Origin of the sequence: Alcaligenes sp. HNGD-HTN06, assembly GCF_049932565.1 — a bacterium.
In the GTDB taxonomy this organism is placed as follows: domain Bacteria; phylum Pseudomonadota; class Gammaproteobacteria; order Burkholderiales; family Burkholderiaceae_B; genus Alcaligenes; species Alcaligenes ammonioxydans.
In genome coordinates, this window is sequence record NZ_CP187782.1 from 2626831 (window position 1) to 3088203 (window position 461373).

The window sequence follows — 461373 nt, forward strand, 5'->3', positions numbered from 1 at the left end:
TGCGCGCCGGCCGCCAAATTGCCAGCTGCGCCTGGAACAACGGCTTCAACGGGTACACGCGTGACACCCGACAGCAATGTGTCCTGAGTCACACGCACCTGCACACCAGCCCGCGTTTGCCAGAGCATGCCTGTTGGGACAAAAACGCCGTCAGCCCCAGTTGCTTCTATGGCACCCTGCGCCGACGTCGCAGGCGTACGCGGCACATCCTTGAGGCCAGCCCAGCGCGCCAGCATGTCTTCATCGCAGGAGTCCGGCAGGATCTGCTTGGACTGCCAGGCGAGTAGGCCGTACAGACCAAAGGCACCGGCCGCCATCACGCGGGCCAGGACTGCGCTATCAGAACGACGCAGCACCCCATCCACCCCTGCCCGCGCCAAATCCTCGCCAGCACGCTGCACCAAGGCCGGCAGTGTTGGAATTTCAAATGGCATTGATCACCCCCAGCACATCGTCAAATTGCATTTGTCGTTGTCCCTCGTCCAGGGTCAACGTCACGTATAGATCAAGGCGCGTTGCACCCTGGCGCTCAAAGCGCGCCTCTACCCGCTGCGCGACGCCATCCTCTACCATCCAGGCCAGCGCCTCGTCGGCATACCGCTGGGCATCCTTCATGGTTTGTGCTGTGAGCGAGCGGCGCCGCAGCAACCATAGTCTGGAGCCGATCCGATCCTGGGGCTGGTCAGGGTAGGCATCCCCCCAATAGCCATGGCGCTCATCGTCATCGACCGGATCCGACGGCTCGGCACGTCGCCAGGTGAACAGACTGATCACAACCGCCCGCTCCAACTGATCCGCCGAGGCCAATAAATTGCGAATGCTCATTCCATCCTCTGATTAGGTTCATCAGTCGGCCCGCCGTTGTCGTTTTCGGGATGGTTGTGTCCGTTGTACGTGCTCCGCATCGCGCTCATCGTGCCGACGCCGTCACGGATCTCGCCGGCCGCTTCAATATCCCCCGTGGCAATCACCCTGGGGGTATTGAGCGTGACGCTGGTCGAGCAATTAAAAACCGCCTCTGGGGCGGTGACTTCAATCTTGGTGCCGGCAGCGATACTGATCACCCTGCCCTGCCGGAAGCGGATCTCGTCCCCCTCATGGGTGAACAAGCAAACCTCACCGCGCTGCAGGCCCACGGGCCGGTATCGCCGGTCCGTCACGATGAACGCCACACAATGGGAGCGGTTGCCACCTACAAACCCCAACACGGCCTCCGCACCCGGCAGCGGATGCGAGGTGAATCCGTACGGCTCCACGTGCTCTACGGCATCCTTCACCTCGCCGGCTGTCAGACGCACCTGCAGCCCCTGCAGCTTGCGAGCTGCATCGACCAGAGACAGCGTCCCGCGCGCAATAAAGTTCAGAATTTTCATGATTTGTCCCAGTCAGCTGGCAACAGATACTCGAACGCATCGCCGCCCTTGTTGCCCTTCTTCTGCTTTTTCGGGGCCTTGGGCTCAGGCGAATATGCACCAGGCGGCGCTACCCGCAACGAGACGCGCTTGCCGCGCTCATTGAGCGTGTAAACCACCCTGCCGATCAGCATCTCTCTGTCGAAGCCGATCATGGGGTCGCGCACCGGCACGAACATATTGGGCAGCCAGAGCCGCCCATCGCTTTGACGCCAGCCCTGCAGCTCGTAGTCCGTCGCCAGAGCTCGGCCCATCCGGCTCTCGCGCTCCCAGGCGACACGTTTGGCGGCGATGGCGGTGCTGACCTGGCCCTGCGGCTGCACGGTCAAATTCCGATAACGATCAACGCGCTCATCACCCGCCACGCTCTGCACCTCGGCCGCCTCGACACCGAACGACTCATCGGTGCCGGCCTGCTGACCAATGCACTCGTACGTTGAATACACGCCTGAAAAGTCCAGCGGCGCCGATGCCCCCAACACGTTCACGCCCAGCTCAATCGCATCGGTCGCTCGGCCCGCCGATCCCAGCGCCGCCAGCACTACGCGCCCGTGGGCATCGTCCGTAGAGAGCAGCGCCGATTGCTCCAGCAGCCGGTCAATTGAGGCAAAAACCGTCTCTCCCGGCTCGGTTTGATGGTCCGCAATCGTCAGCCCATCCCCAGCCTGGTCAACCACGCTCAGGCCGTAGGGCGCAGCCAGAGCGGCAACAACCGCCGCCACGGTCTGGCCACGCCACTGCCCACGGGCCGCGCTGCAATCGACCAGGTCCGAGGTCAGGGAGCGGCCAGCAATGCCGACCGTGATCTGTCGTGCGTCGTACTCGATAGGGGTGGCATACGCATAGCCTGTCAGCACCAGATCCGGGCCTATCCGGACCTCGCAGCGCGAGCCATGGCGAATCCGCGCAGGCGCCTCGCCGCTGCCGGGCCAGCGCCAGGTCACTCCCAGCCTGAAATCCCGTGCCTGCTGCTCGATGCCGGCTGTAATCTCAACCGATTTCCAGCCCCCGTACCCCATGCCGTCCGCCACCAGGGTCACTCGGTCCAGATCCTCTGCTGTCATTTCAATCCCTCGGCAATAGCAATTCGGTGGCAGGCACAAACCCAGGATGACGTACGCCGTTGCGAGCAACGATGTCCCCCACCCTGGCCGCGTCCCCGTAACGGCGATAAGCCAGCACCAGCGCCGGTATAGGGGCTGGGTTGCTGTAGCGCGTCAGCACATCACCTTGGCGCGCCACGGCAGTTAAATGCCGAGTGGCGGCAACACGGGCCTGGGCGATCACCTCGTAATGCGTCGTTGGCGACTGCTCGGCCAAGGACCAGAGCGACTCGGATACGCCATCGCGCACCTGCAGCACATCGTCTGCCACCGGCAGCTCAACCCGATCAACCCCGGTCAGCCCATCCACCACCTGTCCCAGCGTCCCCGAGCCCACCGCCACCCCGCCCTGCCTCATCCCATCCACAGCCACCTGCCCGGCACGGGTCACGCTGATGGTTTTAGACGGCAACGCAGCCGTACCCCGCACGGCATCGACCGCCACTGCATCCTGCACCAGCGAGCGCACCGCAGCCACAAACACCCGATTGGCCGCGCCGCTGGGCAGGAGCGTGCCGCCCAGGCGCTGCACCGCGTCGGCACGGTCAGCCAGTCCAAACAGCGACATGACGCCCTGGGCGCGTGAGTAGAACCCGCCAAATAGCATACGCGCACCACCGATGATGCCGAACACCGCATGGGCGAACGCCCCAGGCCCCGCCATCACCGAATCAAAAACACGCTGGGCGGATCCCAGCACGCCGGATACCGAGCCATACACGTCTTGGACAACATCGAGCACCTGACTGATGGGCGTCAATACCGCGTCCAGGCTGATTTGCGACAGGTCGATGCTCTCCAGCGCCTGCGTGAAACGCTCCAGTGCAGACGTCTGCACGGCATCCGCAGCGCTGTTCAGTGTGGATGCCGCATCGGCACCGGCCACCGGATAAGATGGCTCGGCTTCCCCTTCCACAAACACCAGTTCAAACTGCACCATTCCCTGCGTGCGCCGGTCGTGCGAGTAGTTGCAGTCAATGCACGTGGCGGTGATGCTGCCCGTCCAGGGCAGGATCAGCTCGCCAGAACCCGGCTGCTCAATCACCTCCAGCAGCGCGTCACGCAGGCTCAGGCAATCATCTCCCGCGACAAACGCCGTGATCCGGATTTCCTTGGTTCGTTTGCCCAGCGCCTCCACCAGCGGGGTATCGCGCTGGGGATACTCATGCACTTGCGTGCGCTGCCCAGCGGGTGCCGAGTCCCGCAACACCTCGAACGCCACCCCACGAAATGAGGCGGCCTGTTTTTTATCTCGCCAGCTCATCCGCTCGCTCCTGCCATAGACCGCAAACCAATATCCTGACGGACATTCAGGCCTGGTTGATTGGTGCGCGCTGGCTCCGCCCTCATGCCAGCCGGCGCATTCTCAAACCGGATTACCATTTCCCCATCCAGGCGCGTCTCTCGACCTGGCGCTGCCAGCGCCGGCGCTGGTTTTGCCGGCGCCTCATCACCCAGACCAACGGCATTTTTCAACCAGCCCACGCCGCTATCCCAGGTGTTTGACACCGACTGGCCCACAGAGACAGCCGCGCCTTTGGCGGCATCGACGCCTTTCATGATGGGTTCGATGAATCCCGATACCCGATCCCACAAATCCTTGAACCAGGCCACAATCGGCTCCCAGTTCTTGATGATAATTCCCAGCGGACTCCAGTTCAGGAATGCGCCCTGCATCCAGTTCCAAATCGCCTGCGCAGGCGCCTGGACCTGCGCCCACAGCCCAACAAACCAGGCTGTGATCGGCTCCCAGTTTTTGATCACCAGGCCCAACGGCGTCCAGTTCAGGAACGTGTTTTTCATCCAGTCCCACACTGCTTGGGCTGGGGCTTGAACCTTCGCCCATAGGTTTTTGAACCACGCGCTCACCGGCTCCCAGTTGGCGATCAGAAACCCTGCGGCCAGGGCGATACCCCGTATGAGCATGCCCACGGGCGACATCGTCATGACACCGGACATGATTTTGATAGCCCAGGCCACCCCGACCACGGCCAGCCGCATGCCTACGAATGCCGCCGCCGCACCCACCAACCCTTTGATCAACCAGGGATTGGCCTGCGCCAACGCGGTGACCTGATCAATCATCGGTCCGACGTAGGCAATGAATGAATTGATCGGCGGCAACAGGACATTGCCAATGGCCATACCCAGCGCCGTGACGCGATTCCACAGCAGCTGGATACTGTTGGCGGTGGTTTTTGATCGGGCCTCGTACTCCTTTTCCATGGATCCGGCGTACTCAGTTGCATCCGCCACCAGCTCAAAGTTCTTTTTAAGCAGGCCCAGGTTATCCAGCATCGGCGCAATGGCCGTGATGGATTCTTTTCCAAACAGCTGTTGAAGCACCCCAGCCTGCTTGGACGCATCGACTTTACTGATGGCCGTCAACACCTTGAGCATCGTGCCTTTGGCGTCCTTCTGCATCCCGACCGAGATCTGCTCAGCATTCAGTCGCAATGCCTTGAACACCTGCTGCTGCGTCTTGGTGGCCGCCCTTCCCGAGGTCATGGCCAGCATGAAGTTCTTGATGCCGGTCGCCGCCTCTTCCTGGCCGACACCCACACCGGCCAGCGTCGATCCCATGGCGGCGATCTCGCCAGCGGCCAGGCCAGCTACTGCACCCAGCGGCCCGATGCGCGTCACGATATTGCTGATCTGCTGGGCCGTTGCCGCCCCATTGTTGGAGAGGTGATTGATTTTGTCGGCCAGCGCCACCACCTCGACCTGACCCAACTTGAACGATGTGCGCCACTTAGCCATCGTGTCGCCAGATTCCTCCGCCGTCTGGTCGAACGCGATACCCATTTTGACGGCGTCCTGGGCGAAGGCCTGCAGCTCGTCCCGCGCAATACCCGATTGCCCGCCGGCGGCCACGATGGCGGCAATGTCTTTGGCCGCCATCGGCAGCTTAGTCGACATTTTGGTGATGTCCTGCCCCATCCGAGCGAATTGTTCAGGCGTGTCGAAATCAACAACTTTGCGCACATCGGCCATCGACGACTCAAACTCGATGGCGGCACGCGCACCCGCAAAAAAAGGGGCCGCAATGGCCCCCCCTTTCACAACGTCCATCAGATTGATGGGTTGCCCCAAACCGCTGTTGAGCAGCCCGCGCCGGAAATTCATGGCATTGGCGCGGGCCTTCTGCAGGGTGGGCGACAGTTTGTCGACCCCCGTGATCAAGGCCTTAAGCTGGAACTCGCGGGCCATAGCTACTCCTTCATTTCGTTCGCAACCCGATGCGCCTGGCCGGTCATTTCAAACACATCGGACAGCGGCCGATCCATGACCGCAAAAGGATCCAGCCGCCAGAAATAAGCGGCCGAGTAGGCGTAATCGATCAGGCCTGAGACTGTGCTGCCGGGTCCGAGCCCTGACTGATAAAAAAACTGACTACCGCCCATGCCAGCGTGTGAAAGTCCTGCATCCCGAGCTGATCCACCGCCGACTCAGGCACCTCACCCAGGCGTGCGATATACCGCGCGCACACATCCAGCAGTGGGCGTGGGACCTGATCCTCGGGGGCAAACGAATAGGGCAAGGACTTCAGCGCCCGTACATCGGCCACCGTCGGCTCACGTAGCCGCAGCTCCGTGTGATCTTTGCCGTAGGCTTGGATAGGGCTGGACAATGTCTGCACCGTCAGAAATTTCTCACCATTCATTGCCAGATCCCCTTAACGCCGTTGAATTCCAAAGTGACCTTGCCGTCGTCCCCGGTGCTGGTCGTCTCACCGACCATGTACGCACCCGTCAGCACGTAGGTTTTGCCGTTGCGGTACTCGGCCTGGACGGTCATGTCTGTGCCGTTGGCGATCACATCAACCGGGAAATCCGCCGTGTGCAGTGCCTCGACTTTCACGTACGGCACGCGGTCGCGTTCAGTGAAATACCCCGGCGCGCCCTCGATGGTTTCGCGGACCACATCGCCAATGGGGCACTCCACGCCGCCAGTGATCACCAACTGTTGGCCGTCCACCTTGACGTAAACGGTCCCTGCTACTTTCTGGCCCATGTCCAGCTCCCAAAGAAAAGACCCGCTCAATGGCGGGCCTGGGTTCAATCAAAGGTGACGCAGTGGCTATGCCGCCATCGTGTCCGGATACTGCAGGCGGAACTCGTTGCGTAGCGCTACGATGCGCAGCTGGTTCACGTAGTCAGGCGGAAACAGGACATTGACCCGATTCGGGTTTGTTTCGTCACGCTCCACGATCAAGTAGCGTGCGAACAGCTGCAGGTTCTCCACCAGGCCCAAGCGCTCCATGCGCTCGTACTCGGCGATCAGTTCGCCGCGGATTGTCTTAGGTGTGACAATCGACTGGCCAGGCCCGAAGCGGGTGCCGTCGTCGGCCAGTTTGTGGCGTGCGAATTTGCTGGTAATAACAGCCTCCAAGCGGCGCAGAATCGCCGCAGACTGGTGCATCGTCTCGCTGTCCAGATAGCTGTCATCGGGCTGGCCGAACGCATTTTTCTGGTACAGGGTGACTGCTCGCTGGATTCGCTGATACCCGCCCTCGTAATACGACGTGGCCACACCCGCCCACAGCAAAGAGTTATTCTCCAGCAGGCCAAAACGCCGACCCTCTGGCGCCGGCATGCAACTGAGCAGCGCGCCCGTCTGCGTGGGCCGCGCCGGATCTGCTGCAATGAACACAGCCGTTCGACCGGCAAAGTCAGCCACCCACCGCCACACCGAGGTGGGTGCCTCGGGCTCAACAGCGGCGACCGTCATATGCTGGTCATTAGTTGCGCCGCGACCGAAGGCCACCAACTGGCCCATCGTGCCGCGCCGGGCCGAGTACACATGTCCGTAAATTTTCTTGAGCCATGCCCAGCGGCCAGAGGTGTCGTCCATCAAGGCCTGGAAGGCGTCCAGCGAACCGGCGTCGGTGAACGGATGGGTGATGAACTCGAACGGCGCATCGCCCAGCAACGCCAGCGCGACATCCAGATCTGGCACCCCCGCGCCACCTGCCATGGCAGTAACCGCGACGGTCAGACCCGACGGCACAACCTCTCCGCCTGCCGAGCCGCGCAGATTAACAGCCAGGCGCAAATCATTGCCCAGCTCACCGGAAAATTTCGTTGTGACAGTCACAACGCCTGCGGCAGCTGCAGCCGTTACAGGCAGCGTCGCCACATTGATAGCCGCAGCCAGGGCCGTAGCAACATCTGCGGCGGCCTGGCCGCTGGCAACCGTCACTGCCACACGCGCGTCACCCACATAGACGGACAGCACACCAGCGGCCGACGCGGTGCCCGTGACGGTAAATTTGCCCGTCGCCTTGGCCCCCGTGAGCTTGACCGGCAGGATCCAGATTTCACCCATGGGATCGACGCGCCGGCTGGCCACGTGCATTTCGTGCAGCATCGAGCCACGGCCCGCAATCGCGGCAACCTCGTCGGACGAGGAAGGCAGTTGCAGAGCCGGTGCGGCGGTCGCGTCGTCATTGACTGCCCCAATGAGCAGGCGCCGCAGTTGAGTCGCACCGCTGTTTGCCTGGCTATTGTCCATCTCTGCGTAGAACAGCGGCACACGCAGGTCATTGGGGATTTGATTCATGCTGACCGCCATGTCACCGCTCCTTTTTGCCCGCTGCTGGGGCATCGTCTTGCTTGGTCGTTACGTCGCCATCGAACAGGCGCCGCATCCAATACTGCGTTTTGGGCACTTCCCAGCCCTCGCCGGTCAGCACCACCCCGCGCTCGGGGTCCAGCACCATCCGGCCCTCCACCGGCACCACGTGCATTTTTTTCATGACACATCCTCTTGAAGTTTGAATTCGACCCGACCATCCGGCCCAGGTTTTTGCAGATTGGGATCTGCGATGGGATCAATCACATCCACGCTGATGTTCAGGCGCTTCAAAGGCGGGAGCTGCGCCAGTTCATACTCCTGCCAGGTTTGAGGGATCGCGTCCGACGGCAGCCCGTTTGAATACCCCACGGTCAGCTCAGCAGAAAACGTCATGCCGTAGTAAGTCACAGCGCGGTTCATGTCGATAATTTCGCCGCCCTCGTACTCGATAGGCTCGTATTCATCGCCAGGCCGCCACCCCAACAAGGCCCGCCAGACCTCGGCACGCAGGTCATGCAGCGCGTCTGCGGTTGCATCACCGCGTTCGTTGCTCGCCGTCGCCATCATCAGCACAACCGTGAAACGGTCGGTCACCTCCTGAACTGCCAGGTTCTGGGCAATGGGAGCCCGCGCCTCATCATCGGCCGGCATCACCACCAATGACGGCACCTCCACGCTGACCTGCCCGCGCTCAGGCTTGAAGTCGATAGCGACAAAAACCCGGTTGTCGAACGTTCGGCAGTAGGTGCGCAAATGACCTACAACATCGGACAGTTTCATTTCAGGGCCTCGTTCAGTGAGGCACGCAGACGCTGCATAACAGCGCCTTCCTGCTCGGCCAGTGCATCAGCAATCCAGTTGCCTTTAGAGCGGAGACCGCGCTTCGTGCCGTAATGCAGGAATGCCGGATAGAAGCCTTGTTTTCTGGGATCTGCATTCCATTTACTGGCGGGCGCCGGCATCTGGTGCTGGACTTTTGCATAGAACCCACCCGAGCCCATCCGCACCTTGATCGACTTGGCCATCCGCCCCGTTCGCCGACTTGGGTACTCATCGCTACCGCCGCGCTTGGAGATTTTCTTTCGGGAAGCCTTCGCGACCATACGGCCAGCATCACGGAACGCCTTACGCATCGGACCGCGCTTGAACTGCATCTGGCTGATGTTTTCAAACCCTTGCAGGCCGAGCATCGCTTTCATCGCAGACGTTTTCATACCAACTCCCCATCCCCAAACTCTTCAAGATCAAGCACCAAAAACTGACGCTCCCCCCGCAGCGGGGCAGCCCGCCGCACCCGGTAAACTCTGCCGGCATGAAAAATTTCGTGCTGATCGGTAATGCCGCACAGATAACGCAAAAGGCAACGATGGGTAATTCGCTCATCCGTTTGTGCCGTAGCGGCCCAGACGGCAGTTCCAACGGGAGTCAGTGCTGCCCAGCGCAGTATCGGATCAAGTCGTTGCTCTGCCACCCCAGACCAGCCAACCGGTTGATCCCGACACAATCGAATCTGAACGCGTTTGTTCAACTCCCCCGCTGTAGGCTCCGGAAAACCAAGTTTCGCCACCATAAATTCCCTCCTAAATAAACCGGCGTTAGAACGCAGGAGGTAATGACAGCGGCACGAGCAACGAATCGACATACAAACGGGGCATTTCGTTCACTGCTGATGAGCCTGTCAACATGAGCTCGCGATTCCGATACATCCAGCCGCAGGTCAACAGCAGCCAGTCCCGCACGCCGGGGTATTGGGAAATGTCGACTCCAGCCAGAAAGGTGACTACTGCCTCTTTAGGGGCGCTTGCTCGTCCAGAAACGACGGTTCGGCGCCCCTTCTCGATAGCCTCAAAAGCAACGGACTCACCATCGACTACAACTGTCTCGACCAAAGCCACGGCACCAACAGAGAGGGCTGACCCAAGCATAATTTTTTCCGTGAATCGCCCCCGGCGGATGATCGATCCGGTGCGTGTTTCAGCCAGAGCCCGTGCTGCTGGAATAATTTGCTGTTCGATAAGCTCATCTTCCGCATCCTCATCAATTCGCGAGTAACGCTTCACCTCGCTCACGGTCAGCGGCTCTTCAGCAAGATAGGACACTAAGGAAATCATGGCTTGCGACGACTACGGCCGGCTGACGGCTTCATATCGTCGTTAGCGTCGCCCGCCGTGAAATCAGGCGTTGGGGCATCGTCCCATTGCTTCACAACTGCTACACCGCTCTCGACCAAGTTCTCGGCGACGAGCCGGTCAAATCCCGCGACATCACCGGGGCTATAGGGGCCGCAGTTTTTCACGAATTCAATCTGCATCACTGACTCCTTAAAAAATCGCCCGCCTATCGAAGCGCGGGCCGATGATTTACTTGCCCCACTGCACCTGCGTGAGCACCGCAACGGACTCGGCGTGACGAGGGCCGAAATCGTGCTTTGCAATAACGCGGACCAGCGTTTGGTCGCGCTGGAAAGCGGAAACCACGTTGCCGGAAGAGTCCTTGTAGGTTGCTTCCTTCGAGTAGTCGATAATCAGCTGCTCTTCTTCACCAATAAAGCAGTCGCCGAAATCGGCGAAGTAAATCTCGGAGCCGTTCGTCGGCGCCTCTGGGCCTGAACCCACAGCAAGGTTCACCGGCACCTGAGTAGTCAGGCCGACCGGATAGCCCATCAGCATGCCCGCGTCCAGCTCCGGGTAAACTTTGTTGCCGTTTCCATCACGCATAGCCTGAAGGAATCGCTTTGTACGAGGCGCCATGATCCAGCCGGCCGCAGACATATTTGCATCTGCCGCCTCCAGCACAAGAACGAGCTTGTTTAGCTCAAGAGACACTTGGGCGATAGTCGGCTCAGCCTGCGATGCCGGATAGACATTGGCCGCCGGCGCCCAATAGCGCAAACCCTTGGGATTGCTCGCTTGCCCGTCGTCACGAATGAACGCCTTGTCCTCTCGCGCAGCGATGGCTGCGGTGAGGTCGCCGACCACAATTGCGTCGACATTTGTACTGGACGATGAGGTAGCCAGCAAATCGTTCGAGATAGGCACCAGTGCCGTCAGCTTCTTGCCTGACAGCTTCAGATCATCAAACTCCTGATTCGTCACGGGGATGTCCGAGTCCGAGCCGATGTAGCCGACAACCGCACCACCCTTGAGACGAGGCAACGTGATGTTGCCGTTATTCAAAGGCAGAGAACGCGCGCCCAGACGACGAACGACAGACTTAGGCCGCAACAGCTCAATCACTTCGCTGGAAAGGTTGGTTGGCACAAGCACGCCGCCCGCTCCGGCGGTGAGTGTGTTCAGCGATGCCGCAATATGCTCACCGTAACCGCGCTCCATAGCGATCTGCGCGGCCTCCCGGTGATTGCCTTGTGCGGCCGCAAGGGCGAGCACCATTTTTGCCATGCCGGCCCCTTTTGCTTCAGGCTCCTTGGGGCTCGCTGGCACGGTGCGGCTGGGATTGGCATGGCTCTCAACAGGCAACGCAGCAGCAGCGGCCATTCGCTCAGCCGTTTCGGCTCGTTCAATCTGCGCAGTCAAGTCGCTGAATTTGCTTTGTAAATCGGCAAATTGAGCTTGCTGATCTGCGCTAAGCTCCTTGCCGCTTGCTTCAATTGCAGCCAACGCTTGAGCTTGATCATTGATCGCGGCGCGTTCGCTACGCAGTTCGTGTACCTTCTTAGCCATTTGTTGGCTCCTATAAAAAAAGCCGCCTCAATGGGCGGCAATTGGCCTTAGACGCGAACGCGGCTAAATGCAATTTTGTAAATTCATCGCAGCTGCGCGGGCAGAGATTCGATTAACGCTGGATCGTCGCGCTGCAACTTGAGCAGCAATTCGATTGATAGCCGCTTGCGGCGTCTCGACTCGATCTGCCAACCCAATTGACACTGCGTCCTGACCGAAGAAAACCCCCGCCTCCGTTTGCATGACATCGGCCACACTCAAGCCACGGTTACGCGACACCGTTTGAACAAAGGCGTCGTAGTTTTTCTGCACTAGATCTGTTAACCAAGAATATGCCTCATCCGTAATTGGCGCTTCACTAGACAGGTCGTTCTTACGTGCGCCAGCAAAAACAGTTGTGATTTTGATGCCAGCCTGCTCATGCCGTTTGCTCAAGTCCACATGCCGAGCAATTACTCCAATTGAACCAACACCGGAGCTTCGCGAAACGATCACCTCCGACGCTGAAGACGCCAAGGCATAAGCGGCCGAATAAGCGCCAAAATTCGAGATTGCGGTGATGGGCTTCACCGAGCGAGCCGCAAAAATCTCCTCCGAGAACTCCATACAACCAGTCGCAGACCCGCCAGGGCTATCAATATCCATGACGATGTGCTCTACCGCCGGGTCAGAAAGAGCTTGATTGAGCATGCGACGAAGGTCCTCGTAGCTCGTCATGGTTTCACACATATTCAAGTGCGCAGAGCGAGAAACAAGGACGCCATGAATCGGCATAATGTAAACCCCCATCTCCTGAGCGACTTGCAGTCGACGCTCTTCCGGAGTTGGGCCCGCCGAAACGGGTTCATCATCATGCCAAGCGCCTACCGCTGGAGGCAATCCGATATTGACGATATTGAGGTTCATGGATTGATTTGCCCAATGAACCGCCATATTCAACGTATCGTCGCGCACCATTTGAGGCGCATTAAAAATCAGGCTCGCAAGCCGGTGGTGGTTTTTCATTTCAGTGCCTCTGCTATGGCGGCGGCCGCCTTGGGATCAGGCTCAATTGGAGGAATACTTGCGCTGGAGCCTGCCGCGTCAACCATGTTCAACGGCTGGAGATAGACATCGCCCCCTACAACGGGAGGCATATTCTCAAGGCGACGAATGTCATTGATTGACAGCCAGCCCCATTGGCGCCCGACAGCGTAGGCCTTGTAACGCGCCTCTTGATTGCCTCGCAATAACCCGCCGATATTGAACTCGATGTAGTACTCGTTACGCTCGCTGGAACTCAAGAAATCCCGCTGCATTGCCTGCTCATGCCTGCGAAGCCATGGCATAAGCGCATAAATGACAAACTGGATTTGTAAGTTTTCAACGTTGTTGTATGTCGCCCCTTCCAGCGTTCCCACCATTGGGAGCGGGATTTTATATATCCGAGCCATATCCGAATCGGAAAGTTTCAGCATGCTGATGAGCTCTGCATCTACATTGCTCATGGTCAGCGGCCGGAACGTCATCCCCTCCTGCAATAGGGCGATCTTGCCTCTATTGCTGGACCCTCCAAATCGCTCCTGCCATTCGCTTGTTATCGCATCTGCTGTCTTCTGGTCTTTGAACGCCGGAGCTTCAGCTGGCCGCTCCAGGACTCCCGATAATGCCGTTCCATTCAAAAAAGACTTTGCGGAGTACTCTGAGAGTGCCAAGGCGTATCCAACTGAATTGGCGTGAAGCGCAATTGGGGATAGGCCTACATAGCTGTCCAAAGAAACCCATCTCACATGATGTATTAGGCGCTGCGGCATAGGGTCGCCTGAACCAATCCGATAATACGGCTGCAGATCACCGCCCCGCAGAACTGTAACTTTGCCGACGTCCAGTGGGTAAAGAGCCTTGATTCGCCCCCTGGCGTCCCGCTCTATGTAACTGTATGAGTTGCCTCGCAGCCCAGCGCTCATTTGCCCGAACTCACGAAATTCAAATGGCGTCTGCCACCCGTTAGGCTGGTACCTAAGAATGTCGTAAAGAGGGTGAGCCACAGCCGCTTCACGCCCTCCATCAGACTTTCGTCGATATAGCTCTAAGGGCAACTGAGCAACGCTTTCAGCCAGCAAAGATGCGCAGTTTTGCAACACGGGAATCGAAAGCGCAGTTTCATGATTCACCAATTGCCCCGATGTCGATTTCGTCCCGCCCAGAAGGCCTGAAACCCACCCCCCCAGCGCGCCGGTATCTACCGTCGATTTCTTAAACAGCATGACGGTCCAATGCAATGCCGAACGCAATTAAGAGCAAGCCACCGATAACTGCTGCTGCAGCAGGGCTGAAGGCCGCCACACCACCAACCAACGACGAAAAACCAGCTCCCATAGCAGCCAAAGCGAATTTTTCTTTCACGTTCATATCGTTGCCCCTTGTTCGTAAATACTCACATGCCGCTTCCCCGACGAAACCATGGCGCGACCGATCGCCATAATTAGGGCAACCGCTCCGTCAATTTTGTTGTCAGGGTGCTGCTTGATTGGACGCATGATGTCGTCACTGCCGGGCATATGCCTGGCTACCACATTACCGACACACCAAGTCATGATGGGATGCCCATCGTGATGAAAGCGGCCCGCCAAAATTGCAGCCTCCAGCTCCTTCATGGGGTCGGCCATGTTGGTGTAGTTCTGTGTGATGATGATCGGGCTAAGCCCTTCGTCATCGAGCTGGTGCGACAGATTCGCCGCGCCGTGCGGGTCTATTGGGCTAGACTCAACCGGAGCAAGCTGGTTTACCTCCAGCGCCTCAGCCAGCACATCCCGATAGTCGATTTCTGCTCCAGGCGTCGCAATAAGGTGACCAGAAGCCGCCCAGGATTGATAGCGATCTGCCATTCGTCGATTCTCGGTATTTTGAATCGTGTCTTCAGGCACCCAAAAAACCGGATCGATACAGAAGTAATGCCTCCGATTTCGGACCTCGCCTGACTTTGGGTCTTTCCAAGGACGATCCTCCCAGAAGAGCTTGACCATTGCGGTTAAGTCAATCTTGGCCGCCAAGTCCAACCCCAGAGAGCACCTCTGTCCCCGAAATTGATCCAATGACAGGCTACGATCCAAGCATGGATCGGCACCAAACCGAGCCATATTGAAGAACCCTGACTTGGCCGCCGTCCATACGTTCAAGTGCTTGTTCTTGAACGTACTGGCAAACCGAGCACGGCGTATGGCCTGTTGCTGCTGCGACTCCAGATAATCCTGAAACACCGATATGCCGATGTTTGGATTGGCCTTGGCCAACACCTTCGGATCCATCCAGTCGTCATCTTCATCAATGGTCCAGATCCAGCCGAACAGTTCGTCATTCGGCACCAAGCCTTCGAGCATCTCGACCACTTCCTGGCGCTTGTCGTAGCAAGGGCCGGCGATGTTGGCGCCCGCCGTCGTGATGATGAACATCAGCGGCTGGCGGCGCGCGCCCATACCTGTCTGCATCGTCACATACAGGTCGTCGGCATCATGTTCGTGGTACTCGTCCACAATCGCGCAGGATGGGGACGATCCGTCGCCAGGATTTCCGATGATCGGCTCAAACCGGCTTCCGTCATCGGGGCGGTTCAAGTTACCCGCATTGACCTCGATGCCCAGCAAATCCTTCAGTTCAGCCGTTCGGTTGACCATCAGCCGTGCGGGCCGGAAAACTTCCCAAGCCTGTTTCTCCGTTGTGGCACCGCTGTACACCTCCGCACCGAACTCACCATCAGCGCAAAACATGCCAAGGCCGACGCCAGCGGCAATGACGCTTTTGCCGTTCTTGCGCGGGACCTCCCAATACGATTCACGGAATCGGCGCATGCCGTCTTTCTTGCGTACCCAGCCAAACGTGCAGGCCAGGCCGAAAAGTTGCCAGGGCTCCAGCGTGATCTTCTTGCGCTGGCGCGCCCACTCCCCTTTGGTGTGGGGCAGGAACTCGATAAACCGCAGCTTCTTCTCGGCCTTGCCCTGGTCGAATCGGTAGGGGTAGTCACGGTCCTTGCTCTTGGCCACATCAGCCAAATGTCGCTGGCACGCCAACTTAACGAAACGGCAGCACGGAATGACACCGCGCACCACATCGCGGGCAAACTTCTGCGCCTGGGCAACTCGGGGGAATCTTCCTGTTGCCATGTCACATTTCCAAAATTGCTGCCAGCTCATCGCCGGCGGTGCGCTTCTTCGGCCCCAGCAGCCGCTGGCGACTTGATGGGTCCAGACCAAGCAGCGAACCAAACGTGGCCATCTGCCGCGCTGCCTCATTGATCACTGTCGCGGCCGGGTTCTTTACTACCCCGCCCTGGGCGCCCAGCACCGTAATGCCATTCTCCGCAATATGACGCTGCGCCTCCCGAAACCGACCATAAGCGGCGCAGTACAGTTCCAAGTTCTGAATATCGGTGGCTTGCAGTACCTGCTGCTTGCACAGTAATGGCGCCAAGTGCAACCAGAGATTCCGCCCTTCATCGGCCATCCACTCAGGCGGATCAATATTAATTACCGCGCCGAACTCGGGAGCATCTTTATTAAGCGCCCGCTTACCGGGATTGCCGGCAGCGACCTTGCGCTCAGTGGGTTTAGGTTTGCGGCCAGATCGGCCAGGAACGCCTGCCATCGGGCCAACTCCTAAATTTCATTTTTCGCGGCTGTAAAAATTTGACTAGGCGGCAGGTGTCCAGAAAAATCATTTTCTGGCTTCTCCCCCCCCCTACCCCTGCGAGCCACTCCCCCAGCCATTTCCTGCCCCGCCTGCCTTAACCCGCCGCCCGGCCAACGCCTCCCGCTGAGACTTCTTTCGGTGGCATTCCGCATTGATTGCACGAAGGTTCTCATGTGCATCGGTGCCGCCCTGCGAGATAGGAATTACATGGTCAACCTCGTCTGCCGGAAGCGGGCTACCCAACGCCTGGCAGGTTTCACACTGGCAGAGCCCACCATCCCTTATCAGAATGTAGTCACGCCTTCGCCGCCAAGACCTACCGCCACGCCCCGATTCTTTCGGTTCTTTGCGCCACTTCGTTGCACACCGGAGATGTAACTCACAATATCCACTTGCATTGCGATGCAGCATGCCACACCCGACCATCCGACATGGGCGCAGAGGCCTTCTAGACATAAGCAACCCAAAAAGAAAAGCCCCGACAAGCACATGCCTGTCGGGGCTAAAAAAGAGAATTTATGCTATTCAACCACAAGAGAAAGGGGTGTCAGTTTTGCCGTGAAAGTATCGAAATAAAACGCTTTCTTTAATGGCTTTTGCGCTGCGCCGCTCCACAAGTGCGTTCCGTCTTTCAATGCATCTTCGATAGATACGTACTCAGGTTGAATTCCACGCATCAAGCCAATTGTCAAACACATCATGTCGCGCATAGCGCCATCATTTCTATCAGCTCTTATAGCCTCAATCCGCTGCACCCGACCACCCTCAAGCCCGACAACGATATCCACATCAACATTACCCCGGAGCGTGTAGGGAGTTGGCCGGTCGAATACCTGGGGCATCAATTCGGTGATGGCCTTTTGGATCGCTGCCGCTGTGCGGTTTAGCGCGAGCGACGTGGCATAAGGAATCTGCCGCTCAGCGCGCCCGAGCCACCGGGCGCCGTCTTTGGCGTTGCTGGTGTACTCAATCATGGCGACCTCGAAAAATATAACCCCCTCCCTATTTGGAGGAGGCTGTTTCCGATGTTGGGGGCGCATGCCTGCTGGGTTTGGGGCGGAAAAAATATAATACCCCATTGAAAAAACTCGTGAACAGCGAGAGTTCGGGGTTCGAATCCCCCTTACCGGGTCTATTTCCCCAGGGGCCCCCGGCTTTTCCCAAACAAAAGGGCCGCTCCAAAAAGGAACGGCCCTAACCTGCAAAGCGGATCCACCCTGTCGGGCTCGGCACCTACCGATTTGAGTATGCTTGGACTTCACGCAGAAACAAAAAGCCCCACCATCTCTGGCAGGGCTCCTTTCGTCAGGCTGAGCAATATCCAGCCTACGGGATTTATTCTGATTGAGTATAGACACTTCGTCAACGTGTCTAGACAAAATAAATATTGTTCTCCCTGTTCATATTCAGCCTATACGATATCGACTTTGACTAGACTGTCATCTTGCGTTGACACACAAACTTGGTGCGCAAGATTCCCGTGAACATAGATTTGAATTATGGAGACAAAATTGAACCCGAATTTAAGTTCAATGCTCGAAAAATTTGATGGCTGTGAAGGTGGCGATCCGGGTCACAAGACCAATCCCTCCGTTTGGCTCTTTGGAATTGAGCCCGGCTGGTCAGTATTTGACCAAGAAAATATCGAGCCCATAAATAATCCAATGGATGATGGGTATTCAATAAAAACTCAGCTCCAGTGGCCATTTAACCGCAATGCCTTCAAACTTCTCGCTGCCATTAATGGTTTCCCGGTATCCCAATATCGTGAGTTTGCAAACGCACACCGCCCCTTTGTACAGGGATCAACAGGATACTTTAAAGGCAATCTCTATCCCTACGCCTGCAATAAGGTTACCACTTGGCCGGATGACGCAAGGGAGGAAACTGGATTTGCAAGCAAAGCAGAGTACCAGAAATGGTGTGCAGAGCATCGCTGGCCTGCTATCAAGAGCTGGGTCGACGAACACAAGCCGAAACTATTCATAGGCGTTGGGAATACTTTCCGCAGCCAATTCGCTCTCTCCGTACTCGGTCAAAGCGTTGATCTCGTATGCCGAGAAATCTCCGTAAATGGATACAGTAAAAAAATGTACTTTGGCGAGTCTAGCGGCCAAAAACTAGTTGTCATTCCTCACCTGTCTAATGGTAGCAATAGCCTCAATAGCGATGAGTCCATTGAAAAGGCTGGAGCATTGATTTCTTCTTTCCTAAAGGACTAAGAGTCATATCCGCTAAACCACAAAATTAGCCGGTTGATTGGGATGCTACTCGCTCAACCGTACTTATAAAGGCGGCTGACATTCAGATTTAGGCCTCAAATGAGGCCTAAGTTTTTTTGTCAATTGCAGCAGTACTGCTGCTTCACAGTTGAGCGAAAATTTCGATTCAACGCCGCTGCATACGTCGTGCCACGCGATCAGTGCAGGCCGATGCAATAGCTAGAAGCTCCACATCACTAGCCGCACAACCCACTTCGCCCATCTCAATGTTACGAGCCAATTTGGCAAAGGACATGATGTAGGCGTTAGAAGGGATGGGAGTGATCTGCACATTTAAGTCCTGCTCACGGTTATCTCGATCAAACCGGACATTCCAGCGCTGTGTACGTAGATCACCCTCAGACTGCATTAGGGTCTGGAAGACACGCTGAGAAATAGCTGCCGCCAACGCCTGGGCTTCAATTGTCCTTTGCGGCGTCCCGTAGCCACCAGTCCTGCGAAGACTGGGCAGAACTTCCGATGTGATCCATTTGCGGAATCGGTGTGGGACGGTATTAGGCTTCACTGCATCGCGGCAACGAAGCGCTAAGGTATACATGCCGGATTCGGAGACAACAACAAGGCTACCACCACGATCTAACTTCAAGTTAGACCGCTCATCCTCATCCAGGGATGCCGTGGCTTTTGATGGGTTGCTTAGCTTCAGCGCCCTGCATACGTCTGTAGCAACAAACCACGGCTCGCCCTCAAACATAATGATGCGAACGGCGTGAGATTCAAAATTAAAAACAGACGGAGATGTTGCAATTGGCGATAGTACGCCTTGAGTAGATCTAGACATGATGCGCTCCTTGTTGAGACTTCAATGCCTCATGGAGCGTTCTTACGCGCAGCCATGAGGCGGCCAGGAGGTTAAGAACACGTAACAAGCCGTGCGGACTTCTTCCCCTTTCGGGTCTTGTATCCGTCGCCCTCCCGGCCATAGTCAAATGTCCGGGCGCAAAAATACCGCTGCTGACGGGTGCGGGCTTCCGCTTGTTACAGGAGTTCTTACGCTCCATCCCTTCCGGGACGAGTTAAGTGTACCCCTAGGTAAACGGCTTCGCAACGCCCCCGCCCAATACCCAAACTACATGCCTCGCGCTGCCACACCCCGTTGCGCTACGGATGCACTAGGTGGCACTAACCCCATCTGAAACGCCAATTGCTTAGTGGCGAACTCCAGCCGGAAGTAATACAACGCCCTGGATATGCTCAACCGCTCCAGCTTCTCCTTGATAGCGCCAGGCCGAACATAGTGCATAGACAGGATTGCCCGATATTCCGGGTGTATAGCATTTACCTCCGCGTCCAAGCGCTCCACTTCTTTATCAGACACGAACTCTGATGGGTCCATGTGCGTGCCGCCATCCACGCGCATCACCATGAAAGCGGCTTTCTTCGGATAGCCTAATACACTCCGGTTCTCACCCCGCTTCCAACGCCCCCACTCGCCCAGCAAGATTTCAATCTGCGATTTCATACTTCCCCCACTTCAATCTTCAGATACCCGCGCTTGGCTGGGTCCAATCCAACATCAATGATCAACAGTCGGAACCGTTTTCCCTCTACCCATTTAAGTCCTGACATCAAACCTCCCGCACGGAAATGCCGTGGACCTGAAGCATTAGCTTACGCTTCATAATGTAGTCCCGCGTCCTCATACCCTTGGCGTCCTCGATGACGGTCTGACCGGTAGCGGTGTCCGTATAGCGGAAGTCGGCCACATACTCACAAGACCGTTCCGCTTTGCCATCTGAACGGCGCTGCTTGGGGATCAACACAAACCGCGGCTGCAGCTCCAAGTCAGTAATCTGCCCTGCCCGCTCCAGCAGTTTCAGTTTCTGATAACGAGTGCCTTCCCTTTCGCTATCAAACGTGATGCCGTCAATGACTACCTTGCGGTTTCCATACTTACGCTTCATGATGGCTCTCCTGCCGCTGCCTGGGCCATGCGCACGATGGTGGGCGTGCGCCCCTTGGGATTAGCCACGATTCCCTTTGCCCACGCCTTGTGATCCTTCCCTTTCCGGCTGATTGCTCGCTGAGCCATTTCACGCATGGCCTTCGTCCCCTGCTCAGTCTGGGCTGAGCCTGAAGGTGCTGGCAGTGCTGGTGCTGGGTCGGGAATGTCAGGCCACGCCCCCAGGGCCAACTGAGCATTGAGCGCCTTCTTCCAGCGCCCTTCCATCTGCTGGTAGGCTTGGTTGAGCAAATCAAACCGGCCCACAGCCGCAGCTGCATGGAAGATCGCAGGGTGTGACCACTCACCACGCTCACCACGTTCTCGGGCTTGCATACCCCGCACAGCTTCAAAGAACGCCACATCAGGCTCCAGGTAGGGACGGCAGGCCCGCAAAAACTCGGTCAAGCTGGGAGGCCAGTCGTACATGCGTCGGCTGTTCTGAATGCCCAAGGCAACATCCACCGGACGAATCCCTTCCTCATCAAACGCCTCAGCCCAAGCCTGCTCCCAGTTCGACATGGCCGCCTCGCCCACAAAGTTGGACTTCCACTTGCCGGGGTACAGGCCATCCATCCGGGCGTACAAGTGCTCCATCAGCGTTTTGCCATCCAGCTTGGGCACTGGCTTGAGCCAGGCGCTCTCACGCTCAAACGTCGACAACATCACCACCTCCTTGGCAACCCTTCATCCGATCTTTGCGTCGCTGCTCCAGAAACGCATTCGGGTCAAACTTTCCACCCCGAGCCGCTTGCCCGCCCCCTTGCTGGTCCTGCGACATCCCCCGCGTTAGCCAGTCGGCTTTCCCTCCTCGCCAACCACGCAGCATGCACTCGGCCAGGAAGTCGTCAACGCTGTAGCCCATAGCCATGGCTCGACGCGCTTCCGCCCCCAACCGGTTTGCAGCGGTCTGAGTCAACGGCGCTTTGATCGCTTTGCGGTGCTGCAGGTAATCGGCCCAGACTTCTGGCGACGGATTCACAGGCCAGTGCTCGAAGCTGAAGGCTGGCGAACTTTCTTTTTTGGTATTTTTTTCTTCTGTAGTCTCTGTAGTAATCTCTGTCTTTATTAACGAACTGCCGTTTGGGGAGTTCGGGAGTTCCGCTTTGGGGGTTTCGGTAATTGCCTTTTCGCTGTTCCCGAATTGCCTTTTGGCGTTTCGGGAATCGCCGTTTTGGCGTTCGGGGTTTCCACTGTTTTGCGCCCCCTCGACGGCCTCGGAAACCAGACTGTCAAACGCATCTCGGTCGAGTTTGAAGTACAGCTTGTGCTCGATACGCTTGTGGGTTTCGGTGATAAGACCACGGGCACGGAGCTGACGACGCGCTGTGGCCTGCTCTTTAGCGGACAAGCCCGTTTCTGCCTCCCACTGTTCGGCAGTCTTGTACACACCCAGCTCGGCGTCTTCCATGCGCTCGTCCCAATAGATGAGCTGAGACAGGAAGATGGCAGCGTTAACGCCCCCAACCATTCGGGCCAAGGAGGGGTGATAGGCAATTGGACGCCCTATCGTGCGCATCAGGTCGGATGCACTTAGCATGTCACCTGCCTCCTTAAATACACCCCCACGAACGTCTCTACGTCGCGGTCGGCTTCCTCGGGCCATTGGCCAAGGCGTTTCAATTCATCGCGGGTCTGGTGTAGCCAGGTGATCTGCAGGCCCACTGCGGTGGCTTTGTCGTAGATCCCGCCCTGGTCGAGCTTGCTGTGGCAGCCTCGCCCCCAAGCGTTATCGGTACACAGCGGGAACATCAAAGCGTCAGATACTTTCAGGCCCAACCCTTTGCCAAACTCAACGCCATTCATATGGGCAGCTTGGGACCGGTACCAGCGGCCGCAGTTAGCGCATGGCAGTGCTGCGACGTTGCGACGGTGCTGCTCAGAGCGGAAAACAGCCGGCAGTTTGGGCTGGTGCTTAAAAAGGGTGCCTACGAGCTTGGCGACGACCATGGGCATGCTGGGGCCCTTCTTTTGCTTTGGCTTTGCCTTGAATGCACTGCGCTTGAGTGCATGTCGGCGCTGCAGCTGGGTACGCTGGGGGAGATCAGTCTTTTTCATCGATCTTCCCCAAGGCAATCCACAGTGATGCGCCCATGACGATGCTTGTTGCTGTCAATGCTGCCCACAAAGGCATGGGGTAGCCGCTATACAGCGCTATCAGTGTTTCTAGTGTCTTCATCGCAACTGATCCTTGAGAGACGTAGGCAGCGTGTAGAACAGGCCCATGCCGTCCAGCGTGCGCACGAAGTGCTGTGGGTTCACCTTTGCCAGGCTGTCAGTACCGAACTCGGCGTATAGCTTTTCTTTGATCTGGCGCTGGCGCTCATGGGGTTCTTGGTCGAAAGCGACGCTCAGGGCTTTGCATACCTGGGGGCTGTTGAACCAGCCCAGCTTGTACAGGTCGGTGTAGTAGGTCCCGTAGGGTGCTTTGGTCATGCTGAGACCTCCTTGCGGTGCCAGCGGGTTACGTTGCGGATGATGCGAAAGCACAGGCGGATCAGATCCAAGGCTTTGGCCACCACACGCTCACGCTCTTCATGGGTCACACGACCGTCTGCGGTTGTGCCGGTGATGGCGCTGCACATCTCGCCAAGCTCAGCGGCTGCTTTGAGTGCCTTTTCATTTAAAGCAGTGGCCTCGTTCTCGAATCCCCCTACCGGCTCTGGTGGTAAGTCAACGACATGCAGACCACCTTGATGGGCAGCGGCAATCAACCAGTCCCTTGCGCTTTCTCGGCAGTCGGCCAGTTCCTCTAGCCACTCGGTCAGCAGAAAGGCCATATCAATGTCCAGTTGCTCTCCACCGGTCAGCTTGCGACGGAGGGACTCTGGATGAATCGACAGGCCACGCCGGTCAGAAAGAAACACGGCAGCCGCGCCAACGCCGCCTGGGGCCTGACGGACGGCACTGTAGAGCGCGTCTCGCCAGTTCAAGGAAGAAAAACGTCTTGTCATTGGGCTGAACTCCTGTGTATTTCAGCGTTTCGCCCGCCCCACGTAATCGCTACAGTAAAAGTGTGAAAAGTACGTAGTGATTAATGCGGAGCGGGAACTACAAATGGAAAAAATAGGTGTTGGGTCGGAAAATGCGGGGATGGATAAAAAAGAACTTCCCCGCTTTGAAATCATTGATAGAGCTACTGAGCTGGCGTACCAGGTCTTCAACTGCCCTACCGATGACCACATCACCGGCATATACGACCGGCTTGTTTGGAATGAACTGCATGGGCTGGGTGAACTCGGGGCCGTTACGGTTCATTGAGGCGGTCAATCCCGATCAGCTATGCTTAGAAGTGCGAGTAACTAAACTTTTCTGAAAGGAATTGACCATGAGCGATAAGCCCGAAAATTTCGTCGTCACCTATAAAAACAAACAGGCGATTGTTGAGCGTCACTTCGAGCTTCCTAATGGAGGCGAGATTTCCTATAGGCACGTAATCAAAGAAACTGAAAAACCGGCGGACCCAACAATGCTTGATCTGCACCGGATATCGGCTGACAAAACCATCCGATACCTGCTTCAATTCATGCCAGAGGGCTATGACGCAGACCAGCCATACAAGGCTGGCGAAAAACTAGACCTCTAAGGGAATACCGCAAGCGTCGCGAGGAACATCCCTCGGAGGCAGGCCGAGGTCATTCAAAGCCTGCCGACCCTCAGGGGCAGCGCTTAAGGCGTCATAAAGATCACAAGCTGCAGCTCGCAGAATGCGATCCTCAGCACTGAGACCCTCAGCTCCAACTGCAAAATCCAAAGCACTGTGGATGTGGCGGTGGCTCAGTGAAGACCCGCTACGCCTCATCCAGGAATCAGCAAGTCCTGCGATGCGTTGCGAGAAACTAGACATGTGCGCCCCCTTTCGTAATGCAGTCAGGGGGACCGATGGGGATACGGTCGTCAGGTTTTGGGTCGGGGGTGTTGGGCATGTGGGGCTCCTTGGCCTGCTGCTCAGCAAACTCAGCGATTAAGTCTTTAGCTTTCAGGCGACTATCCGCTTTCAAAAGGCGGTCCAGCACAAGCAGAGATGGGCGCTTGCCTCTCCAGCCTGTGGCGATCTGCCATAGATAGCCTTGACCGACGTCTGCCCGTTCAGCAAGAACAGCCCGTTCAGTTTTTGAAAGAGATTTGTAGAGTTCTGATAGCTTCATACCTTGATATTAGCTTTAGGCTAAATATTAAGTCAAGCCTTTGGCTAATTCATTTTTTTAGCTTTCCGCTATTAAATACACCGATGACAATTGACGAGATCCGACGCCATAACCTGGCGCAACTAATATCCAGCTATGGGACGCTGACGGCCTTTGCAGCCGCCATTGAGCGATCAGAGTCTCAGGTCAGCCAGTGGGTTAATGCCTCCCTTAACTCGGGGACAGGAAAACCGAGGGGCATGAGATCGGATAGTTGTCGGCATATTGAACGGATGACGGGTAAGCCAAGTGGTTGGATGGATCAATCACACGGAAGTACCGAGCCAAGCATAGGGACTACGGAGCTCGCTCCGGCGCAATTAGTATCGCCTCCTCCTGGCTATGTGCGCCTAGAACACCTCTCCCCCACCCCCTCCATGGGCCGTGGCCGCGAAGTTGACGCCCCCGTACAACTCGTTCAGCACTTAGATGTGCTTGAGCAATGGGTGCGGGAGAAAGTTGGAAGTGTGAACCCATCTCGCATCAAGGTTCTGACCGGTAGCGGCAACAGCATGTCTCCCACTATCAATGATGGGGATTTGGTCTTTGTAGACGTGGAGTGTCGGAGCATCGAAGCCGCAGGGATCTATGTGCTCGATGTTGCGGGTCGACTGATACTCAAGAAGGCGATGATCCTGAGCAGTGGGACGCTGATTATTCGCAGCGACAATGTGGATGAGTACCCAGATGAAGAGCGCTACGACCTGCGCCACATTGCCGAGGCTATCACTGTGTGTGGGAAGGTCATGGCTTGGTGGAGCTTGAGGAAGGGCTGATGATGAGCAACTATTTGCCCCAGCCCAGGGAGGCTGTACGTAAGAAGGACTGAGCAGGAAGAGACAGGGAGCCATACGGCTCCTTATTTTTTAACCATGAAGTAACTAAGTTTGTTTTTATGTAAGGAAGTAGACGTGGCTTACACATACAAGATGGCTCAAATTCACCCGAACAGCATTCTCATGCAACAGAACAGTAGTGTGGTGGCGCAATAGGAGGATGGGCAATCCAAGCCCTGAACAGAAAAACTAATCAATTAAATATTTTGACAGTACTGGACTCTTTGGTATGCTCTACGTATGAGTAAAGAAATCAACCGCTTAGTTAAAGCCTTAACGGAGGCAGAACCTTCTGTGGAGAAGGTTCGCTTGGCGTTTGCAGATCTCGGTGCCTCACTCGAAAAACAGAGCGAAAAAGTCCAGCTTAAACAGCAAGAAATAAAAAAGGACTCTAAACGTGGCGCAAGACTCACAAAACATCGATTTTCTTTATGATTTCCTTTATGTTGACAAACAAAGAGTCAACTCATGGTTCGCTCAAATGTTCAACGAGGGGGTTCTCACATCATTCAAGAGCACTCAAAACGCAACCGGTTCATTCACTAGCGATGTTTCTGGTGGAGTGCCCGGAGTAGCCAAAGGAACACTACGCTCTGTGGACGGCACTCAGGAGGGGTATGAACGGCATTACAACGCTGAGTGGAGCCTCCCGCTTACGCTCTTAGACGCGCTTGATGAACATGGCTTCATCCATAGAAACGTCGCTAACGCTCCAGTCGGGTCTTTAGTGCTGTTGAGCGGGCACATGCAATTCACCGATGTGGAAATGCTACAAAAAATATGGGAGCCTGCAATTAAGATTATGATGCAGCAGGTAAAAGTAACTCACCAGAACAAAACCCAATTAGCTAATCAGAAAAATATGATGATTGCGTTCGGCGATGTGCTGCGGGCCATGCCACCAGAACCGCAAGCGCACATCCGAGGGGATGATGGCCTTTCATTTTGGGCGTCAATGCGGCCCGATAGCATGACCGTCAACTCTTCAACGCTGGCGCTTGCTCACGGATCATCCCTGGAGGGCACTTGGCACGCCCTCGCCGTTCTTGACGCTAAGCCAAGCAGTCACGGAGGAAATGGTATAGACAGAATCAGCCAAAGCGACATGGGAGACACGATGGCAGAAGTCTTAACATTAGTAAGAACTGTGGTTGGAAGAGACGAGGTTTCTTATGCAGTCACTCCGGTACTGATTTTCCGTCAATCACACAGCGCCGTTACTACCACTTGATACATCACTTAACCATGCACCAAAGCCCCTCCCGGGGCTTTTTTGTTGGGCGCACAGACTAGGCCCTGACGCCCCCAGGCCCGAGGAAGCGTTACAAAGCACTTCTATGCTTAAGTGGGCGAAAAGCCCATACTGGTACAATGAGACTGATCTCATTCAAAGGTAGCAGTCTCGCTACCTCACTAATCTTCAAATTTCCTGCTGAACCATTGCCTTGGAGCGCCTCTATTTCCGGGCCCCGCAGCAATTTGAAGTCATACAGAAGGTATTACTATCTACGAAAAACTTAACCAGGCTAGTCGCAGCCCACTACACACTTCTCCGTTGCGCGAGCCCGCTCGCCGAACAGTCGAAAGCCATCAAACCTATACAAAACAAGTGGTGTCGACCCGGCAAAAACTTATCCGACAGCTAAAAGACCGGTTCCCCGGCCTTCCGTTCTGATACGTCAGCTCACGTCACGAGCTCATCACCAGAAAGCCCCTCACGGGGCTTTTTCGTTGGTCGACACTTATTCAGGAAGGCAGATCAACTTTAGTCGGCGTAAATTTCTCAGGAGCAGCATTGCTGGCGGGGGCTGGGCGCCAACCTTTCTGACGCATGCATGCTGACGTGATTTCGTTTCTCCTCAACGCCATATCCAGCGACGAACCAAACGCGCTCCTATAAGAGTTGTCGAACCCGCCAGCATATTTCAACGCTTCGTACTCGCATGCTGACTTATCCGCCTCAAAGTCCCAGACATTGGCGCCAGGTTTATACAGAACCTGCTTAGCACATCCAGCCAGGCCGATGGCCAGCACCATTCCCACGGTCATCCGACTAAGTCTGCTCATCTCTTCCTGTCGCCCCCAAAAATACAAAAAGTAACAACATCTTAGCCTGCTAGAACGCTCAGGCCCATTAGCCATTAACGCAATAAATAGCCTTAAGCTAAATAAATATTGACCTTTTATTTAGCTTAAGGCTAATATTCGTTTAACGCTCTTTAACAACCCACCAGCCGATGTTGCTCACCTCACCTATGCGGGGTGTTCGTCCGGCATCAATGGCACCCACAAGCATGGTTGTGGCTCTGCGCGGTATCCCTGCCGTTTCCAGTCCGCCAAGCGCGGTTCACGGAGAAAGAGGGTGAGGCGTAGACGGCCAAGAAAAGAAATGGTCACGCTGGTTGGAATCCCAGCAACGGCCTGGAAACAGGCCGCTTTGGTAAGCATCAATGGTGGTGCTTACTGAAGCGAGGAAACATGGATAACCAACACAAGCACATCAAGGGCTACCGAGATTTGTCGGAATCCGAGATTGCTGCAATGAACGAAGGCAAGGAGCTGGCTGAGAAAGTCGGCGCTTGGTTGGAAAAGCTGCAGGCTGACAGTTCGCTGGATCAACGTGCGGTTGCCCTGGGTAAAACCAACCTGCAACAGGGTTTCATGTGGGCCATTCGCGGTATTGCCCAGCCAACGACCTTTTAAGAACCCGGCCCCAGATCGGGGCCGCATCTGAAACCGTCCTACTGAGGGCGGTTTTTCATGCGAGGACACGATATGAAAGTGACTTTCGGAAGTGGCGATCCGCAGGACTGCCCATTCACCCCTGCTCCGCGTGGCGCAGGCGCTAACCCAAAAAAGGCACACACATGAAAAAGAAGTTCGAACATTGCATCGGCGCTCATGTCGAGCTGGCGATGTCAAAGGAAAAGGGGCGTGTTGTTGCGCGAGCGAAGTTTGAAACCGGTGTGCGCCAGTATCTGGTCCGCTATGTGGCTGCAGATGGCCGGCAGGTTGAGGGCTGGCTCGAGTCGGATGCGGTGCGCAATGTAAATGCAGCGCAGGCCCTTGGCGACCTCATTACAGCCGCAGCGCTTAAGAGGACAGAGGCGTCAACTGTGCTGCGGTCGCATCCGCGACTCAAGGATGCGTCGATCGAATCGGTGAAGCTCAAGGCCGAGCCGTATGTGGCGAAGCCTAACGGCGAAGAGCTGAAGGCGATCAAAGGTCAACTGGACTCGCTATCACACAGCGTTGCGGCACTACAGAACGAGCTCTCTGGCTTAAGCGGTCAATTCACAATCCTGGCCGATCGTTTTTGTCTCAGCGCATCGTCCCTCAATCCACAGCAGCACGCCAGCCTGTAGGCGCACAGGCCCATGGCCCGCATGGTGAGAGCGGGCACCCTCTGATGGCAGTCCTTCGCTGTCGTGTTAGCGACGGCAGTATTTTCCAATCCCTTAGTACGTGTGGTCCGAGCAAGCGGTGCTTTATCTCGCAAGAAGGGCTGCTATCAGAGGGTTTACCCATCTACCCGCCCCACCTTCAAACGAAGCGTGGGGCTTTTTCGTTTTTCAACAGGAGGCGCTATGACTGCGCTCGCAAATCTGTTTATGTGGGCTGGCGTGCTTTCCATCGCACTGCTGGCTGACAAGTTCTGGGTGCGCTCTGTGCGCCCTCCCCTGGCCGCTCACTTTGGGTGGGAGCCTTTGCCTGGTGAAAGCGAGACCCCGACCAGTTGGTGTCTGGGGATGCCCACTGCGTTCTTTGTAATCGCAGTGATCCTGAAATTCATCGCCCCCGCAGCGGGCTTCTAACCATGGCTTCAGTCAACAAAGTAATTCTCGTCGGCAACCTTGGGCGAGATCCCGAAGTTCGATACAACGCCGGTGGCGCCCCCGTATGCAATATCTCCATTGCGACCACGTCCACCTGGAAGGATAAGCAGACCGGCGAACCCCGAGAGGAAACCGAATGGCATCGTGTGGTGTTCTACAACCGTCTGGCTGAAATCGCGGGTGAGTACCTTCGCAAAGGCCGTCCCGTCTACGTGGAAGGTCGTCTGCGTACCCGTAAATGGACAGGCCAGGACGGACAGGAGCGTTTCACGACTGAAATCATTGCCGAGCGAATGCAGATGTTGGGCAGCAATGACGGGCAATAAGATCGATATAGACCACCGCTTCAAGCACCATCAAAAACATATAGGCCAGCGGTGCTTTCAGTAAACGCAAACACCAAAGAAAAAGACTCTTTCTTAATTCGGTCAATCGAACGAATCTGGCCAGGCAAGCCAAACTTTTGAGGGGCTAATCCATGAACCCCGATCATTTCGGACTCTTCATTTAATATCCTGGAATAGTGTCGAAATTTTTTCAATTTCCACTCATCTAATAGGCTCAAATCTAACTCAGAACTAGTCTGCTGCATTTCATAGAGTAATGTGTCAATCTGGGTTGATAGCTCCTTCGGAACCACGCCATAGATATTGAACATCCCAATAGCTGCGAATGAAGAATTATGTAGCTCTCTAGCAAGGCCCACAATCTTCTGACTAATTCGCTCACGCCGATAAGCCTGCTCTTTCTCCATAGCGATATGCTGCGCGCGGCTGATACGTGCAGCATAAGCGCCCAGAACAACTGTTCCGAGGGCACCTACGGCCCCCCACCCTAAACTCCAATCGCCTGACGGCCAGCCATGAGCCATCACCAGCGCAAAGAGCAATAGCAGTCCAAACGCCGTTATATCAGTCCAGCTCGGCTTCAAATCTCCCTCCCAATAATCATGCCCCCAGGCTACGCCTGAGCATAGCCCATCCCTAAAGGAAATATCCATGAGCAATAAATCATTCGTCGATGTTTTGCAGGATCTGCGTTACGGAACACTGCACGATGAGCTGACAGAAAAAATGCAGGAAGTCGTCAATGCCTGCATCAGCACCGGCAAAGCAGGCTCTCTCACCCTTCAAATCAAGCTCAAACCTGGCAAAAGTGGGGAGCTTGAACTCACTGACACTATCAAGTCCACGGTGCCAGAGCTTGAGAAAGGTAGCTCCATTATGTGGGCCACACCGGAAGGCAACCTTCAACGCCAAGACCCACGCCAAATCACGATTGAGGGTCTCAAGGATATTGGCCGCGAAGAATACAAAAACCTCAAATCTGTTTAAAGGAAGCAGTCATGGAACGAATTATCGAATCAGCATTGGAAGCTGGCGCCGCATTGGGTCAGCCGGTCGCTATCAAGCCCACAGATGACACTTATGCAGTCGTGCCAAGTGGTTATGTCCTGACTCCGCTCGAAAAATACAAGCCAGAGCCTGACCGGAAGAGAGGCTTGATCGTCCTGGATGACGCGGAAAGCTTTATCCAATACTTCAACCTTCACGCCACCGAACAAAGCCAGATTTATGGAAAGGTGAACCCACCATCCTTTGTCGGTGTCATCAATGACCACGGCGTTACCAACGCTGGCTGGCGGGACCACATCGCTAAATACGACTGCCCCTTTACCGCAGAGTGGGTCGAGTGGAGCCGCAGCGACAAGAAGATCATGCAGCAGGCCGAGTTTGCAGAGTTCATCGAACGCAACCTTCCCGACATTGTTGAGCCAGTTGGCGCGGACATGCTTGAAATCTCACGGAGCCTACAGGCCAAGAAGAAGGTGAGCTTTGCTTCTGGTATCCGCCTTGCCAACGGTCAAACCGAATTGACGTATGAAGAAGATATTCAGGGGACAGCCGCCAAAGGCAAACTTCAAATCCCTGAGATTTTCAAAATTGGCATCAAGGTTATTGAGGGTGGTGAAGCGTACGCAGTCGAGTGCCGCCTGCGCTACCGGATCAATGAGGCCTCGTTGGTCATGTGGTATGAACTGGTCCGCCCCCACAAAGTCATCGAGGACGCAGTCGCTGATCTATGGTCAATGATTGTCGAGAAGACCGGCAGGGCTGTGCTGCGCGGACAAATATAAGCCGACAGACAGTGGGGGCTAGCAGCGAACAGCGAAAGCCCCCTCACAGAGGTCTTGATGACCTCCGAGCTGGCCAAGATGATCAGCGATCTGGTCGTGACGCTGGGTGGTGAGCGGTCATCATGAGCCGCGCCTACTGCAACAAACCCCTGCCCCGCCTTCGACACATCGAACCGGGGCAATTTTTTACCCTTCGCCATGACCCCACGCCTCGGATTCTGCTGCATAAATCCAAGCATCACGGTCATTTCAATAACGGATATGCATCCCTGTGCCATGAGCTGGAACGCTCTTGTGTGGTCTGGGGTGAGAACGGATGGGAGGCTGAACATGAGCCACGACTTTGATTGCCCGTACTGCGAAGCGCCCTTTGAGGTTTGCCACGATGACGGGCACGGTTACGAAGAAGGTGTTCTGCACCACGATCACTGCCGATCATGCGGAAAGAACTTCACCTTCACAACGTCCATCAGCTTCTATTTTGAACCCGAAAAGGCTGATTGCTTGAATGATGGCCAGCATATCTGGGAGCCAAGACGCACCTATCCGGTTGAGGCCACTCGCATGGAGTGCCAAACATGTGGCGAAGAGCGCCATCCAACGCCCGAGGAAATGGCCGCTGTTGTTGCTGCGCGCCAGGAGGACAGCAGGCCATGAATCACACACACGAGAGCCTGTGCGACCTGGCCGTAAAGTGGCTCAAACGCCCTCACTCCCAGAATGGCCATGGCTGCAGTGTGGCCGTAAGCGAGGCCCGCAGTGGCTGGGACGGAGAAATACCAGACGCCATCGGATTTCGCATTGCTACCCCGAACATTGGCAGCGTGGTGGTCGAGTGCAAAGTAAGCCGCTCCGACTTCATTGCTGACAAAACAAAGCCCCATCGAAAAGAAAGAGGCATGGGCCACTGGCGCTACTTCATGTGCCCCGAAGGGCTGATCGACATTGAAGACTTACCGGAAGGCTGGGGCTTGCTGTGGGTCAACCAACGCAGCCATATCAAGATCAGGTGCGGCGCGGCAACTGGCGTAACCCTGGGATATGGCGCCATGAAAGACATCTTCAGCGCTTGGCGGCAGAACGCCAACGAGGAGCGCGAGCGCTTTCTGCTGATCAAACTGCTGTCCCGAGTAGGTGATGCCGACCAAATGAACCGCTGGATACGCGAAGCCAATACAGAGCGACAACGGATTGCACGTATCGCAGACGACCGCGCCCGCCAGCTCCGAGAGCTGCAGGCCGAGCTAACAGCCATCCGATTGAAAGAATGGAGCACCACCCAATGAACACCCACCCACACAACCAGGCGCGGTCTACCCCGCAAGAAGCGTTCAACCTGGACCGCGCTGCGCAGGTCTACGGCACACGCGCGTTCATCCCGGTGACCTCGAAAGCCGCCCCCAATCCTAATTACCCCCAACTGAGGGAGAAAAAACGATGAGCCAACAGCCACTTTTCTGGTATCGCCCGCGCAGTGACGGTGGGTACGAAGGCCCACTACACAATGGCCAGATCGAGGATATACGCAAAGCATCCGGCGCTTGGGTACCTCTTTTCGCCGGTGCCGCCCCTGTGAACGCGGAGCCGAGCGACGACGAAATTATCGACATTGCAGTTGAGCCGCTGGGAATCGATTGCGATCGCATGCCCTACGGCGTTGTCGTTTTCGCCCGTGCGCTGCTGTCTCGCTATAGTTCCGCCCCCGTTGTAGCCCAGCCAGACGTCACACAACAAACGCTCGATGATGTGATGGCTGGTATCCCAGCAAGGGATGCAGAGATTGAAGCGCTGCGTAAGGAAATTGAAACCCTGCGGGCAGCCCTGGCGCAACCCGACCGTGACGCTGTGGACCTGGCCCGCGAGGGAATGGAGTTGCACTCAACTGGAGCGCCTGAATATATCGTGTGCGCAGAGCTTGTGAGACTCGCAGAATCGGCGCAGCTGGTTGACAGATCGACCGAAATGCAAAGAAATCTGGTTGACGAAACGCCAAATTTGCAAAGTCAGCAGCAACCTGTAAGCGGTGCTGGTGGGCTGGTGCGTCAGCTATGTGACGCATTAGAGCTGGCCCGAGATTGCCACGGCGTAATGCTGATGTCCGATCCGCCCCAGGAAATGTGGAAAGGGCGCGGGGTTGATCTGGTTATCAGTGAGGCTCTGGAAGCCGCAAAGGCTCAGCTATCCGGAAATCCCGGACAACTCGACCATTTACCTGACGCCACGAAAATGGACGAACCGTCCGGGAATGCCCGCCATCTTGCCGATAACACCCGCGTGGGAATCCTGGCCGATAGCTCGTACATAAACGGCCTGCGCACAGGCTACGTGCTCGGCCAGGCCGGAAACGAGGCCGAATATCAGAAAATCATCGGCGCAACCCGTGCGCAGATCAGCGAGGCACGCGCAGACAGCGAGGCCCAACCATCCGGAAATTCCGGAGAGTTGCCGGCCACTCAGACGCAAGGAATGACCCTGGGCCAGCGCATTGCCCACGTTGGAGGCCGTGAAAACGCACAAGGCTATGTCGAGTTCGGGTCTCCAATGGCAGTCCATGCGCTGATCCAGCATGTGCTACGCGATTTTCACCGGCAAGGCCGGGTAAACATCGCCCCCGCCCAGCAGGACGCTGGCAAGGCGGATGCTGGAATTGAAGCTGCTGCCAAAGCCTTAGCTGAATGCATGGATTACCCGTGGGAGCCTATGCCCGAACAGGGCCGGGATGCCATGCGTAAGCACGTTAAGACCATTATCGACGCAGCCCGTAAGGAGCAGGCATGAAACTCTTGTGCCGCCTCTTAGGGCATAAGCCCGACTCATGGTTCTACCTGCCGAGCCACCCCGAAATAGGCCCACCGTACTACGACGGAGTGATCCGTGCACACAGGGATTTACGGGTCCAGTGCCAGCGCTGCAACTACATGTACACATTGGGCAAGGTGATCGACCCACTCCTTTCTGGGCAGGCTGGGATGGATTTTTACGACCAACGACGCAAGGAGCAGGCCAGTGACCGCCACCCTCTTCGGCATTGAGTTCAATTACCTAGTGATGCTGAGCAAGTTTCCTGACGGCTTCCTGCCAGGCATTGGGTTCATGATGGCCGTCACTCTTGCCTACTTGCTGGCGCTCTGGTTCTCACGAAAATCTAAGTCCAAGCGCCGCAAGGTGCGTGTGAAGTTAATACGAATGGAGACGGTCAATGGCTAGCCTAAGTTACGAAGAGCGCAAACGCCTGCGCCGAGCTGCCGAGGATGCGAGAGATGCATGCAATCGGCACTTCGGGCCATTCGTTGATGTTGTAGCTCATCCGCTGAATATCCTCGCGCTGCTGGACATGGTAGACCCAGTCGATCAGCAACAAAGAACCCTGGCCAACATCGAGGCCTTTGTCGCCTGCGATGCGTCCGCTATCTCGTACCAAAGCCTGGGCCAGTACCGCACTGCCCTGCTGCGGATGCTGCGCCAGGCGCCGGCAGCCAAGGAGCCTGGCGCATGAGCATTTCTCCCGAGGCCGCTGAGGCCGGACGCAAGACTATCTGGGAGCTGTTCCTCAAATGGGTGGACAGCCTGCCCCTTTAATTCTTTGATCAGGAAAAAGACATGAACTACAGCTGTGAGAAACACAGTGAAGCCCAGATGCATCGAGGTCGAACCTGCGTAGCTTGCGAAATCGAGAGCCTGCAAAAGCAGATCACGGCAGCCCAGCTACTCAGTACCGCAATGTGGAATTGGATGAACAACCCAGAGAACACTGCAGTACGTAACACAGAGCTGGATACAGAGCAGTTCCGCCAGCGGTTCCTACGGGAGTTTCGACAGGCCCGCTAATGCAAGATCGAATTATGGAAGTCCTGGCCAAAACGGCCAAAGATTGGAATCTACCCGCCCCCGTGGCGGGTTTTTCATGGGAGGTCGCATGAATGAATCAGCGATTTCATTAAAGGAAGCAGCCGAGAGACTTGGCGTTTCATATCAAACGATTTGGCAGCGACGACACAAACTTGCCTTCCGGCTACCAGATAGCCGGATCTGGCGGGTCTGGCCATCTCAACTTGCAAAGATCACCCAACCGAATTACAACGTCACTCGGATAGCGTCGGTCGGTGACAGGAGAACACAATGTCAATCCGACAACGTCAAGGTATCTGGCACGTCGATTTCTATGCGCCGAGCGGAGAGAGAATTAGACACTCTACTGGCACAGCGGACAAAAAGGCCGCGCAGGAATACCACGACCGCCTGAAAGCCCAGCTCTGGCGACAACATAAACTTGGTGAACAAAAGCCTCGCTCATATAGCGAGGCAGCGTTGCGCTTTCTGTCAGCCCATGAGGACCAATCTGACTATGACTCGAAAGTCCGATACATAGCCTATTGGCGTCAGTACCTGGGGCATTTGACGGTAAGTGAAATAACGGCAGACCTCATATTTGACGGCCTGCCTACACACAAGACCTACAAGCATCAAGGAGCGCAGCCCCTTTCGCCTGCCACCAAGAATCGTTACTTGGCCACCATCCGCAGCATGCTCAACATGTGCGTTACCTGGGGCTGGATTCACCACGCACCGAAACTCCCGAACTTTGTGGAGCCAAAGAAGCGAATCCGATGGATTACGCGCCCAGAGGCAATGATGCTCATTAGCCGCATACCTCAACCATGGCTACAAGATGCATGCATACTTGGTTTTGCGACCGGCATGCGTGAAGCTGAATTGTATGGGATGGAATGGACTCAGGTGAACGAGCGGGCGCATACAGCTTGGGTCGGCAACGATCAAACGAAATCTGGCCGTGCCCGAAGTATCCCGCTTAACGATGATGCCCTGACAGTAATTCGTCGCAGGAAAGGCAGCCATCCGCGCTATGTACTGTCACGCAACGGCAAACAAATTCGTGGTGGTGATGACCGGATGTTTATCAGGGCATGCACTGAAGCTGGGATTGAAGACTTCCGCTTTCACGACATTCGTCACACTTGGGCCAGCTGGCACGTACAAGGCGGGACTCCGCTTATGGTGCTGAAAGAATTGGGAGGATGGGAGACCATTGAGATGGTGCAGAAGTATGCACACCTGGCCCCAAGTCACTTGGCAGCCCACGCGAGCACAGTCACGTTTTGGTCACAAGCGCAGGAAGAAGAAAAAGAAAACGGCAACAAGGATTGCGCCCTAGTTGCCGTAAACTATTGATCTTCAAAGAAGAAGTGGCGGACAGGGTGGGATTCGAACCCACGGTACGCTTGCACGTACGCCTGATTTCGAGTCAGGTACATTCGACCACTCTGCCACCTGTCCGCGATTGCTTATATGGTTACAAGCAAGCCCATAAATATAGATGAAAGAATGCGTTTTGACAAGCACTAACCGTGTAGAGTGCCTCGTTCCACGCGCACGGTCAGTCGGCGGAACCTGCCTCAGAACCCAAAGTATTCTTTTCGATCAAGGGTTTACCCTTTATTTTCGACTGTTTTGCTTGTTTGCTCTGGTAGGCGGGCCTATATTGGAATCACACATTGATGCATCGCAGCCCTGCCTTTTCTCCGGCAGTCCTTGTAATTCCAGTGCAAAACACTGGACTTGATAAAAGGAATTGTCATGCAAACCTTCCAATGGATTATTGATGCCAACGGCGATGGCCTGTACAGCCTGAATGAAATCCTCCAGACCTTGCGCTGGGCTTTCCGAATTCCAGGCAGTCTAGTAGTGGAGACATTGGGCTCTGTTCCATATCTGTCAGACGTACTTCGTATCCAGGCCTCGGAAGCGACGGGCTACGCCTCCTTGCGAGGTGGGCTGGTCAATATCCTATCGCTATTTTTCTGGGCCGGCCTGTGCCTCTGGTTTCTGGAGATCAACTCCAAGCCCCGTGCGGAACCCCCACAGCGTAAAACTCGCCTGACCCCGCATCTGCATAAACAGAGTGATTCCGCGCACGCTCAACAACTGCACGCGAACCACAATCGCCGCCCGGTCCGTCACCGTCAGGTTGAACGGCACACCTTCTGACCCGACTGCATGGCTCCCCTGTCCATCCGGACAGGGGAAATAGTTGTTAAGAAAGGTAAATCCTGAGCATAGCTCATACGAGTCATGTTGCTTTTGGAAGTGCTTTGGCAGGTTTGCCTAACGTTTGAGCCTGCAAATCCGGGCAACAATCGCTGCAGCTAGAGTCACGTGAGGTGCAGCATATGAAAAAACTACTGTTCGCCAGTTTGATGGCCCTGAGCACCAGCACCGCCTTTGCGGGCGGTGTGAATGTGGACATCAATGTTGGTATTCCCGGGATTGGTTATGGGCCCATCTTCTACCCACCCGCACGTGTTGTGGAGCGCCCGGTTTATGTCGCGCCCCCGCCAGTGGTTTACCATCCACCCCGTTACGTCTATCGTCCCGGCTACGTGGAGTATGGACGCGGCAGCAAAGAGTGGCGCAAAGAACAACGGCGGGCTCACAAACGCTGGCGCAAGCATCAGGAGCGCTACTGGGATGATGACTGACCCATCTGAACGGAGCCAAGCATAAAAAAGGGCTGAGGACCACAACGGTCATCAGCCCTTTCTCTTTTAAGACAGCCGCTTTACTGCGCAGGCACCAGACGTTCCAGACCACCCATGTAGGGGCGCAGAACCTTGGGCACAATCACGCTGCCATCTTCTTGCTGGTGATTTTCCAGCACCGCCACCAAGGCGCGTCCCACCGCCAGACCCGACCCGTTCAATGTGTGCACAAACTCGGGGCGAGCCTTGCTGTCAGCACGAAAACGCGCTTGCAAGCGACGAGCCTGGAAAGCTTCGCAGTTCGAGACCGAAGAAATCTCGCGGAACGTATCCTGTGCGGGCAACCACACCTCCAGATCATAGGTTTTGGCCGCCGAAAAGCCCATGTCGCCCGTACAGAGCTGCACCACACGGTAAGGCAGCTCCAGAGCCTGCAGCACGTGTTCAGCGTGGCCGACCATAGCCTCCAGCGCCTCGTAAGATTTTTCAGGGTGGACAATCTGCACCATTTCTACTTTGTCGAACTGGTGCTGACGAATCACACCGCGGGTGTCCCGGCCACCGCTACCGGCCTCCGAACGGAAGCAAGGCGAGTGAGCAGTCAGACGCATGGGCAACGCATCACCAGCCAGAATCTCGTCGCGCACCATGCCCGTCAAACTGATCTCGGAGGTGGAGATCAAGTACAGGTCTTCGGGCTTGGATTCGGCCGGATCGGCTGGCTCATTGTCCTGACCACCCTTGGTGACCCAGAACATATCATCCTTGAACTTGGGCAACTGGCCAGTACCGTACAAGGTGGAGGCGTTCACGATGTAGGGGGTATAGCATTCGGTGTAACCATGCTCTTGCACTTGCGTGTCCAGCATGAACTGAGCCAGCGCACGGTGCAAACGGGCCAGAGGGCCACGCAGGACCATGAAACGGGCACCCGCCAGCTTACGAGCCGACTCAAAATCCAGGCCCAGCTTTTCACCCAGATCCACGTGATCGCGCGGCTCAAAGGTGATGTGCGCGGGCTTGCCCTGTTCATCTTTAGGGCCGGGAATCCAACGGCGCACTTCGACGTTGTCTTCTTCGGACTCGCCCACCGGCACGCTTTCGTGCGGCAGGTTGGGAATTGTGGCGAACCAGGAGGACAGCTCGGCCTGTACTTGGGACAGATCCTGCTCCAGCTGCTTCAAACGCACCGGGATTTGCTGGGATTGAGCCAATGCCTCGCTAGCGTCTTCGCCCTTGGACTTGAGCTGGCCAATACGTTTGGCCAGTGCATTGCGCTCGGCCTGCAGAGTTTCTGTTTCCACCTGCACCGCTTTGCGGCGGGCTTCCAGCTGCTGGAAACGCTCGGTGTCAAATTGCACGCCACGTTTCGCCAAGCCCTGTACCAGCGGCTCCAAGTCTTTGCGTAATTGGTTCAGATCTAACATTTAATAGCCATATAGGTGATGGTTCAATCCCGATTGATGTGGTGATTTTAACCGCAAGCCACCACAAGCGCAGCACAGCGCACGCAGTAGCGGGATATCGGGAAATACGGGGGTGACAGGCCCAGCAAGCGCTCGTCCTGTCTTAAGTGTCTTTTTTACCGGCCTGCTCGTCCAGTTGACGCAGGCGTTCCATTTTTTCAGCAATCTTGATTTCTAGACCGCGAGGTACTGGCTGATACCAATGGGGGTCGGGAATGCCGTCCGGCAGGTAGGTCTCGCCCGCCGCGTAGGCATTGGGCTCGTCGTGAGCATAGCGATACGCATGACCGTGGCCCAGCTCTTTCATCAGCTTGGTCGGCGCGTTGCGCAAATGCACAGGTACTTCACGGCTCTTATCCTGCTTTACAAAGGCGCGAGCCTGGTTGTAGGCCTTATACCCCGCATTGCTCTTGGGAGCGATGGCCAGATAGATGACTGCCTGTCCCAGGGCCAGTTCGCCTTCGGGGCTACCCAGCCGCTCGAAGGTCAAGGCAGCATCGTTAGCAATTTGCATGGCGCGCGGATCGGCCAGACCGATATCCTCCCAAGCCATGCGAATGATACGACGCGACAAATAACGGGCATCCGCCCCGCCGTCCAGCATCCGAGTGAGCCAATACAAAGCCGCATCCGGGTTAGAACCACGCACCGATTTATGCAAAGCAGAAATCTGGTCATAGAAATTATCGCCCCCCTTGTCAAAGCGTCGGGAGTTCAAGGTCAAGGCGTTTTGCAAAAAGTCTGTGGTAACCAGCTCGGTGCCCGAGGTCTTGGCAGCTGTATTGGTCTGCTCGAGCAGGTTCAAAAAACGTCGCGCATCGCCGTCGGCATAGCCGATCAAGGTATCAACAGCTTGATCCTCAAACTCCAGACCCTCCAGCGCGTTTTGCTCCTGTACGCGGCGCAGCAGCCGTTTAAGTTCATCATCCGTCAGGGATTTAAGTACATAAACTTGCGCCCGCGACAGCAAGGCCGAATTGACCTCAAACGAGGGGTTTTCCGTCGTGGCACCAATAAAGGTCACCAAGCCGCTCTCGGCATAGGGAAGCAGTGCATCCTGCTGGGACTTGTTGAAGCGATGAATCTCGTCCACAAACAGGATGGTGTGCTTGCCCATGGTCAGGTTGTGCTGGGCTTGCTCCATGGCGGCACGAATATCCTTCACGCCCGAAAAAACGGCCGACAAGGCAATGAACTCGCACTCAAACGCACTGGCCGTCAAACGAGCCAAAGTGGTTTTACCAACACCCGGTGGCCCCCAGAAAATCATGGAGTGGGGTTTGCCAGACTGAAACGCCAAGCGCAAGGGCTTGCCCTCGCCCAGCAAATGGGACTGCCCTACTACTTGATCCAGTGTTTTGGGGCGCAGTGCTTCGGCCAAGGGTGCGGCGGGTTCCTGAGCGAACAAATCACGCATGGCGATCGCCCTTCCTAAAATGGCAAGACCTGGCCAAGCAGACCAGGTCTATATTGAAAACGTGTGGTACTAAAGCGAACGGCACGCTGGCTCTGACTGTCTTGGCACCAGAGCCACAACGCCTTAGGGCATGGACACCACATCCACGCCGGCGGGAGCTTTGAAAGTAAACGTGCTGGCGCTAATACGGGGGTTGGGTTCCAGAGCGGTGAAATCAATATAGGTGGTCTGCCCAAATGAGTCCTGCAACTCAAGACGACGAGGCTCACTGCCCTTGAAGCCAATATCCACATAGGAAAAGCCAGCATCAGTTTGCAAAGGCGTGGCTCGTATCCACTCCATCCCATCCCGCGACGCCTGCTCGACCAGTCGGAACGAATCTTCCAGATTGCCAGTACCAAACAATATAGCGGCAGGCGAAGCGCCAATAGACTGATCCACTCCACGCTCGGTGACCTGTGCCAGATCCGGGTCGTATTGATACAGTACCTTGCCGTCCGACACGATCAACTGCTCATAAGGGCGCTGCACATGCCACTTGAACTGGCCCGGACGCTGAAACACGAACTGCCCTGACTGCGGCGCACCTTTGGATTGGCCGTTGCTGTCTACGGTGCGCTGAGAGAACTCTCCCTTGGCGGCACGTACATCCTGCACAAAGGAGCGCAATTGCTCGCCGCCCGATGCGGCCAGGGTCAAGGCAGGTGTGGCAGCCAGCAACATGCTGGCCAACAATGTCTTAATCTTCATCTTTGGCACCTCCTGCGGGGACCAGAATTTCACGGTTACCATTGGGCTGCATGGCCGATACCAGCCCCGCCTGCTCCATTTGTTCCAGCAGCCGTGCTGCCCGGTTATAACCGATACGTAAATGACGCTGTACCGAGGAAATCGAAGCACGACGATTTTTGATAATGACCTGAACAGCCTGGTCGTACAAGGGATCGGCTTCCGCATCCGCCATGCCCGTTATGGGATTGACGCCCTCGCCCGACTCTCCTTCGATGGCGCCTTCCAGCAAACCTTCAATGTAATCGGGCTCACCATGTTCTTTCAGATGCTCGACCACCCGGTGAACCTCGTCATCGCTGACAAATGCACCGTGTACACGTTTGGGCAAACCGGTGCCAGGAGGCAGATACAGCATATCGCCCTGTCCAAGCAAGGTTTCCGCACCCATCTGATCCAAAATGGTGCGCGAGTCGATCTTGGAGGACACCTGAAAAGCGATACGGGTAGGAATATTCGCCTTAATCAGACCCGTAATCACATCCACACTAGGACGCTGTGTAGCCAGAATCAAGTGAATACCGGCCGCACGGGCCTTCTGAGCCAAACGGGCAATCAACTCTTCGATCTTCTTGCCTTGCACCATCATCAGGTCAGCCAGCTCGTCAATAATGACGACAATCATGGGCAGAACGGACAGTGGCTCGGGAGCATCCGGCGTCAAGGAGAAAGGATTGGGGATAGGCTCTTCACGCTTTTGCGCTTCGCGTATCTTGGCGTTGTAACCGGCCAGATTGCGCACGCCCAGCTTGCTCATCAAGCGGTAGCGTTTTTCCATCTCCGCCACACACCAGTTCAAGGCGTTGGACGCCAGACGCATATCCGTGACCACCGGCGCCAGCAAATGAGGAATCCCTTCATAGACACTCATTTCCAGCATCTTGGGATCGATCAGGATCAGGCGCACATCGGCCGGGTCTGCCTTGTACAGCAACGACAAAATCATGGCATTAATCCCGACAGACTTACCGGAGCCCGTCGTACCCGCCACCAGCAGGTGAGGCATTTTGGCCAAATCTGCCACCACAGGCTTGCCGGCAATATCCTTGCCCAACGCCATGGTCAGCAGGGATGCACTGCTGTGATAGGTCTGCGATCCGACGATTTCCTCCAGACGCACCATTTGACGACGAGGGTTGGGTAGCTCCAGCCCCATCAGGTTCTTACCGGGAATGGTTTCCACCACCCGGATGCTGACCAGACTCAAGGCGCGGGCCAGGTCTTTGGCCAGATTCACGATCTGGCTGCCCTTCACGCCCGTGGCTGGCTCGATCTCGTAGCGTGTAATAACCGGACCGGCCTGGGCAGCTACCACCGTTACTGCCACGCCAAAATCCGACAGCTTCTTTTCGATCAGCCGCGAAGTGAACTCAATGGTCTCTGGCGATACGGTCTCCACATTGTCAGCGGCCGGGTCCAATAAGGACAGTGGGGGTAAATCACTCACCTCACCCGCCTGACGGGGTGCCTTGAACAAGGTTTGCTGCTTTTCTTTCTCGACACGTTCGGATTTGGGCACGGCTACAAAAGCGGGCTCGATCCGAACAGGCTGCTCATGAACCAGTTGTTCCTGCTTGGCCACGACGCTTTCCGTACGCTCGGCACGTTTGACCTCGCCCACACGCCGATCCTGACGGGCCGACCAAAATGTCATGAGCCGGGCAATCGCCCCTTCAATCAAGCCGCCCAGACGTTCCGCCAGCGTCAACCAGGAAAAACCGAAGAACAAACTGGCCCCGCCGGCAAGCAGGCCCATCAGCACCAACGTAGCACCACCAAAGCCTATCGACGTTACCAACAGTTGCGATAATAATTGGCCCAACTGCCCGCCAGCGCCAGCCGGAAGCTGCCACTGCTGGCCTAGCTCTTTAAAAAAGAGTGATTCCAGGCCCATGCTGCCCAGAAACAGAAAGAAAAACCCGATACCCGTTTCCCATCGCACTCGGGGCAACACGTCCTCGTTCTTGGTGCTGGGCAAAAGTAACGCAGTCAACCGGTAAAAACCCACGGCAACGCGTTGCACCAGCAGCACAACCCAAAGCCAGGACGTCAGCCCGAAAAGAAACAATAGAAAATCGGCGATGTGGGCACCAAAGATGCCCCCGCCATTTTGTGTAAGGCCGGAATGCACAGAGTGCGACCAGCCGGGATCACCCGGGTCCCAGGTTGCCAGTACCAGACCTAGCCAGGCTGCCAGTGCAGCGAAGATGATCCACCGTGCTTCGCGCAGCAATCCTGTCAGGCGCTGCTGCAAGGCAGAGGGCCCATTGCGCACATTTTTGGATGACCGGGACGAACGAGGGGATGTTGCAGGTATTCTTGCCATGGACTCATTATAATTGGAGATCGTCTTTTTCGGATTTTCTGTGATGTCGACTACTAAGCACGCAAAAGTACTCATTCTGGGCTCAGGCCCGGCCGGCTATACCGCAGCGATCTACGCCGCCCGCGCCAACCTCAAGCCTGTCTTGGTCACTGGCATGGAGCAAGGTGGCCAACTGATGACCACCACGGATGTAGACAACTGGCCGGCCGATGCCCAGGGCGTCCAGGGACCTGATCTTATGGCACGTTTCCAGGCTCATGCAGAACGATTCGAAACAGAATTAATCTTTGACATGGTGTCCTCGGTCGATCTCTCCACCCGCCCCCTGACCCTGCACGGCGATAGTGGCACAGTCTACACCTGCGATGCGCTGATCATTGCGACAGGCGCATCGGCTCAGTACCTGGGCTTGCCAACAGAACAGGAGTTCATGGGCCGTGGTGTGTCCGGTTGCGCAACGTGTGACGGTTTCTTCTACAAGAATCAGGACGTGGCTGTGGTCGGAGGTGGTAACACGGCCGTTGAAGAGGCTCTGTACCTGTCCAATATCTGCAAAACCGTGACGCTGATTCACCGTCGCGATACCTTCCGCTCCGAACCCATCCTGACCGACAAGCTGATGGATCGCGTCCAGAACGGCAACATCCGTCTGAAACTGCACAGCGAACTGCAGGAAGTACTGGGTGATGCATCCGGCGTGACAGGTGCTCGCATCATCAACAATCAGACTCAAGCCACGGAAGACCTGGCAGTGACCGGCGTATTCATCGCCATTGGCCACAAGCCCAATACCGGTATCTTCGAAGGCAAGCTGGATATGCACGACGGCTACATCACTACGCGCAGTGGTCTGCAAGGCATGGCAACCATGACTTCCGTTCCGGGCGTATTTGCAGCGGGTGATGTACAAGACAATATCTATCGTCAGGCCATTACCAGTGCAGCCAGCGGTTGCATGGCCGCCCTGGACGCACAGCGCTGGTTGGATGAAAACCAATAAACCCAAAGCCGTGGGCCGTAGCCTGGCAGACCTGAAGAAGTTGCAAGGTCAGGTCCGCCAGGATCTCAATCCGCCTCCAGCCCCCGCCCGTCCTCAAGCCCGCAAGCGCCCGCGCCCGCCCGACCCGGGTGGCAAGCCAGCCCGACAAGCAGCCCTTGCCAGCACGGGAGTCCAAGATCCAGTTTCTTTACTGGACCCCAGCGACAGAGCCTGGCTGCGCCAGTCCCTGCGCGATGTGGCGCCCTTGAAAAAGCGTGGCCAACGCCTGATCGCCAATCGCCCCGCAGCCAGCCCGGAGCAATTGGAGCAGCGTCGCCGCCACGCAGTGGGCGCGCCCGCTTCTACCCCTGCCCTGCCGCAGGCCTCTGACCTGTATGTCAGCGCACAGGTTGAGAGCAATGATATCCGGCACCTGCGTGCGGGCTGTGGCCCCGATGTCTTGCGCGATCTGGAACGCAATCGTTGGCCCATCGAATCCAGTCTGGATTTGCATGGCTCGGATGTAGAGCAGGCCCGCGAACGACTGGACAATTTCTTGCGTTCCTGTCTGGAACATGGCCTGCGCTGTGTACGCATTGTCCATGGCACGGGCTATGGCTCGCGCAATGGGGAACCCGTTTTACGCCATGCGGTGCGTCGCTGGCTGACCCAATTGCCCGACGTTCTGGCCTATGTTGAATGTGCCCCCAATGAAGGGGGGCAGGGCGCTGTCAAACTCCTGCTGCAGGCTGTGACTGAGCCCGGCGTTTGATTGTCCTGCGTGGGATAGAGACGTAAAAAAGGCCAGCTTTCGCTGGCCTTTTTTTTGTTGTTGTTATGTTGTACTGCCTATTGCTTTTATAGTAGTGACCGTTTTGCTTCGGTCTTTATTGCCCAGCTTTGCGGGCTATGTCTCCTCACCTGCATGGAACGTATTGTGCCCCATTTATAAAAGTGTCACACTTAGGGAATGCACTGATACCCGCATGGTAAGAAAATATCAGCCACTACCTTCGGCGCTTCTTATTGGGTTGCCGGGCCCTGCCCCTTCACAGCCCGTTTCAAAAACACCTGCATTTCTTTCTCTGCCTGTTTGTCGCCCTGCTCCTGGGCAATCACCAGACCTTGCTCCAGAACGTGCTGCGCCTGCGTAAATTGCCCCAGGTTGACCAGTACCCGCCCCAACAACTTCCAGGCTGCGGTGTAACGCGGATTCATTTCTACGGCTTTAGAAAAATGCTCGCGAGCCGCCTCCAGATCGCCCTCGTCCATACATGCGTTACCCAGGCCAAAGCGCAGTAAAGCGTTATCCTTGCCAGCAACCAGCAATTTTTCCAGTCCTTCACGCATAATCCGTACCCTTGAAAACAAAGCAAGTCGTGGTTGCGCTGTCTTCGTACAAAACACAATAGCGACTCGCACAAGCCTAAATAGCTTGATAGCTCTTGAACGGTCCGGCCATCAAGCATTGAGCCTGGTTTTGTACCACGGAATATCAAAAGGCGGCCTCAGCAGGCCAGGCTCTGTAGGTCCATTCTCCGGCGAGTGCCGCCTTTAGGCCAGATCGCCTTGCAAAACCCCCTTGCTGACGACCTCACGCCCATCCAGACTCACGGTGCAATTGCGCATGGGGTAGTCAAAATGGCAATCAGAAAAACGGCCTGCAGCGGGATTCGCTCCGGTAGAGAAAAGGAAGTTACCGGCAAAGGCACGCAACTCGGTTCCGTTGGTATCGCGCTTGTCGTACATGGCCATGGAATCCCAGCGAGCCGCCGGTGCCATGCCCCAGCCCACATGACTGACGGCATAGGCATCCTTGTCGTTCCAGCTGGCGTAATAAGAACGGATCAAATCAGCGTCTACACCCTTGCCCTCAATCGCCACGACATAATCATTTTCGATACGCAGGGTCACGGCCGACTCCAGATAGCGCTTGAAGGTCAAGTTCACATCTCCGCTATCGAGCACCAACGTCCCATTCACACTACCATTGCTGGGGTAGCAAATGCACAGACCTGCCGGCCAGTATCCAAAACTGCCCGGCTTGTCGGCAATTCCGGCGCTGCCGCGTCCAATCACCCCCTCCAGGCTGACTGTCAGATCCGTGCCGGCCTCGGAGCTAATGTGCATGACACTCGCATCGGTAATCAGCTTGCCGCCAAGATCGCACTTGCCTTGCAGGTAAGGACTGGGTTTGACCCGCTCCAGAATCTCGGGGTGCTCGTCGCTAATCATCATGATGCGGGCCCCTTTGGCCAGCAGTGCGGCACGCTCGGGCGAATGCAGCAGCCCTTCTACGGTGCAGTCCACGATGAACTGGCTGCCTGCCAAAGCCTGGACTATCGGGTCCATGCCTTCCAGAGCCAAGGAAGTCCCAGTCGAGCGCAGGGCAATATTGCTTTTCAGTCGTGGCGAGACCAGTTTCACATGACAAACCCGCGCCCCCATTTGCGTCAGGGCCAACTCGGCCAGCTCGGCCAGCACAGAGCGCGATTGCGTCTCGGACAGCACGACTGCCATTTCGCCGGGCTGCACCTTGCACAGTCCAAACACTTCTACAAAATCAGCAATCCACTTGCCTTCAATATGCTCACGCAACATCTCACTACTCCTTGAAAATTCAAAAAAGGCGCTGCGCGGCTTTTTCAGCCGGGCGGCGCCTCTGCACATCAGTCGTGCAAATCCTTGCCCCTGGTTTCAGGCGAGGCAATCGTGGCCCACAAAGCCAGAACACACAGGCCGATCAAATACCAGTCAAAAACCTGCTTTTGATTGATCGAATGCAGCCAGGCTTGCAAATAGGGAGCAGTCCCGCCCGTCAAGGCACCGGCAACCGAATACGGCAGCCCCATGGCGACCGCACGGATGCGTGTCGGGAACTGCTCAGGAAAAAAAGCGGGCATGATGGCGGTAGGCGCCGAGATCAGAAGCATGCCGCCCATCATGAATACCACCAGACGCCAGATCTCGCCCTGTCCGCCGGTCAGCACCATCGTCAATGGAATGATGCTGATGATTGAACCGATGGAAAAAAAATACCAGTTCACCTTGCGACCGAAACGATCGGAGAACGCCCCCCAGAAGATCAGGCACAAGATCAAAAATATATTTGCTCCTACGCCCACCCACATCACCTTGGCAGCAGGCATGCCCAGGGAGGTGATGGCAAAGGTCGGCGCCATGATGGCCCAGACGTAATACAAGACGGTGCCGCCTGCCGACAAAGCGAATACACGCAAGCAGGCGCTGCGGTACTTCCAGACCTCGGCCCAGAACACGCGCGCGCCAGGGCGTGCCGTTTTGCCCGAGGCTTGTGCTGCAGCCTGACGGGCTTTGAACATGGGGGTTTCATCGAGCTTTCTGCGCAGATACAGCGCATACACTCCCAAGGCACCCCCCAATACAAAGGGAACACGCCATGCCCAGGCTCGAACGACCTCCTCCCCCAGCAGACTGGTCAGGCAGGCACTGAGCAAGACCGCGGCCAGCACGCCAATTGTGACAAACACAAAAACAGAGGACGACCACAGCCCGCGTTTATGAGCGGGCGCCATTTCCGTGACATAAGTGAAGGAAGAAACCACCTCACCACCATGACCAATCCCTTGTAACAAGCGCCCCATCAACAAGAACAAAGCGGCAATCGGCCCCACCATGTCATAGGTGGGCGCAATGCCGATCACCAGACTGCCCAACGCGGTAATCAACATGGACAAGGTCATGGTGAACCGTCGTCCCTTGCGGTCGGCCAGCCAGCCAAAAAAGATGCCTCCCACAGGACGCATGAAAAAACCAACGGCAAATACTGCCAGCGTGCCCAGCAATGCGGCCAGCGGGTCCTCGCTATGGAAAAACTGCTTGGCAAAATAGGCGGCAAAAATCGAATAAGCCGTCCAGTCATACCACTCCAGGGCGTTGCCCGCCCCAACCCCCAAAATAACGCGTCGACGCTGCGCGGCAGTCATGGGCTGCTCGCGCAAAGATGATGTAGGTGCGTCCAAGAGATGTCCCCTTCACTGTGATAGTTGTGCTTCTTGTTTTTTGTTGTTGATCCGGCGGCTTAGGCCACCAACTGCGTGAAACGAGAGCGATGGAAGATCAATGGCGAGACTTCGCGCTCGATCTGCACATCGTGGATAAGCAATTGCACGGCATCGTGGTCCCCAGCCGGATGCACTTGAAAAACACTGCAGTCAAACCAGACTGATGCCCCTTTTATATGGACGGCCCCCTCCTCGGTCAGCTCGACCTCGACATCGCTGAAGCGGCTGTCCTTATCCGGCCCGGCCAGCTGACGACAAATAGCCGCATGTTCAGCACTCAAAATGGATACCCCCAGACGCGAGGCGCGAGACAGCAGCGCCCAGGTCGAGGAACTTTTCTGCACAAAAAAGGCAGCCAAAGGCGGGGCTAGCGAGACCCCTACGGAAAAGCTGGACGCAACAATGACGTGCGGCTTGCCATCGAGCACGGCTGCAATGGCTGCAACCCCCGACGGAAAATGCCCGAAGGCTTCGCGTACCGCCCTGGCCCCCAACCCACTTATGCTTTCTTTCATGACGATGACCCTGCTCAGGCGTTAAAGAACCAGAACCCAATAGGTGAAGAGCGTTTCTAGCGCTCACCAACTTGAACTCAATTCTGTTTCGATCGTCATTTATTTGCAATAACAAATTTGCTTTTACCAGGGTTTGTTTATTGATTTTAGGTATTAACCCTATGAAAAAACGTCGTTTTAAAAGCTATAGACCTATACAATTTATATAAATTTTATTGCGTATTATCTTTCTCGATAATTTATTTGCAACAAGACAAGCTATTCTGCAAAGGACAATATGTACCTGCATATCGTTTTGATGGCGCCCCACGCCCCCATTAAGCCCGAACTGGCATCTACACTGGATCACGCTTTTATCCGCATACGGCAAGAGTGCCCAGGGATAGAACGCTTTGAGTGGGTGCCAAATCTGTCACGCAGCTCCGCACGCTACAGCCATGCTCTGCTATCGGTATTCCGCTCCCAGGAAGCGCTGGACGCTTATAGAGAAAGCGACGCTCATCAGGCCATGCTGGAGGCCATCACCCCGCACATTCAGGACATTGTGGTGCTCGATAGCGTGCTGGAGGAAAGCTTGCCCTAAAACGCCTGAGCGCCCGCTCAGGTACATAGCCCCCCCCTGCAAGTCCCAATCCGACAACGCTAGCGCCGCTGGGGTACGCACGGTAAAATGGCTCGCTGCAAACCTACTATCAAAAATGGGTAGCCATCCGCCCCACCACCGGAAAACAGAATGAAAGCAAGCATCGCGATTGATGAGTTCATCGCCAGCCGCGACCATGGCGAACACGAACAACTTGCCCCGCATCATTACATTCTGACGCTTTATGGTTTGTTCGCCCGCCCCGCCGGCATCACCATCCCCGTGGCCAGCGTCGTTCAGTTGCTGTCCGATCTGGGCGCAGAGCCCTCCAGCGTGCGCTCTGCCATCTCACGACTCAAGAAAAAAGGCGTGCTGATCAGCCAGCCGGCCGCCTCAGGAAAAGGCTATGCCTTGGCCGCCGAGCTTGAGCCTCACATGCAAGCGGGCGACGAACGGATTTTCTCCTCGCCCTCCATGAATATCCGCGACCCTTGGCTCCTGGTCTCTTTCTCCGTTCCCGAAAGTGAGCGTCAGAATCGCCACAAGATTCGAACGGGCCTGTCACGGATGGGGTTCGGCACGGTAAATGCTGGCTTGTATATAGGCCCGGCTCGCTTGCAGGCCGAAGCCGTGGAGTACATCCGCGAGCACCAACTGTGGCCTTATATTGAGCTGTTCACCTGTGAGCCTAGCGGCCTGAGCGATATTCAGGAAAAAATCTCCCGCTGGTGGAATTGGGACAAGCTGGCTAATGAGTACCAGTCTTTTTTGAACGCGTATCAGCACGAGGTTGAAGTCTGGCAAACCGCTTTGCGCCAAGGCACGGGCGACCCTCTGGAAGCCTTCCGCCTCTATATGCCCATGGTGACCCGCTGGCGCCGACTGCCCTTTCTGGACCCCGGCCTGGCACCCGAGCTGTTGCCAGACAACTGGGTAGGCAATTCGGCCCGCAAACTGTTTGGTGACTTGCATCGACTGCTGAGCCCCTTGAGCTCGCAACACGTGCAGCAGGCCATTCCAAACTGGAAGGCCCGCGGGACGGACTAAGTCCACTCCTTTCGTTACGCCCCTGCAAAGCGAGCGATGTCACCCATCAAGTCCTGGGCGACACGCTCAAACCGCTCCAGCGTCACCCCCTGCATCATGGGTGCATCCTGCCAGGCCTGGAAGTTGCCAAACTGGAACGGCAAATCAAAACAATGCCCGCTGAACACAGCCTCCAGCGGGCTTTGTTCCGTGAAGTCACTCCAAATCACAGAATGCCCCGCTGCCTTCAAACTGGCCGCATAGTGCGTGGGAAAACGCTGAAATTGCAACCATGACGAGGCTGCAACAACTTGTCGATACGGCGTCAGGCCCGACCCCGCTCCCTGATACATTCCATTTCGTAACAGAATGGCGGGCAAATCCCCCACAGGCCATTCACCCAACGCCTGATCAACCTGCTCTTGCGTCGCCTGCCGATGAAAAGGCACGTCAAAAAAGAACACCGAGGACTCTTGGGCAGTACAGCGCAGATACACCGCCTGTGCATGGCAGGCGTGCGCCGCCCAGTCAGGATTCCATAAATCCGGTGGCATCCCGGCACTGATCACAGGCAAGAATGCTGACGGAGCATGAGCCAAACGTGGTGGTTCTTTGTCCAAAGCCATCATGCCGTGCTGCATCACGATATCCACATCCGCGGTCAGCCACTGATCACCCAGGCTTTGTCGCACGCGTTCCGTGGTTTTTCTTTGCTGCTCGGGCGACCATGGCGTGCGCGTTCCCATGCTGAGCAAGGCCACACGATCAATCCAGCCTCGTGTGGACTCCAGCACGCTCAGCAAATGCGCGTACCAGCCACCCGCCGACTGCCCCATCAAGGTGATCCTGTCCGGATCGCCACCAAAGGCGTGGATGCGATCCTTCACCCATTGGAGCGCCAAGCGCAAATCGGCTGCCGGCAAGGGCAAGTCGTCCGCTTGTGCATCACCCAAGTGCCCCAAGGCACCGAGGCGATAATTCACATTGACCACCACCATGCCCTGCGCTGCCAGACGGGTGCCGTCATACCAGTCCAAAGAAGCGCCGCCACTCATCCAGGCACCGCCGTGGATAAAGAACAGCACGGGCAGACCTTGCGCTTGGGCAGGTGCCCACACATTCAGAAAATATGCGTCTTCAGATTGCGGATTGGCACTGCCTGCGCCCATGACCGCAGCAAGACGGCTAGGGCGCTGCGGAAAGACAGGCACCTGATCCAGCGATGTCGCTGCCATCCGCCCGATCGCCGCCTGCGCCGCTTCAAAACGGCGCGTGCCTTGGGCGTAACGCAGGCCATACCAGGCCTGCACTTTCACGCCATCGGCACGACAACGACGCGAGGGGTCATGGATCCGCAATGTCGCCGTCATGGCTTAAAGCTTGTTGGAAATATAAGGCGTACCGGTCATGCCGTTGCCGTGAAGCTCGTAGCCCATCGGTGCCGTAATCGAAGCATGGCGAGTGCCTGTATTGATATCGCGCCACATGCGGCCCAGCAGACTGTTTTCCGCAAAGGAGGCAGTGCCATGCAACCAGCACAGATTATTCACCGCATCCACCAGTTCATGCCCAGCATGACCGATCCCGGCGCGGTGGCGGGCACGCAGCGCCAAGGGCATGGGCACTATGCCAGAAGCAGCCGCATCAATCTGCGCTGCAGCGCGCTCCAACAATAAACGCGCGCTATCAATCTGAATACTGGCTGCCCCCAGGTTCTGAACGAACGCCCCTGAGTCCGACTGTTTCGTGTAATGGGTGTAGGTAATGCCACGCTTGCCACTGACGCCGCTGGTGAAATCCATCGCGGCCTGAGCCGCACCTAACGATGGCGCTTGAATGCAGGTCGACATGGTCAAATGCGGGGTCAAACGACGGCCAAATGTGGCCAGAGGGTCTTGCTCCTGTACATCCCCCATCAATTGCTGAAAGGTAATCAGTCGCTCTTTAGGCACCCACAGGTTTTCAGCCACCATCGTGTTGGAGCCCGAACCGCGCATACCGATGGTGTACCAGGTATCCTGAATTTCAAACTCATCACGACGCATTAACACAAAGCCCACGGTGGGCTCGGCCTGCTCGCTTTCTTTAATGAACAAAATCCCAAGCGCCCAGTCCGAGTGATTGCTGTTCGAGGCGAAGGGCCACTTGCCTGTGATACGCCAGCCTTCGCCGTCGGGCCTTGCTGTGCCTTGGGGCTGGGCAAAGATAGACGCAGCGCGGATGGGGCCATCCGCAAACACTTCATCCAGCATGGCATCGCTGAAACGATTGGCAAGCATCACCGAACCATTTGAAATCACCACACACCAGGCGGCCGCCGGATCGTAATAGCCCACCGCGCTGGCGCACTGTAACAGCATCTCGGCCCCACCCTCGTAACCACCGTAACGCTTCAAGGCTGAAATACGCCAGGCTCCGGTGGACTCCAAAGCTTGAACCGTCTCGTCTGACAACACGCGATTACGGTCAGCCTGAGGGGCCAACTCGCGTAGCAGCGGGCCGATGTCGTGGATACGTTCCAGAATCTCCTCTGTCTCCTGACGGGACGGGGCCTGCGTGACGATCGTCCGCTCACGCTCGACAAGCAATGGTGCTCCTGTGATAGCCATAACCGCTCCTTAGAATTATTTGATATTTCAAATTTATAGCCATCGTTAAATAATCGCAATATCAATTGCCAGAAAAATATACAAAACCCCTTGTTTTATTGGGTTTATAGGGGTATTTACCTAGTAAAAATTACAATTCATCCGCCGTTTAAATTGCATAAAACTAACGATCAAAAATAGTTTGAGCACAAAAGCAGAAATAAAAAAGGCGCAGAACAGCCTGCCAAAGCATGGGGCGAAAAAAAAAAACCGCCGACCCGAAGGTCGGCGGTTTGTCATGTAGAAAACTGGCTTAAAAGCCTGTTTTCATTACATGTTTTCGATCATCACGTCACCGAAGCCGGAGCAGGACACTTGGGTCGCACCTTCCATCAGACGGGCAAAGTCATACGTAACTTTGCGCGAGGTGATGGATTTTTCCATGCTGGAGATGATCAGATCAGCAGCTTCTGTCCAACCCATGTGACGCAGCATCATTTCAGCAGACAGGATCAGCGAACCTGGGTTCACGTAGTCTTTGCCAGCGTACTTGGGAGCCGTACCGTGGGTAGCTTCGAACATGGCTACGGAGTCGGACAGGTTGGCGCCAGGAGCGATACCAATACCACCCACTTGTGCAGCCAACGCGTCGGAGATGTAGTCGCCGTTCAGATTCAGTGTGGCGATAACGTCGTACTCGGCAGGGCGCAGCAGAATCTGTTGCAAGAAGGCGTCAGCAATCGAATCCTTGACGATGATCTCACGACCGGTCTTGGGATTCTTGAATTTGCACCATGGGCCGCCGTCGATCAGCTCGGCGCCGAATTCTTTTTGAGCCAGTTCGTAAGCCCAATCACGGAAGCCACCTTCGGTGAACTTCATGATGTTGCCCTTGTGAACGATCGTCACGGAAGAGCGATCATTGTCGATGGCGTACTGGATGGCCTTGCGCACCAGGCGCTCGGTACCCTCGCGGGACACGGGCTTGACACCAATGCCGGAGGTATTGGGGAAGCGAATCTTGTTCACGCCCAGGGTGTTTTGCAGGAAGTCGATCAGCTTCTTGGCGTTTTCGGACTCGGCAGCAAACTCGATACCAGCGTAAATGTCTTCGGAGTTTTCGCGGAAAATGACCATTTCGGTCTTTTCTGGCTCACGCACAGGCGAAGGAACGCCCTTGAAGTAGCGCACAGGGCGCAGGCAGACGTACAGGTCCAGTTGTTGACGCAGGGCCACGTTCAAGGAACGGATGCCACCGCCAACGGGAGTGGTCAGAGGGCCTTTGATGGAAACAACGTAGTCTTTAACGGCATCCAGGGTTTCTTCTGGCAGCCACACGTCGGAACCGTATACCTTGGTGGATTTCTCGCCGGCGTACACTTCCATCCATTCGATCTTGCGCTTGCCACCGTAAGCTTTGGCAACGGCAGCATCGACCACTTTGATCATGACTGGCGAAATATCCACACCCGTACCATCACCCTCGATGTAAGGAATAATGGGTTGATCGGGAACATTCAGGGAAAAATCCGCGTTAACTGTAATTTTCTGCCCCGACGCGGGGATCTTGATATGCTGATAGGACATGGATGCTCCAGTTGTGCTCCAATATTAGGGATAGCTAAACACGGAACGCTTTCGCGTTTCCGAAGTCTTATATAAGAGTTTAACTTAATTCGCGCGTATTCAGGCACCTGTAAACTCAAAGCTTGCCAAAAATGCTTGCATTCTTGACAACTTATCAATTCTACACGGCCCCGTTTGCCGCTTGTATGGGCCTATCGCCTACACAACTGGACGCCACTGACGCAGCATCCGTACCGATTTCCTGACCCTTTTTTCTTGATTCCACCATGTTCAACCCCTCTCGCGAACAGGTTCGCCAATTTTTCATCGAAGCCTGGGATAAGCACCAGAGCGGTCATCTGTTGACGGCTCTGGAGACCATGGCGGTGGATCTGGTGCAACAGCACCCCGAATACCACGAAGATTTGCGCAACGCCGATGCCCTCAACCAGGACTACTCGGTCGAGCAAGGACGCAGCAACCCCTTCTTGCATCTGTCCATGCATCTGGCCATTAATGAGCAGCTATCCATTGATCAGCCACCCGGCATCAAAAACGCCTACCAGCGCCTATTGGCCACGCACGACCCACATGCCGCAGCCCATGTCATCATGGAAGCGCTGGGCGAAGTCATCTGGGAGGCACAACGGCTGGGCACACCGCTGAACAACGAACGCTACATCGAACTCATCTTGCGCCACAGCACGCGCGATTAACATCGCCACGCCTTTGCGCCGGGTAATGCTTACTTGCGGGTGCTCAAGGGACCAGGCTGGCGCGAGAGCCAGACTGACACGCTGTCAATGTCGGCCTGACTCATGGTGTTGGCCATGGCGCCCATGACGGCATTTTTGCGAATGTTAGAGCTGGCCGGCGCCCCCTTTTGTCCACGCTGATAAGCCATCAAGGCCTGACGCAGGTAATCTGCATGCTGACCGGCCAACACAGGGTATTCAGGGTTCAAGGGGGTTTTCGCGTCCTCTCCGTGACAGGATGCGCAATTGAGTCTCTTCCAGGCTTGCCCACCTGCCGTAACCAGATCGTCGGCCGCCATGGCTTGAGCGCCCGCACCGGCCATCAATCCCACCAGCACCAGCACGACTGCTTTTTTCATATCCACCTCCCCGTCCTTAAGGTTTGATGGCCGCGTAGTACGCGGCAATATCGGCCATATCCTGCTCTGACAAACTCTGGGCAATGGCCTGCATGGTGGGGAAGGTTCGGACACCACTGGCGTACTCTTTAAGCGCTGCTTCGATGTACGCGGCTCCTTGCCCGGCAATCATGGGGACGTGATAGACCTCGGGAAAGCTGGCCTTGTAACCGGGCAAGCCATGACAGCCTATACACATGGAAATCTTGTCGCGCGCCGCCTCGGGATCGGCCTTGATCGGCGCGGAATCCTGCGCCTTGGCTGCCCAGGGCAGACAGGCGCTTGAGGCCAGAAGAAAGAAAGAGACATACCGCTTCATTTGCAACTTCATCATCGCTATTCGCTTTGTTGTGGAGTTGAAAACGGTCTGGGTCAGGCTCTGCGTCCATTGCAGCAAAAGGTGAAACAACGCGACACCTGGCTCTGTGATGCTGACCGACGAGTACTGAGTCGATTGTATGATAATTGCCAAGGATGACTGATACTAGTATTTATACCCGAGTTTCTATTCTTGACAGATCAACATTTTAAGTACAAGTTTGAGCCGCTTTATGACTACTACGACCCGTTTTGAAGGCACCGATCAATACGTTGCCACCGATGATCTGAAGCTGGCCGTCAACGCCGCGTTGACACTGCAGCGTCCGTTGTTGATCAAAGGTGAACCTGGCACCGGCAAGACGCTGCTGGCCCTGGAAGTGGCCCGCGCCTTGGGCCGCCCGCTACTGCAGTGGCACATCAAGTCCACCACCAAGGCACATCAAGGCCTGTATGAATACGATGCGGTCTCGCGTCTGCGCGATTCGCAACTGGGCGATGAAAAAGTCCGCGATATTGGCAACTACATTGTGCAGGGCACACTGTGGCAAGCCTTTGAGTCCGAAGAGCCGGCCGTCGTATTGATCGACGAGATCGACAAGGCCGACATCGAGTTCCCCAACGATTTGCTGCAGGAGCTGGATCGCATGGAGTTTCATGTTTACGAAACTCGCCAGACCGTCAAGGCACGCCATCGCCCTTTAATCATCATTACGTCCAATAACGAAAAAGATCTGCCCGACGCGTTCCTGCGCCGCTGTTTCTTTCACTACATCCGTTTCCCCGAGCGCGAGACCATGGAACAGATTGTGGCCGTGCATTACCCCAATCTGCGCAGCGACATCCTGGCTAGCGCCTTGGATACTTTTTTTGCCTTGCGCGAGGTACCGGGGCTGAAGAAAAAGCCCTCCACCTCGGAGTTTCTGGATTGGCTGCGTCTGCTGCTGGCCAACGACATTCCTGCCGAGGCCCTGCACGAACTGGACGAAGGTCTGCCCCCGATGGCCGGAGCCCTGTTGAAAAACGAACAGGATCTGTCCTTGATGCAACGCCTGGCCGCCATGAGCCAACGCAGCCAGCGCAGGAGCTGATATGCAAGCGAGCGCTTTCTCCCAGCCGCTTGCCCCCCTGACACTGGAAGGATGGGGAGTGCGACTTGAGCCTTTGCAGCTGGCGCATGCGGAACTGCTGGAAGCCGCCGCGGCCGACGGCGAGCTCTGGAATGTACGGGTAACCAGCGTGCCCGCCCCCGGCCAGGCCCAGGACTATGTCAAAAAGGCATTGGACGGTCTGGAGCAAGGCCATATGCTGCCCTTTCTGGTACGCGATCTGACGACGGCACGCGCCGTCGGCACCACTCGCTACCATGACATTGTCGCGCCAGTGGCCCGGCTGGAAATTGGCTACACCTGGTACGCACGCAGCGCGCAGCGCAGCCATGTCAATACAGCGGCCAAGCTACTCTTGCTGCAACACGCCTTCGAGACCTTAGGGGCTGGCGTCGTGGGCTGGCGTACCGATCATCTGAACCTCAAATCCCAACAAGCCATCACTCGCCTGGGAGCGCGTTTTGATGGGCGGGTTCGCCACCATGCCCTCCGCCGCGACGGTACCATCCGCGACACGATGTTCTACAGCCTGATGGCAGGCGAGTGGCCCGACACACGCGCCCACTTGCTCGACAAACTAAGGCAGCACAGCCATGTTGCTTGATTTTTTCTACCACCTGCGCGAGCGCGGACTACCGGTTTCGATCCAGGAGCACCTGACCCTGCTGGACGCCCTGTGCAAAGGCATCATGCCGCCCACCCTGGACGATTTCTATCATCTGTCCAGGTTGGTGCTGATTAAAGACGAAACGCTGTACGATCGCTTTGATCTGGCCTTTGGCGAGTTTTACCAGCCACAACTGGAAGCGCTGGCCAAAGACAAAACCTTGCCGGAAGATTGGCTGCGCAAAACACTGACGCGTCATCTCAGCCCCGAGCAAAAAGCCGCTCTGGAAAAGCATGGCCTGGACAAACTGCTGGAGATGTTCAAGGAACGTCTGAAAGAGCAGCAGGGACGTCACGCGGGGGGCAGCAAGTGGATTGGCACCGGCGGCTCCTCGCCCTTTGGCCACGGGGGCTACCATCCCGAAGGTATCCGTATCGGTGGCCCATCGGCCGGCAATCGCACCGCCATCAAGGTCTGGGAAAAACGCGAATTCGTGGATTACGATGACCAGCAGGAGCTGGGCACTCGCAACTTCAAGATGGCCTTGCGTCGACTGCGACGCTTCGCACGGCAAGGTGCCGCCACCGAACTGGATCTGGAGAGCACCATACGCGAGACCGCCCGTAATGCGGGCATGCTGGATCTACACATGCAGGCGGAGCGGCAAAACCGCGTCAATGTGCTGATGTTGCTGGATGTGGGCGGCAGCATGGATGACCACATCGCTCAGGTGGAATCTCTCTTCTCGGCGGCCCGCTCGGAGTTCAAGCACCTGGAAGCGTATTACTTCCATAACTGCGTGTATGAGTCGGTATGGCGACACAATTCACGACGGCAAAGTGAACGACTGGATACCTGGGATTTGCTGCGCAAGTACAACGAGGACTGGCGCATCATCATTGTGGGCGATGCCACCATGAGCCCCTATGAAATCATGGCGCCTGGCGGCTCGGTCGAGCACTACAACAAGGAGACCGGCGCGGCCTGGCTGCAAAGGCTCAACGACCACTGGCCCCGCATCGTCTGGCTCAACCCCGAGCCGAAGGCTTACTGGCCTTACCGCCAGTCCATCGCCATCATCCAGAACCTGATGTCCGATCACATGTACCCCGTTACCAGCGCAGGGCTGGAAGAGGCGATGCGGTACTTGTCACGCTAGCGTCAGCCTTCTATCAAGCAGGAAACAAAAAGACCCGGGTTTCGGGTCTTTTCAATCAGCTGTAAAAAACCCGCAGAGCCATGAAACCAAGCGGGTTTTTCTTCACATTTTTAAAATGGGGCGATCAGCGCCCTTTCTGCCGCTGCAACATCCCTGCCCGTTGCTGCTCCAGTTCCTTGATCTGCCGCTGCAATTCACGCAGCTGCTCACGCGCCTCCCGTTCCTGCTCGGCCAGGGCCTGTGCCTCACGGCGCGACTCCTCACGCTGGGCAATGGCCAAGGCTTCCTGCTGGCGCTGCAAAGCCAGATCGTTTTGCAAAACCGTCAATTGGTCTGCGCTTTCATTGAGTTTCTTTTCTGCATTGGCCACTTCTGCCTGCAGCTTGATGCGTTCCAGATCGGCGGCAGCAAAATCAACCGTATCCTGACGGTACTGGGTGTACATGCGTTCAGCCAGGGATTCGTCCGTGGTCTTGAAGACACGCCAGAACTCACGCTGCTGGAACAGAGCCACGTAGTAGGTCATGGTTTCGGCCGAGAACAAGAGACTGGCTCCAAAGCGACCGTTGTAGGCCGTGCGCAGCTCCTGTACCCCACGCGCCTGGATCAACTGCTGCAACTGGGCCACGGTGGTGTTCTGATAAGCTGGTGCTGCTGCTGGCGCAGAGGCAGGCTCGGCTGCCGCGACCGGGGCCACTTCCTGGACTTCCTGCTCTTGGGTTTGCGCCACCACGGGACGCTCCGGCTCCTGGACCAAAGACACCGAGCTGCACGCCGACAATAAAAGAAGTCCGCCCACGGACAGCAACATAGCCGTCTTCTGACTAAGGTTCACCATACCCATCCCTTGTTAATCAATTTTTTGTGTTTAGCTTGATACACAGAATCAGCCCCGTATTCTAAACGCGCGATGTCGCGTCTTGTGCCTTTATGTTGAATTTGCGCATCTTTTCCCACAACACTTTACGGGAAATGCCTAAAACAGCCGCCGTGTCCTGGCGCCGCCAGTTCTGCGTGTCCAGCACAGCGATAATGCGGGCGCGTTCTTCCTGCTCCTGAGCACTGAGGCTGATGGCCGGCTCGGGCCGTTCCAGAATGGTCGCGCCTTCGGGCAGGGCCGTCGCCGGGGTCCTGACCGGCGCATTAAAGCGTTCGAGCACCTGCCGCAACTGCACGGACTCCCAGGCTCCGAACTGCTTGCTCATGACCGCCACGCGCTCCACCAGATTGGCCAGCTCACGCACATTCCCGTTAAAGCGCATGCTGCCTACGGCATCCAGGACCCACTGGGGAATGTCCTCGACATCACACTCCAGAGCCTGCTCCAGCAGGGCACAGAAAATAGCAATTTTTTCTTGCGGGCCCCGCTGCTCCAGGTTCGGGACCAATAGTTCCACCACCGCCAGACGGTAATACAGGTCCGCACGGAACTGACCCTGCTGTACCAGTCCCAACAGGTTCTTGTTGGTGGCGGCCACCATCCGGAAATCCACCGGAATCACTTGCGTTGATCCGAGGCGCGTCACAGAACGCTGCTCCAGTACACGCAGCAGCTTGACCTGCTGATGCAAGGGCAAATCTCCGATCTCATCCAGAAACAAGGTTCCCTGGTCGGCTTGTTCAAAATAGCCCTTGTGAGCCCCGATTGCGCCGGTGAAAGCCCCTTTTGCGTGACCGAAGAAATGCGCTTCGAACAAGCCTTCTGGCACCGCTCCGCAGTTCACGGGAACAAAAGGGCCTTGGGCACGCGAGGAGCGCTCATGCAGCAATTGGGCAATGCGCTCCTTTCCCACCCCGGTTTCCCCATGGATCAGCACGCTGGCCCCGCTGTCAGCGTACATATCCGCCTCGGCAATCAGGGCCCGCATCACAGGCGAGACGGCCACCAAAGGCTGTGGCCCACCCCGCCCTTCCCGCTCGAGCTGTGCAGTCAGTCCGGCCAGTTTGGCCACTAGCGTACGCAACTCGGCTGGACTGAAGGACAAGGGTAATGTGTAGGAATACGCCGAGGGATAAAAGCGAGGGTCGTAGCCCCGCTCCTCCGACGCCACCCAGATAACCGGAATCGCATGCTCCACCAGCCACTGATGCTGCTCGAACCGGCCCTGCGCCATCACACTGACCGACACCAGCGCGACCGCATGGCGCGTGGGATGGCGCTCGGCGTCCAGTACCAGGGACGGCTCCACGCGCATGACCGCGACCGAGCTGGGCTCCATGGCGCGCTCAGCGCGGGTCACCAGGTCAGAACTCCCCTCCCAGACATACAAAACAGGCTCATTACCCATAAAGCTGACACTCATTGCCGTGCTCGCCTCCCGCCTTATTGCACCAGATAGGCAGTACCACACTGCACATCATGAAGTTTCACATCGGCCTCGACCAGACTGAGGCCCAGCAGTTTAAGCAACTCCTCCAGCAACAGGCTCAAGCCCTGCAAGACTGGGTCCAGCAAGGCAACGACCAGGCTCAATACCGCGCCGACCAAGTTGGAATCCTTGAAAACCAACAGTTCCACGGCGCCGGTACGGCACTCACGCATGGCTGTCTGGCCCCCGATTCCACCAATCACACAGGCCAGATCACTTAAGGGGGCCCCTAATAACGTGGTGAGCAAATTATCGACAAAACCCAGGGTCCCGCCCAGTACACCAATCAAGCCGTTCTGACTCATGGTCCGGGCCAGTTGGTCCATGCGTTCCTTGGACCAGTTCATCTCGTTGACGACCTCAGACACGGAGCGCCCCGCCCCATCCCCGACCAGACTCTCGGCCATCTGGCGCTTGCCAGAGGCGCCACTCCAGGGCGTGTTGAGCAAATCGCCCAAAATGCCCGACAAGACCGCGTCCGAGAGCAAACGCACGCTGCGGGACAGATCCAGTTGAGTGGCGTTCACGGTCTTTTCGGAGGGTTCGCCCGGCGGCGCGGTCAGTGTTACCTGAACGGGATTCTTGGTATCAATCAAGGGCAGGGTCACTTTGGCGGTCAAGGGCAAAATACCGAGCACATTAATGACGCGATGACGCTGAATCTGCCCGAAAGAGTCATCCTTGCAACTGTTGCTGGTAGAGAAAAAGTCCGAATGCGGGAACTTGCCCAGACACACGTTCACCAGCGAGGAACTGACCGCGATCGTGGCTTGATTTTCAGCAATCGGGGCGCGGCAGACATTCACCAGTTCCCCGGTTGCTTGGGACAGTTCGATAATAATAGGCAGACTCACTTCGGTGCCCAGCACTTTCAGGATCGGGCCCGCCAGTGGAATCTTGGAGCTGTCCAGATTCACATACACCCGCACTCCCGCCGAGTTTGCCTTGGTGCCTACGCCACCCATGGCAATGCTGGGCGGCTCCACCACCCGCACCCGCAAGTCCAGGGCGTTATTGAACATATTGGTCAGGCTCGAGGGCAAGGCCGTCAGATTCAAATCAATCAGATTCTGTCCATTGGCCACCACCAGCCCGGTATTGACCAGTTGCAGCACATCCAGATTCACATTCAACGCTGACAAGGGGTCCACCCCGTTGATCAGGGCCAAGATGCCGCCCTCGCCCAGCAATTTGACTGGCAAATCCAACGGCCCCACCCCAAGCAGCAGCCTGATGTAATCCTGCAAAGCGCCCACATCCAGGCCCAATGTCTTTTGCTGATCCAGCAAATCCAGACTGGCACTGAGCAAATCAGCCAGAGTCAGCCGCTCCAGGCGGGCCAGCTCCTCAGGCGTACCCACACCGGCAATCACCGTTGCCGGCAGGCCCAGTGCCTTCAACAGTCCCGACGGGGTGATCTTGGCATTGACCAGTCCGGCCGAATCCAGCACCGTCAACTGATCGGGACGCAGGCCCACGCCACGTAGCAGGTTATAGACCAAGCCGTTGCGTTTTAAGGACAACAGACGACTGCCCACCGAAAACGTGGCCACCGGCTCACTGTTCCTGGCCGTGGCCACAGCCTCAATCACCGGAGAAGTATAAAAAGGGAATAAGGAAGGCGGCTGATAGCTCAACTTCACTCGCACCGCGTCCGCCGGCAAGGTGGGAACAAAGCGTTGTGCCGGCTCGCTATGGCTGCTATTCCATTTCCCACACAGAACGATGACCCCGTCCCCTTTCAAGGCGGCAGCCGGTGAATCTGGCTGGCTACGCAGGCTGAATCGGGCCATGCCCTCACCCTGCTGGCAACCAGCCTGACCCCCGGAGCCCAGGGCCTGTGCTCCCGCGAGGGCTGCCAGATCCGCGGCATTTTGCAGACTGCGCTTCACGTAGAAACTGTGTCCCACATGGGCCGCCCCCAGCAGCACCACCCCGACCAGCAGTGCAGCGGCCGCGGGCACAATAATTGAGCCTTGCTGCTTGTGCGCCGGTTCACCCTGGGTTCGCGTTCTTCCCCATTTCATCTCGCTCTCCTGACCCGCCCTGGCCTCGCAGGCCTTAATCGCCACTGTTGGTTTTGATGCGCTCTGTCATGTACTCAGGGATGGGATGCTTAAAGCTGTTCAAATAGCGCTCCCAGGCCAGATTGGCGGCGGCTCCATGCACAGGCAGCACCTGACCTTCACGCTCAGGGTCCGCCTGCATACTGAGCAGGCTGCGAGTATCCGGCCCCACTTCCAGACGCGGTGGAATATGACGACGTTCGTTCTGTACATGCACGGGCAACCCTTCTACTTCTGGCCAAGGATGCACCTCCTTGTCAGTCAAACGGTACGTTTCGTAAGGCTGTCGTGGCGCTGACGTGGCCGCGGGCGGCTCATCGGCAGGCACTGCCGGCGTGTGAACGCCCTGATTGCCGGCGGCGACCGCAGGGGCATTGAGCGGATAAGTCCTTGTGCCAGAGCCCATGGTGCCGGTGAGCGGCGCTTGTGTCTGCGCCCACGCGCCCGTGGCCATCAACAAAGTGCAGCAGGCCAAAATTCGGGATCGATTCATTGCGATATCCTTGAAAAAACGGCAATCAATTCATTGAAGAAGGCACAGAGCCCAGGCTCTCGAGCAAGGGCCGGTTCAGGCCCGCTTGGGACGAAGAAACCACGGCCGGGACTACACGCGATGCCGCCTGCGGCGGTGACGGCACAGCGCGATTACCCCCCTGAACCGGCCTGATCGAGGCGGACGGACGCAATGCCACCGCCTGGACACGAGCCTGTTCATCCCGGGTCGCCTCGGCCAGATACTGCTCCTGCTGTTTTTGCTGCTGCTGACGCGCGTGCAGTTGTTCGAGCTCCTGCCCGATTTGCTCGGCCATTTGAACCACCGCCTGTTGGGTCGCGGCATCCATACCGGCTTGCTGCATAACAAAACCAGCGCGTTGCGTCTCCTGACTGACCAGTAGATACAAAGCCATATTGCTCAGAATCTTCGGGTTCTCCGGAGCCAGCTCGGCCGCCTTGCCCAAGGCCAGGCGCGCTTCCTGAGGTCGGCCGGAACGCAGATAGGCGTAAGCCAGGTCACTTTGCAAAATCGCATTGGTCGGATCTCGCCCGGCAGCCTGTTTGAGAAAATGGGCGGCCTGTTCAAAGTGCTGTTGTGAGCCGGCAATCAGCCCCAAACCTTGATATGCCCTGGCGGCAACCGGTGTGTTGAGCAGCGCGTTAAAGGTGTGCGCGGCTTGCTCAAGCTGGCCGGTTTGACGCTGGGCCTCCGCTCGCAACACCATGATCTCAGGGTCGGCCCCATACTCTTTTTCCATGGCCTCGGCATAAGCCAACGAGGCAAAATACCGCCCTTGCGTCTGCGTCTCTTGCAGCATGCGCACGGCCATCTGTCTGTCGGTAGGCTTGCGCTTTTCCCAGTGCTCAATTTCCTTGCTCTGCAAAAAGGCCTCCTGTTCCTGTTGCTGACGCACCAGTTCGTAGGCAGAGTCCGTGGTAGAGCACGCCACCAGCCAGGTGCTGCTCAAGCCCAGTGCAGCCCAGCGCAGCACGGGACGAATCCAAGTCGATATCTTCATCACAATCATCCTCCGGCCACTTGGCTCAAGCCACGGAACAAAGCCAGAAAGCCTGACCCTGCCGTAATAATCAATAAAGCAGGCAGCAAGGTCAGGACCATGACACCTGTCATCTTCACGGTTAATTTGCCTACCTTGGCTTTCAGCTCCAGACGTCGTTGCTCGCGCAAACGCACACCAAAACGGTGCAAAGGTTCCTGCATGGCGCCACCATGCTGATCCACCTGCACAATCAAGCGGCAGATCACGGCCAGATCCTCGTTGGTAAAGCCGTTGGCAATCCGCTCCAATGACTGCTCGCGGGTACGGCCGCGGGCATATTGTTCGACAGCGATGGTCAGCTCTGAACCCATAACCGGGATCACATCGTGAAATTCGCGCTCAATGGTATGCAAGGTCTGGTCCATCGACAGGCCCACTCCCTGCAGCAAACGCAGCAGGTCTACAAACAAGGGCAGCTCGGTCGCGATACGCTGGCGGCGTTGTGACACACGGCGCAACAACCACCATTTGGGCAGCATCCAACCCAGTGCAAAACCGATGAACACCGACACAAAGGGCACGAAGTCATTGAGTTGGCGGGTCATCGGCAGCAAGCTGAATACAAGGATCAACACGACGCTCAAGCCCACTCGACTCAAGACAAAATATTGACGCGCCACATCCAGCTGCCTGAAACCCGCATTGGCGATCAACAAGCGGTCTTCCTCGCTCAGCAAACTGGAGCCGAAGCGGCCTTTGAGCCAGCGCTCCCCCAGACTGCCCGCCTGCATCTTGATTTGTTCCACCGTCTGGCGAGACTGACTGGGCGTATGCCCCCCCTGTGGTGCCCCTTTCAGTCGCTCATCGACCACCTGGCTCAAGCGCAGAGCCTGCTGGCGCTGCTGCCAATAGTGATGCAACCACAAAGCCAACAGGATCAGGCCGGCCAACGCACACGCCACCGCGGCCCAGACCAAAACAGTTTGTGCTTCCAAGGCCATCATGTCTTGCTCCTAGACATTACGCGCCATCCAATACAGCCAATAACAGCCCACACACTGCAGGACCGCTGCAAACAACAACATGCGAAACCCCACCGGGTCATTCCACATGGTCAGAAAAAGCTCGTTATTGAACATCAGGATGTAGACGCCGATCAGGATCGGCAATAAAGCCAGTATCCAGGCCGACAACCGCACTTCCGCCGACAGGGCCACCAGTTCGCTGCGGGCGTTTTCCCGGTCACGCATGAAGCCGGCCATCCGTTCCATGGTCTGATCACTGCGCCCCCCAAAACGCATCGCCACACTAATGACTGCAGCCACCAGAAAAAGCTCATGCAAGCCGTGCTGACGCGAGACCGTACGCAAGGCCACATCCAGATCCTGCCCGGAGCGATGTAAGGAGTTGGCATCTTGCAGCACCTGACCCAAAGGCTGTGGCGTGTTGTCGGCTGCATTCAGAAATGCCGCTCCCATGCTGTTACCGATGGTGATCAGGCGCACCATCAAGTCCAGAAAATCCGGGATCTGGGAGACGATCTTGCGGTGACGCTTGTCACTTCGAAACCAGAGGTAGGTGTAGGCGCCCAAAACGGTCGCAATCAGCATGGCCAGGCCAGCCACCGGGCCGACCAGAGCCAAAAGAAGCGCGGGCGGGACCAGTGTCCCGAGCAGAAGGATCAGATAGAAACGACGCGAGGGCTGAATCCCTGTGCGCAACATGAACTCGCGCCAGCCTTTGGGCGCAGCCAGCCAGGCATCCTGAGCGGCAGGCTGGGCCCGTACGCTGCTTTGAACGGCAGGACGCAATGCCAACTGCTGTTCCAGCACTTGCGCCGAGCGCCGGGCCTGCTGGCGCTGAGCGCCTTTGGCCCAGAGCAACAAAGCGACCAGCATCAAGATGACCGCCGCCAAGGCGCTATACAAAGCCATCATTTAGCGTCTCCAATCCCAGAATCCGCCACCCTCCTTGGGCGCATTTTCCTGAGCCTGAACCTGCTCATTGGCCAGTTGATCGCGATACTGCATCAGCTTGCGCGTATGTGGGTGAATGCCCAGGCTGACCCAGCGATCCTGTTCGGTGCCGTCATCGAGCACATAGGACTCGTGGCGATACAGCTCTTGCATGGCGATGACACCATCGCCCATGCCGGTGATTTCCGTGATGGACAAGACCCGGCGTTTACCGTTGGGCAAACGACCGATTTGAATGATGAAGTCCAGCGCACTGGCAATCTGCCGACGCAAACTGTCCTCACTGCCCTGAAAGCCGGCAAAACCGGCCAGCATTTCGACTCGGTAGACACATTCGCGCGGCGAGTTGGCATGGATTGTTGCCATGGAGCCTTCGTGGCCGGTGTTCATAGCCTGCAACATATCGATTACCTCGGCCCCTCGCACCTCGCCCACGACGACCCGATCCGGGCGCATACGCAAGCTGTTGCGCAACAGTTCACGAATCGAGATTTCACCACTGCCGTCATACCCGGCCTGACGCGCCTCCAGCCGCACCACATGGGGATGGTTCAAGGCCAGCTCGGCGGTATCTTCCACCGTCACCACCCGTTCTGTTTTGGGGATGTAAAACGCCAGTGCATTTAACAAGGAGGTTTTGCCCGAGCTGGTGCCACCCGAAATCAGGATGTTGCAGCGCGAGGCTACGGCGGCCTGCAACAGACGGTCCACCGGCTCATCAAACGCCCCCAGTCGCAGCAAGTCTTCTGGTTTGAGCGGGTCCTTGCGAAACTTGCGGATAGACACCATGGGGCCATCGACCGCCAAAGGATGAATCACCACATTAAGGCGACCACCATCGGGCAAACGGGCATCGACCATGGGCACGGATTCATCCAGCCTGCGCCCCAAAGGGGCCAGAATACGGCGCACAATGCGCAGCACATGCTGATCATCGGTAAAGCCACTGGGTTCACGCTGCAGAACGCCACCGCGCGAGACGAACAACTTGTCATGACCGTTGATCAGAATGTCTTCAACGCTAGGATCTTCCAGCAAGTCCTCCAGCGGCCCCAGCCCTGCCAGTTCGCGGGTCAAGGCCTGGACGATCTCCCGAACCTCCTGTTCGTTGACCGGCACCCGTTTCAAACGAACAAAGCTGGCCAGTTCAATGCCAACAAAATCCTGAATGGCCTGCCGTGTCCAGCGACCAAACTCGGCTCCCAACTCCTCGATACGAGCCAGCAAATGTTCATGGGCCTGTTCCCGGACCTGAATCAGGTCGGGACGCCCACCGAGCAATGAAGTATTGTTCATGCCTTACTTTTCCATGCTTGGGCCTGTTCAGCCCCCGAACCTGAATTTCAACCGTCCCAAAACCGTACTGACCTTGTTTTGCGACAGCCCCTGCCTGCGTCCCGTCAACCCCGATGCCAGATTCTGCAACGCGCGGGTATACGGGTCCCTCTCATCGACCTGCACTAAAATCTTGCCCAGGCCCGCGCTGCGCATATGCCCCAGACGCCGGTCCGGCAGCACGGCAGCCAGCTCCAGATCAAAACGCTCGGCAATCGCCTGACCGGAAAAGCCATAGGCGGGATCGAACTGATTGACCACCAGGCGCACATTGGCCAGCGCATCAAACTGGGTCCTTAGCGCCAGGAACTCGGCCAGCGAGACCAGCGCACCCATGCTCTGATCCGTGACAATCAACACCTCATCGACCAATGACTCCAGCTCCACCAGAAAACGCGGGTTGGGAAAGCCACCGGCATCAATGACCAGACATCCCATGCGTTCGCGCAGGTAACTGCACAGACTCAGGGAGTCCTCCAGGCTGATCTGATTGAGCGTATTGACATCAGCCGGCAAGGACAGCAGGTTCAATCCGCTGCTGTGCTGGGCCAGCGCCGAGTGCAGCATGGTGTCGTCCATGCGATGACGCTGCGCGGCAGCCTGAATAAAGTCAAAATCCGACCGCAAGCCCATGTAGAGCGCACAGTCTCCCGTCGGAGCCCCCAGATCCAGCAGACCCACACGTTCACTCAAGGGCACCAGCTCGACAGGCAAGGGCTTGGCCGATGACACTCCCCGCATCTCTTTGCCCAAACGGTTCATTTCCTGCTGCAACAACCAGGCCAGACTGCTGGCTGCCGTACTGCAGCCAACGCCGATACGGGCACTCATCAGCAAAATGCTGCGAAAAGGTTTGTCCAACAAAGGGCTGTGCTGGGTCTGGCCCAGCTTTTCTATCAACACCTGCAATTGATGATGCAGGTCCTCCCTGGCATCCAGATCCAGAAATTCATTCGCTCCGGCTCGCAGGGCATTGACCGGACCTTGCGGAACCGACGCCCGGCCCACTGCCACACGCTGCACGCTGGCATCGAGTCGGGCCAGGCTGCGCACCAGCGCCACCACCTGCCCGTTCTCGTCCCCATGCTGCCCATGAACGAAATCAAAAAACACCAAAGGCTCTGCCTGCTGGGCCAGCTCCCGGCGCAAACTCTCGGTCGTGGGTTCAATGGCCCGCACCGTCAGCAGCCCCGCGGCGGCCGCGTTAATCATCACGGCCAGCTCGGGGTGCTCTGTACACAAGAGATATTCCCGGTATCGTTGCACGTCACCACTCCACGCGCTTAGCGCGAAAACCCTGGCATCTGCTCATAGCCGTGTCGGCCCAGCAAGAAATAGCCCCAGGCATTCGGCGCGTCATCCAGCTTTTCCTGACGCCCTCCCGGCAGGGCTATCGTTGCCCCCTTCTGGATCGGTTTAATCAGACGAGGGGTGACGACAATGACCAGCTCCAGCTCGCTCTGGCTGTACTGCACATTGCGGAAAAAACTGCCCAGAATCGGCAAGTCACCCAAGAAAGGAATCTTTTTGACCGCTGCGGCAGTCTGACGGGACACCAGGCCACTGATGATGTAGCTCTGGCCATCACCCAGCTCGATCGTGGTGTCGGCTCGTCGGGTACGCAAAGACGGCATCACGCCCCCGCCCGGCATTTCCACAACGCGCGAGTAATCCAGCTCGCTGGCTTCTGGCGCGACTTTCAAGGCAATACGTTCGGCTGAGAGCACCGTCGGCGTGACCGTCAACCCAATACCAAAAGGTTTGTACTCCACCGTGGTGGTTCCCAGGCCCCCTGAGCTGGGGATGGGAATCTCACCACCGGACAGGAAGCTGGCGCTATGACCGGACATGGCGACCAAGGTTGGCTCGGCCAGAATCCGGGCCAGTCCGTTTTGCTCAAGCAGATTCAACGCCGCACTGAAGTTGCGGGAGTTATACGCCAGACTCAATCCGCCCGAAATCGCCTGGGGCAGCAAGTTCACCCCGCCTGTCCAGGGCTTGCCACCGATGGCATTGGCACTGAGGCCAATGTCTTTCATGACTTCGCGGGAAACTTCCACCACTTTGACTTCCACCTGGACCATGCCGCTGGTACTGACCTCGGACAGGTCCAGCACGGGCGCATCCGGGCTTGCGCCGGAACGCGCGGCCGCCATGGCATCCTGATGGTCCAGCAAAGACGGGCTGCTGCCGGTAATCAAAGCCTGTTGTCCGGCGCTGGAGACTTGCGCCGACATGGGACGACCGGCCTGCGCCAGTTGCTGTTGCACCTGACTGCTCACTTCAATCGTCCACCGATCCGGATTCGTGCGGCCCGGCATCCAGACACGCAGATCCGCCGTGCCCGCGCGTTTACCAATCAGCAGCACCTCGCCGCGTTGCCCGGCCGATGCGGACAGAATTTGCACATCCGCCACGCTTTCATCGCTAATCGCCACACGCAGCGGGACTTGCGACAAACGTAAAATATCCTGATCGTTGGCCACCAGGCGTATCACCTTCTGGCTGGCGCTGGTTTGAGCCGTTTGCGCCATGACAGGCACCGGTGCCAAAACCGACAAGCAGAGCGCATACCAGCACCCCAAACCCAGACCTGCTTTTCTGATTTTCTGTCTCATGTGTTTAATCCATGCTGCCTTGCGTCGCTTCTCGTCAACCGCCTCTGGCAGGCTGACCCGTCCCCACAACAAGCTCCTTGCTGCTTAATGCTGAATAAGCTCTAAACGCCCACCGCGAATCACCTCTGTGCGCCGTGGCGGCGCGGCATTCGGCTGCCCGCTGGCCTGAGCTCGCGCCTGAACCTGCTCTTTCTCGCTCTGGCTGATCGTGAACTCCCGTAAGCCCAGACCTGCCATGGCACGGTTATCGGGTAGCTTCAAGGCCTCCCGCTGCTCCGCATCCAGCCCGGTGCGCGCTGGGATCAGCCCCGCAAACTCGGGAAACAAGGAGGGATCAGGCAGGCTCTCGTCCTTGGGTGCACGCAAGACAACTTGCAAACTGCCACTGCGACTGGCCAGCAAAAGCTCGTTTACCGACTCCAGAGGGACTGCCAGCATGGCATGGCGAACCTGCGTGTCAGCACGATTGCCCGAGGTGTTTTCGGCGGGGTCCGGCCCGGACAGGGAGGCACTGCCATAGGCCAGCACCCGTACCCGTGGCATCAGCAAGCGAGCCTGGGTGTCCTTGACCTCGTTGCCATTGTTGAAGGTCATGAAGATATCGACCAGGTCGCCGGGTTCGACCCGGTTGCTGGCGCCCGAGATCACATCAACCGGAATCGTGACCGCGCGCTCGCCTGCGTCCAGATAGCTGGCCAGACTTTTGGCGATGAAGCTGCTCAATACCGGCTGCCCCTGCCCCAGATCAAAACGTAGCGTCTTGCCCGTCAAGGATTCCAGCGTATCGAAAGACTGTGCCGGCGCGGCAGGCCACTGGGCCAGCTCCAGGGCGTCGGCCTGCAAGGCCTCTCCCGCTTTAACATCCCGTTTAGCGACTACGACCGGGTAAAGCGTCGCCGCTGGCTCGGCGCTGTGCGTGCCCACTACAGGCTGGACCACTTCAGGGTTGGGCTGCATGCCCAGGTACAAAGCAACTGCAACCAATACGGCTGCGACCAGCAATAAAAGGACTGCTGCCCCCTTCATCATGCCGCTCATGAATGTGGTCTCCTGAGTACAAGTAATGTCTTGGCGCTTAAGCTGCGCAATGGATCCGCCCCCTCCTTTTCAGGGGTGAGCAGGTCCAGGGTTTGAGAAAGAATGCCGGGCTCGAGATCCAGCTTCAACGAAAGTTGCGCGCAGTCGTACAGGGGCTCGGACGTGCAGGCCTGGGACTGGACCTCGGCGCTGAGATCACCGAACCAGTTCAAAAATGCGTCGCTCTTTGCTTGGCCCTTGCCATAGTTCTCGACCAACTGCTCATTGACAAAGGACTCTATCCCGTCAGCCGCCTTGACCTGCATGCTTACTTGGCGCGAAAGGTCGCCCAGCAAATGGTTCATCTTTTGCTGGGCCAGAAAGAATGAGCTGAAAGTAAGGATGCCGCTGAAAATCACCAGCAACAGCCCCACCATCAATGCAAACTCGATGGCGGCCACGCCATGCTGACGCTGGGCAACGGCAATGGACGCGCGGGCATGAGTCATGGCGTGCCCCCCTCTGAGCCCACCTCACCCGCAACCAGCAGATTGATGCGGGCATGCCCTTTTAGCTGTTCGGGCACGACCAGTGAAAACAGGGTATCGGGTGCAAAACGCGGAATCAGCGGTGCCTGCACGTAGTCGTAAACAATCCCGACGCTGATTTCCTCGCGTGACAAATCGGCGCTGACGCGCACATGCTCACTTCCCACCCAATGGCTTAACCATTGAACGTGATCGGCAGCTACTTGCCGGGCCCGGTCCGCCCGTGCCTGCAAGCGAGCCGGGCTGCTCATCGGATCGCTGTTTCCTGCCGCTGGCTCAATCAACGCCGCCCGCGCACCGGATTCGGCGGCAAAATTCAGAGACTGCTGCGCGGTCATAATCAAACCGAAAGTCAGCAAGCCGTACATAAAAAGAAACAACAATGGAAAAACCAATGCAAATTCCAGCGCGTAGGCTCCGTATTGATAGTTTTTATCGACGCCACGCCGCTTTGGTAATTGACCCTGTCGTGGGAGCATTATTGATTTTGCATCCATACCCACCCCATTGTTGCAAGGGATAACCAGGCCCCCAAGGGGACACTGCGCGCCTTGACCCGGGTACCCGGCAAGGCGAATCCGTACTTGCGCTCCAATGATGGAATCAGCACCAACGCCAAGGCATGCAAACCCGCCAGCACTGTGCCGAACAACACCACCATGCCTGCCTCTTTCCACCCCAGCGCCAACCCCAACACGGCCATCAGTTTCACATCGGCCGCGCCCATCAGGCGTGCGAGCCAAATGGGATAAAACACGAGCAAGGCAGCGGCAAAACCGATCAGCGAATCTCCCCACCCCACCACCGATCCCCAGGGAAGGCCATAGAACACACTGACCAGGATCTTGTGCAGCAGAAGCGCCAAACCATAGAAAACTAGTAAGGTATTAGGGATTTTCCGGAATTTCAGATCGCAATAAATAATCTGAATGGAAAAGAAAAGCAGAAAAAAAACAAAAGAAATTTTTATTAAAACAAACATAAGCATCAGCCATCAAAACTTAAAGGCTCAGCCATTGTTTAATTGGCTGATGCTCAAACAAAACTATTTCTATGAATTAATTACCGCCGCCAGCTCCACCGCCAGCACTACTAGAACCACTCGTACCGGCTTTAACTGATGTAGATACCTTCTCGAACATCGCACGCAAGTCACCACCCAGCGCGGTCAAGGCGGCGATAATCGCCACAGCGATCAGGCCAGCGATCAAGCCATACTCGATAGCGGTCGCACCGTCTTCATCTTTCCAGAATTGCTGAAGTTGAGTCTTCATGACTGTCCCCATGTAAAAAGAAAAAAGCACCCTCAAGCGCGAGGGTCAGATACCCCTGAAGGCACAAAACGTTGCCAAATCCGGCAACAACCACTGCGAACTGTTATCAATTTTTGTATTTTTCCGTTGAAATCATCTTAAACCTTCGTATGTCTATGTTTTTACTAGGGTTTACGTGTAACAGCCGTCAAATACACAAACGAATTCTAGCCTAAAGATACGAAAAACGCATGATTGTGTATTTACAACAGCCAAAATCCCATGAAAAAAGGCTAAAAAACCGCTAATTTGAAACCTTTTCTTACCTGAAATGTGTCTAAATTTGATAATGTTACCGTTTTTATCATTTCAAAATGCAACAGAAAATGCTGCCCCTGTTCCCTGACAGGAAACGCTGATGACACTTTAATTACTTGAAAGAAAGTAACTTTTTCTTTTGGGCTTGCGGCGGAAGTGAGCCATTTTGCAGCGCCGCAAGTAGACGTGAATACAGCCATAAAGGACTGTTTGCCAACACCCTAAATCAGGCCTATTTTTTTTACGTTTCAAAATGTAATATTTGCGGTCTTTTAAATCACTATATGGAAATAGATTGTTTTCAAACAGCAAAAAGTGACAGCGAAGTTAAACTACGGCACAGTAGAAAAAAGCGCCCGATTTTCAGCGAATAATGATTAATGCAAATGAATGACAAGCACCCCGTATCACTGGCCTTCCTTAGAAAAAAAAATCCCAGCCTGATTGCGAGCGTGGGATGCATGATGGGCCTGGCAGCGACAAGTCCGGCTAGCTGGGCAGACGCGCCCCTGCGGGGTAACCCCGTCGACGCGTTGCCGCCCATCAGCGCACCAGCCCCCAGGACGACTACGCCGTCTTTAAGCATCCCCCCCGCCGCGGCACAAAACCAACTTCAACAACAACTCCAGCAGCAAGTGCTCGTTCGCAGCTTTGACGTCAGTGGCAGTCGCAGCATCCCCTTTGAACAGATCACGGCCATTCTGGAGCCGCTGGCGGGCAAAACACTGACCATTGCCCAGTTGATCAACGAAGTGAACAAGATCACTGCGCTTTATCAACAAAAAGGCTACCCGCTGTCCTTTGCTGTCTTGCAGCAACAAGACTTCGCGCAAGGTCACATCAAGGTTACGGTCGTGGAAGGCCATGTTGGCAGTGTCCGCATTGAAGGCGATCCGGGCCGCAGCCGGGCGCGGATCGAACGCATTGCCCAGGCGATGGTGGACGAAAAGCCGCTGACCCAACGCACGCTGGAGCGCACCATGAACTTGCTGCGCACCGTGCCTGGCCTGAAGATCGACCCCAAGCTGGACATGCCTGTGCGCACGGATGGCGCCTCCGAGCTGCTGATAGAGGCTCAACACAAATCATTTAGCGCAAATGCCAGTATCGCGGAGATGGGGTCCAGCAAACAGGCGCTGGTGCAACTGAGCGCCAACAGCCTGACCCCCTTGGGAGAAGAGCTCAAGCTGACCGCCGCCATTCCCACCGGCCCCGAAGACGTCAAATACGTCAGCGGCAATCTGACCATCCCTCTTAACGGCAACGGTCTGAACCTGGAAATAGACGGCTACCACTATCGCTCCGAGCCACGCGACGAAGTCCTGGAAAGACAGGGCTGGAATCGCAAGGTTATCAACGAGCGCATCGGCGCAGCCATCAGCTACCCCTTCATTCTGAACAATCAGCGCAGCCTCAAAGGTACGGCCGGCTTTTATGCCAGCCGGTCTCTGGACGATTACACCCACAAAACGCTGGACAATGTCTGGATCGAAAACACCACCGATGTACGCGCATTGAAGGCCGAGCTGCGCTATACCGATGCCTCGGCCCGACAGTCGCGGGAACTGAACCTGGGGGTATACAAGGGCTTGGACGCCATGGGCGCTCGTAAATCCTTGAACACGTACTTGCAGCGTGACGCCGAATCCGATCTGGACCTGGATTTCACCCGCTGGACCGCTTCCTTCAGACAGAATCTGGCCTTGCCGGGACAATTTGGCATGAGCTTTTCTGCCAGTGGCCAATACAGCTCCAATGTCCTGCCCAATTCCGAACAGATCTCGTTTGGCGCATGGCGACACGGCTACGGGTATCCCCAAGGTGAACTGGCCGGTGACAAAGGCCTGGGCGCGACCTTGGAAATCAATCGTCGTTTTACCAACTCCTCGCGCTGGCTCAATAGCATCCAACCCTATATCGCTTATGACTGGGCACGCGCCTGGTATAACCTGGATCGCCTGAACAGCTACAACAACCGTGAATTGCGATCGGCAGCCATTGGGGTACGGCTGTCCAATAACAAGCATTACTTGTTTGATATCAACGTGGCAAAACCGCTGGGAGATTTGCCGGTCAATTCCGACCAACGAAAACTACGGTTGAACACGAATTTCCTGTTCTTCTACGACGGCTTTTAAAGTCGAGCCGTTGGCCGGACACATGTTTTTTCTCAGGCCATCGCAAGATGGCCTTTTTTTGTATTCCATCGAGCCATTTTTTAGGCTCAGGTGTTACGAAAAACGTTACGTAACAGGAACAGAACAAAGCGTTAAAACCGGGCTACCCCCCTCTTATCCAGGCTTAAAAACCACACACCAGCGTGCCTGAAAACACAAAAACCAAGCACAAGCCAATGATTTAAAACCAAAAAACAAAAAACAAAACCATACACAATAAATTGGCACTATTTTTGCTTAAAGACTGACAACAGCCCTTGAAGGGCGTGCTTACACTTCAAACCGGAGTCAGTCATGAAAGCAAGGAATTCAGCAAGAAACGCCTCAAGCCAACGCAACTTGCAACGTGCGCTTGTCGCGACATTGATCATCAGCGCTACCGTTCTGGCCGGATGCTCCTCACGCGGCGGCGTGCGTGATGGTCTGGACCTGTCGGCTCGCCCGCCGGCTATCGATCCCAACCTGCCCACACCCGGCGACGGGGGCACAGGAGGCGGCGGCGATGGTGGTGGTGGCAACAACGGCGGAGGGGACAACGGCGGTGGTGACAACGGCGGCGGCAAAGACAACAGCCTGACCCAAAATGCGTTGGGTAATCTGGGCCAGGCAGTCGACAACGTGGTTCCCCTGAATCTGAGCAAGACTGGCAATCAACTGGGCGAAACACTCGATGGCGCATTGAAACCGGTTACGGATATCGTGACCGACACAAGCCGTACTGTCGGTAGTGTGACCGGACTGGGTCAGCCTGTTAATGGACTGACTCAACAAGTCGGCGGAGTAGTGACCAATCTGGGCGACCAATTGGGCAAGACCGGCCTGCCGCTGAATCTGGGTGAAGGTGCAGGCGGCCTGCTCTCTCATCTGGGTCAAGCCGTCGGATCGGTTGGCGGGTTGCTGGTAAATGACCCGCAAAATCTCAACCCGCTGGGCAACACACTGCACCACGCCACCAAGGGCGTAGAAGTCCTGACCGGTTCTTTGCTGGGTGAGGGCAGTCTCCTGCATCCCCTGACCGCTCAACTGGGACTGGGTGGTCTCTTGCTGGCAGAAGAAGGGGAACCGGTGCTCAAACCGGCCTTGGGCAATGTCGGACAAACCGTAGATAACATTTTGCCTCTGGGCCTGAACCCCATTTTAGGTGACGTGGGCGGCGCTCTGGACAATACCGTTGCACCGGTGGTCGCTACCGTCACCAATGTGACTCAGCAAGTCGGCGACGGTCTGGGCGTCGGGCAGCCTATCAATGCCCTGCTTGGCGGCGTGGGTAGTGCTTTGGGGAATGTAGGCAGCCAATTGGACCATGCTGCGCCGTTGGGGCTGGGTGGTGTGGTAGGTCATCTGGGCCAGGCCGTGGCTTCAGCAGGTGGTTTGCTACACCACACAGACAGCAACACCAATCCCTTGGGTGACACCCTGAATCACGCTACCCAGGCGGTTGCCTCCCTGACAGGCGGGCTGGGCGGACTTACGGGTGGAGACGGAGGTGGCCTACTAGCTCCTGTAACTGGCCTGCTGGGCGGGCTGGGTGGCGGCGAAGCTGCTAATGGCGGTTTGCTCGCTCCTGTGACCGATCTGGTCGGCGGGCTGACAGGCGGACTGGCCGGCGGTGACGCAGCCAACGGCGGTTTGCTCGCACCCGTGACAAACCTGGTCGGCGGACTGACGGGCGGACTGGCCGGCGGTGACGCAGCCAACGGCGGGCTGCTCGCACCCGTGACCAACCTGGTCGGCGGACTGACGGGCGGACTGGCCGGCGGTGACGCAGCCAACGGCGGGCTGCTCGCACCCGTGACCAACCTGGTCGGCGGGCTGACGGGCGGACTGGCCGGCGGTGACGCAGCCAACGGCGGTTTGCTCGCACCCGTGACCAACCTGGTCGGCGGGCTGGTTGGTGGCCTGACAGGCTCGGTCAGTGCCCCGGCCAATACTGGCGAGAGCGGCGCTCAAGCCAATGGAGGATTGCTCTCACCCGTCACCGGCCTGGTCGGTGGCTTGCTCGGAGGTGGCCGCAAATGATGAATAAAGTCATGAATCCGGTAAGTTTGCCGGTCAACTTTCACCCAGGTACATCAGGCGCAGGCAGCCGTTCCAACTGGTCCTCCCACGATGAACAGCAACACATGCTGTCAGAAAAGATGTTGATGGATCTGGGCAAAATGCTGGGCCGTCAGTTCACCATTTATGCAGAGGCCCTGAAAGCCAGTCTGGCCGAACAGGCCAATATGCCCCTGAATGATTTCAAGGCCTTGGAATACATCATGGAGTTCGATGCCCTGCCAACAGGACAACTGGCACACCTGATGGACTTAAGCGCCAGTGGCGTCAGCGCCCTGATTAATCGCCTGGAGCACAAAGGATACATCACCCGCGGTCGCCACCCCTTGGACAAGCGGGTCATTGCCCTGCACCCGGTCATGGACAAATGTCGCGAAGTCCTTGCCGTGAAAGAGCGTGCCATCAATCAAGCGATCAACACGGCGGCCAGCCAGAATCCCGCCCAACTGATCGCCATGTATGACTTTTTGGTCGACAGCATGAGCACCTTCCGACAAAACACCAAAGCATGGCTGGATGCGAAGGCACTGGTACCGCGGTCCTCCTGAACCTGTTGCCACGCCTTTAAGAACCGCTGCTTGTCAGCGGTTCTTTTTTTGTTACGTAACACGTTCCTCCCAAGCGCCGAAACCCGTAACAAATAGCCCTCTTTTTTTCTCGTACTTTGCACCAAACCGAGCATCGATGCGGGTTTCATAAAACCAAGAAAATTGGCATGCGAATTGCTTGAACCTCAACCAAGAAGCAAGCAGGTACCCCGATCATTTATTGGAGCAAGCAATGCATAACAATACAGACAGCAAGAAACCAGGCCTTCGCCTGACCATCCTAGCCACCTTGATGGCCAGTACTCTGGCTTTAACCGCCTGCGGCAGCCTAAGCGGCGGCGGTTCTTCGGGAGGCTCTGACAATTCCATCCCAACCAATCCAGACACAGGCAACGGAGGTGGTACAGGCGGCGGTGGCGACAACGGCGGTGGTGATAACGGCGGTGGTGACAACGGCGGCGGTGACAACGGCGGTGGCGACAACGGCGGTGGTGATAACGGCGGTGGTGATAACGGCGGCGGTGACAACGGCGGTGGCGACAACGGCGGTGGTGATAACGGCGGCGGTGACAACGGCGGTGGCGACAACGGCGGTGGTGACAACGGCGGCGGTGACAACGGCGGTGCTAATCCTCGCACTCCCGGACCACTGGAAACCACGCTCAACAATGTCGGTGAAGCAGTCGATAACGTGCTGCCGGTAGGCTTGCAAGATACAGGAGCAGGCTTGGGCCAAGCACTGGATACCGTCGTCGCCCCGGTTGTGGATACTGCCACAGGCCTGACCCAACAAGTTGGAGGTGCCACAGGTTTGGGCGAGCCCGTCAATAATCTGCTGGGGCAGACGGGCGGCGTGGTCGTCAATCTAGGCGAGCAACTGGGTAATACCGGCCTGCCACTAAACCTGGGTCAAGGTGTGGGCGGTCTGTTGACCGGGCTGGGCAATGCGGTGGGCAGCGCGGGTGGTTTGCTGCATGCAGACGCCAGCAACCCGAAACCATTGACCGCCGTGCTAGGTCATGCGACAGGAGGGGTTGCCGCTTTGACCGACTCCTTGTTGGGTGAAGGCAGCCTGCTCTATCCATTGACGGGTCAGTTGGGTTTGGGTGGCCTGCTGGACGGCACAGACGCCGCTCCCATTCTTGAGCCATCACTGGCGAATGTAGGCCAGACGGTAGACAACATCCTGCCCCTTGGACTGAACCCCATTCTGGGCAATGTCGGCCAGACTCTGGATACCGTCGTTGCTCCAGTCGGCGCAACGGTCACTCATGTGACGCAACAAGTCGGTGACGGCCTGGGCGTGGGCCAACCCATCAACGCCCTGCTAGGCGGCGTGGGCAGCGCCCTGGCTAATGTGGGCACGCAGCTAGATGGCGCTGCCCCTGTGGGGCTGGGCGGTGTTGTGGGTCATCTGGGCCAGGCAGTCGCCTCGGTGGGCGGACTGGTTCACCAAACCGATAGCAACACGAACCCCCTGGGTAATACCCTCAACCACGCGACACAAGCCGTTGCCTCTTTAACCGGTGGTCTGACTGGCAATGGTGACGGCGGCTTGCTTTCGCCTGTAACCGGCTTGCTGGGCGGGCTGACGGGCGGTTTGGGTGGCGGTGATGCCGCCAATGGTGGCTTGCTCGCCCCTGTCACCAATCTGGTCGGTGGCCTGACGGGCGGTTTGGCCGGTGGTGATGCCGCCAATGGTGGCTTGCTCGCCCCTGTCACCAATCTGGTCGGCGGGCTGACCGGCGGTTTGGCCGGTGGTGATGCCGCCAATGGTGGCTTGCTCGCCCCTGTCACCAATCTGGTCGGCGGGCTGACCGGCGGTTTGGCCGGTGGCGATGCTGCCAATGGTGGCTTGCTCGCCCCTGTCACCAATCTGGTCGGCGGGCTGACCGGCGGTTTGGCCGGTGGCGATGCTGCCAATGGTGGCTTGCTCGCCCCTGTCACCAATCTGGTCGGCGGGCTGACCGGCGGTTTGGCCGGTGGCGATGCTGCCAATGGTGGCTTGCTCGCTCCTGTGACAGGCTTGGTCGGTGGCTTGACGGGAGGACTGCTGGGTGGGACAAGCGTCTCGGTTGACGTGGGAGCTTCGGGCAGCGTGGACGCGGGCGGTCCCGCTACTGCAGGCAACAACAATGGCGGCCTGCTGGCACCGGTAACCGGTTTGCTGGGCGGCTTGCTCGGTAGCGGGCCTCGCTAAACCAGAGGAAGGGGCGCATCCCGCCCCTTCCTTCAAAAGCTCATCCATTTCTCATGGAGTAAGTCATGACTCGCAGAAGACACAGGCATTATGAATCTGGCAGACTTGGCTTACTCAGCCCAAGGATTACCTTCTTGACAGCATTTGCCAGCTTGGCAAGACAGGCTGCCAAGTCATCACTCACACCCGGCACGGTGAGCATGACAACGGCTGTCACAACGCTCCGTACAGGGGCCGCTTCCCCCTCTTTCGCACACACTAAACAAACCTGGTCCATCAGGGGCCAGCTCATGGTCGCCCCAGCATCCAGTCCCCAGCAGTCCGCTGCTCTTGCCCACTCTGTCCGCTGCGTATCGGGCGCTCCTGACGGCGACCCTGCTCTTTACCACAAGCGTCTGACACCCTTTACCGGTTTGCTGGGTGCTCCCCCACGCTAGGGATATATGCGTATGCCCAATAAACAGCCCCTGACAACCGTGTGGACCGAGCCAGAAGCAAGGGACGAAGTTTTGTCAGGGCATATGCAAAACGATATCGTGCGCATGATGTTGCGCCAGTTTGATGTCTACCTGGAAGCAAACAAGCACCAGTTGGCACGAGCCGCTGGTTTGAGTCTGAATGAGTACAAGGCCCTGGAGTTTGTGCTGGAACTCAAACCCCTGTCTCCGGGGAGGCTGGCCCAATTACTGGATCTGAGCCCCAGCGGCACTCAAGCCTTGATTACCCGACTGGAAAACGCAGGTTACTTGCTGCGCAAGCCCCATCCGCGCGACGGACGCATGACCAGCCTGTATCCCAACCAGGAACGCTGCAAGCGCTTGATGGGCGACATGGATTTACCCGCGCAGCAGGTCATGCAGGCCGCGGCACACTACAACCCTAAACAAATCACCGCTCTTTACGAATTTCTTCTTAAAAGTCTTGAGCATCTGCGTCAGGATGCCCTGGACAGGCTCAAGCACAAAACCACCTAGGGGTGCCGTTTTCTTGCTGTTTTGCCCACCAGCCACCACTGGTGGGCTTTTTTTTTGACAGAACAAACTTTTTGCAGGGATTGCCGCCTACCCAGCTAAACGGCCCCATGCTACAAAAGACACTGGTCGGCCTGGCTGGCTTATTTCTCGCTAAAACCGTAAGGATGTGTTCATGAAACTCTCTGTACTGATTGCCGCCCTGCGCCTGCGCCATCTTGCAGGAGCTGCGCTGCTGTCAAGTTCACTGGCCGCTTATGCGCTACCCCCTGGCCTGGCCCAAGGCCCCTCTGTCGAAGGCGTTACGCAATATACGCTGGACAATGGTCTGCGCCTTGTTCTGGCCCCTGACGATTCCAAACCTACGACCACCGTCAACATGACCTATCTGGTCGGCTCACGGCACGAGAATTATGGGCAGACCGGCATGGCGCACTTGCTCGAGCACATGCTGTTTCGCGGCACGCCCACCTTGCGCAATGCGTTAGGGGAGTTCTCCAAGCGTGGTCTGGAGGCCAATGGCACCACCTCCAGTGACCGTACCAATTACTTTGCCAGTTTCGCTGCCGATCCTGAAACCTTGAAATGGTATCTGGACTGGCAGGCCGATGTCATGGTCAACGCCCTGATCGACAAGCAGGATCTGGAAGCAGAAATGCCCGTGGTGCGCAATGAAATGGAAAGCGGCGAGAACAGTCCTTTCCGGGTGCTGATGCAAAAGCTCACTGCCGCCGCTTATCAATGGCATAGCTATGGCAAGACCACCATCGGCGCACGATCGGACGTAGAGAACGTAGACGTAGAACAACTGCGCAAGTTCTATCACGACTACTATCAGCCTGATAACGCCGTACTCTTTGTAACCGGGCAGTTCGATACGGACCAGACCCTGGAGAACATTGCCAAGGCCTTTGGCTCCATCCCCAAACCCACCCGCCACTTGCGCCCGGAATACACGGTCGAACCCGTGCAAGATGGCACGCGTACGGTGACCTTGCGTCGCCAGGGCGGCACGCCGCTGATCATGTCGCTCTATCATCTGCCCAGCGCCGCCAGCCCGGACTATATGAACCTGAGCCTGGGCATCAGTGCCTTGGGTGACACACCTAGTGGCCAGCTTTACAAGAACCTGGTCAACAACAATCTGGCTACCAGCGTATTTAGCTTTGACTCCGAAAATCACGATCCAGGCTACGCCCTGTTTGGTGCGGAACTCAAGTCCGATATGGACCCGCAAAAAGCCTTAAAGGTCATGAATGAAACGGTGGAAGGTGTCGCCAAGTCCCCACTGAAAGAGGCGGACCTGGAACGCGTGCGCAGCCAGTGGCTGACGGGCTGGACGCAAACCTACGCCAATCCCTCACGCCTGGCCAGCGCCTTGTCCGAGGCAGCGGCCAGCGGCGACTGGCGTTTGTTCTTTCTACAGCGTGATCGGGTAGAAGACGCCAAGCTACCACAAGTGCAAAAGGCCTTGGAAACCTGGCTGGTGGCCAGCAACCGCAGCAATGGCTTGTACATTCCCACCGACAAACCGGTACGTGCTCCTGAGGCCACACCAGTGGATGTCGCCAAGCTGGTGCAGGATTACACCGGCAAGGACAGCGGCAAAGCCGTCGAAGCGTTTGATCCCAGCCCAGCAAACATCATGGCTCGCACTGATTTGCAGCCCCTGTCCTTAGGCAAGGATCTGGGCGAAGTCAAAATGGCACTGCTTCCCAAAGCGACCCGCGCCGAGCGTGTCGAGGCCCGGATGTCCTTCAAGTTTGGCTCGCCTGAGCAACTGAAAAACCAGAGCGCCACAGCCGCGGCAGTGGCCAGTCTGCTAAGCACCGGCACCAAAAAGCTCAACCGGGAACAGATTTCCGACCAGTTTACGGCCATGCAAACCCAGTTCAGCACTAGCGGCTCCAATGGCCGTCTGTATCTGAGCCTGTCGTCCAACCGCGAAAATCTGCCCAAGGCCATTGCGCTGGCACTGGACGTGCTGCGCGAGGCAAACTTCCCGGAGGACGAACTGAAGAAATACCAGCAGGCCGTCGTTACGGACCTGAAATCGGCCAGCACCGAGCCGGCTGCCCTGGCAAGCCAAACCATTGAACGCTACACCAACCCCTGGCCCAAAGACGATATCCGCTACACCCCTACTTTTGAAGAAGGGATAGAGCGGGTGCAGGCCGTCACCCTCAAACAGGTACGGGATTTCCATCAGAAATTTTATGGAACAGGCGATGTCGCCTTTAGCGCCGTGGGTGACTTTGACGAGGAGCAGGTTCGCAAGGCTCTGTCGGACGGTTTGAAAGGATGGCGTAAAGCGCCGACGTATCAACGGCCGGACGACCCGCTGCACCCTGTCCCGCCCAAGGTATTCGATATCAATACGCCGGACAAAGCCAACGCCTTTTATCTGGCTGAACTGGGCCTGAAGCTGCAAGATACCGACGCTGACTTCCCGGCCGTCTATCTGGCGAATTACTTGCTGGGCCTGTCGGAAACCTCGCGTCTGTGGAATCGTGTGCGGGTGGAGGATGGCCTGTCCTACAACGTACGCAGCCAGCTCGATGCGTCCAGCTATGAGCCCCATGGCTCATGGACGGTCTACGCCATCCACGCTCCCACCAACAGCGAAAAACTGGGCAACACCATTAATGAGGTGCTGAACCAGACACTGAAGGACGGTTTTAGCGAACAAGAGGTCAAGGAAGGCATCACTGCCCTGTTGAACTATCGCCGCCTCTCGCGCAGTCAGGATGCTGTGGTTAGCAGTGCCTGGTTGAACTACCTGGATCTGGGCCGCAGCTTTGAATGGTCCGAGAAAATGGATCAGGACCTGCAAAAACTCGATGCTCAACAGGTCAACGCAGCCTTGCGCAAATATCTGAAACCTCAGGACATGGTGGTTGCCATTGCCGCCGACCATGAGCGTCAGAAAGACGATGTTGCACCTGCAACAAAGACGGCGACAGACGTCCCGGACAACACTGCTGAACCGGCCCTGATGGAGGCCCAACCCTAAGAGGCAGGTTGGGTCCTGAAGCCGTCCTGAACAGAAAGAAAAAAGCCCGGTACAGCAGTACCGGGCTTTTTATTTCGCTATGCCTTGGAGGACTCAGGAAAAGAAACTTTTTACCTTGTCCGTCCAGGACTCACTTTTGGGCGAGTGCTTGACACCTCCATCATTGAGAGCCTGTTCAAACTGACGCAGCAATTTCTTTTGCTCTTCGTTCAGGCGTACAGGCGTCTCGATCTGAATGTGACAATACAAGTCACCGGGGTAACTGGAACGCAGGCCCTTGATCCCCTTGCCACGCAAGCGGAAGGTCTTGCCCACCTGAGTACCTTCAGGGATGGTGATTTCACCTCGTCCAGTCAGCGTAGGCACCTCAACGGTGCCGCCCAAGGCGGCGGTCGTAAAGGGGATGGTCAGCTCGCAATGCAGATCCTCGCCGTCACGCTGGAAGATTCCGTGCGGCTTGATGCGGATTTCCACATACAAGTCACCGGGTGGCCCACCGTTCACGCCCGGTTCGCCATTGCCGCTGGAACGGATGCGCATACCGTCATCAATACCGGCAGGAATCTTGACCTGCAAGGTTTTGGTCTTCTTGACCTTGCCCTCGCCGTGGCACACCACGCAGGGATCAGGAATTTCCTTGCCGCTACCGTGACAGGTTGGGCAGGTTTGCTGCATGCTGAAAATACCCTGCTGCATACGAACCGCGCCACTGCCCTGGCAGGTGCGACACGTCTGTGCCGATGTCCCAGGCTTGGCACCCGTACCCGAGCAAGTATCGCAGTTTTCCCAGCTTGGTACTCGAATTTCCGTATCAAAACCGGCAGCCGCCTGCTCCAGGCTGATATCGAGCGAATAGCGCAAATCCGCGCCGCGGTAAACCTGAGGGCCACCGCCACGGCGCCCACCGCCACCACCGAAGATCTCGCCAAAAATATCACCAAAGGCGTCTGCAAATCCGGCCCCGCCCATGCCGCCACCCATACCGCCCATGCCAGCGTTGGGATCGACTCCGGCATGACCATAGCGGTCATAGGCTTCGCGCTTCTGTTCATCGGACAGGATTTCGTACGCTTCCTTGGCTTCCTTGAACTTTTCCTCGGCGTCCTTGCTATCCGGATTACGGTCAGGGTGGAACTTCATGGCCAGCTTGCGATACGCCTTGCGGATTTCATCCTGCGTCGCATTTTTGGCCACACCGAGAATTTCGTATAAATCGCGTTTTGCCATGATTGATTAACGACGTCCAAACGCCGCTGTTTGAATAATAATGCCCGATCTCCAGCGTAAGCCGCCAAAGATCGGGCCAGGGAACCTTACTCAGGCTCGCAATTACTGATCGCGTTTGACTTCTTTAAAGTCAGCGTCGACCACGTTCTCGTCGGCGGGCTGCTGAGCCGTCGCTTCCGCACCTTGTTGTGCAGCGGCTTGGGCCTGCATGTCGGCGTACATCTTCTCGCCCAGTTTCTGCGAGGCCACGCCCAGCGCTTCCACCTTGGCGTCGATCGCTTCCTTGTCACCGTCTTTCAGCGTTTCTTCCAGATCGGCGATCGCCTTTTCGATGGCTTCTTTCTCTGCAGCTTCCAACTTGTCGCCGTAGTCCGTCAAGGACTTGCGGGTCGAGTGGATCAGGGCTTCAGCCTGGTTGCGCGCCACTGCCAGTTCCGCGATGCGGTGGTCTTCTGCCGCGTTGATCTCGGCATCTTTCACCATGCGCTCGATCTCCTCATCGGACAAACCGGAGTTCGCCTTGATGGTGATCTTGTTTTCCTTGCCCGTACCCTTGTCTTTGGCGGATACATGCAAGATACCGTTGGCGTCGATGTCGAAGGTCACTTCAATCTGTGGCAGGCCACGTGCTGCTGGTGGAATGCCTTCCAGGTTGAACTCGCCCAATGCCTTGTTACCAGCAGCGATTTCACGCTCACCCTGGAACACCTTGATGGTCACGGCAGGCTGGTTATCATCAGCCGTGGAGAACACCTGCGAATGACGCGTAGGAATCGTGGTGTTCTTCTGGATCATCTTGGTCATGACACCACCCAGGGTTTCAATCCCCAGGGACAGCGGAGTCACGTCCAGCAGCAGAACGTCAGTGCGGTCGCCCGACAGCACAGAACCTTGAATCGCGGCACCGGCAGCAACCGCCTCATCTGGGTTGATGTCTTTGCGAGGATCGCGGCCAAAGAACTCTTTAACACGTTCCTGTACCTTGGGCATACGGCTCATGCCACCGACCAGGATCACGTCGTCGATTTCCGAAACCTTCACACCAGCATCCTTAATGGCTACGCGGCAAGGCTCGATCGTGCGTTCAATCAGGTCCTCAACCAGCGCTTCCAGCTTGGCGCGGGTGATCTTCAGGTTCAAGTGCTTAGGACCGGAAGCATCAGCCGTGATGTAAGGCAGGTTGATTTCGGTCTGCTGCGTCGAAGACAGCTCGATCTTGGCTTTCTCAGCGGACTCTTTCAGGCGCTGCAAGGCCAGCACGTCTTTGGACAGATCAACGCCGCTTTCCTTCTTGAACTCGGCAATGATGTAGTCAATGATGCGCTTGTCAAAGTCCTCGCCACCCAGGAAGGTGTCACCGTTGGTCGAGAGCACTTCAAACTGCTTCTCACCGTCGATGTCGGCGATTTCGATGATGGACACGTCAAACGTGCCGCCACCCAAGTCGTAAACAGCGATCTTGCGGTCACCTTTGTCAGCCTTGTCCAGACCGAAAGCCAAGGCAGCAGCAGTAGGCTCGTTGATGATGCGCTTGACGTCCAGGCCAGCAATACGGCCGGCGTCCTTGGTTGCCTGACGCTGGCTGTCGTTAAAGTAAGCAGGCACGGTAATGACGGCCTCGGTTACTTCTTCGCCCAGGTAGTCTTCGGCGGTTTTCTTCATTTTGCGCAAGATGTCGGCAGACACTTGCTGAGGAGCCATCTTCTTGCCTTGAGCTTCCACCCAGGCGTCACCGTTGTCGGCAGCGACAATGGTGTAAGGCACGTGTTCAATATCTGTTTGAACTGCCTTTTCAGTGAACTTACGACCGATCAAACGCTTGACCGCGAAGATGGTGTTGGCAGGGTTGGTAACCGCCTGGCGTTTGGCTGGAGCGCCAACCAGGATTTCGCCATCCTGCATGTAAGCCACGATGGAAGGCGTTGTGCGACCGCCTTCGGCATTTTCGATAATACGAACCTGGTCGCCATCCAACACCGATACACAGCTATTGGTGGTTCCAAGGTCAATACCAATGATTTTGCCCATGATTTTTTACCTGACTAAAAGATTGATTGCGAAAGCAAATTATTCGATGAAATGCATATGGGGAAAGGTACGTGCATTTCAAGAGCCACTGCCTTAATTTTTTTCACTGGGCAAGCGGCAGGTCCGAAGCAAGCACGCAAATGCGTCTATATTCTGGACGGCCTGCCGGCCCAGTTTGCCAGGCGCGATTACTTGGGCGCCGACACCATCACCAAGGCAGGACGCAAAACCCGGTCCGAAATGGTGTAGCCTTTTTGCAGCAGCTGGGCCACCGCGCCTTCTTCAAACTCCGAGGGCACAGCCGAAATGGCCTGATGCAGGTGTGGATCAAACTTGTCCCCGGCTTGCGGTGCCACTTCTTTCAAGCTATTGCGCTCGAAGGCCTTGTTCAACTGGCGCAACGTGGTTTCCACGCCTTCCTTCCAGGCCTCCGGGGTTTGCTCGGTCTGGGCCAGAGCGGCTTCCAGACTGTCGCGCACCGGAATCAGGCTTTCAGCGAAAGACTCGGTACCGAACTTGCGGGCTTTGGCCACATCGTCGTCCGCACGGCGGCGGATGTTTTCCACTTCGGCTTTGGCACGCAACAACTGGTCGTAGTACTGCGACACTTTTTCCTGAGCCTGGGCCAACTCGGTCGCCAGATCAGCTGGGTTTTCCTCGGGCTGCTGGGCCAAAATCTCTGGCTGGTCCTGCTCGACAGCGCCCTGTTGTGCCTGTTCAGGCGTGTTTTCCGTCACTTCCCCGTCCAGAGGCTTATTGGGATCGGCATGTGTAGCCATTCGATGTATCTCCACTACAGAATTCGTTGATCGTATAAAAATGGGGGCATCTGCCCCCAGTTCAAGACCCGCGTTCGTATTTTGCTGAGCTGAGCCTGAAACACTGCCTCATCCTAACGGGCGGGCACCAGACGACTGGGCAGCCAGCCGCCCAAGTGCTGCACGGCCAGCCGTCCCAGGCCCTCTATCCACTGGGGATCGTCATTCAGACAAGGGATGTAATGAAACTGGCCGCCCCCTTCTTGCAGAAAGGCGTCTCGACACTCCACCTGGATCTCCTCCAGGGTTTCCAGGCAGTCGGCCACAAAGCCGGGGCAAACCGCATCCACGCGCCCCACACCCTGCTTACCCCATTCACGCAAAGTCGGCTCGGTGTACGGCTCGAGCCAACGCTCCGCACCAAAGCGGCTTTGAAACGCCATATGCACCTCTACGCCGGGCTCATCGAGCGCGGCACGCAAGGCATTGGTCGTTTCACGACAATCCCGGTAATACGGGTCACCCAGTTCCACGCAACGGCGCGGCAAGCCATGAAAGCTCAACAACAAGCGCTCGGGCTTGCCGTGCTCATCCCAGTAACGACGGATCTTGGCCGCCAGCGGGCCGATATAATCCGGATGGGTGTGGTAGCGCTTGATAAAGCGCAATTCAGGCTGATTGCGCTGTTTGGCCAGATGCCCGGCCACGCAATCCACGGCGGTCGCGGTGGTGCTGGCGGCATATTGGGGATACAGCGGCAGGCCCAAGATGCGTTCGCAACCGGCCGCTTTCAACTTATCCAGCCCACTGGCAATGGACGGGTTGCCATAACGCATGCCCAGCTCCACCTTGACATCATGGCCTTGCGCCTGCAGCAGCGCTTGCAATCCATCGGCCTGCGCCTGGCTGTAAACCAGCAACGGCGCGCCCTGCGGCAACCAGATATCCTGATAACGCGGGGCCAGCTTGCGCGGGCGCAGCGGCAAAATGAACAGGCGCAGAATAATTTGCCAAAGAGGCTGAGGGATTTCGATCACCCGGGGGTCCGACAGGAACTCGCCCAGATAACGGCGGATGGACGCAGCATCAGGCTGATCGGGCGTACCCAGGTTAAGCAGCAAAATACCGACAGGCCCGGCCGGTCTGACCGGAGCCTGGGCATTGAACATATCGGCATCCTTTGCTTCGGGCAAATAAGGAGAGGCAAACAACTTGGGCATGATTTGATTAATACCTTAGACAGCCAGCGAACCTTGCGCCTACCAACAGGTTAAAGGTCTATCCATTAACTGGCCGAGTGATGGCTCAGGGCATTGGACAATAGCCGGGCTGTAATGTCTACGATCGGAATCACACGATCATACGCCATCCGTGACGGCCCGATCACACCCAGCGTGCCCACGACTTTACCGTCCACCCCATACGGTGCGGTAATCACGGAGACATCGTCCAGCGGCAGGAGCTGGGAGTCGCCACCAATATAAATCTGCACCCCTTCAGCCTGGCTGGACACATCCAGCAGATGCAGCAGATCGGTTTTTTTCTCGAACAGGGAAAACAGGCGGCGAAGCCTGTCCATATCCGCCACCATTTCAGTGACGTTCAGCAACTTGCTCTCGCCTGCAATCACCACCGCTTCCTCGCTGTCGGGTTGGTGACTGCCAACATCCACGGCTTGTTGCATGAGGCGCGAAATATCCAGCTGCAAAGAGCTGAGCTCTTTTGACAAAGCCAGCTTGACGGCCTCAAAGGACATGCCCGAAAAATGCTGGTTGAAAAAATTGCTGGCCTCGATCAGTTCCTGTTCCAGATAGTCGCGCGGCACAAACAGGATACGGTTTTGCACATCCCCATCCGGGGTGACGATAATCAGCAACACCCGCTTGTCGGACAAACGGATAAATTCAATTTGCCGAAAGGTCTGTGCTTTTTTGGGTGCCAGAACCACGCCGGCGAACTGCGACAGGTTCGATAGCAGGGACGCGGCGGAACTGACCGCACGGTTGGGTTCATCAAAGGGCAGGTACTGGCTGAGATTGCGGGCATCGGGGCGCTCAAAACGCTCAGCTGCCAGCAGACGGTCCACAAACAAGCGGTAGCCTTTAGGCGTGGGGATGCGCCCCGCCGAGGTGTGAGGACTGTGAATCAGGCCCAGACCCTCCAGTTCCGCCATCACATTACGAATCGTGGCCGGAGAAAAATCAAAAACGGTCGATAAGGTGCGAGACCCCACCGGCTGACCATCGGCGATGTAACGCTCGATCAGCACCTTCAACAAGGCATTTGCTCTGTCATCCATGTCGCGTACGTCACTTAAAAACACCAGCTCTGCATGATAAAGGGGAGAATCTTACAGCCAAGCCTAGAGTGGCAACTCTATAATCCACTGATCGCCATTATTTCATTAATCATAAGGTTTTCGCCCCATGCATTTCAAAACGGTTGCCATTGTTGGTAGATACCAGGACTGTGGCTTGGATGCGCCCATCCGGTCGCTGGCCAACACCCTGGTCAACACGGGCTGCTCAGTACTAATTGAGGCTACAACCGCCCAAAATGCCGGTATAACCGAATTTCCCATCGGCGATTATGCCCAGATCGGCCAGCGCGCCGATCTGGCGATCGTGATGGGCGGGGATGGCACCATGATAGGCGCTGCACGCGAATTAGCCCACAGCAAGGTCCCCCTGATCGGCATTAACCATGGCCGCCTGGGCTTTATTACCGACATTCCCTTGAATGATGCCAACGAGGCCTTGCTCAGTGTTCTGAAAGGCGAGTACGACATTGAAGAACGCTCCATGCTGGAAGGCCGCGTGGTGCGTGACGGAGAAGTGCTGTACTCGGGCGTGGCCCTGAACGATGTGGTCATCAACCGCGCCGGACGTGGCGGCATGATCGAGCTGCGTGTGGAGCTGGATGGCGTTTTCATGTACCGACAGCGATCGGACGGCCTGATCATTTCCACCCCCACCGGCTCAACCGCTTATGCCCTGGCGGCCAGTGGCCCCTTGCTGCACCCGTCGCTGAAAGCCTTTCTGCTGGTGCCGGTCGCCCCGCAAACCCTGTCGAACCGCCCCATTGTGCTGCCCGATACCGGCACCCTGAATTTGACCATTACCGCCCTGGGTCGGGTGGAAACCGGCGGCAGCGTGCACTTTGATATGCAAACCTGGTCGGACTGCCAGCAGGGAGACCGGATTGATGTGCGCCGCTCCCAGGACACCAGCCGCTTTATCCACCCCAAGGGCTACAGCTTTTTTTCCACCTTGCGCCAGAAGCTGGGCTGGAATCACATCCCTTTGCCTAACGACGAAAACGACTGAACCCCTATGCTCCGTACCTTGCACGTTCGAGACTTTGTAATCGTGGATCAAGCCACGATTGATTTCGACTCCGGCTTCACGGTTTTTTCCGGGGAGACCGGCGCTGGCAAATCCATCCTGATTGACGCCCTCTCACTGGTACTGGGAGCTCGCGGTGACGCCAAAGCCATACGCGAGGGCTGCACCCGTACCGAGGTCAGCGCGCATTTCGATTGCCCGCCCGATATTCAAGGCTGGCTAAGCGAGCGCGACTTCGATGTCTCTGATGAGCTGATACTGCGCCGCCTGATCGACCAGCAGGGTCGCAACCGCAGTTACATCAATGGTGGCGCAGCCACCTTGACCCAGTTGCGTGAACTGGGCGAACTACTGGTCGATATTCATGGCCAGCACGCGCACCAAAGCCTGATGAATCCCCAAAGCCAGTACGACCTGCTCGACAGCCAGGGTGGCCATTTGCCACTGGCACGACAAGTCGCCCAGGCCTGGCAACAACTGAGCCAGGCCCGCAAGGCCGTCGAACAGGCCAGCCAGAGCGCAGAACAGGGCAAACGCGAACAGGAACGCCTGGAATGGCAGATCAATGAGCTCTCCAGCCTGAATCTGCGCCCCGGGGAATGGGATCAGCTGCAGCAGGAACACACTCGCCTGTCCCATGCCCAAGCCCTGATTGATGGCAGTGCCCTGGCCTTGAACGCGCTGGACGGCGAAGAGACCTCGGTACAACAATTGCTGGGCAAAGCCAGTCATGAAATGAGCGCTCTGCTGCGCCACGACCCTGGTCTGCAGGCCATTGTCGATGCCCTGGAGTCGGCGCAAATTGCCGTGACCGAGGCGGCATCAGACTTGAACAGTTATTTAAGCGATATGGAGCTGGACCCGGAACGCCTGGCTCAGGCGGAGGAACGGGTATCGGCCATTTTCAGTGCCGCTCGCAAACTGAAAGTCGAGCCGCAAGACCTGCCCAGTCTGCTGGAAACCTGGCAAGAACAGCTCGCTCAGCTACAGCAATCTTTTGATTTGCACGCCTTGCAAGCCAGGGCTCGGCAGGCTGAACAGCACTATCAGGAGCTGGGCGGAAAACTGAGCGCGGCACGGCGCAAAACCAGTGTGCAGCTGAGCAAGCAGGTCAGCCAGGCGATGCAGTCCATGGCCATGCAAGGCGGCCGTTTTGAGGTTGCCCTGACCGCCTGCGCCCCGCAGGTTCACGGTCTTGAACAGGTGGAGTTTCTGGTGGCTGGCCATGAAGGGGTCACCCCTCGACCGCTGGCCAAAGTAGCCTCCGGCGGTGAGCTGGCCCGGATATCCCTGGCACTGTCCGTCATCGCCAGCCAGGCGGCTCGTGTGCCCACCTTGATTTTTGACGAAGTAGATACCGGTGTGGGCGGCGCCGTGGCCGAAGTGGTAGGACGATTGCTGCAAGAACTGGGGGCACGCCATCAGGTCTTGTGTGTGACCCACCTGCCCCAGGTCGCTGCTTGCGGCAATCATCATTTAAAGGTCGAAAAAACAAGCGAGCAAGGCCAGACTTTTTCCTCCATCCGCCCCTTGTCTGAACAGGAGCGGGTAGATGAAATTGCCCGTATGCTCGGAGGACTGGAAATTACCCAGACCACGCGTGAACACGCACGAGAAATGCTGGCACGCCAGCGTTGAATTCGTCTTGTCGTTCAATGACAATTTGAACCACCAGCGCCAAAAGCCACTGGTGGTTTTTTTTGTGCCGTCCTGATCAGCCCTGCAGCCCCGATCTGATTATTCTTTGAATTTTCAGGATGCCTGCCTGGCTATCCTGCCCCCAATCATCAGATTACACGCCTGCGGGCACTATCAAAACGGATTAACCGCGCAAGATAGGCTTGGCCTGTTTGCCCGCTTCCGAACATTTAGGGCAAATGCCATACAACAGCATCGTATGGCTTTCCAGCACAAAACCGTGGTCCTTGGCGACCTGGTGCTGGCGAGCCTCGATATTGCTGTCGGTAAACTCTTCAACCACACCACAATTGGTGCAGATCAGGTGATCGTGATGATCGCCGTCATTGAGTTCAAAGACGGCTTTGCCACCGTCAAACTGGCTGCGCACCAAAATGCCGGCTTGCTCGAACTGGGTAAGCACACGATACACCGTGGCAAGACCAATATCGACTTCTTCGGCGATGAGCAGGCGGTAGACGTCTTCCGCGCTCAGGTGTCGTTGTCCGTCCTGATCGGAGCGGCGAAAAATATCCAGAATCTTCAGGCGCGGAAAAGTCGCCTTAAGCCCCATGTTCTTCAGTTCATTTTGATCGTTCATGGCTAAATTATCGCATCTTGATGGGGATGGATCTCAAGTCCGCCCTGGTTAAAAACCAGCTCGTCTTGAGGCGGTTCAATGCGCAATTCATGCGCTTTTTCCTAAACCCTTATATGATAACGATTTTATTCCTACTGGGGCATTTCGTGCAGAAGAAGGCCAATTCATTCACTCCTGTCATCCGCGCCATACTCGCAGCCAGTCTGGCTGCCGCCGCCCTGAGCGCTTGCGGATCTTCCAAATGGGGCTTCCCATACCGCGCCGACATTCAGCAGGGGAACTGGATCACTGCCGAGCAGGTGGCGCGCCTGCAACCCGGGATGACGCGCGAACAGGTTCGCTACCTGCTGGGCTCTCCCACTTTGCAGGACATTTTCAACGCCGACCGCTGGGACTACCCCTACCTGAACAAGCCCGGCTATGGCAAGAGCGAACAACGCAAGTTCACGGTCTGGTTTGAAGGCGATACGCTGGTTCGCTGGCAGGGCGATGAGCAGCCGGATCGCCAGCCTTTCGAGCGCAGCGACACCGGCAAAAAACAGACGCCGCCTCCCGCAGACAGCGATAGTGCCGCCCCCACCCCCAGCGTGAGCGGCTCCCAGCCCACGCTTTAAGCTTTACGTTAAGGACACAGGATTCATGCGCATTGCCATTGCTGGCGCAGACGGCCGTATGGGCCGTATGCTGATTGAAGCTGTCTTGAACAGCACCGACCTGACCCTGGCCGCTGCCTTGGACCACCGCGGCTCCCAAGCAATCGGTCAGGACGCTGGCGCTTTTCTGGGCAAAGAAACGGGCATCATGGTCACGGACGACCTGAACGTTCTGGCCCAGGCCGACTGCCTGATCGACTTCACCCGTCCCGAAGGCACCCTGGCCCATCTGGACGCCTGCCTGCAACACGGCACCCGTCTGGTCATTGGCACCACCGGTTTTTCCGAAACCGAGAAACAGCAGATTCAGGCGGCTGGCCGCGAAATTGCCATTGTCTTTGCGCCCAACATGAGCGTTGGTGTCAATGCCACCCTGAAATTGATCGAAATGGCCGCTGCTTTGCTCCGCCAGGGCTACGACGCCGAGGTATTTGAAGCCCACCACCGCAACAAGGTCGATGCCCCTTCGGGGACCGCACTGGCAATGGGCGAGGCCATCGCCAAGACTTGGGGAGAATCCCTGAATGACGTAGCTGACTGGGCCCGTCACGGCCACACCGGCGTGCGTCAGGACGGCCGCATTGGTTTTTCCGTGGTGCGCGGTGGCGATATTGTGGGCGACCACACCGTATTTTTTTGCGGTGAAGGCGAACGCATCGAGATCTCGCATCGCTCCAGCAGCCGTGCCGGATACGCCAATGGCAGCCTGCGTGCGGCCCGTTTCCTGGGTGATAAAAGCACCGGTCTGTACAACATGCAGGACGTGCTGGGCCTGTAAGTGCCTCACTTGCAAACGCGCTCATAACAAGCCGGCTTTCGAGCCGGCTTTTTTTTCCCTCAAGCGGCGTCTGCCCGGCAAACAGTGTATTGAAAGACGCTTCTTTTCTCACTGATCTGCGCCCCCTTACGGTCTCTTTCTCCCACCCTAAACACGTTTCCAGGCAGGCGCCCACAAGGGCGTGCGCGTTTCAAACGCACTGCGCTGGTGCACCCCCCCCTATTTTCCCTGCTTGACGTAAAGAAAAATATCACTAATATGTCAGTTGGATATTCAAAGAATAAACTTTTCTGCAGGAGACAGACAAGATGATGAGCGAACGCCAACGCAAGTTCCGCGAGGAATACAAATCCAATATCAGCCCCGCCTATAACGGTATTGTTCATGTCCTCGTAACGTATGTCGTGGGGCTGGCAGCGATTTACTACAGCATCAGTCAGTTGCAGTCGGTAGGCTGGGAATGGCTGATCATCATCCCCGTCTTTCTGGCGGGCAATTTTGTGGAATGGGCCATGCACCGCTATGTCATGCATCGGCGCATCAACATTATTGGTTTACGGGAAATTTATGAGCGTCACACCCGCCAGCACCACCAATACTTCACCGATAACGAAGCAACCATTGATTCGAGCAAGGAGTTCCGGATCGTCTTTTTCCCTTGGCGAGTCCTGCTCACCCTGGGTATCGGGGGTGGCATCCTGGGCTGGCTGGCCGCTACCCTTATCAACCCCAATGCAGGCTACTTTGTGTTCATGACCATGGTGGCGCAATACCTGGTGTACGAGGCTTTTCACTATTGCTGTCACGTCCATGAAAACAGCTTTGTGCGCAACATGCCCTTTATCAACACAATTCGCCGCCACCATACCGCTCATCACAACCAGGGCATCATGATGAAGTACAACATGAACCTGACCTTCCCCATCGCCGACTGGGCCATGGGCACCACCGATCTGCGCCGTGGTCTGCTGGGCCACCTGTTCAATGGCTACAGCGAAAAACACGTCAAGGAAGAGCTCAAGCCCATTATTCGCCGCTTCCGCTTTGAAGACACGGGTGACACCACCGATGGCCCCGCCCTGAAACAGGAAGAGGCACACGCGCTGGAGCGCGGTCTGGCTAACTAAGACCCCGACCTTGTTTACAAGCTGGAGATCAGCGTCGTGCGAGCGAGCTCTTCAATGTAATCCATCAACCGGTCCAGGCTTTTTCCGGCCTGGTCCACATCACCGCCCGCGATAGTCATGGCCAGATCGGCATGCAGTCTGCCCATTTCCGTCAAGTCCGGGTTTTGCTGATAGTGGCAAAACCAGAATCGGCGGGAAAGGCCGTGAGTCAGGCGCATGGCCCCTTCCGCGAACTCGTTGCGTGCGGCCTCGATTTCCAGCTCATTTAACCGTCGATCTGCCCGGATGAAACTGACTTCATCATTCTGGGCAGCCGCTTCCAGGAAAGCGTCATGCAAGCCCTTGAACTGCTCGCGTTGGTCCCGTGTCGCCCGCTTTGCCGCACTGCGGCAGATCAAGCGTTCGATTTCCCGCCGTGTCTCGATCAGACGCAACTGCTTGGGCATATCCAGCTCGGGAATCAACAGGCCGCGTTGCGGCAACACCAACATCAAGTGTTCACGTGCCAGGCGCTGAATGGCTTCCCGAATGGGGGTGCGGCCAATCTCGAACATCTGGCTCAAGGTCAGCTCCGACACAATGCTGCCCGGCGGCAACTTCAAGGTAATGATGGCTTCTTCCAAGCGCTCGTAAGCAATGTCCGTGAGCTTGGGCTTGGGTTCTGTCAAGGCCTTGATTTCCCGCGTCTCGTCCTGAGACCGCTCCTTTCCCGCTACCTTCCGCTTGCTTGTGACCATGCTAACCCTGCCTTAAAAACGCAGCGTTCGCTGCTGAAACCTGATACCTGAGGTCTGCTGCCCCCCCGGTGCACGCACTGAGCAGAGCCAGACAACAATCTCATATCTTAGTTGTATTTCTTTACTCCAGGAAGCCACATGAGCATTGCCTGCCCTTCAACTGCCCCGGCCATCCTTGCTGTTCATGGCATTCAAGGCACTCAACGCAGCTGGCTGCCAGTCGTCCAGGCCAGTTCACTTTCACCGCATTGGCAGACTCCGGATTTACGAGGCCGGGGGGACGCCCACTACGGTACCTGCCAGCAGGATTATGAGCTGAGCCAATTTGTCCACGATCTGCGCATCCCTATTGCCGCCTTGCCGGCCACGACACCCTATGTTCTGGCTGGCTGGAGCCTGGGCGTATCGATTGTGCTGCAAACCTGCCTGACGCTACTGGACGAACAGGCTGTGCTCCCTCAGGCCCTGGTGCTGATATCGGGTACCCCCAGCCTGAATCAAACCCGCTGGTTCAAGTCTGAGCACACCCCCGCCTTGCTGCAGGAAATTGCAGAACGCGAGCAACGCCTGGGCCTGAGCCAGGCGGCCGGCCATCAAGATGTGGCCTGGACCTGGCTGGCCAACCGACATCACGACCAGTACGCACAGTTGCCTCGCATTTCCATCCCCTCATTGATTATTCATGGCGATCAAGACCAGGACTGCCCCATTGAACATGCCCGCCTGTTAGCGCAGGCACTGCCGCAAGCCAGCTTGCACAGTTTGCCTGGTGCGGGCCACAGCCTTTTAAGCTCGCATCCCGACCGGATCGCTTCTTTGATCGACTCTTTTTGCACTGCAAGGACTACCACATGAACACGCACGTTTTCTTTTGCCCGCCCCCCCGTACCTTGATGGGGCGCGGCTGCCGCCATGAGCTTCCTGCCTTGATCGCCCATTTGGGCTGGCGCCGCGGCTTAGTGATTACTGACCGTTTTTTCACCACCCAGACCCGCTGGGTTCAGGACCATATTGACGCCTGTAAGGAACAGGGCATTGAGATTGTGGTGTTTGATGGTGGCCAGCCCGATCCTTCCACCACTTTGTGCGATCAGGCCACGCAGCACGTGCGGGCTCATCTGGCCGAGCAGCCCATCGACTATGTATTGGCTATGGGAGGCGGCAGCAATATCGATCTGGCCAAAGCGCTGTGCCTGACCGTGCCAACTGGCCAAACCATACGAGCGTACAGCGGTACCTGGCCTGCCCACACCCGCCCCCTGCCTCTGATCGCCTTGCCCACCACCTCCGGCACAGGCTCGGAAGCCACACCAGGGGCGATTCTGGTCGATCCCGACAACGCCACCAAGATCGCCGTGATGGGCAACGCCCTACGCCCCGCCATTGCCGTCATCGACCCTGAACTGAGCGATAGCTGCCCGCCCCGCGTCACCGCCGATGCCGGTATTGACGCCCTAACCCATGCAATTGAATCATTTGTCACACAAGACGCCAGCCTGTTTGACCGCGGCGGCAGCCCTGACCCGGGCTATAGCGGCCGCTCCGGCCTGACGATGATGTTTGCACGCGAAGCGATACGGCTGTGCGGACACTACATGCTGCGAGCCTATCGCGACGGCACCGACACCGAAGCCAGGGACGGCATGGCCAGCGCCAGCTACTATGCAGCCCTGTCCTATGGCACGGCGGGCTTAAATGCCGTGCATGGCATCGCCTACGCTCTGGCCGGCTTGACGCATCAGTCTCACGGCACCACCAATGCCGTCTTGCTGCCCTATGTTCTGGACGAACTGCGTGAGACCCGTGCCCCAGAGTTGCGGGAAGTCGCCCAGCTTCTGGGCATGCGAACCGACCCGACAGAAGACGCCGTGCTGGCACTGCCCGCCTATGTGCGTTCATTAATCGAACAATTGGGCATCCCCACCGATCTACGCCAATGCGGCGTGCAGGAACACCAACTGGAAGGCCTGCTGCACGATGCGCTGCAAGTCACCCGTCTTGCCAAAGCCTTCCCGGTGGCTGATCGTACCAGCGCCTATCAGCGCATTATCCGACACGCTTTTGAGGGCTCATTGGCCACTCATTTCATCCTTAATTAATTAGCCAGCTAAGTACATACCAGTATTTAACCCTGGGCCAGATACCACTAGTATCCATGTAATATATCAGCAAAAGAACAAAGACCTGTCCTGGCCTGACGACAGGTCACCTAGTCATAAAACCCGCCACAAGAGCGGACCTACAGGAGACACCTATGACAGCCGTATCCCCCAATGTGGCCAATCGTCTGGAGCGATTGCCCATGACTCGCTATCAACGCATGCTGTTCGGTATTATTGCGACCGCCTGGTTCTTTGACTCCATGGACCTGGGCATCATGACTTTTGTATTGGGTTCCATCAAGGCAGAAATGGGACTGAGCACGGCGCAGGCAGGTCTGCTGGCCAGCTCCAGCTTTTTAGGCATGTTTTTAGGTGCGGCCATTGCAGGCATGCTGGCAGACAAGTACGGCCGCAAGCCCGTCTTTCAATGGAGCATGATTTTTTGGGGAGTGGGGAGTCTGGCCTGTGGGCTGGCCCAAAACGTCGAGCAACTGATGGCCTTTCGGGTACTGCTCGGGTTTGGCATGGGGATGGAATTCCCTATCGGCCTGGCGATGGTCTCGGAAATTGTGCCCGCCAAAAGCCGTGGTCGCTATATTGCAATTCTGGAAGGTTTCTGGCCGCTGGGCTTTATCAGTGCCGGGATTCTGACCTATCTCAGCCTGGACTATATAGGCTGGCGTGGAATCTTCATTGCCTTGTCCATCCCTGCCCTGTTTGTATTCGTAATTCGCCGCTGGGTACCGGAGTCACCCCGCTGGCTGGAAGAAGCAGGACATAACGAACGCGCCGAGCAGGTGACCAGCGCTTTTGAGCATAAAGTCATTCAGGCCAATGGTGGTCAGGCACTGCCCTTGCCCCTGCCTCCCAGCCCTTGTGAAAAACTCAAGCGCGGCGCCTTGTTTGCCCAACTCTGGCAAGGCCAATATGCACGCCGCACCTTGATGCTGTGGATGCTGTGGTTTTTCTCCCTGCTCGGTTACTACGGCTTGACCACCTGGCTGGGTGCGCTGTTGCAACAGGCAGGATACGCGGTCACCAAGTCCGTGACCTATACCATCTATATTTCCCTGGCAGGCATTCCGGGCTTCATTTTCTCGGCCTGGTTGCTCGAAAAATGGGGGCGCAAGGCCACCATGGTACTCATGTTATTCGGTAGCGCAGGCTGCGCCTTTATTTATGGGCACGTCGCCACCAGTCAAGCGCCGGTCGCACAATTGATCGGTGCCGGGCTATGCATGCAGTTCTTCATGTTTGGCATGTGGTCGGTCTTGTATGCCTATACACCTGAGCTCTATCCCACGCGGACACGCAGTACCGGAGCCGGGTTTGCATCGTCTATTGGTCGCCTCGGTTCCCTGCTCGGCCCTCTGCTGGTTGGCATTATCTTGCCGTGGACCGGGCATACCGGCGTATTTACGCTGGGCGCCATCTCTTTTTCGATTGCCGCCTTAGTGGTCGTCGCCCTCGGGGTGGAAACCAAAGGTCGTTCTCTGGAAGAAGTATCAGCCTGACGAACAAGAGCCGGACGGGCTGCCAGGCCTTTTGAACAAGCAGCAACGTCACCAGCAAAAACCCCGTGTCAGTGCAACGCGCCGACACGGGGTTTCCCTTTATCGGTCTGCCTCATCCCTGAGTTGACCGGGCTTGCCCGCCGCGACGTAGCTACGAGCCACGATTCGCCAAACCCTAGAGAGCCGCCAGGCCTAAGCCACCACAACGGGTTCTTGCTCCAGCTCGACGCCGAAGCGCTCCCGCACCGAGGCTCGGATCGCTGTTGCCAGCCGCCCAATATCCGCAGCGGTTCCACCACCATGATTGACCAGCACCAAAGCCTGCCTGTCGTGCACCCCCACAGCGCCATCCGTCCGCCCTTTCCAGCCGCACTGCTCAATCAACCAGCCCGCTGCCAGCTTGCACCGCCCCTGTCCCACGTCGTAAGACACCAGATCAGGCCATTGCTGTTTTAGCGCATCGCGCTGCGCGGTTTGCACCACCGGATTCTTGAAAAAGCTACCTGCATTAGCCAGAACCTTGGGGTCTGGCAGCTTTTGACGACGAATATCGCAGACGGCCTGAAAAATCGTTTCCGGGTCCGGCTTACCTGCCAGGTGGGCTTGTTTGTTCAGGTCGGGATACTCCAGCACGGGCATCCAGGGACGAGGCAGCAGGAAACGTACCGCCACAATCAACCAACTACCGGCAGGATCGCGTTTGAAACGGCTGTCTCTATAAGCGAAACCACATTCTGGTGCTGACAGTTCCAGCAATCGGCCCTCTTTAAAACTCCAGGCCAGCACACTGTGAACTCGTTGCTCCAACTCCAGACCATAAGCACCGATATTCTGAACCGGAGCGGCGCCCACTGTGCCGGGGATCAGCGCCAGATTTTCCAAACCGGGCCAACCCTGTTGCAAACAGTACTGCACAAAGTCATGCCAGCATTCGCCTGCCTGCGCTTCCACTATAAAGCCATCGTCATGCTGGGCCAGCAAGCGAATTCCTTTGCTTTGCACTTTGATCACCAAGGCATCGAGTTGCTCGGCCAGCACGACATTGCTGCCCCCGCCGAGGACGAAAACACGTTCGCCCTGCTCCACCGCAGCCTGCAACTCCGGTAGCTGGCCAAGCTGTTCGTACACCACCAGATCACGTGCACAGCTATCCAGACCCAAGGTGTTAAAAGCGCTCAAATCAACATTATGCTGCCTGTCCACGACCCAGTTCCACGATCCAAGAAAGCAATAAGCATAGCTCGGACAGACAATTTTCCGGAAAAAATTACAGAATCTCTTGACAGGGATACGTCTTGCAGACTAAAGTTACGTTCTTGCTTGACGCAGCGTCCGTTTGGCAGCAAAAAGCAGTTTGCAGGCAGTAAAGTTTGTTCAGCAGTTTTGATGAAAGCGTGTGCAAATTATCAAAAAAACTTGACAAACAAAAACAGCCACTTTAAACTAGCTTTCTTTACTTAATCAGCACCAGCTAATAAGTAAAACGCTGAAAACAGATTCAATCTGCACAGCAAAATGCGGGAGTAGCTCAGTTGGTAGAGCGCAACCTTGCCAAGGTTGAGGTCGCGAGTTCGAGACTCGTCTCCCGCTCCAGATTCCTAAGGGAAGCCTAGGCTTCCCTTTTTAATCGACCACGGCGCAATGGCAGAGTGGTTATGCAGCGGATTGCAAATCCGTCTAGGTCGGTTCGATTCCGGCTTGCGCCTCCAGTAATGCTGGTCACAAGTCGGTAATGCAGTAAAAATGCGGGAGTAGCTCAGTTGGTAGAGCGCAACCTTGCCAAGGTTGAGGTCGCGAGTTCGAGACTCGTCTCCCGCTCCAAATTCAAAAAGCCCAAACTTCGGTTTGGGCTTTTTTTCGTCCTGCCATTTCCCTCTCCTCCCAAGAACATCCGTACCAAACCCGGCTCGTCCCTGTCTGAGGCGCATCACCGCTAGCGTCTCAATAAGGCAACGTGCCCCGCCCCGAGGTATAAATACCGCTAAGCTGTCATGACGTGGAACAAACGGAAATCATCATCGTCCGCCAGCGTCACTTTATCGAGATGGGCCCCGTTACTGATTGTTTTTTACAGCCGACCCTATGGAGCACTGGACAACCATGAGCGCCCCTTCCTACCCGGTATCTGTCGAAGAAGATCGTCGCCTACGCGCCCTGGCGGAGTACAAACTGCTCGATGCCCCTCCCACCGAGGAGTTTGACCGACTCGCCAACCTGGCGGCCAGGCTATTCAAGGTTCCCATCGTTCTGATCACACTGATCGATAAAGATCGACAGTTTTTCAAGGCGCGCGTGGGTACGGACCTGAACGAGATCAGTCGCGCTGATTCCTTGTGCGCACATGCCATCCTGTCCAATGACATTCTACTGATCCCCGATGCCCTGCAAGATCCACGCTTTGCTTCGAACCCTTTAGTTACGGGCCCGCCCTTCGTTCGCTTTTATGCCGGAAAGCCGCTGCTGGCCCCAACAGGAGAACGATTAGGCACCGTGTGCCTGATTGATACCAAGCCACGACAAGCCTTTAGCGATGACGAGCGAGCCAATCTGTCCGATCTGGCCAGCCTGATCATGGAACGCATGCAAGCCCGTCGTCTGGAACAGACTCCATCAGTCAGCAAAGCCCGATTTGAAAATATCGCGACCGCCTCTCCCGATGCCATCATCGGCTCGGATGAGCATGGCCGCATTACCTTATGGAATCATTCTGCCGAAAAGATCTTTGGCTATGTAGCGGAAGAAATTCTGGGGCAACCCGGCTCGATCATTGTGCCTGACAACTGGCGCAAGGTTTACGAGCACGAACTTGTCCGACTCCAGCAGGGCGAACAGATGAAACTGCCTGACCGCAGGATCGAACTGTCCGCTTTGCGCAAGGATGGCACCGAATTCCCGGCAGAGTTCTCCCTATCGACCTGGACTGAGGCCGGCTCACGCCATATCGGCGCCATTGTTCGAGACACCACGGCGCGGCGGCACCATGAAGAAAGACTGTTCCAGCTGGCTTCGCTCGATGCCCTGACAGGGCTTGCCAACCGGGGAATGTGGCAGGCACGCCTTGCCCAGACACTTGCCGAAGAAGCGCCCGCCACCATCTTGCTGATCGATCTGGATGACTTCAAGGAGATTAACGACACCTTCGGACATTCCGCCGGCGATGCCGTCCTCAAACATATTGCACAGCAAATGAAGTCCGCCTTTCCTGACGCGATCATGCTTGCTCGACTGGGCGGCGACGAGTTTGTGGCCTTGCTACCCGGCAATCAGGAGCAGGCCGCCCGCATCGCGGCTCAAACGCTGCTCAATACCTTGGCGACACCCTGCAACTTTGCTGGCCAGGTTATTGAAACCAGTGCCAGCATGGGAGTGGCGCTGACGCTGATGCACGGCACCAGCGCCGAGGAGGTTCTGAACGCTGCCGATCTGGCGCTGTACAAAGCCAAATCCTCCGGGAAACGACACTACGTGATGTTCTCTTCACTCTTGCGTGAAGTGGCGGTCGCACGCAGATCGTTCGAGCGGGAGCTACGCCTGGCTTTTGAACACGGGGAGTTTGAGCTTTTCTACCAACCCCAGGTCTCTACCCGCAGCGGATTGCTGACCGGCGCGGAGGCGCTGCTCCGATGGAATCATCCAACACGAGGCTTGTTATCCCCGGTCTCTTTTATTGATGTGCTCAACGAAAAGCAGTCTGCCCCTGCCATAGGGGCGTGGATAATACGCACGGCATGCCGTCAGGCCGCGCACTGGCACGCGACCATCCCCACTTTTCGGATTGGCGTGAACCTGTTCGAGGCACAGCTACGAACCAATCGTCTGCGCTCCACGATCAGCACCATCCTGGCTGAAACAGGCCTACCAGCGCACTGTCTGGAACTGGAGATTGTGGAAACATCCTTGTTCCGCAACGACATGGTGACCAAGAACCTGCTCCACAGTTTACGTGACCTCGGCATTGGCCTGGCCTTCGACGACTACGGGACGGGCTATGCATCATTGAGCCTGCTCAAAACCTACCCAGTCAGCCGACTGAAAATTGACCGCTCTTTTATCCGCAATGTCCACGAAGATACCGGGAACGCCGCCCTGGTCAAGGCGATTATCTACTTGGCTAAAAACTTTGGTCTGGATGTCATTGCAGAAGGCGTGGAAACCGAGGAGCAACTTCAGTTCCTGAGAAGTAATGAATGCCCCGAAGTACAAGGTTATTTGTATGGCAAGCCGGTTTGTGCCGACACATTCACAACACAATTCATCCAGCACAAAGGCCCACTCAAACCTTGCCTACTCGATAGAAAACCCATTATCGGTCCCTAGCATCGGCACAAGCGGGCTTCACAGAAGGGCGAGCCCGCCCTTGGCCCAGTCTCAATATTGCGCCTTCAGGGACAGCATTACGTTCTGAGGCGCGCCATACCAGCCCTGATTATAAAAACCGATCTGCGAGTAGTACTTCTTGTCAAACAGGTTGTTCACGTTCAAGGTGGCAGACATACGCTTGTTAAAGTCATAGCGGGCCATCACGTTGACGATGGCATAGCTGCCCTGCTCTACCTTGACCACGTTGCGCCCCGGCGCGGTCGCATCCTGGTACATGCGGTTTTGCCAATCGATGCCACCGCCCACTGTCAGTCCTTGCCAATCTCCCTGCATGCGGTACGTGGTAAAGAGCTTGAACAAGGTACGCGGCTTGTTTGTGTTAATAGGCTTGCCCTGTGCATCCTTGGCGGTAAACGTAGTCAGGCTGCTGGCCACGTTCCAACCGGGCATCACTTCACCGCCCAGTTCCAGCTCAATCCCCTCTACCTTGGCACCCGAGACCGGGCGATAAGCAGGGGTGTTGGGCGGCGCGCCCATCACCTGCTTGCCAGTAGCCTGAGCCAGGTTGTCCTGTCGCGTCTGAAAGACAGACACCGCAGCATTTAACCGTCCGTCCAGCCAGGCCGCTTTCAGCCCGAGTTCGTAACTTGTACCCGTGATCGGCGCAAGAATCTCACCTTGCTCATCGCGTGCATTTTGCGGTTTGAAAATCGCTGTATAGCTGGCGTAGGCCGTATAGCTGTCATCAAAGTCATAAGTCAGGCCAGCATAAGGAATCAATTCATTCCGATGACGATACTGACGTTTAGCACCAAAGTAGGTCTGGTCCGTTTCCCAATTGCTCAACCGCCCGCCCACCATCAAGCGCAGATTATCCCGCAGGCTCAGACGGGCCACGACATAAGCTCCCGATTGTCGGTTATCCGTATCATCCGCCTGGGAAGGATTGGCGGACCAGACCGGCTCGGACACAAGCCCGGGCTGATAAAAGCTGCCCGCATCCGGCAACGGCGCCATGGCACGATACTGGGGAAAGGAGACTCGATCCCGAGATGTCGTCCACCCCACCGAAAACTCGTGCTCTTTGCCAAACAGCTCCACAGGCCCCGACAAAGCAGCATTGAAAGCCTGGCGACGCACTTCCCCCTTATAAAACGAATAGGAGTTGGACATCCCGAGACCCGTGTCCCGGTCCGGATAGCCCCCGCGGAAAATCTGTTTCATGGACGCATCCGTATGCGACTGGTTATAGCTCAGGCGCAGTTTCAAGTGATTGGCAAACTGGTGGCTGACATCCACAAAGCCAGTGAGTGTGTCGTTCTCGATACGTGACCAATCACTATTGTTGGAAACCGAGCGCTTGAAGTCCGTACGCGAGCCGTCGCTATAAAACAGCGGGAAACCGCTGCCAAAGCCATTATTGGCGCTGGACTGATAGGCCACCCCGCCGCTCAGCTCCATCCCCGGGATCAGGTCAGCCGTCATTACGCCATACAGCGTACGCGTCTGCGTATCCTGCCAATCCGTGTAGCTATTACCCTTGCCATAAGCGCCCACGAGACGCCCGCGCACACGACCATCCTGGCTAATCGGTGCAGAAACGTCTGCGTAGCCTCGTGCGAAATCCCAACTACCGGTCTGCACCCCGGCCGAGAACGCCAAGTCCCGTAAAGGCCGTTTGCGCACATAGTTGACCGCTGCAGAAGGGTTACCCGCGCCTGTCATCAAACCGGTGGCACCGCGCACCACCTCCACCCGGTCAAATACCACCAAATCCAGATTACTCTCTCCGAACGCCCAGGGAGACAGAACAGGCTGAGTCCAGCCGTCGAATTGGTAGTTATCTATGGCAAAGCCACGGGACGAGAACGAATAGCGGTTGGTGTCGCTGCGCGTCACCGAAACACCCGGCGCGCTTTGCAGCGCATCTGCCGTCGTTTGCATACCCCTATCATCCATCATCTGACGGCTGACCACGCTGACCGACTGTGGCGTTTCCCGAATGGACAGTGACAAACCAGTGGCCGTGCTCATGGCCTTGGCGGTGTAGGACCCGCTGGTTTCTGTCACACCCGGGTCCCGACTGCCTTGAATGGTAATCACGGATAACTCCACCGGTGAGGGTTCAGGCGCACTGCCTTGCGCCCAGACGGGGCTGGCGGCCGTCGCCAACCACAGGGCTGACCGGGAAAGGGACGTCAGTAGACGGACACGCAAGCAGGCAGAGCTGGAAAAAACAGCAGACATGATGGTCAATCTCGGCATAGGTTTTAGATGCGAATAATTATCATCTACATATTTGGTAGTGATGTATTCACAAACGCAAAAACGCTATGCCAAACACCCTTCCTGGCTGTACTGGCGCCCAGCTCGCCACCGCCGCCGGATCGCATCGGCCAGCACATCTATCAAGCTTGGCTCAACTCGCTAGGCGATATGCCGTAGCGCTCGCGAAATGCCGTCGCAAAGTTGGTGGCATGGCGGTATCCGACAGAGTGCGCCGCCTGCTGCACGCTCCCCCCTTGCATCAGATATTCACGCGCCAGTTCCAACCTGCGTTCACGCAGCCAGCTAAAAACCGAGCATCCATAGACAGCCTGAAACTTCAAGCGCAAGGTGCTGGGGCTCATGCAGGCCAGCCGCGCCAGCTCAGCCAGAGTGTGATCCTCGCCGGGGGCCTGATAGAGACATTCTTTAACGCGTTCGAGCAATTGCCGATCACGGATCGAGACAGGGGAATTTTTTTCTGTGCTTCGAGCCAGTCCATCCAGCGCGTGGGCCAACACTTGCAGGCTGATCCCCTCCAGCAACAGGTGATGCAATGCTCCTTGCAAGGGGCTGTCGATCAATTGATCGATAGCGGTCAGCAAGTGAGGGGGTACGGCCCAGGGTTGCAACCATATTTGCGTTGAAGCCATGACGCCAGCCAGGGCTTCGCCCAGCGGCGAATCAGCCAGACTGTCTGGGGTGCTCATGGTGATATTAAGGCCCCGCAGGCGCTGCCCGGCAGGGTGAATTCCTGTCACGGTCAAGGCATCAGCATGGGCAATTGTGGCTCCCCGTTGGGCCGTCATGCTAAGCGAACTCTGCTTGGCAAGCTGCGCGTGTGCCCGCCCCCGCACAATGACAATTGCTGAAAACTGCGGGGCGGCCAGTGAGGTCGCTGCGTATTGATGATGAGTGATGATGTCCGACAGCACCATCTTCATGCCTGGCCGAAGCTCATAGTCCTGCACCTTGCCCTGAGCAATGCACAGCTGCTCCATGTCCTGCTTCGGGCCGGTGTACTCCGGCAAGCAATAGCGGAAACCCATCGGACTACCGAGCCGGTTAAAGTCCGATACCGTAAATCTGATCATAGCAATCGAGAGGGGGAAATGCTCAAGCCAGACCCGCAGCTCCTTCTCTTTACCAGAGCAGGCCACGACGGCAAGGGGAAACAGCGCAATTGAGAATAACACACATTCTCAATTATATGGTGACTTTATGTCTCCCTCGTGCCCGTCAACCGCGTTGGGCTTATCAAAAGGGACGGGAAAACAAAATGGGTTTACTCTTTCTGAATTCCTGAGTTGTAATAATAATCATTAGCAATTAATTTTTCCGTTTCACACCTTGATAATGACTTTCCTGCCCCGCTTTCTGCTCAATGCCGTCACGCTCTGCTTGACCCTCACCCTTGCCGCTCATACTCACGCCCAGCAAAGCACCCGCCCCTGGGACGAGCCAGTAGGTCCTACCATCGTGGACCAGCCACAAAACCTGTACCGCTTTGAGACGCTGTTCATGAACTCGCAGGACGGCCAGCGGCGCTACAAAATCCAGATCGGTACGCCAAACCGCCCTGCTCCTGCACGCGGTCATCCCGTGATTTACATGCTGGATGGCAATGCCGCCATGGCCAGTATCGAGGTGGACGACTTGAAAGCCATCAGTGCCCTATCTGCCCCGGTTCTGGTCGCCATTGGCTATGACACCGATGCCCGCCACGATGTGCTTGCCCGTTCTTTTGACTACACGCCTCCCGTCACAGACAACGGCCCGAACAAAACGGTGGAAGTCCGGGGCCGTTTGGGTGGCGGCGCAGATGTTTTTCTGGACTATATCGAAACGCAGATCAAGCCGATGGTCGAAAACCGCGAACTGATTGACCGTTCGCGCCAGACGCTATGGGGCCACTCGTACGGCGGCTTGTTCACCTTGTACACCCTGTTCAACCGTCCCGATCGATACCATCGCTACGTCGCGGGGGATCCCTCCTTATGGTGGCACGATGGCATTCTGGTCAAGACTGCCCTGGCCTTTGATACGTCGCTGGCGAAGGACAAGCACATCGCCATCCTGGTTGGCGGGCAGCGCAGAAATACCTCCATGAGCAATGCCGCAGCACACTGGTCTACCCAGGATCTGGCCACGTATCTGCGGGATGCGGGGCTGAATGTCAGTTACGAAAACTTTAGCGAACTGAATCATAGGCAAATGCTGGCCGCCTCCTTGAAACCAGCGCTGAGAATGGCCGCACAATAATAATGCCCACCCAAAGCCTCCTCCTGAGCCGGTCAGCCCCTATTCCCAACGGCACTGGACGACGCCGCCTTGAGTAGAAAACAGCCCTAGTCCTCGTCGCGCAGCTGACGCAGCAGCACAGCGGGCTGACACCGAGGCCAAAGAAAAAAAGAAAGGCAAAGCAGACGACGTGAGCAACACCCTACCTTAGTCTGCAGACTCGCAAGTACCCGCTTGGCTACCCCTTCCTGCCCTACTCGTTGAGGCTTGCTTTTCCTAGAACAAAAAAAACCTGAGCCGGCACAGCACCAGACTCAGGCAAAACGGTTTCCGCTGTAAGCGGTCTATCAGAACGCGGCGCTGTAAATAGCGAAAGCGTCGTCTTCGGTCACGTCGCGGGGGTTGTTGCCCAGCAGACGGGTTTGTTTCATGGCTTCCTGGGCCATACGACGCAAGTCGCTTTCCTTGATACCCACGTCGCGCAGTTGGCGCTCGATGCCGGTATCAATGGCGATCTGTTCCATGAAGTGGATGAAGGCTTCGGTCTTGGAGGCCTCATCACCCTGGATGCCGGGAATCAGCACTTCAGCCAGCTCGGCATACAACGGGGCTGCAGCCGGAGCGTTAAAGCGCAGAACGTGCGGCAGAACCAGCGAGTTCGACAAGCCATGTGGCACGTGGAAAATACCGCCGATCGGGTAAGCCAATGCGTGTACGGCACCCACGGGGGCGTTCGCAAAAGCCTGACCAGCCAGCGTGGCGCCCAGCAGGATGTCCTGACGTGCAGCGGCATCCTGGCCGTTGCGACAAACGTGTACCAGCTTGCCGCCAATCAGACGCAGGGCTTGTTTGGCCAGGTTGTCCGAGAGCGGGTTTTTCAGGATACGGCTGGTGTAGGCCTCGATGGCGTGGACCATGGCGTCGATACCGGTCGCCGCCGTAATACGGGGAGGCAGACCTAATGTCAGTTCCGAGTCCAGAATGGCCAGGTCGGCGTACAGCTCGGGAGCGACCACACCGGATTTGGTGGTCTCGCCGGTGGTCACGATGGAAATAGGCGTCACTTCCGACCCTGTTCCCGCTGTGGTCGGAATCTGCACCAAGGGCAGGCGTGAGCCGCGCACCTTATCAATGCCATACATCTCTTGCAGGGGCTGGTCCGACGCCAGCAACACAGCCAGCAGCTTGGCCACGTCCATCGACGAGCCGCCCCCCAAACCAACCACGATTTCCGTCTTGGCCTGACGGGCGCGCTCGGTCGCCTGCAGGACAATATGCTCGGGCGGATCGGCAATCACATCATCAATCACTTGCACGGTCCAGCCGTTGGCTTTCAGATCAGCCAGTGCAGGGTCCAGCAGACCGCTTTCGTGCAGGAATCGGTCAGTCACCAGACAAACACGCTCTTGCGAGTAGCGCTTGCGCAGGATCTGGCCGAGCCGGGCAGCGGCTCCGCTTTCAACGTAAATAGCGGGGGTGGTTCTGAACTCGAATGCCGACATGGGCTTTCTCCTTATGGTATGGCGGGCTGCGGTACTTCGATACGGCCGCGGTCCATCCGGTAGGTGTAATCAATCACATTGCCGGCGTGCTGCAAGTCGGCACCCGACAACAAAGCACTGAAGCCTTCTTTGCTCAGCTCGCCCACCACTTCCGCAATACGCTTGGACAGCGCAGGCGCGACGCCTTCAAAAGGCTCGTCCAGCAACAGCAGCTTGTCGGCAGTCATCAAGGCGCGCCCAATGGCAACCAGCTTTTGTTGCCCTCCGGACAACTGCAAGGCACGGCGCGGGCCAAACACCTTCAATTCCGGGATGATGCGCCAGACACGGTCCAGACGCGCTTCGATATCCTGAGATTTCAGTGCCCAGGCGGGCAGGCGGATGTTCTCTTCCACGCTCAGCTCAGGGATCAATTTGCGATCCTCCGGGGCAAAACCCATGCCCAGGCTGGTGCGACGGTAAGCGGGCATCTTGGCCAGCTCCTGCCCATCGAACTGAATCGAGCCGTTTTCCACGGCCAGCAAGCCCATTACCGTACGCATCAGCGTGGTTTTACCTGCCCCATTACGGCCGGCCAGACCCACGATCTGGCCTTGGCGCACTTGCAGGTTTACCTGGCGCAAGATGCTGGTCGGGCCAATACGTACATCCAGATTTTTGACATCAAGCAGCATGATCGGCCTCCTGTTTATTGCGTCCCACCGGCTCGCCGATGATGTATTCACGAACCTGCTCATGGGCCAGCACTTCGTCTGGAGTGCCGTTGGCCAAAATGGTGCCGTCGTAGAAAGCCAGCACGCGATCACTGTAGCGACGCACGATTTCCATATCGTGCTCCACAAACAGAACCGTCACGCCCGCATCACGGACCACTTTCATGACGCGGTCCATCACTTCAAATTTCTCGTCACTGGCAACGCCACTGGTGGGCTCGTCCAGCAAGAGCACTTTAGGCTGGGCCACCATGGCCAGCGCAATGTCCAGCAACTTGCGAATCCCTTCGGGCAAGGTGCCTGCCTGGGACTGGGCGAAAGCGCTCAGGCCGAAACGCTCCAGAATTGCACTGGCTTCGGACAAGGACTGTTTGGCCACGCCCAGGGCAATTTCCACGTTTTCCAGGGCGTTCAGCGAGGTAAACAGCTGCGGAATCTGGAAAGAACGGGCGATACCCATGCGGGTCACTTCCCGTGGTGGCAAACCCGTAATCTCGCGACCGGCAAAAAAGATATTGCCCGAGTCCGGCTTCATGTAGCCGGTCAACATGTTCACGAAGGTGGTTTTACCTGCGCCATTGGTGCCAATCAGGCCCGTAATGGTTTGCGCATGGATATCAACGGTCATATCGCGTGCAGCGTGGACAGCGCCAAACTGCTTGCACAAACCTTTAGCGGAAATCAAGGGTGACTGACTCATGAGCGGGCCCCTGTCGGTGAAGAAGAATCGTTGGAGGTAGCAGCCGCATTGCGACGGTTCAAAATACTGATCAGGCCACCGGGCAAAAACACAATCAGGGCCAACATGCTGACACCCATGACAATCTGCCAGGTGTTAGGGGCATATTGGTAGGCCAGTGTGCGGATCAGTTCCAGGCTCAAGGCACCCAGGAAAGGCGCGTAAGCATTACGAGTACCGCCCAGCACAGCAATGAAGATGAACTCGCCCGAGGTGGTCCAGAACGCCAGTTCAGGGTCTACGTGACCGATGCTCAGCGAGGACAGGGCACCGCCCAGACCGGCCAGCGCGGCAGCCAGCACGTAGCTCAGGTGAATATTGCGGTAGGCCGAAGCCCCCAGGTATTCAACGCGGATTTCATTGTCCTTGATCGCTGGGCCGAGACGACCGGCGCGGCTGCGCAAGAAGCCTTGCATGGCCCACAGCACCACACCGACCAGCACCACGGTCAGGACAAACACACCCGGACGCGACAACGTATCGGCGAACGTTCCCCACAGAAAAGAGGGAGCATGAACATTAAAACCGTCACTGCCGCCCAGGCTGGGGTTACGCACCAGCAGGCCGTACATAATCATGGACAGCGCCAGACTGAGCATGGCAAAGAAAATATCGCGGTAGCGAGCCAGCAGAAAACCCAGTACCCAGGCAAGCAACGCGGCACAAGCGGCGGCAAAAGGCAGCAGGATGACGGTTTCGCGCCAGTCCAGATAGTTCATGGCCATGCCGACGCCATAGGCGCCAATGCAGTAGTACAGACCCTGACCGAAAGAGGCCAGGCCCGAGCGCAGCAACAGCACCACGCCCAGGGCAACCAACCCCTTGGCCAGCGCCACTGTAATCAGAAACTGCCAGGATGGCAGGCCAAAGCCCACAATAAGGGCAGCCACCGTAATGGTCAGGGCAATCATGCCCTGCTTAAGCGTAATGTTGGTCTTGTTCATATCTTTCGGGCCTCGGCAGCAGCAAACAGTCCTTTAGGACGGACGGCCAGCACCAAGGCCATTACCGCGTAGATGGAGAAAAGTTCGATTTCGGGCCAGTAGTGAACAGCAAAAGAGCGCACCAGGCCAACAATCACTGCGCCAAGCGCAGCGCCGGGCAAGGAGCCCAGACCGCCAATCACGACCACGGCGAAAGCCATCACAATGACCTCCACCCCCATGCCGGGCGCCACAGAAATTGTGGGGGCCGTCAGCGCGCCACCCAGCGCAGCCAGTGTGGCACCGGCAATAAAGGTCAGCAGGAAGTAGCGTTGCACATTGATGCCCATGGCCTGACTGACTTCACGGTCATGAATCACGGCCAGCAAGATGCGGCCCTGACGCGAATACTTCAGGAACAAGGTCAGGCACAAGCCAGCCAGAATGGCCGCCACGACAATCACAAAGCTGTAGGTGGGGTAGAACAGATCACCGAATTCGACGTTACCCAGCAAGCCGTAAGGCTCGGCGATCACGTAAGGATCGACACCCCAGACCAGTTTGACGGTATCTTCCAGGATCAGGAATACCGCATAGGTAATCAGCAAAGAGACAACCGGCTCTTCCTGGTAGAAAAAGCGCAGCAGGCCGTATTCAATGACAAGACCCAGCACCAGACCGGCAATGACCGCGGCCAGGATCAGCATCAGATAGCTGCCGTACGGGCTGTGATCGGTAGAGAGCCACTGCGTCACCATGGTGACAGCGGTGTAAGCGCCAATGGTATAGAGGCTGCCGTGGGCCATGTTCAGGATCTTCATCACACCATAGATCAGCGTGAGTCCGACCGCGACCAGAAACAGCCAGGCGGCGTACATGATGCCATCTATTAAGGCAGCAGAAAGAAGAGACATAGTCGGTTTCTGTGGAAATGGAATAAAAAATGCCACCACGCCGCAGCGTGGGTGTGCCTCCCCCAAACGGGGGAGCTTTTACCTGGGGAACAGCCCGGCGGTAAACATGCGCCCTGGCTACGCCTTCGGCTTGCTTCCCCCCGAGGGGGCCTTTACCCTGGGAGCGTCCCCGTGGTAAAGACCGGACATACAAAACAAGGTCTTGCAGGCCCTCAGGTTCAGAGCAGCGTCCTTGTCAGGACGCCTGTCCGTATCAGTGCTTCAAGCCGCCCTTGATCCAGTCGATGGATTTCACGCCTTCGGGCGGTGTCACTTCTTCAGGTTTGAAGTGACGCAGATCGGTGTAGCTGATCACGCCCTTGTCGTTTTTCACCACGCCCAAGGTCGTACCTTGAACAGCCTGGTGGCCTTTGCCCAAGGACATGCTGACATCACCCGATGGGCTCTCGAAGGTCAGATGCTCGAAAGCACTGATCACTTGTTCGGTGGACGGTGTTTTACCGTCGTTGGCAGCCTGGGCTTTTTCATAAGCGGCTTTCAAACCCAGCAACGTCTGTGTCATCTTGTAGGAAGGGTAGCTGGGGTCCGCATTGAACTGCTCGCGGTAGCTGGCACGCAACCACCGGTTCAATTCATTGTCAGGGGCAAACGCAGCGTGTGGACCGCGAGCGCCAATGATGGTGCCTGTGGGGATCTGGTTGTTGGCTCGGTGCGTTGCTGTTTCGCCAGCAGTCAGCACGGTCAGGGTGTTGCGGAACAAACCACGTGGCAGAGCCTGCACCACAAAGCCTTCCAGATCGCCACCCCAGAAGCTGGAGTGAATCACTTCTGGACGGGCCGCCATCAGGGAAGAGATCTCGGCATTGTACTGGCCCGCGCCCAGTTTGGGCATTTGCGAGGTCTTGGCTTCTACGCCGGGCTTGAGCGCTTGCAATGTGCCTTCAAAGTCGTGCCAAGCATCCTGACCCCAGGCGTAGTTCTGGTTGATACCGGCGTAGCTCTTGAGTTCGGGGTTGCGCTCCAGCACAAAGCGGGCAGCGGCCACGTTGTCCATCGTGGCGTGGGCCACCGGACGGAACACGTATTTGTAGCTGGCATCTTCAAACAGACGCGGTGTGCCGCAGTCGAAAATCAGGGTCAGTTTTTTCAGTTCTTCAGCAACGGGGGCCACGGCCAGACAATCGCCCGAAGAGATGTAGCCGACCACGATGTCCACGTTTTGTTGCTGAACCAGGTTGCGGTATTCGCTGACCTGCTTAGCAGTACCACCGTTCTCGTCAATGAAAACCAGTTCAATCGGTGCACCGCCCAGACCCTTGGTATTGTAAGGGGCGGGGACCTTGCCTTCGTTCAACTGGGCAGCCGTCAGTTCAGCGGCATTCTTGGCAGGCACGCCAAAAGGACCGGAGGCCGCGCCGGACAAGAAGGTGACCACACCAATCTTGATGGGTTTGACCTCTTCTGCCAGGGCAGTCGTGCCGGACAAAAGGCCAGCCGTGGCCAACGTCAGGGCCAGGGTCAGTTTGCGTGGGGTTGCAGACAGGATAGACATAACGTCTCCTTATTTAGCTTATTGTGGGGTTCTGCTGATGGGGCGCTCTACGCTATCGGCAAAGCGGCCCCCTTCGCTGCGCGGGGCGCGGGTATGTATCAACTTACAGCTGCTGGCACATGTATTTGATTTCCAGGTACTCGTCGATCCCATAACGGGAGCCTTCACGACCCAGACCGGATTGCTTGACGCCGCCAAACGGGGCGACTTCGTTGGAAATCAAACCGGTATTGACGCCGACCATGCCGTATTCCAGCGCTTCGCCCATGCGCCAGGCACGGGCGTTGTCACGCGTGAACAAATAGGCAGCCAGACCATACTCGGTGTCATTGGCCATCGCGATGGCTTCGGCTTCATCTTTGAAGCGGAACAAAGGTGCCACAGGGCCAAACAATTCTTCACGGGCCACGCGCATGGCGGGTGTCGCCTCACCCAGCACGGTGGGTGCAAAGTAGGTACCGCCCAAAGGATGGGGCTGGCCGCCTTGCAAAACGCGGGCCCCCTTCTGAACGGCATCATCAATCAGTTCGCGCAGGCGATTGACGGCCTTTTGCTCGATCAGCGGACCTTGCTCTACGCCTTCGTCCATACCGTTGCCCACTTTCAGGGCAGCCACACGTTCGCCCAGGGCTTTGGCAAAGCGGTCATAAATACCGTCCTGCACCAAAAAGCGGTTGGCGCACACACATGTCTGACCGCTGTTGCGGTACTTGGACGCCATCGCGCCTTCAACGGCCGCATCCAGATCCGCATCGTCAAATACGATGAAGGGCGCATTGCCACCCAGTTCCAGCGACAAGCGCTTGATGGTGGGAGCACACTGGGCCATCAGCAAACGACCCACCTCGGTGGAACCGGTAAAGGACAGCTTGCGCACGATAGGGCTTTCCGTCAGGGCGGCACCCACCACGCGGGACTGGCCAGTTACCAGCTGGAACACACCCGCGGGAATACCCACGCGCTCGGCCAGGACGGCCAGCGCCAGGGCGGTCAGGGGAGTCAGGTCGGCAGGACGAACAATAATGCTGCAACCAGCCGCTAAAGCGGGTGCAACCTTGCGGGTAATCATGGCCGCCGGGAAGTTCCAGGGGGTGATGGCCGCGCATACGCCCACGGGCTGCTTGACCACCACAATGCGTTTGTCCGCCTGGGGGTGGCCGACCACGTCGCCATACACGCGCTTGGCCTCTTCGCTGAACCATTCCACAAAGGAAGCCGCATACAGCACTTCGCCACGAGCCTCGGCCCAGGGCTTACCCTGTTCCATGGTCATGATGGTGGCCAGGTCATCCGCATTGGCCACCAGCGCATCGAACCAGGCGCGCAACAGCTTGGCGCGCTCGTGCCCGCTGCGTGCCTTCCACTCGCGCTGGGCCACTTCAGCATCGCTGATGACCGCTTCAATCTCTTTCGTGGCCAGGCTGGCGACATTGGCCAGGCACTCACCCGTGGCCGGATTCAGAACGGCAAACGTGTTGCCATCCCCCGCGCTGACCCAACCCTGAGCGGTCCAGGACTGATCTTTGGCCAGGCTGGGGTCCTTCAGTTTGCTAATCAATGATGCCGCGATATTGTTCATTATGCTGAACCTGTTTCTCTTATAGTGAACTTGGTAGAATTATAGGAGCCGAAAAAACGCGTCGTCAACGAATCGGCTTACGGGTTTACCCGTATAAGATCAGTCGCCGTATTTTTTGTTTTAGGGTGTTTGAGGGCACAATGGAACGCTGGCATCAAAGCGGCAAATCTGGCCTAATGCAGGACCTGTACGTCTGGTCCGGCCGGCTCGATTATGGGATGCTGCACCTTGTACGGACGGTCCCTTACCCCTGTTTCCAGAGTTCAGCACCCGTGCATCCGGGCTCACTGGACTTCCTGTGTGTTGTTATGGAGTTAGTCGTAGTGGAAGAGAAGAAACTGGTTCCGGCTGTAGTACGCGCAGTCACCGTACTGGACGAATTGGCGGCCTCACCGGAGCCCCTGTCATTTACGGACCTGGTCAAACGTCTGGGTATGCCCAAAAGTTCCCTGTATGGTCTGTGCACCACGCTACTGGATCTGCACCTGATCCGTAAGCTGGAAAATGGCAGTTTCACCTTGGGCACACACGTCATGGGCTGGGCCAATGCGTTCCTGTCCCAGCTGGATCTGACACAGGAATTTTTTGCCGCCTGGGACGACATGCGCGTCCTGCCGGAAGAGACGATTACCCTGTCCATTCTGGATGGTGAAGATGTGGTCTACATTGCCTGTCGAAACGGGACCCGGCCGCTGGGTTTTACCTTCCGCGCCGGCATGCGCCTGCCGGCGGTCTACACCGCCACCGGTAAAGCCATGCTCAGCACGTTGCCAGCGCCGGAACTGGACCAGGCCCTGAATCATCCCTGGCCCGACCCTTTGACGGCGCACGGCCCGCGCAACAAGGAAGAATTGATGGTGGAGCTCAGCGACGTGCAGCGCCTGGGCTATTCGGTGGATGCCTGTGGCGTACGGGATGGCATGCACTGTTTTGGAGCCGCGGTGTTCGACTCCAATAACCGTGCTGCCGTGGCCGGGGTCGCGGTCAGTTTGCTCACCCAGGAAGCGGACGAGGCAGCCCAGCGCCGTGCAGGGGAAGCCATGCGTAAACTAGCCAATCGCCTCTCGGAGCGTCTGGGCGCATCGCGCAAAGCATAAGCGCATCCAGATCTGTACGACGCGCTGCAAAAAGGGGCCGCTTCTGCCGCCCCTTTTTGTTTGAATCATGATCGGCAACTGTCCCCGCTCGGACTGCCTTCTATTATTTCCCAGCCATCGGTCCGCAAACGGTAAACTGTCGCTAAATCCTTTATTTTGCAGTTCTTTTTGATGTCTCCCATCGTGCCACATACCTCTTTCAGTACCCTTCCCCTTCTGCCCGCCTTGCTTGAAACCCTCGACAGTCTGGGTTTTGAAAACATGACGGCGATTCAGGAGCAAAGCCTGCCGCTGATTCTGCAAGGCCGTGACCTGATCGCCCAAGCCAAGACCGGCAGCGGCAAAACGGCCGCCTTTGGCCTGGGTCTGTTGCAAACCCTCAACCCCAGCAAACTGACACCGCAAGCCTTGGTGATCTGCCCCACGCGCGAACTGGCCGATCAGGTCACCACCGAGTTGCGCCGTCTGGCTCGCCAGATTCCTAACGTGCGCATGCTGACCTTGTGTGGGGGCGTGCCCTCGCGTCCGCAGACAGAAGCCTTGCGCAATGGCGCTCACGTGGTAGTGGGAACACCAGGCCGGATTCAGGATCATCTGGAGCGAGGCAATCTGGACTTGTCGGCCCTGAAAACACTGGTTCTGGACGAAGCCGACCGCATGGTGGACATGGGTTTTCATGATGATATTGTGGCGATTGCTTCACACTGCCCTCCCCGCCGTCAGACACTGCTGTTCTCGGCCACCTACCCCGAGAACATCCGTAAGCTCAGCGCCCGCTTTTTGCATAAACCTGCAGAGGTCAAGGTGGAGGCGCTGCACGATGCCAGCCAGATCGAGCAGATCTTTTATGAAGTCCACCCCGAGCAACGCCTGTCTGCCGTGGTGACCTTGCTGGAGCACTTCCGCCCCGCCTCTACCCTGATTTTCTGCAACACCAAAATGCGGTGTCAGGAAGTAGTGGAAGAGCTACAATCCGAAGGCATCCAGGCCCTGGCGCTGACCGGCGATCTGGAGCAGCGTGACCGCGACGAAATTCTGGTGCAGTTCTCCAACCAGAGCTGCGCTGTACTGGTAGCCACCGACGTGGCCTCGCGCGGTCTGGATATTCAGAATCTAGGCGCTGTCATCAACGTGGACGTTACCAAAGACAGCGAAGTGCATATCCACCGTGTAGGCCGTGTGGGTCGTGGTGATCAGAAAGGCCTGGCCCTGAATCTGGTCTCGCGCAGCGAACAGCGCTGGGTGAAGTTGATCGAGGAGTTTCAGGGCAGCGAAGTCAAATGGAGCAACCTGAAAGGCTTGCGCCCTCAGTCCAAAGAGCCGTTACGCGCGCCCATGATGACGCTGGAAATTCAGGGCGGCAAAAAAGACAAGTTGCGCCCCGGCGACCTGCTCGGTGCCTTGACCCGCGATGTGGGGCTGAAAGGTGAGCAAGTCGGCAAGATTGCGATTACCGATGCCCGTTCCTACGTGGCGCTGGATCGCCGGATTGCCCGACAATACTTTGATCGGATCGCCGAAACGAATATCAAGGGCCGCCGCTTCCGCATGCGCTTTGTGGAAGATAAGTAAGTCGTCCCTTCTCTGCGATCCCGCCACACTGAGGCAGCCCCCGAATGGGGGCTGTTTTCATGCCCAAAGCCATGCTGGGAAGGCTGTGCCACCCCGCCACAGCCAGACAGAAAACCGGCCCCTCCAGGCCTTTCACAGACAGGCAATCTTGCTGGGTGCCTGTTTCAAATGACTGGCGGCTGACGGTCCCGAACCATGCCAGCGTGCCAGCTCCCGTATGCGTTCTATCAGGCTGACAGCCGCCTCGCTCATGCAGCCTGTCTCACGAGGGTAAGCCATAAAAAGTTCACACCGCGGCCCGCCACCAATCAAGGGGCGTGACACCACGTTCTTGGGCATGAAGTATTCCGCGTACGTGGGCAACAAGGTATAACCCAGCCCGGCCGCCACCAGATTAATGCTCATCAAGGGGTTGGCCGAGTTGTAGGTATGCTCGGGCACCACTTTATGGTGAGCCAGGTAGCGGGCCAGCACATCATGCATGGACCGACCGTAAGAGCGGTCAACGGCGATCATGGGCAGACGATTCAAGCGGGCGGGAGGTATCAGGCTGTAGGCTTCCAGGCGGTGCCCTTTGGGCAAATAGACCCGCAAGGGCTCATCCAGAACGACCTCGCTACAGACATTGGTGGCGCGCACCGGCCCGCGCATAAAACCCAGATCCAGCTCTCCCCGGGCCAGGGCTCCTTCCTGCTCATTGGAGGTCAGGCTGCGCAACACCACATCCACTTGTGGAAAGGCGGCACGAAAGGCAGGGAGAACAGAGGGGAAGATACGCACCTCTGCAGCAGGCACAAAGCCTATCGTCAGCACTTCCCGAGCCTGTGAAGCCACCCTGCCCGCACGTACCAGAGCCTGCTCCACTTTATGCAAGATCTCGCGCGCATCCTCCAGGAAAACCACCCCGGCTTCTGTCAACTCAACTTTGCGCCGCGTACGGTTCAGCAAGGGGTAACCGATCTCCTCTTCCAGATTGCGGATCTGCTCACTCAAAGAGGGCTGAGAAGTGTAGAGCCGTTCCGCAGCACGGGTGAAATTCAACTCTTCCGCGACGGCAACGAAATAACGCAAGTGTCGCAATTCCAAGTTTGTCTCCTGTCAAATTGATCACGCCTGCCCGGCTCAAACCCGAACAGGGTCTGGTCCGGCCAGCAGTTCTCCCACCGGGCCAGCCCGTCTTGCAAGCCCTATTGTCGCTGCTCTACGGCCTTCAAAATCAGCCCCCAGGTTGAATGCTGCATCGCAGCATTCATGCCTATCGTAAACCCTAGCCCCTCTCAAACCCGCATCAATACTGGACTTCGCCCTTAGACCCTACCCAAACCAGGGTCTTAAGCCGGACTTATCGGCTTTGCCGATCACCCGATCTAAAGCAAGTATTGGTCGGATTCATTTCAAGCTTCTACATTTTGCCCTTGGCGACAAAAACCTGTTTTGCAAAAGCACGCATTGCAATAGCGAGGAGCAAGCGATGGGAATCAACCCTGAAAAAATCGAAGCCTTGGTCGATGCGCGTAATGGACGCGTTACCCCTTCCATTTACACCGACCCGGATATTTATGAGCTGGAGCTGGAACGCATCTTTGGCCGTACCTGGCTGTTTTTGTGTCATACCAGCCAGATTCCCAAAGCGGGAGATTTCTTCAATACCTATATGGGTGAAGACCCGATTATCGTGGTCCGTCAAAAAGACGGCTCGATCAAGGCCTTCCTGAACCAATGCCGACACCGCTCGATGCGCGTGTCCTATGCCGACTCGGGCAATACCAAAGCCTTTACCTGTCCCTACCACGGCTGGAGCTATGGCACCAACGGCGATCTGGTGGATGTACCGCTGGAGCCGCGCGCCTATCCGCAAGGCTTGTGCAAGGAAAAGTGGGGTCTGCAGGAAGTGACCCGCGTCAAAGTATACAAAGGCCTGGTCTTTGGCAATTGGGACGCCACCGCTCCCGATCTGGAAGAGTACATGGGCGACATTGCCTGGTACCTGGACGGAGTGCTGGACCGGCGCGAAGGCGGTACCGAAATCATCGGTGGTGTTCAGAAATGGACCATCGAGTGCAACTGGAAGTTCCCCGCTGAACAGTTCGCATCCGACCAGTATCACGCCTTGTTCTCGCACGCTTCTGCCGTGCAAGTGCTGGGCCAGAAACCGGGTGACGAGGATAAAGCGCTGGGTGCCGGCCAAACCGCACGCCCGGTGTGGGAAACCGCCAAGGACGCCGTTCAATATGGCCAACGCGGCCATGGCAGTGGCTTTTTCTTTACCGAGCAGCCCGATGCCAACGTATGGGTGGACGGTGAAGTGTCGCAGTACTTTCGCGACACTTATGCCGAAGCCCACGAGCGCCTGGGCGAGGTGCGTGCCCTGCGTCTGGCCGGTCACAACAATATGTTCCCCACCCTGAGCTGGCTGAACGGCACGGCGACGCTGCGCGTCTGGCATCCACGTGGCCCGAACCAGGTGGAAGTCTGGGCATTTTGCATTGCCGATGCCGCTGCACCCGACGATGTGAAGGCCGCCTTTGAGCGCAGCGCCACCCGCGCCTTTGGCCCCGCCGGTTTCCTGGAGCAGGACGACTCCGAGAACTGGGCTGAAATTCAGAAAATCCTGCGCGGCAAGCGCGCACGCAACACCCAGCTGTGCATGGAAATGGGCCTGGGCAACGAAGGTCTGCGCAGCGATGGCGTGCCGGGCGTCACCAACTACATCTTCTCTGAAACAGCCGCTCGCGGTCTGTACAAGTACTGGGCCGACCTGATGGTGTCCGAGACCTGGGATGAAGTGCTGGAGCGCAGCCGTGTCTATGAAGAGGAGCTGGTGAAATGAGCGCCGTCATTGAAGAACCGACCCAAACCGCCATCGTCGACATGCACGTGCATCACGAAATTGCCGACTTCCTTTACATGGAAGCCGAACTGCTGGACGACTGGCAATTTCGCGACTGGCTGGATCTGCTGTCCGAGGACGTGCATTACCACATGCGCAGCACCACCAATGCGCAAACCCGTGACCGCCGTCGCAGCGTACAGCCGCCCACCACCTGGATTTTCAACGACAACAAATTCCAGCTGGAACGCCGCGTCGCTCGTCTGGAAACCGGGATGGCCTGGGCGGAGGAGCCGCCCTCGCGCACCCGCCACTTTGTCAGCAATCTGCGTATCCGGCCCACCGCTGACGGGCAGGGTTACCAGATCCGCAGCAACTACATCCTGTACCGCGCCCAGAAAGAAAAGGACGAAACCTGGTACGCCGGCAAGCGCCTGGATTATGTACGTCGCGCAGACAACCGCTTTGGCTGGGAACTGTATGAACGCGAGATCGTTCTGGATCAAGTCGTCATCACATCCCACAACCTGAGCGTGCTGTTCTGACCCCGCTCACCTTCCGATGTTGATTGATATGACACGCATTACCGCATGTGAAACCGGTGCCCTGGCCGATGGCGAGGCACTGAAGATAGACACCCCCGACCGCCAGATTGCCTTGTTCAATATTAATGGCACCTTCTATGCGACGGATGACCGTTGCACACACGGCAACGCGTCCATGTCCGAAGGCTATATCGAGGACGACGGCACCGTGGAGTGCCCGCTGCACGCTGCCCGTTTCTGTCTGAAAACGGGCGCTGCCCTGTGCCAGCCGGCCACCGAAGCATTACGCACTTATCCGGTGATCATCAGCGAAGGCATGGTTTATATCGATCTGGAGGCCCAGGCATGAACGGCTGGCTGCAAAACGAGGTGGCCCTGATCACCGGCGGCGGCTCCGGCCTGGGTCTGGCATTGGTAGAGCGCTTTCTGAAAGAAGGCGCATCCGTGGCCGTGCTGGAGCGCTCGGCAGAAAAATGCGCCGATCTGGAACAGAAATTCGGCGGCAAGGTGCTGGCCGTCCAGGGTGATGTGTGCAGCGCAGCCGACAACCAGAACGCCGTGAAGGCCACGGTGGCCCGCTTTGGCAAGCTGGACTGCTTTATTGGCAATGCTGCGGTCTGGGACCACGGCGCACGGCTGATCAACACCAGTATGGAGCAACTGGACAAAGGCTTTGACGAGCTCTTTGCCATCAACGTCAAAGGCTATCTGCTCGGTGCCAAGGCCGCTGCCGACGAACTGGTCAAATCCTGCGGCAGCATGATTTTCACCTTGAGCAATTCGGCTTTTTACGCCGAAGGCGGTGGCCCGCTTTATACCGCCAGCAAACATGCCGCGGTCGGTCTGATCCGCGAACTGGCTTTTGAACTGGCCCCTAAAGTTCGTGTGAATGGCGTAGGCCCTTGCGGTATGAAAACCGATCTGCGTGGCCCCCAAGCCTTGGGCCAGCAAGATACCCGCATCATGGACTCGCGCTCGCCCGAGGCCATCAAAGCGATCCTGCCCCTGCAATTCTTTCCTGAACCTGAAGAATTTACCGGCCCCTTTGTGCTACTGGCCTCGCGCCAGAACAACCAGACACTGACCGGCGTCATGATCAATGCCGACGCAGGTCTGGGAGTACGCGGCATACGCAATGTGGCCGGTGGACTGGAGCTGTGATGCAGACACCTCATATTGTAATTGTGGGCGGGGGACAGGCCGGTGCCACGGCTGCTGCTGAACTGCGCCGCCGAGAATTTGCCGGACAGATCACCCTGGTCGGTGAGGAACCTCACTTACCTTACGAGCGCCCACCCCTGTCAAAAGACGCCTTGCTGGACCCGGACAATGTGCAGCTGAACCTGCATCCGGCCAGCTTTTACAGCGAACAGAACATCAGCCTGAAATTGGGTATCCGTGCCGAAGCGATTGACGCTCAGCAAGGCTGCATCACCCTGTCCAACGGCGAAACCCTGCGATACGACAGCCTCTTGCTGGCGACTGGGGCACAAGCCCGACGCCTGCCCGAACTGGACGCGTTGGGGTCGGTGTCGCATGTTCTGCGCACCCTGGACGATGCCCACCGCATTCGCGCTCAGCTCAAACCTGGCAGCCATGTGCTGGTGGTCGGTGCCGGTGTCATTGGCCTGGAACTGGCATCCAGCCTGGTCGCTTTGGGTGCCACGGTGGAACTGATCGATCCGGCCAGCCGCATCATGTCGCGCAACGCGCCCGAAGTCCTCAGTCAGTATCTACAGTCCGTGCATGAGGCTCGCGGCGTGCGCTTTCACCTCGGTGCCCGCGTCCACAACGCCCGACTGAACGATCAGCAGCGCGTGGTACTGACGCTGGACAATGGCGAACAACTGCAAGGTGAGCTGCTGATTTATGGCGTGGGCGTGAGCATTGACACCCGTCTGGCCGACAGTGCGCGATTGCACACCGAGCAGGGTGCAATCGTGATTGACGAGCATGGTCGAAGCTCTCAGCCCAATATCTATGCGGCGGGCGACACTACGGTGCAAATCGGTCTGGATGGCCGCTGGCAAAGACAGGGGACCTGGGAAAACGCCAATCGGCAGGCCAGCATGGCCGTTTGCCACATGCTGAACCAGGAACCCGCCAAGCCCTGCCCTGCCTGGTTCTGGACCGATCAGTGCGACCTGAACATTCAGTTTGCCGGAGACATGGCCGCTGCCCACTGGGTGTTGCGCGGCACACTGGACATGCCCCCCTTTGTCCTGATTGGCCTGGACCCGGAAGGTGCCATCTGCGGCGCCATCACCGTCAACCAAGGCCGCGACATGCGCCCGCTCAAAGAGCTGATCGAACACCGCGCCGTCCTCCCATTGGAGGTCTGGAACGACACTGCCCAGAACCTGCGCCATCTGGCCAAACAAATCACGCAGACCACACGCAGCCAAGCCACCAATGCCGCCTTGACGGACGAGGCGGCTGCCCCTGCACACCCATAATCAGAATCAGGAGACTGACATGCTGGCACACCTGGAGTGTCTTTCACACACGCCTTTGCTGGGTCATCACGATCCGGCCCAAGCCGTCCTGGACGAAGTGTTTGCGGTACAAAAAGCGGCCCGCGAACGGGTCGCTGCCTTCAAGCCTGATCTGATCGTGTTGTTCACCCCTGATCATTTCAACGGCTTTTTCTACAACGTCATGCCCAGCTTTTGCATCGGCACCGGCGCGCATGCGATTGGCGACTTTGACAGCCTGGCCGGACGCCTGGACGTGCCCTTCGAGCTGGCCACGGAATGTGCCACCCATGTCATCCATAGCGGCGTGGACGTAGCCATTTCACACGATATGCAATTGGATCATGGTGCCGCCTACCCGCTGGAACATCTGGTGGGCAGTCTGGACCATTACCCGGTCATTCCCGTTTTCATTAACGCGGTGGCAGCCCCCTTGCCCACCTTCAAACGTGCCCGTTTGCTGGGCGAGGCCATCGGCCAATGGGCCCGCTCCACGGGCAAGCGTGTGCTGTGGATCGGTTCGGGCGGCTTGTCGCATCAACCTCCCGTCCCCGTCTACGCCGAAGCCCCCGATGCCGTGCGACGCTCGCTGGATGGCGAAGGCTACACGCTCTCGCCCGAAGCCCGTGCCGCCCGCACACAACGCACGATCGATGCTGGCAGAGCCTTCACCCGGGACCCTTCTGTTCTGCATCCGCTCAACCCCGAATGGGACCAGAACTTTCTGGATCTGCTGCAAACGCAAAGCTATGCCCAGCTCGATGAAGTCGCCAACGACGACGTGTCCGCCCTGGCAGGCCGCAGCGCCCACGAAGTCAAGACCTGGGTGGCTGCTTTCGCGGGTCTGTCGGCCTATGGCCCCTATGAAGCGGCGCACCGCTATTACCGAGAAATTCCCGAGTGGATTGCCGGCTTTGGCGGCTTGTCCGCCCATCCGCGCAAGAACTGAAATCCACCACCCAAAAATACCAGGAGATTGTCATGAGTCTGAATGAATCTGATTACAGCCGTTTCGCGACCGTGGTCGAGGAAGGCAAGGAACTGCGCATCCATTACAACGATCTAGGTCAGGGCGAACAGACGGTTGTCATGCTGCACGGCTCGGGCCCCGGTGCTACCGGCTGGGCCAACTTCAATCGCAATATTGAGCCGCTGACCCAGGCTGGCTACCGCGTTTTGCTGATCGACTGTCCTGGTTGGGGCAAGAGCGATTCCATCGTCAACAGCGGCTCGCGCTCCGACCTGAACGCCCGTGTGGTGAAAAGTATTATTGACCAGCTGGGCATAGACAAAATTCACATGCTGGGCAATTCCATGGGTGGCCATAGCTCTGTGGCCTTTGCCCTGACCTGGCCCGAGCGCGTGGCCAAGCTGGTTCTGATGGGCGGCGGCACAGGTGGCATGAGCCTGTTTACCCCCATGCCCAGCGAGGGCATCAAGCTGCTGAACGGTCTGTACCGCGAACCCACGCTGGAGAACCTGAAGCGCTTTAACAATGTGTTCGTATTCGACGCCAGCGTGCTGACCGACGAGCTGCTGCAGGCCCGTCTGAACAATATGCTCAGCCGCAAGGACCACCTGGACAACTTCCTGAAGTCCCTGGAAGCCAATCCCCGCCAGTTCCCCGACTTCAGCCCTCGTCTACCCAGCATCACCGCCCCTACCCTGATCATCTGGGGCCGTCAGGACCGGGTTGTACCTTTCGATACCGGCCTGCGTCTGCTGGCAGGCATTCCCAACTCCGAGCTGCACGTCTACAACCAGTGCGGTCACTGGGCGCAGTGGGAGCATGCCGAGAAATTCAACCAGCTGGTTCTGGATTTCCTGGAGCGTTGAGATGAACAAGGCATCCAGCGATCTGCTCGATACCCTGGCCAGCCGTCTGCGCCAGGCCGAGAGCAGCAATCAGTCCATAGACCCGATTCGCAGCCTGATTGGTGAAGATAATGCCGAGGCAGCCTACACCATACAACGCATCAACATTGCCCGTGGACTAGCCCAAGGTCGTCGCCTGACGGGCCGCAAGATCGGCCTGACCAACCCCAAGGTCCAGCAGCAACTAGGCGTGTCGCAACCCGACTTTGGCGCCCTGTTTGCCGACATGGCCTATGGCGATGGCGAGACTGTCCCCATTGAACGTGTGCTGCAACCCAAGATTGAAGCCGAAATTGCTCTGGTGCTGGAGCGCGATCTGCCCCACGCCGACACCGGCTTTGGCGATGTCGCCGCGGCCGTAGGCTGGGTCATGCCCTCCCTGGAGATCGTGGGCAGCCGCATTGCCAACTGGGATATCCGCTTTGTGGATACCGTGGCCGACAACGCCTCCAGCGGCCTGTACGTGCTGGGCGGCCCTGCCCGTCGCCTGAACGGTCTGGACCTGCGCGCCGCGCGCATGAGCCTGCATCGCAATGGCGAGCTGGCCTCCAGCGGCAGTGGCGCCGAGTGTCTGGGGCATCCCTTCAACGCCGCCGCCTGGCTGGCCTGCACCATGGCCAAGCTGGGCGAACCGCTACGGGCCGGCGATCTGATTCTGACCGGAGCCCTGGGCCCGATGGCCCCCGTTGCCCCCGGTGATCACATTGAAGCCGTGATCGAGGGCCTGGGCTCGGTATCCGTCACCTTCAGCGCAGGCTAAGTCCTCTTTGTACGGAGTAACACACATGACAAACCCCAACGGCATTGCCGTCGCCATCATTGGCTCGGGCAATATCGGCACCGACCTGATGATCAAGGTGATGCGCCAAAGCAAACACCTGAAAATGGGCGCGATGGTCGGAATCGACCCCGCCTCCGATGGTCTGGCCCGTGCGGCCCGCCTGGGCGTGCCCACCACCCACGAAGGACTGGATGGGCTGTTGAAGCTGCCCAACTTCAAGGACATTCGCATCGTATTTGATGCGACCAGCGCGGGGGCACACGCCCGTCACAATGCCGTCCTGCAGGCGCACGGCATTCAGGTCATTGACCTGACACCGGCGGCTATCGGCCCCTACACCATCCCGGTGGTGAACCTGGACGACAATCTGGACGCCTCCAACATCAATATGGTCACCTGTGGCGGACAAGCCACCGTGCCCATTATTGCGGCAGTCTCGCAGGTCACCCCCGTGCACTATGCCGAGATCATTGCCTCGATCTCGTCCAAATCAGCCGGTCCCGGAACCCGTGCCAATATTGACGAATTTACCGAGACCACCAGCAAAGCCATGCAGGTGGTGGGCGGCGCCACCGTGGGCAAGGCCATCATTGTGCTCAACCCGGCCGAGCCACCTTTGCTGATGCGCGATACCGTCTACACCCTCAGCGATCCGGGCAAAGAAGCGGAAATCGAACAGTCCATTGAGCGCATGGCCGCCAAGGTTCAGGCCTATGTGCCTGGCTACCGCCTCAAGCAAAAAGTGCAGTTCGATGTGATCCCCGAGGACAAGCCCATCAATGTGCCTGGCCTCGGATGGCGTTCGGGTCTGAAAACCTCGGTGTTTATCGAGGTAGAAGGCGCGGCCCACTATCTGCCCGCCTATGCCGGCAACCTGGACATCATGACCAGCGCCGCGCTGGCCTGCGCCGAGCGTCTGGCTCAAACCCGCCTGCTGACGCAAACCGCATGACACGCAAGGACATCACAATGGCACACGATCCCAACAAAAAGCTCTTTATTTCCGACGTGACGCTGCGCGACGGCAGCCACGCCGTACGCCACCAATACAGCGTGCAAAACGCCATGGATATTGCCCGTGCCCTGGATCAGGCCAAGGTCGATTCCATCGAGGTCGCCCACGGCGATGGGCTGTGTGGCTCCAGCTTCAACTACGGTTTTGGCGCACACACCGATCTGGAATGGATTGAGGCGGTGGCCTCGGTTGTCACCCATGCCAGGATTGCCACCTTGCTGCTGCCAGGCATTGGCACCATCCACGATCTGAAAGCCGCTTATGACGCCGGTGCCCGCATTGTGCGGGTGGCCACACACTGTACCGAGGCTGACGTCAGCAAGCAGTACATCGAATATGCCCGCAATCTGGGGATGGATACGGTGGGCTTTCTGATGATGAGCCACATGACCACGCCTCAACATCTGGCCGAACAAGCCAAGCTGATGGAAAGCTACGGGGCCACCTGCTGCTACGTGGTCGACTCGGGCGGGGCCTTGAACATGAATGATGTGCGCGACCGTTTCCGCGCTTTCAAGGATGTGCTCAAGCCCGAAACCGAAACCGGCATTCACGCCCACCACAATCTGTCCCTGGGTGTGGCCAACAGCATTGTGGCCGTGGAAGAAGGCTGCGACCGCATTGATGCCAGCCTGGCGGGCATGGGTGCCGGAGCCGGCAATGCGCCGCTGGAAGTGTTTATTGCTGCCGCCGCACGCATGGGCTGGAACCATGGCACGGATCTGTACACCCTGATGGACGCAGCGGACGACATTGTGCGCCCCTTGCAGGATCGCCCGGTGCGCGTAGACCGCGAAACCCTGGCCCTGGGCTATGCCGGTGTGTACAGCAGCTTCTTGCGTCACAGCGAAGTAGCCGCCCAGAAATACGGTCTGAAAACCGTGGACATTCTGGTCGAGCTGGGCAAGCGTCGCATGGTTGGCGGCCAGGAAGACATGATTGTGGACGTGGCTCTGGACTTGCTGCAACGACAAGCCGCGACGGCCTGATTCCAAAAAATCGAAAAAAAAGCTCTACCCCGACTCACCGCCGCTTTAGCGCGCGGTGAGCGGATTTCTGCGCCCTGAATTCGGGGCGGGCAGGTCGCAGAAGCAATAAGAAAACGTCCCGGTCAACCGAGGAGACATTGCAATGACACAAACCCATGGCCGCAAGCATGCGGTCCTTACCGTGGCGATCTGCTTTCTGATCGCTGTTATCGAAGGCATGGACATTCAGGCCGCCGGCATCGCCGTGAAAGGCGTGGCAGCGGAGTTCGGACTGGATAAAACCTATCAGGGCTACTTTCTGAGTGCAGGCATTCTGGGGCTGCTGCCCGGTTCACTGATGGGCGGGCGCTGGGCAGATAAATACGGGCGCAAAGCCGTGCTGATTGCCTCGGTCGCCGTATTTGCCCTGTTTACCCTGTTCACTGCCTGGGTCAACAGCCTGGCTATCCTCCTGATGGTACGTTTTCTGGCCGGGGCTGGCCTGGGCGCAGCCATGCCCAACCTGATCACTCTGGCCGCCGAGTCGGTCAAGCCCGAACACCGTGCCCGTGCGGTAGGCATGATGTATGCGGGCATGCCGGTGGGGGCAGCCATCTTGTCGCTGGTCGCTGCCTCCAACTTCGGGGAAAACTGGAAAAACATCTTTTATCTGGGCGGTCTGCTGCCCCTGCTGGTCATCCCTGTCATGGTGTGGCTGTTGCCTGAATCACGCGAGTTTCTGCAGGCACGAGAAAGCCGAACCGCAGTTCAGGGACGCTTCCAAGATCTGTTCAGCAATGGTTTGGCCACCCGCACCCTGCTCTTGTGGGTCAGCTATTTTTTCACGCTGATGGTGGTGTATCTGATGCTGAGCTGGCTGCCTTCGCTGTTTCAGGAGCTGGGCTTTAGCCGCAAACAAGGCAGCACCGCCCAATTCTGGTTCATGGTCAGCGCAACCTTGGGTACGGTCCTGCTGGGCTATCTGACCGACCGCTGGAAAAAGGCGCTGGTCATTGCGCTGATGTACGGTGGCATTCTGGCTGGCCTGTTAAGTCTGAACGGAGCATCGGGCTTGGGACAGATGTATTGGGCCGCCGCCTTGACGGGTGCGTTTGTCATTGGTTGCCAAGGCGTCCTGTATGCTTTTGGCGGCATTGTCTACCCCACCGCCGTGCGTGCCACAGGGGTCGGCACCGCCGCTGCAGTAGGCCGCATCGGTGCCACCTTGGGTCCGACCATTGCAGGCATGCTGCTCAGCCAGGGCTATGGTGCTGCGGGCGTAATCAGCTCGGCCATTCCCTGCATTATCGTCTCGGCGCTGTGCATGTTGCTGGTGGTGCGTCAGATCAATCAGGAGCAGGCGCAGTCAATCAAGCGCCCAGCCCTGTCAGCCGTCAGCAAGGCCTGAACACAAACAGGACGGCCTCAGGGCAGAAGTGCAATCAGCAGGCAGCATCAGCCTCATTACCGGCCTGCGTGACTACAGATCTCTGACAGCAATACCACAAAGCGCCCCCTATCAATGAGGGCGCTTTTTTATGAGGCCAAGCGGGACGAACCAAGCTCTTATCCTGGCCTTTACTCTGGTCAATCCTCAGAGAATGGAAACAAGGATAAAGAATGACGATATACAATGGCCGACTCTTCTTGGCAGAAGTTTTCTATAGACCAGGCTTTCCCACCGCCAGGAAACGCAACAAGACGCCTGGCTCTGAACGGACACTCTAAAGATGGACACGGTATTACTTCTTCTGGCCGCCGCCATTGCTTTGCACTTGCTGCGGGCACGCTATCAACGCGGGCGCATTATCTTGCTGGGCCGCCACTTGAGCGGTTTCCAGCTGGAGCGTCACATGGAAACGCTGACAGAAGGCTATGCCCGCGCCATCGGTGAACAGGACCCCTCGCGCCAGCGTCAGGTTCTGGAAATGTTTGCGCAGACGGAAAATGCCGTAGCAAGCCAGGTTCAATCGTTGGCAGATCTACTGCAAAAGGAACCGGCCGAAAGCACCCGAATGGGCATGCTGCCTTTCTGTGTGCCTTATGTCGAACGCCTTCTCCCCTCCATGACACGGGACTTTCGTCAGCTTTTGCAGATTCATGCCGCCGGACTGCGCCATGTGGCAGACAATAGGGAGCAGTGGGACCCCAAAAGCCGGGCATTTCATCTGTCCGCAGAACTGTACCTGTTCCAACACAGTTGCCACTGGTTCTGCAAATCTCGCACAGTGGCCGATGCGCGTTTGCTGGCACGCCATAAAGTCACGCATCAAAAGGTTCTGGAGTCCGTCTGTGCACAGACCCGTAATGCGTATCTGCGCTGGCAGCAAAACACGAGCACGCCATAAACCCTCTTCTGTCCGCTGGAAAACCCTAGTGTTTTTCACGGCCGGGATTTTGTAGATTAAATAAGCAGACACCTGAGTCTGCCAAAACAGATGCATGCGCTGCCAAAGTTGCCAGCGACATGCAGGCAATAAAGCCTCACTCCCTTTGCACAAGGGGTGGGGCTTTTTTTGTGCGCGTCATTTGCGCATGCACGGTTTTGACAACGATAAGGAGAGGACAAATGACTGTAAGTGTCAAAGACACCCTGGCTGCAAAAGGGATACACCCAAGCCCCGAGCATCTGGCCAAGCTGGAGACCAAATGGCGTGAAATTCAGGCCATGAAGGGCAATCTGGAAGGGATCGCCATCGACGATGCCGACCTCGCGATCAAGCATCTGGCCGGAGGGGACCACCATGAATAAGGAACTGCTTGAACTCAGCGTGATTGAACTGGCGGATAAACTGCGCACCAAGGCGGTCTCCCCTGTCGAAGTCACTGACAACCTGCTGGCCTACATCGATCAGTCGAACCCGCAGACCAACGCCTACATTTCCATCACCGCCGAGCAGGCGCGCCAAAGCGCCCGTCAAGCCGAGCAAGACATCATGGCCGGCAAGTACAAGGGCGTATTTCATGGCGTGCCGCTGGCCCTGAAAGACAATATCTACTTTGCCAACGAGGTCACCACCATGGCCTCCAAAATCCACAAGGATTTCGTCTCCAAGGACGACGCAACAGTTGCCACCAAGCTGCGCGATGCCGGCGTAATTTTTACCGGCAAGCTGAACATGCACGAGTACGCCTGGGGCATCGACAACAACAACCCTCACTTTGGCCCCGTGCATAACCCCTGGAATCCAGACCGTGTGCCCGGTGGCTCCAGCGGTGGTTCGGGCGCTGCCGTGGCCTCACACAGTTCCTACAACACCCTGGGCACTGATACGGCCGGCTCCATCCGTATCCCCTCCGCCGCATGCGGTATCGTCGGTCTGAAGCCCACCCACGGGCGTGTGAGCAAGTTCGGCGTCTACCCGCTGGCCTGGACCCTGGACCACGTCGGCCCCATGTCCAAAACCGTGGCCGACGCCGCTGCCATGCTGGAAGTGATTGCTGGCTTTGATCCGCGCGACCCAACCTGCGCCAACGTCCCGGTCGGCTCCTACCTGAGCGCCCTGAACGGTGAGGTCAAAGGCCTGCGCATCGGTATCATTGAGGACTACTTCTTCAAAAACGTCGACTCGGGCATTGAAAAAGTCATCCGCGAGCGCCTGGCCGACCTGGAAAAACAGGGCGCCAAAGTCATCCCTCTGACCGTGCCTGCCCTGCGTTATTCCGAATGGGCCGAGCTGGCCGTCAGCCTGACCGAGGCTGCGACCATCCACCACCAGGACCTGATCAAACGTCCCAACGATTTCGGCGGTGACATTCGCTTCCTGTTTGAACTCGGTGAGCTGTTTAGCGGCATCGATTATTTGCAAGCCCAGCAAGTACGCCGCGCCCTTAAACAGCAATTTACCGGCACCTTCAGCGACGTAGACGTCATCATCGCTCCCACCCTGCCTTGCCAGGTGCCCGACATTGGCGTCGATACCGTCAACATTAATGGAAAAACGCTGGACTTCATCGACGAAGGCATCCGCTTTACCGGCCCCAGCAACCTGACTGGTCTACCGGCCGTCACGGTGCCCGCCGGTATCGCCAACGGTATGCCCGTAGGACTGCAAATCATCGGCCCCGCCTTTGAAGAAGCACGCATCCTGAATGTTGCCTACGCCGTGGAATCGATGAAACCCATGGCCGGACACCAGCCCGTTCTGAAGCCTTAAGCTGCCCCCTGCCCCCTCTGTACGCCTGGTCAGACGGGGCAGGGTTTTCACACCAGCACGCCGGTATCAGCAGACCCCCTGTGCTCTCCAGCCGCTGAATGACGCCGGTCAACTCCGGCAGATCTGGATGTCGCCATCCTGACCAGCAAGACCCTCCTAAGCGGCCGGCCTGCAGGCCCAAAAGAAAGACCGGCGCCCAGTCACGGGCGCCGGTCTTTCTTTCATCAGCAAACATTGTTTTGCGCCACCTAACACACCGTGGCAGCGATAACACGCAACGCCGCACCCCTCATCCACACAGCACGGCCAGAGCATGAATGTTTCATACTCGGCACTCCGTCACAATGTCATGCGCACCCGGTTTCAGGATTTGCGCGTCCGTCCTTTGGCCGTGCTGCGACCCGTGGCAGCGGACTTGCCCGCCACCTTTCCGGGTGCTGCGGTCCGGGTAGCACGGCTGGCAGTTTGCGGCGTCGTTTTGGTCGCGCTCCTGGGGGCCGCGGAAGCTCTCGCTTCAGGCGCGGGTTTGGCGACAACTGCAGCAGCCACTTCAGGACCAGACTGGGCAGCCGCGGGCGCAGCCACTTCAGGCGCCAGTTTGGTGCCCGCTGCGGTCTTTTTCACCGGAATACCTGCCCCAGTTTGAGCCAGTGGTGTCGACACAGCACCGGGCGGGGACCCGGGCACTGTCTCGCTCGTCGCCTTCGCTACCGGCGTGGCTGCTGTCCTTGCAAGCGGTGTGCTTTCAAGCGGTACGGACTGTTCTGCCTGCTCCCGCTGCCGGGCCGCCGTCTCGAACAAATCCAGCACCTCTTGCGAGGCCTTGGCCACCGCCGCAGGTGCCGCATCCTGCTCATCAATCGCACTGATCAGCTTCTTGATCAGGGACGCCACCAGACGAATTTCCTCCGGCGTATGTCTGCTCAGCAAGTGCGGAATCGCTTCCACCGCCTTATGGCCATGATGGGCCAGCACCAAGGCCTGCTCGCGAATCGCGGCACGCATTTTTTCAATATCAAACTTGCCGGCATCGTACTGCTCGCGCAAGCGCATGGCGGCATGGTGATAACGCTCGTCCACACTATTGCGCTGTTTGGCAATATGGAACAAACCGCGCAGCGCGGCTTCCAGCAAACCGCCTTCATTGAGCAGACCGTCCAGTCTGTGCATTTGCTCACGGACAAAAGCCAGATGCTCGGGTGAACTACCCGGATGCGGGCGCGCCGGCGTCGAATCACCGGGGGCGTGACCGGCCAGGGCCAGCAGCAAAGGCGAACCATACACCGTGTCAAACCAGATCTGATAGATGCTGTCACGACGATCGCGGTAGTTATCCAGAGCCCGTTCCATGGCCTGCGAGAAATTCTCTTGCGCTTGCAGCAGGGGGTTGTCCTGGTCCACCGCCTGACGCTGCTGGGCAATATTCTCGGCCCATTTATGAATCGTGTCCGCCCAAGGGTGAGCGCTGGTCCAGGACTCGTAAGACAGGCGCATAGGATGCAAGGCCTCCAGCAAGGCGGCGCTATACGGCGTGGACAGAGCCTTGACCCAAGGCTGCAAGGTGCTCTTGTAGAAAGCCAGATTAATCTCGGACAGACGCGCAGCAGCGGCAAAACGACGGTCCGACTCGGGGTCCGGCTGCACAATCTGCGCGATTTCAGCCAGACTACTCTGGCGCACTGACATCAGATACGGATCATTCAGCAAGGTGTCGTCGCCCGGAGTTTCCTCTACCGTGGCCCGGTAAATGCCAGCGGGCAACAGATCAATCTGATCGATGGTGCTGGCAAACTTGCGGTGTTCTTTGCTGCCCACACTGCCCGATACAAAAATGCCCAGGTGGCCGATACGATCATGCGTGGTGAACACGATGGTCTGGTCATGGCTGCGCACATCGTCATCGTCCAGATACAGGTCCGTGATCCAGCCCAGTGCCTGGGCCGGTGGCGTGATGTTGTCGCCAAAGGAGCTGAACACCACAATGGGCGAACGGATATTGCGCAGATCGATGCGAATGCCGTCCGAGGTCAGAAGCTGAGCCGTGGACAGTTTGTTGCCGATAAACAAGTTGTCCACGATGTACTGCATTTCCACATCATTCAGAAACACATAACCGCCCCAGTATTTCTCAAAGCCGATGTAGCGCTCAGCCTCCGTGTCCGCCTTGGCGTAAACGTGGTACTGCTTGGTCCACAAGGTATTGGCAGGGTCCAGATTCTCAAAATTCTTGACCAGCCACGCACCATCAAAACGGCCATGCCCCACATCACTGGTCAGGGCGGTCAGCCAACTGCCCCCGAGCAAACCGCCGGCATAGCGCATGGGATTGCGCCCCGCCCAATAAGACAGCGGGGCGCCAGCCAGAATCAACGGTCCAAACAGATCCGGCCAGACCGCGGCGGCCATCATGACCTGCCAGCCAGCCTGACAATTGCCAATGACCACCGGCTTACCCTGGCTGTCGGGGTGCAGCTCAGCTGCCTTGCTGACGAAGGCGGCGTGTGCGCGCATCACATCCTCGACCGTCTGGCCAGGTACAGGGTCAGGTAAAAAGCCCACAAAATAGCAAGGGTGCCCCGCTTTGAGCGCAGCACCAATTTCGCTGTCGGATTTGAATCCACCGATACCCGGCCCATGCCCGGCCCGGGGGTCCACCACCAGAAACGGGCGCTTGCCAGGGACGGTAGGCTGATCGTCGGGCGGCACAATCCGTACCATCAGATAGTTGACGGGTCGGGGAAGCGTCAGCCCCGACATGACCAGTTCCGCCGGAAAATTCAGCACATTGGGCACGTTCATCTTACGTTGGGCCTGGTACTGGTCCCCGACCTGACGTTCGATATCGGCATACAAAATGGCGCGCTGCCAGGCATCCACCCAGTACGAGGAGACGGTCTGACCCAGGTTCCAGGGATTCATCATCCAAGGGGACCACGCCGTGCTGTCGTCACGAGACTTATCTGTCATCATCTTCTCCCTTCATTCTGCTACCGGTTCATGCGGCCTCAATAGCGATAGCCACACCTTGACCGCCGCCAATGCACAAGGTGGCAAGACCCTTACGCGCACCGCGACGACGCATTTCATGAACCAAGGTGACCAGCACACGGGCGCCCGATGCACCAATGGGGTGACCTAAAGCGATGGCCCCACCATTGACATTGACCTTGTTCATGTCCCACTGCAAATCCTTGGCCACGGCGAGCGATTGGGCGGCAAAGGCTTCATTGGCCTCGATCAGGTCCAGCTCGTTCAGGTCCCAGCCTACCTGCTTCAAGACCTTGCGGCTGGCCGACACAGGGCCAATCCCCATGATGGCTGGATCTACCCCGGTGCTGGCCCAGCCCCGAACCCATGCCAATACGGGTAGGCCCAATGCCTTGGCCTTGTCGGCGCTGGCCAGCAAAAGCACGGCGGCACCGTCATTAATGCTTGAGGCGTTGCCCGCCGTGACGGTGCCCTCTTTCTTGAAGGCAGGGCGCAATTTGGCCAACGACTCCAGCGTGGTTTGCGCACGAGGTTGCTCATCGGTCTCCACACGCAGCGGGTCACCCTTACGCTGAGGCACCTCAATCGGGGTGATTTCTTCCTTGAAACGTCCCGCTTGCAGGGCAGCCACGGCTCTGCGCTGGGACTCAAGGGCAAACGCATCTTGCTGCTCGCGGCTGATGCCGTAACGATCGGCCAGATTTTCTGCCGTAATGCCCATATGGTAGTTGTGAAACGCGTCTGTCAAACCATCACGCAGCAAGGTGTCATCCATCATGGCATGGCCCAGGCCCAAACCTGTACGCGCCTTGTGAACGGCAAACGGGGCCAGACTCATGCTTTCCTGTCCACCGGCAAGAACCAGATCGGCGTCACCTGCAGCAATGGCCTGCGCCGCCAGATGGACCGCCTTCAAGCCCGAACCACACAGCTTGTTGAGCGACATGGAGGGCACCTCGTAGGGCAGACCCGCATTCACGGCAGCCTGACGGGCCGGATTCTGGCCTGCGCCGGCGGTCAGGACCTGGCCCAGAATGACCTCGTCAATCTGATCGGCGGCTACGCCCGTCGCCTGGAGCACGGCACGAATCAATTGGGCGCTCAAATCGTGGGCGGGCACCGTGGACAGCCCCCCCTGAAAACGGCCGATGGGGGTACGGGTCGCGGCAAGAATCGCGATATCTTTGTGCATATCCATTCCTTTCCTAAGTCACAGGCCCGACAAGCGGGCCCCCTACAGGCAGCCAGTGGTCAGCGTCAGGATCAGTACATATGCTGGCCGCCATTCATGGCGACGTTACTGCCTGTCATAAAACCAGCCGCTTCGCTGGCAATAAAGGTCACCAACGCGGCAATTTCCTCGGGCTGTCCCAAACGGCCCACCGGAATGCCCGCGATAATGCTGTTGCGCACATCCTCGGGCACCGCCATGACCATCTTCGTGGCCAGATAGCCGGGAGAGACGGTGTTGACGGTCACACCCTTGCGTGCCACTTCCTGTGCCAGCGCCTTGGTAAAACCATGCATGCCCGCCTTGGCAGCCGAATAATTGGTCTGGCCAAACTGTCCCTTGCTGCCGTTGATGGAGGAGATGTTGATCACCCGGCCCCAGCCGCGCTCGAGCATGCCATCGATAAAGGGCTTGGTCACGTTAAACACCGAGTCCAGATTGACCCGCAAGACCTCGTCCCACTTGTCCTTGCTCAGCTTGCGAAAAGTGCCGTCACGGGTAATGCCGGCATTGTTGATGAGGATGTCAACGTGCTGGCCGTCCTTTTCAATGGCCTGGGCCATCTGCTGGCAAGACTCGAAATCGGCAACATCAACGTGATAGCCCTGAAACTCATAACCGGCCTCGGCCTGTTCCTTGAGCCAGACCTGGGCATCGGCCTCGCTGCGCGAGTGGGTCACCAGTACCCGATGACCCGCATCATGCAGGGCACGGGCGATCTCTTGACCCAGACCGCCCATCCCTCCCGTCACCAACGCCGTGCGTTTAACCGTAGACATACCGCTTATGCTCCCTTTTGAGTGTCAGAGGCGCTGGCAGCATTTGCCCAAGGCGCGCCCCACTGCTTGAAAATATCCATGACCGGTACTGCAGCACTGGTCTCGCTGACCACGGCCAGCACCGACTTTTGCCAGGCTTCCAGCGCTTCTTGCAAACCGGAGGTGAACTTGGTCTGGTTCTCAATAGCCAGCTGGTTGATGGCCTGGCTGTCATTGACCCCGTGCTGGAACAGACGCCAGAACGTGTCGGCCGGCAGAGTTGCCAACGACTGCCAGTTGCCGGTTTGCAGCAAGTTCTCAATCTCAGCCGTGGTCTGCTCCACGCTTCTCAGGCTGCTTTTCTGTACGGACTCCAGCCAGCGGTGACCGCCCTCCTGCAACAGGCGCGTGATACGCAATTGCAGCTCGACATTGGCCTTGTACAGGTCCAGGGGAAGTGTCTCCATGCTCATCGAAATCTCCTTAAAGGAAAAAAGTGCCCCCTGACGGGGCCCAGTCCATCAAGCCATCTGAGAGATGGTGTTACGAAAACGCCGTAGCGACAGAACGAACAAAACCGTCCCGATCACCAACAGGGCCAAAAAGGGTTGCCACACCGTTTCAATACCGGCACCACGGAACAAAATGGCCTGCCCTAACGACACAAAATGCGTGGTGGGGGCAAGCTGCATCAGATGCTGCACAATTTCAGGCATGCTTTCACGGGGCGTGCGCCCGCCCGAGAGCAGGTTCATGGGCAGCAGGGTCAGCATCAGCAACAGGCCAAACTGGGGCATGCTGCGCGACAAGGTCGCCAGATAGATACCCATGGAAGTCATGGCAAACAGACACAGCACTGCGCCGCACAGAAACAGCGCAATGGAACCTTCAATCGGCACACCCAGCAGACCTTGCACCACAAACTTGAGCGATGCAGCCGTGGCGATCAGAACCACCAGCCCCATGGCCGTCACTTTGGAGGCCATAATCTCGCCCGGCGTGACGGGCATCACCAGCAAGTGTTCAATGGTGCCGTGCTCGCGCTCTCTGATCAGGGCAGCCCCGGTGAGAATAATGGACAGCATGGCAACCGAGTTGATGACTTCGGCAATACTGCCAAACCAGGCTTTTTCCAACGTGGGGTTAAAGCGGACACGCAAGGCCAGGTCCACCGGCAAGGTGTCAACGCTGCGGTAGCGCCGCACGAATTCGTTGACCTCACCCATTACCACCTGCTGGATATAGTTATTGCCGGTAAAGGCCTGGCTCATGCGAGTGGCATCAATATTGAGCTGCACCTCGGGGCTACGCCCCGCCAGGACATCGCGCTGAAAATTGGGAGGAATGTTCAGCACAAAAGTGAACTGCCCAGTGTCCATACCCGAATCCATTTCGCCGTATTCGATCATGTGCGGGCGAATGAACTCCGGCGGATAAAAGGCCGACGCAATACGGGCCGACAAGGGGCTCTGGTCCTGATCCACAATTGCGATAGGCGCATTGTTCAAGGTTTCCGGCTGGGCAGTGGCCGAGGTGTAAATCGAGACCGAGAACACGTACACAATCAGCAGCAGCATCATGGGATCACGCCATAGACTCCAGAGCTCCTTGCGACCCAGCAACAGTACATTCTTGAGTTTTCTCATCTCAGCTCTCCTGCTTTCTGAGCAGCATGACCGCAGCGCCCAACACCACCGGGATGGCCAGCAACAAGGCAAACAGGGCGCCATGCAGGTCTGAGAAGGTCAAGGCCTTGTTAAACACCCCACGACTGATGTTGAACATATGCGTGGCAGGGTAAAGCTCGCCCGCCCAGCGACTGAGACCTTGCATAGAGGACACCGGATTCAGCAAGCCGGACAGTTGGGTGGCGGGCAGCATGGTGCCAATCATGGCAAAAAACATGGCGGCAATCTGACTGCGAGTCACGGTAGAAGCCAGCAGCCCCATGCCGGTCGAAATCACGCAAAACATCAAGGTCGCCAGACTCAGGGTTAGAAAGCTGCCCTTGATGGGTACATCGAATATCGTGATGGCCAGCAAGCACATGCACAAAAAGTTGACCATCGCCAGGCCAATATAGGGAATCTGCTTGCCCAGCAGGAATTCCACGCGCGTAACCGGGGTCACGTAGAGATTGATGATGGAGCCCAGCTCTTTTTCACGTACCACAGACAGCGCGGTCAGCATGGCCGGCAACATCAACAAGAGCACAGGAATGACGGCCGGAACCATCGCAGGAAGGCTCTTGACATCGGGGTTGTAACGGTAGCGGTCCTGGATACTGGCGGGCGTCACCAGCGCCCCTGCTCCCAAACGTTCTTTGGCCTGCGTAATCAGCCACTGCTGATGCATGGCTTTCACATAGCCCTGGATGGTCTCAGCACGGGTGGGCATGGAGCCATCCACCCAGGCGGCAATTTCAGGATTGCTGCCACGCAACACATCGCGACCAAAGCCCGGCGGAATCTCAATGGCCAGGGCAATCTTGCCGCGTCGCATTCTATCGTCCAGATCCTGATAATCCGTCAGCGGCGGCTGCTCCAGAAAATAGCGCGACCCTGACAGATTCAAGGCGTAGTTCTGACTGATGCTGGTCTGATCACGGTCCAGTACCGCATAGCGCAAATCCTCCACGTCCAGAGTAATGCCAAAACCCATCACAAACAGAAGAATCAGGGAACCGGCCAGAGCCAGGGTTGCCCGCACCGGATCACGGCGCAGCTCCAGCGTTTCGCGCCAGGTGTAACTCAACAGACGCTGCAGACTGAAACGCTCCTGATGCTCCTGCTGCTCGGGCGCTTCGACAAGCGTCGTCTGTTCGGTCGCGGGCTCGGCCTGCGGCTCGGGGCCACTGGCCTCGAGCAGGTAGCCGATAAAAGCCTCCTCCAGCGTGGCCGCTCCCCGTTTTTTCACCAGATTGGCGGGCGTGTCGCTATCGAGCACTTTACCGGCATGCATCATGGACATGCGGTCACAACGCTCGGCCTCGTTCATGAAGTGGGTGGAAATAAAAATGGTGACCTTGTCCCGTCGGGACAGCTCGATCAGCAAACGCCAGAAATTGTCGCGCGCCACCGGGTCCACCCCCGAAGTTGGCTCATCCAGAATCAGTAGCTCGGGCTTGTGGACCATCGCCACCGCCAGAGACAGGCGCTGACGCATGCCCAACGGAATGGCATCGGGCAGGCGATCCAGAATCTGGCCCAGCTCAAAGCGCTCCACCATTTCAGCGACACGCGCTTGCACCTGGTCATCAGGAACGTGGAAAAGCTGGGCATGCAGCACCAGGTTTTGTCGAACCGTCAGCTCGCCGTACAGGGAGAACGCCTGCGACATGTAACCCACACGACGGCGGGTATCGATGTCTTTGGGATTGACTTCGTGACCAAACAGCCAGGCCTGACCCTCTGAAGCCGGCAGCAGGCCCGTCAGCATCTTCATGGTGGTGGACTTGCCGCAACCATTCGAGCCCAAAAAACCAAAAATCTCGCCACGCCGGATGCGAAACGATACATGGTCCACGGCGGTAAAGTCGCCGAAACGGATGGTCAGTCCTTCGGCCTCAATGGCGATATCGTTCGCATCCACATCCAGTGGTGGTATCACAACCTCCTGGTGGCCCTGACGCTTGTCCTCGGGCAAGAGGCGAATAAAAGCCTGCTCCAGATTTTTGCTCTGTGTGCGTTCCAGCAATTCCCGGGGTGAACCCGTTGCCAGAATCCGCCCATCATCCATGGCCACCAGCCAGTCAAAGCGCTGAGCCTCATCCATATAGGCGGTGGCCACAATCACGCTCATGCCTGGGCGCTCACGTCGTATGCGCTCGATCAGGTCCCAGAACTGTTTGCGGGCCAGGGGGTCCACGCCGGTGGTGGGCTCGTCCAGCAGCAAGAAATCCGGGTCATGAATCAGCGCGCAACACAGCCCCAACTTTTGCTTCATGCCACCCGAGAGCTTGCCAGCCGGGCGCGTCAAAAAAGGATACAGTCCCGTGCTGCGTGTCAGATCGTCAATCCGGCGGCGGCGCTCGGCGGCATTGTGCCCAAATAAACGGCCAAAAAACTGCAGGTTCTCTTCCACCGACAAGGTGGGGTACAAATTTTTGCCCAGCCCCTGGGGCATGTAGGCGATGCGCGGGCAAATCTTATCGCGATGGCTTTTATCTGCCATATCGCCGTCCAGTACCTCAATGTGGCCTTCCTGAATCACGCGTGCGCCGGCCAGCAAGGACAGCAAGCTGGACTTGCCCACACCATCCGGACCAATCAGTCCGACCATGCAAGCGGCAGGAACATCCAGGCTTAAACGGTCCAGGGCGAGCGTATCGCCATAACGCTGACTGAGCTCCGTTACACGAGCAACAGCCGTCGCTTGCTGCTTGGGCATGGTTTACTCCGTCAGGGTGGAAGTCAGCGACTCAGGCCAGCTGGCATTGGGGTCCAGCTTCACCCAGGCCACCCCAGGCAGGCCTGTCTTGACTTGCTCCAGGTGTTTTTTCAACAGCTCTGGAGCAATCTGAGCCTTGACACGAAACATCAGTTTTTGACGTTCTGACGCCGTCTCGACACTCTTGGGCGTGAACTGGGCCGAGCTGGCAACAAACGACACGGTGGCAGGAACAGGCATATCGGGGATCGCATCGAGCACCAGACGCACTTCGGAGCCCAGGGCCACCTTGCCCGCCACTTCACTAGGCAGAAAGAAGGTCATGTACACATCGGACAAATCCAGCACATTGAGCACCCGTCCCCCGGCCCCCAGCACCTCACCAGGCTGGGCAACCCGAAACTGCACCCGTCCATCGCGCGGACTGACCAGCTCACTGTCGCGCAAGTCCGCTTCGATGCGGGCAACCGCGGCATGGGCGGCCTCAACCGCAGACTGGGCGCCGATCAACTGGGCCTTGGCCGCATTGATGGCAGCAACCGCCGCATTGGCTTGCGCTTGACTGGCAGCAACAGCTGCCTGAGCGCCCCGCACGCGGGCGCGGTCATCGTCCAGTTCCTGCACCGACGCGGCCCCTTCTTTGGACAAGGTGGTGGAACGAGCCAGACGACGCTGGGCAGCATCCAGTTCGGACTCACGCTGCCCGACCATCGCCTTGGCGGCAATCGCATCGCTTTCACGCAGTGCCACCTGGGCCTGCGCAACGGCCACATTGTTCTCAGCCTGCCGCAAACCGGCAACAGCCTCATCACGGGCAGCCTCCAGACTGTCTTGCTGCATGACAGCCAGCACTTCGCCTTTCTTCACAAAGTCGCCTTCGCGGGCCTCAATGCTCTGGATACGGCCGGCAAACTTGGTGGAGATATCAATCTCGGTCGCCTCGATACGACCATTACCGCTGACAAAGCCGTCACCCGGACCGGTATTGGACATTTTCTGCCATGCCCACCAACCCAGGCCTAGAACCCCGGCAACAATCAGGACAGGAACAATGTTTTTTTTCAAGGTAGAGGGTGTGCTCATAACTGGCTCGAAGATGAATCCGATTGAGAAGGGATAGAAATGTTTGTCAGGGTGTCGGCGGGGTCCAAGCCACCGCCCAGGGCGCTGTACAGCGCAATCTGACTGGCTAGCAGTGCGCGGCGCGTTTGCACCACCTGCTGCTCCACATCCAGCAAGTCTCGTTGCGCATCCAGCACTTCCAGATAAGCAGCCGACCCATTGTCGTAGCGCATCTGCGCTAAACGGGCGCGCTCGGTCTGGGCCTGACGGGCGACCAATTGGACCTCCAGCTGCTGACTTAACCAGCGACGCGCCGACAAGGCGTCCGAGACTTCACGGAAGGCACTCTGAATGGCTTTCTCGTACTCCGCCACTCGTATGTCACGGCGTACATAAGCCGCATCCAGGTTGGCACTGCGGCGGCCGCCATCAAAAATAGGCAGGGAAATGGTAGGAGCGAATGTCCAGGCCTTGCTGCCGGAATCGAACAAACCGTCCAACTCAGCGCTGGCCGTGCCGAAACTGCCCGTCAAGGCAATGCGTGGGAAAAAGGCCGCACGCGCCGCTCCAATGTTGGCATTGGCGGCGCGCAATGTATGCTCCGCGGCAATAATATCCGGCCGCCACAGCATCAGGTCCGAAGGTAAACCAGGGGCCAGCTCGGCCAACATCACGTTCTCGTTGAGCGGAGCGCCGCTCAGGGGGACGCCCGGGTCCGCGCCCAGAAGTTGCTGCAGGGCATGCACTTGTACCGCCCGCTGCTGCTCCAGTTGAGCCAGTAGCGACTGAGCCTGTGTCAGCAAGGTTTGCACCTGGGTGACATCCAGCCTGGAGGTGGCCCCCACCTCGTAGCGGCGGGAAAAGATACGATAGGACTCCTGACGGCTCTCGACACTTTTGCGGGCAATCTGTACGCGTTCATCCAGTTCGCGCACGACCAGATAGTTATTGGCTACTTGCGAGACCAAGGCCACATGCACCGCCTGACGACCCGCCTCACTTGCCAGCCAGCCCTGCAACGCTGCATCTTCCAGGCTGCGCACCCGTCCCCATAAGTCCAGCTCCCACGTGGTCAAACCGATCTGCGCACGGTAATCCCCGCCTGTAACGGCCTGCCCGGAGGGATTCATATCGCCCGGCACACGCGACCGGGCTGTCTGACCGCCCACCGTAAACGCCGGAAAACGCTCGCTACGCTGCAAGTTCAGCGCGGCGCGCGCTTCCTCAACCCGTAACACGGCCACTCGCATATCGCGGTTATTGGCCAATGCGGTTTCAATCAGCTTGCTCAGAACCGGATCTTTAAAGTACTGACGCCACCCCAGGTCCCGCGCCCGCACCGCCTCGGCCTGCCCTGCGGACAGATCCGGATAGGCGTGCGGAACAGGGGATGCGGGCTGAACATAATCGGGCGCCATCGAGGCACAACCTGCCAGCGTGACCAGCAAGGCAGCCAGCGCGAAATAAGGACGACGCGCAACGCTTTGATGCTTGATACTCACATCGTGGGTCTGTGGAGCCATTTGGAAACATGCCTAATGAGAAAAAAGAAAACTGCCGTCAAGGCAATACAGCATGTCAGCAACTGGCGTTGCGCCGGTTGCCGACCTGGAACAAAGCGGCAAGCTCACAGTTGTGCAAGCTTGTATGACCAGACTGCTTACTTCATCAATACGTATTGACCGGGCGCGGGGCCTAGAGGGGCGTAACCCTGCTTGGCGGCACCCATCTGCGGTGGCTTTTTTGTTTGCGCGCCCGAGCGCGCTTTCAGCCATGCACTCCAAGCGGGCCACCAGGAACCTGAATGCGAAGCGGCTTGTGCCTGCCACTCGTCCACCAAAACAGGCGCTGTGCCTGCTGCACGGGTATGAATCTGATAATGACGGCGCGGATGGCCCGGTTCGCTGACGATTCCGGCGTTATGACCGCCTGTGGTCAAAACAAACGTGATCTCGGCAGGCACCAGATAATGCAGCTTATAAACAGAGCGCCAGGGGGCAACATGATCAGAAACAGTGCCGACGCAAAAAATAGGCAAATTAATGTGCGCAAGAGAAACGATACGACCTTCCACCGGATAACGGTTTTGACTTAAATCATTATTCAAATACATGCGCCGCAAATATTGCGAATGCATGGTGGCAGGCATACGGGTAGCGTCCGCATTCCAAGCCATCAGATCGTTAAGCGGACGGCGTTCACCCAATAAATACTTATTGACCAAAGGCGCCCATACCAAATCCGCGGAACGTAGAAGCTGAAAGGCCACTTCCATCTGATTGGCGCGTAAATACCCTTCATCGGCCATCTGGGCTTCCAGCAGACTGACCTGGCTTTCGTCGATGAACAAGGACAAATCGCCCGGCTCTGAAAAGTCCGTCTGCGCAGCAAAGAAGGTCAGGGAAGCGAGGCGCTCATCGCCATCCCGTGCCATGGCGGCTGCCGCGATCGCCAGCAGGGTGCCGCCCAGGCAATAGCCCGTAGCATGAATTTTCTGGCCGGGGACAATCGCGTTGATCGCATCAAGGCTGGCTTTCCAGCCCAGACGAATGTAATCGTCCATGCCAAAAGCATGATCCTGGGCCTGGGGGTTCTTCCAGGACACGCAAAATACGGTATGGCCTTGATCTACCAAGTATTTAATCAGGGAGTTATGGGCCGACAGGTCTAGAATGTAGTACTTCATGATCCAGGCCGGAACAATCAAAACGGGTTCCGGGTGGACCTGCTTGCTGCTGGGCGCATACTGAATCAGCTCGGCCAGCTCGTTGCGCAACACCACCTTGCCGGGTGTAGCGGCCACATCCTTTCCTACCTGAAAATCCTCGGTCCCGACAGGCGGCTCACCCGCTAGTTGGGCCTGCATATCCTGCTGCCAGTTCTCCAGACCGCGACTGAAATTCGCGCCCTGCTCGGCCAGGGTTCTGTCCCATACCAGGGGGTTGGTCCAGGCAAAATTGCTGGGACTCAGCATGTTCAGCCATTGCTCGGCACCAAAAGCGACCAGCTTTTGATGATGCGGCTCAACGCCAGCCACTCCTTCAGTGGCACTTTGCCACCATTGCTGCTGCGCCTGATAGGTCTGTCGCAATAAATTGAATGGCCAACGGTCCCATGCAGGATCAGAAAACCGACGGTCGGCAACAGCAGCAGACGACGGGGTCTGAACAGAGGCGTGAGCAGGAAGTTGAGCCGCCGCTGCCAGCTCTTGGCTCCATTCGCGAAACAACTGCTCCCACTGGCGTTGAGCCAGTTGTCTGAGCTGCTCCTGTTTACCTGGGCTCAAACCCAGATGGCGTATCCAGTCCATCCAGGCTAGAAACTGCGATTCAGGAGAGAGCGAGCTCCAGATACGAGCCCAAGCGGCTCGTGCGGATGCGTCCAGATGCTCAGTCTGATCAGGGGACTGCCTACTCACCATTGTCACTCCGCAAAAAGTACATCCAAAGAAAAAGCAGATACGACCGCTTAGTCTTTTTGATAATACACCAGTTTACATCTAAACTTTTTGCATGCAGGCCTTTTAACAAAAACCTATAAAAAACCTTTGCGTTAGATCAAGCTCATGACACATAAAAACACAACATCCAAGCTGCACTTGTTGTTATACCGTGCCTGAAATGAAATAGGGAAATAAAACGGAAATGAAAATAAATAAACCTTCCCTAAAAAGGGAAGAAACCTAAAAGAAAAACCAATGAAATCTATTGAAACAAATACGGTTTTAAAGTCAGGACAGAACTATTATTTCTGCCGCCATATGACAAAACAAGCATGTGCCCAGGACACGCTTACCTTCTGGCAAACCGGGGCCCGAAACTGACGGCCTGATATACTGCAGGCCCCATCTCTTGCCCATCCCTACAGGATGACATGACAGACTCACCTAGCAATAAATCGACAAAAAACGAAAGCACAAACAAGCGACGCTACCTGTCCTCGGCCGAGCGCAAACGCGAAATTCTGAGCGCCGCCTTTGAAGAGTTTTCTCACCGGGGATTTCTGGGTACCTCGCTGGAACGCATCGCGGCCCGCGCCGGCATTTCCAAGTCCGGAATTTACGCGCACTACAGCAGCAAAGACGAGGTATTCGAGGACATGCTTCGCCACACTCTGCTGCCTGCTCAAGGCCATGCCTTCGAACTATCGGATTCTTACCAGGCCGATACTTTGTCCTGTATCGTGGACGAGTATCTCAAGCAACTGTATGAACGTCTGTCCAGCCCGGATGTGCAAGCCATGTTCAGGCTATTGATGACAGAAAGCGGTCGAGTGCCTGATCTGGCGCATTACTGGGGCAAGCAGCTCCTGAGCCAGAACTACATGGCTAACCAGGCTTTCTTTGAAGCGGGAATACAGCGTGGGCTCATCCGCCCCGATGTCAGCGCCTCGGACTACACGCTGGCTGCCTCGCCCTCCCTGATGTGGCTGATGGTCCTGCTGGTCCTGGGACCGGAAAACTCGCCCGTGGCCTTTGAAGAAGTCCGTCTGTTGCACAAGCGCCTGCTGATGGAACAACTGCAACCCACCGCTTAAATGGGATCGGTCAGCCCAGCCCCAGGCGCCGGGCTGCTGCAAACCGCAAGCGGGGGTGCAATCGCCCCACTCCTGCGTTGAGCCATAAGCCTTATCAAGCCAGACATATAAGGCGGTCGGGCGCCCACGCTACACTGGCGACCGGTACACATTCCCTCAAACCGCAACTGCCCGTACAATAGTTGGTTGCAGTCCATTTTCAATGGGTTCCCTCACCCCATCCACCAAAAAGGTTCAGACATGATTCTGCCCGCTATGCCGTCTTCACGGCTGTCGCTGTATGTGCGACTTCTCATTGCCTTTCACGTATTCATCGTGATCGCCAGCAATTATCTGGTTCAACTTCCTATTGAGCTGTTTGGCTTTCATAGCACCTGGGGCGCTTTCAGCTTTCCTTTTGTGTTTCTGGCAACCGACCTGACCGTGCGCCTGATGGGTAAATCGCAGGCACGACGCGTCATCACCCGCGCCATGTTTCCGGCCCTGATCGCCTCCTATGTCGTCTCCGTGCTGTTCCATGAAGGCCAGTTCAATGGCTTGCAGGCACTGGGCGAGTTCAACAGCTTTGTCTTTCGTATTGCACTGGCCAGTTTCGCGGCCTATGTGCTGGGACAGTTGCTGGACGTACAGGTCTTTGACCGCATCCGCCGCGATTACACGCAGTGGTGGATCGCCCCGGCCGCCGCCTCAGTTTTTGGGCAGGCACTGGATACTCTGGCCTTTTTCGGCATCGCCTTCTGGCGCAGCAGCAATCCTTTCATGGCGGAGCACTGGGGCGAAATCGCGCTCGTCGATTACGTCATCAAGCTGGGGGTGAGCCTGTTGCTGTTTGTTCCTATGTACGGTGTCTTGCTCAACTCGCTGATCAGCACCATGAAACGCCGCGCCCTGAGCCCTGCGCAGGTCAAAGCATGAAGCCGCAGCTTGCCCGTCGTCGAGCCCTGGTCCTATTTTCGGGGGGACAGGATTCGGCCACTTGTCTGGCATGGGCTCTGGATCGTTTTGCGTTTGTGGAGACCGTGGGCTTTGACTACGGCCAGCGAAACCATGCGGAACTGCAATGTCGCCAGACGTTGCGAGAAAATCTGTGCCGACACTTTCCACATTGGGCAGAGCGCCTGGGCGAAGATCATGTGCTTGACGCCGGTGTTCTGGGACAGATAGGCGGCAGCGCCATGACTGAGCCTATGCGCATTGCGGTGCAGGACGATGGCCTGCCCAATACCTTCGTGCCCGGTCGCAACCTGCTGTTCTTTACTTTGGCCGCTGCCTTGGCCTACCGTCGCGGGCTGGATACGCTGGTAGGCGGCATGTCTGAAACTGACTACTCAGGCTACCCGGACTGCCGGGACAACACCCTTAAAGCTTTGCAAGTCGCCCTGAGTCTGGGCATAGAGCGTCCCCTAACCATAGAGACGCCCCTCATGTGGCTGGACAAGGCTGATACTTGGGAGATGGGCGACCAACTGGGCTCAGATGCTCTGGTCAGGCTGATCCAGCAAGACAGCCATACCTGTTACCAGAATGAGCGGGAAGCGCTGCATGACTGGGGATATGGCTGCGGACGCTGCCCCGCTTGCGAACTGCGCGCCAAAGGATATGCAAACTGGAGCAGGCGGCGTGCCGATCCCGGTCATTGAGCATTTCGGCAGGGATGCAGGATTCGATGCAAACGCAATGCGGTGGACAAAGAGTGGCTTTTCAATAGCAGCAGAACAGAACACCACATCAGAAAAATCAGGATGGGCGCACTGAAATAACGCTGGAATTTCACCGTTGAGTGTAAGCTGGAAAAATAATCTCCTGACTTGACCGCCGCACAAACCCACTCCCTTTCATCCTCAAGAAAAGGAACGGTCTGGGCTTGTTTCGGTAGTGAGCAATCGGAAAGATCATAAACCCATTTTTTATCTCCTGACGCCAGGAAAGAGCGCAAGCCCTTCTCGCCCTGCCATGCCCAAACCTCGCTTTCTTTAAATTTAATAATCGCATCGGGACGGATGACTAAAGTCGCGAAAATCGCGATCAAAAAAGTGATCAAAACCCAAAAAATCGGCAGCACTACCCGTTGCACAGCCTTGGGTTTCTCTACTCTTTGCTCTTTCCAGTTGACCCAGACCCCTGCTTTGCCCAGTGTTCTCAGAGCAATGGCGCTGGAGTGCGCCCATTTCACCGCGCGATGTGTGTCTTTCACTGTCTGAATATCATCAACGCGGTGGAGCCCGAACATGATCTTGAAACGCTCTACATCCAGCGATTTTTCTCGCTCGGCATCCAAATAAGCATCATAAAATTTGTCGCGATGAAAGAAAGACCATAGCTTATTGAAAAATATGAAATACGCCCCCCTTAAGAACAGGTAGAGCAAGCCCGCCAACACGCTCAGAAAGATAAATAAACTAAAAGCGGCAGAAAAATAAGAAAAAAGACTTGAGATAGTATTCATCATAAAAAAACCCAACCACCGAAGTGGCTGGGTCCTTATCAACAGAATGACACATTACAGCTGGGCTGGTTCCGTTTGTACCTGATACACCGGGTACGTACGACACAAGGTAACGATCTTCTCACGAATATCGTGCTTGACGGCCTCCAGCGTGCCCGCCTCATAAGCATCGAGCACATCGCACAAGTAATGCGCCAGTTGCTCGCAATCGGCCACGGTAAAGCCCCGTGTCGTCACGGCAGGCGTTCCGATACGGATACCCGAGGTCACCATGGGCGAGCGCGGATCGTTGGGCACTGAGTTTTTGTTGACGGTGATGTAAGCATCCGCCAGGGCATCACTGGCTTCTTGCCCGGTATAAGGCTTGGTCGACAGGTTAATCAGCATCATGTGGTTATCCGTACCCCCAGACACGATGGTATGGCCACGCTGAATCAGTATCGCTGCCATCGCTCGGGCATTACGCACCACATTTTGCTGATAGGTACGGAACTCGGGTTGCAAGGCTTCCTTGAAGGCAACGGCTTTGGCTGCAATAAGATGCATCAAGGGCCCCCCTTGCACGCCGGGGAACACCGCTGAATTCAAACGTTTGTAGAAATCGTCGCTTTGCCCTTTAGCCATGATCACGCCACCACGTGGGCCGCGCAGGGTTTTGTGCGTGGTGCTGGTAACCACATGTGCGTATGGCAAGGGGCTGGGGTACTCACCCGCCGCCACCAGGCCGGCCACATGAGCCATATCGACCCAGAACCAGGCACCCACCTTGTCAGCGATCTGGCGCATACGCGCCCAATCCTTCACGCGTGAATAGGCAGAGAAACCGCCGATCAACATCTTGGGCTTGGTCTCGATAGCAATCCGCTCCATTTCGTCGTAATCGATCAGCCCGGTTTGGGTATCGACGCCGTAAGGAACAATATTGTAAAGACGCCCCGAAATATTGATGGGATTACCGTGCGTCAAGTGCCCGCCCTGCGCCAGATTCATCCCCATTACCGTATCGCCAGGTTTGAGCAGGGCCAGAAACACGGCGGTATTGGCTTGTGCTCCGGCATGAGGCTGCACGTTGGCATAATCGCAATCGAATAGGGCCTTCAGGCGCTCGATGGCCAAACGCTCGGCCACGTCCACAAACTCGCAACCGGCGTAATAGCGCTTGTCCGGATAACCCTCAGCGTACTTGTTGGTGAAAACGGAGTTCTGAACCTGCATGACCAAGGGGCTGGCATAGTTCTCCGAGGCAATCAGTTCTACATGATCTTCCTGACGGCTTTGTTCACCAGCCATGGCCTGAGCCAGTTCCTTGTCGAATTCAGCCAGAGTGAGTGTGTTGTCGTACATCGCTTTTCCTTAAAAAATCTTAGGTCAAATCGCAGCCACCTGCCTGGCCGCTCTGAGAGGCGGGCATCGCCCTTAACCGTGCGTGCGCACGAATTCGCGCATGAACAGCGCCAGCTCCTGTACCGCATCCAGGGTGACGGCGTTGTAAATGCTGGCGCGCAAGCCCCCAGTCGACTGATGGCCCTTCAAACCATGAAATCCGTTTTCCTGCGCTTCCCGAACAAATAGATCCTCCAAATTTCTTTCGAAAATATGAAAAGGAACATTATTGATAGATCGATAATCAGGCAAAACATGATTGATATAGAAACCATTACTGCCATCAATCACGTTATAAAGATGGCGTGACTTTTTCTTATTGATTTCATGCAGCACTTCTATTCCACCCGTACGTTCAATCCACTCCATCATCAAGCCCATCACATACCAGGAAAACGTGGAAGGAGTATTTAACAGGGACTGCTTTTTTGCCTGAATGGAAAAATCCAACGCCTGTGGCGTTGCAGCCAAAGGCTTGTCTAAAATAGCAGGATTGAGCAATACGAGCGTGACACCGGCAATACCCATATTTTTCTGGGCTGAGGCATAAACCAAATCATGTGCGGCAATGTCAATCGGCTTGGACATCAGGCTGGAGCAGGCATCACACACTAATGGAATAGACGAAATGGGTGGTTTTGAAAATTGCAAGCCCTGTGCAGTTTCATTCTCCGTGTAATGCAAGTAAGCCGCATCCAGATTAATATGAGATTCATTAATTTCAGGAACACGATCAAATCCAGTTTCATGAGAACTGGCAATGGTTCGCACAATCCCATATTGCCTGGCGGCATTAGCCGCTTGCTCCGACCACAAGCCCGTGTGTATATAGTCCGCTGTGTTTGTTTTATGAAACAGGTTCATCGGAATTTGAGAAAACTGCAGATACGCCCCCCCTTGCAGGAGCAACACATGATAGTCCGATGGAACTGCCAGAACGCGACGCACCGCGGCGTCAGTCGCGTGGGCAAAATCCATAAAGGGCTGGGAGCGATGGCTGATTTCCATCACGGATACCCCCGTGCCGGCAAAATCGAGCAGTTCATCGCGCACTTGCAAGAGAACATCGATCGGCAAGGCGCTGGGCCCTGCGCTGAAATTAAAGGGTCGGGACATACTTGCTGAGATCCTGTACAAACCTGAACGCCGGAACAGGCCCCCCCTATTTCGGCAACGACAATCAAGTCTACGAGCACAATGGTCTGACTAGTCAGACCATTAATCTTCTCTGGAGCAGACCGCATGACGCGTTCGTTTGAACTGGACACCTTGAAAATGCGTCTTAACGATGACGAACTTCAATCCCTGGATCTTCACCAGCGTATTCAACGTGCCCTACGGGCGCTGATTCTGGATGGCGCTCTGGGTCCCGGAGTCAAGCTGCCTGCCACGCGCTCACTGGCCAAATCATTGAGCATGGCGCGCGATACCGTCGAGAACGCCTATGTCCAACTCCACCGCGACGGCTTTATCGTGCGACGTGAAGGTTCGGGCAGTTATGTCTCTGAATCCGTGGGAACCGAGCTGCGAGGCAGCGCCTACCGGCGCATCAAGGCCCAGGATCTGAAACGCAGCGTCATGGAACCGGGTACCGGCTTGAGCCGCCGGGGCCGCGCCGTATTTGAAAGTGGCGGTATTGCCGATCAGCAAACCATCAAGGCCTTTGCCACCGGCTTGCCTGAAACCCGCAACTTTCCGACCGATGTCTGGGAGCGCCTGCAGCGTCAGGCCATGAAGGACTTTCGCGCCAACATCCTGCTACATGGTGATCCCCAGGGCACCGAGTCCTTGCGCAAAGCGATTGCCGTATACCTGAATCTGGAACGAGGCGCCAAGGTATCCGCGGATCAGATTCTGATTTTGAGCAGTACGCGCCAAGCTCTGTTCCTGTGTGCGCAACTGCTGGTCGATGCGGGCAAGCCCATTCTGGTTGAGAATCCAGGTTACTTCGGCGCGCGCAAGGCCTTTGAAGCGGCCGAAGCCCGTGTCGTACCTATTGGGGTGGACGAACAGGGCCTGCGCACCGAGCTTTTGCATGAAGACCGCAGCGGTGCAAACTGCATTTATGTCACCCCCTCCCATCAGTACCCAACAGGGGCGACCCTTTCACTGGAACGTCGCCTGGAACTGATACGCTGGGCGGCCGAAAATGGCCGCTGGATTCTGGAAGACGACTACGACAGCGAGTTTCATTATGACGGCCTGCCCACCGCCTGCGTGCAGGGTCTGGACAAGTATCAGCGTACGATTTACCTGGGCACGTTCAGCAAAACGCTCTATCCGGGGCTGCGCATGGGGTATATGGCTCTGCCGCCGGAGCTGGTCAAACCCTTTACACAAGCCCGCAGCATCATGGATGGGCACACTCCCCAGATACTGCAGCTGACCCTGGCGCGTTTCATGGAAGACGGCCACTACAACTCGCACATCCGGGCCATGCGCAAGCTGTACACGGGGCGTCGGGAGATCATGCTGGAGGCCATTGAACAACATCTTCAAGGTATTGTGCGCGCCGCCAGACCTGAGGGCGGCTTGCAGATACCCTGTTTCCTTGAGCCCGGCTGGTCGGAAGAACACACCTTGCGCCGCGCCCTAAGCGCTGGCGTACAGCTACCCGGTTTGAGCCGGCTGTATATTGGTGAGGAAAAACAACAGGGGTGGCTACTGGGCTATGCATCCTTGACGGCCTACGAGATTGAATCCGCCATGTTGCGTCTGGCCAACGCCTTGCGTCAGGGCAAGGGTTGAGCCAGGCTGCAGTCAATATGCAAGGGGATATCGCCGGTTCAGATCGGCTACCCCTTCTAAAATGGCATTTTCGGTGCGCGCGCTGCGAGCACCGCTGCGCACGCCGCCCAGCAACGCCAGAATCATGTCGCCAATTTCCTTGAAGTCATCCTCCCCCAGCCCCCGGGTCGTACAGGCGCCGCTCCCCACCCGTATGCCGGAATAGGCCGCATGAGCCTGCTCATACGGCACACGATGTTTGCTCAAGCTGATACCCAACTGCGCCAAGGCCCGTTCTACCAAGGGCCCGGACAACTCCCAGGGGCGCAGATCCACCACGCCAAAGTGGCAGTCCGTGCCTCCCGACACCACAGTCAGGCCACCTTCAGCCAATCGGCGGCACAAACTGCGCGCATTGATGATGACCGCCTGTGCATAGGCTTTATAGGCAGGGCTCATTGCCTCTCCCAGTGCCACTGCCTTGGCCGCCATAATGTTCAGCAAAGGCCCACCCTGCAGGCCCGGATACACAGCCTGACTCAGACGCTCCGCCAACTTGGGCTCATTACATAAAATGATGCCACCTCGGGGACCGCGTAAAGTGCCATGCGTGGAAAAAGTGGTCACATGGGCATGCGGTACGGGCGACTCCATCAAGCCCGCCGCCACCAGTCCGGCGCTATGAGCCAGATCCACCATCAGATATGCATTGACCTCGTTGGCAATCGTTCTGAACTCGGCAAAATCGGGCGTCCGTGAATAGGAGGAGCCACCCGCGATGATCAGGCGAGGACGCTCCTTGTGAGCCAAAGCACGCACCTCGTCCATGTCCACCCACTGGGTCTGGCGATCCACACCATAAGAACAGGTCTGAAACCAGCGCCCCGAAACATTCACATGCGAGCCGTGACTGATATGGCCGCCGGCACTTTGATCCAGCGCCAAAATAGTATCACCCGGCGAGAGCAGGGCCAGATAGACCGCCAGATTGGCCTGGCTGCCCGAGTGGGCCTGGACATTGGCAAACGCCGCCCCGAACACCGACTTGGCCCGCTCGATAGCCAGCTCTTCGGTTTGGTCGGCCTGTTCGCACCCGCCATAAATCCGTTGCCCTGGGTATCCCTGCGCCTGCTTGTTGCTCAGCAAGGACCCCTGTACGTCCAGAACGGATCGGCTCAGGTAATTCTCCGAAGCAATCAGCTCAATGGTGTGCTGCTGTCGGCGTCGCTCGGCCTCGATGATGTCCCAAAGATTGCGATCGCTTTGCTGTAGAAATTGCGAACCCACCACAGGCAGGTGGGAGGTGTCGCCACCGGCAAGACTCTTCATGGGAGTTCCTGTTTAGATATAAGCCCCTTGACGGTCGCGACCGTTTTTCAGTCACGAGACAAAAGGGCAAGCCCGGGCATGTCGTTTTCCAGGGCGAAAGATAAACATCCTATTCTGTTTATCGTCCAATCAAACAGTCCATTAAAAATTAATTCACCAGACCACTTTTAATCATTATTGTCCGGATAAACATTCAAGGCATAAAGAATTAAAAATCCCTTGAAACACAGCAAGAAAGCCAATCCCGATTATTTCAGTCAAGAATTAAAACAGAAATCAAATTTTTATTCTTAAGTGGTCTGTTAAATAGCCTGAAAATGGTCTGTCATTTATTGTCATAGGATCATTAGAATGCAGCCAACGAATACTCAATGCCCATACTTCTAAACGCTCAAACAGATTATCACTCTTTTCAATCTGCGCATTAAAACCATCCCCAGTTTTCCCATAACCACAGGAAACGCCATTGCTTTAACGGCAGTTCAACCGCGCTGATCTTGCAAGGTTCCTAAAGACCCGGTAACGGGCTTTTTTTGAAACCGGGCTGAAAGAGCAGCAAATCCTTTTAAGCCTGCGAATTTCCATTCGGAAATAGAGACAGGTGGAATAACAAAACGATCTGTTCATTTCGAACGGATCGCAACCAACAGCAAGGAAGTTTGAAATGACTATCAAAAGCTACGAAACCGATGATGCTGTACGTAATATGCTGCAAAAGCTGTCTGTACTTTGGAAAAACCGGGCGGCGGTCAATCAGGAGCTGCCGGACTACAACAATTTGGCATTCGATCCGAACAAGGCCGATTTCAGCGAATGTCTGCTGCCTTTCCGTGAGCACCAGGCCTGGCTGGAAGCACCTGAGGAATTGAAATCGCAGTGTCTGTCTTACGCTTGGGGGATCTACAACCTCAAGACCATTTATGTGGAGTGCAACGTCGTCACTCCGTCCTGCGAAGACATCATCAAGACGCCGCCACCGAGCGCCAACCGCAATCTGCTGCAGGATGTGATGTCCCAGGCCTTGCTGGATGAAGCCCTGCACACCCGCATGTCCATCATGGCATGCAACTACATCTATTCCATGCGCGGTCTGCAACCTTTGGATTTCACCAACTTCAACCTGGTGCAATGGCGCAACGACATCCTGAGCCAGTGCAGTTCTGAATCCGAGCGTCGCCTGACCCGCTTTGCCATTGCCTGCGCGTCCGAAACCCTGATTACCGACTACCTCAAGACCATGGCTGAGGACAAGAGCATCCAGACTATCTGCCATGAAGTGACCCGCACGCACGCCATGGACGAGTGGAGCCACTCCAGCGTGTTCAGCTTTGTCGCCTCGGACATCATTCACGGTCTGAGCCAGAAAGAGCGTGAGCATATGCGTGCCGTTATCCTGCGCACCGTGGAAATGTTCGCCAACAACGAAATGGGCGCCTGGGAAAAAGTGTTCTCCATGGTGAACTTCCCCAATGCACGCGACATTTTGCACGACACCGGCGATTCCAACGAAATTGGCGTGTACACCGGTTCGGTTGAAAGCCTGATCGAGCGCATTGGTTTGAACAGCAAATCGGGGCAGGCACAGGCCCAAGACGAGCAACAGGAGGCGCTGCAATGACAGCCATGATTCAGGCGCGCTGCGAGACCGTTCGCCCCGAGGCCGGAAACGTCAAAGTGTTCACCTTGCGCGTGCAAAGTAAGCATTTCGATTTTCTGAGCGCCTTGCGGGCCGGCAAGCATGTCGCCCTGAGCTACCCCGATACCGGTGGCACGATTCAACAGCGTATGTATTCGATCACTCGCGTGGCCGATCCAGACCTGATTGAAATTGCTGTCAAAGGTTCGGGCCGCAATAGCGTCTCCGATCATTTGCACGCCACGTTGCGCGAGGGCATGAGCGTGCCCCTGCAGTATGTGGCAGGCGAGATTTCGGTAGATTCTATTGTCGGTTATGAGCGTATCGCCATGATCGCTGGCGGCATTGGCATTACCCTGCCCATTGCCTTGCTGCGTGAACTGGCGGCGCGAGCCCAGGACGGCTTGCCAGTACCACAAGTACATTTGCTGCTCAGTATTGCCCGTATTGCCGACATTCCCTTTTTGCATGAACTATTGCAACTGGATCTGACCAGCAGCTGGTTCACGCTGACGGTGTTTGTCACGCAGGAAAAAATCCGTGAAAGCGCTCATTTCAAGGTGGGACGCCCCTCCTTTGAAAATATGGAGCAACTAAAAGATCCGCAGGCCGTCGTCATTTGCGGCAGCCACGGCTTTGCTCAAGCCCTGCGCGAATACACCAAACAGGCACACCCCATCTCGCATATGTTGATCGAGGCGTTCTCCCCGCCGGCCAGCTCGGCCGCAGAGATCCAGCCTGCAGCTGGCAGCGCCCCCTTGCAGATCAATGTACGCAGTACCGGACAAACACTCTCGCCCGAACCGGGCAGCAGCCTGCTGGAAATGCTGGAAGCAGCCGATGTACCCATTCGCAGCCAATGTAGGTCGGGCATTTGCGGCGCGTGCCGGGTACAGATCTCGGAGGGCGAATACCGCTCTGAACCTGACTTTTGCCTGAGCGATCAGGACAAGGCGCAGGGCCATGCTCTGGCATGTTGCACCTTCCCGCTATCGGGTGCCATGAATGTAGACATCGGCACCACGAGCTGACATCCTTACCCTCTGGACTGAAAGAAAACCTTATGAAGAAAGTCATCGCACTGCGTCATATTCATTTTGAGGACTTGGGCACGCTGGAGCCTGTTCTGATCGAGCAGGGCTACCAAGTTCACTATATTGACCCTTCCGTCGAGTCTGTGCGTCACTTGGGAGCACAGGATGCGGACCTGCTGGTGGTATTGGGCGGGCCGATCGGCGCTTACGACGAAAAAATCTACCCCTTTCTGAGCGATGAGCTGGAACTGATCCACAAGTTCCTGCTGGCTGGCAAGCCCCTGCTGGGCATTTGCCTGGGCGCACAATTGATTGCGCGCGCGCTGGGCGCCAATGTCTACCCGCTAGGTGTCAAGGAAATCGGTTTCTCTCCTCTGAAACTGAGCGAGGCAGGCAAGGAGTCGCCTTTGGCCGCCATCAGTGGCATTCCCGTTTTGCACTGGCATGGGGATCAGTTCGACATTCCGGATGGCGCCGTTCATCTGGCCAGTACCGATGTAGGCCAGAACCAGGCCTTTTCCTTCGGCACTCAAGTCCTGGGCCTGCAATTTCACCTGGAAGCCGACACCAGCAAGCTGGAGCGCTGGCTGGTCGGTCATGCCAATGAGCTAGGACACGCTGACATCGATCCGCAAATGCTGCGCCTGGAGGCCATGGCAGTACAGAAACGCCTGCATGCCGCTGCCGCTACGGTTCTCAACAGTTGGCTCAGCCAACTCAAGCAAGCCGACAAAGCCGATTGTGCTGCATGAACAATGCGGTAACGTTTGTTGATCGGGAACGACATCCCTACCATGTGGATGTCGTTTCCATTCAGTCCCAAGTGGTTTACGGTCGGGTGGGCAACAATGTTGCCGGCCCGACCTTGCGCCGATACGGCTTTAAGGTGGCGACCGTTCCGACTGTGCTCCTGAGCAATAATCCCCAGTATCCAACCGTCCATGGCGGCGCCGTGCCCGACGAGTGGCTGGAAGGATTCTTGAACGACCTGGTGTTACGCGGTGCTCTGGACCAGGTGCGCGCGGTCCTGATCGGCTATCTGGGCAGTGCCCAACAGGCCGTCATCATTGCGCACTGGCTCCAAACCTTGCTGCGCCAACACCCGGATGTACTCGTCATCGTCGACCCTGTCATGGGCGACCTGGATGTGGGCGTCTATGTGGACCCGGCACTAATCGACAGCTACCACGACACCTTGCTGCCACTGGCCAATGGTCTGACCCCGAATAACTACGAACTGTCCCTGTTGGCCCAACAGCCCTGCGATACCGTTCAGGCCAGCTCCAGCGCCGCGCACAAACTGCTTAACGGTCGCACGGAGTGGGTCATTGCCACCAGTGCTGCTCCCCAATCCTGGCAGGATGGGCAGATCAAACTGTTAATGGCCCGCAAAGAGCCCCGCGCCGACACCTTGCTGGGTCACCCCCGCGTCGACTGCGCCGCCAAAGGCACCGGCGATCTGTTTGCCTCGACCTTGCTCGCCCATCTGATCCTGGGCGCAGACCTGCATTCGGCCGTGCATACAGCCAGCGCCAGTGTGCTGCATCAGCTGGAGTTGACCCGGCAGGCCGGACACCAGGAACTCATTTTGCCAATAGATCCTTTCCGACCCTGAGCAAATATTTCCTAATCTAACAAACCTTTCAAGCGGCAGTCGTTCTCGTTAAGCTGTGCCCTCTTAGTTACAAACGGAGCATGACATGGGGCTGCCTTTTAAAAGCACGCTACATCCACGGGTGTTCTGGGGATCGACCTTTATCGTCCTGATCTTCTTGCTGATCGGAATTATTTTCCCTAAAGACGCCGCACTTATTTTTGAACAGCTACAAAACTGGGTCATTAAAAGTTTCGGCTGGTTTTATATCCTGGCTGTGGCCCTGTTTTTCTTTGCCGTGGTCTACCTGGCCTTGAGCCGGTATGGCAATCTGAAATTGGGGCCGGATGATTCGGAACCCGACTACCCGTACCTGACCTGGATGGCCATGCTGTTTGCAGCAGGCATGGGCATTGGCCTGATGTTCTTTGCCGTGGCCGAGCCGCTGCAACACTTCTCGGCCCCACCCTCGGGCCTGGCCAGCACCGTCGAGGCGGCACATCAGGCGCAGATCATCACCTTTTTTCACTGGGGCGTTCATGCATGGGCCGTTTACGCGGTTGTGGGTTTATCCCTGGCCTATTTCTGCTTTCGCTATAACCTGCCCCTGACCATTCGCTCGGGACTCTATCCCTTGTTTGGCAAACGCATTGAGGGCTGGATTGGCGACAGCGTCGATATCTTTGCCGTCTGCGGCACCTTGTTCGGTATCGCAACGTCCATGGGCCTTGGGGTGCTGCAAATCAACGCTGGCCTGGAACATTTATTTGGCTGGCCTCAGGAAACCTGGCTGCAAATTGTTCTGATTGTGGTGGTTACCGCCTTGGCCACCCTGTCCGTTGTCAGTGGACTGGATGTAGGTATACGCCGGCTCTCTGAATTGAATCTGCTGGTTGCCGTTGCCCTGATGCTGTTTGTGCTCTTTGTGGGCCCGACGGCCTTTTTGATGAATGCTTTTGTACAGAATATCGGCGGTTATCTCGATAACTTTTTTGCGCGCTCATTCAGTACACAAGCATTCCGCGGGCAAAGCTGGATGAAGGCCTGGACACTGTTTTACTGGGCCTGGTGGATTGCGTGGTCACCCTTTGTAGGCATGTTTATCGCCCGTATTTCCCGTGGTCGTACCGTCCGCGAATTCGTGCTGGGCGTATTGCTGGTGCCCACGGTGTTTACCTTCTTCTGGATGACCGTCTTTGGCAATACCGCCATCTTTCTGGACATGGGTGTGGCCGCTGGCCAGCTGGCCCAGGATGCTGCTGCAAATGCCTCAGTGGCCCTGTTCGAGTTTCTGGAATACCTGCCCTGGTCCAATGTCACCTCGACCTTGGCAATTATTCTGGTAGCCATTTTCTTTGTGACCTCAGCCGACTCGGGCTCCCTGGTTATCGACACTCTGGCCGCCGGTGGGGTGGAAGATGCCCCCGTCTGGCAACGCATTTACTGGTGCGCCCTGGAAGGCACCGCCGCTTCCCTGCTCTTGCTGGCTGGTGGTCTGACCGCTTTGCAAACCGTGACTCTGGTCAGTGCCCTGCCTTTTGCCATCATCATGTTCCTGTTGATTTTGGGGCTGTTCAAAGGCATGAAGGCGGATATGTCCAGACTACGTCGTCAAGGCCCACTGTCCGGCCCGGCGCCTGGCTCGGAGGTGTCCTGGCGACGGCGCCTTTCCACCATCCTGCACACCCCTAATCAGCGCGACGCCCGTCGTTTTCTGGCTGACACTGTCATTCCCGCCTTGCAGGCTGTGGCAGAGGAACTGGGCAAGCGAAACCTGAATGTCAACCTGGAAACCGGCGAAGCAGACACGGCCCAGTTGACGATTCAGGCCGATAACCAGCGCAACTTCGTCTATGGGGTGGAACTGCGTGCGCGCCGCGTCGCCAGTTTCACCGCGGCGGCCGCCCGTAACGAGCAGACCCGCCCTCAGGAATGGCAGGTGCGCACGGTGTTTGCCGATGGCAGTCGGGGTTACGACCTGATGGGGCTGTCTTCCAGCCAGGTCATCAACGATATCCTGAACCATTTCGAGCGCTACCAGGCCCTGGTTACCTCGGAGGCAACGGCGCTTTACGCGCAGTCGCCCGACCCGAGCTAAGACGCTACGCCGGTCTCCAGCTTTCTTTCCAGAATCTGGGGACCGGGCCCTTGCTGGCCCAAAATGTCAGCCGGATTGCGCAACGGGCATTCATTCATCGACAGGCACCCACAGCCAATGCAATGCATCAGCTCATCTCGCAGACGCGTCAACTGTTCAATACGCTCATTCAAACTGTCTTTCCAGCGGCGCGACATGGCTTGCCATTGCTGTGCGTTGGGCTTGCTGCCCGCCGGCAAGCCACGCAAGGCATCGCGGATTTCGTCCAGCGGAATGCCGGTGCGCTGGGCGACTTTGATAATCGCAATATAGCGCAGCACCACTGAATCAAAGCGGCGCTGGTTTCCACTGTTGCGCGTGCTGGCAATCAAGCCTTTAGACTCGTAAAAATGCACGGTGGAGACAGGCACGCCGCTGCGTCTGGCCACTTCCCCCACCGTCAGGGTACGGCTGGGATCGACTGTTTTTTCCATTTCGGCCCCTTGACCTCAAGTTAACTTGAGGTTTTATAGTCCAGGTCCCTAGTTAAGGCAAGCCATGTCGGCTGCCTTTTTGTCGTCACAGGAACCTGCCATGCTTTCCCTTTTCTGGACCCTGTTTGCCAGACCGTTAGTCTGCATGCGGCCCGGCATGTCTACGCTAAGCGCGCTCATTGCCATCGTGTTCTCCCCGCCCTGCAAACCGCTTGTGCGCGCCACCTCTTTCAAACCCGAGGACTGGGCACAACGGGACCAACGATCCGGACGGACGCATCCACCCAGACAGCCGCTGTGGCGGGAGCACCAGGCAGGAGGGCAAAGCGCATGAGTTCACGTCGCATCGGAATCATGATTGTCGTTCTAACCAGCCTGGGGGTATTGAGCTGGCGGCTGCTCCCAGCCACGGAACAAACCCAGTCTACCGGGGGCTACCCGCCTGCCGTCGTCGAACTGTCCAGCGTGCAATCCCAGATCCCCCCTCGTCTTTTACATGCAGTCGGTACGCTGGAAGCCTGGCAACAAGTGTTGCTCAGTGCACAGACCAGCGGGCGCATCCGCAAGATTGAATTCGCCTCAGGACAAGCGGTTCAGACAGGTCAGCCCTTGCTCCTGCTCGATGATGAGCTCGAACAGGCCGGTGTGCATCGTGAGCAGGCAAAGGTCAAACAGACCGCGATCCAGCTCATGCGAGTGCGCAAGCTGAAAGAGCAGCAGGCGGCCACCCAGGAACAACTGGACCAGGCGCAGGCAGATCATGCGATGGCACAGGCACAGTTGCAGTACCAACAAGCCGCTTTGGGTTTGAAGCAGGTCAATGCTCCGTTTTCGGGCCAGATAGGCATTACCCACTTGCATCAGGGCCATTATCTGCAACCTGGCCAGCCTATCGCCAGCCTGGTCGACGATAGCCGCTTGCGAATCAACCTGACGGTTCCGGAACACAGCCTGCCTGACTTGAGCGTCGGCCAACAACTGCAGGTGCAGCTTGATGCCTGGCCGGGCGAACACTTCCAGGCGCAAATCAGCGCCATCGACCCGCTGATCGGCGACTCGCGCACGGTGCGCTTGCAAGCACTGCTGCCCAATCCAGAGCGGCGCCTCAAGGCAGGGATGTATGCCCGAGTACAACTGAAGCGCCCCGCGCCGTCTTCCGTGCTGACCGTGCCTGAAACAGCGCTGACCTATACGGCCTACGGTCAGACCGTTTTTGTCGCCTCCCCGGCCAGCCAAGGCTTGTGGCAAGTCAAACGTGTGGCAGTGCAAACTGGCGAGCAATGGGATGAGCGCGTCGAGATCACGGATGGTCTGAAAGAAGGTGATCGGGTGGTGAGCGCCGGACAGATCAAGATCCAGGACGGCTCCACGGTACAAACTGCCCAGCGCAAGGAGCCTGTATGAATACCGCTTCCCGTCCCGGTTTTACCGATTTGTTCGTGCGGCGCCCGGTCCTGGCCCTGGTGGTCAGCGCTTTGCTGTTGATGGTGGGTCTGTTCTCCCTGAACAAGCTGCCGATCCGGCAGTATCCCCTGCTGGAGAACTCCACCATCACGATTACCACCGAATACCCTGGCGCCTCTGCGCAGCTGATGCAAGGCTTTATCACGCAACCAATTGCCCAGGCCCTGGCCTCGGTCGAAGGGGTCGATTATCTGTCCTCCAGCTCCGTGCAAAGCCGCAGTGTCGTGAGCTTGCGCATGGCACTGAATCGCGATTCCACCCAAGCTCTCACAGAGGTCATGAGCAAAGTCAGCCAGGTACGTTATCGCTTGCCCGAAGGGGCGTATGACCCGGTTATCGAGCGCTCCTCCGGCGACTCCACCGCCGTCGCATATGTGGGCTTTTCCACAACCTCACTCTCCATCCCGGAACTGAACGATTATCTGTCTCGCGTGGTGGAACCCATGTTCTCCACCATTGACGGGGTGGCCAAAATTCAGACCTTTGGTGGTCAGAAACTGGCCATGCGCCTGTGGCTGGACTCGGACCGCATGGCTGGCTATGGCCTGACGGCGGCCGATATTGCCCAGGCCGTGCGTGCCAACAACTATCAGGCCGCCCCCGGCATGGTCAAAGGTCAACATGTGCTCAGCACCATCCAGCTCAACTCCGACCTGACCAGCGTGGCCGAATTTCAGGACCTGATCGTGCGTGAGGACGGCACCTCCTTGGTGCGACTGCGCGATGTGGGCACGGTGGAGCTGGGCGCGGCGACACGCGAAACCAGCGCCCTGATGGATGGCCTGCCGGCGGTTCACCTGGGTTTGTTCCCGACGCCCGGCGGCAACCCCCTGCGCATTGTGGACGGCATTCGAGAGCGTCTGCCTGCCATTGAAGCCACCTTGCCGCCGGGCGTGGAAGTGGCCCTGGCGTTTGAAACAGCACGCTTTATTCAGGCCTCTATTGATGAGGTACTCAAAACCCTGACGGAAGCCATGCTGATCGTGGTGTTGGTGATTTACCTGTGCCTGGGCTCCTTGCGAAGCGTGCTGATTCCGCTGGCCACCATTCCTCTGTCCATGTTGGGGGCCGCTGCTCTGATGCTGGCGTTTGGCTTTAGCCTCAACCTGCTGACCTTGCTGGCCATGGTACTGGCTATTGGCCTTGTGGTGGACGATGCCATTGTGGTGGTGGAAAACGTACACCGACATATTGCGGCGGGACGCTCGCCCGTAGTGGCCGCCCTGCTGGGCGCGCGTGAAGTTGCGGGCCCGGTCATTGCCATGACCCTGACGCTGGCCGCCGTCTATGCCCCGATTGGCCTGATGGGCGGATTGACTGGCGCACTTTTCAAAGAGTTCGCCCTGACCCTGGCGGGCGCAGTGCTGGTGTCCGGGGTAGTGGCCTTGACCCTGTCCCCGGTCATGAGCTCTTTACTGCTACCCGCGCAACAAGAGGAAGGCCGCATGGCCCATCTGGCCGCACGATTTTTCAACGCCCTATCGGTCCGGTATGGCCGTTTATTAGCGTATTCCTTACGTCACCGCTGGCTTAGCGTGACCGTCGCCCTGGTGATCTTCATCAGCCTGCCGGTGCTCTATCAAATGACGCACAGCGAACTGGCGCCGGTTGAGGATCAGGCCAGCGTGCTCACCGCTGTCAAAGCCCCCCAGAACGCCAACCTGGCTTATGCCCAGCGCGATGGTAAACAGCTGGATGACATTTATCGTGCCATCGCCGAAACCGAGAGCACGTGGCTGATTATGGGAACAGACGGCCCAGCCGCCAGCTTTGGCGGAATCAACCTGAAAGACTGGGGCGCACGCGAACGCAATGCCAGCGAGGTTCAGGAAGAACTGCAAGCTCGCGTCAGCCAGATTGCAGGCAGCAGTATCTTCGCGTTCCAGCTCGCCCCCTTGCCCGGTTCCAGCGGGGGTCTGCCGGTGCAGCTGGTACTGCGCAGTCCCGGCGACTACCGCACGGTGTACGACACGATGGAATGGGTGAAGCAGCAAGCCCGTGACAGTGGCCTGTTCGTCGTGGTCGATAGCGACCTGGACTATAACAAGCCGGTTGCCCGTCTCGAAATCGATCGTAGCAAGGCGGCCAGCATGGGCATCAGCCTGCGTGACATTGCCGACTCGCTGGCCGTGCTGGTCGGCGAAAACTACCTGAATCGCTTCTCGCTGGATGGCCGCTCGTACGACGTCATTCCGCAAAGCCAGCGTGAACTGCGCCTGACGGCTCAAGCCCTGACACGCCAGTTTGTAAGCAGTGCCAATGGCGAGCTGGTGCCCTTGTCGACCATGGTTCAAATCCAAAGCGAAGTGGAACCGAACAGCCTGCGCCAGTTCAACCAGCAAAACTCGGCCACACTGCAGGCCATTCCAGCCCCTGGCGTCACCCTGGGGCAGGCAGTCGCGTACCTGGACGACCTTGCACGCCAACTACCCGCCGGCTTTACGCATGACTGGCAATCGGAATCACGCCAATTCACCCAGGAAAGCCAGTCGTTGGCCTGGGCCTTTCTGGCCGCGCTACTTGTGATTTATCTGGTGCTGGCCGCGCAGTACGAAAGCCTGTTGGACCCCATCCTCATTCTGGTGACAGTGCCCTTGTCCCTGTGCGGGGCCCTGCTGCCTTTGGCCCTGGGATTGGGCACGCTCAATATCTATACGCAGATCGGTCTGCTCACACTAGTGGGGCTGATCAGCAAGCACGGCATTCTGATGGTGGAGTTTGCCAATGAGCTGCAATCCCGAAAAGGGCTGACCAAACCCGATGCCATCTTGCAGGCGGCCCGCATTCGCTTGCGCCCTGTGCTGATGACGACCGCAGCCATGGTCTTTGGCTTGATACCCCTGCTCTTTGCCTCCGGGGCGGGGGCGAACAGCCGCTTTAGTCTGGGTGTGGTACTGGTCTCAGGCATGTTGATCGGCACCGTATTTACCCTGTTTATTTTGCCTACCTTATATACCTTGCTGGCGCGCAATCACGCTCATCAGGCCGACACTCCTCGGGCACGTGAGCTGGCCCAGGCGCTACGCTCTTGCACCGGAGAACAGGCATCATGACGCGCCTCACTTTACGCCAGTCGCTTGCCCCTTTGACGCGTGCTCTACAGTGGATGATCCCCTGCCTGATGCTCAGTGCTTGCGCCGTGGGGCTGGACTCCTCCATTCCCGCCACCCCTCAGCTGGACGCCACCATCTGGAGCGGCCAGTTTGCCAATCCCGCCAGCCAGGACAAGAACTGGTGGACGCTGTTGCAGGACCCGCAACTGGATGCCCTGATCGCCCAGGCCCTGGATCACAATCTGGATATTGCCCAGGCGCAGGCTCGCTGGCGAGCCTCCCGCGCCCTGATCGATGAACGTCAGCACGACCGTCTGCCGGCCGTCACGGCTCACGCTAACTATCACCGTAGCGGTTCGCAGTTTGCTGCACCAGACGGGTCGATTGATCATGGCGTTCAGGAAAATTGGCGACTGGGCATGCAGACCTCCTGGGAGATTGACGTTTTCGGCCGCCTGGAACAATTGGCCCGTTCTGCCCAGGCTCGCAGCCAAGCCAGCGCGGCGCAGTTGGACCTGACTCGCCAGGCCATTGCGGCTGAGCTGGCCCGCCAGTATGTGCAGGCCCAAGGTTTGCAACGACGGCTGGCGCTGGCCGAGGACGATGTACGCAGCTGGGAACAGACCATCAGGCTGGTAGAAGCTGGCGTGTCACTGGGCCGGGAGTTGCCCGAGAATCTGGACAATGCCCAGGCCAGTCTGGAGCGTGCAAACGCCGTGGTGCCCCAACTGCGCAGCGAGCTCGAACGAGCCCGTTTGCGCATGCAGGTGCTAAGCGGTGGAAAAGCTCAGGCTCTTGATGCGCCGCTGCCCAGTGCGCAAGCCCCGTTGGCCGCCGCCCTGCCGTTGGGGGATGTGAATGCGCTGCTGTTTAACCGGCCTGACGTACGGGCCGCCCGACAGGAGATTCTGGCCAGCTCGCACGACGTGGCCGCAGCAACAGCAGAGCTGTATCCACGTCTGGATCTGGCAGGCTTTATCGGGTTTTTCGCTCTGCGGGGCAGTGATCTGGGTCATGCCGCCCGGGCCTTTGATGTCTCGCCCGCCCTGCAATGGCCTGCCTTGCGTCTGGGCCATGCCAAAGCTCGTTTGCGCGGCATGCGCGCTCTTGCAGACGAGTCCCGTCTGCACTATCAACAAGTCCTGCTGCAGGCTCAGGAAGAAATTCAGGGGGCTTTGCACCATCTGACTCAACACCAGAAAAGCCTGCTTGGTCTGACCCGCGCCGCGCGTCATCTGGAACAAGCACACGCCCGTGCCGTAACACGCTACGAGATCGGCGCGGGAGCCTATCAGGATGTGCTGGAAAATCAGCGCGACTTGAACCATACCCGACAGGAGCTGGCGCTGGCAGAAACCGGGTCTTATCTGAACGTGATTGCCTTGTATCAGGCGCTAGGCTGGGGCGTCGCGACCTCACCGATAAGGGAGTAGTGGCAGACCGGATCGGTCCAGGAGCGGTCTGTCTCAAGGACAGACCGCCCTTTGTCTGTGTGCAGTGCGTCTGCCTGGGGAAACTCGTCCTGCTGCGCACGGCTGTTTTGCATCAGCCGATTCGGGCGCTTGCCGCTCACACACCACACAAGGGCAGGTAAAACAACACCCGCAAACAGGGCTGCGCTTGTCCCACTCCTTGAGGCTTCCCGCCCCCCTGAACAACCTTAGGCAAGGACACCGGACAGGAAGAAGCAGAAGGAAAACATCCGCCTAGCTCCCCCGCCAGGGCGCTCCCTGCTGTCCCAGAGAAAGCACTTCACTGGCATTTACAATGGCAATCGAAATATCTTCAATCGTGCTGCGCTTGTTCATCGCCTGCTCGCGGATCAAATCGTAGGCCTGATCCTCGGACACCTGATGAGTTCGCATCAGGATTGTCTTGGCCTGCGCTACATGCCGCTGCCCCATCAGCTTGGTCTGCAGTTTGCTGATCAGGCGACGCTGCTGGCGCAGTTCCTTGTGGTATTTTCGGGCCAGCACCACCGTGGAGAGTAAGCCGAAGGACCGGATCGGCGAAGGCAGAATGGCCTGAATATTCAGATCCAGCACGGCAGAGACAATCGTGGGGTTTTCGTAATTGACCACCGCGATAATGGTGGGCGCATCCTGCTCGCACACCCAGTCAAGACGCAGATGCAGCAGATCGGGCTGCACGGCCAGAAAGACCAGATCCGTTCCGCAGGGCAGATTTTGCGTCGGTGGCCAGATTGTCTGGACGGAACACCCCATGCGCTGCAGTTGTTGGGTCAGCAATCGGCCGTCACTGTCGTCCGGATGCATGACCACCATTGTCAGCTGCCGCAGTTCCTTGAGCTGCGGCGAGGTGGCATGCGGAAAACGATTTCGTGCTCGCAAGGGCTTGTTTGCCGGCTCATCACCGTAGGAAGAGGAGTTGGCCACGCTTTATGTCTCCAAAGTATCCAGCTTGGCAGTCCAGTCACCCAAGGAGTGGGTGACCAGATAGGGGTCGGGCGAGACGGGACGGGTTGCCTGACGCACAATCGTAAAATTGCCCTCGGCGTTGATGCGCCCGATTCGTGGATAGAGCCAGGTGTGATGATTGGAGGGATCAATTTTGATCCGCCCCTGCGGGGCATCCAGCTCACTGCCCAGCAGATAGGGCAGCAAGTCCCCAATGGCATCACTGGCCGATTGTCGATAGGCATTGGCGAACAAATGCATCTGTGAATAGGCGGCCTCCCAACACAGATTAGGGTGACAATCCGCCCCAAAACGCTTGCGCAAACTGGCCAGGCAGCGTGCATTGACCTCGGACTCGATGGATTGGAAATACGGCGCCGCCGTGAAGTGTCCACAGGCAATTTGCGCCCCCATCTGGGCAACTTCGGCCTCGGAGGTCGTCAGGCTGGCAATGGGCATGGTCTGCGGGTTAAAGCCGGCATGGGCATAGGCGCGGTACAGATTGGCCGTGGAGTCCCCCACTACGGTGGAGAAAATAAAGTCCGGCTGCTTCTGCCGTATATCATCCATAATCAGGCTGTAATCGCTCTCGCTAGCATCCAGGGGCAGATAGTGTTCGCCCAGCACCTTGCTATCGGGATGCTGCATGACCAGCTCGCGCATGATCCGATTGGACTCGTAAGGGTAGATATAATCCGAGCCGATCATATAGACCCGCGCGCCAAAATTGCTGGTCATGAAATGCGCCAGCTGGACACTATTCTGATTGGGTGCGGCCCCCGTATAGATGACATTGCCCGAAAACTCAAAACCCTCATACAAGGTGGGATAGAACAGCAGCTTGTTCCACTTTTCCACAATCGGGATGACGGCTTTGCGGCTGCTGGACATGTAGCAACCGAAAATCACGTTGACACGATCCTGCACGATCAGCCGCTCGGCCTGCTGTGCGTAGCACGCTGGCCGGGAGGCCGGATCGTAGCAAACGGCCACCAGTTCGCGTCCCAGCAGGCCGCCAGCTTCGTTGATCTCCTCTATCGCCAGTTTGGTCCCCTGCCATTGCGACTGACCAATTGTCGAGGTCATGCCGGTTGCCGAATAAAGAACGCCGACGCGTACGGGGTCGTTGTGAGCCAAAGTCCATCTCCTGTCTAGCATGGTAGGGCAGCAGGTCTACAAACCTGCCGGTGAACACTACGAGCGAGCATCAGGTTACTCCAAAAAAACAGCATGCCTGCGGCCTCTCCTCCCGGCCGGTCTGCCCAGCCGCACTACCAGGCATCCATCAACATCAGGGTACCGGGCAACCAGCAGGTCAGTACCCCGATCAGGACGGTGTACAGGGGCAAGATGCGCAAGGACCGGCCCAGCCCCAAGGACAGAAAGAACAAAAACCACAGGCTGGACCACAAAAGCCACAAAGTGACCAGGCGTGGATCACTGGCAGTCCAGGCAAAGGCCTGAGCGCTGATGGCCACAAACAGGCAATACCAGCCAAAACCCACGCCCTTCAAGCCATACCACTGCACGACGGCCAGATACAGATAAGTGAAAGCAAACAGCAGTCCACCGGCAACGGCAAAATAATCTGCCATGTGCTCGCCGCGCTGCAATCCCAGCAAATTGATGAACAGCGCCAGCAAGCCCACCAGCAAATTGAAGGGAGCCAGGTCCCGACTTTCAATACGCCCGGTCAACCCCACGCCATTCACCATCAGCACGGCCCCAATAAAGAAAAGCGCAACACCCAACATGGCATAAGCCTCCAAAACAAGGTGACGATTCCGGCCTGGCTGGCGTCAGACCGTGCTGACGCTGCGTGAGCTCCGTGTCTCGCAATGACATACTGCCGCGAAGCAGGGCCTCAATTAGTTTGCGACCTAACTACAAAGTCGGATCTATTTGAGGCAAACGAAAAGGCCCAGACGGATTCAAGCATTGAACCAGTCTGGGCCTTTTTGCCCAACACCCACGCTGGCATCATTGGCAGCGGATGTCGTCTCTATTCGAACATATAGCAGCGATCTGAAATCGCGATCGAAGCAATTCTTACATAGCCTGCACTATCGTCTGTACTAGCGATTACCCTAGCGGCTGATTATGTGTGGCCTAACACTACGCTGTGTCAGTGCGCTTAATCCTTTTAACGATTTGTTTGCGCTCATCCCTGAGCAGAACACCGTGACCCTGTGCCGACGATTCCGGGCGATTTATGCCGCCCCTGGCTATTTCAGAAATGACGGACTGTCAGCCGATGGGGCAGGTTTCAGAGCCTTGACTCGCTCTCGAGCACACGAAGGAAATAATCCACAATCGCATGGGCCCGCCTGTCCTTGCGCATGGCTAGCGATAAGGGAATCGTAAATCGGCGTTGCTGCGGGTCCACGGCAATCATCTGCTCTTTTTCCACCCAGCGCGCGGCGACGTGCTCAGGCAAGAAACCAATGTATTGCCCCGTCAGAATCAAAAAAGCAATTCCTTCCCGATCACTGGCCGTGGCGACACAGTTCAAATCCTGGTGCTGTCCAATCGCCTCCGGGCTCATCCGGTAGGCAGGCGCAATCGCTGCCGCCCGACACAGGGACTGTGCAGAGACCTCCCCCTGTTGTGCTTGCTCAAACAGTGGGTGCTCCCAGGAACAGTACAGAAAATAGGGCTCATCATAAAGCCTGCGGTATTCCAACCCACTGAGCGCATTGGTTTCGGGCAGGACCCCCATGTGCAAACGGCCTTCCAGCAAACCGCGCTCGATCTCTCCCGGCGTACTCATGCTGATGTGTACACGTACCGCCTCACTGTTCTGACGCAAGGTGCGCAAGGCCGAAGTGATGTGCATATGTGGCTGGGAAATCAGACTGTTCATCAAGCCTATGTTCAAATCCCCCCGCAAGCTGGAATGCAGCTGATTGACCTCGCTACGGAAATTTTCTACTGCCGCCATCAGCGTTTCACTGGCCTGCAACACCTGTCGTCCCTCTTCGGTCAAGGCAAAACCAGCCCTGCCACGCTGGCACAGCCGCATGCCTCCCAGACGTTTTTCCAGATCACTCATATGCAAGCTGATGGCCGAGCGTGTAATCCCCAACACGCCCTCCGCCGCCGAAAAGCTGCCCACCTGCGCCACCGTTCTGAACACACGCAACAGGCGCAAATCAAAATCGGAAACCTGCAAGAGTCCTTTCAGTTGCATATAGGTGAGTAAAACAATAAGTGAAGTTAAATAAAAACGTATTTTACTCAACAACTTAGCCACCTACACTGGGGGTATTCACCGCCTTGAGGAGACCGCTATGAACTCACCCTACTTTGCGCCACAGCAAATTGCCAGTGAACTCAATCTCCAGTCCCACTGGATGCCCTTTACGGCGAACCGGCACTTCCAGCAAGACCCGCGCCTGGTCGTCAAGGCGGAAGGAAACTGGCTCTACGATCAGGAAGGCCGCCAGATTTTTGACAGTCTGTCCGGGCTTTGGACTTGTGGTGCCGGACACGCTCGCCATGAAATCCAGGCAGCCGTACATCGTCAACTCGGGCAACTGGACTACTCTCCCGCCTTTCAGTTTGGACACCCCGCCGCATTTCAACTGGCCGACAAGCTGACCCAGCACACCCCCGACGGTCTGGATCATGTTTTCTTCACGAACTCCGGTTCGGAATGTACCGATACCGTCGTCAAGATGGTACGGGCCTACTGGCGTATCAAAGGCCAGGCCAGCAAAACCCGTCTGATTGGCCGTGCTCGTGGCTACCACGGCGTGAACGTGGCCGGCACCAGCCTGGGCGGCATAGGCGGTAACCGCAAAATGTTCGGCCAGTTGATGGATGCCGACCACCTGCCCCACGTACTGCAGGCAGACTGCGCCTTCACGCGCGGCCAGCCCGAAACAGGGGGCCCTGCCCTGGCCGACGAACTGTTGAAACTGATCGAACTGCACGACGCCAGCACCATCGCTGCCGTGTTTGTCGAACCCGTTTCGGGCTCGGCAGGCGTGCTGGTGCCACCTGCCGGCTACCTGCAGCGCCTGCGCCAGATTTGCGATCAACACAACATCCTGCTCGTCTTTGATGAAGTCATCACCGGCCTGGGCCGCCTGGGCACCTACACCGGGGCCGAATACTTTGGTGTCACCCCCGACATCATGACCATGGCCAAGCAGTTGACCAACGGCGCCATCCCCATGGGCGCAGTCGTTGCCAGCCAAGAAATCTACCAAACCTTCATGGGCCAGGACTTGCCCCTGCACGCCGTGGAATTCAGCCACGGTCACACCTATTCTGCCCACCCCGTCGCCTGCGCCGCCGGACTGGCTGCCCTGCAGTTGCTGGAACAAGACAATCTGCTGCAACGCTCCGCCGAACTGGCACCGCATTTTGAGCAGGCACTGCATCAACTGCGCGATAGCCCGAATGTGATCGACATTCGCAACTGCGGCCTGGCAGGCGCCATCCAGTTGGCCCCCCGTAACGGCGACCCAGCCATCCGCCCCTTTGAAGCGGGCCTGCAACTGTGGAAACAGGGCTTTTACGTACGCTTTGGTGGCGACACACTGCAGTTTGGTCCCACCTTCACCAGTACACCTGCTCAGCTTGATTCACTCTTTGATGCCGTCGGTGGCGTCTTGAAGCAACTGGCCTAAGCACAAAAAGAGCGGCCTGCCCTGGGCCGCCCCAAACCACGCCCAGTCGTAGCAACTGGAAACCTTAACTTTCTTCCCAAGCAGCCCCCACAGCCTGCTCCAAACCCCACAAACGCGCCATAATACGAGCTTTGCTCCACAAGAAACGTTCAGTGCCATGAGTTCACCCATCCCGCCCCCCTTGGCTCAGGCCCCGATCGGCCTGTTTGACTCGGGCGTGGGCGGCCTGTCCATCTGGCGGGCCCTGCGTCAATCCTTGCCCCAGGAAAATCTGCTGTATCTGGCCGACTCACAATGCGCCCCTTACGGTGACCGCTCCCCGGCATGGATCATTGAGCGCACCCAGCGCATGGCACAACTGCTGGTTGACCACGGCTGCAAAGCACTGGTCATCGCCTGCAACACGGCTACCCTGGTCGCCGCCCCGACCCTGCGCGCCACGCTGAACCTTCCCATCATCGCCATCGAACCGGCCATCAAACCCGCTGCCGCACTGAGCCGCAGCCGTAGCGTTGCCCTGATGGCTACCAGTCGCACACTGGACAGCAAAGGCCTGCAAAGCCTGATCGACCGCTACGCCAGCGACATTGAAATTATCCGCATTCCCTGCCCCGGACTGGCTGACCGCGTTGAAGCCCTGCAACTGAGCGGCCCGCAAATCGAGGCGGAACTACGCGAGCGCCTGGCCCCCGCCCTGCAAAGCCGGGCCGATACACTCGTGCTGGGTTGCACCCACTACCCCTTCCTGCGCCCCACTATCGACGCCATCAGTGGTTCGCGCTTCCATATCCTGGAACCTTCCTTCGCCGTTGCCGCTCAAGTCCATCGGCGCCTGCAACAAGCCAACTGCCTGAACCCTCAAACACTGGCGGGCACCAGCGCTTTCATCAGCAGCGCCCCCATGGACCAAGCCCAAAAAGTCATCCAAGCACTGACAGGGCTGGCCGAACCCACCATGCTGGCGTTCCCGACGCAACCGCTACACGCGCTGTAAAACCGGCTGCACTCCATCTCCCGATGCATCCAATCAAGAGCAGCCTGAATTGGCTGCTCGACCCGAGTGAGCACCACCTTCTGCCGCCCAACTACAGCTTCACTCATTCATCGTCTACGCCCCACTCCGCGTCCACACCGCCGCCGTGCCTTTAAACCAGCCATCGGCCCAAGCAAAGATTCCAGACATTATTCCTTAGGCCCTTGAGCACTGTTCCAGGTGCATGCACAGGAGGCACAGGCACGTTCGGGCTGCGCCCCGATTGTCACTTTGCCAAGGGTGCCGACGCGCGGCGTCGGCAAGGGGACCGCTGCGCCCCATCCGGCCATCCAACAACAACGTTGAGCCTAGAGCACAAAAACTCGCTCAAAACTCACGCGCCTTCTTCCCCTGTAACAAACCATCCATCAAACCGCCACATCCCCGCCGAGCCGCGGCCCGTCACCACTCCCCGCCCTTCCTATCTGCCCTGAACAAGCCCACCGCATAAAACACAATCCAATCATCGGCGGATTTGCTGATCCGTTCACAGCGCAGTCATACGCCCTTCCTACACTGCCCGCAGTCCTGATCCGATGCCGACTGGGCAGCCCACCCCCACGCACAGTCCGGCCTCTCTTTTTACCTCCTTTTCTTGAGTGGCTGTATGACCTTCACCTCACGTCCCCAAAAATCTCCTACCGTGCAACGCCTGCAACAGGCGGGGCTCTCCCTGTCACTGGCACTGCTCCTGACGGCTTGCGGTAGCGGCTCCGGCACCAATGATGGTGCAGCAAACCCCGATGTCAATCCCGAGCCCCCCACTGTAGAGCCGGGCGATAAACCCCAGGCATTGGGTGGTAAAAAAGCCCTGATTGTCACTATCGACGGTCTGAGCTACGACGCACTGCAGCAAGCCCGCCAAGCGGGTCAGCATCCTGCGCTGAAAAACCTGACTATTGCCCCGGCGCAAACCGGCGGCTATACCGGCACCCCCAGTGAACAACGTACCCTGCCCCTGCCGGGCTGGGCCTCCCTGATCACGGGCGTCTGGGCCGATCAACACGGCCTGCGTGGCGTCGGCCAGGAACCGGTACAACTCAAGAGCCCCACTCTGGTTGCGCTGGCCTCCGAGCCAACACCGGCCGCCCTGGCCGTAAGCACAGCAGACTACCGCACGCTGTGGGCGCCAGACCTGCAAGAAGGCCGGATCATTGAAGCCGCCAACTGTACCGACTCGGACAGTTGCGTCAGTGAGCAGACCCAGAAATACCTGCAAGAGGGCAAATCCCTGATTCTGGCCCAGATCCAGGCGCCGGCTCGTGCGGCCTCACAAACCGGATTGGGCAGCCCCCAATATCAGGAAGCGGTTCAAGAGTCGCTGGCTTCCCTGGACAAGCTGCTGGCCCTGATTGAGAAGCGCAAGCAGGCTGATGCGTCCGAAGACTGGTTGCTGATCCTGACGAGCAGCTACGGCATGGACGAGTTCGGCAGCGCCACCGGCTCGCAGTTCAACCGCAACAAAACCAGCTTTATCGCCACCAACAAGACCCTGGCGTCCTTGCCTGCCATCGATGGCCAGGTCACCAGCAGCACCGACATGAACACGCTGGCCGCCGTGATCGATATCGCTCCCACTGTTCTGTCCCATCTGGGCGTACAGGGTGAGCAATACGCCTTTCGCGGTTCGCCTTTGCAAGCCCAGACCCGTATCCGCAACCTGAGCTTCAACAAGCCAGCCGATAAAAACATGGTGGACCTCAACTGGGTTCTGGACGGCGATGCCTCGCAGGAAATCCAGATCATGCGTGATGGCAAACTGATTGCCACCCTGCCCGCAGGCTCGACCCAGTACTCCGACCCGCTACCTGTCTCGGAGAACGCCCAAGTCTACTCGCTGAGCTATTCGGTCAAAACGGGTCAGGCTGCCTCCACCTTGCAAGCTGAAGCAGGCTATCAGCCTCCTCCAAAACTGGCCGATACCCTGAGAGACGGCCTGCGCAGCTATTACACCTTCAGTGCTCAGCCTTTTACCGACAGCAAGGGCGGCAGCAGCCTGCAACCAGCCAGCCCGGGCGTTCCAGCCGGCGAACTGCTGGCAGCCGACTTCCTGGACCCTACCCAGCCCCAAGGTGGCTTGCGTCTGCTCGGCAGCAAGGCCGATGCCAATGGCAACCGGGGCTATCGCCTGGCCTTGAGCCGCGAACTGTTGGGAACCGGTGGTGCACAAAAACTGACGATCGGCTTCTGGTTCCGCACCCCGGACAACTGTCACGGCTATGGCGCCTCCATCATGGCCAACAAAAACTACGACTCGGGCAACAACCCCGGCTTTGCGCTCGGCCTGTTTAACGCCAACGGTTGCGACATCCGCTTTAACACCGGTTATGGCGGTGGTCGCAATGAAAGTCAGGGCTACAACATCACCCCTGACCAGTGGGCCTATGTGGCCGTGGTGATCGACAAATCCAAGGGAATCATGCGTGGACATGTCTTCGACACTAAAAAAGGTGCGCAGTTTGGATCGGTCGCCCTGGAAGCCCGCACCATCGCCGCGCTGGGCGGAACCGGCACCAGCGAGCTGGGGCTGAACGAAGACGTCACCGGCCAGTACTACAAACGCTGGGGCCGCAGCGACATCAATATGGACTTTGGCGAACTGGCCATCTGGGACCGCGATTTGAGCACGGACGAGCTGACCAGTATTTATGAATCGCGCAAGCCCCTGTCCAGCCTCCAACCCTGATTGCACAACCAAGGATTTTTCATGACCCCAACACACCCTTCCATCACCGTTGAGCGCCTTAAACGCGCATCCGTCCTGCTGATGCTCTGCGGCCTGCTGGCTGCTTGCGGTGGCGGCAGCGACACGGACAGTTCGGGTGGCTCCGGCTCGACAGAAGAGCCGACAGAGCCGGGCAAACCCACTCCCGAACCCGCAGCACAACTCAAATGCGCCCCTTAATTGTTGACGAGATCACGAACAATGACTTCACGCCGTACCTTCCTACGTAACGTCACTGGCGCCGGCCTGGCTGCCGGATCACTGGCTGCCTTTCCCCCCAGCATTCGCAAGGCCTTGGCCATTCCTGCCAACAACAAGACAGGCACCATCAAGGACGTGGAACACATTGTGGTTCTGATGCAGGAGAACCGCTCCTTTGACCACTACTTTGGCACCCTGAAAGGGGTACGCGGGTTTGGTGACCGATTCACCATTCCCCTGCCCAATGGCCGCAATGTCTGGCAGCAAAACGTCAGCTCGAACGAAACCGTCCTGCCCTATCACCTGGATGCCACCAAAGGCAATGCCCAGCGCGTGAACGGTACGCCCCACTCCTGGTCAGACGGTCAGGCCGCCTGGGACCACGGTCGCATGGATTTCTGGCCCAAGCACAAGAACCGTCACTCCATGGGCTATTACCGCGAAGCCGAGGTGCCGTTCCAGTTCGCAATGGCCAACGCCTTCACCATCTGTGACGCCTATCATTGCTCCATGCACACCGGCACGAACTCCAACCGCATGTTCTTGTGGACGGGTACCAACGGTCCGACCGGCTCGGGCGAATGTACCGTCAACAACGCCTGGGACAGCCTGCGGCCCTCAAGCGTTGGCGGCTACACCTGGAAAACCTACCCTGAGCGTCTGGAAGAAGCCGGAATCAGCTGGAAGGTCTACCAGAACCTGCCCGACAACTTCACCGACAACTCGCTGGCGGGCTTTTTGCAATACCGCATTGCCAACGAGCAATCGGGCAAACCCACCAACACTCCTTACGAACCTTCGGACGATATTGGCAACCCGCTGTACAAGGGCATTGCCAACACCATGCCCGACGGAGGCTTTCTGGAGCAAATCCGCAAGGATGTCGAAGCTGGCACGCTGCCGCAGATTTCCTGGGTCGTGGCCCCAGCCAACTACTCTGAGCACCCCGGCCCATCAAGCCCGGTACAAGGTGCCTGGTACACCCAGGAGCTGCTCGATGCCCTGACGGCCAACCCCGAGGTCTGGAGCAAGACCGTTCTGTTCGTCAACTTCGACGAAAACGATGGTTTCTTTGACCACGTCCCCTCGCCCTCGGCCCCTTCGATTGACCCGGTCACCGGCAAACCGGCCGGCAAGACGACCCTGAGCCAGGAAGAGCTGGCTTTCGAGTACTACAACTACCCCAGCCCTCAGGGTCTGGCCGGCCAGCCCCCGCAAGACGGCAAGGTCTTTGGCCCCGGTGTACGGGTTCCCATGTATGTCATCTCCCCCTGGAGCCGTGGCGGCTGGGTGAACTCGCAGGTGTTTGACCACACCTCTGTCATCCGTTTCATGGAAGAGCGCTTTGGCGTGATGGAACCGAACATCAGCCCCTACCGCCGCGCGGTGTGTGGCGATCTGACCTCGGCCTTTAACTTCGCCAGCCCGAACGATGAGCCACTGCCCACCTTGAATGGCCGACGCAGCCGTCAGGATGCCGATGCCATTCGCAGTGCCCAGGAGCGTCTGGCCCAGGTACCCCAGCCCGTGGACAACCAGCGTATTCCCGTCCAGCAAACGGGTGTGCGTCCATCCCGCGCCCTGCCTTATGAACTGCACGTCAGTGCCCGCTGCGATAGCGAGAAAGGCGTTCAGCTGCTGTTTTCCAACACCGGCAAAGCGGCCGCTGTATTCCACGTTTATGACAAGCTCAACCTGGATCGCATCCCACGCCGCTACATGGTCGAACCCGGCCAGATGCTCGATGATGTCTGGGACGCGCAGGCAAACAACCTGGGACACTACGATCTGTGGGTACTGGGTCCGAACGGCTTTCACCGCCACTTCCGTGGTGATGTCAGCGTGCTGGGCCAGGCCGAGGCCGCCCGCCCCGAGATCCGTGTCTGCTACGAAATCACCAAAGGCGATATCTATCTGGAAATGATGAACGGTGGCCAGTCCGCCTGCACCTTCACCATCCAGTCCATGGCCTATCGTGAAGACGGTCCATGGGAAGTCACGGTGGAACCCGGCCAGCAGTCCAAACAATCCTGGGCCTTGAAATCCAGCGGTCATTGGTACGACTTCGTGGTTCGCAGCAACAGCGACCCCAGCTACTACCGCCGCTTCGCAGGCCGGGTGGAGTTTGGCGCGCACGGCGTCAGCGATCCAGCCCTGGGGATTCCCGCCTACCTGTAAGACTTCAAGGCGCTGAATCTATCGTTCTATTGTCTGACTAAGTGTGTGTGCGCACCACGCACACTTTTTACCCCGATGCCAAATACAGGCATCGGGGTTTTTTTACGCATCCGTAGTAGCAACGGCAGGTACCCACGCATGGGGCTGCCATCAGTGAGCTATGCCTGGCAAATGGGCACACCGCCTCAAGGAATGTGAAGTCTCTGTACCTGACCCGCATAGACAAGCGGGCAATGCAAAAGCCAAGCACAGGCTACGGGCTGAACACGCCGCGCCCTACTGACTGCCCCCAGGCGATGGGGCAGGCCCAGCACGGCATGCTGCATCAGGATGAACCGCTCTGCGCCTTTCGCCTTGCATGTGTATTGCCACACCCGCTTACTGCACCAACTGATTCATCTCAATAATGGGCAACATGACGGCCAGCACGATCAGCAATACCAGGCCGCCCATCAGCAAGATCATCAACGGCTCCAGCAAGGCAGTCATGGTCAGGGCCTTGCGCTCCAGCTCGGTCGACAAAGTCCTTGCCGCCCGGTCCAGCATGGGAGCCAGTTCACCGGTTTTTTCTCCACTGGCAATCAATTGCACCAGTAAGGGCGGAAACAGGCCACTGCGTTGCAATGCGCTCGCCAAAGGCAGACCCTCACGCACATGGACCGCTGCCTGATTGACGGCGTCACGCAAGGCCAGATTGGACACCGTGCGTCCGGCAGCTTCCAGAGCAGTCAGCAAGGCCACATTACTGCCAGCCAAAATCGCCAGCGTGGCAGCAAAACGAGCAGTGTCCACCCCCAGCAAATAGCTGCCCAGAATCGGCGCCCCTAACAAGCGTCGGTGAAAGGCCTGCTTCAAGGCCGGTTGTCGCAATAGAAACGCCACCAGGGCGCCCCCCAGCAACAACACAAGAAACAGAACCCCTCCCCATTCACGCAGCAAATCGCTGGCGCTGATCATTACACGGGTCAGCAAAGGCAACTGCTGCTTGGCCTGAGTAAACGCGCCCACCACTTGCGGGACCACATAGCTGAGCAAGAACACCACCATCGCCACGGAGATCAGGCTGACGATGGCGGGATAAATAAAGGCCGTCAAGACCTTGCCTCGCAGGGCACCGCTCTCTTCGATAAAACTGGCCAAGCGGTCCAGCACCTGCTCCAGCTCTCCGGACTGCTCGCCCGCCCGCACCAGTGCCCGATAAATTTCCGGGAAGTCGCGCGGGTGACTGGCCAAGGCATCACTCAGGCTATGACCGGCACGGATATCCGCACGCAGGGCTGCCAGCAGCTGGACCATCGGACGTCGGGTGGACTGCTCGATCACCACGCCCAGACTGGCTTCCAGAGACAGCCCAGCCGCCACCAGACTGGCCAGTTGACGGGTCAACCAGGCCAGCTCGGTACGGCGCAAGCCTGCACTACGGGCGCGAGCGGCGGCACGACTTCGTCCCGCTTTCAGGGAAACAGTCAACAGACCACGGGTCAACAACTGCTGGCGTGCCAGACGCTCACTGTCGGCTTCCACGACGCCCCGCTCGCTGCGCCCGGTCTGATCCACCGCCTCATAGTGATAGGTACCCATCTTGTTTGACCCGCCTATAACTCGCGCGTGACGCGCAACACTTCTTCCTGGGTGCTGATGCCCTGCTCCACCCAGCGCTGGGCATCCTCGCGCAAGCTGCGCATGCCCGATTCACGGGCTGCCTGTCGCAAGGCGGCTTCGGCACCCGCGGCATTTAACAGGTGCTGGGCCCGCTCATCAATCCGATACAGCTCGTGAATACCGGTGCGCCCCTGGTAACCGGTATGGCCGCACTGTTCACAACCTTCCGGGCTGGCTCGATACTGCCCCTGGTCCGCGGGCTGACGACAATGCAGGCACAGCTTGCGTATCAGCCGCTGGGCCAGCACACCGCGCAGCGTGGACGCCAGCAAAAACGGCTCCACCCCCATATCCACCAGACGGGTAGCAGCAGACACGGCATCGTTGGTGTGCAAGGTGGCCAGGACCAGATGGCCGGTCAGGGATGCCTGCACCGCAATCTGCGCCGTTTCCAGGTCGCGGATTTCTCCGATCATGATAATGTCCGGGTCCTGCCGCAAGATGGCACGCAAGGCGCGTGCAAAGCTCAGTTCAATACGCGGATTGACCTGCGTCTGGCCTACGCCAGGCAAGTCATACTCAATCGGGTCTTCGACGGTGAGCACATTGCTGCGCGCTGTGTCGACGCGACCCAAGGCTGCATACAAGGTTGTGGTTTTCCCGCTGCCGGTGGGCCCGGTGACCAGCACAATGCCATGAGGCTGGTGAATCAGCTCATCAAGCTGGGCCAGGATGTCCGGGGCCATTCCCAGCCGCTCCAGCTCCAGTTGTCCGGCCGACTTGTCCAGCAAACGCATGACGGCACGCTCGCCATGGCCGGTAGGCAGAATCGATACGCGCAGGTCCAGGGCCCGCCCCCCCACCTTCAGGGCGATGCGGCCATCCTGAGGGAGCCGCTTTTCAGCAATATCCAGGCTGGCCATGATCTTGATACGCGACACCAGGGCACCGTGCAAGGCGCGCCGTGGGCTGACAATATCGCGCAAACGGCCATCCACCCGGTAACGCACCACCGAATGGGTTTCATAGGGCTCCAGGTGAATATCACTCGCTCCGTCCCGCACTGCCTGGGTGAACAAGGCGTTAATCATGCGGATAACCGGTGCATCGTCCTGGTTCTCCAGCAAATCGGTCACGGCGGGCAATTCCTGCATCAAGCGATCCAGGTCCACCTCATTGGCCGCCGCATCCACCACGCTGGCGGCATCGTCTCCCTGCGCATAACTGGCATCAATCAGGGTGTCGAGCTGGGCATCGGGCACTTGCCGTTCCTCGAACTCGGGGTAACGACGACGCAACTCCACCAAAGCCCAATCTGGCGTGCGCTCGCTGATGACCCGCGTTCCCACGCCTTGCTGCTGCGTCAGCACGGCCCGGTGCTGACGTGCCCAGGAATACGGCAGACGACTCATAGTGTCTCCCGCAAGTCGACGGCGCCTGGCGCGCCGGCAGCTTGTGGCAGCACCATATGCTCCGCATCCGGATGGAACCAGGTGGAGCGGTCCGGCAAAGTGGTCTGCAGCGCACGCATATAGTTGTAGCGGTCCAGGGACAAGCTCTGGCTATCCTGGGCATTGCGCACGATATGGGGGCGCAGAAACACCATCAGATTAGTCTTGCTGCGCTTGCGCTTCTCGTATTTAAAAAGATTGCCCACCAACGGAATATCGCCCAGCAAGGGCACCGATTGCTGACCATCCTCAATCGAGTCTTCCAATAAGCCGCCCAGCACAATAATCTGCCCATCATCGACCAGCACATTGGTACTAAGCGCACGTTTACGCGTGACAGGCGTGCTGGGTGATACCGACGTCGTAGGGTCCAGGCTGCTGACCTCCTGGTACAGAGCCATCTTGACGGTCCCACCTTCAGAGATCTGCGGACGCACTTTCAGGGTCAGGCCCACATCCTCGCGCTGAATGGTCTGAAAGGGATTACTGGCCCCATCACCCGTGGTCGTGTACTGCCCCGTCACAAAGGGCACGGTACGGCCCACCATGATGCTGGCTTCTTCGTTATCGAGCGTCATCAGGTTGGGCGTGGACAGAATATTGATGCCGCCCTGGCGCTCCATCGCCCGGGCCAGGACGCCCAGATTGACAATCTGCTGGCCCAGCACGTTCACCGTACCTTTGACCACGCCCAGACTTAAACCCGCCGCCAACGAATCCAGGGTGGTCACCCCGGCCTTGTTAATCCCGCTGCCGCCCAGATTGGCGCCCCCGACAAAACCTGAACCTCCATCGGCAATATTGCCACCGCCTGTCATCCACTGGATGCCAAACTCGGCCGCATTCTCCGCATTCACCTCCACAATCAAGCTCTCGACCAGCACTTGAGCGCGACGTTGATCCAGTTGATCGATCACTTCACGCAAGCTGCGGTAAACCGGATCGGGGGCCGAAATGATCAGCGTATTCGTGGATGGATCAGCCTGCACAGTGGCACCGCCAGCGCTAAAAGCCACGGTGCCGCTGGCACTGTTTGCGGCGCTCAAACCCATCTCGGCCTGAGGCTGCTGCTTGGCAGTGGCCGACGTGTCCATGGCCTTGGCACCGCCGGTGATACCGGCATTGGCGGCGGGTGCCAGGCTATTGCTATTTGACTGTTGATTCCCGGTGCTCGCGTTCCCCGAAGCCGCTTGACCGGTCAGGGCCCCGCGCAGCACCTCAGCCAGTTGCACCGCCTGAGCATTGCGCAGATAGACCACATGCAAATTGCCTTTATTGCTTTCCGGGCTGTCAATACGCCGGATCAGGTCACGGGCCAGATCCAGCCGGGCCGGACTGCCTGCCCGCACCAGGACCGAGTTGCTACGCGGGTCGGCCACCACCGTAATGCGCTGCGCCACATCGTTGCCGGGCGTATCGAGCATTTGCGAGGCCAGGGCTGCCACATCCAGGGCCACGCCGTAGTCAATCGGGATAATGTCCGTGTTCAAGCCCGCGGGGGTATCGATCCCCGCAATGACCTGGGCGATACGGTCCAGATTGTCACCGTAATCGGTCACCACCAGCGTATTGTTGGACGGGTAGGCATTGATGGGATTATTGGGCGAAATCATCGGCCGCAGCACCGGAACCAAGGCGGTCGCATTTTCATAACGCAAGGTAAACACCCGCGTTTCCAGCTCACCGCTGCCACTGGCCCCGGTACCAGCCGCCCGCACCGCACCGCCCTGCTGGCGCGCTTCGGCTTCAGGGACCACCCGACTGATCTTGCCATTACGCAGGACGGCAAAGCCTTGCATCCGCAGCGCCGACAGCAGCATCTCGTAGGCCGTTCTGGCGTCTACCGGCACCTCTGACACCAGCGTCAACTGCCCTTTCACGCGCGGGTCCACAATAAAATTCTGACCCGTGAAACGGGCCAGAGCCGCCACCACGCCATCCAGCTCCGCATCCACAAAATTGAGCGTAATGTCGTCGCCTTGCGGGAACTCGGCCGGGTCCGGCAAATCGATAGGCGCCGCACTGCCCCCGACCCGCTGCGGTACCCGCCGCGTGACGGCCGCAGAGGCCGTATTGCTATTGGCAAAGCGCGGATCAGCCTGCCCGCTGCGTACCGGCGCCTTGCCCACTGAGGCAAAAAAAGAAGAAGGGTCGGGACCGGGCTCAGGTTTCTGACCATTGCTGGCACAGGCGCTCAACAGCACGGCTGCACCCAGGCTTAAGAGGAAGCGAGGCCGCAGCCCAGGAAGTCGTTTAGTCAAGGTACTCATAGTCAAAATATCGTTAATCCTGCTTGCTAGTCGTTGTGGCTATCCGCCAATGGGTCACGCCCTGACGCTGAGGCCCCAAGGCCTCTAATAACTCATTAAATCGTTGATCGTCGGCCTGTCTGGGTTGAGCGCGCCCTTCAAACAGGCCGCCCTCCGGCCCCCACTGACCTTGCCCGGCCAAAGTGAAGTCTCCTTGAAGTGTGCGCAGACCCAGTTGAACGCCCTGCCTCTTGCGGCTGACCAGCAACTGGTAATCGCCTAACTGAGCCTGTGCTGCCAAGGCAGAGCGCGCATTGCGCCAGTCCAGTTCCAGCAGCGGACCGGTCGTGGCTGCCAACGCCTGACTGGGCCAACGCAGCTGTAACTGACCTTGCGGTTGCACGGTCTGCAACAAGGGATGCAGACGCCCCAAAAGTGCTGCGGGCACCGTCAGGCTTTGGCCGGATATTCGCCAGCCCTGCAGGCTGGCTTGCAGTCGCACAGGCTGATCCAGCCAATCATGGTTCAATTCCATTTGCGGCCAAGGGGTCAAGCGCCAACGCCAGCTCACCGGCCCAGGAACCGTACGGGCCAGCAGTCCCGAGCCCACGACCAGCAAGCCTTGTCCCGAAGCCAGGCTGCCATGCGCGGTTTCAAGCCGCAAAGGCAAGCGCTCCGGCTGCCAGATCAGCATCAGACGGGCTGGCAAAAAAGGCACAGCGGCCAACAACAGTCCCATCGTCAGCAAGGCCAACACGAAAATCTTGGTGAGTTTTTTCATGAGGGCTCTCCGGTGCGCAGCACAATACGCCCATCCAGCAGCCCTGCACGCTCCCGGCTATCCACCACCGAGCGACTGAGACTGAGCTCCTGGACAGCAAAGCCCAAAACACGGGGAGTCTGCAGCAGCCAGTCCATCAAGGCCGGAGCCGCTACGGCCTGACAGATCAAGACACGCTGCCCGGCCGGCGACTCCTCTGTCTGACACTGAGCGCCCAACGTTTGCAAACTGCGCTGCAAAGCCTTGTCCTGCCCCTGCGCATCGACCGACGTCACCAGTGCTTTATCCAGAATCTGAATCTGCGCCAAGACTGTTTGCAACTGCGCCATCTCGTACTGCAGGCGCGGCAATTCCTGTTTGGCCAGGGCCAGATCACGAACAGCGGGGCGCACCAGCAGCAGCCACAAGAACATCAAGGCCAGCAAAGCGCCCAATACAGACAAGGCCAGTTGATCCCGGCGGCTCAAGGCCTGCCAATACTGTCTGGCAATGGCGAGCTTGCCTTGCACGGTCAGCAGGACAGGCTGGAGGGCAGTGAATTTGCTCATTGCTGCGCCTCCTGCTGGCTGGATTGCCCCTCTTTGCGCAAACCTATTTCCCACTGGCGGGCCGAATCCCCCTGCTTCCAGGTCAGTTCGGACTCGGCAGGCAAGGGCTGTGCCGGCAAGTCACTGGCCAGCGTCAGACGCAACTGCTGATCGTCGAAATGCAGTGCGCGCACCTGCCCCTGCAAGGCTGGCCACTGTATGGCGCTGCTCATCAACAAGCGATCAAACGGCGCGGAGGCAGGACTTTTCTCCGCCAGCAAGGCATCACGATGCTGGCTGGCCTGCGTCAAGGGCGCGACGATGACAGGCAAATGCGGCAAGGCTTGTCGAACCGCCTGCTCCATCTGGGTCTGCAGCTGTTTCGTCTGGGACCGCAAGGCCTGTGCCTGCTGCTGCAAAACCAATGTCCAGCTCAGCACGGCGGCCAGCGTCCACCAAAGGCTGTGGCGCACGACGCGACTTGTGCCGCTAGCGACCATCTCGGGCATCAGCAAGGAACAGGCTGGCACCGTCACGCTCGGCCCCTTGCCCTGTCGATCCTGTGCGTGAGCCTCGGACCAGGGATAAACCGCGCTCAAAGGCAGACCTGTCTGGCGGGCCTGCGCCCCCAACGCCAGCAAAGGCTGCCGCTCTGTCCAGGCCAACTGACTCATCCCGGAAGGATCGGGGGCCGAACACGCCACCCACACCTGTTCAATCGGACTCAGACACAGGGGTTCAACGGCGCTGCAGGCCACAGCCTGCCGCCGCGACGCACTGACCGCGGGAAGGCGCAGCTCGGTCACCGTTGCCATCCCTGCCGGCAAAACCAGCTCTAAGGAGCGGGCCTGGGTCTTGAGCTCGTCAAGTTCTCCTCGCCCGCGGCGCAAGACTTTGGCGCGTTTGTCCCGCAGCACAAAGTCCACCGGCTGATCCAGCCTGGGCGGCACGTCCAGATAAATACGCAGCACTTTACTCATCACTTCAACGAATCCAGACAATCCGGCTGCGATCGGCGGCCCTGTGGATCAGGGCCTGAGTCGCCACCCGGCTATGGTCAAGTCGCAACTCACCACTTAATAAAAACCATTCACTGCGCACTGTCAGTGTTTGCCCCTTGAGCCCTTCTTGCGCCTGCAGGCGCGCCTGCACATCTGCCTGATCCCGGAACCATTGCCCCCGGTCACGCTGCTCCAGCAGTCCTCGCCACTCCACCAGACTGACGGAGGGCTGCACGGCGGCGAGCACCTGAGCGCTGGCCGTATTCACATTCAGAGACTTGGCCTGCGGCAAATAGCTCAGATAAGGCTCCAACTGCTTGGCCAGTACGGGTGCATCCGGGAAGAAATCCTGCAAATGAGTGGGCCAGGGTGCCTGCCCCGCCTGTGCCCGCTCCAGGCGCTGAGCCAGCTCAAGCGCCAGAGAAGGCGTTTGCTGAATACTGCGCAGCAACTGCTCCAGCGCCTGCACATACATGGCCTGCACACGCCCCTCCCGCAATAACAGGGCCAGATTGAACTTGCCCTGCTCATCCTGGATGTAACCGGAGAAATAGGCAGCCCGGGTCTTGTCCGGCGTCTCTACCTTGAGCTCACTGAGGGCCTGGGCCCACAGACCACCCTTGTGAGTGACCGCCGTGCGCTGCGAATCCAGGCGCAGTACCAGCACCGCCCAATCCAGCGCACCACGAAGCAACCAGTTGGCCTGAAGATAGTCACGCTCACTGGCCAACTGGCTTGCCAGCCCGCTTTGACGCTGCACAATGCCCATGGTGGCAATGGACACCGCCATCACCAGCACCAACGCATTGATCACGGCCATGCCTTGTTGTCTGGCGCGTGTCATAGCAGCATCACCACCTTGCGATAGGGATGCTCCTGACCTTCGAGCTGCACGGTCAGCTCGATTCCTGTGGCCGCTGCTCCCGCCTGCTCGGGCCAGGGCCAACTTTGCCAGCCGCGCGCCGGAATCCAGATACGTAAATTCCATGCGCTGACCTGCTCCAGAACATCTTGCAAAGGTCCCAGTTCGGGCAAGGGGTAAGCCGTTCCGGCCAGACTCATCGCTCGTTGCAAAACCCCATGCTGCAAACGCCATTGAATATGCTGGGTGCCCGCCCCTGCGTCGGCGCGACGCTCAATCATCAGGATGGCCGGCCCCTCGCCCTGAGCCTGCCAGCGGATACTGGCCGGCAGGACCGCCGTCGCTGCGCCCGGGTCTTGGGCAGACAGCACGGGGGGTAGATGCAGTTCCAGATCGCGCCCCATTTGGGACAGGACATTGAACAGGGCCTGGGTCTGACGCGCCTGACGACTGAGTTGCTCATCGGCGTGCAAGACTGCGTCCAGACCACGCCAGGACATCAGGCTGATCAAGGCCATGATGGTCAAGGCCACCAACATTTCCACCAGCGTAAATCCCTCCTGAGCCGGCTCTGTCATGGCAAGGACGCCAGGGTCGCATGCAGTTCAGTCAGCACGGGGCCATTGGGCAAGAAAGTCTGAATCGTCACCTGACGAAAGAAACGATTGGCCGTGGGTTGCACCGTCTGTCTGCACTGCAGATCCAAGCCCCCTTGGCGACACGACACCACCGTTTCACCGGGCTCGGGAAACAGACGACGCAATCGCATCTCGGCCATCACGCTGTCGGCGGCCAGCAAGGCCAGGCTGCGCTCATGCATGGCCTGGCTGCCCGAGGCACTCAATCCCAGCGCCCGCAGCCCGGCAGTCAGCGCCACCGACACAATGGCCAGCGCAATCAATACTTCTATCAAACTCATGCCGCGCTCAGTCATGACTGCACATCAAAAAGGCCCGTGGGATCGCTGCGCAAATGCAGGACCTCATGACCATCATCCAGCTCCAGCTGACGCGGCGCAGACAACCACTCATTGACGAAAACCCACGGTCCTGCCGGTTCCAGGCGCACACGCAGCGCCTCCAGCGACCAGGAGCGCGCAGGAAACAATTGTGCAAAGCGGGCCTGGTCGCGCAACCAGCCCGGCGTTGGGCTGGAACCATCGGTGGCATCCGGAATCAGGCTGAAGCGATAACCCTGCTGATCGGCACTCCAGATCACACTTCGGCCGCTTTCACGCACATAGCGCTGTACATCGGCCAGGCGCAGAGCCAGCTGGCGGGCTTCCCGCTGTATTTCCTGATCACGATCCAGTACCAGCACACTCAAGCCGGCGCTGCTGACGATGCCCACGATCAGCAAGACCACCAAAGTCTCGATCAAGGAAAAGCCCCGTTGTGTCACGTCAGTCCCAGTTGCCTATGTCCGCGTCACTGCCGGACCCGCCGGCCTGCCCGTCCGCCCCCAAGGAGAACACATCGATCTCGCCATGAACGCCGGGTTGCAGATACTGATAGGGATTGCCCCAAGGGTCATTGGGCAAACGGTCCATATACGAGCGCCAGTTACGAGGCTCTGGCGGCTGCGAGGGCCGCTGATGCAAGGCAGCCAGACCTTGGGCCGTGCTGGGGTAGCGACCGTTATCCAGGCGATACAGCTTGAGCGCCTGGGTCAGGGCGGCAATGTCCTGACGGGCCGCCACTGCGCGCGCCTGATCGGGGCGATCCATGAGGCTGGGAACTACCAAGGCCGCCATAATGCCCATGATGACCACGACCACCATGACCTCAATCAGAGAAAAACCTTGTTGAGCGCGCGAGCTGGCCGGTCTGGCCAGGGTACGCGCCGGCGTACGAAATAAAATAGGACGAGACATGAAAGAAGTAAGTCACCCAAAAAGACAAGCTCCTGTCATACGGGCTTCATGCAGCACACGCACAATAAGAGCTCTTAAGACAGCCAAACAGGCCGTCTGCCAAAGCACTATGCGATGCAGTCTAAATGGGTATTATTTCCGCCATATTTCCGTCACATCTTTGGCTGCGTTTGTGTCAGGCCGGCGTTGTGCTGGCCTTGATCACGCTGCTGATCAACCTGTTCCTACCTTCGCAGGACACGATTGCTCCCGTGCTGGACGAAGACCACAGTGAGCAGATCAGCACCCGGCAAATCGCGCAATGGTTTGGCGGCAGCACGGCCCTGCCGGAGTTGCGCTTGCACGGCATGATTGTGAGCGGCACGGGCGGCGCCGCCCTGCTCAGTATCAATCAGCAGTCTGTACGGGCGTATCGCCCTGGTCAGGAGCTGGCTCCCGGCGTGTTGCTGGACTCGATACAGCGCGAGCACATCGTGATCACAGTCGATTCCGTCCCTCAGCACATCGCCACCGAGCGCAAAGGTCCTGTTGCCATTCCCGGTATCCGGCAAGGGGCTCAGCCCTGACATAAACAGTTAGCAGTATGATCTGAGGCTGTCGTCCTTCTTTGCCCTGGTGGCTAATGCCCGCTTTACTTCGTCACTGGTTTGACAGCCTGCGCCCCAAGTCCCTGGCCATTGCACGCCCGGAAATGTTGCGTGCCACCTTTGGTGCCACGCTCAGCGTGCTGATTGTTTCCTCCCTGAGCCTGTACCTGTCGGATTTTGCGCATACACATCATTGGCTGGTGGCCTCTCTGGCAGCCAGTGCCTTGCTGATTTTCCTGGTTCCGACCAGCCCCCTGGCTCAGCCCTGGAATGTGTTGCTGGGCAATCTGGTGGGCGCGCTGACGGGCATTAGCTGCGCGATTTTTCTTCCTCATCCGATTGCTGCTATTACGATGGCCGTGTGCCTGAGCATGCCGGTCATGCTGGCCTTGCGCTGCGTCCACCCGCCCAGCCTGGCGATGGCCGTCTTTCCGGCCCTCAATGGCATTCAGAACTATGACTTCGTGCTGTTTCCGGTGATGTTTGACTCCAGCCTGCTGATTATGCTTGGCATGCTGTACAACCGCCTGACAGGCGTGGCTTACCCGCCAGTCCATAAACCCGCCACGCGCGCGGTCACGACACCATCACGCTTTACCGACCAGGATTATGATGCAGCGCTTAGCCATTACAAGCAGACGCTGAATATCAGTCACGATGATCTGGAAAAACTGGTCAGCTATGTGCATCAGTCGGCATTCCGGCGCAATCTGGGCACCCGTCGCTGCGCGAGCCTGATGAACGATGCCCCGCTGTCCTGCCAGGCCGACACGCCCTTGCAACAGGCCTGGGACCTGATGCGCGAGCGCAGGATCAAGGCCTTGCCGGTGCTGGACCAGAACAAGCAGGTGATCGGCATTCTGGCCCTGTCGGACTTTTTACAGCGTGCCGGGCTGGATCAGCCCGATAATCTGCGCCAGCGACTCCGGCGCTTCCTGAGCCCCCGACAGCGTTCGGCACCTACCGTGGCCGATATCATGACCAGTCCCGCCGTCACTGCCAATGCCAACTGGTCGGTGGCCGAACTGATCCCCCTGTTCAGCCAGGGACGGCATCGCCACATGCCGGTGGTCAACGATCACCAAGAGCTGGTGGGCATGATTACTCAGTCGGATCTGATGCTGGAGCTCTTTCGCATTCTGCAGCCAGCCCGCAACATCCAGGGCCAATAGCTAGAACACCCCAAAAAAAATCCCCCTGTTTGCCATCGCCAAACAGGAGGGACAGGTCAGCGCCAGTCGTGTGAGCACTGGCACGGAACCGCTTTACTGTGCCTGCAAGACACCCCGACGCAGCTGGTCGCGCTCAATCGATTCAAACAAGGCCTTGAAGTTGCCTTCACCAAAGCCGTCATCACCCTTGCGCTGGATGAACTCGAAAAACACCGGGCCCATCAAGGTTTCAGAAAAAATCTGCAGCAAGAGACGGCGGTTGCCCCCTTCCGATGTGCCATCGAGCAAGATGCCGCGGCGTTGCAACTCGGCAGTAGGCTCGCCATGTCCGGGCAAGCGGCCCTCCAGCATCTCGTAATAGGTTTGTGGTGGCGCAGTCATAAAACGCATGCCCATCGCCTTGAGCTTGTCCCAAGTGGCAATCAGATCGTCTGTCAGAAAGGCAACGTGCTGAATCCCTTCCCCGTTAAATTGCATCAGGAACTCTTCGATCTGGCCCGACCCCTTGGCGGACTCCTCATTCAAAGGAATACGAATTTTGCCATCGGGAGCCGTCATCGCCTTGGAGGTCAGACCGGTGTACTCCCCCTTGATATCGAAGTAGCGAATCTCGCGGAAATTGAACAGATGCTCGTAGAACTGGGCCCAGTAGGCCATGCGACCGCGGTAGACATTATGGGTCAGGTGATCGATCTCTTTAAGACCTGCACCCACAGGATGACGGTCCACCCCTTCCAGATAAACAAAGTCGATATCGTAAATGGAGTTACCTTCGCCAAAGCGGTCGATCAGGTACAGGGGAGCGCCGCCGATGCCCTTGATGGCGGGCAAACGCAACTCCATGGGGCCGGTCGGAATGTCCACAGGCTGGGCGCCCAGTTCCAGTGCGCGCTCGTACGCTTTTTGCGCATCGCGCACCCGAAACGCCATGCCGCAAGCCGATGGGCCATGCTCGGCTGCAAAATAAGCCGCCTGACTCTTGGGTTCTTCGTTCAGGATCAGATTGATTTCCCCCTGGCGATACAGAGAGACTTTCTTGGAACGGTGCACGGCCACTTTGGTAAATCCCATCATCGCAAAGACGGGTTCCATCAGACCAGGCTGGGGAGAGGCAAATTCGATGAACTCAAAGCCCATCAGGCCCATAGGATTGTCAAACAAGTCAGTCATGGCAGACTCCAGTTGTAATCAGGTAATCAAAGATGGCGTGAAACGCCTTGCAACTTGGACTCAGACCGTGCAGGGGGGCGCGCAGGATACCCCGCGCACACTGCGTGCCAAGTGATCACCAAACAACAATTGAAATCCCAGAACTCTCACAGGCTCTGCTCCAGTGGGCGGGAACCCGAAATGCGCTCCCGATGCCGATTCCCATTATGAGGGGGGCCGTCGCTCAACCGCCATAGAGCATTACCCTAGCGGTCTAAACCACCCAGCCTCTGACACGAAACAAGCGGGCAGAAAAAAGCCTCCACAATGGAGGCTTCCCAAACTGTTACCGGCGTCGGCCAAGACTGGCCAAATCAGGCCTGGTTCAGAATGGTTCAGGCTGGGTCAGCAGCACGCAGATCACGGGGTTGGATCAGCGATTCGGCACGCAATACCTCGTTCAGGGTTTCAGCGTCCATCAGGCCACGCTTGAGAACCACATCACGAATGTTGGTACCGGTCTGGAAGGCTTCGGCGGCAACCGAGGTAGCCGCTTTGTAACCGATGAACGGATTCAAGGCAGTCACCAGCGAAATGGAACGCTCGATATTGCTCTCCAGGCATTCACGGTTGGCCGTGATCCCCACCACGCAGAACTGAGTCAACGTGTCGCATGCATTGCTCAACAAAGCCATGCTACGCAACAGGGAGTGAATAATCACGGGCTCAAACGCGTTCAACTGCAGTTGACCTGCTTCGGCGGCCATGGTCACGGTCATGTCAGCACCGATCACTTCAAAGGCAACCTGGTTGACCACTTCTGGAATCACCGGATTGACCTTGCCAGGCATGATGGACGAGCCAGCTTGCACGGCAGGCAGACAAATTTCACCCATACCGGCACGAGGACCGCTCGAGAGCAGACGCAAGTCATTGGACAGCTTGGACAGTTTGACGGCAGCGCGCTTCAACACGCCCGACAGGTGCAGGAAACCACCGCAATCCTGCGTTGCTTCGATCAGGTCCGCCGATACGCGCAACGGCACACCGGACAGCTCAGACAAGGCAGCCACCGCCAGCTCGGCGTAATCAGGGTGGGCCGTAATGCCCGTGCCAATGGCGGTACCGCCCAGATTCACGTCACACATCAGTTTGCGCGATTCCTTCAGGCGCACGATGTCTTCGTTAATCATGGTGGCAAACGCGTTGAACTCCTGACCCAGGGTCATGGGCACTGCATCTTGCAGCTGGGTGCGACCAATCTTCATGTACGAGGAGAATTCCTCGGACTTTTTCAGGAACGCATCACGCAAACGCTCCATGGAGGCAAACAAGGGGTCCAGCGAACGGTAGGCCGCCAGATGCAGCGCCGTCGGGTAAACGTCGTTGGTGCTTTGGGCCATGTTCACATCTTCATTGGGGTGAAGATACTGGTATTCGCCCCGCTTGTGACCCATATGCTCCAAGGCCAGATTACAAATAACCTCGTTGGCATTCATATTGGTCGAGGTACCGGCGCCACCTTGAATCATGTCTACCACGAAATGCTCGTGACATTTACCCGTTTGAACGGCTTGACATGCCGCCACGATGGCATCGTGCTTGTCCTGCTCCAACAAACCCAGTTTGAAATTGGCCTGCGCAGCGGCCTGCTTGACCAGCGCCAGAGCATTAATCAGTTCCGGGTAAGTTGAAATAGGCGTACCGGTAATGTGGAAATTCTCCTTGGCACGCAAGGTATGAACACCATAATAGACTTCATCGGGGACTTGTCGGTCTCCCAGCAAATCATGTTCGATACGGAACTGACTCATAATTCCTTCGTTTCCTTAATAACGATAGCAAGACTTTTCTGACACGCCTCATACTCGATCCCGGACTACAAACGGAACAAAGCCCTGCCATTTCTTGCGAACTTGGCAGGGGCTCGGGGACATGCTGGCAAATACCGCCAATAAGCTTTGGATAATGCTTGCATCCAAATCTGGAAAGCAAAGGCCCGTAAAAAACGGGCCTCTATTGCAATCCGCCACGCGGGGTGAATGATCCAACCGCCTTTTTTGAAGGCATCGTCGAGCTCGGGAAGCGCTGGGAACATTGTAAACGCCGAGCGCACGCGTGTACGCCGTTTTACGGTTTTTCTTGGATTGAGCTGCCTTATCGGACGAACCTACGGTTGAAAACACGCTTAATTTAGCCGTGTATGTCTGGCATAGCTCGCTCATCCTGCCTGCAACCTGCTAAGGGTTCCGACGTGATGAACGTTGCGCGCTTGCATCATTTTGGGGCCTAAATGTCATAAGACTCCCAGGCACAGAAGGCATCAGATCGTCGTGACAGACCGATAGGAAGTTCACACACCTTGCAGTTTGAGAAAAAAAGGAAGGCGAAAGAGTATACCCAGGCTTTAACGCTATTCCATAAAAGTATGGCTGCCTATACTGAAAAAAACTGGTCTTATTTTACTAAATGAAAATTCCTGATCAATAAAAGATGTTTAAATCAGACAAAATGGAATTAAAAAATAAGATCAATTTCCACATTAAAAGCAGCGGCTCAGTAATAAAAGAAAGCAAACCCGTTTTTATTGGGTTTTGTTGATTCTTTCTAAATAACTACTGCTCTTTGCCGCGCCCTCCTTAACGGCACAGCACTATGAAATTACTCGATCTGAAATATCAAACCATCCTGAGCGAATCACAGCGCCGGGCTCATCCTAAAACCGAGGATATCGAACTGTGTTTGCGCGTTCTGTCGCTGGCCTCCAGCATTAATCGCGCCTCCAGCACTGTTTTGAACGAGTTCGGCCTATCCGAAGGACGTCTGGTCCTGTTGTTTTTGCTTAGCCGCCAGCCGTCGGGGCTGAGCCCGGCTCTGTTGGCAGAGCAGGCCGGTGTCACCCGGGCCACCATTACCGGGCTGCTTGACGGACTGGAACAGCAGCAGTTGCTGGTGCGACAAAACAATACCTCAGACCGCCGTGTGCTCACTGTTAAACTCACCGAAGCCGGACACGAATTGTGCGAACACCTGTTGCCCTATTACATCGACTGGCTCTCGGATGCCCTCAGTCATGTGCCACAGGATATGCGCCAACGCTTGTCCAGTTTGTTATCCAAAGCCTTGCAAGGCAATGAAACGCCGGAAGTCAAAGTTGAAAAGACTCACTCGCCCCCCCTGCCCGGTACCCTGCAACGCAGTTATATGGCTTAAGACACCAGACCGTCTTGCCCGTGGGGCGACTGTGCTGTCGCCCCTCTCCCATCAAGGGTGGCGCCAGTATGGCTGCCACCCTTTGTTTACCCCCCTGCCAGGCTAACTCTATGGATACCGCCGTTATTGAAGCCATGAAAAAATGGCCCAATGTCCCCGCTGTCAGCGGCTATCTTTCCCTGGATCAATCCGGCCACTGGCGTCATCATCGGGCCGGTGATGCCAACCGGTATCCCGAGCAGCCCGGTGAGCGCATCACTCATCCAGGGCTGCTGGCTTTTTTCAATCGCAACTACCAGAGCGATGAGCAAGGCCGCTGGTTTATTCAAAATGGCCCTCAACGAGTCTACGTTCGGCTGGACGCTGCCCCCCTGATCGTGTCTCTGGCCCAGGACCTGCTTCATTTACAAGACCATACGGGCAGACAAGTCGACACCATCCAGGCCTGGTATCTCAGTGCCCAGGGCACACTCTATCTGCGCACGCCTGCCGGTCCCGCCTTGCTGTCAGGCCGTGATATTGCTGCCTTGCTGGACCAACTGCGCTCAGCCGATCAGGGACTGGACAGCCTGGATCTGGGGCAGCCCTGCCACTACGAAGGCTGGACATTGCCCGCCTATCCCGATGCCTGTCCGTTGACGGTGTGGTCTTCCTGCGTGTCACCGGCCCGGGAATTGGCGTATATTGTTTTGCCAGAGCCCGATCCAACTTGAACCGCCCTCACAGAATCTGCATGACCCAGCCATCCGCCTCTTTTTATTTTCCCGCCCCTCGTACACAAAACTTTTGCACTCAATGTGGCAGCAAGCTGACACGCATGGTGCCGCCAGACGATAACCGCATGCGCGACGTCTGCGAAAACTGTGGGGCCGTTCACTATCAGAACCCTCGCAATGTGGTCGGTATCGTTCCTATGTGGAAAGACGATCAGGTCTTGCTGTGCCGTCGAGCCATCGAGCCACGCTACAACACATGGACGCTGCCGGCCGGCTTTATGGAGCTGGGCGAGACCCTGGTGCAGGGCGCCTTGCGTGAAATGGGCGAAGAAGCGGGCGCACAGGTCGAACCCGGCCCGCTTTTTACCGTCATCAGCGTGCCCTATGCAGAACAGGTGCATGTGTACTATCTGGCCAAAGTCACTAGCGATGTGCTGGACCCCGGCCCGGAATCCCTGGAAGCGCGCTTTTTTCACCTGGACGAAATTCCGTGGGACCAGCTGGCTTTCCGTACGGTCAGCGCCACGCTGGAACGCTACGTTCAGGACCACAAAGCCGGCCGCTTCCAAATCCACGAGTTTGATATCGCCCCCCGCGACCACGAGTAATCATGGCGCTGACATGGGTCACTGCAGAACAAGCCCTGCCTAACCCGGAACATGCCAGCCCTGACGGGCTGGTGGCTGCGGGCCTGGATTTGAGCGTCCCGCGTTTGCTGCAGGCCTATGGTCAAGGCATGTTCCCCTGGTACAGCCCGGGCGACCCGGTACTGTGGTGGTCTCCGGACCCGCGCATGGTGCTGGAGGTCGACAAGTTCAAGGTTTCCCGGTCCCTGGGCAAGAAATTGCGTCAGATTCATCGACAGCAGGATCTGGCCCAAGCTCGCATCCGCGTCACCTGCGATTTGGCCTTTGAGCAAGTAATTGGCCAATGTGCAGCCCTGCGCAGCATCACCGGAACCTGGATCAGCCCGGACATTCAAAAGGTCTATACCGAGCTGCACCACGAAGGCTATGCACACAGCATAGAAACCTGGGTGGACGGCAAGCTCGTTGGCGGTTTGTACGGTGTCAGTCTGGGGCGCTTCTTTTTTGGCGAATCCATGTTTGCCTTGCAAACCGATGCCAGCAAGATCGCCCTGGCTCATCTGGTGGAGTTTCTGAGGTTTGCCGGCGTGCCGTACATAGACTGCCAACAGGAAACCTCCCACCTGGCCAGTTTGGGCGCGGCCCCCATTCCCCGTAAGGCCTTCCTGCAAAAGCTGGCTTGGGCCACAAGCCAACCCGGCCCCGCCTGGCCACGCGGGCCCCTGCCACTAGGCCTGCCCCCAACTTGCTAGGTGGGCGCGAGCATCCCATAATGGCTCTATCACGCTTGGCAGAGTCGCATGAATTATCCCAAAGCACCCAGTCCCCAAACGCTGCAATTCTATTCCACGGCCAGTTATCGTTGCAGCTACCTACCTGAACAACAGGCACGCTCTCTGGTTGCCGCTCCCGCCCATCTGATCAACGATGCGGTGTACTCCAGGCTGGTCCAGCAAGGGTTTCGGCGCAGCGGCACCTTTACCTACCGTCCTTATTGCGACCAATGCCGCGCCTGTCTGCCCTTGCGCTGCGATACCCAGAACTTCAAACCGGACCGCACCCAGCGCCGCGCTAAAAAACGCCACAGTACGCTGATCGTGCAGGATTTGCCTTTGCATTGGAACGCAGAACACTACGCGCTGTACCGCCGTTACCAGGCCAGTCGTCACCCCGGCGCGGGCATGGATGACGATGACCAGTCACAATATGCCCAGTTTTTGCTGGCCAGCCATGTCACCTCGCGCCTGCTGGAGTTTCGCGAGCCTGACGGCACCTTGAAAATTGTGGCAGTGATTGACGTGCTGCAAGACGGACTGTCTGCCGTCTACACCTTTTTCGATCCCGATGACACCGGCAGTCTGGGCACCTATGCCGTACTGTGGCAACTGGACTATTGTCGTCAGCAATCGCTGCCCTGGCTCTATTTAGGCTACTGGATCGAAGAAAGCCGTAAAATGGCCTATAAAACCCGCTTTCGCCCCTACCAGCTCCTGATGAAAGGTCGTTGGGAATGGCTGGCTTAATGTCCTCTTTTATCGATCCCCATGTCTGCCCTATTCAGCCTTTATCCCTTGGCTCGTCGGGTGCTGTTCAGTCTGGATGCTGAACGCGCGCACGAACTGACCCTGAAATCTCTGCATTGCGCCCACCAAACCCCGCTTTTGGGAAATTTGCTCAAAGACCTGCCCAGCAAACCCCTGGAGTTAATGGGTTTGACGTTGCGCAATCCCGTGGGACTGGCCGCTGGCCTGGATAAGAACGGCGCCCATATCGATGCTTTGGGAGCACTGGGTTTCGGTTTTGTGGAAGTGGGTACGGTGACCCCGAAGCCGCAGCCCGGCAATCCCAAACCCCGTCTTTTTCGCTTGCCTGAGGCCCATAGCCTCATCAACCGGTTCGGCTTTAACAACCACGGGCTGGATACGTTTATCGACAATGTGCGTAAAAGTCAGTTTCGCTCCCAAGGAGGCATTCTCGGACTGAATATTGGCAAGAATGCCACCACCCCTATTGAGCAGGCTGACCAGGACTATCTGACCTGCCTGCGCGCGGTCTATCCGCACGCAGACTATGTCACTGTCAATATTTCCTCGCCCAACACCCAGAACCTGCGCGCGCTACAGGCACAGGACGAATTGGCTCGCCTCTTGGGCGCCCTGCAAACCTTGCGCGGTGAACTGGCCCAACAGTACCAGCGCTACGTGCCAATTGTGGTGAAAATCGCTCCTGATCTGGATCAGTCGCAAATCGACGCTATTGCCGAGACGGTTCCTTCGCAAGGCCTGGACGGCATCATCGCCACCAATACCACCCTGTCACGCGATGCAGTTAAAGGCTTGCAGCATAGTCAGGAACAAGGTGGCTTGTCCGGCCCTCCAGTCCATGAATTATCCTTGAACGTCATTCGTCGTCTGCGCGAACAGCTAGGCCCCGACTTCCCGATTATTGGTGTGGGCGGGATTGAGTCTGGTCGTCAGGCGCAGGAAAAAATTCAGGCGGGTGCACAAGCCGTGCAGCTTTATACCGGCTTGATTTACAAAGGCCCTGCGCTGATTTCCGAGTGTATTCGCGCGCTGTAACACACCTGTTGCCCGCTTGACGCGGGCAGTAGCATCCTCTTTAGCAACAAGCGCACAGATTGCCCAGCATGCAATAAAAAAGCCAGCTCAATGAGCTGGCTTTTTCTTTGGCACCTGATCAAATCAGGCAAGCAAAGATTTACTTCTTGCTGGTAGCTGCGGTAGCAGCAGCGGCAGCAGCCTCAACCGTTTTGTTGCCAGCTTCCGTCACTTGAGCAGCCGCTTTCAGGCTGGCATTGGTCGCTGCCTGAATGTTGCTTTCAGCAGCATCAGCCGCCTGGCGGGCCGCTTTCACCACGGTTTCAGCGGCATTGGTCGCTGTGGCAAACGAAGACTTCAACAACGCAACAGCGCTTTCGGTGCCAGTAGGAGCATTCTTGGCCAGTTGATCGATCGCATCAGCGGCGTGCTGTTGACCTTGCGCCAACTGGGCTTCCGCAATGCGCGACAGATTCAATTGCAGGTCGGAGAAGATGTCGTAAACGCTTTTGCCGTATTCCAGAGCCTGAGCCGCGCTGGGTTTGGCCACGTTCTGCGACAAAGCCACCACGTCTTGCACATCTTTAGCGTTGATAGCCTGCTGGGATTGACCAGCCGCTTGCTCCAGCGAGCTGCGCAGCAGATTCAGGTTCAAACCAACCAGCTTCTCAAAGCCCTGCAACAACTGACCTTGAGCGGCGAACAGGTTGTTCAACGTCGCTTGTTGAGCTTGCAGTACATTTTGGGGAATAGCACTCATGATGTTTTCCTTGGAGATACGTGGCCTGGGTCAAGCCAGCGTGAAATTAGTGACTGTGTTACTAGACAGGGGTCTGAAGAAGGCCCGGCCCACTCGCAACTACGCAAGGCAAACCTTCTATGTTGCACCGCAACAATTCCACTTTAAGCGCTATCCAAAACAAAGTCAACGGGATTTGCTGCAATGCAACAAATGCCGTTGACTATGTACTCAACGCAGGCAAAACCGCCTGAAAACAAGGGTCTAGCGCTGTTTGTCGTAACCCAGGGTTTCAGAGATTTTGGCAGCGGTATTGAGTAACACCGGTATCCAGTCGTCATGCAGACGTTCAGCCGGAGCAGACAAGGAAAGGCCCGCCAACAGCTTGCCCGTGTCGTCATACACCCCCGCCGCGATGCAGCGCACACCCATCTCCAGCTCCTCGTTATCACGGGCATAACCCAGACGACGAACCTGGGCCAGCTCACGTTCCAACAGATCAAGTTGGGTAATGCTGTTCCGAGTCGCGCCAGCCAGCCCGGTGCGCATCACGTAAGCCCGCACCTGTCGGGGCTCCCAGGAGGCCAAAAAGAGCTTGCCAGTCGAGGTCAAATGCAAAGGCGCGTGCCCACCAATGGCGCGCACCACCTGCATGCCCGAACTCTCGCTCCAGGATCGCTCCACATACACAATTTCATCCCCTTGCTGCAAGGAGAGATTCACCGTTTGCCCAGTGTACTTGTGCAGTTCACGCATCGGTCCCAAAGAGGCGGCGCGTACGTTCAGACGCCCCTTGACCAGAGAACCCAATTCCAGCAGACGCATGCCCAGGCGGTACAAACCGCTGTCCACGCGCTCGACATAACGACCGACGACCAGATCATTGAGAATGCGGTGCGTCGTAGAGGTATGCAGGCCAGTTGCCGCCGCCAGATTCTTCAAGGCCACTGGCTCGGACTGCTTGGCCAGTTCGTCCAGGAGAATCATGGCGCGTTCCAGAACCTGGATCGACATCTGACCCCCGTTGCTTGACGACGCGCTAGAAGGCGTAAAGGAATTTGTTGTCATTATTGGCAGAATTATGATGCAACGCAACAAATTCCATAATATGAAATGCGCGCGTGCTTGGCAAGCGCTATTTTAGCGCAGGGCTCAAGCTCCCACCCAAGTCAAGCACCTGTTGCCGCAGGTAGGCCAGGGCCTCGGCGGATGGTTCCGCCTCCCCCTTGACGCCCAGCTCAATGTGCGGCTGTCCGCCTGCCTCCCCCACACTGGGCAGGCTGAAGGCTTTGACTCCTGGCCAATGAAGCTCGACATGTTCCATAGCCGGTGTAATCCGCGACTCTGGCAAATTGAATGCCAGGAAGGAATGCTCCACCCGATGAGCTTGATGATGCAGGTCGCGGTACCGGGTATCCAGCGTCCACTCCATCATGGGCCAGGCCATCACGGGAAAGCCGGGCATGAACGTGTGATTGCGAATAAAAAATCCAGGGATCTTGTTATAGGTGTTGGGAACAATTTCAGCACCTTCAGGAAACACCCCCATTTGCAGGCGCTGCTGGTTTTCCGGCAAAGACATATCAGCACTGCCCAAGCCATTGCGTTCATTTTCAGCACAACGCTCCGCAATCAGGGCCGCAGCCTCTGGGTGCAGCGTCAACTCCACGCCCAACGCCTTGGCAGCAGCCTGTCGAGTCTGGTCATCGGGCGTGGCACCAATCCCGCCACAGCAAAACACGATATCCGGTGTTGCAAAACTACGTTCCAAGGTTGCGGCAATGGTGTCCAGATCATCGGGAATGATCTGTGCGCCCCCCAGTTGCAATCCTCTGGCTCCCAGCAGTTCAATCAGTTTTGAAAAATGTTTATCGTAGCGACGTCCCGACAGGATTTCGTCACCGATGATAATCAAACGAATAATGGCTTGATCGTTAGTTGTCATGGTCAATAAGTGGATGAGTGGTCGCAACTGCTTCTTGCTGACGCAGGCGACGTAGGTTTTCCAAAGAGAAATGCGCAAATACCAGCGCCGAGAACACGGGTAAAACCAGCCAGGCCGGCGGAATCAGGTTCAACAAGGCAAAAATCAGACCAATCAGCCAATATTGACTGCTCAGACGGGACCAAAGATATTTGCGTTCCTGCACATTGGCATGTTCCACCAGCGCGTCCACCCGCAATATCCGTGTGAGTGCAAAAACCCACCACAACACCGGCAAAATCAGCGCAAAAGGAGGAAAAATCCATAAAGGCAAGGTCAGGAGCCACCCCACTACAAACAGGGTCCCCACCCACACCGCGTTCCAAACACTGTAGACCGTGGCATTGTGTCCCTGTTTGATGACATCGGGATAATCTTTCTGCTGCAAATGCCCCAGAACCAGGGGCATGACCAGCACTGCCGCAAGGACCAGCCCCAGCACCCCTGCCAGGGGCAGCAAAATCCCAATCGCCAGCAACGGTACCAGATACACTTTCAGTGAAAACAAGCCGAGGCCCACCAGCCACTGATCGACGGACTCAAAGGCATTCCAGCCGCCGAGCAGCTCCAGCAACCAGGTCTGGATAGGAGTCCATAACAGCCAGCTCAGTAAAATCAGCCCCACGAACATGATCAGAAAGGGCATAAGCAGGGCCATCAGCATGCGTGGCTGAAATTGCGACACCAACGATCGCTTGAAGGCGGTGGAAATGCTGGCCCATCCGCCAGCAGGGCCCGAGCGCGAGGGGGCGGACGATGAAAAGGACATATGGCTCCTGCTAAGCAAATTCAATTACCCGAGTATCATAGACACAGTCACTTCTTTTTGTCTGTATGAAATTATGGCCTTGTTCAACGCCCAACATGATCTGCCCGCCCTGGCGGCCCACCTGCACGCCCAACCCGATGCCCTGTTGATTGCCTGTTTCTGTGCCCAATGGTGTAAGACCTGTCAACAGTATCAGCCCGCCTTTGAAGCCTTGGCTGCGCAGTTTCCCCAGGCCTGTCTGGTCTGGATCGATATCGAAGAGCAACCCGATCTGTTGGGCGATGAAGATATCGAGGACTTCCCCACCATACAGATCCAAAATAAAAATGGGACCGTTTTTTACGGTCCCATGTTGCCTCATATTGAGCATCTGGAGCGTCTGGTGCAAAGCATTTCAGAACGCAGCCCGGTCCTGAATGCCGGGCCTGGAGATTTGCGCGCCTTAGTAGCGGCCGCCGCCTAGCAAAACCCCCACCGAACGCTTGCGCGTGGTGTTGGAGGGCGTTGTCACCGCAGGCTTGGGGGCCGCCGCGCTGGAAGGCTCGTAGGGTTTCAGGAAAAAATCGTCTATGGGTGGCGTGTTCGACTGGTACGAACGACGTTCGCCACGCTCGTGACGGCTGGAACCCGAACGAGACGAGGACGGCGCCGAGGGCAAATCCAGCTTCAGGCGGGGAACCGGGTTCCCGATGAGTTTTTCAATTTCTTGCAGCAAATGCTCTTCGTCCGGCGCCATCAAGGCAATGGCCTCCCCGGACGCCCCCGCACGACCGGTACGGCCAATACGGTGCACATAATCTTCGGCGTTGTATGGCAGATCCACGTTGATCACGCAAGGCATGCCAGCCACATCCAGACCTCGTGCCGCCACATCGGTGGCTACCAGCACGTCCACAGTCCCGCTCTTGAACGCATCGAGTACTTTCATGCGTTCCAGCTGACTCTTGTTGCCGTGAATGGACTCGGCCTTGATACCTTCACGCTCCAGATAGCGGGCCAATTGCCCAGCGCCAATCTTGGTATTGGAGAAAACAATCGTCTGAGTCAGCTTCTTGGTCTTGACCAGATGCACCACGGCACGACGCTTGTCCTCAGCCGACATGGGGTACACCACCTGCGTGACCGTAGAGGCGGTTGCATTGCGTGCGGCCACTTCAATTTCGACAGGATCGTTCAGGAAAGTGCGTGCCAGCTTGCGGATTTCCTTGCTGAAAGTGGCCGAAAACAGCAGGCCCTGACGATTTTTGGGCAGCAAGGAAACAATACGGTCCAGATCAGGCAAAAAGCCCATATCCAGCATGCGGTCTGCCTCGTCCAGCACCAGAATGCTGACCTGGCTTAAATTGATGGTGCGCTGATCAATGTGATCGAGTAAACGGCCCGGGGTGGCAATAACAATTTCCACACCCCGCCGCAGCGCTTCTTTTTGCGGTCCGATATCCACGCCGCCAAACACCACCGTCGAGCGCAGCGGAACCGACTTGCTGTAGAGCGCAATGCTCTCAGCCACCTGATCGGCCAGCTCGCGAGTGGGCGTCAATACCAAGGCCCGCACCGGGTGACGGGCAGGCGACGCGCTGGTCGTGGCATGTGCCATCAGACGATTCAGGATAGGCAAGGAAAAAGCGGCCGTCTTACCTGTACCCGTCTGGGCTGCCCCCATGACATCACGGCCGGCCAGCACCACGGGAATGGCCTCAGCCTGAATAGGCGTAGGCTTGGAATACCCCGCTCCGGTAACGGCGCTTAATATTCCTGGGTGCAGACCGAAATCAGCAAACGTAAGGTCATTGGAGGTCGAAGGAGTTTTATCTGTCATGTACGCAAAAAGTCGGCTTGCCACGAGTGGCAAGCATTTGTAACAATCCTATTTTAACTTATGCCCGCCTGCCTCAACAGCAGTGACGAACAGGTAAGTACTCGCGTCAGGATTTTAGGGCATCAAGGCACGTATCAGCCAGAACGCCACCATCCCGGCCACGATTACCCAAACAGCGTTACGGGTACGGATAAATACCAGCACAGCTACCAGGCTGGCCAGAGCTTTAATATCCAATCGGGGGGTGTCGCCGTAAGCCCAAGGCAAAAGTTCCGGGATGATGATTGCTGCCAGAGCAGCCACCGGAGCAAAGCGCAAGGCGCGCCGCATACGTTCGGTCAGGGGCAGCAGATCACCAAACATGAAATAGCCTGAGCGGGTGAGCAAGCTGCACAACACCAACAGGGCGATTGCACCCAAAACGTACCAATCATACTGCCAATCGCTCATCACCGTGCATCCCTATGCCGTTGCAGTTGTTCTGCCGCCACGCCCGCCAGCACGCCACCCAGCACCGCAGCGACCAGTCCTAAACGCAAGGGCAGCACCTGTCCGACCCACGCAATCACGCTGGCGGTTATCAGACAGGCCCACATGGCGCGGTTGTTGACCAGCGGAATCAACAGCGCCAGCAAAGCCAGAATGGCCGCAAACTCCAGCGACCAGGAAGGCGGCACATAGGCACTGAGCACAATGCCAGACAAGGAGGCAATCTGCCAACTTAACCAGCCAGGCAAAATAATGCCCAGGTAATACCAGAGATGCTCACGCGAGCCGCGCTCTTTGGCATCTCCATACTTGGACATGAACAACACAAACACCATATCGCTGGTGATATAGCCCAGGCCCAGGCGTTTTTTCCAGCTCAGATGACGAAAAAAGGGCTGCAGGGCCGCGCCAAAAATAATGAAGCGAATATTGACGATGAAACCGGCGGTAAAAATCAGCCACAAGGGCGCGTGAGACTCAATCAGGGGCAAGGCAGTGAGCTGGGCCGAGCCGGCATACACAAACAGCGTCATCAAGGTGGCTTCAACACCACTTAACCCCGACTTGACCATGGCCACGCCCGTTACAAACCCCCACACCACCGTGGCAATCAGGGCAGGAATAAAGTCGATAAAACCGGCGCGCATATGCACACGATCCTGTGCACGGGGCAACAAGGCCGATAATCTTGTGATGGCTGACACGCCGTCTCCTGAGATGTGCTGCCCGCAAGCGCTGAACAGCGGTGACAGCTTTACTTATGATTGGCCTTATTCTAGAAGCAAAACTCGGGCACGAACATCTTGCGCAGTCGATAAGGTCAAGAAAAAACAGGCCGTGTCTTGCTACAATCGCAACTCTAGGCACGTAATGTTCGGCACCGCCGCTACGTGTACGGTATGTTTACCCTTGTCATTGTTTATCAGGAACCCTATGAGCGCCGCTATCGAACCTAAAAAAGCAGATCACGAACTGATTATGGTCGGAGCCGACGATCTGCCCGTGCACTGCCCCCGTCCTGGCAGCCCACTGTGGAACATGCACCCTCGCGTGTATATCGATATCAGCAAAACCGGTGAGGCCGCCTGCCCTTACTGTGGTGCCCGCTACCGCCTGAAAGAAGGCGAGAAAGTTCACGGTCATTAATTTCTGAAACTGGCTTCGTTGGACCCTACTGCTTCCCCCTCTGGCAATGCGATGGAACCGGGCTTGGCGCCCGGAGTAGACGCGCAACCCTGGCGTCACGCCGATCCGGTCGCCCGCCTGGATTCCAGCGCCTGTCCCCTGCCGGCCTGGCTGCCTGGCGGACACCTGCAAACCATCCATGGGGCTTTTTTCGCCCGCCATCACCACATCGCCTTTGTTCGTCAAAGAATCGACACACCGGATGGTGACTTCCTGGATCTGGACTGGACCGGGCCCGGTCTGTTTGCCGACAAATTGGCTAGCGGCGCCACAGCTCAACCTGACGCCCACTTGTCGCGCACTGCCGCCCGACGCTGGATGCAAGACCAGGACTGGAACAGCTTGCCGGCGACGGCCGACACGCATGCCCTGGTCCTGTTTCACGGACTGGAAGGCAGCAGTCGCAGCCATTACATTCAGGCGATTGCGCAATATTTCCGCGCTCGTGGCTGGATTGTCGTGGTGGCCCATTTCCGGGGTTGCTCCGGCTTTCCCAATCGCATGGCACGCGCCTACTATTCGGGTGACTCTGAAGAGGTCAGCTTTATTCTGAATACGGTGCGCAAACATCTACCCCATGTGCGCTGGCATGCGGCCGGCACCTCACTGGGTGGCAATGCCATGCTCAAATACCTGGGCGAAGCGGGCGACGAGGTTTCCTGGCTGCAGGCCTGTGCGTCCATTTCGGTTCCGCTGGATCTGGTCGCCTGCGGTCGCTATCTGTCCGAGTCCCGCATGGGGCGCTGGTTCTACTCGCCCTATTTCCTCAAAAGCATGCGCAGCAAACTGCAGGACAAAGCCCATCGATTCCCCGGCATGGTCGATACCGCACGTCTGAATCAAGCGCGTACCTTGCGGGACTTTGACGATATTTATACGGCGCCGATGCATGGTTTCAGCCACGCCCTGGATTATTGGACACGCGCCTCCAGCAAACCCTTGCTGCGCCACATCAAAGTGCCCACACTGGTCCTGAATGCCCTGAACGACCCATTCGTGCCACAAGTCAGCCTGCCCACCATTCAGGATTGCTCGGACGCCATCTTGCTGCACCAGCCCGCACAAGGCGGGCATGTGGGTTTCATCACAGGGAGTATTCCCGGCAATATGGGGTGGTTGCCCGCACGCCTGGCCCGCTTCTTTGAAACCAATAGCTGATACCGACTGAGCTCACCGGCAAGCGGCGCATTGCTCAAGAGCGGAACCGCTCCAGCAAGACGCGCTCGCTTTCCACCCGTTCGCGTAATTGACGAATCTGGGTATCCAGCTCGGACTGCTGATAAAAATCCTGCGTCAAATTACGCGCCTGCTGCAGTTGTTCCACCGCGGTAGGCAAGGCCCCGACCAGTTGATAATACTCAGCCATGGCGCGCCGGGCTTTTACGCCATCCCCGAGGCGATCGTAAGTCTGGGCCAGCAACTGGTGCAGTTGCGGCTCATCGGGCCATTGCTTGATGCGCTCCAGCAAAAATGCCTGGGCCTGATCATTTTGACCCAACTGCTGCAGAACCTGCACATAGGCCAACGCCACTCCTTGGCTCTTGGGCCAACGCTGCCATGCCTGCTTGGCCAGATTCAGCGCGCCTTGTATGTCCCGATCGGCAATCGCAATGCGAATATCCAGGGTATCCAACTCGGGAGCCTGATACTTGCCCTGCGCTCGGGCCTGTGCCAAATGCGCACGCGCCTGCTCATAATCCTGACGTCCTTGCGCAATATAGGCCAGACCGTACTGGGCTGCCGAACGCTCCACCTCGCTTTGTGACTGATTCGTACTTTGCAGCGCCTGCTCCAATGCTCTCAGGGACTGCCCTCCTCCAGCCTGCAGCACCATCAGCTTGGCCCGGATATACCAGAATGAGGGCGTGTCCTGATACTGTTTGGCCGGCAAGCCCCGCACGCGGTTGCTGATATCCGACTCGCGTTGCTGAGACATGGGGTGCGTACTGGCGTATTCATTGGCAGTGGCCCGCTCGTTCAGGCGCGAGGCGGCAGCCAGGCGCTGAAACATCTGCACCATGCCTTGGGGCTCGTAGCCGGCCTTGAGCAGCATTTCAAAACCCAGCCGGTCGGCCTCCTGCTCAGCCTGACGCGAAAAACCCAGCTGACGATCCACCGCCGCCGCCTGACCAAACGCGGCTGCCCCCATCGCCAGATCGCCACTACCGGCCAAGGCGCCCAGCAAGGCGCCGGCCAGAGCGGCAATCAGCAAATGGTTGCTCTGTGCGCTTTGCGTAATGCCACGCGCCACGTGTCGCTGCGCTACGTGGGCGATTTCGTGAGCCAGCACCGAGGCCAGCTCGGACTCGGACTTCGACGCCGTAAACAACCCGCTATGAATGCCGATGTATCCCCCCGGCAATGCGAAAGCATTAATACTGCTATCGCGCAGGGCAAACACCGTGACGGGTTGTGCCATGGCGGGGCCATACTGGGCCAGCTTGCGACCCATGTCAGTCAGATACTGGTTGATGTCCGGGTCCGACACGTATTCAGGCGAACGCCTGCCCTGCTCCATGATGGCATTGCCCAAGGTACGCTCCAAAGCCGGCGACAGCTCGGCCCCCGAAGCCGCTCCCATGGAGGGAATCCCCACAGGCTGAGCCTGTACCGGCAGCACCGGACCGAAAGCCAGCGACAGGGCCAGACACAAAGACAAGGTGGAACGAGCAGGTCTAAACGACATGGATACTCCCGACAAAATCAATTGGCCCTGACCATCATAGCGCTGCCCGGCTTGCGCGATTCTGGCAAACGGTGACGCGTCGACAAACGCATCAACGTGCCTAAGGCATACAACAGGCCAAATACTTCCACCAAACCAGCCAGCACCCACATAATCAGGCCACCCATAACCTGATCCGCCAGGGCGTCCATACCTGGAATGGCACGACCACAGAGATCAAAAATCGGATAAAGGTCGTATTCGGTGAACGTGATGACGGCGCCCACGATCATTTGCGGCACCATCGTAATGACCGGCGAAAGTATACGCCCGCCCACCGACAAGCGGGCTGGAGGCGAAGGGCGACGATCCAGAATGAGGTTCCAGTACAGGATCCCGCTGATAACCACAGACCAGTTCATCAGACGGTACAGACGCCAGTCCAACATGGAGTAAAACTGCACCGTGGGCAGCATCCAGATCAGAACCAGAAAAACGAACAGGAAGGCAACCAGAATCGGGTTGGTCAAGATAGCCTGAACGCCTCGCCCAACAGGACGGCGCAGCCATTGCGCCAAGGCTCGACGCCCGCTCAGGGGCAGACCGGCACGCAAGGTTTGGCCGGGATAAGCCCCCATCAGGAACAAGGGACCCAGATGATGAAGAATCAAATGTTGGGCCCGATGGATGAAGAACATGCGCTCAGCGTAATAATCCAGGCGCGTGTGCAAGGAAAGGTAGAGAAGAATCAGGCCAATCCAAAAGAAGGACTGGCGCAAAAGATTGGGGCGGTGCACTTGCCGCCCCCGGACGTACAGAATAATGACCAGCAGAAAGGTCAATAGCAGAACAGGAGAGAACTCCCAGGGTGTCAGCCAGTCGAGCAAGGACATAGCAGCGCCATCCGCAAATCCAGTTGCGGTTTAGTTTATAGCAATACGCTCGCGCCCTGCCCACTTCACATTCAACACACCGGGATAATCCCGAATCAGCCGTGCGCGCTGCATCAGCTCGGCACGCAACTCGGGTGGGCAGGTCAACGTCACGCAGGCCGTATCATGCGTGTCGGAATGGTCAACCTGCACATTGGCCACACGGATACCCGCCGTATTCAGGTCTGAATAGATACGACGCCGAATCTGAGCCAGATCGCCACGTGGGCAGACAACCGTCAGGCGAGAGACGGACAAAGGAGCACGGGCACGCAGGGCAGAAGCCTGGATGCCGGCACGGCGCAAAAAGAGATCAAAAATACGCATACATTCCCCCTATTGCACATGAGCGTTGCAACACATCAGGATTCGAAAAAGCCAAGGGCTTTCCAGAGAATGAAATGGCGGGGAATTGAGGGCAGCAGAACAGCTGCCTGAGATACCACGCCCTGAAATTACCAGGACGCGGCAAGCTGTGAAGGAATCAGCGGGCCTGAACGCGCCTGGACATGGTTAGGTCGAACATAGATCGACTAGCACTGTCGCCGGGGTCGGGATTCACCACACAGCTCCTATAAAACGAAAGAACTTGCATTGTAACGTGCCCCTGCTTCCTTCACAAGGGAAGACCTGTGAAAAACCTTTACTTTACAAGGCACTTGATGTGTTTAATACACAGACAGATCCAGCCAGCCCAGGTAGCGGTACACCGCCATGATGATGTGTACCAGCCAGTACAGGCTAATGTTCACAAACGCGACGCTTGCGATAACGGCGGTCAAGACAGAAGGCCAGCCATGTTGATTATGCCGCTCGCTTTGCGGGTTGTAGAGAGCATCAAATTTTTTCGGATTGCGCAGGGCCAAGACCACCGCTTCGATTATCCCGGCGCTGACCGGCAAAATCAGCATGTTCGGGAACACATCGTCCAGCCCCTGCTTCCATGCCACCGTGCCCCCTATGGCCAATGCTGTCACCATCAAAGGGATATACCAGTAGCGACGACCCAGATACCAGCCATGCGCGCCGATCGCCCCCAACAGCAAGGACAGGCAGGCGGCGGTAAGCTGATGACGAAATGGTTTGGTCTGTTCCAATGACAAAGTCGGGTGGGGCATGCGGGGCATCCAGTCCGGGCTTGTGTTGTCAGCCATTGCTCACAGCTGTCACGGGCCTGACGGCAAATTGACAGCCACCTTCCCGTACAATACCCGAATTACTTCCTTGCCGTCATGAGGTTCCCATGAATGCCACTGACTACGACATCGCCATTTGTGGCGCCGGTCCCGTAGGCGCAGCTTTGGCGCTAATGCTGGCTGCCCAGCACCCAAATCCGTCACGTATCGCCGTTCTGGGGAAAAACTTCGACCTGGCCAGCACCGAACATGCACAGGGCGACCCGCGCACCCTGGCTCTCAATCACGGCAGCCGCCGCCTGATTGTGAACCAGCTCCAGGCCTGGCCGGAGCGCGCGGCCCTGATGCGCACCGTGCATGTTTCCCAGAAAGGACGACTGGGCCGCTGCCTGATTCAGGCTGACGAGCTGGGGGTGCCTGATCTGGGCGCCGTCGTCCATTACGACGATTTGCTCTGGGCCTTGCACGCTCGACTGCGAGACAGCGGCGTGACCCTGTTGCCCGCGCAGCAGGCGCAGACCCACAGCGCCCCCGGACAGATTCTGGTCGATCACGATAGCGGGCAGGCCACTGCCTTACTGGCCGTGCAATGCGATGGCGTCCGCCCCAAAGGGGTGCGCCGCGACTATGGTCAGCACGCATTGCTGACCACCGTGCGCGCCAGTCAGCCTCAAAGCGGCTGGGCTTATGAACGCTTTACGGAAAATGGTCCCTTTGCAGCCCTGCCCCATCCTGATGCGCCGGATCTGTACGCAATCGTCTGGTGCAACAGCCCTGAGCGCAGCCAGTCCCTGGCCGAACTACCTGTTGAGCAGTTCCAGACCGCCATGCTGCACGCCTTTGGCGAACGTTTGGGACAGCTGGAGCTGGTATCGAAACGCCACATTTTCCCCCTCGCCTTTCATGCCGGCCCCAGCCGCCTGTCCGAACGTCTGCTGGCCGTAGGCAATGCGGCCCAGACCCTTCATCCGGTGGCCGGCCAAGGCCTGAACCTGGGCTTGCGCGATGTCGCGCAATTGTCACAGTGCCTGGCGGCCTGGCAAGCAGATTGTCGGCAAAACCCAGACCCATTTCTGGCTCGTTACGCGCGCCTGCGTCGCCCTGATCGCTGGCTGACGGCGGCCATCACGGACACGCTGCCACGCTTGTTTGCGACCAGAAACCCATTGATCCAGCATGCCTGTGGTCTGGGGCTATTGGCCATGGACACCCTGCCTTTTGCCCGTCAGCCATTTGCCCGGCAACTTCTGCAAGGGATGCGCGCGTAAGCACACTGGCTGCCAAGGCCCCGAATCGGGGCTAACCCTTTTTTCTTCTTGCAAGTCCTTGCGCACGAACCGGTGTCGCAGGGTTAAAATCTTTCCCATGCGTATCGGCCCCTGGACCCTTCCCAACCCTATTTTCATTGCACCCATGGCGGGAGTCACAGATAGACCTTATCGTCGTCTGTGCAAGACCTTGGGCGCAGGCTATGCCGTCTCGGAAATGGCTGCCAGCAACAAGCGTTTGTGGGACAGCGTGAAAACATCACGGCGCCTCAATCACGAGGGCGAGGCCGATCCGGTGGCAGTACAGATTGCCGGTTCCGACCCCGAGATGATGGCCGAGGCAGCGGTGTTCAATATCCGCAAAGGCGCCCGCATCATTGATATCAATATGGGGTGTCCGGCCAAAAAAGTGTGCAATGTCGCCTCCGGTTCCGCCCTGCTGCGCGATGAGCCGCGCATCATCCAGATCCTTGAGCATGTTGTCAAGGCATGTACTCCCTACCAGGTTCCGGTTACACTCAAGACCCGCACCGGCTGGGATGCGCAATCGCGCAATGCTGTTCGTATTGCCCGCTTGGCCGAGGATATCGGCATCGCTGCTTTGACCTTGCATGGCCGCACCCGCTGCGACTTCTACCAGGGCCATGCCGAATACGACACCATACGCGAAGTCAAAAACAGTCTCTCTATTCCGGTCATCGCCAATGGGGATATCGATAGTCCCGAAAAGGCAAAATTCGTACTAGAGTACACCGGAGCGGATGCCGTCATGATAGGCCGAGCCGCGCAAGGACGCCCCTGGATTTTCCGGGAAATCCTGCATTATCTCGAGCATGGCGAACATCGCGCTGCCCCCACCTTTGGCGAGCTGCGCGATTGCATGATCGAACACCTGCAAGACCATTACGCTTTCTACGGGCAGCACACTGGAGTACGTACTGCCCGCAAGCACATAGGCTGGTATCTGTCGGACATGCCTGACGCCCGACACTGGCTGGATCAGATTAATCGTATCGAAAACTGTGCAGATCAATTAGAAGCCATTACTCAATGGTTTCAAGAATGCGACCTGGACCAGCCCTACCTGCAATAAAAGTCAGCCATGTGGCTCTTTTGTATTTAAGTACTTCGTATACCTTCAGAAAAAAATGTCAACGACCAACCCACTAGAACAGTCCGTACGTGAACGCCTCGAGCGCTATTTCGCCGATCTGGGCGAATCCGAGCCACGCGATCTGTTGTCGATGGTCATCTCGTGCGTGGAACGGCCTGTGCTGCAAGTTGCCCTGGAAAAATCCGCAGGCAATCAGTCCAAGGCCGCGGAAATGCTGGGCATCACGCGCAGTACCTTGCGCAAGAAGCTCAGTGCCCACAACCTGCAACCCTGATTCCTAACTCTCACGTCTCACCTTCCATGAAAATCCAGACAGCTCTTCTTTCTGTCTCCGACAAAACCGGTATTGTCGAGTTCGCCCAAGCACTTGCCCAACGTGGCGTGCGTCTCCTTTCCACAGGCGGCACGGCCAAGTTGCTGGCCCAGGCTGGCTTGACCGTCACCGAAGTGGCCCAGCACACTGGTTCGCCAGAAATTCTGGATGGCCGTGTCAAAACACTGCATCCAAAAATTCACGGTGGTCTGCTGGCTCGTCGCGACAGCGCCGAACACTTGAAGACGCTGGAAGAACACGACATTGACCGTATCGATCTGCTGGTCGTCAATCTTTACCCGTTCCGTGAAACCATCGCCAAGCCCGGCTGCACCTTCGCCGATGCGGTGGAAAACATTGATATTGGCGGCCCTGCCATGCTGCGTGCAGCAGCCAAAAATCACGGCACCCCCGAAGGCGGCGCCTGTGTCGTGATTGACCCTGTTGATTACGAACGCGTGCTGGCGGATATGGACGGCCCTGCCGGTCACCCTTCTTACGGCCTGCGTCTGGAACTGGCGGCCAAAGTGTATGCTCACACGGCCGCTTACGACGGCGCGATTGCCGCTTACCTGAGCAGCCTGGCTCAAGCCGAGCCCGCCCAGGACAGCGCCCCCGAAGTGAACACATGGCCCAATGTGCTGACTATTCAGCTCAAACAGGAACAGACCCTGCGTTACGGCGAAAACCCGCACCAAAGCGCTGCCTTTTACACAGACGGCACCATTGGCGACGGTCTGCTGGGCCGCTACAAGCAATTGCAGGGTAAAGAGCTGTCTTACAACAATATTGCAGACGCCGATGCAGCTTGGGAGTGTGTGCGCAGCTTTGATGCCGGCGCTTGCGTCATCGTCAAGCACGCCAACCCTTGCGGCGTGGCGCTGGGCGAAACTGCCCAAGAGTCTTACCGCAAAGCCTTCCAAACCGACCCAACTTCGGCCTTTGGCGGCATTATTGCCTTTAACCGCGAAGTGGACGAAGCCGCTGCCCAAGCGATCAGCAGCCAGTTTGTAGAAGTGCTGCTGGCACCTTCCTACACACAAGGCGCCTTGGACGTATTTGCTGCCAAAAAGAACGTACGCGTACTCAGCATTCAGCCTGGTCAGGCGCACAACGCCTTTGACGTGAAGCGTGTCGGCGGCGGCTGGTTGGTGCAAACACCTGACACGTTCCGCGACAACACCGAAGGCTTCAAGGTTGTGACGCAAGTTCAACCTACGGCTCAGCAAATGCAAGACATGCTGTTTGCCTGGAACGTGGCCAAGTACGTGAAATCGAACGCTATCGTGTTCTGCGGTCAGGGCATGACGCTGGGCGTGGGCGCAGGCCAGATGAGCCGTGTGGACTCCGCCCGCATCGCGTCCATCAAGGCTGAAAACGCTGGCTTGACCCTGCAGGGTTCAGCCGTCGCATCCGACGCCTTCTTCCCCTTCCGCGATGGTCTGGATGTGGTTGCCGAAGCGGGCGCCACCTGCGTGATTCAACCCGGCGGCAGCGTGCGTGATGACGAAGTCATCGCCGCCGCCAACGAGCGTGGTATTGCCATGGTCCTGACCGGCACACGCCACTTCCGTCACTAATATGCGAATCCTGGGCATAGACCCTGGCTTGCGTCGCACTGGTTTCGGAGTGATCGACGCCCAGGGGCCCAGCTTGCGCTATGTGGCCAGCGGGACCATTGTGGTCCCGCCTGATCTGCCTCTGGCAGAGCGGCTAAAGCTGATTCTGACTCACATCACGGAAGTGATTGAGCACAGCAAGCCCGATACCTCTGCGATCGAAAAAGTCTTTGTCAACAGCAACCCGGCCTCTACCCTTTTGCTGGGGCAAGCTCGGGGTGCCGCCTTGTGTGCGCTGGCTGTAGGTGGACTGGATGTGCATGAGTACACCGCTTTGCAGATCAAGAAAACCGTCACCGGCAGCGGTCATGCTGCCAAAGAACAAATCCAGCTGATGGTACAGCGGCTCCTGCAGCTGAACGGCCTGCCTGCGCCGGACTCGGCCGATGCCCTGGCCTGCGCCATCAGCCATGCTCATCACAGCAGTGTGGTGGGCGGCCTGCAAAAAAGCGGAGCCATCACCACCGGGCCGCGCCGTCGCATTCGCGCTGGCCGGATCTTGGGTTAACTATCCAGAAGGAATGTCATGATAGGTCGCATCCGGGGTACCTTGATCGAGAAACAACCGCCTACCATCTGTGTGGATGTGGGTGGGGTTGGTTATGAAATCGATGTGCCCATGAGTACGCTCTACCAAATGCCGGAACTGGGCGCACAGGTCAATCTGTACACCCACCTGGCTATTCGTGAAGATGCTCACGTGCTGTTTGGCTTTTCCAGCCTGAACGAGCGCAGCACGTTCAAGGCACTGATCAAAGTCACCGGCATCGGTGCCCGCACGGCCCTGTCCTTGCTCTCGGGCATGAGTGCTGAAGAGCTGGCCGATGCTATTACACGCCAGGAGACTTCCCGTCTGGTGAAGATCCCCGGTATAGGTAAAAAAACTGCCGAGCGTCTGTTACTGGAGTTGCGCGGCAAGCTGGGTGCGGACCTGGGTTCCAGCGGTACAGTCAGCGCGGTGCCCAACAGCCGGGATGACGTATTGCATGCTCTGGAAGCTTTGGGTTATTCCAGCAAGGAGGCCAGTATTGCTGTCAAAGCCTTGCCGGATGATATTGATGTGTCGGAAGGGATCAAGCAGGCACTGAAGTCGCTGTCACGCGCTTGATACCACACTGCCATGTATAAAAAAACCGGGCTGTTCATAGGAACGGCCCGGTTTCTTTGTCTATACAGGGGGCAACTTATCCATCATGACGCTTATTGATGAGATGAGGTACGGGCTAACTGCCCTATTGGCTTACTGTGGTCTGCTCGTTTGCTCGTTTGCTCGTTTGCTCGTTTGCTCGTTTGCTCGTTTGCTCGTTTGCTCGTTTGCTCGTTTGCAACTCCAGTTTGACCCGCTTTTTGAAACATGGGCAAGATCAATGCCTGCGTCTGCAACCCATTTAACGCATCAAGCAAGCAGACGCCCCAGGGCGGACACATCCACATTACCGCCACTGATCAGTACGCCCACCTTGCGGCCTTGCAAATCTCCCTGCCGCATTACCGCCGCGGCCCCCAAACAGCCTGTAGGCTCCACCACCATCTTCATGCGTTCCGCAAAAAAACGCATGGCCTGAACCAGCTCGGTATCAGGCACCGTCAAAATATCCGTCACCATGCTGCGAATCAACTCAAATGTCATCGGTGCCAACGCTTGGGTCAGTGCCCCATCCGCAATCGATGCAGGCGGCGCAATCTTGACGATCTCCCCACTGCGCAGGGACTGCTGGGCATCATCTCCTGCCTGCGGCTCCACCCCAAAGACTTCACAAGCCGGAGCCATGGCCTTGACCGCCAGCAAGCAGCCCGACAGCAAGCCACCGCCTCCTAAGGGCGCGTAGAACTGTTGCAAGTCCGGCACGTCCTGCAACAGCTCCAATGCGGCCGTACCCTGCCCCGCGATGACATCGGGATGTGCAAAGGGGGGAATCAGGGTCAACCCCTCACGATCCACCAACTCTTGTGCAATCTGGGCACGATCCTGGGTCAGGCGGTCATACTCGATCACTTTGGCACCATAGCCGCGCGTCGCAGCCAGTTTGGCAGCCGGAGCATCCGAATTCATGATGATGGTGGCCGGTATGCCCAAAAGCTTGGCCGACAAGGCGACCGCCTGCGCATGATTGCCAGAGGAAAAAGCCACGACACCTGCTTTTTTCTGCTGCTCGTTCAACTGCGCCAGCGCATTGAAGCCACCGCGAAACTTGAAAGCACCAATACGCTGAAAGTTCTCGCACTTGAAGTAGACTTCGCCATTCAGGCGCTCGTTCAAGGTGGCAGAAGTCAAGACTGGTGTACGGTGTGCCACAGGCGCCAAGCGTTCAGCGGCGGCTACAACATCAGCAAAAACAGGTAATTCCAGGGACATGGCTAAAATCTCGTTTGAAAACTCCAGTCCACATTATGGAGGATGCCTCGCAACGTGGCCTAGCCCTGAGTGCTTAAAACCGGGTTCCGGCACAAGGTGTGAAGCATGAGAGGTCTACGGCCGCTCATCCCACGCTGGTGACGGTACTCAAGCGGCTTGCGCTTGGTGTACCATACTGTATATTCAATCAGCGTAGTCATCATGGCCATTCATTCCGATTCGCTCTCCAGCCTGCCTTCTGAACAGCGCATCATCACGCCCAAGCCCCTGTCGCCCAACGAAGAGTCCATCGAACGCGCCTTGCGACCCAAGATGCTGGAGGACTATGTCGGGCAAGCCCGGGCCCGCGAACAGCTGGAAATCTTTATCGCGGCTGCTCGCCAGCGCCAGGAAGCGCTAGACCACGTCTTGCTGTTTGGCCCTCCCGGTTTGGGTAAAACCACCCTGGCTCACATCATTGCCCATGAAATGGGGGTGAACCTGCGCCAGACTTCCGGTCCCGTGCTGGAGCGTCCCGGTGATCTGGCCGCCTTGCTGACAAATCTGGAACCCAACGACGTTCTCTTTATTGACGAGATCCATCGCTTGTCCCCCGTCGTGGAGGAAATTCTGTATCCAGCGCTGGAAGACTTTCAAATTGATATCCTGATTGGCGAAGGCCCGGCCGCCCGCAGCGTCAAACTGGATTTGCAGCCCTTTACCCTGGTCGGCGCGACCACTCGCGCCGGCATGTTGACCAATCCCTTGCGCGACCGCTTTGGCATTGTGTCTCGCCTGGAGTTCTATGACGTCAAAGACCTGACGCATATCGTGGCGCGCAGTGCGGGGCTGCTTAATGTCAGCACAACCGATGAAGGCACTTACGAAATTGCCCGCCGTTCACGCGGCACACCACGTATCGCCAACCGGCTCTTGCGCCGGGTGCGCGACTACGCCGAAGTCAAAACCGGCGGCATCATCCATACCGAGTGTGCACAAGCCGCCCTGTCCATGCTGGAAGTGGACCCGCAAGGTCTGGATTTGATGGACAGAAAACTGCTGGAAGCCATCGTGCATAAATTCGACGGTGGCCCGGTGGGCGTAGACAGTCTGGCCGCTGCCATTGGTGAAGAGCGCGACACCATCGAAGATGTGATCGAACCGTATCTGATCCAGCACGGTTTTTTGCAACGCACCCCCAGGGGCCGTATTGCTACCCTGAACACCTGGCGTCACTTGGGGCTAACGCCTCCACGCAACACGCAGGGTCAGGATCTGTTCGACGCAGAATAAGTACTTAATCCCGGTGAGCCCAGGGGCGAAACACCAATAGCAAGGTAATCGCAATCGACACGGCGGCAGCCAGCAACAAGGCTGTCAGCCAGTGCAGATGCGTGAAAGTCAGCGCCAGCGTGGTGCAAAACCCCGCCAGGCTACCTGTCCCCCACAACGCTGAACGCAAGGTCGCTACCAGGCTTGCCGCACCCAAGGTTTGATGAATGGTCACCGCCACCACGGTGTAGCCAATGGGGAAGGCCATAATCAGCCCTGACAAGCTCGGTCCCAGCAGGGAGCTGCTGGTGGTCACGATAGCGACCAAAAGTCCAGCCAAAGCCCCTCTGAATATCAGCAAGCCCCAGCCCGCCTTCGCTTTGCTGCTTCCTTTCATGCCGGCCAGACGGCGCGAAACGCGCAAGCTGAACGCAGTCACAGCAATAAACAAAGCCAGGCCCAGCAAGGGCTGCACAGGCATAAAGGACAGGAGCAAGGCTGCCACCGCCCAACCTGCCACTGCACACAATAAGGTGCGCCAGGGCGACAGGGTGGGAGCACAAAGAATGATGAGCAGCAAGAACAGCTGAGTCGCGCTTAGCGAATACACGGCATAGGTTGCCGCCTGCTGCACATAATCGGCAGGAAACTGCTGGGACAGAAAATAAAAGCCGGGGCCCAATACCATGGGCAAGCCCGCCAGCGCACCACCAATCAAGGGCCCAAATACCCCGACTGACCACGAAACCAGAACAACAACCAAAGCAGTGGCGGCCATGCGAACAGCCAAGGCAGACCACGCTGTATCAAGAAAAGCAGTTTCCACGGAGCTATCTTGCAGTGAAAGCAGATATCAGGAGCTGCCCGACTCAGCGCTATCAAAGACACTGAAATCGGACGGCTTCTTTCACCCTTAGCTCACCACACTCCAGTCCAGAGCCTGGCCGGCAGCCAGAGGAATCAACGGCTCACCCGCCATTTCCACGGACTCGGGAATGGTGAACTGGCTACGTTGCAACGTCATGGTTCCTTCATTGACCGGCAAACCGTAAAAAGCAGGGCCATTCAAGCTGGCAAAGGCTTCCAGGCGGTCCAGACGACCGGCCTTATCAAAAGCCGAAGCGTACAGCTCCATAGCGTGCAGAGCGGTATAACAGCCCGCACAGCCACAGCTTTGTTCTTTGCGGCTACGCGAATGCGGCGCACTGTCTGTGCCCAGGAAGAAACGATTGCTATCGCTGGTGGCGGCATCTACCAAAGCCTGACGGTGCTTCTCGCGCTTCAAGACGGGCAGACAATACCAATGCGGCTGCAGGCCACCCTGGAACAGGGCATTACGGTTATAGAGCAAGTGGTGGGCGGTGATGGTTGCGGCAACCGGGCCTTCGGCCTGGCTCACGTAAGCGGCGCCCTCTGCCGTGGTCAAGTGCTCAAACACCACTTTCAGCTCGGGGAAAGCCTTGCGCATGGGAATCATCACACGCTCGATGAACACGGCCTCGCGGTCGAACAAGTCGATGCTGGGGTCCGTGACCTCACCGTGCATCAGCAACGGCATGCCCGATTCCTGCATCTGGGCCAGCACCTTGGAACAGTTCTTCAGCAAATCTGTCACGCCTGCATCGGAGTTTGTGGTGGCGCCGGCTGGATACAGCTTCACGCCATGCACAAACCCACTTTCCTTGGCGCGAACGATTTCCTCAGGCTGAGTATTGTCCGTCAGGTACAAAGTCATCAAAGGTTCAAACTTGCCGACATACTCGGTTTTGGCCAATGCGCTCAGAATACGCTCGCGATAGGCCAGTGCCTGTGCAGTGGCTGTAACGGGCGGGGTCAGGTTGGGCATGACGATGGCCCGGTCAAATTGTGCCGCCGTATGGCCCAAGACCGATTCCAGCACAGCGCCATCACGCAGGTGCAAATGCCAATCATCAGGACGACGAATGACCAGGGTATCCACAGTAGGGCTCATATCTTTACTCAATCTCAAACAAAGAACCCGCGCTTTGACGCGTTATGCAAGCGACGGGCATCACCATTGCCTTCCAGCAGGCCGAATCCATCATTATGCTACAGCTACCCGTGCCGCGCATGACAGACACGGCAATCCTGAGCCTGGCCGCAGCCTGTCCTGCCCTTGCCCGTAAACACGGGAAAATCTGCTTACAGACCTGCAAAGCGCAGGCTCACAAAGGGCTTGGACGTACAGGGAGTATCACGGTATGCTGACAGACAAGTCGTGCCCTAGCGCATAACCCGCCCCTTCAACTCGTTTCTCAGGAGTTCCGTTCATGGCCAGCACTGAAAAAAAGCCTGCTACCCGCAAACCCAATGCAGCCTTCATGAAACCACTCACTCCTAGCCCAACACTGGCTGCGGTGATTGGCTCCGACGCGCTGCCGCGTACTGAAGTTACGAAGAAAATCTGGGAATACATCAAGAAGCACGATCTCCAAGACCCCAAGAACCGTCGCAACATCAATGCCGACGCCAAACTGCGTCCCTTGTTCGGCAAGGATCAGGTCTCCATGTTTGAACTGACCAAGCTGGTTAGCGCTCACCTGAAATAAGCAAGGGGTGCCCAGGCACCTCTGGCACTATCGGGCCGCGCCGCTGAGCTTTCAGCCGCGGCCCTTTTTCATCCTGCGGCATCCGGCCTTCTGTTTTACCGTCTTCATGTCGATTTCACTGCCTACCCCAACCATCCAAACGCCCCATGTACTGTGCTGGCTGCGTCGTGATTTGCGCCTGCAGGATCACGCTGCCTTGCACCACGCCTTACAAAGCGGACTGCCCGTTGCCTGTGTCTTTGTCTTTGACCGCACCATCCTGGACTCCTTGCCGGCCGATGACGTGCGCGTCGCGTTCATTCTCGACAGTCTGCAATCCCTCCAGGAGCAACTGCGCCAACATGGCAGCGAGCTGATTACCGTTCACGGCGACCCGGTACAGCAAATTCCCTTGCTGGCAAACCATCTGAATGCACAGACTGTTTATGCCAATGAGGACTACGAGCCGGCCGCCTTGACACGGGATCACGCAGTCAGCCAGTCCCTTGCCGCTCAAGGCCGAGTGCTAAAGCTGTTCAAAGACCAGGTAATCTTTGCACGCGATGAGATTCTGACACAGCAAAAGCAGCCTTATACCGTATTCACTCCCTACAAGCGCAACTGGCTGGCGCGTATTCAGCCAAGCGATATACAGGCGTATGACTGCTCACAGGGGCAATGGGCACCACTTCCCGCTCAGGCACTTCCGTGCTTGAAGGAGCTGGGTTTTCACGAGGAAGCTCGCACCAAACTACTCAGCCCTGCGGGCTGGCAAGGTGCACAGACCCTGCTGCAGCAGTTCGAACCAAGAATTCACGCCTATCACGAACGCCGAGACTTCCCAGCCAAACGGGGTGTCTCTTACCTGGCTCCGCACCTGCGCTTCGGCACACTGTCCATCCGTCAGGCAGTAGCACTGGCTTGGCCCAGCGACTCCGAAGGCGCAGCTACCTGGCTGAGCGAGTTGATCTGGCGCGAGTTCTACCAACAATTCCTGTGGCATCACCCCGAAACCGCACAAGAAAGTTTCAAGCCAGCTTATAAGAACCTTCCTTTTCCTAACCGCGACGACTGGTTCCAGGCTTGGAAGGACGGACAAACCGGCTACCCGATTGTTGATGCCGCCATGCGCCAATTGAATCAGTCAGGCTATATGCATAACCGCCTGCGCATGATCAGTGCGTCCTTTCTGGTGAAAGACCTGTTGATAGACTGGCGCTGGGGAGAACAGTATTTTGCCCAAAAACTGCTTGATTACGATATGGCTTCCAACGTGGGGGGCTGGCAATGGGCCGCTTCTACCGGCTGTGATGCCCAACCGTACTTCCGCATCTTTAATCCCATCACCCAATCGCGTAAATTTGACCCAGAGGGACAGTTCATACGACGCTATGTTCCTGAATTGGCGTCCTTGGATAAACAGGCGATTCACGCACCTTGGCAAGCCAAACAACTTCCCTTGGCATTTCGCCTGGGCCAACATTACCCGGCCCCGATTGTGGATCACGATACCCAACGGCATCTTGCTTTGGCGCTATTCAAGCAGGCAGGAGAGCAAGAAGCAGCGGATTAAATACGTTTAAGGATAAGTATGTCAAACAGCTCCAGACCATCACCGCCAGCCAGCACCGCTGTAGTGCTGCAAAATTTGCAAGCCGCCCACCCTCAGGCCCAAGTGGCCGTCCTGGATTTCGCAAGCGACCATGCGGAAATAAGCCTGGCTCATAAAGGCGTGCCTGTTCACACCGAGCATTTTCCAGAACTGAGTGGCACCCAGTTGCTATCCCACTGTTTTACCAACTCTCACTCCCGTGAGGCTCAGTTGGAACATGGTATTGAGCTTGTGGAAGACGCGATCATGCCAGCCAGTCTGGACCTGCGCCAATTCATGGTGTTTGCGACGGGAGAGTACGCCGAAGATCTGGGCGTCTGGCTTAATGAAGCTCAAGGCAGCGAACAGCACATCTTGAGTCGCGACATGATTGATGATCTGTTCACGCTGTATGCCGCCGCCAGCCAAGGAGCCATCAGCCTGAAGATGGTGAATGCAGGCTCCTTGGAAAATATCCATGAGCTGATCAATAATCAGAATCTTGGAATCTATCTTCTGCTACTGCGCGAGTGCATGCACCATATGCATATCGAGCAGGTTCACCTGTTGGCACCCTGATACCGGCTCAGCAGACAAAAGCCTGTCGGACCTGCCTCTCCACACGGGTCAAGCACGCACCAACACCCGCCTACACGTACAAAAAAAGGTGCTCATCAGAGCACCTTTTTTACTTTTCACCCGATCAGGGGCAAATCCTTGGAAAGGATGGTGTCACTTTAATAGTCGTGACCTAAAGCCTGCCCACCCGCCAAGGCTAACCAGCCTTTGATCAGACGGTGAATCATCCAGACCAGAGCCACCACGGCGGTAACCCAACCGATAAAGATGGATGTCAGCAAGGCGCTCAAAACCATCCACAACAGGCCCCACCAGAACGTCTTGATAAGCCAGTCCAGATGACTGGCATAGATCGTGCCCGATGCGTCACCACGCTTGACGTAGGCCAGAATTACAGCTGCCACAGCCGCTGCACCGAAGATACCTGCACTAATCATAGCCAGAGAAAACAAGCCATAGCAGATGTGCGTGATCTTGCGCAGCGACAAGCCTGGTTCGAGCTCGGGGCTAATGGGCTGAGTCATTCGGTTCTCCTGAAACAAGCATTATCGATAACTATACCGAACTATTTTACCCATACTTTGGCGATTAACCGTATGACAGTGGCTGAGCTACCACCATGACCTTTGCAGAAGCAAACAATCGGCAGTAAACCTGACCGTACCTATATGCTCAAGCAGCATGCCCAAGCGGTGCATATCAGCTTGTTGATGCCCCAAGCTCCAACTTCTAACTGCATCAGGATGTCACTTGTACGATTGTTGATGTGGGTGGGGTGAGCGCAGGGAGGAGCGTACTCAGGGCGGTGGGCCTAGTTAGGGGCGGTCAGCGCGAGCAAGAGGCAGACCCAGGGGAGACGCCTTCGCCCTTGAGGCTTAAGGGCACCCGTCGCCTCTGAGGAGTGCCGCGATCACCCGGCAGATAGACAACGGCTTGATGCGAGAGGCTGAGGTTCAGCAAGCCGCTAAGGCTGAACCCGCCCCTCGTAGGGCTGCCATCGAGCAGGTAGCACCCGCAGAGGACTCAACATCAACTCTCAAGCCCAGGAAGCATACGCAATAACTGACCCCATCGGCTTGGGCCAAAAGGCGTAGTCTGCAACAAGCAGGGATAAGCGGTGCCCAGAACGGGCTTGGGGAGGGGGTGGGGTACGCCTGAAGTCGTAGCCCAGGGGCCAGACGATCAGCATCGTTCAGGTGTGTCCGTCGCCGATGCGGTGGCGACCCATAAAACAAAACCCCCGCAAGGGATACTTGCGGGGGTTTTGAGCAATAAGAGCTTGACGATGACCTACTTTCACAGACGTCCGTCCACTATCATCGGCGCAAAGGCGTTTCACAGTCCTGTTCGGGATGGGAAGGTGTGGGACCACCTTGCTATGGTCGTCAAGCGTAACTGGTTGCCGGGCCGTCTTTAGGGGACGTCCCAGCCAATTGGAAGAAGCACACTGCCAGCGATCAGTACGGATCAACTAGCAGCGGTTACGAAGGTGTCAAGCGCGGGTTGCGCTGCACTTCAATATTACGTTCTGTGGTCAACAACTTAACTCACTACAACCTCAAGGGTTATAGGATCAAGCCACACGGGCAATTAGTACTGGTTAGCTACATGCATTACTGCACTTCCACACCCAGCCTATCAACGTCCTGGTCTCGGACGACCCTACAGGGGGGTCAAGCCCCCGGGATACCTAATCTTCAGACGAGTTTCCCGCTTAGATGCCTTCAGCGGTTATCTCTTCCGTACGTAGCTACTCGGCAATGCCATTGGCATGACAACCGATACACCAGTGGTACGTCCACTCCGGTCCTCTCGTACTAGGAGCAGGCTCCGTCAAGTATCCAACGCCCACGGCAGATAGGGACCAAACTGTCTCACGACGTTTTAAACCCAGCTCACGTACCTCTTTAAATGGCGAACAGCCATACCCTTGGGACCGGCTACAGCCCCAGGATGAGATGAGCCGACATCGAGGTGCCAAACACCGCCGTCGATATGAACTCTTGGGCGGTATCAGCCTGTTATCCCCAGAGTACCTTTTATCCGTTGAGCGATGGCCCTTCCATACAGAACCACCGGATCACTATGTCCTACTTTCGTACCTGTTCGACTTGTCAGTCTCACAGTCAAGCACGCTTATGCCATTGCACTATCAAGACGATTTCCGACCGTCTCTAGCGTACCTTCGAACTCCTCCGTTACACTTTAGGAGGAGACCGCCCCAGTCAAACTGCCCACCATGCACGGTCCCCGATCCCGATAAGGGACCTAGGTTAGAACCGCAAACAGACCAGGGTGGTATTTCAAGGATGACTCCACGCGATCTGGCGACCACGCTTCAACGTCTCCCACCTATCCTACACAGGCCGGTTCACAATCCAATGCAAAGCTACAGTAAAGGTTCATGGGGTCTTTCCGTCTAGCCGCGGGGAGATTGCATCATCACAACCATGTCAACTTCGCTGAGTCTCAGGAGGAGACAGTGTGGCCATCGTTACGCCATTCGTGCAGGTCGGAACTTACCCGACAAGGAATTTCGCTACCTTAGGACCGTTATAGTTACGGCCGCCGTTTACCGGGGCTTCGATCAAGAGCTTGCACCCCATCACTTAACCTTCCGGCACCGGGCAGGCGTCACACCCTATACGTCCACTTTCGTGTTTGCAGAGTGCTGTGTTTTTAGTAAACAGTCGCAGCCACCGATTCACTGCGGCCTCTTCATGCTTTGTGCGCAGGCACATCACACTAATGAGGCATACCTTCTCCCGAAGTTACGGTATTAATTTGCCGAGTTCCTTCTCCTGAGTTCTCTCAAGCGCCTTGGAATATTCATCCCGTCCACCTGTGTCGGTTTGCGGTACGGTCTCGTAGAGCTGAAGCTTAGAGGCTTTTCTTGGAACTGCTTCCAGTTAGTTTAGAGCCGAAGCTCTATCCAGTCACACCCTTGAATTACGCACCCGGATTTGCCTAAGTGCCTTCTATGATGCGCCAACGGGGACATCCAACACCCCGATAACATTCTGCAATCCGTCCCCCCATCGCACTCTACGACGGTGCGGGAATATTAACCCGCTTCCCATCAGCTACGCATCTCTGCCTCGCCTTAGGGGCCGACTCACCCTGCGCCGATGAACGTTGCGCAGGAAACCTTGGACTTACGGCGAGGGGGCTTTTCACCCCCTTTATCGCTACTCATGTCAGCATTCTCACTTCCGATACCTCCAGCATTCCTCACGGAACACCTTCACAGGCTTACGGAACGCTCTCCTACCATGTGTACTAAAAGTACACATCCGCAGCTTCGGTCTATGGCTTAGCCCCGTTACATCTTCCGCGCAGGACGACTCGATCAGTGAGCTATTACGCTTTCTTTAAAGGATGGCTGCTTCTAAGCCAACCTCCTGACTGTCTATGCCTTCCCACTTCGTTTCCCACTTAGCCATAGTTAGGGACCTTAGCTGGCGGTCTGGGTTGTTTCCCTCTTGAGTCCGGACGTTAGCACCCGGTGCTCTGTCTCCCGTACTGTACTTGCCGGTATTCGGAGTTTGCCATGGGTTGGTAAGTCGCTGTGACCCCCTAGCCATAACAGTGCTCTACCCCCGGCAGTAATATACGAGGCACTACCTAAATAGTTTTCGGAGAGAACCAGCTATCTCCAGGCTTGTTTAGCCTTTCACTCCGATCCACAGCTCATCCCCTAATTTTTCAACATTAGTGGGTTCGGTCCTCCAGCACGTGTTACCGTGCCTTCAACCTGGCCATGGATAGATCGCCTGGTTTCGGGTCTACACCCAGCGACTGAATCGCCCTATTCGGACTCGCTTTCGCTACGCCTCCCCTATTCGGTTAAGCTTGCCACTGAATGTAAGTCGCTGACCCATTATACAAAAGGTACGCAGTCACACCACGAAGGTGCTCCTACTGTTTGTATGCATACGATTTCAGGATCTATTTCACTCCCCTTCCGGGGTTCTTTTCGCCTTTCCCTCACGGTACTGGTTCACTATCGGTCGATCACGAGTATTTAGCCTTGGAGGATGGTCCCCCCATATTCAGACAGGATTTCACGTGTCCCGCCCTACTTGTTCGATGCTTAGTTCCACGTACTGAATTTCGCCTACAGGGCTATCACCTGCTACGGCTAGACTTTCCATTCCATTCGACTATTCAATACGCTAAAACATCCAGGCTGGTCCGGTTTCGCTCGCCACTACTTCCGGAATCTCGGTTGATTTCTTTTCCTCGAGTTACTGAGATGGTTCAGTTCACTCGGTTCGCCTCCACATGCCTATGTATTCAGCATGGGATACCGTATTACTACGGTGGGTTTCCCCATTCGGACATCTACGGATCAAAGCTTGTTTGCCAGCTCCCCGTAGCTTTTCGCAGGCTACCGCGTCCTTCATCGCCTGTGATCGCCAAGGCATCCATCATATGCACTTATTCGCTTGATCCTATAACGCTTGGTGCTGTTATAGGAATATGAGTATACGTTGTTGCCGTTCATCAATCCTTAGCTGTTATCTAATCCGAAGATCAGACAACGTCTATATTTTTGAGAACTTTCGTTGAACATAATTTGTTCTGTTGCAATCACAACCCGTGTATTGTCATCACAAGTCGACTAATCGTCTTGCGTTTATTAGACAACACACCTTCGTTGTGCTTCTTCCTAATTGTTAAAGAGCAATTCGTGGGTTGCATAACCCAACGAGCAGTATTCTTTAAAAAGAACACTCTTCGTTGAATCTAGCGCCAGGCAAACCGTTGTTTGTCTGTGCCCTATACTCTGTCATGGACCTTGCTGTATCGACAACCACCTATAAAAGCGGTGGTGGAGGATGACGGGATCGAACCGACGACCCCCTGCTTGCAAAGCAGGTGCTCTCCCAGCTGAGCTAATCCCCCGAGGTAATCGTTGGTGGGTCAAGTTGGAATCGAACCAACGACCCCCGCCTTATCAAGACGGTGCTCTAACCGACTGAGCTACTGACCCATCTATCACCAGTGGGCGATACCTTCAATGGTCATGACATAAACTAACAGCCAATAAGTGTGGACGCTTTCGCTTTGCGAGCCATTCGCTCTAAAAGGAGGTGATCCAGCCGCACCTTCCGATACGGCTACCTTGTTACGACTTCACCCCAGTCATGAATCCCACCGTGGTAAGCGCCCTCCTTGCGGTTAGGCTACCTACTTCTGGTGAAACCCACTCCCATGGTGTGACGGGCGGTGTGTACAAGACCCGGGAACGTATTCACCGCGACATTCTGATCCGCGATTACTAGCGATTCCGACTTCACGCAGTCGAGTTGCAGACTGCGATCCGGACTACGATCGGGTTTCTGAGATTGGCTCCCCCTCGCGGGTTGGCGACCCTCTGTCCCGACCATTGTATGACGTGTGAAGCCCTACCCATAAGGGCCATGAGGACTTGACGTCATCCCCACCTTCCTCCGGTTTGTCACCGGCAGTCTCATTAGAGTGCTCTTGCGTAGCAACTAATGACAAGGGTTGCGCTCGTTGCGGGACTTAACCCAACATCTCACGACACGAGCTGACGACAGCCATGCAGCACCTGTGTTCCGGTTCTCTTGCGAGCACTGCCAAATCTCTTCGGCATTCCAGACATGTCAAGGGTAGGTAAGGTTTTTCGCGTTGCATCGAATTAATCCACATCATCCACCGCTTGTGCGGGTCCCCGTCAATTCCTTTGAGTTTTAATCTTGCGACCGTACTCCCCAGGCGGTCAACTTCACGCGTTAGCTGCGCTACTAAGGCCTAACGGCCCCAACAGCTAGTTGACATCGTTTAGGGCGTGGACTACCAGGGTATCTAATCCTGTTTGCTCCCCACGCTTTCGTGTCTGAGCGTCAGTATTATCCCAGGGGGCTGCCTTCGCCATCGGTATTCCTCCACATATCTACGCATTTCACTGCTACACGTGGAATTCTACCCCCCTCTGACATACTCTAGCTCGGCAGTTAAAAATGCAGTTCCAAGGTTGAGCCCTGGGATTTCACATCTTTCTTTCCGAACCGCCTACACACGCTTTACGCCCAGTAATTCCGATTAACGCTTGCACCCTACGTATTACCGCGGCTGCTGGCACGTAGTTAGCCGGTGCTTATTCTGCAGATACCGTCAGCAGTATCCCGTATTAGGGGATACCTTTTCTTCTCTGCCAAAAGTACTTTACAACCCGAAGGCCTTCATCATACACGCGGGATGGCTGGATCAGGGTTTCCCCCATTGTCCAAAATTCCCCACTGCTGCCTCCCGTAGGAGTCTGGGCCGTGTCTCAGTCCCAGTGTGGCTGGTCGTCCTCTCAAACCAGCTACGGATCGTTGCCTTGGTGAGCCTTTACCCCACCAACTAGCTAATCCGATATCGGCCGCTCCAATAGTGAGAGGTCTTGCGATCCCCCCCTTTCCCCCGTAGGGCGTATGCGGTATTAGCCACTCTTTCGAGTAGTTATCCCCCGCTACTGGGCACGTTCCGATATATTACTCACCCGTCCGCCACTCGCCACCAAGAGAGCAAGCTCTCTCGTGCTGCCGTTCGACTTGCATGTGTAAAGCATCCCGCTAGCGTTCAATCTGAGCCAGGATCAAACTCTTCAGTTTAATCTCTGTGGTTGTCCCGTCTTGCGACGAGACCGATTGTGTCTCAAAGAAAAATTCAGAGTTACACAAGGTAATTCTTCATCTTTCGTTTGTGAGCACTTGATACAAACTTGTGGCGATCCCCGAAGGGTTCGACTCGCTCATTCCAAGCGCCCACACTTATCGGCTGTTAATTGTTAAAGAGCAGTGACAGTTGCCTGTCGTTCTACTGACTAACCCGGCTGGCTCGTCGCGCTTGGCGCTTCGTGCCTTGCTGTGTTAGCAGCAGAGAAACGAGATTATGAAGCAGATCAGGCAGTGTGTCAAGCGTTTTTTTGAAGAAGTTAGAAAGTTTTAAAACCGTCCAACTCGTCCCGCTTAAACCAGAACTTTCGTTCCGAACTACCCGGCGAACAATCAACCGTAAGGCCAACCATTCAACTTCACAAACAAGGGTAAATTTTCAGCGCTGTTTACAACCAGCTAAAAACTTAACGTTGCATTCTCTGGAGCAGAACCTAGAACTTTAACACAGAATTTTCTGATTTGTCAAGCCCCGGGTTTTACACCGTGTCAGTTACCTGACTCAGTCAAGCAAGTTTCGTTGCGGGCCTCTTGGCCAAGGCGGTGAATCTTGTCTAACTGCTCTCTGCGGCGCTTTGAGGGAAAACCCTGTGTGTGCTGCAGCGAGAAAAGAACTATAGCACGATGAAATTTGGCTTTGCAAGCTTTCTTTGGCATTTTTCTGGATATTTGAAGAGAGCAAACCCTGCAAAACGAGGTAGCTAATTGATAACTATGAAGAATCACCCTAAAAATAATTTTTAGATTAACTTTCGGTTTTTCCCCTGGTAGCGCGCCAGCCCATCCCTAGACTCAGATCATGGCCTAAGCAGCTATTTCTGTCGTGAAGAATCGCCGGATATTCTTCTGCCTCTCACCACTCCCTCCTCTATATAGAGGGAAAGTAAATACCCTCCCCACGATCGTCACCAGTCCTAGTGCTTGCTTGCTTGCTTGCTTGCTTGCTTGCTTGCTTGCTTGCTGGAGGAAATACTGAGAAGGAGAAATATATAGATGGCGGCCCAGCAAAGGAACGGCTGCAAGAGCACGGCAGCAGCCCCTCCACTCCAATTAGTAGTGTCTGTATATAAATAGAAACTTGAGTGACCTCCAAGACCGAGCACTATTTAGGACTGTTAGCCGCTCGGAGCCCCGGAAAAAGGTGTTGGGTCGAGTCAGACGACTTGCCGCAGTCGGAGTTGCGATCGGGGTTACAAGCAGTCTGCTGTTTGAGCCCAAGGTTTGTGATTGGTCCGGGGGACCAATCGCTGTGAGAGTTCAGACTGCTCCCCGATGGTGACTCGGACAAGGGGACCGGCGTGTTGCGCCGGCAAGTAGTCCGCCTCAACACCCTGCCCCAGGGCTCCGAGTGGCGACCTATGCGGAACGGCTGGAACGATGAAAGCCACCCTCTATATAGATAAATCGTTCATCACTGCGACTCTACTTCCTATATGCATATAGGAGACGGGCCTCCCCAAGCGGTAATCCAGTCCTTGCCCCCTCTATCCCTCAATGCCCTTCAAAGTCCCTCTGAGTCTCAGCCTCTTTGCCTCTTTGCCTCTAAGTCTCTAAGTCTCTAAGTCTCTAAGTCTCTAAGTCTCTAAGTCTCCATCCATGAGAACACCAAACACATACCCCCTCTCTTATAAAAACCGCTCTGCCTTCTCTCATCTATAAAGCTGCCTCTCTGTAGACACGCTCTATAAGGAGAGAAAACAAAGACACACTGACCTGATAGATAGACCCAATCACATAAACACAATCGCCCCCAAGGCGAACTCCAAGCGAAGCCCCCCTTCCTCTCTACTCTATATAGATAGACCGCCCCCCTTACACCTCCAAGCAATAAGCTAATCCCCAATTCATTGTTATTTTCTGTCGCTGCGTTCATTACCATTCCTTATGCCTTTAATCCTCTAAGCAGCACCCTGCTTACTCAAGTGAGTAATAATGATCAGACCTCTCCTCATCTCCCTGGCATTTGCCTTCAGCACGGTTCTGACACCGTCTGTGTCCGCAGAACCAAGCGCAGCCGAAGGGGCTTCCAAACCAGCCCCGCTGATTTCAGCTACCGACCTGGCAAACCAGCTGGACCAGAAAAACCTGCGTATTCTAGATATCCGTACAGATAAGGAATACGAAGCGGGCCATGTACCCGGCGCTGTTCACACCCCTTACGGCGCCTATCGCGGCCCAGCCGAAAACGCAGGCGCGCTGCGCCCCGAGGCTGACCTGTCGGCTCTTTTCAGCAAAGCAGGAATCTCCCCAGACAGCTATGTGGTCGTCACGTACGCAGGGGCCAACCCCACAGACTTTGGCGCAGCGGCGCGTGTGTACTGGACCTTGAAAGCTGGAGGCCTGACACAGTTGTCCATTCTGGACGGCGGCCTGCAAGCCTGGGAAGCCGAAGGTAAACCACTCAGCAAAGACACGCCCACCATCACCCCTACCGACTTCAGCTACCACTACAACAAGGACATGATTGTCAGCACACAGGAAGTGGCCGACTACATCAAGAACGGCCAAGCCCCAGTCTTGCTGGATGCTCGCCCCAGCGAATTTTTCAACGGTGAGAAGCGTGTTGACGCCGCCGCTCGTTACGGCACTTTGCCGGGCGCACGGGAACTGGATTTCAACAGCTTCTTTCGAAGCGACAAACCTATCCTGAAAGACACCAGCGAAATCGTGGCAATCGTCAAAGAGCAAGGGCTGAATGACAAACCCACTGTCTCGTTCTGCAACACCGGGCACTGGGCGGCCACTAACTGGTTTGTCCTGTCCGAGCTGGCTGGCAACCCGAATGTGAAGCTCTATCCTGAATCGGTGGTGGAATGGAGCCGCAGCAACTTGCCTATGGATAACCAGCCCTCACGCTTTGAGGTCCTGAAACTCGATGCCAAGCGCGCCCTAAATTAACGAGTTGGTATTCGATCATGCTTTATCTAACTAGACTGGGCTTTATCCTGGCCAGCCTGGCCCTGGTTGTCGGGGTCGCACTGGTAGGGGGCCTGCGCCAAGGGCTGCTTGCCTTGTTGGGCATCGGCTTTGGAGCCGTGCTGCAAGGAGCCCGTTTCGGTTTCACGACCGGCTGGCGCAACTATATCGAGCGTCGAGATCCTCAAGGCATCTGGGCACAAATGCTCCTGCTGGTCTTGGCTGCCGCCTTCACCCTGCCCTTGATCGCCGATAGTGGTGGCGAACTGGTCGGCGCGATTGCTCCCTTGACCATTAGCCTGGTGCTGGGCGCTTTTCTATTCGGCGCAGCCATGCAACTGGCTGATGGCTGCGGTTCGGGCACCCTGTATAAAGCAGGTGCTGGCGCACCCATTTCTTTCGCCGTCCTGCCCACCTTTGCCATAGGCAGCTTTCTGGGTGCCTCACACCAGCCGGGCTGGATCGCCTTGGGTGGCTTGCCCGCCATTGACCTGAACACTTCCTTGGGGTGGCCCACGGCCTTGCTCATCACCGTGCTGGGCTGCGCCGCCGTATCCTGGCTGGTCGCTCGAGGCGCACGCCGCCATCAGAACGAGCACAAGAGCCCACCGGCAAAATGGGAAATGCGCTGGTGGATGGGGGCCTTGCTGCTGGCCGTCTTGTACGCCATCCACATGATCGTGGCCGGCCAGCCCTGGGGTATCGTCTACGGTATCGGGCTATGGGGCGCCAAAGTGTTTTCGGCATTGGGCTGGTCCCCTGTCGGCGATGCATTCTGGGGCGTAGCTCCTCATGCACAACGCCTGGCTGAACCCGTCTTGGCTGACGTTACTTCGGTCACCAACTTTGGCTTGATCCTGGGCGCCATGGCTGCTTCTCGCTGGAACCACCCTGCCAACTTCAAATCACCCAATTCCCGCACCCTATGGGTCGGGGCAATTGCAGGTCTGGTCATGGGCTACAGCGCGCGCATGGCTTTTGGCTGCAATGTGGGCGCCTTTCTGGGAGGCATTGCCTCGGCCAGCATCCATGGCTGGGTCTGGTTTGCCTTGGCCTTTGCCGGGTCTATCTTAGGCGTGCGCATTCGTCGCCGCGTTAATCCTTGAGTCGCGCAAGCATGAGCAAAACTACTTTCCGCCTTATTACCAGTAGCTTCTGGCTGCTCGTCGTCGTTTTAGTTGTAATGGACAGCCTGCAAGACTACCCCTACCGTCCCGAACCCGCCCCCATTGCCTGGGGTAGCGGTCAAGCCGCCAGCGGTGGCCACTGCTCGGGCCGTTAAACAATCCAGTCCACTGGCTTGACACGCCCCCTGATGGGATGAAAAGCAGACAGCCGTAATGCAGGCTGCCACAGCTTTCACCCTTGGGGGCTTTTTATTGTCCACATGACGTTGCGCTTTCCCCATGACGGCATGTAAATAAACAGATCTGCTGCCGGGTGCCATAGTTAAGCAGGCGACACAGCGCGACAGGGCCACCCCGTTGACGTGCTAGCATCAGGCTCGTTCCCGCCCTGACGATGTATCTACTCATGCTGAACTTCCTTAGCACTACCCTTAGCCGCAGCTTGCGCATGTTCTATACCGTCGCCCGAATCATGCTGCCCATCATGATTGTCGTGCGCGTCGCGGCGCAATGGGGCTTGATTGAGCAAGCCGGAAAGCTGATCGGCCCGATCATGGGGCTGGCTGGACTGCCTGCCGAGGCCGGTATTGTGTGGGCCACGACGGCATTGGCCGGCATTTACGCAGGAATAGGCTCCATGGCCGCCTTGGGCGACAGCTTGAGTCTGAACGCCGCCCAGATCAGCGTCCTGGGCACCATGATGCTGTTTGCGCACAATATGCCCATGGAACAGGCCATTGTGCGCCGCGCCGGGGCCAGCTTCTGGTTCACCGCCGGGCTGCGCATTGCCTGCGCCTTGCTCTATGGCTGTGTCCTGTCCTGGGGCCTGAGCAACGCCGGACTCTTGCAGGAGCCTGTTTCCCTGGCCTGGCTTTATGGCCAATCCAATGCCACACAGGGTGGCTGGCAAGGCTGGATGGACTGGCTGCAAGGAACGGCCAGCTCTCTATTCATGACTTGGCTGATTATTCTCGGCTTGCTTTTGGTACTGTCGGTTCTGGAAAAAATCGGCTTTACCCGCTTGCTGACCCGGCTCCTGCTTCCCTTATTACGCTTTTCGGGACTGGAGGAACGCGTCGCTCCCACGACAACGATCGGGGTCTTGCTGGGCCTGAGTTATGGCGGCGCCTTGATTATCGACGAGTCCCGCCAACAGAACTATAGCCCGCGCACCCGTTTGCTCGCGCTCTCGTGGCTATCACTTAGCCACTCCCTGATTGAAGACACCATTCTCATTCTAGCTTTGGGTGCCAATATCTGGATTGCGCTGGTCGGCCGGCTTGTCCTGACTTTGTTGATTATCGGCCTGATGGCACGCCTGACCTTGCCAGGCAGCGCCCTGTACAGGCGCTACCTGGCTCCGACCAGTTCTTGCCCGGATGCTTAACTTTTGACCAGCAGGTCTTGAAAGCGCTGATAAAACTTTTTGAGCTTGGGCGCAATCACCATCTGGCAATAAGCCTGCTCGGGGTTGCGCGCAAAATAGTCGTGATGATAGGCCTCGGCTTCCCAGAACGTGGAGCTGTCCAGAACATGCGTCACGATGGGTGCATCAAACTGGGACTTGATTTCCTCAATGGCCTCAAAGGCCTGGCGACGCTGCTCGTCGTTCTGGCAAAAAATGGCAGAGGCATACTGCGGCCCTTGGTCTGCTCCCTGACGATCGGGGGTGGTTGGGTCGTGAGTCAGGAAAAACACTTCCAGCAAGTCCCGGTAGGAAATGACAGAAGGGTCGAACTCAACTTTAACCACTTCAATATGGCCGGTTTGTTTGCCACACACCTGTTCATAGGTGGGATGCTCTACGTGGCCGCCACAGTACCCCGGCACCACAGAATGCACACCCTGCAAGGCTTTAAAGACTCCTTCCGTGCACCAAAAACATCCACCGCCCAATATGGCTGTTTCCTTCATGAACTCTCCTTTGACGTCGTATTGGCTAAACTCAGCAGCCAGACTGCAATAGCTTGCGCTTGGTCGGCGCTGATGCGATTTTGAGCAGGCATGGGAATCGCTCCCCAGTTACCCCGGCTGCCCTGTTGAATCTGTCGCTGCAAATAAGCCAGGGTTTCTTGCCCTGGCCCTGGCCCTGGCCCTGGCGCATAACGTCGGGCAATCTCCCGAAAAGGAGGGCCAACCCGTTTACGATCCATCTGATGACAGGACAAGCACTGCGCCTGCACGAGATCCATCAGCGCTACCGTATCAGCCTTTGCGGGCGGATTAAAGATCAGCAATCCACAAAAAACTACTAATGGTAAACGGCTGGTCCAAGAGGCTGAATGCAGCATGATCCTTCCCTTACAATTTACCCAGCTCATGCCTGAGCTCGCAGTCACGCTATTATCTGATATTCATCTCTGTAATGGGCACGCATGTTAATTCACCCGCAGTTCGATCCCGTCGCCATACAACTTGGCCCCCTTGCCATTCATTGGTATGGCTTGATGTATCTAGTCGGCTTTGGCCTGGTGTGGCTGGCCGGTACGGCGCGCATTCGTGCGGGCTACGCTTTGCTCACCCGAAAAGATCTGGAAGACCTGATTTTTTACTGCGTTCTAGGGGTGGTGCTGGGCGGTCGGCTGGGCTATACGCTGTTTTATCAACCAGCCTATTACCTGTCACACCCTCTTGAAATTTTGTATGTCTGGCAAGGCGGCATGTCCTTTCATGGCGGTCTGATCGGGGTGCTGGTCACGATCGCGCTATTTGCCCGCAATCGTCACCGACGTTTTCTGGAAGTCAGCGACTTTCTGGCCCCTTTGATTCCGCTGGGACTGGCGGTTGGACGTTTGGGCAACTTTATCAACGGGGAGTTGTGGGGTCGCCCCAGCGACGCGCCCTGGGCCATGATCTTTCCCCAAGTGGACACCATCCCGCGCCATCCTTCACAGCTCTATGAAATGGCCCTGGAAGGCATCGCCCTATTTATCCTGCTGTGGTGGTTCACACGCCGCCCACGTGCGGTAGGCCAGACCAGCGCTCTATTTCTGATCGGCTACGGTTTCTTTCGCTTCATGGTGGAATACACCCGCGAGCCTGATGGCTATCTGGGTCTGCTCAGTGCGGGTCTGTCGATGGGGCAATGGTTATCCCTGCCGATGATTGTGGCCGGACTAGCCTTGTACGCCTACGCCAGCAAACGGGGCGCCCAACAGGGGTAAACCGTAACTAGCCAGGCTGATCCGAGACAAGAAAAAGCCCGTCCAGAATCTGGACGGGCTTTTTTATAGGTGCCCCACCATTGCCGTCAAGACCGGCATCCTGGAACCGAGGGTCCAAGATCGGCTGTCATCAAGCCAGCTTCGGGTTCGTCGACGAGGACGATCGCTCCTACTGGCTAATCCAACAACCTGTATGCCAAAAGCATTGGTTCAAGGAATGTATGGTCGTGTCACGAACACGGCAGGGACTTACTGGGATGAAACGGCCCGCAAGGGACAACAAGGGACCGTATTCAAATCTGGTTCAACGCAATGTGCCCGAAGGCTCGATAACATCATCAATCATCGCGTGCATATCTTCAATTTTACGCTTGAAATCGCCAAAAGCAACATTAGCCAGCGGACCATCAGGTGCTTTAGCCGATAAAAATTCGCTGGCGATCTGAATAGCGGCCATAACAGCAATACGCTCGCTACCTGAAACACGCCCCGATGCCTTGATGGCCTGCATGCGCTGATCTACCAGTTTAACCGCATCGAGCAAACGGGCTTTTTCAGAGGGTGGGCAGGCCAAAGAGTAATCGCGGCCCAACAGGGAAATATCGACTCGTTCCATGACTTACTCCTGTACGGCCCCGGGTAAACGCATCAGGATCGAACCAATCTGGTCACGGGCCTGTCCTGCCACATCACGCAGCACTCCCATTCCTGCCCGAGCACTGTCCAGCTCGCGACGCAGGGCGAGCACCTGAGCCTGTTCCTGCTCCAGCAATCTTTTCAATTCTGCCTGTTCGGCTTGCGCCTGTTGCTGCACCACATCCAATTGACGTTGATGCGAGGCAACACCGGTGGACAGGGACTCAAACTCGTCTTGCTGACGCCGATTTTGCTGGCGCAGGGCGTCCAGCTCGGCATCCTGAGTTTTCAGACGAGCCAATAATTGAGCGCGTTCAGCGTGTAGCTGACGAGATTGCTCTACCAGTTGACCAATACGGTCAGCGAGAAAGTCGAGATCTTGCAACATGGGCCTTATCGTAAACCATTGCTAGCGTTACTGGGTAGAGGAATTTCATACTAATGATAACCTTTCACCCATCTTTCCATTACCTTTCAAATTTCTTTCAAAGCATGCCAACCCTCTCCCAACACGGTCCCAAAAAACCCTAATTTTCCGGAATTACCGGGAAAACCCTTAAAAACTAGGGTCAAGTCAGGGTTTTCAGTCTGCAAGTGCTCCATTACCATGCGTCACCCCTGTTCAATGCAGTCGGCACCGGCAGGGTTGTGGAGCAGAACTCCATCATAAAGAAGCTGACACAGGAAAAAGGAAAACTTATGCGCAAGGCAGACAAGGAGAATCCACCTTATGCAAATCAAAAATAAACAGGACTTCTGGTCCGGGGTCATGTTCGTGGTCGTGGGCGCCGCTTTCGCGCTGGGGGCCACCAGCTACTCGATGGGAACAGCCGCCCGTATGGGACCCGGCTACTTCCCCTTCTGGCTTGGTGTGTGCCTGAGCTTGTTAGGGGCGGTTGTCACCTTGAACTCCATGTCTCCCAAAGCGGAAAACACGGAGGTAGAGAAGTTTAACTGGAAAGTGGTCGTCGTTATCATCGGCGCCGTTGTCCTGTGCGGACTGACTCTGAACACCTTGGGGGTCTACGCCTCGATTTTCCTGCTTGTTCTGATCAGCAGCTTTGCCAGCCATGAGTTCAGCTGGCCTGTGGCGCTGGGCGCAGCCGTGTTTCTGGTGCTATTTGTCTGGCTGGCATTCATCAAGGGCCTGGGATTGGTATTTCCCTTGTGGCCGAGTTTTCTGGCCTGATTGGGGGTGAACGGAAATGGAATTATTTGACAACCTGATGCTCGGTTTTTCGGTCGCGGTGACGCCCGAAAACCTGGCCTACGCATTGCTCGGCTGCGTGCTGGGCACCCTGATTGGTGTCTTGCCTGGCATCGGCCCTGTGCCAACGATTGCCATGCTGCTGCCCATCACTTATGTCCTGCCGCCCGTGGCTGGCCTGATCATGTTGGCCGGTATTTATTACGGGGCACAATATGGCGGGTCCACCACGGCCATTCTGGTTGCGCTGCCAGGAGAGACATCCGCCGTGGTCACCGTACTGGATGGCCACCAGATGGCGCGTAATGGCCGGGCCGGCGCGGCCTTGGCGATTGCGGCCCTGGGCTCGTTCTTTGCCGGTTGCGTGGCGACGGTGCTGCTGGCCGCTTTTGCTCCTCCCCTGGCCGAAGTGGCTTTCAAGTTCGGACCGGCAGAGTATTTCTCATTAATGGTCCTCGGCCTGGTAGGAGCGGTCGTACTGGCCTCCGGCTCCCTGCCCAAAGCCATCTGCATGATCCTGCTGGGCCTGCTGCTGGGCATGGTTGGTACCGATGTGAACTCCGGTGTAGCTCGTTACGACTTTGGTATTCCTGAGTTGCAAGACGGTATCGACTTTGCCGTGGTGGCCATGGGTGTGTTTGGTTTCTCAGAAATCATGAACAACCTGGAGCTGGGCGACCAACGTGTCGAAATCACGGGCAAGGTAGGCAGCCTGTACCCCAATAAACAAGAGTTCAAAGAGTGCTGGCCTGCCGTCATTCGCGGGACTGCGATGGGCTCGTGTCTGGGCATCTTGCCCGGTGGCGGTGCGGTTCTGTCCTCCTTTGCGTCCTACACGCTGGAGAAGAAAATTTCCAAAAACCCGGAGCGCTTTGGCAAGGGTCACCCTGCCGGTCTGGCCGGTCCCGAGTCGGCCAACAACGCCGCTGCTCAAACCTCCTTCATCCCGCTGCTCACACTGGGTATACCCGGTAACGCCGTGACGGCTCTGATGATTGGTGCAATGACCATTCACAACATTCAGCCTGGTCCGCAAGTGATGACCAGCCACCCTGAGCTGTTCTGGGGCCTGATCGCTTCCATGTGGATTGGCAACCTGATGCTGGTCATTCTGAACCTGCCTCTGGTTGGTCTGTGGGTGAAACTGCTCAAAGTGCCCTACCGTCTGTTGTTCCCTGCCATCCTGGTATTTTGTACGGTGGGGGTGTATTCGCTGAACTACAACGTGTTCGATATCCTGGTCACCGCCGCCTTCGGCTTTGTGGGCTATGTCTGGTCCAAGCTGCGCTGCGAGGGAGCCCCGTTGCTGCTGGGTCTGGTGCTGGGACCGATGATGGAGGAGAATTTCCGTCGCGCCCTGCTGCTGTCGCGCGGTGATTACACCACCTTCGTGACGCGTCCCCTGTCCCTGTCCCTGCTGGTTCTGGCGATCTTCCTGGTTATTGTGGTTGCCCTGCCATCCGTGAAGAAAAAACGCGAAGAAACCTTCGTGGAAGAAGACTAAACAACAGGCAATACCCGCTCTGTGTGAACACGTTTCCGTGCTCACACAGGGCAAGAAAAAAACCAAGGCCCGATTCCCTCTCTCCACGGAATCAGGCCTTTTTTCTTGCCCGTCAGCTTTTCTCCAAGGCGCCCAACAAGAGGGAAAAATATCTGGACCAGAGTGAGCCCGCCCTCTCGCCAAGGAACAAGGCAGGCGAGCTATCATGCCGCCGTCTGTCTTGCCGCAGCTCGTCGTCCCAGCCTGGGGCCGGAGAAGCAGCAAGGCTCGCGCCGAGCGCTCTGCCCGGCACTTGAGCAATCCAGCCCCCTTCAATTCGCTGCCAGACGAGCAACACCGCCTGCACGCGTGCACCGCTTAAGCGCACCGCGCAACAACATACCGAGGGCAGGCCGGAATCATCCAGAGACGCCAGACAACACCCCTCTCACAACAAGCATAGCGCCACAGAAAGACAAAAAAAGACTGCCTGGCTCCAAACAACAATGGCCTGAGTCCCTCTCGAAACCCAGGCCATTAGATAAACCACCCGCGTAAGGCTTACATGGTGCCTTGACGGCGCTTGTAGAAATTACCGATGTACATGGCCAACAGCACCAGCACGGTGGAGATCAAAATCATGATGATCCCCAACGCCGAGAGCTTGCCCCACAAACCGTCCTCGGCATAGCTCAGCACTTGCACAGCCAGCACTTCCGTGCCCGGGCGGGACAGCACCACCGATACCGTCAACTCACGGATAAACATGGTTGCCATCAAGATCCAGGCAGAGACCACGCCGGGAATCAGCAAAGGAATGATGATGCGACGCATGGTGGTCCAGGAGCTGGCTCCGGCCACGGCTGAAGACTCTTCCAGGTGCGCATGCACCTGTACAAAGGCGGCTGATAAAGGCCGGATACCGTAAGGCAGATAAGCGGCGATATATGCCAGCAGCAAGGCGGTCAGCGTGGCGTACAAGGGCGTCTGCACAAAGAACCACATAAAGCCAATACCGATCACAATTCCCGGAAAAGAAAACGACAGGAAGCTCAGGGTATCCAGCAGTGCTGCGGCTCGGGTTCGCAACTTGACCACCACGTAGGCCACAAAAAGCGACAGCAGCACACCCAGACTGGCGCCGACCACCGCCAGGAACAGACTGTTTTTCATCGCCACCTTGGAGATCGGGTCCTGAATGACATCAATCCAGTTCGCCCAGCTCATCAGGGAGAAGGCTCGCGCACTAGGCACCATGGAGTAAGGAATCATGGAGGTATAGAGCAGAACCGTCACTGGCAAAACCACCATCAGCAGGCTGATAATGCCCACAATGATGAACAGGGGGATTTTGGCGCGACGCAGCTCCAGTTGAGTCGGCTTGAAACCGCGACTGGAAATGGTCACATACTTGCTGCTTTCTGCCGTCATGTAGCGGTACAGCGCGATCAGGGCAATCGAGGCTGACAGCACGCTCATGCCCAAGGCAGCCGCCTTGCCGTAATCCGGCGCGAAGCCCGTCGAGATCATCTCGAACAGATAGGTCGCCAGCACATCTACCCGACCTGGCGTACCCAGCACTCGGGGCACCGCATAAGAAGCCAGAGCGCGCACAATCGCCAAAATGAAGGCAGCCATGATGGCTGGACGCAGAATCGGCAAGGTAATGCGCACCAGAGTACGCCACAGACCGCCCCCGAAGACGCGTGAGGATTCCTCCATGGACACGTCAAAAGAGGCCATGGCAGGGGCAATAATCAGATAGGCCACCGGCATGTTCAACAGGCCTTCGACCAGAATCATTCCCCACAACGAATAGATGTTCAGTGGCGCCTCCTGCAAGCCCAGTGTGTCTTGCAGGAACATATTGATCAAACCGTTGGACGGATTGAGCAACAGTGCCCAGCTTACCGAGAACAAGAGGTGCGGAATCATCATGGGCACGATGGACAGCACGGTGAACACCCCTTTCATGGGCATGTTGGTACGGGTGTTCAGATAAGCCAGAAAAACCGCCAACGCGGTAGAAAACAGCGAGGACCCCAGGACAAAGACCACCGTATTGAAGGTGACTTCCAGCAAGAAGGGATCGGTATAAGCGGCCACATACTTGGCCGTGGTGAAAGAACCAAAGGCGGTCAGCCCCTGAGAGAAACTGCCCAGCAGCAACATCAGAACCGGACACAACGTCAAAAAGCCGACAATGAGAATAAGCGACCAACTCAATGGTCTGCGCGTGTTATTCATGATGACCCGCCCTTATGCCGACAACAGCATGCAGTGTTCAGGGCGCAGGTTAAAGCGCACGGTGTCGCCCTCCTTCACCTTGACATCCGGGTCGATGCATACCAGCAACTGTTCCTTGCCCACCCGAACCTCGGCCTCGTAGGACTCGCCTACAAACTCCAGCGCCTGAACCTGGCCATGGAACAAGTTTTGTCCCATCTCGCTGGACTGGCTGCTGACACGAATGAATTCAGGACGAATACACAGGGTGACGTCAGTGCCCACTAGCAAATCACGTTTCTTGCAATGCAGTTGCCCCAGCTCGCATCCCACGATAGTGGCATCAACGCGCTGCTCCAGCACCTTGGCACTGATCTGATTGGCTCGACCAATAAAGTCCGCCACAAACCGGTGGTCGGCATCGAAGTAGATTTTTTCTGGCGTACCGATTTCCAGAATCTTGCCGCCACGCATCACCGCAATGGAGTTGGACAAGGCCAGGGCCTCTACACGGTCGTGCGTCACATACACAGCCGTAATGTCCAGACGGCTCAGGAACTCGCGCAGTTCCTTGCGCGTTTCTTCACGCAGCTTGGCATCCAGGTTACTGAGCGGCTCGTCAAACAGAATGACTTTAGGCTCGGCCACCAAGGCTCGCGCCAGGGCCACGCGCTGTTGCTGCCCGCCCGACAGCCGCGTGGCGGAACGCTGGTCCACCCCTTCCAGCTGCACAAACTTCAGGATATTCGCCACTTTTTCCCGAATCACCTCTTTGCGTTCGCCACGCACTTGCAGCGGATAAGCAATATTGTCGAACACCGTCATGTGGGGCCAGATGGCATAAGTCTGGAACACCATGCCCAGACCGCGCTTTTCCACCGGTACAGCAATATTTTTGGCGCTGGACCAGACGATCTCGTCGCCAATGCGGATTTCACCCTCGTCGGGTGTTTCCAGGCCGACAATGCACCGTAGCAGCGTGGTTTTACCGCAGCCGCTCGGTCCTAACAGTGTGAAAAACTCATTAGCGGGAATCGTCAGGTTGATATTGTCCAAAGCTTTGAAGGTTTTGCCCTCTGAGACATAGGTCTTGCTCAGGCCGGTAATTTCAATTTGCATAATGAGTCAATGTTTTCTATAAAAATGAGGCGAGGCGCCGAGGCGCCCCGTTTTTTCTGATGAATCAGTCGTTCTCGTGCTGTCGATTAGCGAACGGCAAAGATGCGGCTGAATTCGCGGCCCCAACGGACCAGTTCTTCGTCACTCAGGTCGCGAATCGGCTCGACCTTGGCTTTATCAATACCCGCTACCGGCGGATGCACCCCAGGAGCCAGCACGTACTCACCGACCTTGTTGGCCAAAATACCCATGGCTTCATTGCCCAGCCAGAAATCCAGGAAAACGCGGGCGGCATCAGGATGCGGTGCGTTCTTGGTCAAGGCGATAGCACGGGGCGAACCCAACAGAGGTTGACCCGACATGGGGCCCCAGGCCAAGGGCGCTGGTGATTTGGTCACGATGTACTTGGGCATGGAAATGGCGACCAACTTCTCACCACTTTCAATCGGCGCAGGCGTAGGCCCAAATGAGGCCACGAACATGGGCTTGTTGGCCGCCAGGCCTTTGAGAAAGTCCAGCCATTGCTCTTCGCTGCTAAACACCTTTTCTTTCAAGCCAATCAGCCAGCCAATCGTGGAGGGGTGATTGGAGGGGTTAGCCATCACAATCTTGTCTTTCCATTTGGGATCGGCCAGATCTTCGTAGCGCTGCGGAGCGTCCTCGGCTTTGAGGTGGTCCGTATTATAGATATAAGACACATATTCGATGCCAAACTGGATAATCGAATCGTCTTGGATTGCCCATTCGGGATAGCCTTGTACGGCTTCGGACTGATGCGGGATCAGCACGCCCTGCTCTTTGAGCAGTTGCAGCATGGGCAGGGGAGCCTGGACCACGTCGGCCATCAGCTTGCCAGCGTTGAACTCGGTCAGAATCGTGGGAATGAATTTGGAACTGGCAATACGGGTGTACTTGCCTTCAATGCCCTGCGACTGCTGCAGCGCCTTCATGATGGGCTCTACCGCCGTGATATTGGCGTAAAAAACAGCTTCGCCCTGGGCCTTCGCTTTTTCCAGGACGGCGGCGTCTGCCGCCCACGCCGCCCATGGCAAAGAGGTACCCATAGACGCCAGTCCAGTAGCACCAGCCAGCTTCAAGAAACGACGACGATCGAAAGTGGTCATAAGGTTCACATTCCGGTTAATTAGCTAGGAAATAATGTGGGCCCATCATAATTCAGAAAGGCTAATCCCATTTATTACAGATCTATGACTGGTTTAGAACATGAGGGGGCTGACGGCGTCAAGCGCCAAACGCGTTGCCGGGTATTTGCCGGTACAACGATCTGGTCCGAAAAGCTGCGTTAAGCTCTCCGTCTGACAGAATGATTCTTAAGGAGATCGACACGGTGAGTTACGCCATTGAAGCTAAACACTATGACAGCGTCACCCCGCAAAAAGTGACTTTCATCGGTCTGGGTGTCATGGGTTACCCGATGGCGGGACATCTGGCCCAAGCGGGACATCAGGTGACGGTGTACAACCGCAATCAGGCCAGGGCGCAACAGTGGAGCACGCAGTTCCAGCAAGAATGGGCCTGCACCCCTGCACAGGCAGCAGCTCAAGCGCAGGTGGTGATGGCCTGCGTGGGCAACGACGATGACTTGCGCGCTGTCTTTCTGGGCCCCGATGGTGCGCTGGCCGGCATGAAAGCAGGCAGTCTGTTCATAGACCACACGACGGCCTCCGCCCAGGTGGCCCGGGAACTAAGCGCGATAGCCGCCGACCAGCATGTCTCGTTTATCGATGCCCCTATTTCGGGCGGGCAGGCGGGCGCTCAAAAAGGCATGCTCAGTATCATGTGTGGTGGGCAGGAAAAGGATATGGAGCGAGCCCGCCCCTTGATGATGAGCTACGCCCAGGCCTGCACCCTGATGGGGCCTACAGGCTCGGGACAGTTGTGCAAGATGGTGAACCAGATTGCGGTGGTCGGCCTGCTGCAAGGACTGGCCGAAGCCATGGCGTTTGGTGAACAGGCCGGGCTGGATATGGAACGGGCGCTGTCCGTCCTGAGCAAGGGCGCCGCCCGGAGCTGGCAAATGGACACCAAGGGACCAACCATGCTGGCCCGAGACTTCCAACCCGGCTTTACCGTGAACTGGATGTTGAAGGACCTGGACCTGGTTGCGCAGGAGGCGCTGCGCAATGGGGCCCAGTTGCCTGCTACCCGATTGATTCAGGAGCAGTTTGCCAAGATTGCAGCACAAGGCCATCAGAATCTGGACATTTCGGCCCTGTTCACTTTGCTGGCCCACTCTCGTGATGCGGGGTAATCCTGCGCTTTAGGGAAATCAAGTGCTTGATCCTGACGCAGGGGAGTTCGGTGGCAGCAAAGGCAGACGAAGTGTTGCCTTCAACCCATAGCCGCCCATATCGTTGGGCTCGCCATCGGTCAGCACAATCGTACCGCCATTGCGCTCGGCATAGGCAAGCGCAATGGCCAGCCCCAGGCCGGAACCTGAGCCGCGCCCACCCTTGCGTGCCGGGCCGCCCCGATCAAAGCGAACAAACACGCTTTCACGCAGGCTGGCGGCCAAGCCCATGCCATTGTCAGTCACACTGATCCACGCCAGTTTGTCGTCATGTCCGGCTGATACGGTAATGGCGCTGCCACTGCCGGCATGATTGATGGCGTTATGAATCAGATTGGAGACGGATTCATGAATCTCAGCATCGCTGGCATAGACCCACAACGGCGCCTGTTCGCCTTCCTCACCCGGCCCGATCCACCCCAGATCCTGACGGTGCTCGCGCGCCAGAGGCAGATATTGCAGCACCACTTCACGCCCCAGGCTGGCCAGATCAACCGGCCCCTGGCTCATGCTGGTCGTGTGGCTGGCATGAGCCAGAGCCAATAATTGCTCGGTAAGACGAGTGGCCTGCCCCAGCTGTTTGATAATCGCCCCCAAGGACTCACGCACTCGTTCGATGTCCGGTTCACGGCGGGCATACTGCGCCTGGGTATGAATAATCGCCAGGGGAGTGCGTAACTGGTGTGAGGCGTCCGCCAGAAACTGGGCCTGCCTATCCAACACGGAACGGTACAACTCGATATGGTGATTGACCGAGCGGACCAAAGGAACAACCTCTCGCGGCACGTCTCGCTCATCCAGAGGCTGCAAATCGTCCACACTGCGATTGCGCACCTCCTGACGCAGAGCCTGTAAGGGGCGCAGGGCCCAGGCTACCGCGAACCACACCAGCAGCACGGCAAACAGCAACATGCGCAGATTGCGGAAAATGCCCTCTCGCCAGGCCTCCTGCTGGGTACGCAAACGCAAATCCATGCTCTCGCCCACCATCACCAGCACTTGCCGGTGTTGGCCCTTATAGTGCAAGTCGCGCCACAAGGCCACCATACGCACGGTGTCATTACGAAAGTAGGAATCGTAGAAAACAGGCACACCTTCGTGATCGGCCAGATACGATGGCCGGGGCAAGCCCTCCATCCCCAGCAAGGTACGCCCTTTTAACTGCGTGGCATCCGCGCCACCCAGATTACGCACCAGGGGAATCACTTCCTCCACCCGAAAGTATTTACGATTGCCCGGCCGGGACTCCAGCATGACCTGGGCATAAAAAGGCGGGTCAATGCGCAAACTGCCATCCGCATTAAATTCCACGCTGGTCTCAAGGACCTTGGCCGGCTCCAGCAAGGCGCTGTCGTAGACGTTTTCCGTGACGGCGTTCATGGCCCGATAATCTTCCCAGCTGTCGTACAACAACAGGGCCACCACCCCTGGTATGAGCAATACCAGCAGCCAAAAGCGCAAACTGCCTTGCCAGACAGTGGCGGGGGGCGAGGAAGGGGCCGTCATGAAACGCCGGATTCCGCCTCAAGCACTTCCAGCATATAGCCCAGGCCGCGCACGGTGACAATATGCACATCGCTATTGGCCAGCTTCTTGCGCAAGCGGTGCAGGACAACTTCGATGGCGTCCGGGCTGGCGTCGCTGTCATGCTCGAACACCCGGGCGAACAGCTGAGATTTCTCAACCGGCATGCCCGAGCGGCTGATCAGCACCAGCAAGGCCGCGTGTTCACGCGGCGTCAAATGCACAATGGCGTTGTCCAGCAGGAAGGCCCGACTTTCCGGGTTGTATTCCAGCGAACCGCAACTGAGCACCGGAGCCACGCGCCCCCGGCTGCGTCGCACCAAAGCGGCCAGCCGGGCTTCAAGCTCTTCCAGGGCAAAGGGCTTGGTAAGAAAATCGTCTGCGCCCAGATTCAGGCCGCGGACACGGTCCTGCAAGGCGCCCTGAGCGGTCAGGATCAACACAGGCGTGTGATCGCCGCGCTCGCGCATCTCGCGCAATAGCACCAAGCCATGTTTATCAGGCAGGCGCAAGTCCATGACCACGGCATCGTAGTCATGGGCGGCCAACAGTACTTCTGCCGAGCGGGCATCGTGAGCGGGATCGGGCAAAAAACCACTTTGCGCCAAGGCCCGCTCCAGCCATGCGGCCATTTCCCGCTCATCTTCAACCAATAATATGCGCATGATCCCTGCTATCTACGGTATCGGCATCCACTGCGCTTTGTGGGCGCTGACGTAAATAACGATTCTCCTGACGCCGACGGAACAAAATATCCGACAGCTCGTTCAGCGCTTGCTGATAGACTTCCCGCTTGAACTCAATGACTGAATCAAGTGGCACCCAATACTGACTCCAACGCCATGCATCAAACTCCGGCGTCGAAGAGGAACGCAGGCAGACATCACTGTCTCGCCCGACCAGCCGCAACAAGAACCAGATTTGTTTCTGGCCCTTGTAGTGGCCACGCGCCTCCCGACGTACAAAATGATTGGGCACGTTGTAGCGAAGCCAATCTCGCGTCCGGCCTAATATACGGATATGCTCAGGCAGCAAGCCCACTTCTTCGTGCAGTTCGCGGTACATCGCCTGTACGGGTGTTTCACCGTATTTGATACCGCCTTGCGGGAACTGCCAGGCATGTTCCCGAATACGCTTGCCCCAAAAAACCTCGTTCTTGCGATTAACGAGGATAATTCCGACATTAGGACGGTAGCCTTCACGATCTAACATAGGCCACCTCTAACGAATTCAATACAATTAGATCTGATTATACGTACCTGACGAGTTCCCTACCATGCATGCTAGCCAGTATCACATTAATACCCTGAAAGAAGCGCCTACCGAGGCCGAAGTTGCCAGCCACCAGCTCATGACGCGCGCCGGCATGATCCGCAAAGCGGCCGGCGGCATCTACACCTATATGCCCATGGGCCTGCGCGTCTTGCGCAAGATTGAAAACATCATCCGTCAGGAAATGGACCGCTCCGGCGCCATTGAGCTGCTGATGCCTGTGGTCCAGCCTGCCGAGCTCTGGGTAGAGTCGGGCCGATGGGAGAAATATGGTGACGAACTGCTGCGCATCAAGGATCGTCATCAGCGCGATTTCGTGCTGCAGCCCACCTCCGAAGAAGTCATCACCGACATTGCGCGCAACGAGATTCACAGCTGGCGCCAGTTGCCCGTCAATTTCTACCACATTCAAACCAAGTTCCGTGACGAGCGTCGTCCCCGCTTTGGCTTGATGCGCGGCCGCGAATTCACCATGAAGGACGCCTACTCCTTTGACCGCAACGCCGAGGACGCGCAGGCCAGCTACGACAATATGTACGCAACCTACATGCGCATTTTCGGTCGTCTGGGCCTGAATTTCCGTGCTGTGGCCGCTGACACGGGCTCCATTGGCGGCTCGCGCAGCCATGAATTCCAGGTTATTGCTGACACGGGCGAGGACTTGCTGGTCTACAACCCCGACACGGACTACGCTGCCAATATCGAACTGGCCCCTGCTCCTTGCCTGCTGGCCGAACGCGCCGCACCTGGACAGGCGCTGGTCAAGACAGCCACCCCCGACGCACCCAAATGCGAGCTGGTTGCCCAGCAACTGGGGCTGGATCTGACCGCCACCGTCAAGTCCGTGGTGCTGGCCACAGAGGTCGAAGAAGACGGACAGACCAAAACAACAGTCCACCTGCTGCTGGTTCGCGGCGACCATGAAGTCAACGATATCAAGGTCTCCAAGCTGGCTGGCTTTGAAAAAGGCCACCGTCTGGCAACGGAAGAGGAAATTGTGTCCACTTTTGGCTGCAAGCCTGGCTATCTGGGCCCCATCGGCACGCGCCAGCCTGTGCAAGTGATCGCCGACCTGACCGTCGCCAACATGAGCGACTTTGTGTGTGGCGCTAACGAAGAAGGCTTTCACTACACGGGTGTGAACTGGGGACGCGATCTGCCCGAACCCATCACGGCGGACCTGCGCAACGTGGTGCACGGCGACCCTGCCCCCGAAGGCGGCAAGCTGGCCATCCAGCGCGGTATCGAAGTGGGCCACGTTTTCTTCCTGGGTGATGTGTACTCCAAGAAGCTGAACGCCACCTTTTTGGAAACGGATGGTAAACCGGCTGTCATGCAAATGGGCTGTTATGGCATTGGCGTCAGCCGCATTGCCGCCGCTGCCATCGAGCAAAACCATGATGAACGCGGCATGATCTGGCCTCGCGCCCTGGCCCCCTTTGAAGTGGTGATCTGCCCGATTGGCTTTACCAAGAGCGATGCCGTGCGCCAGACTGCTACCGACCTGTACAAGCAGCTCAAGGAACAGGGCGTGGATGTCATTCTGGACGACCGCGATGCCCGCCCCGGCATCATGTTTGCCGACTGGGAGCTGATTGGCGTGCCCTTGCGCATTACCATCGGCGAGCGGGGCCTGAAAGAAGGCGTGGTTGAAATGCAGGCACGCCGTGACGCCAGCAGCACCCACGTCCCGGTCGAGCAGATTGCTCAGGTCAGCGTGGAGCGTCTGGCAACACTGTAAGGACTTCCAGCAGGGCAGGCACGCAGCCTGCCCTGCCCGTCAACATAAATTCTTTTACGAACGACATGCTTAATGACAAGTGGGACACCCAGGCTCGGCTTGATATTCGCGTATATTACGAGGACACCGATGCCGGCGGGATTGTGTATTACGCCAATTACCTGAAGTTCTTCGAGCGTGCGCGCACGGAGTGGCTCAGAAACCTGGGAGTAAACCAATCGGATGTGGCCGAGCAGAATCAACGCCTGTTCGTAGTCAAGAAGGTTGAAATACAATATCTCAAACCTGCCCGGCTCGATGATTTGATCTCGGTGCGCAGCCGCATTACCCAGCTGGGTTCGGCTACCATCCATTTCGAACAAGGTGCCCTGCGAGGTGGGGAACTGTTATGCCAAAGCACCATCCAAATTGTTTGCGTTGACGCCAACACGCTTCGTCCAAGCAAGCTGGACTCTGATTTACGTACCCTCTTGGAAAAGGTTCAGGACTGACCATGCAAGCTACTAGCGACCTGTCGCTGATTTCGCTACTTCTCGATGCCAGTATTCCCGTTCAGCTTGTCATGCTGATCCTGCTGGGAATTTCGATTCTCTCGTGGGCCTATATTTTCAGCAAAAGGGCTGCACTTAAACGCACGCTGGAACAGACCCGCCGTTTCGAGGACGACTTCTGGGCCGGTGGCGATCTGGCCGTGCTTCAGCAATCCATTTCCTCGCGACGTGCCGAACATGGCGCCCTGGCTCGTATTTTTGAAGCCGGCATGACCGAATTCATCAAGGCGCGTCGCAGCCACAGCTCAGGCCCGGCGCTGCTGGACGGACCACGTCGTGCCATGCGCGCCAGCTACCAGCGCGAAATGGATACGCTGGAGACACACCTTAACTTTCTGGCCTCTGCCGGCTCGGTCAGCCCCTACATTGGCTTGCTGGGCACCGTCTGGGGGATCATGCACGCTTTTATCGGCCTGTCGGGCATGCAGCAGGCCACGCTGGCCTCGGTGGCACCCGGTATTGCCGAAGCGCTGATCGCCACAGCGATTGGCCTGTTTGCTGCCATCCCTGCCGTGGTGGCCTACAACCGCTTTACCAATGAGCTCGATCGTATCTCGATCCGCTTTGACAGCTTTATCGACGAATTCCTGAACATCTTGCAGCGGCAGGTGAACTGATGCCATCGATGCGTGGAAGCACCGGCCGTCATGGCCGGCGCATGAAAAACGAAATCAACGTCGTCCCTTATATCGACGTGATGCTGGTGCTGCTGGTGATCTTCATGGTTACCGCTCCCATGATTACCCCCGGCCTGGTAGAGCTACCCTCGGTTGGCCAAGCCTCCGAAGTGCCTGCCAAACCCGTGGAGATTCAGGTTGATAAGGACGGCAAGCTGGCCATACGCTTGCGCGATGCGGGCTCCGAGTTCATGAACATCGAAAAGTCCACATTGCTCAGTGAAGTGCGCTCGCGCATGCAAGCCGACAGCCCGGTTGTCATTGCCGCCGACGGCAAGGTTCCCTACGAGACCGTCATGGGCTTGATGGATGAACTGCGCTCCAATGGCATCAACCGCCTGGGTCTGATCGTCGATCGCAACAGCGATCCTGACGCTCGCAAATAATCTCTGGCCGGATAGCGTGTTCGCCATCCGGCGCGAAAAACCTGAACTGAATGAAGCACAGAACACGCAATACCCGCAATCAGGCGCTGCGCTCGCCTGAGCAAAAGGAAGATCGGCGCGGCCTGCTCATCGCCCTGGGTCTGCACGGGCTGTTGCTGCTCGCCATTTTTGCCGGCGCCTTTTTTTCTGCGCCCAAAACACCCAATGCGGTCCAGGTCGAATTGTGGATGGACGGTGTTGCGCCTGATGCAGCCGTCAATGCCGACCCGCAAGCTCCTGAGGCCGAAGCCGAGCTGCAGCCCGAACCCGAGCCTGAGCCAGCGCCTGAACCCAAGCCCGAGCCAATACCCGAGCCGCCTCCGGCGCCCAAACTACCTCCCGAGCCTGCCAAGGTCACTCCTCCAGCCGAACCCGAAGTAGATCCTGAGATCGCTTTGGAACAGGCTCGCAAGGAGCGCGAGAAAAAAGAGCGTGAGGAAAAACTGGAGCAGGAGCGACAGGAAAAGCAACGCCAGGAAAAGCTGGCAGCGGAACGTCGTGAGCGCGAGCAGAAGGAAAAGCAGGAGCAGGAACGCAAGGAAAAAGCGGAAGCTGAGGCCAAAGCCAAGGCTGAGGCCGAGCGCAAGGCCAAAGCAGAAGCCGAGCGTAAAGCCAAAGCAGAAGCCGAGGCCAAGGCCAAGGCAGACGCTGAAGCCAAAGCCAAAGCCGAGGCTGAACGCAAGGCCCGTGCGCAGGCTGCTGCCAAAGCCAAGGCAGATGCTGAACGCAAGGCCAAGGAAGAAGCCTTCCGTCGCGCCATGCGCGAAGGCGCTCCTGGCCGCCCCGGTGGTACCGCAGACCGCAATCAGGCCGGTGGCGGCGGTGGTGATGGTGGCTACGCTGCCAAGGTGCGCGCCTGCGTGCAGCCCGGCGTGGTCTACAGCACCCCGCCCCGCTCTGAAGTACGCGGCAACCCCGCACTGCTGTATCGCGTGGACCTGAACGCCGATGGCACGCCCAATCGCGTTCAAATCAAACGATCGTCCGGCATCGCGCAGTTCGATGATGCCGTATCCAAGGGTCTTGCCCGTTGCAGCCCTTTCCCCAAACCGCCTAGCGGGCAGTATCCATCGTATATTGATGGCGAATACCGCATGTTCGATTAATCAGGAGATTGCATAATGACCGCCGCTACCCCTGCCCTGGCGACCTTAGGTCGTCATTGGCGCGCCACGGCCACCGGAGCGTTTGCCCTGGCTGCTGGCATGTTCGCCAGCCAACCGGCCCAGGCCCAACTGCGGGTTGATATATCGGGTGTGGGTGCTACCCAGTACCCCATCGCGATCGCCGATTTTGCTGACAACCCTGCCAGCCAATCCGTGGCCGAAGTGATCCGCGCCGACCTGACTCGTTCGGGTCAATTCCAATTGATCAATGCCACCGGTGCTGCCTTGAATGCGGAAAGCACCATTGCTTACGACGAGTGGCGCAATCGTGGTGCCGACTATCTGGCCTATGGCTCGGTCACTCAAGCCGGCGGCCAATATTCCGTCAGCTATCGCCTGGTGGATTCGGTCCGCCAGACCCAGCTCGATGGTGTGGCGTTTGCGGGCAGCGAGAAAGAACTGCGCCGCATTTCCCATCAAATTGCAGACCGGATCTATGAAAAAATTACGGGCGTACGGGGCGTTTTTTCGACCCGCCTCGCCTATGTGTTGCAAACAGGCAACAATTACGAGTTACAAATTGCTGACGCTGACGGCCAAAATCCGCAGGTAATGTTGCGTTCTCGACACTCAATCATCTCTCCCGCCTGGTCTCCAGACGGGAAAAAACTGGCTTATGTGAGCTTCGAAAACGACAAACCTGTTGTATATGTGCAAACCTTGGCCACCGGTCATCGTGAGCCACTGGCTAATTTCAAGGGGAATAACAGTAGCCCTGCCTGGTCGCCAAACGGCAATCAGCTTGCTGTTGTGCTCTCCAGAGACGGTATTTCGCAGATTTACACGATAAATGCAGACGGTTCGGGCCTGCGTCGCGTGATGCGTTCACCTCTGATCGATACTGAACCGAGTTTTATGCCCGATGGCAACTCCCTTGTATTTGTGAGCGATCGTGGTGGCGCTCCGAACATTTACAAAGTGAGTCTGGGTGGTGACGATGCGCAACGCATAACCTTCAACGGGAGTTACAATATTTCACCGGAGGTCTCTGCAGACGGTACTAGGCTTGTATACGTCACACGCAGAAACGGTGCTTTCCGAATTGCCATTCAAGATATGGCATCAGGAGCAGAGCAACTGCTGACGACAGGTCCCGACGATCAGTCTCCGAGTTTCGCCCCTAATGGGATGCAGATCTTATATAGTTCTGTTCAGGGGGGCCGCAGTGTCCTAGCTGTGACATCCGTGGACGGTCGCGTTCGTCAGACCCTCTCGTCTTTGAATGGCAAAGTACGCGAACCCACCTGGGGACCATTTACCAACTGACATCCTGTGTGACTCTTTTTCAAAAGGAATTCAAATGAGCTCGCGCATTCTTAAAAGTCTTTCCCTCGCCGTTATGGCTGCTGCCCTTGCTGCTTGCAGCTCGGTTCCTCTGGATCAATCTGGCTCCGGTTCAACCGGCGGTACTGGATCGGACTCTGCCAGCGCAGGCCAGATCATGGACCCATTCAACCCTCAAAGCCCACTGGCACAACAGCGCTCGGTGTACTTTGATTACGACAGCTACGTCGTTAACGAGCAGTACCGTAGCCTGGTGGAAATGCACGCTTCGTACCTGAGCAGCCATCCTCAGCAAACCGTGCGCATCGAAGGTAATACCGACGCGCGTGGCGGTGCCGAGTACAACTTGGCTCTGGGACAGCGTCGTTCCGACGCCGTTGCACGCATGCTGGGTCTGCTGGGCGTGAGCAACAGCCAGATCGAAGCAGTGAGCTTTGGTAAAGAGCGTCCAAAAGCCTTGGGTAACACCGAAGCTGATTACGCTGAAAACCGTCGCGCAGACATCGTTTACCAACGATAATCTCTGCATCGACCAAGTGGTTCCGACGCCGTGGCGGTAGTTAACGCCGCGGCGTTTTTTATCGGCAGCATGCCCGAGCCACTGAAAATTCGTTATGCTGGACACCGGGCTCGCCAGGCCGGCGCAAAGCCCCAGGATGACAGCCCCCACAGTGGGGAGCCCTGCAGGCAGGGAGCCTGCGCACTGCGGATGCACATTTTTTAACGGACTTCACTATGCACGCTTATAAAAAGCCCTTTCGTCTCGCTACCGTCGCTCTGCTGGCGACGGCCGCCCTGTTTGCCAGCCTGCCGGCCAAGGCCTTTGCCGATGACGAGGCCCGACGCGCCATTTTGGAGCTGCGGCAGCAAATTCGTCAGATGAACGAGCAAAACACCCAGGCTCGTCTGCAATTGGCCGATCAAATTGATATGCTGCGCTCCGAGGTAGTGACTCTGCGCGGTCAGGTCGAGAAACTGAGCTGGCAAGCCAGCACCCAGGGTCAGAACACTACTGCCGCTCCGGGCCCCCAAAGCCCGCAAGCCGCTGACCCACAAGAACAAGCCGTATTCGATAGCGCCATGGATGCCTACCGGGCAGGTCAATACAAACCTGCCGCGGATGCCTTTGCCAGCTTTCTCGCCGCCTACCCCACCAGCGTTCTGGCAGACGAGGTTCGCTTTTACGAAGGCAGCAGCCTGTACGCCATCAAGAGCTTTAAAACCTCCATCCAGAAGCTGCAGGCTTTTGTGAAGGCTTCGCCCCAAAGCCCCCGCGCTGCCGATGCTCTGATGGTCACGGCCTCCAGTCAGATTGAGCTGAACGACCTGAGCGGCGCCAAGACCACGTTACAGCGCATTGTGAAAGACTATCCACAATCGGAAGCAGCCGAGACGGCCCGCAGCCGCCTGAAGCTGCTGGAATAGTCCTCCCAGCGCGTAAAGCCATACGGACCGGGTTCAGACCCGGTCTGTTTTTTCAGGCATTAGCCCTGCCTGCTAACGATTGCTTGCCATGACAGACCCTTTTGCCGATTTCTCCACGCTTGAACTGACCGTCCAAGGCTATCGCCACACTTTCGTCGATCAGGGCCAGGGTGCGCCCGTTTTGCTCATTCACGGTTCCCTGTGCGATTGGCGCTACTGGCGCTGGCAGATTCCCGCTTTTGCCGCTCAGCGCCGGGTTCTGGCTCCCAGTCTGCGCTCTTATTGGCCGGGTGTGCCCAGCCCCGGCAACTTCAGCACGGCGCGACACGCACAGGACCTGCAGGCCCTGCTGGATCAGCATATTCCTGATGAGAAAGTGCATATCGTGGGGCACTCTCGCGGGGGGCATGTAGCCCTGCTGCTGGCTCAAAGGATGCCCGAGCAAGTGGCCAGCCTGACCTTGGCCGACCCCGGCTTTCCGACTCCTGGTGCGTATTCGTACGCTCCCTTGTTCCAGCAGGTGGCCAAACGCCTGGAACAGGGCGACCGTGATGGCGCCATGGCTCTGTTTGTGGATACGGTTAATGGCTCAGGGACATGGAAGCAAATGACGCGCTGGTTCCGCGAGATGATTCAGGACAACGCCCACACCATGCTGGATCAGCAGCAAGAGCCCCATCAAGGTCCGGAACTGGAATGGCTCAAGCAGCTGGATGCGCCCCTGAGCTTCATCACGGGCGAAAATAGCCCCACGCGCTACCACCATTGCATGGACATCATTCGTCAGCACCGACGCGAAGACCAGATGCACCGCATCCCGCTGGCCGCCCACGGCATGAATCTGGCTAATCCCAAAGCCTTCAACCAAGCGGTGCTGGACGCGCTGCAGGCCTGAAGCCCAATGGAAAACTGGCCGCATGCCGCGACCAGCTCCCTGTCTCCAGGCAAACGTTCAATGCGTTTAATACTCCTGTGTCTTGGCAGGACGCAACTCGCACTCGGCCTGAACCTGAGTATCGTCCGACAAATGCAAACTCAAGATGATGTGCTCGCCCAAGGCCAAATCCTCTTTGGCCTGACCCAGCATCACATGGAAAGCCCCCGGCTTCAGGCTCACTGTTCCGCCCGCCGGGATCTGCACCTCGGAGACATGAGACATGCGCGCCATGCCCTGGTTCTCGCGAGTTTGATGCAGCATCACATGCCCAAAGGACAGTGAGCTGGCTCCTGTCACGGCGACGGACTGCTCACCCTTGTTCTCCAACTCCAGATAGGCGGCCGAAGGGGTGGGCTTGGGCAGCAGGCGCACCCAACATTGGCTGGCATGTACCTGAGTGCTTAAAGCGCGTACCGGCTCAGACTTGCCATGACCGTGCCCGTCGTGCCCTTGCGCCATCACCGTGCCGGTCGATGCCAGCAAACCCAAGGCCAGAACAACAATGCTGCGTTTCATGATGCTCCTCGCTTCTTTGTGATTGTTTAGAATTGGTCCTGCTCTATTGGCACAGGTGTCGAACTACCCCGATACGCAGGACGATCTGATACAGTACCAGCCAGTATGCCTTTCTTACAACGGCCCTCTTTTCAGTGACGACGTCATGACCCGCACACATTCTGCACCCGAGCCTAAAATCGATATTGTCCAGTTTCGTGATCTTCTAGAGCGTCTCCATCCTTTTGCCGCCGTTCTGGGAATTGATGTGGTGCATATTGGTCATGACAATGCCAGTTTGCGTTTGCCTGAGCGCAACGCCCACCAACGCATGGGAGGCATGGTGGCAGGCCCCATGCTGATGGGGCTGGCGGACCTGGCTTTGTATGCCGCTGTGGTGGGCGCGACCGGCAATCCAGATGCCGTTACCTCCAGCCTGACCATCAACTTCCTGCGCAAGGCCCCACCGGGCGACATTCTGGCTCATGCCCGAATTCATAAGACAGGCCGCACCTGTGCGGGCGATGTGCTGCTGGAGCCGGCCAACGGTGGCCCGGCAGTAGCCCAAGTGATCAGCACCTGGTCTTTGCCGCGCATCCAATAAACCATGCTTGCACAAACCCACACCCCCGGCCCGAGCCAGCTCTGGCTGGCGGAGTTGCAATCGTCCCTGCGTCTGGGCGGGCCATTGATTCTGACCAATCTGGCTCAGGTCAGTCTGTTGGCCACCAACCTGATCTACATGGGCCGACTGGGCCCCGATGAGCTGGCTGCCGGCTCCTTGTCGGCCAGTCTGTATCAAGCCTTCATGATTTTCAGCATGGGACTGGTATCCGCCGTGGTTCCCATGCTGGCAACCACGCTGGGGCGGCGGCTGCGTGATGTCCGAGAGTCGCAACAGATCATTCGTCACGGCTTTTTGACGGCCCTGCTCATCACCCTGCCCGCCTGGATGGTGCTGTGGAACGCCGAGCACATCCTGGTGATGATGGGCCAGGACCCTGTCGTGGCGGCACGCGCCGTATCCTATATGCACACCTTGCAATGGGCCCTGCTGCCTTATCTGGGATACATCGTGCTGCGCTCTTTTTTGGCGGCCATGGAAAAACCAGGATGGACCCTGGCGGTAGCGATTATCGCGATTGGCATCAATGCCCTGCTGGGCTGGCTGCTGGTATTTGGCAATCTGGGCCTGCCGGCCATGGGGCTGGCCGGGGCCGGACTGGCCACGACCGCATCGAGCATCTTCATGTTCGCGGCATTGAGCTGGATCGTGTTGCGTGACCCGCGCTTTCGACGCTACTACCTATTCAATGAGGCCTGGCAATGGAGCGCGAAACGGCTGTGGAAAATGTGGTCACTGGGCATCCCTATCGCCATTACCTTCACGCTGGAAACCCTGGTCTTTTACGCGGCCGTCATGATGATGGGGGTGCTGGGTCAATCCGATCTGGCCGCCCATGCGATTGCCATGCAGATCTGCTCCGTGTCCTACATGATTCCTTTGGGCTTTAGCCAGGTGGCCACCATACGTGTAGGACTGGCCGCCGGCCGGGTCGACCCCTTGGGCGCCCGTCGTGCTGGCTGGATTTCCTACATCCTGGGGGTGGGTTTTATGGGTCTGGCGGCCTTGGTGTTCTGGTTCGCCCCCCTGACCCTGATTGGCCTGTTCCTGGATCTGGATGTGGCCGAGAACCAGGCTGTTATTCAGCTAGCTATCACTTTTCTGGCACTGGCAGCGCTGTTCCAGATCAGTGATGGAGCCCAAGCCGTTGCGGCGGGGATGCTACGCGGTCTGCATGATACGCGCATACCCATGGTGCTGGCCTTGCTGGGCTATTGGGTTCTGGGTGTTCCTACAGGCTCTTTGCTGGCCTTTCAATTCAATATGGGCGGCGTGGGCATCTGGATCGGACTGGTCACCGGCCTGTCTGTTGTGGCAATACTGATGACACTGCGCTGGATGCGGGCTTCACGACGTCTGGGACGCAAGCGCCCTGCACAATCAGCCTAGCCTTGAGATCGTCACACCCTATCTAGCTCATTGGAAACAAGGCCTATAGCCACGCCACAACCCCAGCATGCCTGGCCACAACGTGAGCAAATGCCGACACGGCCGCCCCTAGCGGTATCCATAAACAAAGCCCCTTGGCGGAAAATCCGCCAAGGGGCTGTCGTGACGTTACAGTCGGCGATGCGAATTACTGCTTGGGCAGTTTGCTGGCCACGCCTTCCACGTAGTAATCCATGCGGTTCAACGCATCGTCATCCAGGAAACCGGATTCCAGACGCACTTTGCCGTCGTTGTCCTTGATAGGAGCAGCAAAAGGCTGCAGCGTGCCTGCCTCGATCTCGGCCTGCTTGGCCAGAACGAACTCTTTCACGTCAGCGGGCACTTCGGGACCAAAGCCTTCCAAAGCGGCCATGCCGGACTTCAGGCCACCCCAGGTGCTGTCATTCTGCCATTTACCATCCAGCACTTCCGTGGCTTTGCGCGTAAAGTAGTCGCCCCAGTGGTGAGTGACCGCAGCCAGTTGGGCTTTAGGACCGAACTTGCTCATATCAGAGTGGTAGGCAATCGCATACTTGCCGGCTTCCTCGGCCGCTTGTACGGTTGCCGTGGAGTCGGTGTGGTGCGTCACCACGTCCGCGCCCTGCCCCAGCAAAGTGACTGCTGCGTCGCGTTCTTTACCTGGGTCGTACCAGCTATTGGCCCATACCACGCGCACCTGTGCTTCCGGATTCACGCTCTTCAAGCCGATGGCGAAAGCATTAATACCCTGCAGCACTTCGGGAATGGGGTGAGCACCCACGTAACCGACCACATTGGATTTGGTCATCTTGCCAGCCAGCACGCCAGCCAGGTAACGGGACTCGTAAAAACGGGCATTGGTGGTTGCCACGTTAGGAGCTGTCTTGTAGCCAGTGGAGTGAACGAATTTCACATCCGGAAACTGCTTGGCCACTTTCTGCGTCTGGTTCATGTAGCCAAACGAGGTTGTGAAGATCAGCTTGTTGCCTTGCTGGGCCAGATCGCGAATCACACGCTCAGCGTCGGCACCTTCCGGCACGTTTTCCACATACTGAGTGACCACGCGGCCTTTCAGGGCCTCTTCCATTTGGCGACGGCCAATATCCTGCTGCCAGGTCCAACCGGCTTCACCGATAGGGCTGACATATACAAAACCGATTTTCAGGGGTTCTTGATCGTTTGCCTGAGCGGACACAGGCAAGGCGGCCAGGGGGGAAGCGATGGCAGCGGCCAAAAGAGCCTTGCGCATAAAGTTTCCAGTCATGTCAGTCCTCTAGTTGTTGGGATTGAAGTTTTTGCCAAGCGATGCAGGCATATTCAACCTGATCCAGTTAGCGTTTCGAGAAATTAATACCAGCACAATAATCGTGGCCAGATACGGCATCATGGCCAGCAATTGCGAGGCTACCGGAACACCCAGAGCCTGCGCATGATAGGTCAGGATCGTGACCCCACCAAACAAGTAAGCGCCCAGCATCACGCGCCAGGGACGCCAGGTGGCAAACGTGGTCAGCGCCAACGCGATCCAGCCACGCCCAGCGACCATATTCTCGACCCACATGGGTGTATAGACCAGACAGATGAAGGCACCGGCCAGACCGCAGCAGGCACCGCCAAACATCAAGGCGCCCAGACGAATGTAGCGCACGTTGTAGCCCAGCGAGTGCGCCGAGGCGGGCGATTCACCCACCGCACGCAGTACCAGACCGGAACGGGTACGAGTCAGGAACCAGGCCACGGCAATGCACAGCACCCAGGACACATAGACCATGTAATGCTGCTGGAAGAAGGCAGGGCCGATCAGGGGAATATCTTTCAGCACGGGAATGGACAACTTGGTCACAACCAAGGAGTTACCGGTAAAAGGCAGGCCGATATAAGCCGAGGCCCCGACCCCGAACAAGGACAGGGCCAGGCCACACGCGACCTGGTTCGCACCCAGCCACACCGTCAGCCAGGCAAAGGCCGCCGCCATCACCATGCCAACAAGTGCGCCCAGCACAAAGCCCAGAGCAGGGCTGCCGGTTTGCACGGCCACGGCAAAGCCTACAATGGCCGCCATCAGCATCATGCCTTCCGAACCTAGATTAATCACGCCCGATTTTTCATTGATCAGCAAACCCAGGGCTGCCAACAGCAAAGGGGTTCCGGCGTTGATGGTTGCGGCCAGCAAAGGGGCAATCGCGTCCATTACTTTCTCCAGACCAAACGCTTGGTGATGAACACGTCACAAGCCAACAAGGAAAACAAGAGGATGCCCTGAAAAATGCCGGTGATCGCATTGGGCAAGCCCAAACGGCTTTGGGCCAATTCCCCACCGATATACAGCAAGGACATCACAAAGGAAGAGAAGATCAGCCCCAGCGGGTGCAGTCGTCCCACAAAGGCCACGATAATGGCTGCAAAACCATAGCCGGGAGAAATAGAGGGCGTAAGCTGCCCGACCGGGCCCATCACCTCTGCTGCGCCGGCCAGTCCGGCCAGTGCGCCCGAAATGAGCAGAGAGCTCCACAGCGCCCTGCGGGATGAAAAACCGGCATAACGAGCTGCCAGCGGGGCCATGCCCCCCACCCGCAAACGAAAACCAGCCATGCTGCGCGTCAGGAACAGCCAGGCTGCCACCGAGGCGATCAAGGCCAGAACAATACCGGTATGCAAGCGAGTCGCCGGCAAGACAGCGGGCAAGAGAAACCCGTCAGAAAACAGACTGGACTGCGGAAAACCGAAACCCTCAGGATCGCGCAAGGCACCGTGCACCAGATAGCTGAGCAGGTGCTGAGCCACATAAACCAACATCAGGGAAACCAGAATCTCGTTGGCATTGAAACGGTCTTTCAGAAAGGCCACGATCGCAGCCCAGGCCATGCCGCCCATCATGCCGCAGGCCAGCGCCACGCCAATCAGGAAAAAACCACCGTTGTCGCCATCGTCCACATGCAGTATGAACGCCCCGGCGGCCAAGGCTCCCATCACCAACTGCCCTTCCGCCCCAATATTGAAGATGTTGGCCCGGAAACAAATAGCCAGACCGACCGAGATCAGCAGCAGGGGAATCAGCTTGACGCCCACCTCGGCCCAGCCATTCAGGTCACGCAAGGGTTCCAGAAAAAAGACATTCAAGCCCGCCAGGGGATTTTTACCCAGGGACCAGAACAAGGTTCCGGCGACCACCATGGTCAGCAACACGGCCAGCAAGGGGGAACACCAGGCCATCAAGGTTGAGGGCGTGGCGCGAGTCTCAAGCCTGAACATGCTTGTCCTCCGTCCACAAACCGCTCATCCATTGCCCGATCTGATCAACACTGGCTTGCGCCACGGGAATAGAGGGAGACATACGACCTTTGGAGATAACAATCAGACGATCGGCGATCGCAAACAATTCATCCAGTTCTTCAGAGATCACCAGCAAGGCACAGCCGGCATCGCGCAGGGCCAGCAGTTCAGCATGAATCTGGGCAGCCGCCCCAACGTCCACGCCCCAGGTCGGCTGGGCAATCACCAGAATCCGGGGCTGACGGGTCACTTCACGGCCGATAATGTACTTTTGCAGATTCCCCCCAGACAGACTGTTGGCTGCGGCCTGCTCATTAGAGGTTTTGACTCGGAAGCGCTTGATAATCCCACCCGCCAGACGACGAATGCTGGAAAAGCGCAAAAAACCGCGTTTGACCGTCTCTTGATTCTGATGGGACAGCAGCAGGTTTTGTGCCAGCGACAATTCCGGCACCGCGCCCCGCCCCAGGCGCTCCTCAGGCACAAAGCCCATGCCCTGGTCACGGCGCCAGGCCGCGTCACGCTGGGCAATAGGCTGACCATCCAGCAAGATCATGTCAGCCTGTGCCCGGGTATCCTCACCCGACAAGGCGGCCAGCAACTCCTGCTGTCCATTGCCCGAAATCCCGGCCACACCCAGGATTTCGCCCTGGTGCAGATCAAAGCTGACATCCTGCAACTCGCAGGCAAAGGGGTGCGATTTGCTCAGCTGCAAGTGACGGACCTGCAAAAGCGTGCCCCCCTGCCGTGCACGGCGCTCGCCCAAGGACTGGGGTTCGGCGCCAATCATCAGGCGCGACAAACTGGCCGTGGTCTCCTGGCGCGGATCGCAGTAGCCCGTGACCTTGCCCATGCGCATGACCGTACAGGCATTGCACAGCTCACGGATCTCATCGAGCTTATGACTGATATAAACAATGCTGCAGCCTTCGGCAGCCAGCTGACGCAACGTGCCAAACAGGCGGCGCACCGCTTGGGGCGTGAGCACCGAGGTGGGCTCATCCAGAATCAGCAGCTTGGGCTTGCCCAGCAAAGCACGCACGATCTCTACCCGCTGACATTCGCCTACCGACAAGGTATGAATGTGACGCTGCGGGTCCAGGTCCAGCCCGTATTGACTGGCGGTCTCGCGGATGCGCCCCGCCAGCTCCTTCATATTGGTGGAAGCGGGCAGACCCAGGGCAATGTTTTCCGTAACGGTCAGGGTGTCAAACAGCGAAAAATGCTGAAACACCATCCCGATACCCAGTTGCCGTGCCGCTGCCGGGCTGCTGATCTGAACCGCTTGGCCGTCCCACAGAATCTCGCCCTGATCGGGCTTGACCACCCCATAAATGATTTTCATCAGGGTGGACTTGCCGGCGCCATTTTCCCCCAACACAGCGTGAATCTGCCCCGGCAGGATAGACAGGGAGACATGGTCATTGGCGACCACGGCCGGGTAGGCCTTGGTGATCTGGCGAAGCTCCAGGCGTGGTACCGCCTGGGGGTCTACGGACACCATTTGCTCACCGGACTCAGGAGAATGGCCCACGGGAGACGAGAGGGTCATGGCTGTATCAGCAAAAAAAGATAAAACGTCTGAGCAAGCACGTCAGGGCCCGCTCAGACGTAGAGAAAGAGAAGAAAAAGCCGGGGTTTAACGCTTGCCCAGGGCTTGTTCGATTTTCTTGTCGGTCTTGTATTGGCTAAGTGCATATACCGCCCAAATCGCGGCGGGAATCCATCCAATCAGGGTCAACTGCAAGATCAGGCAAATAATGCCCGCCACAGGCCGGCCAATCGTGAAAAAACCCAACCAGGGCAACAGGAGTGCGATCAGTAAGCGCATGGAAACACCCAACATTAGTAAGAAGTGGGCGCTATTTTACCCTTTATTGGCGCACCGAATCATTCAGGCGGAATCAAACCGGAATCGGGGTCCGGTTCTGCCTGGCAGAACCGGGTTGCGACGATGTCACTGAATTTACAGCAGCTCTTTGCGCAACTGCGCGGGTGACTTGGGCGAGAGCAGCCCAGGCGGCACATCCAGCACAGTCTGAGCACCGATCTGACCATTCTTGTTCATGCGGTAGGCGGCACGAGCGTAGGCCACCAGAACGCTGGACGTGAATTCCGGGTTGCTGCCCAGCTTCAATCCGTATTCCACCACTTGCTGCGAGCCCGCCGCAGACTGACCACTGCGAATGACAAAGCCACCGTGAGGCATGGCGGCATGATCTCGCGCCAGGGTCTGGGCGTCGATGAAATTCACTTCGGTGTCATAGTCAGCGAAATAGTCGGGCATGGTCACAATGGCTTCTCGCACAGCATCGGCATCCGCACCCTGCTCCAGCACGACAAAACACTGGCGCTTGTGCTTTTCACGGGTGCTCAGCTCCGGCTGTTCGCCATTACGCACGCGCTGGACCGCTGCTTCGACGGGCAAGGTATATTGCACGCCCCCGGCGACCCCGGCCACCCGACGGATGGCATCCGAGTGTCCCTGGCTCAGACCCTTGCCCCAGAAGGTGTAGGTCTGCCCCACTGGAAGCACACATTCCCCATACAGGCGGTTCAGGGAAAACAGGCCGGGGTCCCAACCCACGGCAATCAAGGCCGTCGTGCCAGCGCCCTGCGCTGCTGCATCCACCGCCGCGTAATACTCAGGAACACGGGCATGGGTATCAAAGCTGTCAACCGTCGTGAACCAGCGCGCCAGAGCCGGGCCTTGCTCGGGCAGATCATTTTTAGAGCCACCACAGAGAATCAGCACGTCAATATCATTACGGTAGTGCTCAATCTGGTCCAGGGCGCGTACGGGCACACCGGGACTTTGCAGTTGCAGGGAAGCGGGATCGCGACGGGTAAAAACGCCGACCAGCTCCATGTCCGGGTTTTGTGCCAGGGACAGCTCTACGCCTCGCCCCAAATTGCCGTAACCTGCAATACCGACACGGATTTTGCTACTCATGGTGTTTTCCTTAAATCTGATAAATAAGTGCTGTCAGAACGGCTGCGCTCTGAGACGGCCGGTTCAGTCGCCGATCATGCGGGCGGCAAAACCCATGAACAGGAGCCCCACCGAGCCATTGCCCATGCGGGACAAACGCTGATGACGTCGAAACATTCCTGCCAGGCGGTCACCGCCAAAAATCAGCAAAGACAAATAGCAAATGCTGATGATCTCCACCACCAGGCCCAGCACCATAAAGGCCAAGCCCGTGTGACCTTTGGAGGGGTCCACAAACTGCACAAAAAAGGACAGGAAAAACAGGATGGCCTTGGGGTTTAACAAGCTCAGCAGCAAGGCTTTGCGGAAACGGGTTTCGTGACGCAGGCGCGTGTCCACGGACTGCACTGCCCCCCCTTGCCGAAAGGCCGACTGCAAGAGCCGCAAACCCAGATACAGCAAATAAGCGGCACCGAGCCACCGTATGCCCGTATACAACATCGGCAGTGTCTTGAGCAGCGAGGCAGCGCCCAAGGCGGTCAGCGTCATTAAAATACCATCGCCCACCACCACGCCCAAGGCCGCTTTATAGCCTTCGCGCACACCGTGACCGGCGCCACTGGCCAACACGTACAAAGAATTGGGGCCAGGCAAAAGCACGATGACTACCGTGCCCACAACAAACGCCCAGAAATTGACTACACCGATTTGCTCAAGCACGCCAGCCTCGCTAAACGCAGCACAATCTGCAATTTTAGCGCTAAAAAAATGCCCCTGGCACGGGTGGAATGCCAGGGGCGATCAGGTCAGCTTGTAAGGTCTGCGTCGCCGGACTGACTCGGCCACGCATTACCCGACCTGATGGACTACACGGCAAGGAGCTCCTGCGTGTGGAACTGCTCCTGTTTCATGGTGCCCTCTTGCTGAAAACGAACATGCCAGGACAACGCTTCTTCCAGGATATGGGGCGTATGGCCGCCACGCTGACTGGCGCGTTCAAGATAATCCAGCAAAGCAGGACGATAGTCTGGGTGAGCACATTTTTCGATGATGACGCGGGCCCGCTCCCGAGGCGCCAAACCGCGCAAATCCGCCAGGCCCCATTCAGACACCAATACCGCCACGTCATGCTCGCAATGGTCTACATGCGAGACCATGGGCACGACACTGGAGATGGCACCGTCTTTGGCCACGGACTTGCTGACAAAAATGGACAAATGCGCATTACGGGCAAAGTCACCGGAGCCGCCAATGCCATTCATCATGTGCGTGCCGCAAACGTGGGTGGAGTTCACATTGCCGTAGATATCAAACTCCAGGGCCGTGTTGATCGCGATAATACCCAGGCGGCGAACCAGCTCTGGGTGATTGCTGATTTCCTGTGGACGCAAGACCAGCTTGTCGCGATAGTTTTCCAACCCCTCCAGAAACTGGGCCATCTTGGGAGCCGACAAGGTCAAGGAAGAGGCAGAGGCAAAGCTCAACTGGCCCGAATCCAGCATGGCAATTGCGCTGTCTTGCAGCACCTCCGAGTACATCTGCATGTCCGTGAAAGGCGAATCCAGCAAACCATAGGTCACGGCGTTGGCAATCGTCCCGATACCGACCTGCAAAGGCAGCAGGGAATGACTCATACGACCCGCATCGACCTCTGCTTTCAGAAATTCGATAATGTGACCGGCGATGGCCTGGGTTTCCTGGTCAGGGGGCAGCACGCTGGAGGGACTGTCCAAAGCGTCGGTCACTACGATACCCACGATACGGGCAGGATCAACCTCAATCGCGGTGGTGCCAATACGTTGGTCCACATCGGTCAATTCAATAGGCTGACGATGGGGGCGGGCCTGGGGTACATAAATATCGTGCAGACCTTCCATTTCCACCGGCATGCTCAGGTTCAGCTCGACAATGATCTGACTGGCCTGCTGGGCGAAACTGGCCGAGTTGCCAACCGAAGTGGTGGGCACAATCGCGCCAGTCCCGGTAATGGCGACGGCCTCAATCACCGCGATATCAATCGCAGGCAGATTGCCCGAACGCATGTGCTCGACGGTCAAGGACAAGTGCTGATCCGTAAACAGGACCTTGCCTTCATTGATATGACGGCGCAACACTGAATCTACTTGAAACGGCGAACGACGGGCGAGCACACCTGCTTGCGCCATCAAACCGTCGCTATCATTCCCCAGCGAGGCGCCGGTTACCACATTCAGTTTTAATGGCTCGGTGCGGGCGCGCTCGGCCAAAGCTCGAGGCATGACCTTACAGTCCCCGGCACGGGTAAAGCCGCTCATCCCGACATTCATCCCGTCCTTGAAGAAGGCGACGGCCTCCTGAGCGGTCATGACTTTGCCTTCCAACCCGGGGAAACGAATGCGATCCTTGAACATCGTGTGCTCCTGTCTCTGTGTCATTGATCTACCTGCTGTTGCTTTCGGAAGGGGCCGGGGCCGAAAGCGCCAGGCGAGATCTTCACGCAACAGAACGACATCACGCTTTAAAAGTGGTGGCGGTAAGAGCCGGAAATAAAAAGCCGAAATCGCCCTGACAACAGGCGTTTATGTTTTTTGAACAAAGCCAGCATAGCATCGCCATAATGAATAAAATAACTGCACAAAAGTCGTAAAATTCATAGAAAAAAGGACATTGAACATGGACATCCGGTCCTTAAGATACTTCATTGAAACCGTTAAACATCAAAGCTTTACACAGGCAGCGCAGAGCCTGAACGTGACGCAGTCAACCATCAGCAAGATGGTGAGACAACTGGAAGATGAGCTGGGGGAACCCTTGTTGATCCGCGATCACCGGCACCTGCAGCTGACCGATTGCGGCAAAGTGGTGCTGGAGCGCGGGCAGGAGGTATTGCAGAGCATGCAGGGACTGCTGCGAGAGGTGCACGAAGTGCAGGCTTTGCAGCGTGGCCGTCTGGATCTGGGCATTCCGCCCATGATTAATGTGCTGTTTACAGAAGTGCTCAAGACGTTCAAGAATCGGCACCCACGCATCGAGCTTATTTTGCACGAGGAGACCGGCATGGGAATTGAGCGCATGGTTGCCGCGGGCACAGTCGAAATGGGGTTGAGCATTTTGCCCCTGGGACCCGAGTTAAATGTGTCGGCCACACCGGTGGCCAAGCATGCGGTCTGGGCGATTGGCCATAAAGACACGCTGCCCGCTGGACAAAAAACCATCAAACTGCGGGAGCTGGAAAAGCATCCTTTGATTTTTCTGGGCGAAGACTACGCCCTGACCCGCATGCTGCGGCGCGCCTTTGCCCACGCGGGCTTGCAAATCAATATCGCTGCGCAGAGCAATCAATGGGATTGGGTCGCGTCCATGGCGCAAGCGGGCATGGGAGTGGCCTTGTTACCCCAGCCATTCCTGTCCCGGCTGGAACCGGGCGATTGGCTTGCCAAAGAGGTGGTGGAGCCTGGACTGAACTGGGAAGTGGCTCTGCTCTGGAATGGGCGCTATCTGTCGCAGGCGGCCAGGGCCTGGCTGCAAGTTTGCAGCGATGTGCTGGGTGGAAACTGGCCGGAGCTGGAGGGTGATTAATCATTAGAAAGGGGGATCGCCCCCCTCCTCGATTGCCGAGACAGCGCTTTACCTGTCTGCTCGTCATCGACGGTGTACCCGGGTCGCAACACAGACGACGTTGAGCGTGAATGCTCCGCTCCGTACCAGACAGCCAGTCTCAGCAAGCCACGGGGCGGAGCTGGCGCTTACGCAGGGTTTGGAAAGACTCATGCCCTTAGCAGACCGGGTAAGCGCAGCCTTGCGCAGACGCTTACCGTCAGCGTCAATCGACTCTATTTCACATAGTGCTCAATGGGTGAATGATCGTCCAGTCTCAACACCCGACCATCGATCAATAAGGACGGCAGCCGGGTGACACCAGCAGCAAGTGCATCCGCAACACACTCCTTCTGCTCCGAGAGATTGAACGCCTGATAGTGATGGGCAGGCGTGGAAAAGATCTGGCTCAGCAGCGTATTAATATCCAAGCAAATATTACAGCCATCATGAAAGAGTGTGACCTTGATCATTGAACGTCCTTTATGTGTAAGAGTCTCGATGCATGGGAAAACTCGCCGTCGTACCGGCCTGACCCGCTAAGCCTTAAGCCGGAACACCACGTCCCAGGGATCAGGGCTCAGGCCCACTCCCCGAGTCAAGGCCTCAGAAGGGAACCAAGCAAACCTCGATTATGTCCTGTGACAGAAAAGCATCATAGCAAAAATAAACCAATGGCAAGCTGCCCGTTCGTCCCAAATCGCTATCCGAGACTCCACATCATTCGGGCCGACCCGTGCTCCCGCAGCAAACCATCTGACGAGCGTTCCCACACACGTCCCTGGGCTTGCATGCTGAGAAACCTTACCGCCTCACACAGGGCCAGCCTGGACTTTCAGGCAGGCTTTGCAAGCGGGCACAATCGCCTCTCCTTCGACCCGCTTTGCACATGTCCACGCCAATACAAGCCATAGCGATGCAAAGCGCCTACCCAAGAGCAGGCGTTGCCAAAAGAACTGCATAAAAAAAGGGCCGCCCCAAACAGGGCGACCCTCTTGCACCAGCCAGTCCAATAATCAGAAAGACTTAAGCCGTTGCGTTTTCTACCACTGGCGCTTCAAGCTCGGCCGAACTGCGGATCAGGTAATCAAAAGCGCTCAAAGCCGCTTTGGCACCCTCACCGGCAGCAATCACGATCTGTTTGTACGGCACTGTTGTCACGTCCCCGGCGGCAAACACGCCCGCCAATGACGTGGCACCGCGTACATCGACCTCGATCTCGCCGTGGCGCGACAAGGCCACATCGCTACCTTTGAGCCATTCCGTGTTGGGCACCAGGCCAATCTGAACAAACACGCCATCCAGCTTCAGGCTCTTGGCTTGCTGAGTCGCACGATCCAGGTAGTTCAAACCGACCACCTTGGTGCCATCACCCAGCACTTCCGTAGTCTGAGCCTGCATGATGATGGTTACGTTAGGCAGGCTGCGCAACTTGTTCTGCAAGACCTGGTCAGCGCGCAAGGCATCGCCAAACTCGATCAGGGTGACATGCTTGACCAGACCGGCCAGGTCAATCGCAGCTTCAACGCCGGAATTACCGCCGCCCACCACTGCCACATCCTTGCCCTTGAACAAAGGACCATCACAGTGCGGGCAGTACGCCACGCCACGGTTACGGTAATCCTGTTCACCAGGCACGTTCAGTTCACGCCAGCGCGCACCTGTCGCCAAAATGACAGACTTGGCCTTGAGTTGAGCGCCGCCATCGACATCCACCACAATCTGCTTGCCTTCACGACGAATGCCCTGGGCACGGTGCAGATTCATGATGTCCACGTCGTACGTTTTAACGTGTTGCTCCAGCGCGGTCGCAAATGCAGGGCCATTGGTTTCGACAACCGAGATGTAGTTCTCGATCGACATGGTATCGAGCACCTGACCGCCAAAACGCTCGGCCAGCACACCCGTGCGGATTCCCTTGCGAGCGGCATACACGGCAGCGGCTGCACCGGCGGGTCCACCACCCACAATCAGCACATCAAATTCGTCCTTGGCATTCAAGGCTTCGGCACGAGCCGAGTTATCACCCGTATCCAGCTTGGCCAGCAATTCCTCGGCACTGGCACGACCCTGGTGGAACATTTCACCATTCAGGAACACGGCCGGAACCGACATGATGTTGCGCTGTTGGACTTCGTCCTGGAACAGGGCGCCATCAATTGCCACGTGCTTGATACGTGGGTTGATCACGGACATGGCGTTCAGAGCCTGAACCACGTCAGGACAGTTCTGGCACGACAGCGAGAAATAGGTTTCAAACACAAAGTCGCCGGGCAGATTACGGATCTGCTCAATCACAGCGGCATCCAGTTTGATCTCGTGACCACCGACTTGCAGCAGGGCCAGGATCAAAGAGGTAAATTCGTGTCCCATCGGAATACCCGCAAAGCTCACGCTAATGTCGGTACCGGGACGGTTGATCTGGAAGGAAGGCTTGCGCTCTTGCGCATCCGCATCTTCACGATAGCTGGTCTTGTCGGACAGACCATCAATTTCTTGCAACAGTTCGCGCAGCTCGACGGACTTGGCGCCAGTATCCAGCGACGCAACGATCTCGATCGGTTGCGTGATCTTCTCGAGGTATGCCTTCAATTGAGTTTTGATGTTTGCATCTAACATGTGATACGCCCTTTATCCTGTACTGAACGAAACAACATAGGGTGCCTGAACCGGTCAGGCACCGGGGTGGCGGCGCAGCGCGCCGACCACCACTCAAGACTCGTGTTTAAACGGTCTTAGATCTTGCCAACCAGGTCCAGGGAAGGAGTCAGCGTCTTGGCGCCTTCTTCCCACTTGGCTGGGCAAACTTCACCGGGGTGAGCGGCGATGTACTGAGCAGCTTTCACTTTGCGCAGCAGCTCGGAAGCCACACGGCCGATACCGTTGTCGTGGATTTCCAGAACCTTGATTTCGCCTTCTGGGTTCACCACGAACGTGCCACGCAGAGCAATACCTTCTTCCTCAATCAGCACGCCAAAGTTGCGCGACAGTTGATGAGTGGGGTCACCAATCATGGGGTAGTTCACTTTGCCGATGGCTTCGGAGGTGTCGTGCCATGCTTTGTGAGCAAAGTGGGTGTCGGTTGACACGGAGTAGACCTCTACGCCCATTTTTTGGAATTCGGCGTAATGATCGGCCAGATCTTCCAGTTCGGTTGGGCAAACAAAGGTAAAGTCGGCTGGGTAGAAAACAAAAACAGCCCACTTACCGGCAACGGTTTCGTTGCTGACTTCGATAAATTTGCCGTTGTGAAAAGCGGTTGCTTTAAAAGGTTTGATGACGGTGTTGATCAAAGACATATTTGCTCCGGTGAGTGATTAATCATTGACAGTAAAGCCATTATAGGAAGCCCCTGTCGATTAGTAAAATTGATTAATGCAATAACGCTCATTGCTATTAGCTATCGCACGTCGCATAAAAATTTCTTTCTATGCAGCGCACAGACTTATGCTAACAGAGACAGATGACAGTGCAACTATCAGCACTCAAGCTATAAGGCTTCTGCGTTCGGCACGCTCGTCGCGATCCGCCTTGCCGTGGCCAAACAACTGGCAAAATCGCTCCAAAAAGGGGCATCGTCGCCCAAGGAGACGTTGATGCGCATATAAGTAGATGGTTGCTGCTGCGGAGAAAACAAGGCCCCGGGAACGAGCAAGTGACCGGGGCGCCCCAACGCGCGCACCAGGCTTTCCGTATCCACCCCTGTATTCACCCAGACAAACATGCCCGCCTGCGCGGGAGCATCCGGTGTCAGGCCCAACTGAGCCAATTGTTCAAGCGTGCGCTGCCGGTCAGCGTCGGCATAACGACGCAGCCGGTCCAGATGTTTACGATAGGGCCCGTCTACCAACACCCGGTGGATCACGCGCTCACTCAATTCGGGCGAGGTCAGACCCGCCAGCATCTTCAGATTCACCAGCGACCGCAGCAACTCGGGGGCGGCCGCCATATAGGCCACCCGCAACCCTGCGGCCATGACCTTGGAATACCCTCCTACCAAGGTGACGCGCTTGAGCTGATCGAGCTGAGCCAGACGGCACGCGGGGTGGGCGTGCAACTCGCTATAGGTATCGTCCTCAATGATGTGAAAATCCCAGGTCTGGGCCAAGGTCAAAATACCGTGCGCAACCGCCGGGCTCAGGCTAAAGCCGGTAGGGTTGTGCACGACGGTATTCAAAATAACCAGCCGGGGGCGATGGTCGCGCGCCAATTGTTCCAGTACAACCAGATCAGGGCCGTCCGCCCGGCGCGGCACACTGAGCACGCGTACATCCACGACTGCCAGACGGGCAAAGAGCAAATACCAGGCAGGGTCCTCGACCACCACGGCATCGCCAGGTCGCAGCCAATGACGCAATAGCAGGTCCAATGCCTGCGTCACACCACTGCACAATAAAAGCTGCGTGTCGGGATCTGCCGGTATGCCACTGTCTTCGAGCTGCCCCGCGATATGCTGCCGCAAGGGCCGGTAGCCGTGAGAATGGCCATACCCCAGCAAACTGGAACCCGCACTGCGACTGACTTGCCGCAAGGCTGCCAGGATCATGTCGTTATCGAGCCACTGGCGCGGAATGCCCGCGTTGTCGCTATTGCCCATAAAGCTGTTGAGCATCCAGTTGACATCGATTTTGCACGGCTCTTTTTTCTGTACCTGCAAGGACTCCGAGCGCAAGCGCCGTGGACTGCGCACCCGTACAAAAAAGCCAGAACCGGGCCGCGACTCCACCAAACCCAAAGCCATCAACTTCTCGTAGGCCGCCACCACAGTGTGAGGACTGACCCCGGTGGACTGCGCCAGTCGGCGCACCGAGGGTAGACGGCTACCGCCCCGATATCGCAAATGTAAGGCCTGCTGCACCCACGCAACCAATTGATCGCTGAGCGTGACATCCGAACCGCGTACGGGCTCCCAATCCATCCATTCCATCGTGCCGACCTTTCGAAAGAGTGCTAACTGTAACGCCTTCCTGAGCAGTACAGTCTAGTTACCGATCGCCAAACTGTACCGCCACTGTATTGGCTGTTTATTTTAAGCTCAATGTTGTGATAAACCTATTTCCTGACCGTGGTGATATTCATGAACCGCAGCACCAGCCTTCCCATGCCCACTGCCGCTCCCGCCTTGCTGACCTACCTCTACGCCTTTATCGGCGTTACCGTCTTTGCCTTTACCTTGCCCATGACGCGGCTGGCAGTGCAAAGCTTTGATCCCTGGCTGATCGGAATGGCACGAGCCAGTATCGCCGGGGTGTTTGCGGCCATCATTTTGCTGGCCACCCGCAGCCGTCGCCCCACTGCGTCGGAATGGCGCGGCATCGCCCTGTCCTGTACCGGTGTGATCGTAGGCTGGCCCGTGTTTTCCTCGATTGCCATGCAGACAGTGCCGTCTTCGCACGGAGCCGTGTTAAGCGGGCTGATTCCTTTGGCGACCGCCATTGTTGCCTCTGCCCGCAGCGGAGACCCCTTGAGCCGCCGCTTCTGGATGTTGAGCCTGCTGGGTGCCGTACTGGTTCTACTCTATGCTTTCTATATTGGTGAAGGCGCCCTGCAAACCGGCGATATCTGGCTGGCCCTGGCCGTCTTCATGTCTGGCGTGGGCTATGCCGAAGGTGGCCGTGTGGCTCGAACCCTGGGTGGCTGGCGCACTATTTGCTGGTGCCTGGCGGCCAGCCTGCCGCTCACCATTCCTGCCACCCTGTGGCTGGCCTTTCCCATGGCAGAGATGCCTTCTTCCCACTCTGTCCTGGCCCTGCTCTATCTGGCCCTGTTTTCATCCTTGCTGGGGTTTTTCCCCTGGTACAAGGCCATGGCCCTGGGTGGGGTCGCTCGTATTGGACAGGTGCAACTGGCCCAGCCTTTTCTGACTGTGCTCATCTCGGCCGTATGGTTGAGCGAACGTGTGGATCTGCTGACCTGGCTCTCGTGCATCGTCATCATCGCCATTATTGCCGCCAGCCGCCGCGCCTGAAAATACCATGACAAGGCGGCTAAATACAGCAGGGGCATATTCACCTAACTAATACTTCGTTCCCAGCGTGGGCTCGCGCAAGCACACTGGCTCATCATCCCATGAACCATGTAAGGCAATAGCGCGGCCCACGTGACTCCGTTTTGAGCCGGGCCGGCACTGGTATTGCCACAAGGACAGTCGATCATGCCCGCCCAAGCCCCTGCCGCGCTTGCCCTGAGCGCCCGGCCCCTGATGCTGTGGAAACAACTGCGCGACGATCTGCAAGTCATCGCGCACGAACATGCTGATGCCGTTCTGGCCAGTTCCCTGGCCGCGGAAGACATGGTGTTGTTTCATGCCATGTCCATCTACACCCCCAAGCTGGAAACCGTCACCCTGGATACCGGTCGTCTGCACGCAGAGACCTTGCAGTTGGGGCGCGACATCCAGCAACACTACGAACGCCCTATCCTGTTTTTTCACCCTGACCCGGACCGGGTGCAGGAACACGTCACCACGCATGGCACACACGCTTTTTACGAAAGCGTGGAACTGCGCAAAGAATGCTGCGCGATCCGCAAAGTGGAACCGCTGCGCCGTGCCTTGCAAGGCCGATCGGCCTGGATCACCGGCCAGCGTCGCGAACAGACCGCCAGCCGCACCGAGCTGTCCAGCAAGGAATACGACAGCGTCTTCGGGCTGCAGAAATTCAACCCCTTGATCGAATGGACGCAGGACGATGTCTGGGCCGTGATCCGCGGACTGAGCATCCCTTACAACCCACTGCACGACCAGGGCTACCCCTCCATAGGCTGCGAGCCCTGTACGCGCGCCATTCGTCCCGGTGAAGACGTGCGCGCCGGGCGCTGGTGGTGGGAACAGCGCGACAGCCTGGAATGCGGCCTGCACGCCAGCAATCTGAATACCCGTGTCAACACCTGAAGGAACCCCATGGGCGAACCACTCTCTACCCGTACTCACCTGGACTGGCTGGAAGCCGAAGCCATTTTCATTCTGCGCGAAATCGCAGCTGAAGCTGAAAAACCCGTGCTGCTGTTCTCCGGCGGCAAGGACTCGGCCGTTCTGCTGCAACTGGCCCAGAAAGCCTTTGCGCCCGGCCCACTGCCGTTTCCCTTGTTGCACGTGGACACCGGCCACAACTATCCGGAAGTCATCGAATTTCGAGATCGCCGCGCCGCTGAACTGAACGCCGAACTGATTGTGCGCAGCGTGGAAGAGTCCATCGCGCGTGGCACCGTGGTGCTGCGCAACGAAACCGCCAGCCGCAACGGTGCCCAAGCCGTCACCTTGCTGGAAGCCATTGCCGAATTTGGCTTTGATGCCTGTTTCGGTGGTGCCCGCCGTGACGAAGAAAAAGCGCGCGCCAAAGAGCGCATCGTGTCCTTTCGCGACGAATTCGGCCAATGGGACCCCAAAGCGCAACGCCCCGAGCTGTGGCACCTGTTCAACACCCGCATCCACAAAGGCGAGAACCTGCGCGTTTTCCCGATTTCCAACTGGACCGAGCTGGATGTGTGGCAATACATCCAGCGTGAGGCGATTGATCTGCCATCCATCTACTACACCCACTCCCGTGAGGTGGTGGAGCGCCAGGGCCTGATCGTTCCCATCACCCCGCTGACTCCCTTGCTGGAGGGTGAGACCTCCGCATGGCGCGACGTGCGTTTTCGCACCGTAGGCGATATTTCCTGCACCTGCCCCGTACTCTCTACCGCCGCGTCCGTGCAGGACATTATTGCTGAAACCGCCTTGGCCACCATTACCGAGCGCGGTGCCACCCGCATGGATGACCAGACTTCCGAAGCCTCCATGGAACACCGCAAGAAACAAGGATATTTCTAATGAACACCGTCAATGACGCCTGGCTGCAGGCTGCCGATCAGGGCGTGCTGCGCCTGATTACCGCTGGCTCCGTGGACGACGGCAAATCCACCCTGATTGGCCGTCTGCTGGTTGACAGCCAGGGCGTATTTGCCGACCAGATTGCGGCTATTCAGCGCTCCAAGTACAAGCGCGGCGAGGACGCCGAACCCGATCTGGCCTTGCTGACTGACGGCCTGGAGGCCGAGCGCGAACAAGGTATTACCATTGATGTGGCCTATCGCTACTTTGCCACGCCCAAACGCAAGTTCATCGTGGCCGACACGCCGGGACACGAGCAATACACCCGTAACATGATTACGGGTGCCTCCACCGCCCAGGCGGCCATCATCCTGATTGATGCGCACCGCGCCAAAGACGGAGAGTTACTGACCCAGACCAAGCGCCACAGCACCGTTGCTAAACTGCTGGGCCTGCGTCATATCGTGGTGGCGGTGAACAAGATGGACCTGGTCGATTGGGACCAGGCCGTGTTCGAGCGCATCCATCAAGCCTACCGCCAGTTGGCCACGCAGCTGGGTATCGAACACTTCCATATCATTCCGCTCTCGGCCCTGAAAGGCGAGAACATCACCCAGGCATCGCCGCACACACCTTGGTATCAAGGCTTGCCCCTGCTGCCTTTGCTCGAATCGCTGGATCTGCGCGAGAACATTCAGCGCCCTGCCCGTTTGTTTGTGCAATGGGTGGCGCGTCATGGTGGCAGCAGCGCCGATGGCTTTCGGGGCTATGCTGGTCAGCTCAGCGGTGGCCGCCTGCAGGTGGGTGATAGCGTTCAGGTATGGCCCAGCGCCAAAACCGCACTTATCACCCAGCTCTTTCGCGCGGGCCAGGAGCAGATCCAGGTCAGCGACGGAGACGCCGTCACTGTGGTGCTGGATCGAGAACTGGATATTTCGCGCGGCGATTTATTCACATTGGCCCACGATCCCGTTAGCACCAGCAAACGATTTGATGCACAGCTATGTTGGCTGGACGAGCAGGCTCTCAACACCTCCCGTTCCTACTGGCTCAAACAGGGAACACGGCTGACGCAGGCCAAGGTGCAGGCGGTACATGCCTTGCGCGACGTACACAGCCTGCAAGAGCAGCAGGCAGCCGACACCCTGTCCTTGAATGATATTGGCCGCGTCAGTCTGGTCAGTCGGGACCCGCTGGTGCTGGACGACTATCAGGATCATTCCAGCACGGGCTCTTTCATCTTGATCGACCCCAGCACCAACCAGACCGTCGCTGCCGGACTCGTTCAAAAGGCTGCATGACATCCGCTGTGCGGCAGGACCTGTGCCTGCCGCATTGCGTGCCTGAGGTTACAAGGACCATCCCTGCCGCATCTGCCCAGCCTGGCGGGCACCACGTCGAAGCCTGATAAACGCCGCCAGCACAATGCAGGCGCTGACCCCTAAAGTCATGGCCAACTGGTAACGGTAGGCCTCCACCATCGCCATATACACCAGCACCGCCAGGATCAGGATGATGGACAAATAGGTCAGCCAGGGAAAAAGCCACATCTTGAAGGGCAGGTCTATGCCTTTTTTTTCCGCTTCGCGCCGCGACAATAGCTGGGACACTGCAATCACCAGATAGACCAGCAAGGCGATGGCCCCGGTGGTCGAGAGCAAGAAGGAAAATACCTGGCCAGGCAAGAGGTAGTTCACCAAACACCCTGCAAAGCCGGCCAAGGTCGAGACAAGCACCGCGTTATAAGGGACACCTTTGGGCGAAACCCGGGCAATACAAGCCGGAGCGTCGCCACGGACGGACAGGGAATAGATCATTCGAGAGGCCGTATACAGGCCGGAATTCATGCAGGAGGTCACGGCGATCAAGACCACCACATCCACCAGCAATTTGGCCTGGGGCAGTTGCAACACTTCCAAGGTACGCTGAAATGAACCCACCTGCGTGAGCCTGGGATCGTCATACCCCACAATCAAGACAATCAAGGAAATCGACAGCACATAAAACAAGGAGATTCGGTAGACCACCAGGTTAGTCGCCTTACGTATTTTTTCCTGAGGCTTATCCGTTTCGGCTGCGGCAATCGTCACAATTTCCGCCCCAAAAAATGAAAACATCGTAATCAAAATACCTGCCAGCACCGCCCCCATGCCCTGCGGCGCGAAGTTGCTGAACACGGGAACCATGGGTACCTTGCCCCCCTCGACCCACGGCCAAAAACCGGTCAGGGCGCACAGGCAAGCCACAATAAACACAATGATTGCCAACACCTTGATCAAGGCGAACCAGAATTCAAACTCGCCAAAATTCTTGACGCTAAACAGATTGGTCGCCGACAAGGCAACCATAATGACAATCGAAAACACCCACGAGGGTATATCCGGCATCCATTGATGCAGGATGTCGGCACCGGCAATGGCCTCGACCGGAATAATCAACCCCCAGAACCACCAGTACAACCAGCCAATGGAAAAGCCCGCCCACGGCCCGATCGCCCGCGCGGCATAGGTGGAGAATGAACCGCTGTCCGGGTTGGCCACGGCCATCTCGCCCAGCATGCGCATCACTAGCAGCACCAGGGCTCCCGTCAATATGTAAGACAATACCGCCGCGGGTCCGGTTTTCGCGATGGCATTGGCGGAGCCAATAAAAAGTCCAGCGCCGATAATCCCCGCAATCGAAATCATGGACATCTGTCTTGAGTTCAGGCCGTGCGCGAGCGCGCCCCGACCTGCCTGATCAGGCATAGTCATTCTTGTCTCCTCGCTTTTTTATTTCATGGCGGCACCAGCCGAGCCCGCCTGAGATGCCCTTGCGATAGGCTTGGCCGATCAGGGGCACCTCTTATCCATGAGCACCACCCTGTGCGGGTCGCAGGCCCTGCCGATCAGCGGTCAGGGCCGTCTTTCTGAGCACTCGAACAGCGTCAGAGGTCGAACTTCACGCCTTGCGCCAACGGCAGTTCCCGTGAATAGTTGATGGTGTTGGTCGCCCGGCGCATGTAGGCGCGCCAGGCATCGGAGCCGGACTCACGGCCCCCGCCGGTTTCCTTATCACCGCCAAAGGCACCACCAATCTCGGCTCCCGAAGTCCCGATATTGACGTTGGCAATACCACAGTCAGAACCACTGGCCGAGAGAAACGCCTCGGTTTCACGCAAGTCATTACTGAAAATCGCGGACGACAAACCTTGTGGCACATCGTTTTGCAGGGCCAGCGCCTCGGACAGCTCCTCATAGCGCAGCACATACAAAATGGGCGCAAAGGTTTCCTGCCGGACCGTGTCGGTCTGCCTATCCATTTCCACGATGGCAGGCCTGACGTAATACGCTGAGGGAAACTCGTCCTGCAACACTCGCTCCCCACCCGTAACCCGCCCGCCCTGTGCGCGGGCTGCCTCCAAGGCCGCCTGCATCGCCTCAAAAGCAGCCTGATCGACCAGCGGTCCCAGCAGCGTTCCCTCCTGCAAGGGATTACCGATCCGGAGCCTGCCATAGACCTGTTTGAGGCGTTCCACCAGTTGATCACTGATACTGCGATGCACAATCAAACGTCGTGTACTGGTACAGCGCTGCCCTGCCGTACCCACAGCCGCAAAAACAATCCCTCGCACCGCCAGATCCAGATCCGCATTAGGCGTGACGATAACCGCGTTATTGCCACCCAGCTCCAGCAGAACGCGACCGAAACGACGCGCCACACGAGGGCCCACCTCCCGTCCCATGCGTGTGCTACCGGTGGCCGACACCAGCGCCACCCGAGCATCATCCACCAGGATCTCACCCGGCTCGCGCCCACCGATCAGTACCTGGCTCAGGTGCGCGGGCCCGTCTTGAAAACGCGCCATGGCTCGCTCAAAGACTGCCTGGCAAGCCAAAGCGGACAACGGTGTTTTCTCCGAGGGTTTCCAAACGACGGCATCCCCACACACCAGTGCCAAAGCGGTATTCCAGGCCCACACCGCCATCGGAAAATTGAAGGCCGTAATCACACCGACCACGCCCAGGGGATGCCAGGTTTCCATCATGCGGTGACCGGGCCGTTCAGAAGCAATGGTCAAACCATAGAGCTGTCGGGACAGTCCCACGGCAAAATCGCAGATATCAATCATTTCCTGGACTTCACCCAGACCCTCACTCGTGATTTTTCCGGCCTCCAGAGAAATCAACTGTCCCAAGGCGTGTTTTTCGGCCCGCAGCTCCTGACCCAGCAGGCGGACCAGCTCCCCTCGTACTGGAGCCGGGACAGTACGCCAGGTCTGCCAGGCCTGATGGGCACGGGCAATGGCCTCTTTGACCTCCTCGCTGCCGTGAGGTCGCAGTTGGGCCAATTGGCTGCCATCAATAGGCGAGCGTACCGACATGCCCTGCTGGAAATCGAGAGCGGTCGTCACGCCCAGTCGGGCCAAAATGGAATGCGCGAGTTCGCTGGTATGCGCCGTGGCTGTGTAAGTCATGCTTGTACCCCATAAAAAAGTGCGGAAGATCGGCCTGCAAAAGCCCTCCCCTTCCTGAACATAAAGCGTCAGCCTTCGGGACAGGCAGGTCTGCCGCTATCGCCAGCAGGCCACTGCGTAACCCAAGGTTTGTCATCGGCTGAACGATCGACAATCTCAAGATCGGCGCTGTCCCGACAGGCTGCGGGCACCGACAAAATGCGCCAACTGCGCCCCGTATTCATAGCCCGCCTCCTTCAAGGGTTTGCATGAAACCGGTTTGAGCGCAGACACAGGCAGGGGCAAGTCCTGCACCTTGCTCCGCCCCACGATCAAATTCGCCAGTTCGCGCCCAAAGACCGTGCCGGGGGCAATGCCTCGCCCGTTATAGCCGCTAAAGGACCAGACCTGCCGCCCCAACTGGTGCAGACGCGGCACGGCATCCGACGTCATGCCTATCCACCCATACCACTCATAATCAAACTGCACCTGCTTCAGGGCCGGAAACAGCTGCCGCAAGGCACGTTGTGCCCAGGCCTTGTGCACTGAGCGCCCACGGTCGCGCAATGCCCCCACACTGCCAAAAACCAGGCGTCCGGCCTGATCGAAACGGTAGGAAGACAGAACCGAACGCGTATCCCAGACCCCCTGCTTTCCCGGCAGAATCTGGGCGCGCAGCGCGGCATCCAGGGGTTGCGTGGCCACATTGAAATACGGCAGACGCACCAATTCTGCAGGCAAGGCGGGCCAGACATCACTGGTGTAAGCATTGGTCGCCACAATCACCCACGGCGCCAGCACCTGGCCATCCTCGGTCTGCAGCACCCAGTGCGTGCGGCCGTCCTCAACCCGTCTGACCGCAGTTTGCTCATAGATGCGGGCCCCTGCTTGCATCGCGGCCCGCGCCAGACCCCGAACATAGGCCAAAGGTTGAATCGTGCCAGCACGCCGATCCAGCAAGGCCCCCGCATAGGCGGTGGTTCCCGTTGCCTCAGCCACCTGTATTTGATCGAGCAACTCGACTGGCGCCCCAAGCTGCTGCCATTGGCGCCAACGCTCACGGATATTGCGTAGACCACCCGCCCCTACCGCACAATGCAAGGTACCGGCCTGCACGGCCTGACAATCCATCCGGTGCTGGGCCACCAGCTCATACACCGCCGCCGGTGCCCCACTTAACAAATGCAGCAGGCGATCTCCGTAAGGCGAGCCCACTGTCTTGAGCAGCGTTTCCGGTTCAAGCCACAGGCCCGCATTGACCAGACCCACGTTTCGTCCCGATCCCCCAAAACCGATCTGCGCCCCTTCCAGCACGACGACCCGAACCCCGGCCTGCGCCAGATGCAAAGCAGCAGACAAACCGGTAAAGCCCGCACCCATAATGGCGACATCGGCCTTAACGGAGCCTTGTAAGCGCTCACACGCCGGCGCGGGCGGCGCGGAAGCCTGCCACAGGCCGTGACTGCGCTCGTGCGCATTCATGCTTTTGACTCCGCAAGAAAACGTTGCTGCAACGCCTGCTCGGAGCGCGTCTGAGCAGCCTGGTACAGATCAATCTCATCAAGCACAGGACTGCCCAGGTTGCGTTCAAATTCCGCGCGAGCCGCCTGCGAGACATAGTTTTTTTGCTCCGCATCACCCAGGTTGGACTGAAAAATCCCCGCTGCGCTGACCGGCAGAAAATCTTCGTACGTAATCGGGCTTAGTGCGACCACCCCGCGCTTGACCAGATCAGGCAGGTCCCAGGGCCGGCCAGCGGCCACTTCTTGCTGCCAGACAACCGGGTCCCGTGGCTCAAACCGGAAAAAAGCCAGTCCACGTTCATACAGCTCATGCTCGTCATCCGGGAACTGAGTAAAGACATGCTGGAGACGCTCGGTGTACGTCTGCGTAGACCTTGCTTGCGACCCGAGTTCTCTGGCCTGCATCAGCAAAGAGTCGTAAAGTGCGCGGCCTGCCCGCGTCAAGGCCACACCACGTTGCTCGATCTCGCCAAAGCGCGCGGTATGGGAACCGGCCCGCGTCTGGCCGACAAACTCAATCTCCTCTTCCAAGGCCTTGAAGCTGGTCTGACGCAGCAGGATGGGGTTGCGCCGTCGCGGCGGGCCTTCGATCAACTCTTTGGCGGGAATGCCCCGTTGAGGCATCGCCTCTTGTACGGCGTCAATGTCCAGAGTTCTGGGCGTAAGGTGATTGATGTGCGGCCCCTTGAAGCACACAATATCGGCCAGCAGACGATGCGCTGCATGGAACTTGCGATAGGTGTCCTGATCAACAGTGGCTTGGCGATGCCAGCGAAAAACCTCCGTGGCCGCCGTTACAAACTCCTTGGCCTGCGGCTCGGTCAGTCCCCCTGCCGCCTGGGCTTGCGCGGCCAGCTCCAACAGCCCGGGTGGAAAAATCGATCGCTGCGACAAGATGGCGGCCGCCTGTTGGCGCAGGCTCACATCTTCGATCAGTTCCAGCCTGAGTAAAGAGGTAAATACCCGAAAAGGGTTGATCTGCAGTGCGTGCTCATCCACAGGGCGAAACGCGGTGGAATGAACCGGCACCCCCGCCACGGACAGATCGTAATAAGCCACGGGATACATGCCCATGACCGCAAAAATCTGGGCAATCCCTTTGAGCTCCGCTGCTGTTCCGACCCGAATCGCACCATGACGCTCCACCTCCAGGCGGGTCAGCTCCGAGTGCTGCCGCAAGTCGCGCTCCAGCGTCGGCTCCCGCTCGAGCACGGCGGCGTTGATCTCACGCACCAAGCTCAACAAGGCACCGTACTGCGGCACCTCTTGCTGATACATGGCCGACATGGCACGCGAGAACCGGGAACGGATTTCGTCCTTGGATATAAAAACAGAGGTGTCCATAAAACCACCAGCAAGTTGCCTGACCTGACGACACGGCAAGGTCAGTCCATGAGTGAATCACTCCCGCTTACCGGCATGCGCTATTTCACATCGCAGTCCGCGGCAGCCCATAATCCTATAAGCCTGAAATAGTCGGCTATCTTGCACATCATTCTGTGAGCGGGGACAAGAGGGGTCAAACGATAATTCCAACTCAAGTCATTCCTGAATAGAATGACTCAACGTTTTCCCTTAGCTAGCCGGTATGTCCATTCCCAAGCGCTTTCTTCCCCCCATGCACGTCCTGGTGGCCTTTGAGGCTGCTGCACGCCTGGGCAGTTTCACAGCCGCGGCAGGCGAGCTGAGTCTGACCCAAAGCGCGGTCAGCCGGCAGATCCGGCTACTGGAGGAAATATTGGGCGCGGACCTTTTCATCAGAGAACGCCAAACCGTTCGTCTGACCCAGGCTGGCAGTACCTACGCCCAGGAACTAAGTGATGCACTGCGGCGTATTGCCAATGCCACCTTGGGATTCAAAGCCAATCCCCACGGCGGAACACTGAATCTGGCGATCTTGCCAACGTTCGGCACACGCTGGCTTGCCCCCCGATTGCCAGCGTTTCTTGCCACGCACCCGGGCATCACCATCAATCTGCTCACGCGCCTGCAGCCCTTTGACTTTCAAATGGAACATGTGGATGCCGCCATCCATTACGGCCTGCCCGACTGGCCGGGAGCCCATCTGGATTTTCTGATGTCAGAAACGGTGGTGCCGGCCTGTAGCGTCGGCATGCGCGAGCACTATCGGTTTGAGACGGCCGCGGATTTGCTCAAGGCCCCCTTGCTGCATCTGGTTTCGCGGCCAGATGCGTGGGAGCGCTGGTTCGGCGCCAACGGCGTGGAAAACGTGCGTATTCACGGCATGTTGCTTGACCAGTTTGCACTGATTACGCAAGCCGCCATTTCCGGCCTTGGGATTGCGCTGCTGCCCACCTTCCTGTTCAAGCAGGAGCTGGAGCGGGGTGATCTGGTTCTGGCGCTGGACTCGCCCTGCACGAATACGGAAGCCTATTACCTGGCATGTCCAGCGGGACGCGGTGACTATCCCCCCCTGCTCGCGTTTCGGCAGTGGCTGCAGGAAGAAATCGGTCGTGAACGCGCCCCGGCCTGACGCCGGGGCCTCAGGCGGCCCCTGCGATGTTAGGGGCTTGCCCGCACCAGAGCGAGAGACTGCTCGGCAATAACCCGTTCCTCATTGGTAGGAATGACCAGAACCCTGACCGGGCTGTCGTCTGTGGAAATGACGGTTTGCCCCTTCTGGTTACGTATCGGATCAATTTCCACTCCCAGCCATTCCAGGTGCTGCGCAATGCCTGCACGTATGGACGGGCTGTGCTCGCCAATACCTGCCGTAAACACCAAGGTATCGAGCCCCTTCAGGGCCACGCATAAGCCAGCCAGGTTCTCGGCCGTGTGGTAACAAAAGTATTGCACGGCCAGTTTGGCTCGCGGATCATCGGACGCCTCCAGTGCCCGCATATCAGCCTGTTCGCCCGACAGGCCTTTCAGACCGGATTGGGTGTAGAGCACGGACTGAATCTCGTCGTGATCCATGCCCTGCTCCAGCATCCACAAGACCACGCCGGCGTCCAGACGTCCCGGCCGTGTGCCCATCGGCAAACCATCGAGTGCGGTAAACCCCATGGTGGTATGCACGCTGCGCCCTTCTTTCAGGGCACAGGCCGAAGCGCCCGAGCCCAGATGAGCCACGACCACCCGCCCATCGGCCAGCTCGGGAAACTCCTGTCGCAGGTGCTGTGAAATATAGTGGTAGGACAGGCCGTGAAACCCGTAGCGGCGCACACCCTGCTCAAAGAAACGTTCCGGCAAGGCGAAATGCTGCAAATAAGGTACATGCCCCTGATGGAACGCCGTGTCCAGACAGGCCACCTGAAAAATTTCCGGATAGTGCTCGAAAATCACTCGCACTGGAGCCAGATTGTTCTGCTGATGCAAGGGAGCCAAGGGTGAAAGACTGTCCAGATAGGCCAGAACCTGCGGCGTCAGGGGCACGCTTTTGTCGTAACGCGCACCGCCATGCACGATACGGTGACCCACCGCAATGGGCCGACCCTCCACATGCTCCAGTAACCAGCGTGCCACCAGCGCTTGGGCTGTGTGCAAATCTCTGGCCTGCTCAGCGGCCAGATCCTGCTTGATCAGGGACTGCCCTTGCGCATTCTTGACCTTGAAAGCGGGCTGGGTACTGCCAATGCCCGAGACCTGGCCGCCAAACTCAAAGTCAAGCTGGTCGCCCGGCTGAACCTGGTACATATGAAACTTCAGGCTGGAGCTGCCCGCATTAACAACCAGAATCTGCTCGCTCATGAATGCTTGGCCTCCAAGGCAACTTTACGCTCCAGATAGCCGGCATAAATACTGGCCACCGCGCACGAGGCCAAACGGGTCTGTGCACTGTCGGCGCGACTGGTCAGAATAATGGGCACACGCGCGCCCATCACAATACCGGCTGCCTGCGCACCGGATAGAAAAGTCAGATTCTTGGCCAGCATATTGCCCGCTTCCAGATCGGGGGCCACCAGAATCTGCGCCTTGCCCGCCACTGGCGACACAATACATTTGATGCGTGCCGCCTCGGGGCTGATGGCATTGTCCAGCGCCAAGGGGCCGTCCAACACTGCCCCGGTAATCTGGCCGCGGTCGGCCATCTTGCACAAGGCGGCGGCTTCCAGCGTGGTCGGGATTTTTTCCGTCACCTGCTCGACGGCAGACAGGATGGCCACCAGCGGTGTACCCAGCCCCAGTCCATGGTGCAGATCAATGGCGTTTTGCACAATGTCCGCCTTGGTACTCAAGTCCGGAAAAATATTGATGGCGCCATCGGTCACGAACAAAGGCTCGGGGTAACGGGGCACGTCCATAATAAAAACATGGCTCAGACGGCGTCCCGTGCGCAAACCCTTGCCCCCGGTACACAGCACGGCCTGAATCAGCTCATCGGTATGCAGGCTGCCCTTCATCAGCAGTTGCGCCCGTCCGGCCAGCACCTCTTGCACCGCCCGCTCGGCCGAGGCATGGCTGTGAGGCGTATCAATCAAGGTGATTCCTTCCAGACTCAAACCATGTTGCGCCGCCACGGCATGCAAACGAGCCTGCGGTCCCACCAATACGATATCGAACAGACCTTGTACCCGAGCCTGCAAGGCTGCCCCCAAAGACACGTCGTCGCAGGGATGAGCCACCACACAAATCCGCTTGGGCTCTTTGCGAGCTTGCTCGATCAATCGGGAATAGTGACTGGACGGCGCGGTGCAATCCGCCGCCTCTGCGGTCGCACTCAAGCCAGCAGGGTGATTCATGATAGAGGACTCCTTGAAGTTAAAGGAAGGCTAACCCAACACTAAACCATTTATTCGCCCGTCTGTCTTTGACGGCGAACAGGGAAACTTCAATATTTTTACCTCTATTCATTTCAGGCCAGTACGGCTGAGACATCGAGATTACAGATTTAAAAAATCCGGTTTGGCGTTGACCAGACCGGATTTGTATTGCTTGGGGAGGTATCCACGGACCTTGTCCCGTTTCCAAGGACTCGGGACTTGAAATTACAGACCTAATTCACTCAAACCGGGATGATCGTCGGGGCGACGCCCCAAAGGCCAATGGAACTTGCGCTCGGACTGGGCAATAGCCACATCGTTAATACTGGCATGCCGTACCGCCATGTAGCCATGCTCATCAAATTCCCAATTTTCATTTCCATAACTGCGCCACCATTGCCCGTATTCATCCTGCCATTCATACGCAAAGCGCACCGCGATTCTGTTTTCATGCCAGGCCCATATTTCTTTGATCAAACGATATTCACGCTCTTTTTGCCATTTACGTTCTAAAAAAGATTGGACCTGATCGCGTCCCTGCGGAAATTCGCTGCGATTGCGCCAGCGCGTATCCACGGTATAAGCCTGCGAAACCTTGACCGGGTCACGGCTATTCCAGGCATCCTCTGCTGCGCGTACTTTCTGACGGGCGCTGTCCAGATCGAAGGGGGGCAAGGGAGGACGTTTATCCATGGTGATCTCCTAGAAAACAGGGGTGTAGCGGACAGTCTAACGGCAAAACGTAAGCGGTCTTTTACGGACTATCCTCTGCCCAGGGCGCACGCTCAAAACTGGCCACCAGAAAATCGATAAAGGCCTGCACCCGAGCCGGGCGCGAGCGGCCAGGCGGAGTGAGCAAATGCAAAGTCAGGCTGGGCAGATCCCATTGCGGCAAGACCACCTCCAGCAAACCTTGCTCGACCAGGTCACCGAGCAGAAACTGCGGCAGCACGGCCAAGCCCAGCCCCTGCAGCAACGGCGCCATCAAGGCCTGGGCATTATTGACCTGCAAGCGGCAAGGCACCGTTTGCGAGTAGTGCTCGGCCCCTTGCTGAAAGCGCCAGACGCTGCCTCGTCGCTCGTAGGCATAGCGCAGACTGCTGTGCCGGGCCAAATCGCTGGGGTGCGCCGGCCTGCCATAGTTGGCCAGATAGGCAGGGGCCGCGACCAAACACAAACGCAGATTGCACAATCGACGCACTAAAAGACTGGAATCGTCCATCGTGGAGATGCGCAAGGCCATGTCAAAGCCCTGCTCGACAATATTGACCTGGGCATCATTAAAGTGCAGATCCAGCAACACCGCGGGGTGCTGCTTCATAAAGGCTGGCAGCAAAGGCGCCAGATGCTCGAGCCCAAAAGACATGGGCGCCGCAATCTTTATCCGCCCTTGCAGGCTTTCCCGCTGATCGCGCGCCAGCGCTTCAGCACCTTGCCCAGCGGCCAACACGGTTTGCGCCTGCTCCAGGCTGGCCAGACCGGTCTCTGTCAGAGATAGACGCCGAGACGTGCGGTGAAACAAAGAAATATTCAGCTGCTTTTCCAGCCGGGCGATGGCTTTGGAGACAGTGGGCTGCGACAGGCCCAACACCTCGGCTGCCTGGGCAAATGAGCCGGTTTCAGCGACAGTGGCAAAAATCGCCCAGGCCTGAAGATCGGGGAGCGTTTTCATGTAATTTTTGGAATAAATACTATGCTATTGATTCTATTTTATTACGCCAACAAGCGGCCTAGAATGTTTTTCAATACGCAAAATCAAGGAGCGCATCATGATTGAACATCGGCCTTTTAATGAACTGGGCGGCGCCAACCACGGCTGGCTGGACGCCAAGCACCATTTTTCCTTTGCCAATTATTACGATCCCGCCCGGATGGGCTGGGGGGCGCTGCGTGTCTGGAACGATGACACCATCGCCTCCAATACCGGTTTTCCCCCTCACGATCATGCTGACATGGAAATCATCACGTATGTGCGTGAAGGGGCCATCAGCCACCAGGATAGCCTAGGCAACAAAGGGCGCACCGAAGCAGGCGATGTGCAGGTCATGAGTGCCGGCACCGGTATCCGGCATGCCGAGTACAACCTGGAAAGTGTCACAACCCAGATTTTCCAGATCTGGATTCAGCCAGCGCGCCGTGGCCTGCCTCCCGCATGGGGTGCCAAACCTTTTCCCAAAGCGGAGCGCTCGGGTCAGTTTGTGGCCTTGGCCAGCGGTTTTGACAGTGACACGGAAGCCTTGCCCATTCGGGCCCAAGCCCGGGTACTGGGAGCGACCCTGCAAAAAGGTCAGCGCACCAGCGTATCGCTGCCAGCCGGCCATCTGGCCTATCTGGTGCCTGCCAAAGGACGGGTTTTGGTCAATGGACTCGAATTAAATGCCCGTGACGGGGCCGCGATCCGCCAGGAAACGTCCCTGGATATTCAGGCGCTGGACGATGCAGAGCTGGTATTGGTTGAAACAGCACCATAAAAAAAGTGGTCGCAGCCTGCCAAGGGGGGGCCACGACGGCTCCCCCCTTCTTTATTGACACGAGGGACACCGTTAGCGGCAGGACTGGTTCTGCTTTGGGGTTTAAAGCGGGCTGATACTTCCCCGCAGTCTGTTCCTGCAAGCGCCTAATTACCTGCCCAGTCTCGAAAAAGATGCATAAAGCAGATCAAAACGTCCTCTTTTGCACGATTAAAGTGTTTGTTCTCAAGCATCAAACGTTTGTCACACGGCAATATCGTTACAATTGTTGTAACGCCGGTTTTTAACCTTTTTTATTGCACGTCACTTACCGTGTCCTCACCCAATCAGTATTTCGTTCTGATCGTCCCTGCCTGTGCGGCTTTGCTGGGCATCGCCATGATCTACTGCTGGAGCCGCCTGCGCGATCACCGTTATCTGCTTTGGATTGCCAGCGGTTATATCGCCACCGCCATTCCCATGGGCATTCACAGCCTGATGCCCACCGAGCTGCTGGCCCGCTGGACCCTGCCCTTATCTTCCATGTATCTGCTGGGGGTATGGGCAATGGCCCAAGGGGTGGCCTTACGCTTTGGAGGGCGCAGTCATGCCGGCGGGGCCTGCCTGATCATGGCCACGACCTTGGGCCTGCTCTTTTATTTTTCCCGCGTCGATGATCAACTGTGGCTGCGTTTGCTGATCCTGAATTCGGGCCTGGCCTTGCTGGTTGCCTTGCCGGCCAAAACCATCCTGTATGGACACGCACCCACTCTGCCCCTTCGTACCTTGCTGCGGGCCTCCTACCTGATCGTACTGATCTATGCCTTTATCCGCGTTGCCATTTTGGCGACCGTCATTCCCCATGATGGGCAATTGGAACTGACTCGCTCGGGCTTTTGGCTGCTCATGCTGGCAACCAATATGTTCATCAGCATCTGGCTGGCGCTAGCCATCCTGACCAGCACGGCCATGTCCATTGTTCAGACGCTGGACCATGAACGCAGCCGGGACCCGCTGACGCGTCTGCTCAACCGCCGTGCTTTTTTTGAACAGGTCAAAAAACGCCTGGAACTGTATGGTCACAACGGCTGGGCCGTGCTGACCTGCGATCTGGACCATTTCAAGTCACTCAATGACACCTGGGGACATGCCGCTGGTGACCGGGCCCTGAGGGAATTCGGAGCCTTGCTGGCTCGGACGGTCCGACAAGACGATCTGGCAGCCCGCTTCGGCGGCGAAGAGTTTGTCATGCTGATACGCAGCACCAGCCTGCATACGGCCGTCCTGGTGGCCGAGCGCCTGCGCAGCAGTGTGATGAATCTGCCCATTGCCGCTACCGCCCATACGCTGACAGCCAGCTTCGGAGTCGTGCAGCTCAACAGCAATGGCGACATCAACCAGGCGATTGAACAGGCAGACCGGCTTTTATACGAGGCCAAACATGCTGGCCGCAACAAGGTCATTTGGCGAGCAAGCTAAGCCCAGTCCTGTGCTTGCTGATACCCTTAACGTCTCTTTTTACTCACGACAGCCCTTATAGAGGCTGATTGATTTCACGATCACAGGCAGGGGCCCGTACCGGCCCCCAGGAGAGACTCCATGGCATTGACCGAACTTAGCGCCAGCGAACTGCTGGCAGGGCTGGAAAAGCAGCAATTTAGCGCCCGCGAAATTGCAGAAGAGCTGCTGCAGCAATCCCAGAAAATGGCCCATCTGGGCGGTCTGGCGCATCTGGACCCGGCGCTGTTTTATCAGCAGGCCGATCAATCCGACGCACGCCGCGCCCGTGGCCAGGCTCTCGCCCTGGACGGCGTACCACTGGTGTTGAAAGACAACCTGAACACCACCGACATGCCCACCACCTCCAGCACGGGCGCGCTACAAGGCCGTTTTCCTCTCCAGGATGCGCAGATTGTCAGCCAATTGCGTCAGGCTGGTGCCGTCCTGCCGGCCAAAGCCGTGATGCATGAGCTGGCCTTTGGCATTACCACCAACAATGCCACCACAGGTCCGAGCCGCAACCCGTATGATCCCAACCGCATTCCCGGTGGTTCGTCTGGCGGCACGGCTACCGCCGTTGCTGCCCGTCAGTTTCCCGCTGGCCTGGGCACCGATACCGGCGCTTCGGTCCGTTTGCCGGCCTCCCTGTGTGGCTTATACGGCTTTCGTCCCACGGTAGGCCGATACTCGGGCCAGGGCATTGTGCCCCTGTCTCCCACCCGCGATACGGCAGGCCCCATGACGCGCAGCCTGGCGGACATCAGTTTGCTGGACTCCGTTCTGTGCCAGAAAGCCCCCTCCCTCATTGCCACGCCGTCCTTGAAAGAACTGCGTCTGGGCGTGCCGCGTGATAGTTTCTGGAAAAATCTGGATGCGGGCGTGGCTAAGGTCACCCTGGCATTCCTGGATGATCTGCAAAAAGCCGGGGTGACCTTGGTAGAAGTCGACCTGTCGCCACTATTGGCCCGGAATGCCCGTGTAGGCATGCCGATTGTGCTGTACGAGACCTTGCAGACCTTGCCTTTATACCTGGCTGAAAACAAGTACGGCATTGGGCTTGACGAGCTGATTGCGGGCATCAACAGCCCCGACGTGAAGGAAATCTTTGATGCCATAACGGGCGACTACACCATCAGCCAAGAGGCTTATGAAGAAGCTCTGAACCTTGACCGCCCCCTGATGCAGCAAGCTTACACCGACCTTCTGCGCAGCTCCGACATCAGCGGCCTGATCTTCCCGACGACTCCTCTGACAGCCTGCCCGATCGGCGACGATGAAACCACCCTGCTCAACGGCAAGGCGGTGCCTACCTTCAATACCTATATTTCCCGCACGGATCTGGGCTCCAACCTGGGCGCACCGGGCATCTCTTTGCCTGTCGGCCTGTCGGCAGGTTTGCCGGTAGGCATATTGGTCGAGGCCGATATTGGCGCGGACGATCACTTGCTGGCCCTGTGCCGGGCTATCGATCCGTTGTTGCCAGCGACACCCGCGCCAGATTTGAGCGCAGGCGCAAGCACGGTCTGAACCTGTGGGGAGCGACGCCCGTAGCCTGGCAGGACGTTGAAGCAAATTGAAAGAGGCCCCGCCCGATCTGCCCTGACATGAATAAACGCGTATGCTGAAGGGGGACGAACCGCAAAGCAGGATGCTGACGCTTACCGTCGCCAGGCCTTTGTGTCCCCTGAAGCTCCACGCCCCAGGACAAATATGTAACAACACGACCCGGGTGCTCTTGAAATTAGAAAAGTCGTCCCTATAATTAGCACTCGAAGGGGCAGAGTGCTAAAACGCCTCGCCCCCAAAATCGGACCAACAACTAAAGTCATCTTAAACAGGAGTTTCTCCATGGCACTGCGTCCTTTGAACGATCGCGTGATCGTCAAGCGTCTGGACAACGAACGCACCACCGCTTCCGGTATCGTTATCCCCGAGAGCGCGACTGAAAAGCCCGATCAAGGCGAAATCCTGGCCGTTGGCCCCGGCAAGAAAACCGAGGACGGCAAGGTTCTGGCGCTGGACCTGAAGGTCGGCGACAAAGTTCTGTTTGGCAAGTACTCCGGCCAATCCGTCAAGATCGACGGCGAAGAGCTGCTGGTGATCCGCGAAGAAGAAATCTTCGCCGTGATCGAATAAGTACCGCCAACGAAAATTCAATAGGATTCAAACCATGACTGCAAAACAAGTTTACTTCGGCGACGACGCACGCACCCGCATCGTACGCGGCGTCAATGTTCTGGCTAACGCTGTTAAGACCACCATGGGCCCCAAAGGCCGCAACGTTGTTCTGGACCGCTCCTTTGGCGCTCCTACCGTGACGAAAGACGGGGTGTCCGTTGCCAAGGAAATCGAACTGAAAGACAAGTTCGAGAACATCGGTGCTCAACTGGTTAAAGAAGTTGCTTCCAAAACCTCCGACAACGCCGGTGACGGTACCACGACCGCTACGGTTCTGGCCCAGGCCATCGTTGAAGAAGGCCTGAAGTTTGTTGCCGCCGGCATCAACCCAATGGACCTGAAGCGCGGTATCGACAAGGCTGTCAGCGTGGTGGTTGACGAACTGCGTCAACTGTCCCGTCCTTGCACCACCAGCAAGGAAATCGCTCAGGTCGGCTCCATCTCCGCCAACAGCGACCACTCCATTGGTGAAATCATCGCCAATGCCATGGACAAAGTGGGCAAGGAAGGCGTGATTACCGTTGAAGACGGCAAATCCCTGGAAAACGAGCTGGACGTGGTCGAAGGCATGCAGTTTGACCGCGGCTACCTGTCCCCTTACTTCATCAACAACGCTGACAAGCAAGTTGCTGTTCTGGACGATCCGTTTGTTCTGATTTTCGACAAGAAAATCTCCAACATTCGTGACCTGCTGCCCGTACTGGAGCAAGTTGCCAAGACCAGCCGTCCTTTGCTGATCGTTGCTGAAGACGTGGAAGGCGAAGCTCTGGCAACTCTGGTTGTGAACAACATCCGCGGCATCCTGAAGACAACCGCTGTCAAGGCTCCTGGCTTTGGCGATCGTCGCAAGGCCATGCTGGAAGACATCGCTATCCTGACTGGCGGTACCGTGATCTCTGAAGAAACCGGTATGTCCCTGGAAAAAGCGACGCTGGACGACCTGGGTCAGGCCAAGCGCATTGAAGTGGCCAAAGAAAACACCACGATCATCGACGGCGCTGGCAACGGCACCGACATCGAAGCACGCGTGAAACAGATCCGCGTCCAGATCGAAGAGTCCACCTCCGACTACGACCGTGAAAAACTGCAAGAGCGCGTGGCCAAGCTGGCTGGCGGTGTTGCCGTGATTCGCGTGGGCGCTGCCACCGAAGTCGAAATGAAAGAGAAGAAAGCCCGCGTTGAAGACGCCCTGCACGCAACTCGCGCAGCCGTCGAAGAAGGTATCGTTCCTGGTGGTGGCGTTGCACTGATCCGTGCTCGCGCTGCTGTTGCCGAACTGAAGGGCGACAACACCGATCAGGACGCCGGCATCAAGCTGATCCTGCGTGCTATCGAAGCTCCTTTGCGCACCATTGTGACCAACGCCGGCGAAGAAGCCAGCGTGGTTGTGAACCAAGTGGCCAGCGGCACCGGCACCTACGGCTACAACGCCGCTACCGGCGAGTACGGTGACCTGGTCGAGCAAGGCGTCCTGGACCCCACCAAGGTAACTCGCACTGCCCTGCAAAACGCAGCGTCGATCGCCAGCCTGTTGCTGACTACCGAAGTGGCTGTTACTGAAATCGTGGAAGACAAGCCTGCTGCAGCCATGCCTGACATGGGTGGCATGGGCGGTATGGGTGGCATGGGCGGCTTCTAAGCCATCTATCCGTACCCCGGTCCGGGCAGAAATTGATCACTTCTGCCCTGATCGCTACGCTTTTAGCTCAAAAACCGGATGGATTTTTCCATCCGGTTTTTTTTCGTTCAAGCAAACCCCTATAATCAGGGCACTTCAATCTGCAGCTTCCTTCATGTCAGACTCTCCGTTCAAAAGCAAAGGTGGTTTGGGCCGCCTATTCAATGCCTTGCGCTACTCCGGCCAAGGTCTGGCTGCCGCCCTGCGCCATGAGGCCGCCTTTCGTCAGGAACTGGCGCTGGCCGTCATCCTGACGCCGCTGGCATTCTGGCTGGGAGAAAGTCCCGTGCAGATTCTGGTCCTGCTGGCCACACTGGTCTTTGTGCTGGTGGTCGAACTGTTGAACTCGGCTCTGGAGGCGCTGGCCGACTCCATTACCCTGGAGCATCACCCCTTGATCGGACGGGCCAAGGACCTGGCCAGCGCCGCCGTCCTGCTATCCCTTATTTTTGCTGGCGCCGTCTGGCTCAGCTTTTTATATAGCCGTTTACTTTCCTGATTCCCATGACATTCATAGAAAAACTGAACCGTGCCTGGACGGACAACCAATCCATGTTGATGGTGGGTCTGGACCCGGACCCTGCCCGTCTGCCTTTGGAGCTGGCCGGCAAACCCGGAGCGATTTACGAATTTTGCAAGGCGATTGTGGATGTTACCGCCGACTACACCTGTGGCATCAAACCGCAGATCGCCTACTTTGCCGCCCAGGGCGCCGAGGATCAGTTGCAAGACCTGTGCGACTACATCCGCAACCGCTACCCCCATCTGCCCATCGTGCTCGATGCCAAGCGCGGAGACGTAGGCTCAACGGCAGAGCAGTATGCTCGCGAAGCCTTTGAGCGCTATCGCGCAGACGCCGTCACAGTCAGTCCTTATATGGGTTTTGATTCCGTCGAGCCTTATCTGGAACACCAGGACAAGGGCGTAATCGTGCTGTGCCGTACCTCCAACCCCGGTGGTTCTGACCTGCAATTCATGGAAATGGCTGACGGCACTCCCTTGTATCTGCATGTAGCCAGCCTGGTCGCAGAGAAGTGGAACACGAATGGTCAATGTGCTCTGGTGGTTGGCGCCACCTTCCCTGAAGAAATTGGCAAAGTCCGTGCCAGGATTGGTGATATGCCATTGCTGGTACCTGGCATCGGCGCGCAAGGAGGGGATGTAGTTGCCACCGTGGCCGCTGGCATGGACTCACAAGGCAACGGCATGATGATCAATTCCTCGCGTGCCGTCCTTTACGCCAGCCGCAGTGATGACTGGCGGGACGCCGCACAGGCCGCCGCCATTGCCACACGCAATGCCATTAACGATGCCCGCAATAAACAACGCTGAACCCTGTATCTCGCCACTTGTTAAAGCGCCAGACGGCCGGTGCCACAGCCCAGGCACCGGACCGCAGCGACAATCGCGAAAATAAGGACAGAAATGATGGAGACTGTGGTGGCGACCGAGTCAAAGACAGGAATCGCGCCAGCCACCCTCTATCAATAAAAAAAGCCCTGTTCATCGAGATACCATCTCGATGAACAGGGCTTTTCACCAGGCGCTCGATTCAGCCAAGCGAAAGCTGCTGTTTTTCCCGCCACTGTTTCAGCTCAGGACTCTGAGCGCCCAGCAGACTCTCCAACGCCTGATCGGTATGCTCCCCCAGCTGGGGCGGAGCCATGCGATAAGAGACCGGGCTATCCGAAAAACGCATGGGGCTGGCTGTCATGCTGACTTTTCCCGCCTGACTATGGTCCAGCTCAATACGCATCTTGCGGGCCTGCACCTGCGGGTGCGAGAACACCCCATGCAGGTCATTGATCGGCCCGGCTGGCACGCCAATCTTGTCCAGAGCTTCCAGCCAATAAGCACTAGGATGCTTCTGCATTGCGGCGCTCAGGATTTGCTCCAGCTCATCACGGTGCTTGACCCGCTGACTGTTAATGTTGAAACGCGAATCCTCAACAATCTCCGGGTGACCAATCGCTTCGCAGTAAGCCGCGAACTGACGGTTATTACCGATGGCCACAATGATGTGACCATCTTCTGTCGGAAACACCTGATACGGCACCAGATTCTGGTGGGCGTTGCCTGCCCGCCTGGGTGCCTGCCCGCTGACTAGATAGTTCATATTCTGGTTTGCCAGCATGGCAACCTGACAATCCAGCAGGGCTATATCAATATGCTGCCCCAGGCCGCTGCGCGTGCGCTCGAACAAGGCAGCCAGAATGCTGCTGGTGGCATACATGCCCGTCATCAGGTCCGCCACGGCAACCCCCGCCTTCTGGGGGCCACCACCGGGCTTGTCATCACGCTCGCCCGTCAGGCTCATCATGCCACCCATGGCCTGGATCATGAAGTCATAACCCGGACGCTCGGCATACGGACCTGTCTGGCCAAACCCGGTAATCGAGCAATAAATCAGGCGAGGGTTGATTGCTTTCAAGCTGGCGTAGTCCAGCCCGTATTTAGCAAGGCCACCCACCTTGAAGTTCTCCACCAAAATGTCGCATTCCCGTGCCATGGCACGCACCACGTCTGCCCCTTCCTGGCTGGCAATGTCCAGACTGATCGACTGCTTGTTACGGTTGGCCGACAAGTAATAGGCCGCCTCAGCCGTATCTTCCCGATCGGGGGTCTGCAAAAAGGGAGGGCCCCAGGCACGCGTGTCATCACCTGTTTCAGGACGCTCGATCTTATATACATTGGCCCCCAGGTCCGCCAGGTTCTGCGTACACCAGGGACCGGCCAGAATCCGGGTCAGGTCCAGAACCCGGATTCCCTCCAAGGGGGCGGGACGCCTAGCATCACAGGGCTGCTGATCGCTCACGTTACAGTGCTCCATTTAACAACCATTAGTCCAGCATGATATTGGCTTGCTTGATCAGACTGCCCAGCTTCTCGTTCTCCTGTTGCAGAAACGCGGCGTACTCGGCAGGAGTGGACGACTTGATCTCCACGCCTTGGCGGCGAAACGTTTCCACAAACTCGGCATTCTGGCTGACGGCTTTCATGGACTGGCTCAAACGCTCCACAATTTGGGCCGGGGTGCCGCTGCTGACATGAAAACCAAACCAGGCCGTCACGTTATAGCCCTGGTCCAGACCCAGTTCCGCAAACGTGGGGACCTCTGGCAACAACGAGGAACGCTCGGGCCCGGACACGGCCAAGGGACGCACCGTATTGGCGTTGATATGCGTGATCGCCGTTCCCATGCTGTCGAACATGAAAGAGATGTGACCACCGAGCAGATCTGTCATCGCAGGCGCACTGCCTCGGTAGGGAGCGTGAATCACATCAATATCCGCCATCGTGGTGAAAGCCGCTGCCGACAGGTGCGAGGAGGAACCGTTGCCAAAGGAAGCGTAGGTCAATTCTTCAGGATGGGCGCGAGCATACTGAATAAGCTCTTGACCGGACTTGAAGGGGCTTTGCTGAGCGTTCACCACCAACACGTTCTGACCTTCCGCCACCAAGGACACCGCCGTTAAATCCTGCTCAGGCTTGTAAGGCAATTTCTTATAGAGATGGTTATTGACGACGGCCTGACCCACTGCCGCGAGCAGCACGGTGTAGCCGTCGGGCGCGGATTTGGCAACAAAGTCCGTGGCAATAATTCCACTTGCGCCAGGCTTGTTTTCCACGATGATGATCTGACCCAGGTCCTCGGACATTTGCTGTGCGACACCGCGCGCAATCACATCAGTGACCCCACCCGGCGTAAAAGGCACAACCAAACGAATGGGCTTGTCGGGGTACGCCGCCTGAGCACTCACCGCTGTGAGCAAAACACCTACTCCGGCTAGAAACGGAACCCATTTACGGGTCAAAACATTCTTCATGTATCACTCCAAACTTATTTTGTTCGATAATCGAACTTGATTATTAAATTGCTAAGTCTTGTTTTTTTTACAATTTATCATCGATAATTCTCGACAATCCCAACAAGTTCGCTTATCGAACAAAACAAATTTGGCCCCTTCATCTCGCCATGACAAAAACCAAAGAGAGCGCCCCCGCCACCATCAACTACAAAGGCGATCCAGACTATATGCAGTCACTGGCCCGTGGCCTGCAGGTTATTACCGCTTTCTCTGACCGCAGGCGACCCTTGCGCGCCGCTGAAATTGCCTTGAAGACCGGCTTGGCACGGGCCGTGGTACAGCGCTGTCTCTATACCTTGCAGGCGCTGGGCTATGCCGAACAGGATGGGCCGTTCTGGAAGCTGCGCCCGGCCATTTTGCAACTGGGCCATGCCTATTTTTCGTCAACCTCAATCGTCAGTCTGGCCCAGCCCATACTGGACGATTTGAGTGACAGGGTCGGGGAAACCTGCGCCTTGGCGTTGCTGGACGGGGACGAAATTCTGTATCTGGCGCGCGCCCAGCGGCAACGCGTGCTGACGGTCTCTCTGGGCCTGGGAAGTCGTCTGCCCGCGCATTGCACCTCGATCGGACGCATGATGCTGTCCCAGCTGCCACAAAGCAGGTTGGAGGCATATCTGGAACTGGCGCCGTTCAAAATCATGACGCAATACACCGCCCATACGCGCGAAGCCTTGCTACGCGAATTAAAGCAGGTTCAGGAGAAAGACTATTCCCTAATCAAGGAGGAGCTTGAACTGGGTTTGACGGCCATAGGCGTTCCCGTACGCAGCGCCAGCGGACGCGTCGTAGCGGGAATGAGCATCAGCATCAAGGACTGGCAGGACTCGGAAGAAAAGCTGATCGAACGCTGCCTGCCAGAACTTCGTTCGAGCGCCCGGCAGCTGGGTTTGATGCTGCCGGCCTGACGCAGACATCAGGCGGGATTGAGCATGGTCAGCGCACTGGTCAGCGCATATTCCACGGCCTGCTGACGGATTTGCGCCCGGTCGCCGTTAAAGATGCGGGCAGAAGCACGGGTCACAATCCCATCGCCACGGCGCTGGGCAAAGCCAAAGCACACCAGTCCGACCGGTTTGCCGGGGGTCGCGCCATCCGGGCCGGCAATGCCGGTTGTCGAAATCGCCAGTTCTGCATCCGCGCTGGCTTCGAGCGCACCGGCTGCCATTTCCATGGCGGTCTCTTCGCTGACAGCCCCGAAACGATCGAGGGTTTCCTGGTTGACGCCCAGCTCCTGCACCTTGGCCTTGTTGCTGTAGGTCACCAGGCCGCGTTCAAACCAGGCGCTGGAACCGGGCAAGTCTGTCAGGGCTGCGGCCAGCAGGCCGCCCGTGCAGGATTCGGCACAGGCCACCATCCAGCCACGATCGTTAAGGGCTCGCCCCAAGGCCAGGGCGGCGTTGCCGTGCTCGTGTTCGCTCATGAGAAAACTCCAAAACGTACCAGAACCGCCATCACCAACAAGGTGTACGCTGCGGCCAGCAAATCATCCCACATCACGCCAAAGCCGTTATGCAAACGGCGATCAAAATAGCGGATAGGCGCAGGCTTGAGAATATCAAAGAAACGAAATAACGCGAATGCAATTCCCTGCGCCAGCCAGGTCTGCGGGATCAGCCACAACACCAGCCAGAACGCCACCATCTCATCCCAATTCATGCCACTGTGGTCAGACACGCCCAGATCGTAGCCGGTACGGTGACAGGCCCAGCAGCCCAGAAAAAAGGAAACGGACAGAAAAAGGGCCATATGGGTATCAGTCAGCACGTGCAGACCCAGAACCCACAAAACCCAGGCCAGCACTGTGCCCCAGGTGCCCGGCCCCGGGCGCAATACCCCCGTGCCACCGCCAAAGGCGATCAGACGCCAGGGTTTTTTCACGACCCAATCCAGGGTGGGACGTTGAATAGGATTCAATGAAGGGTCCGGAAAGGTGCTCATGACACAGCCTCAGCCACCAAAATGATCAAAACCGCCCTGGGCAGGAGCAGGATGCAGGCCCTGTTGATCACGCACATACACCCCGCTGCCACGCTGCATGGTGCCCACGCGGCTTAGCGGCACACCCTCGCGCTGGGCCAGTGCCATGACGGACTCTCTTTGCTCGGGCGCTGCCGTAAAACAAAGTTGAAACACATCACCCCCCACCAGTGCCGCTTCGCGTTGCAAGGAGGCAGGCAGTCCCAGCAAGGCGCGGTCCAGCGGCAAGGCATCCCAATCCAGATGAGCGGCGCATTGGCTGGCTGTGGCGATATGCCCCAGATCCTGAACCAGACCGTCGGAAACATCAATGGCGGCGTGAGCCACGCCTGCCAGAGCATGCCCCAGACGATAGGGCGGCCAGGGCTGCTCCAAGGCTGCGCGGCTGGCAGCCAGACGCGCAGGGTCTGCCGCCAAACGTCCTTGCAGCAGACGCAAGGCAATGTCTGCTGCCCCCAAGGTACCCGTCAGCCAGATATCGTCACCTGGCCGGGCCGCGCTGCGCCGCAACGCCTGCCCCGCTGGGACTTCGCCCAGTACCGTAATGCTGATCACGACCCCTTGCCGGCTGCGCGTGGTATCGCCACCTATCAAAGGGCATTGCGCCTGATCGGCCAGTTGGAATAAACCAGCGGAAAAGGCCTCTAACCATGGGGGACGGACGTCAGGCATGGACAAGGCCAGCAGGCACGCCCGTGGCTTAGCTCCCATGGCACCCAGATCCGACAGATTCACCGCCAGCGCTTTGTGGCCGAGCAAGAAAGGGTCGACGTCGGCAAAGAAATGCTGACCTTCGATCAGAAGGTCCACGCTGCTGGCCAGTTGCCAGCCCGGCGTCGGTGTAAAGAGGGCGCAGTCATCGCCCACTCCCAAATAGCCTTCGGGAGCGGGACGATTGAAATACTGCTGGATAAGACCGAACTCGTTCAGCACGGCGCGCCCTGCTTTAGCGGCGGGCCTGCTTGGCGACTTCAGGGGCGCGTACGTCGGCAGCCAGTTTGTCCAGCACGCCGTTCACGAATTTGAAGCCATCGGTACCGCCAAAGGATTTGGCCAGTTCAACCGCTTCATTAATGGCAACACGGTAAGGCACTTCAACGTGATGCACCAGTTCGTAGCTGCCAATCAGCAAGATGCCGTGTTCAATGGGAGAGAGCTCTTCCAAAGGACGGTCCACGTACGGCAAAAAGCGCTCGCGCAGCACGGGGGCCTCGCGCATGACGCCAAACAGCAGGGTTTTGAACCAGGCTGCATCGGCTTCGCCAAACTCCTCGTCACCGCGGATATGGGCGTCGATGGAGGTGGCTTCCTGCAGGCCATCAGCGCCTCGCAACAGCCAGGAGTAGATGCCCTGCAGGGCAAATTCGCGCGAACGGCGGCGCGCGGATCGTCCGTTGGCCTTGGCGGCCGGGACTTTATTTGTCGTCGTCAAGATCTTCGTCCTCGTAATCTTCGTCCTCATCGTCGTCCAGCTCAGGCTCGAGGACGGCGATAAGATTGCCCAGTTCGACCGCTGTACGGGCGCACTCGCGACCTTTTTCAGCAGCGCGAACTTCGGCTTGTTCATCTGTGTTGGTGGTCAGTACCCCGTTGGCAACCGGGATGCCGGTGGCCAGGGAGACCTGGGTAATGGCCGACGCACTTTCGTTGCTGACCACTTCAAAGTGGTAGGTGTCGCCACGAATAACCGCGCCCAGCGCGATCAGGGCATCAAACTCGCCGGTTTCAGCCATCTGGCCCAGCGTGATGCCCAGTTCCAGCGCGCCCGGAACGGACAGAACCGTTACATCACGCTCGTCCACGCCCAAGGCTTCCAGCTCTTTCAGGCAGGCTTCCAACTCGGTCAGGCCGATGGATTCGTTGAAACGCGCACGCACAATACCGATGTGCAGACCTTCCCCATTCAGGTCAGGGGTAACAATGTAAGGATTCATGTTGGAAGCTCCGCTTAGGATTGAGAATCTGGTTCGCTATGGTAACCCGTCACGGTCAATGCAAACCCGGCCATGCTTGGCATTTTACGTGGTCGCGACATTAAACGGGCCTTGCCAACATTGAGGTCACGCAAAATCTGTGCACCAATCCCGTAGGTGCGCAGATCGTTGCGGCTGGAGCGCCCTCGTGGCGCCTGGGCCGGACTGTTCTCGCCCCAGGCCTGGATCTGCTCAAAACCATGTTCCTCGGAGCTTTGGCAGTTCATCAACAGCACCACCCCGCTGTCCGATTGGGCAACCGTACGCAGCGCCACGGGCAAGGTCCAGCTATGCCCCACATCCCCTTCGATCAGTACATCCAGAACCGTAGTCGGTTCATGCACGCGCACCAAGGTTTCCACCTCTGGCGTAATCTGGCCGTGTACCAGGGCCAGATGCAGGCCCCCGGAGGACAGGTCGCGATATGCGTGACACTCGAACTCGCCATACGGTGTCTTGACGGGCTTTTTGTGCAGGCGCTCGATCATGGATTCGTGCTCGCTGCGATATTGGATCAAGTCCGCAATCGTCCCCACCTTGATGCCGTGTTCACGAGCAAAGACCAGCAAGTCCGGCAGGCGGGCCATGGTTCCGTCCGGATTGAGCACTTCGCAAATGACAGCAGCCGGGGTCAGACCCGCCATGGCCGTCAGGTCGCAGCCCGCCTCGGTATGCCCGGCGCGCACGAGCACGCCACCCTTGGCCGCCTTCAGGGGAAAGATATGACCGGGCTGCACCAGATCCGCAGGACGCGCATCACGCGCCACGGCGGCCTGGACGGTACGGGCGCGGTCAGCAGCGGAAATACCGGTTTCCACGCCTTCCGCCGCCTCGATGGAGACGGTGAAATTGGTGCCAAAGCGCGTGCCGTTGCGCGTTGCCATCAAAGGCAGGTCCAGTTGGCGGCAACGCTCTTCAGTCAGGGTCAGGCAAACCAGACCACGGCCATGCGTCACCATGAAGTTGATCGCCTCGGCATTGACGAACTCGGCGGCCATCACCAGATCGCCTTCGTTCTCGCGGTCCTCTTCATCAACCAGAATGACCATGCGACCTGCGCGCAGTTCCTCAACAATCTCTGGAACGGGAGCGATTGGACTGGTACCCAGGTGACCAGCGTCGGACTGAATTTCTTGATTCATCGTGCTCTTTGCTCAGACAGATAATAATTAAGGCCATTTTACGACACCCGGGCCCCCGCGGGCAGCTTGATTAGTCGGTACACTTAAAGACCGTGTCAATCCGCTCCAAACCTCTATGACCGAACCCATTTTGCCTGCTCTGGACGAAAAACGTCGTCGCATCCAATCCATTGAAACAGGCTTTGGCCTGTTGAAAGTGCTGGTGGACAGTGGTCAGCCCATGATGTTGCGCGATCTGGCCACTCGGGCAGGCATGAGCTCGGCCAAGGCCCACCCTTATCTGGTCAGCTTTACCAATGTAGGACTGGTACAACAGGCGCCGGCTACCGGACTGTACGAGCTGGGGCCTTTTGCCTTGCAGATGGGGCTGGTCAGCCTGCAAAGTCAGAACCCGCTCAAGATCGCCCTGCCTGTGGTGCAGGCCTGGGCCTCGCGCATCGGCCATACCTTGGGCGTGGCGGTGCTGGGTTCGCATGGCCCCACCATGGTTCACATCAGCGAGGCCAGCTACCCCGTGCATGTGAACATGCGTTGTGGAACCGTGATGTCCATGTTGCACACGGCCACCGGCCATGTCTTTGCCGCCTGGTTGCCCCCGGAAGTGGCCCGCCACTATATCGAGCGCGAGGCGGGCGACAGCGCCGTTGTCACCAGTATCAGCCCTTTGCGCCCCGCCCCCAAAGCACTGACAGCCATGTTGGAAAAAATCCGTGAGCAAGGGGTGGCTCAGGCGTTGGGCAACCCCCTGCCGGGTATTGATGCCTTGTCCGTTCCCGTGTTCGATCACTCCGGTCATATTGTGCTGGCTCTGACCAGCCTGGGCCCGAGCACCTTGTTTGATGCCAGTCTGGACAGCCCTATCCTGGCTCAGTTGCGACAGTGTGCCAGCAGCATCTCTCATCAGCTCGGTTGGCGTGACCCTTTGGACAGACCCTCTTTGTAAGCGCAGACACGCCTGCAAACATTTATACGGGGTGTCCGCACTTCAAGTTTGTTGGCTTTACATGCAAAATAAGCGTTTTATCCGCCCACCTCTTGTGGGTGACACCTCGAGTGCGATGCTGTGCTAGAACAAGAACTGAAATTTTTTGTACCCGAGAGTGCCCGTCCCGGTTTATTGGCCGCTTTTGACGCGGTACGAACGGGTAGCATTACCTTGAACGCCATCTACTTTGATACCCCCGAGCGCGAACTGGCGCTATCGGGTATCGCTCTGCGACTGCGCAAGGAAGGTGAGCAATGGGTTCAAACCGTCAAGCTGCCCGGTCCCGATACCCTGTCCCGAATTGAGATCAATCATCCTCGACCAGGTCCCGAACTGGACCTGAGCCTGTATCAGAACACCCCGGCACAGGCCGCCCTGGCCCGGCACTCCGGGCAGATTCAGGCCCGCTACCAGACGCGGATACAACGTGAGCTGGCCCGAATCAGGCAAGGACAGTCTGAACTGGAGCTGGCCTACGATGTGGGCCATATCGAATCCCAGGGCCTCAAGCTCTTGGTCAACGAACTGGAAATCGAGCTCATCAGCGGTGAAAGCCTTGCCATGTTCGAGCTCGGGCAGCGCTGGCTGTACAAGCACGGCCTGATCCTGGAAATGCGCAGCAAGTCTGAACGAGGCGATGCACTGGCCAGTCTGGTGGATCGGCGCCGAGCCAAATCCGAGAGCCTGGACTTGTCTCCCTCACAAGTGGCCGCTGCCTTGACGCGCAAGGCGTACGACCTGCCCAAACCCCATGTTGTCGACGCCAAGGACCTGGAGCAGTTCTACTGTCTGAGCGCCACCATGAGCCTGGAGCAGGTCATTCGTAATGCGGCCCTGCTGGCAGGCGTGGATGGCATCCGCCCGGACGTCGCCCGCCAGGCTGATTATCTGGCCTTGATGCGTGTGGGCCTGCGCCGTCTGCGCTCCTGCCGCAAGCTGTTCAAGATGTGGCTGTCGGCCAGTGAAGGCTATGCCAACACCCGGTTGACCCATTATTTCGGCTTGTTTGGCAAGGCACGCGATCATGATCTGGTGCATCTGGAGATCACTCCCTTGTTACTGAAAGCAGGCATGCCAGGCCCCGCTCCGCAGCCCCAACCTGCCCACCTGGAACACGACCCCGTTCAACTGGCCAGTGCCGCCGAATTCCAGTCTTTGCTGCTGAGTAATCTGCAAAGTCTGATCTGCGGCCCCACGCTGGAACTCAATGGCGTGCCGGAGCCGCAAAACCTGATCGAGGCACGCATCAGCCGCTGGTTTCAGACGATTCAGTTGCGCAGCCAGCGCTTTGCACAGATCAGCCAGGACAAACAGCATCGCCTGCGTAACCGAATCAAAAGCCTGCGTTATTGCCTGGAGTTTTTACCCAGCGCGGCCGACAAGCAAGGGTTGCACAAGGTCTTGCGCGAGTGTCAGGCCCTGATCGGAGCCGTAACGGATGTCGATGTTGCGCTGGACTGGTATGCACAACATGCTGCCAATCCCGAGCAGGCGCAGTTCGCACGTCAGTGGCTGACCCATGCTCGCCAGGGTCGTGCGGCCCATGCCCAGCATGCCCTCAATGCCTTGGATCAGCATCAGCCGCACACTGAGCTGCTGCGACGCTAAAGGCCCCGCGAGGGAAGAAACGATCCTGCAGCAGTAGCGTGCTGGGTAGCTACACAGTGAGCACGGGCGAATAGCGCAAAAAAAAACCGGCGATTCCCTTAAAAGGATATCGCCGGTTTTTTTATCAGGCGTGGACTTAGGCGTTCATACCCAGCAAGGCCGAAGCAAATTCGCGCGCCACAAACGCTTGCAGATCCTGCATACCCTCGCCCACCCCGATCCAGTACACGGGAATGGGTCGAACGCCCTGAGCACAGGCGGCAACCGCCGCCAGCGTCCCGCCTTTGGCCGTGCCGTCCAGCTTGGTGACCACCAGGCCCGTCAGACCCAAGGCGGCATCAAAGGCACGAATCTGGGAGATCGCATTCTGTCCGGTATTGCCGTCCACAACCAGGAGTATTTCGTGTGGCGCCTGGCCGTCCGCCTTGCCGATGACGCGCTTGATCTTTTTGAGCTCTTCCATCAGGTGCAGTTGAGTCGGCAAGCGGCCCGCGGTATCCACCATGACCACCCCCATATCTCGGGCACGGCCCGCGTGTACCGCATCAAACGCCACGGCGGCGGGATCTCCCCCGTCCTGGGCAATCACACTGACGTTATTGCGCGCCCCCCATTCAATCAGTTGCTCACGCGCCGCCGCACGGAAGGTATCGCCCGCCGCCAGCAGGACTTTTGCGCCCTGCTCCTGAAAGGTGTGCGCCAGCTTGCCAATGGACGTGGTTTTACCCGCACCGTTAACACCGGCAATCATGACCACCAGGGGTTTGCCCGAACCGAGTGGAAAGGACTTCTCCAAGGGCTTCAAATGATCGGTCAGGATGTCACACAGAATTTGCTTGACCTGGGCTGCATCGCTGACTTTTTCCTTGCGTACACGCGCACGCAAGGCGGTAATCAGCTTTTCCGTTGCCTCCACGCCGGCATCGGCCATCAATAAGGCATCTTCCAGCTCCTCAAACAAGGTTTCATCAACCTTGGCACCGACAAACAGACTGCTCAGACTTTGACCGGTGCGGGACAAGCCCTGTTTCAACCGGGACATCCAGGAGGTTTTCACCACAGGAGCGGCGGCTTCTGGTTCTGGGGTCGGAGCTGGTTCAGGCTGTGGCGCGGGGGCCGGTGCGGGAACAGGAGCAATCTCTGGCTCTGGTTCTGGCTTTGGCTCCGGTTCAGGGATCGGTTGCACCTCGGGCTCAGGAGTCCGATCTGGCTCCGGCACAGGTTGCACTTCCGGCTCAGGGGTACGAACGGGTTCAGGTACAGGCTGTACTTGCGGTTCGTAGACACGCGCAGGCTCGGGTGTCGGAACACTGGCAGGGGTCGGTTGTGGCACCTCTGGCTGCGTGGGCGTAGACTGCGAGGCAGCGCGATGTTCAGCCTGACTGGCTGCCTGGCGATCCAAAGCCACAGCAGGCGGGACTGCCGGCGTTTGAACTGGCGTGCTTTGCTCCTGCGCTACCGCAGGGGATGCGTCTGCCGCGTCAGCCTCGGGCTGGGCAGGAGAAAGCGGCTCGGTCAGCTCCGTTTGAGTGACTTGTGGCTCTGGCTTGGCCTTCTTTCTTTTAAAAAAACTGAACATACGATTTACACTAGAAAATTCTGTTGAATGACCACATTATCCGATCAAAGCGCTAATGAGAAAACATGCTGTCCGTATTGTAGGTGGGGATTATCGCCGCACACCCATTTCAGTGGTCGACGCCCCCGGTTTGCGGCCCACTCCGGATCGTGTGCGCGAGACGCTATTTAACTGGCTCAACCACTTCTGGGGCGGACAATTCAGCGACAAAAACGTGCTGGACCTGTTCGCCGGCAGTGGCGCCCTGGGGTTTGAAGCCGCCTCGCGCGGTGTCGCCTTTGTGCAAATGGTGGAGCGTCACGGACCGGCTGTGGCCAATTTACGCGCTTTGCGCACCAAGCTGAAAGCCGAACACGTCCGCATTCATGCCGGTGACGCCCTCCATATTCTGGAGCGCAGTCAGATGCGCTACGATCTGGTCTTTGTGGACCCGCCCTTTGCACGCGACTGGATGGAACGTATCTGGCCCTTGCTGCCCAATGTGCTGGCGCCGGACGCACTGGTTTACATTGAGTCCGAAACCCCTATACAAGCCCCGGCTCAATACGGGATACTACGACAGGATAAGGCAGGGCAGGTACATTATCATTTGCTGCGATTTGCTGCGATGCAAAAAACAGTCAATAATGCCGAATTTTCCGGGACGCCTGCGCCGCTCTCCCCGGACTCCGACCTGCCAACTTGAACCCCTTACGCGGATGCACCATGATCACAGCTGTTTACCCCGGCACCTTCGACCCCCTGACCCGAGGCCATGAAGACTTGGTCAGGCGAGCCGCCAACCTTTTCGATCACGTCGTGGTCGGTGTGGCCTCCAGCCAGAACAAACGCCCCTTCTTCACGGTAGAAGAGCGTGTGGAAATTGCCTCCGAAGTGCTCAGCCACTACCCGAACGTGGAAGTAAAAAGCTTTTCGGGCCTGCTCAAGGATTTTGTGCGTGAACAAAATGGCCGCGTCATCGTACGTGGACTGCGCGCCGTCTCCGACTTTGAATACGAATTTCAAATGGCGGGCATGAACCGCCACCTGCTGCCCGAAGTCGAGACCATGTTCATGACCCCTTCGGACCAATACCAGTTCATCTCCGGTACCATTGTGCGCGAAATTGCCATCTTGGGCGGCGACGTGGGTAAATTTGTGTTCCCGTCCGTAGAGCGTTGGCTACAAACCAAAGCCAAAGAACGCAATCAGCAAGCGGTTTCGGCGACCTGAACTCGCCCTGCACAGCGGTCCGTACTACACTGTAGGGTGACCGACGGGTCAATTCCAAAGACCACGCTTATCAGGACATTGCGCTATGGCACTGCACATTACAGAAGAATGCATCAACTGCGACGTATGTGAGCCGCAGTGCCCCAATCTGGCCATTTACATGGGCGAGGAGATCTACGAGATCAATCCCAACCTATGTACCGAGTGTGTCGGCCACTTTGATGAACCGCAGTGCGTGGTGGTGTGTCCGGTCGAATGCATTGAGGTTCACCCTCAGCACCAGGAAAGCCAGGAAACCCTGCTCGCCCGCTACCATCGACTGCAAGCCGAGCCCACTTCCTGATGGAACAGCCATAAAAAAACCCTGCTTCTGGCAGGGTTTTTTTATGGCTGAACGCCGCCACAGGGGGGCATTTACGGGGAGGTAGCCAGACGCTTTAACAAACGTACTGGCTGGCCGATATAACGACTGAACCACTGCGCCGGCAAATCGCCCTCGTCGATCAATTGCACTGGCTGGCCGTTTTCCTGCCACATGGAAAACGAGTCAGGATCGTCTTCAATGACGTCTACCGCTATATCCAGACGCAACATGCCGGGAGCACGCAGCACCAACTGCCCAAAGCGCAGCTCCATGCTTAGTTCAGCCAGGACAGGCAAGGCCTGCGCGCCCAGAACCTGCCCCTGTTCATCGCCCAGAACCCAACGCTCCTGGCATGCCAGCGCCTTGCTATCGCTGAGCGCTGGCCCCCCTTGCAAAAGACAGACCGTGTCCAGTGGCTGGCCCGCATTCAGGCTGGCGTCCTGACTCATTGCTTGAACCATTGCTTCATGGCCTCACCCAGAGTTGGGGGCACTTTGGCTGCCAACTCGTCCTGAATGGCCTGTTTGACCTCAGCCTTCACCTCTGTCGTGGTTTCTGCCTTGGCCTGCGAGGCCTGTTGACTCAACAAGTCCAGCAACCCGTCCTGCAAGGCTTTTTTAATCGTGTCGCTGGCGATGTCCTTCCACTGAATCTGGTAGGACAATGCAGCCCAAGGCCCGGAGATGTGAATGGGGATCGACACATTACGCAGATCCTGCAAAGACTTGCGTTCATCAGCGGACAGACTGTTAGGGTTGAGGCGTGCCTGCAACGTCACCTCAGCCTGCTGAGTCACTAAGTCCAGCTTGGACCCCTTGGCGGCCGTGACATTCAAGAGGGGGGTCACTGCCCGGAAGTTGCGGAACGTGGCCTGCCCTTTCTTGATATCCAAGCTGCCTTGCAGGCGTTTTAACACCGTACGACGCAAGAGATCGGACTCGGGCAGCAACAAGGGAATCTGGCCGCTGAAGGCATTACGCACCGCCTCGTTGATATCCCGTACGCTTTGATCCAGATCGACACTACGCCAGCTGCCGTCGAGCAGATCCAGGCTCAGGCCCCCTTCCAGTGCATTCAGGCGCTCTTGCTGCGTGGCCCCCTGGGTCTTCAGATTCAGATCGACATTGCCTTTGCCGGCCAGATAATCATTGCCGAAAGCGTCCAGCAGCAGCGAGCCCAGTTGCATTTGCTGCAACTTCAGGCCCAACTCCAGGCGTTTGCCCGGCTCTACCTTGGCCTTGGCCTGGAGCTGTCCTTCGTAGGCTTGCGCGGTGAACTGCGACAGATTAATCAGTTGTCCCTGATTCTTGACTTGAGCCTTGACCTGATCCATGACCATGCCCAGGCTGCGAAGCTTCTCAATTTCAACACGCAGATCGAAACTCATGGCATCCAGCCAGGCATAGGAAGCGGGTTGCGCATCCTCCTGCTCGGCCGCTACTGGCGGTTGGGCGGGGTCCGCGGGCTGTTCCTGCCCGGCTTCCTGCTCCTCGGCCTGTCCGGTCGCTGGCTCTGACTCATCAACCGCCTCCGCGGGGGGGACCACCTCTGGGGCGGTTAGCCAGAAAATCGAGCGCAGCTCATCCAGATCGAGCTTGTCTGCCTTTAGCACAGCGGCCAGCAAGGGGCCTTTGCCTTTATCCTGAACACTGATATCCAGCTTGCCTTGAGCCTGCTCGATGTTGCTGCTTAGCTGCGCCTGGTATTGCTGCTTGCCTTTGTTCAGATCCGCCTGTCCGCTCAACGGCATCTCGAAACGGCTGCCCGCATCGGCCTCGTCCTCGACGCGAATGCTGGCCTGAATTTCGGGCAGACGCAGCCATTCATTCGACGGCTGCCATTGCATGGGCGAACTGGCCTTTAGTTGAGCGACACGACTGCCTTGCTTGACCGCTCCATCGAGCTTGGCCTGCTCAAACAAAAGCGCCTGGCTGTTGCCGGACAAGCCCTGCAGCGTCAAGCCCAGGCCCCAGACCTTGGGACCGCTTACTTTCAGGCTGGCCACCACGGGTGCGCCTTCGGCCTGGGCAGGCGAGACCTGAATGCGGGGAACGTCCAAGGCCAGATCAAGGTTCTGATCCTCGTTTTTGCCGCGGATACGCAAGGCCAGTTTCTCGAACGACACCAGATCACTGTCGCTGTCGATCTGCATCTTGGGCGTGTTCAAGGACGCATTCAGATCGCTGACCGGATACGAGCCCAACCATTGGCCTTGCAGTTGAGTATCCAGATTGGTGGCGTTGAACTGACGCTGCCCAGCCTTGTACGCCACATTGCCTTTGAGTGTCAGGCTTTGCGCCCGCAACTCGTCCAGATCGCCTACAAAGCTCAGGTTCAGCTTCTGCGCTGCGTATGATTGCGAGGCGGGGTCCAAACTGAGCTGGCCCTGCCCCTCCAGCGACCCTTCGGCCACTGGATAGTCGCCCGACAGCCGGCTTTTGAAGGCCACATCAAAAGGCTGGCCGAACGTCATGCGCCCCGTATTTACTTCCAGCTGCAGCAAGCGACCAATCACATTGCTGCGCTTGCTGAAGTAGTGAATTTCGCCCCCTTTCAAGCTCAGACCCGCAATGTCGATCTGAAAATCCGTCTCGCTGCCCGAACGCTTGGCAATCAGCTCGGGCACTGGCGAGGACTCGGGGGACGGCTCAACAGATTTGTCCTGTGGAGCCTCGGCCGCCTGCGCAGCAGGCAACAAGGACACCCCAGCACGGGCAACGGGCAGTTGAGGACCGACGGGCGGCGCTTGCAACAGGTCATCAAAGTTGAATGCACCCTGCTCATCACGCACAATCCAGGCCTTAAAGCCCGTAACAGCGACGTGGTCCACAACCAGACGGTTGTTGATCAAAGGCCATAGGGCGACCGCAAACCGGGCACTTTCAAAGGACGCGAAGGGATCTTCCGAATTACGGTCGGACAGGGACAGGCCCTGCACGGACAGGCCAATGCGGGGAAATAAAGAAAGTTCGATGTCACCGTCAATCTTGAGCGTACGCTGATACTTTTGCTGGACGATGTCGGCCAGCTTCTGTTTGTACGAATTGGGATTGAAGGTCAGCAGGAAAATTGCCCCGCCAACCACTGTGACAATAGCCAAAACGACGAGGCTGAATAAGCCCCGCTTAAACCATACTTTCATGTAAGCCTCTAGGACCTCGGGGAAGGATGCAACATGCCATCTGCCCGGATACGAAATGCTACCCTATGTCGGGGCATTGCGAAGTAACGAAAATAAGAAATATCCACCTGCTCTTTAAAAAGCGGTGCCGTCTGTCAGCAATCCCTTATTATTACCTTAAGAAATAAAGGCATAGTATTAATGTCTTCGCCCTTAGATGCATTTGCGCACATACAAGGGTTATGCTTGCTCTGTCTTATATAAGCCACTTGATAATCAATTCCAGAATAAGCCATGAAACTAGAGACTCTTGCCATTCATGCTGGCTACCAGCCAGACCCGACCACAAAAGCTGTTGCTGTCCCGATTTATCAGACCACTTCCTACGCTTTCGACAATACGCAACACGGCGCGGATCTGTTTGACCTGAAGGTTCCCGGCAATATCTACACCCGCATCATGAACCCGACCAATGCCGTGCTCGAAGAGCGTGTAGCGGCACTGGAAGGCGGGATTGCAGGTTTGGCAGTCGCCTCTGGCATGGCAGCCATCACGTATGCTATCCAAACGATTGCCGAGGCCGGCGACAACATTGTGTCCGTCAGTAAACTGTATGGTGGCACCTACAACCTGTTCGCACACTCCTTCCCGCGTCAGGGCATTACGGTCAAGTTTGCCCCGCCCAATGACATCGAAGCGCTGGAAGCCCTGATTGATGATCGCACCCGTGCCGTTTTCTGCGAAACCATCGGCAACCCGGCCGGCAATATCATCGATATCCGCGCCCTGGCCGATGCTGCGCACCGCCATGGCGTGCCACTGATTGTAGACAACACCGTCGCGTCTCCTGCACTGTGCCGCCCTATCGAACACGGCGCTGACATTGTGGTGCATTCGCTGACCAAATACATGGGTGGTCACGGCACCACCATCGCTGGCATGGTGGTGGATTCGGGCAAGTTTCCCTGGGCCGAACATAAAGACCGCTTTGCCATTCTCAATACCCCCGACCCTTCCTACCATGGCGTGGTCTACACCGAGGCCTTCGGTCCGGCTGCCTTCATTGGCCGTTGCCGCGTGGCTCCGCTGCGCAACACTGGCGCAGCCCTGGCTCCCTTGAGCGCCTTCCAGATTCTGCAAGGCATCGAAACGCTGCCTTTGCGGATGGAACGCCACACGGAAAATGCCCTGAAAGTGGCCGAGTACCTGAACAAGCACCCTCAAGTGTCCTGGGTCAAGTATGCAGGTCTGCCCGACCATCCCGACCACGAGCTAGCCAAGCGCTACATGGGCGGCAAACCCGCTGCCATTCTGTCCTTTGGCATCAAGGGCGGCATTGAAGCGGGCACTCGCTTTATCGACGCGCTGAATCTGGTGCTGCGCCTGGTCAATATTGGCGATGCCAAATCCCTGGCCTGCCACCCGGCCAGCACCACACACCGTCAGCTCAATGCGCAAGAACTGGCGGCAGTGGGAGTCAGCGAAGATATGGTGCGTCTGTCCATTGGTCTGGAGCACATCGACGACATTCTGGCCGATCTGGAACAAGCGCTGGCTGCTGCAGCACGCGGCTAAGACAAAAAAAATCGGTACTGGCCGTCGCGCTCATACCGATTTGTCTGGCTCACATCAAAAAGCCTGGAATCGGTACGACACCCATTCCAGGCTTTTTCATTTTTTTCCTTCCACGGCCCGCGGCGGGCCGCGCTCACGGCATCAATTCTCAGGGTTTGCGAAACAACTGCGTCAAGCCACCCAGCAAACTGCTGGCATCGGTAATATGGGATGGGTCAAACTGGCCATTGGGACTGGCCTGATTGATCAGGGAAGGCAACATGATTCTCAGGTTCTCCAACACGCTTTGCTGGGTCAAGCCCGACAAGTTCACCAACTGCGTAATCGCGGGCTGCCCCATCACTCCCAACAGGTCTTGCTGAGCAATGTCCTGGTTGCTGCCCTGCGAAATCCAGGACGACACCACTTCCCCAAAACCACCGGCGCGAAAACGCTCAATCAGACCACTCAGGCCCCCCGGATAGCTGCTGATTACTTGAATCAGGGCAGGCAAGAGCGCGCCCTGCTCCTTGGATTTGGCATCTGCCGACGACAAGGCCGACACAACAGAATTAAGCAAACTCATTATTTTTCTCCCCAATGCACGGCACCATGCGGGCCGGTGCTGATATCAGGCCTCATTATGCCGTGCTCACCCTGCAGGCGGGGCGGATTAATTGTCAAGGTGGGTCAATGGCCGCGTAACGCCCCAAGCCTATTGCCCTGGGCAACGCCTACGCTACACTGGTTTACCGATAGCCTGGCACGGTGTCTTGGCCAACAGACCGACTCAATGGAGATTCTGGAATGATGCAAGCTTCCTATACCATCCTGTCCGCTCAAGAAACTGCTCGCACTTTGCCCTATCCAGAGCTGGTCGCCCAGCTTGGCATCGCCGTAGCCCAATCTGCCGCCGGCACTATCGTCGCCCCCGCCCGCCAGGTGCTTGACTATCCTCAAACCGGGCGAATGCTGTCCATGCCCGCGGTTTCGCACGATATAGGCGTGCACAAACTGGCCAATGTCATGCCGGACAATCCGCAGCAGGGCCGGGGCACCATCCAGGGTCTGGTCACTGTGTACGATGCCCACAATGGTCTGCCCCTCTTGATTCTGGATGCGCCCACCCTGTCCGAGCGTCGCACCGCCGCTGTGTCCATGCTGGGCATCCAGGCGCTCTGGCCCCAAGGGCCCGAACACATCACCCTGCTGGGTTACGGCCAACAGGCACGGGCTCATTGCGAGGCCATCATGACGCTTTACCCCAAAGCCGAGGTCACCCTGACAGGCCGCAGTCTGGAGCGTGCCCGCGCCGTCACCGCCTCTTTGCAGACCCGTTTCGGAGCAAGGGTCCAGGCAGCGGCAAGCGTGCCGGAAAAGACCGATGTGCTGATCAGTCTGACCTCCAGCCTGACACCGGTCTATCATGAACCAGCCCGACTTGAGCGCCTGTTGATCGGCGTAGGGGCCTTTACACCTGAAATGGCCGAGTTCGAAGCCCACACCGTCCTGGCCAGCCGCCTGTATGTAGACGATCTGACAGGCGCCCGAAAAGAAGCGGGAGACCTGCTTCAGGCTGACGTAAATTGGGATCAGGTTCAGGGCATACACCAGGTTTTGCGCAGCCCGGCGCCCAAAGACAAACCCGTGTTCTTCAAATCCGTCGGCTCCGCTGCCTGGGATTTGGCGGCCGCTCGTTGTGCCTTGCATCAGCGCCAGCAGATCTGAAACCCCAGGCCTCAATACTTAAGGGGCAAATCAACGGACCGGGCACACTAAATCGCGTCCAGAGTGTTACTCTGGCGCGTACAATCCCTTACAGTCACTTACCGATCTCTTTTTGCCGCGCTGCCATGACCTCTTCGCTCCCCCCTCTTGAAGACGATCCATTTCAAATCCAATCGAAGTTTGAAATCCTGCGTGTTTTACGGGCTATTGAAAAAGGCGGCCTGCTGTTGCACATGGAAGCCAACCACGGCAATGACCGGATTGTGACCACCATTTTGGATATCGATCTGGACAATAATGTGGTGGTAATCGACACCGCTAACAAAGAAGAAAAAACCCGAAATCTGCTGCAGTCCGAACACACCAGCTTTGAGACCTCTGTCGACAAGATCAAAGTAACCTTCCAGGGGCCCAAGCCCGAAGTGGTGACCTATGAAGGACAACCGGCCTTGGCCATCCCGATCCCCGAATCCATTCGCCGTTTGCAGCGACGCGAATTTTTCCGCGTGAGCGTACCGGTCAGCGAACCGGCCATGGTGATCCTGCGTCTGAATAACGAGGCAAAGAGTTTCATGCTGCACGATATCAGCGGCGGGGGCTTGTCGTTGGTCGACGAATCCCAAAGTCTGGCAGAGGTCATTGGTGCACATAAAACAGAGTCCCTGCTGGAGCTTCCTCAGGCAGGCTCTTTTGTCGTGGCGCTACAAGTGACACGAACCGAAACGCAACAACTGCCCAATGGCAAACAGATTCAACGCCTGGGCTGTACGTTTATTGACTTGTCTGCCTCCACGCAAATGGCCATCCAACACTATATTGGTCGCCTGGAGCGCCAGCAGATCGCCAAACAGCGCGGACACGGTTAATTCGAGTCAGGGGACATTCCCAGATCACTGGGAATGTCCACATCACGCAAGATCCCCTCATCCACCAAGGGCAGGAACAGGGTCTGATCCCTGTTGGCTTGCAACAAGCCACGCGCGCCTTGCTCATCGGGCAATGTCAACAGCGCCTGCTGCCAGGCCAGACCAAAGCCAATCGGATTGCCCGTCTGCCCGTTCACAACCGGACGTACTATCCCAGCGCCATCCTGCACGGCCTGAGCGACCGCCGCTACTGTACTGGGCCGTACCCAAGGCATATCCGCCAACAAGACGACATAGCCATAAGAAGGCCGACTCGCCTGTATCCCGGCTTTCAAACTGACCCCCATGCCGCGCGTCGCGTCTGGCGCCGGTACAAAAACGAGCGGTAAATCGCCCAGCTCACGCCGCAGAAGCGGCTCATGAACATCGCAGACCAGTAGCACTTCATCCAGCACGGACAGCGCAGTCTCACAGACACGGCGCACCACCGTTTTGCCATCATCCATCCGGGCCAGCAGTTTCAGGCACTGACCTGAGGGATCGAACCGAAGACCCACACCGGCGGCCAGAATAATGCCCGTCACCCCCGAGACCCGCTGCTGTCCAACCATTCAATCTCCTTTACACTTCTGCGTGAGCCTACTGCGGCTCATTGTCTTTCACGATCAGCCTGAACAATACAAGTGATCGAGGCCAACAAGGCTCCCACAAACCGGGCTTCCAGTACATCGTTAAAAAAAACGGCAAATCCCTTGGTACTGTATCAAGGCCACAAGATCAAAGCATCGGACCCAGCAGGGAGATGGACTCAAAGAAACACCAAGAAGGATTAAGCCCGCAGGACGCCCTCCAAGAGCAGGTCGAGAACTGACTCTGAGAGAGCCAGCCGGGTAAGGCAAGCTCCCATTCAAACCTTAAGCACCCCAGCCCAGGCCCCGTTTAAAAGCACTGCCCGCCTATTTAAAACAATAAGTGTCCATTTAAAACAATCTGCTATATTTTCCCCACACTAGCTCAACGTCATCTTCTCGTGCAAGGCTCTCCTTGCCAACCTGAATGCCTCAGGCTCAACAAACTGCTTCCTCCACTTCAGGGGCTCCTCCGTGCAGACACTATTTCGCGCCTTGAATACCCGACCCGCCATGACACCCAACAGGCTATGGGCAGCACTGACACTGGCTATTGCCCCCCTGTCCGCTCACGCTCTGGAAGACAGAACCGTGGAGAACGCTGCCGGGCGCAGCGTATTCATCGCCCGGTTTTTCGACATTGGCGACGGCTCCTTTGACAATGACAACACCTCATTCTGGAGCTGGGAAGGCCATCAGGCCTACAAAAACGAGATCGTCGACGGCCTGGGCTATTGGGCGGAAATAATTCAGCCTCAGGGCAACAAGCCCGCCACCATCGTGAACATCGGCACGGTCGACATGCCGGGCAACGCCTACGGTGGCTCCCCCGTGGCCCAAGGGGGGCACAGCGCTTTGACGCAAATGCAACAAAACATCTTTGGTCTGTCACCCTCAACCGGCACCCTGCCCTTGGGCGGCCACGGCTTTTTTGGACTGGGCCAGGATGACTACGCACTCAATCCCGCTCTGACCCAAACGCCTCTTAGCGGCAAAGACAGCGTCCTGCTGACGGCCATACACGAAATTGCCCACGGTCTGGGCGTGTTAAGCAGCGTTGAAGACAAAGGCAATCTAGACGAATTCAAGCCTTATTTTGAAAGTGATTTGAGCAGCTGGACGCAACTGCTCCGGGACGACAACGGCAATCCGGCACGCGCAAACCAAAAAATTGTCTGCAGTGCTTGCAACAACACCTACGACCCCGATGCGTTTGATCTACGCCAGGACAAAGGCTATCTGACCGGGACTCACATCGAACAGGTGCTGGCCGGTGGCCTGCGCGGTGTCCCTGTCAAGATACTCGGTGAGGAGGGAGGCGTAGACGATAACTTCATGAGCCATATCGAACTTCGCAACAGCGTCATGAGCCACCAGAGCTACCGCAACTATTCGGGCTTCATGGAGGCTGAACTGGCCGTCATGCAGGATCTGGGTTACACCATCGACCGGGCCAATTTCTTTGGGCGCTCCATCTACGGCGATGGCCTTGATCTGGTCAACACACAGGGCTTCTTTGAGCGCAATGCGGCGGGCACACAGTACCTGACTGGCCGCTACAACCTGTCGACGCTGGGTCTGGGCCTGCACATTTATGGCAGCAACAACCAGATCCGGCAAGCGGCAGACCTGCTGAGCGCAGGATCGGGTGGCGCAGGCATACGGGTTGATGGCGAAAACAACACCGTCATTATTGAGCCCGGCGTCAAAATCCACGCCAATGGCCTGAATGGACAAGGCATTCAGTTTGCCTACGGTCGCGGACACACACTGGTTCATCGCGGCGATATCCAGGCCAGCGGACCGCAAGGCGTCGGTCTGCGTTTTGATTTCGGCACCAATTCACTGGGCAACCATACCGAGCGACGGGGCTCCTACCTACGCAGCAGCGAGGGGGCCGATCTACCCCTGCTCCCTGAACTGAACGGCCCTCTGGTCCAACAAGCCGATATCAGCGGGAGGGTAGCCGGCCAAGAGGCCGCCATTCTGATTTCTGACAATGCCTACGTGGGACGGATCAACCTGATGCAGGGCGCCCAACTGGAAGGCGATATTATTTCGCGTTATGCGCAACGCGACGATACTCAGCAACTGCGCCTGACCACTGTGTCGTTTGGCCAGGCAGCGGACCGCGAAGGCCGCAGTATCAATCAGCCCGATGCGAGCTTTAACTTCAGCTACGCAGGCAATATCACTGGTAAAGACAATCTGACCCTGTCCTTTGACGGCGGAACCAGCCAGTTGGACGGAAACTTGCACGTGCACAGTGCCACCATTCACGAAGGCGCTACCTTCAAGGGCAATGCGAGCTTTGATCTGGCCAGCGGCAACACGCTGTTGAACGCCGGCACTCTGGCGCCTGGACACTCAACCGGACGCATCAGCGTCAAGGGAGACTTCCAGCAAACCGCAACAGGTCAACTGGAAACCGAGTTCGACAGCAACGGTGCCCACGACATACTGGCCATCAGCGGCAAGGCAGAGCTTGCCGGCACCTTGAGCCTGCAGCCCCTGGCCGACTGGTATCAAAACTCGTGGGCAGTTGACACTGCGTCGCTGGTGGAGGCGAACAGCTACAGCGGCAAGTTCGACACCCTTCAGATCCACGCGGTATCCCCCACCTTGTCCTTTAATGCCGACGCCCTGGGCAATGAGCGCTACCGCTTGTCAGCTCACCGAGCCGACTACGCCTACAGTCAGTACGGCCAGAACGACAACCAGCAACAAGCCGGGCAAGCTTTGTTCAAGCTGGCCTTAGCCGGTCCTGCATCCGCCCAGCCCCTGTTCAGGGAGCTGGACTTCTCGGCGAGGAACGGCTCCCTGATCCGCGATGCCCTGGACCAGGTTTCGCCAGCCAGCTACAGTGCAGCGATGGCCGCCTCCCTGACACACGAGCGCGAAATCATGCAAACCGCCCGCCAGGGTTTTAGCCAAAGCATGGCGCGCCCCGCCAAAGACTGGCAAGGTTACGCCTTGATATCGGGTTCAAGCGCCGATCAGAGCACACGGGGCTCATTGCTTGGCTACGATGCCAACAGCTATGGCCTGATCCTCGGGGCCGGACGCAGGCTGGAGTCAGCACCTGATCTCGCCGTGGGTGCTCAACTGGATATTTCGGATCTGTCGGTCAAACCCGATGCTCCTTATGGCGGCAAGAGTAAAGCCACTGCGTTCGGGCTTGCGGCGCATCTGCAGTATCGTCCTGCTGCCCGCCACGGTCTTTTTGCGTTCAGCGGGCTGCGTCTGGGCCTGGAGCACGCTGATATGCGTCGGCACATCAGCCTGGGCAACTACCAGGCAAGCCACTCGTCTGACTGGACGGGCCGTCAATTGTCGCTGGATGCGGGCACAGGCTACCTGTGGCCGATCAGTCCGTCTTTGTCGGTCGGCCCTGTGATCAGCATGAACTATGCCTGGGCATCGCGGCCTTCTGTCGACGAATCGGGCAATGCAGCCACACTCCTTCAGCTGGAGAGCAAACGTGTTGACGCCTTGCGCTCCAGCCTTGGTCTGAGCGCTCTATGGAACCAAGATCTGGATGATGGCAGCAAACTGGCTGTAAATGTCGACCTCGGCTGGAACCACGAATGGTTGGACCGCGACCTGACTCAGGCTGCGCATTTTGCGATTGCCTCCTCGGACACCGCGTTTAACACCCGTAATCATGTGCTCCCTCGCGACACGATGAGCGTGCAAGCCGGGCTGAGCTGGCAGCGTGATGAGCGTCTGTCGATTGGCACAGGCATCCGCTCACAGTTCGGGGGTGGATATTCATCACTGCAGGGACAAGTCAACCTGCGCTGGGCGTTTTAAGTGTTGAGCCTGACAGGAGCTCGCGAGGGCCTGTGTCGTGAGAGACAACGAAGGAACGCACGTGCACGTGCAATGTGGGGGGAAACGAGCGGCGCACGTAGACGCGAGAGAGAAGAAAGGCAGGGGTATGTGGTGCCAGACGTATAAAGACATCGAGGGCACGAAAAACCTTGGGAGCCGGGGAAGGCGCTGACGCGCCTACCCGGTTCTAAACAAGGCGTTTTACAGCCCCATCAATTTCATGGCCTCTTCACGCGTCGCCACCGTGGCGTACTTCTGACGCATATCAAACAGGTTGGCCTCATGCGGGCCAATTGCCCGATCACCCACGCAGTCCGACACCACCAGGGGGCGGAAACCCAGTTGCATTGCATCCACCACGCTGGAGCGCACGCAACCACTGGTCACCGCGCCCGCCACCAGCAGTGTTTGCACGCCACGCTGGGTCAGCCACGCCGCCAGGGGCGTACCAAAAAACGCCGACGGCACGTTCTTGCGAACAATAAATTCACCCGGTGCAGGAGCCAGCTCCGGCACGATGTGGCTGTTGTGCGCATCTTCGGTCAGACCCAGCATGCCGGGGACTTTGATGCTGAAGATATTGTGATCAGCGCCATCGTCGGCATACACGATACGTGTGTGCGCCACCGGCCAGCCCTGCTCACGCGCCGTTGCCAGCAACTTCTGCGTGTTCGCGATCGCCTCAGGAATATTGCCGCCACCAAACACCGCCGGGTCAGCAAAACCATTCACCAGATCAATAATCAACAAGCCGTAGGGAGCTTGAGGCTCCAGCGTCGATCCAAACCCTTGTTGAGCGTACACCGCTCCTTCATTCGTACTCACCAACACCTCCATCCAGTACTTTGCCATCACGCACCACCGCCCGGCCATCCAGGCTGACCGTGCAATGGCGCAAAGGAATATCAATGTGGCAGGCCGTCGTGCGATTGCCGCCCGCCTCGTTGTTTGGGCCCAGAGAGAACAGGAAGTTGCCCTCGAACGCGCGGGCATCCATACCAATGGTGTTCTCACGCGAGTACAGGCCCAGCGTAGACCAGTGACAACGCGGTTGCAGACCCCAGCCAATGTGGGAGATCGCGTAACCTTCGGGATCGTTGAAGGACTTCATATACTCGTCCAGCAGCTCGGCTTCGACTCCCCCTTCAATCTTGGTGGCGTAGCCGTTTTCCACGGTCAAAATGATCTGTTCGGTCGAGTACTTCTTCTGTGGCAACAGGATGTCGCCCTTGTCGATCACGATGGTGCCGTTGGTACCCCGCTCATTGGGCCAGGTCAGCACAAAGCCGCTGGGCCAGTGATCCCACCGACCCGGCTCGTCCACAAAACCGTATTCACGAATCGCCGGGAACTCACCGAGCGGGCAACGCAGATTGGTACCGGCAGGAGAGGTAATGCTCATCTCCTTGGCGGCCTTGATCAAGGCCGCTGCCGCGGTCACGCGTGCACGATCGGCTTCGGTGGGCACCGTGCGAACCAGAATTTCAGGTGGCTCCACGGCCAGCAAAATCTTGGTACCCGACTTCAGAATGTCGATCTGCTCGGGCGAGAACAACAGGGTCATCAGGTCCAGCACCAGATCACTGGCCTTCAAGGCGGCGATCGCCGCCTCATTACCCGTCAAGGGCGTGGTACCCAAGTACGCCAGCGAGTCACGGCTCAAGGCTTTTTCCGCGTTGACCGGCAACAAGTCCAGGCGATTGACAATCGCTCCCATGGACTGGGCGGCAATCTGCGCGCACTGCAGGGTCTGCGGGTGCGTGGTCGAGCTGGTCAGCAAAGTCACCGTTTGACCCGCCTCCAGCTTGGACAGGCGCAGCACTTCTTGCCAGGCCTCGATGAGTTGATAATCACTAACTGCCATCTTGTCTCTCCTTGTGAGAGGCTCCGGCACTGAGGCGGAACCTCTGCATCACAACGGGCCGCCCATGCGGCCCTTTCAACATCACACCAGGCGCTGGCCCAGGAAGTCACCGAAGGCTTCGTAAAAGCCTGCTTCGTTATCCCAAGGGATCATGTGGCCGGCATTGGGCACGCGTACGTGCTGAACGCCCGGGGCCAACTGCTCAATCTCGGCTACATCTTCATCACGCACCACATCGCCACGCTCGGCTGTCATCAACAAGGCGGGCACCGTCAAATGCGGGAAGTCCACGTGGATATCGTCGGTGTGGAAACCTTCAAAGCTGGCCAGAATCGCCGGCTCGTGGCAGGTGTGCAGCCACTGGGCGCGCAATTGCAATTGCTCTTCCGTCCAGGTCGGGCAAAAGGCACGCATGTCTTCTGCGGTACACCCTTTGCGGGCCATCGCCATGGAATCCACGTACCAGGGCAGCTTGGCCGGGTAGGCACGACGACCAGGGCCGGAGACGGGCGGATCGACCATCACCAGACGGTTCAAACCTTCGCTGTTCTTGTGAGCGGCACGCAAACCAATGCGGGCACCCATGGAATGACCGACCATGATGTAGTCTTTCAGGCCCAGGGCTTGAGCCAAGGCAATCAGGTCATCGGCCTGCGCATCCAGGCTGTAGTCCATGCCTTCGGCCGCTTCGCTCAAACCACGGCCACGCACGTCCTGAATATAGGTGTCAAAGTGCTTGCCAAACTGCTCGCCCACAAAACCCCAGGTCACCGCCGGGCTGGTAATGCCGGGAACAATGATGACCGCAGGACGCTGATCGCGCCCACCGACGGAACCACCGTAACGCAGGTAATGCTGACGAATGCCATTGGCGTGAACATGGCCGCCGTAAAGAAAGGTACTCATTAATCTGTCCTTGGATTGAAACCGTCAGGTCCAAAGCCCGGTACTGCTAAAAGGCCCTGAACCCGATCCCTGAAAATTGCTGCTGCCTACACCGTTTGGGGCGTAGCAGCCAGCGCGGCCCGGACCACATCCGGTGTAAAGGGCACCTGCCGAAAACGTCGGCCAGTTGCATCAAACAAAGCATTGGCAATCGCCGAGGCACAGGGCACGGAGGCAGACTCGCCCGACCCCATCGGCGGTTCAGACTGCCTGTCCATCAAAATCACCTCAATAGGCGGGATGCGCGGGAAATCGATAATCGGGTATGCCCCCCACTCCGCGCTGACCACCCCTTGCGCGTCAAAACGCACCTGTTCATACAGGCTGCGGCTCAAGGATTGAATGACATTGCCGTGAATCTGGTGACGCACTCCCGTAGGATTGACCATCTGGCCCGTGTCCTGACCGACGTAAATCTGCTGAACCTCGATCACTCCCGTATCCTGATGCACTCGCAGGTCCAGCAACCAGGCCGACCAGGCTGCGCCAAAACCGGGAAACTTGCTGTGTATATAACGGGCATACGCCAGGCCACGACCATACAGATAGCCCTGCGCATCGGGCTGCCCGCGCGAACCACGATGTCCAATCTGCCACTGGCCTTTGTCCGCGACTGCCTGCAGCAGCTCCTGGGCGCGCACATCCTGATCCAGATAGCGCAGGCGATAACTCAGCGGGTCTACACCCGCCTCCACCGCCAGCTCGTCCAGAAAGCAGTCATGCGCAAACGAATTGGGCATGGCCGACACGCCGCGCAACCAGGAGGCACGCACAATCGCGGGCATGTCCTGGCACACAATGCGCTGCTTGGGATAGCTGTAAGGCGGCACCGCCGTGCGATCGCCCATCTCCAGTTGCCGGGGCGCCGCCGACTCCCGACCGGTCAGCAACAAAGCCAGATTCGGCGCATCATTGGAGGGGTAATGGGTCACGAACTCGTAGTGACGCAGTTGCCCCTCAACATCCATGGAACCGACCACGTCCATCAACTGAGCCGCACCTTTAGGCTCCCAACCGTGCTCCTGTTCACGCGTCAGTTGCACGCGTACCGGCGCCCCCACCGCCTGTGACAGCAAGAGGGCATCGGCACACACGTCGTCAGCGCAATTGCGACCATAACAACCCGCCGCTTCATGACGGATAATCTCCAGATCCGCCTCGTCCTCGCCCAGCAACTGGCTCAAGTGAACGCGCAACATATGCGGGTTCTGTGTGCCCGACCAGATCCGGCTATGGCCTGGCTGATAGTGCGCCACTGCGCAAGAAGGGCCTATCGACGCATGCAACTGAAAAGGCCAGACATAAGTACGCTTCAAGCGTTTGCCTTCGGGCGGCAATGCATCAAAGTCCGGCCCTTTATCGACAAGCAAGCGCTCCGTCATGGGCTGACGACGAATCAACTGCTCCAGATTATTCATATCCTCCAAAGGAGGAATCGCTTTCCAGCGCACTTTCAATTCACGGGCGGCACGCATGGCGTGTTCTTCACGAGCCGCGACCACCCCAATAAAGTCGCCAATCACCACGACACGCACATCGTCGGCAATATGACGGATGGACTCCTCGTCCACGGATTCCAGGCTGCAACCGATGAAGTCGCCACTATCACGTCCGGTATAAGGAGGGCGCACAACACGGCCATGCAACATGCTGGGTACACGCACATCGTGTACATAGACCCACTGCCCCGCGACCTTGCCCGGAATATCGACACGCGCCTGGGCGGTCCCGACAATGCGCAATTGCTCGGCCGGTTTGGTGGGAGTTTCCTTATCCAGATAAGCCCGCAGTTCCTGGCCTTCCAGCAATTGCCAGTACGTCAGGCTACGCCCGTCCGGAGCAATGACTGTGCCGTCATCCACACGCAATTGATCGGCGGGCAGCGTCCAGCGTTGCGCGGCTTGTGCCAGCAGCAATTGACGTGCCTGAGCCGCCGCCTTGCGCAGCGGTACAGCATGAATCTGAATGGACGCGCTGGCGATGGTGGGACCCTGGTTGGGCACTGCATCGGTATGCCCCAGCACCATTTGCACACGGGCCATGGACACATCCAGTTCATCTGCCACAATCTGGCTCAGTGCGGTCTGAATCCCCGTACCCAGATCCACATGTCCATGAAACGCGCGCACCCACCCCTGCTCGGACACCGCGACAAAAACATCGTCGTGCGCCTGCAAATATTCGGACACCACGCCGGGCTGACCGGGCGAAGGCTTGGGAGGCCGTACCGGTGCCGCTAAAATCAGCAAGGTGCCGCACGCCCTGAGCAAATCCTGCTGCTGGTGACGCGGCGCATCGTAAGACATCACTCTCTCCTGGCTGGGCTCTTTATAGAGGGTCTGGCACGGGACAGTCCGGGTTCGGCCCCTGACAATCCACCCGAGCGCTCGACAAACCTTCAATTACTAGCGTACACGCCCTAATAAAACAAACAAACCGCAACAGATCTTATTTTCCACAACTACTATAAAGATAAAATCAAGGGCCCAATAATCAGTGTAAACCCTATACTAAATGAGATTTTGCGGAATTTTTCATAACTTCCAACAAGCCCTTTGATTGATACCTCAAGGGAGTAGTAGAATCTATTTACTCAATAAATTAAAGTGTATACACTTAATTTAAGCATATCAATACCGAACTGATAAAAGCACCGCCCATCCTGTCCGACAACAAGGTGCGATCTACCCAAGGTGAAACCCATGAACCCTTGTACTCGCCCGCACACTTTGCGGGTCAATCAAGAGACCCACATCATCGAGGTGGAACCCGATACCCCGCTGCTTTATGTGCTGCGCAACGATCTGGAGCTCAACGGCCCCAAGTTTGGTTGCGGGCTGGGCGAGTGCGGCGCTTGCACCGTTCTGGTCGACGGCGTGGCCGCCCGCTCCTGTGTAGTGCCCGTCAGCCTGGTGGAGAATCGCCAGATCACCACGCTGGAAGGCCTGACCCACAACGGACAAGCCAATGATGTTCAGCAGGCATTCATTGATTGCCAGGCGGCACAATGCGGCTATTGCCTCAATGGAATGGTCATGACTGTCCAGGCTCTGCTGGACCGTAATCCGCAAGCCACGGAAGCACAGATTCGGGATGAACTGCGCTATAACCTGTGCCGTTGCGGCACCCATGTAGAGATCATGCAGGCCGCCCTGCGTGTTGCAAAGGCCCGGCAATGAGTCATTCAGTACAGGACTTTTCCCGAGCGCTGTGGCCCGAGCTGCCCAGTGACACCCGCTTGCTGCATGGCGTTGTTGTGCGCCCTCCTTACTGGTCCTACGAAAACGGCCAGTATCTGGGTGCGGAATTACAGACCGTCGACAAACAGGCCGCCCTGCACGTGCCCGGTGTCGTGGACTGTGTACATATCGGTAATTACCTGGGCGTGCTGGCTGTTCAAGCCGAGCAGGCCCAACAAGGCGCCGCCTTACTGGATGCTCGCTGGGTCACGCCCGTCGCGGCAAGCCAAGCCGCTCTGCCAGCGGATGACGCCCGCGCGTCCGCGCTTAGTCCCCCCGACCAAGGCTATGAGTGGCAGTCTGCCCTCGAGCACCCGCATACTGCCTGGGCCCGCGCTTGCTATCACAACAAGCAGCTTTTTGTTTGGGCGCACACCCGGCGCCCCGCGGCTCTGCTGATAGAACTGCAAGCCTTGAGCGGCCTGCCCAGTGAGCAGATCCATCTGCACGATACGGCCGACAATCAAGCCGATGCCTACGACTGCGCGATGGATGCAGCGCTCATGGCCTTTGGCCGCCCCCAGGCCGTGCAAGTTCGGGCCAGCCAAAGCGAAACCAGCATTCGCCTGAGCGTCTATCAAGGCGCCGCCGAGCCAAACGATCTGACTGCCCACTTGCAGGCGTGCCGTTGGCAATTGAACACCTTGTCCGGTGTGCGTCCTTCCCTGGCCGCCATTCTTTGCGGCCAGCAAGGCTTGCCCAGCAGTGGCCTGGCAGTACAAAGCGACTACTTTTCCGCCCCCCTTCCTAATAGTGATGGCGCTGCCGCCAGCAGTGACCCCGACAGTCTGGCCCAGGCCACCGTCTTTGCCCAAGAGTCACAGTTCGATCAGGCCTGCCACCAGTTGGGACTGGACCCCTTGGAGGCACGACTGGAGCATGTCCGCAGCCCGCAAGGGCGCGAATTGCTGCAACGCGTTGCGCAACAGTCGGATTGGTCCGGACCCCTGCCGGCTCACCAGGGGCCGATACGCAAAGGTCGCGGGCTGGCCTACAGTCATACTGTGGAACACATCCCTGGACAGGCAGCCCGTGAGCAGTGGTCAGCGTGGGCTGTAGACGTGAGCGTCGACACCCACCAGGGGACGTTAAGCATAGACAGGCTGACCGTTGGGCACGACAGTACGGAACAGGACAACCCGGAACGAGTACCGGAATCGGCCCCTGCCCTGGCTGACAGATTGGGGCGGTGGGCGCAGCAACTGCTGAACCAGGATCTGGGCAAAAGCGGCGCTCATAGCGGCAAGCCCCCTGTCACGGAAGCGATAGATAAATCTGCCGGCAAACCTACCGTCCAACTGGTCAAACGAGAAGCGGCCGTCGGCCAGCCCTTGGCCTGGAATCAGGGCGTGGAGCTACCCGCTGCGGCCGCCATTGCCAATGCCATTTTCAATGCCAGTGGCATCCGCCTGACCAGTGCTCCTTTTAACGAACAGTCTCTGGCACTGGCTTATCAGGCCACCACCAGCGCCAGCAGTAAAAAACGCAAAGCCTGGTGGGGAGCCTTAGCCGCGGTGGCAACCGGCACCATCCTGAGCGCCCTGCCCTGGCGGCCCGCCATTGCTCCAGTAGGGCACGTGGATACATCCATCTTTTCGGAGCGCGCCATCGAGCGTGGGCGGCTGGTTGCCATTGCGGGCGACTGCATGGTCTGTCACACGGCTGAAGGCGGCAAGCCCAATGCGGGCGGCCTGGGTCTGGAGACCCCGTTTGGAACGATCTACACCACCAACATCACCCCAGACAAAGAAACCGGCATTGGGAGCTGGAGCTACAAAGCCTTTGAGCGCGCCATGCGCGAGGGCATCCATCAGGATGGCCGTCATCTATACCCGGCCTTTCCTTACACCGCCTTTGCCAAAATCAGCGACGAGGACATGCAGTCGCTCTACGCTTATTTGATGACGCAAGAGCCGGTCAAGGCCAAGCCACCCGAAACCAAACTGCCTTTTCCCATGAATATGCGGCCTTTGGTAGCGGGCTGGAATCTGCTGTTTCATCGAGATCCCAATGCGTATGTGCCCGACCCGACGCAAACCGTGCAATGGAACCGCGGGGCGTACCTGGTCAACAGCAGCGGACACTGTGCCGCCTGCCATAGTCCGCGCAATATGCTGGGCGCAGAAAAAAGCGGTGAAGCGAATTTCCTGGCCGGCGGTTTTGCGGACAACTGGGAGGCACCTGCGCTCAACAGCCTGTCCAAAGCCCCCATCCCCTGGACAGAACAGGAGCTGTACCAATACCTGCGCACCGGCTACTCCCCCCGTCATGGCGTGGCCGCCGGGCCCATGGGCCCGGTAGTCGCAGGACTGGCTGAGCTGCCTGAGTCGGACGTGCGTGCCATGGCCCATTACTTGAGCAGCCTGAACCCGGTCGCTCCTGAACAGGAACAAACCCATGCTGCGCAGGCTGCATTACTGGAGCAGAACAGCCGCAGCAATCAGGAAGTGATGGTGATGCCGGGCGAAAACCTGTTCAACGGCGCTTGTGCAGTTTGCCATGACCCGCGAGGTGGCCCGGTACTATTTGGCGCCCGTCCGTCTCTGGCCCTGAACAGCAATCTGCACAGTGAGCACCCCGACAATACGATTCAGGTACTGATGCACGGCATTACCCGTCCGGCGCAGCCCACCCTGGGTTCCATGCCCGGTTTCAAGAACAGTATGAATGATGAGCAGATGGAAGACCTGCTGAACTATATGCGGGCGCGTTTTGCACCGGACAAACCGGCCTGGACGGGATTAAAAGACAAGATTGCGACCATACGAGAACAGAAAGGTCACTTGTAGACAGGGCTTGTCCGTCGATTGTGTTCAGACACACGGCAGATGAAACAAAGGCGGCTTCAAGCTTTCACTTGGCCGCCTTTGTTTTGGGCTCATTGCCGTCAAACTGGATAAAACCAGGAACTCTCAAGGCAGGCTCTCGACCAGCACGCTGAAGGATTGATCGGGAGCTTGAGTTTACGTAGATATTTGGGTTTGGGTTTGGGTCAAAGCATGGGCCAACAATCGAAACTTGTGTTCCCAGCAAGCCTAAGCTCCAGCGCCAATCACAATCCTGGCTCAGTTCTAGGCCCAGCCCAAATCAGCATCAGGCCCCGAATCCAAACCAAGACCAAGACCAAGACCAAGACCCCAGCCTAGCCCAGACTCAGCACCCATCAACCCGAAAAACCACCAGTCTCCAGAAACTTTTGTTCTTCCGCTGTCGTAGTACGCCCCAGAATCGAGTTGCGATGCGGAAAGCGGCCAAAGCGCTCCACCACATCCAGATGCTCTTGGGCATGATCCAGCCAGGGACGGCCAATTTCCTGATTCAGGCGCACGGCCTCTTGCTGATCGGCCAGATTCTCGGCATGGGAATACGGCAGGTAGCAAAACACACGACGCTCTGCCGGAATGTGTTTATCCAGCCCCTTGGCCACCATCTCCTTGGCAATCGCCAAACCCTTTTCGTCGGTCGCATACATGCGAGGAGTGTGCCGAAAGGCGTTGCGTGGGAACTGGTCCAGCAAGATCAGCAAGGCGTAGGCCCCTTCTGCGGTCTGCGCCCAATCGTCCAGCTCGCCCTTGGCCGCACGCTCATGCCAGTCCAAAAATCGTTCGCGAAACTCCTGATCGAAGTCATCGGACTTGCGAAACCATTTCTCTGGCCCTGATTCGACCCAGAAGGCTATCACTGCCTGAGGATGGGGACGTGCATCTGCCATGGTGTTCTCCTGGAAACGGTACGCCCTCCTAATCGGAGCGTGACCTTAAACAGACAGGTAAGTGCGCCGCACCTGCTCGTTGGCGCTTAATTCCTGCATCGTGCCACTGTACCGTATTTGCCCTTTTTCCAGCACATAAGCCCGATCCGAAACCAGTTCGGCAAAGTGCAGGTTCTGTTCGGACAACAAGATACTGACACCGGCCTGCTTGAGTTCCAGAATCATGTTCACCATCTGCTCCACAATCACAGGCGCCACCCCTTCAGAAGGTTCGTCCAGCAAGACCAGATACGGATTACCCATCAAGGTCCGAGCCACGGTCAGCATTTGCTGCTCACCCCCGCTCATTTGTCCGCCAGGCCTGTCTTGCATCTGGCCCAGATTGGGAAACAGGCTGTACAAACGTTCGGGCTGCCAGTGAGGAGCTGCCGAGCCATCCGGCCAGCGCCGAGCCGGCTGACGGCCCACCTCCAGGTTCTCCGTGACGCTCAGGTCAGTAAAAATACGTCGATCTTCGGGCACAAAACCCAAGCCGGCACGTGCAATTTCGAAAGGCTGCTTATCGTGGATGACTTGACCCATAAACTCGATATGGCCTTTGGCGCGCTCCATCAAACCCATGATGGACTTCAAGGTCGTGGACTTGCCCGCGCCGTTACGGCCCATCAGCGCAACAACTTCGCCCCGCTGCACGGTCAAGGCAAGGTCAAACAGAATATGCGCCGCGCCATACCAGGCATTCAGGCCCTCAATACGCAGCAGGGCTTGCCCGTTCGCCCCATTTTCGCCAGCCCGTTCAGAACCGGCCCACACAGCCTGCGTCATGCTGACTCCTTGCTCTCGAATGTTTTACCTGTACCAAAATACACTTCCTGCACCTTGGGATGCTGACGGATATAGTCTGCATCCCCTTGTGCCACCAGTCGCCCCCGAGCCAGCACAAGCATGCGGTCCGAGTGCTCGAACACCACGTCCATGCTGTGTTCGGTAAACAGCACGCCCATATTGCGTTCGATCACCAGTTTCTTGGTCAGACGCATCAGCTCATTGCGCTCTTTGGGCGCCATGCCGGCTGTGGGTTCGTCCATCAGCAAAAGACGCGGATCATTGGCCAGCGCAATCGCCAACTCCACCCGCTTCACATCCCCGTAAGCCAGCTCGCTGCAGGGCCGCTCGGCCTGGCTCAGCATGCCCACCTGATTTAACAAGTCCAACGCTCGCGCACGCTCGAACTGAGCCGCCCGACGCCAGAAAGAGAAGAGCTTTTTCTGATGCGCCAGCAAAGCCATCTGCACGTTCTCCACCACGGTCAGGGACGCAAAGGTGGCCGCAATCTGAAACGTGCGACCCACGCCCATGGCCGCGATCTTGCGGGGCGCCAGCCCCACCAGTTGCTGGTCGCCCAGTCGCACTGACCCGGCCGTGGGCGTCAACTGCCCCCCTACCATATTGAACGTCGTCGTCTTGCCTGCGCCATTGGGCCCGATCAAGGCCAGAAACTCGCCGGCCTGCACATCGAACTCGATACCGTCCACGGCCAGATTGCCGCCAAACGCTTTTTTCAGCCCCCGTACTTGCAACAAACTCATGACGATGCCTCCGATGCCACGGGACGATGCGCCCAGCGCTTGAAAAAGCCAGCAATGCCCTGCGGGAAAGCCAGAACCAGCAGCAAAATCACGCCACCGAACAAGGCCCGCCAATACTGCGTGACGCCCAGAAAGAAATCCTGCAACAAGGTAAACACCGCTGCGCCTACCACCGGGCCAACCAGCGTTTGCAAACCGCCCAGCAACACCATGACCAGGCCGTCCACCGACTTGTTCACCGCAATCACCTCGGGCGATACGCTGCCTTTGGAGAAGACGAACAAGGCGCCGGCCAGCCCTGCAAATGTGCCCGCAAGAATAAAGGTCAACCACTGCACCCGCTTGACAGGTATGCCGATCGCCTCGGCCCGCAAGGCCGAATCACGGCTGGCACGCATGGCATAGCCAAAGGGCGAGAACAAAATACGCCGCAGCAGGAAGGCGGCAACCGCCACCAACAACAAAGCGAAGTAATAGTAGCGATCACCCGACAACCACTCTGCCGGCCAGATGCCCACCACGCCGTTGGAGCCGCCCGTAAAACTGTCCCACTGATACACGATTGACCACACAATCTGCGCAAAGGCCAAGGTCAGCATAGCCAGATAGACCCCGGACAGCCGCACGCAGAACCAGCCAAAAACCAGCGCCCCCAGACCCGCAACGGCCGGAGCCAGGATCAGGGACCAGCCCATGGACAAGGCCGCGGCCTTGAAAAGCAGGGCCGCCGCATAGGCACCCAGCCCAAAGTAGGCGGCATGACCAAACGAGTTCATCCCACCTGGCCCCATCATGAAATGCAGGCTCAAGGAGAACAGGGACAAGACCAGAATATCCAGGGCCAGCACAGGCGCGTAGGGGAACCAGTCGCTCAGTAAGGGCAAGGCAGCCATCACGACCAGAACCAGCAGCACCATGATCTGGAAGGCCGTGCTCCCGGCCCGCAGAGGAGCTTCAATCGGAGCCGAATTACGGCTGACCGCCTGGGCGCGACCAAACAAGCCCCAGGGCCGGAACACCAGCACCACGGCCATGAAAATAAACTCCACCACCAGCGTCAATTTGGGAAAGGCAAAATCCACGCCAAACATGGTGACTGTACCCAGAGCGATACACAGCGCCTTCAATTCAGCAACGATCAACGCCGCCACGTAAGCACCGGGGATGGAGCCCATGCCTCCGACCACCACAATCACAAAGGCGTCACCGATCACGCTCAAGTCCAGCAACAGATTGGCGGGCTGACGCGGCAACTGCACGGCTCCCCCCAAACCAGCCAGAAAAGCCCCCAGGGCAAAGACGCCGGTAAACAGCCAGGCCTGATTGACACCCAGCGCGCCCAGCATTTGCCTGTCATGCGTGGCAGCACGCACCAGCACGCCCCAGCGGGTACGGGTCAGCAACAACCACAGCAAGCCCAGCACCACCGGGCCGATCACAATCAGCACCAGGTCATAAACCGGAAAGAAGCGTCCTGCAATGGAAATGGAACCGGTCAGGCCCGGGGCCAGTGGCCCGAGCAGATCCTCCGGTCCCCATACGGCAAGAGTCGCATCATTGATGACCAGCACCAACGCAAAGGTAGCCAGTAACTGGAACAACTCGGGCGCTTTATAAATACGCCGCAACAGCACGATTTCCAGTAATGCCCCCAGGGCGCCCACCAGCAGCGCCGCCACAATCAGGCCGGCCCAGAAACCCAGGGCTGAACCGCCCAGAAATTGCACCGTGGAATACGCCAGGTAGATACCCAGCATATATAAGGAGCCATGTGCAAAGTTGACAATGCGTGTCACCCCAAAGATCAGGGATAAACCCGCCGCCACCAGAAACAAAGACGATGCCTCGGCCAGTCCGTTAAGGAACTGCACCCATAAACCCGATAAGGCCATTACTGCCTCGCGTCAGAAGTGGCGCGCCAGACGGCGCGCCGATCTACGAAATACTGCGTTCTTGGAATTATTGATTGGCCGCGGCAGGACGCCACTGGCTGACCTGCTCATCCGTAGGCTGTACATCTTTGCCATCGGCATAACGGATATGGGTCATGATGCCCTTGCCATCTTGCTTGGCCAGCACACCCACATACGCCCCTTGCGTGGACTGATGATCCTGCGTGCGGTAGGTAATGGGGCCAAAAGGCGTCATCACATCCAGACCACGGAAGGCCTTGATCATGGCCTCTGTGTCCGTAGAGCCGGCTTTTTCAATCCCGGCAGCAATCGACACAATGGTGCTGTAGCCAATAATGGTGCCCAGGCGCGGGTGCTCGTTGTATTTGTCCTGATAGGCTTTCAGGAACGCATTGTGTTCAGGGGTGTCGATGGCATACCAGGGGTAGCCTGTCACGATCCAGCCCTCGGGGGTTTCCTCGCCCAATGGGTCAAGGTATTCCGGCTCGCCGGTCAACATGCTGACCACGGGCAGGGCCGGGCTGAAGAACTGACGCTGATTGCCCGCCCGTACCAAACGAGCCAGATCGGAGGCAAAAAGCACATTAAAGACGGCATCAGGCTTGGCCTCGGACAAGGCCTGCACCACAGCACCCGCATCCACCTTGCCCAGCGGCGTGGCCTGCTCGGCCACAAACTCGATATCGGGCTGGGCTTCTTTCATCAAGGTCTTGAAGGTGGCAACAGCCGACTGACCATATTCGTAGTTGGGATACACAATCGCCCAACGCTTCTTGTTCAGCTTGACCGCCTCGGGCACGAGCATGGCCACCTGCATGTAGGTGGAATTGCGCAGACGGAATGTGTAGCGGTTGCCATCGGCCCAGACGATCTTGTCCGTCAGGGGTTCACTGGCCAGGAAAAAGACTTTCTTGTGCTTGGCAAAGTCCGTAATGGCCAGACCGATATTGGACAGGAAAGTCCCGGTCAGCACATCCACCTTCTCACGCGAGATCAATTCCTCGGCAGCGCGTACTGCATCGCCGGGATTGGAATTGTCATCCTTGATGATCAACTGCAACTGCTTGCCGTGAATCCCCCCGGCCTGATTGATCTGCTCAACCGCCAGCTCCATCCCGTTTCGATACGGCCCCAAAAATGCAGGCTGGGACTTGTAGCTGTTCAGCTCCCCAATCTTGATCACGTCTTGGGCAACAGCGGCGCTCCCCAAAGTTTGCAACATCATCGTTCCTGCCAGTGCTACCCCTGCAAATGTCTTGTTCATTGTCTTCTCCGTGGGCTTGTGAGGCGAAACACGACTCAGCAACTTGTCTTGTTTTAGTGATTTAAAGTGTACACATGGTATTTTTGCGAGTAAATCGGCCAAGACCTAGGGATATACCCTTGAACACTTTAAACATAAAACACAACAAGCCACGCAGAAAGCCGATAAAGCAAGGAAACCGAGAAGAAAATGAGCAGAAAAAGCTGTTTGCCCCAGGCTCGAGAAATTGCCGATATACAGTGACTACACTCAATAAGCCCAAGGATTACAACACTAGCACCCCGCTTCGTTCCTGCACGCGCCGAATCATGGATTTCATAAACTGCTCCATCATATCCGGCAATGGGGCATTAATCGGCTAAAAAACCCGGGATGAGGGGGGCGACCCGACACGTCAGCCACGGTTTGGGCCCGATCTCATCCACTGCGTGTCTCATGCACGTTTTGCCCCGCGGAAGGCAAATCATAGAGTTGGGGGGTACGGGTAGGATTGAAGTCCTGCCATTGGCCCTCGCTCCAGGTGCCATCCGCCCATTCGATGGCATAACCACCGCCCTGCTGCATCTGACGCACCAGCGCGGCCTCAACGGCCTGCCCCAGGCGCACCGCCAGCATGACTCCGGAGACTCGGTTCAAGGGTTCTCGGCCAGGTTTGCGGCCTCCCAGTTTCACAATCCGCCCACCATGGCTCCCAGCCCGCCGCCACGCGCCGCCTTGTCCAGGGTCCTGTCGCCTCCAATCGGGTATTGGGCATGCTGGCCTCCAGGCTTGAGATAGAAAATCTGCCTATCTCGCTCTTCCACACCCTGGGTTCGCAGCATTCCGGCCACTTGCTGGGCTTGCTCAAAAGTATCGAACTGCGCGGCGATAATGCGTTCCATGACTTGGCTCCCTCAGGAAAATAGACACCCGTGACCCAGCAACTTCTGTTCCTGTCCGTCTTCGGATACTGGGGAAATCCTCTATAAAGCTTCAACTGGAAATATCAATACCTAAAGAATTTTGACGTTATATTCTCAGAATATAAAAAAACGTGCGCCTGCAAGGCAGCTCATGAGGAGACCTGATGTTGACTTCCCCCCGTCGCTTCCCATCCCGGCTAGGCCTGGGTCTGCTGACCACCAGCCTGCTACTGGCCGCCTGCGCCACCACGCCTCCTGCGGATCGCAGTGTCATCATCAAACGCGATCACTACGGCACACCGCATATTTATGCGGACAGCACCTACGGCCTGTTTTATGGCTATGCCTATGCAGTGGCCACTGACCGTCTGTACCAGATGGAAATTGCCAAGCGCTCGGGCTGGGGAACGGTAGCCGAAGTGCTGGGACCGGACTTTCTGGAGCTGGACAAAGTCACCCACACCAATATCGACCCGGACTCCATCCGCCAGCAACTGGCCGCCCTGTCCAACGAGGATCGCGCCATGTTTGAAGGCTATGCCGCCGGGTTTACCCAGCGCGTGCGCGAGGTGAAAGCCCAGCCAGATACCTTGATGCCCAAGGAGTTTCTGGATAAGGGCTTTGAGCCGACCGAATGGCAGCCCGAAGACATTGCCATGGTTTGGGTGGGCCTGATTCTGAACCGCTTCTTTGCCGGGACGGCAGAAGTGGCCAATCTGAATCTGCTGGAAACCCTGAAGGCTGATCAGGGTGCGGAGCGTGGCGAACAACTGTACAAGCAATTGCGCTGGCTGAACGACCCCACCGCCCCCACCATCATTCCCCAGCCCGAGGCCAAGACCGCGCTGGCCGATCTGCCCAGGCATTTGCAAGCCCTGTCCTCGCAAGCGGCGCAAGACTATCTGCATAAGCAAGCCCTGGCCCTGGGGCCCACCGTGGCCGCTGGCACGCCTACGGCCAGCAATGCCTGGCTGCTGGGCCCCGCAAAGACGACTCATGGTCATGCCGTGCTGTACAACGGTCCTCAACAAGGCTGGTACACCCCGTCCATTACCTATAGCGTTGGCCTGCACGGAGCCGGTTACGATCTGACAGGCAGCACTGCCGTTGCCCTGCCCGCTATCCTGTTCGGTACCAATGGCCAAATTGCCTGGGGCTCTACCGTCGGTTCGCTCGACACCAACGACGTCTACCAATTGCGCTTGAAAGAAGGCGACCCGCACCGTTACTGGTACAACAACGCCTGGCGTCCCATGGAGCACAAGCAGGTGCGTATCAAAGTGCGCGGGCAAGACGATGTGATGCTGGATGTATACCGTGCGGCTCAAGGCTATGTCAGCAGTTGGGACCAGAAAAACAACACCGCCTACGCCAACCGCCGCAGTTGGGAGGGTCGGGAAATTGAAACCCTGCTGGGCTGGGCTCATGCGGCCAAAGCCAGGAACTGGGAAGAGTTCATGGCCCAGGCTGCCCGCGTCAGCGCCTCCATTACCTGGTTCTATGCGGATACCAAAAACAATATCGGTGCCGCCGCACTGGGTCTTTTACCCCAGCGCCCGGCCAGGCAGGCCATTCAGTTCCCTGCCGCCGGCGATGGCAGCATGGAATGGCAGGGCTTTCTGAGCTTTGACCACAACCCCAAAATCCTGAATCCGCAGCAAGCTTATATTGCCAGCTGGAACAACAAGGCCTATAGCGCCTTGCTGGCAGACAACTCCAACTTTTCCTATGTGGACCGCGTGCAGGAATTGCTGGCTCCTTTGCAAGCCAAACAACGCCTGAGCGACGAAGAAATCTGGGGTATCGATTCCCTGGGCGCTCGCTCTGACCTGAATGCGCGTTACTTTGTGCCCTTCATTCAGGAGGCGGCCCAACTACCCCACGCCAGTGCCTTGGCTCGTCAAGCTGCCGAACAATTGAAAGGCTGGGATTACAAGCTGCACGTGAGCAACGATGGCAAGCACTACGAAGGCAGTGCCCCGGCCATCATGCAAGCCTGGATGCATGCCGCGGTGCCCGTCTTTCTGCAAGGTCGTTTGCCTGACAGCATCTACAAGACCTACACGCAAAACCTGTATCCCGCCATGGATGACCCGCGCAGCGCGCAGCCAGCCGCTGCGGCCAAACTGATCTGGAATGCGATCCAGGGCCCGGCTGCCGGTGTCCCGCAAACAATTGATTTTCTCCAGGGCCGCCCTGCCCCGGAGCTGGTCCTGGAAGCGTTGGAGAAGGCCGTCGTCCATTTGCAAAAGTTGCAAGGCGCACAGCCCGCACAATGGCGTGCCCCGGCAGTTTCCATGCTGTTTGCAGCTCGCAACGCGATCGGGGTGCCGTGGTCTGACCCAGCCTATGAGCATCGTGTGACGCCGTATCTGAACACCGGCAGCGCTCGCTTCCAGTACGTAATGGACCCAAGCGGGGTACGTATGTGCTCGATCATGCCGCCAGGACAAAGCGGCTTTATCAACCCCAAAGGGCAAGCCGATCCGCATTACTCGGATCAGCTGGACATGTTTGCCTCGTTCAAGTGCAAGCGCGATGCCATCAGCGCATCAGACATAGACAGCGCCAGTGAAACCACCCAGACCTTGCACTACTAACACGGCCATGAAAAACGGGACCTGAACCACATCAGGTCCCCTTGTCCTATGAGCCGACGGTAGGGATCGATTCCTGGGTCACCACTTGATTGCGTCCCGCCCGCTTGGCCTGATACAAAAGCTGGTCAGCCCGCATTAAGGCCTCTTCAATGGCCTGCCCAGGCTGACACGGCGCCAAGCCTAGGCTGGCCGTAATCTGAAAAGGCTCACGGTCGTGGTTATAAAAGGTTTGTGCCTGGACCTGCTGCAAAAGAACATGGGCAAAGCTCAAGGCTTGCGCGTCGCTGCGGCCAGCCAGAATCAAGACAAACTCTTCGCCACCATACCGGGCCGCCAGATCATGGGCTCCCAAATGCGCCTTGAACAAAGCCGCAGTGCGCGTCAGGACATCATCCCCTACCGAATGGCCGTGCGTATCGTTGATCTGTTTGAAATGATCCAGGTCCACCATCAATACATGCAAACGCTCCTGTACCGGGCCCTGCCCCAGTTGGCGGCTAACCGCCCCCCGGTTCAGCAAGCCGGTCAAGGTATCGTGCGTGGCTTGTCGATACAGCCGCAATAACAAGCCAAGGTGAAAGTAATTGGCGGTCAGGGCCACCACCAGCAAGGCGCTCAAGAGCCAGAGGTCCTGCAAGCCTTTCGCGCTGAGCCAGGTCCCCGAGCTGACGCTGGCCAGAATCTGCAGGGCAATCAGGGCGCCCCCCACCAAAGCGGATTCAAGCAGCGTAAACGGAAAAATACTTAACGTGGCCACCAGCAAAAAAGGGATAAAGCCATACCCCAGCACGACATAATGCGCGGCCCCTGACAGGGTCAACAACATATATGCATAAAAGGAAGCTGGCAAAATAAACACCAGGCCACTCAATACATAAATACGGGTAATGCGTTGATGGCCGTGGAAGGCCAGCCAGACACACGCGATCAGGCCCGCCAGGCTCAGGATACGGACTGCCATCAGGTGAGCAGGCCAACTGGGCAAAACCAGCCAGTCCATCAAGGTCCACAGCGGGGTGAGCAACGCGAACAGCAAACCGACCAGAACTACCCGGCTGCGCAAATACTCCATACGGGCATGAATGAAATCACGAGAATGATACTTCCCGCTCAGTGTGTCGCGCACCGAGCTAATACTGATTGCTTGCAAGTTTTTCCAGCCTTTCAGAACTGTTCCCATCAATCAATTCGCCAAGAAGAAACAAAGTAACATAACGGCAATTTTTGGTTACACGGATATAAAAAACAAGCTGTCAGTTCTTTCAGGGTCGGCCAGCGCCGACCCCTTTTACATTCACGCTGCTTGCGCCTGTTGACTCATCCAGCTAATCACTTCTTCCAACATCGGTTCGCCCGAATCCTGCGGGCGCCACAACAGGCCCAACTGACCGTGCAAACGCTGATCACTCCAATCCAGTTCCAGGATGCACAGTTCCGGGTAGACCGGCACCATGCTGCGCGTCATGGGGACTAGAAAATCACTGCCTACCGCCACACGCGCATTGGTATGTGCATAAGCCGATTCAATGGCACAAGTGGGATAAGTCAGACCCTTGGCATCCAGACTCAACTCGAAACTGCGTCGCATAGGGCTATTCCGAGGAGGCAGTATCCAGGGATAGTCCAGCGTTTGCTCCCAGGTAATCTCCTTTTGCTGGGCCAGCGGATGCTCGCGCCAGGCGGCCACGCCCAACGGCACCATGCCTAGCGGCAAATAGGCCATTGCCGGATTGCGCCCGGCCTCATCCACCCGGCCAATCACCAGATCCAGCTCACCCTGTTCCAGATTGCGGCTCAAGACATCCAGGGTGCCCTCCTGAATGCGAATATGGCACTGGGGATCACGCTGGTGCAAATACACCAATAACTGTGGCAAATAAACTGCGGCCACCATCGGTGAAATACCCAGCGTGAACTGCTGACGAAAACCCTGCCGGTATTGTTCCAGCGTGGCATTCATGCGATCGAGGCGATTGAGCACACCCTGCGCCTGGGAAACCAATGCCAAGGCAGCGGGCAACGGTTCAATACCCCGCGCATGGCGCTCAAATAAGGGCATGCCTATATTGTCCTCAAAATCCTTGAGCCATTTGGACAAGGCAGGCTGAGTCATATTGGATTGCCGGGCGACATCGCTCATGCTTTTTTGTTCACACAAACGAATTAAAACCTGCAAATGCTTCAAGCGAATGCGTTCACTCCAGCTCATGACTTACCTATATGAAAGGGGTATAGATACCTGCCAGTTATTCAATTTAACATTATGGCCACAGCTTCCATAATGGGTATACCCAAAGCTACAAAATAGGCAATGCATGTCTCAATCCGTACCCAATTTTTTACTGATCATCGCCGATCAACTCCGCGCGGACCATTTGGCTTGTTATGGCAATAAAGAAATAAAAACACCCAATTTGGATGCATTGGCAGCCCGCGGCTGGCGTGCTGAGCGATTTTACGTCGCCACCCCCATTTGCATGCCCAATCGTGCTTCGCTGATGACGGGCCGCATGCCTTCCTTGCATGGGGCCCGTCACAACGGCGTTCCCCTGCCGCTGGAATCCAATACCTTCGTCGATGTATTGCGCCAGGCCGGCTGGGGCACCGCGTTGGTGGGCAAGGCACATCTGCAAAATATAACGGATACTCCGCCCTTGTACCCACGCCCGGAAGATCCCCCTACCCGGGGCGAGGCACGCGCACCTTTAGCGACCAACGATTACGGACAGGAATGCGGGCAATGGTGGCGTGATCGCGCCGATCACGGTGTGCAACTGCCGTTTTACGGCTACGAGCACGTAGATCTGGCTATCGATCACGGCGATCAGGTCTGGGGCGACTATGGACGCTGGCTGCAAAACGAACACCCTGACATCGCCGCCCTATCTGGCCCTGAAAACGCCATCCCGACCCCGGACTATGCGTTAAGCCGCATTGGACAGGCCTGGCGCACCCGCGTGCCAGAAGAGTACAGCACCACGGCCTGGATTGGGGAGCGCACCCGCGCCATGCTGGATCACTATGCACAGGAACAGCAACCTTTCTTCATTCAGTGCTCCTTTCCCGACCCACATCATCCCTTCACCCCCCATGGCCAGTACTGGGATATGTACAAGCCGGAAGACGTCAGCCTGCCCGACTCCTTCCACCTGGGCTCGCACCCCTTGCCGGCCCACCTGCAACTGCTTCATCAATTGCGCGATGAAGGCAAGGCAGTCAAACATACCCCTACGCTGTTTGCCTGCACCGAGCGCGAGGCCCGGGAGGCCATCGCCCTGAATTATGGCTCCATCACTCATATTGATGCCGAGATCGGTCGCATTCTGGACCATCTGGAGCATACGGGACAGGCGGACAACACCATCGTCATGTTCATGAGCGATCATGGTGACTTCATGGGCGATCATCAGTTATTGCTCAAGGGCCCCTTGCACTACCAAAGCATTATTCGCAGTCCCTTTATCTGGTTTGATCCCCGAGCTGCGCAAACGCAAGGCACCAGTGCAGCGGTCTGCTCTACCATTGATATCGCGCCTACCGTGCTGGAGCGTGCAAACCAGTTACCTTACAACGGCATTCAGGGCCGCTCCTTGCTGAAACTCATGCACAATGACGCCCAGACCTGGCGCAGCGGCGTGCTGATCGAAGAGGAAAACCAGCGCAAACTGTTTAATACCCCGATCCGCACCAAACTGCGTTCACTTGTGACGCCACAGCATCGCATCAGCTTGTATGAGGGTGGACAGATCGGCGAGCTGTATGACCTGCACGCCGATCCGCTGGAACAACATAATTTGTGGAATGAACCCGATGCGCAAGCCTTGAAAACCAGGCTTTTGTGTCAATTGATCGATACCATGATGGCTCACAGTGAAACCAGTCCCTTGCCTTTGGCGATAGCGTGAGCTGACTACTCTTAACCATCCTTATCTGGAGACATCTATGCCCACCCTTTCCTTGCTGCGCAACGTAAGCATTTGTGCGCTGATCCTACCTTTGGCTACACCCGTCCAAAGTGCCGAGGTGGCCACCATTGTGGTCAGCTCCGTAGCAGGCGGTCCGCTGGATGTCCTGGGTCGCATGTTGGCCCGCGAGGCCAGCGAAACGACGGGCCAGACAATTGTGGTGGAGAACCGTGCCGGTGCGGCCGGCACCATCGCGGCCGAAGCGGTAGGGCGAGCCAAACCGGATGGCAATACCTTGCTGTTGACGCTCGATACGGTGGCCACGGCCAACCCGCACATTTACGTCAACAGCAAGTTCAAGATTGACGAGTCTCTGGAACTGGTTTCCTTGCTGGGCACTTTTGACCAGGTTCTGGTGGTACCCAGCAAAACCGGCATCAAGTCTCCGGCAGAGTTCCTGGAGCGCGCCCGCGAGAAACCGATGAATTATGGCTCCGCAGGCATGGGGTCGCCCGGTCATTTGATGATGTCTGCCCTGACACAGGACAGCGGCATCAAGCTCGATCACATTCCCTATCGCAGCAATAGCGCGGTGGTCAACGATATGTATGGCGAGCGCCTGGACAGCGGTTTTCTGACGATTGCCGGTGTTTTAGGCCCCATCAAGGAAGGCCTGTTGACGCCCCTGGCAACCTCTGGCGGCAAGCGCAATCCTTTGCTGCCCGAGGTCCCGACCTTGGCCGAAGCCAAATTGCCAGGTTTGGAAAACTTTGACGAGAGCTTCTCGTACCTGGTTTTCACCACCAAGGGTTCGCCCCCAGAGAAGGTCAAGGCCTGGAACGCGCTGCTGAGCGATATCGTCAAGCGTCCTTCTACCGCAGAAACCTTGCGGATGCTGGATATTCAGGCGTACGACTCGTCCAAGGTGTCTGCGGCCCAGTGGGTGCAGCAACGCAGCGCTCGCTGGGAGCAGATCGTGCGCGACAACAATATTCGCTCTGATCAGTAATCATTGACCTTAGGGCCCCTGATTTCAGGGGCCCTTTTTTATGGGCAGACTAGTGCAAAGACATGACTGGGGGCCTGCTTGCTTCGTTGCCTTGTCTTGAGGTGAAAACACAAGGGATGGTCACGATGCCGCTCATCATCGCTTCCGTCTACACAGCACCACACCACGTTTGAATGGCCTGGGCATGAGCCCTTGGAGGCCGGGTGCGACGTGGCGCCCGACCCAGCACGCTGACCAGGGCAACCACGCGCGGCGTGGGCAAGCGCCCCGCCAAGACACGCCAAGCCCCGGATCAAGCAGCACTCCATCAGTCCAAACTAATCCCAGCCTTAGTGACGATGTCATGCCAGTAATCCGCCTCCGCAGGCAATCCCTTGCGAAACTCCTCGGCAGAAACCTTGGACAGCAGATAGCCCTGATCCAATAGCTTTTGACGAATCTCGGGATTTGCCAGCACGTTCTCCAAGGCAGTTTCAATCTTGCCCACAATGTCCGTATCCGTCCCTGCCGGAACAGCCAGGGCCCACCAGTTGCTGATCACCACATCTTTGTAGCCCAGCTCGTCCAAAGTCGGCACATCGGGTAAGACCGGGAGACGCTCTGGCAAGGCCACCGCCAAGGCCTTCAGACGCCCTTCTGGCAAAAAGGCGGCGCCCAGTCCATAGCTGCTGACAAACATCTGCACCTCATTGCTCAGCAAAGCCTGAATACCCGGTGCCGAACCCCGGTAATGAATGCCCAGCATGTCGCCCTCCATCACCTCGGACAGCTTCCAGGCCGACAACTCGGGGGTGGTTCCCGCCCCTGGTGTTCCATAATTCACCTGGCCTTTGCGCTGCTGAACATACTCCCGGAACTCGGCCATGTTGTTGACCGGCAATTGCCCATTCACATAAACCAGCGCCGCCGCATCGGCCACCTTATTGATCACATACAGATCCTTGAAAGGGTCGTAACCCATGTTCTTGTACAAGAACTGATTGATCACAAAGTTATTGGTCGCCGAAAACAACAAGGTGTAGCCGTCCGGCTTGGAGCGGGCCACCATTTGCGTGCCGATATTGCCGCCCGCCCCGGTTTTGTAATCCGTAATCACCGTCTGCCCCAACTCGCGGGAGAGTTCGGGCTGCAAAATACGAAAAATAATATCCCCCGCCGCGCCCGGAGGGTAAGGAATCACCACCCGCACGGGGTGATCGGGATAATCCGCCCAGGCCGGCGCCGCCGCCCCCATGCAAAGCGTGGCCATCAGGCCCAAAACTGTCTGTTTGATTACCTGCATTTTGTCTCCCCCGCGTGCCTTTTACAGGTCTATACGCATCAAGTCTGTTGCCAGTCGCAAATCGCCTTTATAGCTCTTGCGAATATCCCGAGCCACCTCGTCCAGACGCTCCGGGCCCATCAGATCAACCGGCAGGTGATTCGCGGCCGCACGTTTAATCACTGGACTGGTAGAGTCGTAATGCCCGAAATGCGTGGCCACTAAACTCTTCACATTGGCACGGCGTGCAATTTCCCCCAATTGCAACGGACTGGTATGGGCAAAGGTGCCCACCCCGGACTCGGCGCGATGTTTCAGGAAGGACTCGGGGAAGGTGCATTCGTGAATCAGCAAATCGGCATCCTGCGCCAAACGGATCATGGACTCGCACGGCGCGGTATCGCCACTGAATGCCACCACCTTGCCTTCGGCTTCCATACGAATGCCAAAACAGTCCGTAATTTCGCTGGGGATATGGTCAACCACGTCAATGTAGATCTTGACGTCCTCATCTTCATACATCAGACCTGGCTCCACCTCGAACACCTCGGGGCGCACAGCCTCGATGTTCTTCTGACGAGCCGGGTAAGCCGCACGGGCCTGGATATCCACGCGAAACGCGCCGTTCTCGAAAGAATGATCCACAAAATCCTGGGTGCCTTTCGGGCCGAAGACCTTGAGCTTGCCTTCGCGGTTAAAAACCCAGCTGGACAGCACAAAAAAGGGCAGTCCGCAAACATGGTCATAGTGCAAATGGCTTAAAAATACCCAAGGCACATCCGCCGGATTGATATTGGCCTTGACCATCTGGCGCGTGGAGCCTTCGCCGCAATCGAACAAATAGTTCTTGCCGTTTTCCAGGGTCACCAAAATGGACGACTGGGCACGGTCGGGATCTGGCAGCGCAGCGCCGGTGCCAAGCATGGTTATCTTCACGTCAAACTCCTTCAAACTGATAAAAATATCCGGCACCTGAACCGTGCCTCTTCCATAAAGTCATAAAGTTCTATTTTTAGGACTTTATAGGAAAAGTGTACACTCCGCCCTCACGACGAATAACTTGGTGTTTTTACCTAGAAGGCGGACAGACGCGCGCCACGCCTGGATTAAGGAGCGTAAAGTCCGGGGGTCAACTCAGTCTGAATGCTGAGATACTTGGCCGGGTAAAAGACCTGCGCGGCATAGACCAGTTGATTGTCACGATTCACAATCAAACGAATGACCCGCACTACGGGCATGCCTATGTCCATATGCAAATGACGAGCCAGATCCGCATCGGCTACCCGGACCGTCAAGGTCTGACGAACCGTATGGATCTGCTCACGCGCCAGACGGTTGAGCACCAAAAGCACCGGCTCCTGGCTCAAATCAGGCTGCAAGGTCTGAGCCAAGGAATCGAGCACATAGACCGTATTGAGACTATAGGCCACCCCGTCGGTATAGTTAACGCGGCTGGTCCACCAATAATCATCAGGCAGGGACTGGCCAGTAATCTCGATAGGCAAGGGCCCCCGGCCCTGGCCCAGCTCCACCATCACCGAATCCAGACGCGTCAGATGCTCAATCAGGGCCTGCCAGTTGGTTGGCAACATCAGCCAATGATCCTGCGCAGCGTCGCCAATCACAAAGGTGCCCTTGCCTCGCGTGCGTTCGATCAGGCCTTCTTGCTCCAGCTCGTCCAGCGCGGCACGGACCGTGGCACGAGAAACGCCATATTCCTCCATCAGCTCTTCCAGCGTGGGAATGCGGGTTCCCACAGGCCACTCCCCCCGTTCCAGGCGCGCCCGCAAGGTATATTTCACTTTCAGAGAAAGAGGCAATTTGGACTGCTTGCGCAGTGAAGAGCGTGTAGGGTCCACCATACAAATAGGCATGCCAGCCCAAGAAAATAATCAGCCCACATCATAGCCTGCGATGTGCGGGGTCGCCGATAGGGCAAAAAAGGTTTAATGCAGGACAGCCAAGGCGTTTATTTTTGCAAAATTTCGTAAACGAAAATTAAACGGATCGGATACATTATCCCAATCATTGCTTAACTCTTGATACGAGCCCGAGCCCATGGATGTTCTGCCCTCCTCTGCCTCGCACTTGGCCCAAATTTACCTACTCGGCACCTACCGATTACGGGTTCAAGGACAATGTCGCGCCAATATTATCAATTACGATAAAGCGCGGATTCTGCTGTCCATGCTCGCATTGGCGCAGGGCAAACCCATCAGCCGCAGCCGTCTTGCGGAAACAATCTGGCACGAAGATCCCATCAGCGTCGGGCGTGCCCGTTTGCGTCATGCACTGCATGCCTTGCGCCGGGCCTTTGAAGGGTGCGATCAGGTCTTGCTCATTACCAATGACACCTTGGCACTGGACCCCTGTTACGCCCAGGTAGACGTACTGAGTCTGCTGCAACACCCCAGCCAGCCAGCCTTAAGCGATCTGGAACGCCTGAACCTGTATCAGGGTCCTTTGCTGGGACAGGTCAAACTGCATCATGGCGAGCAATTGCAAGACTGGCTGCAAGAGACGCAACAAACCATTCGCCAAACCCTGTCGCACTGCCGCGACCGGTATATCGAGTCCGGGCTGGACACGCTGCCCCCCGCGCAAGCGATCAGTTATCTCAAACGCTGGCTGCTGATCTGGCCCGAAGAAGAAAAACTGCATCAAGCGCTGATCCGCCTGCTCAAGCAGGAAGGCCAACACGAAGCCGCGTTGCAAGCGTATGAACAGTGCTCGGTCTTGCTGGCCGATCGTCTGGGGTGCGAACCCAGCGCCCAGACACGCAGTCTGGTCGATCTGCCCGTGCGCTCGGCCTCCCATGCCAAAGCCTTGTCCACCACCGTCCAATTGCGCCTGCGTCCCTTGGCCGCGGTCGGCTTTTGCCTGCGCTTTGAACCCGGCCATCGTCATGCCCGTGAAAAAGGCGGTCAACTGCTCGAGCAAAGCCGCCAGACCCTGCTCCAGTTGATCGAGGATCATGGCGGCTGGGCCAGTGAGGCGGGCCCCAGTCAAGTGCTGGCCTATTTTGGCTACCCGGACCTGCTGGAGTCGCCCGTCACCCAGGCGGCGACATTGGCACGGGTTGCGGCCACCGTTCGCATGGATGAACATATCAAGCTGAGCATCGCCATTCATGCAGACCTTGCCATGGACGATCAAAGCCCCTGTCCAGATCCCTGGGGACAATTGGCCCAGGTGGTCTTGCCCTTGAGCTGGGAGGCGGCCCCCGGGGCGCCGCGCGTCACCTTTCAAGCCGCATTGCGACTGGACCCCAAAGATGTACAAGGCCCGGTGGGCCGCCACAATGAAGCGCTCTGGCTCAACCTGAGCCCCTCAGACATTGACGCTGTACGGCTGACCAGCCGTGTCTACGGCCGCTCTCAAGAGTTCGATCATCTGGTGCAGGCCTGGTCGTATATAGGCCCCAACCGGTCCCTGCATCACATTGCCATCCATGGCCGAGCCCATATTGGTAAAAGCCTGCTGGTCCAGTCTCTGGCAGATTATGTACAAAAAACCGCCCATCACTGCATCGTCCTCCATTGCCGCGAAGATAAGCGCCGTGTAGCCTGGCACCCCATCCGTCTTTGGCTGCACGAGCAAATTGCCAATTACATCACCGCACAAACCGGTAAACAGCGCGACCCCTTTTCCATTCAAACCCTGCAAGAAGCGCTTGAACTGAGTCCCAAGCAAGCGCAATCCCTGCATGAGTGGCTAAACAGCGGGCCAAACGAACAGGACTTGAACGAGCCCTCTACGGCGCATACCGACCTTCTTTTCAATCTGCTCAGCGGCCCAGGCAGCGCCCCGCGCCGTCGCCTGCTGATTATCGAAAACGTGCAATGGGCCGACCCGCCCACCCAGCGTCTGATCCGACTGCTCTCGCATACCACGCCCCGTCATCCAACCTTGCTGCTGACCACCAGCCGCAAACCGGGCCACGGCATGGAACGCGCCGAACACCTGAATCTACGGGCACTGGACCGCTCCAGCATCAACAGCCTTCTGAGCGGGCAGCGCGGGCAGCGTCTGGCACGCGACAAACGCAGCCGGCTGGTCAAGCTCAGTGCCGGCAACCCGGGCCATGCCAATGAACTGCTGCGCTGCCATGAGCTCAATTGCGAATGCAGCCACGCGCTGCGCCTGACTGACCTGATCTGCACGCAATACCACAGCCTGTTGCCCGCGACGCGACACATCCTGACCAGCATTGCCCTGCATGAGCAGGCTATTTGCATCAACGAGCTTGGCCTGATGCTGCGTCTGGACAATACGGCCCTGAGCAGCGGCCTGGACACACTGGCCACGCTGGACCTGATTGATTTAGACGGCAAACACGTATCCTGCCTGCCGCTGATCGCCCAGGCGCTGGAGCGTGTGGCCATGCAGGAGGAGTTGCGTCAGGCTCACTATGCCATTGCCCAACACGGCATACGCCGTCGCCAGGCGCCCGCCCATATTGCCCTGCACCTGTGCGAGGCGGAAAGCCCTGAAGCGGCCTTCTGGTGGCAGCGTGCGGCCCGCGAGGCCCTGGCACAAAGCGATCTGCGTCAGGCCAGTCAGTATTTGCAGCGTTCACTCAACCGCAGTGAGCTGATTGAAGACCTGCAGGTGCGTCAAACCCTGCAATTTGAATGTCGCATGTTGCAAGGCGCGATTGAATCGTCCCTGTACGGCCCGGCCTCGGCCTCGACCGCCATGGCCTATGAATTGGGTCATGAGCTTCAGGACGAGCAGGATTCCGACCAGGTCATGATCAGCCTGTGGACGGCCTGGTCGGCATTGCATGCACAAGGCAACTTTGAGCAGGCTTTGCACAAAGCACGCCAACTGCTGGCGCTGGCCAATGAAACCAACCATGACCAGAACCGCAGCTGGGCCTTGTACGCGATCGGTCAACACGAACTGTGGAAAGGAAACATCAACAATGCCATTCAGACGCTGAATCTGAGCCTGGCCGTCTTTGATGATTTGAAAGAGCAAAACAGCCGACGCGCGATTGCCGAGCATTTTCCCCAATCGATTACCTTCGGAACCTTGAGTGTGGCCCTGGCCCTGAAGGGCGATCAGGATGCCTCTCAACAGCACGCTCGCCTGGCCTTGCAAAGCCTGCGTTCAGACACCATTTTTTCGCTACGCGCCATCACCCATTTGTTCGTGATGCAGGCCTACTACCTGATGGAGCAACTGGAAGACTGTCTGCAAGTGGCCGAACTGTCCTTGCACGAGCTTCAGAAGTCACACAATCCCGAGCCCTGGTCGGCGCTGAGCCGCTCGTTCCTGTACTACTGCCAGGTCATGTTGTACGGACGGGAAAGCAGCATGCAGTTCCTGCTCGATTGTGTGCAAATTGCCCAATACGGCCTGCCCATCAGCACTGATGGACTGATGAGCCGGATTGCCCGCGCCATGATTCGCCTGGGACGCAGCAATGAAGCCATGCCCTGGCTGGACAAGGCTGCCGCTCAGGGGCTGCGCTATGACACGGGCAGCATGGGGGCCGAGTTGCATTGTGTGCGTGGCGACGCCTGGATGGCGTTGGGGGAAAACGCACAGGCCTTGCAGGAATGGAATCTGGCTGAACAGCAGATGGAAAAACACGGCCTGTATCGCTACGCCGACTGGATTCGGGACCGTCGGCAAGCCGTTCAAAAGCTCAAGGTCTAGCCCCACCTTGCCGGTGCGCTTGCCAGCAGCAGCCTTGCGCCGTTTAAACAGGATAGCGGAGCTCGAACTGGCAGGAAAACGGCTTACAGCAGCCACTCAATCGGCAGGACGGACAACACACCCACGCCCGCGCGCCGCCAGATGCTGGCATCGGGTTCGGACGTGAACCGGCGCTGGGTGCCGTCTTCATTGAGCTGAATCCACACCAACTCATCCTTGTCGTCCAGTTCCACCCGATAACTGCGGTAAGGCAGCACTTGTTCAAAACTTCTGGACAGGGCCTGCGCCATTTCAGGGCTTTCAATGATGAAACCCAGCTCAGTATTCAAATTGACCGAGCGCGGGTCGAAATTAAAGGAGCCCACAAACAGACGTTTGCCATCAACGGCAAAGGTTTTGGCATGCAAGGCTGAGCCAGAGCTGCCAAAGGGGCCCGAGCCATGACGGGTCGGCTTGTCCATCGTGGGACGCAACTCGAACAACTGCACACCCGCTTCCAGCAAGGCTCTACGCCGCTTCGCGTAACCGGCGTGCACAGCCGTGACGTCCGTGGCGGCCAGCGAGTTGGTCAGAACACGAATCTGCATCCCTGGCCGCTGCATCAGCCCTTCAAACGCCCGCACCCCCGCAGCGGTAGGGACAAAATACGAGGACACCAGATCCACCTGATGAGCGGGTTTGCCCAACAGCTCATCCATTTGCCAAACCAGCAGTTTTTCCGGACTGACCGGCCCGAGGGCCTTGGCCGGATCATCGCTAATCATGGTGGTACGCGCCCACTGAAAATCCAGCTGGCCTTGCACCAAAGCGCTGACCAGATTCGATTCACGTAATATTTGCTGGTACTTTTTGGCGCGGGGCTGTACTTCGGCATCCTGCAACTGCTCCTGAAACGCCGCAAGGGTTTGAGAGCTTTCAGTCTTTACGAGCCGATCGATGGGATACGCAGACTGGCTGGCCCAGTAAAGATCAAAGTCCTTGGAGACCTCCTGCACCACCGCCCCAATCGCCATCACATCCAAATCTGCAAACAGAATGTCCTGCGTGGCGCCAAAATACTCATCACCCACGTTGCGGCCGCCAATAATGGTGACCTGATTGTCCACGGTGAACGATTTGTTGTGCATGCGCCGGTTCAGACGCGAGAAGTCAGTCAGGAAGCCCAGGGGCTTGGGCCAGCGCAACACAAAGGGATTGAACAGGCGCACCTCGATATTGGGGTGGGCATTTATGGCCGCCAGCGTGTCGTCCAGGCCCGTAATGCCATTGTCATCAATCAACAGGCGCACCCGCACACCCCGCTCGGCCGCCTGCATCAACATGCCCAGCATCAAGGTGCCGGTCGTATCGCCGCGCCAGATGTAATACTGCACATCCAGCGTTTTTTGAGCCGCAAACGCCAGCAGGGCACGGGCGGCATACGCATCGTGCGGGTCGAACAACGGATAAATACCCGATAAACCGGGATGCTGCTGTGCCTGAGGGTCCACCGCCCGGCCGATCGCAGTGTCACGAGCCTGCTCCAGAGGCAGCGCTTCGCTGTGGCTGCGTCCTTCCAGAGAGGGCAAGGCACAGCCTGTCAAAGCAGCCAGCAAGGCTCCCCCCGCAATCAGGGTACGCCAGACGCTGGACGCAGCCTGCCCCCGCAAGCGGGGTAACGTTGGCTTTTTGACGGGGTCGATTTTCATGAAGGCATCTCTGTGAACATGGGCATCGTTCCACATAGTAGCACCGCCCTGGCGCCCCAACCGCCAGCCCGTGTCACAATCACCACTTGCAGCCCGTGACAGGGCGGACAACAATAAAGCACCCGCCTATTCTTTAAGCCTGAAACAAGTAGCATGCCCACCGCCCAATCTTCTGCCTTACTGCCCCGCCACCTTGCCATTATGTTGCTGTTAATGCTGGGCAGCTCCTTTGCCGCCAACCATATTGCGGCCAAAGTGGCACTGGACCATGGCACCGGACTGATCATTTCTGTTATTTTGCGCTCGGCTGCCGCCACCCTGGCGCTGAGCGTGCTGCTGATCTGGCGCAAGCAGGCCCTGTACGTGCCACGCCCCTACCTGGGCTGGCAACTGCTGCTGGGCGCACTGATCACTGTGCAATGCATGTTGATCTATTCCTCCATTGCCCGCATCCCCGTCGCCCTGGCATTGCTGGTGGCCAATATGTACCCGATATTGCTGGCTTTGCTTACCTGGGTACTGGGCGGACACCGTCCCACTCGCAAGACAGCCATCATCATGGTGGCCATTCTGGCAGGCCTGCTGCTGGCGCTGGACACGCCCAGTCTGATCAAAGGCTCCACCGTTGATGCCCAGTGGATTCTGGGCGTGGTGTGCAGTTTGCTAACCGCACTGGCCTTTGCCATTGGCCTGTGGATTACCGAGAACAAACTGGCACCGCTGCCCGGTCTGGTGCGCAGCTTTTGTACGATTAGCCAGACGCTGGTTTGCCTGATTGCACTCAGCCCCCTGGGCCTGCTGCCCGGCGGCTCTTCCCTGCCCCACGATGCGGTAGGCTGGATAGCCCTGTCGTTGGTCTGTGTCCTGTACACCACGGGTTTTGTAACGCTGTTTGTGCTGGCACCCCGCCTGGACATGACCCGCAATGCGCCCTTCATGAATATGGAGCCGGTCGCCTCCCTGATTCTCGGCTGGCTGATCCTTAAGCAGACCCTGAACTCCACCCAACTGCTGGGCGGAGCCATCGTGCTCAGCGGTATTGTCGCCCTGGCCTACCGGCGCACGCCCCGCACGTAAGAATCAGACGCTGGACAAAAGTCGCTGCCAGACACGCGGCAACACCGCTAGCAGGTCCTCCGGAATCAGCCCAGGACCGAATTCCAGTGCCGCTTGTGAGTGCAGCCAGACCGCGGCCCCCGCCGCTTCAAAAGCTGGCATGCCTTGCGTCAGCAAACCACACACCAGCCCGGCCAGCACATCTCCGCTGCCGCCGGTAGCCAGCCAGGGCGGTGCGCAGGCATTGATCAAGGCCCGACCGTCGGGGGCGGCAATAATCGTATCCGCGCCTTTGAGCACCACCACGGCCCCGCATTGGGTGGCCGCCAGCCGCGCCGCTTCCAGACGATCTGGCGCCACGTCAAAGACACGGGCAAACTCGCCTGAATGGGGCGTGAGCACACATTGTTCGTGCAACGCCGCCCATAACTGCTGCGGCTGTTGGGCAAAGCTGCTGATGGCATCGGCATCCAGCACACAAGGACGCTGGGTTGCCAGCAGGGCCAGTGTCAGACGACGGGTTTGTTCTCCCAGGCCCGCTCCCGGCCCCACCAGCCAGGCTCGGATGCGTTGATCGGTGGTCAAGGCGTCATCCCAAGGCGCCACCATGATGCTGTCCATCGCACTGGCATACACCGGCCAGACTGAAGAGGGGACCGCCATGCTGACCAGCCCTGCTCCTGCCCGCTGCGCTGCGCGGGCCGCCAGTCGGCTGGCACCCGTCATGCGTTCGCCCCCCACCACCAGCGCGTGTCCGCGTGTGTACTTGTGACTTTGTGCATTGAGCTGGGGAAGATCGGCCTGCCACAGGGCTGGCTCATTCAACCAGGTATCGGGCTCGGGCAAGGACGGGCCCGGCATGCCAATATCGGCCAGTTCCAACTGACCACACAAAGCCCGGCCCGGATACAAAACGTGACCGGGCTTGTAACGCACAAAACTGACCGTCACCGTCGCGGGAGCGGCCACTCCCCTCACTTGTCCACTGGCACCATCCAGCCCGGAAGGGATATCGATGGCGCAGACGGGTACTTTGGAGTCGGCCAGAGACTGAATCAGCCCTGCCGTCTCACCTTGCACATCCCGATCCAGACCCGCACCCAGCAAGCCATCCACGACGACGGAAAAGCGCCGGAAATCCGGGCACTGACTCTCCCAACGGCCCTGCCATTGGGATTGCGCCCAGGCTGCCGTTCCTTGCCGTCGGGATGGGTCTACCAGGCTAAAGACTGAAACCTGTCTTCCCTGCTCACGCAAAATCTGCGCGGCCACCAAGGCATCTGCACCGTTATTCCCCGGCCCGCATAGAAACAGCACCGCTCCTTGCGGCCAATGGCGCTGCACGGTGCGCGCCACCGCGCCTGCGGCCGCCCGGATCAGTTGCTCGACCGACACTCCAAAACCCGGGGCCGCCCTATCCATGCGGGCGCACTGAGCAGGACTGTACAAGGCCTGTTTTCCTGGGGGCGCGCTCAGGGGCAAAAAACCATATTGGGACACAAAAGGCATAGCGGGCTCACAAAAACAGAAATCAAATCCATTCCTGAGGGCATAGGCGACTCTTGGTCAGCAAAGTTCCAGCACCATGATTCCCAGGTCCGGGGCGGGCCATCTACAAAAAAAGAACGGGTCACCGCCCGTTCTCTTATCTTAGTGCCAATTGTCCGAATACAACACGATGGCAGCGCCACCTTCTTAAGCGGAAGTCTGCTCCTGCCTGTCTTTAACAGAAGCTACCGACAGCTCCCGTGGCACCTGCACCCCGTTTTTAACAGCGATGATTTCCGCCATGATGCTGACCGCAATCTCTGCCGGCGTTTTGCTGCCTATATACAAACCAATCGGACCTTTGAGCTTATCGATTTCCTGAGGCGTCAGGTCAAAGTGTTCGGCCAGACGTTCACGACGGCTCTGATTATTGCGCCGCGACCCAATGGCCCCCACGTAAAAAGCACTGCTCTTGAGGGCTTCCAGCAACGCCATATCGTCCAGCTTGGGATCATGCGTCAGGGCCACAATAGCGGTTCTTCGATCCGGCACGCAGGCAATCACTTCGTCGTCGGGCATGCCGCGCACTACCCGTGCTCCGGCCACACTCCATCCCTGAATATGTTCGCTACGCGGATCGCACACTGTCACGTCAAAACCATTGAACAAGGCAATGGTGGCCACGTACTCGGACAACTGTCCGCCGCCGATCAGCAAGAGCCGGTAAGACGGCCCGAACGTCACGGACAAGCGATCTTCGCTTACATGCAAGGCCGCCGGCACACGGGCAGCGCTGCTCCAGGCGCGGCCCGTGTGCAAATCCACGTGCCGCTGCACCAAATGGCGCTGCTCCAGCAAGGTCAGCACCTGCGCCAATGCCTGCGGACAAGGGTTGAACTCGACCAGCAGACGGATTGTGCCGCCACACGGCAAGCCAAAGCGGTGTGCTTCATCAGCACTGATGCCATAGGTCAGCAGTTGGGGACGGTCCTCATCCTGCCAGCGCTTATCCGCCCCGGCAGTCTCATGGTAAGCGCGGATCAGATCGTCCTCGATACAGCCACCCGAGACCGACCCGACCACCGCCCCTCCTTTTTCCAGAGCCATGATGGAGCCCTCCGGACGGGGGGACGAGCCCCAGGTCTGCACGACGGTGACCAATATCGCGTCCCGTCCCTGTGCGCGCCATTGCTGTAACTGGCGCAAAACCCTGACATCCAGGCTCTCCATACGTGTCTCCTGTCTTTCCCGTGTTTACTTGAATACCGGCATGCCGCCACCCGAATCATCAAAGGGATTCAGGTCGGAGCCGTATTCATCCTGCATTTCAATCGTGACCGTACTCGGATCAACTTTGGCGCCGGTTCCCTTGTAGTGCGTGACCATGCCCGGAAACAGAAGCACCACGGCAATCATCACAATCTGGATACCAATAAAGGGTACGGAGCCCCAGTAAATGTCGCCTGTGGCCACACCCGGGATCTTCTTTTTCGTCACTTTGTCGATGTAATCATCCTTAGGGGCCACCGAGCGCAAATAAAATAGTGAGAAGCCAAATGGTGGATGCATAAAGGATGTTTGCATATTAACGGCTAAGAGCACGCCAAACCAGATCAGATCAATACCCATCTTGTCGGCAACCGGCCCCAGCAAAGGCACGATAATGAACGCCAGCTCGAAAAAGTCCAGGAAAAAGGCCAGCACAAACACCAGTACGCTGACCAGTACCAGAAAGCCGTACTCACCGCCGGGCAGATCAATCAGCAGATGCTCCACCCACAGGTCGCCGTCCACACCCCGGAAGGTCAACGAGAAGATCGTGGAGCCGATCAGAATGAACATGACAAAGCAGGACAGCTTGGCCGTGGTATCCATGGCTTGCTTGAGCAGATCAACACTCAGACGCCGACGACTGACAGCCATCAGAATCGCACCGACCGCTCCCATGGCCCCACCTTCCGTAGGGGTGGCAATGCCCAGAAAAATCGTGCCCAGAACCAGGAAAATCAGTCCCAGGGGAGGAATCATGACAAAGACCACCCGTTCGGCCAGGGTCGACAACAAGCCCAGCTTGAGCCACTTGTTGATCAGGGCCAGCACAAAGGCCACGCCGCCCACCAACAGGATGCAGATAATGACTTTTTCGTCGATTGGCCCGTTCGGGTCTACCCAGTACTCGTCCAGCAGATAGCCGGCCACCAGCGCGATCAACAGCAGCACACACAAAGAGCGTGCGCCGGAACGACCATTGGCCTGGGAGTAAGTGCGGTGCTCTGCCGGAATCGGGGGCACGTCTTTGGGACGCAACACGGCCAGAATCAGAATGTAGAGCAGGTACGAGCCGGTCAACACCAGGCCGGGTACCATTGCGCCACGGTACATATCGCCTACCGAACGTCCCAACTGGTCAGCCAGCACGATCAGCACCAACGAGGGGGGAATAATCTGCGACAAGGTGCCCGAAGCCGCGATCACTCCCGTTGCCAACCTGCGGCTATAACCGTAGCGCAGCATGATAGGCAAGGAGATCAGGCCCATGGAAATCACCGAGGCCGACACCACCCCCGTGGTTGCCGCCAGCATGGCGCCCACAAACACCACCGCAATAGCCAGGCCACCGGGCATGGAGCCAAACAACTGGCCAATCGTATCGAGCAGGTCTTCAGCCATGCCCGAACGCTCCAGAATCAACCCCATGAAGGTGAAAAAGGGAATGGCCAGCAACGTGTCGTTGGCCATGATGCCGAATACGCGCAGCGGCAGTGCCTGAAACAAGGACCAGTTAAACAGGCCCAACTCCACACCAATCAGGCCAAATACCATGCCGTTGGCGGCCAGCGCGAAGGCAACTGGAAAGCCCAGCAGCAGAAAAATAATCAGTGACACGAACATCACTGGCGCCATATTGGCGACAAATAAATCCATCATGATCGGTTTCAGCCTTTGTGTTGTTGCGCTAACTTGGCCTGGGCTTGCCGTGCAATGTCTTCAGCGAGCAATTCCTCAGGCGTTTTTTCCAGCAACTTCTTGTTGGGATTGGGGCAGGCCCCGCGCAAGAAGCCGATGCACTTGATCAGGTGCGAGATTCCCTGCAAGGAAATCAGGGCAAAACCGATGGGAATGATGAGTTTGGCAGGCCAACGGATCAGCCCTCCCGAGTTGGAGGAGACTTCCTGGCTCAGGTAAGAGTCCATGAACACCGGCCAGGACAAGGCCATAATGGCAAGGCAGGCGGGCAGCATGAACAACACCACGCACACGGCCTCAATCACAATTTGCGTGCGCTCGGACAGGCGCGAAGCCAGCACGTCCACCCGCACATGCTCATTGCGCAAGAAGGTATAACCGCCAGTCAGCAGAAAAAGGGCACCAAACAGATACCACTGCACCTCCAGCCAGGCATTGGAGCTGGTATCGAAGAATTTACGTGCGAAAGCGTTATAGGAGCTGATCACGACAACCAGCAGAACCACCCACATGACCACCCGGCCACAGAGCTGATTCAGGCTGTCAATCGCCCTTGATAGTTTGAGTAGAAATTGCATCAATCCCCCAGATTTTCTGCGTTGACGTTAGTTGGAATCTCATTGGACAGGAAACGGGCTGCAGGCTTGTGCGGGGCGCGATCCGCCATCCCTCTGGCGCCGCCTGCTGGCGACCCCGGTCAGGGGGCGCACGCGCCCCCCCGAAGCGATGCGCTCTGTCATCTCCTCAGTCCCGTTTTATTAATCGTTTTGCCTTGTCCAGCGCCTAGGCGCGTCGGAAAAGCCCCTTGAAGCGGTCCCACAAAATGCTGAAAAACATTTTGACCGGATTGAACTCGGCCACCACTGGCTCCTGCCCTTCAGCCAAGGGGTTTTCCAGACGCAGGTTCACGTTTTTGCCGAACTCCGCAATCATGCGACGCACGAAATCCTGTACCAGCCCGGAACGCGAGAACTGCGCCAGCGGCCCTTGCAACGAATACACCAGCTCCACGTGCACGCGGCTGCGCTCTTGACCGTCTGGCTGAACCTGATAGCTGACGTCACCGCGCGCGCGCGATTGACTCAAGGAGTCCACCCCTTCGCCCCGCAACACGGCGGCACGACGCTCGTTGTCTTCTTCCAGCGTGGCATTGCCCTTGAACGCAGCCGACATGGGGCCAAACTTGATCGCGATTTTTCCTTGTACCGTGGCCCCTTCCTGAGACTCGATGATCGCCCCCGGCAGACAAGCCGCCACTTTGGGCAGATCCTTCATGAAAGCCCAAACCTGATCGGCCGGGAAACGGGCATCAAAACCACCTTGAATGGCTTGCCCCTTGCCCTTGTCGGCATTACCGGGCGCAGCCGCAGCCACCGGAGCGGGCATCTGCGCTTCTTCCTGGACAGCGTCAAACGTCGTAAAGCTGTTCTGGTCCCAGTCTTGCGGCACGTTCTGCACGACATCCGCGCGCAAGGCTTCCACCTGGGCATCGGGCTGATCGCGCAAGGCCTGCAGCACGGACAAAATGGCGGCCGTAATGCCTTGATAGCCAGTGCAGCGGCAAATATTGCCGGACAGCTCAATACGCACACGGGCTTCGTCCGCGTCGGGCAAACGCAGCACAATGTCGCGGCTGGTGGCCAGCATGCCAGGCGTACAGAAGCCGCATTGCAAGGCGTGTTTTTCCGAAAAAGCCGTACGCAGACGGCTCATGATCGGATCGTCGTCGTAGCCTTCTACGGTGGTGACTTCGTGTCCATCACAAGCACCGGCAAACGTAATGCAGGAGCGCACCGGACGGCCATCCACCAGCACCGTACATGCGCCGCACACACCGTGTTCACAGCTCAGATTGGTGCCGGTCAAACGACTTTTTTCACGTATGAAATCACCCAGATGGGTGCGTGGCTCGGCCTCGTGCTTTTGCTGGCGACCGTTAACTTGAATCGAAATTTCTGCCATGTCTTAACCTTTCACGCCCAGCGCCTGCTTCAGGCTGCGCTCTACGACCGTACGGAACAGCACCTGATGGGCCTCATCCCGTTGTGCCAGATACGGCTGCAAGGCCGCTGCAATCGTGTCCCCGTCCAGAACGGCCGCTCCGTGTGCCGCCACCTTGACAGCCAGTTCGGGCACGGAGCGCGGCGCGCCTTCCATTGCCCCCATCACCACTTTGGCGATGCGCGTGGCCGGATCGAAGTAACAGGCACAACTGGCATCGGCAAACTCGCCCACTTTACGGGTGAACTTGTAATAGCCCCAGCGAGCCGAACCTGATACCTCGGGCACATCCACGGACTCGATGAACTCACCGGCCTCCAGCACCGTGGTATAGGCGGCCAGCATGAATTCACTCATGGGCACGCTGCGGCTACCGTGGGGACCACGCACATTAATGCGTGCGCCCAAGGCGGTACAGGTCAGCACCCAATCGGCAGCTGGGTCTGCATGCGCGAGACTGCCGCCCAGGGTGCCACGATTGCGCACGCCCCGGTACGCGATACGACCGGCCACTTTCTGCATCATGTGACCGCGCAGCAGCTCGTGGACCCCGTCCTCAATCTCGGCATGCGTGACGGCGGCACCAATACGCACCCATCCCTGTGCAGCCTGTACCTGACGCAGCTCCGGCACAGCCGACACATCCAGAACACGGCCGGGACGCACCAAACGCAGATTCAACATAGGGCCCAGAGACTGGCTGCCCCCCATCAGGCGCAGCGCCGACGGGTCGCTGCCATAGGCTTGCTGGATCTGTTTCAGGCTGCGGGCCTGTTCGTATTCAAACTTGGCGGCCTTCATGCCTGCACCTCCGACACGGGCTGTTTGTATTGCTGAGTGGCGCACGGGGCGGCGGCGCGAATGGCGCTCAGCAGCCGATGCGGTGTCACAGGCGTATGCGAGACCTGTGCCCCCGTCGAGCGCAATGCATTATTGATGGCGGACATGATGGCGGCCGGCGGCGCAATCGCCCCACCCTCTCCCATGCCCTTGGCACCGAACTCGGTATTGGGCGAGGGGCTTTCCATGTGTTCGATATGGATATTGGGCACTTCGCAGGCACCTGGCATGACATAGTCGGCCAAGGTCGATGCCAATGGCTGCCCGAACTCGTCGTAAGGCATCTCTTCATACAAAGCGGTGCCGATCCCCTGGGCAATCCCGCCAATCGTTTGCCCTTCCACAATCATGGGGTTGATCATCACGCCACAGTCTTCGACCACCACATACTTGAGCACCTCCACCCCGCCCGTGCGCGGATCAACCGCCACCACCACGGCATTGCTGGCATAGGTAAAACTGCCGGTATCGACCTTGGGCTTGTAACCCACGGACAGTTCCAGACCCTGCGGGTCCACATCCTCTGGCAAATACTGCGGGTTGATGTACCAGGCATCAGCCACTTGAGCGATGCTGACCTGACGACCCTGGGCGCTGAACGTGTCGCCCTGATGCTGCAGACTGTCCTCATCGGCATTGAGCATATGGGCGGCAATCTTGCGCACACGCGGCAGCAATGCCTTACAGGCTTTCGAGACTGCGCCGCCCGACATCACCAGCGAGCGCGAGGCGTAAGTGCCGGTGGAAAACGGCGTGCGGCCGGTATCCCCATGCACCACTTTGATGCGTTCTACGGCAATGCCCAGGATTTCGCTGGCGATTTGAGCAAAAGAGGTTTCCATACCCTGGCCATGCGAATGCACTCCCACGCGCACCTCCAAACCACCATCCGGCGTCATGCGGACAAAGGCCTGGTCGAAACCGGGAATGACTGCTGTCCCCCAGCTCGCAAACACAGAGGTGCCGTGCGCGGACTGTTCGGTGTAGGACGCCACCCCCAGACCAATAAGGCGGCCATCCGGTTCGCCCTGGGCCTGACGCGCCAGTACCCCATCCACATCGACGGCCGCCAAGGCGCGGCGCAGGCTTTCCGGGTAATTGCCCGAGTCGTAGTGCTTATTGGCCACGTTGACATAAGGCATTTGTTCGCCTTGCACCAGATTCATCAGGCGGATTTCCCACGGGGTCTTGCCTACCGCCAGCGCGATCTGATCCATCATCTGTTCAATAGCCAGGCAAACACCCGTGCGGGCAACGCCGCGATACGGCATAAAGCCCGGCTTGTTGGTTCCCACGCCGCGCGTGCGGCAGCGGTACCCCCGAAAATCGTAAGGACCGGGCAGATTGCCCAAGGCTTGACCAACCTCCAGACCCACCGTAAAGGGCCAGACGGAATACGCTCCGCCATCAATATCAATTTCGGCATCCAGAGCCAGCAAACGGCCTTCATCGCTGATGTGTGCTTTGAGCCGGTACTGGTGCTCCCGGGTATTGGCCCCCGCAATCAAATGCTCGCGGCGGTCTTCCATGAAACGGAACGGCTTGCGAAAGGTCTTGGCCAGCCAGGCCACACACAGCTCTTCCTGATGCAGCACGCACTTATAACCAAAGGCACCGCCCACATCAGGAGAAATCACACGCACCTGCGCCTGATCCATCCCCAGGAACTGGGCAATACCGGTGCGGTGCATGTGAGGGATCTGACTGCCGCAATACACCACCAGTTGATCGGCCTGGAAGTCCCAATACGCCAGTACCGCTTTGCCTTCCATCGGCAACATGCACTGTCGCGACAGACTGACCGAATGCTCGATCACGCGGTCGGCACGGGCGGCATGCTCTTCAAAAGCAATGTCTGAGCGCAAGGTCACAAATACATTGTCCTGCCAGCCTTCATGCAACAGCTCACCTTGCGCGGCCAAGGACGCCTGAACGCTGCCATAGACCGGCAACTCATCGTACAGAGCCTCTATCTGCTCCAGAATGTCCTCAGCCACGGCACGGCTTTCACCAAAGGCCAGGGCAACGGGTTCGCCAACATAGCGGACGCTGCCCAAGGCCAGCGGTGGCATGCGGGAGGACTGATAACTGGGCAGGGTGGAAGCGGCGTAAATATCCTGACAATCGGGCATATCGGCGCGGGTAATCACCTGCGCACGTGCCCTGTCTTCAATATTGATCTGACGAATTCGGGCATGGGCCATGGGACTGCGCAAGAAGGCGACTTCCTGCAGCCCCGGCATGGTCATGTTGCCGATGAAGTTGCCCCGGCCATTGAGATGGCGCGCATCCTCCTTGCGAAGAACGCGCGCGCCCACTCCTTGGCCACCCAGGCTTGACGGGTGACTGTGCTGACTCATTTCACTACCTTAAGAATGTACTGCTTAACCGCGCTTGCCCAACTCGCTGAAAGTGAAGTTGTCCAGGGCGCTTTCTGCCACCCGGAACCAACTGGCTTCCTGCTCCTGGAAGGTCTTCCAGCTTGGATAAATCTTGGAAAAATCGGCGTTGCTATCCGACAACTCCTTCCACAGCTCCTGAGACTTGTCGTAGGCAGCCTTCATGACGTCTTTGGGGAAGTAGCGCAGTTTGGCGCCATCGGCCACTAGCTTGCGCAGGGCGCCGGGGTTCAGGGCATCGTATTTGGCCAGGCACAGCATGGACTGCTCGTTACAGGCGGTCTCGAAAGCAGCCTTGAAATTGGCAGGCAATGCTTCCCAGGCATCTTTATTGACCATGGAGGTCAAGGACGCACTGCCTTCAAACCAACCGGGGGAATAGTAGAAGGGAGCAACTTTGTTCAAGCCCAGCTTTTCGTCGTCGTAAGGCCCAATCCACTCGGCAGCGTCAATCGTGCCTTTTTCCAGCGAGGAGTAAATATCGCTGGGAGGAATCTGCTGAGGCACCGCGCCCAGTTTGGACAAGACCATGCCGCCAATTCCACCGATGCGCATCTTCAGGCCCTGCAGACTTTCCAGGTCCTTGATTTCCTTGCGGAACCAGCCCCCCATCTGCACGCCCACGTTACCGGCTACAAAGTTCACGATGTTGTATTGGCTGTACATGTCACGCAGCAATTTCAGGCCGCCACCGTAGTGGATCCAGGAATTGTGCTGACGGGCATTCATGCCAAACGACAGGCCAGTGTCAAACGTCACGGCGGTGTTCTTGCCCACAAAAGCGGTACTGAGCACGTGATTGCATTCGACGGTACCATTGCTGATGGCATCCATATTCTGCGCGTAAGGCACCAGTTCACCACCGGGAAAAGCGCGAATCTCGAATTTGCCCTCGGTCAGTTCGCTGACACGTTTGCACAGTGCCTCGGCCGAGCCATAAATGGTGTCCAGGCTTTTGGGCCAGCCGGTGGACATGCGCCAGCGCACGGTGGGACTGTTTTGTGCAATTGCAGGGGCAGCTACCGCTGCCAGACCCGCACCGGCGACCGTTGCCGATTTCAACAGAAAACTACGACGCTCCATCACTCACCTCTTTGTATTTTTTAATGTATTTACACCCCTTGCTCGACAGGGGTCTGGGTTGTGCCCGCCAGTCTGGCCTGATGCCCGGACAGCAGCGGTCCAAACCTTGCCAAACCGTCCCCCCCGAGGGGCCAGACGGACGTTCCAAGCGGTGTAACTGCCCTGTGAAATTCACACTTACCGCTTCGATAATAGTAAGTGTGCTGATTAATTAATTTTTGGTCAAGCAGGGAAACTACTGACGCATGTCCTTGATGGGATAAAGGAAAGACGCATCAATAGCTTAAGCCTCAACTAGCGCAATCCCTTATAAAAACGATATTTTATTTTTCAATTTATACAGTATACTGACTAAATTGAATGCATAATCTGGAGACGACTTTGAACTGGATAAAAATTTCCGAAACCGACGCCATCGACAACGAAGAGTCCCTGGCTATCGACTGGCAAGGCAAGAAATTGGCCCTGCATAAACTGGACGACGAGTTCTACCTGACCGACAACGTCTGTACCCACCAATATGCCCTGCTCTCTGACGGCTATCTGGAAGATGGCTGTGTGGAATGCCCCCTGCATCAGGCCAAGTTCTGTTTGCGCACGGGCAAGGCCATGAACGCGCCGGCCACGGTGGATATCAAGGTCTATCCGTTACGCATTGAAGGCAATGATATTTTGGCCGACCTCAGTCAGGCCTGAGTTTTTTCCAGCGGACGAAACCAGCAACATCATGGCACACCACACCTCCGTACTGATCATCGGCGCAGGCCAAGCGGCGTCGGTACTGGCACGCGAACTGCGCGGCCTGGGCTATAGCGGCAGCATTACCGTGGTAGGGGAGGAGACTCACCTTCCCTACGAGCGCCCGCCACTGTCCAAAGACGTGCTCAAAGCCAGCGCGTCCACCGAAAGCGTTTTCCTGCAAAAGGCCGAGTTCTATCAAGAACAGAATATTGAGCTTGTACTGGGCACCTCGGTGCACTCTCTCGATTGTGCGTCCCGCCAAGCCCACCTGAGCAATGGGCAAACCTGGAGTTTTGAACACGCCGTGCTCGCCACGGGCGGCGCGGCCCGCGAACTGGCACTGCTGCCTGCGACCCAGGCTAACGCCTTGTACCTGCGCACGCTGGATGATGCCTTGCGTGTGCAGGCCCGTTTGCATCCAGGCGTGCGTGTGCTGGTGATTGGCGGAGGCTTCATGGGTCTGGAGCTGGCCTCGACCGCCCATGAAACCGGCGCACAGGTCACCGTGGTTGAGGCAAACGAGCGCTTGCTGGCCCGCAACGCCCCTGCCCTGCTATCGCATTGGTTGCTGGAGCGCTTTGAATCGCAAGGTATCACGGTGTGTTTGGGCCAGGGGGTAAGCCAGGCTCATTTTGCAACGGACAAGGAACATCCGGTTGAACTGGAGCTTAAGGATGGTCAGCGTTTACAGGGTGATGTAGCGCTGGTCGCCGCTGGCCTGACCGCCAACTCCGCCTTGGCCCGAGCCAGCGGCATTGCCGTAGACGAGATGACCGCCGGGATTATTGTGGATCGTCAGGGCCGCACCAGTGTGGCGGGCATTTATGCCGCAGGCGATTGCACCACACAGATTTGCCCCGAGACGGCGGTGCGCACTCGCACGGAATCCTGGCAGAACGCCAACGAGCAAGCCCGTCAGGTGGCCCATGTGATTGCCGCACAGCCAGCGCCTGCCGCGCCCGTGAGTTGGTTCTGGACAGATGTGCTCGGTTGCAACATTCAGATGCTCGGTCAGGGCAGTCCGGATCTGGACTATCAGGTACGCGGCGTCATGGACAGCCAGGCCGATGCCATCAGCTTCATGCTATTGGCTTTCGAAGGCCCCTATTTGCGACATGCGATCGCCGTCAATGCCGGAGCGGACTTGCGCGCCTTGCGCAGCATCATGGAGCAGAACGTGCCCGTCGATCCAGCTATCGTGCTGGACCCATCGACCAAGCTGCGCCAGTACGTGAAAGAAGCGCTGCGTATAGCCCACGTCTAAAAAACAGAAGCGGCCTGCGCCGCCTTGTCATCACGATTCATTAAAGAGTTATCAGAGGAGAACCCCATGTATCAGACGCAAACGGTGATAGGCCAGACGGTCGGGTCCAAAGACCGCCCTGTCGAGCAATGCACCTGGCCCGAGGATGTACTCAACACGATTCCCGATTGGGTCTACACCAGCAATGACATCTACAACCGCGAGATGGAGCGGATTTTCCACGGTGACACCTGGAATTTCGTGGCCCTGGAGGCCGAAATTCCCGATTCGGGTGACTACAAGCGCTCGTATGTGGGCGCCACACCCGTGGTGGTCGCTCGTGCCGAAGATGGCAGCATCAACGTTTTCGAAAATCGCTGTGCACACCGTGGCGCTGAGTTCTGTCGCCACAACCAGGGCAACACTAATGAGTTTGTGTGTCCCTACCACCAGTGGTCCTACAGCCTGAAGGGCGACCTGCAAGGCATTCCCTTCAAGCGCGGCGCTAATAAAGAAGGCGGCATGCCGCGCAGTTTCAAAAATTCCGAGCATGGCCTGAAAAAGCTGCATGTGACAACGCACAATGGGGTGATTTTTGCGTCCTACAGCGATAAGGTCGAGCCGATTACGGAGTACCTGACCCCTGAGATTCTGAAGGACTTTGAGGCCGTGTTTCCCGGCAAGAAACTCAAGATTCTGGGTTACTACCGCAACGAGCTGCCTTGCAACTGGAAGATGTACCACGAGAATCTGAAGGACCCCTACCACGCGACCTTGCTGCATTCGTTCCTGGTGGTCTTTGGCCTGCTCGTAGCGGGCAACAAATCGCAGATGTATGTGGACCCTGTGCATGGCCGTCATGGCTATATGGCTTCGGCCAAGTCCGAGGACAAGTACGCCGAGGTCAGCGAGGACAACAAGAAGGAAATGCGCTCCTTTGTGGACGATATGCGTCTGCGCGACGAACGTTTCCTGGACTACATCAAAGAGTTTGATTCGCCTTGGTCAGTAACCATGCAGACCATCTGGCCCAACCTGATTGTTCAGCGTGAAATGAACACCTTGGGCGTGCGTCAGATTGTCCCCAATGGCCCCAACAGCCTGATCATGCAATGGACCATGTTCGGCTATGAGGACGACACTGAGGAGATGACGCGACATCGTCTACGTCAGGGCAACCTGATGGGACCGGCCGGTTTCCTGGGCCTGGAAGACAACGAGGCCATGAAATTTGTGCAAGAAGGCGTACGTCGTTCCAGTAGCGAGGTGAACATCATCAAGCTGGATGAGAGCAAGCTGGGCACGTCCAATACGCTGATCTCGGAAGCGGCCATTCGCTCCATGTACCAGTACTACCGCCAAGTGATGGATCTGTAAGACGAGCTGACTTATGAAAATGGATTTTTCTTTCAAACCTGCCCAGGTGCCTCTTGAGCGTGCTGTGACCCTGAAGGCGGAAATCGAGCTGTTCAATGCCGAGTACTGTGCCACCTTGGATCGGGGCAATGTCGAAGACTGGCCAATGTTTTTTGTGCAGGATGCCTTGTACCGGGTGACCTCACGCGAGAACGCAGATCTGAATCTGCCCGTGGGTCTGGTTTATGCAGAAGGTCGCGACATGATGCACGATCGTGCCGTGGCGATTGCTCGCACGCAGATGTACGCCCCGCGCTACATGCTGCATCTGGTCACCGATGTACGAGTCATCAGCGAGGCTGACAATGGCAATCTGGAAGCCGAGGCCAATTTCATGCTGATGCAAACGCTGGTGGAAGGGCCTTCTACCGTGCATCTGGTGGGCAATTACTTCGATACGTTCACACGTGTGGACGGTCGTTTGATGCTCAAGGAGCGTCAGGTGATTTTTGATACGTCCATTCTGGCGAACGATCTGGTGTTCCCCGTCTAGACCTGGTGTCTGCCTGTATTTTTAAAACCGTTTTTTGTGTGCTGTTTCCGAGCCACTTGAGTCAGAGGATTTTCTGATTCTTTTAAGCACCCTTCTTTGTTGAGGGGTGCTTTTTTTTGCTTATTTACTGGGCAGAGGGCTTATGGCTGGCGCAGTGTCAGAGATATGAGTCTTTACGACGGGTAGCGCAGGCTTGGGAGGACTATCAGGCCTGGGGACATTCAGCTTAGTCAGGGTCGGGAATAAAAGGTCTCTGTGAAAACGCCATTCAGTCGGTCTGCTGGGGTATCCGGGCTGAGCACTTGCCGGTGCTGCGCACCGGTGCCCTTGTCAGGAGATAGCTACGGGCGCATCCTGAACTCGCGGGGTGATCCGTCCCCCGGACGGACCACAAACGCCCCGCTCAAACAGCAGGATGCTTGCACCCCTACGCTATCTCCTGCCCGCGGCAAGTACTCTGATCCGCCATGACACCCCAGCAGACCGACTGAACGGCTCACGATAGCTTTTTATCTACCCATCTCTTACAGGCTCTTTGAACAAATAGGGCCCTTTACCTTGCTCTTCTGCGTTTCCTAAGCGCCTAGCGATCTGCTTCGCGTAATAAGCCATAGGCAGTAAGCAGATGAGCATAAAGAACATTAGCTCTCTCCCACACGCAACGATCACCTCTCCCCCAAACACTCCACTGTCACGATGAGTTTTACATTCCCTCCAAACACAAAGAAACCATCAAAAGCCCCGCAATTTAAATTGACAAGCTGCAAGCCTTTGGCCTTTGGTCTTTGCCAAAGCAAACCCCATCTCCCCTTCCGTTCTCCACCCATCCAATCTGAGTCCCTACCCTCCACTCCCCTCTGCCAGTGTCGTTTGGGCTTTAAACAATGTTGCTTGTTTTCTTGTGGGGCCCGTGTTCGGCTTGGCGGGCGAGTCAGGGCCCTTGCCGCGGGCAGAGTACCGGGGTGGGAGGCAAGGGTCGCGCTGTTTGAGGAGCACGCTTGCGGTTTGTCCGGGGGACAAACCGCGCTCCGAGTTCACGACCCGCCCGCCCCGGGACTCTGACAAGGGCACCCACGCGCAGCGTGGGCAAGGGACCCGCCAAGACAAGCCGAACACGGGCCCCACAAGAAAGCTCCCCCTCTCTGACACAAAGCCCAAACAGCAACGTCCAGAAGAACTCCTCTAGTGCTCCCAAAGCTCCACCACACCCTTCTTAAAAAGATTCACAAGACAGCCCTCCCGACAGACAATCTGTCGATATACCATCCCCTTACTCAAGTCCGGTGACAGCAAGCCCTGCAAACCCATAAGGCGACCAGAAATAAAAAAGCCCCCGAGAGCCATACGGCTCCCAGGGGCACAGGTCCGATAGCCCGCCCCCAAGCGGCAGACCATCGATACTCAATCACAAGACTATCGAGACAGACTTGTTAACGACGACTCATGTCCATCAAGCACGGACGCCCATCCAGGCCATGATGAACCATCTTGTTCTTCTCAAACATGCAAGAGCTTGAATCGCTTTAAAGACCTATCAACTTCATGGCCTCTTCACGCGTCGCCACCGTGGCGTACTTCTGACGCATATCGAACAGGTTGGCCTCATGCGGGCCAATTGCACGGTCACCCACGCAGTCCGACACCACCAGGGGGCGGAAACCCAGTTGCATTGCATCGACCACGCTGGAGCGCACGCAACCACTGGTCACCGCGCCCGCCACCAGCAGTGTTTGCACGCCACGCTGGGTCAGCCACGCCGCCAGGGGCGTACCAAAAAACGCCGACGGCACGTTCTTGCGAACAATAAATTCACCCGGTGCAGGAGCCAGCTCCGGCACGATGTGGCTGTTGTGCGCATCTTCGGTCAGACCCAGCATGCCGGGGACTTTGATGCTGAAGATATTGTGATCAGCGCCATCGTCGGCATACACGATACGTGTGTGCGCCACCGGCCAGCCCTGCTCACGCGCCGTTGCCAGCAACTTCTGTGTGTTCGCGATCGCCTCAGGAATATTGCCGCCACCAAACACCGCCGGGTCAGCAAAACCATTCACCAGATCAATAATCAACAAGCCGTAGGGAGCTTGAGGCTCCAGCGTCGATCCAAACCCTTGTTGAGCGTACACCGCTCCTTCATTCGTACTCACCAACACCTCCATCCAGTACGTTGCCATCACGCACCACCGCCCGGCCATCCAGGCTGACCGTGCAATGACGCAAAGGAATATCAATGTGGCAGGCCGTCGTGCGATTGCCGCCCGCCTCGTTGTTTGGGCCCAGAGAGAACAGGAAGTTGCCCTCGAACGCACGGGCATCCATACCAATGGTGTTCTCACGCGAGTACAGGCCCAGCGTAGACCAGTGACAACGCGGTTGCAGACCCCAGCCAATGTGGGAGATCGCGTAACCTTCGGGATCGTTGAAGGACTTCATATACTCGTCCAGCAGCTCGGCTTCGACCCCCCCTTCAATCTTGGTGGCGTAGCCGTTTTCCACGGTCAGAATGATCTGTTCGGTCGAGTACTTCTTCTGTGGCAACAGGATGTCGCCCTTGTCGATCACGATGGTGCCGTTGGTACCCCGCTCATTGGGCCAGGTCAGCACAAAGCCGCTGGGCCAGTGATCCCACCGACCCGGCTCGTCCACAAAACCGTATTCACGAATCGCCGGGAACTCACCGAGCGGGCAGCGCAGATTGGTACCGGCAGGAGAGGTAATGCTCATCTCCTTGGCGGCCTTGATCAAGGCCGCTGCCGCGGTTACGCGTGCACGATCGGCTTCGGTGGGCACCGTGCGAACCAGAATTTCAGGTGGCTCCACGGCCAGCAAAATCTTGGTACCCGACTTCAGAATGTCGATCTGCTCGGGCGAGAACAACAGGGTCATCAGGTCCAGCACCAGATCACTGGCCTTCAAGGCGGCGATCGCCGCCTCATTACCCGTCAAGGGCGTGGTACCCAAGTACGCCAGCGAGTCACGGCTCAAGGCTTTTTCCGCGTTGACCGGCAACAAGTCCAGGCGATTGACAATCGCTCCCATGGACTGGGCGGCAATCTGCGCGCACTGCAGGGTCTGCGGGTGCGTGGTCGAGCTGGTCAGCAAAGTCACCGTTTGACCCGCCTCCAGCTTGGACAGGCGCAGCACTTCTTGCCAGGCCTCGATGAGTTGATAATCACTAACTGCCATCTTGTCTCTCCTTGTGAGAGGCTCCGGCACTGAGGCGGAACCTCTGCATCACAACGGGCCGCCCATGCGGCCCTTTCAACATCACACCAGGCGCTGGCCCAGGAAATCACCGAAGGCTTCGTAAAAGCCTGCTTCGTTATCCCAAGGGATCATGTGACCGGCATTGGGCACGCGTACGTGCTGAACGCCCGGGGCCAACTGCTCAATCTCGGCTACATCTTCATCACGCACCACGTCTCCACGCTCGGCTGTCATCAACAAGGCGGGCACCGTCAAGTGCGGGAAGTCCACGTGGATATCGTCGGTGTGGAAACCTTCAAAGCTGGCCAGAATCGCCGGCTCGTGGCAGGTGTGCAGCCACTGGGCGCGCAATTGCAATTGTTCTTCCGTCCAGGTCGGGCAAAAGGCACGCATGTCTTCTGCGGTACACCCTTTGCGGGCCATCGCCATGGAATCCACGTACCAGGGCAGCTTGGCCGGGTAGGCACGACGACCAGGGCCGGAGACGGGCGGATCGACCATCACCAGACGGTTCAAACCTTCGCTGTTCTTGTGAGCGGCACGCAAACCAATGCGGGCACCCATGGAATGACCGACCACGATGTAGTCTTTCAGGCCCAGGGCTTGAGCCAAGGCAATCAGGTCATCGGCCTGCGCATCCAGACTGTAGTCCATGCCTTCGGCCGCTTCGCTCAAACCGCGGCCACGCACGTCCTGAATATAGGTGTCAAAGTGCTGGCCGAACTGCTCGCCCACAAAACCCCAGGTCACCGCCGGGCTGGTAATGCCGGGAACAATGATGACCGCAGGACGCTGATCGCGCCCACCGACGGAACCACCGTAACGCAGGTAATGCTGACGAATGCCATTGGCGTGAACATGGCCGCCATACAAAAATGTGCTCATCCTTAGCTCCGGTCCAGCTTGAACAGACGAGCCGCGTTGCCGTAACACACCAGCTCGCGGGTCTTGTCATCCATCGGCGCTGACTCGATGAAATCGGCAGCCAGCTCGGTGGATTCATATGGGTAGTCCACGGAGAACAACACGGCCTCGGCGCCCATTTCACCAATCGCGCCCATCAGGGTCGGGGCGGAACAGACACCAGAAGTGGTGATCAGAATATTGCTGCCGATGTACTCGGACGGCTTGCGCTTCAGGGTGACACCGTGTGGGTAGACCGCAAAACGGCTGTCGTAGCGCCAGCGCTGAAATGGCAGGCCTTCGCCCATATGCCCCAGCACCAGCTTCACTTCCGGGCAGCGGTCAAACACACCACCGAACAACATGCGCAATGCGTGGGTACCGGTCTCTACCCCCCACCCCCAGGTTGCGCCCATCAGCTCCGGGTGGCCGGAATAAGCGTGTGGCATTTCATAGGCATCAAAGGGATGCAGGTAGAAGGGCACATCCAGCTTCTGCACGGTTTCCCAAAACGCGTCATATTCGCGGCTGTCGTAATACACGCCATGGGTGTGACCGTTGACCAGGGCCCCTTTCAGACCCAAATCCTGCACGGCACGCGTCAACTCCTGCGCGGCGGCTGCCGGGTCCTGCATGGGCAAAGTGGCAAAACCACCCAGACGATCGGGGTGGTGTGCAATTTGCTGTGCCAGGAAATCATTATTCTGACGAGCGCGCGCGATTGCCACTGACACGTCTTTTTCCACCTGCACGCCAGGACCGGTCTGGGACAGCACGACATACTCGATGCCAGCGCGGTCCATCACTTCCAGACGCTGCGCGTCAAAGTCCTGCAAACGGGCCATCAATTCGCGCGCGTCGGCACTGTCGATATGTTTGACAAAGGCCTTGGAATAATCCTCAAAGCCCACGGCGTTGAAGTGCTCCTCCAGTGCTATTTTTTTAATACGTTTCACCGTAAATATTCCCTAAATTATTGATTTACATAAGGTCAATCGTTTGACCCCCCAACAATATCTATCAGTATGCTGATTATTATTGTTTTCAGCAAGTCGGGAAATCACATATACTTTGGGGCGTGGACAGCGCCTGTAGAAATGACTACAAATCAGAAATCAGGGCTTTTGTTCACCTTAGCGTAGCCCTGCTTTCCTTGTAGACGCCGACCTTGCAGCCGTACCCTTTGCAGGTCGTCCCGCTTTCAGTGTGCTGCCTTTCTGGGCAACAGGCTGAAGGCCACTCAATCGATGACTGACTTATCCATGAAGAATCACGCCGAGCTAAAGCAAGAAGAACGACTGGAAGCCGACGAGGCCGAAATCCTGGGTCCAGTGGAAGAAGAAAATGCCGAGCTGTATCGACGCAAACTGTGGTCCCGGCCCGGTTTTCTGGTTCGCCGTCTTAACCAGATTCACTACGCCATGTTCTACGAGGAGTGCAAAAGCGACCTCACGCCTGTCCAGCACGGAGTCCTGTCGGTGTTGATGGGCTCCCCCTGGCTGGATCAGACCACGATTGGTTACGAGCTAGGCCTGGATCGCACTACCTCCGCCGATGTCATCCGCAGGCTGGAAGAAAAAGGCTTGCTGGGGCGACGCATCAACCCCGAGGACCGCCGTTCCCGCCAAACGTACATCACCGAAGCCGGTCTGGCGGCCATGAAGGAAATCAGTAGCGGCATGAACCGGGCACAAGAGCGACTGCTGGACCCACTGACCGCCAAACAGCGTCAGACGTTTATGACCATGCTGACGCGCGTGGTGGAGCACAACAATCAGTATGGTCGTGCTGCGCTGAAGAACATGTGAGAAGTTCGGGGGGCCCCAGGCCCCTCGCGCATATCAAACCGGTAATTCAACCGTGTGCGCTGGCAGTCGGAGACTGGCTCCAACTGCCGCCACGATCTCATGCACAACAAAAAAGCCTGCGGCAGCAAGAAGTCTGGGCGCTTGTCTCATCCCATTTCTCTATGGGTTGCGCCCGAGAGAAAGCCCAATGGCAACACCACACATTTCATGGCAAAAAAAAACGGGCCCCAGGGGCCCGTAAACAGAACCCATCATCGAGCGATGAGTGACGGTTCTTTCGAAAACACCGTTATATAGTAAAGCACATAGCGTAAGAGAACAAGGGTCCAGAACATGAGGGTGCAGGTTTTCCCGTCTTCACAATGAGCGACATCTCGCCAACAATACGGCCGTACTGAGCATTCTTATCGGAATGCTGTCAGCAAGATGCCCGACCAACAGGCATCCATACACTCTCAAAACATCTGGACCCGCGCAAATACTGGCGCAAGTCCACAGGAGCACACTCTATGTTTAAAGCCATGACGCGCGGTTCGGTCCGCCTGGTTGAACGCTATCTTCCCGATCCGTATATTTTCGTCATCCTGCTCACCTTGATTGCCGGCATTGCCGCCATGGCTTTCGAGCAACGCTCTCCGATGGAGATCATCCAGTACTGGGGCAACGGTTTTTGGGGACTGTTGACCTTTGCCATGCAAATGCTGCTGGTTTTGCTGACTGGACACATGCTGGCCAGCACACCCTTGGTGAAAAGCTGGTTGCGGGGACTTGCCTCTCTGGCCCGCTCTGCCGGCTCGGCCATTATTCTGGTCACCCTGGTTTCGCTGGCCGCCAGCTGGATCAACTGGGGTTTCGGCCTAGTCGTCGGCGCCTTGTTTGCCAAGGAGCTGGCGCGTCAGGTTCGCGTTGATTACCGTCTGCTGGTTGCCAGTGCGTACTCGGGTTTTCTGGTCTGGCACGGCGGCCTGGCCGGTTCCGTACCGCTGACCATTGCCACCTCGGGACATTTCTCCGAAGACAAAATTGGCATTATCAGTACATCAGACACTATCTTTGCCTTCTTCAACCTGGCGATCGTGATCGCCTTGTTCATTCTGGTCCCGCTCGTCAATCGCCTGATGCTGCCCAGCGACAAGGAAAGCATTTATGTAGACCCAAACCTGCTGGAAGATGCGCCCGATGATGTCAAACAAACCACGGACCGTCCCGCAGATCGACTGGAAAACAGTCGCCTGATCTCAATCGTGATTGGTGTGGCGGGCCTGGCGTACCTGTTTGATTACTACGTGCTGCGTGGGGCCACTCTGAACCTGAACGTGATCAATTTCACCTTTCTGATTCTGGCCATCCTGCTGCACGGTACCCCTCGACGTCTACTCAAAAGTCTGGACGAGGCCATTCGTGGCGGTGCCGGTATTGTGATCCAGTTCCCCTTTTACGCCGGCATCATGGCAATCATGATTGATTCCGGTCTGGCGGCCAGCTTGTCCGAATGGATGGTGTCCTTTGCAACCGCCACCACCCTGCCCTTCTGGACCTTCATGAGCGCCGGTCTGGTCAATATTTTTGTACCTTCGGGCGGTGGACAGTGGGCGGTACAAAGCCCGGTTGTAATTGCTGCCACCCAGGCCTTGGACGCCGATATGGCGCGTACTGCCATGGCCGTTGCCTGGGGCGATTCCTGGACTAACATGCTGCAACCCTTCTGGGCTCTGCCAGTGCTGGCAATTGCGGGCCTGAAAGCCAAAGACATCATGGGCTTTTGCCTGATTCAACTGATTGTCTCGGGCATCGTGATCTCGATCGGTCTGACCTGGCTGTAACGCCAGGCAGTCTGCCTTGATCTAACATCAAGGCCTGACTGAACAAAAAACGCCCAGTGATGCGTCACTGGGCGTTTTTGTTTTCAAGCACGGGCCAGCACTGCTCACCTCAACCATCGGCTGTTGGCAACCGACGACCTGAACTCAGCCCACCTCAGCGGACACAGGCCGGACAAGGACGCAGGCACGCCGCCGCAATAAGGGCAATGTTCGATAGCAAAGGGGGGAAATAAAGAAAAGCGAAGATGGTGGGCGGTACAAGGTTCGAACTTGTGACTTCCACCGTGTGAAGGTGGCACTCTACCACTGAGTTAACCGCCCGTAGCTTGCAAGAGCTGCAAACTGCGAAGAAAAAGACTATAGCATGGCCTTGCCTGATTAACAAGGTTTGGCCTGCTATTTTTCCTGAATAATTATTCGGTAACTGGCTGGAGCATCTCGCGCCACATGGGTGGCTTTTTGTTCTGCTTTTCCAGCAGGTCCATGTATTTTTCATGCTCGGCCTGATCGGCTGGCGAAGCGCGCAGCACTTTCAACACGCTGGGATCAAACTTGCCCAGGCTCAAATCGCTGCCCTGTCCTCCTTGCCCATCGGACTCGTCAAAGTCCATCAACAAGGCATCCTGACCCCGCGTCATGGCCAGCCAGACATCGGCCAGCAATTCCGAGTCCAGCAAAGCGCCGTGCAAGGTGCGGTGAGAGTTGGAAATACCGTAGCGCTCGCACAAGGCATCCAGGGAGTTACGCTTGCCGGGGTGCATTTCCCGGGCCACCAGCAAGGAGTCGGTGATGCTGGCGCAATACTCCGAGAAAGGCCCTTTACCGACTCGTTCCAGTTCGGCATCCAGAAAGCGCGTGTCGAACGAGGCATTATGAATAATGACCTCTGCATCCTGCACAAAATCCAGCACTTGGTCGACCACATCCTTGAAACGTGGATGCCCGGCCAAAAACTCGGTGGTCAAACCATGAATGGCCAGCGCTTCGGGATCGGAGTCCCGATCCGGGTTCAGATACAGGTGCAAATGGCGGCCAGTCAATTTGCGGTTGAACAGCTCCACCCCACCCACTTCAACGATACGGTGTCCTTCACGCGGCTCCAGACCGGTGGTTTCAGTATCCAGAATAATTTGACGCATTCACTTTTCCTACAATAGTCGATCACGGCATAAAGCCTTGGCTGGACAGACGCCCCGTAGCCGCCCCGACCCTCAGTTTAGAGAGAGGCCTGGGGCTTATCAATCAGCTCAAGCTGCTCGTCCTGCCCCGCTTTGCGCCCTGCTATCAGCGTATAGGCAACAGGCACCACAAACAGGGTTAACACGGTACCCAACGTCAAACCGCCGACCAGCACCCAGCCGATCTGCTGACGCGATTCAGCCCCCGCTCCGGTGGCATAGGCCAGGGGCAACACCCCCAGCACCATCGCGCCGGTCGTCATCAGGATGGGACGCAGCCGCATCTCGCAGGCCCGCACTACGGCATTGTACAAACTGGCTCCGGCCTCGCGCTGCTGGGTGGCAAATTCCACGATCAAAATGCCATGCTTGGTAATCAGGCCCACCAGAGTAATCAAGCCAATCTGACTATAAATGGACAAGGTTCCGCCTGAGAGCCACAGAGCCAGCAAAGCGCCTGTCATGGACAGAGGCACGGACAGCATGATGATGAGCGGATTGCGCCAGCTTTCGAACTGGGCAGCCAGCACCAGGTAAATGAAGGCCAGCGCCATCAGAAACACCAGATAGATACTGCCCGAGGAGTCCCGGAACTCACGCGATTGTCCGTCCAGATCGGTCTGCACGGTTTCGGGCAGCGTCTTGCGCGCCACCTCATTCATGTGTTCGAGCACCTCTCCCAAGGCATAGCCAGGAGCCACCGAGGCCTCCACAATCACGGCACGCAAACGATTGAAGTGGTTCAGCGATTGAGGGGACACGCTTTCGCGAACTTTCAGGAAATTGGATGCCTGAACCATGCCGCCGTCCTTGGTGCGAACATAAATATCCAGGATATTCTGCGGGCTGGAGCGAGCCTGTTTATCTACCTGCACGATCACATCGTACTGTTCACCATCACTCTTGTAACGGGTCACCTGACGCCCGCCCAGCATGGACTCTAGGGTGCGGCCCACGACCTCTACCGAAACGCCCGTATCGGCCAGCTTGTCGCGATCCACATCAATGCGGATTTCAGGCGTGTTCAGGCGTAAGTCCGTATCCACATTCAACAGTCCCGGATAATCCTTCAGCTCCGCCAGAAAGCCGTCCACAATTCGAGCCAGCTCCGGATAGGGAGCCTGACTCATGATGACAAACTCCACGGGTTTGGAAGTGGCCCGCTGCCCCAGGGAAGGCGGGTTGGTGGGAAAGGCCCGTGCGCCGGGGATGGCCGAGAAATGCGGCTGCAGTTCACGCGCGATCGACTGCTGAGTGCGCGAGCGCTCCTGCCAGGGTTTCAGACGCAAGATGGCAAACGAGTCTGTCACGGTGGGAAAACCAATAATGGACTGATAGCCCTCGGTTTCCGGGATGTCGCGATACAAGGCTTCGACTCGCTCCACATTGTGCAAGGTGTAGTCCAATGTAGCGCCTTCGGGCGAACTCACAATGCCGAAGATCACGCCACGATCCTCAACCGGGGCCAGTTCGCTTTTAATAACCGTAAACAGCAAGGCACTGCTGGCCGCTACGGCAACGCCGATCAGCAAAACCAGCCAGCGCCAGCGCAGGGCCCGGATCAAGGCCCGGCGGTAAGTTCGCGTGAGCCAGACCAGAAAGTTCTCGATCCCCTGACTGACACGGCCTACTTTTGCCCCCTGAGGGCGCAACATACGCGAGCACATCATGGGGGTCAGAGTCAGGGCCACAAAGCCCGATACCAGCACGGCAGCCGCCAGCGTCAGGGCAAACTCAATGAACAGCCGTCCCGTGCGTCCAGTGGCAAATGCCAGCGGCGCATACACCGCCACCAGGGTCAGCGTCATGGCAATCACGGCAAAAGCAATCTCACGCACACCTAAAAAAGCAGCCTGCATGGCAGTTTTGCCTTCTTCGATATGCCGATACACGTTTTCCAACACCACAATTGCATCGTCCACCACCAGACCAATGGCCAGCACCATCGCCAGCAAGGTCAGGGTATTGATGGAAAAACCCAGCATGTACATGATGGCAAACGCCCCGATCAAGGAGATCGGAATTGTCACGATGGGAATGAGGCTGGCGCGGAAACTGCGCAGAAAGAACACAATCACCAGCACCACCAGCAAGATGGCCTCGGCAATCGTGGTGTACACCGAATCAATGGATTCCTGAATAAAGATGGAGCTGTCGTAAGCCACGGTCAGCTTCATATTGCCCGGCAGACTTTCATTGATGCGCTCAACTTCCGCGCGCACCGACTTGGACAGATCCAGCGGGTTGGCCGTGGACTGCTTGGTCACGCCAATATTCAAACTGTTTTGTCCATTGAAACGGGCCAGCACCCGTTCTTCGGCAGGCCCGATCCGCACCTCGGCAATATCGGAGATACGTACCGGGTAGCCGGCCGCCTGACTGATGATGATGTCGCGAAACTCCTCGGGCGTTTCCAGGTCGGTCGATGACACCACCGAAAATTCGCGCGCATCCGACTCGATGCGTCCTGCCGGGATCAGCACGTTCTGTTTGCGCAGCGCATCTTCCACGTCCTGTACCGTCAACTGATAGGCCGCCAGGCGGGTTCGGTCCAGATCGATACGCATGGCAGGCAGCCGCTCGCCAAACACCCGGACTTCGGCCGCACCGGGCAGAACGGACAAACGCGTCTTGATATACCGGTTGATGTAGTCCGAGGCCTCCAGCATGCTGTAGTTGCCCGTGTCGACCCCCACATAAATAATGGGAGTGGAGTCGGCCTCCACCTTGTTGATGATGGGCTCGTCCACTTCGTCAGGCAGAAAGCGTCGAGCGCGCGAGACCTTGTCGCGCACATCGGCCGCAGCCGCATCCGGGGCCCGGTCCAGATTGAACTTGATATTGATCAGGCTGCGCTCGGAGCGGCTACGCGAGGTCATCACATTGACGCCCTCAATCCCCGACAGTTGATCTTCCAGCGGCTTGGTCACCTGAGATTCAATTACCTCCGGCGACGCGCCCTTGTAATTGGTGATGACAGACACCACGGGCTCATCAATGGCAGGGTACTCGCGTACCGTCAGACGTTCATAAGCAATGAAACCGACCAGCACGATCACCAAGGACAGCACCGTGGCAAATACCGGACGGCGGATACATAAATCGGAAAGCACCATGATCCTGTCCTATTGCTGCGGCTGTGCTTGCACGTCAATCACTTCCTGAATGTCGACGGGCACACCATCACGCACCTTTTGCAGCCCCGCCACCAACACGCTGTCTCCCGCTTGCAGATTGCCCGTCACCTGTACCCAGCCTTGCTCTCGCACGCCCACCTGCACCTGACGACGCTCTGCCCGACCATCGTTGACCACGTAGACGTACTGGTCCTGACCAGCAGGCGCCAATGCCGTTTCCGGCACCATCAAGGCCTGATAACGCGACAGTTCCAGCCGGACCCGACTGAACAGGCCGGGGCGCAAGGCGCCGTCCTCGTTGGGTACCTGCGCCCGCAGCAGAATCGAACGGCCGGCGGCATCCACCACCGGGCTGACTGCCAGTACCGAGCCTTTGCGGGTCTGGCCTGGAAAAGCGTCAAAACCCAGTTCAACGGGCATGCCCGGTTTCACATCGGCCAGATATTGTTCGGGAATGCGAAAGTCCACGTTCAGACTGGAGATCGCCTCCAGTCGCACCAGATCGGTGCCCGGCCCCACGTAATCGCCCACAGACACGTTGCGCAAACCCGTGACTCCATCGAAAGGGGCACGGATACGGGTCTTGTCCAACTGTACCCGTGCCAGTTGCACTTCGGCCTGCTGCACGGCCAGGCGACTGCCTGACTCATCTTTGGCCTGCTGGCTGATAAAGCCTTGACGGCTCAGTTGGGCAGAGCGCTGATGCTGACTACTGGCCAGATTCAAATTGGCCTGAGCCTGATTCAATTGTGCCTGCGCCATGGCTGGGTCCAGTTGAACCAGCAGTTGCCCCTTGCTGACGGGCTGGCCTTCCTCAAAACTGATGGCTGAAATGCGACCGCTAATCTCGGGGCGCAGCATGACCGATTCCCTGGCCACCAAGGTCCCTACCGCGGCTACATCACGAATCAATTCGCTTTGTCGCACAGGCAGCACTTCTACTCGCGTGGCTCCGGACTGCGCCCAGCCTGGCGTACTGCTCAGGAACAGCGCAAAAAACAAGGGAAAAATCGTGAGGCGCAGCGTGGAAATCATGGGCGGCTTATCCTGACCGGTCAGGCCGGCACAGCAGTCTGACAAAATATGACGAGTGGCTAATAGTACTATCTGCAGGCCGGGAATCTGCGCACGATCTTATAACTGCCTGGCGATTTCCACCCCTTCATTGGCCAGCTGATCTGCCCGTTCATTACCGGGATCGCCTGCGTGACCGCGCACCCACAGCCAGGTCAGCTCATGCTTGGCTGCCTGCTGTTCCAGCTCCTGCCACAAATCGGCATTTTTGACAGGCTTCTTATCTGCCGTGCGCCAGCCACGGGCCTTCCAGCCCGGCAACCATTCGTTCATGCCTTTTTGCACATACTGCGAATCCGTATGCACCCGCACCTGGCAAGGACGTTTCAGGGCTTTCAAGGCCTCGATCACGGCCATCAGTTCCATACGGTTATTGGTGGTATTGGCCTCGCCACCACAGATCGCTTTCTCGCGCCCACCGTGGCGCAGCAAAGCCCCCCAGCCACCCAAACCCGGGTTGCCCTTGCAGGCCCCGTCTGTCCAGATCTCAACAACATCACTCATGTCTTGCTTATTCCTTCATCGGCAGCGCGTCCGGCAACCACCATAGGCCGACGCACACGTCGACGATTTTTCTTCCATTTGGGGCCGACCAGGCGCAGGGCGGGTGTGCGCTTGACGGCACCCACCATGTAAACCGCCCCGGCAAAGCTCCACCAGCGTGCACCGCTGCGCTCCATCCAGCCCCAGCGATCCAGCCAGGCCTGCTGACGGCACAAGGGGGCATAACAACCCATCTGCGCGCTTTGCACATCAAAGGACAGGAGTTTCAACCAATCGCGCAAGCGCCAAGGAAAGATGACATCGCCAGGCAGGGTGGGCGTACCCCGATCCAGACCCGGTATCCAGTCATGAACTCCCCAGAGGCTGACGGGATTGAAGCCTGTCAGGATAATGCGCCCCTCAGGCACCAGCACACGCTCGGCCTCGCGCAACACCTGATGTGGATCACTGGCGCTTTCCAGCGTATGGGGCAAAATCAGCAGATCGATGCTTTGCGTATCGAAAGGCAGATGTTCAGGTTGGGCATAAACCAGATTTTTCTGATCGGCAGGCAAGACGCCGGCCTGAGCGGTACACACCTTGAAACAGACCCGACTTTGCGCCAGGAGGTCCCAATGCGGCAATCCGATTTGTATGGCATGATACCCGAAGGTGTTGACCACCTCCGCATCAATCGCGGCTTGTTCCCAGGCCCGCACATATCGCCCCGGTACGGTTTCCAACCACTGGGCAAATTGATCATTCAAAGTCTGCTCCACTGGCGCTTTCCCCCTCTACCATGATGAATGCATTTACCTGGCCTGTGCCAAGCGATGTTCGCCTGATTCCACTTCCTGCTCTAAATGACAACTATATATGGGCTTTGGCTCGAGCCGGTCACGCTCTGGTTGTGGACCCCGGCCAGGCCGCCCCGGTATTGGAATGGCTGGCGCGCGAATCCTTACAACTGGATGCCATTTTACTGACACACCACCATGGTGACCATGTTGGCGGTGTCAAGGATATCCTGGCAAAGCATCCTGCACGCGTATGGGGCCCGGCCCACGAGCGTCTGCCCGTCTGTGACGTGCGTGTGGGACAGTCCGACAAAGTCGATTTGCCCACCCTGGAACTGACGCTGGAGGTGCTGGATATCCCCGGTCACACTGCCGGACACGTTGCGTACTTTGGTAAAAATGAGGTAAAACAGCCCTTTGTTTTCTGTGGTGATACCTTGTTTGCCGCCGGTTGCGGACGTCTTTTTGAAGGCACCCCGGCTCAAATGATGGACTCCTTGGGCAAGTTGGCGACACTGCCTGCGGACACCCTGATCTGCTGTGCGCACGAATACACCTTATCCAATTTACGCTGGGCTTTGCAGGTAGAGCCAGACAGTCCCCACCTGCATGAACGTTGGGAACAGGATAAGCTCAAGCGTCAGCAGAACTTGCCCACGGTGCCCTCCACCCTGAAAACAGAATTGGCTACCAATCCGTTTCTGCGTTGCGAGACGACTGCTGTTATCAAGGCTGCCGAGCAGTATGCCGCCCGGCCTCTGAATAATCCTGTCGAGGTATTTGCCAGCCTGCGCGACTGGAAAAACAATTTCTGAAGATTCCGCAATGAACCTAATGAGACTTTTTGCGCTGCTATGCGCTTTCGTGCTGGCAGGTTGCGCCACAGGCCCCAAGGTCAGCCCCCAAAAAGCCGCCAAAACCTCCACCAGCATTGCCGCCGATACGTCTCGCACGATTGATCTGACCCACCCCCCAAAAGATGCCTGGGACCGTATGCGCCGGGGCTTTGCCATCCCCAATCTGCATACCGACCTGGTCGATTACTGGACCAATTATTACGCCTCCCACCCCGAGTCCATCCGCACCATGAGCCAGCGCGCCTCGCGCTACCTTTATCACATCATGGACGAACTCGATGCCCGGGGTCTGCCCTCGGAACTGGCGCTGCTGCCTTTTGTGGAAAGCGCCTATAACCCGGTCGCCTATTCGCGCTCTCATGCTTCGGGTCTGTGGCAGTTCATTCCCAGCACCGGCACGCAATACAAGCTGGAGCAAAACTGGTGGGTAGACCAGCGCCGTGACCCGGTCGAGTCCACCCGTGCTGCCCTGGATTATCTGTCGTATCTGTACGAGTTTCAGGGTGACTGGTATCTGGCACTGGCCTCCTACAACTGGGGCGAAGGGTCAGTACGACGCGCCATGGAACGCAACGAACAAGCCAACCTGGACGTTGATTACTTATCACTGAAAATGCCGGACGAAACGCGCAATTACGTCCCCAAGCTGCAGGCCATCAAAAATATTGTGGCCAACCCCGAGCGCTACGGCATCACCTTGCCTCCCGTGAGCAATACGCCCTATTTCACTGCGGTGCGCAAGAACAAGGACATTGACGTCGCCCTGGCGGCCGAACTGGCCGAGATTTCCGTGGACGAGTTCAAGGCATTGAATGCTGCCCACAATCGCCCCACCATTCCGGCCGAACGCGGCACCTTGCTGTTGCCCGCCAACAAAGTAGACATCTTCAAAGCCAATCTGGCAGCCTACCAAGGCAAGCTCAGCAACTGGAAAGCCTACCAGGCCAAACGCGGCGAAAGCTATTTGTCCATCGCCCAGCGACACGGCATTACCCTGTCGCAACTGCGTTCCATTAACGGCTTGAGCAGCAAACGCAGCAAAGCGGTCGCCCAGACACTGCTGGTCCCCAGCACGACCTTGGGTGAAGGCAGTCTGCAGTTGGCCTCCCTGACCAATACACCGGCCGCTCCTGTTGCCCAGAGTGCCCGCCAGGCGCGCGCGCAAACGGCCAGCGTCAACCGCAAGAGCGACACGGTTGTGTTGCGCCGCGGAGCCAATGTCCGTACCCACACAGTCCGCCAGGGCGATACACTCTACGCTTTGGCCAAACGGTACGACACCTCGGTGGCTGAACTGCGACGCCTGAACAATCTCAAAGGCAACTCTCTTTCCAGGGGCACACGTTTGCGTGTTCCCGGTTCCAATATTCGTGGCTAAGTCCACCCACTAATTACATAAAGGATTTTCAGCATGGGTTTCCTGCAAGGAAAACGCATCCTGGTCACAGGCGTTCTCTCGAACCGCTCCATTGCTTACGGGATTGCGCAAGCATGTCGCCAACAAGGTGCTGATATTGCCCTGACCTATGTGGGCGAGCGGTTTAAAGAACGCGTTGAAGGCTTCGCCCAGGAACTGGGCACGGATATCGTCTTGCCCTGTGACGTGTCTGAAGACGCGCAGATTGAACAAGCCATGGCCTCGCTGGGCGAGCGCTGGGACGGTCTGGACGGCCTGGTTCACTCCATCGGCTTTGCTCCTCGTGAAGCCATTGCCGGCAATTTTCTGGATGGTCTGTCGCGTGAGTCGTTCCGCGTGGCTCACGACATTTCCGCCTATAGCTTCCCGGCGCTGGCAAAAGCCGCCCTGCCCTTGCTCAAGGGTCGCAAGAGTTCGGTACTGACGCTGACCTATCTGGGCGCCGAGAAGGCCATCCCCAACTACAACACAATGGGCGTGGCCAAAGCCGCTTTGGAAGCGTCCGTGCGCTACCTGGCCGTCGCTCTGGGCGAGTACGGCATTCGTGCCAATGCCATCTCGGCCGGTCCCATCAAGACCCTGGCTGCCAGCGGCATCAAGGACTTCTCCACCATCCTGAAGTTCGTCGAAACCCACGCCCCCCTGCAGCGCAACGTTACCATCGAAGAAGTGGGCAATGTGGCCTCCTTCCTGATGTCCGAACTGGCCAGCGGCATCACGGGCGAAATCACGCACGTTGACGCCGGCTTTAACTGCATCGTTCCCGGCATGCAGGAGTAAGGTTTCACCGCCTGGCAGTACGATAAAAAAATAGCGGCCTTGGCCGCTATTTTTATGTGACTGCGCCGCTAAGGAACCCTGCGGCTGCGCGGGACAAGTCGGTCCGCACACGCTCTTTGCCCCCTTGCTACGGCAAAGCTTCCCCGATCAATAAACACAATAAAACCACGGCGGCCTGCAGCATCGACCACGTCAGCCTGCACCTCTGTCAAAGACAAGCCTTTGCCACCACCGGAAGAATCAGCTCTGTGGCAGGCCCTCTTCCACAAAATCGCTGCGTGAAATACCGTGACGCTGCAACTTGTCATAAAAGGTTTTGCGCGGGATGCGCAGATCCTGCAGTGTCGCTTTGATATCACCCCGATGACGTGCCAGGGCCTGCCGGATCTGCTGCGCCTCGAATTGTTCCATGCGGGCGGGCAGACTTAACTCCTCTCCCACCCCCTCCCTGGCGAGCACAGGCTGCACGCCCAACACCTCACGCTGTGCAAAATGCGCCAGTTCGCGCACATTTCCCGGCCAGTGATGGGACTGCATATAAGCCAGGCTGTGTGCATCGGGAATCTTTTGCGCCATGCCGTATTTTTTGGCGGCGAGCGCAGCGAAATGCGCGAACAGCATGGGAATATCTTCTTTGCGCTCTCGGAGCGGCGGCAGGCGCAAGGTCACCACATTTAAGCGATAGTACAAATCCGCCCGGAAGTTCGCACGTTGTCCGGGATCGGACAAATCCACCTTGCTGGCGGCCACTACCCGAATATCGACCGGGTGCTCTTCATTGGTGCCCAAAGGCGTCACGCAACGGGTTTCCAGCACGCGCAGCAAGCGTACCTGCGCAATCATGGGCATGCTTTCAATCTCATCCAGAAACAGAGTGCCCTGATGAGCATGCTCCACACTGCCTACCCGTCTGCGCTGAGCACCGGTAAAAGCGCCCGCCTCATGACCAAACAACTCGCTTTCAATAATGGTTTCGGGCAAGGCTCCGCAATTGAGCGCCACAAACCGATGCTGAGCTCGAGCGCTCCAGCGATGCAGCAGCATGGCCACAACCTCTTTGCCCGTTCCCGTCTCCCCCTCCACCAGCACATCCACATCGGACTGAGCCAGGTGGCGCAGCGTAGCGCGCAGATTGATCATCACCTCCGAATTGCCCAGAAGCGCCGGGCCCTGACCATCCTCGTCCAGCTCCTCGCGCAAGGCCCGGTTCTGCAAGACCAGACTGCGTTGCATGGCGGCATGGCGAATCACTGTCAACAATCGTTCTGCCTGGTAAGGTTTGCTCAGGAAATCAAACGCACCGTCGCGCATGGCTTGTACGGCCATGTCAATGTCGCCATGGCCGGTAATCAGAACGACAGGCTGATCCGGGTCGCGGGCATGCAAGGCGCGCATCAGCGCCAGACCATCCATCCCGGGCATCCGGATATCGGTTACCACCACCCCAGGATAATCCGTGGGCAAGCGACTCAACGCCTCCTGAGCACTGGCAAAAGCCATTACCTTCAAGCCTGCCAGCTCCAGACTTTGCACAACGGCAGCACGCAGATCGGCATCATCATCAACAAACGCGACTTCCATTTTCAACCCTCTCCCTGGTCCTGCTTGCTGTCAGCATTCCGCAGCACAATGTGAAACGTGGCCCCGCCCAAACGCGACGGCCCTTCTTCCAGACGGCCACCGAGGGCCGCCACAATATCGTGCGAGATCACCAGGCCCAATCCCAGTCCTTGGTGCCGGCTGGAACTAAAGGGGGTGAACAGGCGCTGGCGAATTTCCGCACTCAGGCCTGGCCCGTTGTCGGACACCACGATGCGCACATGTCGCGTCTCGTTCATCACCTCGATACGAATACGTCCCTGAGAACGCCCCTCAAGAGCATCGAGCGCATTACGCAACAAATTCACCAGCACCTGCTCCAGGCGGACCGGCAAGGCCCATACCTGTACGGGCTCGCTCATGCCCTCCTGCTCCAGCGCCACCGCTTGCGCCCGCGCCCGATGTTCCAGCAACTGCCAGGCGCTCTCGACTGCTGACCGCACCAGCACGGGCCCTTCCTGCTCCTGCGGCTTGCGAGCGTAATGACAAAGCTGGGATGTGATGCTGCCAATACGCTGGGTCAGCGCCTGGATGCGACTCAGGTTCTGGCGAGCGGTCTCAGTCTGCCCCTGCTCCAGCAGGCGCAAGGTGTTATCAGCGTAGACTTCAATGGCGGCCACCGGCTGATTGATTTCGTGGGCCACTCCTGCCGTCACCTGCCCCAGAAACGACAATTTTTCGGCCTGCTCCAACTGCTCTCGCAAATCGCGCGCACGCGAGCGGGCCTCCTGCAAGGCCTGCATCTCCTGCTCCAGACGACGACGCGCCACCTGCAACTGAGCGGTGCGCGACTCCACGGCCTCCTCCAGAGCGTCGCGCAACAAGGCCTGACGCGCCTGGGTTTCACGGCGCTGCTGACTGCGCTGCAAGCCCAGGGCAGCCAGCACCAGAGCCGCACACAACAAGCCCATAACGGTCAGACGGGACTGAAAGGCCTGCGTCCGCAAGGCGGCGTCCATGGGTGCCATCGCATGTAGCGTCCAGTCGCTGCCCATCACCGCTTGCTGTACATGCAAGAACCGCTCCTGCCCCAAGGTCCAGAACGAGGCCCGGTTTCCAGAGTTCGACATGCGCAGCCCCACCGGCTCCAGAGCTTCGCTGCCAAACTGCCGGCTGGCTCGCAGCTGGGCCAGTTGTTCGGGCGCGGCCTGATCCAGACTGTGCAAACGCCAGTCCGGCTCACCACTGAGCAAGATCACGCCATTCGGATCGCTGACAAACATGCGGTCGCCATAGCCTTCCCACTCTTTTTCCAGCAGATCAAACACCAGCTTGATCACCACCACGCCGACGGCCTTGCCGTCCTGCCCCTGCACCATTCGGGAAATATACAGCCCGGCCTTGCCGCTGGAGGTTCCCAAAGCAAAGTATTCAGCGTGCCCCTGCTCCAGGGCTTTGGTGAAATAAGGGCGAAAGCCATAGTGATTGCCCACAAAGCTGTCGGGCGCCTGCCAATTGCTCGAGACCAGCGTCTGCGAATGAATATCCAGCAAATACAGCACCGGTGCGCCGGTGTCCTCGGCCAACTGCTCGAACTTGCGGTTCAGTGCCTGGGCATCGCCATAGGCGGGGTTGCCCATGAGGTACTGACGCAAGGCCTCGTCCTGCGCCAGGGCAAATGACAATGTGCGGAATTTGTCACGGATGGTCTGAATCCAGCCCGCATTGCCACGCATCAGGGAGTCGAGCCGCTGTTCGCTTTGTGTGAGCAAACGGGCCGTGCCCAAATCAGCCGAGCGCCAGAAAGCGAACAGGCCCAGCACCACAGCCACGCTCAGCAAAAACAGCCATTCGAGCCTGAAGCGCCGCCGCAATCCCGAAGAAACCGGAATGGAATTCATAAAATCCGTGCGAAATTTCGCCAAAAAACAATAATCGTTGTGCGGATTTTCGCACACATAAACAGAAAGCGGGGAAGTCTCCTGCCCGCAAGCCGCTTATTTGCTGACTTCCTGTTTACGAACAGATTGGCACGGATGTTGCTTTAGCTAAGAGCTTATGGGCCGGAACACGGATTCCGGCGAGCGTAAACCGCCTGCCCACACACAATTCCAAGCAGGTCACCAGCTGACTGCCAGGTCGGCTACATCAAGTCACGGAGACGACATCATGATGGATATAAGCACAGGAGAGCATCCGGTACCGCAGATTGTCAAAATCAAGTGGTATCGAATTTTGTACGTTCAGGTCATCATCGCCATCACCATCGGGATATTGCTGGGTCATTTTTATCCGTCCTTGGGCGAGAGCATGAAGCCCTTGGGCGACGCATTCATCAAGCTGGTCAAGATGATTATTGCACCGGTTATTTTCCTGACGGTCGCCACCGGCATTGCCGCCATGACGGACCTTCAAAAGGTGGGACGGGTGGTCGGCAAGGCCATGATTTACTTTCTGACCTTCTCCACCCTGGCCCTGATTGTGGGCATGGTGGTGAGCAATATCGTACAACCGGGCCACGGAATGCACATTGACCCGGCCTCGCTGGACTCCAGCGCCATCAAAGGCTACGTCCAGCAGGCCCATGACAGCACCCTGACGGGCTTTTTGATGAACATCATCCCGGCCACCCTCATCAGCCCTTTTACGGGGGGTGACATTTTGCAGGTGCTGTTCGTGGCCGTGCTCTTTGGCATCGCTCTGGCCGCCGTGGGCGACCACGGCAAGCCAGTGCTCAAGTTCCTTCAGGCTTTGATGGCACCGGTCTTCAAGCTGGTCGCCATCTTGATGAAGGCCGCCCCTGTGGGCGCTTTCGGCGCCATTGCCTTTACCATCGGCAAATATGGGATTGAGTCGGTCTCCAGTCTGGCGCTGCTGGTGGTGACCTTCTACGTGACATCCGTGCTTTTTGTACTGGTCATTCTGGGGGCCGTAGCCCGCTACAACGGATTTTCCATCACCAAGCTGATCCGCTACATCCGCGAAGAACTGCTGCTCGTACTGGGCACCAGTTCCTCCGAAGCGGCTCTGCCCACTCTGATGCAGAAAATGGAACGGGCCGGGTGTGCCAAGTCGGTCGTGGGCCTGGTGGTGCCTACCGGCTATTCCTTCAATCTGGATGGGACCAATATCTACATGACCATGGCTGCCCTGTTCATTGCCCAGGCCTGTGATATTCCCCTGAGCTTGCAAGAGCAGGTGCTACTCTTGCTGGTCGCCATGCTCAGTTCCAAAGGAGCGGCTGGCGTGACCGGCGCCGGTTTCATTACACTGGCGGCCACCTTGTCCGTGGTGCCCGCGGTGCCTATTGCCGGCATGACTCTGATCCTGGGTATTGACCGCTTTATGTCCGAGTGCCGCGCCCTGACTAATCTGGTGGGCAATGCCGTAGCCACCATTGTGGTCGCCCGCTGGGAAGGAGAGCTGAATACCGATCAGCTCAACAGCGCCATGAATGGGGAACTGCCCCCCCTCGATACCAGCGTCACCCTCCATCAACGAGGTGGCCAGGAGATTCCAGCTCAAGAAAGCAGCGAACCTCGCGCCAGCGTTGCGGTCTGATTCCGCTCGCAGCGACAAGAAAGGCCGGTTTTCCCTTGAAAACCGGCATTTTTTACTGGCCCATGCCGGAGTGGTCGCAGTTGCCTCGCCGTGCGGGTCGCTTTGCTTTTCACTCGTCATTAAGCCTCGAAACCCACGCAGAAGAGCCCGGCGAGGTGTTAAGCCACGCAGTCATCAAGTACAAGGCCGCAGGGACTGCCAAACAGAGTGAGTCAGGCAGGCAGTCAGCCTGCCGGAAAAAGCACCATTTCGCTGTCCGGCGTCCAAGCGGGATACTTGCCCATGATGCTCGCAAACAAAGCGCTGGATTGAAAATTCACGAGCCAGCTCGACAAGGCTGCCCACGGCTGAGCGTCGAACCAGGCTCGATCCACCTGAGCGAATTGCCGCACAAAAGGGGCAATGGCCAGATCAGCCAGACAAGGCGTCTTACCCACCAGATAGCCCTCTTGCTCGATACGGGCATTAAGGCCCATCAGTATTTCACTGGCTTGCGCCCGATGCAGGGCCGAGAAACGCGTCGCCTCCGTGAACTGCTCATCATCCGTATGACGATCCGGGTACTTATAACAGTCCAGATGCTTCTTGAACGGGCCGTCGTTGGCAGCAATCAAGGCCTCCATCTGCTCGTGCAGACCCTGTCCGGGCTGTAAATAATGGCAGGGATCGTGAATCGCCAAGGCCCAGCGCATGATATCCAGGCTTTCATCAATCACCCTGCCATCAGGCAGGACCAGCACAGGCACGGTTGCTTTGGGAGAGGCCAGACGCAGGGCGTCCGGTTTGTCGCGCAGCACGACCTCGCGCAACTGGCAAGACACGCCGCTGGCCGCAATCGCCAGCCGTGCGCGCATGGCGTAGGGGCAGCGGCGAAAAGAATACAAAATGGGTAAATCAGATAAGGACATGCTCGATACCGATGGAAAGCCGCGCATGAGCGCGGACTTAGCGCGATGGTGCGTGTACAAGTCGCCCTTCCAGGGAAGAAGGGCGACTTGTTAACAGCCCAAGGCCAGAATCAAGCTGATAGAGGTAACACAGCAGCCCGATACAGGCTAGAGGTCCTTGCCCTGCTGGGCCAGCAGGCGCTGCTCCTCGGCCTTGCGACGGGCGGCTTCGCGGCGCTCTGCCAATTCATCCATGCTGACGCCGATATGGCGCTCTTCGCGTTCGCGAGCCAGAGCCACCTGCTTCTGGCGCTCCCGAAACCGCTCGATCTGTTCGGGCGAGCTGTGGCCGTGACAGTAAGGGCAACTGACGCCCTCTTCAAATTGGGCTGACTGCTTTTCCTCTTCACTGATGGGCATGCGGCAGGCGCGGCAAAAATCGTAATCACCCGGCTCCAGCCCATGCCGAACCGACACACGCTCGTCAAACACAAAGCAGTCGCCATCCCACAGGCTTTCCTCTGCCGGAATTTCTTCCAGATACTTCAGAATACCACCTTGCAAGTGATAGACCTGTTCAAAACCCTGCGAGCGCATGAAAGCGGTGGATTTCTCACAGCGGATACCGCCCGTACAGAACATGGCCACACGGGGCTTGCCGTGTAAAACGCCACCTTCCTTGGACTGTTCGGCAACCCACTGCGGAAACTCCGTAAAGCTCTGGGTTTTGGGATTGATGGCCCGGCTAAACGTCCCGATGCCCACTTCGTAATCATTACGCGTGTCCACGACCACCACATCCGGATCGCTGATCAGGGCGTTCCAGTTTTCGGGGGCGACGTACTCACCCACCATCTCGGCCGTTTTCAAATCCGGCACACCCAGCGTGACGATCTCTTTCTTGAGCTTGACCTTGAGGCGATAAAACGGGGCCTTGTCGGCGTAGGACTCTTTATGGACCAGACCGGCAATGCGCGCATCCGAATTCAGGTACGCCAAGACAGCACGAACACCCTCCTCAGGTCCGGCAATCGTGCCGTTAATTCCTTCGCGTGCCAGCAACAGCGTGCCTTTGACCTGGTGCTGCTCACAAAAGGCAAACAGGGGATCACGCATCTGGGCAAAATCGGGCAATTCCACGAACTTATATAAAGCCGCGATCAGGTAGGTAGACATAGGTAAACGAATTCTCTGGATAGAAGCGATGGCGCGGCCCGCAGGCAGTAGGACAGCGCGGGCCATCGTACACTATACGCCACTGATACCCTTGGAGCCTTTGAGCCCTGTCAAAAAAAACAGGGAAGACCGGGCATTCAACTTTAAAATCATAACGCTAAAGCCGGCAGGCCGCATCAGGCCCCGGCCCTGTTTTTCTTCGTACGAGAGCTATGGATTCCGTAACACAAGCCGTTCTGGGCGCCAGCATTTGCGGCTCCCTTCTGGGGCGTCAGTATGGTCGCAAGGCGGTCCTGTCCGGTGCCATCATCGCCACCCTGCCTGATCTGGATGTCTTTATCCAATATGGCGACCCGATTACGGCCATGGTCAGCCATCGGGGGTTCTCGCACTCTTTATTTGTCCTGAGCGCGGCCACCCTGCTGGTCGCGATCCTGTGGAAACTGCTGTTTGCACAGGCGCGCGTGTCAGCAGGGCGACTAGGGCTGGCCGTCGGGCTAAGTTTGATTACCCATCCCCTGCTCGATGCCTTTACCAGTTACGGCACCCAGTTACTGTGGCCCCTGCCGGCCACTCCAGCCACCTGGTCCAGCATTTTCATTATTGACCCGCTCTATACCGCCCCCCTGCTGATCGCAACACTCATTGGCTTGATACGAGGCCCTGCCGCCATCACGCCGCGAGCCTGCAACTGGGCCCTGCTATTGAGCAGTGTGTATCTGGCCGCCTCGGTGGGAGCCAAGTTCTGGGCCGAACATCAAGCCACGGCACAATTGAAAGAGCAAGGGGTCAGCATCCAACGGGTATATTCCGCCGCGCAACCCATGAACATCCTGCTTTGGCGAGTGTTGGTACGCGATGCGCAAGACCAGGAATGTGAGGTGGTGGTGGGGCTGCTCGATCACCTGCGCGCGCCCAAAGGGCACCGGTACGAATCACTCTGCCTGCCCCTGAACAGCGACTACACCCAATTGTTTCCTCCTTTGACACAATTGGAGCAACTGCGCTGGTTCTCGGATAACTGGCTGCGCTATGACATTATTGACGACCTTCTGGTGGTCAGTGATGTCCGCATGAGCCTGGGCCCAGGCCAATACAGCTTTCGCTTTGTGGTGGCGGAACGGATTGCTCCAGACTCCTGGCTGCCCGTGATCCCCTATCGCTGGGCCGGCGGCCACAATATGGCGCTCCTTAAGCCCGTGCTGCGCCGCATCTGGGAGCCTGTTCCTGCCCTGCCCCTGCAAGAGTGGGCCCAACGCATTGATGCCGGTGTCCCTATTCCACGCGCGCCGGCAGACTTTGATTAGGCACTCGCTTTGGCCAGGCGTCAGGCTGTGAGCTGAGCCGGACAGGGCATGCCTCTTGCCCGCGTAGAGGTGCGCAAAAAACCCCCGGGCCTGGTACGGCTCAGGGGTTTAAATTTACCCACTACGGTCACTACACAATGACACCCGGCGCTCTGCCAAACCCGAGCATCAACAACCTTATTTCAGCATTCCTTCCACGCGTTGACGCAAGGCAGGGTCCTGCTGAATGGCCAGGCTGATACCGTTGTAATCGGCCAGATCCATGCCATTGGAGGTCACAACACCAACCAGACGCTGGTCGGCTTCCTGAACGATGGCCTGACGCTCTGCATCACTTTTGGCCGCATCCAGACGCGGCTGATATTCCGAAGCAGTCTGGGCGACCTTTTTATAGGTGCGCGCATACTGCTCCAGTTGAGAATCCGTAGGTTTAACAATCTGGGTAGCCGCCGGGGCTGCCGAGTTGGCCGGAGCCGCATTGCCCTGGGCCATCGCAAAAGGGCTGTACATGCCAAATGCGACTGCGGTAGCAGCGAGAAAAGCTTTAACTGAGGGCTGCATAGATGGAACCTCCTGAACAGAGTCAATGAACGGTCATCATGACAAGAGCGGCAGCAGCTTACAAGTTTCTCAATGTAGTTTCGTGTATCTGCATGCCACCCGTTTACTGACTACGATCAGTCGCGCGAGTAAGGCCGGCCCTTGAAATCGACTGTGATCAAGTTGCCATCCAGCTCACCCATTCCGGGCGAATTGGCAGGCATGCCCGGTGCGGCCAGGCCACGGATGCTGGCGTCGCTCATCATCCGTTTGACGACATGGGCCGGCACATGGCCCTCCACCCGCTGGCCAGTCTGTTCCACCACCGCAGTATGGCAAGAAGCCAGCTCGGCTGGTACGCCAAGTTGCTGCTTGACCTGCCACATGGCCTGGGTCTTGACGGATTTGACCTCGAAGCCTGCCTCGCTCATGTGCTGGGCCCAACCCTCGCAACAGCCGCAATTGGGGTCTTGGTAAACCGTCACGGCAGGCGCCTGTGCCAGGGCCAGGGAACTGAAGGCCATCAAGCCGGCCGACAACAATAAGGGTTTAATCACAATTACATTCCTGTTTTGCAGCGCCAGGGCGCTCTGGTTGACACACACATGCACTTGGCTAAGACTAGGCCCCAGCAAAAAAGTTTAACAAAACATCCTATTTCGTTCCGATCATCATGAGTCTTGATTCCGTCAAACAGTTCTTGAGCGAATACGCTGCTGATATCCAGATTATTGAAACCACAGAAAGCACGGCAACAGTCGCGCTGGCCGCGCAGGTCCATCAGGTCGAGCCCGGGCAGATCGCCAAGACACTCAGTCTGAAAGCGGGCGATAAACTGGTTTTGCTGGTCGCCCGGGGCGACGCCCGTCTGGACAATAAGAAACTGCGCAACGTTTTTGGCACACGCGTCAAAATGCTGGATCTGGCCAGCACTGAAGCCCTGACGGGCCATCCGGTGGGCGGGGTATGCCCCTTTGGTCTGGCTACGGCGCTCGATATCTACTGCGACCTGTCCTTGCAGGACTTCGATACCGTATTGCCTGCGGCCGGTTCGATCAACTCTGCTGTACGCATTACCCCCCAACGCCTGGCCGAGCTGACCCGCGCCCAGTGGATTGACGTTACGCAGGCCCCCCAGGCCAGCGTCTGATCCGGCCCGCTAATTCCTCTTTCGCCATACACCTTGTCAACTGTTCGTGTTTAGGCAGGTGACTCATCGTGTGCTCAAGGAAAGCAACCATGCGCTGGACGAAAAAGTCGCCCAGCGCAATTACTCTGTGCTGCTGTATCGCTGGATTCAGGAAATGATTATTGGCGCACGCATCGGCCACCTGCCCAAGGACATCGCGTAAATCAGACCACTGCAGGCCGGTTGGCATACCCGGAGACGAACTCCTTGGCCTGCCCGGTCTGCGGATCAAACACATGGCGGCGTACCTTGCCGATATCCGCGCCATAAACGTGAATGCTGATGGACACCTGGTCATCATAGACATTGGAGACCTCGTGTATATCGCCCACCGTGGGTGACACCACTTCCACCACGCCCGGCTCCAGAATCTGCGTATCTTCTTCTGTCATCTGGCCGGTCTGAGGATCACGGTCAAAAGGCCGGGATCGTTCGGCACCACGCAACATGCCAATCAAGCCCCACACAGTATGGTCGTGGATGGGCGTTTTCTGGCCGGGGCCCCACACAAAACTGACCACGGAAAAGCGCTCCTGTGGACAGCAATACAGCAAGTACTGTTGATAGAACTGTGGATGGGGCTGGGTGTATTCCGGGGCCAGCCAATCGTCCTGGGCCACCAGTTCGCCCAGCAGGACGCGGCCCTCACGCAAGATATCCTCCTCGCCGACGGCGGGGCGGGCGGTCAATTCATTCATCCCTTGGATAAAGCGCTCAAAACGGGGGTGCATAAGGGGATGTCTCCATAGTTGCCTGGGCCTTGCGGCCCAATTCGTGAATCAGTTCTTATTTGTTCAGATACACCGGGGCACGTTTTTCCTTGAACGCGTTCATCCCTTCCTTGGCATCATAACTATCCTCGATCGCCTTCAGTTGGCGCATGGTGCGCGCCATTTGCTCGGACGGCCCCCGAGTCAGCACCTCATTATTGATAAAGCGCTTGAGGGTCTGCAAAACACGGGGCGACATCTTGGCCAGATCCTGAGCCATGCGCACGGCTGCCTGAACTTGCTCACCGACCGGCACCACCTCATTGGCAAAACCCAGATCATAAGCACGACGGGCTTCCAAGGTGCGGCACAACAGGATCACTTCCATGGCGGCATGATGCGGAATGCGCGAGGCCAGGCCGGAGATAATGCCGCCCGTAAAACCCAGCTTGGCTTCCGGGTAGGAGAACTTGGCGCTCTCGGAGGCCACCAACAAATCCGTCATCATCGCCATCACCAGGGCCCCACCCACGCACCAGCCACTGACAGCCGCAATAATGGGCTTGTCGGTTTCAAATCCTACCGTGGGGATGGCACGCCACAACTCGGGCCACTCATTAATATCGGCACCGGCAGAAAAAGCGTCATTACCTGCCCCGGTCAGCACGGCTACACGACGTGTGGGGTCCTCATCAAAAACCAAAAACGCCTGCTGCAGCTCCTTGACCACCGTGGCGCTCAAGGCATTGCGGCGATCAGGACGATTGATCGTAAAGATGGACACACCGTCATCGTGGTTTTCGACAAGAATGCACTGATAATCCGACATGGTTTACTCCTCCTGGGTATTTTTAAAAGAATCGATCTTGGTTTTATGCGCCTATGGACAGGCGGGCATCGACGGCGTGACAACGGGTGGCCGCCACGATCAATGGGTTGATATCCAGTTCAAACTCGGTGTCGCGCAGGTCGTGAGCCAGGAAGCTGACACGCACAATCGCATCGAGCACCCCGGCCCGATCCAGCATGCGCCCCCGGTATCCCTGCAACAGCTTGTCGATCATCAAAGTAGACAAGAGTCGATCCGCATCAGCCAGAGTCAAAGGAGCGGCGGCAATCACCCGATCCGAGAGCATTTCCACCAAAATGCCGCCCGCCCCAAACACCACCACCGGACCAAACTGCGCATCCTGACGTGCTCCAATCAACAGCTCCACATCGCCTTTGGCCATGGCCTGCACCAAAACACCTTCCAGACGGGCATCCGCCTTATAGGCTTTGGCATTCGCGTAGAGCCGGGCAAAATCCCGTCGCAAGCCAGCCTCGTCGGCCACATCCAGCGCCACCCCGCCCGCTTCGGTTTTATGAACAATGTCGGGAGAGACAATCTTCATCACCACCGGGTAACCCATCTGCTCGGCCTGCGCCACGGCCTGTTCCACGTCCTCACATACCTGGCCCAGATTCACCGGCAAGCCGTAATGCGCCAGCAATCGTTTGGACTGATCTTCATTAAGAACACCACGCGGCATCACACTAGGAGCCTGGCAGGCACTGGGGCGCATCGCTACCTGACGCGGCACGAACTGCCCATGACGTTTCCAGGCTGACAAGGCCAGGGCCGCCTCCAGACTGGAGCTGGCATACGCATGGCCGTGCTGGGCCAGCTTCTGCCGCAAAGGCTCGGATGTTGCACCGGCATCAAACGCCACCATGACGGGCTTGGCCCAGTGCGGTTCGGGATGGATGATTTTTTCAATCAGAGCCGCCATCCATTCCTGCGGACACATGGAGGCCGTAATCAATACCGCATCGCTTTGCTGATCCTGCATCAGGGCATCCAAAGTGGCGCGGGCCACTTCGGTGCAATCCTGGGTCAGACGGGCGCCCAGATCCACCGGGTTATCCGCCTGCCCGGCCGGGTAGTGGACAGCCAAGGCATGCTGGGTAGAAGCAGAAAAGCCGGACAGCTCCACGCCCTGCTCTGCCAAGGCATCTGCGGCCAGGGCTCCGCCGCCGCCCGAGGGCGTCACAATCGCAACTTTGGAAATCGTGTTGCTGGTAAAGCGCACCATGCTGTTTGCCAACAGAAGCATGGCTCCCATATCGTCCATCAGGCTGATGCCTTCATCGCGGCAGACACTGGCAAACACATCATGGTCCCCGGCGACACTGGCGGTATGCGAAAAGGCGGCTGCCTTGCCCGCACTGGAGCGCCCGGCCTTGACGGCCAGCCAGGGCTTGCCCGCGGCCTGCGCCCGGCGAGCCGTACGGCGCAAGGCCTGTGCATCCTTGATGCCTTCGATATAGGTACAGATCACCTGCGTCTTGGGATCATCAATCAAGAAATCCACAAAGTCGCACAGGTCCAGATCTGCCTGGTTACCTACCGAGAAGCCATAGGTAAAGCCGCCGCCCATCGCCCATGCACGATCAAAGTAGGTGGTCATCAAGGCACCGCTTTGACTGACAAAACCAATCGGACGCTCGGGCAGGCTATCCCTGTCCAGCACCGGCGACGAACACAACACCAGCTTGCGGCTGGGGCTGATCATGCCCAGGCAGTTGGGTCCGATCAGACGCATGCCCGACTCCCGGCAAATGCGCAGCAGCGCCTGCTCGCGCTCCAGCCCGCGCTCACCTGCATCAGCAAAGCCCGCCGAGATCACCAGCAGACCACGCACTCCCATTTGAGCCGCCATCTGCGCCTGCTCCAGAACGGTATCGGCCCCCACCGTAAACACGGCCAGATCCGGGGCGCTGTCCAGCGCAGCCAGACCGGGCACAGCGGGCAAACCAAACAGACTGCTGCGACTGGGATTGATGGGCAGGACCTTGCCGCCATACCCGTGCTTGAGCAGCATGCGAAACAGTCGCCCGCCAAACTTGGACTGATCTTCCGAGGCGCCGACCAAAGCTATGGATGCCGGGTCCAGCAAAGCGTCCAGCGTGCTGGCGCAAGTGACGGTTTCCATCACGTTTGTCTCCTGTTGGTGGTTCCGTGAGCGTTTAGTTATCGCTCATCTTGATAGTCTTGAGCAGCTCGCTGTAATAAGCCCGGCTCTTTTCCAGATCCTTCGCATAGGCATCGCCATCTTTCCAGCTGGCGCTGACACTGATACGGTGGAAGCGTTCCTGCGTTTGCGGTTCGGCCAGAATTTCTTCGGCGGCCTTGGCCAGCTTGTTCATGACATCGTCAGGTGTGCCTGCCGGTACCGCCAGTCCCCAGAACCCCTCAAAAGGCAAGGCCAGATCAAAGCCCGCTTCCTGAGGAGTGGGCACGTCCGGCAGTTCTGGATGACGCACGCTGGCGTACGTCACCAAGGCTTTGGCCTTGCCACTTTTCACCAGCTCCAGCCCCACCCCATCGATAAAGAAGTCAATGTGATTGCCCATGAGGGCCGTCATGGTATCTGCCGAGCCTTTGAAGGGGACGTGCAGCAGGTCCAGCTTCTGGGCATTTTCCAGAATCTCTCCTGCCAAGTGGCCTCCAGACGCAATACCGGCCGAGCCATAGGTCAGGGTGCCGGGCTCTTTGCGCGCCAGTTCCACAAACTCTTTCAGGTTGGAGACGGGCAGGTCATTGCGTACCGTCATGATGGGAAGATAGCCAGCCAGACTGCCGACAAACTCAAAACCTTTTACCGGGTCATAAGGCACATCGCGTATATAGGGCAACACGGTAAAGGCCGTGCTGGTCGCCAGCAACAAGGTATAGCCATCAGGTTTGGCGCGCCCCACCATCGACGTTCCCAGCGAAGTGGTGCCGCCGGGTCGGTTCTCAATAACGACAGGCACGCCCAGCTTGACGCGCAGGCGGTCGGCAAATACTCGCGCCAGGTTGTCACTGTTGCCGCCGGGGGGATAAGGAACCACAAAGGTCACTTCACGGCTGGGGTAGGCGTCAGCCGCACTGGCCGCCGGTACAGAAAAACTGCTGACTGCAGCCAGCCCCGAGACCAGCAAAGTACGTAGCAACCCGGTGGGCGAAAAAAAAGAACTGGACATGATCCTTGCCTCCTGTGTGAGGGAGCAACCCTCTTTTGTTCCAATATATAGAACGCTGTTCTTGTTTTTGATATTAAAAATGCCGCGTAAACGGCTTGAATACAACAGACAGCAACAACACAAGCAACTGAGGACAACGGCTCAAATATAGGGAGATTTGATTTCAAGTGTCAACTATTAATCCCCCTCGGGATTTCCCCAGTCTGTTGATCCTGGTGCTTTAGGCTTGACCGCAACGCGCTTCTGGATAAAATGAAAATACTGCTTTTTTTATGTCATTTTGAAGAACGCTGTTCCAAATATCAGAACACAACTCTTAACTGATCGAAGGAATTCATTCATGTTCTCTGCCATTGTCATCGACAAAACCGACGGCCAATACAAAGCCAGCCTGCAAACCCTGGACGAGTCCGCCCTGCCCGAAGGCCAGGTCACGGTTCGCATCGACTACTCCACCCTGAACTTCAAAGACGGTTTGGCCATGACGGGCAAATCGCCGGTAGTGCGTCAGTTCCCCATGGTGCCCGGCATCGACTTCGCCGGTACCGTCACTGACAGCAGCGACCCGAATTTCAAGCCCGGCCAGAAGGTAGTGCTTAACGGCTGGGGCCTGGGTGAAGTGCATTGGGGTGGCCTGGCCCAGCAGGCACGCGTCAAGGGCGATTGGCTGATCCCCCTGCCCGAAGCCTTCTCCACCCAGCAAGCCATGATGATTGGTACCGCGGGCTACACCGCCGCCCTGTGCGTACGTGCCTTGCAGCGCCAGGGCGTCACGCCCGACAAGGGCCCGATTCTGGTTACGGGAGCCGCGGGTGGCGTAGGCAGTGTCAGCGTAGCCCTGCTCCATGCCCTGGGCTACACCGTGATGGCCAGCACGGGCCGCCCTCAAGAAGAAAGCTATCTGAAGGCGCTGGGCGCCAGCGAAATTGTGGACCGCAACACCTTGAGCGAACCCGGCAAGCCGCTTGGCAAAGAACGCTGGGCCGGTGCCATCGACAGCGTGGGCAGCCACACCCTGGCCAATGTGTGCGCGGGCACGCAGTACTTGGGCGCCGTGGCCGCTTGTGGTCTGGCTCAAGGCATGGACTTCCCTGCTTCCGTGGCCCCCTTCATTCTGCGCGGCGTGCAGTTGATTGGTGTGGATAGCGTGCATTGCCCCAAACCCGAGCGTTTGGCGGCTTGGGACTTGCTGGCCAAGCATTTGTCTATTGAAGCCCTGGAGCGCATCGGTGCCAGCACCATCACGCTTTCCCAAGCCATTGATCAGGCCGGTCAGCTACTGGAAGGCAAGGTACGCGGCCGCATCGTGGTTGATGTCAACGCTTAAGGCCGGGTCGGCCCCCCCTTTACCTGTCACGCTCTGGAGCTGATTCATGGATACGACATTGCCCCTGAACGGGGTTCGGATACTGGAATTTTGCAATGTGGCCGCTGGCCCGTACTGCGGTATGTTATTGGCCGATATGGGAGCCGACGTCATCAAGATCGAGCACCCCAACGGGGGTGACACCCTGCGAAGCTGGCCACCCATCAACCAGGGCTATAGCGAGAACTTTGCTTCGCTAAACCGCAACAAGCGTTCAGTAACGCTGGATCTGAAAAACCCCGATGATGTGGCCAAGGCACGCCAGCTGGTACTGGATGCCGACGTCTTGCTGGAGAACAACCGGCCCGGCGTCATGCAGCGTTTAGGGCTGGATTATGAAAGCCTGAAGGCCCTGAATCCCAGGCTGCTGTATTGCTCGATTTCGGCCTACGGGCAAAGCGGTCCGCGCTCGCAGGAAGGCGGCTTTGACCTGACCATCCAGGCCATGAGCGGCGTGATGAGCGTAACGGGCGAAGCCGGCGGCGCCCCGGTCAAGTGTGGTGTGCCGCTGGCAGACTTTGCTGCCGGTTTATATGCCGCTTTTGCCATCAGCGCCGCCCTGCCGCAAGCACGCGCCACCGGTCAGGGCGCGCATATCGACGTCCCCATGCTGGGTACTACGCTGGCCATCGCTGCGCTGCAAACCTCGGAATATTTTGGCAGCGGCCGCGATCCGGACAAGCTGGGCTCCGCTCACCCACGCAATGCTCCCTATCAGGCATTCCAGTGCAAAGGCGGTTACTTCGCCATGGCAGCGGGCAACGATGCACTATGGCGATCTGTCTGTCAGGTCGTTGAACGCCCTGATCTGACCGAGGACGAGCGTTTTACCAGCACCACCTTGCGCGCCAAACATCAAGATGCCTTGCGTGAACTGCTGGAAGCCATTTTTGCGCAACACGACTCCGAACACTGGCTGGCTCAATTCCGTGCCCAGGGCGTACCGTGCAGCCCCATCAACCGCTATTCCGACGTCTTGCGCGACCCGCAAGTCGAGCACATGCAATGGGTGCAAAACATCCGCCTGCCGGGTACGGATATCGAAACCCGCACCTTTGTCTCGCCCCTGCGTATCAATGGGGTGGGCTTGCCCGTCCGTCTGGCACCACCCGCGCTGGGCGAGCACAACGACAGCATCCTGCACGGAGTCACCCCATGACCGCGCGGTACGGCAGCAGCAGCCCCAGCCTGAACGTGGACTGCCAGGATAAAGTCTGGACCCTGACACTGAACCGGCCTGACAAGCGCAATGCCTTGTCAGCCGAGCTGGTAGAAGCCTTGATCGCGGCCGTGCAGGCCGCAGAACAGGCCCAGGCCGATTTATTGATTCTGCGCGGGGAAGGCCGCAACTTCAGTGCGGGTTTTGACTTCAGCGACTACGAGCAGCAAAGCGAAGGGGATCTGGTACTGCGATTTATCCGCATCGAAACCCTTCTGCAGCTGCTGGCTCACACACCATGCGCCACCTTGGCCCTGGCGCATGGGCAAAACTTTGGGGCAGGCGTGGATTTGATTGCGGTCTGCCGTCAACGCGTCGCCAGCGCGGATGCTCGTTTTCGCATGCCTGGACTGCAATTTGGCCTGGCACTGGGAGCCGGCAGACTGGCGGCCTTGATTGGCGGCCAGCAGGCTCATCAGCTCCTGGCAGGCAGCCAGGTGTTTGATGCTGCCAAAGCAGAGCAACTGGGTTTTATTGAAGGGATACAAGAGCCTGACACATGGCCTGCTGTCATCGAGCAGGCGCAACAGACAGCAGGCTTGCTGGACGCAACCAGTCGCACCTATCTGCATCAGTTAACCGGCTGCCCACAACAGGTTGATCGGGATATGGCGGCCTTGGTGCGCTCTGCGTCCGCACCCGGTATCAAACAAAGAATTGCGGCCTTCAGGCAGGCCGCGACGTCTTGAGTTCTTTGGTTTGAATTGAACTGTCCCAAAAAACTGGGGCAAGCTCCAAACTGTGACAACCGCTCAAAGCCGGGCTGCTTCATCCAGCCCGGAACCTATCCGCTACAGCGGTTTAGCGACCGCTATACCCTAATCGGCGCGAGATCTGCGCGGCGGCCGTCACCAGTGTTTTACCGGCCTGCACCAAGCGGGCCTCCTCCAGCCGTTCCGCAGGCCCGGAAATCCCCAAAGCCGCCACCACCATTCCACGGCTATCGTAAATAGGCGCGGCCGCGCCCACGACCTGTTCACGCCATTCGCCACGATTGAGTGCAAACCCTTGCTCGCGCACCTGCTCCAGCTCGCGACGCAGATCACCAAACTTGACCAGGCTACGGGGGGTATAGGGCTTGAGGCGGTTCTTGAGAAGATTGAGCGTGTCTTCACTGGCCCAGGCCAGCAGAGCCTTGCCCGTGGCCACGCACTGCGCAGGCGAGCGTCCGCCCACGGTGGTGTAGGCTCGCACCGGCTGCGGACTGTCCATCTTTTCGATATACAGCACCTCTACCCCATCGAGCAGCGAGAGGTGGACGGTTTCCTGAGTCTGCTCGGCCAGCTCTTTCATGAAGGGCAAGGCCTCCGTCCGCACATCCAGCCGGTTGGCCAGGCCCGAGCCCAGCTCCCAGAGCTTCATAGTCAGCTCATAGCGTCCGGTGTCTTCGTTCTTGCGCGCAAAGCCTTGATGAACCAGCGCCTGCAGCAAACGATGCACATTGCTTTTATTGAGCATCAGTTGATTGGCCAGCTCGGTCACGCCTGAGCCTCGTTCGTGCTTGGCCAGGGCTTCCAGGAGCACCAGGCCCTTAACAAAAGTCTTGTCCAATCGAATATCCCATCCATCACTAAAAGTGCATGAATTGTCTCATGGAACCGGACTTCTGCCTGTGAGAGTGGGGGAACTGACTCAAAAACAAAACAGACTGCTCGACCTTTGCCTGTTCATCTAAAGCATTGCACCTGGCACGCGCCTGTCCGCAGGATTGAGGGCTGGCTGGCGGACTATTATCCCACTCACTCTCCCCTGACAGATTGACCTGCAAGATGGCAAACGTGTCGGTGGGCTGACAGGTTGCAGCCTGTCACGCGAGAAGCCCGGGGTATCAATTACACATGGACGCCCTCTGCGTGCCCTCAAAATAGGCCAAGCATTACCCAAAACACAATCTCACTTGCCGCTTCCCAGCCTTTGCCGAAAGCGTGTAAAAAGAGTCTTTATGCCATGAATCAAAAAGCAGACCGGAGCTCAACCCTGATGGACACCCCTTCTACGCCCGTTGCCCTTGCCGCCATCGTACATGCGGGCAAAGGCAGTGCTGATGCCCTGCTGCTGGAATTCATACAGGCGCTGCGCGCTCAACATTACCGTGTCTACGGCCTGGTGCAAGGCCCCGCTATCCAGAAGGGAGATCACAGCCTGCGCACCGTGCAGGATCTGGACAAAGGCACCCTCTACCCCATCACTCAGAATCTGGGAACCGAATCCAGCGCCTGTCGCCTGGATATTGGCGCCTTGCTGCACGCCAGCGAAGTGCTACGACAGGCGCTGGACAGTCATGCCGATCTGGTGATTGTGAATCGTTTTGGAATTATGGAAGCCGATGGTCAAGGTTTTAACGACGAAATCCTGGCCTTGATCGATAAAGGCTACCCGGTACTGACTGTTGTGTCTCATACCTACCTGCCTGCATGGCGCGCGTTCACAGGGGGCCTGGCGGTGGAACTGGAGCCCGAGCATCAGGCGCTGTGGAACTGGTTCGAGAGCAGCCGTCAGGCCGCCTGAACCGGACGCCTGACCGGACTACGTTGAGCGAGCTTGCCTGACTGCCGGAGTCGCTCCGCCAGCCAGGCAAGCTGACGGGACACACACAGACAGCAAGCGTTCAAAATGACGACTAACAAGGCCTAGAACGCCCAGTTCAGCGACACATTGCCCGAGATATCCGCCCGGCTATTGCCCAGTAAACGGGTTCCCGCCGACACCCCCACACGCAAACGCTCCGAGCTTTGCAGCGTCAATCCTGCGCGCAAGGCCAGCGCATGACTGTCGACCCGCGCATAGCGACCATCAAAACCCGTCTGGGGTGAGGCTTCAAACCGTGCGTACTGCGTCTGCTTGCGGCCTAACAAAGCCTGCTCCCAGGACGCGGACACTTCGGCCTGCAAACGACGACCCTGTTTCAGCTCCCAAGCCTGGCTGACCGCCAGACCCAGCGAGGCTTGCAAGGACTGGGCACGGGTCGAATCCAGCTGCAAGCGGCTGCCTGCATCGCCTTGCTCACTGAAACCGGGACGGCTGTAACGCAGGTAATCCAGAGCCAGAACGGGACCTATGCTGCCAGCCTCGCCCAAGGGCCAGTTATAGGCTGTCTGGATGCCCGCTGCAAAGGTGTGACCGGTCCAGTCGGACTTGGGGTTCGCTTGATAATCAGAAAACGCGATGCGTCGGTTCAGCTTGCCCTGCTCCAAACCCACACGGACTTGCGCCAGACCTTGCCAACCCTCGCGAGCATCGGCACGATACAAGGCATGGACGCCGGCGCCCAAACCCGTCAGCGTGCTCTTGCCCTGATAAGGGGCATCTATATTCAAACTCTGCTCATTGGCAGTTGCATGAGCGCCCAGGCTCCAATCGCTGCCAGCAGCGCGATGCTCCGCGCCGAACACCACCCCGTAAGTCTGACTGCGATGGTCGACCTCATTAGCACTTAACTGCCAGTGGTAACGGCCCCCAAAAGGCTGAATAAAGGTTTGCCATCCATCCTTGCCCAGACCAGGTCGCTGACGCAGTTGCTCGGACACCAGTTGCTCTCTGCGCAAGCTGGCAGCCAATTGCGCCCCGTACGCGCCGGCACTGAGCTGATTGAGTGCGTCACCGATCTGGCTGCCATCCGCGCTGGAAAAGTCTAGCGCCTGGTAGACAGACGCCAAGGGACGCTGATTGTCAGTAGAAGCCTGCTCCAGACTGCGGCCCACGGCCCCTGCATTAGGATTGCCTGCATAGGACGAGTAAGCCGCCGCGTCACGGCTAACCGACCAACCGCCGTTATTGACCTGAACACGCAGGCTGGGCGAGTTCAGGCTGGCTGTCAGCAGATCAAATCCACCCTGAGTCTGTGTGGCCTGAAAGACCGTGTTCTGGCTCAGGGACCAACCATCGGCATACCAGTCCGGCTGCAACTGCACTTTCAGTTCACCAGCCAGTTGAGCCAGCCCCTGCACCTCGATCCGATCATGCTGACGCGTGTCCGCTTCAATCAACACCCGGCCTTCGGGGGCCTGAATGAAATCGCCTTGAATCGTCATCTGACCAAATGAATTACCCGGACTCAAGGTACCGTGGTTACTGAAGTTGCCTTCCGGATTGATGACGTAACTGCTGTTGCCGCTGAGCGTGGCGCCTGCATCCACACGCAGACCATGCAATTGATGCTGGCCATTGAGCGAGCTTTCCCCGCCCGCAATCACGACGGCCAGATTATCGACACCCTGAATATTACCCTCGTAGCGCAGACGGAAATCAGGATCGGCCTGCCTCGTGGCGCGCCCTTGATCATCGGCTTTCTGCCCAAAATTCACATGGGTAACAAACAGCTCGCCATTGCTTTGGCGAGTGGAATAGTCAGACAGGATATCGCCCTGAATCCGGGCCCCCTGCAGGACATTGATATTTTCAACCTGTGCATTGTCGGAAATCTGAATGGCCGCTTTCCTGCCCGACAACAGGCCGGACAGGTGGTAGTCCTTGATCAGCGCGCCCTGCAAAGCCAAGGGTAATTCCTCGGCGGCAACCAGGGTGCCCCGGAAATTCACCAACCAGGAGCCACGATAGTCACCTCCCTCAATACCATCTGCAAAACTGCCCATGGCGTTATGACCGAAGTCAAACAGCGCGGCAACGCCGTCCTCTCCCTCAGCGCGTACTTCGCCCCGCTGCACAATCGTGTGTTCGCGACCATAGCTGAACTGCAGGCCGCGGCCATACCAGCCTTGCGCGTGAATACGGGTACTTTCGGGAATGATGAGTGTGTTTTCGCTGCCATCCACGCGCACACCGACTCCGCCGGGACCGGCACTTAACAAATCAGCCGCCTGGGTCAGGGTGTTGCGCTCCCCATAAATATGCAACCCCACGCCTTGAGTAGCCTGGTTGTATTGGCCCGGCAGATAAGCCGTCCCTTCGCTGTTTCGAGCAAAAAAACCATTTTTGCTCGTCAATGTGAGCCCATCGCCGTAGACAGAATAGCCATAGAAATTACGTCGGTCGATCTTCAAGCCCATATCCTGCAAGGATGCCAGCTCCGCTTCCATCATCGTGGTGTAATTGCGATAAGACTGGTGGCTCATCAAGCTGTTGCGCAGCTCTGAATGCGCCATATAATCCGTATCCACCCCGAATGGCTGCGTATTTACATAGCCCAAAATCCGCACCGGTATGCCGGGCATGGCGCCGTCCATGACTTCCTGCACATGCTGGCCCGTGAAATAGCCCTGGTCCTTGCGCAAGTCAAACGCGTCTGGGTCGTAAGCGTTATTGCACATCGAGCACAGCACCGCCTGTCCGGGCCGGGCCGCATTGCCATTGTCATCGCGCAAACCCTGCGCCCATGACGTCAAAACCGGACGGATGTACGGCGTATCCGACCCTAGTCCCCAGGCGTCCACGGCCACACCAATCATTCCCATCGTATGGCCAAACTCATGGAACATGACAGCCGCATAATCTGCCTGGGCATTCAGGGGAAGTTGGCTGGGCCGAAGCGCAGCGGTATCAAAATCGATGGTTCCCACCACAACCTCGGCAAGAGGGTGCTTAAGTTGATCGCTGTCCAGCTTATTGAGTAAGGCAGCCTGAGGCAGAAGCAGGTAAAGCGAGCCTGCGGAGTCTGGGTCAGGCGTCACCGTGGTGCCCGCCCGAGCATCCTGACCGCCTACTGTGCCAATATTGATAATGGCGGGCACATGCCCCGGCTTCAAAGAGACGATTTCTGCCCAGCGACTTAAGGCGCCTCGAATTTTCGCATGCGCATTATCGTCCAGATCAAAAACGGATCGTGGCCCATTGACCGGATCATCGATAGAGTAGGAGCCATCCTGCGTACCGTAAATGCGTAGTTCAAATACAGCCTCCCCTTTCTTGTTATGGATCGTTTCAGACTGATAGGCTTGAGCGCTCACCGACGCTGCCAGCAAGACACCAGCACTGAACAGGGATTTCAAGGTCGCGGACATAAACAAAGGTTCCTGGCTTGAGTGTGGCACAAGGCGTCCCTGGCCATAAACCCACCACAGGCCGCCCTCGAGCCAGCACCTTAATGCAAATAATGCACAGAAAACGTTTAATCCATACCCGCCAAAGACCCTTGTCGTCGCATCGCAACAAACACTCGGTCAAGCCACGCGGTCCTGAGCACCGTCCTCAAGGCGTCACGATGTTGAACCACAAGCCAGGCTCCTCAAACAGACCTCCAAATTCCTGAAACTTACGGCCCAGACCTTGAAGCTTGGCGCGATCCGTTTTCATGGCCGTTTTCCAGTCCAGCATCTTGCCTTGAATCAGCTTGAAATCCGCCAGACTGACTGACATGGTGGCTTGAGCCGGCAAACCGGGGCGCGTACTGTAATTAAGCACCGAATTGCCAATGCTGACGGTATACGTCGTGTCCATATCCACAAAATGAAAAGCAACAGTCAGCTCCTTGTCTTTGACCTTCTCGTCGTCCAGACGCACGGCCATCAAGTCAAACATCATCTCTGGGGTCAGGGCAGCGAGCAGATCGGCATTATTGTTGGGAGGCACAGGTAGATCCGGCGCACCCTTGCGCAGCTCCAGGGCCCCTTGCAGATAGATGGACCGCCACGGCCCGGACTCGGCCTGATAACCCAGTTGCTCGTAGCTATTGGCCAGCAATTGGCGTGCTTCTGCATCTTTCGCATCGGCAAAGACCAAATGCTTCACCACCATGGCAACCCATCTATACTCACCGCGATCAAAGTCTTCATTTGCTTTTTGCAGGAGCCGATCACGCCCTATGTATTCCACATACTTCGCCCCTGCTGCCGTTGGTGGCAAGACATCCAGACTGGAGGGATTGCCGTCGTACCAGCCCATGTAGTACTGATACACCGCCCGTGCATTGTGTTTAAGTGAGCCGTAATAACCGCGCGTTGCCCAGTCTTTCTGCAAAGACTCGGGCAGCTCGATCAGCTCGGCAATTTCTTCGCCGGTATAGCCCTTGTTCATCAGGTTCACACTGCGATCGTGAATGTACTTGTACAAATCACGCTGCTTGACAAGGTAATCGTGGACCTGCTCCTTGCCCCACACAGGCCAGTGGTGCGCCTGAAACTTCACCTCCGTGCTGTCGCCAAACAGGTCAATGGTTTCATTGATGTAGTTGGCCCATTGCCTGGCATCCCGCACCTGTGTACCGCGCAAGGACAGAATATTGTGCATGGTGTTGGTCGTGTTCTCGGCCATCCACATGGCTTTGAATTGTGGCAGATAGGTATTCATCTCTACCGGAGCTTCAGTGCCCGGTGTCAGTTGCATGACCATTTCAACGCCATCAACCACCAGTGTTTCACCGGATCTTGATATCGAACGCGTCGGTGCAATCAAGGAGACCGAACCCAGCGGATTGGTCATGCCCAGCCCCGAGCCTACGCTATGCTCCGGGCCGCGCGGCAAGAAGGCCCCATACATATAAGTCGCACGACGCTTCATGGCATTGCCTGCAATCACCCCCTCGCTGATGGCATGCTCCACAAAACCTTCTGGCGCAATGATCTGCACCTGTCCTGAGTCCACCGCGGCCTGATCCACCAGTCCCTTGACTCCGGCGTAATGGTCTATGTGGGAATGACTGTAAATAATCGCCTTGATAGGGGCGGCCTGCACATGTTTTTGCAACAAGGCATACGCAGCAGCGGCCGTTTCGGTAGAAGTACCCACATCAAACACAATCCAGCCGCTTGTGCCGCGTACAAAGGTGATGTTGGACAAGTCATAGCCGCGCACCTGATAAATATTGTCCGTCACCTTGTACACACCATCGAGCAAATTCAACTGCGACATGCGCCACAAACCGGGATGCACCGTGCTGGGAGCAACGCTATCTGGCTTGATAAAGGCCTTGTAAGAATCCAGATCCCACACCACATTGCCGTTCACGCCTTTGATCTGCAGGCTGGGCTCGCGATAAATCAAACCGCGCTGGGCGTTCTTGAAGTCCTGGGTATCATCAAACGGGAGTGTTTTCATCCATTGAGCATGGCGCTCCTGAGTTGCCTGCGTGGCAGGCGCGGCCTGTGCCTGAACCAAACCCGCACTGACTACTGCCGCCAGCATGACTGTTCTTATTGCTGCATGTGCCATGGCACGCTCCTCCTGATGGGCTTTTTCAACAAGCGTCTCATTCTGCGAGCAAAGCGGACCCGATAGCCCAAAGGGCGACTTTGCCACAGTGGCCCGCTTTAAATGCTTTTTCAACGCCGCCTTCCTACCTTCAGTTTTTCGAGGAGGTATGCATATGCAAAAGACAATATTTGGCCTGTTGGCCACCAGCCTGATCAGCTCGGGGGCCCTGGCCCAGTCCCAGAACGACGCCAATAACCCGTTAAGCCCCCGGCCCATGGTCAGCTTGCACGACTACTACGTACCCGAGCTGTACAAGCTCGAGAATGCGTGGGCAAATCAGACCGTGCTGCGTGCCGTCCTGCCCAACAAGACCTTTGGTCTGCCGCAGCTGTGGCGTTTGAATGTACCGATTGTGGCCTTGCACCACGATCGTCTGAGCAGCAAATCTGGCTTGGGCGACATCACGTTCATGGATGTATTCATGAAAAACGCTGGTAGTTTTTCCTATGGCATCGGCCCCTTGCTGGTGATGCCTACGGCGTCGAACGATTGGCTGGGACAAGGCAAATGGCAAATTGGCAGTGCCGCAGCCTTGGTTGCCAGCAGGGACTGGGGGCTGGCAGGCGGACTGCTGACTTTTCAGCAATCCTTTGCCGGGGACTCGGACCGCGAGAGGGTCAAGACGGCCACCTTCCAGCCCGCCCTGTTCTATAACCTGCCTAATGGTTTTTACTTGCGCTCGAGCGGGGTGTGGACCTTTGACCTGCAAAACCATACCCATCACATTCCCGTGGGCCTGGGTCTGGGCAAAGTATTCAAACCTGGCAAGAGCGTGATCAACGCCTTTATCGAACCACAATACTCTGTCGATAAGAAAGGCGCAGGCGCACCAGTGTGGCAAATTTTTGCGGGTATCAACGTCCAGTTCTAACCGGGGTGGCGCTGAACCCACACACGACGTTCCGCCAGATCGGGGAGGTGCTCGCGTCGTTGCCTGAGCCAACCTTCATAGGCGTACAGGCCGCTGCGCAAGACTTCTTGCTGGGCCTGAGCCCAGCAAACCTGCGCCTGGTCTCTATCCGCACTGACCCAGGCCAGATCCCCCCTCAAGCAGTCAAGCTCTGGCAGATACAGGGTAGAAGCCCGCTCCTGCCCTATCTGGCAGACTTGATCCAGGGCTTGGCTGGCACGTTCAATTTCCCCTTGGGCCAGATGGCAGCGGGCCAAAATACACAGAAAAGCATCCGTCGCCAACGGCATGCTGCGCGCAAACTCAGGCAGCAAACCAAGCAAACGGGCCAGCTCAGACCTAGTCTCCTCACCTTTGACCAGGCGGCAATACAGCACATAGGTCTCGGCAACCGCACACCAGACACTGTCCGGCAAGACAGGCTGCAACGTGGACAGCAAAGCCTGACTACGTTCCGTCAGCACCTCCAGATCACCTTGCAAATACAGAATGCGCAGCATCTGAATTTCAGCAATTACCGCCGAAATGCGCGACTGACTTTGACTGGCCAGAAACTGGGCATGGCGGGCACTGGCCACACCCTGCTCAAAGCGCCCCTGCAACACCTGAGTCAAGCCCAACAGGCTATGCACCAAAGCCGGACAATGATGACCCAGGGCCGTATCCATGGCCGGAACGGGCTGTTCGTAAGCCAGCGCACGCAGCGCCTCGTCCAGGGCCAGCTCGGCTGGTTGCACACGGCCTTTCCAGAACAGGTATTGCGCTTCGGCGTACAGGCCCCAACCATACCAGGCGCTATGGCCCTGACGCCGGGAGTGTTCCTGCAACTGCTTGGCGTGAGCCAGACTTTCCGGCAGCCTGCCTGCGCCGTGCAGCATCACCCATTGCCCCCATAGCACGGGCAGATCATCCTCGCCGCCCTCGCTGCGTCCGGCCGCCTGCGCGTACGCTCGCGACACGGGTATGGCAGCAGGCCCACCACGACTGATCTCCAGCGCCCCCAAGGTGACATAGCTGTCGCGCTCGTACTGACGGCGCAACTGCACATCGCTCATGTACTGCAAGCTGCTCAAGACCTGCGACAACTGTTGTGCCGCCTGCAGGCTATCGCCGCTGCGCAGCGACGTATCAATGGCCTTGCGCCACCAAATGGCCGCTTGTGCGCTTTGGGCCTGTACCAGACAAGCGGCTATTTCTTCTTCTGCCTGCTGCATTTGAATCAGGCTATGGGCAAGCTTACCGTACAGGACTTTGCTTTCTTCCTTAGCAATCAAACGACGCAAGGCGGAACGCATCAAAGGGGCGCATACAATTCGGCCCTCGCTGTCTTGCTGCAACAAGCCTTTGTCCAACAGGCTGATCCTGGATTGCTCTACGACGCTCAAAGGCAAATTACAGGCCTGCGCCAAACCCGTAGGCGTGGCGCGTTCCCACAACACCATCATCAACAACACGCAGCGGCGATCCGCATCCAGTTGCTCCAGATCCAGCAGCAAGCGGTCTGCCAGACGGGGCACATAATTGAACGGCATGCCAAAGCGCTGTAAATGCAGCATGTCTTTAATCAGCATGGGATTGCTCAAACACTGAGCACGAATCTGCGCATTCGCCTCCGAGGAAAGGCGCTTGCCGCGTGCATAAAAACCGATCGCCTTGCCCACCTCCGACCCGGTTAAGCAGCGCAAGGTCATACTCTGGGCAAAGTCCAACGCCAATAGGCTCTGACGTGACAAGATCACTAGCAAGACTCCGGCCGGCTGCTTTTGAACCGCACTCCATATAGCCGCCAAGCTGTTTTGACAGCCGGTATCCAGCGCATCCACATGATCCAGAATCACCAGCACGGGCCGGCTCTGACTGGTAAAGGCCTGCACCGCCGCTAGCAGCAAATGGCACGGATCGGGCACCCCTGGAAAGCCTTCCGTTTTTTGACGATGCGCCTCTTGCAGCACCTGATCCCAATGGGGATCAGACAGGCCAAACCAGTCGCGCAGGCACTGACTTAAGGCCAGCGGCAAGTCCTGGGTGCCAATGCCGTCATCCAGACGAGCCTGCATCATCTCGCGCACGCCTTGCAGTACGTCCTGGCGCGAAAAATCAATCAGCAAGGGCTGCCCACCATCGCGCACAATGTAGCTGTGCAAGGCTTGGGCTAAACGGGATTTGCCCGACCCCAGATCACCATGAATTCGGTACGCGGCCTTGCGGGACAGGCGGCTGCACTGCTGCCATTGCGCCACCAACTGCTCGAACTCGGGCTGGCAGCCGTAAAGAGGGTCATTCATCCATTTCCCCTCTCCCAAACTGAAACACACCCCCTCCGGACCACGATGCTGCTTGATCTGCCAATCCGCCATCCGAGCAACAGCTTGAGCGCTCAACAGAATCTCACCATGCCTGGCCTTCCACACCAAAGGCATGACCAGTTGCCCGAACAGACTATGTGTATTGACCTGCTGTTCGTCCACTAAAGCCAAGCTGACGTGCACGACCTGACCGATGCAGATCCCCGGTGGTGTTCGCAAGGCACGAATCACACAGGCCAGCTCAACCGCCCGATTCACCGGCTCGGACTGTGCCTGTGGCCAAGCAAAGTGGGCCAGCAACGTAGACCCGCTGGACTGGCTTATCCATGCACCGTGCGCACGCAAAATATCAAGCAATTGCTCGTGCCAGGATTCCAGATAAGACACAGCCTGATCCGACATCAGCTCCCCATCCAGATGCACCTCAGAGTCATCGGCAGGCAGCCAGGACAAGGCCAAGGCCAGCGTAGCAACCGTGCGATGACTCTGGGTGGACGTTGGGGGGGCATGACTTGCGGCCACCGGCCATTGGGCTTCAGCCAGACGGCGTGTTTCAGGGTCCGGGCGTACTCCCAGGTACTGACGCAAAGCCTGCTCACAATGGGCATACGCTTGCAAGGCGGCCTGCCTGTCTCCTCTTTGCATCAAGGCACGGATCAAAAGGCGATGGTAGACCTCCTGCTCGGGAGCCTGCAGCACCCAATCCTGCGCCAGTGCAAGCGCCTGATCCCACTGATGGGCCTGCAAAACCTGCTCGAACAGACGGGCACGCACGCTGAACAACTCCAGGGTGAGGCGATCTTCCCAGCTTCGTCGCCAGGAAATGAACGCTTCGGCATCGGGGGATGGAATCGCGTCCAGAAAACGACCGCCATACAGGCTCAAACGCTGCAACAGACACGCGTTCTGCGCGGCATCGGCCTGCATGAATTCCAGCACATCCACCTGCACACATTCAGGCTTGAACGCCATGGCGCCTTCGGCGTGGGCGACCAGGCAAACAGCCTGCTCGCCCAAGGCCTTGCGCAACACATGCAAGGCATGACGCAAGCGTGATAGCGCCTTGTCGCGTGCCAGATCCGGCCACAGCATATGTGCCAGCCGCTCACGATGCAGCACTTTGCCGTTCGCCAGGCACAGCACCGCCGCCAGCAGTTTGACCTTGTCATAGCTCAGCGATGCGGTGCGATCCACCTGATCGACCGTAAAGCGAAATGGGCCCAGCAAACCTAGCACGATCATTGAACGATGCTCCGAGCACAGGGCTCTTTGCGCCCAGCCTCTCTCGTGTCAAATTGACAGCAAATCCGACACTATGTCTAAAAAAAGCTGTAATTAGCTGCCGATTGTACTCAACGCCCTTCTTTTTTCAATCAAAAGAGTGTTAATTGTGTCTAGAAATTTCCCCATCTCCTCGCTTCTGGGCAAGCCTTGGGATGGCGCAAACACCTTCAAACGACCACATAGACGCATCTGTGAGTTTTAGGCTACTGTTCTTGAAGAGGCCATGACAGTCAGTGGTAATCATTCATCCATTTGCTGCCCACATCCCATGCTGTCAGGCCGGCCTGCCAGTTCTGTTTGATTGACTCCCAGGGAGGATGGAAACCATGCTTGGCATGATGATGAATACCCCGCTGTTAGTGTCATCCATACTGCGACATGCAGCGAACTATCACGCAGACACAGAGATCGTCTCCCAAACCGTTGAAGGCCCGGTACACCGGTACACCTATAGCGACCTGTCCAAACGCAGTCAGAAGCTGGCCAATGCACTCCAGAACATGGGACTGAAACACGGTGACCGTGTCGCAACCCTGGCCTGGAATGGCTATCGCCATCTGGAGCTGTATTACGGTGTTTCCGGGTCGGGGCTGGTGTGTCATACCATCAACCCACGTCTGTTTCAGGATCAAATTGCCTACATCATCGAACATGCCGCTGATAGCGTCCTGTTCGCCGACCTGACGTTTATGCCGATTCTGGAGACCTTGGCCCCCCAGTTGTCCACACTGAAAGCCGTGGTCATCATGACGGACGAGGCACACATGCCCCAATCCGACCTGCTGCCCAATCTGCGCTGCTATGAGACCCTGATTGCGGCCGAATCCGACCATTTCGAGTGGCCCGTATTCGACGAAAATACAGCATCGGGCCTGTGCTACACCTCCGGTACCACGGGCAAACCCAAAGGGGTGCTCTACAGCCATCGCTCCACCATCTTGCACGCCTTTGCCCTGAGCCTGCCCGACGCCCTGTGTCTGTCGGCCAACGACACCATCACCCCCATCGTACCCATGTTCCACGTCAATGCCTGGGGTCTGCCCTACGCCGCCTTGATGGTGGGCGCCAAGCTGGTCTTGCCGGGCCCGAAACTGGACGGCGCCAGCCTGTACACGCTGTTTGAGAAGGAAGGGGTCACCATGACGGCCGGCGTACCCACCGTCTGGCTGGGGCTGCTGGACTGGATGCAGGCCAATGGCAAAACCTTCAGTAGCTTGCAACGTCTGGTGATCGGCGGCTCATCAGCTCCTCCGGTCATGATCAGCCGCTTCCAGAAGCTGGGCGTCCAAGTGCGCCACGCCTGGGGTATGACGGAAACCAGCCCCGTCGGTCTGGCGGCGGCCTTGTTGCCTAAACACGAGGCTTTGCCTGACAAGGAGAAACTCAAGTTGCTGGCCAAACAAGGTCGTCCTCTGTTTGGCGTCGAGTTCCGCGTGGACGGCGATGATGGTCAGCCTATTGCTCGTGACGGCAAGATGTTCGGTGCCATGCTGGTGCGCGGCCCGTGGATTGCCAGCGCCTACTTCAATAGCACGGATACCTCTGCCCACACCGAAGATGGCTGGTTCAATACGGGCGATGTAGTCACTATTGATCAGGACGGCTTCATCCAGATCGTGGACCGGAGCAAGGACGTGGTGAAATCCGGTGGCGAATGGATCAGCTCGATCGAACTGGAAAACATTGCCCAGGCTCATCCGGCCATCAAGGAAGCGGCCGTGGTGGCCAGACCCGACGAGCGCTGGGGCGAACGGCCAGTCCTGGTCGTGCAATTGCAAGACGACGCCACCTTCACCAAGCAGGACATGATCGAGTTATATACCGAGCAAGTCTCCAAATGGAGCATTCCTGACGATCTGATCGTGGTGGACGAACTGCCCCACACGGCAACCGGCAAGCTCTTGAAAACCGCCATTCGCAAGCTGATACAAGAGGAACTGGACAAATTGGCGGCCGACAAAAAGGCAAATTAAGGAACAGGCGTGCCGCGAAGGCGTAAGGCGGGGACCGCGGCACGGATGCCTTCCATTATTTTTACACCAATTTTCATTATTTTATTTTTTATTGTTTTATATTTTTAATATCAATAGCCATATTAAATACTTTTCTTTTAATAAAAAACAAAACCCATTAATTTTTTAATTGTACTGACAACGCCGTCTGGGAGACCAGACGGGCAAAGCATGCTGACATCCGGCCTGCGCCCGTAGCGTCAGCATGCCTCTTTATGACACCGCGTTGGCAAACAGTAGCGAGGCCCCCAAGCCAAACAAGGCCGCCCCAATCCCTCTGTCCAAGATCCCTTGTCGAGCCAGCAAAAGGGTACGCAAATGCATCGTTGAAAATGCCAGGGCCACGATGCTAAACCAGACCCAATGGAGCAAAGACATCAGCAAACCATAGGCCAAATTCAGCCACAAGGGCGCGTTTGGCTGCACACACTGTGTGAACGTGGCCACAACAAACAACATGGTTTTAGGATTCAGAGCATTGGTCAGGAAACCCATACCAAAAGCTTGCCAGGCGCTGGGCGTATTTCCCGTTACCTCCCCTACCGTCAGCCCAGCGGCGTTATGAAAAGTCCGGTAACCCAGGTACATCACGTACAGGGCACCCGCCCCCTTCATCAGCCAAAACACACCAGGCGACTGCGTAATCAAAATTGCCAGCCCGAACACGGTATAGAGTACATGCACCTGCACACCGACCGCGATACCCAGGGCCGAGATCAAGGCGATCTTGCGTCCAAAACCATAGCCATTGCGCGTGACCAGGGCAAAGTCAGGTCCAGGGCTGACCACCGCCAAAAGAGTGATAGTGGCAACTGCCAAGAGTTCATACATTTCTAACAAGCCTAAGTTTGATGAAATCGGGGTGACAAGCTAGATTGCCGCCCGCCAAAAGCAGGGGTTCGTCCTACACTCTACGAATGGGTTGGCCACGCTGAGCTCGTTCTGTCCATCGGCAAAAACTGCTTGCCTCAGACAGGGAGAATCCTTCCTGGCGACGCATGTATTCATCGAATATCCATCGTTCTTGTTATTCTTTATGAAAACAGCGCTAATTTTTAAACGATGAAATAAACTCCCCATAACCTTTTATTTAACTAGCTGACACAGAATTTCATTATTGATAATCCGGTGCTAATTTAAAAACGATAAATTCTGCGCCTTTTCTGTGAGTTTTCATTGACTATGCATCTTCCCAACCTCACGGCCTTCCGCTACTTCGACACCGCGGCTCAGGCAGGCAGTTTTGTGCAGGCAGCCCAACTGCTGCATGTCACTCATGGTGCAGTCAGCCGCCAGATTCGGGCGTTGGAAGAATCGTTAGGCGTGGAACTGTTTGAAAGACGAAATCGGGCCGTATTTCTGACACCGGCAGGCCGCCAGCTACTACACGTCACCACCCCCATGTTTGAGCGTCTGGAGGATGTGGTCCGTCAGTTGCAGCACACTCAGCGTGAGCATGCCCTGGCCGTATCCTGTGAGCCCACCATCGCCATGAAGTGGCTGATTCCCCGCCTGGGCAATTTCCATGCGCTGCATCCCACCATCACCGTGCATTTGATTACAGCGGGAGGGCCGGTAAACTTTGCTCAAATGGGCGTGGATCTCGCCATCCGTCGTGATGACTTTCATTGGGCGGACTCGGTCTGCGGCTTGAGGTTGTGCGAGGAAACGATCGGGCCCGTTTGCCAGCCCCATTACCCCTACAACGAGGAGGCGGGCCAGCAGGTGCTCATACAGAGCAGTTCCCGCCCTCAAGCCTGGGCCACCTGGGAGCGGCTGAGCGGCCAATCTCTCCACGCTGCCAACAAGCTGGAGCTGGAACATTTTTATTTATGCATTCAGGCCGCCATGTCCGGACAAGGCATAGCCCTGGTGTCGCGTTTAATGGTGGAAGACGAACTGAAAAGCGGTCAGCTCATCGCCCCGCAGGGCTTTATTCCGGACGGCTCGGCGTACTACCTGCTCTCTCCCCAGACTCTGGATCAGAATCCTCGCGCAGAAGTGTTTGCCGACTGGTTAAGTGAACAACTGACCGCCTAGCACTGCTCGGCTCGGCTGGCAAATCACACCATGCACCCAGTTGCTGGGCCCACGACTGCTCATGCCACTCATGCCGCTCATGCGGTGAGATCGTACCGATCGTTGTTCTGAACGCTGCTGTTGCCCTTGTTGCTATCCTTGCTGTTGCTCTCATTGCGCTTGCTGTGGTCTCTGTCCTGGCCGTTGGTATCTCTTCGGCGCTGGTCCCTGCTGCTATTGCTGTTGTGATGATTGTTGCCATGGCTATGGCTATTAGTGTGGTGTCTGCGTCTATCGTTGCCTTGACCTGCCCCTCCCGGAACTGAGCGTTCGCGATGGCCTTGGCTTCGGTCGTGGCCTCGGCCTTGGTGACGGCCCCTGCTCAGATCTTGGCCTCAATCTTGATCCGGCTCCTGGTCGCGGTCTGCGCTCGCTTCCGAGTTGGCAGGTGTTCCCTGTCCTGACCTCAGCCCCGGCTGGGGTCTTGGCCCTGAGCTTGACCAATACCGTAGCGATTGTCTTCATGCCTCAAAAGCATCCGTAGTCTGGAGTCTGAAGTCTGAAGTCTGAAGTCTGAAGTCTCCAAAAAACAAACATAAATATTTAGTTCAATGATTGTTGAATTATTGTATTATCGCCCTATGGAAGAATCTCACGTTATCCGCTCTCTGGCCGCTCTGGCCCATGAAGCCCGTCTCCGGGTGTTTCGCGCCCTGGTCGTCACCGGCCCATCTGGGCTGACGCCGGGCTCCCTGGCCGAACAATTGGGGATTGCGCCCAATGCTTTGTCCTTTCACTTGAAAGAGCTCAGCCATGCCGGACTGATTCACGCCGAGCGTCAAGGTCGCAATCTGTTGTACAGCGCCACCTTTTCCACCATGAACGACTTGCTCGCCTACCTGACCGAGAACTGCTGTCAGGGCGAGGATTGCGGCACCGCGCCAGACGCGTGCCGGCAATGCTAAACCGGCCTCGGAACGCTACACCATGCTTGCTGCAATACTGATTTTCATCACCACCTTGACGCTTGTCATCTGGCAACCCAAAGGCCTGGGTATAGGCTGGAGCGCCTCCCTGGGGGCTGCCGCGGCCTTGTTGCTCGGGGTAGTGCAATGGACAGATCTGGCCCTGGTCTGGAATATTGTCTGGAACGCCACTGCCACCTTTGTGGCCATTATCATCATCAGCCTGTTGCTGGATGAGGCGGGCTTTTTTGAATGGGCCGCCCTTCACGTGGCACGCTGGGGAGCTGGCAATGGACGCCGGCTTTTTGCCTTTATCGTGATTCTGGGCGCAGCGGTTTCGGCCTTGTTTGCCAATGATGGGGCAGCCCTGATACTGACGCCTATCGTCATGGCCATGTTGCTGGCATTGGGCTTCTCGGCCCCTGCCACCCTGGCATTTGTCATGGCAGCGGGTTTTATCGCCGACACCGCCAGTTTGCCGCTGGTTGTCTCCAACCTGGTGAACATCGTCTCTGCGGACTACTTCAAACTGGGCTTCACGGACTATGCCTGGGTCATGGCGCCCGTCAATCTCGTGTCCGTGCTGAGCAGCCTGATTGTCCTGATACTGTATTTCCGGCGCGACATCCCCGTCCGCTATCACCTGGAGCAATTACGACAACCCTCGCAGGCCATCAAGGACATCGCCACTTTCAGGGCTGGCTGGCTCATCCTGGCTTTATTGCTGACCGGTTTTTTTGCGCTGGAGCCCTTGGGTATTCCCATTAGTGCAATTGCCGCCACCGGTGCGCTCATCCTGCTGGCCGTTGCCGCCCGCGGCACGACCATCAACACCAAAAAAGTGCTGCAGGGCGCGCCCTGGCAAATTGTCGTGTTCTCGCTGGGCATGTATCTGGTGGTATATGGGCTGCGCAATGCAGGGCTAACAGACTATCTGGCTTTATTGCTGGACAAATTTGCTGAGGCTGGCGTGTGGGGCGCAGCGATGGGGACCGGCATGCTATCCGCCTTCCTGTCCTCAATCATGAACAATATGCCCACTGTACTGGTCACCGCCCTGTCCATTGACGCCTCCAGCGCCCAAGGCGCCGTCAAAGAAGCCATGATATATGCCAACGTCATCGGCAGCGACCTGGGCCCCAAGTTCACGCCGATAGGCAGTCTGGCTACCCTCTTATGGCTGCATGTGCTGGCGCGTAAAGGCACCACCCTCAGTTGGGCCTATTACTTCAAGGTAGGGGTCATTCTGACTACCCCCGTCTTGCTGATTACCCTTGCCGCTCTGGCACTACGCCTCGATCTCGTCGCCTGAGCCGCTCACACGAAACAACGCCATGACAGACATCATCATCTATCACAACCCCGCTTGCGGCACTTCCAGAAATACACTGGCCCTGATTCGCAATAGCGGACAAGAACCCACCATCATCGAGTATCTGAAAACGCCGCCCGAGCGCGATACCCTGATTCAACTGATTCGAGATTGCGGTCTGAGCGTGCGCGAGATTCTGCGACAGAAAGGAACGCCCTATGAAGAACTGCATTTAGGCGATCCTACGTGGACTGATGAACAACTCATTGACTTCATGCTGGAGCATCCCATTCTGATCAACCGGCCCATTGTCGTCACACCACGGGGCACACGTTTGTGCCGCCCTTCGGAACAGGTACTGGAAATACTTCCACGACCACAACAAGGAGCCTTTCGCAAAGAGGACGGCCAAGCCATCATTGATGAATACGGACAAAGAATTGAATAAAGCTGACTTAGCCCATCTGGACGAACAAGCGTTCAGAGTCCCGGATCTGGCAGAACTGCTGCCCAAGGATCGTGCAACCCACCCACCTCGCATCCTGCTGTTGTACGGTTCCTTGAGGGAACGATCCTACAGCCGCTTTTTGACCTGGGAAGCCGCACGACTATTGGAAGCAATGGGAGCAGAAACCAGGGTTTTCGACCCACAGGGCCTGCCCCTGCCTGAGGGCGCGACAGATGACCACCCCAAAGTACAGGAGCTGCGTCAGTTAGTGCAGTGGGCTGAAGGCATGGTCTGGACCTCGCCCGAACGACACGGCGCCATGACTAGCGTCCTGAAAGCACAAATTGACTGGATACCGTTAAGTATTGGCGCGATTCGCCCGACTCAAGGCAAAACACTGGCGCTGATGCAAGTATCTGGTGGCTCCCAGTCATTTAATGCGTTGAACCAGATGCGGGTGCTGGGCCGCTGGATGCGTCTGATCACCATCCCCAACCAGTCTTCGGTCGCCAAAGCCTTTTTGGAGTTTGACGAAGAAGGCCGCATGAAGCCCTCGTCCTACTATGAACGGGTGGTGGATGTGATGGAAGAATTGGTGAAGTTCACCTTGCTGACGCGCGACTGCGCTGCTTATCTGGTGGATAGGTACAGCGAACGCAAGGAAACGGCGCAGGAATTATCCAGGCGGGTGAATCAAAGAAGCATTTAAAAGGTGACACCGCCTGAACAGCGCCATTTCGCTTTTCACGGCCTTGCCTGGCCCTTTTAACGATAAGGTACACGGGGCTGAGCGATTCACGTCATGAACCAAGCCCTCGAAACCATCCGGCTTCGAGGGCCAGAGTCACAGCTTATAGCCGCAATGACCTTAGCAGCCAGGCGTGCTCAAGCCGTGGCCTATCGTTACCGCAGTCACTTTGACGTCTTTAAATGCTTGATGCGCCTCAGCATCAAAGCGCCGGTCACAATTAAAGCGTGTGTCCATGACAAAATCCTCTCCCGCCGCTTTAGTCATATGGTCTTGCCAGAGGCTGGCCGCATCCAGCGCATCACCGTCTACCAGAACCACCTCCAGCATCACTTCCATAAACCCCGCCGCCCGGGGCCCTTCCCACAAGGCATAGACCGAGGGATCAGCGGCATTGCCGCAGAGAGACAGGCAATCGGCAAGATAGCTCAGGCCTCCGCCCGAAGACTCTTCAAAGGCTCCCGGCGTTAATGTCTGCCCTGCCGGCGGCGCATAATCGCCGATAAATGTGCCCAGATTGGCCTGGCATTGGCCGCCCAGTTCCATACTCAATGAAGCCACTGCACCATTGTTGATGGTGGCTGTGATGTCGCACCCTTGCACGCGGAAAACATGTGAGTCTCCATAAGACTGGCGCGGTATCCCGGCAATCGATTCAAAGTACCGCTGATTCGTACCCAGCATTTCCCCATTGAACACTTCCTTCACCGTTGCGGCCTGTGCCCCGGTTGCCAGCATACCGATGACGCTAGAGATGGCAAGAGCTTTAAAATAATGCGACATAAGTAGAGTCCTTAATTGGGCTGAACCCCAATTCTTAAAAACCAAGATCAGTGTGAGAAATGAAACGTACCAGTCAACAATCCGAAAGCAGGATAAACGATAAACATGAAGAGAGCTCTGAATAGTCTATAGACTTTTAATTTTAAAAATTCAAAAAAACCATACAGATAGACGGCTAAATAATGCTCATCGCACAGATCAAGCGGTACCGGATACGACGTATCCGCAAAGACGACACTATACCGTTGTTTGAGCTCTTTTATAAATCCAAAAATGTGAAAACCCATCAACAAAACACATTGAATGGAAAACAAAAATAATCACAAAGCAGCAGCAAAAAAAATTAATAGTATTTCTACATAATTAACGTCAAAACCCCGTGACTTGAACGTGGTCTGATCGCTTTGCTGCAGGGCCTCGCAATCCCACCACGCCTGTCGGGCCATAAGCATCAGAAAAAAATCAGAGCAAAACCGTTTGCCTCTGTCAGCAAAACAAATTCAAAAAGAGCAGCAGCTTCACCCTTCCGGCTACCTGTTTATCAGCGCCTCAGACAGACGGGCACTCCCAACGCCCCGCCCCCCCTCCTTTCAAGCCCGTGGATGCAAGACTAGGTCCCGTTTCAAACCCTACAGACAATAAAAAACCCGCCGAGCGATGCGCTGGGCGGGTTTTCAGATCTAATTCTTGGCGGACAGAGGGGGATTCGAACCCCCGATACGCTATAAACGTATACACGCTTTCCAGGCGTGCGCCTTCAACCACTCGGCCACCTGTCCTAATTATTCTTTGGCCAAGCAATGTGAAGCTGCTAATGCCAAGTCCATAATAATAGCAGCACTTGTCCTTGTAACGCAAGCATTCAATTTTTTCTTGGACGAATTGTTGGCAAGGCCGTACTGGAGAGGCGGCTCACGCTCAAGGCCCAGGCAAAGTGACACTATTGAGCGAGTGATACGGGCACTTGAGTCTGTCGCCCCGCTTTCATCGGCTTCTTGCTCATACGCCTGAGCACACCGACTTGGGGGGGAAACGGCTTATTCCGAATCGGGAGGATAAGCCCCGCCCACCGCACGCAACAAAGCATCCCAGTGATCACGCTGACGAGCAAGAATACGCAGGTCAGCCCCCAGCAGACGCACGTCGGTGAACTCGAAAGGTTCGACATCCTCCAGGCCCGACAAAGCCGTAATGTCCGCCACACCGCGCCCCTGCCCCAAAATTTTAGGGGCCAGATACATCAGCAGTTGGTCTACCACGCCAGCATCAATCAATGCCCCCGAAAGTCGTGCTCCCGCCTCTGCATGAACTTCATTAATCTGTTGTTCGGCCATCCAATCCAGAATGGCACGCACATCCACCTGGCCCTCGTGCAAAGGCATGGGAATAACCTGAGCATTGCGGTCTGCCAACTCAGCCTCACGCTCGGGATCGCGACGATGGCTGAATACCCAACACAAGGTGCCATCCAGCAAGGCAGCCTTGGGGTCAAGGCGCAAATGGGTGTCGAGCACGGCTTTGATAGGCGGCCGGGGAGTGGAAACCGCCCGCACATTCATCAAGGGATTATCCGCGTTCACCGTACCGATGCCGGTCAAGACAACGCAACTGCGAGCGCGCCAGTGGTGACCATCATCACGGGCCTGCGGTCCGGTAATCCATTGAGATCGCCCATCCGGCAAGGCACTGCGACCATCCAGTGAGGCGGCCATCTTCATCCATAACCAGGGGCGTGCGCGTGTCATACGAGCAAAAAATCCGGCGTTGATCGCCAGCGCCTGCTCGACGCACACAGGGCCATCCACAGAGATGCCCGCCTGACGCAAGCGTGAGACGCCGTTGCCTGCCACCAAAGGGTTAGGGTCGTACATGGAAAAGACCACGCGCCCAGCTCCCGCCTTGACCAGCGCATCCGCACAAGGAGGCGTACGCCCATGATGGCTGCAAGGCTCCAGGGTGACATAAAACGTCGCGCCGGCCACGTTCACGCCTCGCTCTGCCGCCTGTCGCAACGCCATCACTTCTGCATGAGGTCCACCAGCCTGCTGTGTGGAGCCTGAAGCCAACAACTGGCCGTCGCGCACAATCAGACAGGCGACTCGGGGATTGGGGGCACTGATATAAAGGGATTGCTCGGCCAGCTTCAGAGCCTGCCGCATCCAGACGACGTCTTCTTGTTCGACCATAAGCCTTAGCCGCGGTCGGGATCGTTCATTTCGTCGATCGCCTCTACAAACTCGCGGATGTCCTTAAAACTCTTGTAGACCGAGGCAAAACGCACATACGCCACCTGATCCAACTGCTTGAGTTCGGCCATGACCAGTTCACCGATAGTCTCCGAGGAGACTTCACGCTCGCCAGTCAGTTGAAGTTTTTCTTCGATGCGCTGCACGGCAGCATCGACTTGCGCCATGGGGATGGAGCGTTTGCGCAACGCAACGCCCATGCTCGCCCGCAAGCGGGCGGGGTCAAAATCCATACGGGTGCCATTGCGCTTGGCCACAACGGGCAAGCTCAGTTCAGCACGCTCGTAAGTTGTGAAGCGCCGTTCACAGGCCGAGCATTTACGACGTCGCCGTATGGCGTCGCCTTCTTCGGTGATTCGGGAATCGATCACCTGGGTATCGGCATGGTGGCAGAACGGACACTTCATTCAGAATCGCGGGCCTTGCGGCCCGCTCCGGCTGGATTACTTGGAGGAGTAGACGGGCAACTTGGCAGTCAGCTCGTGTACACGGCGACGAACATCTGCCAAAACGGCTTCGTCGTGAGGGTTGTCAAGTACATCAGCAATCAGATGTGCCGTCAATTCCGCCTCGGCTTCTTTAAAGCCGCGCGTAGTCATGGCAGGCGTACCCAGACGCACACCGCTGGTGACAAAGGGCTTCTCAGGGTCGTTCGGAATGGCGTTCTTGTTGACGGTGATGTGCGCCTTGCCCAGGGCCTCCTCAGCCACTTTACCGGTAATACCTTTGGGACGCAGGTCCACCAGCATGACGTGGCTTTCGGTACGGCCAGAGACGATGCGCAGACCGCGCTCGACCAGGGTGCGAGCCAGTACGTCGGCGTTTTTCACGACTTGAGCAGCGTAAGTCTTGAACTCGGGGGCCAGCGCTTCCTTGAACGCCACGGCTTTACCCGCAATGACGTGGATCAGGGGGCCGCCTTGAATGCCGGGGAAGATCGCCGAGTTGATGGCTTTCTCGTGCTCAGCCTTCATCATGATCACGCCGCCACGAGGGCCACGCAGCGACTTGTGCGTCGTCGAAGTCACGAAGTCAGCGTGAGGCACAGGGTTGGGGTACACCCCGCCTGCAACCAGACCGGCATAGTGAGCGATGTCCACCATGAGCAGGGCACCGTTCTCATGCGCAATGCGCGCCATGCGTTCAAAATCAATGCGCAGGGAATAAGCCGAAGCACCACCCACGATCAGCTTGGGCTTGTGCTCTTTGGCCAAGCGCTCCAGTTCCTCGTAGTCCAGCTCTTCGTTGGCGTCCAGACCGTAGGACACAAAGTTGTACAGCTTGCCCGAGGCATTCACCGGGGAACCGTGGGTCAGGTGACCGCCTTCGGCCAGGCTCATACCCAGCACAGTGTCACCGGGCTTGAGCACAGCCATGTACACGCCCTGGTTGGCTTGCGAGCCGGAGTTGGGCTGAACGTTGGCGGCCTCGGCGCCAAACAGTTCTTTCAAACGATCAATAGCCAATTGCTCGACCACGTCCACGAACTCACAACCGCCGTAGTAGCGTTTGCCAGGGTAACCTTCCGCGTATTTATTGGTCAGTTGTGTGCCCTGGGCTTGCATCACGGCAGGGCTGGTGTAGTTTTCCGAGGCAATCAGCTCGATGTGCTGCTCCTGGCGCACATCTTCGCTTTGAATCGCAGCCCAAAGATCGGGATCAACTTTGTCAAGAGTCGCAGAACGGTCAAACATGAGGGTTCCTAAGGATAAAGTAGGTAGCAAACTAAGAAAGCAACATTTTAGCGCGGAAGCGCATCAAACCACCGAGACAAACATCTCCGGTGGCAGAAACCCCATAAAATGCGGAAATAACGTTAGGCGGCAACGGGCGGACTCAAGAGAATATGAATAAAACTCAAATAGTCCGCCCCGGGGAATCAGGATTGCTGAATCAAACGGGGATTCAGGGTGTACAGACCTGTCAAGGTCGCACGAGCCAGAATGTGTCCTTCCATGGCACGCAGTACATCCTGGCCGTTAAAACGCCCCTCCAGAGGCAGCTCGGCAATGTCCAGCGCGTAGACCGTAAAGACATAACGGTGTGGCAAGGCGTCGTTCCACGGCGGACACGGGCCATCGTAGCCAAAGTAATCACCGTTCATGTCGCGATCGCTGGCAAACCAGTTGGTAAAGTCATTCACACCCTGGCGCGTATCATCCAGCGCCAAAGGGCCGGCTTTACCGCGTGGCGTAATACCCTTGGAGTACGAACCTTCGGCCAGACTTCGCAATTGGGGGGAGATGTTGATCAACACCCAATGAAAGAAATCCACCCGTGGCAGATCCGCCGGCACCTCGCGCCCATCCTGGTTCACATCGTCCGGTTTACTGGGGACATCGGGGTCGTGGCAAATAACCACAAAGGATTGGGTCTGCTCGGGAACATCGGACCATTCCAGATGCGGATTGGCATTACCAGCCAATGCAACTCTCGACTGTGCGTCGTATCGGCAAAAAGCCAGACGCTCGGGAATGATGCCCTGATCTTGAAAAGAATCACTACGCAGTTTCATTGCAGACCTCCACAATCAATCAGCCGGTCAAGGTGACCCGCGCAAACTTGCGCTTGCCTACTTGCAGCACATAGCTGCCCGGCTCCAGTTGCAAACCCTTATCGTCCACACGCTCACCATTGATGCGTACGCCGCCCTGCTCCACATTGCGCTGGGCCTCACTGCTGGAGGCGACCAGACCTGCTTCACGCAACACGCGCAACAAGGCCAGCTCACCGGCCACCGTAACCTCGGGCATGTCCTCGGGCATTTCGCCCCGACGGAAACGGGCATCAAATGTTTCCAGTGCCTGGGCCGCAGCCTGGGCGCTGTGGAAACGCGTGACGATCTCCTGTGCCAGCTCCACTTTGACCTCGCGCGGGTTCCGGCCCTGGTCGATCTGCTTTTGCAGGCCGGCAATGTCTTCCAGACTACGGAACGACAAGAGCTCGAAATACCGCCACATCAAGGTATCGGAGATGGACATCAATTTGCCGAACATCGAGTCCGGCGTTTCACTAATACCAATGTAATTGCCTTTGGATTTGGACATTTTTTCCACGCCGTCCAAACCCACCAGCAAAGGCATGGTCAGAATGCATTGCTGCTCCTGCCCATATTCTTTTTGCAATTCACGTCCCACCAACAAATTGAATTTCTGGTCGGTACCGCCCAATTCCACATCGGCTTTCAATTGAACCGAATCGTAGCCTTGCAACAAGGGGTACAAAAACTCGTGTACCGAAATAGGCTGATTGGCCTTAAAGCGTTTGGTGAAGTCGTCCCGCTCCATCATGCGTGCCACGGTATAACGGGAAGCCAATTGAATCATGCCACGTGAGCCGAGCTTGTCGCACCATTCCGAGTTATAGCGAACTTCGGTGCGGGCAGGGTCCAGAACCAGCGCGGCCTGATCGTAATAAGTCTTGGCGTTGGCAATGACCTGCTCGGGCGTCAAAGGCGGGCGGGTGGTGTTGCGCCCACTGGGATCGCCAATGGTGGAGGTGAAATCGCCAATCAGGAAAATAACGGTATGCCCCAGATCCTGCAACTGGCGCATCTTGTTCAGCACCACGGTGTGCCCCAGGTGAATGTCAGGAGCCGTGGGGTCCAGACCCAGCTTGATCCGCAGCGGCTGTCCTGTTGCATGGCTGCGCGCCAGTTTGCGGGCAAACTCGGATTCGACGAGCAATTCGTCGCAGCCGCGTTTGACGATGGCTAAATCAGCCAGGACTTCTGGAGAAAGGGGCTCTGAGGGGGATGACATAACAAATCTGGTGACAAACTAATGAGTAAAAATGCTCGAAAAATTAAGCCTAATGCGCTAGGATAGCCTGCTATTGCGAGACGTGCTTAATTAATGAGCAAGGTTTCGTAAACCACCCTATTTTATCATTCCCGCGCAGGTCAGATCGCCAGGGCTGGAATGTTCTGTCCGCCCAGTACAACTGACCTCCGCCTGCAAACCGGGTGGACGGTAAACCGTACGTCCAACAAGGTTCTGGTTTTATGTTCAGCAAAGGGAAACGCTCCTCCTCCCACCTTAACATCCACCAGCCTCGGTTCGCCCGAGCCCTCATTATCCGCACTGGTTTGGTCACGCTGGCCCTGGGTTCCTTTGTCGCCGCCGGCGCGCTGGCCGTGGTGATGCCCAGCAGCCCCGAGCCCCAGATTTACCAAGCCCGCACTGCCTTGACCCTGCCGTCGGATCTGACGGTATTGCAAGCCCAGGATCAACAAGCCTACGTCACGGAAACCCGCATTCGCCGTGGCGATACCCTGTCCGCCCTGCTGCAGCGCATGCAGGTGAGCGAAGAGGGTTTACTGCAGTTTCTGACTCACGACAAGCAGGCGCGCTCAATCTACAAGCTCTATCCGGGTCGTACCGTGCAGGCAGCGCTGGATGCCAATGGCAATTTGCAATGGCTGCGCTACCGCCACACCCCGTATTCCGAGCAATCCGGTCAGGGCCAGGCCCGTTGGCTGGAAGTTCGGCCCGACGGGCAAGGCGGTTTTGTCGCTGAGGAGCAAAGCGACCAGACCCAGACCCGGGTACGTGTCGCCCAGGCCACCATCAACAGCTCGCTGTTTGGCGCCAGCGACCAAGCCGGCATCCCCGACAACATCACGCTGCAAATGGCCGATGTCATGGGCAGCAAGATTGACTTTCTGAAAGACCTGCGCAAAGGCGACAGCTTCCGCGTGGTCTACGAATCCTACGGCCATGAAGGGCAGGACGTAGGTTCGGGTCGCCTGCTGGCAGTGGAGTTCATCAATCAGGGCAAAGTTCATGAAGCGGCCTGGTTCCAGCCCGAAAACGGCAGCGGCGGCTACTACGATTTCAGCGGCCAAAGCCTTAAAGGCGCTTTCCTGCGCACCGCCCTGAAATTCACCCGCATCAGCTCCACATTTGGCGGTCGTCGCCATCCCGTACATGGCGGCTGGCGTGACCACAACGGTGTGGACTACGCGGCCCCATCGGGTACGCCCATTCATGCCACAGCCGATGGCACCGTTGAGTTCATTGGCCGTCAAAATGGCTATGGCAATACCATCATTCTCAAGCACCACGGCCAGTTCACCACGCTGTACGCCCATCAAAGCCGCTTTGCGGCCGGGCTGCGCAAAGGTGATCGTGTCGAACAGGGTCAACTGATCGGCTATGTGGGATCGACGGGCTGGGCAACGGGCCCGCACCTGCACTACGAATTCCGTATTGCGCAAAAAGCCGTTGATCCTTTGTCGGTAGATCTGCCTGTCGCGCGTGTTCTGGATGCCCCCCAACGCAAGCAGTTCCAGCAAACCCTGGCCTCCTATCAGGACAGCTTCGCTTTGCTGCACACGGACGCTGAGCCCGTGCAATTGGCCAGCCGTTAAGCCCCATGTCAGCCCCCCTGTATATCGGACTCATGTCCGGGACCAGCATGGACGGTGTGGATGCCGTGCTGGCTTCCTTCGGCACACAGGGGGCACAGATACACCAAACCCGCAGCCTGCCCATGCCGGCCGCTTTGCGAGCCGAGCTGCTGGCTTTGCAACACCCGGGACAGAATGAGCTAGCGCGTGCCAGCATTGCCGCTGTGCAACTGACCGAACTCTACGCCCAGGCGTGCCTGCCCTGGACCCAAGGCGCAGAAAAAGAGCTGATCCGCGCGATTGGCGTACACGGCCAAACCATCCGCCATGCACCTGACCAGGGCTACACCCTGCAACTGAACGCCCCTGCCCTGCTGGCCGAGCGCTGCGGCATAGATGTGATTGCAGACTTTCGCAGCCGGGATATTGCCGCGGGCGGCCAAGGGGCACCCTTGGTGCCTATCGTCCATGAGGCGCTTTTCCGTCACGAGCACGGCCGCGTCATTCTGAATCTGGGCGGGATTGCCAATATTTCCCTGCTACTGCCGGGGCGTGAGGTGTTTGGCTTTGATACCGGCCCGGCGAACATGCTCCTGGATGCCTGGGTGAACAAACATCAAGGCCAGCCTTATGACAAGGACGGTCAATGGGCCAATAGCGCGACGTCTGATCCTGCCCTGCTTGCCAGCCTGTTAAGCGAACCCTGGCTTGCGCTGCCCGCCCCTAAATCCACGGGCCGTGATCTGTTCAATTTGGTTTGGCTGCAAAAGCATCTGGATCTGGTTGATCCCAATAGTGGGCTTTCAGCGGCCATAGTGCAATCCACCCTGATGGATCTGACGGTGCATACCATTGCGCAAGCTATCCAGCCTTACGCTGCTCAGGTGCAGGAATTGATTGTATGTGGTGGCGGCGCGGCCAATCCGGCCTTGCTGAAACGCCTGGGCGATCAACTCACCATGCCCATCCGCTCAAGCGCCGAACTCGGCATGGACCCGCAGTCCATTGAAGCCCTGGCCTTTGCCTGGCTGGCTTATGCACATGTTGAACGTATTCCTGCGGGGCTGCCTGCCGTAACCGGAGCACGTCGCGCAACCGTACTCGGCGCTTGCTATCCGGCCTGACAAACGCTGGCACCCCGCCCCTGACACAAGAGGCAATCCGATAACGCTAGTGCCCTGGAGCATCTGATCAGGCACAGCCCCGCAAGATGAAACCCTGACAAACAAATGACAGGCACTCATCCATCCCAACTTCAAGCATCCCAAGCCTCAAGCCCGTTCTCCCGCCCGCGCTCCCCTCATTCACGGAGCTATCCACCTCGCCTGCCCCTGCTACAGAGCCCGGAAATGCGCAGATTCATCAAACACGATATGCTCACGCGCACAACTAAAACACCCCAGACCCTGCATTCAGAGTCTGGGGTGTTTGTGTACAAATCCTGCTAAAGCCGATCAGCGCTGAACGACCAGCGCTGACGCCACCTTCTTACATCGTGAAGGAAGAGCCGCAGCCGCAGGTCGTTGTCGCATTAGGATTACGGATAACGAACTGAGCACCGTCCAGATCGTCTTTGTAATCAATCTCTGCGCCCACCAGGTACTGGAAGCTCATGGCGTCAACCAGCAGTTGTACGCCGTCTTTATCAATAATGGTGTCGTCGTCGTTAACCAGTTCGTCAAAAGTGAAGCCGTACTGGAAGCCGGAACAGCCACCACCTTGCACGAAGACGCGCAGCTTCAGTTCGGGGCTGCCTTCTTCAATCAGGAGCTCACGGACCTTCTCAACCGCTGAATCGGTAAAGATCAGAGGGGAAGGAGGGGCTTGCAGATCAACGGATTCGGTAAGAGTGCTCATGTGGTTCTCCTGCCGGCCCCCGCCGGCATGAATAATTATCATGTGATCGCCTTGCACATGACCACCCGCGGGTAAGGTGATTAGTCTGGCTAGGCGATTTTTTCCTGGCGAGAAGCGCGGATAACGCTTCCTTCCAGAACATTCAGCGTCAAGGCGGTGGGCTCAAAGCCTGGCGGCAACGCCAGCCAACCCATAGCGCGCTGAAACTGGTTAAAGTTTAAGATCAAAGGATCAGTCTGTTCTACAGACGACTCTGCCAGCCCCGAATCTGGCCCGGAACTGGGTGTTAAATCGATTTTAACGTTTTTTCCGTCTTGCCGCCCGGTCAGCTGAAACTGCAGGCGACCAGAAAATGGCTTTCCTTCCGGGGCGTTACGTTGCAGCAGGACTTTATACTCCAGCAGATCTCCCCTCTTACTGACCTCCAGGGCACGAACCGTAATGGAACCACTGGGGCCAGGGGGCAGCAACTGTTCGTAAAAAGCCAGCTGTTCGCGTGTTTGCGCCAGTTCGGTCTGAGTGGACAGCAAGGATTTTTCCAGCCCCTTGCGTGTGCTCTCCTCCAACACCAACTGCCCACGCAGCACCTCAAATTCGCTTTGAATCTGCTGCAGGGATTGCTGACTACGTGCCAGATTCTGCATCGCCAACTGAATTTGTTCAGACTGGTCTGCAGGCTGGGTCAGGCTGCGGTATAGCCATAGACCACCGCCACCCAATAACATACCCGCCAATACCGCCAGTGCAATGACAGACGCTCCGCCCCGCGCACGGGAAGGAGCGGCAGTCTGAGTCGTGGTTTGTGGTGATTCAGTCATGGATATTTGACCTGTTCACCAAGACCAAGTTCCCCTTAAGGCAGAATGGCAACGTGATTCAGGCCAGTTTGTTCTGGCAGGCCGAACAGGATATTCATATTCTGCACGGCTTGACCGGAAGCACCCTTCACCAGATTATCCTGCACCACCAGAATAATCAGCTGATCGCCGTTACCGGGCCGCTGCACGGAAATACGCAGCTGGTTGGAAGCGCGCACCGAACGGGTTTCAGGCAGGGTACCAGCCGGCAACACATCCACAAACGCTTCCTGCGCGTAGCGCTGCTCATACAGGGCCTGGAAGTCCGTGTCCATCGCCTCAGGCTTGATGCGGGCATAGATCGTGGAAAACATGCCGCGAATCATGGGCACCAGGTGGGGCACGAAGGTCAGACCAACCGGGCCGCCGGCCAAACGCTGCAACTGCTCCACAATCTCCGGATGGTGACGGTGACCCGACACGCCATAGGCCTTGAAGTTGTCGCTGGCTTCCGCAAACAGATTGGGAACCGAAGCCCCTTTGCCAGCACCGGACACACCGGATTTGCAATCGGCAATCAGGTGCTGAGTATCAACCAGCGCCTTGCCACCTTCCAGCAAGGGAGCCAAGCCCAGCAGAACCGTAGTGGGATAGCAGCCGGGGTTACCGATCACCTTGGCGTGAGAGATCTTGTCGCGCAGCAGCTCGGGCAAACCATACACCGATTGGCTCAAAATATCGGGGCAGCTGTGTTCCATCTTGTACCACTTCTGGAACACGTCCGTATCTTGCAGACGAAAGTCCGCTGCCAGGTCGATCACACGCACGCCTGCAGCCAGCAAACGCTCGACCTGGCTCATGGCAACACCGTGGGGAGTGGCAAAGAACACCACGTCGCACTGTTCCAGATTGGCATTTTCAGGAGTAGAGAATTTCAGATCCACATGGCCACGCAAGTTCGGATACATATCCGAAACCGGCACGCCATCCTCTTTGCGCGAGGTGATGGCGACCAGTTCCACCTGAGGGTGCTGACTTAACAGACGCAGCAACTCGACCCCGGTGTAACCTGTACCGCCGACAATCCCTACCTTGATCCGGGTATCGCTATGTGTAGCCATGAACTTTCCTGAAAGAGAGACAAGCAAAAATTCTATCTTAACGTAGTCCTGCCTGTTCTCAAGCAGCAGACCCGGTAAAGCAGGACAAATGTAGCCAGCAAACAAAAACCCCGGACAGGTCCGGGGTTTTTGAGCACCATAAACAGGTCGCGAGGCGAATTAACGCTTGCTGAACTGTTTGCGGCGACGTGCTTTGTGCAGACCGACTTTCTTACGCTCAACTTCACGAGCATCACGAGTCACCAGGCCAGCTTGTTTTAGAGCCGTCTTCAGTGTTTCGTCGTAGTCGATCAGAGCGCGGGTGATGCCGTGACGGGCAGCACCGGCCTGGCCGCTTTCGCCGCCGCCATGCACGTTGATCTTGATATCGAAGGATTCAACATGGTTGGTCAGCACCAGAGGCTGACGCACAATCATGCGACCCGTTTCGCGAGCAAAGTATTCGTCAACAGGCTTGCCGTTGACCACGATTTGGCCCGAACCTTTCTTGATGAAGACACGAGCGACGGAGGTCTTGCGACGGCCCGTACCGTAATTCCAGTTACCGATCATGACCTATCCTTAGATGTCCAGAGTTTTAGGCTGTTGAGCACTATGAGGATGCTCGGCACCAGCGTAAACCTTCAGTTTCTTGGCCATGGCGTAGCCCAGAGGGCCCTTTGGCAACATACCCTTGACGGCCTTTTCGATGGCACGGCCTGGGAAGCGCTCTTGCATGGTTTGGAAGTTGGTTTCGTAAATACCGCCTGGGTAGTTCGAGTGACGATAGTACTTCTTATCCTGTGCCTTGTTACCGGTTACGGCAATGTCAGCAGCGTTGATGATAATGATGTAATCGCCGGTATCAACGTGAGGGGTATATTCGGGTTTGTGCTTACCACGCAAGCGGCGTGCGACTTCGCTGGCCACACGACCAAGGACTTTGCCTTTAGCGTCAATCACAAACCAGTCACGTTTGACTTCAAGCGGCTTGGCCACGAAGGTCTTCATGATGGTTCCTAAATATTAAAATTTCGGGTCAAGGCAACATGCCTAACCCCTACAGTCCACCCGCTTTTTCAAGCAAGGCAGCTCTATTTGACCCTGCCAAGACGTTATATTCCGCCCGTGCATTTCTGCCAAATAGCTCGCCATAATAACATAAATAGTGGAAAACACGAGGGTTTTGTACGAAAGCACCGATTTTTTGCCACACCCAGGCCGCGCTTCATAAAAAGAAAGCACGGGTTTCATCTCTGCGCACGCTCCAGCAAGGCTGCGAGTATTTTTCCACCTCAACGCAACACTCTCTTGCGGCGCCTTCCAAAAAGCCTCCCTACCTTTAGATCCACTGATCAGACCCACCCCGTACCCCAGAGCACCAGCCAATAAAAAAACCCCTGCTTCCAACCGGGAAACAGGGGTGAACAAGCTGGACCTGCCAAGCCCGAACAGAGTGCTCTGCCCGGACTCAGATACTGGGATCAGCCTTTTTTCTGGTTTGCCAGAGCAATGCCCAGGTAGTTGTCGTAGGAGCCTTCGGCCACGCGGAACCAAGGCACAAGCGCATCGCGGAAACCCATGTAATCGTCGTGAATCTTCTTGAACATGGGGTCCTTGTCGCAGAATTCCTTGTACACGATATTGGCTGTTTTGAAGGACTCATCCATCACATCACGCGGGAAGGCTTTCAAAATGGCGCCGCTGGCGATCAGACGACGCAAGGCGCCTGGGCTTTGCGCGTCGTACTGGCACAGCATGCGCTCGCCGGCAGCACGCGACGCAATTTCAATCAGCGACTGGTATTGCTTAGGCAGTGCCTGGAAAGCGGCGTCGTTAACGTACAGCGACACTTGCGCCGAACCTTCCCACCAACCGGGGTAGTAGTAGTATTTGGCCACTTTCTGAAAGCCCAGCTTTTCGTCATCTACGGGACCGACGAACTCCACGGCATCCAGCGTGCCTTTTTCCAGCGATGGGTAGATATCGCCCGGCGGCACTTGCTGAGGCACCACACCCATACGGGCCAGCACTTCACCGGCAAAACCGGCCGTACGCATCTTCAGACCTTTCAGGTCTTCCAGGGAATTGATTTCCTTACGGTACCAGCCGCCCATCTGGGTGCCGGTATTCCCGAAGGAAAAGTTGATGATGTTACGGGTCGCGAACAACTCACGCAGCAGTTTCGTCCCGTTGCCTTCCTGCATCCAGGCATTCATCTGACGCGCGTTCAGCCCAAATGGCACTGCCGTATCAAAGCTGAACGATGGATCTTTGCCGTAGTAGTAATACGAAGCTGTCTGACCACACTCAACGGTGCCGTTGCTGACCGCATCCATCACACCAAAACCGGGAACGATTTCACCGGCCGGGTACAAACGGATATTGAAGTTGCCATCCGAGGCCTCTTCCACCATCTTGCAAAACGCCTGAGCGGTCGAAAACAGCGCCGGGGTGGCGGGGCCGTATGTCGATGTCAGCTTCCAATTAACCTTGGGATTGCTCTGGGCAATAGCAGGGGCAGCAATAGCGGCAGTACTGGCGACCGCACCAAGACCTGCCTTTTTCAGAAACGAGCGACGCTGCATGAATAAGCTCCTTGTGGGGATTCAATAACCGGGAAATATTTTTATGCTAGGGATAGTACACTGGCGCGACCCGAATGGGGGGCTGCGAAAGCCCGGATTATCCCGCAAATCGGGGCTTTGATCGTCGGCTCCTTGATCTGGCACATTGGGCAGGCACTTTCATCGAAAACGCCCCCCCAACCCTCATAGGGAAACCGCGCCCTCGCCGGTCTGGCGGCTTGCGGCACCGTTAAGGACAGACCATGCACTGGCACAGCAAGCAGATCAGGCGCCGGCTACCGACATCTGTTCGATCAAAATCGAGCCCGTGCGCTTGGAGCCGGCGGCAAAGGTGTCCGCCCCCACAGCCACGATCTGGGCAAACATCTCAGCCAGATTACCGGCAATGGTCACTTCCTCCACCGCATGCTGAATACGGCCATTTTCCACCCAGTAACCAAATGCGCCCCGCGAATAATCACCTGTCAGGTAATTGACTCCCTGACCGATCAGCTCGGTCACCAGCAGGCCGCGGTCCATCTTCTTGAGCATGGCATCCAGATCATCCTCAGGGCGGGTGAGCCGCGAGCTAAGCAGCAGGTTGTGTGAACCACCGGCATTACCCGTGGACGGCATACCCAGCTTGCGACCCGCGTACGACGACAAAAAGTAGCCTTTCAGCTCGCCAGCACGCACCACGTCGCGGTCCGCCGTGAGCACGCCTTCCGAATCAAACGGCGCACTACCCATGGCAGCTGCCAGATGCGGGCGCTCCAGCACATCAATGTGCTTGGCCATGACGGTCTTGCCCAGCGAATCGAGCAGAAAACTGGTTTTGCGATACAGGGCCGACCCGCTGGTGGCCTGCACCAAAGAGCCGATCAGGCCCACAGCCAGCGGAGCCTCGAACAGAACTGGGTAGCGACCCGTAGGAATACGGCGCGCCGACAGACGCGACAAGGTACGCTCGGCCGCGTAACGCCCGACCGATTCGGGACTGGCCAGACGGGATGGATCGCGCGAGCTGCTGTACCAGTAATCGCGGTGCATATTGTCACCCTTGCCAGCAATAGGGCTGACACTGAGCGAATGACGGCTGTAGGGGTAGCCGCCCAGAAAGCCGCGGCTGTTGCCCATCACAAAATGTCCTTCCAGCGTATCGACCGAGGCGCCTTCCGAATTGCTGATCAGAGGGCTCAGTTCCAGCGCGGCCTGCTCGGCGCGGATAGCCAGTCGGGCAGCCTGATCAGCATCCAGCAGCCAGGGATGGTGCAAATGCAGATCGGGATACTGCTGCGCCAGCATGTCTGCTTCAGGTAAACCGGCAAAGGGATCTTCAGCGGTATAGCGGGCAATATGCCAGGCCGCCTCCACCGTCTCACGCAGCGCCTTGACGGAAAAATCGGAGGTGGAGGCCGAGCCGCTGCGCTGGCCCGCAAACACGGTCACACCCAAGGAGCGGTCTTGCGTCTGCTCTACCGTCTCCAGTTCCAGCTGACGCACGGAGACCGCCAGGCCCTTGTTTTCGGAGATATCGACGGCAGCATCACTGGCGCCCAGTTTTTTGGCATGCCGCAGCGCCTCGTCCACCAATTCACAAAACTGGAACTGATTGGCACTGATCGACAATTGAGAAATAGTTGGATGACTCATTGCTACTCTTTGAGGGTTAGGCGGTTATCATAGCCAATTGGCGACAATCTTTGCTATTTCACTTCTTATGGCCCGTCCACGCACTGAAATCGATGAAAACGGTTACGACCGTCCCAGCAAATCGCAGGTAAAACGCGAGATGCACGCTCTGCTCGATCTGGGCAAACGCCTGATTGAGCTCTCGGACGACAGACTCAAACAGTTAGATCTGGGCGAGCCCTTACTGGCCGCCATCAAGGATGCCAAACGCATCAGCCCAACGGCGCGGGAAGGACGGCGCCGCCAGATCCACTATGTGGGCAAGCTCATGCGCAATGTGGACCCTGAGCCGATCCTGAAACAACTGGATGTCTGGGAAAATGGCTCCAAAGAAGAAACCCGTGCCATGCACAGGCTGGAGGCTTTGCGCGACCTGTTGTTGCGTGATGACGACGCTTTGACCGAATTCATGAATGAGTTTTCCGGGGCCGACATCCAGCAATTGCGCACCCTGATTCGTGCCGCACGCAAAGAAGCGGAGAAAAATTCCACACTGGCACAAGGCCAGGACCCGCAGCGCAAACACTACCGTGCCCTGTACCAGTACATCAAGACCTTGGTAGATCTTTCGGAGTCCGCATGAACCCTCTGCTTGAGTCGATTGAGATTGAAACCGGTGCCAACCCCCAGCATGCCATTATCTGGCTGCACGGTTTAGGCGCCGACGGCCATGATTTTGCCCCTATCGTGCCCGAGCTGGGCCTGCAAGACGCTCCGGCCATTCGTTTCATTTTCCCGCATGCCCCCATCCAGCCTGTCACCATCAACGGTGGCATGGCCATGCGTTCCTGGTACGACATTTATGTGGCGGATCTGGTGCGCCGCGAGGACGAAAGTGGTCTGCGTCAGTCACAGATCGAAGTGCAGAACCTGATCGCCCGTGAAAACGCCCGTGGTATCCCCACCGAAAATATTGTGCTGGCCGGCTTTTCCCAAGGCTGCGCCATGACCTTGCAAACAGGCCTGCGCTTGCCCGAGCGTCTGGCGGGCATGCTCTGTCTGTCGGGCTACCTGCCTTTGGCCCATGCCGTCGAAGCCGAGCGTCATCCCGCCAACCAGAATACCCCCATTTTCATGGCGCACGGCAGCATGGACCCGGTCGTCCCCCTCAGCCGTGCTGAAGCCAGCCGCCAGCAGCTCGAGGCAATGGGCTATCAGGTGCAATGGAATGTCTACCCCATGCCCCACGCAGTCTGTCCGGAAGAAATCAGCGCCATCGGCGGATTCCTCAGACAAGTCCTGCGCTAACAGGACCATGGAACAAAAACACCGCTGCAATTGCAGCGGTGTTTTTTTCAGCCTTTGCTGATTACTGATACATCCGGGCAATTCGCTCCTGCCAGGTTTTCTCACGAACCAACATGCCGTCCTCTTTCAGTTCCCGCGTGAAAGTGAGATAAAAATAAGACTCATCGGACTCGATCCTGGCACGCGCCAACAAATCAATCTCCCGTCCCTTGATGGTAAAGAGGTTGCGCCGCTCGCCCTGATAACGCGCCTGGGCAGGGCGGGCGTCATTGACCTCCCAGCGGTAGCGCTCCTGGGAACGGTACAGATTGTCATGCAGGACCCAACTGAGTTCATTGCTGGCGGTAAAACTCGAATCCCCCGTCTCCTCATCACGGGTACTGCTAAAGACAGGGCCATCCGAATCAATCACACGTCCGAACGGAGCCGCTTCGCTGGCCTGGGGCGGTGACATCCGGCAGGCCTGGGACCCTTGGTCACGCAGGGGCACAACCGGCAAATCCACCCAGGTATCCACACCCGTAAACAGACTGGTCGCCCCCGGCGTCGGACTAGGCCAGATCATGGGGAACTGTGCATTACTCACTGCAAGGCGGATACGGTGACCAGGTTTGAAGCGCCACGTTGTAAAGTGAATGGCGGTATTCAAGATAGTGGGTTCTCCCGGCACCAGGGCTTGAGGCTCCAAGCGCGAAAACCGCTGCGAAGGATTAATGACCGCTCCGCTGACCAGTGAAACGCGCCCGTCCGGGGCCACATCCTCCAGGCGCACGCTCCATTGGTAGAAGGGTGCATCGGCTACCACTTTCAGGCGCACCTGGGGCATGCCCATAATTTCCATAGCCTCTGTCAAAGGCGCGGAATCATAGACCAGACTGTGCATATCATCGGCCGCCATATCCCCGGTCTGCTCGCCCCACCAGCCGCCGCCAGCCAGCCCTGCCCCCGCCTTGTAACGCAAGGTCTGGGCCAGGCCGGATGCGGCGGGCACAGGCGACAGCCCTTGCCCTGCTTGAGGATACCGACGTTCAGTAATGGCCCCTTGCACCGGCCACTGCGCATCGCAACGCCAATAACCAGGGACGGTTTTCAGATCGGTAGCGGGCGCATGACCGGTACGCATGAAAGCCATGCGAGCGGGTTCCTGCAAGATCCCGGTGTCAATGCCCTTGAGCCAGTAATCCCACCAGCGCAATGCCTTCTGGCGCCATTCATAGTTGGGGCCCGGTACGCCGTATTCCGGCCAGGCATGGTTCCAGGGCCCCATTTCCACAATGACGGGCGCCGTGGAGGTACGGCTGACATCCAGTGCAAAATCGCGATAGCCATCGAGCAGCCCCCCAATCAAATAGGCCGGGACCTCCAAAGGTTGTTGCTTGAAGGCCAGAGACTGCGCGCGCCAGAACTCGCCATCCTGTTGTTGACGTAACCAGGTAAAAATCCAGGGTTCACGATCAAAGCGGTTCTTGAAGTAGGCCTCGTCAATCCGGTAATCCGGACTTTGCGGCATGGCATTATCGGTATCGATCTGGTGCGCATACGAGTCGATATGCAAGGCGCCGTCAATATAGTGGACATCGTTGTAGAACAGATCGGTCGAACCATGGGCCGCAATAATCGCCTTGAGCGCCGGCGGTTTTCTGTGGGCCGTCATTAAAGAGTTGAATGCGCTCCAGGACAGGCCGTACATGCCCACCTTGCCATTGGACCAGGGCTTGCGGGAGAGCTGATCAATCAGCTCCTGGGCATCGGCAATCTCAGCGGCGGAATATTCGCTGACAGGAACCGGCCCGGTGCTGCCTCCCGTGCCACGCACATCGACCCGGGCCAGCACATAACCGCGTTTCGCAAAGTAGGAGCCGTAATCGTAGTCGCCCAAGGCGAAGAAATCGTCCTTGCGATACGGCAGCATCTCCAGGATGACCGGAAAGCTCTCATCCGGAGAGCGGGCCAGTGGCCGGTAATAAGTCACTGCCAAACGTACGCCATCTCGCATTTCCAGGAAGTCGTTCTCCATGGAAAACTCGTAATGGTTGTTCTCTGGTGTCATCCCTGTTTGCCCCGAGCAGCCCAGCAGGCCAAGCACCAAGAGCAAACCAAGCATCCATCGCTGCCAGGCAGCCAGCATCAATCGCATCATTATGTCCCCGGTATGGGATGCCATCGTTGGCGGGCATCCTCCATGCAGATGACAGCAGCCCGCACCATGCGTACTGGCTGCCAGCACCAGCGCATCATAGACCCGTCACCGTTGAGTGAATCGGGACATCAAGGGGACAATTAAACGGGTATTTCCCGTTAAACGAGGAGCGGCATGCCTGTGCCTAGTCCGAACGACGCGTCTCACCCAGATCCAGCCAGACCCGACGCATGCTGGGATCTTCCGGGTCTGCGTCGTTCTGGAAGCCCAACCGCTTCATCAGGGCCTGCATGGGCGTATTGGAGGCCAGCACATAACCATCAATGTACGTCAGGCCCTGTTCGGCGGCGGCCTGAATCAACGCCTCCATCAGGGTCACACCCAGGCCGCGACGCTGCCAGGCGTCCCCAATGACCAGCGCATACTCCGCCCCCCGTCCATCACCGTTACGCAAATAGTGGGCAAAGCCAATGATTTCGTCACGGGGATGGTTACGATTGTCCGGATTGGGGGAACGCACGGTTGCAATCAGCGCCAGCTCCCGGTCGTAGTCGATACGGGTGTAGCGCGACAGCATCCGTGGGGTCAGCTCACGCAGCATGGACACGAAACGCATGTAGCGGCTTTCATCCGACAAGCCCCGCATGAACGTCTGCAGGGCCTCGGCATCTTCCGGACGGATAGGCCGCAAGGTCCAGCGCTGTCCATCCTTGAACTGGCGCCGCTCGATCATGTGACGCGGATAAGGATGAATCGCCATGTGGCGGTAGCCCGCCGTCTCGGGCAGCACCAGCATGGACTGCCTGCTCAGCGAGATTGAGATGCTCTTGATATACAGGCTGTTCTCGCCCGCCATGATGGGATCGAGCACAACCCGGCGCACGCCGGGCAGCTCGCTCATCAAGTCCGACAAGCGTTCCAGGACCTGCAAAAGCTGCGTCAGGACCAAAGGCGTCAGTTGCGAGGACAGGCTCTTGCGCCAAAGGGGGCTACGTTCGACCAGCTGGCGCGCCAGATACCGGTTCAGCGGAGGCAATTCGACCGCGGGATAAGACGATGAAAGCCAATCGGCATGATCGGCTGCGCCAAAAACGGCATAAGGGCCGAGCTTGTCATCGGTCTCAAAGCGAATCCCCATCAACGGCACATCCGGGTCGGGCTCGCCTTGATCGTGGGTCACCCGCAGATCAATCACGGGAACATGGAAATAACGCAGCAGATCACGGCACTCCTGCTCGCTGGCTTCACGGCGCTCACTTTGAATCTGCCGTACCAGCTCACGGGCAGGCTCCACCTCTGGCAAAGTGCCCAGCGGCAAAGGCGGCAGGGTTTGCTGTGACAAATGCTGGTTGTAGTGATAACGAGCCAGCAGGTCAAAGGCGTTGGCAGCCGTATCCGGGGTACGGAAAGCAGGCGTGCCCACGCCATCGAGCAAATGACGCAAGGGGCGCATATCCGCGTCCCCAATCAGGCAAGTGATGATGGGTTTGCGCGCACTGGCCGACAACATGGCCAGCTCGCGGGATACGGCCGGCATGTCGGCCAGCGGATCGGGCGTGAGCAAGACCAGGACGCCGTCGATATCCTTGTCATCGAGCAAGGTGGAAATAACCGAATCAATGCGCATGGGCGTCAATGGCACATAGGTCACCACCGGGTTCTGAACCTGATCTCCAGGAGCCAGGAGGTTATCCAGGGCTCGCTGGGTCGAGGGTGCCAGTTCCGGGCACGTCACTGCAGCATCCGCCCCTAACACATCCAGGGCCATCTGCGCAGCCCCATTGCCGTTAGAGAACAGGGCAATGCGCCGCCCTTTGGGGCGACGGGTGTAAACCAGCACTTTCAGGGCCGAGAACAGCTGCACAAAATAACGTATGCGTACCGCCCCCACACGCCGCATCAAGGCATTGAACACGGCCTCGTGCGCCTCACCCTGCTGACGCTGGGCGCCAACTTTCAAGACCACCACTGGCTTGACCGCCGCCACCGCATGTAAAGCGCTGGTAAAACGACGCGAGGCCGGTGTGTGCTCCAGATACAAGGCGATGCTGTCCGTGCGTGGGTCCATGGCCAGATACTCCAGCACTTCAGGCACGTCGATCACGGCCTCGTCCCCGACGGACACAATGGCAGAAAAGCCCAGGCTGACATCTTCAGCCCAGTCCATCAAGGCCGAGGTAATCGAGCGTGACTGGGACACCAGAGCCACCCGGCCCGCCAGCGCCATTTGTGGCTCATGACTCAAATTGATGCCCAGATGCGGCCGCTGTATTCCAAACGCGCGCGGCCCCAGCACCAGGCAATTATTGATGCGCGCCCAGGATCGGGCATACACCATGTCTTCCATGGGATCGCGGGAGGCCAGATTCGAGGGCAAGAGCAGCACCACTCGGGGCTTGTGGACGCGAATCGCATCCAGCGCCTGCGGCAAGCGCACCGGCTCGATACAGACCAGCGCCAGATCCAGGCGCTGTGTACCTGTCAGCCCTTCAAGCCGGTCGGGCACGATAACCTGGGTCGCCGTAATACGGGCCTGGGTAATGCGGCCCGCCAGCCGCCCCGGCACATCCTTGATAAGCGGCAAGGGTAATGTGGATACGACCAATACCGAACGGGGCTCAAACAATGCTGTCAGACGATGCCTTAAGGCTGCCATGATTGTTCCGCCATAAGAAGACCACACACCAAAATAAACAATTCCCTCATCTTAAGCACAGCTGTCTACAAATAAAAGAGACCGGACTGGCGATATCTGTTTTGTGTCATACATCCGTTTTTTTTCCTCTACGAGCTATTTATATACTTTCGTATAGGATTCATACGCCAATGCCTGGGCAAAAACCTCGCAAAGCCAGTCGCAAAGCGGCTTGCAGCACGTAAAATAACAGTCGTTCGGAAAGCGGGACCTTTCGTTCTCTCTGACAGGAAAAAACACATTATGTCCAACGACGGCAGTCGAAGAACGATGCTGCCCAAGCCCACCAGACAGACATAACCCGCGGGTTTGACTGCTGAAGCGGCTTGCGCAGCACGATCAGGAGTCAACCATGCATCGCCTTACTCATACTGGACCGATCCGGGCCCTGACCCCGTCGGGCTCGCATCTTGCCACACCTTGCCCTCGCGAGCGCGCGGTTCCCAACCGCCGCCCCGCTCTTGCCTGGCGCATCAACACGGCTAGCCGCAAACCAGAAATCCACTGGCTTGCAAACAGTGACAAACCCCCATCAGCGCAAATAAGGCGCTGCATCTTGCGCCGCCACTAAACGTTGGCCTGACGCCGACTCAATTCGCCAGTTCTTACCTGTAGTCTGCCGACCCTCAAACCGGTCAGCAGGATCTGCTGCGTCCATCCCCCGGAATGGACGGCACAGTCACGCCTGTACCCCAGGAGCATTACCATGAGCATTCAACAACACCGTTCGCCACTGCGCTCAGTGGACCACGACGCCAAACTGCGCACGGCTACCGAAACCGGGCTGAGCCTGGAGACGACTCTGGCCGCTGTACAGGCCAACCTGAACGGCCTGACCGATGCCGAGGCCTTGAGCCGCCTGACCGAATATGGCCCTAACGAGGTCGCACGGGACAAACCCGCCCACGCCCTGATTCAGCTGGCCCTGGCCTTCAAGAACCCCTTTATCGCGGTGCTGATGGTGCTGGCTGCGGTCAGCGCCGTCACTGACATCATCCTGCCCATGCGTTCGGGCGAAGCAGCGGACTACACCGGCGTGCTGATTATTGTGGTCATGGTCACCTTGAGCGGCCTGCTGCGTTTCTGGCAGGAATATCGTTCCGGCAAGGCCGCCCAGGCCCTGAAAGCCATGGTGCGTACCACCGCCAGCGTGCAGCGAAGCTCCACCGTCTCCAGCGCGACCGTATTGCGCGAAATCCCCATGAGCCAGATCGTGCCCGGCGATATCGTCCGCCTGTCGGCGGGCGACATGGTCCCGGCCGATCTTCGACTGATCGAGTCTCGCGATCTGTTCGTCAGTCAGGCCGCGCTGACCGGTGAAGCCCTGCCGGTCGAAAAGTACGATGTCTTTAGCGCCGTCAGCAGCAAAAGCGCCACGGCACCCCGTGCCCAGACCAGCGTGCTGGAACAGAACAACCTGTGCTTTATGGGCACCAACGTGGTCAGCGGTACGGCCACGGCAGTGGTGGTGGCCACCGGCGCGAAAACCTACTTTGGCTCGCTGGCCAAAGCTATTGTCGGTTCGCGCGCCGAGACTGCTTTTGACCGGGGCGTGAACAGCGTTAGCTGGCTGCTGATTCGCTTCATGCTGGTCATGGTGCCTGTCGTGCTGCTGATCAACGGTTTTTCCAAAGGCGACTGGACTGAAGCCTTCCTGTTCGCACTGGCCGTTGCCGTCGGCCTGACCCCTGAAATGCTGCCCATGATTGTGTCCTCCAACCTGGCTAAAGGCGCGGTTGCCATGGCCAAGAACAAGGTGGTGGTCAAACGCCTGAACGCGATCCAGAACTTTGGCGCCATGGACGTACTATGCACCGACAAGACCGGCACCCTGACGCAAGACCGGATTATTCTGGAGCACCATCTGGGTCTGGATGATCGCAACTGCCCACGCATTCTGGAATTGGCCTTGCTCAATAGCCTGCACCAAAGTGGCGTCAAGAACCTGATGGACCAGGCCGTGCTGCGTTTTGCACAAAAGACCCCATCTGCCCTGCAAGCAATCGGTTCCTATCGCAAGATCGATGAACTGCCTTTTGATTTTGTGCGACGCCGCCTGTCGGTCGTGGTGCAAAACCCGCAAGGCGAACAGCTCATGGTTTGCAAAGGCGCCGTGGAGGAAATGCTCAGCGTCGCCACCCATCTGCAAGACGGTGACCAGCGCCGCCTACTGGACACCGAGCAGCGGGCCCGTCTGCTGAAAATGGCTTACCGCTACAACTCGGACGGCTTTCGTGTCTTGCTGATTGCCACTCGACGCATTCCTGTCGAACAGGCCAAGAGCCGTTACGAAGCCCAGGATGAGTGCCAGATGACGGTGCAAGGCTTGCTGACCTTTCTGGACCCACCAAAGGAAAGTGCTACCCAGGCGATTGCCGCCCTGACCGAGCACGGTGTGGCCGTGAAAGTCCTGACCGGCGACAACGAAATCATTACCGCGAAAATCTGCCGTGAAGTGGGCCTGGAGCCCGGCCAGCCTTTGCTTGGACCTGATATCGAACGCATGCAAGAGCCCGATCTGCGTTGCGCTGTCGAGCGCCACTCGGTATTTGCAAAACTGACGCCGCTGCAAAAGTCGCGTGTTCTCAAAGCGCTGCAGGCCAATGGTCATACCGTCGGTTTTCTGGGCGATGGCATCAACGACGCTCCCGCCCTGCGTGATGCCGATGTGGGCATTTCGGTAGATAGCGGCACGGATATTGCCAAAGAGTCGGCGGACATCATCTTGCTGGAAAAGAGCCTGCTGGTTCTGGAAGAAGGCGTAATCAAAGGCCGCGAGACTTTTGGCAACATCATCAAGTACCTGAACATGACGGCCAGCTCCAACTTTGGCAATGTGTTCTCCGTGTTGGTGGCCAGCGCCTTCATCCCTTTCCTGCCCATGCTGGCCATCCACTTGCTGATTCAGAATCTGCTCTACGATATCTCCCAACTGGCTTTGCCCTGGGACCGCATGGACAAGGATTTTCTGCGCAAGCCCCGCAAATGGGATGCCAAAAACATTGGCCGCTTCATGATCTGGATCGGGCCGACCTCGTCCATCTTCGACATCACCACCTTTGTCTTGATGTGGTACGTATTTGGGGCAAATACGCCCGCAGTGCAATCGCTGTTTCAGTCCGGCTGGTTTATTGAAGGCTTGCTCTCGCAGACACTGGTTGTTCACATGCTACGTACGCAAAAAATCCCCTTCATCCAAAGCACAGCGGCCCTGCCTGTGATGCTGATGACCTTCCTGATCGCCGCTGTTGGCATCTACCTGCCCTTCTCCGGCGTGGGTGCCATGGTGGGCCTGCAGCCTTTGCCTTGGGAGTATTTCCCATGGCTGGTCGGCACCTTGCTGGCTTACTGCCTGGTCGCACAAGGTATGAAAATGCTGTACATCCGCCGCTTTGGTCAGTGGTTCTAAGACTGACAGGCCGGGGCTCCTCGCCATCCTGGCGGGAGCCCGGGCCCTGACCTGTAATCAGACACAAGCCCGGGTATATGATGGCGGCACGACGGACACGATCCTGCTGCCTGACCTGGACACGAACGATATGACACCACCCTTTAGCGCCTTGTCGAGCAACACCTACCGCGCCTTGGCCCTGGTGGGCCTGTGTATTTTAATGGTGCTGGTCTTTATCGCCGACACCGTGACCAACTATGCAATTGCTGCCGCTGTCTTTCATACGCCGCTGCTGCTGATTGCGATTCGTTTTCTGTCTGCGCGGCTGGTCATTGCACTGACCGGCATCAGCATGGCGCTGACCGTAGTCAGTGTCCTGCTGACTCGTTCGGGCGATTACGACGTGGGCCTGATCAATACCGGAATCAGCCTTGTTGCCATTGCGGTCACTGCGTACCTGGGCCTCAAGCTCAAATCCGTGCAGGCAGCCGCCCATGAAACGCGTGAACATTTGCTGCGCCTGTCTCGCTTGACCACCCTGGGGCAACTAAGCACCTCGATTGCCCATGAGGTCAGCCAGCCCCTGGCCGCCATCAACAGCAGCGCCGGTGCCTGCCAACGCTGGCTGGAGGCCTCGCCGCCCAATATAGAGAAAGCCCAAGCTGCCGCACAGCGAATCGTCTACGACGCACAGCGCGCCAAAGATGTGCTGGATCGGGTGCGCAGCATTACCCGCAACGAGGCGCCCGCCAGCAGTGCTTTTGATTTGAACCTGGCCTTGACCGAACTGCTCAGCCTGTCGAGTGGCGAGATGCAACGCCATCATATTGACCTGCGTCTGGCCTTGCAGACTGACTTGCCCCCCGTCTATGCGGATCGCGTACAGATTCAGCAAGTAATGGCCAATCTGCTGCTCAATGCCATTGAAGCGCTCAGCCCTCCTTCGAGTTCCCACGCCGCGTGCATCAGCATAGAAACCAGCTTCCTGCCCGGTGACAAACCTCAGACTGGCAAGGTGCTCTTTTCCATTAAAGACAATGGACCGGGTTTATCCGGCACCCAGTTGTCTGAGCTGTTTAATACGTTCTGGACCACCAAACCCACTGGACTAGGACTGGGCCTGACCATCAGCCGCACGATTATCGATGCCAATAACGGCCATATCTGGGCCACCCATCAAACCGACGGCGGCGCAGCCTTTCACTTCACCTTACCTTTGGCGCCATGACAGACAACCTGGACTCTTCTTTGACCACGCCCACGGTTTATATCATTGATGATGACCCTTCAATTCGCGCCGCTCTGGACGATCTGCTGGCCAGTGTGGGAGTAAAGGCACTGAGCTTTGCCTCTACCCGCGATTTTCTGGCTCATCCGCTGTCCGATGCGCCCGCCTGTCTGGTGCTGGATGTGCGCATGCCCGAACAAAGCGGCACGGACTTTCATGCACAGATGGCATCACGCGGTTTGCATATGCCGGTCATATTCATGACCGGTCATGGTGATATTCATATGGCGGTCAAAGCGATCAAACAGGGGGCCTGGGACTTCCTGACCAAGCCTTTTATGGATCAGGCTCTGATTGATGCCGTGCAGTCCGCCCTGGCAGCCGATGCCCAGCGCAAGGAACAAGCCAGGTCCCGGCTGACCTTGCAGCAGCGCTGGGACAGCCTGAACCCAGGCGAGCGTGATGTGTTTGTGCGTGTGGTACAGGGCTTGCTGAACAAACAAATTGCCGCCGAACTGAATGTGAAGGAAGTCACGGTCAAAGTGCGACGCGCCCGTGTCATGCAGAAAATGCAGGCCGGCTCTCTGGCAGAGCTGGTGCGGCAATTCGATCAGCTCAATGCGGAAACAGGGCCGTAAGCCCGTTCTGGCCGGCAGTTCTTTTTTAGTTCACGCACTGGGTTAAAATATACAGATTCGGTCCCGCATGGGGGCTTTACAAGGTCAAGGCCACACACAAGTTATGAGCACGTCTACTTCCAACGTCATCCGCACCCGTTTCGCCCCCTCTCCCACCGGTTACCTGCATCTGGGCGGCGCGCGTACTGCCCTGTTTTCCTGGGCTTTTGCCCGCCATCATCAGGGCACCTTTGTGCTGCGCATTGAAGATACAGATCTGGAGCGTTCCACCCCCGAGGCGGTGCAAGGCATTCTGGATGGCATGCAGTGGCTGGGCCTGGATGCAGACGAAGGCCCTTTCTACCAGATGCAGCGCATGGACCGCTACCGCGAGGTCATCGCCCAGTTGCTGAAGGACGGCCATGCTTATTACTGCTACAGCAGCCCGGAGGAAGTGGAGGCCATGCGCGAAAAAGCGCGGGCCATGGGCCAAAAGCCACGCTACGATGGAACCTGGCGCCCTGAAGCCGGCAAGCAATTGCCGGCCATTCCTGCCGACCGCAAGCCTGTGGTGCGTTTCAAAAGCCCGCAGGCTGGCGCAACCAGCTGGGACGACATGGTCAAGGGCCGCATCAGTTTTGACAATAGCGAACTGGACGATCTGGTCATTGCCCGTCCTGACGGTACGCCAACCTATAACTTCTGCGTGGTGGTAGACGATTGGGACATGGCAATCACACATGTGATCCGCGGCGATGACCATGTCAACAACACCCCTCGTCAGATTGTGATCTTGCAGGCCCTGGGCGCGACTTTGCCCGAGTACGGTCATGTGCCCATGATTCTGGGTCCTGATGGCGAGAAGCTGTCCAAGCGTCATGGTGCGGTCAGCATCATGGATTACGACAAGGACGGTTATCTGCCTGAAGCCATGATCAATTACCTGGCCCGTTTGGGCTGGAGCCATGGTGATGACGAGCTGTTCACTCGCGAGCAGTTGGTAGAGTGGTTTGATACGCGCAGTCTGAGCAAGTCGGCTTCGCAGTGGGACCCCAAGAAGTTGAACTGGGTCAATGCCCACTACATCAAGGCCAGTGACAATGCAGATCTGGCCGAACGTGTCGCGCCACGTATCGAGGCCCTGGGTGGCAAAACGGATGGCCAGGATCTGCCCGGCATCATGGGTTTGTTGAAAGACCGTGCCGAGACCTTGAATCAGCTGGCTGAGGGCGCCTTATTGTTCTGCCGTCCTTTCGAGCCTGCCAGCGATGAACTGATGGCGGAGGTCCTGACACCGGAGGCCCGTGTCCTGCTGCGCGATTTTGCCAATAAGGCGATCAGCTTGCCGCAATGGAATACAGAAAACCTGGCCGCCTTGATCAAGCAGGTCCTGGCCGAACACAACGTAAAAATGCCCAAACTGGCCATTCCTTTGCGGGTTGCCGTAACAGGCCAGAAGCAAACGCCTGCCGTGGATGCCGTGCTGGCATTGGTGGGACGCGATAAAGTATTGGGACGACTGGCAGGTTTGTAAAAAACCGCGGGCACCGATGAAAAAGGGCATCTCAAGCGAGATGCCCTTTTTGTTTCAACCCGTTCTTGTCGCCTCAACCAAAGCGCTGCGCGACGCATGGCCGCTGTCTTTTAGGGCTCGTTCAAGCCGCCGCGTTAAGGAGGCTAAGCTCGATGGTAGCCTCACCTTTCTCGCTGCTGGCCCAGACAGTGCCATCCTGAACATTCAGATTGATCGTCATACCACGCTCGGCCATGGCGGCCAGCGCGTCAGTCCCCGCCACATCCAGCGCATAAACCTGCACATTGCGTGCACGACTGATCTTGTCCTTGATGCCACCCCACCAGACCGGCACATTGCGGCCATACGCAAGCACCGTGACCTTATCGGCACGTCCGCTGGCTTTGATCAGCCGTCGATCATCGGGCAGCCCCACCTCCAGCCAGTGCAGCAAATTACCGCCCAGATCATGCTCCCACAAGGCCGGCTCATCCGAGTCGCTCAGACCGCGCGAAAAACTCAAGGCTTCGTCAGACTGCACATACAAGCCGTATGCCAGCAAACGCACCATCAGACGCTCTTCGGTCTCGGAGGGATGGCGGGCCAGCGTCAAGCTATGACTGCCGTAGTAGGCCCGGTCGTTATCGGCCACATTAAGTTCAGCTTTATAAATCGTTGCGCGCAGGGCCATGAAGCGTCCAGCAAAAGAAACAGACAAAAAACGGGCCGCCCCCAGGACGGCCAGGAATTACTCAAGCCGATAAGGCTCAAAACGGTAGACGATAGCCTGGCGACATTCGGGTCAGGCGGTACACCTTGCCACCTTGATCGCGCAGCACCAGATTACGGGCGGTGAGACTGACAATGTTGTAGTGGTTTTCGTAAATCGGGTCGCCCGGTTCGGTCACGACACCATTGGATTCCTGCGTATTGATCTGCAGGTTATTGCCTTTGCGTACCCAGCAACCGCTTTCATTCAAACCTTGCGAGGGCTTGTTGGGACGCTTGACCTGTTCGGTGTAGGCCATTGACCCATCTGCCTGCAAGGTAAACAAGGTGCGCAACTCGCCAACCACGCCTTTTTGACGGTGCTTGCTCAACCAGTTGCCCGCCAGTTGTTCCCCTTGTGCAGCCGGCTGGCAGGCAGGGTGAACCGGCTTGGCCGCAGCAGTCTGGGCAGCAGGCTCGGGTGCCGGCGCTTTGACCGCGCAGGCGCTTAGGAAAACTGTAGCCAGCACAGCGACCCAGCAAGAGCGTCGCAAGATATTCGCCTTCGTCATAAAACCCCGTCCTTCATGCTTACATACCGACCCACCACAGGCCGGCGAATCCTGATTATTCTACCCGAACGCATTGGTCTTACCCCATAACAAGTTGCTTCAAAGCGGTAAAGGCAGGCGGGTCACATTCTTGATTTCACGCATGGCCACAATGGTGCGAGTCTGGCGCACACCGGGCATATTAAACAAGAAACGATGCAGGAAATCATCGTAGGACTCGGCGCTGGGGACCATGATTTTCAACAGAAAATCCGCATCGCCGGTCACCGCATGACACTCCAGAATCTCCGGCGCATCACGTACCGCACGAATAAAGTTGTCAACAATTTCACCTGAATGCCGGTCCAGACTGATCTGCGTGAACATGCAACTTTGCAAACCGACCTGACGGCGATCGACGCGCGCATAATAGCCTTGGATGACCTTGTTTTTCTCCAGGTTTTTGATACGCCGCCAGACAGGTGCCGTAGACAGCCCCACCTGCTCGGCGACCTGTTGGGCAGAGGCGCGACCATCGAGCTGCAAGACGTCCAGGATTTTTAAATCAGTTTTATCCATATTTGAATAATTTCGAAATAAACATTTCAAAGAATAGGGAATACACGCAACTATAACGCAAAAAAAAACGAGGGCAGACTCTCTATCATGACTCCTATCTGGAGGTTTCATCATGACGCAGTCCGTCGACACTCAATACAAGCTTAGCGACAACCTGACCGCGCAGTCAGGGCGCATCTTTTTAACTGGCACCCAGGCTTTGGTGCGCATGCTGCTGACCCAGGCTCGCCTGGATAAAGAGCGGGGTTTGAACACCGCCGGTTTTGTCTCCGGTTACCGTGGTTCGCCACTGGGCGGTGTGGACATGATCATGTGGAAAGCCCAAAAGCACCTGGATCAGGCCAAGGTCCGTTTTCAGCCTGCCATCAACGAGGACCTGGCTGCGTCCATGATTATGGGCACCCAACAGGCCGGTGAACGCGCAGACCGCACGGTCGATGGCGTATTTTCCATGTGGTATGGCAAAGGCCCGGGTGTGGACCGTGCGGGCGATGCCTTGCATCATGGCCACGCCGCCGGTGCCTCCCGGCA

The 461373-nt window shown here is 57.4% G+C and carries 419 protein-coding genes, 8 tRNA genes, 3 rRNA genes, 1 other RNA gene and 1 pseudogene (2 of these 432 cut by a window edge); 185 read left to right on the top strand and 247 right to left on the bottom strand.

Translation table 11 applies throughout. The annotated features are described in order from the left end of the window. The 23 genes from ACOZ42_RS11960 to ACOZ42_RS12070 form a co-directional block, all read right to left on the bottom strand. Window positions 1–434, bottom strand: the 5' portion of a protein-coding gene (locus tag ACOZ42_RS11960) for a baseplate J/gp47 family protein (protein ID WP_426345169.1). It extends 610 nt beyond the left edge of the window; only the first 434 of its 1044 coding nucleotides appear in the window; it begins with the start codon at window positions 432–434; its stop codon lies off the left edge, out of view. Continuing rightward, on the bottom strand, window positions 424–825 hold the full coding sequence (locus ACOZ42_RS11965; protein WP_321269165.1) for a phage GP46 family protein: 402 nt from the start codon (window positions 823–825) through the stop codon (window positions 424–426). Before ACOZ42_RS11965 ends, ACOZ42_RS11960 begins: the two co-directional genes overlap by 11 nt. Then, window positions 822–1373 (bottom strand): phage baseplate assembly protein V, encoded by a 552-nt coding sequence (locus ACOZ42_RS11970; protein WP_131070762.1) that lies wholly within the window; start codon window positions 1371–1373, stop codon window positions 822–824. The genes ACOZ42_RS11965 and ACOZ42_RS11970 overlap by 4 nt, the downstream gene beginning before the upstream one ends. After that, on the bottom strand, window positions 1370–2476 hold the full coding sequence (locus ACOZ42_RS11975) for a phage baseplate assembly protein (protein WP_426345170.1): 1107 nt from the start codon (window positions 2474–2476) through the stop codon (window positions 1370–1372). Before ACOZ42_RS11975 ends, ACOZ42_RS11970 begins: the two co-directional genes overlap by 4 nt. A 1-nt stretch (window position 2477) precedes the next feature. Beyond that, window positions 2478–3779, bottom strand: coding sequence for a DNA circularization protein (locus ACOZ42_RS11980; RefSeq protein ID WP_426345171.1), 1302 nt, complete (start codon window positions 3777–3779; stop codon window positions 2478–2480). After that, window positions 3776–5725, bottom strand: a complete 1950-nt coding sequence (locus tag ACOZ42_RS11985; protein WP_426345172.1) for a phage tail tape measure protein — start codon at window positions 5723–5725, stop codon at window positions 3776–3778. The genes ACOZ42_RS11980 and ACOZ42_RS11985 overlap by 4 nt, the downstream gene beginning before the upstream one ends. A 130-nt stretch (window positions 5726–5855) precedes the next feature. Then, window positions 5856–6179, bottom strand: coding sequence for a phage tail assembly protein (locus tag ACOZ42_RS11990; protein ID WP_426345173.1), 324 nt, complete (start codon window positions 6177–6179; stop codon window positions 5856–5858). Continuing rightward, the gene (locus ACOZ42_RS11995; protein WP_060186515.1) at window positions 6176–6529 is read right to left on the bottom strand and encodes a phage tail tube protein; all 354 of its coding nucleotides are present in this window, start codon (window positions 6527–6529) and stop codon (window positions 6176–6178) included. Before ACOZ42_RS11995 ends, ACOZ42_RS11990 begins: the two co-directional genes overlap by 4 nt. Before the next feature lie 66 nt (window positions 6530–6595). Next, on the bottom strand, window positions 6596–8077 hold the full coding sequence (locus ACOZ42_RS12000) for a phage tail sheath C-terminal domain-containing protein (RefSeq protein ID WP_426345174.1): 1482 nt from the start codon (window positions 8075–8077) through the stop codon (window positions 6596–6598). A 13-nt stretch (window positions 8078–8090) separates the two neighbouring features. Then, window positions 8091–8273 carry a DUF2635 domain-containing protein gene (locus ACOZ42_RS12005; RefSeq protein WP_131070769.1) on the bottom strand — a complete coding sequence of 61 codons (183 nt, stop codon included), beginning with the start codon at window positions 8271–8273 and terminating at the stop codon, window positions 8091–8093. Continuing rightward, entirely contained in the window at window positions 8270–8872 is a 603-nt protein-coding gene (locus ACOZ42_RS12010; protein ID WP_426345175.1) for a phage tail terminator protein, read from the bottom strand. Before ACOZ42_RS12010 ends, ACOZ42_RS12005 begins: the two co-directional genes overlap by 4 nt. Beyond that, complete coding sequence (locus tag ACOZ42_RS12015) at window positions 8869–9306, bottom strand: hypothetical protein (RefSeq protein ID WP_239054370.1); 438 nt, start codon at window positions 9304–9306, stop codon at window positions 8869–8871. The genes ACOZ42_RS12010 and ACOZ42_RS12015 overlap by 4 nt, the downstream gene beginning before the upstream one ends. After that, the gene (locus ACOZ42_RS12020; RefSeq protein ID WP_239054371.1) at window positions 9303–9662 is read right to left on the bottom strand and encodes a head-tail adaptor protein; all 360 of its coding nucleotides are present in this window, start codon (window positions 9660–9662) and stop codon (window positions 9303–9305) included. The genes ACOZ42_RS12015 and ACOZ42_RS12020 overlap by 4 nt, the downstream gene beginning before the upstream one ends. Before the next feature lie 25 nt (window positions 9663–9687). Further along, complete coding sequence (locus tag ACOZ42_RS12025) at window positions 9688–10203, bottom strand: phage gp6-like head-tail connector protein (protein ID WP_239054372.1); 516 nt, start codon at window positions 10201–10203, stop codon at window positions 9688–9690. Then, window positions 10200–10403, bottom strand: a complete 204-nt coding sequence (locus tag ACOZ42_RS12030) for a hypothetical protein (RefSeq protein WP_426345176.1) — start codon at window positions 10401–10403, stop codon at window positions 10200–10202. The genes ACOZ42_RS12025 and ACOZ42_RS12030 overlap by 4 nt, the downstream gene beginning before the upstream one ends. Before the next feature lie 49 nt (window positions 10404–10452). Beyond that, window positions 10453–11772 (bottom strand): phage major capsid protein, encoded by a 1320-nt coding sequence (locus tag ACOZ42_RS12035; protein ID WP_426345177.1) that lies wholly within the window; start codon window positions 11770–11772, stop codon window positions 10453–10455. A gap of 63 nt (window positions 11773–11835) precedes the next feature. Beyond that, window positions 11836–12777 (bottom strand): S49 family peptidase, encoded by a 942-nt coding sequence (locus ACOZ42_RS12040; protein ID WP_426345178.1) that lies wholly within the window; start codon window positions 12775–12777, stop codon window positions 11836–11838. After that, complete coding sequence (locus tag ACOZ42_RS12045) at window positions 12774–14018, bottom strand: phage portal protein (RefSeq protein ID WP_426345179.1); 1245 nt, start codon at window positions 14016–14018, stop codon at window positions 12774–12776. Before ACOZ42_RS12045 ends, ACOZ42_RS12040 begins: the two co-directional genes overlap by 4 nt. Next, on the bottom strand, window positions 14008–14163 hold the full coding sequence (locus tag ACOZ42_RS12050; protein WP_426345180.1) for a hypothetical protein: 156 nt from the start codon (window positions 14161–14163) through the stop codon (window positions 14008–14010). Before ACOZ42_RS12050 ends, ACOZ42_RS12045 begins: the two co-directional genes overlap by 11 nt. Further along, window positions 14160–15911: a terminase large subunit gene (locus ACOZ42_RS12055; protein WP_426345181.1), complete on the bottom strand. Its 1752-nt coding sequence runs from the start codon at window positions 15909–15911 to the stop codon at window positions 14160–14162. Before ACOZ42_RS12055 ends, ACOZ42_RS12050 begins: the two co-directional genes overlap by 4 nt. Window position 15912: 1 nt before the next feature. After that, on the bottom strand, window positions 15913–16392 hold the full coding sequence (locus ACOZ42_RS12060) for a phage terminase small subunit P27 family (protein ID WP_426345182.1): 480 nt from the start codon (window positions 16390–16392) through the stop codon (window positions 15913–15915). A 93-nt stretch (window positions 16393–16485) separates the two neighbouring features. Further along, the gene (locus ACOZ42_RS12065; RefSeq protein WP_426345183.1) at window positions 16486–16893 is read right to left on the bottom strand and encodes an HNH endonuclease; all 408 of its coding nucleotides are present in this window, start codon (window positions 16891–16893) and stop codon (window positions 16486–16488) included. A 65-nt stretch (window positions 16894–16958) separates the two neighbouring features. Continuing rightward, on the bottom strand, window positions 16959–17411 hold the full coding sequence (locus ACOZ42_RS12070) for a hypothetical protein (protein WP_426345184.1): 453 nt from the start codon (window positions 17409–17411) through the stop codon (window positions 16959–16961). Between the two features lie 537 nt (window positions 17412–17948). Between ACOZ42_RS12070 and ACOZ42_RS12075 the strand changes: the two genes are divergently transcribed. Further along, on the top strand, window positions 17949–18659 hold the full coding sequence (locus ACOZ42_RS12075) for a hypothetical protein (RefSeq protein WP_426345185.1): 711 nt from the start codon (window positions 17949–17951) through the stop codon (window positions 18657–18659). Between the two features lie 166 nt (window positions 18660–18825). Here ACOZ42_RS12075 and ACOZ42_RS12080 read toward each other — a convergent pair whose 3' ends face one another. The 9 genes from ACOZ42_RS12080 to ACOZ42_RS12120 all read right to left on the bottom strand — a co-directional run bounded on the left by ACOZ42_RS12080 (window position 18826) and on the right by ACOZ42_RS12120 (window position 23615). Further along, window positions 18826–19500 (bottom strand): BRO-N domain-containing protein, encoded by a 675-nt coding sequence (locus ACOZ42_RS12080; protein ID WP_426345186.1) that lies wholly within the window; start codon window positions 19498–19500, stop codon window positions 18826–18828. A 288-nt stretch (window positions 19501–19788) separates the two neighbouring features. Continuing rightward, window positions 19789–20181, bottom strand: coding sequence for a DUF1492 domain-containing protein (locus ACOZ42_RS12085; protein WP_426345187.1), 393 nt, complete (start codon window positions 20179–20181; stop codon window positions 19789–19791). A 106-nt stretch (window positions 20182–20287) separates the two neighbouring features. Continuing rightward, the gene (locus tag ACOZ42_RS12090; RefSeq protein ID WP_426345188.1) at window positions 20288–20623 is read right to left on the bottom strand and encodes a DUF1064 domain-containing protein; all 336 of its coding nucleotides are present in this window, start codon (window positions 20621–20623) and stop codon (window positions 20288–20290) included. Then, entirely contained in the window at window positions 20620–21327 is a 708-nt protein-coding gene (locus ACOZ42_RS12095) for a hypothetical protein (protein ID WP_426345189.1), read from the bottom strand. The genes ACOZ42_RS12090 and ACOZ42_RS12095 overlap by 4 nt, the downstream gene beginning before the upstream one ends. Beyond that, a complete protein-coding gene (locus tag ACOZ42_RS12100; RefSeq protein ID WP_426345190.1) occupies window positions 21311–22201 on the bottom strand; it encodes a hypothetical protein in 891 nt (296 codons plus the stop codon). Before ACOZ42_RS12100 ends, ACOZ42_RS12095 begins: the two co-directional genes overlap by 17 nt. Then, window positions 22195–22719: a hypothetical protein gene (locus ACOZ42_RS12105; RefSeq protein WP_426345191.1), complete on the bottom strand. Its 525-nt coding sequence runs from the start codon at window positions 22717–22719 to the stop codon at window positions 22195–22197. Before ACOZ42_RS12105 ends, ACOZ42_RS12100 begins: the two co-directional genes overlap by 7 nt. Further along, the gene (locus ACOZ42_RS12110; RefSeq protein ID WP_257723247.1) at window positions 22706–22840 is read right to left on the bottom strand and encodes a hypothetical protein; all 135 of its coding nucleotides are present in this window, start codon (window positions 22838–22840) and stop codon (window positions 22706–22708) included. The genes ACOZ42_RS12105 and ACOZ42_RS12110 overlap by 14 nt, the downstream gene beginning before the upstream one ends. Then, a complete protein-coding gene (locus tag ACOZ42_RS12115) occupies window positions 22837–23097 on the bottom strand; it encodes a hypothetical protein (RefSeq protein WP_426345192.1) in 261 nt (86 codons plus the stop codon). The genes ACOZ42_RS12110 and ACOZ42_RS12115 overlap by 4 nt, the downstream gene beginning before the upstream one ends. Further along, window positions 23094–23615 (bottom strand): phage regulatory CII family protein, encoded by a 522-nt coding sequence (locus ACOZ42_RS12120; protein ID WP_240209589.1) that lies wholly within the window; start codon window positions 23613–23615, stop codon window positions 23094–23096. Before ACOZ42_RS12120 ends, ACOZ42_RS12115 begins: the two co-directional genes overlap by 4 nt. A gap of 103 nt (window positions 23616–23718) precedes the next feature. On the opposite strand from ACOZ42_RS12120, the gene ACOZ42_RS12125 reads away from it, so the two are divergent. Both ACOZ42_RS12125 and ACOZ42_RS12130 read left to right on the top strand, forming a co-directional pair. Further along, window positions 23719–23922 carry a hypothetical protein gene (locus ACOZ42_RS12125; protein ID WP_426345193.1) on the top strand — a complete coding sequence of 68 codons (204 nt, stop codon included), beginning with the start codon at window positions 23719–23721 and terminating at the stop codon, window positions 23920–23922. Window positions 23923–23989: 67 nt separating this feature from the next. After that, window positions 23990–24247, top strand: a complete 258-nt coding sequence (locus ACOZ42_RS12130; RefSeq protein ID WP_426345194.1) for a hypothetical protein — start codon at window positions 23990–23992, stop codon at window positions 24245–24247. 253 nt (window positions 24248–24500) lie between these two features. On the opposite strand, the gene ACOZ42_RS12135 is transcribed toward ACOZ42_RS12130, so the two are convergent. Beyond that, window positions 24501–24809, bottom strand: a complete 309-nt coding sequence (locus tag ACOZ42_RS12135) for a hypothetical protein (protein WP_426345195.1) — start codon at window positions 24807–24809, stop codon at window positions 24501–24503. A gap of 416 nt (window positions 24810–25225) precedes the next feature. On the opposite strand from ACOZ42_RS12135, the gene ACOZ42_RS12140 reads away from it, so the two are divergent. From ACOZ42_RS12140 to ACOZ42_RS12150, 3 genes are all read left to right on the top strand, one after another. Next, window positions 25226–25624, top strand: a complete 399-nt coding sequence (locus ACOZ42_RS12140; RefSeq protein WP_426345849.1) for a S24 family peptidase — start codon at window positions 25226–25228, stop codon at window positions 25622–25624. Window positions 25625–25924: 300 nt separating this feature from the next. Beyond that, a complete protein-coding gene (locus tag ACOZ42_RS12145) occupies window positions 25925–26119 on the top strand; it encodes a hypothetical protein (RefSeq protein WP_426345196.1) in 195 nt (64 codons plus the stop codon). After that, complete coding sequence (locus tag ACOZ42_RS12150) at window positions 26082–26915, top strand: DUF6414 family protein (protein ID WP_426345197.1); 834 nt, start codon at window positions 26082–26084, stop codon at window positions 26913–26915. The genes ACOZ42_RS12145 and ACOZ42_RS12150 overlap by 38 nt, the downstream gene beginning before the upstream one ends. A gap of 515 nt (window positions 26916–27430) precedes the next feature. Here the strand turns inward: ACOZ42_RS12150 and ACOZ42_RS12155 are convergent. Further along, window positions 27431–27721 carry a hypothetical protein gene (locus ACOZ42_RS12155; protein ID WP_426345198.1) on the bottom strand — a complete coding sequence of 97 codons (291 nt, stop codon included), beginning with the start codon at window positions 27719–27721 and terminating at the stop codon, window positions 27431–27433. A gap of 441 nt (window positions 27722–28162) precedes the next feature. Here ACOZ42_RS12155 and ACOZ42_RS12160 point away from each other — a divergent pair, with 441 nt between their 5' ends. The 4 genes and pseudogenes from ACOZ42_RS12160 to ssb all read left to right on the top strand — a co-directional run. Then, complete coding sequence (locus tag ACOZ42_RS12160; RefSeq protein ID WP_426345199.1) at window positions 28163–28387, top strand: DUF7681 family protein; 225 nt, start codon at window positions 28163–28165, stop codon at window positions 28385–28387. A gap of 164 nt (window positions 28388–28551) precedes the next feature. Further along, a complete protein-coding gene (locus tag ACOZ42_RS12165; protein WP_426345200.1) occupies window positions 28552–29049 on the top strand; it encodes a hypothetical protein in 498 nt (165 codons plus the stop codon). Window positions 29050–29271: 222 nt separating this feature from the next. Continuing rightward, a complete protein-coding gene (locus ACOZ42_RS12170) occupies window positions 29272–29499 on the top strand; it encodes a hypothetical protein (protein WP_426345201.1) in 228 nt (75 codons plus the stop codon). A 2-nt stretch (window positions 29500–29501) separates the two neighbouring features. Continuing rightward, window positions 29502–29840: pseudogene (gene ssb, locus ACOZ42_RS12175) on the top strand (single-stranded DNA-binding protein); the annotation flags it as partial. Window positions 29841–29866: 26 nt separating this feature from the next. Here the strand turns inward: ssb and ACOZ42_RS12180 are convergent. Further along, a complete protein-coding gene (locus ACOZ42_RS12180; protein WP_426345202.1) occupies window positions 29867–30520 on the bottom strand; it encodes a hypothetical protein in 654 nt (217 codons plus the stop codon). On the opposite strand from ACOZ42_RS12180, the gene ACOZ42_RS12185 reads away from it, so the two are divergent. From ACOZ42_RS12185 to ACOZ42_RS12230, 10 genes are all read left to right on the top strand, one after another. Then, entirely contained in the window at window positions 30519–30854 is a 336-nt protein-coding gene (locus ACOZ42_RS12185) for a hypothetical protein (RefSeq protein WP_372406773.1), read from the top strand. The genes ACOZ42_RS12180 and ACOZ42_RS12185 overlap by 2 nt on opposite strands. 11 nt (window positions 30855–30865) lie before the next feature. Continuing rightward, a complete protein-coding gene (locus ACOZ42_RS12190) occupies window positions 30866–31657 on the top strand; it encodes a DUF2303 family protein (protein ID WP_426345203.1) in 792 nt (263 codons plus the stop codon). Window positions 31658–31987: 330 nt separating this feature from the next. Beyond that, window positions 31988–32314 (top strand): hypothetical protein, encoded by a 327-nt coding sequence (locus tag ACOZ42_RS12195; protein WP_426345204.1) that lies wholly within the window; start codon window positions 31988–31990, stop codon window positions 32312–32314. Beyond that, entirely contained in the window at window positions 32311–32943 is a 633-nt protein-coding gene (locus ACOZ42_RS12200) for an adenylosuccinate synthase (protein ID WP_426345205.1), read from the top strand. Before ACOZ42_RS12195 ends, ACOZ42_RS12200 begins: the two co-directional genes overlap by 4 nt. Next, window positions 32940–33098 (top strand): hypothetical protein, encoded by a 159-nt coding sequence (locus tag ACOZ42_RS12205; RefSeq protein WP_426345206.1) that lies wholly within the window; start codon window positions 32940–32942, stop codon window positions 33096–33098. Before ACOZ42_RS12200 ends, ACOZ42_RS12205 begins: the two co-directional genes overlap by 4 nt. Continuing rightward, window positions 33095–34435, top strand: coding sequence for a hypothetical protein (locus ACOZ42_RS12210; protein WP_426345207.1), 1341 nt, complete (start codon window positions 33095–33097; stop codon window positions 34433–34435). The genes ACOZ42_RS12205 and ACOZ42_RS12210 overlap by 4 nt, the downstream gene beginning before the upstream one ends. Before the next feature lie 228 nt (window positions 34436–34663). Beyond that, the gene (locus tag ACOZ42_RS12215; protein WP_426345208.1) at window positions 34664–34864 is read left to right on the top strand and encodes a hypothetical protein; all 201 of its coding nucleotides are present in this window, start codon (window positions 34664–34666) and stop codon (window positions 34862–34864) included. Further along, on the top strand, window positions 34857–35153 hold the full coding sequence (locus tag ACOZ42_RS12220) for a hypothetical protein (protein WP_336579357.1): 297 nt from the start codon (window positions 34857–34859) through the stop codon (window positions 35151–35153). The genes ACOZ42_RS12215 and ACOZ42_RS12220 overlap by 8 nt, the downstream gene beginning before the upstream one ends. A 104-nt stretch (window positions 35154–35257) precedes the next feature. Beyond that, window positions 35258–35485: a hypothetical protein gene (locus ACOZ42_RS12225; protein ID WP_426345209.1), complete on the top strand. Its 228-nt coding sequence runs from the start codon at window positions 35258–35260 to the stop codon at window positions 35483–35485. 291 nt (window positions 35486–35776) lie between these two features. Beyond that, on the top strand, window positions 35777–36847 hold the full coding sequence (locus ACOZ42_RS12230; protein WP_240209370.1) for a tyrosine-type recombinase/integrase: 1071 nt from the start codon (window positions 35777–35779) through the stop codon (window positions 36845–36847). 15 nt (window positions 36848–36862) lie between these two features. Here ACOZ42_RS12230 and ACOZ42_RS12235 read toward each other — a convergent pair. Then, window positions 36863–36952, bottom strand: a tRNA-Ser gene (locus ACOZ42_RS12235). Window positions 36953–37252: 300 nt separating this feature from the next. Between ACOZ42_RS12235 and ACOZ42_RS12240 the strand changes: the two genes are divergently transcribed. Together ACOZ42_RS12240 and ACOZ42_RS12245 are read left to right on the top strand one after the other, a co-directional pair. After that, complete coding sequence (locus ACOZ42_RS12240; protein ID WP_003801086.1) at window positions 37253–37663, top strand: hypothetical protein; 411 nt, start codon at window positions 37253–37255, stop codon at window positions 37661–37663. Window positions 37664–37845: 182 nt separating this feature from the next. Continuing rightward, window positions 37846–38154: a hypothetical protein gene (locus ACOZ42_RS12245; protein ID WP_003801088.1), complete on the top strand. Its 309-nt coding sequence runs from the start codon at window positions 37846–37848 to the stop codon at window positions 38152–38154. An 80-nt stretch (window positions 38155–38234) separates the two neighbouring features. On the opposite strand, the gene serS is transcribed toward ACOZ42_RS12245, so the two are convergent. From serS to ACOZ42_RS12265, 4 genes are all read right to left on the bottom strand, one after another. Further along, the gene (gene serS / locus ACOZ42_RS12250; RefSeq protein ID WP_003801090.1) at window positions 38235–39581 is read right to left on the bottom strand and encodes a serine--tRNA ligase; all 1347 of its coding nucleotides are present in this window, start codon (window positions 39579–39581) and stop codon (window positions 38235–38237) included. 142 nt (window positions 39582–39723) lie between these two features. Next, window positions 39724–41037 carry a replication-associated recombination protein A gene (locus ACOZ42_RS12255; RefSeq protein ID WP_003801092.1) on the bottom strand — a complete coding sequence of 438 codons (1314 nt, stop codon included), beginning with the start codon at window positions 41035–41037 and terminating at the stop codon, window positions 39724–39726. 123 nt (window positions 41038–41160) lie between these two features. Continuing rightward, complete coding sequence (gene lolA / locus ACOZ42_RS12260) at window positions 41161–41787, bottom strand: outer membrane lipoprotein chaperone LolA (RefSeq protein ID WP_003801094.1); 627 nt, start codon at window positions 41785–41787, stop codon at window positions 41161–41163. Next, window positions 41777–44152 (bottom strand): DNA translocase FtsK, encoded by a 2376-nt coding sequence (locus ACOZ42_RS12265; protein ID WP_039943203.1) that lies wholly within the window; start codon window positions 44150–44152, stop codon window positions 41777–41779. Before ACOZ42_RS12265 ends, lolA begins: the two co-directional genes overlap by 11 nt. Before the next feature lie 43 nt (window positions 44153–44195). Between ACOZ42_RS12265 and trxB the strand changes: the two genes are divergently transcribed. Together trxB and ACOZ42_RS12275 are read left to right on the top strand one after the other, a co-directional pair. Continuing rightward, window positions 44196–45152, top strand: a complete 957-nt coding sequence (trxB, locus tag ACOZ42_RS12270) for a thioredoxin-disulfide reductase (protein ID WP_003801097.1) — start codon at window positions 44196–44198, stop codon at window positions 45150–45152. Continuing rightward, entirely contained in the window at window positions 45139–45903 is a 765-nt protein-coding gene (locus ACOZ42_RS12275; protein WP_003801100.1) for a Smr/MutS family protein, read from the top strand. Before trxB ends, ACOZ42_RS12275 begins: the two co-directional genes overlap by 14 nt. 251 nt (window positions 45904–46154) lie before the next feature. On the opposite strand, the gene ACOZ42_RS12280 is transcribed toward ACOZ42_RS12275, so the two are convergent. From ACOZ42_RS12280 to ACOZ42_RS12295, 4 genes are all read right to left on the bottom strand, one after another. Continuing rightward, entirely contained in the window at window positions 46155–46481 is a 327-nt protein-coding gene (locus ACOZ42_RS12280; protein WP_240209373.1) for a tetratricopeptide repeat protein, read from the bottom strand. A 204-nt stretch (window positions 46482–46685) separates the two neighbouring features. After that, window positions 46686–47732: a peptidase M29 gene (locus tag ACOZ42_RS12285; RefSeq protein ID WP_131070794.1), complete on the bottom strand. Its 1047-nt coding sequence runs from the start codon at window positions 47730–47732 to the stop codon at window positions 46686–46688. A 68-nt stretch (window positions 47733–47800) separates the two neighbouring features. After that, window positions 47801–49132 carry an MFS transporter gene (locus ACOZ42_RS12290; RefSeq protein ID WP_426345210.1) on the bottom strand — a complete coding sequence of 444 codons (1332 nt, stop codon included), beginning with the start codon at window positions 49130–49132 and terminating at the stop codon, window positions 47801–47803. 59 nt (window positions 49133–49191) lie between these two features. Then, entirely contained in the window at window positions 49192–49689 is a 498-nt protein-coding gene (locus ACOZ42_RS12295; RefSeq protein WP_003801104.1) for a flavin reductase family protein, read from the bottom strand. A 277-nt stretch (window positions 49690–49966) separates the two neighbouring features. Between ACOZ42_RS12295 and ACOZ42_RS12300 the strand changes: the two genes are divergently transcribed. Beyond that, window positions 49967–50272: a Dabb family protein gene (locus tag ACOZ42_RS12300; RefSeq protein ID WP_003801105.1), complete on the top strand. Its 306-nt coding sequence runs from the start codon at window positions 49967–49969 to the stop codon at window positions 50270–50272. Between the two features lie 150 nt (window positions 50273–50422). Then, window positions 50423–51319 (top strand): PaaX family transcriptional regulator C-terminal domain-containing protein, encoded by an 897-nt coding sequence (locus ACOZ42_RS12305; RefSeq protein WP_426345211.1) that lies wholly within the window; start codon window positions 50423–50425, stop codon window positions 51317–51319. Between the two features lie 14 nt (window positions 51320–51333). On the opposite strand, the gene ACOZ42_RS12310 is transcribed toward ACOZ42_RS12305, so the two are convergent. The 3 genes from ACOZ42_RS12310 to icd form a co-directional block, all read right to left on the bottom strand. Further along, window positions 51334–52668 carry a carboxylesterase family protein gene (locus ACOZ42_RS12310; RefSeq protein ID WP_426345212.1) on the bottom strand — a complete coding sequence of 445 codons (1335 nt, stop codon included), beginning with the start codon at window positions 52666–52668 and terminating at the stop codon, window positions 51334–51336. Window positions 52669–52671: 3 nt separating this feature from the next. After that, the gene (locus tag ACOZ42_RS12315; RefSeq protein ID WP_003801110.1) at window positions 52672–53907 is read right to left on the bottom strand and encodes an acyl-Coa dehydrogenase type 2 domain-containing protein; all 1236 of its coding nucleotides are present in this window, start codon (window positions 53905–53907) and stop codon (window positions 52672–52674) included. Between the two features lie 309 nt (window positions 53908–54216). Further along, a complete protein-coding gene (gene icd, locus ACOZ42_RS12320) occupies window positions 54217–55473 on the bottom strand; it encodes an NADP-dependent isocitrate dehydrogenase (RefSeq protein ID WP_003801112.1) in 1257 nt (418 codons plus the stop codon). A gap of 266 nt (window positions 55474–55739) precedes the next feature. On the opposite strand from icd, the gene ACOZ42_RS12325 reads away from it, so the two are divergent. Further along, window positions 55740–56168, top strand: a complete 429-nt coding sequence (locus ACOZ42_RS12325; RefSeq protein WP_426345213.1) for a DUF1841 family protein — start codon at window positions 55740–55742, stop codon at window positions 56166–56168. 29 nt (window positions 56169–56197) lie between these two features. Here ACOZ42_RS12325 and ACOZ42_RS12330 read toward each other — a convergent pair whose 3' ends face one another. Next, the gene (locus ACOZ42_RS12330; protein WP_003801116.1) at window positions 56198–56566 is read right to left on the bottom strand and encodes a c-type cytochrome; all 369 of its coding nucleotides are present in this window, start codon (window positions 56564–56566) and stop codon (window positions 56198–56200) included. Window positions 56567–56582: 16 nt separating this feature from the next. Further along, window positions 56583–56924: a c-type cytochrome gene (locus tag ACOZ42_RS12335; protein ID WP_426345850.1), complete on the bottom strand. Its 342-nt coding sequence runs from the start codon at window positions 56922–56924 to the stop codon at window positions 56583–56585. 232 nt (window positions 56925–57156) lie between these two features. On the opposite strand from ACOZ42_RS12335, the gene ACOZ42_RS12340 reads away from it, so the two are divergent. From ACOZ42_RS12340 to ACOZ42_RS12350, 3 genes are read left to right on the top strand one after another with little or no spacing between them, the layout of a single operon-like run. Next, a complete protein-coding gene (locus tag ACOZ42_RS12340) occupies window positions 57157–58014 on the top strand; it encodes an AAA family ATPase (RefSeq protein ID WP_003801120.1) in 858 nt (285 codons plus the stop codon). A gap of 1 nt (window position 58015) precedes the next feature. After that, a complete protein-coding gene (locus ACOZ42_RS12345) occupies window positions 58016–58636 on the top strand; it encodes a GNAT family N-acetyltransferase (RefSeq protein ID WP_131070798.1) in 621 nt (206 codons plus the stop codon). Further along, complete coding sequence (locus tag ACOZ42_RS12350) at window positions 58626–59798, top strand: vWA domain-containing protein (protein WP_059318026.1); 1173 nt, start codon at window positions 58626–58628, stop codon at window positions 59796–59798. Before ACOZ42_RS12345 ends, ACOZ42_RS12350 begins: the two co-directional genes overlap by 11 nt. A gap of 124 nt (window positions 59799–59922) precedes the next feature. On the opposite strand, the gene ACOZ42_RS12355 is transcribed toward ACOZ42_RS12350, so the two are convergent. The 15 genes from ACOZ42_RS12355 to ACOZ42_RS12425 all read right to left on the bottom strand — a co-directional run bounded on the left by ACOZ42_RS12355 (window position 59923) and on the right by ACOZ42_RS12425 (window position 74497). Next, complete coding sequence (locus ACOZ42_RS12355; protein ID WP_003801125.1) at window positions 59923–60609, bottom strand: DUF2968 domain-containing protein; 687 nt, start codon at window positions 60607–60609, stop codon at window positions 59923–59925. An 88-nt stretch (window positions 60610–60697) separates the two neighbouring features. After that, on the bottom strand, window positions 60698–62101 hold the full coding sequence (locus ACOZ42_RS12360) for a sigma 54-interacting transcriptional regulator (protein ID WP_003801127.1): 1404 nt from the start codon (window positions 62099–62101) through the stop codon (window positions 60698–60700). Between the two features lie 20 nt (window positions 62102–62121). Next, window positions 62122–64194 (bottom strand): pilus assembly protein TadG-related protein, encoded by a 2073-nt coding sequence (locus ACOZ42_RS12365; RefSeq protein ID WP_426345214.1) that lies wholly within the window; start codon window positions 64192–64194, stop codon window positions 62122–62124. Window positions 64195–64228: 34 nt separating this feature from the next. Further along, a complete protein-coding gene (locus tag ACOZ42_RS12370; protein ID WP_219234988.1) occupies window positions 64229–64726 on the bottom strand; it encodes a DUF3613 domain-containing protein in 498 nt (165 codons plus the stop codon). A gap of 25 nt (window positions 64727–64751) precedes the next feature. After that, window positions 64752–65747 (bottom strand): tetratricopeptide repeat protein, encoded by a 996-nt coding sequence (locus tag ACOZ42_RS12375; RefSeq protein WP_059318062.1) that lies wholly within the window; start codon window positions 65745–65747, stop codon window positions 64752–64754. A gap of 5 nt (window positions 65748–65752) precedes the next feature. After that, the gene (locus ACOZ42_RS12380; protein ID WP_003801131.1) at window positions 65753–66733 is read right to left on the bottom strand and encodes a type II secretion system F family protein; all 981 of its coding nucleotides are present in this window, start codon (window positions 66731–66733) and stop codon (window positions 65753–65755) included. 9 nt (window positions 66734–66742) lie between these two features. After that, window positions 66743–67666 (bottom strand): type II secretion system F family protein, encoded by a 924-nt coding sequence (locus ACOZ42_RS12385; RefSeq protein WP_003801132.1) that lies wholly within the window; start codon window positions 67664–67666, stop codon window positions 66743–66745. Beyond that, window positions 67667–69001 carry a CpaF family protein gene (locus tag ACOZ42_RS12390; protein ID WP_059318031.1) on the bottom strand — a complete coding sequence of 445 codons (1335 nt, stop codon included), beginning with the start codon at window positions 68999–69001 and terminating at the stop codon, window positions 67667–67669. A gap of 27 nt (window positions 69002–69028) precedes the next feature. Further along, on the bottom strand, window positions 69029–70282 hold the full coding sequence (locus ACOZ42_RS12395) for an AAA family ATPase (protein WP_235587657.1): 1254 nt from the start codon (window positions 70280–70282) through the stop codon (window positions 69029–69031). A gap of 41 nt (window positions 70283–70323) precedes the next feature. Then, entirely contained in the window at window positions 70324–71658 is a 1335-nt protein-coding gene (locus ACOZ42_RS12400; protein ID WP_059318032.1) for a type II and III secretion system protein family protein, read from the bottom strand. 84 nt (window positions 71659–71742) lie between these two features. Next, complete coding sequence (gene cpaB, locus ACOZ42_RS12405; RefSeq protein ID WP_301605913.1) at window positions 71743–72696, bottom strand: Flp pilus assembly protein CpaB; 954 nt, start codon at window positions 72694–72696, stop codon at window positions 71743–71745. Continuing rightward, window positions 72693–73184 carry a TadE/TadG family type IV pilus assembly protein gene (locus ACOZ42_RS12410; protein ID WP_301605914.1) on the bottom strand — a complete coding sequence of 164 codons (492 nt, stop codon included), beginning with the start codon at window positions 73182–73184 and terminating at the stop codon, window positions 72693–72695. Before ACOZ42_RS12410 ends, cpaB begins: the two co-directional genes overlap by 4 nt. Next, on the bottom strand, window positions 73181–73702 hold the full coding sequence (locus ACOZ42_RS12415; protein ID WP_003801142.1) for a TadE family protein: 522 nt from the start codon (window positions 73700–73702) through the stop codon (window positions 73181–73183). The genes ACOZ42_RS12410 and ACOZ42_RS12415 overlap by 4 nt, the downstream gene beginning before the upstream one ends. After that, complete coding sequence (locus ACOZ42_RS12420) at window positions 73702–74211, bottom strand: A24 family peptidase (protein WP_415301853.1); 510 nt, start codon at window positions 74209–74211, stop codon at window positions 73702–73704. The genes ACOZ42_RS12415 and ACOZ42_RS12420 overlap by 1 nt, the downstream gene beginning before the upstream one ends. A gap of 70 nt (window positions 74212–74281) precedes the next feature. Beyond that, window positions 74282–74497 carry a Flp family type IVb pilin gene (locus ACOZ42_RS12425; RefSeq protein ID WP_301605916.1) on the bottom strand — a complete coding sequence of 72 codons (216 nt, stop codon included), beginning with the start codon at window positions 74495–74497 and terminating at the stop codon, window positions 74282–74284. A gap of 683 nt (window positions 74498–75180) precedes the next feature. On the opposite strand from ACOZ42_RS12425, the gene ACOZ42_RS12430 reads away from it, so the two are divergent. From ACOZ42_RS12430 to ACOZ42_RS12455, 6 genes are all read left to right on the top strand, one after another. After that, window positions 75181–76932 carry a ShlB/FhaC/HecB family hemolysin secretion/activation protein gene (locus tag ACOZ42_RS12430; RefSeq protein ID WP_230406185.1) on the top strand — a complete coding sequence of 584 codons (1752 nt, stop codon included), beginning with the start codon at window positions 75181–75183 and terminating at the stop codon, window positions 76930–76932. Window positions 76933–77265: 333 nt separating this feature from the next. Beyond that, the gene (locus ACOZ42_RS12435) at window positions 77266–78990 is read left to right on the top strand and encodes a collagen-like triple helix repeat-containing protein (protein ID WP_426345215.1); all 1725 of its coding nucleotides are present in this window, start codon (window positions 77266–77268) and stop codon (window positions 78988–78990) included. Beyond that, window positions 78987–79577, top strand: coding sequence for a MarR family winged helix-turn-helix transcriptional regulator (locus ACOZ42_RS12440; RefSeq protein ID WP_003801147.1), 591 nt, complete (start codon window positions 78987–78989; stop codon window positions 79575–79577). The genes ACOZ42_RS12435 and ACOZ42_RS12440 overlap by 4 nt, the downstream gene beginning before the upstream one ends. Window positions 79578–79809: 232 nt before the next feature. After that, window positions 79810–81777 (top strand): collagen-like triple helix repeat-containing protein, encoded by a 1968-nt coding sequence (locus ACOZ42_RS12445; protein WP_426345216.1) that lies wholly within the window; start codon window positions 79810–79812, stop codon window positions 81775–81777. A 449-nt stretch (window positions 81778–82226) separates the two neighbouring features. Continuing rightward, window positions 82227–82751 carry a MarR family winged helix-turn-helix transcriptional regulator gene (locus ACOZ42_RS12450; RefSeq protein ID WP_003803326.1) on the top strand — a complete coding sequence of 175 codons (525 nt, stop codon included), beginning with the start codon at window positions 82227–82229 and terminating at the stop codon, window positions 82749–82751. Window positions 82752–82923: 172 nt separating this feature from the next. Then, window positions 82924–85761: a M16 family metallopeptidase gene (locus ACOZ42_RS12455; RefSeq protein WP_426345217.1), complete on the top strand. Its 2838-nt coding sequence runs from the start codon at window positions 82924–82926 to the stop codon at window positions 85759–85761. Between the two features lie 93 nt (window positions 85762–85854). Here ACOZ42_RS12455 and dnaJ read toward each other — a convergent pair whose 3' ends face one another. The 5 genes from dnaJ to hrcA form a co-directional block, all read right to left on the bottom strand. Beyond that, a complete protein-coding gene (dnaJ, locus tag ACOZ42_RS12460) occupies window positions 85855–86988 on the bottom strand; it encodes a molecular chaperone DnaJ (RefSeq protein ID WP_003803324.1) in 1134 nt (377 codons plus the stop codon). Between the two features lie 102 nt (window positions 86989–87090). Continuing rightward, on the bottom strand, window positions 87091–89016 hold the full coding sequence (gene dnaK / locus ACOZ42_RS12465; RefSeq protein WP_003803323.1) for a molecular chaperone DnaK: 1926 nt from the start codon (window positions 89014–89016) through the stop codon (window positions 87091–87093). Between the two features lie 188 nt (window positions 89017–89204). Then, complete coding sequence (grpE, locus tag ACOZ42_RS12470; protein WP_003803322.1) at window positions 89205–89795, bottom strand: nucleotide exchange factor GrpE; 591 nt, start codon at window positions 89793–89795, stop codon at window positions 89205–89207. A gap of 113 nt (window positions 89796–89908) precedes the next feature. After that, the gene (gene hemH / locus ACOZ42_RS12475; RefSeq protein ID WP_003803321.1) at window positions 89909–90994 is read right to left on the bottom strand and encodes a ferrochelatase; all 1086 of its coding nucleotides are present in this window, start codon (window positions 90992–90994) and stop codon (window positions 89909–89911) included. Window positions 90995–91059: 65 nt separating this feature from the next. Beyond that, entirely contained in the window at window positions 91060–92073 is a 1014-nt protein-coding gene (gene hrcA, locus ACOZ42_RS12480; protein ID WP_003803319.1) for a heat-inducible transcriptional repressor HrcA, read from the bottom strand. A 127-nt stretch (window positions 92074–92200) separates the two neighbouring features. On the opposite strand from hrcA, the gene ACOZ42_RS12485 reads away from it, so the two are divergent. Beyond that, the gene (locus ACOZ42_RS12485; RefSeq protein ID WP_003803315.1) at window positions 92201–93100 is read left to right on the top strand and encodes an NAD kinase; all 900 of its coding nucleotides are present in this window, start codon (window positions 92201–92203) and stop codon (window positions 93098–93100) included. A 6-nt stretch (window positions 93101–93106) separates the two neighbouring features. After that, window positions 93107–94756, top strand: a complete 1650-nt coding sequence (recN, locus tag ACOZ42_RS12490) for a DNA repair protein RecN (protein WP_003803314.1) — start codon at window positions 93107–93109, stop codon at window positions 94754–94756. 184 nt (window positions 94757–94940) lie between these two features. Here recN and fur read toward each other — a convergent pair whose 3' ends face one another. Further along, the gene (fur, locus tag ACOZ42_RS12495; protein WP_003803312.1) at window positions 94941–95396 is read right to left on the bottom strand and encodes a ferric iron uptake transcriptional regulator; all 456 of its coding nucleotides are present in this window, start codon (window positions 95394–95396) and stop codon (window positions 94941–94943) included. 146 nt (window positions 95397–95542) lie between these two features. On the opposite strand from fur, the gene ACOZ42_RS12500 reads away from it, so the two are divergent. The 3 genes from ACOZ42_RS12500 to ACOZ42_RS12510 all read left to right on the top strand — a co-directional run bounded on the left by ACOZ42_RS12500 (window position 95543) and on the right by ACOZ42_RS12510 (window position 97954). Further along, entirely contained in the window at window positions 95543–96010 is a 468-nt protein-coding gene (locus tag ACOZ42_RS12500; RefSeq protein WP_230406187.1) for an outer membrane protein assembly factor BamE, read from the top strand. 25 nt (window positions 96011–96035) lie between these two features. Then, window positions 96036–96827 (top strand): 4-hydroxy-tetrahydrodipicolinate reductase, encoded by a 792-nt coding sequence (gene dapB, locus ACOZ42_RS12505; protein WP_003803308.1) that lies wholly within the window; start codon window positions 96036–96038, stop codon window positions 96825–96827. A gap of 308 nt (window positions 96828–97135) precedes the next feature. Then, complete coding sequence (locus tag ACOZ42_RS12510; protein WP_003803307.1) at window positions 97136–97954, top strand: sterol desaturase family protein; 819 nt, start codon at window positions 97136–97138, stop codon at window positions 97952–97954. 14 nt (window positions 97955–97968) lie between these two features. Here ACOZ42_RS12510 and ACOZ42_RS12515 read toward each other — a convergent pair whose 3' ends face one another. After that, entirely contained in the window at window positions 97969–98691 is a 723-nt protein-coding gene (locus ACOZ42_RS12515; RefSeq protein WP_003803305.1) for a GntR family transcriptional regulator, read from the bottom strand. A 138-nt stretch (window positions 98692–98829) separates the two neighbouring features. On the opposite strand from ACOZ42_RS12515, the gene ACOZ42_RS12520 reads away from it, so the two are divergent. The 3 genes from ACOZ42_RS12520 (at window position 98830) to ACOZ42_RS12530 (ending at window position 102307) form a co-directional block, all read left to right on the top strand. Continuing rightward, window positions 98830–99546, top strand: coding sequence for an alpha/beta fold hydrolase (locus ACOZ42_RS12520; protein WP_426345218.1), 717 nt, complete (start codon window positions 98830–98832; stop codon window positions 99544–99546). After that, a complete protein-coding gene (locus ACOZ42_RS12525) occupies window positions 99543–100790 on the top strand; it encodes an iron-containing alcohol dehydrogenase (protein ID WP_426345219.1) in 1248 nt (415 codons plus the stop codon). Before ACOZ42_RS12520 ends, ACOZ42_RS12525 begins: the two co-directional genes overlap by 4 nt. A 155-nt stretch (window positions 100791–100945) precedes the next feature. Next, complete coding sequence (locus ACOZ42_RS12530; protein WP_003803299.1) at window positions 100946–102307, top strand: MFS transporter; 1362 nt, start codon at window positions 100946–100948, stop codon at window positions 102305–102307. Window positions 102308–102499: 192 nt separating this feature from the next. Here ACOZ42_RS12530 and murB read toward each other — a convergent pair whose 3' ends face one another. Then, on the bottom strand, window positions 102500–103510 hold the full coding sequence (gene murB / locus ACOZ42_RS12535) for a UDP-N-acetylmuramate dehydrogenase (RefSeq protein WP_426345220.1): 1011 nt from the start codon (window positions 103508–103510) through the stop codon (window positions 102500–102502). Between the two features lie 314 nt (window positions 103511–103824). Between murB and ACOZ42_RS12540 the strand changes: the two genes are divergently transcribed. The 4 genes from ACOZ42_RS12540 (at window position 103825) to ACOZ42_RS12555 (ending at window position 106624) form a co-directional block, all read left to right on the top strand. Then, a tRNA-Gly gene (locus tag ACOZ42_RS12540) sits at window positions 103825–103900 on the top strand. A gap of 42 nt (window positions 103901–103942) precedes the next feature. Continuing rightward, a tRNA-Cys gene (locus ACOZ42_RS12545) sits at window positions 103943–104016 on the top strand. 36 nt (window positions 104017–104052) lie between these two features. Beyond that, window positions 104053–104128: transfer RNA gene (locus ACOZ42_RS12550), tRNA-Gly, on the top strand. A 279-nt stretch (window positions 104129–104407) separates the two neighbouring features. Next, window positions 104408–106624 carry a putative bifunctional diguanylate cyclase/phosphodiesterase gene (locus ACOZ42_RS12555; RefSeq protein ID WP_415301859.1) on the top strand — a complete coding sequence of 739 codons (2217 nt, stop codon included), beginning with the start codon at window positions 104408–104410 and terminating at the stop codon, window positions 106622–106624. A 51-nt stretch (window positions 106625–106675) separates the two neighbouring features. Here the strand turns inward: ACOZ42_RS12555 and fauA are convergent, their stop codons facing one another. Then, window positions 106676–108874, bottom strand: a complete 2199-nt coding sequence (gene fauA / locus ACOZ42_RS12560) for a TonB-dependent alcaligin siderophore receptor FauA (protein ID WP_426345221.1) — start codon at window positions 108872–108874, stop codon at window positions 106676–106678. A gap of 161 nt (window positions 108875–109035) precedes the next feature. Further along, a complete protein-coding gene (locus tag ACOZ42_RS12565) occupies window positions 109036–109986 on the bottom strand; it encodes a helix-turn-helix transcriptional regulator (protein WP_336579243.1) in 951 nt (316 codons plus the stop codon). 262 nt (window positions 109987–110248) lie between these two features. On the opposite strand from ACOZ42_RS12565, the gene ACOZ42_RS12570 reads away from it, so the two are divergent. Next, complete coding sequence (locus tag ACOZ42_RS12570) at window positions 110249–111154, top strand: alpha/beta hydrolase (protein WP_426345222.1); 906 nt, start codon at window positions 110249–110251, stop codon at window positions 111152–111154. Window positions 111155–111480: 326 nt separating this feature from the next. Here ACOZ42_RS12570 and ACOZ42_RS12575 read toward each other — a convergent pair whose 3' ends face one another. The 7 genes from ACOZ42_RS12575 to ACOZ42_RS12605 all read right to left on the bottom strand — a co-directional run bounded on the left by ACOZ42_RS12575 (window position 111481) and on the right by ACOZ42_RS12605 (window position 119055). Next, window positions 111481–112635 (bottom strand): iron-containing alcohol dehydrogenase, encoded by a 1155-nt coding sequence (locus ACOZ42_RS12575; protein ID WP_219235009.1) that lies wholly within the window; start codon window positions 112633–112635, stop codon window positions 111481–111483. A gap of 11 nt (window positions 112636–112646) precedes the next feature. Further along, complete coding sequence (locus ACOZ42_RS12580) at window positions 112647–113309, bottom strand: ABC transporter ATP-binding protein (RefSeq protein WP_003803284.1); 663 nt, start codon at window positions 113307–113309, stop codon at window positions 112647–112649. Beyond that, a complete protein-coding gene (locus tag ACOZ42_RS12585; protein ID WP_059318043.1) occupies window positions 113299–114048 on the bottom strand; it encodes an ABC transporter ATP-binding protein in 750 nt (249 codons plus the stop codon). Before ACOZ42_RS12585 ends, ACOZ42_RS12580 begins: the two co-directional genes overlap by 11 nt. Continuing rightward, entirely contained in the window at window positions 114045–115031 is a 987-nt protein-coding gene (locus tag ACOZ42_RS12590) for a branched-chain amino acid ABC transporter permease (RefSeq protein ID WP_003803280.1), read from the bottom strand. Before ACOZ42_RS12590 ends, ACOZ42_RS12585 begins: the two co-directional genes overlap by 4 nt. Next, complete coding sequence (locus ACOZ42_RS12595; RefSeq protein WP_039943692.1) at window positions 115028–115924, bottom strand: branched-chain amino acid ABC transporter permease; 897 nt, start codon at window positions 115922–115924, stop codon at window positions 115028–115030. Before ACOZ42_RS12595 ends, ACOZ42_RS12590 begins: the two co-directional genes overlap by 4 nt. A 253-nt stretch (window positions 115925–116177) precedes the next feature. Next, a complete protein-coding gene (locus ACOZ42_RS12600) occupies window positions 116178–117476 on the bottom strand; it encodes an ABC transporter substrate-binding protein (protein WP_131070808.1) in 1299 nt (432 codons plus the stop codon). A gap of 103 nt (window positions 117477–117579) precedes the next feature. Further along, a complete protein-coding gene (locus tag ACOZ42_RS12605) occupies window positions 117580–119055 on the bottom strand; it encodes an NAD-dependent succinate-semialdehyde dehydrogenase (protein WP_003803274.1) in 1476 nt (491 codons plus the stop codon). Window positions 119056–119363: 308 nt separating this feature from the next. Between ACOZ42_RS12605 and ACOZ42_RS12610 the strand changes: the two genes are divergently transcribed. Continuing rightward, window positions 119364–120152: an IclR family transcriptional regulator gene (locus ACOZ42_RS12610; protein WP_230406188.1), complete on the top strand. Its 789-nt coding sequence runs from the start codon at window positions 119364–119366 to the stop codon at window positions 120150–120152. A gap of 171 nt (window positions 120153–120323) precedes the next feature. Beyond that, a complete protein-coding gene (gene dbpA, locus ACOZ42_RS12615) occupies window positions 120324–121724 on the top strand; it encodes an ATP-dependent RNA helicase DbpA (RefSeq protein WP_003803270.1) in 1401 nt (466 codons plus the stop codon). Between the two features lie 132 nt (window positions 121725–121856). Here dbpA and ACOZ42_RS12620 read toward each other — a convergent pair whose 3' ends face one another. Continuing rightward, window positions 121857–122810 (bottom strand): LysR substrate-binding domain-containing protein, encoded by a 954-nt coding sequence (locus tag ACOZ42_RS12620; protein ID WP_003803266.1) that lies wholly within the window; start codon window positions 122808–122810, stop codon window positions 121857–121859. A 385-nt stretch (window positions 122811–123195) separates the two neighbouring features. Here ACOZ42_RS12620 and hcaE point away from each other — a divergent pair, with 385 nt between their 5' ends. From hcaE to ACOZ42_RS12690, 14 genes are all read left to right on the top strand, one after another. Continuing rightward, complete coding sequence (hcaE, locus tag ACOZ42_RS12625; RefSeq protein WP_003803265.1) at window positions 123196–124554, top strand: 3-phenylpropionate/cinnamic acid dioxygenase subunit alpha; 1359 nt, start codon at window positions 123196–123198, stop codon at window positions 124552–124554. Next, entirely contained in the window at window positions 124551–125099 is a 549-nt protein-coding gene (gene hcaF / locus ACOZ42_RS12630; protein WP_003803263.1) for a 3-phenylpropionate/cinnamic acid dioxygenase subunit beta, read from the top strand. Before hcaE ends, hcaF begins: the two co-directional genes overlap by 4 nt. Before the next feature lie 28 nt (window positions 125100–125127). Further along, entirely contained in the window at window positions 125128–125448 is a 321-nt protein-coding gene (gene hcaC, locus ACOZ42_RS12635; protein ID WP_003803262.1) for a 3-phenylpropionate/cinnamic acid dioxygenase ferredoxin subunit, read from the top strand. Beyond that, entirely contained in the window at window positions 125445–126260 is an 816-nt protein-coding gene (gene hcaB / locus ACOZ42_RS12640) for a 3-phenylpropionate-dihydrodiol/cinnamic acid-dihydrodiol dehydrogenase (RefSeq protein ID WP_003803259.1), read from the top strand. The genes hcaC and hcaB overlap by 4 nt, the downstream gene beginning before the upstream one ends. Continuing rightward, window positions 126260–127555, top strand: a complete 1296-nt coding sequence (hcaD, locus tag ACOZ42_RS12645; RefSeq protein WP_426345223.1) for a 3-phenylpropionate/cinnamic acid dioxygenase ferredoxin--NAD(+) reductase subunit — start codon at window positions 126260–126262, stop codon at window positions 127553–127555. The genes hcaB and hcaD overlap by 1 nt, the downstream gene beginning before the upstream one ends. A gap of 19 nt (window positions 127556–127574) precedes the next feature. Continuing rightward, window positions 127575–128522: a 3-carboxyethylcatechol 2,3-dioxygenase gene (locus ACOZ42_RS12650; RefSeq protein WP_003803255.1), complete on the top strand. Its 948-nt coding sequence runs from the start codon at window positions 127575–127577 to the stop codon at window positions 128520–128522. A 32-nt stretch (window positions 128523–128554) separates the two neighbouring features. Continuing rightward, on the top strand, window positions 128555–129409 hold the full coding sequence (locus tag ACOZ42_RS12655; RefSeq protein WP_003803253.1) for an alpha/beta fold hydrolase: 855 nt from the start codon (window positions 128555–128557) through the stop codon (window positions 129407–129409). Window position 129410: 1 nt separating this feature from the next. Then, window positions 129411–130208, top strand: coding sequence for a 2-keto-4-pentenoate hydratase (mhpD, locus tag ACOZ42_RS12660; protein ID WP_426345224.1), 798 nt, complete (start codon window positions 129411–129413; stop codon window positions 130206–130208). A gap of 25 nt (window positions 130209–130233) precedes the next feature. Next, window positions 130234–131181, top strand: coding sequence for an acetaldehyde dehydrogenase (acetylating) (locus ACOZ42_RS12665; RefSeq protein WP_003803250.1), 948 nt, complete (start codon window positions 130234–130236; stop codon window positions 131179–131181). Window positions 131182–131198: 17 nt separating this feature from the next. After that, window positions 131199–132233: a 4-hydroxy-2-oxovalerate aldolase gene (gene dmpG / locus ACOZ42_RS12670; protein WP_003803248.1), complete on the top strand. Its 1035-nt coding sequence runs from the start codon at window positions 131199–131201 to the stop codon at window positions 132231–132233. A 142-nt stretch (window positions 132234–132375) separates the two neighbouring features. After that, on the top strand, window positions 132376–133620 hold the full coding sequence (gene mhpT / locus ACOZ42_RS12675; RefSeq protein ID WP_003803244.1) for a 3-(3-hydroxy-phenyl)propionate transporter MhpT: 1245 nt from the start codon (window positions 132376–132378) through the stop codon (window positions 133618–133620). Window positions 133621–133942: 322 nt separating this feature from the next. Next, complete coding sequence (locus ACOZ42_RS12680) at window positions 133943–134560, top strand: hypothetical protein (protein ID WP_426345225.1); 618 nt, start codon at window positions 133943–133945, stop codon at window positions 134558–134560. Between the two features lie 221 nt (window positions 134561–134781). Then, window positions 134782–134964 carry a hypothetical protein gene (locus ACOZ42_RS12685; RefSeq protein WP_003803240.1) on the top strand — a complete coding sequence of 61 codons (183 nt, stop codon included), beginning with the start codon at window positions 134782–134784 and terminating at the stop codon, window positions 134962–134964. After that, window positions 134957–136369, top strand: coding sequence for an Asp-tRNA(Asn)/Glu-tRNA(Gln) amidotransferase GatCAB subunit A (locus ACOZ42_RS12690; RefSeq protein WP_003803238.1), 1413 nt, complete (start codon window positions 134957–134959; stop codon window positions 136367–136369). Before ACOZ42_RS12685 ends, ACOZ42_RS12690 begins: the two co-directional genes overlap by 8 nt. 363 nt (window positions 136370–136732) lie before the next feature. On the opposite strand, the gene ACOZ42_RS12695 is transcribed toward ACOZ42_RS12690, so the two are convergent. The 9 genes from ACOZ42_RS12695 to ACOZ42_RS12735 form a co-directional block, all read right to left on the bottom strand. Beyond that, complete coding sequence (locus ACOZ42_RS12695) at window positions 136733–139336, bottom strand: DUF3141 domain-containing protein (RefSeq protein WP_426345226.1); 2604 nt, start codon at window positions 139334–139336, stop codon at window positions 136733–136735. A gap of 28 nt (window positions 139337–139364) precedes the next feature. Further along, window positions 139365–140549 (bottom strand): acetyl-CoA C-acetyltransferase, encoded by a 1185-nt coding sequence (locus tag ACOZ42_RS12700; protein ID WP_240209417.1) that lies wholly within the window; start codon window positions 140547–140549, stop codon window positions 139365–139367. Between the two features lie 71 nt (window positions 140550–140620). Continuing rightward, a complete protein-coding gene (phbB, locus tag ACOZ42_RS12705; protein WP_039943686.1) occupies window positions 140621–141367 on the bottom strand; it encodes an acetoacetyl-CoA reductase in 747 nt (248 codons plus the stop codon). A 5-nt stretch (window positions 141368–141372) separates the two neighbouring features. Beyond that, complete coding sequence (locus ACOZ42_RS12710; RefSeq protein WP_230406189.1) at window positions 141373–141813, bottom strand: phasin family protein; 441 nt, start codon at window positions 141811–141813, stop codon at window positions 141373–141375. Window positions 141814–141867: 54 nt separating this feature from the next. Further along, window positions 141868–142992: an ABC transporter permease gene (locus tag ACOZ42_RS12715; protein ID WP_003803229.1), complete on the bottom strand. Its 1125-nt coding sequence runs from the start codon at window positions 142990–142992 to the stop codon at window positions 141868–141870. 1 nt (window position 142993) lies between these two features. Next, entirely contained in the window at window positions 142994–145735 is a 2742-nt protein-coding gene (gene rbbA / locus ACOZ42_RS12720) for a ribosome-associated ATPase/putative transporter RbbA (RefSeq protein WP_426345227.1), read from the bottom strand. Window positions 145736–145738: 3 nt separating this feature from the next. Beyond that, a complete protein-coding gene (locus tag ACOZ42_RS12725) occupies window positions 145739–146818 on the bottom strand; it encodes an HlyD family secretion protein (protein ID WP_003803225.1) in 1080 nt (359 codons plus the stop codon). Next, on the bottom strand, window positions 146815–148320 hold the full coding sequence (locus ACOZ42_RS12730; RefSeq protein WP_003803222.1) for an efflux transporter outer membrane subunit: 1506 nt from the start codon (window positions 148318–148320) through the stop codon (window positions 146815–146817). The genes ACOZ42_RS12725 and ACOZ42_RS12730 overlap by 4 nt, the downstream gene beginning before the upstream one ends. A gap of 137 nt (window positions 148321–148457) precedes the next feature. Beyond that, window positions 148458–150218 (bottom strand): alpha/beta fold hydrolase, encoded by a 1761-nt coding sequence (locus ACOZ42_RS12735; RefSeq protein WP_039943683.1) that lies wholly within the window; start codon window positions 150216–150218, stop codon window positions 148458–148460. Window positions 150219–150670: 452 nt separating this feature from the next. Here ACOZ42_RS12735 and ACOZ42_RS12740 point away from each other — a divergent pair, with 452 nt between their 5' ends. From ACOZ42_RS12740 to queC, 3 genes are all read left to right on the top strand, one after another. After that, window positions 150671–151333 (top strand): TetR/AcrR family transcriptional regulator, encoded by a 663-nt coding sequence (locus ACOZ42_RS12740; RefSeq protein WP_003803218.1) that lies wholly within the window; start codon window positions 150671–150673, stop codon window positions 151331–151333. 240 nt (window positions 151334–151573) lie between these two features. Further along, window positions 151574–152248 (top strand): 7-cyano-7-deazaguanine/7-aminomethyl-7-deazaguanine transporter, encoded by a 675-nt coding sequence (locus tag ACOZ42_RS12745; RefSeq protein ID WP_003803216.1) that lies wholly within the window; start codon window positions 151574–151576, stop codon window positions 152246–152248. Beyond that, a complete protein-coding gene (gene queC, locus ACOZ42_RS12750; protein WP_426345228.1) occupies window positions 152245–152973 on the top strand; it encodes a 7-cyano-7-deazaguanine synthase QueC in 729 nt (242 codons plus the stop codon). Before ACOZ42_RS12745 ends, queC begins: the two co-directional genes overlap by 4 nt. Here the strand turns inward: queC and ACOZ42_RS12755 are convergent. The 3 genes from ACOZ42_RS12755 to serC all read right to left on the bottom strand — a co-directional run bounded on the left by ACOZ42_RS12755 (window position 152967) and on the right by serC (window position 156278). Beyond that, window positions 152967–153782: a DUF6216 family protein gene (locus tag ACOZ42_RS12755; RefSeq protein WP_003803212.1), complete on the bottom strand. Its 816-nt coding sequence runs from the start codon at window positions 153780–153782 to the stop codon at window positions 152967–152969. The two genes, queC and ACOZ42_RS12755, sit on opposite strands and share 7 nt — an antisense overlap. Window positions 153783–153833: 51 nt before the next feature. Further along, the gene (gene glyA, locus ACOZ42_RS12760; protein ID WP_003803210.1) at window positions 153834–155123 is read right to left on the bottom strand and encodes a serine hydroxymethyltransferase; all 1290 of its coding nucleotides are present in this window, start codon (window positions 155121–155123) and stop codon (window positions 153834–153836) included. 72 nt (window positions 155124–155195) lie between these two features. Beyond that, complete coding sequence (gene serC, locus ACOZ42_RS12765) at window positions 155196–156278, bottom strand: 3-phosphoserine/phosphohydroxythreonine transaminase (RefSeq protein ID WP_426345229.1); 1083 nt, start codon at window positions 156276–156278, stop codon at window positions 155196–155198. A gap of 126 nt (window positions 156279–156404) precedes the next feature. Between serC and ACOZ42_RS12770 the strand changes: the two genes are divergently transcribed. After that, window positions 156405–157910 carry a PLP-dependent aminotransferase family protein gene (locus ACOZ42_RS12770; RefSeq protein WP_003803206.1) on the top strand — a complete coding sequence of 502 codons (1506 nt, stop codon included), beginning with the start codon at window positions 156405–156407 and terminating at the stop codon, window positions 157908–157910. Window positions 157911–157922: 12 nt separating this feature from the next. On the opposite strand, the gene glyA (ACOZ42_RS12775) is transcribed toward ACOZ42_RS12770, so the two are convergent. Beyond that, window positions 157923–159218 carry a serine hydroxymethyltransferase gene (glyA, locus tag ACOZ42_RS12775; RefSeq protein ID WP_003803204.1) on the bottom strand — a complete coding sequence of 432 codons (1296 nt, stop codon included), beginning with the start codon at window positions 159216–159218 and terminating at the stop codon, window positions 157923–157925. A gap of 664 nt (window positions 159219–159882) precedes the next feature. Here glyA (ACOZ42_RS12775) and ACOZ42_RS12780 point away from each other — a divergent pair. The 5 genes from ACOZ42_RS12780 (at window position 159883) to ACOZ42_RS12800 (ending at window position 165580) form a co-directional block, all read left to right on the top strand. After that, entirely contained in the window at window positions 159883–160836 is a 954-nt protein-coding gene (locus ACOZ42_RS12780; protein WP_003803202.1) for an AurF N-oxygenase family protein, read from the top strand. Continuing rightward, entirely contained in the window at window positions 160833–161885 is a 1053-nt protein-coding gene (locus ACOZ42_RS12785) for a 2Fe-2S iron-sulfur cluster-binding protein (protein ID WP_003803200.1), read from the top strand. Before ACOZ42_RS12780 ends, ACOZ42_RS12785 begins: the two co-directional genes overlap by 4 nt. A 32-nt stretch (window positions 161886–161917) precedes the next feature. After that, window positions 161918–162640 (top strand): glutamine amidotransferase, encoded by a 723-nt coding sequence (locus ACOZ42_RS12790; RefSeq protein WP_003803198.1) that lies wholly within the window; start codon window positions 161918–161920, stop codon window positions 162638–162640. Continuing rightward, complete coding sequence (gene pdxK / locus ACOZ42_RS12795; RefSeq protein WP_003803196.1) at window positions 162637–163503, top strand: pyridoxine/pyridoxal/pyridoxamine kinase; 867 nt, start codon at window positions 162637–162639, stop codon at window positions 163501–163503. The genes ACOZ42_RS12790 and pdxK overlap by 4 nt, the downstream gene beginning before the upstream one ends. A gap of 85 nt (window positions 163504–163588) precedes the next feature. After that, window positions 163589–165580 carry a BCCT family transporter gene (locus tag ACOZ42_RS12800; RefSeq protein ID WP_003803194.1) on the top strand — a complete coding sequence of 664 codons (1992 nt, stop codon included), beginning with the start codon at window positions 163589–163591 and terminating at the stop codon, window positions 165578–165580. Here ACOZ42_RS12800 and soxR read toward each other — a convergent pair. Further along, window positions 165577–166053, bottom strand: a complete 477-nt coding sequence (soxR, locus tag ACOZ42_RS12805) for a redox-sensitive transcriptional activator SoxR (protein WP_003803192.1) — start codon at window positions 166051–166053, stop codon at window positions 165577–165579. The genes ACOZ42_RS12800 and soxR overlap by 4 nt on opposite strands. 330 nt (window positions 166054–166383) lie before the next feature. Between soxR and ACOZ42_RS12810 the strand changes: the two genes are divergently transcribed. Genes ACOZ42_RS12810 through ACOZ42_RS12820 form a run of 3 tightly spaced genes read left to right on the top strand, consistent with a single transcriptional unit; the run spans window position 166384 to window position 172003 of the window. Further along, the gene (locus tag ACOZ42_RS12810; RefSeq protein ID WP_003803190.1) at window positions 166384–167457 is read left to right on the top strand and encodes an efflux RND transporter periplasmic adaptor subunit; all 1074 of its coding nucleotides are present in this window, start codon (window positions 166384–166386) and stop codon (window positions 167455–167457) included. After that, window positions 167454–170570: a MexW/MexI family multidrug efflux RND transporter permease subunit gene (locus tag ACOZ42_RS12815; RefSeq protein ID WP_131070826.1), complete on the top strand. Its 3117-nt coding sequence runs from the start codon at window positions 167454–167456 to the stop codon at window positions 170568–170570. The genes ACOZ42_RS12810 and ACOZ42_RS12815 overlap by 4 nt, the downstream gene beginning before the upstream one ends. Next, complete coding sequence (locus ACOZ42_RS12820; protein WP_426345230.1) at window positions 170567–172003, top strand: efflux transporter outer membrane subunit; 1437 nt, start codon at window positions 170567–170569, stop codon at window positions 172001–172003. The genes ACOZ42_RS12815 and ACOZ42_RS12820 overlap by 4 nt, the downstream gene beginning before the upstream one ends. A gap of 273 nt (window positions 172004–172276) precedes the next feature. Here ACOZ42_RS12820 and ACOZ42_RS12825 read toward each other — a convergent pair whose 3' ends face one another. The 4 genes from ACOZ42_RS12825 to ACOZ42_RS12840 all read right to left on the bottom strand — a co-directional run bounded on the left by ACOZ42_RS12825 (window position 172277) and on the right by ACOZ42_RS12840 (window position 176159). After that, window positions 172277–172966, bottom strand: coding sequence for an ANTAR domain-containing response regulator (locus ACOZ42_RS12825; protein WP_003803183.1), 690 nt, complete (start codon window positions 172964–172966; stop codon window positions 172277–172279). A 3-nt stretch (window positions 172967–172969) separates the two neighbouring features. Further along, complete coding sequence (locus tag ACOZ42_RS12830) at window positions 172970–174124, bottom strand: transporter substrate-binding domain-containing protein (protein WP_426345231.1); 1155 nt, start codon at window positions 174122–174124, stop codon at window positions 172970–172972. A 134-nt stretch (window positions 174125–174258) separates the two neighbouring features. Beyond that, window positions 174259–174741 (bottom strand): AmiS/UreI family transporter, encoded by a 483-nt coding sequence (locus ACOZ42_RS12835; protein ID WP_426345232.1) that lies wholly within the window; start codon window positions 174739–174741, stop codon window positions 174259–174261. Window positions 174742–175253: 512 nt separating this feature from the next. Next, window positions 175254–176159 (bottom strand): LysR family transcriptional regulator, encoded by a 906-nt coding sequence (locus ACOZ42_RS12840; protein ID WP_235587706.1) that lies wholly within the window; start codon window positions 176157–176159, stop codon window positions 175254–175256. 118 nt (window positions 176160–176277) lie between these two features. On the opposite strand from ACOZ42_RS12840, the gene ACOZ42_RS12845 reads away from it, so the two are divergent. The 5 genes from ACOZ42_RS12845 to ACOZ42_RS12865 all read left to right on the top strand — a co-directional run bounded on the left by ACOZ42_RS12845 (window position 176278) and on the right by ACOZ42_RS12865 (window position 183761). Continuing rightward, window positions 176278–177624 carry an aspartate aminotransferase family protein gene (locus ACOZ42_RS12845; RefSeq protein WP_003803174.1) on the top strand — a complete coding sequence of 449 codons (1347 nt, stop codon included), beginning with the start codon at window positions 176278–176280 and terminating at the stop codon, window positions 177622–177624. A 157-nt stretch (window positions 177625–177781) separates the two neighbouring features. Next, window positions 177782–178618 carry a glutamate racemase gene (gene murI, locus ACOZ42_RS12850; protein WP_003803172.1) on the top strand — a complete coding sequence of 279 codons (837 nt, stop codon included), beginning with the start codon at window positions 177782–177784 and terminating at the stop codon, window positions 178616–178618. Between the two features lie 646 nt (window positions 178619–179264). Further along, window positions 179265–181343 carry a LamG-like jellyroll fold domain-containing protein gene (locus tag ACOZ42_RS12855; RefSeq protein ID WP_219235038.1) on the top strand — a complete coding sequence of 693 codons (2079 nt, stop codon included), beginning with the start codon at window positions 179265–179267 and terminating at the stop codon, window positions 181341–181343. A 21-nt stretch (window positions 181344–181364) separates the two neighbouring features. After that, window positions 181365–181562, top strand: a complete 198-nt coding sequence (locus tag ACOZ42_RS12860; protein ID WP_100214876.1) for a hypothetical protein — start codon at window positions 181365–181367, stop codon at window positions 181560–181562. A 21-nt stretch (window positions 181563–181583) separates the two neighbouring features. Then, the gene (locus ACOZ42_RS12865) at window positions 181584–183761 is read left to right on the top strand and encodes a phosphocholine-specific phospholipase C (protein WP_003803167.1); all 2178 of its coding nucleotides are present in this window, start codon (window positions 181584–181586) and stop codon (window positions 183759–183761) included. A gap of 378 nt (window positions 183762–184139) precedes the next feature. On the opposite strand, the gene gspF is transcribed toward ACOZ42_RS12865, so the two are convergent. The 11 genes from gspF to gspG are packed head-to-tail and all read right to left on the bottom strand — an operon-like array spanning window position 184140 to window position 194107. Further along, window positions 184140–185342: a type II secretion system inner membrane protein GspF gene (gspF, locus tag ACOZ42_RS12870; protein WP_003803166.1), complete on the bottom strand. Its 1203-nt coding sequence runs from the start codon at window positions 185340–185342 to the stop codon at window positions 184140–184142. Between the two features lie 14 nt (window positions 185343–185356). Continuing rightward, window positions 185357–186775, bottom strand: a complete 1419-nt coding sequence (gspE, locus tag ACOZ42_RS12875) for a type II secretion system ATPase GspE (RefSeq protein WP_003803163.1) — start codon at window positions 186773–186775, stop codon at window positions 185357–185359. Beyond that, on the bottom strand, window positions 186772–189084 hold the full coding sequence (gene gspD / locus ACOZ42_RS12880) for a type II secretion system secretin GspD (RefSeq protein ID WP_131070831.1): 2313 nt from the start codon (window positions 189082–189084) through the stop codon (window positions 186772–186774). Before gspD ends, gspE begins: the two co-directional genes overlap by 4 nt. A 13-nt stretch (window positions 189085–189097) precedes the next feature. Next, window positions 189098–189844 carry a type II secretion system protein N gene (gene gspN, locus ACOZ42_RS12885; RefSeq protein ID WP_059318586.1) on the bottom strand — a complete coding sequence of 249 codons (747 nt, stop codon included), beginning with the start codon at window positions 189842–189844 and terminating at the stop codon, window positions 189098–189100. Next, window positions 189841–190392 (bottom strand): type II secretion system protein GspM, encoded by a 552-nt coding sequence (gspM, locus tag ACOZ42_RS12890; RefSeq protein ID WP_059318585.1) that lies wholly within the window; start codon window positions 190390–190392, stop codon window positions 189841–189843. Before gspM ends, gspN begins: the two co-directional genes overlap by 4 nt. Next, entirely contained in the window at window positions 190389–191351 is a 963-nt protein-coding gene (locus ACOZ42_RS12895; RefSeq protein WP_426345233.1) for a GspL/Epsl periplasmic domain-containing protein, read from the bottom strand. Before ACOZ42_RS12895 ends, gspM begins: the two co-directional genes overlap by 4 nt. 4 nt (window positions 191352–191355) lie before the next feature. After that, window positions 191356–192216, bottom strand: a complete 861-nt coding sequence (gspK, locus tag ACOZ42_RS12900; RefSeq protein ID WP_003803151.1) for a type II secretion system minor pseudopilin GspK — start codon at window positions 192214–192216, stop codon at window positions 191356–191358. Continuing rightward, complete coding sequence (locus ACOZ42_RS12905; protein WP_003803149.1) at window positions 192213–192812, bottom strand: PulJ/GspJ family protein; 600 nt, start codon at window positions 192810–192812, stop codon at window positions 192213–192215. Before ACOZ42_RS12905 ends, gspK begins: the two co-directional genes overlap by 4 nt. After that, complete coding sequence (gspI, locus tag ACOZ42_RS12910; RefSeq protein WP_230406191.1) at window positions 192809–193153, bottom strand: type II secretion system minor pseudopilin GspI; 345 nt, start codon at window positions 193151–193153, stop codon at window positions 192809–192811. Before gspI ends, ACOZ42_RS12905 begins: the two co-directional genes overlap by 4 nt. A gap of 11 nt (window positions 193154–193164) precedes the next feature. Continuing rightward, window positions 193165–193614, bottom strand: a complete 450-nt coding sequence (locus ACOZ42_RS12915) for a type II secretion system protein GspH (protein WP_242633087.1) — start codon at window positions 193612–193614, stop codon at window positions 193165–193167. Window positions 193615–193636: 22 nt separating this feature from the next. Further along, window positions 193637–194107, bottom strand: coding sequence for a type II secretion system major pseudopilin GspG (gene gspG / locus ACOZ42_RS12920; protein WP_059318582.1), 471 nt, complete (start codon window positions 194105–194107; stop codon window positions 193637–193639). A gap of 125 nt (window positions 194108–194232) precedes the next feature. On the opposite strand from gspG, the gene ACOZ42_RS12925 reads away from it, so the two are divergent. Together ACOZ42_RS12925 and ACOZ42_RS12930 are read left to right on the top strand one after the other, a co-directional pair. Then, window positions 194233–194673, top strand: a complete 441-nt coding sequence (locus ACOZ42_RS12925; protein WP_003803141.1) for a hypothetical protein — start codon at window positions 194233–194235, stop codon at window positions 194671–194673. A gap of 56 nt (window positions 194674–194729) precedes the next feature. Continuing rightward, window positions 194730–195866: an HPP family protein gene (locus ACOZ42_RS12930; protein ID WP_003803139.1), complete on the top strand. Its 1137-nt coding sequence runs from the start codon at window positions 194730–194732 to the stop codon at window positions 195864–195866. A gap of 93 nt (window positions 195867–195959) precedes the next feature. Here ACOZ42_RS12930 and hppD read toward each other — a convergent pair whose 3' ends face one another. Together hppD and aspA are read right to left on the bottom strand one after the other, a co-directional pair. Beyond that, on the bottom strand, window positions 195960–197036 hold the full coding sequence (hppD, locus tag ACOZ42_RS12935; RefSeq protein WP_003803137.1) for a 4-hydroxyphenylpyruvate dioxygenase: 1077 nt from the start codon (window positions 197034–197036) through the stop codon (window positions 195960–195962). 374 nt (window positions 197037–197410) lie between these two features. Next, window positions 197411–198829 carry an aspartate ammonia-lyase gene (aspA, locus tag ACOZ42_RS12940; protein ID WP_003803135.1) on the bottom strand — a complete coding sequence of 473 codons (1419 nt, stop codon included), beginning with the start codon at window positions 198827–198829 and terminating at the stop codon, window positions 197411–197413. An 841-nt stretch (window positions 198830–199670) separates the two neighbouring features. Between aspA and ACOZ42_RS12945 the strand changes: the two genes are divergently transcribed. From ACOZ42_RS12945 to ACOZ42_RS12970, 6 genes are all read left to right on the top strand, one after another. After that, entirely contained in the window at window positions 199671–200228 is a 558-nt protein-coding gene (locus tag ACOZ42_RS12945; RefSeq protein WP_426345234.1) for a MarR family winged helix-turn-helix transcriptional regulator, read from the top strand. Window positions 200229–200338: 110 nt separating this feature from the next. After that, a complete protein-coding gene (locus ACOZ42_RS12950) occupies window positions 200339–200941 on the top strand; it encodes a DUF2946 family protein (protein WP_003803132.1) in 603 nt (200 codons plus the stop codon). A 20-nt stretch (window positions 200942–200961) separates the two neighbouring features. Beyond that, window positions 200962–201552, top strand: a complete 591-nt coding sequence (locus ACOZ42_RS12955; RefSeq protein ID WP_003803130.1) for an NUDIX hydrolase — start codon at window positions 200962–200964, stop codon at window positions 201550–201552. Between the two features lie 2 nt (window positions 201553–201554). After that, window positions 201555–202283 carry a leucyl/phenylalanyl-tRNA--protein transferase gene (gene aat / locus ACOZ42_RS12960; protein WP_426345235.1) on the top strand — a complete coding sequence of 243 codons (729 nt, stop codon included), beginning with the start codon at window positions 201555–201557 and terminating at the stop codon, window positions 202281–202283. Window positions 202284–202331: 48 nt separating this feature from the next. Further along, entirely contained in the window at window positions 202332–203054 is a 723-nt protein-coding gene (locus ACOZ42_RS12965) for an arginyltransferase (protein ID WP_003803127.1), read from the top strand. 21 nt (window positions 203055–203075) lie between these two features. Then, window positions 203076–204110, top strand: a complete 1035-nt coding sequence (locus tag ACOZ42_RS12970; protein WP_059318579.1) for a quinone-dependent dihydroorotate dehydrogenase — start codon at window positions 203076–203078, stop codon at window positions 204108–204110. 139 nt (window positions 204111–204249) lie between these two features. Here ACOZ42_RS12970 and phaP read toward each other — a convergent pair whose 3' ends face one another. The 4 genes from phaP to ACOZ42_RS12990 all read right to left on the bottom strand — a co-directional run bounded on the left by phaP (window position 204250) and on the right by ACOZ42_RS12990 (window position 207581). Then, window positions 204250–204849 (bottom strand): TIGR01841 family phasin, encoded by a 600-nt coding sequence (gene phaP, locus ACOZ42_RS12975; protein WP_003803121.1) that lies wholly within the window; start codon window positions 204847–204849, stop codon window positions 204250–204252. A 243-nt stretch (window positions 204850–205092) separates the two neighbouring features. Continuing rightward, complete coding sequence (locus ACOZ42_RS12980) at window positions 205093–205842, bottom strand: IclR family transcriptional regulator (RefSeq protein WP_003803119.1); 750 nt, start codon at window positions 205840–205842, stop codon at window positions 205093–205095. A gap of 121 nt (window positions 205843–205963) precedes the next feature. Beyond that, window positions 205964–206773, bottom strand: coding sequence for a competence/damage-inducible protein A (locus ACOZ42_RS12985; protein WP_059318578.1), 810 nt, complete (start codon window positions 206771–206773; stop codon window positions 205964–205966). Continuing rightward, window positions 206763–207581 (bottom strand): EI24 domain-containing protein, encoded by an 819-nt coding sequence (locus ACOZ42_RS12990; RefSeq protein ID WP_003803115.1) that lies wholly within the window; start codon window positions 207579–207581, stop codon window positions 206763–206765. The genes ACOZ42_RS12985 and ACOZ42_RS12990 overlap by 11 nt, the downstream gene beginning before the upstream one ends. Before the next feature lie 73 nt (window positions 207582–207654). Here ACOZ42_RS12990 and ACOZ42_RS12995 point away from each other — a divergent pair, with 73 nt between their 5' ends. Next, window positions 207655–208044 (top strand): thioredoxin family protein, encoded by a 390-nt coding sequence (locus ACOZ42_RS12995; RefSeq protein WP_003803113.1) that lies wholly within the window; start codon window positions 207655–207657, stop codon window positions 208042–208044. Here the strand turns inward: ACOZ42_RS12995 and ACOZ42_RS13000 are convergent. From ACOZ42_RS13000 to ACOZ42_RS13010, 3 genes are all read right to left on the bottom strand, one after another. Then, a complete protein-coding gene (locus ACOZ42_RS13000; protein ID WP_080584990.1) occupies window positions 208024–209400 on the bottom strand; it encodes a DEAD/DEAH box helicase in 1377 nt (458 codons plus the stop codon). The two genes, ACOZ42_RS12995 and ACOZ42_RS13000, sit on opposite strands and share 21 nt — an antisense overlap. Window positions 209401–209514: 114 nt before the next feature. Beyond that, window positions 209515–209850, bottom strand: coding sequence for an AzlD domain-containing protein (locus ACOZ42_RS13005; protein ID WP_003803109.1), 336 nt, complete (start codon window positions 209848–209850; stop codon window positions 209515–209517). Continuing rightward, the gene (locus ACOZ42_RS13010) at window positions 209850–210536 is read right to left on the bottom strand and encodes an AzlC family ABC transporter permease (RefSeq protein ID WP_003803107.1); all 687 of its coding nucleotides are present in this window, start codon (window positions 210534–210536) and stop codon (window positions 209850–209852) included. The genes ACOZ42_RS13005 and ACOZ42_RS13010 overlap by 1 nt, the downstream gene beginning before the upstream one ends. Window positions 210537–210822: 286 nt before the next feature. Here ACOZ42_RS13010 and ACOZ42_RS13015 point away from each other — a divergent pair, with 286 nt between their 5' ends. Together ACOZ42_RS13015 and ACOZ42_RS13020 are read left to right on the top strand one after the other, a co-directional pair. Next, window positions 210823–211035, top strand: coding sequence for a zinc-finger domain-containing protein (locus ACOZ42_RS13015; protein WP_003803104.1), 213 nt, complete (start codon window positions 210823–210825; stop codon window positions 211033–211035). Window positions 211036–211086: 51 nt separating this feature from the next. Further along, window positions 211087–212232, top strand: a complete 1146-nt coding sequence (locus ACOZ42_RS13020; protein ID WP_426345851.1) for a YheT family hydrolase — start codon at window positions 211087–211089, stop codon at window positions 212230–212232. 34 nt (window positions 212233–212266) lie between these two features. Here ACOZ42_RS13020 and ACOZ42_RS13025 read toward each other — a convergent pair whose 3' ends face one another. From ACOZ42_RS13025 to ACOZ42_RS13040, 4 genes are all read right to left on the bottom strand, one after another. Further along, window positions 212267–213760, bottom strand: a complete 1494-nt coding sequence (locus ACOZ42_RS13025) for a M48 family metalloprotease (protein ID WP_003803101.1) — start codon at window positions 213758–213760, stop codon at window positions 212267–212269. A gap of 17 nt (window positions 213761–213777) precedes the next feature. Beyond that, window positions 213778–214632, bottom strand: a complete 855-nt coding sequence (locus tag ACOZ42_RS13030) for a cytochrome c oxidase assembly protein (protein WP_131070836.1) — start codon at window positions 214630–214632, stop codon at window positions 213778–213780. 30 nt (window positions 214633–214662) lie between these two features. Continuing rightward, a complete protein-coding gene (locus tag ACOZ42_RS13035) occupies window positions 214663–214998 on the bottom strand; it encodes a hypothetical protein (RefSeq protein ID WP_003803097.1) in 336 nt (111 codons plus the stop codon). A gap of 341 nt (window positions 214999–215339) precedes the next feature. After that, window positions 215340–215825, bottom strand: coding sequence for a hypothetical protein (locus ACOZ42_RS13040; protein ID WP_426345236.1), 486 nt, complete (start codon window positions 215823–215825; stop codon window positions 215340–215342). Between the two features lie 89 nt (window positions 215826–215914). On the opposite strand from ACOZ42_RS13040, the gene ACOZ42_RS13045 reads away from it, so the two are divergent. From ACOZ42_RS13045 to ruvA, 6 genes are all read left to right on the top strand, one after another. Then, window positions 215915–217075: an FAD-dependent monooxygenase gene (locus ACOZ42_RS13045; RefSeq protein ID WP_003803094.1), complete on the top strand. Its 1161-nt coding sequence runs from the start codon at window positions 215915–215917 to the stop codon at window positions 217073–217075. A 97-nt stretch (window positions 217076–217172) separates the two neighbouring features. After that, entirely contained in the window at window positions 217173–218168 is a 996-nt protein-coding gene (dusB, locus tag ACOZ42_RS13050; protein ID WP_003803091.1) for a tRNA dihydrouridine synthase DusB, read from the top strand. Window positions 218169–218223: 55 nt separating this feature from the next. After that, window positions 218224–218463: a helix-turn-helix domain-containing protein gene (locus ACOZ42_RS13055; RefSeq protein ID WP_003803089.1), complete on the top strand. Its 240-nt coding sequence runs from the start codon at window positions 218224–218226 to the stop codon at window positions 218461–218463. A gap of 26 nt (window positions 218464–218489) precedes the next feature. After that, complete coding sequence (purH, locus tag ACOZ42_RS13060) at window positions 218490–220082, top strand: bifunctional phosphoribosylaminoimidazolecarboxamide formyltransferase/IMP cyclohydrolase (RefSeq protein WP_003803087.1); 1593 nt, start codon at window positions 218490–218492, stop codon at window positions 220080–220082. Window position 220083: 1 nt separating this feature from the next. Further along, window positions 220084–220629, top strand: a complete 546-nt coding sequence (ruvC, locus tag ACOZ42_RS13065; RefSeq protein WP_336579218.1) for a crossover junction endodeoxyribonuclease RuvC — start codon at window positions 220084–220086, stop codon at window positions 220627–220629. Window positions 220630–220647: 18 nt separating this feature from the next. After that, entirely contained in the window at window positions 220648–221229 is a 582-nt protein-coding gene (ruvA, locus tag ACOZ42_RS13070) for a Holliday junction branch migration protein RuvA (RefSeq protein ID WP_336579217.1), read from the top strand. Between the two features lie 288 nt (window positions 221230–221517). On the opposite strand, the gene ACOZ42_RS13075 is transcribed toward ruvA, so the two are convergent. Beyond that, complete coding sequence (locus tag ACOZ42_RS13075; protein ID WP_003803080.1) at window positions 221518–222477, bottom strand: threo-3-hydroxy-L-aspartate ammonia-lyase; 960 nt, start codon at window positions 222475–222477, stop codon at window positions 221518–221520. Between the two features lie 201 nt (window positions 222478–222678). Between ACOZ42_RS13075 and ruvB the strand changes: the two genes are divergently transcribed. Then, window positions 222679–223749: a Holliday junction branch migration DNA helicase RuvB gene (gene ruvB / locus ACOZ42_RS13080; protein ID WP_003803078.1), complete on the top strand. Its 1071-nt coding sequence runs from the start codon at window positions 222679–222681 to the stop codon at window positions 223747–223749. A 4-nt stretch (window positions 223750–223753) separates the two neighbouring features. Here the strand turns inward: ruvB and ACOZ42_RS13085 are convergent, their stop codons facing one another. Then, window positions 223754–224506, bottom strand: coding sequence for a hypothetical protein (locus ACOZ42_RS13085; protein WP_426345237.1), 753 nt, complete (start codon window positions 224504–224506; stop codon window positions 223754–223756). 135 nt (window positions 224507–224641) lie between these two features. Beyond that, on the bottom strand, window positions 224642–225700 hold the full coding sequence (gene pyrC / locus ACOZ42_RS13090; protein ID WP_003803075.1) for a dihydroorotase: 1059 nt from the start codon (window positions 225698–225700) through the stop codon (window positions 224642–224644). A gap of 319 nt (window positions 225701–226019) precedes the next feature. Here pyrC and ACOZ42_RS13095 point away from each other — a divergent pair, with 319 nt between their 5' ends. The 3 genes from ACOZ42_RS13095 (at window position 226020) to ACOZ42_RS13105 (ending at window position 228447) form a co-directional block, all read left to right on the top strand. Beyond that, window positions 226020–226298, top strand: a complete 279-nt coding sequence (locus ACOZ42_RS13095) for an SWIB/MDM2 domain-containing protein (protein WP_003803072.1) — start codon at window positions 226020–226022, stop codon at window positions 226296–226298. A gap of 106 nt (window positions 226299–226404) precedes the next feature. Next, window positions 226405–227850 (top strand): cryptochrome/photolyase family protein, encoded by a 1446-nt coding sequence (locus ACOZ42_RS13100; RefSeq protein ID WP_426345238.1) that lies wholly within the window; start codon window positions 226405–226407, stop codon window positions 227848–227850. Between the two features lie 18 nt (window positions 227851–227868). Then, complete coding sequence (locus ACOZ42_RS13105) at window positions 227869–228447, top strand: hypothetical protein (RefSeq protein WP_051010451.1); 579 nt, start codon at window positions 227869–227871, stop codon at window positions 228445–228447. 158 nt (window positions 228448–228605) lie between these two features. Here ACOZ42_RS13105 and ACOZ42_RS13110 read toward each other — a convergent pair whose 3' ends face one another. The 6 genes from ACOZ42_RS13110 to ACOZ42_RS13135 all read right to left on the bottom strand — a co-directional run bounded on the left by ACOZ42_RS13110 (window position 228606) and on the right by ACOZ42_RS13135 (window position 235073). Next, on the bottom strand, window positions 228606–228971 hold the full coding sequence (locus ACOZ42_RS13110) for a DUF4870 family protein (RefSeq protein WP_426345239.1): 366 nt from the start codon (window positions 228969–228971) through the stop codon (window positions 228606–228608). A 753-nt stretch (window positions 228972–229724) separates the two neighbouring features. After that, a 5S ribosomal RNA gene (rrf, locus tag ACOZ42_RS13115) occupies window positions 229725–229837 on the bottom strand. 179 nt (window positions 229838–230016) lie between these two features. Beyond that, window positions 230017–232901, bottom strand: a 23S ribosomal RNA gene (locus ACOZ42_RS13120). A 378-nt stretch (window positions 232902–233279) separates the two neighbouring features. After that, window positions 233280–233355: transfer RNA gene (locus ACOZ42_RS13125), tRNA-Ala, on the bottom strand. 11 nt (window positions 233356–233366) lie between these two features. Continuing rightward, window positions 233367–233443, bottom strand: a tRNA-Ile gene (locus tag ACOZ42_RS13130). A 93-nt stretch (window positions 233444–233536) separates the two neighbouring features. Then, a 16S ribosomal RNA gene (locus ACOZ42_RS13135) occupies window positions 233537–235073 on the bottom strand. The 16S, 23S and 5S rRNA genes sit together here with 2 tRNA genes alongside, the layout of an rRNA operon. Before the next feature lie 1995 nt (window positions 235074–237068). Between ACOZ42_RS13135 and ACOZ42_RS13140 the strand changes: the two genes are divergently transcribed. The 4 genes from ACOZ42_RS13140 (at window position 237069) to ACOZ42_RS13155 (ending at window position 240566) form a co-directional block, all read left to right on the top strand. Further along, window positions 237069–238034 carry a sulfurtransferase gene (locus ACOZ42_RS13140; RefSeq protein ID WP_426345240.1) on the top strand — a complete coding sequence of 322 codons (966 nt, stop codon included), beginning with the start codon at window positions 237069–237071 and terminating at the stop codon, window positions 238032–238034. A gap of 17 nt (window positions 238035–238051) precedes the next feature. Further along, complete coding sequence (locus ACOZ42_RS13145; protein WP_003805567.1) at window positions 238052–239158, top strand: YeeE/YedE family protein; 1107 nt, start codon at window positions 238052–238054, stop codon at window positions 239156–239158. 11 nt (window positions 239159–239169) lie between these two features. Beyond that, complete coding sequence (locus ACOZ42_RS13150; protein ID WP_162829370.1) at window positions 239170–239334, top strand: hypothetical protein; 165 nt, start codon at window positions 239170–239172, stop codon at window positions 239332–239334. 251 nt (window positions 239335–239585) lie between these two features. Then, entirely contained in the window at window positions 239586–240566 is a 981-nt protein-coding gene (locus ACOZ42_RS13155; RefSeq protein WP_240209493.1) for a hypothetical protein, read from the top strand. Here ACOZ42_RS13155 and msrA read toward each other — a convergent pair. Beyond that, the gene (gene msrA / locus ACOZ42_RS13160; protein ID WP_426345241.1) at window positions 240563–241093 is read right to left on the bottom strand and encodes a peptide-methionine (S)-S-oxide reductase MsrA; all 531 of its coding nucleotides are present in this window, start codon (window positions 241091–241093) and stop codon (window positions 240563–240565) included. The genes ACOZ42_RS13155 and msrA overlap by 4 nt on opposite strands. Beyond that, the gene (locus ACOZ42_RS13165; RefSeq protein ID WP_426345242.1) at window positions 241090–241470 is read right to left on the bottom strand and encodes a c-type cytochrome; all 381 of its coding nucleotides are present in this window, start codon (window positions 241468–241470) and stop codon (window positions 241090–241092) included. Before ACOZ42_RS13165 ends, msrA begins: the two co-directional genes overlap by 4 nt. Window positions 241471–241554: 84 nt before the next feature. Between ACOZ42_RS13165 and lgt the strand changes: the two genes are divergently transcribed. Then, complete coding sequence (gene lgt, locus ACOZ42_RS13170) at window positions 241555–242343, top strand: prolipoprotein diacylglyceryl transferase (RefSeq protein WP_039944118.1); 789 nt, start codon at window positions 241555–241557, stop codon at window positions 242341–242343. Between the two features lie 67 nt (window positions 242344–242410). Here the strand turns inward: lgt and ssrS are convergent. The 3 genes from ssrS to ACOZ42_RS13185 form a co-directional block, all read right to left on the bottom strand. Then, window positions 242411–242594: non-coding RNA, 6S RNA (gene ssrS / locus ACOZ42_RS13175), on the bottom strand. Window positions 242595–242647: 53 nt separating this feature from the next. Next, window positions 242648–242959: a cell division protein ZapA gene (locus ACOZ42_RS13180; protein WP_003805576.1), complete on the bottom strand. Its 312-nt coding sequence runs from the start codon at window positions 242957–242959 to the stop codon at window positions 242648–242650. A gap of 3 nt (window positions 242960–242962) precedes the next feature. Further along, window positions 242963–243367, bottom strand: a complete 405-nt coding sequence (locus ACOZ42_RS13185) for a hypothetical protein (protein ID WP_003805579.1) — start codon at window positions 243365–243367, stop codon at window positions 242963–242965. 342 nt (window positions 243368–243709) lie between these two features. Here ACOZ42_RS13185 and ACOZ42_RS13190 point away from each other — a divergent pair, with 342 nt between their 5' ends. Beyond that, window positions 243710–244168 (top strand): tripartite tricarboxylate transporter TctB family protein, encoded by a 459-nt coding sequence (locus ACOZ42_RS13190; protein WP_003805581.1) that lies wholly within the window; start codon window positions 243710–243712, stop codon window positions 244166–244168. A 16-nt stretch (window positions 244169–244184) separates the two neighbouring features. Further along, the gene (locus tag ACOZ42_RS13195) at window positions 244185–245690 is read left to right on the top strand and encodes a tripartite tricarboxylate transporter permease (protein WP_336580150.1); all 1506 of its coding nucleotides are present in this window, start codon (window positions 244185–244187) and stop codon (window positions 245688–245690) included. A 540-nt stretch (window positions 245691–246230) separates the two neighbouring features. Here the strand turns inward: ACOZ42_RS13195 and ACOZ42_RS13200 are convergent. From ACOZ42_RS13200 to ACOZ42_RS13210, 3 genes are all read right to left on the bottom strand, one after another. Beyond that, entirely contained in the window at window positions 246231–247916 is a 1686-nt protein-coding gene (locus tag ACOZ42_RS13200) for an ABC transporter permease (protein ID WP_039944120.1), read from the bottom strand. Between the two features lie 12 nt (window positions 247917–247928). Beyond that, window positions 247929–249014, bottom strand: a complete 1086-nt coding sequence (locus tag ACOZ42_RS13205) for an ABC transporter ATP-binding protein (protein WP_426345243.1) — start codon at window positions 249012–249014, stop codon at window positions 247929–247931. A gap of 86 nt (window positions 249015–249100) precedes the next feature. Further along, on the bottom strand, window positions 249101–250138 hold the full coding sequence (locus tag ACOZ42_RS13210; RefSeq protein WP_003805586.1) for an ABC transporter substrate-binding protein: 1038 nt from the start codon (window positions 250136–250138) through the stop codon (window positions 249101–249103). Between the two features lie 200 nt (window positions 250139–250338). Here ACOZ42_RS13210 and ACOZ42_RS13215 point away from each other — a divergent pair, with 200 nt between their 5' ends. Next, window positions 250339–251286, top strand: coding sequence for an NAD(P)-dependent oxidoreductase (locus ACOZ42_RS13215; protein WP_426345244.1), 948 nt, complete (start codon window positions 250339–250341; stop codon window positions 251284–251286). 18 nt (window positions 251287–251304) lie between these two features. On the opposite strand, the gene ACOZ42_RS13220 is transcribed toward ACOZ42_RS13215, so the two are convergent. Genes ACOZ42_RS13220 through ACOZ42_RS13230 form a run of 3 tightly spaced genes read right to left on the bottom strand, consistent with a single transcriptional unit; the run spans window position 251305 to window position 254061 of the window. After that, window positions 251305–252831 (bottom strand): sensor histidine kinase, encoded by a 1527-nt coding sequence (locus ACOZ42_RS13220; protein ID WP_003805588.1) that lies wholly within the window; start codon window positions 252829–252831, stop codon window positions 251305–251307. Then, window positions 252828–253514 (bottom strand): response regulator, encoded by a 687-nt coding sequence (locus ACOZ42_RS13225; RefSeq protein ID WP_003805589.1) that lies wholly within the window; start codon window positions 253512–253514, stop codon window positions 252828–252830. Before ACOZ42_RS13225 ends, ACOZ42_RS13220 begins: the two co-directional genes overlap by 4 nt. Beyond that, window positions 253495–254061: an RNA pyrophosphohydrolase gene (locus ACOZ42_RS13230; RefSeq protein WP_003805590.1), complete on the bottom strand. Its 567-nt coding sequence runs from the start codon at window positions 254059–254061 to the stop codon at window positions 253495–253497. Before ACOZ42_RS13230 ends, ACOZ42_RS13225 begins: the two co-directional genes overlap by 20 nt. 64 nt (window positions 254062–254125) lie before the next feature. Between ACOZ42_RS13230 and ACOZ42_RS13235 the strand changes: the two genes are divergently transcribed. The 9 genes from ACOZ42_RS13235 (at window position 254126) to ACOZ42_RS13275 (ending at window position 262285) form a co-directional block, all read left to right on the top strand. After that, window positions 254126–255862, top strand: a complete 1737-nt coding sequence (locus ACOZ42_RS13235) for a proline--tRNA ligase (protein WP_426345245.1) — start codon at window positions 254126–254128, stop codon at window positions 255860–255862. Window positions 255863–255927: 65 nt separating this feature from the next. Beyond that, window positions 255928–256353, top strand: coding sequence for a tol-pal system-associated acyl-CoA thioesterase (ybgC, locus tag ACOZ42_RS13240; RefSeq protein ID WP_003805592.1), 426 nt, complete (start codon window positions 255928–255930; stop codon window positions 256351–256353). A gap of 2 nt (window positions 256354–256355) precedes the next feature. Next, window positions 256356–257030, top strand: a complete 675-nt coding sequence (tolQ, locus tag ACOZ42_RS13245) for a protein TolQ (protein ID WP_003805594.1) — start codon at window positions 256356–256358, stop codon at window positions 257028–257030. Then, window positions 257030–257476: a protein TolR gene (gene tolR / locus ACOZ42_RS13250; protein WP_003805597.1), complete on the top strand. Its 447-nt coding sequence runs from the start codon at window positions 257030–257032 to the stop codon at window positions 257474–257476. The genes tolQ and tolR overlap by 1 nt, the downstream gene beginning before the upstream one ends. Window positions 257477–257526: 50 nt before the next feature. Continuing rightward, window positions 257527–258621, top strand: a complete 1095-nt coding sequence (tolA, locus tag ACOZ42_RS13255; RefSeq protein ID WP_426345246.1) for a cell envelope integrity protein TolA — start codon at window positions 257527–257529, stop codon at window positions 258619–258621. Window positions 258622–258636: 15 nt separating this feature from the next. Further along, the gene (tolB, locus tag ACOZ42_RS13260; protein ID WP_420839043.1) at window positions 258637–259947 is read left to right on the top strand and encodes a Tol-Pal system beta propeller repeat protein TolB; all 1311 of its coding nucleotides are present in this window, start codon (window positions 258637–258639) and stop codon (window positions 259945–259947) included. A gap of 34 nt (window positions 259948–259981) precedes the next feature. Beyond that, window positions 259982–260485 carry a peptidoglycan-associated lipoprotein Pal gene (gene pal, locus ACOZ42_RS13265; RefSeq protein ID WP_240209496.1) on the top strand — a complete coding sequence of 168 codons (504 nt, stop codon included), beginning with the start codon at window positions 259982–259984 and terminating at the stop codon, window positions 260483–260485. 215 nt (window positions 260486–260700) lie between these two features. Further along, complete coding sequence (gene ybgF / locus ACOZ42_RS13270; protein ID WP_003802286.1) at window positions 260701–261390, top strand: tol-pal system protein YbgF; 690 nt, start codon at window positions 260701–260703, stop codon at window positions 261388–261390. Window positions 261391–261478: 88 nt separating this feature from the next. Further along, window positions 261479–262285: an alpha/beta fold hydrolase gene (locus tag ACOZ42_RS13275; protein WP_426345247.1), complete on the top strand. Its 807-nt coding sequence runs from the start codon at window positions 261479–261481 to the stop codon at window positions 262283–262285. A 66-nt stretch (window positions 262286–262351) separates the two neighbouring features. Here the strand turns inward: ACOZ42_RS13275 and ACOZ42_RS13280 are convergent, their stop codons facing one another. Next, window positions 262352–262843 carry a copper chaperone PCu(A)C gene (locus ACOZ42_RS13280; protein ID WP_426345248.1) on the bottom strand — a complete coding sequence of 164 codons (492 nt, stop codon included), beginning with the start codon at window positions 262841–262843 and terminating at the stop codon, window positions 262352–262354. Between the two features lie 145 nt (window positions 262844–262988). Between ACOZ42_RS13280 and ACOZ42_RS13285 the strand changes: the two genes are divergently transcribed. Together ACOZ42_RS13285 and ACOZ42_RS13290 are read left to right on the top strand one after the other, a co-directional pair. Further along, window positions 262989–263426: a PaaI family thioesterase gene (locus ACOZ42_RS13285; RefSeq protein WP_426345249.1), complete on the top strand. Its 438-nt coding sequence runs from the start codon at window positions 262989–262991 to the stop codon at window positions 263424–263426. A gap of 3 nt (window positions 263427–263429) precedes the next feature. Further along, entirely contained in the window at window positions 263430–264836 is a 1407-nt protein-coding gene (locus tag ACOZ42_RS13290; RefSeq protein WP_219235061.1) for an MATE family efflux transporter, read from the top strand. A gap of 187 nt (window positions 264837–265023) precedes the next feature. Here ACOZ42_RS13290 and ACOZ42_RS13295 read toward each other — a convergent pair whose 3' ends face one another. The 8 genes from ACOZ42_RS13295 to ACOZ42_RS13330 form a co-directional block, all read right to left on the bottom strand. Further along, window positions 265024–266103, bottom strand: a complete 1080-nt coding sequence (locus tag ACOZ42_RS13295; protein ID WP_003802296.1) for a BMP family ABC transporter substrate-binding protein — start codon at window positions 266101–266103, stop codon at window positions 265024–265026. Between the two features lie 24 nt (window positions 266104–266127). Continuing rightward, window positions 266128–267045 carry an ABC transporter permease gene (locus tag ACOZ42_RS13300; RefSeq protein WP_003802298.1) on the bottom strand — a complete coding sequence of 306 codons (918 nt, stop codon included), beginning with the start codon at window positions 267043–267045 and terminating at the stop codon, window positions 266128–266130. Beyond that, entirely contained in the window at window positions 267045–268106 is a 1062-nt protein-coding gene (locus ACOZ42_RS13305; RefSeq protein WP_059318314.1) for an ABC transporter permease, read from the bottom strand. Before ACOZ42_RS13305 ends, ACOZ42_RS13300 begins: the two co-directional genes overlap by 1 nt. Then, window positions 268093–269631: an ABC transporter ATP-binding protein gene (locus ACOZ42_RS13310; RefSeq protein ID WP_240209524.1), complete on the bottom strand. Its 1539-nt coding sequence runs from the start codon at window positions 269629–269631 to the stop codon at window positions 268093–268095. The genes ACOZ42_RS13305 and ACOZ42_RS13310 overlap by 14 nt, the downstream gene beginning before the upstream one ends. A gap of 135 nt (window positions 269632–269766) precedes the next feature. Continuing rightward, window positions 269767–269958 (bottom strand): YqaE/Pmp3 family membrane protein, encoded by a 192-nt coding sequence (locus ACOZ42_RS13315; protein ID WP_003802304.1) that lies wholly within the window; start codon window positions 269956–269958, stop codon window positions 269767–269769. Between the two features lie 135 nt (window positions 269959–270093). Next, on the bottom strand, window positions 270094–271080 hold the full coding sequence (locus ACOZ42_RS13320; protein ID WP_426345250.1) for a diaminopimelate dehydrogenase: 987 nt from the start codon (window positions 271078–271080) through the stop codon (window positions 270094–270096). 63 nt (window positions 271081–271143) lie between these two features. Further along, the gene (gene leuE, locus ACOZ42_RS13325) at window positions 271144–271779 is read right to left on the bottom strand and encodes a leucine efflux protein LeuE (protein ID WP_240209503.1); all 636 of its coding nucleotides are present in this window, start codon (window positions 271777–271779) and stop codon (window positions 271144–271146) included. Between the two features lie 146 nt (window positions 271780–271925). Continuing rightward, window positions 271926–273449, bottom strand: a complete 1524-nt coding sequence (locus tag ACOZ42_RS13330; RefSeq protein WP_426345852.1) for an acetyl-CoA hydrolase/transferase family protein — start codon at window positions 273447–273449, stop codon at window positions 271926–271928. A gap of 262 nt (window positions 273450–273711) precedes the next feature. Between ACOZ42_RS13330 and ACOZ42_RS13335 the strand changes: the two genes are divergently transcribed. Beyond that, window positions 273712–274617 (top strand): LysR family transcriptional regulator, encoded by a 906-nt coding sequence (locus tag ACOZ42_RS13335; RefSeq protein ID WP_131070848.1) that lies wholly within the window; start codon window positions 273712–273714, stop codon window positions 274615–274617. 254 nt (window positions 274618–274871) lie between these two features. On the opposite strand, the gene ACOZ42_RS13340 is transcribed toward ACOZ42_RS13335, so the two are convergent. The 4 genes from ACOZ42_RS13340 to ACOZ42_RS13355 form a co-directional block, all read right to left on the bottom strand. Continuing rightward, the gene (locus tag ACOZ42_RS13340) at window positions 274872–275108 is read right to left on the bottom strand and encodes a hypothetical protein (protein ID WP_003802313.1); all 237 of its coding nucleotides are present in this window, start codon (window positions 275106–275108) and stop codon (window positions 274872–274874) included. Between the two features lie 553 nt (window positions 275109–275661). Continuing rightward, window positions 275662–277254 (bottom strand): alkyl hydroperoxide reductase subunit F, encoded by a 1593-nt coding sequence (ahpF, locus tag ACOZ42_RS13345; RefSeq protein WP_003802315.1) that lies wholly within the window; start codon window positions 277252–277254, stop codon window positions 275662–275664. Window positions 277255–277370: 116 nt separating this feature from the next. Continuing rightward, entirely contained in the window at window positions 277371–277934 is a 564-nt protein-coding gene (ahpC, locus tag ACOZ42_RS13350; RefSeq protein ID WP_003802317.1) for an alkyl hydroperoxide reductase subunit C, read from the bottom strand. A 191-nt stretch (window positions 277935–278125) separates the two neighbouring features. Further along, window positions 278126–279553, bottom strand: a complete 1428-nt coding sequence (locus ACOZ42_RS13355; protein ID WP_426345853.1) for a PLP-dependent aminotransferase family protein — start codon at window positions 279551–279553, stop codon at window positions 278126–278128. 159 nt (window positions 279554–279712) lie between these two features. On the opposite strand from ACOZ42_RS13355, the gene ACOZ42_RS13360 reads away from it, so the two are divergent. The 4 genes from ACOZ42_RS13360 to ACOZ42_RS13375 all read left to right on the top strand — a co-directional run bounded on the left by ACOZ42_RS13360 (window position 279713) and on the right by ACOZ42_RS13375 (window position 283749). Continuing rightward, window positions 279713–280603, top strand: coding sequence for a DMT family transporter (locus ACOZ42_RS13360; RefSeq protein WP_003802320.1), 891 nt, complete (start codon window positions 279713–279715; stop codon window positions 280601–280603). Window positions 280604–280789: 186 nt separating this feature from the next. Next, complete coding sequence (locus tag ACOZ42_RS13365) at window positions 280790–281527, top strand: phosphoadenylyl-sulfate reductase (protein ID WP_003802322.1); 738 nt, start codon at window positions 280790–280792, stop codon at window positions 281525–281527. Between the two features lie 9 nt (window positions 281528–281536). Then, window positions 281537–282448 (top strand): sulfate adenylyltransferase subunit CysD, encoded by a 912-nt coding sequence (gene cysD / locus ACOZ42_RS13370; protein WP_059318309.1) that lies wholly within the window; start codon window positions 281537–281539, stop codon window positions 282446–282448. After that, the gene (locus tag ACOZ42_RS13375) at window positions 282448–283749 is read left to right on the top strand and encodes a sulfate adenylyltransferase subunit 1 (protein ID WP_336580143.1); all 1302 of its coding nucleotides are present in this window, start codon (window positions 282448–282450) and stop codon (window positions 283747–283749) included. The genes cysD and ACOZ42_RS13375 overlap by 1 nt, the downstream gene beginning before the upstream one ends. A gap of 48 nt (window positions 283750–283797) precedes the next feature. Here the strand turns inward: ACOZ42_RS13375 and ACOZ42_RS13380 are convergent, their stop codons facing one another. From ACOZ42_RS13380 to hglS, 4 genes are all read right to left on the bottom strand, one after another. Further along, entirely contained in the window at window positions 283798–285201 is a 1404-nt protein-coding gene (locus ACOZ42_RS13380; protein WP_059318307.1) for an amino acid permease, read from the bottom strand. A gap of 173 nt (window positions 285202–285374) precedes the next feature. Next, window positions 285375–286904, bottom strand: coding sequence for an L-piperidine-6-carboxylate dehydrogenase (locus ACOZ42_RS13385; RefSeq protein ID WP_131070852.1), 1530 nt, complete (start codon window positions 286902–286904; stop codon window positions 285375–285377). Window positions 286905–287060: 156 nt separating this feature from the next. Further along, a complete protein-coding gene (locus tag ACOZ42_RS13390; RefSeq protein WP_003802331.1) occupies window positions 287061–288365 on the bottom strand; it encodes an NAD(P)/FAD-dependent oxidoreductase in 1305 nt (434 codons plus the stop codon). Next, window positions 288362–289750, bottom strand: coding sequence for a 2-oxoadipate dioxygenase/decarboxylase HglS (gene hglS, locus ACOZ42_RS13395; protein WP_301605955.1), 1389 nt, complete (start codon window positions 289748–289750; stop codon window positions 288362–288364). The genes ACOZ42_RS13390 and hglS overlap by 4 nt, the downstream gene beginning before the upstream one ends. Window positions 289751–289994: 244 nt before the next feature. Here hglS and ACOZ42_RS13400 point away from each other — a divergent pair, with 244 nt between their 5' ends. Beyond that, window positions 289995–290900 (top strand): LysR substrate-binding domain-containing protein, encoded by a 906-nt coding sequence (locus ACOZ42_RS13400; RefSeq protein ID WP_003802334.1) that lies wholly within the window; start codon window positions 289995–289997, stop codon window positions 290898–290900. Between the two features lie 29 nt (window positions 290901–290929). Here ACOZ42_RS13400 and ACOZ42_RS13405 read toward each other — a convergent pair whose 3' ends face one another. The 4 genes from ACOZ42_RS13405 to ACOZ42_RS13420 all read right to left on the bottom strand — a co-directional run bounded on the left by ACOZ42_RS13405 (window position 290930) and on the right by ACOZ42_RS13420 (window position 294802). Continuing rightward, window positions 290930–292117 (bottom strand): acetate/propionate family kinase, encoded by a 1188-nt coding sequence (locus ACOZ42_RS13405; RefSeq protein WP_131070855.1) that lies wholly within the window; start codon window positions 292115–292117, stop codon window positions 290930–290932. Continuing rightward, window positions 292114–293109 carry a phosphate acetyltransferase gene (locus ACOZ42_RS13410; RefSeq protein WP_426345251.1) on the bottom strand — a complete coding sequence of 332 codons (996 nt, stop codon included), beginning with the start codon at window positions 293107–293109 and terminating at the stop codon, window positions 292114–292116. The genes ACOZ42_RS13405 and ACOZ42_RS13410 overlap by 4 nt, the downstream gene beginning before the upstream one ends. Window positions 293110–293355: 246 nt before the next feature. After that, window positions 293356–293823, bottom strand: a complete 468-nt coding sequence (locus tag ACOZ42_RS13415; protein WP_003802342.1) for a DUF1348 family protein — start codon at window positions 293821–293823, stop codon at window positions 293356–293358. Between the two features lie 61 nt (window positions 293824–293884). Beyond that, on the bottom strand, window positions 293885–294802 hold the full coding sequence (locus ACOZ42_RS13420) for a LysR substrate-binding domain-containing protein (protein WP_240209510.1): 918 nt from the start codon (window positions 294800–294802) through the stop codon (window positions 293885–293887). 97 nt (window positions 294803–294899) lie between these two features. Between ACOZ42_RS13420 and ACOZ42_RS13425 the strand changes: the two genes are divergently transcribed. From ACOZ42_RS13425 to pyrF, 7 genes are all read left to right on the top strand, one after another. Beyond that, window positions 294900–295601, top strand: a complete 702-nt coding sequence (locus tag ACOZ42_RS13425) for a pirin family protein (RefSeq protein ID WP_426345252.1) — start codon at window positions 294900–294902, stop codon at window positions 295599–295601. A gap of 312 nt (window positions 295602–295913) precedes the next feature. Beyond that, window positions 295914–297059 carry a GGDEF domain-containing protein gene (locus ACOZ42_RS13430; protein ID WP_240209511.1) on the top strand — a complete coding sequence of 382 codons (1146 nt, stop codon included), beginning with the start codon at window positions 295914–295916 and terminating at the stop codon, window positions 297057–297059. Window positions 297060–297179: 120 nt separating this feature from the next. Beyond that, on the top strand, window positions 297180–298607 hold the full coding sequence (iaaH, locus tag ACOZ42_RS13435; protein ID WP_003802350.1) for an indoleacetamide hydrolase: 1428 nt from the start codon (window positions 297180–297182) through the stop codon (window positions 298605–298607). Between the two features lie 321 nt (window positions 298608–298928). Continuing rightward, entirely contained in the window at window positions 298929–299216 is a 288-nt protein-coding gene (locus tag ACOZ42_RS13440) for a co-chaperone GroES (RefSeq protein WP_003802352.1), read from the top strand. A gap of 34 nt (window positions 299217–299250) precedes the next feature. Next, window positions 299251–300897: a chaperonin GroEL gene (gene groL / locus ACOZ42_RS13445; protein ID WP_003802354.1), complete on the top strand. Its 1647-nt coding sequence runs from the start codon at window positions 299251–299253 to the stop codon at window positions 300895–300897. Between the two features lie 154 nt (window positions 300898–301051). Then, on the top strand, window positions 301052–301435 hold the full coding sequence (locus ACOZ42_RS13450; RefSeq protein ID WP_003802355.1) for a diacylglycerol kinase: 384 nt from the start codon (window positions 301052–301054) through the stop codon (window positions 301433–301435). Window positions 301436–301440: 5 nt separating this feature from the next. Continuing rightward, entirely contained in the window at window positions 301441–302268 is an 828-nt protein-coding gene (pyrF, locus tag ACOZ42_RS13455) for an orotidine-5'-phosphate decarboxylase (protein ID WP_003802357.1), read from the top strand. A 220-nt stretch (window positions 302269–302488) separates the two neighbouring features. Here pyrF and ACOZ42_RS13460 read toward each other — a convergent pair whose 3' ends face one another. Both ACOZ42_RS13460 and ACOZ42_RS13465 read right to left on the bottom strand, forming a co-directional pair. Continuing rightward, window positions 302489–303751 (bottom strand): CaiB/BaiF CoA transferase family protein, encoded by a 1263-nt coding sequence (locus ACOZ42_RS13460; protein WP_426345253.1) that lies wholly within the window; start codon window positions 303749–303751, stop codon window positions 302489–302491. A 25-nt stretch (window positions 303752–303776) separates the two neighbouring features. After that, complete coding sequence (locus ACOZ42_RS13465; protein WP_426345254.1) at window positions 303777–304763, bottom strand: Bug family tripartite tricarboxylate transporter substrate binding protein; 987 nt, start codon at window positions 304761–304763, stop codon at window positions 303777–303779. Between the two features lie 149 nt (window positions 304764–304912). Here ACOZ42_RS13465 and ACOZ42_RS13470 point away from each other — a divergent pair, with 149 nt between their 5' ends. After that, window positions 304913–305713, top strand: a complete 801-nt coding sequence (locus tag ACOZ42_RS13470; protein ID WP_003802362.1) for an IclR family transcriptional regulator domain-containing protein — start codon at window positions 304913–304915, stop codon at window positions 305711–305713. An 8-nt stretch (window positions 305714–305721) separates the two neighbouring features. On the opposite strand, the gene ACOZ42_RS13475 is transcribed toward ACOZ42_RS13470, so the two are convergent. The 6 genes from ACOZ42_RS13475 to ribBA are packed head-to-tail and all read right to left on the bottom strand — an operon-like array spanning window position 305722 to window position 309900. Then, window positions 305722–306228 (bottom strand): CinA family protein, encoded by a 507-nt coding sequence (locus ACOZ42_RS13475; RefSeq protein WP_003802364.1) that lies wholly within the window; start codon window positions 306226–306228, stop codon window positions 305722–305724. Then, window positions 306225–306746 (bottom strand): phosphatidylglycerophosphatase A family protein, encoded by a 522-nt coding sequence (locus ACOZ42_RS13480; RefSeq protein ID WP_426345255.1) that lies wholly within the window; start codon window positions 306744–306746, stop codon window positions 306225–306227. Before ACOZ42_RS13480 ends, ACOZ42_RS13475 begins: the two co-directional genes overlap by 4 nt. Before the next feature lie 9 nt (window positions 306747–306755). Further along, complete coding sequence (thiL, locus tag ACOZ42_RS13485) at window positions 306756–307718, bottom strand: thiamine-phosphate kinase (protein WP_131070862.1); 963 nt, start codon at window positions 307716–307718, stop codon at window positions 306756–306758. A 13-nt stretch (window positions 307719–307731) separates the two neighbouring features. Then, window positions 307732–308247 carry a transcription antitermination factor NusB gene (gene nusB, locus ACOZ42_RS13490; protein ID WP_051010438.1) on the bottom strand — a complete coding sequence of 172 codons (516 nt, stop codon included), beginning with the start codon at window positions 308245–308247 and terminating at the stop codon, window positions 307732–307734. Further along, window positions 308201–308719 (bottom strand): 6,7-dimethyl-8-ribityllumazine synthase, encoded by a 519-nt coding sequence (ribH, locus tag ACOZ42_RS13495; RefSeq protein WP_003802371.1) that lies wholly within the window; start codon window positions 308717–308719, stop codon window positions 308201–308203. Before ribH ends, nusB begins: the two co-directional genes overlap by 47 nt. A 14-nt stretch (window positions 308720–308733) precedes the next feature. After that, a complete protein-coding gene (gene ribBA, locus ACOZ42_RS13500) occupies window positions 308734–309900 on the bottom strand; it encodes a bifunctional 3,4-dihydroxy-2-butanone-4-phosphate synthase/GTP cyclohydrolase II (protein WP_003802373.1) in 1167 nt (388 codons plus the stop codon). A 115-nt stretch (window positions 309901–310015) separates the two neighbouring features. On the opposite strand from ribBA, the gene ACOZ42_RS13505 reads away from it, so the two are divergent. Beyond that, complete coding sequence (locus tag ACOZ42_RS13505) at window positions 310016–310843, top strand: IclR family transcriptional regulator (RefSeq protein ID WP_003802374.1); 828 nt, start codon at window positions 310016–310018, stop codon at window positions 310841–310843. Window positions 310844–310963: 120 nt separating this feature from the next. Next, complete coding sequence (locus ACOZ42_RS13510; protein ID WP_415301897.1) at window positions 310964–312493, top strand: CHAD domain-containing protein; 1530 nt, start codon at window positions 310964–310966, stop codon at window positions 312491–312493. Window positions 312494–312629: 136 nt separating this feature from the next. Here the strand turns inward: ACOZ42_RS13510 and ftsY are convergent, their stop codons facing one another. After that, window positions 312630–313712 carry a signal recognition particle-docking protein FtsY gene (gene ftsY / locus ACOZ42_RS13515; protein ID WP_415302358.1) on the bottom strand — a complete coding sequence of 361 codons (1083 nt, stop codon included), beginning with the start codon at window positions 313710–313712 and terminating at the stop codon, window positions 312630–312632. A gap of 415 nt (window positions 313713–314127) precedes the next feature. Between ftsY and rsmD the strand changes: the two genes are divergently transcribed. The 3 genes from rsmD to ACOZ42_RS13530 all read left to right on the top strand — a co-directional run bounded on the left by rsmD (window position 314128) and on the right by ACOZ42_RS13530 (window position 315627). Then, the gene (gene rsmD / locus ACOZ42_RS13520; RefSeq protein WP_003802377.1) at window positions 314128–314757 is read left to right on the top strand and encodes a 16S rRNA (guanine(966)-N(2))-methyltransferase RsmD; all 630 of its coding nucleotides are present in this window, start codon (window positions 314128–314130) and stop codon (window positions 314755–314757) included. A gap of 20 nt (window positions 314758–314777) precedes the next feature. Beyond that, window positions 314778–315284 (top strand): pantetheine-phosphate adenylyltransferase, encoded by a 507-nt coding sequence (gene coaD / locus ACOZ42_RS13525; RefSeq protein ID WP_003802378.1) that lies wholly within the window; start codon window positions 314778–314780, stop codon window positions 315282–315284. Between the two features lie 85 nt (window positions 315285–315369). Further along, a complete protein-coding gene (locus ACOZ42_RS13530) occupies window positions 315370–315627 on the top strand; it encodes a YfhL family 4Fe-4S dicluster ferredoxin (RefSeq protein ID WP_426345256.1) in 258 nt (85 codons plus the stop codon). Between the two features lie 71 nt (window positions 315628–315698). Here the strand turns inward: ACOZ42_RS13530 and ACOZ42_RS13535 are convergent, their stop codons facing one another. Together ACOZ42_RS13535 and ACOZ42_RS13540 are read right to left on the bottom strand one after the other, a co-directional pair. Beyond that, window positions 315699–316097 carry an MOSC N-terminal beta barrel domain-containing protein gene (locus tag ACOZ42_RS13535; RefSeq protein ID WP_003802380.1) on the bottom strand — a complete coding sequence of 133 codons (399 nt, stop codon included), beginning with the start codon at window positions 316095–316097 and terminating at the stop codon, window positions 315699–315701. Beyond that, window positions 316094–318748, bottom strand: a complete 2655-nt coding sequence (locus ACOZ42_RS13540) for an AsmA family protein (protein WP_426345257.1) — start codon at window positions 318746–318748, stop codon at window positions 316094–316096. The genes ACOZ42_RS13535 and ACOZ42_RS13540 overlap by 4 nt, the downstream gene beginning before the upstream one ends. Window positions 318749–319063: 315 nt before the next feature. On the opposite strand from ACOZ42_RS13540, the gene ACOZ42_RS13545 reads away from it, so the two are divergent. Then, a complete protein-coding gene (locus ACOZ42_RS13545; protein ID WP_003802382.1) occupies window positions 319064–320344 on the top strand; it encodes a bifunctional O-acetylhomoserine aminocarboxypropyltransferase/cysteine synthase in 1281 nt (426 codons plus the stop codon). A 148-nt stretch (window positions 320345–320492) separates the two neighbouring features. Here ACOZ42_RS13545 and ACOZ42_RS13550 read toward each other — a convergent pair whose 3' ends face one another. Next, window positions 320493–320909, bottom strand: a complete 417-nt coding sequence (locus tag ACOZ42_RS13550; RefSeq protein ID WP_003802383.1) for a YidB family protein — start codon at window positions 320907–320909, stop codon at window positions 320493–320495. 221 nt (window positions 320910–321130) lie between these two features. Between ACOZ42_RS13550 and ACOZ42_RS13555 the strand changes: the two genes are divergently transcribed. Both ACOZ42_RS13555 and ACOZ42_RS13560 read left to right on the top strand, forming a co-directional pair. Further along, window positions 321131–322051 (top strand): delta(1)-pyrroline-2-carboxylate reductase family protein, encoded by a 921-nt coding sequence (locus ACOZ42_RS13555; protein WP_426345258.1) that lies wholly within the window; start codon window positions 321131–321133, stop codon window positions 322049–322051. A 125-nt stretch (window positions 322052–322176) separates the two neighbouring features. Beyond that, complete coding sequence (locus tag ACOZ42_RS13560) at window positions 322177–322917, top strand: flagellar brake protein (protein ID WP_003802386.1); 741 nt, start codon at window positions 322177–322179, stop codon at window positions 322915–322917. On the opposite strand, the gene ACOZ42_RS13565 is transcribed toward ACOZ42_RS13560, so the two are convergent. After that, window positions 322914–323528, bottom strand: a complete 615-nt coding sequence (locus tag ACOZ42_RS13565; protein WP_003802388.1) for a nucleotidyltransferase family protein — start codon at window positions 323526–323528, stop codon at window positions 322914–322916. The two genes, ACOZ42_RS13560 and ACOZ42_RS13565, sit on opposite strands and share 4 nt — an antisense overlap. Before the next feature lie 492 nt (window positions 323529–324020). Between ACOZ42_RS13565 and ACOZ42_RS13570 the strand changes: the two genes are divergently transcribed. Then, a complete protein-coding gene (locus tag ACOZ42_RS13570) occupies window positions 324021–327359 on the top strand; it encodes an autotransporter domain-containing protein (protein WP_426345259.1) in 3339 nt (1112 codons plus the stop codon). Window positions 327360–327581: 222 nt separating this feature from the next. Here the strand turns inward: ACOZ42_RS13570 and ACOZ42_RS13575 are convergent, their stop codons facing one another. From ACOZ42_RS13575 to ACOZ42_RS13590, 4 genes are all read right to left on the bottom strand, one after another. Continuing rightward, a complete protein-coding gene (locus ACOZ42_RS13575; RefSeq protein WP_407927749.1) occupies window positions 327582–328184 on the bottom strand; it encodes an N-carbamoylsarcosine amidohydrolase in 603 nt (200 codons plus the stop codon). Between the two features lie 7 nt (window positions 328185–328191). Further along, on the bottom strand, window positions 328192–329244 hold the full coding sequence (locus ACOZ42_RS13580; protein WP_240209613.1) for a 2,5-dihydroxypyridine 5,6-dioxygenase: 1053 nt from the start codon (window positions 329242–329244) through the stop codon (window positions 328192–328194). A gap of 81 nt (window positions 329245–329325) precedes the next feature. After that, on the bottom strand, window positions 329326–330150 hold the full coding sequence (locus ACOZ42_RS13585; protein ID WP_426345260.1) for an alpha/beta fold hydrolase: 825 nt from the start codon (window positions 330148–330150) through the stop codon (window positions 329326–329328). Between the two features lie 86 nt (window positions 330151–330236). Further along, window positions 330237–332495: a molybdopterin cofactor-binding domain-containing protein gene (locus ACOZ42_RS13590; RefSeq protein WP_426345261.1), complete on the bottom strand. Its 2259-nt coding sequence runs from the start codon at window positions 332493–332495 to the stop codon at window positions 330237–330239. A 396-nt stretch (window positions 332496–332891) separates the two neighbouring features. On the opposite strand from ACOZ42_RS13590, the gene ACOZ42_RS13595 reads away from it, so the two are divergent. Further along, on the top strand, window positions 332892–333368 hold the full coding sequence (locus ACOZ42_RS13595; protein ID WP_003802266.1) for a (2Fe-2S)-binding protein: 477 nt from the start codon (window positions 332892–332894) through the stop codon (window positions 333366–333368). Continuing rightward, on the top strand, window positions 333365–336217 hold the full coding sequence (locus ACOZ42_RS13600; RefSeq protein ID WP_426345262.1) for a c-type cytochrome: 2853 nt from the start codon (window positions 333365–333367) through the stop codon (window positions 336215–336217). Before ACOZ42_RS13595 ends, ACOZ42_RS13600 begins: the two co-directional genes overlap by 4 nt. Window positions 336218–336591: 374 nt before the next feature. Here ACOZ42_RS13600 and ACOZ42_RS13605 read toward each other — a convergent pair whose 3' ends face one another. The 7 genes from ACOZ42_RS13605 to ACOZ42_RS13635 all read right to left on the bottom strand — a co-directional run bounded on the left by ACOZ42_RS13605 (window position 336592) and on the right by ACOZ42_RS13635 (window position 342787). Next, complete coding sequence (locus ACOZ42_RS13605) at window positions 336592–337140, bottom strand: DUF924 family protein (protein WP_003802262.1); 549 nt, start codon at window positions 337138–337140, stop codon at window positions 336592–336594. Window positions 337141–337185: 45 nt separating this feature from the next. Continuing rightward, the gene (locus ACOZ42_RS13610; protein WP_003802260.1) at window positions 337186–337965 is read right to left on the bottom strand and encodes an ABC transporter ATP-binding protein; all 780 of its coding nucleotides are present in this window, start codon (window positions 337963–337965) and stop codon (window positions 337186–337188) included. After that, the gene (locus ACOZ42_RS13615; protein ID WP_240209527.1) at window positions 337962–338729 is read right to left on the bottom strand and encodes an ABC transporter ATP-binding protein; all 768 of its coding nucleotides are present in this window, start codon (window positions 338727–338729) and stop codon (window positions 337962–337964) included. Before ACOZ42_RS13615 ends, ACOZ42_RS13610 begins: the two co-directional genes overlap by 4 nt. Beyond that, complete coding sequence (locus ACOZ42_RS13620) at window positions 338726–340621, bottom strand: ABC transporter permease (RefSeq protein WP_059318872.1); 1896 nt, start codon at window positions 340619–340621, stop codon at window positions 338726–338728. The genes ACOZ42_RS13615 and ACOZ42_RS13620 overlap by 4 nt, the downstream gene beginning before the upstream one ends. Window positions 340622–340688: 67 nt before the next feature. Then, window positions 340689–341864, bottom strand: a complete 1176-nt coding sequence (locus ACOZ42_RS13625; protein ID WP_100214854.1) for an ABC transporter substrate-binding protein — start codon at window positions 341862–341864, stop codon at window positions 340689–340691. Between the two features lie 459 nt (window positions 341865–342323). Continuing rightward, window positions 342324–342542, bottom strand: coding sequence for a hypothetical protein (locus ACOZ42_RS13630; RefSeq protein ID WP_153008934.1), 219 nt, complete (start codon window positions 342540–342542; stop codon window positions 342324–342326). Window positions 342543–342574: 32 nt separating this feature from the next. Then, window positions 342575–342787, bottom strand: coding sequence for a hypothetical protein (locus tag ACOZ42_RS13635; RefSeq protein WP_426345263.1), 213 nt, complete (start codon window positions 342785–342787; stop codon window positions 342575–342577). A gap of 185 nt (window positions 342788–342972) precedes the next feature. On the opposite strand from ACOZ42_RS13635, the gene ACOZ42_RS13640 reads away from it, so the two are divergent. Further along, window positions 342973–345408, top strand: a complete 2436-nt coding sequence (locus tag ACOZ42_RS13640; RefSeq protein WP_426345264.1) for a penicillin acylase family protein — start codon at window positions 342973–342975, stop codon at window positions 345406–345408. Window positions 345409–345454: 46 nt separating this feature from the next. Here ACOZ42_RS13640 and ACOZ42_RS13645 read toward each other — a convergent pair whose 3' ends face one another. Next, window positions 345455–346588: a GGDEF domain-containing protein gene (locus tag ACOZ42_RS13645; RefSeq protein WP_003802249.1), complete on the bottom strand. Its 1134-nt coding sequence runs from the start codon at window positions 346586–346588 to the stop codon at window positions 345455–345457. A gap of 114 nt (window positions 346589–346702) precedes the next feature. Further along, window positions 346703–347617, bottom strand: a complete 915-nt coding sequence (locus ACOZ42_RS13650; protein ID WP_003802247.1) for a LysR family transcriptional regulator — start codon at window positions 347615–347617, stop codon at window positions 346703–346705. A gap of 106 nt (window positions 347618–347723) precedes the next feature. Here ACOZ42_RS13650 and ACOZ42_RS13655 point away from each other — a divergent pair, with 106 nt between their 5' ends. Both ACOZ42_RS13655 and ACOZ42_RS13660 read left to right on the top strand, forming a co-directional pair. Then, window positions 347724–349313, top strand: a complete 1590-nt coding sequence (locus ACOZ42_RS13655; RefSeq protein ID WP_426345265.1) for a sulfatase family protein — start codon at window positions 347724–347726, stop codon at window positions 349311–349313. A gap of 37 nt (window positions 349314–349350) precedes the next feature. After that, window positions 349351–350322: a Bug family tripartite tricarboxylate transporter substrate binding protein gene (locus ACOZ42_RS13660; protein WP_003802244.1), complete on the top strand. Its 972-nt coding sequence runs from the start codon at window positions 349351–349353 to the stop codon at window positions 350320–350322. Between the two features lie 307 nt (window positions 350323–350629). Here ACOZ42_RS13660 and ACOZ42_RS13665 read toward each other — a convergent pair whose 3' ends face one another. From ACOZ42_RS13665 to ACOZ42_RS13675, 3 genes are all read right to left on the bottom strand, one after another. Further along, window positions 350630–351604 carry a Bug family tripartite tricarboxylate transporter substrate binding protein gene (locus tag ACOZ42_RS13665; protein WP_003802242.1) on the bottom strand — a complete coding sequence of 325 codons (975 nt, stop codon included), beginning with the start codon at window positions 351602–351604 and terminating at the stop codon, window positions 350630–350632. A 21-nt stretch (window positions 351605–351625) separates the two neighbouring features. Continuing rightward, entirely contained in the window at window positions 351626–352519 is an 894-nt protein-coding gene (locus ACOZ42_RS13670; protein WP_039943477.1) for an MBL fold metallo-hydrolase, read from the bottom strand. Between the two features lie 170 nt (window positions 352520–352689). Then, a complete protein-coding gene (locus ACOZ42_RS13675) occupies window positions 352690–353445 on the bottom strand; it encodes a GntR family transcriptional regulator (protein WP_426345266.1) in 756 nt (251 codons plus the stop codon). Between the two features lie 196 nt (window positions 353446–353641). Here ACOZ42_RS13675 and ACOZ42_RS13680 point away from each other — a divergent pair, with 196 nt between their 5' ends. Beyond that, entirely contained in the window at window positions 353642–357250 is a 3609-nt protein-coding gene (locus tag ACOZ42_RS13680; protein ID WP_426345267.1) for a BTAD domain-containing putative transcriptional regulator, read from the top strand. Between the two features lie 83 nt (window positions 357251–357333). Here ACOZ42_RS13680 and ACOZ42_RS13685 read toward each other — a convergent pair whose 3' ends face one another. Then, on the bottom strand, window positions 357334–358938 hold the full coding sequence (locus ACOZ42_RS13685) for a phospholipase D family protein (RefSeq protein ID WP_426345268.1): 1605 nt from the start codon (window positions 358936–358938) through the stop codon (window positions 357334–357336). A 153-nt stretch (window positions 358939–359091) separates the two neighbouring features. Here ACOZ42_RS13685 and ACOZ42_RS13690 point away from each other — a divergent pair, with 153 nt between their 5' ends. Continuing rightward, window positions 359092–360015, top strand: a complete 924-nt coding sequence (locus ACOZ42_RS13690) for an EamA family transporter (RefSeq protein ID WP_426345269.1) — start codon at window positions 359092–359094, stop codon at window positions 360013–360015. A 3-nt stretch (window positions 360016–360018) separates the two neighbouring features. Here the strand turns inward: ACOZ42_RS13690 and ACOZ42_RS13695 are convergent, their stop codons facing one another. From ACOZ42_RS13695 to ACOZ42_RS13730, 8 genes are all read right to left on the bottom strand, one after another. Beyond that, on the bottom strand, window positions 360019–361503 hold the full coding sequence (locus ACOZ42_RS13695) for an NAD(P)H-hydrate dehydratase (protein ID WP_426345270.1): 1485 nt from the start codon (window positions 361501–361503) through the stop codon (window positions 360019–360021). A gap of 186 nt (window positions 361504–361689) precedes the next feature. Then, window positions 361690–362712 carry an XdhC family protein gene (locus tag ACOZ42_RS13700; RefSeq protein WP_415301906.1) on the bottom strand — a complete coding sequence of 341 codons (1023 nt, stop codon included), beginning with the start codon at window positions 362710–362712 and terminating at the stop codon, window positions 361690–361692. A gap of 24 nt (window positions 362713–362736) precedes the next feature. Continuing rightward, complete coding sequence (locus tag ACOZ42_RS13705; protein WP_426345854.1) at window positions 362737–364407, bottom strand: TRAP transporter large permease; 1671 nt, start codon at window positions 364405–364407, stop codon at window positions 362737–362739. An 11-nt stretch (window positions 364408–364418) separates the two neighbouring features. Next, complete coding sequence (locus ACOZ42_RS13710) at window positions 364419–365027, bottom strand: TRAP transporter small permease subunit (protein ID WP_039943468.1); 609 nt, start codon at window positions 365025–365027, stop codon at window positions 364419–364421. Between the two features lie 205 nt (window positions 365028–365232). After that, window positions 365233–366411 (bottom strand): xanthine dehydrogenase family Fe-S subunit, encoded by a 1179-nt coding sequence (locus ACOZ42_RS13715; protein WP_426345271.1) that lies wholly within the window; start codon window positions 366409–366411, stop codon window positions 365233–365235. Window positions 366412–366414: 3 nt separating this feature from the next. Next, window positions 366415–367251, bottom strand: a complete 837-nt coding sequence (locus ACOZ42_RS13720) for an FAD binding domain-containing protein (RefSeq protein ID WP_426345272.1) — start codon at window positions 367249–367251, stop codon at window positions 366415–366417. After that, a complete protein-coding gene (locus tag ACOZ42_RS13725; protein ID WP_059318865.1) occupies window positions 367248–369650 on the bottom strand; it encodes a xanthine dehydrogenase family protein molybdopterin-binding subunit in 2403 nt (800 codons plus the stop codon). Before ACOZ42_RS13725 ends, ACOZ42_RS13720 begins: the two co-directional genes overlap by 4 nt. Window positions 369651–369674: 24 nt before the next feature. After that, on the bottom strand, window positions 369675–370772 hold the full coding sequence (locus ACOZ42_RS13730; protein ID WP_426345273.1) for a TRAP transporter substrate-binding protein: 1098 nt from the start codon (window positions 370770–370772) through the stop codon (window positions 369675–369677). 381 nt (window positions 370773–371153) lie between these two features. Between ACOZ42_RS13730 and ACOZ42_RS13735 the strand changes: the two genes are divergently transcribed. The 4 genes from ACOZ42_RS13735 (at window position 371154) to ACOZ42_RS13750 (ending at window position 374665) form a co-directional block, all read left to right on the top strand. Beyond that, a complete protein-coding gene (locus tag ACOZ42_RS13735; RefSeq protein WP_003802212.1) occupies window positions 371154–371468 on the top strand; it encodes a non-heme iron oxygenase ferredoxin subunit in 315 nt (104 codons plus the stop codon). Between the two features lie 31 nt (window positions 371469–371499). After that, on the top strand, window positions 371500–372777 hold the full coding sequence (locus tag ACOZ42_RS13740; RefSeq protein ID WP_426345274.1) for an NAD(P)/FAD-dependent oxidoreductase: 1278 nt from the start codon (window positions 371500–371502) through the stop codon (window positions 372775–372777). Window positions 372778–372843: 66 nt separating this feature from the next. Beyond that, window positions 372844–374133, top strand: coding sequence for an aromatic ring-hydroxylating dioxygenase subunit alpha (locus ACOZ42_RS13745; protein ID WP_003802208.1), 1290 nt, complete (start codon window positions 372844–372846; stop codon window positions 374131–374133). A gap of 13 nt (window positions 374134–374146) precedes the next feature. Continuing rightward, on the top strand, window positions 374147–374665 hold the full coding sequence (locus ACOZ42_RS13750) for an aromatic-ring-hydroxylating dioxygenase subunit beta (protein ID WP_059318863.1): 519 nt from the start codon (window positions 374147–374149) through the stop codon (window positions 374663–374665). A gap of 1523 nt (window positions 374666–376188) precedes the next feature. Here the strand turns inward: ACOZ42_RS13750 and ACOZ42_RS13755 are convergent. From ACOZ42_RS13755 to ACOZ42_RS13770, 4 genes are all read right to left on the bottom strand, one after another. After that, window positions 376189–376791 carry an N-carbamoylsarcosine amidohydrolase gene (locus ACOZ42_RS13755; protein ID WP_407927750.1) on the bottom strand — a complete coding sequence of 201 codons (603 nt, stop codon included), beginning with the start codon at window positions 376789–376791 and terminating at the stop codon, window positions 376189–376191. Window positions 376792–376798: 7 nt separating this feature from the next. Further along, window positions 376799–377851 carry a 2,5-dihydroxypyridine 5,6-dioxygenase gene (locus ACOZ42_RS13760; RefSeq protein ID WP_131070867.1) on the bottom strand — a complete coding sequence of 351 codons (1053 nt, stop codon included), beginning with the start codon at window positions 377849–377851 and terminating at the stop codon, window positions 376799–376801. Window positions 377852–377932: 81 nt separating this feature from the next. Further along, window positions 377933–378757 carry an alpha/beta fold hydrolase gene (locus tag ACOZ42_RS13765; RefSeq protein ID WP_131070868.1) on the bottom strand — a complete coding sequence of 275 codons (825 nt, stop codon included), beginning with the start codon at window positions 378755–378757 and terminating at the stop codon, window positions 377933–377935. Window positions 378758–378759: 2 nt separating this feature from the next. Beyond that, the gene (locus ACOZ42_RS13770; RefSeq protein ID WP_059318290.1) at window positions 378760–379731 is read right to left on the bottom strand and encodes an amidohydrolase family protein; all 972 of its coding nucleotides are present in this window, start codon (window positions 379729–379731) and stop codon (window positions 378760–378762) included. A 291-nt stretch (window positions 379732–380022) separates the two neighbouring features. Here ACOZ42_RS13770 and ACOZ42_RS13775 point away from each other — a divergent pair, with 291 nt between their 5' ends. Beyond that, the gene (locus tag ACOZ42_RS13775; protein WP_003805514.1) at window positions 380023–380583 is read left to right on the top strand and encodes a MarR family winged helix-turn-helix transcriptional regulator; all 561 of its coding nucleotides are present in this window, start codon (window positions 380023–380025) and stop codon (window positions 380581–380583) included. 509 nt (window positions 380584–381092) lie between these two features. Further along, entirely contained in the window at window positions 381093–382406 is a 1314-nt protein-coding gene (locus ACOZ42_RS13780) for a short-chain fatty acid transporter (RefSeq protein ID WP_240209216.1), read from the top strand. A 246-nt stretch (window positions 382407–382652) separates the two neighbouring features. On the opposite strand, the gene ACOZ42_RS13785 is transcribed toward ACOZ42_RS13780, so the two are convergent. The 6 genes from ACOZ42_RS13785 to ACOZ42_RS13810 all read right to left on the bottom strand — a co-directional run bounded on the left by ACOZ42_RS13785 (window position 382653) and on the right by ACOZ42_RS13810 (window position 389057). Continuing rightward, window positions 382653–382727: transfer RNA gene (locus ACOZ42_RS13785), tRNA-Val, on the bottom strand. A gap of 92 nt (window positions 382728–382819) precedes the next feature. Continuing rightward, window positions 382820–383545 (bottom strand): DNA polymerase III subunit epsilon, encoded by a 726-nt coding sequence (gene dnaQ / locus ACOZ42_RS13790; RefSeq protein WP_003805518.1) that lies wholly within the window; start codon window positions 383543–383545, stop codon window positions 382820–382822. A 77-nt stretch (window positions 383546–383622) separates the two neighbouring features. Further along, window positions 383623–386700 (bottom strand): efflux RND transporter permease subunit, encoded by a 3078-nt coding sequence (locus ACOZ42_RS13795; RefSeq protein WP_003805520.1) that lies wholly within the window; start codon window positions 386698–386700, stop codon window positions 383623–383625. Window positions 386701–386709: 9 nt separating this feature from the next. Continuing rightward, window positions 386710–387756, bottom strand: a complete 1047-nt coding sequence (locus ACOZ42_RS13800; RefSeq protein WP_003805523.1) for an efflux RND transporter periplasmic adaptor subunit — start codon at window positions 387754–387756, stop codon at window positions 386710–386712. 99 nt (window positions 387757–387855) lie between these two features. Beyond that, window positions 387856–388299 carry a ribonuclease HI gene (gene rnhA, locus ACOZ42_RS13805; RefSeq protein ID WP_003805526.1) on the bottom strand — a complete coding sequence of 148 codons (444 nt, stop codon included), beginning with the start codon at window positions 388297–388299 and terminating at the stop codon, window positions 387856–387858. Beyond that, window positions 388296–389057: a class I SAM-dependent methyltransferase gene (locus tag ACOZ42_RS13810; RefSeq protein ID WP_003805527.1), complete on the bottom strand. Its 762-nt coding sequence runs from the start codon at window positions 389055–389057 to the stop codon at window positions 388296–388298. Before ACOZ42_RS13810 ends, rnhA begins: the two co-directional genes overlap by 4 nt. A gap of 23 nt (window positions 389058–389080) precedes the next feature. Here ACOZ42_RS13810 and gloB point away from each other — a divergent pair, with 23 nt between their 5' ends. From gloB to fabI, 3 genes are read left to right on the top strand one after another with little or no spacing between them, the layout of a single operon-like run. Beyond that, complete coding sequence (gene gloB, locus ACOZ42_RS13815; RefSeq protein WP_426345855.1) at window positions 389081–389890, top strand: hydroxyacylglutathione hydrolase; 810 nt, start codon at window positions 389081–389083, stop codon at window positions 389888–389890. Between the two features lie 10 nt (window positions 389891–389900). Further along, window positions 389901–391310 (top strand): transglycosylase SLT domain-containing protein, encoded by a 1410-nt coding sequence (locus tag ACOZ42_RS13820; protein WP_039944112.1) that lies wholly within the window; start codon window positions 389901–389903, stop codon window positions 391308–391310. A gap of 33 nt (window positions 391311–391343) precedes the next feature. Then, a complete protein-coding gene (gene fabI, locus ACOZ42_RS13825; protein ID WP_003805533.1) occupies window positions 391344–392129 on the top strand; it encodes an enoyl-ACP reductase FabI in 786 nt (261 codons plus the stop codon). 240 nt (window positions 392130–392369) lie between these two features. Here fabI and ACOZ42_RS13830 read toward each other — a convergent pair whose 3' ends face one another. Together ACOZ42_RS13830 and ACOZ42_RS13835 are read right to left on the bottom strand one after the other, a co-directional pair. Continuing rightward, window positions 392370–393710, bottom strand: a complete 1341-nt coding sequence (locus ACOZ42_RS13830; RefSeq protein WP_059318288.1) for a sigma-54-dependent transcriptional regulator — start codon at window positions 393708–393710, stop codon at window positions 392370–392372. Between the two features lie 2 nt (window positions 393711–393712). After that, the gene (locus ACOZ42_RS13835; RefSeq protein WP_230406201.1) at window positions 393713–395569 is read right to left on the bottom strand and encodes a sensor histidine kinase; all 1857 of its coding nucleotides are present in this window, start codon (window positions 395567–395569) and stop codon (window positions 393713–393715) included. Window positions 395570–395837: 268 nt separating this feature from the next. Between ACOZ42_RS13835 and ACOZ42_RS13840 the strand changes: the two genes are divergently transcribed. Next, window positions 395838–397229 (top strand): dicarboxylate/amino acid:cation symporter, encoded by a 1392-nt coding sequence (locus tag ACOZ42_RS13840; protein ID WP_003805539.1) that lies wholly within the window; start codon window positions 395838–395840, stop codon window positions 397227–397229. Between the two features lie 224 nt (window positions 397230–397453). On the opposite strand, the gene ACOZ42_RS13845 is transcribed toward ACOZ42_RS13840, so the two are convergent. Both ACOZ42_RS13845 and ACOZ42_RS13850 read right to left on the bottom strand, forming a co-directional pair. Continuing rightward, entirely contained in the window at window positions 397454–398137 is a 684-nt protein-coding gene (locus tag ACOZ42_RS13845) for a glutathione S-transferase (protein WP_240209246.1), read from the bottom strand. 147 nt (window positions 398138–398284) lie between these two features. Then, a complete protein-coding gene (locus ACOZ42_RS13850; RefSeq protein WP_003805543.1) occupies window positions 398285–399292 on the bottom strand; it encodes a rhodanese-related sulfurtransferase in 1008 nt (335 codons plus the stop codon). A 212-nt stretch (window positions 399293–399504) separates the two neighbouring features. Between ACOZ42_RS13850 and ACOZ42_RS13855 the strand changes: the two genes are divergently transcribed. Continuing rightward, on the top strand, window positions 399505–400599 hold the full coding sequence (locus ACOZ42_RS13855) for a metal-dependent hydrolase (protein ID WP_131070887.1): 1095 nt from the start codon (window positions 399505–399507) through the stop codon (window positions 400597–400599). A 177-nt stretch (window positions 400600–400776) separates the two neighbouring features. On the opposite strand, the gene ACOZ42_RS13860 is transcribed toward ACOZ42_RS13855, so the two are convergent. Next, entirely contained in the window at window positions 400777–401160 is a 384-nt protein-coding gene (locus tag ACOZ42_RS13860) for a DUF4168 domain-containing protein (RefSeq protein ID WP_003805547.1), read from the bottom strand. A 116-nt stretch (window positions 401161–401276) separates the two neighbouring features. Then, entirely contained in the window at window positions 401277–401696 is a 420-nt protein-coding gene (locus ACOZ42_RS13865) for a DUF411 domain-containing protein (RefSeq protein WP_131070888.1), read from the bottom strand. A 116-nt stretch (window positions 401697–401812) separates the two neighbouring features. Between ACOZ42_RS13865 and ACOZ42_RS13870 the strand changes: the two genes are divergently transcribed. Next, complete coding sequence (locus ACOZ42_RS13870; protein WP_240209247.1) at window positions 401813–402289, top strand: YbaK/EbsC family protein; 477 nt, start codon at window positions 401813–401815, stop codon at window positions 402287–402289. Between the two features lie 70 nt (window positions 402290–402359). Beyond that, a complete protein-coding gene (locus ACOZ42_RS13875; RefSeq protein ID WP_275694118.1) occupies window positions 402360–402491 on the top strand; it encodes a hypothetical protein in 132 nt (43 codons plus the stop codon). Window position 402492: 1 nt separating this feature from the next. Here the strand turns inward: ACOZ42_RS13875 and ACOZ42_RS13880 are convergent, their stop codons facing one another. From ACOZ42_RS13880 to ACOZ42_RS13895, 4 genes are read right to left on the bottom strand one after another with little or no spacing between them, the layout of a single operon-like run. Then, window positions 402493–403059 carry a cysteine dioxygenase gene (locus ACOZ42_RS13880; protein ID WP_219235089.1) on the bottom strand — a complete coding sequence of 189 codons (567 nt, stop codon included), beginning with the start codon at window positions 403057–403059 and terminating at the stop codon, window positions 402493–402495. Between the two features lie 55 nt (window positions 403060–403114). Then, window positions 403115–403867, bottom strand: a complete 753-nt coding sequence (locus tag ACOZ42_RS13885; protein WP_003801770.1) for an enoyl-CoA hydratase/isomerase family protein — start codon at window positions 403865–403867, stop codon at window positions 403115–403117. 43 nt (window positions 403868–403910) lie between these two features. Next, on the bottom strand, window positions 403911–406013 hold the full coding sequence (locus tag ACOZ42_RS13890) for an acetate--CoA ligase family protein (protein ID WP_059318278.1): 2103 nt from the start codon (window positions 406011–406013) through the stop codon (window positions 403911–403913). A gap of 34 nt (window positions 406014–406047) precedes the next feature. Beyond that, entirely contained in the window at window positions 406048–407046 is a 999-nt protein-coding gene (locus ACOZ42_RS13895; RefSeq protein ID WP_131070895.1) for a Bug family tripartite tricarboxylate transporter substrate binding protein, read from the bottom strand. Window positions 407047–407386: 340 nt separating this feature from the next. On the opposite strand from ACOZ42_RS13895, the gene ACOZ42_RS13900 reads away from it, so the two are divergent. The 3 genes from ACOZ42_RS13900 to ACOZ42_RS13910 are packed head-to-tail and all read left to right on the top strand — an operon-like array spanning window position 407387 to window position 410320. Beyond that, window positions 407387–408373 (top strand): MDR family oxidoreductase, encoded by a 987-nt coding sequence (locus ACOZ42_RS13900; RefSeq protein WP_059318276.1) that lies wholly within the window; start codon window positions 407387–407389, stop codon window positions 408371–408373. 46 nt (window positions 408374–408419) lie between these two features. After that, the gene (locus ACOZ42_RS13905) at window positions 408420–409571 is read left to right on the top strand and encodes a CaiB/BaiF CoA transferase family protein (RefSeq protein WP_426345275.1); all 1152 of its coding nucleotides are present in this window, start codon (window positions 408420–408422) and stop codon (window positions 409569–409571) included. After that, on the top strand, window positions 409568–410320 hold the full coding sequence (locus ACOZ42_RS13910) for an enoyl-CoA hydratase/isomerase family protein (protein ID WP_426345276.1): 753 nt from the start codon (window positions 409568–409570) through the stop codon (window positions 410318–410320). The genes ACOZ42_RS13905 and ACOZ42_RS13910 overlap by 4 nt, the downstream gene beginning before the upstream one ends. 112 nt (window positions 410321–410432) lie before the next feature. Here ACOZ42_RS13910 and ACOZ42_RS13915 read toward each other — a convergent pair whose 3' ends face one another. Further along, a complete protein-coding gene (locus tag ACOZ42_RS13915) occupies window positions 410433–411182 on the bottom strand; it encodes an IclR family transcriptional regulator (protein ID WP_003801784.1) in 750 nt (249 codons plus the stop codon). Window positions 411183–411611: 429 nt separating this feature from the next. On the opposite strand from ACOZ42_RS13915, the gene ACOZ42_RS13920 reads away from it, so the two are divergent. Continuing rightward, window positions 411612–412139, top strand: a complete 528-nt coding sequence (locus tag ACOZ42_RS13920; protein ID WP_051010430.1) for a DUF2478 domain-containing protein — start codon at window positions 411612–411614, stop codon at window positions 412137–412139. A 122-nt stretch (window positions 412140–412261) separates the two neighbouring features. Here ACOZ42_RS13920 and ACOZ42_RS13925 read toward each other — a convergent pair whose 3' ends face one another. Both ACOZ42_RS13925 and ACOZ42_RS13930 read right to left on the bottom strand, forming a co-directional pair. Next, window positions 412262–415588, bottom strand: a complete 3327-nt coding sequence (locus ACOZ42_RS13925) for an autotransporter outer membrane beta-barrel domain-containing protein (RefSeq protein WP_426345277.1) — start codon at window positions 415586–415588, stop codon at window positions 412262–412264. Window positions 415589–415775: 187 nt separating this feature from the next. After that, window positions 415776–417734: an alkyl/aryl-sulfatase gene (locus ACOZ42_RS13930; protein WP_301605985.1), complete on the bottom strand. Its 1959-nt coding sequence runs from the start codon at window positions 417732–417734 to the stop codon at window positions 415776–415778. Window positions 417735–417888: 154 nt separating this feature from the next. Here ACOZ42_RS13930 and ACOZ42_RS13935 point away from each other — a divergent pair, with 154 nt between their 5' ends. After that, a complete protein-coding gene (locus ACOZ42_RS13935; protein ID WP_426345278.1) occupies window positions 417889–418647 on the top strand; it encodes a hypothetical protein in 759 nt (252 codons plus the stop codon). Here ACOZ42_RS13935 and ACOZ42_RS13940 read toward each other — a convergent pair. Continuing rightward, entirely contained in the window at window positions 418644–422234 is a 3591-nt protein-coding gene (locus tag ACOZ42_RS13940) for a BTAD domain-containing putative transcriptional regulator (RefSeq protein ID WP_426345279.1), read from the bottom strand. The two genes, ACOZ42_RS13935 and ACOZ42_RS13940, sit on opposite strands and share 4 nt — an antisense overlap. A 368-nt stretch (window positions 422235–422602) precedes the next feature. Between ACOZ42_RS13940 and ACOZ42_RS13945 the strand changes: the two genes are divergently transcribed. Further along, window positions 422603–424249 (top strand): 3-(methylthio)propionyl-CoA ligase, encoded by a 1647-nt coding sequence (locus ACOZ42_RS13945; protein ID WP_003801793.1) that lies wholly within the window; start codon window positions 422603–422605, stop codon window positions 424247–424249. 252 nt (window positions 424250–424501) lie between these two features. Here the strand turns inward: ACOZ42_RS13945 and ACOZ42_RS13950 are convergent, their stop codons facing one another. Then, a complete protein-coding gene (locus ACOZ42_RS13950; RefSeq protein WP_003801794.1) occupies window positions 424502–425119 on the bottom strand; it encodes a LysE family translocator in 618 nt (205 codons plus the stop codon). Window positions 425120–425470: 351 nt separating this feature from the next. Here ACOZ42_RS13950 and ACOZ42_RS13955 point away from each other — a divergent pair, with 351 nt between their 5' ends. The 5 genes from ACOZ42_RS13955 (at window position 425471) to arsH (ending at window position 429741) form a co-directional block, all read left to right on the top strand. Continuing rightward, window positions 425471–426328 carry a LysR substrate-binding domain-containing protein gene (locus ACOZ42_RS13955; protein ID WP_059318270.1) on the top strand — a complete coding sequence of 286 codons (858 nt, stop codon included), beginning with the start codon at window positions 425471–425473 and terminating at the stop codon, window positions 426326–426328. A gap of 620 nt (window positions 426329–426948) precedes the next feature. Beyond that, a complete protein-coding gene (locus ACOZ42_RS13960; protein ID WP_336580067.1) occupies window positions 426949–427272 on the top strand; it encodes a metalloregulator ArsR/SmtB family transcription factor in 324 nt (107 codons plus the stop codon). A 22-nt stretch (window positions 427273–427294) separates the two neighbouring features. Then, complete coding sequence (locus tag ACOZ42_RS13965) at window positions 427295–428584, top strand: arsenic transporter (RefSeq protein WP_003801802.1); 1290 nt, start codon at window positions 427295–427297, stop codon at window positions 428582–428584. A gap of 22 nt (window positions 428585–428606) precedes the next feature. Then, complete coding sequence (arsC, locus tag ACOZ42_RS13970) at window positions 428607–429032, top strand: arsenate reductase (glutaredoxin) (protein WP_426345280.1); 426 nt, start codon at window positions 428607–428609, stop codon at window positions 429030–429032. Continuing rightward, on the top strand, window positions 429007–429741 hold the full coding sequence (arsH, locus tag ACOZ42_RS13975) for an arsenical resistance protein ArsH (protein ID WP_059318268.1): 735 nt from the start codon (window positions 429007–429009) through the stop codon (window positions 429739–429741). Before arsC ends, arsH begins: the two co-directional genes overlap by 26 nt. Window positions 429742–429900: 159 nt before the next feature. On the opposite strand, the gene ACOZ42_RS13980 is transcribed toward arsH, so the two are convergent. The 7 genes from ACOZ42_RS13980 to tyrS all read right to left on the bottom strand — a co-directional run bounded on the left by ACOZ42_RS13980 (window position 429901) and on the right by tyrS (window position 436570). Next, window positions 429901–430563: a hypothetical protein gene (locus tag ACOZ42_RS13980; protein ID WP_003801808.1), complete on the bottom strand. Its 663-nt coding sequence runs from the start codon at window positions 430561–430563 to the stop codon at window positions 429901–429903. 688 nt (window positions 430564–431251) lie between these two features. Beyond that, a tRNA-Ser gene (locus ACOZ42_RS13985) sits at window positions 431252–431342 on the bottom strand. 258 nt (window positions 431343–431600) lie between these two features. Further along, the gene (ribD, locus tag ACOZ42_RS13990; protein ID WP_336580109.1) at window positions 431601–432749 is read right to left on the bottom strand and encodes a bifunctional diaminohydroxyphosphoribosylaminopyrimidine deaminase/5-amino-6-(5-phosphoribosylamino)uracil reductase RibD; all 1149 of its coding nucleotides are present in this window, start codon (window positions 432747–432749) and stop codon (window positions 431601–431603) included. Window positions 432750–432754: 5 nt separating this feature from the next. Next, the gene (gene nrdR, locus ACOZ42_RS13995) at window positions 432755–433216 is read right to left on the bottom strand and encodes a transcriptional regulator NrdR (RefSeq protein WP_003801815.1); all 462 of its coding nucleotides are present in this window, start codon (window positions 433214–433216) and stop codon (window positions 432755–432757) included. A gap of 36 nt (window positions 433217–433252) precedes the next feature. Further along, window positions 433253–434503 carry a serine hydroxymethyltransferase gene (gene glyA, locus ACOZ42_RS14000; RefSeq protein ID WP_003801816.1) on the bottom strand — a complete coding sequence of 417 codons (1251 nt, stop codon included), beginning with the start codon at window positions 434501–434503 and terminating at the stop codon, window positions 433253–433255. A gap of 185 nt (window positions 434504–434688) precedes the next feature. Next, window positions 434689–435324 (bottom strand): YbhB/YbcL family Raf kinase inhibitor-like protein, encoded by a 636-nt coding sequence (locus tag ACOZ42_RS14005; protein ID WP_003801818.1) that lies wholly within the window; start codon window positions 435322–435324, stop codon window positions 434689–434691. Window positions 435325–435343: 19 nt separating this feature from the next. Further along, window positions 435344–436570 carry a tyrosine--tRNA ligase gene (gene tyrS, locus ACOZ42_RS14010; protein WP_003801820.1) on the bottom strand — a complete coding sequence of 409 codons (1227 nt, stop codon included), beginning with the start codon at window positions 436568–436570 and terminating at the stop codon, window positions 435344–435346. Window positions 436571–436812: 242 nt separating this feature from the next. Between tyrS and ACOZ42_RS14015 the strand changes: the two genes are divergently transcribed. Both ACOZ42_RS14015 and ACOZ42_RS14020 read left to right on the top strand, forming a co-directional pair. Then, entirely contained in the window at window positions 436813–438180 is a 1368-nt protein-coding gene (locus tag ACOZ42_RS14015; protein ID WP_219235096.1) for a M23 family metallopeptidase, read from the top strand. Window positions 438181–438185: 5 nt separating this feature from the next. Then, the gene (locus ACOZ42_RS14020) at window positions 438186–439283 is read left to right on the top strand and encodes an anhydro-N-acetylmuramic acid kinase (protein ID WP_426345281.1); all 1098 of its coding nucleotides are present in this window, start codon (window positions 438186–438188) and stop codon (window positions 439281–439283) included. A gap of 364 nt (window positions 439284–439647) precedes the next feature. Here the strand turns inward: ACOZ42_RS14020 and erpA are convergent, their stop codons facing one another. The 7 genes from erpA to pmbA all read right to left on the bottom strand — a co-directional run bounded on the left by erpA (window position 439648) and on the right by pmbA (window position 446133). After that, window positions 439648–440016, bottom strand: coding sequence for an iron-sulfur cluster insertion protein ErpA (erpA, locus tag ACOZ42_RS14025; RefSeq protein WP_003801826.1), 369 nt, complete (start codon window positions 440014–440016; stop codon window positions 439648–439650). Between the two features lie 89 nt (window positions 440017–440105). Further along, window positions 440106–440834 (bottom strand): DUF6776 family protein, encoded by a 729-nt coding sequence (locus ACOZ42_RS14030; RefSeq protein ID WP_426345282.1) that lies wholly within the window; start codon window positions 440832–440834, stop codon window positions 440106–440108. 35 nt (window positions 440835–440869) lie between these two features. Beyond that, window positions 440870–441934: an N-acetyl-gamma-glutamyl-phosphate reductase gene (argC, locus tag ACOZ42_RS14035; RefSeq protein ID WP_301605987.1), complete on the bottom strand. Its 1065-nt coding sequence runs from the start codon at window positions 441932–441934 to the stop codon at window positions 440870–440872. Window positions 441935–442093: 159 nt separating this feature from the next. After that, window positions 442094–442486, bottom strand: coding sequence for a 30S ribosomal protein S9 (rpsI, locus tag ACOZ42_RS14040; protein WP_003801832.1), 393 nt, complete (start codon window positions 442484–442486; stop codon window positions 442094–442096). Between the two features lie 9 nt (window positions 442487–442495). Continuing rightward, complete coding sequence (gene rplM, locus ACOZ42_RS14045; RefSeq protein WP_003801836.1) at window positions 442496–442924, bottom strand: 50S ribosomal protein L13; 429 nt, start codon at window positions 442922–442924, stop codon at window positions 442496–442498. A 473-nt stretch (window positions 442925–443397) separates the two neighbouring features. Then, window positions 443398–444501, bottom strand: a complete 1104-nt coding sequence (locus ACOZ42_RS14050) for a TRAP transporter substrate-binding protein (RefSeq protein ID WP_003801838.1) — start codon at window positions 444499–444501, stop codon at window positions 443398–443400. A gap of 264 nt (window positions 444502–444765) precedes the next feature. Next, window positions 444766–446133: a metalloprotease PmbA gene (gene pmbA / locus ACOZ42_RS14055; RefSeq protein WP_003801840.1), complete on the bottom strand. Its 1368-nt coding sequence runs from the start codon at window positions 446131–446133 to the stop codon at window positions 444766–444768. Window positions 446134–446200: 67 nt separating this feature from the next. On the opposite strand from pmbA, the gene yjgA reads away from it, so the two are divergent. After that, a complete protein-coding gene (gene yjgA / locus ACOZ42_RS14060) occupies window positions 446201–446755 on the top strand; it encodes a ribosome biogenesis factor YjgA (protein ID WP_003801841.1) in 555 nt (184 codons plus the stop codon). Further along, window positions 446752–447420, top strand: coding sequence for an alpha/beta hydrolase (locus ACOZ42_RS14065; RefSeq protein ID WP_003801843.1), 669 nt, complete (start codon window positions 446752–446754; stop codon window positions 447418–447420). Before yjgA ends, ACOZ42_RS14065 begins: the two co-directional genes overlap by 4 nt. A 61-nt stretch (window positions 447421–447481) precedes the next feature. On the opposite strand, the gene ACOZ42_RS14070 is transcribed toward ACOZ42_RS14065, so the two are convergent. Next, the gene (locus ACOZ42_RS14070; RefSeq protein ID WP_426345283.1) at window positions 447482–449560 is read right to left on the bottom strand and encodes a CocE/NonD family hydrolase; all 2079 of its coding nucleotides are present in this window, start codon (window positions 449558–449560) and stop codon (window positions 447482–447484) included. Between the two features lie 184 nt (window positions 449561–449744). Further along, entirely contained in the window at window positions 449745–452216 is a 2472-nt protein-coding gene (locus ACOZ42_RS14075) for a GNAT family N-acetyltransferase (RefSeq protein ID WP_003801847.1), read from the bottom strand. A gap of 745 nt (window positions 452217–452961) precedes the next feature. On the opposite strand from ACOZ42_RS14075, the gene mgtA reads away from it, so the two are divergent. From mgtA to gltX, 4 genes are all read left to right on the top strand, one after another. Next, window positions 452962–455664 (top strand): magnesium-translocating P-type ATPase, encoded by a 2703-nt coding sequence (gene mgtA / locus ACOZ42_RS14080; protein WP_426345284.1) that lies wholly within the window; start codon window positions 452962–452964, stop codon window positions 455662–455664. A 130-nt stretch (window positions 455665–455794) separates the two neighbouring features. Continuing rightward, the gene (locus tag ACOZ42_RS14085) at window positions 455795–456874 is read left to right on the top strand and encodes a sensor histidine kinase (protein WP_426345285.1); all 1080 of its coding nucleotides are present in this window, start codon (window positions 455795–455797) and stop codon (window positions 456872–456874) included. Next, window positions 456871–457512: a response regulator transcription factor gene (locus tag ACOZ42_RS14090; RefSeq protein WP_003801854.1), complete on the top strand. Its 642-nt coding sequence runs from the start codon at window positions 456871–456873 to the stop codon at window positions 457510–457512. The genes ACOZ42_RS14085 and ACOZ42_RS14090 overlap by 4 nt, the downstream gene beginning before the upstream one ends. Window positions 457513–457615: 103 nt before the next feature. Further along, a complete protein-coding gene (gltX, locus tag ACOZ42_RS14095) occupies window positions 457616–459025 on the top strand; it encodes a glutamate--tRNA ligase (RefSeq protein WP_003801856.1) in 1410 nt (469 codons plus the stop codon). A gap of 121 nt (window positions 459026–459146) precedes the next feature. Here the strand turns inward: gltX and ACOZ42_RS14100 are convergent, their stop codons facing one another. The 3 genes from ACOZ42_RS14100 to ACOZ42_RS14110 all read right to left on the bottom strand — a co-directional run bounded on the left by ACOZ42_RS14100 (window position 459147) and on the right by ACOZ42_RS14110 (window position 460842). After that, window positions 459147–459695, bottom strand: coding sequence for a YaeQ family protein (locus tag ACOZ42_RS14100; protein ID WP_003801858.1), 549 nt, complete (start codon window positions 459693–459695; stop codon window positions 459147–459149). Window positions 459696–459771: 76 nt separating this feature from the next. Then, window positions 459772–460284 (bottom strand): hypothetical protein, encoded by a 513-nt coding sequence (locus ACOZ42_RS14105; RefSeq protein ID WP_003801860.1) that lies wholly within the window; start codon window positions 460282–460284, stop codon window positions 459772–459774. Between the two features lie 99 nt (window positions 460285–460383). Then, entirely contained in the window at window positions 460384–460842 is a 459-nt protein-coding gene (locus ACOZ42_RS14110; RefSeq protein WP_003801862.1) for an Lrp/AsnC family transcriptional regulator, read from the bottom strand. Between the two features lie 112 nt (window positions 460843–460954). Between ACOZ42_RS14110 and ACOZ42_RS14115 the strand changes: the two genes are divergently transcribed. Further along, a protein-coding gene (locus ACOZ42_RS14115) for an indolepyruvate ferredoxin oxidoreductase family protein (RefSeq protein ID WP_131070909.1) crosses the window boundary here: on the top strand, window positions 460955–461373 show its beginning. Its footprint extends 3049 nt past the window's final position; 419 of the gene's 3468 nt are visible here — the first part of the coding sequence; the start codon lies at window positions 460955–460957; its stop codon lies off the right edge, out of view.

Bases quoted from the DNA above. Each gene is read 5' to 3' on its own strand.
- ACOZ42_RS11965 (WP_321269165.1), bottom strand. From the start codon at position 825: ATGAGCATTCGCAATTTATTGGCCTCGGCGGATCAGTTGGAGCGGGCG.
- ACOZ42_RS11970 (WP_131070762.1), bottom strand. From the start codon at position 1,373: ATGAAAATTCTGAACTTTATTGCGCGCGGGACGCTGTCTCTGGTCGAT.
- ACOZ42_RS11975 (WP_426345170.1), bottom strand. From the start codon at position 2,476: ATGACAGCAGAGGATCTGGACCGAGTGACCCTGGTGGCGGACGGCATG.
- ACOZ42_RS11980 (WP_426345171.1), bottom strand. From the start codon at position 3,779: ATGAGCTGGCGAGATAAAAAACAGGCCGCCTCATTTCGTGGGGTGGCG.
- ACOZ42_RS11985 (WP_426345172.1), bottom strand. From the start codon at position 5,725: ATGGCCCGCGAGTTCCAGCTTAAGGCCTTGATCACGGGGGTCGACAAA.
- ACOZ42_RS11990 (WP_426345173.1), bottom strand. From the start codon at position 6,179: ATGAATGGTGAGAAATTTCTGACGGTGCAGACATTGTCCAGCCCTATC.
- ACOZ42_RS11995 (WP_060186515.1), bottom strand. From the start codon at position 6,529: ATGGGCCAGAAAGTAGCAGGGACCGTTTACGTCAAGGTGGACGGCCAA.
- ACOZ42_RS12000 (WP_426345174.1), bottom strand. From the start codon at position 8,077: ATGAATCAAATCCCCAATGACCTGCGTGTGCCGCTGTTCTACGCAGAG.
- ACOZ42_RS12005 (WP_131070769.1), bottom strand. From the start codon at position 8,273: ATGAAAAAAATGCACGTGGTGCCGGTGGAGGGCCGGATGGTGCTGGAC.
- ACOZ42_RS12010 (WP_426345175.1), bottom strand. From the start codon at position 8,872: ATGAAACTGTCCGATGTTGTAGGTCATTTGCGCACCTACTGCCGAACG.
- ACOZ42_RS12015 (WP_239054370.1), bottom strand. From the start codon at position 9,306: ATGAAAACGTCTGCGATGAAAGCGATGCTCGGCCTGCAAGGGTTTGAA.
- ACOZ42_RS12020 (WP_239054371.1), bottom strand. From the start codon at position 9,662: ATGGTGGCGAAACTTGGTTTTCCGGAGCCTACAGCGGGGGAGTTGAAC.
- ACOZ42_RS12025 (WP_239054372.1), bottom strand. From the start codon at position 10,203: ATGATTTCCTTAGTGTCCTATCTTGCTGAAGAGCCGCTGACCGTGAGC.
- ACOZ42_RS12030 (WP_426345176.1), bottom strand. From the start codon at position 10,403: ATGCAGATTGAATTCGTGAAAAACTGCGGCCCCTATAGCCCCGGTGAT.
- ACOZ42_RS12035 (WP_426345177.1), bottom strand. From the start codon at position 11,772: ATGGCTAAGAAGGTACACGAACTGCGTAGCGAACGCGCCGCGATCAAT.
- ACOZ42_RS12040 (WP_426345178.1), bottom strand. From the start codon at position 12,777: ATGAAAAACCACCACCGGCTTGCGAGCCTGATTTTTAATGCGCCTCAA.
- ACOZ42_RS12045 (WP_426345179.1), bottom strand. From the start codon at position 14,018: ATGCTGTTTAAGAAATCGACGGTAGATACCGGCGCGCTGGGGGGGTGG.
- ACOZ42_RS12050 (WP_426345180.1), bottom strand. From the start codon at position 14,163: ATGAACGTGAAAGAAAAATTCGCTTTGGCTGCTATGGGAGCTGGTTTT.
- ACOZ42_RS12055 (WP_426345181.1), bottom strand. From the start codon at position 15,911: ATGGCAACAGGAAGATTCCCCCGAGTTGCCCAGGCGCAGAAGTTTGCC.
- ACOZ42_RS12060 (WP_426345182.1), bottom strand. From the start codon at position 16,392: ATGGCAGGCGTTCCTGGCCGATCTGGCCGCAAACCTAAACCCACTGAG.
- ACOZ42_RS12065 (WP_426345183.1), bottom strand. From the start codon at position 16,893: ATGTCTAGAAGGCCTCTGCGCCCATGTCGGATGGTCGGGTGTGGCATG.
- ACOZ42_RS12070 (WP_426345184.1), bottom strand. From the start codon at position 17,411: ATGATTGAGTACACCAGCAACGCCAAAGACGGCGCCCGGTGGCTCGGG.
- ACOZ42_RS12080 (WP_426345186.1), bottom strand. From the start codon at position 19,500: ATGTCTAGATCTACTCAAGGCGTACTATCGCCAATTGCAACATCTCCG.
- ACOZ42_RS12085 (WP_426345187.1), bottom strand. From the start codon at position 20,181: ATGAAATCGCAGATTGAAATCTTGCTGGGCGAGTGGGGGCGTTGGAAG.
- ACOZ42_RS12090 (WP_426345188.1), bottom strand. From the start codon at position 20,623: ATGAAGCGTAAGTATGGAAACCGCAAGGTAGTCATTGACGGCATCACG.
- ACOZ42_RS12095 (WP_426345189.1), bottom strand. From the start codon at position 21,327: ATGTTGTCGACGTTTGAGCGTGAGAGCGCCTGGCTCAAGCCAGTGCCC.
- ACOZ42_RS12100 (WP_426345190.1), bottom strand. From the start codon at position 22,201: ATGCTAAGTGCATCCGACCTGATGCGCACGATAGGGCGTCCAATTGCC.
- ACOZ42_RS12105 (WP_426345191.1), bottom strand. From the start codon at position 22,719: ATGAAAAAGACTGATCTCCCCCAGCGTACCCAGCTGCAGCGCCGACAT.
- ACOZ42_RS12110 (WP_257723247.1), bottom strand. From the start codon at position 22,840: ATGAAGACACTAGAAACACTGATAGCGCTGTATAGCGGCTACCCCATG.
- ACOZ42_RS12115 (WP_426345192.1), bottom strand. From the start codon at position 23,097: ATGACCAAAGCACCCTACGGGACCTACTACACCGACCTGTACAAGCTG.
- ACOZ42_RS12120 (WP_240209589.1), bottom strand. From the start codon at position 23,615: ATGACAAGACGTTTTTCTTCCTTGAACTGGCGAGACGCGCTCTACAGT.
- ACOZ42_RS12125 (WP_426345193.1), top strand. From the start codon at position 23,719: ATGGAAAAAATAGGTGTTGGGTCGGAAAATGCGGGGATGGATAAAAAA.
- ACOZ42_RS12130 (WP_426345194.1), top strand. From the start codon at position 23,990: ATGAGCGATAAGCCCGAAAATTTCGTCGTCACCTATAAAAACAAACAG.
- ACOZ42_RS12135 (WP_426345195.1), bottom strand. From the start codon at position 24,809: ATGAAGCTATCAGAACTCTACAAATCTCTTTCAAAAACTGAACGGGCT.
- ACOZ42_RS12140 (WP_426345849.1), top strand. From the start codon at position 25,226: ATGGGCCGTGGCCGCGAAGTTGACGCCCCCGTACAACTCGTTCAGCAC.
- ACOZ42_RS12145 (WP_426345196.1), top strand. From the start codon at position 25,925: ATGAGTAAAGAAATCAACCGCTTAGTTAAAGCCTTAACGGAGGCAGAA.
- ACOZ42_RS12155 (WP_426345198.1), bottom strand. From the start codon at position 27,721: ATGGTGCTGGCCATCGGCCTGGCTGGATGTGCTAAGCAGGTTCTGTAT.
- ACOZ42_RS12160 (WP_426345199.1), top strand. From the start codon at position 28,163: ATGGATAACCAACACAAGCACATCAAGGGCTACCGAGATTTGTCGGAA.
- ACOZ42_RS12165 (WP_426345200.1), top strand. From the start codon at position 28,552: ATGAAAAAGAAGTTCGAACATTGCATCGGCGCTCATGTCGAGCTGGCG.
- ACOZ42_RS12170 (WP_426345201.1), top strand. From the start codon at position 29,272: ATGACTGCGCTCGCAAATCTGTTTATGTGGGCTGGCGTGCTTTCCATC.
- ACOZ42_RS12185 (WP_372406773.1), top strand. From the start codon at position 30,519: ATGAGCAATAAATCATTCGTCGATGTTTTGCAGGATCTGCGTTACGGA.
- ACOZ42_RS12180 (WP_426345202.1), bottom strand. From the start codon at position 30,520: ATGGATATTTCCTTTAGGGATGGGCTATGCTCAGGCGTAGCCTGGGGG.
- ACOZ42_RS12190 (WP_426345203.1), top strand. From the start codon at position 30,866: ATGGAACGAATTATCGAATCAGCATTGGAAGCTGGCGCCGCATTGGGT.
- ACOZ42_RS12195 (WP_426345204.1), top strand. From the start codon at position 31,988: ATGAGCCACGACTTTGATTGCCCGTACTGCGAAGCGCCCTTTGAGGTT.
- ACOZ42_RS12200 (WP_426345205.1), top strand. From the start codon at position 32,311: ATGAATCACACACACGAGAGCCTGTGCGACCTGGCCGTAAAGTGGCTC.
- ACOZ42_RS12205 (WP_426345206.1), top strand. From the start codon at position 32,940: ATGAACACCCACCCACACAACCAGGCGCGGTCTACCCCGCAAGAAGCG.
- ACOZ42_RS12210 (WP_426345207.1), top strand. From the start codon at position 33,095: ATGAGCCAACAGCCACTTTTCTGGTATCGCCCGCGCAGTGACGGTGGG.
- ACOZ42_RS12220 (WP_336579357.1), top strand. From the start codon at position 34,857: ATGGCTAGCCTAAGTTACGAAGAGCGCAAACGCCTGCGCCGAGCTGCC.
- ACOZ42_RS12225 (WP_426345209.1), top strand. From the start codon at position 35,258: ATGAACTACAGCTGTGAGAAACACAGTGAAGCCCAGATGCATCGAGGT.
- ACOZ42_RS12230 (WP_240209370.1), top strand. From the start codon at position 35,777: ATGTCAATCCGACAACGTCAAGGTATCTGGCACGTCGATTTCTATGCG.
- ACOZ42_RS12240 (WP_003801086.1), top strand. From the start codon at position 37,253: ATGCAAACCTTCCAATGGATTATTGATGCCAACGGCGATGGCCTGTAC.
- ACOZ42_RS12245 (WP_003801088.1), top strand. From the start codon at position 37,846: ATGAAAAAACTACTGTTCGCCAGTTTGATGGCCCTGAGCACCAGCACC.
- serS (WP_003801090.1), bottom strand. From the start codon at position 39,581: ATGTTAGATCTGAACCAATTACGCAAAGACTTGGAGCCGCTGGTACAG.
- ACOZ42_RS12255 (WP_003801092.1), bottom strand. From the start codon at position 41,037: ATGCGTGATTTGTTCGCTCAGGAACCCGCCGCACCCTTGGCCGAAGCA.
- lolA (WP_003801094.1), bottom strand. From the start codon at position 41,787: ATGAAGATTAAGACATTGTTGGCCAGCATGTTGCTGGCTGCCACACCT.
- ACOZ42_RS12265 (WP_039943203.1), bottom strand. From the start codon at position 44,152: ATGGCAAGAATACCTGCAACATCCCCTCGTTCGTCCCGGTCATCCAAA.
- trxB (WP_003801097.1), top strand. From the start codon at position 44,196: ATGTCGACTACTAAGCACGCAAAAGTACTCATTCTGGGCTCAGGCCCG.
- ACOZ42_RS12275 (WP_003801100.1), top strand. From the start codon at position 45,139: ATGAAAACCAATAAACCCAAAGCCGTGGGCCGTAGCCTGGCAGACCTG.
- ACOZ42_RS12280 (WP_240209373.1), bottom strand. From the start codon at position 46,481: ATGCGTGAAGGACTGGAAAAATTGCTGGTTGCTGGCAAGGATAACGCT.
- ACOZ42_RS12285 (WP_131070794.1), bottom strand. From the start codon at position 47,732: ATGTTGCGTGAGCATATTGAAGGCAAGTGGATTGCTGATTTTGTAGAA.
- ACOZ42_RS12295 (WP_003801104.1), bottom strand. From the start codon at position 49,689: ATGAAAGAAAGCATAAGTGGGTTGGGGGCCAGGGCGGTACGCGAAGCC.
- ACOZ42_RS12300 (WP_003801105.1), top strand. From the start codon at position 49,967: ATGTACCTGCATATCGTTTTGATGGCGCCCCACGCCCCCATTAAGCCC.
- ACOZ42_RS12305 (WP_426345211.1), top strand. From the start codon at position 50,423: ATGAAAGCAAGCATCGCGATTGATGAGTTCATCGCCAGCCGCGACCAT.
- ACOZ42_RS12310 (WP_426345212.1), bottom strand. From the start codon at position 52,668: ATGACGGCGACATTGCGGATCCATGACCCCTCGCGTCGTTGTCGTGCC.
- ACOZ42_RS12315 (WP_003801110.1), bottom strand. From the start codon at position 53,907: ATGGCTATCACAGGAGCACCATTGCTTGTCGAGCGTGAGCGGACGATC.
- icd (WP_003801112.1), bottom strand. From the start codon at position 55,473: ATGTCCTATCAGCATATCAAGATCCCCGCGTCGGGGCAGAAAATTACA.
- ACOZ42_RS12325 (WP_426345213.1), top strand. From the start codon at position 55,740: ATGTTCAACCCCTCTCGCGAACAGGTTCGCCAATTTTTCATCGAAGCC.
- ACOZ42_RS12330 (WP_003801116.1), bottom strand. From the start codon at position 56,566: ATGAAAAAAGCAGTCGTGCTGGTGCTGGTGGGATTGATGGCCGGTGCG.
- ACOZ42_RS12335 (WP_426345850.1), bottom strand. From the start codon at position 56,924: ATGAAGCGGTATGTCTCTTTCTTTCTTCTGGCCTCAAGCGCCTGTCTG.
- ACOZ42_RS12340 (WP_003801120.1), top strand. From the start codon at position 57,157: ATGACTACTACGACCCGTTTTGAAGGCACCGATCAATACGTTGCCACC.
- ACOZ42_RS12345 (WP_131070798.1), top strand. From the start codon at position 58,016: ATGCAAGCGAGCGCTTTCTCCCAGCCGCTTGCCCCCCTGACACTGGAA.
- ACOZ42_RS12350 (WP_059318026.1), top strand. From the start codon at position 58,626: ATGTTGCTTGATTTTTTCTACCACCTGCGCGAGCGCGGACTACCGGTT.
- ACOZ42_RS12355 (WP_003801125.1), bottom strand. From the start codon at position 60,609: ATGTTGCTGTCCGTGGGCGGACTTCTTTTATTGTCGGCGTGCAGCTCG.
- ACOZ42_RS12360 (WP_003801127.1), bottom strand. From the start codon at position 62,101: ATGAGTGTCAGCTTTATGGGTAATGAGCCTGTTTTGTATGTCTGGGAG.
- ACOZ42_RS12365 (WP_426345214.1), bottom strand. From the start codon at position 64,194: ATGAAATGGGGAAGAACGCGAACCCAGGGTGAACCGGCGCACAAGCAG.
- ACOZ42_RS12370 (WP_219234988.1), bottom strand. From the start codon at position 64,726: ATGAATCGATCCCGAATTTTGGCCTGCTGCACTTTGTTGATGGCCACG.
- ACOZ42_RS12375 (WP_059318062.1), bottom strand. From the start codon at position 65,747: ATGAAGATATCGACTTGGATTCGTCCCGTGCTGCGCTGGGCTGCACTG.
- ACOZ42_RS12380 (WP_003801131.1), bottom strand. From the start codon at position 66,733: ATGATGGCCTTGGAAGCACAAACTGTTTTGGTCTGGGCCGCGGTGGCG.
- ACOZ42_RS12385 (WP_003801132.1), bottom strand. From the start codon at position 67,666: ATGATGGCTTTGTATAGCGCCTTGGCGGCGGTCATCTTGATGCTGGTC.
- ACOZ42_RS12390 (WP_059318031.1), bottom strand. From the start codon at position 69,001: ATGAACAATACTTCATTGCTCGGTGGGCGTCCCGACCTGATTCAGGTC.
- ACOZ42_RS12400 (WP_059318032.1), bottom strand. From the start codon at position 71,658: ATGAGACAGAAAATCAGAAAAGCAGGTCTGGGTTTGGGGTGCTGGTAT.
- cpaB (WP_301605913.1), bottom strand. From the start codon at position 72,696: ATGAGCGGCATGATGAAGGGGGCAGCAGTCCTTTTATTGCTGGTCGCA.
- ACOZ42_RS12410 (WP_301605914.1), bottom strand. From the start codon at position 73,184: ATGACTCATGCCCGCGCGTCCATTGCCGTTGCCCAGCGTCAGCATGGC.
- ACOZ42_RS12415 (WP_003801142.1), bottom strand. From the start codon at position 73,702: ATGCTCCCACGACAGGGTCAATTACCAAAGCGGCGTGGCGTCGATAAA.
- ACOZ42_RS12420 (WP_415301853.1), bottom strand. From the start codon at position 74,211: ATGCTTATGTTTGTTTTAATAAAAATTTCTTTTGTTTTTTTTCTGCTT.
- ACOZ42_RS12425 (WP_301605916.1), bottom strand. From the start codon at position 74,497: ATGAAGACTCAACTTCAGCAATTCTGGAAAGATGAAGACGGTGCGACC.
- ACOZ42_RS12430 (WP_230406185.1), top strand. From the start codon at position 75,181: ATGAATGACAAGCACCCCGTATCACTGGCCTTCCTTAGAAAAAAAAAT.
- ACOZ42_RS12435 (WP_426345215.1), top strand. From the start codon at position 77,266: ATGAAAGCAAGGAATTCAGCAAGAAACGCCTCAAGCCAACGCAACTTG.
- ACOZ42_RS12440 (WP_003801147.1), top strand. From the start codon at position 78,987: ATGATGAATAAAGTCATGAATCCGGTAAGTTTGCCGGTCAACTTTCAC.
- ACOZ42_RS12445 (WP_426345216.1), top strand. From the start codon at position 79,810: ATGCATAACAATACAGACAGCAAGAAACCAGGCCTTCGCCTGACCATC.
- ACOZ42_RS12450 (WP_003803326.1), top strand. From the start codon at position 82,227: ATGCCCAATAAACAGCCCCTGACAACCGTGTGGACCGAGCCAGAAGCA.
- ACOZ42_RS12455 (WP_426345217.1), top strand. From the start codon at position 82,924: ATGAAACTCTCTGTACTGATTGCCGCCCTGCGCCTGCGCCATCTTGCA.
- dnaJ (WP_003803324.1), bottom strand. From the start codon at position 86,988: ATGGCAAAACGCGATTTATACGAAATTCTCGGTGTGGCCAAAAATGCG.
- dnaK (WP_003803323.1), bottom strand. From the start codon at position 89,016: ATGGGCAAAATCATTGGTATTGACCTTGGAACCACCAATAGCTGTGTA.
- grpE (WP_003803322.1), bottom strand. From the start codon at position 89,795: ATGGCTACACATGCCGATCCCAATAAGCCTCTGGACGGGGAAGTGACG.
- hemH (WP_003803321.1), bottom strand. From the start codon at position 90,994: ATGCCCAAGTTGTTTGCCTCTCCTTATTTGCCCGAAGCAAAGGATGCC.
- hrcA (WP_003803319.1), bottom strand. From the start codon at position 92,073: ATGGATGACAGAGCAAATGCCTTGTTGAAGGTGCTGATCGAGCGTTAC.
- ACOZ42_RS12485 (WP_003803315.1), top strand. From the start codon at position 92,201: ATGCATTTCAAAACGGTTGCCATTGTTGGTAGATACCAGGACTGTGGC.
- recN (WP_003803314.1), top strand. From the start codon at position 93,107: ATGCTCCGTACCTTGCACGTTCGAGACTTTGTAATCGTGGATCAAGCC.
- fur (WP_003803312.1), bottom strand. From the start codon at position 95,396: ATGAACGATCAAAATGAACTGAAGAACATGGGGCTTAAGGCGACTTTT.
- dapB (WP_003803308.1), top strand. From the start codon at position 96,036: ATGCGCATTGCCATTGCTGGCGCAGACGGCCGTATGGGCCGTATGCTG.
- ACOZ42_RS12510 (WP_003803307.1), top strand. From the start codon at position 97,136: ATGATGAGCGAACGCCAACGCAAGTTCCGCGAGGAATACAAATCCAAT.
- ACOZ42_RS12515 (WP_003803305.1), bottom strand. From the start codon at position 98,691: ATGGTCACAAGCAAGCGGAAGGTAGCGGGAAAGGAGCGGTCTCAGGAC.
- ACOZ42_RS12520 (WP_426345218.1), top strand. From the start codon at position 98,830: ATGAGCATTGCCTGCCCTTCAACTGCCCCGGCCATCCTTGCTGTTCAT.
- ACOZ42_RS12525 (WP_426345219.1), top strand. From the start codon at position 99,543: ATGAACACGCACGTTTTCTTTTGCCCGCCCCCCCGTACCTTGATGGGG.
- ACOZ42_RS12530 (WP_003803299.1), top strand. From the start codon at position 100,946: ATGACAGCCGTATCCCCCAATGTGGCCAATCGTCTGGAGCGATTGCCC.
- ACOZ42_RS12555 (WP_415301859.1), top strand. From the start codon at position 104,408: ATGAGCGCCCCTTCCTACCCGGTATCTGTCGAAGAAGATCGTCGCCTA.
- fauA (WP_426345221.1), bottom strand. From the start codon at position 108,874: ATGTCTGCTGTTTTTTCCAGCTCTGCCTGCTTGCGTGTCCGTCTACTG.
- ACOZ42_RS12565 (WP_336579243.1), bottom strand. From the start codon at position 109,986: ATGATCAGATTTACGGTATCGGACTTTAACCGGCTCGGTAGTCCGATG.
- ACOZ42_RS12570 (WP_426345222.1), top strand. From the start codon at position 110,249: ATGACTTTCCTGCCCCGCTTTCTGCTCAATGCCGTCACGCTCTGCTTG.
- ACOZ42_RS12575 (WP_219235009.1), bottom strand. From the start codon at position 112,635: ATGTCGGCATTCGAGTTCAGAACCACCCCCGCTATTTACGTTGAAAGC.
- ACOZ42_RS12580 (WP_003803284.1), bottom strand. From the start codon at position 113,309: ATGCTGCTTGATGTCAAAAATCTGGATGTACGTATTGGCCCGACCAGC.
- ACOZ42_RS12585 (WP_059318043.1), bottom strand. From the start codon at position 114,048: ATGAGTCAGTCACCCTTGATTTCCGCTAAAGGTTTGTGCAAGCAGTTT.
- ACOZ42_RS12590 (WP_003803280.1), bottom strand. From the start codon at position 115,031: ATGAACAAGACCAACATTACGCTTAAGCAGGGCATGATTGCCCTGACC.
- ACOZ42_RS12595 (WP_039943692.1), bottom strand. From the start codon at position 115,924: ATGTCTCTTCTTTCTGCTGCCTTAATAGATGGCATCATGTACGCCGCC.
- ACOZ42_RS12600 (WP_131070808.1), bottom strand. From the start codon at position 117,476: ATGTCTATCCTGTCTGCAACCCCACGCAAACTGACCCTGGCCCTGACG.
- ACOZ42_RS12605 (WP_003803274.1), bottom strand. From the start codon at position 119,055: ATGAACAATATCGCGGCATCATTGATTAGCAAACTGAAGGACCCCAGC.
- ACOZ42_RS12610 (WP_230406188.1), top strand. From the start codon at position 119,364: ATGGAGTTAGTCGTAGTGGAAGAGAAGAAACTGGTTCCGGCTGTAGTA.
- dbpA (WP_003803270.1), top strand. From the start codon at position 120,324: ATGTCTCCCATCGTGCCACATACCTCTTTCAGTACCCTTCCCCTTCTG.
- hcaE (WP_003803265.1), top strand. From the start codon at position 123,196: ATGGGAATCAACCCTGAAAAAATCGAAGCCTTGGTCGATGCGCGTAAT.
- hcaF (WP_003803263.1), top strand. From the start codon at position 124,551: ATGAGCGCCGTCATTGAAGAACCGACCCAAACCGCCATCGTCGACATG.
- hcaC (WP_003803262.1), top strand. From the start codon at position 125,128: ATGACACGCATTACCGCATGTGAAACCGGTGCCCTGGCCGATGGCGAG.
- hcaB (WP_003803259.1), top strand. From the start codon at position 125,445: ATGAACGGCTGGCTGCAAAACGAGGTGGCCCTGATCACCGGCGGCGGC.
- hcaD (WP_426345223.1), top strand. From the start codon at position 126,260: ATGCAGACACCTCATATTGTAATTGTGGGCGGGGGACAGGCCGGTGCC.
- ACOZ42_RS12650 (WP_003803255.1), top strand. From the start codon at position 127,575: ATGCTGGCACACCTGGAGTGTCTTTCACACACGCCTTTGCTGGGTCAT.
- ACOZ42_RS12655 (WP_003803253.1), top strand. From the start codon at position 128,555: ATGAGTCTGAATGAATCTGATTACAGCCGTTTCGCGACCGTGGTCGAG.
- mhpD (WP_426345224.1), top strand. From the start codon at position 129,411: ATGAACAAGGCATCCAGCGATCTGCTCGATACCCTGGCCAGCCGTCTG.
- ACOZ42_RS12665 (WP_003803250.1), top strand. From the start codon at position 130,234: ATGACAAACCCCAACGGCATTGCCGTCGCCATCATTGGCTCGGGCAAT.
- dmpG (WP_003803248.1), top strand. From the start codon at position 131,199: ATGGCACACGATCCCAACAAAAAGCTCTTTATTTCCGACGTGACGCTG.
- mhpT (WP_003803244.1), top strand. From the start codon at position 132,376: ATGACACAAACCCATGGCCGCAAGCATGCGGTCCTTACCGTGGCGATC.
- ACOZ42_RS12680 (WP_426345225.1), top strand. From the start codon at position 133,943: ATGGACACGGTATTACTTCTTCTGGCCGCCGCCATTGCTTTGCACTTG.
- ACOZ42_RS12685 (WP_003803240.1), top strand. From the start codon at position 134,782: ATGACTGTAAGTGTCAAAGACACCCTGGCTGCAAAAGGGATACACCCA.
- ACOZ42_RS12690 (WP_003803238.1), top strand. From the start codon at position 134,957: ATGAATAAGGAACTGCTTGAACTCAGCGTGATTGAACTGGCGGATAAA.
- ACOZ42_RS12695 (WP_426345226.1), bottom strand. From the start codon at position 139,336: ATGACAGATAAGTCTCGTGACGACAGCACGGCGTGGTCCCCTTGGATG.
- ACOZ42_RS12700 (WP_240209417.1), bottom strand. From the start codon at position 140,549: ATGCACAAAGATATCGCGATTCTTGCCGCGACCCGTACCCCCATCGGC.
- phbB (WP_039943686.1), bottom strand. From the start codon at position 141,367: ATGTCTACGGTTAAACGCACGGCGTTGGTGACGGGAGGGATGGGCGGT.
- ACOZ42_RS12710 (WP_230406189.1), bottom strand. From the start codon at position 141,813: ATGGAGACACTTCCCCTGGACCTGTACAAGGCCAATGTCGAGCTGCAA.
- ACOZ42_RS12715 (WP_003803229.1), bottom strand. From the start codon at position 142,992: ATGAGAAAACTCAAGAATGTACTGTTGCTGGGTCGCAAGGAGCTCTGG.
- rbbA (WP_426345227.1), bottom strand. From the start codon at position 145,735: ATGCCCAAGCAGCAAGCGACGGCTGTTGCTCGTGTAACGGAGCTCAGT.
- ACOZ42_RS12725 (WP_003803225.1), bottom strand. From the start codon at position 146,818: ATGAGCACACCCTCTACCTTGAAAAAAAACATTGTTCCTGTCCTGATT.
- ACOZ42_RS12730 (WP_003803222.1), bottom strand. From the start codon at position 148,320: ATGGCTCCACAGACCCACGATGTGAGTATCAAGCATCAAAGCGTTGCG.
- ACOZ42_RS12735 (WP_039943683.1), bottom strand. From the start codon at position 150,218: ATGGTGAGTAGGCAGTCCCCTGATCAGACTGAGCATCTGGACGCATCC.
- ACOZ42_RS12740 (WP_003803218.1), top strand. From the start codon at position 150,671: ATGACAGACTCACCTAGCAATAAATCGACAAAAAACGAAAGCACAAAC.
- ACOZ42_RS12745 (WP_003803216.1), top strand. From the start codon at position 151,574: ATGATTCTGCCCGCTATGCCGTCTTCACGGCTGTCGCTGTATGTGCGA.
- queC (WP_426345228.1), top strand. From the start codon at position 152,245: ATGAAGCCGCAGCTTGCCCGTCGTCGAGCCCTGGTCCTATTTTCGGGG.
- ACOZ42_RS12755 (WP_003803212.1), bottom strand. From the start codon at position 153,782: ATGATGAATACTATCTCAAGTCTTTTTTCTTATTTTTCTGCCGCTTTT.
- glyA (WP_003803210.1), bottom strand. From the start codon at position 155,123: ATGTACGACAACACACTCACTCTGGCTGAATTCGACAAGGAACTGGCT.
- serC (WP_426345229.1), bottom strand. From the start codon at position 156,278: ATGTCCCGACCCTTTAATTTCAGCGCAGGGCCCAGCGCCTTGCCGATC.
- ACOZ42_RS12770 (WP_003803206.1), top strand. From the start codon at position 156,405: ATGACGCGTTCGTTTGAACTGGACACCTTGAAAATGCGTCTTAACGAT.
- glyA (WP_003803204.1), bottom strand. From the start codon at position 159,218: ATGAAGAGTCTTGCCGGTGGCGACACCTCCCACCTGCCTGTGGTGGGT.
- ACOZ42_RS12780 (WP_003803202.1), top strand. From the start codon at position 159,883: ATGACTATCAAAAGCTACGAAACCGATGATGCTGTACGTAATATGCTG.
- ACOZ42_RS12785 (WP_003803200.1), top strand. From the start codon at position 160,833: ATGACAGCCATGATTCAGGCGCGCTGCGAGACCGTTCGCCCCGAGGCC.
- ACOZ42_RS12790 (WP_003803198.1), top strand. From the start codon at position 161,918: ATGAAGAAAGTCATCGCACTGCGTCATATTCATTTTGAGGACTTGGGC.
- pdxK (WP_003803196.1), top strand. From the start codon at position 162,637: ATGAACAATGCGGTAACGTTTGTTGATCGGGAACGACATCCCTACCAT.
- ACOZ42_RS12800 (WP_003803194.1), top strand. From the start codon at position 163,589: ATGGGGCTGCCTTTTAAAAGCACGCTACATCCACGGGTGTTCTGGGGA.
- soxR (WP_003803192.1), bottom strand. From the start codon at position 166,053: ATGGAAAAAACAGTCGATCCCAGCCGTACCCTGACGGTGGGGGAAGTG.
- ACOZ42_RS12810 (WP_003803190.1), top strand. From the start codon at position 166,384: ATGAGTTCACGTCGCATCGGAATCATGATTGTCGTTCTAACCAGCCTG.
- ACOZ42_RS12815 (WP_131070826.1), top strand. From the start codon at position 167,454: ATGAATACCGCTTCCCGTCCCGGTTTTACCGATTTGTTCGTGCGGCGC.
- ACOZ42_RS12820 (WP_426345230.1), top strand. From the start codon at position 170,567: ATGACGCGCCTCACTTTACGCCAGTCGCTTGCCCCTTTGACGCGTGCT.
- ACOZ42_RS12835 (WP_426345232.1), bottom strand. From the start codon at position 174,741: ATGTTGGGTGTTGCGCTTTTCTTTATTGGGGCCGTGCTGATGGTGAAT.
- ACOZ42_RS12845 (WP_003803174.1), top strand. From the start codon at position 176,278: ATGAACTCACCCTACTTTGCGCCACAGCAAATTGCCAGTGAACTCAAT.
- murI (WP_003803172.1), top strand. From the start codon at position 177,782: ATGAGTTCACCCATCCCGCCCCCCTTGGCTCAGGCCCCGATCGGCCTG.
- ACOZ42_RS12855 (WP_219235038.1), top strand. From the start codon at position 179,265: ATGACCTTCACCTCACGTCCCCAAAAATCTCCTACCGTGCAACGCCTG.
- ACOZ42_RS12860 (WP_100214876.1), top strand. From the start codon at position 181,365: ATGACCCCAACACACCCTTCCATCACCGTTGAGCGCCTTAAACGCGCA.
- ACOZ42_RS12865 (WP_003803167.1), top strand. From the start codon at position 181,584: ATGACTTCACGCCGTACCTTCCTACGTAACGTCACTGGCGCCGGCCTG.
- gspF (WP_003803166.1), bottom strand. From the start codon at position 185,342: ATGGGTACCTATCACTATGAGGCGGTGGATCAGACCGGGCGCAGCGAG.
- gspE (WP_003803163.1), bottom strand. From the start codon at position 186,775: ATGAGTCGTCTGCCGTATTCCTGGGCACGTCAGCACCGGGCCGTGCTG.
- gspD (WP_131070831.1), bottom strand. From the start codon at position 189,084: ATGAGTACCTTGACTAAACGACTTCCTGGGCTGCGGCCTCGCTTCCTC.
- gspN (WP_059318586.1), bottom strand. From the start codon at position 189,844: ATGAAAAAACTCACCAAGATTTTCGTGTTGGCCTTGCTGACGATGGGA.
- gspM (WP_059318585.1), bottom strand. From the start codon at position 190,392: ATGAGCAAATTCACTGCCCTCCAGCCTGTCCTGCTGACCGTGCAAGGC.
- ACOZ42_RS12895 (WP_426345233.1), bottom strand. From the start codon at position 191,351: ATGAGTAAAGTGCTGCGTATTTATCTGGACGTGCCGCCCAGGCTGGAT.
- gspK (WP_003803151.1), bottom strand. From the start codon at position 192,216: ATGACACGCGCCAGACAACAAGGCATGGCCGTGATCAATGCGTTGGTG.
- ACOZ42_RS12905 (WP_003803149.1), bottom strand. From the start codon at position 192,812: ATGACAGAGCCGGCTCAGGAGGGATTTACGCTGGTGGAAATGTTGGTG.
- gspI (WP_230406191.1), bottom strand. From the start codon at position 193,153: ATGAGTTTGATAGAAGTATTGATTGCGCTGGCCATTGTGTCGGTGGCG.
- gspG (WP_059318582.1), bottom strand. From the start codon at position 194,107: ATGTCTCGTCCTATTTTATTTCGTACGCCGGCGCGTACCCTGGCCAGA.
- ACOZ42_RS12925 (WP_003803141.1), top strand. From the start codon at position 194,233: ATGGGTATTATTTCCGCCATATTTCCGTCACATCTTTGGCTGCGTTTG.
- ACOZ42_RS12930 (WP_003803139.1), top strand. From the start codon at position 194,730: ATGCCCGCTTTACTTCGTCACTGGTTTGACAGCCTGCGCCCCAAGTCC.
- hppD (WP_003803137.1), bottom strand. From the start codon at position 197,036: ATGACTGACTTGTTTGACAATCCTATGGGCCTGATGGGCTTTGAGTTC.
- aspA (WP_003803135.1), bottom strand. From the start codon at position 198,829: ATGAGTCAGTTCCGTATCGAACATGATTTGCTGGGAGACCGACAAGTC.
- ACOZ42_RS12945 (WP_426345234.1), top strand. From the start codon at position 199,671: ATGAAATTACTCGATCTGAAATATCAAACCATCCTGAGCGAATCACAG.
- ACOZ42_RS12950 (WP_003803132.1), top strand. From the start codon at position 200,339: ATGGATACCGCCGTTATTGAAGCCATGAAAAAATGGCCCAATGTCCCC.
- ACOZ42_RS12955 (WP_003803130.1), top strand. From the start codon at position 200,962: ATGACCCAGCCATCCGCCTCTTTTTATTTTCCCGCCCCTCGTACACAA.
- aat (WP_426345235.1), top strand. From the start codon at position 201,555: ATGGCGCTGACATGGGTCACTGCAGAACAAGCCCTGCCTAACCCGGAA.
- ACOZ42_RS12965 (WP_003803127.1), top strand. From the start codon at position 202,332: ATGAATTATCCCAAAGCACCCAGTCCCCAAACGCTGCAATTCTATTCC.
- ACOZ42_RS12970 (WP_059318579.1), top strand. From the start codon at position 203,076: ATGTCTGCCCTATTCAGCCTTTATCCCTTGGCTCGTCGGGTGCTGTTC.
- phaP (WP_003803121.1), bottom strand. From the start codon at position 204,849: ATGAGTGCTATTCCCCAAAATGTACTGCAAGCTCAACAAGCGACGTTG.
- ACOZ42_RS12980 (WP_003803119.1), bottom strand. From the start codon at position 205,842: ATGTCGATCCAGGTTCTGGAACGCGCCATGATTCTCCTGGACGAACTG.
- ACOZ42_RS12985 (WP_059318578.1), bottom strand. From the start codon at position 206,773: ATGACAACTAACGATCAAGCCATTATTCGTTTGATTATCATCGGTGAC.
- ACOZ42_RS12990 (WP_003803115.1), bottom strand. From the start codon at position 207,581: ATGTCCTTTTCATCGTCCGCCCCCTCGCGCTCGGGCCCTGCTGGCGGA.
- ACOZ42_RS12995 (WP_003803113.1), top strand. From the start codon at position 207,655: ATGGCCTTGTTCAACGCCCAACATGATCTGCCCGCCCTGGCGGCCCAC.
- ACOZ42_RS13000 (WP_080584990.1), bottom strand. From the start codon at position 209,400: ATGACAGATAAAACTCCTTCGACCTCCAATGACCTTACGTTTGCTGAT.
- ACOZ42_RS13005 (WP_003803109.1), bottom strand. From the start codon at position 209,850: ATGAGCGATTGGCAGTATGATTGGTACGTTTTGGGTGCAATCGCCCTG.
- ACOZ42_RS13010 (WP_003803107.1), bottom strand. From the start codon at position 210,536: ATGCGCGCCGGTTTTATCGACTTTATTCCTGCCCTGATTGCCACGGTG.
- ACOZ42_RS13015 (WP_003803104.1), top strand. From the start codon at position 210,823: ATGAGCGCCGCTATCGAACCTAAAAAAGCAGATCACGAACTGATTATG.
- ACOZ42_RS13020 (WP_426345851.1), top strand. From the start codon at position 211,087: ATGGAACCGGGCTTGGCGCCCGGAGTAGACGCGCAACCCTGGCGTCAC.
- ACOZ42_RS13025 (WP_003803101.1), bottom strand. From the start codon at position 213,760: ATGTCGTTTAGACCTGCTCGTTCCACCTTGTCTTTGTGTCTGGCCCTG.
- ACOZ42_RS13030 (WP_131070836.1), bottom strand. From the start codon at position 214,632: ATGTCCTTGCTCGACTGGCTGACACCCTGGGAGTTCTCTCCTGTTCTG.
- ACOZ42_RS13035 (WP_003803097.1), bottom strand. From the start codon at position 214,998: ATGCGTATTTTTGATCTCTTTTTGCGCCGTGCCGGCATCCAGGCTTCT.
- ACOZ42_RS13040 (WP_426345236.1), bottom strand. From the start codon at position 215,825: ATGGCTGACAACACAAGCCCGGACTGGATGCCCCGCATGCCCCACCCG.
- ACOZ42_RS13045 (WP_003803094.1), top strand. From the start codon at position 215,915: ATGAATGCCACTGACTACGACATCGCCATTTGTGGCGCCGGTCCCGTA.
- dusB (WP_003803091.1), top strand. From the start codon at position 217,173: ATGCGTATCGGCCCCTGGACCCTTCCCAACCCTATTTTCATTGCACCC.
- ACOZ42_RS13055 (WP_003803089.1), top strand. From the start codon at position 218,224: ATGTCAACGACCAACCCACTAGAACAGTCCGTACGTGAACGCCTCGAG.
- purH (WP_003803087.1), top strand. From the start codon at position 218,490: ATGAAAATCCAGACAGCTCTTCTTTCTGTCTCCGACAAAACCGGTATT.
- ruvC (WP_336579218.1), top strand. From the start codon at position 220,084: ATGCGAATCCTGGGCATAGACCCTGGCTTGCGTCGCACTGGTTTCGGA.
- ruvA (WP_336579217.1), top strand. From the start codon at position 220,648: ATGATAGGTCGCATCCGGGGTACCTTGATCGAGAAACAACCGCCTACC.
- ACOZ42_RS13075 (WP_003803080.1), bottom strand. From the start codon at position 222,477: ATGTCCCTGGAATTACCTGTTTTTGCTGATGTTGTAGCCGCCGCTGAA.
- ruvB (WP_003803078.1), top strand. From the start codon at position 222,679: ATGGCCATTCATTCCGATTCGCTCTCCAGCCTGCCTTCTGAACAGCGC.
- ACOZ42_RS13085 (WP_426345237.1), bottom strand. From the start codon at position 224,506: ATGGCCGCCACTGCTTTGGTTGTTGTTCTGGTTTCGTGGTCAGTCGGG.
- pyrC (WP_003803075.1), bottom strand. From the start codon at position 225,700: ATGAGCCCTACTGTGGATACCCTGGTCATTCGTCGTCCTGATGATTGG.
- ACOZ42_RS13095 (WP_003803072.1), top strand. From the start codon at position 226,020: ATGGCCAGCACTGAAAAAAAGCCTGCTACCCGCAAACCCAATGCAGCC.
- ACOZ42_RS13100 (WP_426345238.1), top strand. From the start codon at position 226,405: ATGTCGATTTCACTGCCTACCCCAACCATCCAAACGCCCCATGTACTG.
- ACOZ42_RS13105 (WP_051010451.1), top strand. From the start codon at position 227,869: ATGTCAAACAGCTCCAGACCATCACCGCCAGCCAGCACCGCTGTAGTG.
- ACOZ42_RS13110 (WP_426345239.1), bottom strand. From the start codon at position 228,971: ATGACTCAGCCCATTAGCCCCGAGCTCGAACCAGGCTTGTCGCTGCGC.
- ACOZ42_RS13140 (WP_426345240.1), top strand. From the start codon at position 237,069: ATGATCAGACCTCTCCTCATCTCCCTGGCATTTGCCTTCAGCACGGTT.
- ACOZ42_RS13145 (WP_003805567.1), top strand. From the start codon at position 238,052: ATGCTTTATCTAACTAGACTGGGCTTTATCCTGGCCAGCCTGGCCCTG.
- ACOZ42_RS13150 (WP_162829370.1), top strand. From the start codon at position 239,170: ATGAGCAAAACTACTTTCCGCCTTATTACCAGTAGCTTCTGGCTGCTC.
- ACOZ42_RS13155 (WP_240209493.1), top strand. From the start codon at position 239,586: ATGCTGAACTTCCTTAGCACTACCCTTAGCCGCAGCTTGCGCATGTTC.
- msrA (WP_426345241.1), bottom strand. From the start codon at position 241,093: ATGAAGGAAACAGCCATATTGGGCGGTGGATGTTTTTGGTGCACGGAA.
- ACOZ42_RS13165 (WP_426345242.1), bottom strand. From the start codon at position 241,470: ATGCTGCATTCAGCCTCTTGGACCAGCCGTTTACCATTAGTAGTTTTT.
- lgt (WP_039944118.1), top strand. From the start codon at position 241,555: ATGTTAATTCACCCGCAGTTCGATCCCGTCGCCATACAACTTGGCCCC.
- ACOZ42_RS13180 (WP_003805576.1), bottom strand. From the start codon at position 242,959: ATGGAACGAGTCGATATTTCCCTGTTGGGCCGCGATTACTCTTTGGCC.
- ACOZ42_RS13185 (WP_003805579.1), bottom strand. From the start codon at position 243,367: ATGTTGCAAGATCTCGACTTTCTCGCTGACCGTATTGGTCAACTGGTA.
- ACOZ42_RS13190 (WP_003805581.1), top strand. From the start codon at position 243,710: ATGCAAATCAAAAATAAACAGGACTTCTGGTCCGGGGTCATGTTCGTG.
- ACOZ42_RS13195 (WP_336580150.1), top strand. From the start codon at position 244,185: ATGGAATTATTTGACAACCTGATGCTCGGTTTTTCGGTCGCGGTGACG.
- ACOZ42_RS13200 (WP_039944120.1), bottom strand. From the start codon at position 247,916: ATGAATAACACGCGCAGACCATTGAGTTGGTCGCTTATTCTCATTGTC.
- ACOZ42_RS13205 (WP_426345243.1), bottom strand. From the start codon at position 249,014: ATGCAAATTGAAATTACCGGCCTGAGCAAGACCTATGTCTCAGAGGGC.
- ACOZ42_RS13210 (WP_003805586.1), bottom strand. From the start codon at position 250,138: ATGACCACTTTCGATCGTCGTCGTTTCTTGAAGCTGGCTGGTGCTACT.
- ACOZ42_RS13215 (WP_426345244.1), top strand. From the start codon at position 250,339: ATGATTCTTAAGGAGATCGACACGGTGAGTTACGCCATTGAAGCTAAA.
- ACOZ42_RS13220 (WP_003805588.1), bottom strand. From the start codon at position 252,831: ATGACGGCCCCTTCCTCGCCCCCCGCCACTGTCTGGCAAGGCAGTTTG.
- ACOZ42_RS13225 (WP_003805589.1), bottom strand. From the start codon at position 253,514: ATGCGCATATTATTGGTTGAAGATGAGCGGGAAATGGCCGCATGGCTG.
- ACOZ42_RS13230 (WP_003805590.1), bottom strand. From the start codon at position 254,061: ATGTTAGATCGTGAAGGCTACCGTCCTAATGTCGGAATTATCCTCGTT.
- ACOZ42_RS13235 (WP_426345245.1), top strand. From the start codon at position 254,126: ATGCATGCTAGCCAGTATCACATTAATACCCTGAAAGAAGCGCCTACC.
- ybgC (WP_003805592.1), top strand. From the start codon at position 255,928: ATGCTTAATGACAAGTGGGACACCCAGGCTCGGCTTGATATTCGCGTA.
- tolQ (WP_003805594.1), top strand. From the start codon at position 256,356: ATGCAAGCTACTAGCGACCTGTCGCTGATTTCGCTACTTCTCGATGCC.
- tolR (WP_003805597.1), top strand. From the start codon at position 257,030: ATGCCATCGATGCGTGGAAGCACCGGCCGTCATGGCCGGCGCATGAAA.
- tolA (WP_426345246.1), top strand. From the start codon at position 257,527: ATGAAGCACAGAACACGCAATACCCGCAATCAGGCGCTGCGCTCGCCT.
- tolB (WP_420839043.1), top strand. From the start codon at position 258,637: ATGACCGCCGCTACCCCTGCCCTGGCGACCTTAGGTCGTCATTGGCGC.
- pal (WP_240209496.1), top strand. From the start codon at position 259,982: ATGAGCTCGCGCATTCTTAAAAGTCTTTCCCTCGCCGTTATGGCTGCT.
- ybgF (WP_003802286.1), top strand. From the start codon at position 260,701: ATGCACGCTTATAAAAAGCCCTTTCGTCTCGCTACCGTCGCTCTGCTG.
- ACOZ42_RS13275 (WP_426345247.1), top strand. From the start codon at position 261,479: ATGACAGACCCTTTTGCCGATTTCTCCACGCTTGAACTGACCGTCCAA.
- ACOZ42_RS13280 (WP_426345248.1), bottom strand. From the start codon at position 262,843: ATGAAACGCAGCATTGTTGTTCTGGCCTTGGGTTTGCTGGCATCGACC.
- ACOZ42_RS13285 (WP_426345249.1), top strand. From the start codon at position 262,989: ATGACCCGCACACATTCTGCACCCGAGCCTAAAATCGATATTGTCCAG.
- ACOZ42_RS13290 (WP_219235061.1), top strand. From the start codon at position 263,430: ATGCTTGCACAAACCCACACCCCCGGCCCGAGCCAGCTCTGGCTGGCG.
- ACOZ42_RS13295 (WP_003802296.1), bottom strand. From the start codon at position 266,103: ATGCGCAAGGCTCTTTTGGCCGCTGCCATCGCTTCCCCCCTGGCCGCC.
- ACOZ42_RS13300 (WP_003802298.1), bottom strand. From the start codon at position 267,045: ATGGACGCGATTGCCCCTTTGCTGGCCGCAACCATCAACGCCGGAACC.
- ACOZ42_RS13305 (WP_059318314.1), bottom strand. From the start codon at position 268,106: ATGTTCAGGCTTGAGACTCGCGCCACGCCCTCAACCTTGATGGCCTGG.
- ACOZ42_RS13310 (WP_240209524.1), bottom strand. From the start codon at position 269,631: ATGGTGTCCGTAGACCCCCAGGCGGTACCACGCCTGGAGCTTCGCCAG.
- ACOZ42_RS13315 (WP_003802304.1), bottom strand. From the start codon at position 269,958: ATGCGCTTACTGATCGCACTCCTGTTGCCCTGGTTGGGTTTTTTCACG.
- ACOZ42_RS13320 (WP_426345250.1), bottom strand. From the start codon at position 271,080: ATGAGTAGCAAAATCCGTGTCGGTATTGCAGGTTACGGCAATTTGGGG.
- ACOZ42_RS13330 (WP_426345852.1), bottom strand. From the start codon at position 273,449: ATGTTCAAGGATCGCATTCGTTTCCCCGGGTTGGAAGGCAAAGTCATG.
- ACOZ42_RS13335 (WP_131070848.1), top strand. From the start codon at position 273,712: ATGGACATCCGGTCCTTAAGATACTTCATTGAAACCGTTAAACATCAA.
- ACOZ42_RS13340 (WP_003802313.1), bottom strand. From the start codon at position 275,108: ATGATCAAGGTCACACTCTTTCATGATGGCTGTAATATTTGCTTGGAT.
- ahpF (WP_003802315.1), bottom strand. From the start codon at position 277,254: ATGTTAGATGCAAACATCAAAACTCAATTGAAGGCATACCTCGAGAAG.
- ahpC (WP_003802317.1), bottom strand. From the start codon at position 277,934: ATGTCTTTGATCAACACCGTCATCAAACCTTTTAAAGCAACCGCTTTT.
- ACOZ42_RS13355 (WP_426345853.1), bottom strand. From the start codon at position 279,553: ATGGATTGGGAGCCCGTACGCGGTTCGGATGTCACGCTCAGCGATCAA.
- ACOZ42_RS13360 (WP_003802320.1), top strand. From the start codon at position 279,713: ATGAACCGCAGCACCAGCCTTCCCATGCCCACTGCCGCTCCCGCCTTG.
- ACOZ42_RS13365 (WP_003802322.1), top strand. From the start codon at position 280,790: ATGCCCGCCCAAGCCCCTGCCGCGCTTGCCCTGAGCGCCCGGCCCCTG.
- cysD (WP_059318309.1), top strand. From the start codon at position 281,537: ATGGGCGAACCACTCTCTACCCGTACTCACCTGGACTGGCTGGAAGCC.
- ACOZ42_RS13375 (WP_336580143.1), top strand. From the start codon at position 282,448: ATGAACACCGTCAATGACGCCTGGCTGCAGGCTGCCGATCAGGGCGTG.
- ACOZ42_RS13380 (WP_059318307.1), bottom strand. From the start codon at position 285,201: ATGACTATGCCTGATCAGGCAGGTCGGGGCGCGCTCGCGCACGGCCTG.
- ACOZ42_RS13385 (WP_131070852.1), bottom strand. From the start codon at position 286,904: ATGACTTACACAGCCACGGCGCATACCAGCGAACTCGCGCATTCCATT.
- ACOZ42_RS13390 (WP_003802331.1), bottom strand. From the start codon at position 288,365: ATGAATGCGCACGAGCGCAGTCACGGCCTGTGGCAGGCTTCCGCGCCG.
- hglS (WP_301605955.1), bottom strand. From the start codon at position 289,750: ATGGACACCTCTGTTTTTATATCCAAGGACGAAATCCGTTCCCGGTTC.
- ACOZ42_RS13400 (WP_003802334.1), top strand. From the start codon at position 289,995: ATGTCCATTCCCAAGCGCTTTCTTCCCCCCATGCACGTCCTGGTGGCC.
- ACOZ42_RS13405 (WP_131070855.1), bottom strand. From the start codon at position 292,117: ATGAGCGAGCAGATTCTGGTTGTTAATGCGGGCAGCTCCAGCCTGAAG.
- ACOZ42_RS13410 (WP_426345251.1), bottom strand. From the start codon at position 293,109: ATGAATCACCCTGCTGGCTTGAGTGCGACCGCAGAGGCGGCGGATTGC.
- ACOZ42_RS13415 (WP_003802342.1), bottom strand. From the start codon at position 293,823: ATGGATAAACGTCCTCCCTTGCCCCCCTTCGATCTGGACAGCGCCCGT.
- ACOZ42_RS13420 (WP_240209510.1), bottom strand. From the start codon at position 294,802: ATGAAAACGCTCCCCGATCTTCAGGCCTGGGCGATTTTTGCCACTGTC.
- ACOZ42_RS13425 (WP_426345252.1), top strand. From the start codon at position 294,900: ATGATTGAACATCGGCCTTTTAATGAACTGGGCGGCGCCAACCACGGC.
- iaaH (WP_003802350.1), top strand. From the start codon at position 297,180: ATGGCATTGACCGAACTTAGCGCCAGCGAACTGCTGGCAGGGCTGGAA.
- ACOZ42_RS13440 (WP_003802352.1), top strand. From the start codon at position 298,929: ATGGCACTGCGTCCTTTGAACGATCGCGTGATCGTCAAGCGTCTGGAC.
- groL (WP_003802354.1), top strand. From the start codon at position 299,251: ATGACTGCAAAACAAGTTTACTTCGGCGACGACGCACGCACCCGCATC.
- ACOZ42_RS13450 (WP_003802355.1), top strand. From the start codon at position 301,052: ATGTCAGACTCTCCGTTCAAAAGCAAAGGTGGTTTGGGCCGCCTATTC.
- pyrF (WP_003802357.1), top strand. From the start codon at position 301,441: ATGACATTCATAGAAAAACTGAACCGTGCCTGGACGGACAACCAATCC.
- ACOZ42_RS13465 (WP_426345254.1), bottom strand. From the start codon at position 304,763: ATGAAGAATGTTTTGACCCGTAAATGGGTTCCGTTTCTAGCCGGAGTA.
- ACOZ42_RS13470 (WP_003802362.1), top strand. From the start codon at position 304,913: ATGACAAAAACCAAAGAGAGCGCCCCCGCCACCATCAACTACAAAGGC.
- ACOZ42_RS13475 (WP_003802364.1), bottom strand. From the start codon at position 306,228: ATGAGCGAACACGAGCACGGCAACGCCGCCCTGGCCTTGGGGCGAGCC.
- ACOZ42_RS13480 (WP_426345255.1), bottom strand. From the start codon at position 306,746: ATGAGCACCTTTCCGGACCCTTCATTGAATCCTATTCAACGTCCCACC.
- nusB (WP_051010438.1), bottom strand. From the start codon at position 308,247: ATGAGGACGAAGATTACGAGGACGAAGATCTTGACGACGACAAATAAA.
- ribH (WP_003802371.1), bottom strand. From the start codon at position 308,719: ATGAATCCTTACATTGTTACCCCTGACCTGAATGGGGAAGGTCTGCAC.
- ribBA (WP_003802373.1), bottom strand. From the start codon at position 309,900: ATGAATCAAGAAATTCAGTCCGACGCTGGTCACCTGGGTACCAGTCCA.
- ACOZ42_RS13505 (WP_003802374.1), top strand. From the start codon at position 310,016: ATGACCGAACCCATTTTGCCTGCTCTGGACGAAAAACGTCGTCGCATC.
- rsmD (WP_003802377.1), top strand. From the start codon at position 314,128: ATGAGAAAACATGCTGTCCGTATTGTAGGTGGGGATTATCGCCGCACA.
- coaD (WP_003802378.1), top strand. From the start codon at position 314,778: ATGATCACAGCTGTTTACCCCGGCACCTTCGACCCCCTGACCCGAGGC.
- ACOZ42_RS13530 (WP_426345256.1), top strand. From the start codon at position 315,370: ATGGCACTGCACATTACAGAAGAATGCATCAACTGCGACGTATGTGAG.
- ACOZ42_RS13535 (WP_003802380.1), bottom strand. From the start codon at position 316,097: ATGAGTCAGGACGCCAGCCTGAATGCGGGCCAGCCACTGGACACGGTC.
- ACOZ42_RS13545 (WP_003802382.1), top strand. From the start codon at position 319,064: ATGAAACTAGAGACTCTTGCCATTCATGCTGGCTACCAGCCAGACCCG.
- ACOZ42_RS13550 (WP_003802383.1), bottom strand. From the start codon at position 320,909: ATGAGTTTGCTTAATTCTGTTGTGTCGGCCTTGTCGTCGGCAGATGCC.
- ACOZ42_RS13555 (WP_426345258.1), top strand. From the start codon at position 321,131: ATGATGCAAGCTTCCTATACCATCCTGTCCGCTCAAGAAACTGCTCGC.
- ACOZ42_RS13560 (WP_003802386.1), top strand. From the start codon at position 322,177: ATGACCTCTTCGCTCCCCCCTCTTGAAGACGATCCATTTCAAATCCAA.
- ACOZ42_RS13565 (WP_003802388.1), bottom strand. From the start codon at position 323,528: ATGGTTGGACAGCAGCGGGTCTCGGGGGTGACGGGCATTATTCTGGCC.
- ACOZ42_RS13580 (WP_240209613.1), bottom strand. From the start codon at position 329,244: ATGGCAGTTAGTGATTATCAACTCATCGAGGCCTGGCAAGAAGTGCTG.
- ACOZ42_RS13585 (WP_426345260.1), bottom strand. From the start codon at position 330,150: ATGAGTACCTTTCTTTACGGCGGCCATGTTCACGCCAATGGCATTCGT.
- ACOZ42_RS13590 (WP_426345261.1), bottom strand. From the start codon at position 332,495: ATGTCTTACGATGCGCCGCGTCACCAGCAGCAGGATTTGCTCAGGGCG.
- ACOZ42_RS13595 (WP_003802266.1), top strand. From the start codon at position 332,892: ATGAACCCTTGTACTCGCCCGCACACTTTGCGGGTCAATCAAGAGACC.
- ACOZ42_RS13600 (WP_426345262.1), top strand. From the start codon at position 333,365: ATGAGTCATTCAGTACAGGACTTTTCCCGAGCGCTGTGGCCCGAGCTG.
- ACOZ42_RS13605 (WP_003802262.1), bottom strand. From the start codon at position 337,140: ATGGCAGATGCACGTCCCCATCCTCAGGCAGTGATAGCCTTCTGGGTC.
- ACOZ42_RS13610 (WP_003802260.1), bottom strand. From the start codon at position 337,965: ATGACGCAGGCTGTGTGGGCCGGTTCTGAACGGGCTGGCGAAAATGGG.
- ACOZ42_RS13615 (WP_240209527.1), bottom strand. From the start codon at position 338,729: ATGAGTTTGTTGCAAGTACGGGGGCTGAAAAAAGCGTTTGGCGGCAAT.
- ACOZ42_RS13620 (WP_059318872.1), bottom strand. From the start codon at position 340,621: ATGGCCTTATCGGGTTTATGGGTGCAGTTCCTTAACGGACTGGCCGAG.
- ACOZ42_RS13625 (WP_100214854.1), bottom strand. From the start codon at position 341,864: ATGTTGCAAACTTTGGGGAGCGCCGCTGTTGCCCAAGACGTGATCAAG.
- ACOZ42_RS13635 (WP_426345263.1), bottom strand. From the start codon at position 342,787: ATGGAACGCATTATCGCCGCGCAGTTCGATACTTTTGAGCAAGCCCAG.
- ACOZ42_RS13640 (WP_426345264.1), top strand. From the start codon at position 342,973: ATGTTGACTTCCCCCCGTCGCTTCCCATCCCGGCTAGGCCTGGGTCTG.
- ACOZ42_RS13645 (WP_003802249.1), bottom strand. From the start codon at position 346,588: ATGGGAACAGTTCTGAAAGGCTGGAAAAACTTGCAAGCAATCAGTATT.
- ACOZ42_RS13650 (WP_003802247.1), bottom strand. From the start codon at position 347,617: ATGAGCTGGAGTGAACGCATTCGCTTGAAGCATTTGCAGGTTTTAATT.
- ACOZ42_RS13655 (WP_426345265.1), top strand. From the start codon at position 347,724: ATGTCTCAATCCGTACCCAATTTTTTACTGATCATCGCCGATCAACTC.
- ACOZ42_RS13660 (WP_003802244.1), top strand. From the start codon at position 349,351: ATGCCCACCCTTTCCTTGCTGCGCAACGTAAGCATTTGTGCGCTGATC.
- ACOZ42_RS13665 (WP_003802242.1), bottom strand. From the start codon at position 351,604: ATGCAGGTAATCAAACAGACAGTTTTGGGCCTGATGGCCACGCTTTGC.
- ACOZ42_RS13675 (WP_426345266.1), bottom strand. From the start codon at position 353,445: ATGGTGGACCCTACACGCTCTTCACTGCGCAAGCAGTCCAAATTGCCT.
- ACOZ42_RS13680 (WP_426345267.1), top strand. From the start codon at position 353,642: ATGGATGTTCTGCCCTCCTCTGCCTCGCACTTGGCCCAAATTTACCTA.
- ACOZ42_RS13685 (WP_426345268.1), bottom strand. From the start codon at position 358,938: ATGAAAATCGACCCCGTCAAAAAGCCAACGTTACCCCGCTTGCGGGGG.
- ACOZ42_RS13690 (WP_426345269.1), top strand. From the start codon at position 359,092: ATGCCCACCGCCCAATCTTCTGCCTTACTGCCCCGCCACCTTGCCATT.
- ACOZ42_RS13695 (WP_426345270.1), bottom strand. From the start codon at position 361,503: ATGCCTTTTGTGTCCCAATATGGTTTTTTGCCCCTGAGCGCGCCCCCA.
- ACOZ42_RS13700 (WP_415301906.1), bottom strand. From the start codon at position 362,712: ATGGAGAGCCTGGATGTCAGGGTTTTGCGCCAGTTACAGCAATGGCGC.
- ACOZ42_RS13705 (WP_426345854.1), bottom strand. From the start codon at position 364,407: ATGGATTTATTTGTCGCCAATATGGCGCCAGTGATGTTCGTGTCACTG.
- ACOZ42_RS13710 (WP_039943468.1), bottom strand. From the start codon at position 365,027: ATGCAATTTCTACTCAAACTATCAAGGGCGATTGACAGCCTGAATCAG.
- ACOZ42_RS13715 (WP_426345271.1), bottom strand. From the start codon at position 366,411: ATGGCAGAAATTTCGATTCAAGTTAACGGTCGCCAGCAAAAGCACGAG.
- ACOZ42_RS13720 (WP_426345272.1), bottom strand. From the start codon at position 367,251: ATGAAGGCCGCCAAGTTTGAATACGAACAGGCCCGCAGCCTGAAACAG.
- ACOZ42_RS13725 (WP_059318865.1), bottom strand. From the start codon at position 369,650: ATGAGTCAGCACAGTCACCCGTCAAGCCTGGGTGGCCAAGGAGTGGGC.
- ACOZ42_RS13730 (WP_426345273.1), bottom strand. From the start codon at position 370,772: ATGGAGCGTCGTAGTTTTCTGTTGAAATCGGCAACGGTCGCCGGTGCG.
- ACOZ42_RS13740 (WP_426345274.1), top strand. From the start codon at position 371,500: ATGGCACACCACACCTCCGTACTGATCATCGGCGCAGGCCAAGCGGCG.
- ACOZ42_RS13745 (WP_003802208.1), top strand. From the start codon at position 372,844: ATGTATCAGACGCAAACGGTGATAGGCCAGACGGTCGGGTCCAAAGAC.
- ACOZ42_RS13750 (WP_059318863.1), top strand. From the start codon at position 374,147: ATGAAAATGGATTTTTCTTTCAAACCTGCCCAGGTGCCTCTTGAGCGT.
- ACOZ42_RS13760 (WP_131070867.1), bottom strand. From the start codon at position 377,851: ATGGCAGTTAGTGATTATCAACTCATCGAGGCCTGGCAAGAAGTGCTG.
- ACOZ42_RS13765 (WP_131070868.1), bottom strand. From the start codon at position 378,757: ATGAGCACATTTTTGTATGGCGGCCATGTTCACGCCAATGGCATTCGT.
- ACOZ42_RS13775 (WP_003805514.1), top strand. From the start codon at position 380,023: ATGACTGACTTATCCATGAAGAATCACGCCGAGCTAAAGCAAGAAGAA.
- ACOZ42_RS13780 (WP_240209216.1), top strand. From the start codon at position 381,093: ATGTTTAAAGCCATGACGCGCGGTTCGGTCCGCCTGGTTGAACGCTAT.
- dnaQ (WP_003805518.1), bottom strand. From the start codon at position 383,545: ATGCGTCAAATTATTCTGGATACTGAAACCACCGGTCTGGAGCCGCGT.
- ACOZ42_RS13795 (WP_003805520.1), bottom strand. From the start codon at position 386,700: ATGGTGCTTTCCGATTTATGTATCCGCCGTCCGGTATTTGCCACGGTG.
- ACOZ42_RS13800 (WP_003805523.1), bottom strand. From the start codon at position 387,756: ATGATTTCCACGCTGCGCCTCACGATTTTTCCCTTGTTTTTTGCGCTG.
- rnhA (WP_003805526.1), bottom strand. From the start codon at position 388,299: ATGAGTGATGTTGTTGAGATCTGGACAGACGGGGCCTGCAAGGGCAAC.
- gloB (WP_426345855.1), top strand. From the start codon at position 389,081: ATGAATGCATTTACCTGGCCTGTGCCAAGCGATGTTCGCCTGATTCCA.
- ACOZ42_RS13820 (WP_039944112.1), top strand. From the start codon at position 389,901: ATGAACCTAATGAGACTTTTTGCGCTGCTATGCGCTTTCGTGCTGGCA.
- fabI (WP_003805533.1), top strand. From the start codon at position 391,344: ATGGGTTTCCTGCAAGGAAAACGCATCCTGGTCACAGGCGTTCTCTCG.
- ACOZ42_RS13830 (WP_059318288.1), bottom strand. From the start codon at position 393,710: ATGGAAGTCGCGTTTGTTGATGATGATGCCGATCTGCGTGCTGCCGTT.
- ACOZ42_RS13835 (WP_230406201.1), bottom strand. From the start codon at position 395,569: ATGAATTCCATTCCGGTTTCTTCGGGATTGCGGCGGCGCTTCAGGCTC.
- ACOZ42_RS13840 (WP_003805539.1), top strand. From the start codon at position 395,838: ATGATGGATATAAGCACAGGAGAGCATCCGGTACCGCAGATTGTCAAA.
- ACOZ42_RS13845 (WP_240209246.1), bottom strand. From the start codon at position 398,137: ATGTCCTTATCTGATTTACCCATTTTGTATTCTTTTCGCCGCTGCCCC.
- ACOZ42_RS13850 (WP_003805543.1), bottom strand. From the start codon at position 399,292: ATGTCTACCTACCTGATCGCGGCTTTATATAAGTTCGTGGAATTGCCC.
- ACOZ42_RS13855 (WP_131070887.1), top strand. From the start codon at position 399,505: ATGGATTCCGTAACACAAGCCGTTCTGGGCGCCAGCATTTGCGGCTCC.
- ACOZ42_RS13860 (WP_003805547.1), bottom strand. From the start codon at position 401,160: ATGCAGCCCTCAGTTAAAGCTTTTCTCGCTGCTACCGCAGTCGCATTT.
- ACOZ42_RS13870 (WP_240209247.1), top strand. From the start codon at position 401,813: ATGAGTCTTGATTCCGTCAAACAGTTCTTGAGCGAATACGCTGCTGAT.
- ACOZ42_RS13880 (WP_219235089.1), bottom strand. From the start codon at position 403,059: ATGCACCCCCGTTTTGAGCGCTTTATCCAAGGGATGAATGAATTGACC.
- ACOZ42_RS13885 (WP_003801770.1), bottom strand. From the start codon at position 403,867: ATGTCGGATTATCAGTGCATTCTTGTCGAAAACCACGATGACGGTGTG.
- ACOZ42_RS13890 (WP_059318278.1), bottom strand. From the start codon at position 406,013: ATGGAAACCGTCACTTGCGCCAGCACGCTGGACGCTTTGCTGGACCCG.
- ACOZ42_RS13895 (WP_131070895.1), bottom strand. From the start codon at position 407,046: ATGTCCAGTTCTTTTTTTTCGCCCACCGGGTTGCTACGTACTTTGCTG.
- ACOZ42_RS13900 (WP_059318276.1), top strand. From the start codon at position 407,387: ATGTTCTCTGCCATTGTCATCGACAAAACCGACGGCCAATACAAAGCC.
- ACOZ42_RS13905 (WP_426345275.1), top strand. From the start codon at position 408,420: ATGGATACGACATTGCCCCTGAACGGGGTTCGGATACTGGAATTTTGC.
- ACOZ42_RS13910 (WP_426345276.1), top strand. From the start codon at position 409,568: ATGACCGCGCGGTACGGCAGCAGCAGCCCCAGCCTGAACGTGGACTGC.
- ACOZ42_RS13920 (WP_051010430.1), top strand. From the start codon at position 411,612: ATGGACACCCCTTCTACGCCCGTTGCCCTTGCCGCCATCGTACATGCG.
- ACOZ42_RS13925 (WP_426345277.1), bottom strand. From the start codon at position 415,588: ATGTCCGCGACCTTGAAATCCCTGTTCAGTGCTGGTGTCTTGCTGGCA.
- ACOZ42_RS13930 (WP_301605985.1), bottom strand. From the start codon at position 417,734: ATGGCACATGCAGCAATAAGAACAGTCATGCTGGCGGCAGTAGTCAGT.
- ACOZ42_RS13935 (WP_426345278.1), top strand. From the start codon at position 417,889: ATGCAAAAGACAATATTTGGCCTGTTGGCCACCAGCCTGATCAGCTCG.
- ACOZ42_RS13940 (WP_426345279.1), bottom strand. From the start codon at position 422,234: ATGATCGTGCTAGGTTTGCTGGGCCCATTTCGCTTTACGGTCGATCAG.
- ACOZ42_RS13945 (WP_003801793.1), top strand. From the start codon at position 422,603: ATGCTTGGCATGATGATGAATACCCCGCTGTTAGTGTCATCCATACTG.
- ACOZ42_RS13950 (WP_003801794.1), bottom strand. From the start codon at position 425,119: ATGTATGAACTCTTGGCAGTTGCCACTATCACTCTTTTGGCGGTGGTC.
- ACOZ42_RS13955 (WP_059318270.1), top strand. From the start codon at position 425,471: ATGCATCTTCCCAACCTCACGGCCTTCCGCTACTTCGACACCGCGGCT.
- ACOZ42_RS13960 (WP_336580067.1), top strand. From the start codon at position 426,949: ATGGAAGAATCTCACGTTATCCGCTCTCTGGCCGCTCTGGCCCATGAA.
- ACOZ42_RS13965 (WP_003801802.1), top strand. From the start codon at position 427,295: ATGCTTGCTGCAATACTGATTTTCATCACCACCTTGACGCTTGTCATC.
- arsC (WP_426345280.1), top strand. From the start codon at position 428,607: ATGACAGACATCATCATCTATCACAACCCCGCTTGCGGCACTTCCAGA.
- arsH (WP_059318268.1), top strand. From the start codon at position 429,007: ATGAATACGGACAAAGAATTGAATAAAGCTGACTTAGCCCATCTGGAC.
- ACOZ42_RS13980 (WP_003801808.1), bottom strand. From the start codon at position 430,563: ATGTCGCATTATTTTAAAGCTCTTGCCATCTCTAGCGTCATCGGTATG.
- ribD (WP_336580109.1), bottom strand. From the start codon at position 432,749: ATGGTCGAACAAGAAGACGTCGTCTGGATGCGGCAGGCTCTGAAGCTG.
- nrdR (WP_003801815.1), bottom strand. From the start codon at position 433,216: ATGAAGTGTCCGTTCTGCCACCATGCCGATACCCAGGTGATCGATTCC.
- glyA (WP_003801816.1), bottom strand. From the start codon at position 434,503: ATGTTTGACCGTTCTGCGACTCTTGACAAAGTTGATCCCGATCTTTGG.
- ACOZ42_RS14005 (WP_003801818.1), bottom strand. From the start codon at position 435,324: ATGAAACTGCGTAGTGATTCTTTTCAAGATCAGGGCATCATTCCCGAG.
- tyrS (WP_003801820.1), bottom strand. From the start codon at position 436,570: ATGTCATCCCCCTCAGAGCCCCTTTCTCCAGAAGTCCTGGCTGATTTA.
- ACOZ42_RS14015 (WP_219235096.1), top strand. From the start codon at position 436,813: ATGTTCAGCAAAGGGAAACGCTCCTCCTCCCACCTTAACATCCACCAG.
- ACOZ42_RS14020 (WP_426345281.1), top strand. From the start codon at position 438,186: ATGTCAGCCCCCCTGTATATCGGACTCATGTCCGGGACCAGCATGGAC.
- erpA (WP_003801826.1), bottom strand. From the start codon at position 440,016: ATGAGCACTCTTACCGAATCCGTTGATCTGCAAGCCCCTCCTTCCCCT.
- ACOZ42_RS14030 (WP_426345282.1), bottom strand. From the start codon at position 440,834: ATGACTGAATCACCACAAACCACGACTCAGACTGCCGCTCCTTCCCGT.
- argC (WP_301605987.1), bottom strand. From the start codon at position 441,934: ATGGCTACACATAGCGATACCCGGATCAAGGTAGGGATTGTCGGCGGT.
- rpsI (WP_003801832.1), bottom strand. From the start codon at position 442,486: ATGATCGGTAACTGGAATTACGGTACGGGCCGTCGCAAGACCTCCGTC.
- rplM (WP_003801836.1), bottom strand. From the start codon at position 442,924: ATGAAGACCTTCGTGGCCAAGCCGCTTGAAGTCAAACGTGACTGGTTT.
- ACOZ42_RS14050 (WP_003801838.1), bottom strand. From the start codon at position 444,501: ATGCAGCGTCGCTCGTTTCTGAAAAAGGCAGGTCTTGGTGCGGTCGCC.
- pmbA (WP_003801840.1), bottom strand. From the start codon at position 446,133: ATGAGTCATCCAACTATTTCTCAATTGTCGATCAGTGCCAATCAGTTC.
- yjgA (WP_003801841.1), top strand. From the start codon at position 446,201: ATGGCCCGTCCACGCACTGAAATCGATGAAAACGGTTACGACCGTCCC.
- ACOZ42_RS14065 (WP_003801843.1), top strand. From the start codon at position 446,752: ATGAACCCTCTGCTTGAGTCGATTGAGATTGAAACCGGTGCCAACCCC.
- ACOZ42_RS14070 (WP_426345283.1), bottom strand. From the start codon at position 449,560: ATGATGCGATTGATGCTGGCTGCCTGGCAGCGATGGATGCTTGGTTTG.
- ACOZ42_RS14075 (WP_003801847.1), bottom strand. From the start codon at position 452,216: ATGGCAGCCTTAAGGCATCGTCTGACAGCATTGTTTGAGCCCCGTTCG.
- mgtA (WP_426345284.1), top strand. From the start codon at position 452,962: ATGAGCATTCAACAACACCGTTCGCCACTGCGCTCAGTGGACCACGAC.
- ACOZ42_RS14085 (WP_426345285.1), top strand. From the start codon at position 455,795: ATGACACCACCCTTTAGCGCCTTGTCGAGCAACACCTACCGCGCCTTG.
- ACOZ42_RS14090 (WP_003801854.1), top strand. From the start codon at position 456,871: ATGACAGACAACCTGGACTCTTCTTTGACCACGCCCACGGTTTATATC.
- gltX (WP_003801856.1), top strand. From the start codon at position 457,616: ATGAGCACGTCTACTTCCAACGTCATCCGCACCCGTTTCGCCCCCTCT.
- ACOZ42_RS14100 (WP_003801858.1), bottom strand. From the start codon at position 459,695: ATGGCCCTGCGCGCAACGATTTATAAAGCTGAACTTAATGTGGCCGAT.
- ACOZ42_RS14105 (WP_003801860.1), bottom strand. From the start codon at position 460,284: ATGACGAAGGCGAATATCTTGCGACGCTCTTGCTGGGTCGCTGTGCTG.
- ACOZ42_RS14110 (WP_003801862.1), bottom strand. From the start codon at position 460,842: ATGGATAAAACTGATTTAAAAATCCTGGACGTCTTGCAGCTCGATGGT.